The organism is Pseudomonas arsenicoxydans, from assembly GCF_900103875.1.
Taxonomy (GTDB): domain Bacteria; phylum Pseudomonadota; class Gammaproteobacteria; order Pseudomonadales; family Pseudomonadaceae; genus Aquipseudomonas; species Aquipseudomonas arsenicoxydans.
The window spans coordinates 4,900,727-5,355,777 of sequence record NZ_LT629705.1 but is presented as its reverse complement, the minus strand read 5'-3'; the positions used below and the strand labels follow the sequence as shown (position 1 = coordinate 5,355,777).

Below are 455,051 nucleotides of genomic sequence, written 5' to 3'. Positions count from 1 at the left end.
GCGGCATCCGCTTGCACTTTTCCATGGGGCCTGAGCTGTGAAGCGTGGTTTGAAAATAACGCTGCTGGCGATTCTGGCGCTGCTGATGCTGGTCGTCCTGGCCGTAACGACGGTGCTGGGCACGGCGACGGGCAGCCGTTGGGCGCTCGGTTTTGTGCCGGGTTTGACCGTCGAGGATTTCCAGGGCCGCTTAGGCGGGCAGTGGAGTGCTGATCATCTGTTGTGGCAGCAGGACACCAGCCGGGTTGAGCTCAGCAAGCCGATTTTCGCCTGGTCGCCGCTGTGCCTGATGCGCATGACGCTGTGCATCGAGCAATTGAAGGCCGATCAAGTCAGCCTGCAATTTCCGCCGGGCACCGAAGAAGCCAGCAGCGGACCGATCGCGCTGCCGGATCTGAAATTGCCACTGGCCATCGAACTGGGCGATGTCCAGGTCGGCAGCCTGCTGTTCAATGGCAGCGAAGAACTCAAAGGCTTGCAACTGGCCGCACACTGGACCGCGCAAGGGTTGCAGATCGATTCGGTGAAGTTGCAACGTGACACGCTCAGCCTGAATCTTTCTGGCCTGCTGCAGCCCACCGGCAATTGGCCGCTGAAGGCCGAAGGCACACTGACCCTGCCGGCCCCCCAGCCCTGGAGCCTGGCACTGAAGGTCGACGGTGATTTGCTGAAGACACTCAACCTGAAAGCCGACAGCAGCGGTTACCTCAACGGGCAACTGAGCGGCGAAGTACAACCGCTGGTAGAGAACCTGCCAGCCAAAGTGCGCATCACCGCCGACGGTTTCAAGCCCAGCGCCGAACTGCCGGACACCTTGCAACTCAATCAACTGGAACTTACCGGCGAAGGCGACCTGAAAAACGGTTACCAATTGCTCGGCAAAGCGACATTGCCCGCAGAAAAAGGCCCGGTCGCATTGATGCTGCAAGGCAAGGTCGACGCCCAGGGCGCGCAGATTGCCGCGCTCGACCTGACCGCCAACGACAAGCAAAGCCTCAAACTCACCGGTCAACTGGATTGGAGCAAAGGCCTGAGCGCCGACGCGAAAATCGACTGGCTCGACTTCCCGTGGCATCGCCTCTATCCGTTGATCGATGAGCCAGAAGTCGCGTTGCGCAGCTTCAACGGACAAGTCTCCTACACCGATGGCAAATACCTGGGCAGCTTCAAAGCGGCGCTGGATGGCCCGGCGGGTGCGTTCAGCCTGAACAGCCCGTTCAGCGGCGACCTGACGAAAATCTACTTGCAACAAATCCAGCTCGAAGCCGGACAGGGCAAGGCCGAAGGGCACCTGAACCTGCAATTTGCCGATGGCATCGCCTGGGACACCGCCCTGGATCTGTCGGCGATCAACCCGGCGTACTGGGTCGCGGAGCTGCCGGGCACACTGGCCGGACCGCTGCGCAGCAAGGGCGAGATGAAGAATGACAAGCTCAGCCTGAACGCCGACCTCGACCTCAAAGGCAAACTGCGCGGCCAGCCGGCGGTGATCCAGGCCAAGGCCGATGGCGGTGGCGAGCAATGGAACCTCAACGCGCTGCAAATCCGCCTCGGCGACAACAGCATCAACGGTAAGGGCAGCCTGCAACAGAAACTGGCCGGCCAGATCGACATCAAACTGCCGCGCCTGGCCCAACTCTGGCCACAACTGCGTGGCCAGCTCAATGGTCACCTCGATGTCGCCGGCACGCTCAAGGCTCCGCAAGGCAAGCTCGGGCTGCAAGGCACGCAACTGGCCTTCCAGGACAATCGCCTGCAAAGCCTGAACCTGGACGCGAACCTCGACAGCGCGCAACGGGCGAAAATCGACCTCAAGGGCAGCGGCATTCAGGCCGGCGACACCGCACTGGGAACGCTGACCGCCAGCGGCCAAGGCGATATCAAAAACCAGAAACTCACCCTCGATCTACAAGGTCCGAAGCTGAAACTGGCGCTCGGCCTCGACGGTGCGCTGGACAAGGGCAACTGGCGCGGTCGTCTGGCCAGTGGTGATATCCAGGCCGGAGGTCAGGACTGGAAGCTGCAAGGCCCGGCCAGGCTCGAACGATTGGCCGATGGCAAAATCAACTTCGGCGCCCATTGCTGGATGTCCGGCCCGGCCAGCCTGTGCGGTGAAGACCAGCGCCTGATGCCTGAACCAAAGCTGCGTTATCACCTCAAGCAATTCCCGATTGAAAGCCTCGCGCAGTGGTTGCCAAAGGATTTCGCCTGGAACGGCAAGCTCAACGCCGACCTGCAACTGGATTTGCCGGCCAGCGGCCCGAACGGCCAGATCAGCGTCGATGCCAGCGGCGGCACCTTGCGCATGAAGGAAAAGGATCAGTGGCTGGAGTTCCCGTACCAGACCCTGCTGCTGACCAGCAAACTCACGCCAAAACGTATCGACACCGACCTCAACTTCGTCGGCGGCAAGCTCGGCGAATTGCGCGTGCAAGCGCAGATCAATCCGTTGCCCGCTAACAAACCGCTGACCGGCTCATTCCGCCTCAGTGGCCTGGACCTGTCCGTGGCGCGGCCGTTTGTGCCGATGGTCGAGAAACTCACGGGGCGTCTCAATGGCAGTGGCACGCTCGGCGGTACGCTGCTGGCGCCTCTGGTCAATGGCAACCTGCTGCTCAGCGACGGTGAAGTATCGGGGCCTGAACTGCCGATGGAGTTGCAAGCCTTGCAACTGCAAGCGGTGATTGCCGGCGAAACCGTGCAACTGAACGGCGGCTGGAAAAGCGGCAAGACCGGGCAGGGCACTCTCAATGGCAATATCGCCTGGGGCCAGGCGCTGGTGGTGGACCTGGCCCTCAAAGGCACACAGTTGCCGGTCAGCGTCGAGCCATACGCCAAGCTCGAAGTGGCGCCGGACCTGAAAATCTCGATGAAGGGCGACGAACTGGCGATTGTCGGCAAAGTGCTGGTGCCAAGGGGCGATATCACCGTGCGCGAACTGCCTCCCTCGACGGTCAGGCTTTCAGGCGACACCGTGATCGTCGGCCAGCAGACCGAAGAGGGCAAACCGCCGCTGGCGATGAAAATGGACATCGACGTGGCGGTCGGTCAGGACAAACTCAGCTTTGCCGGGTTTGGCCTGACCGCCAACGTGCAAGGTCATGTGCACATTGGCGACAACATGGACACCCGCGGCGAGCTCTGGCTCAACGATGGCCGTTATCGCGCCTACGGCCAGCGACTGACGGTGCGCCGGGCACGTTTGCTGTTTGCCGGTCCCATCGATCAACCGTACCTGGACATCGAAGCGATTCGCCAGACCGACGACATCATCGCCGGCATTCGTCTCAGCGGCAGCGCCGAGCAGCCCACCACGCAGATTTTCTCCGAGCCGGCCATGAGCCAGGAGCAGGCCTTGTCCTATCTGGTACTGGGCCGTCCGCTGAGCAGCAACGGTGAAGACAACAACATGCTGGCCCAGGCGGCGCTTGGTTTGGGCCTGATGGGCAGTTCCGGTGTGACCAGCGGCATGGCCAAGAATCTGGGGATTCAGGACTTCCAGCTCGATACCGAGGGCAGCGGCAACACCACCAGCGTCGTGGCCAGCGGCAACCTCTCGGAAAAACTCAGCCTGCGTTATGGCGTCGGCGTGTTTGAACCGGCCAACACGATTGCCTTGCGCTACAAGTTGAGCAAGAAGGTCTACCTCGAAGCCGCCGGCGGCGTGGCCAGTTCGCTGGACATCTTCTACAAGCGAGATTTCTAACACCTCGATCCTTTCAGATAGACCGGGTCGCACCCATCGTAAGCAGGCCCGCCCCCACACGGTCCGGTGTGGTCCTTGTGGGAGTGGGGCGGCGACGCTCAGAGTTTGAACTGGGCGACCAAGGTGCTGAACGAACCGGCCAGGCGCGACAGCTCCTGGCTAGCGGCCGCCGTCTGATTGGCCCCCGCGGCGCTCTGGGTCGACAGGTCTTGGATGTTCGTCAGGTTACGGTCCACTTCCCGTGCGACCTGGGCCTGCTCTTCGGAGGCGGAGGCAATCACCAGATTGCGTTCGTTTATGATCGAAACGCCGTCCGTAATCTTCTGCAACGCCGAACCGGCGTCCTGCGCCAAATCCTGGGTTTGAGTGGCCAGTGCCAGGCTCTTGCCCATGGCGTTCACGGCCCCGTCGGCCCCGCGTTGCACGGTGCTGATCATGCCTTCGATTTCCACGGTGGAGGCCTGGGTGCGATGGGCCAAGGCACGAACTTCGTCGGCCACCACGGCAAAACCACGACCTTGCTCTCCCGCACGGGCCGCTTCGATAGCGGCATTCAAGGCCAGCAGGTTGGTCTGTTCGGCAACGCTGCGAATCACGTCCAGCACCTTGCTGATCTCCCGGACATTTCCGGCGAGTTCGGTCACTGCCTGGTTGGAACCGGTGATTTCGGCCACCATGTGGGTGATGCCTGCCACGGTCTGTTTGACTTGTGACTGACCGTTAATGGCGTCGCTACTGGCGCTGCTTGAGGCTTGTGAAGTGGTGACGGCGTTACGTGCTACTTCTTCAACCGCAGCGGTCATCTCGTTGACCGCCGTGGCAGCCTGCTGGATTTCATCATTCTGACGGGTTAACCCGCGTGTGCTTTCTTCGGTCACGGCTGACAGTTCTTCGGCGGCCGAAGCCAGTTGATCCGAAGCGTTGGCGATTTGTGTGAGGGTGCGCTTCAGGCCCCCTTGCATCGCAGAAATGGCATTGAGCAACTGGCCTGCTTCGTCGTGGCTGTTGCCGCTGATGGCTCGGGTGAGGTCGCCACCCGCAATCTCCTGGGCGTAAGACACGGCCAGCGCCAATGGACGTGTGATCATGCGGGTGATGAAGACGCCAAGGGCAATGGCCAGGACGAACGCAATGATGATCCCGGTCGTCAACGACAGTGTGGCGGTGCGGTGCAACGCTTCTGCCGCAGCAGCGCCTTCGCCTATCTGTCGATTGTTGGAATCAACCATCACCCGTATCAGGCTTCGCGCTTCACGGAACGCGATGTTGTTGGTGCCGTTGAGGATGGCGGCGGCCTCGTCCAGATTTTTGGCGTCTATCAGTTCGACAATCTTTTGTGATGTGCTGATGTACGTCGGCCAGATCAGGTCCAGTTTGTCACCCGCCGCGCGCTCATCGTCCTCCAGTGGCGTCGCACGGTAGCTGGCGTAGGCATTTTTTGCAGTGTTCAAATCAGTCACCAGCGCTTCGTGCAGACGGTGATTTTCGCTGTCCGGTAGCACGCCTCTGTGCCCATCAAGCAGACGATACAGCCCACGGTTGTGCGCGGTGAGGCTGCTCAGGGTTTCCCCGGTTTTGCCCACTGACACGAGGTTGTTAGAAAAGGTCTGCGCCAGCGCCGTGGACAACCGATTAATGCCCAAGATGCTACCGGCACCTACGAGTAGAGTAATCAAGGCGCAGAAAACAAACGCTGTCAGCAGTTTGGTCGAGAATTTAGAGCGGCTCAGGATGTTCATTCTGCGAACTCGGTTGAGGTTTGTATGGGTTTGATCAGCGGGGATTGATGGCCACCATAATGACATCACAGTAATTCACTAACTAGAACATTTACCGTTTTTTCGCTCGCAGCCCAAAGCAAGACATAACGGCCTCTGGACGCGCGGGGGAGAACACACAACCCAGTCTATTTCTGCCGGATCGCTGAAGGTCTGATAGGTGCGCCTGTGCTCAAATCCGTTGAGCAGGAGGGGCGTAATCGGATGCCGCGATTGCCATCAAAATGTCATCTTTTAATCGCATGAACGCCATGTTCGCTGAGTAATGTTCTCGCCAATGAGATCGATCTCAAGCGAGCGACAATGACTGATTTGAAAGAAGTTGCACGACTGGCAGGTGTGTCGCGGGCGACTGCCGCGCGGACCTTTGCCTCCCCCGAAGTGGTGCGTCCGGCGACCCGCGAGCAAGTGTTCGCCGCTGCCCGCGAATTGGGTTTTCGGCCCAATCGCCTCGGCCGCCAACTGCGTTTGCAAACCACCAACCTGATCGGGGTGGTGGTCCCCAATCTCCTCAATCCGGTGTTCGCCGAGCAATTCCAGGCAATGGAGCGGGCCGCGCGTTTGCGTGGCTACAATTTGTTGCTGGCGACCACCGATTACAACAGCGAGCGTGAAAGCGCGGTGGTCGAGGAGTTGTTGCGCCAGCGGGTTGACGGGCTGGTGCTGACCGTCACCGATGCCGAAAGCAACCGCGTGCTGCAAAGCCTCGCCAGCGAGGACACGCCGTTTGTGCTGGCTTATCACCAACCGAGCAATCCCGATTACAGCGCGGTGTCGGTCGACAACCGCGCCGGGATGGCGTTGGCCACGCGTTACTTGCTGGACGCGGGGCATCGGCGCATTGGCATGGTCGCCGGCCCGGCCTTGCAGTCTGACCGTGCCCGTCTGCGTTACGCCGGTTATGGCGACGCGATGCGTGAGCACGGCCTCGACAGCTTGCCGGTGATCGAAATGCCTGCCCATACCCAAGCCGATTTCGCCGCCCTTGAACCTTTTTTGTCCGGACCACAGGCGCCCAGCGCGTTGGTTTGTTCCAACGATTTGCTGGCGATCAGCCTGATCGCCGAACTGCGCCGACACGGCTGGAATGTGCCTCGGCAACTGTCAGTGATCGGTTTCGACGGTATCGCGCTGGGCACGCAAATGCACCCCACGCTGTGCAGCGTGGTGCAGCCAATTGCAACGCTGGCCAGCACGGTCATTGACCAGTTGCTGGCACAAATTGCTGGCGCCGCCCCGGTTTCCCATTGCCTGCCTTGCCATGTCCGGCCAGGCGAAAGTACTCAACCCTACGAGGAGAAACTCGATGATCCGCTTCACTAAAACCCTGGCGGCGTTATGGCTGTGCGGTGTGGCCAGCCTGGCCCAGGCCGCTGAAACGGCGATTTGCTACAACTGTCCGCCGGAATGGGCGGATTGGGGCACTCAACTCAAGGCCATTGCCGACACCACAGGTGTGCAGGTACCGCTGGACAATAAAAACTCTGGCCAGGCCCTGGCGCAGTTGGTTGCCGAGCGCGCCGCGCCGGTGGCGGACGTGGTGTATTACGGCGTGACATTCGGTTTACAGGCACAAAAAGCCGGAGTGGTCGGGACTTATAAACCCAAAGGCTGGGAGCAGATTCCGACGGGGTTGAAAGACCCGCAGGGGCACTGGTTTGCAATTCATTCCGGGACGTTGGGAATCATGGTTAACGTTGATGCGCTGGGTGGCTTGCCGGTTCCGCAGAGCTGGGCTGATCTGCTCAAGCCTGAGTACAAAGGCATGGTCGGCTACCTCGACCCATCCAGTGCATTCGTCGGTTACGTGTCCGCGGTCGCCATTAATCAGGCCATGGGCGGGACCCTGGATAACTTCGCGCCGGCCATTGATTACTTCCAGAAACTGGCGAAAAACGCGCCCATCGTGCCGAAACAAACCGCGTATGCGCGGGTGCTTTCCGGTGAGCTGCCGATTCTGGTCGACTACGACTTCAACGCTTACCGCGCGCGCTACAAAGACAAGGCCAACGTCGCTTTCGTGATCCCCAGGGAAGGCAGCATCAGCGTGCCTTATGTGATGAGCGTGGTCGACAACGCGCCGCATCGCGCCAACGCCGAAAAGGTCCTGGATTTTGTGCTGTCCGACCAGGGGCAGGCGTTGTGGGCCAAGGCATATCTGCGTCCGGTTCGTGAGATGAAGATGCCGGCCGACGTCGCCGCGCAGTTCCTTCCGGACAGTGACTATGCCCGCGCCGGCGTGGTCGATTACGAAAAAATGGCGGCGGTGCAGGAAGCCTTTGCTGCGCGCTATCTGAGTGAGGTCAAGTAAGTGACGACTGTGCCGCTCAACGTGCAGGACGTCTCGTCCCGCCACGATGTTTTGCAGCGCCTGCGACCAACTGTTGCCTGGGCGCTGGCCCCGGCGGCAGCGGTTCTGCTCGCGTTCTGGCTGTTGCCGCTGGCGCATTTGATTCTGCTGGGTGGGCAACGGCGCGACGGCAGCGACAGTGGCTATTGGCAAGTGCTCAGTAGTGCGCAATACCTTGGCAGCTTGGTGCAGACCTGCCTCCTGGCGGCGTTGGTGACACTGGCGGCGTTGTTGGTCGGTGGCATCAGCGGGGTGTTTCTCGCCCGCCAGCAGTTCTTCGGGCGCTCGGCGTTGGTTGCGCTGCTGACGTTTCCGCTGGCGTTTCCCGGGGTGGTGGTCGGCTTTCTGGTGATTCTGCTGGCCGGTCGACAAGGCTTGTTTGCATCGCTCGGTCTGGAGCTGGCGGGTGAGCGCTGGATTTTCGCTTACTCGCTGACGGGACTGTTCATCGGTTATCTGTACTTCTCGATTCCGCGGGTGATTCTCACGGTGATGGCCGCGTGTGAAAGCCTGGATCGCAGCCTGGAAGAAGCCGCGCACTCACTCGGTGCCGGGCATTGGCGGGTGGTGTGCGACGTGATCGTGCCGGGGCTGGCCCCCGCGCTGGTGTCCTGCGGCGCCATTTGTTTCGCGACGTCGATGGGCGCTTTCGGCACTGCGTTCACCTTGGGCACGCGGCTGAACGTGACCCCCGTGGCCATCTATAACGTGTTCACCAACTACGCCAATTTCACCGTGGCCGCTGCGCTGTCGGTCATCCTCGGAGCAGTCACCTGGGCGGTGCTGTTACTGGCACGGCGCGTGGCCAAACAGTCGGGGACGGTTTTGTGAAACGAACAACGCTGTTTATCGCACAGCTGGTTTTTACCCTGCTGGTCTGTGCCTTCATGTTGGTGCCCGTGCTGATGTCGTTGCTGGCGGGGCTGACGCGCAATTACTTCGTCGGGGTGTCCAGTGGCCTGACGTTCGACTGGTTGATTCAGGTCTGGCAAAGCTACTCGCCGACGGTCTGGTTATCGCTGCAATTGGCGGTTGCCTGTGCCGTGTGTGTTTGCGTGATCGGCGTGCCGGCGGCTTATGCCCTGGTGCGGATGAACAACCGCTTCAGCCGCGCATTCGAAGAGCTGATGGTGTTGCCGGTGGCCATGCCGGGCTTGGCCAGTGCCTTGGCGTTGCTGTTGACCTACGGGCAATTTGGCGAGTTTCGCAGCAGTTGGCTGTTTATCCTGGTGGGGCATGTGTTGTTTACCTTGCCATTTCTGGTGCGCCCAGTGATGGCCGTGATGCAGCGCCAGCAATTGCCGACGCTGGAAGAGGCGGCGGCGAGCCTCGGTGCCGGGCCGATCAAGCGTTTCTTCAGCGTGGTGGTGCCCAATTGTCGGGCCGGGATACTGGCCGGAGTGCTGATGGTCGTCACCCTGTCGCTGGGTGAGTTCAACCTGACCTGGATGCTCCACACACCGATGACCAAGACCTTGCCGGTGGGCCTGGCCGACAGCTATGCCTCGGCGCGGCTGGAAGTGGCCAGCGCCTACACCCTCATATTTCTGTTGATGATCGTGCCGCTGCTGATTGCGTTGCAGGCCATCAGCGCCCGTCTTTCTCGTGGAGAGCGTCGATGACTGGAACCACTATTCGCCTGCAGGGTTGCCGCAAGGCGTTCTCTGACGGCACCGTTGCTGTAGACGATTTGAACCTGACTATCGAGGCCGGGGAAACCTTGGCGATCCTTGGCCCGTCCGGTTGCGGTAAAACCACCACGTTGCGCATGATCGCCGGCCTTGAACGCCCGGATGTCGGGCAGATTTTCTTCGCCGACAGTGACGTCACACGCCTGCCCATCGAGCGCCGCGACGTGGGCATGGTGTTTCAGAATTACGCGTTGTTTCCGAACCTGGACGTGGCCGGCAATATTGTTTACGGCCTGAAGATAAGAGGCCTGTCGCCCGCTGAACGCAACAAGCGTTGCGCCGAGTTACTGGAACTGGTCGGCCTGCAGGATCACGGTAAACGCCGCATTCACGAGTTGTCCGGCGGCCAGCGTCAGCGGGTGGCACTCGCCCGTGCGTTAGCCCCCCGGCCTCGGGTGTTGCTGCTTGATGAGCCGTTGGCAGCGCTGGATGCGCAGTTGCGCGAACGGCTGCGTAGCGAGCTGGATCAACTGCTGCGCAGCTTGCGCATTACCTCGGTGTTTGTGACGCACGACCAGGGCGAGGCCATGGCGCTGGGGGACCGGATCCTGGTCATGGAGCGCGGACGAATCGCACAACTGGCCACGCCACGAGACATCTATCAGCAACCCGCCAACGCGTTTGTCGCCAGTTTCGTCGGCAACCTCAATGCGTTCCCGGTGATCGAACCGACCGCCCATGGCTTGAAGGTCAGCGGCGGCGAGTTGCCCTGGAAGGGCATCCCTGTGCCGACGACGGTGTACTGCCGTCCTGAGCATTTGCGGGTGATGGACGGTGCGGGGCATGTGCGCGGTCGTCTGGTCGGGCAGTTTTTCCAGGGGGCGCAAAGTCGCCTGTTGGTGGACGTTGGGACTGGGCAGCCATTGCTGGTCGACAGCGCTGACGGCGTCATTCATGCCACCGGCGCGCTGATTGCCCTGGCCATCGAGCCACACGTGTTGTTCACCCTGCATTCGTGATGTTTTTTGTTTAAGAGCACTTATTTTGAACAGTCCGTTTCTTATTGCGCAGATCAGCGATTTGCACCTTAAAGCCGATCAAAAGCTGACCTACGGCGTGGTCGATTGTCTGGGCGCGTTGCGGCGCGCGATCGATCATTTGAATGCCAGCCAACCGCGCCCTGACATCGTGGTCATCAGCGGCGACCTGGTGGATTTCGGCCGTGCCGATGAATACGCGGTGCTCAAGCGCGAACTGGCGCGATTGCACATGCCTGTCTATCTGGTACCCGGCAATCACGATGATCGCGAGCAGCTGCTGGCGGGATTTACCCATCACACTTATTTGCCGACTAACGCCAACGCGCCGCTCGATTGGGTGGTCGAGGAGCACCCGGTACGCCTGATCGGCCTGGACTCGACCCGACCGGGCGCCCATGGCGGTCAATTGCTGGACAGCCAGTTGCGCTGGCTCGATGAGCAATTGTCCCGTCGCCCCCATGTACCGACGCTGTTAATTCTCCATCATCCGCCTTTTATCACCGGCATCGGCCACATGGACCACGAGCCGTTTATCAATACCGCCGCGTTGGAAGCGCTCGTCGCTCGCCATCCGCAGGTAGAGCGCTTGCTTTGTGGGCATCTGCATCGGCCGATGCAGCGTCGCTTCGGCGGCTCGCTGAGTTGTGTGTGCCCCGGCACTTCCCACCAGATCGTGCTGGATCTGGAGGCATCCGCGCCCGCACATTTCAATCTTGAGCCGGCGGGGTACCTGGTGCATCGCTGGCATCCGCAACAAGGTCTGGTGACCCACAACGCCGTGTTCGGTGAATACGCCGGGCCTTATCCGTTTTATGACGTTCATGGATTGATCGACTGATAAGACCTGGACGATGACGATGCTGTCCTTATTTAGCTTGGGGAGGTTTTAACGACGGCCACTTAGTACGGTTACACGACGTTTATCTCAATGATGACTTAATGCTCGGGCTTATTCATTGGTGGGCCCGTTGCTTCCTGCTGTCTTTTTACTGAGCACAGAACATGGTTTCTGCGCTGGAGTTCGCCCTGATGAAAGCCTCGCTTCAAGTATTAAGTATTTTGACCGGCGGTTTGGGCATGGCCCTGAGTCCCTTGGCGTCTGCTGATTTCATTAATGACAGCAAAGCCAACTTGAACTTGCGTAACTTCTATTTCAATAACGATAACCGCGACGGTGCCGCCGCGCCGTCGAAAACCGAAGAATGGGGCCAAGGCTTCATGCTCAACTATCAGTCGGGGTTCACCGACGGTACGGTGGGTTTCGGTCTGGATGCGATCGGTTTGCTTGGGATCAAGCTCGATAGCGGTGAAGGACGGCATGTCGGCAGTTCAATGATTCCCAGTGATGGCGATAAGGCCGCGGATCAATGGGGTCGTGCCGGCGCGACGGCAAAGATGCGGTTCTCCAAGACCGAGTTGCGCTACGGCACCTTGCAGCCGAAGTTGCCGATTCTGGTGGCGAACGATGGCCGACTGCTGCCGCAAACCTTTGAAGGCGGTCAGGTCACCAGCAACGAACTGGATAATCTGACCTTTACCGCCGGCCAAATTGAGCATGCCACTGGCCGCGGTTCCAGCGACAGTGCCGGCCTGGCGGTAGCGGGTGCCACCCAGGAAAGCAACAAGTTCACCTTCGCTGGCGCTGATTACAAACTGACTAAAGACCTGACTGCCCAGTATTACTACGCCAACCTCGAAGATTATTACCAACAGCACTTCGTCGGTGTATTGCATGTACTGCCGTTGGGTGAGTACGGCTCGCTGAAAACCGACTTGCGGTATTTCAAGACCACTTCCGATGGCAAGAATAGCAACGCTGCCGGGCGTGCCAGTGGTTACAAGTTAGGTGGTTATACCAAAGGCGGGACGGGTGAAATCGACAACGATACCTGGAGTGCGGCATTTATTTACTCGTTAGGCGGCCATGCCATTACAGCGGGTTATCAAAGCGTTTCCGATGACAGCAACTTTGCTCAACTCAATCAAGGCGGGCTGGTTGACAAAGGCGAGGGCGGCGCCAGCCTTTATCTGTACACCGACCGCACCATTCAAACCTTCATCCAGGCCGGCGAACGGACCGCTTTCGCGCAATATGCCTACGACTTCGCCGCCGCGGGAGTTCCGGGTCTGAAGGCGTCGGTCATGTACCTCAAGGGCAACAACATCCAGACGACAAGCGGCCAGGACGCGAGCGAATGGGAGCGAGATATCTCCCTGGATTATGTGATTCAAAGTGGCGCGTTGAAGAACGTCGGTTTCGGCTGGCGCAACGCAATGTCACGCAGCGATATCGCCCGCAATCAGGATCAGAATCGCCTGATCGTGAGCTATTCCATTCCTCTGATGTAAGCCCGCCTTCAAGCCCATCGGCGAACAGGTTCACGATCATGTGCGTGAATCTGTTCCTGCCGACGATTGACCCCTCTATCCCCCCGCCGCCGATCAGCTAAATACAAAGCAACCTAACTATTACGTTGACATTCGCTGCCTAGGCAGTAACATCTCGTCATACATTCTCTGCCTAGGCAGCTAATTGGTGGTCAGATGAAACATTTCACGCCAGACGAATTCCAGAATTGCCATCTCGGCCTCCTGCTCGGGCGCGCTGCGCTGCTCAAGGACCGGATCATCGACACGCACATGGAGCCCCACGGCATCACCGCCGCGCAGTTCAAAGTGCTGATCATCATGGCCCAGTTCGGTGTCGATACGCCGGCCGAGCTGTGCCGGCACCTGTCGCTGGACAGCGGTTCGATGACCCGCATGCTCGATCGTCTGGAACAGAAAGGTTTCCTCGCCCGCCAGCGTTCCGAGGCGGATCGCCGTCAGGTGCAACTGGTGCTGACCGAAGAAGGCCAGAAGCTCGCCGACCGGCTGCCGCACATCGGCGCCGACGCCATGAATGAACTGGCTGGCGCGATCACACCGGATGAGCTGAAAACCCTGGAACAGATCCTCAAGAAAATATTGGTGGCGGCGGGTGACTCGATCACCTTGCTGCGGGTAGGTGACAAATGAGCAGTAAAACCCTGCGTGCCGGTTTGAGCCTGGTGCTGGTGGCCATGACCCTGGCCGGATGCGCCAGCTATAGCGGCCTGACCACCGAAGGCGTCAGCCTCGATGCGAAAAACCTCAAGGCCGGACAATCCCTCAGCGGCGTGACCCTGTCGCCGGCGGCCTGGCCGAAAAGCGACTGGTGGACCAGCCTGGGCGATCCGCAACTCGATGGTCTGATCCGCGAAGCCCTGCACGACAGCCCAGACATGCAAATCGCCGACGCCCGTGCGCATCAGGCCAGCGCCGCTGCCTATGCCGCCGACGCTGCGCGCATGCCGACCCTCGACGCCAGCGCCGGTGTCAGCCGTTCGCGTCTGTCCCGCGATCAAGACCCGAGCGGGCAGGGCGGCACTTACGCCACCGTGCGCAATATCGGCGCCAGCTTCAATTACAACTTCGACCTCTGGGGCGGTCAGCGTGACGCCTGGGAAGCGGCGCTGGGCCAGGCCCGTGCGGCCGAAGTCGACCAGCAGGCCGCTCAGCTGACCTTGTCTGCCGATGTCGCCCGCGCCTATAGCGATCTGGGCCAGGCTCACATCGTCTATGACCTGGCAAATGAAGACCTCAAGCGTACTCGGCAAATGCTCAACCTGAGCCAGCGTCGCTTGAGTTCGGGGATCGATAGCCAGTACCAGTTCCAGCAAACCGAAAGCCTGGAAGCCACCTCCGAAGCCAGCCTGATCGAAGCCGAAAAACGCCTGCAAAGCGCGAAAATCGCCTTGGCCGTGCTGCTGGGCAAAGGCCCGGACCGCGGTAACGAAATCGCCCGGCCGAAAGTCCTTCAGGCCAGCGCCGTTGCTTTGCCGTCGGTGTTGCCGGCCGAATTGCTTGGTCGTCGTCCTGACCTGGTGGCCGCGCGCTGGCGGGTCGAGGCCGCGAGCAAGAACATCGCCGCGGGCAAAACCCAGTTCTATCCCAACTTGAACTTGAGCGCGGCGGCGGGTGCCGAATCTTTACTGGGCGATGCGATGTTTGGTTCGGCGAGCCGTTTCTTCAACATCGCGCCGACCATTTCCGTGCCGATTTTCGATGGTGGCCGCCTGCGTGCCAACCTCGACTCGCGCGACGCCGATTACGACCTCGCCGTGGCGCAGTACAACAAAAGCCTGGTGAAAGCGCTGGGCGATGTCAGCGACACCATCAACCAGTTGCGCGATATCGGCCGGCAGATCGGGGCTCAGCAACACGCCACCGACATTGCCCAGGATTCTTACAACACCGTGGTCCAGCGGTACGGTTCCGGCATCGGCAACTACCTGGACGTGCTCAGCATCGAGCAGCAATTGCTCCAGGCCCAGCGTCAGCTGGCCAACCTGAATGCCGAGCAGATCGACTTGTCGATCCAACTGATGCAGGCGCTGGGCGGTGGCTTCCAAGGCGAAACCCTGACCGCAGCCAACGCAACCCCAGCCACACAGCACAACTAATTCAAGGTATTTGTCATGGCCACTGCCGATACATCTCAAGCCCCGGACAATGCTCAAGACACGAGCAATCCGCGCAAACGCAAAATCATGTTGGTGGTGCTCGCCATCGTGGTAATCCTCGCCGGCATCGGTGTCTGGGGTTATCACGAATTCTACGGGCGCTGGAATGAAAGCACTGACGACGCCTATGTGAACGGCAATGTGGTGGAAATCACCCCGCTGGTCACCGGCACCGTAGTCAGCATCGGTGCTGACGACGGCGACCTGGTCCACGAAGGCCAGGTGCTGATCAACTTTGACCCGAACGATGCCGAAGTCGGTCTGCAAAGTGCCCAGGCCAACCTGGCCCGCACCGTGCGTCAGGTTCGCGGCTTGTATAGCAACGTCGACGGCATGAAAGCCCAAGTCAACGCCCAGCAGGCAGAAGTGCAAAAGGCGCAAGACAACTTCAATCGGCGGAAAAACCTTGCCGCTGGCGGGGCGATTTCCCAGGAAGAACTGTCCCACGCTCGCGACGACCTGACCTCGGCACAAAACGCCCTGGCCAACGCCAAGCAACAACTGAAAACCACCAGCGCGTTGGTGGATGACACTGTGGTGTCGTCGCATCCAGACGTAATGGCGGCTGCCGCGCAGCTGCGTCAGGCCTACCTGAACAATTCGCGCAGCACCTTGATCGCGCCGGTCACCGGTTATGTGGCCAAGCGCTCCGTGCAACTGGGTCAACGGGTTCAGCCAGGCACTGCGCTGATGGCGGTGATTCCGCTGGATCAGCTGTGGATCGACGCCAACTTCAAGGAAACCCAACTGCGTGACATGCGCATCGGCCAGCCGGTGGACATCGAAGCCGACCTGTACGGCAGCGACGTTAAATTCAGCGGCACCATCGACAGCCTCGGCGCCGGGACCGGCAGCGCGTTCGCCTTGCTGCCAGCGCAGAACGCCACCGGCAACTGGATCAAGATCGTCCAGCGCGTACCGGTGCGGATTCACATCAACGCCGAAGAACTGGCCAAGCATCCGCTGCGGGTCGGCCTCTCGACTCAGGTCGATGTGAACCTGCATGACCAGAGTGGCCCGGTGCTGGCGCAACAGCCGCCACAAAAGGCTTCGTTCAGCACCAACGTGTATGACCGTCAGTTGGCCGAGGCCGACGCGATGATCACGCAGTTGATCCACGACAACAGCGCTGCGGTCAGCAAAACCGTTCAACGCTGATTCGCCAATCCCCACGCGGCGCCCGTTGAACGGCGCCGCGACAGCCCGGTTTCAAAGGATTCGCGATGAGCAATAACGCGTCTTTCACCCCGCCCAGCCTGCTGCTCAGCACCATCGGCCTGTCGCTGGCGACCTTCATGCAAGTGCTCGACACCACCATCGCCAACGTGGCGCTGCCGACCATTTCCGGCAACCTGGGCGTGAGCTCGGAGCAGGGCACGTGGGTGATCACTTCATTTGCCGTGAGCAACGCCATCGCCTTGCCGCTGACCGGTTGGCTGAGCCGGCGTTTCGGTGAGGTGAAGCTGTTTCTCTGGGCGACCATCCTGTTCGTACTGGCTTCGTTTCTGTGCGGTATCTCGACCTCGATGCCGGAACTGATCGGGTTTCGGGTGCTGCAAGGTCTGGTCGCGGGGCCGTTGTACCCGATGACGCAGACGTTGCTGATCGCGGTCTATCCGCCCGCCAGGCGCGGCATGGCCTTGGCGTTGCTGGCGATGGTCACGGTGGTGGCGCCGATTGCCGGGCCGATTCTTGGTGGCTGGATCACCGACAGTTACAGCTGGCCGTGGATTTTCTTTATCAACGTACCGATCGGGATCTTTGCGGCGATGGTAGTGCGCCAGCAACTGAAGACGCGCCCGGTGGAAACCAGTCGTCAGCCGATGGACTACGTCGGATTGATCACGCTGATCATTGGCGTCGGCGCGTTGCAGGTGATCCTCGACAAAGGCAACGACCTGGATTGGTTCGAGTCGAACTTCATCCTCATCGGCGCGGCAATTTCGGTGATCGCGCTGGCGGTGTTCGTGATCTGGGAAATGACCGACCAACACCCGGTGGTCAACCTGCGGCTGTTTGCCTATCGCAACTTCCGCATCGGCACGATAGTGCTGGTATTGGGCTACGCCGGCTTCTTCGGCATTAACCTGATTCTGCCGCAATGGTTGCAAACGCAGATGGGCTACACGGCGACATGGGCCGGTCTGGCGGTGGCGCCCATCGGGATTCTGCCGGTGCTGATGTCACCGTTTGTCGGCAAATATGCGCACAAATTCGACCTGCGGTTGCTGGCCGGGCTGGCCTTCCTGGCGATTGGCCTGAGCTGCTTCATGCGTGCCGGGTTCACCAACGAAGTGGACTTCCAGCACATCGCGCTAGTGCAGCTGTTCATGGGCATTGGCGTGGCGCTGTTCTTCATGCCGACCTTGAGCATCCTGATGTCGGACTTGCCACCGAGCCAGATCGCCGATGGCGCTGGCCTGGCGACGTTCCTGCGAACGTTGGGCGGCAGTTTCGCGGCGTCGTTGACGACGTGGATCTGGATTCGTCGGGCGGACCAGCATCATGCATATTTGAGTGAAAGCATTACAACGTACGAGCCGGCGACCCGTGAGGCGCTGAACAATCTGGGCGGCGCGGGCAATCCGGCGTATGCGCAGCTCGATCACGTGCTGACCAGTCAGGCCTACATGCTGTCCACCGTGGATTACTTCACATTGCTGGGGTGGGCGTTCATGGGGTTGATCGTGATTGTCTGGCTGGCAAAACCGCCGTTCGCTGCTAAAGCAGGCCCTGCGGCCGCCGGCCACTAAGCCACCACAATCCCTGTGGGAGCGGGCTTGCCCGCGATAGCGGAATCACATTCAACAACGTTGTTGAATGATCCATTGTCATCGCGGGCAAGCCCGCTCCCACAGGTTCTTGTGTTCGAGTCAGGGAGCGGGGGCTGCCAGTTGCGGCGGCGGGGCGAAGTCGAAAGGCGCCAGTGCAAACCCTTGCTCATCCACCTGCAACGCCCAGCCCTGGCGGTCCCAATCTCCCAGCACAATGCGCCTGGCCGCCTGTTCGCCAATCTGCAACTTGTGAATCGCCGGGCGATGGGTGTGCCCGTGGATCAAGGTCTTTACGCCATATTCCTGCATGATCCGCGGCACTTCCTGCGGTGTGACATCGACGATGTCATTGGCTTTCATCCGCGTTTGCGCACGGCTTTCGCTGCGCAGCTTGCGCGCCAGTTTGTGCCGGGTGCCCAAGGGCAGGTAGCGCAGGATGAACAGGGTGACGGGGTTGCGCAGGTAGCGACGCAGCTTCATATAGGCTTCGTCGCGGGTGCAGAGGCTGTCGCCGTGCATCAAGAGCACTGGCTCGCCGTAAAGCTCTACGATGCTCGGGTCTTTCAACAACGTGCAGCCGGCCTGTTTGCAAAAGGCCTGGCCGAGCAGGAAGTCGCGATTGCCGTGCATCAGAAAAATGGCCGTGCCGCTGTCGCTGAGATCGCGCAGGGCCTGGCAGATGGAACGCTGAAAGGGCGTCATGGCATCGTCGCCAATCCACGCCTCGAAAAAGTCGCCCAGGATGTACAACGCACTCGCCGAGCGGGCACGTCCGGCGAGCAAATCCAGAAACGCCCGGGTAATGTCCGGGCGCTCCTCTTCCAGATGCAAGTCTGAAATCAGCAGTATCACGCTTCGATGATCTCGGCTTTCTCGATGATCACGTCGTCTGCAGGTACGTCTTGGTGGCCAGCTTTGGAGGTGGTGGAAACGCCTTTGATCTTGTCGACAACGTCGGTGCCTTCAACGACTTTGGCGAACACGGCGTAGCCCCAGCCCTGAGTGGTCTTGGCGCTGTGGTTCAGGAAGCTGTTGTCAGCCACGTTGATGAAGAACTGGGCGGAAGCCGAATGCGGCTCCATGGTGCGAGCCATGGCAACGCTGTATTTCACGTTCGGCAGGCCGTTGTCGGCTTCGTTCTGGATGCTTGGGCGCTTGTCTTTCTTTTCTTTCATGCCTGGCTCAAAACCGCCGCCCTGGATCATGAAGTTACCGATGACGCGGTGGAAAACGGTGTTTTCGTAGTGACCGGCTTTGACGTACTCGATGAAGTTGGCAACGGTGAGCGGTGCCTTTTCAGCGTTCAGTTCCAGGACGATGTCGCCATGGTTGGTGGTCAGTTTGACTTGGGTCATGATCGGTACTCTATCAATGAATTCGTGGGTTTCGAGGCATTGAAGCCCTCAACCGGTCCGGCCAGATTCGGCCAAGGTGCGCAGTTTAGCGTGCCGGGCGCGAATTTCGAGGCTGTTTTTCATTTGCATCCGATTAAATGCAGCCGTTTTCGGGCCTGCTCTGTCAGCGACTTGACGGCATCGGCTATGATAAGCCCCTTTGATTTAACAGCCGCTTTGATTTGGCCAACTGGCCGCGCACTTGTACGTTCAAGGATCCTATGAGCAAGCCCACTGTCGACCCTACCTCGAATTCCAAGACCGGCCCTGCCGTGCCGGTCAATTTCCTGCGCCCGATCATCCAGGCGGACCTGGACTCGGGTAAGCACACGCAGATCGTCACTCGTTTCCCGCCTGAGCCCAACGGTTACCTGCACATCGGTCACGCCAAGTCGATTTGCGTGAACTTCGGTCTGGCCCAGGAATTTGGCGGCGTCACGCACCTGCGTTTCGACGACACCAACCCGGCCAAGGAAGACCAGGAATACATCGACGCGATCGAAAGCGACGTCAAATGGCTGGGCTTTGAATGGTCCGGCGAAGTGCGCTACGCCTCGCAGTATTTCGACCAGTTGCACGACTGGGCCGTCGAGCTGATCAAGGCCGGCAAGGCCTACGTCGACGACCTGAGCCCTGAACAGGCCAAGGAATACCGTGGCAGCCTGACCGAGCCGGGCAAGAACAGCCCGTTCCGTGACCGCTCCGTGGAAGAAAACCTCGACTGGTTCGCCCGCATGCGTGCCGGCGAATTCCCGGACGGTGCTCGTGTGCTGCGCGCCAAGATCGACATGGCCTCGCCGAACATGAACCTGCGCGATCCGATCATGTATCGCATCCGTCACGCGCATCACCACCAGACCGGCGACAAATGGTGCATCTACCCGAACTATGACTTCACCCATGGTCAGTCGGACGCCATCGAAGGCATCACCCACTCGATCTGCACCCTGGAGTTCGAAAGCCATCGTCCGCTGTACGAATGGTTCCTCGAAAACCTGCCTGTGCCGGCGCAACCGCGTCAGTACGAATTCAGCCGTCTGAACCTGAACTACACGATCACCAGCAAGCGCAAGCTCAAGCAACTGGTCGATGAAAAGCACGTGTTCGGCTGGGACGATCCGCGTATGTCCACGCTGTCGGGCTTCCGCCGCCGTGGCTACACGCCTGCGTCGATCCGCAATTTCTGCGACATGGTCGGCACCAACCGTTCTGACGGCGTCGTCGATTTCGGCATGCTCGAATTCAGCATCCGTCAGGATCTGGACCAGAACGCTCCGCGCGCCATGTGCGTGCTGCGTCCGTTGAAGGTGGTGATCACCAACTACCCGGAAGACCAGGTCGAGAACCTCGAACTGCCGCGTCATCCGCAGAAAGAAGAACTGGGTGTGCGCAAGCTGCCGTTCGCCCGTGAAATCTACATCGACCACGATGACTTCATGGAAGAGCCGCCAAAAGGCTACAAACGCCTGGAACCCAACGGCGAAGTGCGTCTGCGCGGCAGCTACGTGATCCGTGCCGACGAAGCGATCAAGGACGCCGATGGCAACGTCGTCGAACTGCGTTGCTCCTACGACCCGGAAACCCTCGGCAAGAACCCTGAAGGCCGCAAGGTCAAAGGCGTGGTGCACTGGGTGCCGGCGGCTGCAAGCGTCGAGTGCGAAGTGCGTCTGTACGATCGTCTGTTCCGCTCTGCGAACCCGGAGAAGGCCGAAGACAGCGCCAGTTTCCTGGACAACATCAACCCTGACTCACTGCAGGTCCTCACCGGTTGTCGTGCTGAACCCTCGTTGGGCAACGCACAGCCGGAAGACCGTTTCCAGTTCGAGCGCGAAGGCTACTTCGTCGCGGATATCAAGGACTCGAAACCGGGCGCACCGGTATTCAACCGTACCGTGACCCTGCGTGATTCGTGGGGCCAGTGATTCAAGGAACCTAAAGTGCTGACGATCTACAACACGCTCACCAAGAGCAAAGAAGTCTTCAAGCCGCTGGATGGCAACAAGGTGCGCATGTACGTCTGCGGGATGACCGTGTACGACTACTGCCACCTGGGCCACGGCCGCAGCATGGTCGCGTTCGACCTGGTGACCCGCTGGTTGCGGTTCAGCGGCTATGACCTGACTTATGTGCGCAACATCACCGACATTGACGACAAGATCATCAATCGGGCCAACGAGAACGGCGAGTCGTTCGAAGCCTTGACCGAGCGCATGATCGCGGCGATGCACGAAGACGAAGCGCGCCTGAACATCAAGAAGCCGGACATGGAACCGCGCGCCACCGGTCATATTCCCGGCATGCACGCGATGATCCAGACCCTGATCGACAAGGGTTACGCCTACGCACCGGGCAATGGCGACGTGTACTACCGCGTGGCCAAGTTCATGGGCTACGGCAAGCTGTCGCGCAAGAAAATCGAAGACCTGCGCATTGGCGCGCGGATCGAAGTCGACGAGTCCAAACAGGACCCGCTGGACTTCGTGTTGTGGAAAGGCGCCAAACCGGGTGAGCCGAGCTGGCCATCGCCGTGGGGCGACGGTCGTCCGGGCTGGCACATTGAATGCTCGGTGATGTCGACCTGCTGCCTGGGCGAGACCTTCGACATTCATGGCGGCGGCAGCGACCTGGAGTTTCCGCACCACGAAAACGAAATCGCCCAGAGCGAAGCGGCGACCGGTAAGACCTACGCCAACGCGTGGATGCATTGCGGCATGATTCGCATCAATGGCGAGAAGATGTCCAAGTCCTTGAACAACTTCTTCACCATTCGCGACGTGCTGGAAAAGTACCACCCGGAAGTCGTGCGTTACCTGCTGGTGTCGAGCCATTACCGCAGCGCGATCAACTATTCGGAAGACAACCTCAAGGACGCCAAAGGCGCACTCGAGCGTTTCTACCATGCGTTGAAAGGCCTGCCGAACGTGGCGCCTGCTGGCGGCGAAGCCTTTGTCGAGCGTTTCACCCAGGTGATGAACGACGACTTCGGCACACCGGAAGCCTGCGCGGTGCTGTTCGAGATGGTTCGCGAGATCAACCGTCTGCGCGAGAGCGATCTTGAGGCGGCGGCCGGTCTGGCGGCGCGCTTGAAAGAGCTGGCCAGCGTGCTGGGTGTGTTGCAGCTTGAGGCGGATGACTTCCTGCAGGCCGGCGCCGAAGGGCGGGTCGATGCGGCTGAAGTCGATGCGCTGATTCAGGCTCGCCTGAATGCGCGAGCCAACAAGGACTGGGCCGAATCCGACCGCATCCGCGACCAGCTCACCGCCATGGGCGTGGTGCTGGAAGACGGCAAGGGCGGCACGACCTGGCGTCTGGCTGACTGATTGTCCGATCCGTAAAAAACAAAACCCGCCTCGTGCGGGTTTTGTTTTTTCAGGCGGGTGTCAGCTCAGCAGACCGGTGCTGACCGCGACAATCAGGAAGATCCCGAGCACAGCGCGGTAGATGACAAACGGCCAGGTGGAGAACTTCTCCAGGAAACGCATCAGGCCCCAGATGGCGAAAAATGCCGAAATGCTGGCGATCACCAGGCCGAAAATCAGATGCGCCCAGGCTTGCGCGGGCAGGTCGGCATGGAACAACACCCACAGCTCCTTCAAACCGGCCAGGGCGATGGCGGGCAGCCCCAGCAAAAAGGAGAACCGTGCAGCCTCTTCACGTTTGAAGTTGAGGAACAGCGCTGCTGTGAGTGTAGAGCCCGAACGCGACACCCCTGGAATCAGCGCGCCGATCTGCGCAATGCCGACGATCAGCGCATCGCGCAGGCGCATTTCGCCCACGGTGCGGCGATGTCGGCAACTGAGTTCGGCGGCCGCCAACAACACCGCCATGACCACGCAGGAAATCCCGATCACCATCAGTCCGCGCAACGGCGAGTTGCACGCGTTGAGCGTCGAGGACAACGCAATGCCGGCAATACCGATAGGGATGGTCGCCAGTACGATGGCCACCGCGAGGACGAACCACTGGTTGCTGTAATCGCGTTGGCGTACGGCGCCGATACTGCCGCTGACGAGCTGTCTGACGTCACGCCAGAAATAACTGACCACCGCCGCCAGTGCGGCCAACTGCATGGCCGCGGAAAACGCCGAGCCGGGATCCGGCCAGCCGAGCAGGGCGGGCACGATGCGCATGTGCGCGGTGGAGGACACGGGCAACAACTCAGTGATGCCCTGAACGATACCCAGGAAGCCGATTTGCAGGTAATCCAGTGAGGCGAAGCCGATATCAAGGCCGGTAGAACAGATGTTGGTCAAAGCGCTTATCCTGTGAGGATCAGGAGGAGGGAAGTTCTGAATCAAAGACATGAGGTGAAAAGCTGAAACATTTCGTCACAGTTTGGTCTGTTCGGTCAATGGTTCAGTTGATGGTTTTGAAGGCCCTCCCAGCCAACCTGTCACTCAGCCTGACGCAATCGCTTGTAAAGGGTATTTCGGCTCACCCCCAACCGCCGCGCCAGATGCGAAATATTCCCCCCGGCCGCCTGCAACAACCGATTCAAATCCTCGGCATCATTCAAGTCAGCCGCCAGCGGCTCCGCCGTCTCAACCGGCTCCATCTCCAGATCCACAAAAAAATCATCCGGCAAATGCTCCGGCCGCACCGGCTGTTCCTCGGCCATGGCCAGCGCCACCTGCATCACGCTGCTGACCTGGCGTAAATTCCCCGGCCACGGATGACGACCGAACAATTCCATCACCTCGCGACTTAACCCGGCCCATTGCGAGGGCTCGCGGTGTTGCTCCCACAAGCGCTTGAACAGCGCCTGCTTGTCACTGCGTTCCCGTAGTGGCGGCAACTCCAGGGTCAGGCCGCCGATGCGGTAATACAGGTCTTCGCGAAAGCGCCCAAGTTGCACTTGCTCGCGCAACGAGCGGTTAGTCGCCGAGATGATCCGCAGGTCCACCGGGAACAAATCGCTGCTGCCCACCGGTTGCACGCAACGTTCCTGCAACACCCTCAACAGCCGCGCCTGGGTCGGCAGCGGCATGTCGCCGATTTCATCGAGAAAGAGGGTGCCTTTGTCGGCCTTGCGGATCAGACCGATGCTGCCTTTCTGGTTGGCGCCGGTGAACGCGCCTTTCTCGTAGCCAAACAGCTCGGACTCCACCAGTTCAGCGGGGATCGCTGCACAGTTGACGGCAATGAACGCCTGTTTGCTGCGCGAACTGGCCTGATGCAGCGCTTTGACGAACACTTCCTTGCCGACCCCGGTTTCACCGTGAATCAACAGCGGAATGTCCTTTTCCAGTAAACGCTCGGCCTGTCGTACGGCTTTTTCCACGCGGCTGTCGCCGAAGTGCAGGGTGTTGAGGCTGATCGCGGCAGGAGCGGTTTCGGCAGGTTCAGCGCGCTGGGCTTCAGCATTCTTCGGCTCAGTGCTCTTCATGTCAGCGAAAAGCCGCGCCTGAATCGGTGCCTGCTTCGGCCGTTTCAGCACGCACTGAAAGCGGTTGCGACCGGCGGCTTGCAGGGAAAAAGGCAGGCCTTCGGGCTGGTTCAGCAGTTCCAGCAGCGAGACTTTGAACAGACTTTCGATGCTGACCCGCGACAGGCTGATGCCCAGCAAATTATCCGCACGGCGGTTGGCCGACAGCACTTGACCGCTTTCATCGAAGATCAACAACCCGGCCCATTGGCTGTCGAGGTTGTTCAACCCGGTATTGAACGTCAATTGAAAGTGCTGGCCGTGGAACAGGTTGAGGATCAGCCGGTTCTCCACGGTCTGGCTCATCATCTTGACCATGCCAAGGGTGTGGGACGGCGGCAGGTAGCTGTCGCTGGACACGTCCAGCACGGCGATCACCTTGCGCTCGGCATCGAAGATGGGCGCGGCAGACCCGGTCATGAAACGGTTGGCCTTGAGGAAGTGCTCATCGTGCTCGATGTGCACGGCTTGCTCGCAGGCCAGCGCGGTGCCGATTGCATTGGTCCCGCTGCAGCGCTCCATCCAGCTGGCGCCAGCGTTGAAACCGCGGGTCAGGCTCGGCTCGATGAACCGCTGGGTGCCCCATGAGGTCAGTACCTGGCCCTGTTTGTTGGCGAGCATGATCAGGCAATTGGAGTTGCTCAGAATGTTTTCGTAATACGGCAGGACTTCCTGATGCGTGGTCTGCACCAGTGAATGCTGGCTCTCCAGCAAGTGCGCGATGTCTGCCGCCGGTAACTGATCGAACGCCGGGGCGCTCTGATGATTGAGGCCAAACGCACGGCAACGTGACCAGGAGTCCTGGATGATGGCGTCGTGGGATAAACCGGGGGCAGGTGCGGCCATGAAGGTCAGCCTCTGAATATCGTTTTTTATTGTTGTTATGGGTTTTGCACAGCGTCGAAAACAATACCTGTAGGAGATGTGTAGGAGCTGTCGAGTGAAACGAGGCTGCGATCTTTTGATCTTGTTTTTAAAAAATCAAAGTCAAAAGATCGCAGCCTCGTTTCACTCGACAGCTCCTACACAGCTCCTACAGAACGGTTGGTAGAGTGTTGTTCACTATTGTTCATTGTCAACGGTTCAATTGTTCAGTTGTTCAATCGTGATTGTTCATTTCTGTTCAGCAACGAAAGCAGGTTTGCCGCTGTTTCGAGGTTTTTCAAGGCGGATCAATAGTTTGCATTTTCTGGCATGAAACTCGCTCTGTGCCTGGGGTCGCTTGACTCCAAATAATAAAAAAGGCCGAGCCATGTCATTAACCCTGGAGCACGTCAGCCGTACCGTCGAGGGCCAGACCTGGATCGACGATGCGAACCTGAGTTTCGAACCCGGATCCTTCAACGTTTTGCTCGGGCGCACGCTGTCCGGCAAAACCAGTCTCATGCGCCTGATGGCCGGTCTGGACAAGCCCGACAGCGGCCGCATCCTGATGAATGGCGTCGACGTCACGCAGCGCCCGGTGCGTTTGCGCAACGTGTCGATGGTGTATCAGCAGTTCATCAATTACCCGACCATGACGGTGTTCGAGAACATCGCTTCGCCGTTGCGCCAGGGCGGCGTTTCCAACGAGCTGATCCAGAGCAAAGTGCTGGAAACCGCGAAGATGCTGCGCATCGAGAAGTTCCTCCAGCGCCATCCCCTCGAACTGTCTGGCGGCCAGCAACAGCGCACGGCAATGGCCCGGGCGCTGGTCAAGGATGCCGAGCTGATTCTGTTCGACGAACCGCTGGTGAACCTGGACTACAAACTGCGCGAGGAGCTGCGCCAGGAAATGCGCGAGCTGTTCAAGGCCCGCCACACCATCGCCATTTACGCCACCACCGAACCCAACGAAGCGCTGGCGCTGGGTGGCACCACGACCATTCTTCACGAAGGCCGGGTGATCCAGAGCGGCAAGTCTTCGCAGGTCTATCACCAGCCACAAACGGTGTTGGCCGCAGAGTTGTTCTCCGAGCCGCCGATTAACCTGATGCCGGGGCGTATCGCTGGCAACGAGGTCAGTTTCGCCAACTTCGTGCACTTTCCGTTGAACGTGGATTTGCGCCCGGTGGGCGAGGGCGAGTTCCGCTTCGGCGTGCGCCCCAGCCATATTTCGCTGGTGCCGAGCAACGACGATGACCTGGAACTGGCGGTAACTGTCGAGGTGGCCGAGATCAGCGGCTCCGAAACGTTCTTGCACGTACGCAACGAGCATTTCCTGTTGGTGCTGCACCTGCCCGGCGTGCACGAGTACGACGTCGATGCGCCGATCCGCATCTATATCCCGACCCATAAACTGTTTGTGTTCGATGCGCAGGGGCGGCTGGTCCAGGCGCCCGGTCGCCGCATCGCGAGGGTTGCCTGATGGCCGAAATACGATTGCAGAATCTCGCCCACAGCTACACCCGCACGCCGACCGGTCCCGAGGATTACGCCATTCGCGAGATGGACCACATCTGGGAGCAGGGTGGGGCCTACGCCTTGCTCGGTCCTTCGGGCTGCGGCAAATCGACGTTGCTCAATATCATTTCCGGGTTGCTCAGCCCGTCCCAAGGCCATGTCTTGTTCGACGGCAAAGCGGTCAATGATCTCACCCCGGAGAAGCGCAACATCGCCCAGGTTTTCCAGTTTCCGGTGGTCTACGACACCATGACGGTGTTCGACAACCTGGCCTTCCCGCTGCGTAACCAGGGCATGGCCGAGGCGAAAATTCACAGCAAGGTGCAGGAAATTGCCGAGGTCCTCGACCTCCAGGCGCTGCTGAGCAAGAAGGCGCGCAACCTCACCGCCGATGAAAAGCAGAAAGTCTCCATGGGCCGCGGGCTGGTGCGCGATGACGTCTCGGCGATCCTCTTCGATGAGCCGCTGACGGTGATCGACCCGCACCTGAAGTGGAAGCTGCGGCGCAAGCTCAAGCAGATCCACGAGCAGTTCAACATCACCATGGTCTACGTCACCCACGATCAACTGGAAGCGTCGACTTTCGCCGACAAGATTGCGGTGATGTACGGCGGGCAAATCGTGCAGTTCGGTACGCCGCGCGAATTGTTCGAGCGGCCCAGCCACACCTTTGTCGGCTACTTCATCGGCAGCCCCGGCATGAACCTGATTCAGGTGCAGCCACAACCGGGCGGTGTCGGTTTTGCTTCGACGCATCTGCCGTTGTCTGACGCGCAACAGAAACGCATCGCCGAATCGCAATGGAAAACCCTGAAGGTCGGCATCCGTCCCGAGTTCGTGCATGTGTGGGACGAACCGGTTGATGACGCGATGCAGGCACACGTCGTACACGTCGAAGACCTCGGCACCTACAAGATCATGACCCTGAACCTCGACGGCGCGCCGCTGAAAGTGCGCCTGGCCGAAGACAAGCCAGTGCCTGAAGGCACGGCTTACATCAGCTTTCCGGCGCAGTGGTTGATGGTCTATGCCGACGATTACTTGCTGGAGGCGCAGCCATGAACAAGGTGCAAAAAAACAAGGCCTGGTGGCTGGTCCTGCCGGTGTTCCTGCTGGTGGCGTTCAGTGCGGTGATCCCGATGATGACCGTGGTCAACTATTCGGTGCAGGACATCTTCGACCAGTCCAGCCGCTACTTCGTCGGTGCCGACTGGTACAAACAAGTGCTGCTGGACCCACGGCTGCACGAGTCGCTGCTGCGCCAATTCATCTATTCGGGCTGCGTGTTGCTGATCGAAATCCCGCTGGGTATCGCCATCGCCCTGACCATGCCGACCAAGGGTCGATGGTCTTCGCTGGTGCTGATTATCCTGGCGATTCCGCTGCTGATTCCATGGAACGTGGTCGGCACCATCTGGCAGATCTTCGGTCGCGCCGATATTGGTTTGCTGGGGTCGAGCCTCAACGCCATGGGCATCAGTTACAACTACGCGGCGAACACCATGGACGCCTGGGTCACGGTGCTGGTGATGGACGTCTGGCACTGGACCTCGCTGGTGGCGCTGTTGTGTTTCTCCGGGTTGCGGGCCATTCCTGACGTGTATTACCAGGCGGCGCGGATCGATCGGGCCTCGGCCTGGGCCGTGTTTCGCCACATCCAGTTGCCCAAGCTCAAGAGCGTGCTGTTGATCGCGGTGATGCTGCGGTTCATGGACAGTTTCATGATCTACACCGAACCGTTCGTGCTCACCGGCGGCGGCCCGGGCAATGCCACCACCTTCCTGAGTCAGACCCTGACCCAGATGGCTGTAGGGCAATTCGACCTGGGGCCGGCCGCCGCGTTCTCGCTGGTGTACTTCCTGATCATCCTGTTGGTGTCCTGGCTGTTCTACACCGCCATGACTCACTCTGACGCCAACCGCTGAGGTCTGCCATGAGCAAGAGAAAGCTGGTCCCACTGCTGATCTACATCCTGTTCCTGCTGGTGCCGATCTACTGGCTGCTGAACATGTCCTTCAAGAGCAACACCGAAATCCTCGGCGGTCTGACGCTGTTTCCGCAGGATTTCACCTTCGCCAACTACAAGGTGATCTTCACCGACCCGAGTTGGTACACCGGTTATCTCAACTCGCTGTACTACGTGAGCCTGAACACGGTGATCTCCCTGAGCGTGGCGCTGCCAGCGGCTTATGCGTTCTCGCGTTATCGCTTCCTGGGCGACAAGCACCTGTTCTTCTGGCTGCTGACCAATCGCATGGCACCGCCCGCGGTGTTTCTGCTGCCGTTCTTCCAGCTGTATTCCTCGATTGGCCTGTTTGACACGCACATCGCCGTGGCCTTGGCGCATTGCCTGTTCAACGTGCCGTTGGCGGTGTGGATCCTCGAGGGCTTCATGTCTGGCGTTCCGAAGGAGATCGACGAAACCGCCTACATCGATGGCTACAGTTTTCCCAAGTTCTTCCTGAAGATTTTCGTCCCGCTGATCGGCTCCGGGATCGGCGTCACGGCGTTCTTTTGCTTCATGTTCTCCTGGGTCGAACTGCTGCTGGCCCGGACGCTGACGTCGGTGAACGCCAAGCCAATTGCGGCGGTGATGACCCGAACCGTCTCGGCGTCCGGCATTGACTGGGGCGTACTGGCGGCGGCGGGGGTGTTGACCATCCTGCCGGGCATGCTGGTGATCTGGTTTGTTCGCAACCACGTGGCCAAGGGCTTTGCCCTGGGCCGGGTCTGAGGAACTGATGATGGAATGGATGAGTTGGACTGGCCCCACAGCGGCGTTCTTCGGCGTCATTGCCTTGATGCTGGTCGGCATGACGACCTGGGAATTACGCTCGCCGAGTGTTCCTCGGCGTGGCTTTTTGCCGATTGCCACGACCCGTGGCGACCGGCTGTTTATCGGTCTTCTCGGCAGCGCCTACCTGCATTTGCTGGTCATTGGCGCCACCGACTGGAGCATCTGGGTTGCGTTCGCGTTGTCCCTGGTGTGGCTGTTGGCTGTGATGCGGTGGGGCTAGTCGAATCGCTCGGCAATCGTGCTCCAAAACCTAAACAGGAGGTCTCTATGTTCGACAAAAACAATAAGCTGCGACATAGCATTTCATTGGCAGCCATGCTGGCACTCAGCGGTTTGAGCGCATCGGCCTGGGCCGATGCCTATGAAGACGCGGCGAAGAAATGGATTGGCAGCGAGTTCAAACCGTCCACGTTGACGGCGGATCAACAGCTTGAAGAACTGAAGTGGTTCATCAAGGCGGCAGAGCCGTTTCGCGGGATGGACATCAAGGTTGTTTCCGAAACCCTGACCACCCACGAGTATGAATCCAAGGTCTTGGCCAAGGCCTTTACCGAGATCACCGGGATCAAAGTCACCCACGACCTGCTGCAAGAAGGCGACGTCGTGGAGAAACTGCAGACCGTGATGCAGTCGGACAAGAGCATCTATGACGGCTGGGTCAACGACTCGGACCTGATCGGTACCCATTTCCGTTACGGCAAGGCCGAAGCCATCACCGACCTGATGGCCAATGAGGGAAAAAACTTCACCTCGCCGACCCTGGACCTCAAGGATTTCATCGGCACCTCCTTCACCACCGCGCCCGACGGCAAGCTCTATCAATTGCCCGATCAACAGTTCGCCAACCTCTACTGGTTCCGCGCCGACTGGTTCGAGCGCCCGGAGCTGAAAGCCAAGTTCAAGGAAAAATACGGCTACGAGTTGGGCGTGCCGGTGAACTGGTCGGCCTATGAAGACATCGCAAAATTCTTCAGCGAAGACGTCAAGGAAATCGACGGCAAGCGTATCTACGGGCACATGGACTACGGCAAGAAAGACCCGTCCCTGGGCTGGCGCTTTACCGATGCCTGGTTCTCCATGGCCGGCGGCGGTGACAAGGGCTTGCCCAACGGTTTGCCGGTGGATGAGTGGGGCATTCGTGTCGAAGACTGCCATCCGGTCGGCTCCAGCGTGACCCGTGGCGGTGATACCAACGGCCCGGCAGCGGTTTTTGCCACCACCAAATACGTCGACTGGATGAAGAAATACGCGCCACCGGAAGCGGCAGGCATGACCTTCTCCGAATCCGGCCCGGTGCCGTCCCAAGGCAACATCGCCCAGCAAATTTTCTGGTACACCGCGTTCACCGCAGACATGACCAAACCGGGCCTGCCGGTGGTGAATGCCGACGGCACGCCAAAATGGCGCATGGCGCCATCGCCACGCGGACCGTATTGGGAAGAGGGCATGAAGCTTGGGTATCAGGACGTGGGTTCGTGGACGTTCATGAAATCCACGCCTGAGAAACAGAAACTGGCGGCCTGGCTGTACGCGCAGTTCGTGACCTCGAAAACCGTATCGTTGAAGAAAACCATCGTCGGCCTGACGCCAATCCGCGAGTCGGACATCAACTCGCAGGCGATGACCGACCTGGCGCCAAAACTCGGTGGCCTGGTGGAGTTCTACCGCAGCCCGGCCCGCGTGCAATGGACCCCGACCGGGACCAACGTGCCGGACTATCCGCGTCTGGCACAACTGTGGTGGAGCCACATCGCCGAAGCTGCCAGCGGCGACAAAACTCCGCAACAGGCGCTGGATGGCCTGGCCAAGGATCAGGACGCAATCATGTCCCGTCTGGAACGCTCGAAAGCGCAAGCCGTGTGCGCACCGAAAATGAACCCCGAGCGTGATGCGCAGTACTGGTTCGATCAACCGGGTGCACCAAAGCCGAAACTGGCGAACGAGAAACCGAAAGGCGAAACCGTGAGCTACAACGAACTGCTGAAATCGTGGGCGGACGCGCGTAAATAAGCTTTTGTACTGAGAAAGAGGAACGGCACCGAAAGGTGCCGTTTTTTTTTGTGCTTGATAGTCCGCCATCGCGGGCAAGCCCGCTCCCACAGTATTGCGCAGTGCCGGCAAACGTTGTGTACACCGCTAAACCTGTGGGAGCGGGCTTGCCCGCGATAGCGGTGGGGACAGTCAATGAAGATGCTGGATGGGTCGGCTTTTTCGTGGGTAGGCCAGAACTGGCCTGATAATTTCGTGCACCACAGTTCGTATTTCAATGCTGGATGTTTAAGCGTTTAGGTGAAAGAGCAGAACCTTCCCACAATGTTTTCAGGTTGTCCGTCGGACGTCCGCTCTCTAGCCTGTGCACGTCGCTGCCAATTCAGCGATCGGGATTGGAACCCCGAGGGCAATACAGCGCCAAGGCGCCTTTCATAACGTATGCTTGCACACCTTCAATGTGTGCACTCCGTTTATGGCGGCTGTGCGCGGGAGACCTTCGGGTCTGCCGGGTTCTTTGCCCCCGGGTTCCAACCTGCGTACAGCTGCCACCCTTCGCGTGGAACCGAAAGGGGCAGCTACAACTTTCAGGCAAAGGAAATACCCTATGAAAAAACCAACCCCCAACCCTCCCGAAGCAGATACCGCTACGGACGCCGACCCAACATCCCCCTACGTCTGCGTGGACACCCGAAAACTCCACGAAGCCGCCGACCGCGCCCTCGACTATTACCTCAACCCCAGCGCCAAAATCATGGCCACGCCATATACCCCCAACGAAATGTTCTTCGTCAATCCCAAAGCCGACACCGAGTCCCTGTTGGCAAATGCCTGCGAATCCCTGGCCTCGGCCACGGTCATGCTCGGTGACTTTGCCGCGCTGCTGGAAGGCACGCACCGTCAGACGTTATTGGGGATTGCGCAGGTGGTGATGCTCGGCGAACTGGCAGTGAACAAGGCGTTGGATAACGTTGACCCTGCGGGCTGATCAACGGGACTGAGCAGACACAAAAAACGCGGCGCTAGAAGGGCCGCGTTTTTATTGAAAAGCTGACAATCGGTTTCCAGTTAGGGAGTAGGGTAAATCCGATTTGCCTGCGAGCCGAAGCCGAGGGCAAAAAATGGCGCCCTGAAGGACACCAAAAGATTCACCTTGTCAGCGCAGATATGCACGTTTCAACGACTGGCGCACGGTTTTCAGAATTGCCAGTTCGAAGGCGTTGTGCCCGGCGTTGAGTAGCCGGCATCGCAGCGGCTGGTGCTGCCGAAGCCAGCGAACGCTGGCCATGCCGAAGGTATCGCTGATGCCTTGGATCACTTCAGTATGGGCATCAAGCGAAGGCGCTTCGTCCGCGCGCGTGAAGAAGTACTGGTTTACGTGGTAATGCAATTCCAGGCGGATAGCGCGCACGGCTTCGTCGTCAACGAATTCTTCGAGTGCGCTCGGCTGCATCGATTGTCCGCTCAATTGCAAAGTCGCCCTTAACCAGTGGAGAGCCGCCTGGCGCTGCTGGATTGCGCAGCCATTGTTCAGGATCTGGTAGATCGCACCGGCACTGACGGCGCACTCCCCATGGTCAATGGCCGAGAGACCGCCATTCAAGGTTTGATCGTAGGCACTTACGTTGGCTGCAAACGGCACGAATACTGAGACCAGTGTGGTTTTCAGGACGGCCTCTGGATAGCGTTGCTGGTATTGAATGGCCAGCCAGCTGCCCCAGGAGACGCCGAGCATGCTGATCGTTTCGAACCCCAGGTGCTGCCGCAGGGCTTCGATGTCTTCGACGCATAGCCCGGTGTCGTTGTATTGGAGTTCGCCGTGGGGAACGGAGCGCCCGCAGCCACGCTGATCGAACAGGATAATGTCGAAACAGCGCTCATCGAAGAACTCCAGATGACGTCTGTCGCAGCACCCCCCCGGCCCGCCATGCAGGAAAAATATCGGTTCGCCCCCTGGTGTGCCGTGCCGTTCCCAATAGAGTTGGTGACCGTCGCCGGTCGAGAAGTAGCCACTGTTCACCATTAGGCGGTTTTCCTCAGCCTGTAGAATTGAAACAGTTCCGTGTGGCCGGGACGGGCCGCTACGCTGGATATCAGTTCAAGCTTCAGCACCTGAGCCATATAGGGCACGGCGATCAGCACCGGCGTATGGCCGAAAAGGAGAATCGTGCCTCCCGGTTTAACGCCGGCTGCCATATCGAGGAACGCTCGCTGCGCGTCCTTGCGCGACATCACTTCGGCATTGAGGAAGCGCAGGATCAGCACATCGCATTGAATACCTGTTGTCGCGATGTCGCGGGCATCGGCCAGGTAGAACCGGGCGGCTGAAGTGCCATGAAGCTTTTTGGCATATTCGATCATCGACGCTGAGCGATCAGACCCCAGGCATTGGCGATCCGGGAGTTCGCCAGCGAGGTGCGCGATGAACTCGCCCGTCGAACACGCGGGGTCATGGATCACCGCGCCGGGAGAAGACAGGGATCTGAGCAGGCTTGTGCAATGCTGGCGAAAATGCTGTTCATCAGCATCCAGCTGTGTGGCGAGCGACTCATTACATTGCCAGTACTCGGGCGGGCAGACGCACTCTCGGCCGTTGTCATCCATGGCAGGAAACGGAAAACGCACTTCGCTGGCCGACTGCGTCAATGCGTTGTGGAACGCGGTTTCTTTCTCCTGCGCAGATACCGCATGGAAATAGATCACGGCGCCTTGATTGCCCCAGTGCCACTCCGCCAGCGGTCCGAGCAGCATCCAGGGTTGGAGTACGCTGCTGATGTACCAGCCGACCGTCTCGCTGTGTTGCAGGACTTTGCGGCCGACCCATTCTTTGCCGCCGACACGCAAGACAAACAAATGATGCAGGCCCGAGCCGAAGGGTTCGATGAAGCGATCGAGCTCGCCCGGCGATGCCTTGCTCCGGGGGAATGATCGAGCGAGGCGGTGTTCTCGACGAAGGGCAGGGGTCATGCTGGCACTCCCTGATTCCTTTGCAGGCGCCGTCCTCGTGCCTTTGGTATCACCACATTGCCACTGGACACCACAAAAAACCGCTCCAGCCCCGGAATGACGACGTTGACCAGCGTGGTCCCCAGCGGCGTCTGATGTAGTTGGGTGACCCCCAGCACGCGCCCATGTTTTTGGAGATCTTCTGCCAGCAAGTTGATTTGCTCGGCCAACGGTCGCTCATTGGTCGTTTCGGGTAATTCGACGGTGAATTGCTCGCACAGGGTCAGCAGTGGATACAGATCGAATTGCAGGCAGCGGAGCAGGCGAGGAAATTTGCTCAGGTGCCGTTGCGCATTACTCAGGTAGTGTTGCAGTTCTGGTTCCGAGGCCCCGTGATGCAGTTGGACGAGTTCGGTCAGCGCCCGCCACGCGCCATGTCGGGCGCTGATCGAGCTACCGCTGCCGAACACGCGAGGATGGGGACCAGGTTCGGTTGAGAACGCCAGAAAGGTGCGTGGCAGGAATTCAGCGCTGATGTCGATCAGGATGATTTCCGCTCCGATCTCCGCTTCGGCGTCCGACCACAGTTGACCCAACTCTTCGTGATCTGCCACGCGAGCGACCCGGCGCAACGCAGGCCGGTTCTCGTAGTAAAAATGCTCCAGCAGAAACAGCGAGACCGCATCGCGCTCAATGCATTCATTTGCCGCATGCAAGACCGCTTCGTCGTAACTCGCGCCAATGGCCGTTCCACTGTTAGAGGCATATCGCTGTAATACGCCGTAGTTCGTAGTGTCTTGTTCCAGTGGCTGGCGTGAATAGTTGGGAGTGCATAACGCAACGGGGTAAGAGAATGAAGTTTTTTTGAAAATGTCCGTATAAGTTCTGCACGCTGTCAAGGCATCGAGTTGGTCGATAAGAGCAGAAAGAACAGTGTCATCGATAAATAGTGGCGAGTCGGAAAAGTAGTGCGGGGCGATGCAGTGAATATCGCAGGAGCTGAAGTGATCACTTAGATAATGTTCCAGTGTTTCGTAAAGTGCACCCACCTGGGCGTGATGGAGGTAACCTTTTCCCGCTCCCCTGGCGATGCTCTGTTGATTGCCAACACTCGCCGAGACATGCACCGCGACGATCTGTTGCCCGAGTATCCGGGGTTCCGGGCGAAGTCCCAGGTTTTTCAGTTCGGCATGAATCCTCTTTTCGGCCTGCGCGAGGGTAAGTTCTCGTTCTGCACGTGTAAAGTTATCCATTGTTCCCTCCCTTGAAAAACGGGGGGCATTTGCCCCCCGTTTTCTTAAACGGCTTCCAGTTCTGCCTGTTCATCCTCGGTCAGTTGCAGTTGTTCAATTTGTTCTGCTGTGGGGGTGTCCTGTTGTTTCAGGTCGATAACTTTGTTTGCGTTCCAGCTGACAAGGTAACCCATAGGTAGACTCTCTTTATTGTTGGTTGGTGAAGTGCTTAATCAAGCACGGAGCAACTGTATAAGTTGGAAGTGGGTCGGTCAAAAATGACGGGAAGTTACAGTGTCGTTATTTCTGGTGTCAGGAAACACATACACATTAATCCGCGATTGACGACTTTTATTCGTAAACAGGGGCGGACGCCGAGTAAACACCGCATTCGCTGCCGCGATGGGGGAAATGAGACGTGGGAAAATTCAGATAGTTGGGTAGCCAAATCGCAATGATGAGTCTGTTTTCGTTCCTTTACAGGTAGTACGCGGAGATTTTTCCTATCGCGTTTGAAGGATCTTCAGACGCAGCTCGGATTTACCCCTCGAATTCAACCGGCAGAAACCTTTCCTTTCTGCACAAATGCAAACGCCCCGAACAAATCGGGGCGTTTGCTTGAGACCACTTTCAGTGCCTTTTCACTCAGCCTTGAGAGGTGCCGTTTTTGTTTGTGCCAGTTCCAGCGCTTTAGCGAGCAAGTCCGTCACTGCGGGCGACGATCCAATGAAGGAGCAATTAAAAATGGTGCAGACAATTCAAGTCAGTGCCGCCAGTTGCGCTACTGTCTCCGGAAAACGCTCAACCAGGCGGATCAGTGTCGTGGCTTGGGCATTGGGAATTGCCCGTCCCTGCTCCCAATTCTCGAGGGTTCGGGTGTTGGTGCGCAGATACATGGCGAACACGGACCGGGAGAGGTTGAGCTGTTGGCGGATGGCTACCACTTCCTCGGCAGTGATGGGCACCAGTTTTGGCAACTGAACCTTGTGGGTTCGCAACGTGATTTTGCCTTGGCGCTCATCCGCCAGGGCTTCGAGGCCATCCATCAGTTCGGAAAAAATGTCACGTTCCATGGCGCAATCTCGTATTGGTTTATCTATTTGGTGCTTCTCGTATTTCAAAGCGCATGAGGGAAGTGGTGGCAGCGACCCTTCGAAGGCATCCAGTAGATCGTCTGACCCAGGGGCATCGAAGTCAGCGGGAAGCGCAAGTTTTCCCTTCATGGCTCCAATTCGTTTTTCGCTCGGATCTTCTCGTTTTATTGTTCGCCCACGCCTCGATTTTTCCATCCTGCGGATCATTCAAGATAAGCCCAATGGGCGAATTTTGACCGTAGGACGAAGCGGATAATCCGGCGAGAGCTTTCGTGGATTGCGGAAGGAGGGGAGGGCAACAGTAACAAATCCTACAAACGCAAAAACGGCACCCGAAGGTGCCGTTTGTGTTTTCTACCGAGTATCGACTAAACGATCAACCCGCCAGGCCTGCCTGCTGAACCAGCACCAGCAATGGCTGCGGATACAGACCCAGGAAGAACGCCAGTGCGGCGATGGCCAGCAGCATCACGCCGCCTGCACGTTGTTCCCAATGCAGTTGCGCATCGTGGCGACGCAGGTTTGGCTCGATCAGGTACAGGGTGACCATGACGCGCAGGTAGTAGAAGACGCCGATGGCGCTGCCCAGTACCAGAGAGCCGACCAGCCACCATTGATGCGATTCGACACCGGTGGCGATGATGTAGAACTTGCCGATGAAGCCCGCGGTCAGCGGGATACCGGCCAGGGACAGCATCATCACGGTCAGTACGGCGGTCAGGTACGGACGACGCCAGAACAGGCCGCGGTACTCGTACAGCGCATCGGCGTCACGGCCGTTGTACGGCGAGGACATCAGCGTGATCACGCCGAACGCGCCGAGGCTGGTGATGACGTAGGTGACGAGGTACACGCCGATGGCTTCAACGGCCAGACCTTTGCTCGCCACCAGGGCGATCAGCAGGTAACCGAAGTGGGCGATGGACGAGTAACCCAGCAGACGCTTGAGGTTGCTTTGGGTCAGTGCCAGCAGGTTACCGAACAGGATCGACGCGATGGCGATGATGGTCAGTACGTCGCTCAGTACACCGCTGCTCGCCGCCGGGGAGATCTGGAACAGACGCACCATCACCGCGAACACCGCGACTTTGGAGGCGGTGGCCAGGAACGCCGCCACCGGCGCCGGAGCCCCTTCGTAAACGTCCGGGGTCCAGAGGTGGAACGGCACCAGCGACAGCTTGAACGCCAGGCCGATCAGCATCATGCCCAGGCCCAGTTGCGCCAGCGAGCTTGGCAGGCCGGTGGCCGCGAGGGCCTGGCCGATGCCAACGAAGCTCAGGCTACCGGAGTCGGCATAAAGCAGCGCCATACCGAACAACAGGAACGCGGAACCTGCGGCCGACAGCACCATGTACTTGATACCGGCTTCCAGCGAACGCTTGTTGAAGAAGGCGTAAGCCACCAGACCGTAGACCGGTACCGAGAGCAGCTCCAGACCGACGAACAAACCGGCCAGGTGTTGCGCGCTGACCAGTACCAGGCCGCCAGCAGCGGACATGAGGATCAGCAGGTAAAGTTCTTCACGGTTGCCCGGGTAACCCGAACCGCCATCGCCGAGGTAGGCGTGAGCGAGGGTGACACAGGCGAGGGTGGCGACCAGGATCAGCGCCATGTACAGGCAGGCGAAGGTGTCGATCTGCAGCAAAGGAGTCACGGCCAGAGGCGCGACTTTCAAGGCTGGCAGGATCGACAGCAATGCCAGGTTCAGACCCGCCACGGAAATCAGGAAGGTCTGCGAGTGGTTGCGGCGCCAGGCGATTGCCAGCATCACCACGATGATCGTGGCGCTGGTGATCAACAACGGCGCTAGCGCGATAAAGTGTTGAGTCGTGAATTCCATAGCGCTCTTACCGGGCCGAAGCGAGTTGAGTGAAGGCGGAGCCAAGCCACTGCTGCACGCCATGCATCGTCGCGGCAGAAGTGTCGAGGAACGGCTGCGGGTACACGCCGATGTAAATCAGCAGCGCCGCCAGGCCGACCACCATGATCAGTTCGCGACCGTCCATGCCATGCAGCACCGCGTCCGATTTGGACGGGCCGAAGTAGGCACGGTGGATCATGATCAGCGAGTAGACCGAACCGAACACCAGGCCCGACGTCGCGATCGCGGTGATCCACGGTGCAGCGGCGAAGGTGCCGATCAGGATCAGGAACTCACCGACGAAGTTACCGGTACCCGGCAAGCCCAGGGACGCAGCCGCGAAGAACAGGCTGATGGCAGGCAGGTAAGCGATCTTCGACCACAGGCCACCCATTTCACGCATGTCGCGGGTGTGAGTGCGCTCGTACAGCTGACCACTGAGGATAAAGAGTGCCGCCGCCGACAGACCGTGAGCCAGCATCTGCATCACTGCGCCCTGCAGCGCCAGTTGGCTGCCGGAGTAGATGCCGATCAGCACGAAGCCCATGTGGGAAACCGAGGAGTAGGCGATCAGACGCTTGATGTCGGTTTGCGCGAAGGCCAGGAAAGCACCGTAGAAGATCCCGATCAGACCCAGGGTCATGGCGATCGGCGCGAACTCGGCCGAGGCATTCGGGAACAACGGCAGGGCGAAACGCAACAGACCGTAAGCCGCGGTCTTCAACAAGATACCCGCCAGGTCGACGGAACCCGCGGTTGGTGCCTGGGCGTGAGCGTCAGGCAGCCAGGAGTGGAACGGCACCACTGGCAGCTTCACCGCGAACGCGATGAAGAAGCCGAGCATCAGGATGTACTCGGTGGTGAGCGACATCTTGGTTTTCAACAGATCGGAGTAATTGAAGGTAATCACACCGGTAGCGTTGAAGTTGACCAGCACCAGGCCCAGGATCGCCACCAACATGATCAGGCCGGAAGCCTGGGTGAAGATGAAGAACTTGGTCGCCGCGTAGATCCGGGTTTTCTTGCCGTCCGAAGAACTGTGACCCCAGAGCGCGATGAGGAAGTACATCGGCACCAGCATCATTTCCCAGAAGAAGAAGAACATGAACAGGTCGAGGGCGAGGAACACGCCGACGACACCGCCCAGGATCCACATCAGGTTCAAGTGGAAGAAGCCAACGTGACGCTGGATTTCTTTCCACGAGCAGAGCACCGAGAGGATACCCAGCAGACCGGTCAGCAGGATCATCAGCAGCGACAGGCCGTCGAGGGCCAGGTGCACGCTGATGCCGAAGCGCTGGATCCAGATGTGCTTGAACTCAAGCGCCCAGACCGGATCGGCGCCAGGCGCCGGAGCAAATGAATAATTACCGTGGGCCCACAGCCAGAGGCCGAGCGCGAGTTCCAGGGTCATGGTCAACAGCGCAATCCAGCGGGGGAGGGTAGCGCCGAAGCGCTCACCCATCCAGCACAGCAGGCCGCCGATGAAGGGGATCAGGATTAGCCAAGGCAGAATCATGACGGGCTCAATTCCTTTCGCAAGTTCGCAAGGTTCATATTCAGACCGCTACCAGCACGATGGCGCCGATGACCAGCACGGAGCCGGCTGCCATCGATGCCGCGTACCAACGCAGTTGACCGGTTTCGGTACGGCTCAGGGCGGTGTGACCGCCTTTGGCCATACGCGGGATCAGACCGATGGTCTGGTCGAGCGGGTCTTTGCGCAGTGCGTGGCTGATCGCAAGGTATGGCTTGACGAACAGTTTGTCGTAGATCCAGTCGAAGCCCCAGGCAGCGAACCACCAGGCCGAAAGGAAGCGGCCGATGCCGCTGTTGGCGATTGCAGTGACGAAACGACGCTTGCCGAGGAACAGCAGCGCGGCCAGCAGGATACCGGACAGGGCGATGGCGCCCGAGGCGATTTCCAGACTGTGCTTGGCTTCGCCGCCGGCATGGCCAACGCTTTCCGGCAGCACGCCGTGCAGCGGTGGAACGATCATGGCGCCGACGAAGGTCGACAGCACGATCAGCACCGACAGTGGCAACCAGTGAGCGATGCCGTGACCGGCGTGCGCTTCGGTCTTCGCTTCACCGTGGAACGTGATGAAGATCAGGCGGAAGGTGTACAGCGAGGTCATGAATGCGCCGACCAGACCTGCATACAGCAGACCGTGGTTGCCGCTGGCGAACGCTTCCCAGAGGATTTCGTCCTTGGAGTAGAAGCCTGCGGTCACCAGAGGCAGGGCAGACAATGCCGCGCCGCCGACAATGAAGCTGGCGTAGGCCAGCGGCAGTTTCTTCCACAGGCCGCCCATCTTGAAGATGTTCTGCTCGTGGTGGCAGGCAACGATCACCGCACCGGAGGCAAGGAACAACAGTGCCTTGAAGAAGGCGTGGGTCATCAGGTGGAAAATCGCGCCATCCCATGCGCCAACGCCCAGGGCCAGGAACATGTAGCCGATCTGGCTCATGGTCGAATAGGCGAGGATACGTTTGATGTCGGTCTGCACCAGCGCGGCAAAACCGGCCAGCACCAGGGTCACGCCACCGACCACACCGACGAGGTGCAGGATGTCTGGCGCCAACGCAAACAGACCGTGGGTACGGGCGATCAGGTAGACACCGGCGGTCACCATGGTTGCAGCGTGGATCAGTGCCGAAACCGGGGTAGGACCGGCCATCGCATCCGCCAGCCAGGTTTGCAGTGGCAGTTGCGCGGATTTACCGACAGCGCCACCCAGCAGCATCAGGGTTGCCAGAACGATCCAGAAGTCACCGGACTGGAAGTGCTGAGGTGCCTTGACCAGCAGCTCCTGGATGTTCAGCGTGCCCAACTGTTGGAACAGAATGAACAGGCCGATGGCCATGAACACGTCGCCGATACGGGTGACGATAAAGGCTTTGAGTGCCGCGTTACCGTTGTTGCGGTTGCTGTAGTAGAAACCGATCAACAGGTACGAGCACAGGCCCACGCCTTCCCAGCCGAAGTACAGGAACAACAGGTTATCGCCCAGGACCAGGAACAGCATGCTGGCGATAAACAGGTTGGTGTAGGCGAAGAAGCGCGAGTAACCGGCTTCACCGCGCATGTACCAGGACGCGAACAGGTGGATCAGGAAGCCGACGCCGACAACCACACCGAGCATGGTCACGGACAGGCCGTCCAGATACAGCGCGAAGTTAGGCGTGAAGCCTTCCACCGCCATCCACTGCCACAACACCTGGGTGTAGTGGCCGCCTTCCGGCGGGGCGACGTTGAATTGCCAGATCACGTAGGCCGCGACGATGGCAGACAGGCCGATGGAACCGACGCCGATCAGCGCCGACAGGTTTTCCGAAAAGCGACCGCGTGAGAACGACAGCAGCAGAAAACCTATGAGAGGGAATACGAAAGTCAGATAGAGAAGATTCATCCGCGCATCTCGCTGGCAGCGTCGATATCGAGAGTGTGGAAGCGGCGATACAGCTGCAACAGAATCGCCAGGCCAATACTGGCCTCGGCGGCTGCCAGGCTGATCACCAGGATGAACATGATCTGTCCATCCGGCTGCGCCCAGCGGCTACCGGCAACGATGAACGCCAAAGCGGAGGCATTCATCATGACCTCCAGGCTCATCAGCACGAAAAGAATGTTGCGCCGGACCATCAGGCCGACCAGACCGAGGCAGAACAGGATGCCGGCGACCGCCAGACCATGCTCCATAGGGATAGCAGGCATCGTCATTGCTCCTTGGCTTCGTTGCGGCCCAAGTGGAACGCCGTGACGGCTGCCGCAAGCAGCAACATCGAGGCGAGTTCGACCACCAGCAGATAAGGACCGAACAGGCTGATGCCCACGGCCTTCGCGTCTACGGTGGTGTGGCCGATGGCCTGACCGGTCTGGTGGCTGAACAGCACGTACAGCAACTCGGCCAGCAGCAGGGCACCGAGAATTACCGGGCCGAGCCAGATGCCGGGCTTGAGCCAGACACGCTCTTGCTGAACCGAGGCGGGCCCCAGGTTCAGCATCATCACCACAAACACGAACAGCACCATGATGGCGCCAGCGTAGGCGATCACTTCCAGCACACCGGCAAACGGTGCGCCGAGGGCGAAGAACGTCATCGCCACGGCAATCAGCGAAATGATCAGGTAGAGCAGGGCGTGCACAGGGTTGGTATGGGTGACCACGCGAAGCGTGGAAACCACAGCGATACCCGATGCGAAATAGAAAGCGAATTCCATCTTTCTTCCTTAAGGCAGCAAGCTCTTCACGTTGATCGGTTCGGCTTCATTTTGCGCGGCGCCTTTCGGCTTACCGGCAATCGCCATACCTGCAACACGATAGAAGTTGTAATCAGGGTTTTTGCCGGGGCCGGAGATCAGCAGATCTTCTTTCTCGTAAACCAGGTCCTGACGTTTGAACTCGGCCATCTCGAAATCCGGTGTCAGCTGGATCGCGGTGGTCGGGCAGGCTTCCTCGCAGAGGCCGCAGAAAATGCAGCGCGAGAAGTTGATGCGGAAGAAGTCCGGGTACCAGCGACCGTCTTCGGTTTCGGCTTTCTGCAGCGAGATGCAACCGACCGGGCACGCCACGGCGCACAGGTTGCAGGCTACACAACGCTCTTCGCCATCAGGGTCGCGGGTCAGGACGATACGGCCACGGTAGCGCGGCGGCAGGTACACGGCTTCTTCCGGATACTGCAGCGTGTCGCGCTTGCGGAAGGCGTGGCTGAAAATCATCACCAGGCTGCGAAGCTGGGTGAAGAAGCCATGCACGATGTCAAATATGTACTTCATGATTCTCTATCCTCACTGAGCCGCGACGGCGGGCGTGTTGAGCAACACGACCGCAGCGGTCACCAGCATGTTGACGAGGGTCAGCGGCAGGCAGAACTTCCAGCTGAAATCCATCACTTGGTCATACCGTGGGCGCGGAATCGAGGCGCGCAGCAGGATGAAGATCATGATGAAGAACGCGGTCTTGAGCGCGAACCAGATGAAAGGAATCTGCGGCAGAATGTCGAACGGACCGTGCCAGCCACCGAAGAACAAGGTCACCAGCAGCGCCGAAATCAACACGATGCCGATGTACTCGCCGACGAAGAACATGCCCCATTTCATGCCGGCGTATTCAATGTGGTAACCATCGGCCAGTTCCTGTTCCGCTTCCGGCTGGTCGAACGGGTGACGGTGAGTCACGGCGACGCCAGCGATGAAGAAGGTCAGGAAACCGAAGATCTGCGGAATGATGAACCACAGGTGCTGCGCTTGATAATCAACGATGTCGCGCATGTTGAACGAGCCGACCTGGATCACGATGCCCATCAGCGACAGGCCCATGAACACTTCGTACGACACGGTCTGTGCCGAGGCCCGCAAGCTGCCCAGCAGGGCGAACTTGTTGTTACTCGACCAGCCGGCGAACAACACCGCGTAGACCGACAGACCGGCCATGGCGAAGAAGAACAGGATGCCGATGTTCAGGTCCGCCACGCCCCAGGTCGGGGTGATCGGGATGATCGCGAAGGCAATCAGCAGGGCGCTCATGGCCACGACCGGTGCCAGGGTGAAGATCATCTTGTCGGCGAACGGCGGCGTCCAGTCTTCCTTGAAGAACATCTTGATCATGTCGGCCGCGATCTGGAACGCGCCGAACGGACCGACGCGGTTCGGACCGTAACGGTCCTGCCAGAGGGCGAGCAGACGACGCTCGACCCAGCTCAGCAGCGCGCCGCAGACCACCACGGCGAGCAGAATCACGATGGCCTGGATGACCGAGATGATCACGGCGATCACTTCAGGAGTGAACCAAGTCATTGAGCTGCCTCCTGCAGACCGTCAACGGTTTTGCCAAAGATCGCGGGCGGAATGCCGGCGAAACCGGCCGGCAATGCCACCAGGCCAGCACCCAGCTCTTCGTTGATGCGCAGCGGCAGACGCAAGGTCTGGCCAGCGACGCTCAAGCTGAGCATGGCGCCGTCATTGACACCCAGGCGGTCGGCTTCGGACTTGGCCAGCGACACGTAAGCGGCCTCGATGCGCTCCTGAACCGGTGCGGCTTTGGAAGAGTTCTCTTCGCTGCCGAACAGGTGGAAGAACGGCACGACCTGCCAGGTGCCCGGTGCCGGATTGAACGCACGTGGAACAGCGGCGAACCAGTTCAGCGAATCACCGGTGCTTTCAATCAGGCGGGTGCCCGGGTCGCCAGCGCGGATGTGACCACCGACTTCGTCCTGGAACTTGTTCCAGGCTTGCGGCGAGTTCCAGCCCGGAGACCAGGCGAATGGCACTTGCTGACGCGGTTCGACCGAGCCCGAGTAGCCTTCCATCGAGAAGTTGAACGCGGTGTCGTTGTCTTGCGGGGTACGCGGTTCGTGCACGTTGATGTCAGCGCGCATGGCGGTACGGCCGGAGTAACGCAGCGGTTCGCGGGCCAGTTTCATGCCCTTGATGCGGAACGAGGCGGACGGTGCGGCATCGACGATACGCGCCAGTTGCGGCGTGCTCGAAGCGACGGCAGCGGTGACGTGGTCCAGTTGGGTCCAGTCGATCGGCTGGTTCAACAGGGTCGCGCGCAGGGCATGCAGCCAGCGCCAGCCTTCGTGAACCAGGATGCTCGCGTCCATGTACTTCGGATCGAAGACCTGGAAGAAGCGCTGGGCGCGACCTTCCTGGCTGACCAGCGTACCGTCGCCTTCAGCGAAGCTGGCGGCTGGCAGAACCAGGTGCGCGCGATCGCTGGTGGCAGTCTTCTGATGGTCCGCAACGATCACCACTTTCGCGGCGTTCAGGGCGGCATCAACCTTGGCTTTATCGGTGCGGGTGTACAGATCGTTTTCCAGCACGACGAGGGCGTCGGCACGGCCATCGATCACCGCTTGCAGGGCGTCGTCGACCGAGTCGCCACCGAGCATGGCCAAGCCGAGGCTGTTGGCCTCTGGCACGATCAGGCTGATGGAACCGTTCTTCTCACGCAGCTTCAAGGCTTTGGCGATGTTCGCGGCGGCTTCGATCAGCGCCTTGGAACCCAACGAGGTGCCGGCAATGATCAATGGACGCTTGGCAGCGAGCAGGGCGTCGGCGATGCGCTTGGCCAATTCAAGGGCTTCAGCATCCAGGCCTTCGACGGCCGGTGCGCTGGCGTCGAGGGCGTGAGCCACGGCGAAACCGATGCGGGCCAGGTCGTCCGGTGCTGCGTGAACGCATTCTTCGGCGACGTCGTCGAGCTTGGTTTCAGCCAGGCTGGCGATGAACAACGGGTTCAGCGCGTGCTGACCGATGTTCTTAACGGCGGCGTCGAGCCAAGGCTGAACGCGCATCGCGTCGGCCATGTCTTCGGCTTTGCCCTTGACCGATTGACGCAGGGACAGGGCCATGCGCGCAGCGGTCTGGGTCAGGTCTTCGCCGAGGACGAAAATCGCGTCGTGGTCTTCGATGTCGCGCATGTTCGGGATCGGCAGCGGGCTGTCTTTCAGAACTTGCATGACCAGACGAATGCGGTCCAGCTCTGCAGCTTCGATACCGGAGTAGAAGTGCTCGGCGCCGACCAGCTCGCGCAACGCGTGGTTGCTTTCGAGGCTGGCACGCGGCGAACCGATACCGACGATGTTGCGACCGCGCAGCAGGTCAGCGGCTTTATCCAGCGCTTCGTCCAGGGTCAGCTTGGCACCGTTGGCCAGCAATGGCTGACGCGGGCGATCCTCGCGGTTGACGTAGCCATAGCCGAAACGGCCACGGTCGCACAGGAAGTACTGGTTGACCGAACCGTTGAAGCGGTTTTCGATACGACGCAGTTCACCGTAGCGTTCGCCCGGGGAGATGTTGCAACCGCTGGAGCAGCCATGGCAGATGCTCGGCGAGAACTGCATGTCCCACTTGCGGTTGTAGCGCTCGGAGTGAGTCTTGTCGGTGAACACACCGGTCGGGCAGACCTCGGTGAGGTTGCCGGAGAACTCGCTTTCCAGGGTGCCGTCTTCAACGCGACCGAAGTACACGTTGTCGTGGGCGCCGAATACACCGAGGTCGGTGCCGCCGGCGTAGTCCTTATAGAAGCGCACGCAGCGGTAGCAAGCGATGCAGCGGTTCATTTCGTGGGAAATGAACGGGCCCAGTTGCTGGTTCTGGTGGGTGCGCTTGGTGAAGCGATAACGGCGCTCGTTGTGGCCGGTCATCACGGTCATGTCTTGCAGGTGGCAGTGACCGCCTTCTTCACAGACCGGGCAGTCGTGAGGGTGGTTGGTCATCAGCCATTCAACGACGCTGGCGCGAAACACTTTCGCTTCTTCGTCGTCGATGGAGATCCAGCTGCCGTCGGTGGCGGGGGTCATGCAGGACATGACGATCCGACCACGCTTGTCGTTCTCGTCGGTGTACTGCTTGACCGCGCACTGGCGGCAAGCGCCAACGCTGCCAAGGGCTGGGTGCCAGCAGAAATAAGGGATATCGAGGCCTAGCGACAGACATGCCTGTAACAGGTTGTCTGCCCCATCGACTTCGAGCTCTTTGCCGTCTACGTGGATAGTGGCCATGGTTCAAAGTTCTTCGTTGGCCCGGTGTCAGCGGGCGTGGCTAATGGAATCTTGTTGTTCGCGTGAGTCAAAACAGCCGCTTGCGGCGTCATCACACGACAAAGCGAAGGGCACGGACCCTTCGCTTTTTTAAGCGTTTACGCGCCGACTACGATCGGCCTTGCCAGAGGCGGGACGACGGCGCTGGTGGGCGCGATGCCGGCTTCGAACTCATGGCGGAAGTATTTGATTGCGCTGCCCAATGGCTCCACGGCGCCCGGTGCGTGAGCACAGAAGGTCTTGCCCGGGCCGAGGAAACCGACCAGACCCAGCAGGGTCTCGATGTCGCCGGCTTGCCCTTCACCGTTCTCGATTGCACGCAGTAGCTTGACGCTCCACGGCAGACCGTCACGGCACGGGGTGCAGAAGCCGCAGGATTCACGGGAGAAGAACTCTTCCATGTTGCGCAGCAGGGAAACCATGTTGACGCTGTCGTCCACCGCCATGGCCAGGCCAGTACCCATACGGGTGCCCACTTTGGCGATGCCGCCGGCGTACATTTGTGCGTCGAGGTGTTCCGGCAACAGGAAACCGGTACCGGCGCCGCCTGGCTGCCAGCACTTGAGCGTGTAACCATCGCGCATGCCGCCGGCGTAGTCTTCGAACAACTCGCGACCGGTGACGCCGAATGGCAATTCCCACAGGCCCGGGTTCTTGACCTTGCCGGAGAAGCCCATGAGCTTGGTGCCCATGTCTTCACTGCCCGGGCGCGCCAACGATTTGTACCAGTCCACGCCGTCGGCAATGATCGCCGGCACGTTGCACAGGGTTTCAACGTTGTTCACACACGTCGGCTTGCCCCACACGCCAACGGCGGCAGGGAAGGGCGGCTTGGAACGCGGATTGGCGCGGCGGCCTTCGAGGGAGTTGATCAGTGCGGTTTCTTCACCGCAGATGTAACGCCCGGCGCCGGTGTGGACGAACAGCTCGAAATCGAAGCCGCTGCCCAAAATGTTTTTACCCAACAGCCCTGCGGCCTTGGCTTCTTCCACGGCACGGTTCAAGTGCTTGGCGGCGGTGGTGTATTCGCCACGCAGGAAGATGTAGCCACGGTAGGTTTTCAGCGCGCGAGCACTGATCAGCATGCCTTCGATCAGCAGATGGGGCAGTTGCTCCATCAGCATGCGGTCTTTCCAGGTGTTCGGTTCCATCTCGTCCGCGTTGCACAGCAGGTAGCGGATGTTGATGGATTCGTCTTTGGGCATCAGGCCCCACTTAACGCCAGTGGGGAAGCCTGCGCCGCCGCGACCTTTAAGGCCCGAATCCTTAACGGTCTGGACGATGTCGTCCTGAGCCATGTCAGCGAAGGCTTTGCGCGCAGCGGCGTAGCCGTTCTTGGCCTGGTACTCGTCGAGCCAGACGGCTTCGCCGTCATCACGCAGACGCCAGGTGAGCGGGTGGGTCTCGGCCGAACGCTTGATGCGGTTAGCTGGACCGAAGGAAGTCAGGGTCATACGTAGCCCTCGAGCAATTTGGCAACGCCGGCAGGCTGCACATCACCGAAAGTGTCGTCGTCGATCATCAACGCCGGCGCCTTGTCACAGTTGCCGAGGCAGCAGACCGGCAGCAGGGTGAAACGACCGTCGGCAGTGGTCTGTCCCAGGCCGATGCCCAGATTGCTCTGGATTTCGCTGACAACCGACTCGTGGCCGCCGATGTAGCAGACCATGCTGTCGCAGACGCGAATGATGTGGCGACCGACTGGCTGACGGAAGATCTGGCTATAGAACGTCGCCACCCCTTCAACGTCGCTGGCCGGAATGCCGAGGATCTCGCCGATGGCGTAGAGCGCGCCGTCAGGCACCCAGCCACGTTCCTTCTGGACGATCTTCAGGGCTTCGATCGACGCCGCGCGCGGGTCTTCGTAGTGATGCAGCTCGTGCTCGATGGCCGAGCGCTCGGTTTCACTCAAGGTGAAACGGTCTGTCTGGATAAGCGTGCTATTCATGCTTAGCGGTCCACGTCGGCCATAACGAAATCGATACTACCCAGGTACGCAATCAAGTCCGCGACCATGCTGCCTTTGATCACCGAAGGGATCTGCTGCAGATGCGGGAAGCTTGGGGTGCGAATCCGGGTGCGGTAGCTCATGGTGCCGCCATCGCTCGTCAGGTAATAACTGTTGATGCCCTTGGTCGCTTCGATCATCTGGAAGGATTCGTTGGCCGGCATGACCGGGCCCCACGAAACTTGCAGGAAGTGCGTGATCAGGGTCTCGATGTGCTGCAGCGTGCGCTCTTTGGGCGGCGGCGTGGTCAGCGGGTGATCCGCCTTGTACGGGCCTTCCGGCATGTTGCGCATGCACTGCTCGATGATCTTGATGCTCTGGCGCATTTCTTCGACGCGCACGATGCAACGGTCGTAGGCATCGCCATTGGCGGCCAGCGGCACTTCGAATTCGAAATTCTCGTAACCGGAGTATGGGCGTGCTTTACGCAGGTCGAAGTCGCAACCGGTCGAACGCAGGCCGGCACCAGTGACGCCCCATTCGAAGGCTTCCTTGGTGTTGTAGGCGGCGACGCCGATGGTCCGGCCTTTGAGGATGCTGTTGTCCAGTGCGGCTTTCTGGTATTCGTCCAGACGCTTTGGCATCCACTCGACGAAGTCTTTCACCAGTTTTTCCCAGCCGCGCGGCAGGTCGTGGGCGACGCCACCGATGCGGTACCAGGCCGGGTGCAGACGGAAACCGGTAATGGCTTCGATCACCGTGTACGCCTTCTGGCGGTCGGTGAAGGTGAAGAACACCGGGGTCATGGCGCCAACGTCCTGGATGTACGTACCCAGGAACAGCAGGTGGCTGGTGATCCGGAAGAACTCGGCCATCATGATGCGGATGACGTCGACCTTTTCGGGCACCTTGATGCCGGCCAGCTTCTCGACCGAGAGCACGTACGGCAGGTTGTTCATCACGCCGCCGAGGTAGTCGATACGGTCGGTGTACGGAATGAAGCTGTGCCAGGACTGACGCTCGGCCATCTTCTCGGCACCACGGTGGTGGTAACCGACGTCAGGCACGCAGTCGACGATCTCTTCACCGTCCAGCTGCAGGATGATGCGGAACGCACCGTGCGCCGAAGGGTGGTTGGGGCCGAGGTTGAGGAACATGTAGTCCTCGTTCGCACCGGAACGCTTCATGCCCCAGTCTTCAGGCTTGAAGCGCGCGGCTTCTTCCTCAAGCTGTTGCTTGGCCAGGGTCAGGCTGAACGGATCGAACTCGGTGGCACGGGCCGGGAAGTCCTTGCGCAGCGGGTGACCTTCCCAGGTCGGCGGCATCATGATGCGGGTCAGGTGCGGGTGGCCGGCAAAGTTGATGCCGTACATGTCCCACACTTCACGCTCGTACCAGTTGGCGTTCGGCCAGATACCGGTCACGGTCGGCACGCTAAGGTCGCTCTCGGACAAGGCGACCTTGATCATTACGTCACTATTACGTTCGATCGACATCAAGTGATAGAACACAGTGAAGTCGGCGCCGCTTGGCAGCCCTTGACGCTTGGTGCGCAGACGCTCGTCCACGCCGTGCAGGTCATAGAGCATGACGTACGGCTTGGGCAGGTTGCGCAGGAAAGTCAGGACTTCAACGAGTTTGGCACGGGCAACCCAAAGCACCGGCATGCCGGTGCGGGTAGGCTGGGCGGTGAACGCCTCGGGGCCAAAACGGTTGTTCAGTTCGACGACCACATCCTGGTCGTCTGCCTTATAAGGCGGGATGTACAGAGCACTGCCTGTAGTCATGGTTATTTATCGCTTTCGGTCAACGTAAAGAATGAAGCCAGTGTCTTTTTCTATTAAAGAAGCAGATCTGGATCAGACTTCGTCGGGGCTGCGCAGGTTGGTGACTGCGATTCGCTGTTCGCGGCGCTTTTCCTTCTCGGAAGGCATCTCGGCGCGGTATACGCCTTGATCGCCGACGACCCAGGAAAGCGGACGACGCTCCTGTCCAATCGACTCTTGCAAGAGCATCAAGCCTTGCAGGAACGCTTCAGGACGGGGCGGGCAGCCAGGCACGTAGACGTCCACGGGCAGGAACTTGTCCACCCCTTGAACGACAGAGTAGATGTCGTACATGCCACCGGAGTTGGCGCACGAACCCATGGAAATAACCCATTTAGGTTCGAGCATTTGCTCGTAGAGACGCTGAATGATCGGCGCCATCTTGATGAAGCAGGTACCGGCGATAACCATGAAGTCCGCCTGACGCGGCGATGCCCGGATAACCTCGGCGCCAAAGCGCGCGATGTCGTGGGGCGCCGTGAAGGCGGTGGTCATTTCCACGTAGCAGCACGAAAGACCGAAGTTATACGGCCACAGGGAGTTCTTGCGCCCCCAGTTGATCGTGCCGTTAAGCACGTCTTCGAGCTTGCCCATGAAGATGTTTTTGTGGACTTGATCTTCTAACGGATCGGAAACGGTTTCCCGTTCGCCAATCGGATACTGCTCGTTAGGAGCATCGGGGTCGATCCTGGTGAGATTGTATTGCATTGCCAAAGCCTCATTGTTTCAGCTTCGCCTGCCGCTTGCGACGAGCTTCCGGAGCCCAGTCAAGGGCGCCCACTCGGAACAGGTAGACAAGACCTGCCAACAGAATTGCTATGAAAACGAGAGCTTCGACGAATCCGGTCCAGCCGCTTTCGCGGACGGACACAGACCAGGCAAAGAGAAAGAGGGCTTCGATATCGAAGATCACGAAGAGCATCGCGACCAGATAGAATTTGGCTGAGAGCCGCAAGCGGGCGCCACCTGTAGGTAGCATGCCGGACTCGAACGGTTCGTTTTTGCTGCGACCCCAGGCTTTTGACCCGAGAAGGCTGGAGACGCCGAGCATGAAGGCACAGAGGCCGACAACGCCCAGAAGGAAAATGGCAAAGCCCCAGTTGTGGGCCATGAGTCCTGTCGCTTCGGGCATGCTGGTAATCCTTAACAGAGAGCAAAGGTCTCTGAGCTTGATAAAGAAACAAAGCAGTGACGATATGTCGCAGCAATCAATCCCGCTGATTTTATGGCACAACACTCTGCAAGTAAAATTCCTATAGCGAAATTATTTATAGGAATAAGGACATAGCGCACCTCCGAAGGCCCGTAGCCCATGCGCTGCGGGCATTAGCCGGCATTTCATCAATATTGTTTTGTAAGAAATGTAACGAACATAGCTGTCGCTAAATGATAATCAATATTGTTTGAGTTGGTTTTTAAACTGCTTAACGGGATGACGACCGGGAAGTTGTCTTATATGCGCGTTACTGCAAGTAGCGGGCGGGGTCGTTTTACCCTGTTTTTCTGGTGGGGAAACTGCTCTGGATCAAGATTTTTCAGATGGTTTTGCGCCATGGCGCGTTCTCTGTGGGAGCGGGCTTGCCCGCGATGAGGGTGTGTCAGGTGCTGCAGAATTGACTGACAGACTGCCATCGCGGGCAAGCCCGCTCCCACAGGGAGTAGCAGTGTTTGCTAAATCGTGGGCAAAAAAACGCCCCGAACCAGTCGGGGCGTCAGATGTGCGGCGTTGCGGTTAGCTTTCTATTCGATCCGCAGCGGCCGTTTGCTCAGGCGAAGCAGATCAGTGGAACTGTTCTTCTTCGGTCGAACCGGTCAGTGCGGTTACCGAGGACGAGCCACCTTGGATCACAGTAGTCATGTCGTCGAAGTAGCCGGTGCCCACTTCCTGCTGGTGAGCCACGAAGGTGTAACCCTTGGCGGCGTCAGCGAACTCTTGCTCTTGCAGCTTCACGTAGGCAGTCATGTCGTTGCGGGCGTAGTCGTGCGCCAGGTTGAACATGCTGTGCCACATGTTGTGAATGCCGGCCAGGGTGATGAACTGGTGCTTGTAACCCATGGCGGACAGTTCGCGCTGGAACTTGGCGATGGTCGCGTCGTCCAGGTTTTTCTTCCAGTTGAAGGAAGGCGAGCAGTTGTACGACAGCAGTTGGTCCGGGTATTCCTTCTTGATCGCTTCAGCGAAGCGACGAGCCTCGTCCAGATCCGGCTTGGCGGTTTCGCACCAGATCAGGTCGGCGTACGGCGCGTAAGCCAGGCCGCGAGCGATCGCCTGGTCGAGACCGGCGCGCACTTTATAGAAGCCTTCCTGGGTGCGTTCGCCAGTCACGAATGGCTGGTCGTACGGGTCGCAGTCCGAAGTCAGCAGGTCAGCAGCGTTTGCGTCGGTACGGGCCAGGATGATGGTCGGCGTGCCGGCAACGTCAGCTGCCAAACGAGCAGCGGTCAGCTTCTGTACAGCTTCCTGGGTAGGAACCAGTACCTTGCCGCCCATGTGGCCGCATTTTTTCACGGAAGCCAGTTGGTCTTCGAAGTGAACGCCGGCGGCGCCTGCTTCGATCATGCTCTTCATCAGCTCGTAAGCGTTCAGAACGCCGCCGAAACCGGCTTCAGCGTCAGCTACGATCGGCGCGAAGTAGTCGATGTAACCTTCGTCGCCCGGGTTCTTGCCGGCTTTCCACTGGATCTGGTCGGCGCGACGGAACGAGTTGTTGATGCGCTTGACCACGGTAGGAACCGAATCCACCGGGTACAGCGACTGGTCCGGGTACATCGATTCTGCGGAGTTGTTGTCCGCAGCAACCTGCCAGCCCGACAGGTAGATCGCCTGGATACCGGCTTTAACTTGTTGTACAGCCTGGCCGCCGGTCAGGGCGCCCATGCAGTTGACGAAATCTTTCTCAGGACGGAAGGACGGCTTGGCGCCCTGGGTGACCAGGTTCCACAGCTTCTCGGCGCCCATTCTTGCAAGGGTGTGCTCAGGTTGAACCGAGCCACGCAGGCGGACGACGTCAGCAGCGGAGTAAGCGCGTGTCACGCCTTTCCAGCGTGGGTTTTCAGCCCAATCTTTTTCGAGGGCTGCAATTTGCTGTTCGCGTGTCAGTGCCATGGAGATAAACCTCGTCGCATAGGTCTGGGGTGGAAAATTCCTGCTCCTGCCTACTACGCAAATCAAACGTAAGAGGCTGCTCGCTGACCAGAAGCTTAGGTGGTCAAGTCGGATTCGGCGGGGATGGCGACGGGATGAACGATGGGCTCGAGGGGAAGTGAGCAGGTAAGGGCAAACTGGCGAGCGGATTCGGGCGTCGTGGGCCTTTATACGAACTTCAGTGTGTAGCCGGGTTACCTAATTACGCTTCCGTCCCTCGGGACAACTTCGTTCCAGTCGGCAACCTCGTCAAACACACCTTGTGGGCGGTACAGACACGAAGCGGCTCGCGGGGTAGTTGCGAGCGACGCTTCGAAGGCCCTTGCCAGGGCCCCTGATTAGCGGGAGCGAGGCCATCATGCCTTTGCTTTTTTCGATCGTCAAACGTTTTGTAGTGCTTTTTTTATGGCACTACATCTTTGGTCTAATACGACTAATCAGTCAGTTTTCGGTGGTTTAGTCCAAAGTATCGACTTTCACCCGCAGAGTCATGTCATCCCGGCCCTGAGTCGAGTAGCTGCGGGCCAGGCCCTGTTTGTCGGCTTGAGTCTCGCGGTTCACTCCGGCCAGGGTGATCCATTCGCCGAGGCGCCCCGTGACAGTTGTGTCGGTGCTTTGCACATTCACTACATCGGGACGTTCCTGGCTCATGCGGTCACGGTTGGTACTGATCGCCAGGTGAACGATGTCGCCGGTGACGCTGGCGGTGACATAGAACCCTTGGGTGACGTTTCGGTATTCAGTCTGGCTGCGCAGATCACCGTAGGAATCGGTCTGTGCGCTGGTCAGCGGTACACTTTGGCCGACCTGAATCAGCGCTGGAGCACCTTCACTGGCCTGGATTTGCTGGATGCCGCCATCACGGCTGTCGGTGCTGCGATTGATGATGCGCGTCTGGCTCGGTTTGGCACCGTTGACTGAATATCCCTGGTCGCCCTGGAAGTTGTTTTCGTTGGTATCGACGGTAATCAGCAAGCGCTTGGCTGCAACGTCGAGTTGCGAGATCAGTGCCTTAAGTTCGTCGATCTTGCGTTGATCGGCATTGACAATGAGCTGGTTGCCATAAGCGCTGACCTGGCCGTCCTTGCCGATGAAGTTCTGCGCCATCGGCAGCATATCGTCACTGGTGCGGTAGTTCAGGGGCACGATCTCGGTGGCTGCCATGGCCGAAAAACTGCAGCTCAGCAGCAACGTGGTGAGCAGGGTGCGTAGGGACATATCCGTTATCTCCGCCATCTTGAAGTGTTGATATTGCCAGTTTGTCGGCCCGGGGTGGGGCAAGTTGAATCGTAGACAGCAAAACGCCCCGGTATCCGAAGATGGCCGGGGCGTTTTGTGGTGTTCTTGCCGCCGCTATCGCGGCGTCAGACGGAGTGCCGCACCATGTCCACATGCGGAATTCCGGCTTCCAGGAATTCCTCACTGACCATGCTGAAGCCCAGGCGCTCATAGAACGCCGTGGCCTGCACTTGCGCGCTCAGCATCTGCTGCTTCAGCCCGCGTTTCTCGGCTTCACCGATTACCGCGTGCATCAGTGCATCGCCGACTTTCAAGCCGCGCCAGTCTTTGAGCACCGACACCCGGCCGACATGACCGTCGGGCAACAGGCGGGCGGTGCCAATCGGAAAGTCGCCCTCGTAGGCCAGGAAATGCACCGCCGTTGCGTCATCGGCATCCCATTCCAGTTCAGGCGGAACGGATTGCTCGGCGATGAACACCGTCTCACGAATGCGCCGGATCTCGGCGATATCCTTCTGCCAGTCTGCGACACGTACGTGAATTTTATTCATCGGCAAACCCCAGGCTGCCTTGTTTGACCAGTTCGCACAGCAAGCCGCGACCGTCTTCGTCGTTCAGCCAGTCACCGAGGTTGTCGGTGTGCAGGGCGTCGGCAGCGCAGATCAACTTCAGCAGTTCGCGCAGTTTGCCCGGCAGGTAGCGGCTCTGGCCGCTGGCGAACAACAGCAGATCGTCATCCACTTCCGACCATGCCAGGCGCGCACTCGGGTTGCGGATTAGCACGGCGCCTTGTTCCAGGCTCGCGAGAAAGTCTTCTTCTTCGACTTCTTCCGGGCCGACCACCAGTTCCGGATAACGCGGTTCGGTCATGTACTGGCCGAACCAGGTCAACAGCAGTCGCTCGTCGCTCATGTGCTCGGCGAGCAAGGCTTTCAGGCGATCAAGAGCGTCGTGCTGAATCTGGTGCGGATCGACCGCCGGCAGGGCGTCGGCATCGGTGTAGCGCTCTTCGTCGGTCAGGAATTGGCTGAGGAAGTCGGTGAAGTGAGTCAGCACTTCGGAGGCGCTCGGGGCGCGGAAGCCGACCGAGTAGGTCATGCAGTCATCAATCGCGACGCCGCAATGGGCCAGGCGTGGCGGCAGATAGAGCATGTCGCCCGGTTCCAGAACCCACTCATCGGTGGCTTCGAAGTCGGCGAGAATGCGCAGGTCCGCGTGTGGCAGCAGCTTGCTTTCGGAGTCGCACATTTGGCCGATTTTCCAATTGCGCTTGCCGTGACCTTGCAGCAGGAACACATCGTAGTTATCGAAGTGCGGGCCGACGCTGCCACCTGGGGCGGCGAAGCTGATCATCACGTCGTCGACGCGCCAGCTCGGCAGGAAGCGGAAGTTCTCCAGCAGTTCGCCGACTTCTGGCACGAACTGGTCAACCGCTTGAACCAGCAGGGTCCACTCGGTTTCCGGCAGTTTGCTGAATTCGTCTTCGGCGAACGGGCCGCGGCGCAATTCCCAAGGACGCTCGCCGTGCTCGATTACCAGACGCGATTCAACTTCTTCTTCAAGCGCGAGGCCGGCCAATTCGTCGGGATCGATCGGGCTTTCGAATTCAGGAATCGCCTGGCGGATCAGCAGAGGTTTTTTCTGCCAGTAGTCGCGCAGGAATTCGCGCGCCGTGATACCGCCCAGGAGTTGAAGAGGAATGTCAGGATTCATGTGTAACCTATTGAAAAAAAGCACTTTTCAGACGGGAATAAAAACGCCCGGCGCTGCCGGGCGTCTCAAACGGGTACAGCGGTCGATCAGATGCGTTTGGCTTGCTCTACAGCGTTGCCGATGTAGTTCGCCGGGGTGAGCAATTTCAGCTCGGCCTTGGCGGCGGCTGGCATGTCCAGGCCGTCGATGAAAGTTTGCAGCGCTTCAGGGCTGATGCCCTTGCCGCGGGTCAACTCTTTCAGCTTCTCGTACGGGTTTTCGATGTTGTAGCGGCGCATCACGGTCTGGATCGGCTCGGCCAACACTTCCCAGCATGCATCCAGGTCAGCAGCGATCTTCTGGGCGTTGAGCTCCAGTTTGCTGATGCCTTTGAGGCTGGCTTCGTACGCGATCACGCTGTGGGCGAAGCCGACACCGAGGTTACGCAGAACGGTGGAGTCGGTCAGGTCGCGCTGCCAGCGGGAGATTGGCAGTTTGCTCGCCAGGTGCTGGAACAGTGCGTTGGCGATGCCCAGGTTGCCTTCGGAGTTTTCGAAGTCGATCGGGTTGACCTTGTGCGGCATGGTCGAGGAACCGATTTCGCCAGCGATGGTGCGCTGTTTGAAATAGCCCAGGGAGATGTAGCCCCAGATGTCACGGTCGAAGTCGATCAGGATGGTGTTGAAGCGAGCGATCGCGTCGAACAGCTCGGCGATGTAGTCGTGCGGTTCGATCTGCGTGGTGTACGGGTTGAAACCCAGGCCCAGTTCGTCTTCGATGAAGGCGCGGGCGTTTTCTTCCCAGTCGATCTCAGGGTAGGCCGACAGGTGAGCGTTGTAGTTGCCGACAGCGCCGTTGATTTTGCCCAGCAGCGGAACGGCGGCGACCTGAGCGATTTGACGCTCCAGACGGTAAACCACGTTCGCCAGCTCTTTGCCCAGGGTGGTCGGCGATGCCGGTTGACCGTGGGTGCGCGACAGCATTGGTACGTCGGCGAAGCGGATGGCCAGTTCGCGGATGGCTTCAGCGGTCTGGCGCATCAGCGGCAGCATTACGTCATCACGGCCTTCGCGCAGCATCAGGGCGTGGGACAGGTTGTTGATGTCCTCGCTGGTGCAGGCAAAGTGGATGAATTCGCTGACCTTGGCCAGTTCCGGCAGCTTGGCCGCTTGCTCTTTGAGCAGGTACTCGATGGCTTTGACGTCGTGGTTGGTGGTGCGCTCGATCTCTTTGACACGCTCGGCGTGCTCCAGAGCGAAGTTGTCCGCCAGGGTGTTCAGCACAGCGTTGGCTTCGGCGGAGAACGCCGGCACTTCGCTGATGCCTGGGTGAGCGGCCAGGCGCTGGAGCCAGCGCACTTCAACCAGGACGCGAGCACGGATCAGGCCGTATTCGCTGAAAATTGGGCGCAGGGCCTGGGTTTTGCCGGCGTAGCGGCCGTCAACAGGGGAAACCGCAGTGAGCGAAGAAAGCTGCATGGGGTGTTCTCGGACAGTCGGGCAACGAAATGGGGCGCGTATCATACACGAAAAAATCCGCCGGTCCGTTGCCAACTGACCGGCGTATTACGCGTTACAGATCTAAAACAGTGTTGCGGGCGCGGTTCAGCTGCTGCGCATCAGCGGGTAAAGCTCTTTGAGCAACTTGCGACGGCTGATCACCAGCTGCCAGCGATGACCGCCCAACTGCCGCCACAGGCGCGCCGAACGAATACCGGCCAGCAACAGGGCGCGGATTTTCGAGGCGTTGCTCGGTTGCTGCAGGTTGCGCATGTCGCCGTGGACCTGAATCCGTTGGCGCAGGGTGCTCAGCGTGTCCTGGTACAGTGCGCCGCAGGCGGCGATCACGTTTTCGTGCGCCGGGCCGAAGTGTTCGACCTGGGATTGAATCTGCGGCAGGCGCTTGCCGATCGCGTCGAGCATGTCGCCGCGCTTGGCCAGTTGGCGCTCAAGGCCCAGCATGGCCAGGGCATAGCGCAGCGGCTCGCGCTGCAGGGTGCTCGGATCGCGTTCCAAGGCGCCGATCAAGGCGCGATAGCCTTCACGCAGGTTGAGATCGTCGCCGCCGTACACTTCTAGGGTGTCCTTGGGGTCACGAATCAGCAGGCTGCCGAGCATGCAGGTCAGACCGGCTTCGCTGGTCTGGCCGGTCTTGGCAATCTTGTCGACGAGGACGGCGGCGAGAAACACGCCGCCCAGCGCCGTCAGTTGCTCCTGAGTGGGGCTCATGCCTTGCTGCTCCAGGGTTCTGCGACTTCGATGACGCCACCGCCGAGGCAGATTTCACCGTCATAGAACACCACCGACTGGCCCGGGGTGACCGCGCGTTGCGGGTCATCGAAGGTTGCGCGGTAACCGGTGGCGGTCTTTTCCAGTGTGCAAGGTTGATCGCTCTGGCGATAACGGACCTTGGCGGTCAACTTGCGCGGCTCGCTCAGATCGATCGGGTTGACCCAATAGATATCCGAGGCGAGCAGGGCGCGGGAGAACAGGTAAGGGTGGTCATTGCCCTGGCCAACGATCAGCTCGTTGTGTTCCAGATCCTTGATCAACACGTACCACGGCTCGTCACCGGCGTCTTTCAAGCCGCCGATGCCCAGGCCCTGGCGCTGGCCGATGGTGTGATACATCAAGCCGTGGTGGCGGCCGATGACTTCACCTTCGGTGGTCTTGATCTCGCCTGGCTGGGCCGGCAGGTATTGCTTGAGGAAATCGCTGAAGCGGCGTTCGCCGATAAAGCAAATCCCTGTGGAGTCCTTTTTCTTCGCGGTTGCCAGCTCATGCTTCTCGGCAATCGCGCGCACTTCGGGCTTTTCCAGCTCGCCGACCGGGAACAGGGTCTTGGCGATCTGTTCACCGCCGACAGCGTGCAGGAAGTAGCTCTGGTCCTTGTTCGGGTCCAGGCCCTTGAGCAGTTCGGTGCGGCCATCGATGTCGCGGCGGCGCACGTAGTGGCCGGTGGCAATCAGGTCGGCGCCGAGCACCATGGCGTAGTCGAGGAACGCCTTGAACTTGATCTCGCGGTTGCACAGGATGTCCGGGTTTGGCGTGCGCCCGGCCTTGTATTCGGCCAGGAAGTGCTCGAACACGTTGTCCCAGTACTCGGCGGCGAAGTTGGCGGTGTGCAGCTTGATGCCAATCTTGTCGCACACGGCCTGGGCATCCGCCAGGTCATCCATGGCGGTGCAGTATTCCGTTCCATCGTCTTCTTCCCAGTTCTTCATGAACAGGCCTTCCACCTCATAACCCTGCTCGATCAGCAGGAGAGCGGAAACGGAAGAGTCCACGCCGCCGGACATGCCGACAATGACGCGCTTCTTTTGTGTGTCAGAAGGGGCTGGATCACGCATAGGGATTCAATGAGTGTCTTGAAAAAGGACGCGATTCTAGCAGGCCGAAGCCCGCAAGGCTAAAGAGAAGGGCGGATCAGTTCGAGACCGAAGTGTTTACCGTCCAGATAATCATCGATACAGCGGATGATCAGCTCACTGCGCCAGTTTGCGCGCTGTGCCAGCAGTTCGTCACGCGTCAGCCACTTTGCACCGACGATACCGTCGTCCAGTTGATAGTCCGGGTGGTGTTTGAGCGGTTTTGCGGTGAAGCAGACGCGCTGGTAGGTCACGCCGTTGCTCGGGGCGGTGTAGAGGTAAATGCCCACCACGCCGGTCGGTTCGACGTCCCAGCCGGTTTCTTCAAGGGTTTCACGCACGGCGGCTTCGATCAGGGTTTCGTCCGGGTCGAGGTGGCCGGCGGGTTGGTTGAGCACTGTTCGTCCGTGCTTGGTTTCTTCGACCATCAGGAAGCGGCCGTTGTCTTCGACGATGGTGGCGACGGTGATGTGGGGTAGCCAATCCATAGAGCTTCCTCGATTTCTAATGTTGGAACATAGATCAATGTGGGAGTGAGCCTGCTCGCGATAGTGGTAGGTCAGTCGACATCAATGTTGAATGATATATCGCTATCGCGAGCAGGCTCGCTCCCACATTTGCTTTGTGTGCGGCTCGGAAACAGAAACCCCGGCACTGGGCCGGGGCTTCTTTGCATCCTTACAACCTTAAACCAGCGCAGCGATCGCGGCGTTGAAAGTGTTGCTTGGGCGCATGGCCTTGCTGATCAGCTCGGCATTGGCGTGGTAGTAACCGCCGATGTCCACTGGCTTGCCCTGAACGGCGTTGAGCTCGGCGACGATGGTCGCTTCGTTCTCGGCCAGGGTCTTGGCCAGTTGGCCGAACTGGGCTTGCAATGCAGTGTCTTCGGTCTGGGCCGCCAGGGCTTGAGCCCAGTACAGCGCCAGGTAGAAGTGGCTGCCGCGGTTGTCGATGTTGCCGACTTTGCGCGATGGCGACTTGTTGTTGTCCAGGAACTGGCCAGTGGCCTGATCCAGGGTCTTGGCCAGCACCAGCGCTTTAGGGTTGTTGTAAGTAACACCCAGGTGCTCGAGGGAGGCGGCCAGGGCCAGGAACTCGCCCAGGGAATCCCAGCGCAGGAAGTTTTCTTCCAGCAGCTGCTGAACGTGCTTCGGTGCCGAACCGCCAGCGCCGGTTTCGAACAGGCCACCGCCATTCATCAGCGGCACGATAGACAGCATCTTGGCGCTGGTGCCCAGTTCCATGATCGGGAACAGGTCGGTCAGGTAGTCGCGCAGTACGTTGCCGGTCACCGAGATGGTGTCCTTGCCTTCGCGGGTGCGGCCCAAAGTGAAGGCCATCGCGTCGACTGGCGACATGATGCGGATGTCCAGGCCGGAGGTGTCGTGATCCTTCAGGTAAGCCTGAACTTTCTCGATCACTACGCCGTCGTGGGCGCGCATCGGGTCCAGCCAGAAAATGGCCGGGGTTGCGCTTGCGCGAGCACGGTTGACGGCCAGTTTGACCCAGTCCTGGATCGGCGCGTCTTTGGTCTGGCACATGCGGAAGATGTCGCCGGCTTCAACCGACTGTTCCAGCAGTGTGCGACCAGCGCTGTCGGAAACCCGAACCACGCCATTGCTCTTGATCTGGAAAGTCTTGTCGTGCGAGCCGTACTCTTCGGCTTTTTTCGCCATCAGGCCAACGTTTGGCACGCTGCCCATGGTGGTCGGATCGAAAGCGCCGTGCAGCTTGCAGTCTTCGATCACCGCCTGGTAGATGGTGGCGTAGCAGCGATCCGGGATCACGGCCTTGGTGTCGTGCAGTTGACCGTCAGTGCCCCACATCTTGCCGGAGTCACGGATCATCGCTGGCATCGAGGCGTCGACGATGACGTCGCTCGGCACGTGCAGGTTGGTGATGCCTTTGTCGGAGTTGACCATGGCCAACGACGGACGAGCGGCGTAGACCGCCTGGATGTCCGCTTCGATCTGCGCTTGTTGCTCGGCCGGCAAGGCCTTGATGCGAGCGTACAGGTCGCCGATGCCGTTGTTCAGGTTGAAGCCGATCTGTGCCAGCACGTCAGCGTGCTTGGCCAGTGCGTCTTTATAGAACTCGGCAACGATCTGGCCGAACATGATCGGGTCGGAGACCTTCATCATGGTGGCTTTCAAGTGAACCGACAGCAACACGCCTTTTTGCTTGGCGTCTTCGATCTCGGCGGCAATGAAGCTGCGCAGGGCGTTTTTGCTCATGACCGCGCAATCGAGGATCTCACCGGCTTGCACGGTGGTTTTTTCTTTCAGGACGGTGGTGGTGCCGTCTTGAGCGATCAGTTCGATTTTGACCGCGTCAGCGGCGTCGATCAGGGCGGCTTTTTCGCTGCCGTAGAAATCGCCGGTGCTCATATGCGCAACGTGGGACTTGGAGTCTTTGGCCCAGGCGCCCATTTTGTGCGGGTGCTTGCGTGCGTAGTTCTTGACCGACAGTGGCGCACGACGATCGGAGTTGCCTTCGCGCAGAACCGGGTTTACGGCGCTGCCCTTGATCTTGTCGTAACGGGATTTGGCGAGCTTGTCGGCGTCGCTGGTCACGGTTTCCGGGTAATCCGGCAGTGCGAAGCCCTGGGCTTGCAGCTCTTTGATCGCGGCTTGCAGCTGCGGAACCGAAGCGCTGATGTTCGGCAACTTGATGATGTTGGCTTCAGGCGTAACGGCCAGGTCGCCCAGTTCGGCGAGGTGGTCGGCTACGGCTTTGTCACCCAATTGCTCGGGGAAGCTGGCCAGGATGCGCCCTGCAAGAGAGATATCGCGGGTTTCAACGGCGATATCAGCCGAGGCGGTGAACGCCTCTACGATAGGCAACAGTGAATAGGTGGCGAGGGCGGGAGCTTCGTCGGTGAAGGTATAGATGATCTTCGAGCGGGTGGGCATATTCGGATTAACTCTCTCTTCTTTGCTAAAGCGTGCGCAGAAACTCGAGGGGCGCCGGGTAAAGCGCGTTCGTTCAAAGTCATCCATGAGCCGAATGTCGAGGTTTCTTTGCGGTGATGTTGGGTGCATCGGTCGAGCGTCAAGCGGGTGGGTTGCGGTAACAACCCTGCTTTTTCAGGCCCCAAGCCTCGGCTACTTGTTCAGTTGCAGGAGAGGTCGGCCGTCGTGACTCTGTGGTCAGCGGGCGGCATTATACATAGGTAGCTGGCAATCTGCCGATGGTTCATACGTAACGATGAACGTCCATTGGTCTAAAGGTCGCAGGGGCGAGTGGGGCGTAGAGTCTTGCACCGTGCTTGAGTTTGGCGCTTTTCCCTTTGCTTTCAGGCTTGTACGTCGCGAACTGCACAGCTTTGCGGCAGATGGTTGGAACATAGGGTTTGCGTGCTGATTTAACTGGGGTACGCTCGAACGAAGCCAGATGTTCAATCCAAACAATGGAGTTCAGCATGGGATACAAGAAGATTCAGGTTCCAGCAGTCGGCGACAAAATCACCGTCAACGCAGACCATTCTCTCAATGTTCCTAACAACCCGATCATCCCCTTCATCGAAGGCGATGGTATTGGCGTTGATATCAGCCCGGTCATGATCAAGGTTGTCGATGCTGCTGTTAAGAAGGCTTACGGCGGCGAGCGCAAAATTTCCTGGATGGAAGTCTATGCCGGGGAGAAAGCGACTCAGGTTTACGATCAGGACACCTGGCTACCTCAGGAAACCCTGGACGCAGTTAAAGATTACGTGGTTTCCATCAAGGGCCCTCTGACCACTCCGGTCGGTGGCGGCATCCGTTCGCTGAACGTGGCCCTGCGTCAGCAGCTCGACCTGTATGTCTGCCTGCGTCCGGTACGCTGGTTCGAAGGTGTGCCGAGCCCGGTCAAGAAGCCAGGCGATGTCGACATGACGATCTTCCGCGAGAACTCGGAAGACATCTACGCCGGTATCGAGTGGAAAGCCGGTTCGCCGGAAGCGACCAAGGTCATCAAGTTCCTGAAAGATGAAATGGGCGTCACCAAGATCCGTTTCGACGAAAATTGCGGCATCGGCATCAAGCCGGTTTCCCTGCAAGGCACCAAGCGTCTGGCGCGCAAGGCTCTGCAATATGTGGTCGACAACGACCGCGATTCGCTGACCATCGTGCACAAAGGCAACATCATGAAGTTCACCGAAGGTGCCTTCAAGGAATGGGCCTACGAAGTGGCGGCTGAAGAGTTCGGCGCGACCCTGCTCGACGGCGGTCCGTGGATGCAGTTCAAGAACCCGAAAACCGGTAAGAACGTTATCGTCAAAGACGCAATCGCCGACGCCATGCTCCAGCAGATCCTGCTGCGCCCGGCCGAGTACGATGTGATCGCGACCCTGAACCTGAACGGTGACTACCTCTCCGACGCCCTGGCGGCCGAAGTGGGCGGTATCGGTATCGCGCCGGGTGCCAACCTGTCCGACACCATTGCGATGTTCGAAGCGACCCACGGTACTGCGCCGAAATACGCCGGCAAGGACCAGGTCAACCCGGGCTCGCTGATCCTGTCCGCAGAGATGATGCTGCGTCACATGGGCTGGACCGAAGCGGCTGATCTGATCATCAAGGGCACCAACGGCGCGATTTCCGCCAAGACCGTGACCTATGACTTCCACCGTTTGATGGAAGGCGCGAAGCTGCTGTCTTCGTCCGCGTTCGGTGATGCGCTCATCTCGCATATGTAAGCGAATCGGCATAAAAAAAACCGCCTTCGGGCGGTTTTTTAATGACTGGATGATCTGTTGCGTCAGCTCGACACCGATTCCTGTTTGACGGAGGGTATCGCCTGTTCGGTGGCGGGGACGGCAGCCGTGATCTTCACGGCGTGCAAGCCTTTGGGCCCCTGGACGATATCGAAGTTCACGGCTTGTCCGGCCTTGAGGGTCTTGTAGCCGCCCATCTCAATGGCCGAGTAGTGGGCAAAGAAATCGATGTCCTTGCCGTCCTCGTCGCGTCCTTCTCTGGCGTCGGTGTTAATGAAACCGAATCCCTTGGCATTGTTGAACCACTTCACCTTACCGACTGGCATACCCATATCCCTCTGCAACAGACTCCATCACTGGAGTATCATCCAGTACATCCGCAGTCAGTCTCTATAATTAAGATTGACTCCGCGGACCTTTTTTACCCACTGTGGGCTCTATTGGTTGTAACACTGATTTCCCGATAGTCAAGGTGACCAGGCAGTCGGAGTTGAAATCGACGTTGGCCGCCCCCACCACTGTATTTGAACAACTGACGAACCTTTCTTTCCATGCATGCAATCAGCCAGATTCGACTAACATTCAATCAGGATCGCCCGGCTCTCCAAAAAGAACACCCGGGAGCTCAAGACGACGATTCCGCAGGCATTGCTGTTCAGGAGGCAAAGCCTGCACTACAGGCGCCGCCGATGTACAAGGTGGTTTTGTTCAATGATGACTACACACCGATGGATTTCGTCGTCGAAGTGCTCGAGGTGTTTTTTAACCTGAATCGGGAGCTGGCGACCAAGGTCATGCTGGCCGTCCACACAGAAGGACGGGCAGTATGTGGAGTGTTTACCCGCGACATCGCCGAGACTAAGGCCATGCAGGTCAACCAGTACGCCAGGGAAAGCCAGCATCCGCTACTCTGTGAAATCGAGAAGGACGGTTAATCGCCGACCACTTGGGTATGAGGTGAAGCTATGTTAAACCGCGAGCTCGAAGTCACCCTCAATTTAGCCTTCAAGGAGGCTCGATCGAAGCGTCATGAATTCATGACCGTCGAACACCTCCTGCTGGCCCTATTGGATAATGAGGCTGCCGCCACCGTTTTGCGTGCCTGCGGCGCAAACCTCGACAAACTCAAGCATGATCTGCAGGAGTTCATCGACTCCACCACGCCATTGATTCCTATCCATGACGAGGATCGCGAAACCCAGCCAACCCTGGGCTTCCAGCGTGTCCTGCAGCGTGCTGTTTTCCACGTACAGAGCTCGGGCAAACGCGAAGTGACTGGCGCCAACGTGCTGGTCGCAATCTTCAGTGAGCAAGAGAGTCAGGCAGTGTTCCTGCTGAAACAGCAGAGCGTTGCGCGCATTGATGTCGTCAACTACATCGCTCATGGCATTTCCAAAGTGCCTGGGCATGGCGATCACTCTGAAGGTGAGCAAGATATGCAGGACGACGAGGGCGGTGAGTCTTCTTCTTCAGGCAATCCTCTGGATGCTTATGCCAGCAACCTCAACGAACTCGCGCGCCAGGGTCGTATCGATCCATTGGTCGGCCGTGAGCTGGAAGTCGAGCGTGTCGCGCAGATCCTGGCGCGTCGTCGCAAAAACAATCCGCTGTTGGTTGGCGAGGCGGGCGTGGGTAAAACCGCGATTGCCGAAGGCCTGGCCAAGCGTATTGTCGACAACCAGGTGCCGGACCTGCTGGCCAACAGCGTGGTGTATTCCCTCGATCTGGGAGCCCTGCTGGCCGGGACCAAATACCGTGGTGATTTCGAGAAGCGCTTCAAGGCGTTGCTCAATGAGCTGAAAAAACGTCCGCAGGCGATCCTGTTCATCGACGAAATCCACACCATCATCGGTGCGGGTGCTGCGTCCGGTGGCGTCATGGATGCCTCGAACCTGCTCAAGCCACTGCTGTCGTCGGGCGATATCCGTTGCATCGGATCGACCACGTTCCAGGAATTCCGCGGGATCTTCGAGAAGGACCGTGCCTTGGCTCGGCGCTTCCAGAAGGTCGATGTGTCGGAGCCGTCGGTGGAAGACACCATCGGCATCCTGCGCGGCCTGAAAGGTCGTTTCGAAGCGCACCACAACATCGAATACAGTGATGAGGCGTTGCGTGCCGCTGCAGAACTGGCGTCGCGCTACATCAATGACCGGCACATGCCGGACAAAGCCATCGATGTCATCGACGAGGCGGGCGCCTATCAGCGTCTGCAGCCGATCGAGAAACGCGTGAAACGCATCGAAGTGCCTCAGGTCGAGGACATCGTTGCGAAAATCGCGCGGATTCCGCCAAAACACGTCACCAGCTCCGACAAAGAGCTGCTGCGTAACCTTGAGCGTGACCTGAAGCTGACCGTATTCGGCCAGGATGCCGCGATCGATTCGCTGTCGACTGCGATCAAACTGTCCCGTGCCGGTCTCAAGTCGCCTGACAAGCCTGTCGGTTCGTTCCTGTTTGCAGGGCCGACCGGTGTCGGTAAAACCGAAGCGGCGCGTCAGCTGGCCAAGGCCTTGGGGATCGAGCTGGTTCGTTTCGACATGTCCGAGTACATGGAGCGCCACACCGTATCGCGTCTGATCGGTGCACCTCCAGGCTATGTCGGGTTCGATCAGGGCGGTTTGCTGACCGAAGCCATCACCAAGCAGCCTCACTGCGTGCTGTTGCTCGATGAGATCGAGAAGGCGCATCCGGAAGTCTTCAACCTGCTGCTGCAGGTCATGGACCACGGTACGCTGACCGATAACAACGGGCGCAAGGCGGACTTCCGTAACGTGATCGTCATCATGACGACCAACGCCGGTGCCGAAACAGCGGCTCGCGCTTCGATCGGTTTCACCCATCAGGACCACTCGTCCGATGCGATGGAAGTGATCAAGAAGAGCTTCACGCCGGAGTTCCGCAACCGTCTGGACACCATTATCCAGTTTGGTCGCCTCAGTCACGAGGTCATCAAAAGTGTGGTGGACAAGTTCCTTACCGAGCTTCAGGCGCAGTTGGAAGACAAGCGCGTGCAGTTGGAAGTGACCGACGCTGCGCGTGGCTGGCTGGCGGCAAGTGGCTACGACACGGCGATGGGCGCTCGTCCAATGGCGCGTTTGATCCAGGACAAGATCAAGCGTCCGCTGGCGGAAGAGATTCTGTTTGGCGAACTGGCTGACCATGGTGGCGTGGTTCATATCGATTTGAAGGATGGCGAGCTGACCTTCGATTTCGAGACCACGGCTGAGATGGCCTGACGGTTGTTGATCTGTTGTAAAGCTAGAGGCGCCTTCGGGCGCCTTTTTGCTGTTTGGGGTTTGGGTGTATATCCGTTGCTGCGGTAACGGCTGCTTATGGTTTCGCCCTTACGGCGACTCACTTTTTTTACAAACGCCTAAAAAAAGTAAGCAAAAAAACGCTTGCTCCTACGTTCGGCCCGCTCGCTGAGGCTCGGGGTTCCTTCGCTCCGGGATCCATCCGGGGGGCATCGCCTCCGGTTTGCTTCGCTGCACCTCCTCTCGATGTGTTCGACTTCGTCGAACGCTCGCTGCGCTCCCACCCCGGATGAATCCCTCCTCTCAGCCTTCCGACGTCGCCCGTGGATCAAGATCAAGAGCTGCAGCCGAGCTAACGCTCATCCTGTTGAGTGGTGAGAAGCGGATGCACACCGATCCCCCTGTAGGAGCTGTCGAGTGAAACGAGGCTGCGATCTTTTGATCTTGCTGTGGCTGTGGCTGTGGCTTTAGATCTTGATCTTGATCTGCTTTTGATCTTTCGCCCCTTCGGCAGGCCGAGCGTAGGTGTTCATCAGGGGGTTAGGCGCGTAGCGCCGTGCGGCGAAGCCGCACACATCGAGAGGAGGTCGTCGCGAAGCAGACCGGAGGCGATGCCCCCTGATGGACACCGTAGCGAGGGAACGCGGAGCCTCAGCGAGGCGCCGTACGCCGGGGCGAAGCCTTTTGCTTACTTTTCGGCGTCTGGAAAAGTGAGTCGCTGTAAAAGCGAAACCGCCAGCAGCCGTTACCGCAGCAACGGATATACACCCAAAACCCAAGAACCCAAGAACCCAAAACCCAGGCCCCCACCAAATCGCAGACAAACAAAAACGCCCGGCATAAACCGGGCGTTTTGTATTGACTTGATTAGCGAGCGCGGTAAGTGATGCGCCCTTTGCTCAAGTCATAGGGCGTCAGCTCGACGCGCACTTTGTCACCGGTAAGAATACGAATGTAGTTCTTGCGCATCTTGCCGGAGATATGCGCGGTTACGACGTGCCCATTTTCCAACTCCACACGAAACATGGTGTTGGGCAGGGTGTCGACGACAGTGCCTTCCATTTCGAAGCTGTCTTCTTTCGACATGCAGTAAAGCCCTCGGTGTCCAATGAATGGCCCGGTGCAACTGCGCCAGGCAAAAGCGGCGTGCATTGTGCCCGAAAAATGGGGTTTAAGCCAAGGGGTTCTAGTTCAGGATGACCCAACGTTGATTAATCAGCAGTTCGATGGGGCGATATTGGGTCTTGTAGCTCATCTTTTTGCAGTTCTTGATCCAATAGCCGAGGTAGACGGCTTCCAGGCCGAGACGTTTGGCCTCGGCAATCTGCCAGAGGATCGCGTAGCGCCCCAGGCTGCGGCGTTCTTCTTCAGGTTCGTAGAAGGTGTAGACCGCCGACAAACCGTTTGGCAGTAGGTCAGTGACAGCTACCGCCACCAGCCGGCCTTCGAGGCGAAATTCGTAGAAGCGTGAAAACGGCAGGTCACGCACCAGGAAGGTCGAAAATTGGTCACGGCTCGGCGGGTACATGTCGCCGTCGGCGTGCCGCTGTTCGATGTAGCGCTGGTAGAGGTCGAAGTACTCTTCGCTGTATTGCGGTCTGGCAGGGCGCACTTGCAGGTCGGCGTTGCGTTTGAAAATGCGTTTCTGCTGACGGTTGGGCGTAAATTGCGCCACGGGGATGCGCGCCGGTACGCACGCATTGCAATTCTGGCAATGAGGCCGGTAAAGATGATCGCCGCTACGACGAAAACCCATTTCAGACAGATCTGCGTAGACATGCACATCCATGGGCTGACTAGGGTCGAGGAACAGCGTGGTGGCCTGCTCCTCGGGCAGATAACTGCAAGAGTGGGGCTGAGTGGCATAGAACTTCAAACGCGCCAACTCGGTCATGATCAACCCTCGGGATAAGCTTTTGCATTAAGTGTAAGCCACGCGCGCAAATGTCGCTCAGCAAACCCAGGTGGCACGGTTGGGTTGATCCAGATGCTGCGCAAGGTAGCCGGCAAACTCGCGGCGGGGAATGGCCCTGGCCCCCAGGCTGTGCAGGTGGTCAGTCGGCATCTGGCAATCGATCAGCACAAAACCTGAGTCTTTCAGATGTCGCACCAGTGTGGCAAAACCAAATTTCGAGGCATTGTCAGCGCGGCTGAACATGGATTCGCCGAAAAACAGCTGACCCATCGCCAGGCCATAGAGCCCGCCAACCAGCACACCATCGTCCCAGACCTCAACGGAATGCGCGTAGCCGCGTCTGTGCAGCTCCAGATACGCCGTCTGCATCGCGTCAGTGATCCAGGTGCCGTCGGCGTAATCGCGTGGTGCGGCGCAGGCCGCAATGACCGAGGCGAAATCCTGATCGAAGGTCACTTGATAGCGTTGCTGGCGCAATAATTTGTTCAGGCTGCGCGAGACATGCAGTTCGTCGGGAAACAGCACTGTGCGTGGATCCGGCGACCACCAGAGAATCGGCTGTCCTTCCGAGAACCACGGAAAGCAGCCGTGGCGATACGCCTGAATCAGACGATCGGCAGACAGGTCGCCGCCGGCGGCCAGCAGACCGTTGGGGTCGCGCATGGCTTTTTCCAGCGGCGGGAAGGTCAGGGTATTGCGTTGTAACCAAGTCAGCATGGCATCCGGGCTTGCAGAAGGGGAGGGCGGGGGCGGGCCGGTGGGCCCGCCGTCAAGTTTGCCGTCAAACGACGGGAATGTCGTCGAGGTATTTCTCGGCGTCCAGTGCGGCCATGCAGCCAGCCCCTGCGGAAGTCACTGCCTGGCGGTACACGTGATCGGCCACATCGCCTGCGGCAAAGACTCCTGGAATCTCGGTGGCGGTGGCATCGCCTTCGTTGCCGCCCTTGACCAGCAAATAGCCGTCGCGCATGGGCAGTTGGTCGATAAACAAGTCGGTATTGGGCTTGTGGCCGATGGCGATGAACACGCCGGCCACAGGCAACTCGCTGGTTTCGCCGGTGTGGCTGTCGCGCAGGCGGGCGCCGGTCACGCCGCTGGCATCGCCCAGAATTTCATCCAGATGCTGATTCCAGTGCAGGCGGATATTGCCGTTGGCGGCCTTTTCGAAAAGCTTGTCCTGAAGGATTTTCTCCGAGCGCAGCTTGTCGCGCCGGTGAATCAGATGGACTTCCTTGGCGATGTTCGACAGGTACAGGGCTTCTTCGACTGCGGTGTTGCCGCCGCCAACGACCGCGACCACTTGATTGCGATAGAAGAAACCGTCACACGTGGCACAAGCTGAAACGCCGCGGCCGGCAAAGGTCTCCTCCGATGCCAGTCCCAGGTATTGCGCTGAAGCGCCGGTGGCGATGATCAGGGCGTCGCACGTATAGGTGCCGCCATCGCCAATCAGCTCGAAAGGGCGCTGCTGCAACTTGGCGGTATGGATGTGGTCGTAAACGATCTGTGTGTCGAAGCGTTCGGCGTGTTTTTGCATGCGTTCCATCAGCACCGGGCCGGTAAGGCCTTCGACGTCGCCGGGCCAGTTATCGACTTCGACGGTGGTGGTCAGCTGGCCACCTGCCTGTATGCCGGTAATGACAACGGGTTTGAGGTTGGCACGAGCGGCATAAACGGCTGCGCTGTAACCGGCAGGGCCAGAACCCAGAATGATCAGGCGGGAATGCTTCGCTTCGCTCATAAAAACACCTCATAAGCCTTTGTCACAAAAGAGAATGCATGCTCAAATTGAATCGCGCGTAACCTGCCTTTGGCTATGCTACATCCAAGGGCTTGAAGCATGGCATCGGGCGAACAAACCCGTACAATGCCTGCCTGTAACTGTGTTTGTAACAAAATAAGCAATGCGTACCGTGTTTAAAAAAACCAGGGCGCAGTGTTAAAAGTAGTCTCAGTTGCGCCTGTTAACTTTTTTACCTGCCTGGATTGGGCAGTTTTTTATAGTCAATCAACAGATGGACGCGCCACGGGCGCAGGAAAAGAAGCGTTTTGAAGAAATCCACCGCAGCACCCAAGACAGTCGTTCCGCTCTGGCGCCAGCATTTGCACTACCGGCTCAAGGAAGGTGCATTGATCGCCATCGGCGGCCTGTGCCTGTTCCTGATGATGGCCTTGTTGACGTATGGCAAGGACGATCCGGGCTGGAGCCATAACAGCAAGATCGAGGACGTGCAGAACTTCGGCGGACCGGTCGGTTCCTACAGCGCCGATATCCTGTTCATGGTGCTGGGTTATTTCGCCTATATCTTCCCGCTGCTGCTGGCGATCAAGGCGTATCAGATCTTCCGTCAGCGCCACGAGGCGTGGGAGTGGAGCGGCTGGCTGTTCTCCTGGCGCCTGATCGGCCTGGTGTTTCTGGTGCTGTCTGGCGCGGCCCTGGCACATATCCATTTTCACGCGGCAACCGGTCTGCCGGCCGGCGCTGGCGGTGCGTTGGGCGAAAGCCTTGGCGATCTGGCCAGGAACGCCCTGAACATTCAGGGCAGCACGTTGTTGTTCATCGCGCTGTTCCTGTTCGGCCTGACCGTGTTCACCGACCTGTCATGGTTCAAGGTGATGGACGTCACCGGCAAGATTACCCTCGACCTGCTGGAACTGTTCCAGGGCGCGGCCAATCGCTGGTGGGCCGCCCGTGTCGAACGCAAGCAGCTGGTTGCGCAGTTGCGTGAAGTCGATGATCGCGTTCATGACGTGGTTGCGCCGACTGTCACCGACAAACGCGAGCAGGCCAAGGTCAAGGAGCGCTTGATCGAGCGCGAGCAAGCGTTGAGCAAACACATGTCGGACCGCGAGAAGCAGGTGCCGCCTGTGATCGCGCCCGCGCCGCCAAAACCGGCAGCGCCGAGCAAACGCGTGGAAAAAGAGAAGCAGGCCCCGCTGTTCGTCGACAGCGCCGTCGAAGGCACCTTGCCGCCGATCTCGATCCTCGACCCGGCAGAAAAGAAACAACTCAATTATTCCCCGGAATCCCTGGCGGCCGTCGGCCATTTGCTGGAAATCAAGCTCAAGGAATTCGGCGTCGAAGTCTCGGTGGATTCGATTCACCCGGGGCCGGTGATTACCCGTTACGAAATCCAGCCCGCTGCTGGCGTCAAAGTCAGCCGCATTTCCAACCTGGCAAAAGACTTGGCGCGTTCCCTGGCCGTGACCAGTGTGCGGGTGGTGGAAGTGATTCCCGGCAAGACCACCGTCGGTATCGAGATCCCGAACGAAGATCGTCAGATCGTGCGCTTCTCCGAAGTGCTGTCGACGCCCGAGTACGACAACTTCAAGTCGCCCGTCACCCTGGCCCTGGGCCACGACATCGGCGGCAAGCCGGTCATCACCGACTTGGCGAAAATGCCTCACTTGCTGGTGGCCGGTACGACCGGTTCCGGTAAGTCGGTGGGTGTGAACGCGATGATCCTGTCGATCCTGTTCAAGTCCGGCCCGGAAGACGCCAAGCTGATCATGATCGACCCGAAAATGCTTGAGCTGTCGATCTACGAAGGCATTCCGCACCTGCTGTGCCCGGTGGTTACCGACATGAAGGATGCCGCCAACGCCCTGCGCTGGAGCGTGGCGGAGATGGAACGTCGCTACAAACTGATGGCAAAGATGGGCGTACGAAACCTGTCGGGCTTCAACGCCAAGGTCAAGGAAGCCCAGGACGCCGGCACACCGTTGACCGATCCTTTGTACAAGCGCGAAAGCATTCACGACGAAGCACCGTTGCTGACCAAGCTGCCAACCATCGTCGTAGTGGTCGACGAATTCGCCGACATGATGATGATCGTCGGCAAGAAGGTTGAAGAACTGATCGCCCGTATCGCCCAGAAGGCCCGTGCGGCCGGTATCCACTTGATCCTCGCGACCCAGCGTCCGTCGGTTGACGTGATCACCGGTCTTATCAAGGCGAACATCCCGACGCGCATGGCGTTCCAGGTGTCGAGCAAGATCGATTCGCGGACCATCATCGACCAGGGCGGCGCCGAGCAATTGCTGGGCCACGGTGACATGCTCTACATGCCGCCGGGCACCAGCCTGCCGATTCGTGTTCACGGTGCGTTCGTATCCGATGACGAGGTTCACCGGGTGGTTGAAGCCTGGAAGCTGCGTGGAGCGCCGGAATACAACGACGAGATCCTGGCCGGTGTCGAAGAGGCCGGCAGTGGCTTTGAAAATGGCGGCAGTGGCGGTGACGACGATGCTGAAACCGATGCCTTGTACGACGAAGCCGTCCAGTTCGTTCTGGAAAGCCGCCGTGCCTCCATCTCTGCAGTTCAGCGCAAGCTGAAAATCGGCTACAACCGCGCCGCGCGCATGATCGAAGCCATGGAAATGGCCGGGGTCGTGACGTCCATGAATACCAACGGTTCGCGTGAAGTCCTGGCTCCAGGCCCGGTACGCGACTGATTTGAATTGAAAGGGCGTCGCGACATGCGATGCCCGTACTCCCACGAATGTTATGAGGACTCCCATGCGTCTTATCCGCATGCTGTTGCTGCCGGTACTGGCTTTGACCACGCTCTCGGCTCACGCCGATGACAAGGACGTGGCGCGTCTGACCCAATTGCTGGAAACATCCAAGACCCTGACTGCACGCTTTTCGCAACTGACCCTCGATGGCAGCGGCACCCAATTGCAGGAAACCGCCGGTGACATGTCGCTGCAGCGTCCAGGCCTGTTTTACTGGCACACCAATGCACCCGCTGAACAAACGATGGTTTCCGACGGCAAGAAGGTCACCCTGTGGGACCCGGATCTTGAACAGGTCACCATCAAGACCCTCGACCTGCGCTTGACCCAGACTCCAGCCCTGTTGTTGTCGGGTGACGTGTCCAAGATCAGCCAGAGCTTCGACATCAGCGCCAAGGAAGCCGGCGGCGTGATCGACTTCACCTTGAAGCCGAAAACCAAAGACACGCTGTTTGACAGCCTGCGCCTGTCGTTCCGTAACGGTCTGGTCAATGACATGCAACTGATCGACAGTGTCGGCCAGCGCACCAACATCCTGTTCACCGGCGTGAAGGCCAACGAGCCGATCCCTGCATCCAAGTTCAAGTTCGACATCCCCAAGGGTGCGGACGTGATCCAGGAATAAAACGCAGTCCCCAGTGAGGTTTCATAAGTAGTGATGGACCTGTTTCGCAGTGCCCCGATAGCTCAGCCCCTGGCCGCTCGCCTGCGTGCGGCCAATCTGGACGAGTACGTCGGTCAGGAACACCTGCTCGCTCGCGGCAAGCCTTTGCGCGAAGCCCTGGAGCAGGGTGCCCTGCACTCGATGATTTTCTGGGGACCGCCGGGGGTGGGCAAGACCACCCTGGCGCGGTTGCTGGCGGAAGTCTCGGATGCGCACTTCGAAACGGTCTCGGCGGTGCTGGCCGGCGTGAAGGAGATCCGTCAGGCGGTGGAAATCGCCAAGCAGCAGGCCGGGCAATACGGCAAGCGGACCATCCTGTTCGTCGATGAAGTGCATCGTTTCAACAAGTCGCAGCAGGATGCGTTTCTGCCCTACGTTGAAGACGGCACGCTGATTTTCATCGGCGCGACCACTGAAAACCCCTCGTTCGAACTCAACAACGCCTTGCTCTCGCGGGCGCGTGTCTACGTGCTCAAAAGCCTCGACGAAGCGGCCCTGCGCAAGTTGGTGCATCGCGCGCTGACCGAAGAGCGTGGCTTGGGCAAGCGGCAACTGACCCTCAGCGATGAAGGCTTCCAGATGCTGCTGTCTGCCGCCGATGGCGATGGCCGTCGTTTGCTCAACCTGTTGGAGAACGCCTCGGACCTGGCGGAAGACAACAGCGAGATCGGTATCGACCTGCTGCAAAGCCTGCTCGGCGATACGCGGCGGCGTTTCGACAAGGGCGGCGAGGCGTTCTACGACCAGATATCGGCGCTGCATAAATCGGTACGCGGCTCCAATCCAGATGGCGCGCTGTACTGGTTCGCGCGGATGATCGATGGCGGTTGCGACCCGTTGTACCTGGCCCGGCGCGTGGTGCGCATGGCCAGCGAAGACATCGGCAACGCTGACCCGCGTGCCCTGAGCCTGTGCCTGGCAGCGTGGGAAGTGCAGGAGCGCCTCGGCAGCCCTGAAGGCGAGTTGGCAGTGGCCCAGGCCATCACTTATCTGGCGTGCGCGCCGAAAAGCAACGCGGTGTACATGGGCTTCAAAGCCGCGATGCGCAGCGCCACCGAACACGGCTCGCTCGAAGTGCCGCTGCACCTGCGCAACGCGCCGACCAAGCTGATGAAGCAGCTGGGTTATGGCGATGAATACCGTTATGCCCACGATGAGCCAGACGCGTACGCCGCGGGCGAAGACTATTTCCCGGAAGAACTCGAGCCCCAACCGTTCTATCAACCGGTGCCACGCGGCCTGGAGTTGAAGATCGGCGAGAAGCTCAACCACCTTGCACAACTTGACCGTTTAAGCCCCCGGCAGCGGAGAAAATAGTGATTCCTTTGGTTATAGCGGTCTCCATCGGCGGTGTTGCCGGCACATTGTTGCGCTTTGCCACCGGCAATTGGGTCAACGCTAATTGGCCGCGACACTTCTATACCGCGACGCTCGCCGTTAATATCGTGGGCTGTCTGCTGATCGGCGTTCTATACGGTCTGTTTTTGATTCGTCCGGAGGTGCCTTTCGAGGTGCGTGCCGGGCTGATCGTCGGCTTCCTCGGGGGGCTGACGACTTTTTCATCCTTTTCACTGGATACGGTGCGCCTGCTTGAAAGCGGGCAGGTGCCGCTGGCCCTGGGCTATGCTGCGATCAGCGTATTCGGCGGTCTGCTCGCCACCTGGGCCGGCCTGTCCTTGACCAAACTTTGATAAACGAGAAACCGACATGCTCGATTCCAAACTGTTACGTAGCAACCTTCAGGACGTAGCGGACCGCCTGGCATCCCGTGGCTACAAGCTGGATGTGGCGCGCATCGAAGCGCTGGAAGAACAGCGCAAGACCGTCCAGACCCGTACCGAAGCACTGCAGGCTGAGCGTAATGCCCGTTCCAAATCCATCGGCCAGGCCAAGCAGCGCGGCGAAGACATCGCGCCCTTGATGGCAGCCGTTGAGCGCATGGCAAGCGAATTGAGCGATGGTAAAATCGAGCTGGACACGATCCAGACCGAGCTGGATTCGATCCTGCTGGGTATCCCGAACCTGCCACACGAATCCGTGCCGATTGGCGCCGATGAAGACGGCAACGTCGAAGTGCGCCGCTGGGGCACTCCGACCGCGTTCGATTTCCCGATTCAGGACCACGTGGCCCTGGGCGAGAAGTTCGGCTGGCTGGACTTCGAAACTGCCGCCAAGCTGTCCGGCGCGCGTTTCGCCCTGCTGCGCGGCCCGATCGCTCGCCTGCACCGCGCTCTGGCGCAGTTCATGATCAACCTGCACACCACCGAACACGGCTACGAAGAGGCGTACACGCCTTACCTGGTCCAGGCACCCGCATTGGTCGGTACCAGCCAGTTGCCGAAATTCGAAGAAGACCTGTTCAAGATCAGCCGCGAAGGCGAAGCCGATCTGTACCTGATCCCGACCGCGGAAGTGTCGCTGACTAACATCGTCGCCGGCGAGATCGTCGATTCGAAACTGCTGCCGATCAAGTTCGTGGCTCACACGCCGTGCTTCCGCAGTGAAGCCGGTGCGTCGGGTCGCGATACGCGCGGCATGATCCGCCAGCACCAGTTCGACAAGGTCGAGATGGTCCAGATCGTTGAGCCATCGACGTCGATGGACGCGCTGGAAGGCCTGACCGCCAACGCCGAGAAAGTCCTGCAACTGCTGCAACTGCCGTATCGCACGATTGCCCTGTGCACCGGCGACATGGGCTTCAGCGCGGTCAAGACTTACGACCTGGAAGTGTGGATCCCGAGCCAGGACAAGTACCGCGAAATTTCGTCGTGCTCCAACTGCGGTGACTTCCAGGCCCGTCGTATGCAAGCGCGTTTCCGCAACCCGGAAACCGGCAAGCCTGAGCTGGTTCACACCCTCAACGGTTCCGGCCTGGCGGTCGGTCGTACATTGGTGGCGGTGCTGGAAAACTATCAGCAGGCCGACGGTTCGATCCGTGTGCCGGACGTGCTGAAGCCTTACATGGGTGGCCTCGAGGTCATCGGCTAAATGGACTATCTGCCGCTGTTTCACAACCTTCGCGGCAGTCGTGTGTTGGTCGTCGGCGGGGGGGAAATTGCCTTGCGCAAATCCCGCCTGCTGGCCGAAGCCGGTGCGCTGCTGCGGGTAGTTGCACCTGAAATCGAACCGCAACTGCGCGAGCTGGTTGTCGGCAGCGGTGGCGAGTGCCTGGTACGGGGTTACGTCGAGTCGGACCTGGACAGTTGCGGGCTGATCATTGCCGCCACCGACGACGAACCGCTCAACGCGCAAGTCTCCGCCGATGCCCATCGGCGTTGCGTGCCGGTCAACGTGGTGGATGCGCCTGCCTTGTGCAGCGTGATCTTCCCGGCGATCGTCGACCGATCCCCATTGATCATTGCGGTGTCCAGCGGCGGCGACGCGCCGGTGCTGGCGCGGTTGATCCGCGCCAAGCTGGAAACCTGGATACCGTCCACCTACGGTCAACTGGCCGGCCTGGCGGCGCGTTTTCGCACTCAGGTCAAAGGCTTGTTCCCGGATGTGCAGCAGCGTCGGGCGTTCTGGGAAGATGTGTTCCAGGGCCCGATTGCCGACCGACAACTGGCCGGGCAGGGCGCCGAAGCCGAGCGCCTGATGCTGGCGAAAATCAACGGTGAAGCGCCGGTTGCTACCGGTGAAGTGTATTTGGTAGGCGCGGGGCCGGGAGATCCTGATCTGCTTACCTTCCGCGCCTTGCGCCTGATGCAGCAAGCCGATGTGGTGCTGTATGACCGTCTGGTTGCACCGGCCATCCTCGATTTGTGTCGTCGTGATGCCGAGCGGATTTACGTCGGCAAGCGCCGCGCCGATCACGCCGTGCCGCAGGATCAGATCAACCAGCAATTGGTCGATCTGGCCAAGCAAGGCAAGCGTGTGGTGCGACTGAAGGGCGGTGATCCGTTCATCTTCGGGCGCGGCGGTGAAGAGATCGAAGAACTGGCGGCCCACGGTATCCCGTTCCAGGTCGTACCGGGTATCACTGCGGCCAGTGGTTGCGCGGCGTATGCCGGGATTCCGCTGACGCACCGTGATTACGCACAGTCAGTGCGGTTTGTCACCGGGCACCTCAAGGATGGCTCTACCGATTTGCCTTGGGGCGACCTGGTCGCACCGGCACAAACCCTGGTGTTTTACATGGGGTTGGTGGGCTTGCCGATCATTTGCGAGCAGTTGATCAAGCATGGTCGCGCCGCCGATACCCCGGCGGCGTTGATCCAGCAGGGCACCACGGTCAACCAGCGAGTGTTTACCGGCACCCTGGCCGATCTTCCACGGCTGGTGGCGGAGCACGAAGTGCATGCGCCGACCTTGGTGATCGTTGGGGAAGTGGTGCAACTGCGCGAGAAACTGGCGTGGTTCGAAGGGGCTCAGGCGCAGGTCTGAAAACCGAGTCGCTCCCATCGCCAGCAGGCTAGCTCCCACAGTGGATTTGTGAACGACACAAATCCACTGTGGGAGCTAGTCTGCTGGCGATTGGGGTCCTCAAAAACGGCACAAACCTCAGGCTTTACGCCAAACCCCTTTCCCGCTCAACCGTTCCCGATCATGGGGTGCGGTGAAATCCTGCGCCGGTCCCTTGGGCACGACACCCGTCGGGTTAATGGTCTTGTGGCTGCCGTAGTAGTGATTTTTGATGTGCTGGAAATCCACTGTCTCGGCAATCCCCGGCCACTGATACATCTCCCGTAGCCAGTTCGACAGATTCGGATAATCAGCGATCCGCCGCAGGTTGCACTTGAAGTGCCCGTGGTACACCGCATCAAAACGAATCAGCGTGGTGAACAACCGGATATCGGCTTCCGTCAGGTATTCGCCGACCAGGTAACGGTTCTCGCTCAACAGCAGTTCGAGTCGATCCAGCTCGGCGAACACATCATCGAAGGCTTCTTCATAAGCGCCCTGAGAGGTGGCAAACCCGGCACGGTAGACACCGTTGTTCACAGCCGGGTAAATCCGCTCGTTCAGCGCATCGATTTCACCGCGCAGAGGCGCCGGATAGAAATCCAGGTCATTGCCGGTCAGTTCATCGAAGGCGCCATTGAACATGCGGATGATCTCCGCCGATTCATTGTTAACGATGCGGTTCTGCTGCTTGTCCCACAGCACCGGTACGGTGACACGGCCGGTGTAGTCGGCGGTATCGGCGGTGTAGCGCTGGTGCATGAATGTGAAGTGATCGAGTTTGTCGCCGGTCGAGCCGAGGTTCTGGTCGAACGTCCAGCCGTTTTCCAGCATCAGCCAACTGACCACCGACACGTCGATCAGGTTTTCAAGGCCTTTGAGTTTGCGCAGGATCAGCGTGCGATGCGCCCAGGGACAGGCGAGGGACACATAAAGGTGATAGCGCCCAGCCTCGGCGGCAAAGCCACCGACACCGGTCGGGCCCGGCTTGCCGTCGACGGTCAGCCAGTTGCGGCGTTGCGCCTGTTCACGCTGGAACGCGCCGTCCTTGCTGCTTTCGTACCACTGATCATGCCAGCGACCTTCAACTAACAAACCCATGTTCAAGACTCCTTAACCGATAAGCGTTGGAGAGGAGTCTATTCGGATAGGTTCGATAAAAAAGCGCAAAGGTTAACGGGTTATGATCGGTTAAATAGATCTATCCCGTGCGTCCCAATACTGTTGTGCGGTTTCGAAGGCTTGCTCGCGGGATTGACCGAGCCCGCGCAGCGCCAGGGCCATGGTCGAAATCAGGGCCATTTGCGGATAGCTGTCGACCACATCGCCGCGCCACACGGCTTTCAACTGTTCGGGATCGAGCGTGGCGGGTTTGACGTGGCGCTGGGTCGACATCTGCGGCCATTCCTCGTCCCAGCTTTCGCCGCCGGTAGTGCCGTACAAGTGACTGTCGGCGTCCGGGTTGATCTCGATTTCGCCGCCATCGCCCTTGACCACGATTGCGGTATCGCCGAGTAAACCGCTGGCGTCGCGATGCACGGCCTGATAGCCGGGGTGGAAAATGCTCTGCAGGCCACAGCGGGCGCCCAGCGGATTGAGGATCCGCGTCAGCGAATGAATCGGCGAACGCAGGCCCAAGGTGTTGCGCAGGTCGATCATGCGTTGCAGTTGCGGCGCCCAATCCACCAGCGGCATGAAGGCCAGACCGCCCTGATCCAGCGCCTCGCCGACCTGCTGCCAGTTTCGGCACAGCGGGATGTTTAACTCATCGAGCAATTGTTCGCTGTACAGCCGCCCGGCCGTGTGTGCGCCACCGCCATGCATGAAGATGCGCACGCCGTTCTGCGCCAGGCACTTGGCCGCCAGCAGATACCACGGCAGGTGGCGCTTCTTGCCCGCATACGTCGGCCAGTCCAGATCGACCGCCAGTGCCAGCGGGTTCAGCCGTTCACGCAAGGCTTCGGCGAAGCCGGCCATTTCCTCGGCGCTTTCTTCCTTGTGCCGCAGCAACATCAGAAACGCACCGAGCTGGGTGTCTTCGACCTTGTCGTCGAGCACCATGCCCATGGCTTCGCGCGCTTCGATCCGGGTCAGGTCACGAGCGCCACGCTTGCCTTTGCCGAGGATTCGCACGAACTGGGCGAAAGGGTGTTCGGCAGGCGTTTCGAGGGTCAGCGCTGGATAGTCGGTCATAAACAATTCGTCGGTTTGGGCAGGCCCGCCAGTTTTGCGGCGAGTTTGGCAGGGGTGCCTTTGAACAGTCGGTTCAGGTGCAGGCTGTTGCCTTTTTCCGGGCCGAGCTTCAATGCGGTGTACTTGATCAATGGACGGGTCGCAGGCGACAGCTGGAATTCGTCGTAGAAACCGCGCAGCACTTCGAGGACTTCCCAATGTTCCGGGCTCAACTCGATGTCTTCGGCGGCGGCGAGGGCGGCGGCAACCTCGTTGGACCAGTCGCTCAGGTGGACCAGGAAGCCGTCCTTGTCCAGCTCGATGGCGCGGGCGCCGACGGTCAGGGAATTCATAGCCAACTGTTGACCTTGTCGTAGTGAATCGACAGCTCGACGAAGGCCGGGTAATCGATTGCCTTGACCGCGTCAGGAATCTCCAGCGCACGAGCCTGGACGTCCTCGGCCAGTGCGAACAGTTTCAACTGGCGAGCACTCAGCGCGTTGAACGGCGCTGTGCCGGGCTGCAACGCATACACCGCGTCACCGGTCAGCAACAACGCATCGTTCGTGCCGATCACCCGCAGGCAACTGGTCAGGCGGTCGTCGCCGAATGGGGAATGAGACAACACATGCAAAGTCGACATCAGAGGGTGATCACCTGGTCGTAACGGTCAATAAGCGCAGTGATTTGCTCGGCAGCCAGCACCTGGGCTTCTTCGAGCGAGAAACGGCTCGGGTCCAGGCCGCGTTCTGCAGCGCTGTCGGCACAGACAAACAGCTCTTCAACACCGAACATCGGCAACGCTTGCAGGTTGGCGCTCAGGTCTTTTTGCTGCAGGGCCTTGGCGTTCTGTTTGGCGGCGAGCTGGAACACGCCGTCATCGAGAAACAACAAACCGATCGGCAGATCGAAAGCACCGCCGGCCAGCACGATGTCCAGCGCTTCGCGCGCATTCGGCCCGGACCACGGGGCCTGGCGGCTGATGATCAGCAAGGATCTTGGCATCTCACGCGCCTCCAAAACAGATCAGGCGGTCGGCGTCCTGCACGGCGTCATGCAACTGACCCAGACCGGACAATTCCCACGGTGCGTCGACCGATACGGCCTCGCGCTGATAGCGCCCGGCTTCTTCTGCGTCCAGCACACCACGACGCAGGGCGGCGGCGATGCAAACAACGCCGTCCAGTTGATGCTCAGTGACAAAGGCGCGCCATTGCTTGGGCAAGTCCAGTTCATCCTGGGGCGTGACCACGCTGCCGGAAGCGTTATAAACGCCGTCCTGATAAAAAAACAGCCGGACGATTTCATGCCCGCCCGCCAATGCAGCCTGGGCAAACATCAAGGCGCGGCGCGAGGAGGGCGCATGGGCGGCGGAAAACAGCGCGATGGCGAACTTCATGACGGACTCGATCAGCAAAACTGTGGCCATGATAAAGCTTTATCGGCGAGGCGGCTAAATCGATGTGGTTTGTTCAGGCCCTATCGCGGGCAAGCCCGCTCCCACAGGAGTTTTGTGGCGAATTTTGATTTCGTGTACGACACAAAGCCCTTGTGGGAGCGGGCTTGCCCGCGATAGGGCCCGAACAGTCAATACACGATTCAGCGCGGCATATAACCCAACTGCCAACGCCGCGGAATGCTTAACGACAGCACCCCTAGCGCCGCGGCCAGCAAGCCGCTGGCAAACAACGCCTTGAGCCCCAGTTGATGCTCCAGCACGGCGCCCAGCACGGCGCCGGCAAACATGCCCGTCCAGGGAATCAACTGAACCCGCCAGCCATTGCGCCGTTCGCCGAGCATCCAGCGCCCCAGGCCACGACCGAAGCGCGACAGGGCGCCGGTCACATAGGTCAGGCCGACGGGCAGACCGTTCACTTCTTCCACCGCCGCATTGAGCATGCCCATGGCGATGATGGCCGCGAGCAACGCCGGCAGCTGTTCGTCATAAGGCCAGGCAGCGGCGCCGCAAAGCAGCATGGCGATGCACAGCAACAACGGCAGTGCCCGTCGCCCGCCCAGGCGACTGATCACAATGCCCAAGGCGTTGCCGACGATAAAGGTGGCCACAAGGATCAACAGGCGCAAGGTCAGCCCGAGATCGCCGTCGCTGATGGCGACGGCAAGGCGGGTGGTGTTGCCGCTCATGAAGGAGACAAAGTCACCGCTGGCCATGAAGCCGATGGCATCGGTCATGCCGGCGAGGACCGAGAGTGCTGCAACCAGCGACATGCCGATGCGGCCACGCCATTTGCGGGCGTGCAGATGGCCCGGGCTGGCGCGGGTACTTGAAAGCGACGGTAGCATCGGTGGAGGCATCCTTGAGCGGCGGAGGTTACTTGCTCAACCCATATAACTCGCAATATTCCAGCCAGTCCAGACCCGCCATCTCAGCCACTTCCTTGTGCACTTCCATGCGCTGAGTCTCGTAGTCCTCAGGCGTGTCGACAGTCAGTTTCAGCGTCAGCTCCCAGGCGAACAAACCGAGGCGCTCGGCTTCGGCTTCGAACGCTTCATGCAAGCGCTCGTCACGGTATTGTGCTGCCGTCTCGCCTTTGGCCTGGGCCAACAGCGGATTGAGGTTGTCGAGTTCGTGGCGCAGCTCGGGGCGCTCGTCGAGAAATTTCTCCAGCGCCTGTTCGTGTTGCTGTTCGGTTGCCGCCATGGTCACTCCTTGAGGCTGCTCTTACGAAGATTGCTTCTTGCTGGCCTTGGCCGCAGCGGCCAGGCACTCAAGTGCAAACTGCTCGGGGTAAGTCATCTGGATCGGCGTGGTTTCGCCCTTGACGGTCCGTTCGCCGTCGAGGATGTAGCGAATCCGCTTGTCGGTGACGCCAATTCGCTTGGCGATCCAGGAAGGGGTCTGACCGATCTGGCTGATCAGCTTGTCAGCGTATTCAGCGGTCGGTTTGTAATACTCGGCGTTGGGTGTCATGGACGTTCCAGAAAAATGAGCCCGAAAAAACGGGCGATGCGACGGTAATGGCGCGACAGGGTGCGCGAATCGTCAGTCGATGTCGCGCTATAAATGAAGTAAAGCAGAACGATACGCCGTGCCACGGTGATACAGTCCGCTTTTTCTTGATGAGCGAACGCGATGCGAATTCTGATGGTGGCGCTGGCCGTAACGTTGCTGGCCGGATGCGCCGGTTCGGTGATGAACGATGCCCGCACCAAAGCCCCTTACAAAACCCTGAAATCGGACAAAGCGGAAAAAGTTGTCGCCCAGTGCGTGCAGTTTTCCTGGCAGGACGAGGCGGTGTTCGGTGTCGATGCCGCTGCTTACCTGCAATCGGGTGAGAAGGGTGGGACCACGGTCTACACGCGTTCGGCGGAATCGTTTGTCGACGTTACGACCGATGCTTCCGGAACCGTGCTGAGTTACTACGCGCAGCATGACGACTTTGTCGCCAAGCGCCGTCTGGCGGCGCTGGCAACCTGCCTGTGATCTGAAGGGCTGAAATAGTTTCCCTCGGGGAAGCTATTTCGTCACAGGCGCTTCTGGAAAAACAGGCGCTTGTGGCCTGGCGGATAGTCGACAATCTCGCCCAGCTCGCTGTAGCCCAGCTTCTGGTAGAACCCCGGCGCCTGAAAGTCGAACGTGTCGAGCCAGACCCCAACGCATTCCTTCTCCCGAGCCACGTCTTCGGCCATACGCATCAGCTTCGTGCCCAGGCCTTGTCCCCGGGCCTGTTCCGGCACCGACAACAATTCGATGAACATCCACTGGTAAAACACCCGAGCGTAAAGTCCGCCGAGGATCTCGCCGCTGTCGTCACGCACCAGCAGGGCAATGGGTTCCTGCCTCGAGACGCCAGCCTTCGAGGCGTTATAGGCGCGCAGCGGCAGCAGGATCGCCTGTTCCTCTTCATCCGTGGGGTTTTGCGAGCGTTCAATACGCAGGGTCATCAGCTACATCCTTATGGCAATTGGATAACAAGCCCAAGCCTATCGCGCCAGGCAGTCCTGTTTCCAGCCCTACGGGCGGAACCCCTTCTTGCCCGCGGATGTCTAGCCTAAACAGCGTCATTCCAGAACGCAGCCTATGAGGATCCTCCGTGAATATTTTTGAAGCCTTGCGTGAAAGCCATGACCGTCAACGCACGTATGCCGACGCGCTGATCAAGACCAGTGGCGACACCCCGGAGCGGGTCGAGGCTTACAAACAGCTCAAGTCCGAATTGCAGGCCCACGAAACGGCGGAAGAGCGGCATTTCTACATCCCGCTGATGGAGTTCGACAACGGCGTCGACCTGAGCCGTCATGCCATCTCCGAGCACCACGAGATGGACGAAATGATGGAAGAGTTGGATAAGACCGAGATGTCCAGCCCGGCCTGGCTGGCGACCGCCAAGAAGCTTTGCGAGAAGGTTCATCACCACCTGAAAGAGGAAGAGCAGAAGTTCTTCCAGATGGCCGGCAAGTTGCTCGATGACAAGCAGAAAGAGACGCTGGCTGGCCAGTATGTGAAGGAATACAACGCTCAGCTTTCCTGATCGCAGCAGTGCTCCAGGTTGGCACTTTGCGCTGTAGTCCTTTTGCCATGCTGCGAGTAAGCGTCAGCTCAAACAACTGGTTATCCATACAGTATTTGCTCAGTGTGGGTTTGAGAAGTCATGCAGCCACGGGTTTTGGTCCCATGGACAAAAAAAGTAGCTCCGTTAGTTTGAAGGCCTCTCCTCGGGAAGGAGAGTTCTCAAATCAACGGAGTGAAAAAATGAACCAACCACACGCTCAAACCCAACTGCGGCACGGCCGCGTTACTTCCCCTGCAAGCCGTGGCTCGGTCGCCGTGGAACTGGGGCTGCTGGGCAACTGGCAAGTCAACGAAATGGAAGGCGGCAAGAATTTCCCGGCATTGACGGCCGGGCCTTTCCCGGCGCCATACCACACAGACAGCGACAGCGTCGCTCCGCCCGGCGATGGTCATATCCTCAGCGGCGGCAAGGTCGATGCTCGTGACTGTCTGAATTTCACAAATGAGGAAATGAGCCTCAAGCTCAACCGTCCGTTCACCTGGCCGATGCTGAGCGTCAATCCGGGCCAGACCTTTGACGTCACCTGGGAATACACCGCGGCCCACGTTACCCGTGGCTACAGCTGGTTTATCACCCGGGACGGCTGGAACCCCAAACAGCGGATCAGCCGTGCGCAGCTGGAGCCGACGTCGTTCTTCGGCGACTTCTACACCCAGGTGCCGTATTACAGTCATTCCGCTGAGATGAAAGCCAAGGTCAATCACCATGTGACTTTGCCGGGTAACAAGAAGGGCCACCATGTCATCGTGCTGATGTGGATTGTGGCCAATACCGGGAATGCGTTCTATCAAGCGTTCGATGTGGACTTCCAGTAACGGGTCGGTAAAAAGGTCCGGTAGTTATGCCTGATGTTGTTCTCATTAAGAATGTTTTGGGGTTGGGGGCATATCCGTTTTTGGGGTAACGGCGGCTATTGGTTCCGCCCTGACGGCGGGTTACTTGGAAAAGCGCCAAGTAACCAAGCGCTTGCGCCCCTGACGTACGGTGCCTCGCCTAGGCTCGGCATTCCCTCACTCCGGTCCTGCTCCGTGGGCCCGCCACCATCGGCCATCCATGGCCGGGGGCGGCTAACCCGGCATCCATGCCGGGTTGCCCACTGCGCAGAACCTGCGTTCGGCCTTCCGATGGGGCAGATCAAGATCAAAAGCGGAAGGCGAGCTAACGCTCGACCTGATGAGTGGTGAGGAGCAAAAGCTGCGCGCCGGCCTGCTCTGCTTTATGTGGAAGTGAGCCTGCTCGCGATGCTGTTGAACTTGTCGTTGATCGTTCCCACGCTCCGCGTGGGAATGCCGCCGGGGACGCTCTGCGTCCCAACTATCGACACCAGACTTGAGTCTTGCGCAAGGGTGACGCGGAGAGTCACGGGATGCATTCCCACGCCGAGCATGGGAACGATCAGCACGCGCAAGCGTTGAGCAAACAGGCCGGCCGGTAGGCCGCCTCGCTTTGGCTTTGGCGGTGCACGCCCCCTCGTGAGGCCGAGTGGAGGTTCTGCGCAGTGGGCAACCCGGCATGGATGCCGGGTTAGCCGCCCCCGGCCATGGATGGCCGATGGCGGCGGGCCCACGGAGCAGGACCGGAACGAGGGCATGCCGAGCCTTAGCGAGGCACCGAACGTCAGGGGCAAGAGCGCTTGGTTACTTGGCGCTTCTCCAAGTGACCCGCCGTCAGGGCGGAACCCTAAGCCGCCGTTACCGCAGAAACGGATATGTACCCAACCCCAATCCAATCCAACCCTCAACCCCAAAACTTTCTTAAGTGAACAGCATCACAGCAGTCATGCCGAGCTTTTCAGTTTTCGCCTACCATGTGCCCCTCCCGACAAAATAAGGATGGATTGTGATGTCGAACACCGCCGAGCGAGTCAACATCATCGAATCTCAGGTGTTGTCCCACGACTGGTACCTGCTGAGGAAAATCAGCTTCGACTACCAGCGCAACAACGGTGAATGGCAACGCCAGACACGCGAGGTCTACGACCGTGGCAATGGCGCCGCCATTCTGCTGTTCAACCGCGAAAAGAGGACGGTCGTGCTGACCCGCCAGTTCCGGCTGCCGGTCTTCGTCAACGGCCACGATGGCTTGCTGATCGAGGTTGCAGCCGGATTGCTTGAAGGCGCCGATCCTGAAGAGCGCATCCGGTCCGAGGCCGAAGAAGAAACCGGCTATCGCGTTCACCATGTGCAAAAGATCTTCGAGTCCTACATGAGCCCCGGTTCGGTCACCGAAAAACTGCACTTCTTCATCGCCGAATACGACACCGCATCGAAAGTCAGTGAAGGCGGTGGGCTGGAAGAGGAGACCGAAGAACTGGAAGTGCTGGAGTGGGCTTTCGAGGAGGCGCTTGAGGCGTTTTATCGCGGGGAGATCTGCGATGCGAAGACCATCATGTTGCTGCAGTACGCGGCGATGAAGGATCTTTTTGGACCGTCAAAATAAATCATCCATCCTGCTGGCCCCTGACCATTCGCATCCTTCCAGCGTCAGCAACCGCTTTTTGGCCGTAAGCCCACCGGCAAACCCGGTGAGCTTCCCGGAGGCACCGATTACCCGATGGCACGGCGCAACAATCGAAATCGGATTCTTGCCATTCGCCGCGCCCACTGCGCGCACCGCGCTCGGATGGCCGATCTGCTCGGCAATCTGGCTGTAGCTGCGGGTCTGGCCAAACGGAATGGTCAGCAGCGCCTGCCAGACCTTCTTCTGAAAATCTGTGCCGGCGAAATCCAGTTCCAGCTCGAACCGGTTGCGCGTTCCCGCGAAGTATTCCTCTAGCTGCTGAGCAGCGCGCACGAGGATCGGGTTATCCGGCGCCTCGCGCATCGGCCCCAGCCTTACCCGATTCGGCTTGTCGTTTTCCCAGAGGATGGCTGCCAGTCTTGAATCTTTCGCGACCAGCTTCAGCTCGCCAACCGGGGAAGCCAGGGTGGTGAAGGTGTAAGGCATGCTGGCGGACTCCGCAACAGGGCTGAACAGGGGCTCAGCATACTGACTCGACGGGGAGGCGCAATACGCAATCCCAGCCATACTTGCCTCTGCTCTTGACGCGTTTTCTCAGATTTTTTACACAAACCATAAAAAGAAGAGACCGACTCATGAAGTTCGAACCTTTTGCCAAATCGCTGATTGCGACCTCGTTGGCGCTCAGCTGCCTCAGCACGTACGCGGCCTCGGTGGCCCCGGTCGCCGCCGAAAACGGCATGGTCGTGACGGCCCAGCATCTGGCGTCCCATGTGGGCGTCGATGTGCTCAAGAATGGTGGCAACGCCGTCGATGCCGCAGTCGCGGTGGGTTATGCGCTGGCGGTGGTCTATCCCGCAGCGGGTAACCTGGGCGGTGGCGGCTTCATGACCATTCAGCTGGCGGACGGGCGCAAAACCTTTCTCGATTTCCGCGAAAAAGCACCGCTGGCAGCCAAAGCCGACATGTACCTCGACAAAGAGGGCAATGTCGTCCCGGACCTCAGCACCCGGGGGCACTTGGCCGTTGGCGTGCCGGGCACCGTGTCCGGCATGGAACTGGCCCTTCAGAAGTACGGCACCAAACCGCGCAAGGACGTTATAGCGCCGGCGATCAAGCTCGCTGAAGACGGTTTCGTGCTGGAGCAGGGCGATGTCGATTTGCTGGACTATGCCACCGACGTGTTCAAGAAGGACATCAAGGATTCCGGCTCGATCTTCCTCAGCAATGGCGAGCCGATGCAGGTCGGGCAAAAACTGGTGCAGAAAGATCTGGCCAAGACCTTGCGGGAAATTTCCGAGAAGGGCGCCGACGGTTTCTATAAAGGCTGGGTGGCCGACGCTATCGTCACCTCCAGCCAGGCCAACAAAGGCATCATCACCCAGGCCGACCTCGACAAATACAAGACCCGTGAACTGGCGCCGATCGAGTGCGACTACCGGGGCTATCACGTGGTCTCGGCACCGCCGCCAAGCTCCGGCGGGGTAGTGATCTGCGAGATCATGAACATCCTCGAAGGCTACCCGATGAAAGACTTGGGCTACCACTCGGCCCAAGGCATGCACTACCAGATCGAAGCGATGCGCCACGCCTATGTGGACCGCAACAGCTATCTGGGCGACCCGGATTTCGTGAAAAATCCGATCGCGCACCTGCTCGATAAAAACTACGCGACCAAACTCCGCGAAGCGATCAATCCGCAGAAGGCCGGTGTGTCCCGCGACCTCAAACCCGGTGTAGCGCCGCATGAAGGCAACAACACCACGCATTACTCCATCGTCGACAAATGGGGCAACGCGGTATCGGTGACCTATACCCTCAACGACTGGTTCGGCGCCGGCGTCATGGCCAGCAAAACCGGGGTCATTCTTAACGACGAAATGGACGACTTCACCTCGAAAATCGGTGTGCCGAACATGTACGGCCTGGTCCAGGGCGAAGCCAATGCCATCGCTCCGGGCAAGGCGCCGCTGTCATCGATGAGCCCGACCATCGTCACCAAGGACGGCAAAGTCGTCATGGTCGTCGGCACCCCCGGCGGCAGTCGCATCATCACGGCGACCTTGTTGACCATGCTCAACGTCATCGATTACGGCATGAACATTCAGGAGGCGGTCGATGCGCCACGTTTCCACCAGCAGTGGATGCCGGAAGAGACCAACCTGGAAGCCTTCACCACGAGCCCGGACACAGTGAAAATGCTCGAAAGCTGGGGACATAAATTTGCCGGTCCACAGGACGCCAACCACTTGGCGGCGATTCTGGTAGGGGCGCCTTCGCTGGAAGGCAAACCGGTCGGCAAGAACCGCTTCTACGGCGCTAACGACCCACGTCGCAACACCGGGCTGTCGCTCGGTTATTGAGGATTGTTTTTCAAAGGGGACAGATCTATTTTCTGTCCCCAGATTTGCCGACACATCAAGGAAGGCACCATGACAACTGCACTGCTGATCATCGACGTCCAGCATGCCCTGTGCACTGGCGAGTACGAATGCTTCGAGATCAAACGCGTCATCGATAACATCAACGATCTGAGTGCCGCAGCCCGTGACGCCGGCGTTTCGGTCATCCTGATCCAGCACGAAGAAGAGGGCAGCCCCTTGGCGCATAACGCCCAAGGCTGGCAACTGGCTGAAGGACTGGAAACCTCACCCAAGGATCTGCGGGTGCGCAAAACCACGCCGGATTCGTTTTACCAGACCAACCTGCAAAAGCTGGTGCCGAGGGAGGACTTCGAACGGCTGATCATCTGCGGCCTGCAAACCGACTACTGCGTCAACGCAACTGTGCGCCAGGCGTTGAAGCTGGGTTACGACGTGGTACTCGCCGCCGACGCTCATTCCACCGTCGACAACGCGAGCATGACCGCTGAAGACATCATTGCCGAACACAACAAGGATCTGGCGCACCTGACGGGATCGGTGGCACGGATCGACGTCACCCGGACCCGCGACATACGCTTTTAAGCAGCAAAAATCTCGATCAACTCACTCAGGAACGCACTCACCAGATCCCGCTGCCGCGACGAATGCCGAACCGCCGCATGAAAGCCCACTTCATAGCGCAGCAGTTCAGGATTCAACGGATGCAGTTGCCCCAGCTGTTCATGCTTGGCCGCATAGTGTTGCGGCAAGAAGCCCAGATGCTGGCCCGACAGAATGAGCAGGGCGGCGCCGTCCATGCTGTCGGTGAGCACGGTCAAGCGTTCGATCGAAGTGGGCGCCGGCATTTCCGGCAACGGATGGCTGGGCCATACCCAGTCGTAGGCGCTGACGTCCTCCCGGGTCAGATCACCCGCTTGCCCGGACAACGGGTGAGCCGGGGCGCAATAGGCGATCTGGGTTTCCTGGAACAGGGGAAAGTAATCAATGCTGGGCAAGCGGTGCCAAAAATAACCAATCGCCAGATCGATATGGCCGTTGATGATTTTTTCTTCCAGCAGGGAGGACGACAGCTCCGTGAAGTGGAAATACAGTCCTTCATGACGAGACCGCAAACGCGCAATGGCCAGGGCGATTTTCTTGTTGGCACCGGGATCGATCTGACCGAGCAAGCCAATGTTGATGTTGCCCGACACTTTGCGATTGATGTGCTGCACCTCCACCCGGAAGCCTTCGGCCGCCGCCAGCAGTCGTCGGGCCGCCTCGACGAACTGACCGCCCTTGGGCGTCACCGAAAAACCGCCGCGCCCGCGCTCGCACAGACGAAACCCGACCCGCGCTTCCAGCGTGGCCAGTTGTGCGCTGATGGTCGGTTGCGTGGTGTTGAGCGCGGTTTGCGCGGCCGAAATACCGCCAGCCTCGACGACGGTCAGAAATACCCGGATCAAGCGAAGATCCAGCTCCGATACAGTTCCCAGCATGTGTGTCCCCCAAAGCTCAGTCACATAGATGCGGACCTATGTAAACAGTGTGCCTGCGATATTTAACCGCCCTGATCAAGGCCCTACATTGCAATGAAACCGGCGCTTTGCCCATAAAAACAACAATCACCAGCATAGGAACATTCGTATGTCAGGGTCCCCTCATTCTGTGCGCGCCGTCGAGGCGAGTAGCGGACTGGCCATCGAAGGCCATTCGATCGATTACATCCCACACAGTGAACGTCACGCCAAACTCAGCAGCCAAGGGCCTTTCTGGTTTTTGGGCAACTTCCACTTCTTTACCATTTCCATCGGTTTTGTCGGCCCGAGCCTCGGATTGTCGGCGCTGTGGACGATGCTGGCCGGTGCGCTGGGCATCATGTTCGGCACCATCTTCATGGCTTTCCACGGCTCGCAAGGTCCGGAGATGGGCCTGCCGCAAATGATCCAGTCCCGTGCCCAGTTCGGTTATCGCGGAGTGATCCTGGCCTTGATGGCGACGATGTTTGTGTTCGTCGGCTTCAACGTGGTCAACGTCTCGCTGATCATGAACGGCCTGGAACACGTGTTCGGTATCGACCCGACCATCGTGGCGGTGACTGTGGTGCTGATCGGTGCGCTGTTGTCGATTTACGGCCACGACCTGATGCACAAAGCTTTCAAATGGGCGCTGCTGGCAACCTTGCCGTTGTATGCGCTGGTCACCATCGCCTTGATGTTCGGTGCCGGCCAGGAGGGCGTCGCCCCCGCGACTGATCTGGGGTTCAGCTGGGTGGCGTTTGCCACGCTGTTTGCCATCGGCGCCAGCTACAACATTTCCTATGCACCGTATGTCTCCGACTATTCCCGCTACCTGCCGAAAAACACCAGCCGGCCAAAACTGATCGCGGCGATCTTCATCGGTGCCTCGTTGTCGGGGAGCTGGATGATCGGCCTCGGTGCCTGGCTCGCGCAGCAATTGAAAGCGACGGACGCGCTGGTCGCCCTTAACCAGGTCGGTTCATCGATGATTCCGGGCCTGGGCAATGTGTTGGTGATTGTCTCGGTGGCGGGCTTCCTGCCGATCATCGCCCTCAACACGTACAGCGCCATGCTCACCTTGCTGACGGGCGTCGACTCGATCAAGAAAATCACGCCAACGCCCCGCGCCCGAGTGATGTCAATCAGTGCAATCAGCCTCATCCTGCTGACCTGCGTGCTCTCGATCAAAGGCGATGGCATCGCCTTGTTGAACACCTTCCTCGTGCTGTTGCTGTACTTCCTCGTGCCTTGGACCGCGGTCAATCTGGTCGATTACTTTTTCGTGCGCAAAGGGCGCTACGCCATCCCGCATTTCTTCACACCGAAGGGCATTTACGGCGCTTGGCAGTTTCGCGGGATCGCCTCCTACCTGATCGGATTCGCCGCGATGGTGCCGTTTTTCTACATCTTCGATGCGGCGGCCGGTAAAGAAGTGTTCGTCGGTCCGCTGGCGCGCATGCTCGAAGGCGTGGACATTGCCTGGCTCGTAGGTCTGGTGGTGTCGGGCCTGACGTATTACCTGCTCAGCCGTTCAATCGACCTCAAGTACGAGCGCCGCATCATCGACGCGATCACCGAGCACGACATTGTCGCCTTGGCCCATCAACCGCTGGAGGAGGTGCGTTGAACAGCGTAAAAAACACCACGGTCGCCTGCTGCCAGGTGGCGCCAAAAATCGGCGACCTCGCTTACAACCGGACGCTGTCCGAGCGTGTGATTCGTTCGGCGGCGCTCCAGGGCGCACGCGTGGTGGTGCTGCCCGAACTGGTTCAGAGCGGTTACGTGTTTGCGGACCGCAACGAAGCGCTGTCGCTGTCCGAAACCGCAGATGGCCCGGCCCTGACGCTGTGGAAGGCACTGGCGAAGGAACTGGACATCATCGTGGTCGGCGGATTCTGCGAGCGACTGGACGACGATGAACTGGCCAACAGCGCCGCGATGATCGATGCCCAAGGCCTGCGCGCCGTGTATCGCAAGGCGCATCTCTGGGATGCCGAGAAAGACATCTTCAGCCCCGGCAACGACGCGCCACCGGTCATCGACACAGTCCATGGCCGGATCGGCATGCTGATTTGCTACGACCTGGAATTCCCCGAATGGGTCAGATTGCCGGCGCTGGCTGGTGCCGATTTGCTCTGCGCGCCAGTCAACTGGCCCGACGGACCGAGGCCACCGACCGAGCGTCCGGCTGAAGTCGTGCGCGTGCAAGCCAATGCCTCGATCAACCGGATGTTTATCGCCGCGTGTGATCGGCATGGCCACGAGCGCGGTGTTGGTTGGGTGCAGGGCTCGGTCATCGTCGATGCTGATGGTTATCCGTTGGCAGGGCCAGCGGAGCAGGGGGGGAACAGATTTTGTTGGCGACACTTAACCTCGCCGAGGCGCGGAACAAGCGCATCAGTGCACGCAATGATCTGCACCAGGATCGGCGGCAGGGGTTGTATTGATTGGGCACGGATGAAGCGGTAACCCCGCTTCTTTTTTGCTATTTATTCAGTTACCCCATTTAGCCCATGACTTAGGCTCGCCACGGTGGAAGAGCCCCTTCGAAAAGTGAAAAGGCTCGATGCAGGAAACTGTTGAAGCGAGCGGCATCACGCCGCAGCCCTACCTGTTGACCACCAATCAGGCACAGATGGGCCATCTGACCAATCACTTCTGCTTGGCCTGGCAGATGGACCAAGCGGCGGCACGTGCGTATCGCGAACTCCAGTCGTCTTGTGTCAACACGCTGCTGAAACTCGCCTACCAACGGATCGTGCAGCGACCAGGCTCGGATGGAAACTTCCCGACCAGGTTGTTTCTCAGCGGCAATACTCAAGTAGCGTTTCAAGGTTTCGCCCGCGCTACGACCCTGCGCCGCATAAGCGAGCATGCGCTCCGTATAGTCTTCTTCCCAAGCGGCCAGCAAGGTGCGGACAAAGTCTTCGCGATTGCGGAAATGGTGATAGAACGATCCGCGAGTCACATTCAATCGGCGCGATAGACTCTCGGCCGAAACGCCAACATGCCCTATTTGGTCGAGGGCCTCAAAACCTGCCGCGATCCAATGGTTACGAGTTAGTTTTCTCACCAGTTATTTCGCTCCCTATTTAGCGCCATACAGGCTGTGTATGGTGCGCAACCGATTGATACGCTGCGAACACCAACAAAGATGGCCGTTGCGTTTTGCACGCCAGCACCTTTCACGGAGCTCGCCTTGAAGAAAATCGCTCTGGTTGCTTTTGACCGATTTACCGATATCGACCTATTCCTGATGTGGGACATCTTAGGCCGCAACACTGAGGACTGGCACGTCCGAATATTGGGTTCTAGCTCTATCGTGCGCTCGGCGCACGGCCTGCCTGTTTCGGTGCACGGTCCGCTTTGCGAGGCCAATAGTGCCGACGCGGTATTGTTCGTCAGCGGCAAGGAAGGAATACCCGCTGCACTTGCCGCCCCAGATTTCCTGCCGTCGTTTGAACTTGACTCAAGACGCCAGCGAATCGGCTCCATATGCGCCGGAGCTTTCATTCTCGAACGGCTTGGGCTGCTCAGCGGCCAAGCAACTACACACCCGGATGCACGGTCGAGCTTGCAAGCTCTGGGACTTGTTCCCATGGACCAGCCTCTTGTATGCAAAGGGAACGTTGCAACCGCTGGCGGATGCCTTTCGGCGCTCTATCTGGTGGGATGGTTGGTTGAATCCTGGTTCGATATCGACAAGCGCCGTGCGACGTTGCTCCCTGTTCTGCCAGCTGGGCAGCAGGAGCTCTATGATGCCTTGATCGGGCTCAGTATCCGACAAGGAGAAGTTGGCGCGGTTGTCCCTGTCCGGCTTGAAAGTCGGTAACCGTCACTTCTAAGCTAGACAAGCACTACAGGGCGACAAGGAGCGTTATACGACAAACCATCGCAACAAGAAACGCGACATGGCGTGTCGTCTAATTAGTAGTTAGAACTCAGGAGAGATCCCCGATGCCCCGAGAATTTGAGCTTATTATGTCCGTGCCAGTCCCCTCGAGGTCCGGCATCACCCACCTTTACAAGTCGATAAACCTAGCGGACGCTTTTGCGATTAGGCTCCCTGCGGGCGCATCTACCAATCCAGATTTGCTAGCTCGATTCATCCTTTCCCACCAGCCATCCTGGATCGGATGGCTCATGAAAGTCCGAGACACTATCGTTGCCTGTTTTGGTCTCAAGACTGCCAAACATTTGGCATCACTTGCTAATCGGATTGGAGTCTTCAAGGTCTACAGCACGAACCAGACTGAAATCGTGATGGGAGAGGACGACAAGCACCTCGATTTCCGGATATCGATCCTATGTTCTGAAGAGGCAGAGCCAGAAGGCAGTCGCCAACTCGTTTTTTCAACCGTGGTCCATTGCCACAACCGTCTAGGCCGGGCCTACATCTTCGTTATTGCCCCATTTCACCGCTTGGTTGTTAAGGCCAGCCTTCTCCGTGCTGCGCGCGTCGGTTGGCCTCTGGCTACCTGCCTCTAAGGCTGAGAGCGGAAAAAAGAGGACGGATTTATTGTTAGGAACATAAATCCGTCCACTTTTTGGTAATAAAAAATAAGTTATTGTATTAACCGCTCATGCCGCTAGTTAGAGAAGCGGAATGCTATAGCTTACAATAACTCGATTCTGATCTACGTTACGAGCCGCTTCGCTGTTGGACTTGCCGTTACGCCAGCCGAACCCGACGCCTTTGAGCGCTCCGGACTGAAGGACGTAGTCCAGGCTAATGTCTCTTTCCCATTCCTTTTGGTTGTCGCCTGACGTAGTTTTAATATTATCGCCGGAGAGGTACATCACCGAGCCTTTCAGGCCGGGGACACCCAGAGCGGCGAAATCGTAAGCATACTGACCGAAAGCTGTGCGCTCGCCTGCGCGGGTGAAAGTTTGGATCAGGCGGTCTGTATACAGGTACAGGCTTGCTCCACCGGCGCCCTTGTCTACCAGGCTACCCTGACTGAGTTGAGTGAAGTTGCTGCCATCCGACACACTTTGGTACCCCGCGGTAATCGCGTGGCCACCCAGCGTGTAAATCAACGCGGCACTCCAGGTACGGTTGTCGATCTCTCCATCACCGTTTTTGGTGTAGCCACTCATTCTGTAGCCTGACGTACCGGAGCTATTTGCACCTGAAGAGTCAGTTTTGAAGTAGCGCAAGTCGGTTTTAAGGGACTGGTTGTCCGAGAGGGCAAGGGTGTGAATTAATCCAAAAAAATGCTGCGTATAGTAGTTATCGAGGTTGGCGTAGTAGTACTGAGCTGTCAGATCCTTGGTGACGTTCCAATCGCCCCCGGCGAAGTCAAACTGATTGCTTTCACGCGTACCACCCGCAACGGCCAACCCCGTCTGATCGCTCGAACCACGTCCTGTTGCATGTTCGATCCGACCTCCAGTCAAGGTCAGCCCCTTGAACTCGCTCGAGGTGATTTGACCGCCCTCGAAGGTTTGTGGAAGCACGCGCCCATCGTTGGCGACCAGAATGGGGAGTTTCGGAATCAAGGTGCCGTAGCGAAGTTCAGTTTTCGACATTTTGACTTTTCCGGTCAGCCCCAACCGGCTCCACTCGTCGACGGCACGGTTGTCACTGTCAGAAGGCATCATGGTGCTGCCGACATGCCGTCCTTTGCCGCTGTCCAAGGTAACCCCCAGCAGCCCCAGCCCATCGACACCAAAGCCAACCATGCCATCGGTATAGCCCGATTTGAAGTCCAGCATGAAACCCTGCGCCCATTCTTCGTTTTTGGAAGGGGCGGCAATGCCATCGCGGTTGTCGTTATTGAAGTAGAAGTTTCTCATTCCCAAGGTGGCTTTGCTGTCACTTAGGAAGTCAGCATGCGCCTGGGTACTCAGGGTGAAACAAAGAAACAGCGAACTTGCAGCGATTGTTTTTCTACTCACTTGTATAGCGCTCCATTTGTTGTTTTTAAGTAATAGAAGCAACGGAAAAACTTCCAGGTCAACGCAATGCGCGCGAAGGATCAGTATGTAGTTAATGTTAACTAGCCCGATAAATGGCGCGTGATTTTATTGTTCTGAATATCCTGCTGAAAGCGAAAGGTCGCCCCCTGTATTAATGTGGTGCCGTGTAATGCAAGCTCCAAAACCGCTCATCGCAACTATTGCGATGACAATCGAAATACCACTATTTAAAATTATTCCTGATGACGCTGAGTGGTGAATTAATTTATCTATTTTAAATAGATAAGGGCGCCGATATGGCCTGTTTGGTTTTCGATAGCAGATGGGAAACTAGTCATTTTTCGCGGCTCTTGTTGTTATGCAGCGCGATAGCGTTAGAGCCGAGTGTGTGAGAAAGGCGCAGGGAGCGCCTTGCCTGGGGAGATGGAGTTCTGCGTTGGGGTCTGAAAATTTATCTTATCGTCTGATTTTCAGGACTGTGCCCCGACACAATTGCCGGTTACGCCGCAATGATCGAGATCCGCTGCCGCTCAAAAGGTATGGCAAGAAATGCGGGTTTTTCGACCTATGCATTCAAATCCGCCGGACTAGCATGCATGGGCACCAACAACCCGAGTGGACGGTAGGTCAAGCCATCCCCCTTGCCACTGCAATCACCACCTCCCATTAGTCTGCGTGCGTCGTCACCCAACTAATCTCATCCAGACAGGAACGATCATGACTATTGAAACGCAGAACAAATCCATCGTGCTTGAAGCTTTTGATACGTTGTTCAATAAACGGGACTACGTTGCTGCCGAAGCGTATTGGTCTCCTGCCTACATTCAGCACAGTGCCCTTATTGCGCCTGGGCGTCAGGGGCTGTTTGACCTGATCAAAAGCCTGCCCGATACATTGACTTACGAACCTGGCGTCATCATGGCGGAAGGTGACAAGGTTATGGTGCACGGCCGTTTCTCTGGCAATGGTCAACCTGCCGCGCTCATTGCAGTCGATATCGTGCGTCTCGAAAATGGCATTCTGGTCGAGCACTGGGACGTTCTCCAGGACGAGGCAACCACCGGCAGTTCGGCAAGCGGCCTACCGATGTTCGGCGCACGTTTCCCGGATTCGGTTGAGTAAGAGCTGGTTCCGCGATGACCCAACAATGGCCCCTGAGATTAAATGGCGCATCGGGGCGAGTCTGTATCCGCCCCGGTTGCGCCAACGGAGTCTCATACTCGATTGTTCAATACCGAGAAGTTTCACAGGCATCAGTCGTTACGCGACCCAATTGAGGGGAGTTTGAGTCCCGCCCTTTGCCGCATCCAGCAGCTGATGCAGGCGCAATGCATCGTTGAACGTCGCCGCCGCTTGAGTGCCTTCGGCAACATCCTGCGCATACACGTGATAGAGCTCTGCCAGTTCAAGCACCGCTGACGGCAACGACGAGGCCGGCAGGCGCTGATAATTGTCAGGCAGCGGCAACACCTCCAGCGTCAGGTTATCGCCATGCGCGCCCTCGATGACATAGTCGTCGCCTACATCGCCAAACGCCGAACGGTTGCTGATTTTCAGGTCGCCCTGATCACCGGTGATGTCGATTTGCACGCCGGAGCCGTTTCGCTTGCCGCCTTCAATGTGGATGGAGATAACACCTCCATCCTCCAGCATGCCGCTGAGCACCAGTTGGTCAGGCGCGGTACTCGGCAGTACTTCGCCGGTTTCCTTGATGGTCACCTGCGGGAACTGGCTGACCATCAGGCCTGACACGCTGAGCGGCCAGCCAGTCGCCGTGAAAAGCATGTCCAGGAAATGGCCGGCATAGATTGCAATCACGCTGGAGAAGTTTTCTTCCGGTGCGGTCCAGCGCAGCGCATTGGGTCGCACGGCCTGGAAGTAATTCATGCTGACATGCATGCGCACTGAACGCACTTTGCCGACGTAACCTTGCTGCAGCAGATCTTGCAGGTAACGGTTGTGCGGTGCATGGCGGCGCTGCAGACCGACGATGTGACGCACGCCCGTCTTGTTGGCCAGTTGCAGCAGGTTCTGCGAGTCAGCGGTGGTCGTCGTCAATGGCCATTCGCAATAAACATCCTTGCCGGCAGCAATGGCGGCACGCACGGTTTTTTCGTGCTGGGGCGCGGTGTTGAGCACCACTACCAAATCAACTTCGGGGTTATTGACCAGTGCTTCTACCGAGTCGGCAACCTCGGAGATTGAATACTCGCCGGCCGCTGCTTCAGCACGTTCACGCCGTTCGCTGTAGACCACCTGTAAATGATACTGCGGCAAAAGGTTAAGCACGCGCAGGTGGCCATGGCGTGCCCAGTTGCCTACGCCAATAATGCCGACGCGAATCGGTGAGTGTTTGGATCTCATGGGAAAGTCCTCGCAAGGTAATGAATGATTGTCGAGGTGGAGTCTATGGAGTGAGCGCGTGGGAAAAAACCGGCCAGAGGGCAGAACACTTCGGACACGGATGGCGCTAATGAACGGTGTGAATCGTCTGATTGTGGAGTGATTGATCCGCAGTGATTGGAGTTGCGCCCTGTTTTTCGCCGGCTGCTCGATACCTAACATGGCGCCACTCATTTCTTGTGGAACTGTCCCATGAACGATTCACACGCAATACCTGCTGCTTCAGCGCAGCCTCAGGAGCAAGCGCCTTCCTCACGCGATTGGTTGTCGGTGTATTCCGTTGCCCTTGGCGCATTTGCCTTTGTTACTACTGAATATCTACCGGTAGGCGTCTTGCCGCAGATCGCCAACAGCCTCAACGTCACCGAGGGTGTTGCAGGGCTGATGGTCACCGTGCCGGGTGTGGTCGCCGCAGTGTCGGCGCCGGCGATCATGCTGGGAGCGGGCCGTATGAACCGGCGTCACTTATTGCTGCTGCTGACCCTGGTGTTGGTGGCTTCCAATGTGGTGTCGGCATTGGCTCCTTCACTGGCAGTCATGTTGCTGGGGCGCGGGCTTCTCGGTGTTGCGCTTGGGGGATTTTGGGCTGTGGCCATTGCGGCGGCGGGGCGGTTGGTCAGCCAGTCGAAGGCAGCCAAGGCCACTGCTTTGATCTTCGCGGGGATCACTCTGGCTACGGTATTCGGAGTGCCGTTCGGGACGTTTGTCAGCACGCTGTTTTCATGGCGCATGTCCTTTGCCGTGACAGCAGGGCTCGCGTTGCTGGCGCTGATTGCGCAAGCGTTGACCTTGCCGTCATTGCCTTCCAACGAAGGCTTGAAGTGGCGCGCGCTCGTGGCATTTCTGTCGCGCAGCAATGCCCGTCGCAGCATGTTGCTATTGGGCACTGTGGTGGCGGCACATTTTACGGCCTACACCTACATTGCTCCCTTCCTTGGCCATGACGCCGGCTTCTCACCAACGGCCATCACCGCGATTCTGTTGGGTTTCGGCCTGGTCGGCATGCTGGCGAATTTTGCGATGGCCGGGACCATCACCACCCATTTGCGCGCCTCATTGGGCGCCGTGGTATTGCTGATGGTGACAGCACAATTGGCCTTGCCTGCGTTGCAGGGGATGGCCGTGTCGCTGGCGGTATTGGTGTGGGGAATCGCTTACGGTGCGATCCCTCTGGGCGTGAGCAGCTGGATGCAACTGACATCACCCCAACTGCCAGAGGCGAGTTCGGCAATGCTGGTCACGACCTTTCAGATTGCCATTGCCTCAGGTTCATTATTGGGTGGTTTGATGGTCGATCATGCCGGTGTGCCGTCGGCTCTCTGGTTGGGCGCGGGCATCGGTTTGCTCGGGCTGGCGGTGATGCTCAGTTTCGGCATCCAAAAGACTCCGATCGCCCAGTCCCTGCAACGCTGATTTCAACCCTTCAGAATGTTGTCTTTGAAAAAGTCGATCAACACTCGCAGCCTCGGTGCTGTCTGCTTCGACGCAGGCCAGAGCATCCACAGGTTGCCGGTGTGGTCGGTGTAATCCTCCAGCACCACCTTCAGCCTGCCGTCCGCCAGCGGTTCACGGATTGAAAAGTCCGGCAGACAGGCAATCCCCACTCCATCGATTGCCAGGTACGTCAGCGGGTCCATCGTGGTGCAAGTCAAGGCACGCGTCAGGTTCGGCTCGATGTGCGTGTCGCCGACGCGCAGCGGCCAGCGCTCGATCATTCCGGTGGCCGGAAACTTGTGCAGCAGGCACACGTGGCGGATCAAATCGTCCGGGTGCGTCGGGTCGCCATGGCGTTCCAGATACGTCGGCGAGGCCACCAATTGCAATTGGTAGCCGCCCAACTTGCGCGCCATTAACCGCGAGTCCTGCGGTGCGCCTGTGCGGATCACCGCGTCGAAACCTTCCTCGATCACATCCACCATGCGGTCGGACATGTCCACGTCCAGTTCGATGTCCGGGTAGGCGCGCATGAATCCGGCCAGCACCGGCATGATCAACACATTCTGAATCGGAACGCTGATTCGAACCTTGCCGCGTGGCGTGGCGGACAGTTCCAGCAGCTCCATTTCTGCCGCTTCCACTTCGCTGAGGATGCGCTTGCAGCGGTCCAGGAACAGCTCGCCTTCGGTGGTCAGGGTGACGCTGCGGGTGCTGCGATGGAACAGCCGCACACCCAGGCGTTCTTCCATGCGCGCCACGCTCTTGCCCACTGCTGATGAGGAGATTTCCAACAGTCGACCGGCTTCGGTAAAGCTGCGGGTTTCGGCCACATGAATGAAGGCCGTAATGCCGCTGAGGCTGTCCATCATTTGAGGTGTGCTCGGTGCGCAGGGAAGGTCAATGCAGAGTAGAGGCGGGCGGGGGAATTGGGAAGGGACACCGGCTATTCATGGGGGCCGGTAACTTTCATGAACCTGAAGTGACGGCCCAGTCTGGCTGCACGCTCTGCATTTGAGTTTGCCAATCGTGCAGCCAGCGAATGGCCTGAAACGTCGGTATTTCGACCCATGTGCTTTTTTGTTCGCGCCTAGCATAGACCCTGAATTCACAGCACGGGCAACCCGCCCTTTTTCTCAATCATTCACGCTTTGCATTTGCGCAATCTCAGAGGACTTACCCATGAAACTTACTCAAAACACCATCTTCATCACCGGCGGCGGTTCTGGCATTGGCCGTGGGCTGGCCGAAGCACTGCACAAACTGGGAAACCAGGTGATTATCTCCGGTCGACGCAAGGGCCATCTGGAAGCCGTCGTTGCGGCCAACCCGGGCATGCACGCGGTCGAACTGGATATTACCGATCCCGCCAGTATTACCGCGGTCGCGAAACAGTTGATCAGCGAATTCCCGCAGCTCAACGTGCTGATCAATAACGCCGGGATCATGTTGCCGGACACTGCGGCCGGCCAAGTGGATGACGAATTGCTGGTGTCGACCGTTACCACCAATTTGATGGGCCCCATTCGCATGACATCGGCGCTGATCGAGCACCTGAAAAAGGCCGATGACGCCTATGTGGCGTACACCTCTTCGGTACTCGGTTTCGTGCCCATGGCGCTGACGGCGGTGTATAGCGCCACCAAGGCGGCGCTGCATTCTTATGCACTGTCACAGCGCTTCATGCTGCGCGATACCTCGGTCAAGGTGCTGGAAATCGCGCCGCCATGGGTACGTACCGAGTTGATGAACAGTTCCGAAGTCGAACTGGCGATGCCATTAGATGAGTTCATTGCCGAGACGATAGCGGTGCTGGGCACGGACGCGGTGGAAATCCTGGTCGAGCGGGCCAAGCCAATGCGCGCTAATGCCGGGGCGGATGAACACGCCTTTGTCACTGAGTTCAACACACAGGTATTGGAACTCTACGCCCAGTGAGCAACCTGCGGCGCTTGCATGAGTGCGGGCGCCGTTATCCGAACATCGACAGTTCGATCTCCATGATCACCGGCATTACAGCCAAAAAGTCCGAAGTGTTGGGAAACACGGCCCATTTATCCACTGCGGAAAATCACCTTTACTGATGCCAAGCGCCCCAACCCCGAAAGGCCACATGGCTATCGACCCGGGCAGATATCCAATCGCTCTACACATACACTTCAATCGAGGCAACCATGTCCAAACTTCATTCCCCAGTTAAAGTCGGGCGGTTCACCTTCGCCCATCGCATTGTATTGGCACCGCTGACCCGCATGCGTGCCGAAGAGGGCGCTCGTCCTGGCGCCCTGATGGCCGAGTACTACGCCCAGCGCACTTCCGAAGGCGGTTTGCTGATCGGTGAAGCCACCATCGCCGCGCCAAACGGCAACGGCTATCTCGGCGCACCGGGCCTGTTTGACGACAGCCAGATCGCGGGCTGGAAACACGTCACTGACGCCGTGCACGCTAAAGGCGGCAAGATCTTTCTGCAGCTTTATCATGCCGGTCGCCAATCCAATGTCGACGTGCAGCCTGCAGGCAGCATCCCCGTCGGCCCATCGGAAGTCCTGCACGGCGGCGTTGCTTACACCACCGAAGGTTGGGTACCCAATACCCCGAACCGCGCCCTGACCATCGAAGACATCGCAGGCCTGGTAGAAAACTTCCGCACTGCTGCCGAACGTGGCGTGAAAGCCGGTTTTGACGGCGTGGAACTGCATGGTGCCAACGGTTATTTGATCGACCAGTTCCTGCAGGACAACAGCAACAAGCGCACCGACATCTACGGCGGCTCGTTCGAAAACCGCGCACGCTTTCTGCTGGAAGTGACCAACGCGCTGATTTCGGTGTGGGGCAGTGATCGGGTGGCAGTACGTGTCGGCCCGAGCGGCACCTGGGGTGACATGGGCGACAGCGATCCAGAAGGCCTGTTCACCTACGTCGCGCAACAACTGGCGCCGCTGAACCTGGCTTACCTGCACCTGATCGAGCCGCGCATCCTGGGCAACATCGAGGATGAGAATGCCGACCCGGCGCCGGTCGCTGCCCAGCTGATGCGCAAACACTACAAAGGCGTGATCATTGCTGCCGGTGGCTTTGACGGCGAATCCGCCGAGGCCATCCTTCAGGCTGGCGACGCCGATCTGGTGGCTTTCGGTCGCCACTTCATCGCCAACCCGGACTTGCCGGAGCGCCTGCGCCACAACCTGCCGCTGAACGCGTATGACCGTCCGACCTTCTTTGGCGGTACCGAAGTGGGTTACACCGACTACGAGTTCTATAAAGAAGAAGCGACTGCGTAACGTCGTTCGCCGAGCGCGAACGGCTGTAGCGTAGAGACCAAACGAAGCCCCCTCATGGGGGCTTTTTGGTTGTACACGAGCTCTGATGAGCCCGTTTATCGTTTGCCTACCGGATGTAATTCAGCTGTCAGGGCCTTACCGTCTGAAGACGCGTCCCAGTGGCGTTAGTCTCCATCCCTTCCTACCCACTCGTTTCAGCGACACATGTGGTCACTGCGGCGCTTCGGCACGCGCCAAAAAAAACGCCTTTTTCGGTCAACACACAATGGCTTGAAATGTTGGTTTTTCGACCGATGTCCTCAACCTATACAGCCCAAGATACTTCCCATGAGCAGCGCAGAGCAGTTAAGGCTCCGCACTCCTCACGGTGAGCCTCGGCCAGAAGTTAGTACTTCTTTTCTGCGGATCTTCACCACCCATTTCAACTTCGCTATCCCGTAGGGGAGTTCAATATGACCGCTATCAAGAAAGCCATTTTTGTCCACGGCGCCTGGGCCGACAGTGACTGCTGGGACAAAGCCCGGGCGTTGATCGAAGCCGGTGGGGTCGCCACCAGCGTGGTGCATCTTCCCCTGACAAGGTTGAACGAAGATGTGGCTGCGGTCGCAGAGGCACTCGAAGCAGAAAGCGGCCCAGTGTTGCTGGTTGGTCACTCCTACGGTGGCGCGGTGATTACCCAGGCGGGTGTCCACAAGAACGTCGCGGGATTGGTCTACATCAATGCGTTCGTTCCTGATGTCGGCGAGTCGGCACTTGGCCTGACAGCCCTTGTCGCGCCATCACCAATGAGCGCGGAATTGCGTCCGGACGAAAAAGGTTTCCTCAGTTTGACCCACACGGGTGTCTTTGAAGGCTTTGCCCAGGACGTCTCTGAACAGGAGAAAGTTGCACTGTTCAAGAACCAGCGGCCAACCTCTGCCGAGGCTTTATCCACGCCCGTCACCGAGGCCGCCTGGCACAGCAAGCCAAGCTGGTATCTGCTCGCGACACAAGACAACGCCATCCCGCCTGAACTTCAATCAATGTTTGTGACCAAGATCGGAGCCGTGCAGGCCACGGTTGACGCTGGGCATTGCTCGATGATTTCCCAGCCTGGCGCAGTCGCTGAACTGGTGCTTCGCGCCGCACTCTGAGTCGCCGGTCCGGCGCGGTGAAATCCCTACCGAACCCTTGCGCATCGATATAAAACCTCTTTTTGGAGCACACCTGATGAATGATCTACTCGCTTTCGCCGTTGAGGCCCACGGTGGCCTGGATTGCTGGAATAGCTTCGCAAAACTGCGAGCCAACGTTTCGATCGACGGTGCTATCTGGCACCTCAAGCAGCAGCCGGGTCAGCTGTTCGATAAAGAACTGGATATCGAGACGCAGACCCAGCGCCTGAGCATCACCCCCTTCGCCGGACCGAACCAACGCAGCGTGTTCTTACCAGGTCAACTGACCTTGGAAACCCTCGATGGAACCATCGTCGAACAACGCGACCAACCCGCCGACTCCTTCGTTGGTCATACCTTGGAAAGCCCTTGGGACCTGCTGCATGTGGCCTATTTTGCCAGCGAAGCGTTGTGGACCTACCTGACTTCGCCTTTTCTCTACACCTACCCCGGCTTCGAATCCAGGGAGATCGAGCCATGGAAGGAAAACGGCGAAGTATGGCGGCGTCTGGAAGTCACCTTTCCTGATCATATCGAGAGCCATACCCGCAAGCAGATCACCCACTTCGGGCCGGATGGCCTGATGCGTCGCCATGATTACACCGTCGACATTCTTGGCGGAGCTACCGGCGCTAACTACGTCAGTGATTATTGCGAGGTACAGGGTCTGATGATGCCGACCAAACGCCGTATCTACGCCTACGACGAAGCGGGGCAAAAAATCCCCGAGCCTTTGCTTGTGTCGCTGGACTTCAGCAAGCTCATTTTCAGCTAATCGGCTCGTCCGCCACGCTGGGTGAAACCCAAGTCCTGCGTCTGCAATTCATTACCCCTTTTTGACTTCAGCTATTGCGGAGTACTTGCTCATGTCCATCGAAAATCTTTATGCCCCCCTGCGATTGGGTTCGCTGCAACTGCCTCATCGCATCGTCATGGCCCCCCTGACGCGCATGCGTTCAGCTGCCGGTGGCGTACCGACTGCCCTGAGCGCCGAGTATTACGCTCAACGTGCTTCAGCCGCGTTAATCATTACCGAAGCCACGGGCGTCAGTGTGCAGGGCATGGGTTATCCGAATATGCCGGGGCTGTACTCGGCCGAGCAAGTGGCCGGATGGTCCGCAGTGACCAAGGCAGTGCACGCTCAAGGCGGGCGCATCATTGCGCAAATCGTGCATAGCGGGCGGACCTCACATTCTTCCTATAGCCCCGAGGGCGCTTTGCCGGTGGCGCCATCTGCATTGGCTCCGGTCGACGGCCAGGCGTTCACACCCGAATTTTCGCTGGTGCCTTTCGAAACCCCGCGCGCTCTGGACATCGATGAACTGCCCGGCATCGTCAATGACTTTCGTCAGGCCGCTGAAAATGCGATGGCCGCAGGCTTTGATGGGGTCGAAATTCACAGTGCCAACGGTTACCTCCTCGACCAATTTCTTCAGGACAACAGCAACCTGCGTGAAGATGCCTACGGCGGTTCGATAGCAGGCCGCGCTCGCCTGCTTCTGAATGTGGTCGATGCGATCGCCCACACCATCGGCGCGGACAAAGTGGGGGTACGTCTGTCGCCGTCGGGCAATTTCAATGACATGAAGGAAAGCAACCCCACGGACCTGTTCAGCTATGTCATCCAGGCATTGAGCGAGCGTGGCGTCGCTTATCTGCATTTGATCGAGCCTCGCGCTTCGTCGGTAGGCCTGGGTGATGACCTGAGTTTGGATGTCGCCAACAACGCTCGATTATTCCGCCGTCTTTTTAAAGGACCGGTGATCTCGGCGGGAGGCTACACCGCGCAGAGTGGCAGCGAAGCGATTGCTGCCGGGGATGCCGATGCCATCGCTTACGGGCGCATGTTCATTGCCAACCCGGATCTGGCCGCTCGTTTCAAATCCGGTGCTGAATTGAACGCGTACGACCGCAACACTTTTTACGGCGGCGCCGAAGTGGGCTACACGGACTATCCGACGCTAGTTTCGGCTTGATTGAGACCCGGGTGGCTTAATTCACATTTCCACAGCTGGAATACCATGAACTCAACCCAATACATCAAAAGCAACCGGCCGCTGTATTGGCTGGCCTTAGGCACGTTTGCCGTCGGTACCGAAAGCTTCATGATCGCGGGCCTGCTTCCCGGCATGGCCAAGGATCTCGACGTCAGCGTTGCCACGGCGGGCCAGTTAGTCACTGTATTTGCCCTGGCCTATGCACTGAGTTCTCCAGTGCTGGCTGCGCTGACCGGGAACCTGAACCGGCGCAGGCTGCTGATTGGGGCCATGGCATTATTTGCGGTGGCCAATCTGCTGGCCTTCACGGCCAGTGGCTATTGGTCGTTGATGGCCGCGAGACTGGTGCTGGCGCTCGCGGCGGCAGTGTATGTGCCCGGTGCGAACGCACTGGCCAGCGTGGTCGTGCCGCCTGAACAGCGAGGCCGCGCCATCGCTATCGTCAACGGTGGACTGTCGCTCGCCATTGCCCTGGGTGTTCCGGCGGGCACCGTGCTGGGAGCGGCAATGGGTTGGCGCGCCACGTTCGGCAGCGTCGCGATCATTGCCGCGTTGGCCGTTGCCGGTTTGCTGATAGGCCTTCCACGTGAGATAGGAACCGGACTCGCTACTGCCAGCCTGCGCCAGCGCATTTCAACTGCGGCTCAGCCTGCGGTTTTGCATACGCTGCTGATCACTACGTTGTGGGCGATGGCGAGCTACACCACTTACACCTACCTCGCTCCGCTGTTGGAGGCCACCACCCTGATAAATGGCCCGGCGATAGGCTTCGTGCTATTTGGCTGGGGTGTTTCAGCCGCAATCGGCCTGGCCATCAGCGGCCGAACGGTAGACCGCAGCGGTCCGCGCGCAGTGATCCTGCCAGCGTTGGCGACATCCACTACCGCGTTCGTCGTCCTGTCGCTGGCGCCGCACTTTATCGACAAACAGTTTGTAATTGTGCCGGTTGTCCTCGCCATCGCTGCCTGGGGCGTGGCGCACTGGGCTTTTTATCCTGCCCAGCAAACGAGGCTGGTCGGCGTGGCTGGCGTTGCGAGCGCGCCGGTGGTGTTGTCGCTCAACGCCTCCTTCATGTACCTCGGTTTCTCACTGGGTGCGGGTCTTGGCTCCCTGACATTGCACTACAGCTCGTTGGCCAACCTTGGCTTTGTCAGCGCCCTCTGCACAGCAACGGCCTTGATCCTGGCCTACACATCCGGTCGTCGACCTGCACCGCAACTTCAGCCTTCAAATTAAATAATCTGCACGCTCAAAAAGTAGCGTTCCAAGAATGAATAACGGCGACCAATGGCCGCCGTTATTCTGCTGCGAAAAAATAGAAGCTTATACGTCGGCGTTAGAACCGAAGGTCCGGCGCAACGATTGCGGGGATTGGCCATATACGCGCAGGAAGGCCCGGCGCATACGTTCGCGGTCGCCAAAGCCGGTCTCCGAGGCCACCGCTTCGAGCGTTAGACGGCCCTGTTCGATCATCAATCGGGCGGCCTCCAGCCGCAGGTTTTCGATGGCCTTGGCGGGGGAGCTTCCGGTCTGCTCGCGAAAGCTTCGACTGAACTGCCGAGGGCTCAGGCACGCCGCATCCGCCAGGTCTTCTACGGAAAGGTCGCGACGCAGGTTTTTTCGAGCGAAGTCCAGTGACTGCTGAATGCGGTCGGAGCTCGGACTCAGCTCCAGCATCGCCGAATGCTGGGACTGCCCACCCGCACGGCGATGGTAAAGCACCAGCCGCTGCGAGACGGTCCGGGCCAGTGCGGCACCGTAATCCTTCTCGACCATACCGATGGTTAAATCGAGCGCAGCGGTCATGCCCGCCGAGGTCCAGATCTTGCCATCGATGATGAAGATGCGATCTTCTTCAACCTTGATTGCAGGGAATCTGTCGCGCATTTCCTTGGCGCGAGCCCAGTGCACTGTGGCTCGACGCCCATCGAGCAACCCGGACTCGGCAAGCGCAAAAGCGCCGACGCACAAAGCACCTACCCGCCGTGAATCGGCATTGGCTTCAACCAGAAAGGAGTGAATACCGTCCGACGCCGAACTGCGATCCATTGCACCGCTGATCAAGACGGTATCGAAATCAGTCTTGTTGAACTGCTGAGTATCAACCGAGGTGAACAGCGAGCTGGCGACCAGGCCACCATGCTCGGAGAGCACGCTGATGTCGTAGAGTTTTTCACCCGCAGCCAGGTTGGCAAACTCGAAAGCTGAAAGCGCAGCCAGGCTCATCAACTGAAAATCGGGCCGTACGATTAACGCCACACTTTGCATAAAGACTCCCGTTCGCCCAGTTGAACACTGGCTTGACGCATGGACCCTGGTGACATGCGAAACGTTAGCATGCGCGAAAATCGCGGGACTGCAAGCAGAACCGCGATTTCGCCAGGGGGTTAGCGTTTTGTGCCGGGTAAATCAGTAGGGCCGGCGCGCGCGAAGGCCGAAAACGATGGTTTTACGGCCTTTACCGACATTAAGGCGCTCTCTACTCTGATCGTATTTCATGCACCCGCCTTTGGAGCAAACCGCATGTCTCATAAAGGCACGGCCGTCATAACCGGCGCAGATACCGCAATAGGCACAGCTTTCGCCCATCGACTGGCACAGCGGGGTTACGACTTGATTTTGATTGCGGAAAATCGGCCGCGATTAATGACACTCGCTGCATCGCTCACCGACTCCAGCGGTCGTTCTGTTGAAGTGTTGAATGCCGATTTGGCAGTGTCCGCCGAAGTGCTCCGCATTGAGAGCGTACTAAGCCAGGACGCCAGTATCACGTTGCTGATCAACCATCACGACATCACGGAGGAGCATGAGATAGGGGCGACAATCGCCTTGGGCGTGACAGCTCCCGTATGCTTGTCTTATGCCTTGGCGAATGGTTTCGTAAAACGGGACACCGGAACAGTGATCAACCTGGTGCCCGTGTTCGAGGCGAGTTCCGGCGCTGCCATAGAGTCGGCGAGTAGCGCTTTTCTGCTCTCGCTATCCGACACGCTGCAACAGCGCTTCAATAACGTAGCCGTACGTGTTCAAGCCGTTTTGTATGCGGGGTTACAGCCGATCCAATTCCAGAGCGCAGTGGCCATCGTGGACGCAGCGCTAGAGGATTTTGATTGTGGAGAAGCCATCTCGCTACCCACGTTTGCCCATCGGGTGGCGTGGGATGCTTTCGTGGCCGCCCGGATGGAATTGTTCAGCGGGGTAGGGGGCGGGTCCATCATCGTGCCGCCTGCGCGTCTGCTCCATTGAAACGTGGGGATAGGGTATAGCTCAACCGGACATGTCTGTTATCGATCGTGGCAGTCGGGGCATACGCAGAGTGCCGCGAGCTCTCTAATTCAATGACCAACCCGATATACGCGACCGCTCTGCACGCCTTCCACGCTGCGTCGATAGGCCATTGCTACACGGATCGCCGGCACGCTTTCGTAGCCAGGAAAGTACGGACCAAACCGGTCCATCGATTCCGTCAGCACTGTCGGACTAACTGCGTTGATGCGGATGCCTCGTGAAAGATCGCACGCAGCAGCACGCACGAACCCTTCTATCCCAGCGTTCGACGCTGCGGCATTGGAGCCCTGCGCAATCGGATCATCGACAGCGATGCCAGAGGTCAGCGTGATCGACCCGCCGTCGTTCAGATAATGCTGACCAACCAGCGCGACGCGCACCTGACTTAGCAGCTTGTCCTGCAAGCCTTTGTTGAAGTCGGCCGCCGTCATTTTTTCGATTGGAGCGAGGATTACATTACCTGCGGTAGCAATGATGGCGTCGATTTTTCCGATCTTCTTGAACAACGCCCCCACGCTGTCATCACTGGCGATGTCAACCTGGTGGTCGCCTTGGGTGCGACCGACGCGAATGATTTCGTGTTTGCCGCCACGCCCAAGCTCATCCGCTACCGAACGACCTACATCACCACTGGCACCAATTATTACGATCTTCATAGAACACTCCTTTTCGAGTTCAGGTTGGAACGCCACTATTGTGTATCGAACCATCAAGGTGATAAATGTGCTCTAATTTCAGACTCTACTAACCTACAGTTAGCAATATGGACAAACTTCGTTCTATGGAAACCTTCGTTGCCGTCGTGGAGGGAGGCAACTTCACCGAGGCAGCGCGGCGGCTTGAAATATCGGCGGTAATGGTTGGAAAGTATGTGCGTGAACTAGAAGGGCGCCTCGGTGCGCGCTTGCTTGAGCGCACCACACGACGTCAGAGCCTGACTGATGCTGGTCGCGCTTTTTACGAAGACGCCAAGCGTGTGCTTGAACACGTACGTATCGCCGAAACCTCGATCGAACGGTTGCGCGCTTCGCCATCCGGCACGTTGCGCATTAGCGCTCCAATCACCTTTGGCTCGTGTGTCATCGCTCCTCTGGCTGCGACTTTCCAGCAGAAATATCCGCTCGTGCGCATTGAACTGGAATTGAGCAATCGCGTCGTTGACCTTATTGACGACGGTTTTGATCTGGCGATCCGCATTGGTGATCTGGGCGATGCCGACCTGATAGCAAGGCCGCTGACCATGTATCGAATGGTGATCTGTGCGTCGCCGGACTACCTCGCCCGACATGGCCGACCAGAGACACCACAGGACCTGAGCGCGCATCACTGCCTTTCTCACACAGTGTGGAACAGCCGCAACGGCTGGAAACTCAAAGGCTGGGATGGGGTGCAGTTGCCGATTGACCCAGTCTTCACATGCAATGATGGCAACGGACTGCGCATGGCAGCGATCGCCGGTGCGGGGTTGTTGCTGCAGCCCGAAGTTCTGGTGGCCCACGATCTTGCAAGCGGGACGTTGGTGCCGGTCCTGCAAGCCTACTTGCCCGAACCACACCCTATCCATATCGTGCATCGACACGATCGGCGACCGCTGCCAAAGCTCACCCATTTTATTGCGCATTTGCTCACGCATGTGGCGGAGCAGGAGTCGCCCTAGTGCTTTCCCCGGGTTCTGGCGCCCACGAAAGGTGTTGTTGCCGCTTCAGATGTGAGAGCCAGGGAACGCTTCCAACTGGCTAGGTGGCACATCGATCAGGAAACAGTCCTCGATTAGAGGCTCAGAAAACGGAAAATTAAGCACGTTAAGACAAATGCTGCGGCGGCCGCTGATGTCGTTGAAATACAAAACGCCCGATGCAATGCATCGGGCGTTGGGGTGAAACAGGTGTAAACCTATTCAGGACTAGACACTAGACAAAAGTAAACCCGTCCCTTTTTTCCAATTACCCCCGCAAACTTAACCAGTGGCGAGGGGGCTCACGCCTTGGCCACGGGGAAATCCGGCTATCACTCACGCGGGACGTTATGCCGTCGCGACTTCTTTTGGTGTAAATGTATCGCGCGCGACGTTACCGATGGTGTTGGTCGTGTAGGCATCGAAACTTCCACCAATCAAGCCACCCAGCAGGGGCACGGCTTTACCGAGATTGATCACGCCTTTTTCACCAAATTTGGTGAACAGCTTGAAGCCTACCTTTTTGTTTATCTCTATCAGCGTTTTACCGGAAATCGACTTCACGGCGTTCATCGCCAGCTTGTTGCCGACGGCAATGCCGATGTCTTTCAACACTTCCTTGGCGGAGTTGGCTGTGAGGCAGGCGAATACTAGGGTCTTTACCTTGTCATCCTTGACGTCGTAGCCGCCCAAGTGGGCGATGGCGGCGATCATGCGAATTTGTACGAAAAGCACACTCGTGATGTTGGCGGGCAACGCGACGGGCAGTGTGATCAATCCACCCAGGCCGGTAATGAAGCCTGAGGTGGCCGATTTGGTGTTCTGCCAGCGAATCAGAGAATTAGCTTGATCGTAGGTAGGGCCTTCATCCTTGGCATAGCTGGCTGCGAGCTCCTCGGCGGAATCAAGACCGGAGAATCCATTCACAGATCTCTCGTAGGCCCAGTCGAGGACTTGCATTATCTTTTCTTGACTTATCAGTTCCATCTTCAGTCTCAGCGTATGATTGATGGCCTTATGATGCCACACATGTTTCGTTATCCGCATTACCTTGCTTTGAACAATTTTCCTTCGCCACATCCATTAGGTGGGGAGGTCGGCCAGATGATTCTCAGATTTATTTTTAGGAAAATAGGTCCGTCCCGAATGGCACTTACTTAACATGTTTTGCGTGCCCATTTTTCCTGACATCTGCCCTTGCTGACCGACGTGGTTTGGTCAGCAAGGGGTAGGCTTGAGGTCTTCGTTTTATGGCTCGCGGCTCGATACGACCAGGCCGGTTTCCAACGCGCCTTTGAGCGATCAGCGTCAATAAATTTGAAAGGCCATTCTCTTCTTCAGGGCTGCCATATTGTCGCAGCGCCAGCCATAGCTGAAGGCTGTGTTTGAAGCTCAGTTCGCGAGGTAAACAGTCAGCTAACAGAGCCGATTGTGCCATCAGCATTCGGATCATATTGTGAGCTAACAGATAGACCCATAACTCCTTTACTGCCATGCCTGGGGTTTTGCAGCTCAACTTTCCAAGTCCCAGCGTAGCTTTGAGATTTCGCAAATCCAGCTCGACATGCCATCGCCCCTTGTACAAAGATTTGAGGGCTGTTTTGGGTGTCTGCCTCGGGCAATGCAACGTGGTCACCAATGTCTTTCCGCCAGCCTTCAGCTCCCGCACTGTCAGTCTTTCAGGCGCCTGTTCGTAATGCGCCTGACTCATCCAGGGTGGCCTTCTTTCGGGCTTTTTCAACTCGATCGGCCGTTTTCTGCCTATCGCGAAGGGCTGAAAACGGCAATCCATGGTGCAGTAAACACCGCTGATCAGATGACCGAAACGCCAGCATCGGTTGCAGCATTATTAAAAGATGGGCAATCGAGAACCCACACCATGACGTCAACTGTGCTGATCGTAGAAGATGACGAAATCCTGCGTAGCCTGACGGTTGACGCCATATCTTGATCTGGAGATGGTGGACTGTGCCTCGGCCGATGATGCTCTCTTTGTGCTGGAAGACCATCCTTCTATTGCACTGGTGATTACCGACATTTGCATGCCGGGCAGCATGGACGGACTGGAATTGGCGAAGGTCATCTGGACACGCTGGCCGCGCTTGCCCGTCATCCTGACATCGGGTGATAGAACGGTTCCCGTCGGATTGTTGCCTGCCCACGCTATGTTCATGCGAAAACCTTGGTCACTGGATGCATTACATCAAGCGGTCAGGGCGTACCTGCCGGTTTAGTCCCAGCACCACCATTGCAAAAGCTCAACGGTGCTAAGAGACGATTTACCTTGGCGCGAAACAGAACGAGCCGGGGAGAGTTAAAGGCGGCGTAGGAATGACCTGACAATTGATTTTGTTCAGTCCCGTTTCTTCCAGGAGTTCCCGAGCAGCAGCTCCAGCAGTGGATTCGCTACTTTCTACCCTGCCACCAGGAAGAGCCCATTTTGACTTGGGCTTGCGAACGAGCAAGATTTGCCCATCTCTCACGCATATGACCGTTGCTCTCACTTTCCTCTTCTGACCCGAAAAGCTCTACGAATCCAGGATTTAGAGCCTGCCAAATTCGAAAGGTGCCAGATCGCCTTCGGAATGAGTGATTTTGATGTGTTCCTGACTGACTGCTTCTGTCCGACTTCTGTCTGTCTCGAAGGGCTGAAACCGGCCGATTCTGTTGAAAAAGTAGCTCCCCTGGCTGGCCTCCGGCAAAATCTCCGCATTGGCCGGAGGGGGATCACACAGCATGATGGGACAGTTATCGAGTGGGCAGGAGCGACTGTTTTACTCGTTCAACCTTGAAGATCACATCCCAGCCAATCACCTTCTGCGCAGCATTGATCAGTGTCTTGATCTGAGCGACCTGCGCCATTACCTCGCCGATTTCTATAGCCCGATTGGGCGTCCGTCGATTGATCCCGAACTGATGATTCGCATGCTGATCGTCGGCTATTGCTACGGCATTCGCTCAGAGCGGCGGTTGTGCGAAGAGGCCCATTTGAACCTGGCGTATCGCTGGTTCTGCCGGTTGAGCCTTGAAGACGAAATCCCCAACCACTCGACCTTTTCCAAAAATCGACACGGCCGTTTTCGGGACAGTGATCTGTTTCGCTGGTTGTTCAATGAAGTCCTGCGTCGCTGCATGGACGCCGGTCTGGTCAAGGGCGAAGGCTTTGCCGTGGACGCCAGCATCATCAAAGCGGATGCGAGTCGGCAGCGCGGCGTACCGGGAGATGAACCGGTCAACTGGAGCGATCCATCCCTGAGCACCCGCGCCGTGCGTGAGTATCTTGAGGCACTCGATGAAGAGGCTCTGGCCGAAACGCTACCGAAGCGCCTGTCGCTGACGGATCCTCAGGCCCGCTGGACCGCTGCTTCAGGCGGCCCAGCTTTCTACGCTTACTCCACGAATTATCTGATCGATACCGAGCACGGCGTGATCATGGATGTGGAACCCACACCGGCTCATCGAACCGCAGAAGTCGAGAGCACCAAGACGATGATCGATCGGGTCGAAGCGCAGTTCGACATCAAGCCAGAGCGCCTCATCGGCGACACCGCTTACGGTACAGCTCCGATGCTGGCCTGGATGGTGGAGGAAAAAGACATCGAGCCGCATGTGCCGGTGTGGGACAAAACCGAGCGCAAGAACGACAGCTTTTCGAGTAACGATTTCCACTGGAATGAAGAGGCTGAGGAATACCGCTGCCCGGCCGGCAACCCATTGCGCAGCGAATGGCGAGCCTTCAAGAATGAGCGTTCACACGTCACCAAAGCCAACACCATCATCTTCCGATCCCGACAGGCCGACTGCGCTACGTGTCCGATGAAAGCCAAGTGCTGCCCGAACACTGCGTTCCGCAAGATCGCTCGCAGCGTCCATGAAGCCGCTCGCGATGTGGCTCGACGCATCGCGGCGACGCCGGAGTATGTGCGCTCTCGCCACGAACGTAAGAAGGTTGAAATGTTGTTTGCCCACCTCAAGCGCATCCTGAAACTGGATCGCTTGCGACTACGTGGCATGAGTGGCGCGTCCGATGAGTTCACGCTGGCGGCCGCGGTACAGAACCTGCGACGTCTGGCCAAACTTGCATCTCAAGGGCCACCTTCTACGGGATAGGTGCGCCTGCACGAAGCAAAAAACCTCAAATTAACCCAATAACAGAGCAGCAAAGGTCAACGAAGGGCCGAGAAACCACTGAATGTGGTGAGTAGGTTCTCCGGTGGTGGTCGTGCCTGAGTTCAGGCGAGCTGAAAATCCGACTTTTTCAACAGAATCGGTCGAAAACGGTCGCTCGTGAGCGGCCGGTTTTAGCGATTTTCTGCCTCTCGCGGCGCTCAGAAAAGGACCCACTGCGGCCCTTTGCTGCATATACGAAACCGCGGGCGATAAAAGTCGACGCCCCTACCTTACTCAGTAACCCGCTTTTGAAGCGGGACAAAACAAAACTGTTAGGGGAACGTTCCAGAAATGGGGTAAGCGGTATCTATTCGATAGCAGTAGGGTAAAGCTAGTGATAAGGCAGCAGGTGGCGCGCTGGGCCACGAAGCAAGATACGGCTTGGATGACTAGGAAAGCTGCCAGCATTGACGACGGTCAGAAGCGACGTATGTTCCCAATGCCTTGGGGACATACGCCTACAATTGGATACGCAGTGGTGTTGATTCGCGTACCGACCGACCCCGAGGTCGCTTTGCTCTGCTCGACTTCGCCCGGTTTGCTACCGTCATGATCGCTGTCGCTGTCTACCTGCACAACTGGGGGCTTTTGGGGTTTGATGGCTGCGGTTTGAGGCAGAGTAGTATGGGTCGAACCATTAATTGCCGATGTCATGTTGATCCCCTTAAGGAACAGTAGTTTGAGTTAATACTATCGGCGTCATATTTAAAATATTCAGATATTTAACGTGAGGTCTGCTCAATTAAAATAAGTGAGATCGGTTCCCAGTCACAAGTCCGGCTGTATATTTTAAAAAGTTGTTAGTTGTGAAAAAATTGTGAGGCCTCTGTGGAAATAGGCGGTTTGATTATGACGGATTTGATACAGTCTTGCGTAATAGCAATACCGTTCCGATTCAGATACGCGCTGCAAAAGATCGATGATCAATGATCAAGGTCTGGGCGTTGCCAAGGATCAAAATGTGTCATTAGATTTAAAACGCGGTGCCTCCGCATAACGTTCGTATGCGATCCATAAACCCCACCTACCGTATGGCCGTGGTATGAAGTCAGGTATCCGAGTCGGATCCATGCTCCACTTGAGTTCTTACCCCAAACAATCGGTCGGCTATCTGCCGACCGCGCTCCAGCCCTTCAGCCGTCAACCAAATCGATTTGTTCTTGTTCACCGGATTGCTGATGAAACCATGTTCATGCAATCGGCTCATGGTCTCGAAGTCGAACCCTTTCCAAGCATTGCCGTTATCAAAACTGAAGGTTACCAACAGGGCAAGCACGGCTTCTTCAATCAGTTTGTCGTCGTATTCCATGATCGTTGCTCCGCTCGTTCTTTAAACTCACCGTAAACCCTACCAGCCATCAAGATGGACAGCGCGTTTAACTATGCGATACCGGCGAGCAGTTCCAGGGCAGTAAAGCTTCGTAATCCTCAACCGAAGAAGCTGTCGGCAGGCGCTCAAGTGCGTGGCGCAGCCACGCATAGGGCTCTTGGCCGTTGGCTTTAGCCGTCTCGACCAGGCTGTAAAGTTGAGCGCTGGCCGTCGCGCCTTTGGGCGTGTCGCTGAACAGCCAATTCTTGCGCCCGATCACGAAGGGCCGGATCGCACGCTCGGCGGCGTTGTTGTCGATCGGCAAGTAACCGGCTTCGGTGTAGCGCACCAACTTGATCCAGTTGCTGGCCAGGTAGCTGATGGCTTTGCCCAATGCATTTTGCGCAGTCACTTGTGGCTGGGTTTTCTCCAGCCATGTGTGCAACTGGGCCAACACCGGCAGGCTGTTTTGCTGTCGGCTTTCATGGCGATGTTCATCGCCGACTTCTTTTAAATCTCGCTCGATACCGTACAGCTTGTTGATCAGATTCAGGGCGATATCCGCACGCCCGGTTTTGCCCTTAGGCTGCACCTTTTGCGCCTCGACAAACTTGCGTCGCGCATGTGCCCAACAGCCTAAACGTTCGACACCGGATTGCGCACCCAAGGCGTTATAACCGGCGTAATCGTCGGTCATCAGGTAACCGCGATAACCTTCGAGCAGGCGCGACGGAACCTCCTGCGCCCGACTGGTCGAGTAGTCAAAAAGGATCACCGGCTGATTCGGCGGCCCGCCGGTTTGCACCCACATCCAGGATTGGCTGGCGGGGTCTCGATCAGGCTCTTTCATCACTTGGATACGCGTTTCATCGCAGTGGATCACACGACTTTCCAGCAGCCGATCCCGCATCAAATTGATCAAGGGCTGCAGGTGTTCGCCGCACTGGATAACCCAGCGCGCCAAGGTCTGGCGTGGAATATCGACGCCGTGGCGACCGAGGACTTTTTCGAAGCGATGCAGCGGCAAACCGTCGACGTATTTGGTCGTCAGCAACATCGCCAACACACTGGGGCTGGCCATGCTCTTTTCGATCAGTTGCGCAGGCTTGTCTGCGGTAACCGGTGCGGTTTCGCAATCGCGGCAACCGTAGACCTTGCGCACATGTTTGATCACGCGGATTTGCATCGGCACGATCTCCAGCTGCTCGCTGATTTCCTCGCCAATGGCGTACTTGCGGCAACCGCAGGCGCAGGTCAGCTCGTGCTCGGGCAGTTCGTGAATGACTTCGATACGCGGAAGGTCGGCGCTACGACCTCTTCTTCAACCGCTTCGTCGACCAACTCGGCGACGCTTTCAGCTTCGTTGAACAAGGCCATTTGCGGGGTCGCAGGATCGGCAGTCTGCTCTGACTTGCGCCCGAAAAGACGCTGACGCAACAGCGCGTTTTCTTCTTCGAGATGAACGATCTTGCCCTTATCCGACTCGCGCTCACTCAGCATTTGCTCAAGCAGCTGCTTGAGCAAAACAGGGCCGTCAGGAAGGTCTTTGGGCATGGAAATCATGCCCTGGATTATACCGAATCAGGCGACAAATCGAGGCGTCAAAACTTGATGCGGACGGTTGCGCCACAAATCAAAACCGTCCAATAACCAGTTGAGTTCTTGAACCGTCAGCACGATGGCTTCATCCGAACAATCCGGCGATGTTTTGAAGCGCTCGGATTCCAGCCGCTTTAGCCAAAGGCAAAAGCCGTTGCGCTCCCAATACAAAATCTTCACTCGGTTGCGAGGCTTGTTGAGGAACACGAAAAGCACCGGGTCAAACACCGCGACCTTGATGTCCAGTTCGACCAGAGCGGCGAGGCCGTCAATGGATTTTCGGAAGTCGACAGGCTTGGGATAGAGATAGACTTTTTCGACTTTTGCGTCGGGACGCATCATGAGGTGCTGGCTCCGGAAAGGAATCGGGAGCACAGCATCGGGGATCAGGTGATGACTTTGAATGTGGGGTTTATGGAGCGCTTACTAACGTTCTTCCTTGCCGCGACGGCGATAGCAGGACCCAAAGCTGCAAAGGCAACCCCAATAGCGACTTACTCGCCCGGCAAGGATTAGCCCAGCCTACGAGCAACATAGGGCAGTTGGATTGGAAAATTGATCAATCCCCTTTTCCTTGCTCGCGGGCGCTCACCCCAAACTATGGCCTATTAATAAAGATTCCACGATATCTGAAATTTAGGAAAACATAACAGATCATGGTTGCTGTTAGGCCGACCAATATGTACTCGACGCGGGGCATGAATATAACCAACCCACCCAAAGACAACACGATCAAGGTGTTTTGTAGTATGTATTTTCTTATTTTAGGTACGGCTATGAAATAGCCATATTGCTTGCCTATGAAAAATAAGGCCATGCCGATGATTGACATAATCTGGAAATCGCGTATCGCAATGTCATTCAGGATCGCATGTCTGATCAAATTTGCAAGAAGTGCTAGCCCCATAAATAGAAAAAGGTGCGAGTAGATTAAGGCGTGCCCAGTCATATTGCTTTCATTATTGCTCAGCAGGTAAAAGCTTTCAAAATAGATCCACCAGATACTGCAAATCATGATAAATCCGGTGATTGCCGTCATCACATTATAACGATCCCATTGAATGTTAGATAACCCTGCAGAAAGGCTAATTACTGACTCGCCCAATAAGATGAGGGTGAGCAAGCCTAATCGTTCAACCAAGTGTTCTGTATGTGCTGGCAATGGCTTTAGTATACTCCCAACAAATACAGGCAAGAGAACGTCAAGAAAAATCCCAAAGTAAGCGACGAGGTAACGCATAGGTGGGTCAAAAAGAACGGATGAAATAGTAACAACTGCGCTAACTAACAGGGCAAAGCCAAGCCTGGAGGCGAATTCGCCACGGCCATCGAGTTTACTTCTGGACGAAATGTACATAATACTGATGATGACACGTATACCAAAATAACAGGCAATAACAAGTGGATAGTTTACTTCTGGTTTTTCCCCAATCAGTGCAGAAAGCACGATGAGCAGCAACATTATAAATAATGTTGCCAAACGGTGAGGGTTACTGTCTGTATCAAACCTGTTGGAGTAAATCGTGTGACTAGACCAGAGCCACCATAATGGAACAAAAAGCAGTAAAAACGTCCATAACTGTTCATGCTCAAAGTGGCCTTGATGAACATCTCCGAGAATATGCGTAACCTTGCCAATTGCAACAACAAAAATCAGGTCAAAAAACAACTCTAACCATGTGGCGTGTCGATTTTTTTCATAATATTTCAGAGACTTCATTCGCTGCTGGCTCCGTGTGCACCTCTTTAATGTAGAAGGAAACTAACGGATAAGCGAACGGGTGGCCGGGTATAGGCGTCAACCTTGGGCGCGGTCGCAAAAACTGAGTGCAGCACCTGACTTTTTCTGTACGGTGTTGCCCCTATGTCCTGTAACGAACTCGGCGTCGAAGGACGCGTCACCATCCCGCTCGGCCAAGCCCAAGGCTTTAGTCAGCGAAGGATCGCCCGCTTGATCAACCGAGCGCCCTCGACGGTAAGTCGGGAGTTGCGTCGCAACCGAGAGGCCTGTGGCATCAAATTTGAGCCCGCACCAGCTGTCGACCCACACAGGTCTGGCGCTAGGCTTTTCTACTTTGTGCAGGGCTCGGATGGAATGAGGAGGACCAGATCCGTATCACCTATGTCGACACCCGCTTGTGAAAGCAAGGTAGTCACTTGTCCACGGTGATGCGTCTGATGATTGAAGAAATGCATGACCAAACCATAAAAGCACCTGTCAGCGGGTATTCCATTCATGCTTGTGTAATTGAGGGTGTGATCTAGATCCGACTCTGCAATGGAGCAAGACCACTCGACAATTGTCTGATCGAGCCACTCTCGATGTGCCGAAAGTTCTCGGATATTCGAGAACAGCAACTGGTCGAGGCTTTTGAGCGTAGGAAGCTGCCGAATCGGTCCCAGAGCCAAGTAGTTCGCTGGGTGCTTGGCGAATCGCTTTAGCCAGACAGTATCGCCGGCCACCAGATGGTTCAACGTCCCGAGAATTGAACCAAAGAATGCTTTCCTATCCACTGAGAGTTCTGCATCTGGCAGGCTTCTGGCTGCCTCATAAATGTTTGCATTCATCCACTCGTTATAGGTCGCCATTAGGCGGATATGACTGGTTCGGCTCATCATGCTCATCCCTTCAATGAATACTTCATAAGCGATCCACGCTCATCTTGAAAGCCAGTCTAGTGTTGGGCAGCCGGGCGACCCTTTAAAGCGGCCGGTTGAGCACCAGCAAACGTGCCGCCAGAGCTGTCATCACCGCAGCGAAGCCATAAGCACCAAGGCGTTTGGATATCAAGCCGTTGCGCAGACGCCCATGCAGCTTTCCGGCGCAAAATCCGAGCAGGGAATGGAAGATCAATGCGATCAGCGCAAGCAACAAACCCAAGAACATCAATTGCGAGGTGACGCTGCTGGCACCTACGGTGACGAACTGCGGCAGGAATACCATGAAGAACAATAGCGCCTTGGGGTTTAACAGGCTGTTGAGCGTGGCTCGGGCCAAGATCTTGCGAAACAGAGCCTGTGTAGCTTGAGTATCAGTATCCGCAGGAGGAGTCTTCAATGCCTGCCAGGCCAGCCACATCAGATAACAAGCCCCGGCCCACCGTATTAAGTCAAACGCTGGCGCCCAACTCATCACCAGCGCACCGAGACCTGCGCTGACCATGACGGTCATCAGCACATCGGCCAGGGATATTCCCAGTGCTGCGGCGAGGCCGGCGCGCCAGCCGTGAGCAACTGCATGGCTGCTGACGAAAGCCATGTTAGGGCCAGGCACGATCAGCAACAGCAAGGCGGCAACAACGAATAGGTAGAGGTTGGTGGCGTCCGGCATAGAGCGATACCTCCTTGAGTGTGGGGTAATGCTAACCGGTAGTCGTCAGGCACAAGCAGATACAGTGGGGATGGATTTTGCCGCAACAGTGTGGTGTGAAGAGGCAAAATAATTCGTTCGACAGCATGGTAAAACACGTTCGAGCGGCTGCTATTGGCTGAACAATACGACTGGATTGCGAGATAAAGAAATTCCCAACTGGTCATTAGTCATGGACTATAGGGGCTTTTTTAGCTGCCTCTTTATGAGGCAAGCACTGGTAGCTTCGGGAGCCCGTGGATGAACATCAAGATTGAGGCGCTGATCGCTCGTAAGATCGGCTTCGCTTCCCACCAGAACGCCATTCCGCTTGTACGAGAATTGAGCATTTGGAACCAGGAAGAAACAAATCTTGAAAATCTGATACTGACTTTAAGCACCGACCCGGATTTCGTTGAAAGCCGGTCTTGGCATATTGACCGGATTCATGCGGGTGATCGCCTTAGCATTTCTGAGCGCGACATCAAGTTCAACGCTGGCTATCTGTCCGGGCTGAGTGAAAGCCTGAGTGCCGATGTGGTATTGCGCTTGTCCCAAGGCGAGAACCTACTCGTCGAGCAGCGCTTTCCCACTGAACTGCTTTCTCGCACTGAATGGGGTGGTTTGAGCGCCATGCCGGAGTTGCTGGCAGCTTTCTGCATGCCCAATGACCCTTCGGTAGACCGAGTGCTCAAAGCCGCTTCTCAAGTCTTGCGGCGAGCAGGAAAGAAAGACGGCATCGATGGCTATGAAAGCAAGTCACGCACCCGCACATGGGAGCTTGCCTCAGCCATTTGGTCTGGGGTGTGCAGCTTTCAGTTGAGCTATGCATTGCCTCCAGCCAGTTTTGAGCAACAGGGCCAGAAGATCAGGGCGCCAAGCGTCATTCTGGAAAACGGCGTGGCGACCTGTCTGGATATGGCATTGCTGTTCGCTGCGGCTTTGGAGCAGGCTGGATTGAATGCCCTGCTTATCATGACAAAGGGGCACGCGTTTGCAGGCGTTTGGTTGCAGCCTCAAGAGTTTTCCCAACTGTTGACTGACGAAGCTTCGGCAGTACGCAAGCGCTTGGATCTGAAGGAGATGGTGGTTTTCGAGACCACCTTGGCGACCCAATCGCCGGCACCGAATTTTAGCCAAGCGGTCGCAGCTGCGCAGCGGCAACTCGATGATGAGCAGTTCATCATGGCAATCGATTTGCACCGTGCTCGGATGCAGAAGATCCGCCCAATGGCGCTGGTGTCAGCAGTCAATGCATCCGATCTGACAGACGATGCTCCGCCAGCCGCTGAAAGCTTGGAAGAAGCCCCAGTACTGCCAGGGTTCGATGTCGAAATCAACGAGGGTAACGAAGGTCCTGCCGGTAAATTAACGCTCTGGCAACGCAAACTCCTCGATCTGACTACTCGCAACCGTCTACTGCATTTGCCAGACAGCGCTAAAGGCGTGCGTCTTCTCTGCCCGGATCCTGCAGCGCTTGAAGACCTTCTTTCGAGTGGCAAGCGCATTCGAGTGGTGCCGGTACCTGACCTGAATAGCGGCGGCCGTGATGTGGCCGTGTACGAGCAGCAGAACAATGAAAGTCTGGTAGACGAAGTCGCCCGTCAAGCGCTCGCGCGGGGTGAAGTGCTCGCCAGCCTGGAGAAGATCAAGCTTGAAGCAACCTTGATTGATCTATTCCGAAAGGCGCGCAGTGATCTGGAGGAGGGCGGGGCAAACACGCTGTTTTTGGCAATCGGCTTTCTTAAATGGAAGAAAAGCGCCGAAGACCCGAAAACCTACTCCGCACCACTGATTTTGCTGCCGGTGAAACTTGAGCGCAAAAGTGCCTTGTCTGGGGTGACGCTGACGTTGCTCGACGAGGAGCCGCGTTTCAACCTGACGCTACTTGAATTGCTGCGTCATGATTTTGAGTTGGTGATACCCGGGCTCGATGGCGAGCTACCAAGTGATGAAAGTGGCATCGATGTGATCGGCATCTGGAACATGGTGCGGCGAGCGGTACGCGATGTGCCCGGATTTGAGGTGAGTACCGAACTGGTTTTGGGCACTTTCTCATTTGCCAAATATTTGATGTGGAAGGACTTGAATGCCAACGGGGCACAGCTGCTGCAAAGCCCATTGGTCAAGCATTTGTTGGAGCCTAAGGAAGCAGGAGAAGGCTTCTCTGGCTCGGACGAGTTTCCCAGGCCTGAGCGCCTGGACTCATCAGTAACGCCTGCTCAGCTTTTCGCGCCATTGCCAGCGGACTCTTCGCAGTTAGCTGCCGTGGTGGCTTCGGCTGGCACTCATAGTTTCGTAATGGATGGACCTCCGGGAACCGGTAAGTCGCAGACCATTGCCAACATGATTGCTCATAACCTTGCTCTAGGCCGTCGCGTTTTGTTCGTGGCAGAGAAGCGTGCTGCCCTTGACGTGGTTTATCGTCGATTAGCGGAGAAGGGGTTAGGCGAGTTCTGCCTGGAGTTGCACTCAAACAAAGCGTCCAAAGTTGAAGTGCTCAAGCAGTTGGATCGCGCATGGGATGTGAGTGACGCGTTGAGCGCCGAAGATTGGGAGCGTGAAGCTGCTCGACTACAAACGCTGCGGTCGCGACTTAACCAGTTGGTCGAGGTCCTGCATCGACGCTGGAGCAACGGTCTTTCCCTGCATCAGGCGATTGGTCGCGTCGTTCGTGATCACGGTCCTCAGACGCCGAGACTGGCTTGGCCACCAGGCAAGGAACACGATGCTGCCGAATATGGCGAGTTGCTTGATCTCGCGCGTCGGCTTGGGCTTAACGGCGTTGCGGCGCGCGACTTTTCAGGCAAGTTTGGCGCTCTGGCACAGACCCAATGGTCGAACGCCTGGCAGGCACAAATTGCAAGCGCCTCGCGTGAGTTGCCACAGGCCCTTGACGCGCTAAATACTGCAAGTGAGAGGCTTCTTGGCCTGACGCACTTGGCGTTGCCTGTGGCTGAAGCCACACAGGTACAGCAGCTTCACGATTTGACGAGCCTGATCGTGGAATCCTGCGGGATGAACCTTTCATTCGCATTTGCTCCCGATGTTGTCACGCGTATCGAAGCAGCCCGGCGTGCTTGTCAGTTGCTAGAGAGCTATCGGGAGTTGGAAGAAAGCCTGTCACTGGATTATGCCGATGAAGCTTGCCGTCGCATCCCTCTTGAGGCAATGCAAAGCGAATGGCGAGAGGCCGAGGGCAAGTTCTGGTTCCTGGCTACTTTCGCCAAGAAAAAGGTTGCGAAAAAACTAGCCTCTTTAGGGGGCGCGGCGGGCCTTCCGGACACGCTGGGTGACCTCGCAATTTTCGAGCGCCTGCATTCGCAGTTAACGGAGTTGGACGCGTTGGCAAGTGACATGCAGTCGATCCCTGGCTGGCAAGGTCTGACCAGCGACACCGCCCGTACATTGCGAGCTATCACTCTGGCTGAAACCCTGCGCGGGCTCCTGAGTAGCTTGGCCGAATCACCCGACCACTTGGTTTCATTGCGCGGCGCAGTCGCGCGTCTAGTCATCGATGCGAATGAGATGTTGGCGCCAGGTGGGCAAATCAGCGCAGCGTTATCGGCATTGCAACAGGCGTTGTCTCGCTATAACGAAGCAGCTCGGCTATTCGCTGGATTGGCTGCAACGGACACAGACGCGAATCCGAGCGTTGCAGCCTTGCGGGCTACTTCACTTTCTATCCAGCAGCAGGAAGAACAACTCAAGGCCTGGTGCGACTGGTGTCGAGTACGCAAGCAGGCTGGTGAAGCCGGCTTGGCAAGCCTCGCCCAAGCGTTGGAAGCAGGAAGCCTGATTCCGTCTGCAAGCGAGCAAACTTTTGTCACGGCCTATGCCCATTGGTTTGCGACACAGGGCATCGACAGCGAGCCCCTTCTGAGGAATTTTGTCGCTGCCGAGCACATGAGTGACATTGGAGCTTTCGTTCGCCTGGACGACGAACTGGCGAAACTGACGGTGCGTTATATCCGGGCGAAACTATGTGGCCTGATCCCTTCCAAGAATGACATACCCAAGAGCAGCGGCTTCGCCATTCTCAAGCATGAATTGCAGAAGTCCCGTAGACACAAACCAGTCCGGCAGCTGGCGATTGAGATGGGGGATGCGCTGAATCGCCTCGCACCGTGCATGCTCATGAGCCCACTGTCGATTGCGCAGTTCTTGCCTGCCGATCAGCCCCCATTCGATCTGGTCATCTTCGACGAGGCTTCGCAGATTGCTCCATGGGATGCAATCGGTTCGATAGCTCGGGGCAAGCAAGTTGTTATCGCCGGTGACCCTCGCCAGATGCCGCCTACGAACTTCTTCAGCCGTGGCCCTAATGCTGGCGACGACGACACAGCAGAAGACATGGAGAGCATCCTGGACGAATGCTTGGGAGCAGGGGTGCCGAGCCACAGTTTGAGTTGGCACTACCGTAGTCGCCATGAAAGCCTGATCGCGTTCTCCAACCATCGTTACTACGATAGTAATTTGATTACCTTCCCGGCAGCCGAAACTCGCGCAAGTGCTGTTGAGTGGCGCAGGGTTGAGGGCGTGTATGCGAAAGGAAAAGGGCGTTACAACCAAGCTGAGGCTGAAGCCATCGTCAGTGAGACCGTCAAACGCCTTACTGATCCTGCGTTCGTCGCTGCGGGTCATTCGATCGGTATCATTACGCTCAACTCTGATCAGCAAAAGCTGATCAACGACTTGCTCGATACCGCCCGTAAGCAATACCCACAAATCGAGCCCTTCTTTCAGGACACCCAGACCGAGCCCGTGGTTGTCAAAAACCTGGAAACGGTCCAGGGCGATGAGCGAGACCTGATTATGCTCGGGATAGGGTATGGCCCAACCGAGCCGGGTGCGCAGGTTATGTCGATGAACTTCGGTCCTCTCAACAAGGACGGTGGATGGCGCAGGCTAAACGTCGCCATCACACGGTCACGTCGAGAGATGTTGGTATTCACATCGTTCGACCCGTCGATGATCGACCTTAACCGGACCAATGCTCGCGCGGTCCGGGATTTGAAGCACTTCATAGAGTTTGCTCAGCGTGGCCCTAAAGCTTTAGCAGAAGCGGTACATGGCTCGGTTGGTGGATATGACTCACCGTTCGAAGAAGCTGTTGCTCAAGGGCTACGGCGACTCGGCTGGCAGGTAGTCCCGCAGATCGGCGTGTCGCGTTTCCGTATCGATCTGGGGATTGTTCACCCTGATCGTCCGGGTGACTATTTGGCGGGTGTCGAGTGTGATGGCGCGACTTATCACAGTGCCGCCACTGCTCGTGATCGCGACAAAGTACGAGGCGCGATTCTCAGTGGCTTGGGATGGAACCTGGTGCGACTTTGGTCCACGGAATGGTGGGTCGACAAGGAAGGCGCCTTGCAGAAGCTGCACATAGCTCTGAACGACCTTCTAGCTCAATCCCGAGTAGAGGCAGTTGGTAGCCAAGTGACCGAGGAACCATCGGCCACTCCAATCGTTATCGATTTCTCAACCGACTCCGGCATTAGTGATGAGTTGCCAGAAGCGCCCATTAGCTCCGTGAGTGAATTGCCGTCGGAGATTGCGGACGTTCGTGTTGCTCGCGCTCACAGCGATCAACCTGTTTCTGTGGGGCAGAAGGGTGAATATCGCGTTGCCGATCTTTCTACGCTTGCGCACATGATCCAACCCGAGCAGTTTCACTTACCGCATTACAGTCCAGTGCTCCGTCAGATCATTGAAGCGGTGCTACGCCAGGAAGCGCCAATTCTCGACGCACTCTTGGTCCAGCGAATCGCTCGCGCACACGGCTTCCAACGATCAGGACGGCTTATTCGAGACAGAGTGCTGGAACTGGTCGAGCAGCACCATCACGTCCGACAAGAAGAGTTTGAGGAGGCATTCGTCTGGCACGCCGAGGGCGATGTGATGGAGTGGTCGACATACCGTGTTCCGGCATCGGTCAATGACGCGCGTTCAATCGAGGAGATCGCGGCGCAGGAGTTGCGTATCGCCGCGAGCATTATCGATTCTGGGGACCGGGCCCTTGAGGTTGCCAGGTTATTAGGCGTCAGGCGTCTCACAGGGGTGGCACGTGAACGCATCGAGCGAATACTGAACGTATAGGGTCTGATTGATTCGTCGTGGTGTGGATTCAACCGGTCGATGCAACAGTTTGGCTAAATCGTTCAGCAGGCGTTTCGTGGTTTAGCGTTTTCCGAGGGCGGCTATTTAGCCGCCTTGCCACTTCATTGAGCGTTGCGTGCGGAACTGGCCGAAACTCTTCGGGCTCAACGCCTATCTTCAACGTAGGGACCCAAGTCGAAACCTTGCGAATCCCAGTTGATTTGGTAGATCACTTCCTTCCTCGGCCTGATGTTGGCCGCGACAGTTTTGATGGCGGCACCCGCGCATAATCCAGACTCAGCGAGACCTGTACCGAGCTTCACTTCACCGGCAGGCAAAATGAAAGATGCCTTTTGACCGGGGCCTATCTTCGCGGCGCGCTGACCATCGATGTAGAACACCGCGTCACATCCCGCACCGACAAACCCGTCATCACGGAAAATGGTCAGGCGTCCCGAATCTTCCGCATCTTCGATTTTGATCGCGTACATATCGTTGGCCGGCACTGGCCGTGCTTCCGAAACCAGCATTGGTGATGTTTCGCACCCGCCCAAGGTGAGCAGGAGTGCCGCCGTTGCGATAATCCTTCGCATCATTTTCTCCTGAAAAAGTTGTCTTCACAGCCCAGTGAACAACCCCGCCGTTCACTCAAGCGCTTTACCCACCTTCATTCCCATCTCGAACGCACGCGTCTCAAACCCGAACTCTGTGTACATGCGAGCAGCACGTGTATTGAACGGCCAGACAGACAACCTCAAGTCCTGAGCGTCATGTTCGATGGCCCAGTTTTTAACGAGTTGAATGAGGTTTCGTCCAATACCCTTTCCCCAAAATTGCTCGGCAACACATACCGATCCGATGCGAACAACATTCAGCGGTTGCATCAGCGGACCGGAGCTTGCCGACAGGCTCGCAGTAATGAAGGCTGCGGCCTGATGACCGACATTCGCAATGAATACAACCTGGCCCGGCTTCTCGAAAAGACCCGACCAGTGAGGAAGGTCGCGAGAGAAGTCTTCGGTGGCTGCCGCGTAAATATCGGGGCGGGCGGCGTGGTGCACGGCGTTAAGCAATTGCCCCAGCTCGCACATGCTCAATGCGTCTTCTACCGTTGCGGTTCGGTAAGTAATGGCTTCGTCCATGAGGTGTAACTCTCCTTGAGTGTGTGGAGTTTTGCAGGGTTCCCGGCTTTTGTCTCATGGCTGGGAGAATATTCCAATGGCCGTTCTCTACCGATCACTTCGTCGACGTGAATTGGCGTATAGAATGCAATCGCCGCTCAGCACTAAAGGGATTTATGGTGGTCAATAACCCGCACGATCGTTAGCGGTCGTACTGTTTGGAGCCGACTGGTTCCGTCTGGGTATTTTGATCAAGGACAGTGAAAGCATGCTCACCGCAACATAATCTGCAGCCGTCTCCATCGGCATTCGCCCTACGTTTACTCCTCAATCCCATTCGAAGATCTAAAGCATGCACCTACGCAAAATTGCAGTTGGGCTTTCGGCCCTTGTTTTGCTCTCAACCGGCGTGGAAGCCCGCAGCCTGCTGGATTTCCTCAAGCCGCCCAGCCAGTCTCAGGAACATGCGTCCCGCTCGGGCTCGATCAGCCAGAACGTGGCGCTGGACCTCTATTCAAACAAACAGAAACAGGCGTCGTTCGAGGGCTGTGCAGATCTGTTTCCGGCAGCCAAGCCGATCAACATGGCTACCGTGCCTGCAACCATGAACCCTTTGGCTTTGTGTTCCGACAACTTCGCGGTGCTGTACTCGCAAACCAGCAAGACGCCGCTGGTGGTGGTCGAGCGTCTGACTGCCGCCCAGCTTCAGGATGCAAAAGGGGAGGAGCGCACTAACCAGTTCTATGCGGACCCACGCATTCCCAAGGGTGGGCGGGCAGAGTTGAGCGACTACCGTAGTCAGCATCCGGCCGTGGACCGTGGTCATCAATCTCCGGCAGCCGATGCACCAAGTCCTCATGCGATGGCGCAATCCTTTGCGCTGTCGAACATGGTGCCGCAAGACCCCACCAACAACCGGAAGATCTGGTACTTCACCCCAACTGAATACTCATAGCAGGCCGTATAAGCTCGCCATCTGCCTAAAAATTAGTAGTTTTCTATACGAAAAAGCCTGCATCTCTAGAGTTGTCTGAGCGTTCGTTTTTTTAAATTACCCCAGTAACTATATACTTCTAATGGTCGTTGTATGAAGAAAGTCCTTTTAGCCTTTTTATTGGTTGGTTTGGCAATTGCTCCTTCAGGTGCATATGCGGCATTTGACGCGTGCCGTGATTACTTCCCAGGAAAGGTTGTCCCTCAGGTTGTAAACAAGGCCAAGTTGCGTGACATCTGCTTTGAATCCTTTGCAGTGCTGCATTCAGGAGAGAGCAAGACCCCTGTCTATACGGTAGAGCGACTTAATCGCGCTCGGCTTGCCGATGCCAAGGACGAAGAACGCACAAACAAGTTCTATGAAGACGCACGACTGCCTTCAGCTGAGCGAGCCTCGCTGAACGACTACAAAGGCTCTGGTTATGATCGAGGGCACATGTCACCCGCAGCCGATATGCCCACATCTGGTTCGATGGCCCAAAGTTTTTCCCTGGCCAATATGGTGCCGCAAGCGCCTGAAAATAATAGGGGTGTTTGGGCACGTCGGGTTGAGGCGGCTACCCGCCATTACGTCATGCGTGCTCAAGGCGATGTTTATGTGTTCACTGGCCCGGCTTTTGAGGGACAGGTGACGACCATTGGTCGTGGGCATGTCTGGGTACCTACGCATCTCTTTAAGTTGGTTTATGATCCGAATGCGCAGCGAGCTTGGGCCTACTGGGTTGAAAACAAAGATGATGCCACCGTTACAAAGCCCATCTCCTATCGTGAACTGGTTAATCGCATCGGTATTGAACTCCTGCCAGGTGTTCAGTTGAAGGGATAGCCTCAACAAAATGCGTTCATTACATGGACATTCCCATCTCTGTCTCGTAGTCGCTGATTCAGAGCGGAATGGTAAACTCATCCATCTCATCGTGGCCGGCGGAACTCCCGTTTGGCCACTTTTTCATTATTTCCAGGCCAGAAACCTCGACTTCTCTACCGAGGCAACCTACGCCGAGGCTGCCGGTCTTTTCATAGACTTCCTGGCGGTGAAGGCCTGTGAGTTTGCTAAGGTAGGGGATCGCAGCCGGCTACTTAATTCGTTTGCTAATGCCCTCTTGTATGGAACCATTCAGGATGGCGATGACCCCACAGGTCTCTGGTGGCATTCCAGGACGCAGCAGCGAGTTAATCGATTGGTGGACCTGGTCTGCGAGATAAGTGACTGGCTCCACGAGCGCTACAAGACCACAGCCATTAATCCCTTTCGCCGGCCCGCTTCTGTAGCCGAGCAAATTGCCTTCTGGCGCCGTTGGAATACGTCAAAAGCTGCATCGCTGCTAAACCATACCAAAGGCCGGGAGGCCGCCACCGAAAGCGCTAAGGTGGTGCGGGCTGTTGCCTTGCCAGGGGACGTCCCAATAGTCGCTGATAGCGCGCCGGCATTTCCTGAAGAGTATATTGAGAGCTTGTTGTTTGATGGTTTTGTGCTCAGTGGCGGCCAAGCCAAAAATTCACCCTGGTTACGGTGGAACATCCGGGACATCCTCATAACGATTCTCCTCCATCATGGCGGGCTGCGCGTTAGTGAACCCATGCACCTCTGGGTGGATGATGTTTTTATCGACCCCTCCAATCCCCAAGCTGCTCGGGTTCTGGTCCATCATCCATCCGATGGCATCTATGAACACCCGGACCCTATATCCGGAAGGATCATTTCCAGCACAAGAGCGGACTACCTGCAGCTTAAGTACAACCGGCGACCGTTAACCGAGGCGACAGGGAAAAGACATGCCGGTTGGAAGAATTCCCTGCTGACCCACCGAGCACGCAATGCCTTTGAGGTGTTCTGGTTTCCTCAGTCAATCGGCGAGTTGTTCCTATCGTTGTATCGTATGTATCTTCAACAGGTGCGTCCTTTTTCGCTAAACCATCCTTACCTTTTTGTTACGCAGGACGGAGAGCCCGTTGGCGTGGGAAGCTTCAGTAAAAACCATTCGAGCGCCATTCGACGCATTGGGCTGGATCCGGTGAAAGATTTAGGGACATCCCCCCACGGCCATCGGCACGCCTATGGTCAGAGGCTAGAGAAAGGGGGACTTTCTACGAAGGAAATTCAGGTCGCCATGCACCATGTTTCACCTCTTTCTCAAAAAGTTTACACCCAGCCAAGCGCTGCCGACGTAAGGGAAGCCATCGAGGTCGCTACGCTAAAACTGGCTGCTGCAGGGTTGCCGTTCAATAGTCCAGAGCTACTCCTACCTCCACTTAAATGATGATGCCCAGTGACTCTATGTTCAGAACAGCGCAATCCTATTTGACGGGGCGTACCATCCACGTAAATACCTCTGCCGAATTCGCCGTTCCGCCGACGTTCTCTGTTAAGCAAATTCGCATTTGTGCAGAGTTCATTGAGCAATACATCCGGGACACGTCCAGTAAAATCCGTCACAAACCGGCACTTCAGGAAATTTTGGCAGGTCTATCTAATATTGAAACGCCGGCTCAACTCATTGCGCTTGTGCATAGGCTGCTTTTTTATGTGGGTCAAAAGCCTGATCCGCATGACGTTGTGCACGTCCGCGAAGTGCTTCGCAAACTATGGCACTTTGATTTGTTGGCATGGCCACTGCTGCCGAATGAACAGGCAAGAGCCTTTGTGCTTACAAAAAAGTGGAATTGGGAGCCTGAGCGGCGGGAATTGTTAGATAGCCTAGCTAGCCTAGAAAATCACGAAGACACCGGTAGTATGCGAATTCGTGGTGTGATGAATTTAGTGCTGGCATCGGCGGGTTCCCGCGATATTGGAGATTTCACGCCTGAAGTGGTCGGGGACTACTTTGAACTGGTGCTCGACGTAAGAATGCGATCACGTGTCGTGCTGGATGTCATCTCGCTTCAGTATCAGAAATACGGCTCGACGGTTCTCCATGTCCTGAAAGATTACGGATCATTTGGCCGTATGCCAGTCAGAGCCGATGATAAGTTTCAGTGGGCGCTGGAAAAAGACGTCACATTGGTTGAGTGGGTTTTGCTTGCATCCCAATTCATGGCAACCCTCTCATCGAACCTTACCAAATACCGGACGACGCTCAACTACTTCTTCGATTTTTTAGTGGGACACCCTGAAGTAACCCGTGTTCCAGAACAATATCTGCGCCGAGACTATGCACTAGCGACACCTTTTCAGGCTGCTACTGAAAGCCACGAATCAGTATTGCATGCATTCTTCGAGCATATATTGGAGACGCGTTGCGTCTCCGAAGACGACTACGGGTATAAAGTGCGCCTGCCTGGGTTTCATAACCCGATTGAGGTCAGATCGCGACCAAAACGGCCTGCCGAAACACATCGGGAAGCTATGCCTACTCGCTTTGTACGGATGCTTCACGATATTTTGGTCGCCGATGATTTCGCTTGGGCCCGAAAATTCGGTGAGGCGCGTTGGAACGGTCACGGCGGCGACACCTTTAAGTGGTTTAACCCCGATACCAGACTTTACGAAGATGTGTGGTCTCCGGTTCGCGCCATTGCGCTTTTGGTGAAGTTGCTGTTGCCTGCCCGCACATTTCAGGTTCGTATGCTCGATAGTGGAGAAGCGGATACGCACGAGTATGACCTAGCTTCCAACAGTTGGCTGAAGAATACGGGGCATCTGGCTCCCACCGGTAAAAAAACCGTAGCTAAGGGAGTATTTGCTCGACACCGGGATAACGATGGGCAGGAGTTTGTGTTCCTGCGATTCAACACCAATAAAACAGCAGACCAAAACAAAGATAGCTCTGATGCTGGCTACGTCATGCCCTGGCAGCATCTCGAAGTTATTCGGCTTCTGACAGCCCTGCGAGATTGGCAGAAGAAGTACAACCCTATCAATGTCCCGACGCGGTGGCAGGACATCAAGGATATCGGTATCTCTAAGCGATACTCGGCCGAAGCATTGGCAGCCAAAGGCAGCAATTGCTTCTTGTTCCGAGAGGCTTGTTTGCCACATCGAGACCAACCTGTGAGTGATGTTCGGCTGAATACCCTGTGGCGTAACTTAAATTTGGAGTTAGAGCGCAGATTGGCGGGCGCCGGTGAAACGATGCCGGATGGGTCACCGATTATCCTTGTCGAGAAGACTCAGGTGGGCCGTCCCGTTTATGACTTGCACTCTTTGCGGGTAACCTTGATTACGGCCTTGGCCGAATCTGGGGGCGTTCCTCCTGCGGTACTCATGAAAGTTGTGGGCCACGCAAGCGTAATAATGACTCTTTATTACATGAAGCTTTCGCCTAACCACATCTGTGAACAACTCAATGAGGCAGAACTTAAGCTGCATAACCGAGAACAAATGGACTGGCAGGCATGGTTGGCCAACCAGACGCGGGAAATTTTGGTTAGCGCAGTGGCACACACTTCATCGTCTGCCCTGGAGGTAATAGCGATCGGCTCTCCAACATCTTGGGTCGTCCGGGACCACGGTATTTGCCCCGTAGGGTGTTCTCGATGTCACGAAGGCGGCGAAGCTATTATCAATTCGAAGGCTTATCAGAAATGGGGCGCTGTACCGGGGGGGGCCACCAATTGTGTACGCTGCCGCTTCTTTATAACTGGTCCGGCATTCTTGCTTGGATTGCAGGCTTACTTTGACAACATTGGCTACAAGTTGAAAGAAGCAAGCGAGCGCTACCAGGCAGCTAAGTCCAAATTTGAGGCGCTGGAGGCAGCCAATGTGGCAAAACACGCCAGTGGGGTCGCTATTGCGAAACAAGAAGTTCATCAGCTCTCGGTTGCTGCCAGTCATTTGGACCAGCGAACCCATGAGGTCGATAATCTGGCTCATTCATGGCATGCAACTTATCGCCTGATTCAACAATGCCTGAACATTATTCGGGCGAGCAAGAAACAACCTACGCAAAGCAACCAACAATATGCGTTGGTCGCTGCCGGAGGGGTGTCCAACGTTGAGGCGGTTTTGGAGCAGACCTCGGAGTTCGAGCAGGTCGACCGTATTTGTCAATCCGCGGTTTTTTTTGAAGGAATCGACTCCACAACGCCCAATTTAAAGCGTATGCGGGCGTTCGATGCCATGCTCAAGCGCAATGGACTTAATCCTGTCTTTGTTGACTTGGATGAGCAGGTGGCGCTGGAGGCAGGCAACCAGATGGCAGCCTTCATGTATGCCAAGTTTGGTCGGGACTCCACTAATGCGCTTATGGCAGGAAAAGAGACATTACGGCGGCTTGGTGTCGAAGCGGAAATGACCCGGCAGCTGGAGAGCCTTGTTCCGTTAAGGCTAACCCCGGAGCCCGTTATTGTTGAAGGTGATGCTGAATGACCACGTTATCTAGTTTGCCTGAAGCTCAATTTGCAGATGCACGGGGTCTGGTCCAAACACTAAAGCATCAAGCTGTTCGTGAGAGCAAGCGCAAGAATTTGGAATTGCTGTGGCAGGTTCTGGAGGGAATGTGGCGGGAGGGTGCCCGAAATTATTTTGTGGCCGAAGTTGGACGTAACCTTGCCAAGGTTGGTGGCCTAAAAACACAGTCTTTACGAAATGAAGGCGGTCAAGACTTCCGACGGGTAATAGAAGCATTTGCAGCCTGCGCTGGGGCTATTGGACGCGCTCAACTGACTCGGGGCCGCTCACAGCTTGATGTTGCTGTGGAGTCCTTGTCTGACCCCGCGGCACGTGCCATGTTCCGTCAGGTTATTGCCGAAAACAAGTTGTATAAAACTCAAAACGACCAGCTCCGCTCTGCTTTTAAGGAGTTATCAATCCGTCCTCCGAATGACACTGTGCAATCTCACGTATCGACACCGATCATGCAGTCGCCCATGCAGCCGTTGACTCGCCGGGAAATTGAATTATTGAAAAGGAACCTGAGTCCAGAGCGATTTGAAGAGAATGGTTGGCAGATTGTGGAGGGGGGCGCGGTTGTCGACGACTCGGGCGTTGTTGTGCTGACGCCCGGGTTCATGGAAATTGTTGCGAAGCTATTTGCTTAGCTAGTCTTTCACTAAAAATGTGAGGCGGCGCAGGGCTTTGGTTAGTTTGCGTACAAAGATATTTGAGGCGTTGAGGGGGGGAATTACCAAGCCTAGATATTGCCAGTCAAGCTGGGTAGTAGAGAAGTTGGCTCGCATTCCAGTGTGCGTGCGATTCGGTACAGCTTCTCCACAGTGATGTTCACCTCTCCACGTTCAATGCGCCCCATATAGCTTCGATCAACCTTGCAACCTAGCGCCAAGGCATCTTGAGAAAGCCCCATGGCCTTCCTCCGAACTCGGATTTTTTCACCCAACGACTTCGCCAGCTGCTGCATAACCGCCTCGACCCACTCGAGACGGCACTATCCTGCGTTTGCGGATAGATCGGCCACGGATTATAATCCGTATTTTCTCTGTTCCGCGTATTCCCCCCTAGGTACCTGCATGAAACCCGATTCATTCACTTTCGACAGGCGGTTGTTTGACCTCCTTCAGCAGGAGGGATATGCGCAATTTACAACCCGTGAATTGCGCGATGCCTATGCCAAACACTTAGAGGGAACGAGCTTTCGTCTCAGCGACGTACGTAGGTATGTGTATGATCAGATCCGCCGAATGCTGCATGTAGGCTGGGTTGTTCAGGACGTCGAGCGCCGCAAGCGAGGGCAGGTTTACCACCTTCAGCCATTCCCTGAACGTCTAAAGTTGGAGTTTGTTGAGCATGGATTCGAAAACAATTTCAACTCTTCGAGTACACCCCGGGAGGAACAAATCAGACAGGCTCGGGACACCGTTCTCGTAAAAGTCGATCCTGATACAACTCAGCATTTGGAATCGCTGCTCAAAGAGACTCGGCTCGACTTTCTATCGGCGATGGGGGAAACGGAGCGCTACAAGCAGCTTCTTGATGAAATGCCGCAACTGAAGGACAGACTGGAGGGTGAGTACCTGGAAGCAAGGGATCGTAGTTCTCGTCTTTTGGGCCACCTCCGGGCCGTTGAGAAAGTACTCAAGACGTTCACCTCAAAGCTATGAGGGCGTCTTTGAGAAATTGGCAGATTCGTTGTCTTGAGATGGCGTTGAATCATTACAACACTACGCCGCATCTTTTTTGCCAAGCGACACCGGGAGCCGGAAAAACTAGGATGGCGGCGGAGTTAGCCCGATCTCTGCTGGAGCAAGACAAGATTGATCTGGTTCTTTGTTTTGCCCCGTCTTGTCAGGTGGTGGAGGGCTTTCAGGCTACCTTCTCTGAAGTGCTCGGCAGACGGTTGGATGGTTTGATGGGAGCTATCGGTGCTGCCTTAACTTATCAAGCATTGGAATATCGGGAAGAAGCGTTCTGGAATCTTTTTGATGACTATCGTGTGTTCGCGGTCTTCGACGAAATTCACCATTGCGCCGGACATGATCCACTACTGGGCAATGTCTGGGGGCAACAGATTCTCCAGAAGATGCAGGATCGTGCGACTTTTACACTGGCGCTGTCTGGTACGCCATGGCGTTCTGATAACAAGGCCATTGCCTTGGCACGTTACTCTTCCCCTGATGGCAGTCTGATCTGTGATTATCGCTATGGATTGAGAGAAGCAATTTCTGATGGCGTTTGTCGCTCACCCCGTATAGTTCTGTTGGATAACCAACAGGTGAAACTTACGGAGGAGCTCGAGCATGACAGTAAGGTCAGGCTGTTTCCAAGCATCGAAAAGCTTTTATGTGAATCTCCGGTCTCCTACGAAGACCTTCTTTACCATGATGACGTCGTTAGCCAGCTACTCAGTTTGGGGTGCGAGAAGCTCAATGAAGTCCGAAAAATCAAACCGGACGCAGCAGGGCTAGTCGTTGCCTCCAATATCCAACATGCCCACCAGGTGGCGTTGGCACTAGAGAACATGGGGGAGAGTTGCCACGTAGTGAACAATAGGACTCCGGATGCCCAGCAGGTGATCAACGAATTCAGAAGAAGTCACTGTCGTTGGATAGTGGCGGTAGGAATGATCAGCGAGGGGACAGATATTCCTCGTTTGCAGGTCTGTTGCCACCTAAGTCGTATTCGCACTGAGTTGCATTACAGGCAAGTATTAGGGCGAGTTCTTCGGCGCACGGGCGAAGTTGACGATCAAGCATGGCTTTTTGCGCCGGCTGAACCAGCGCTCAAACAGTTTTCACAACGTGTTGCTGATGATCTACCTGAGGACTTAGCAGTTTTTAGTCACATCCAAACACCTACGGTTGCTTTCGGTGGGGTGGATGGTTGGGATTTGACGGGCAGTTGTCCTATTGGCGATTTCGGTAGCAGAGCGTCAGGACAGCCCGTGAGTGGTGGTGCGGGAAGTGGTTTGTCGCTAGGAGGGTTTGTATCTGAATCTTCATACCAGGTTAGTTTTTCGCAACATTATCGTATGCAGTTGCTGACCATTTTTTAAACTTCAGCATTGGTGTATGAATCGCCCCCGCATTCGTAGACTCTTCGAATGACTGCTTTTGGCCGATTGTGTTGAAAAAGTCGGTTCTTCCAGACTGTCCGCATACTGACCACTGAAAACGTCTTTTTTGCGCGTAGCTACGCGAAATCTGAGCCCGGAATCCTCTGTTCAAGTAAAGATTTCAATCTCAAGCGTGTACTTTTCTACCGTGGAAACCATTGCCGACTTTTTCAACAGAATCGGCCGATTTCTGCCTGTCGCGACTGGCAGCTATGAGGCGGGAATCGCTCATCAAGGAAGAGCCACGGGGGGGGGTAGATGATGCCTATAACCTCCGTAGTCGCATGATGGCGTCTGTGATGCCTTGAGCGTTTGTGCCCAGCGTTTCCATTGCCGCAATTGCGTTAGCCGCGACACTCCCCAGTCCATTTTCAGAGAGCCACTTTGTCACCTCTTCAATGGCCGCGCTAATGGCGTGCTGGTTATGCAGGAGCAGTGTGAGAGCGTCCGCTGTGGCAACAAGATGAATGTCTGGCTCGGCCAGCGCTGTCTTGCACTCTGGAGCGAGCTGGTGCATCCGCAGTACAACAGGCTAGGCCTCTCACAACCGAGTCTGGTTGGCTGTGCAGGGGCACTTGACTCAAGCGCTAAGCCATTCTTCAACCTTTTCACGGCTCGGGATGCCCCCTGAGTGAACAACCTTTCCATCAATCACGACACTCGGGGTGGACATGACCCCGTAGCCGACGATCTGTTGCATGTCTTCGATTTTTTCCAGCTTAACGGGGACGCCTTTCGCACTCGCCACCTGTTCGATGATGGCTACTGTCGATTTACATTTTGCACAACCGGTGCCCAGCACCTTGATGTCTTTCATAAAAACCTCGGTAGGTGGATTACAACGCGAAGTTGAAGATGTAACCAACGATGAGAATGCCGACGGCGACGACCCCAGTGAAGGTGGCTATCAGGCGAACTTTCAGCACCTTGCGCAATATCACCATCTCCGGAAGCGATAGAGCGATGACACTCATCATAAAGGCCAGCACAGTGCCCAGCGCTGCGCCCTTTGCGAGCAGTGCCTGCACAATGGGGATGATGCCTGCCGCATTGGTATACATGGGGATGCCGATAAGAACCGCGAGTGGAACTGACCACCAGGCTTCCTTGCCCATGAAGCTGGCCATGAAATCCTCAGGTACATACCCGTGAATGCCTGCGCCAATGGCAATGCCAGCAAGGATGTAAGGCCATACTTTTCCGACGATTTCACGCACGCTGCTGAACCCGGCATTTATCCGCTCATAAAGCGGCATACTCGTGTCTGCAGCGGTTGCCTGGATCTTGGGCATATCGCGAACCCAGTCTTCCAGATAGGCTTCCATTTTCAGACGCCCAATGACCCAGCCAGCAACAATCGCAATAAACAACCCCAGGCTGAGGTACAGCAATGCAACTTTCCAGCCGAACAGGCCAAGCAGCAGTGTCAGCGCTACCTCATTCACCATGGGCGCAGAAATGAGGAAAGAGAACGTCACCCCCAGGGGCACTCCAGCTTGAACAAAACCTATAAACAGAGGAACGGCTGAGCACGAGCAAAATGGGGTAAACACACCGAGAGAGGCCGCCATGACATTGGCCGTGCCCTCGCTTCGACCCGCCAACATTGCACGGGTACGTTCAGGCGTGAAGTGGGAGTTGATCATGCCCATCAAGAACACGATGCCGGTCAACAGCATCAGCACTTTGGGCGTGTCGTAGAAAAAAAACTGTAAGGCGCCTCCCAGGTGGCTATTACGATCAACAGGAAGCGCTGCGACCAAAGCCTCTGAAACAGGTATCAGGGCCTCATACAATCCGAACCAGACAAGCGCTGCTACCGCTAAAAACATGCGGGGATTGCGTTCCGGCCAGCGCACGATCATTTCATTCATGTCCTCTACTCCTGGGGGGAGGCGCATTAGGTCGCGGACGGATCGCCAAGATAGGTCGCGATCTCATTGGCTGTGCTGCGTGCTGTGCGTGTTACACCGATCAGCGTGGCGGAAGCCGAACCTGTCCACTCGCCATAGCCCACCAGCCATAGTCTTGGCTCTTGGATCGAGTGAGTGCCTTCGACCTCAACACGACCTTCAGTGTCGATCACCCCCCAGCGTATCCAGATGCTGAAGTGCGGGCCTGAATCCGGTACACCAGATCACCACATCCACTACAGATTCAGATCCATCGGCCCACATCACACCATCGCGAGTGAAGCGTTCAAAGGGGCGCACAGATTTGAGGACGTCACGCTCACGGGCTTCCAGAACTGGCGGCACCATGACAATGTCTCCCAGCCCGCCGACTGGCTGGTCAACGACACGCCCCTCTTGCTGGGCTTTCAAGCGCTGAGTGGCGCGCTCGAACAGTACCCGTCCATCCACTTCGTCAGGCAGAAAGACCGGCTCAGTAGGGGTTACCCAAGTGGTCTCGGCGACCTTGGATACTTCTGCCAAAATCTGCGCTCCTGAATTGCCACCACCCACCACCAAAACCTTCTTGCCAACAAAGGCTTGTGCATCAACATAGTTCGCGGAGTGCAATTGCCGACCGGCGAATAACTCGGCATCAGGGTAATGAGGTATATACGGACTGCTCCAGGTGCCGGTGGCGCTGATGACAACCCTGGCATCCCAATACCTGTCGTCAGAACGTACTCGTAAGCCAATTTCAGTACGCTCCACAGCGGTGACCCGAACCGGACGCTCAACAGGAAACTGATAGCGCTCCTCATATTGGTTGAGGTAGTCGATTACATGATTTCGCGTTGGATACCCCTCCTGCGCAGGAGGCATCATCCAGCCAGGGATCGAACTCCAGGTGGACGGGGAGAATAAACGCAGCGAGTTCCAGCCACGCCGCCAGGCACCACCGGGCTCCTCCTCTGCGTCGAGGATAACGAACGAAAGTTGAGTTCGGCGCAGGAAATACGCTACCGCCAAGGCTGACTGACCCCCACCGATAATCACTACATCTCGTTGGTCGCTGGGCGAAGGAGTCATGGGGAAACCCTTGAGTCGATGTTGGGCGGTAGCCAGTATAGCGACCCAAGTTTGAATCCAACTGATCTAGCTCATATGTTGAGAATGCTGATCGACATTGACTGAATGCTTCAATTCAAGCTTGTTATGGCTTGAATCTCCGGCCGCCGCTGCTTTAGGATGAAAGCAGGAGATGGCATTCCTCCTTATAACCGCCTTTGTGCTGATGATGCCTACGTGAACCCTGGACAGGGTGCGTAGGTGCGTCTCCCTGTTCTCCAATTCAGGACAGGATCGTGACTCAAAATCTCATATCAGCTACCACTCGTAATTTGCGCTTATCAGCACCTCCTCGGTTCTATCAGTCCTGGGGAGACATGCGACCATGCTGAAGTCACTTCTCGTCATAGCTATCGGCGCATCCCTTGGTGCCTGGTTGCGCTGGCTCTTGGGCATGACACTGAACGGACTGTTCCCTACGATTCCGCCAGGCACTGTGGTCGCGAACTTGGTCGGAGGCTACATCATTGGGTTAGCTATCGCTTTCTTGGCCGCGTCCCCCACCTTAAGCCCTGAATGGCGCCTGCTGATCATCACGGGTTTCTGTGGGGGGCTCACCACCTTCTCCACGTTTTCAGCCGAAACAGTTGCCCTGATTCAGGAGGGTAGACTTCTGTGGGCGTTCGGCTCAATTTCATTGCACGTTGTAGGCTCGTTAGCGATGACCGCTGCCGGGCTTTTGTCCTATCAAATGATTGGCACGCGTTAAGGAGATGGTAATGAAAGGCTTTCTGGTGATTTTCTTTACTCAACAGAACCGTCGTTATCAGGGAAAGATGCTTGGCGAGTGGATCGTTGATTTGGCTAAAGAAATGGGGCTGCGCGGTGCGACCTTGTCTACGGCCATTGAGGGCTTTGGACACACAGGGCGGCTGCATTCCTCCCACTTTTTTGAGTTGGCAGATCAGCCTACAGAGATTCGTATGGCTATTACCGAGGATGAATCTGAAAGGTTGTTCAAGAGGTTGGAGGTTGAGGACATCTCTGTGTTTTATATAAAAGCTCCTATCGAGTTGGGCACTGTCGGCAAGAAGGCCAGTTAGCCTGAACCCTTCCTATAATCTGGGAGATGCGAATTTGAGCTATGTGGAATCTCGATTGGTAACTCGATCACCTATGAGTTTTTTACCGTTTTTGAAATCCCTCCAAGCCGTTCTCCAATCTAGTGCGAGGCGGTCAGGTGAGCAACCCGCTCAGGTTTGGAAAGACAATGCAGAGGGACGGGGCTGTGCAACACCGGATTCTGGTTTTGCTATGGAGCGTTTTAAGAAAATCTAAAAACCTTGGTAACGGGCGTATTTTGGGCGAATGTCGCAGACGAATGAGGCCTTACGATCCACCCACCAAAACCAGTGTGACTTGCGTAAACGATAGAGAAGGATATTCAGGATGAGCCCCCTCAAAAATGACTCCGACGCTCGGCCTCCTCCAGTAAACGCAACTGACATCGCCGCTGCAACGGTTCTTCAAACGCTTGCAGCGCTGCATGTTAACCCTGATGTAGGTCTCACGCATGCGCAGGTCGAAACGCAGCGCATGGAGCACGGCTACAACGAAGTAGCGGAGACGAAAGGGCATCCGGCTTTGAGATTCCTGCGAAAATTCTGGGGGATCTCGGCTTGGATGCTCGAACTGATCATGATTTTATCCGCTGTACTGGGAAACTATACTGATCTTGCAGTTGTGGGCTTATTACTGGTTGTCAACGCTGTACTGAGTTTCACTCAGGAACAGCGCGCCGCTGGCGTCGTCAAAGCTCTACAAAAACGCTTACAGGTTAATACCCGAGTGCTGCGCGACTCGAAGTGGCAGGTGATTACCGCCCGAGAACTGGTACCAGGTGACATTATCCGCGTACGCTCAGGTGACATCATTCCAGCAGATGTGAAACTCCTCACCGGCGCGATGAGCCTGGATCAATCGGCGCTAACGGGCGAGTCGAAAGAAACTGATAAAGCACCCGGCGAAGTCCTCTCCTCCGGGTCTATCGTCCGTCGTGGGGAAGGCAACGGCGTGGTGATCCTTACGGGGGCACAAACCTATTTCGGCCGAACCACAGAACTCGTGCAGCAGGCGCATCCGAAACTTCATATCGAAGCGGTCGTGACTAAGATCGTGCGCTGGCTGTTTGTCATTGTTGGTGTGCTACTTGGCGTGGTGCTCACGCTATCGCTGATTCGCGGCGTGCCGCTGCTCGAAATGATCCCTCTCCTGCTTGTCCTACTCATGAGCGCGGTACCTGTAGCTCTTCCCGTTATGTTCACCGTCAGCATGGCTTTCGGGTCGAAGGAACTGGCCCAGCGTGGGGTGCTTGTCACTCGGTTGAGTGCTGCGGAAGACGCCGCGACGATGGACGTCCTTTGCGTGGACAAGACAGGCACAATCACAATGAATCAATTGGCGGTCACGGGAGTGACCCCACTAAAACGCTCGACGGAAGCCGACGTTCTGATCGCGGGCGCGCTAGCGTCACAGGAATCCAACCAGGATCCTATAGATCTTGCCTTTCTCGCCGCAGCTAAAACACATCATGCCTTCGACGGCATTGCCGTTGGAACAACCGTATCCTTCGCTCCATTCGATGCGAAAACTCGGCGGACGGAAGCTGTTATTGAGCAGAATGGTCAGCGGGTGCGCGTAATGAAGGGCGCCGTGCGCACCATCGCCGAAGCTTGTGGACTCCTGCCTCTCGAAATCGAGACGTTGGATGCGCGCGTCAGCGAGTCAGCGGCAAAAGGCTTTCGCACGCTAGCGGTAGCTCGCGGCGCCGAGGATGGCGTCCCTGTACTGATTGGACTCGTGGAGTTGTACGATCCTCCGCGACCGGACGCCAGGCAACTTATCTCAACTCTTAATGAGTTGGGAGTCCAGGTCAAGATGCTGACAGGGGACGCGCTCCCGGTGGCACTCCAGATCGGCGAAGGCGTCGGACTCACCCAGATCCGGCGCGTCGCGGATTTAAAGGCCGCGAGCTCACAAACGGGTGCCGGAGACGACCTTTTCGGCGGTGCTGACGGATTTGCCGAAGTGTACCCGGAAGATAAATATATCGTGGTAAAGCATCTTCAAGCCGCAGGGCACGTAACCGGAATGACGGGCGACGGCGTCAACGACGCTCCAGCTCTCCGTCAAGCCGAAGTTGGAATAGCGGTCAGTACCGCTACCGATGTCGCCAAGAGCGCCGCGAGCGTTGTTTTGACCGAGGCGGGGCTGATCAACATCGTCACGTTGGTCGAGCAGGGACGGACGATTTATCAAAGAATCCTTACATGGATCATCAACAAGATCAGCCGTACGATCCTGAAAGCCGCGTTTGTGGCCATCGCGTTCGTTGTAACAGGTAAGTTCGTGGTCTCCGCCTTCGCGATGCTGCTGCTGGTGTTCTTAACGGACTTCGCGAAAGTTTCCCTCTCCACGGACAATGTTAAGCCATCGAAGAGCCCCGAGACCTGGAACATCGGCGGTTTCATCTGCGTGTCGGTGGTTCTTGGCATCGCGATGGTTGCCGAAACGCTTTTTCTATTGTGGGTCTGTTGGGCCCGATTTGATTTGGCAAGCAACAACGACACTCTCTACACGTTCAGCTTTCTCATGCTCCTCTACTTCGCCATTTTTTCAGTCGTGTCCGCACGAGAGCGCAGCTGGTTTTGGGCTAGCCTACCGAGTAAGACCTTCATGTCAGCTTTAATAGCGGACGCCATTGTGGGAACAGTCCTGACGTTCGTAGGAATTAAGGGGCTCGCTCCTTTGCCCGGATGGCAGATGCTCTCAATATTCGGTTATGCACTGTTCTCCTGTCTAATTCTGAACGACACTTTGAAGGTTGCGATGATCAGATGGCGAGTTCCCAATGCAGCTTCAAGGCAACCAGCAATCGTGCCGGCGGCACCAAAAGGCGGAATATGAAAATCAATTCGGAGGATTTTAAAGTTCGGGAAGGCGACGCGGTCAATCTCCGTAAGTGGCCGACTAAGGTGGAACCCTTCTACAAATCAAAACAGCAATATCGCAAGCTTTTGAGAGCGCATGTTGCGCAATTGAGCGCGCAGCAACAGCTTCTTTACGCGTCCAATCGTTATGCCGTTCTGCTAATTTTCCAGGCGATGGACGCGGCGGGAAAAGATGGTGCCATCAAGCATGTGATGTCGGGGGTTAATCCGCAAGGTTGCCAAGTATTCAGCTTCAAGCATCCCAGCGCGGCTGAATTGGAGCACGACTTTCTCTGGCGAACTACACGTAATTTACCGGAGCGCGGGCGCATTGGCATATTCAACCGATCGTATTATGAGGAGGTATTGATAGCCCGTGTCCATCCTGAGATTCTCCGAAGCGAGGGGCTCCCGGATGCTCTTGAAAACAAGAGTACAGTCTGGCGCGACCGATATCGTTCGATCTCCAATTTGGAGCGACACCTCTCAGGCAACGGAACCCGAGTTGTAAAATTCTTTCTTCATCTCTCGAAAGAAGAGCAACGAAAGCGCTTCCTTGATCGCATCGATAAGCCGGAAAAAAACTGGAAATTTAGTGCTGCCGACATCGAGGAGCGCATGTATTGGAAAGACTACATGCAGGCGTACGAAAAATGTCTTAGTGCAACAAGTACGACCGAGACGCCTTGGTATATTGTGCCTGCTGATGACAAGAAAAATGCCCGACTAATCGTCTCTCAGATTTTTTCAGATGTGCTGGATGGACTGAAAATGTCATATCCAAAGACCAGTGAGGAGCGCCATCGCGAACTGTTGAGTATCCGCAAGCAGCTCCTGAAATGTAAGCGTCCGGCGAACTCACCTAGCTAGCGTAGCAAACTTCCTGATTGGCTAAATCCTACGATTTACTGCTGCACTGGCATGGTGCCGCCTGTGTCGTAGCTGCCATGATTCAGGTCGTATTTGGATGCCCACCAATCTTACCGGTCAGTATATTCGGCTCCGTCCCTCTGCCGGAGTGCCTTAAATGGACAATACCCGTGAGCGCTTGATTGACTCAGCGCTGAAGCTGTTTCTGTCACAAGGTATAAACATTACTGGTGTGATGGCCATCGCCGCGATGGCGGGTGTTACCAAGATGACGCTCTACAGCCATTTCCCCTCCAAGGATGCGCTGATAGTGGCTTGCCTTGAGGAGCGTGACCGACGCTGGCGTGAAGAGGTAGCGCGCACCTTGGCTGTGCATCCTGACCCGGTCAGCGGCATGCTAGCGTTCTTTGATTTGTATCAACGCTTTCTTTTGAAAGATAGCGGACGCGGGTGCCTGTTCGTCAACAGTGCGGCTGAATTCCCCCAGTTTAGCCACCCTGTGCATTTGGCCGTGAGCAGGCATAAGCAAGGGATACGCGAAAATCTTACTGCATTGGCCATGCGCGCCGGTATAAGCGACCCGGACGTAGTTGCGGAGGGGCTGTTTATCTTGCTGGAGGGCAGTTTTGTCAGCGGCGCCATGGGCCAGGACGTACGGGTATTCGACACTGCCCGGCACGTAGCTCATTGCTGGATCCAGAAGCTGGGGCAGCAGGAGCAGAGCGCATGACCCTAGGCTTATTAGCGGCCATTGCCGCCACTTTTTCCTGGTCGCTGCTCTACATCTTTCCGGGTTTGGTCGGCGATTACAGCCTTTTTGATCTGGCTGTGGTGAGCTATGCCTTTGCCGGCTTAGGTAGCCTGCTCGTGCTGTTTGTTTACCGTAGCGAATTGCGGCAATTGCGACTGAGCGACTGGGCCTGCACCGCACTGCTGGGCTTCTTAGGATACATCGGTTACTTCTTCCTGATCACCACTGCGGTCTTGGCAGCTGGGCCGGTGATCCCTCCGGTGATGATGGGGTCAGTACCGATCGTGCTAGCGATTGCCGGCAACTTGCGAAGCTCCAGCGTGCCCTGGCGCGCTATTGCCGGGCCACTGTTGGTAGCGGCATTGGGCATAAGTTTGGTCAACCTGAGCGTGTTTGACTTTAGCAGCGCGACGGTGGTGCGCCCTACAACTTCAATACTATCTGGGCTGCTCGCAACGTTGTTGGCGATCGGATTTTGGACTGGTTTTGGCCTATTAAATGAAAGTGCTTTGGCTCAACGTCCAAGCATGTCCCCCATGCTTTGGTCGGCCATGCTGATCTTCATGTGTAGCGTCGAAATGCTGGCCTTCATCCCAGTTGGGCTGTACTTGAAACTGTCCCACTTCGCTAGCCATCCGAGCGGGTTAGCAGGTACTCAGGCGCTAATAGTCTGTGGGTTAATTCAGGGGCTAGGGGCCACGCTTGCAGGTGCCTGGGCATGGTCTATCGCAACTCGACGCCTACCTCTGGCTCTAAGCGGGCAATTGATCGCCAGCGAAACCCTTTACGCGACTGCGATGGGCCTGTTCATCAACCAACGCTGGCCCTCTTCCATGGAAGCGCTTGGGACAGGGTTTCTATTCATCGGGGTGGTGTGGGCTATTCACGCCTTTTATCGCAGGCAAACACGCCTCGAAACGCATGGTGGGATAACTGACCTTAGCCAAAACTAATGCGAATGTGCAGGTATGGGCATTACAGGTGTCCGCTTTGGATTGATTTGGCATCATTGCCCTAAGTGCTGTGGTCGGGTAGGTGTGTTGGGCGGACGGTTACCCTGAAATAATATCTAGCCCGCTCGAACTGGCTCTTCGCAGGAGTAAACAAGCGGATGCGATCATAAGTTTTATATCGTTGGCACGGCCACGTCGGCATGACCCGTATGCGTATCTAGCAGCGTTACACCTTGTCGAGCGGGCCTATGGCGCAAAGCGTCCAGCTTTGTGGGGCAGTACATTTGTATGAACACCATGCTCAGCCCTATAAGCGGATGGCCACTACTGTGCTAGCCGTATGCCATAGGTGAAAGGGCAAAGTTTAATAATGCGTCCCGAGTTAAACGGAGAGCGCACTACGCGATCAATACAGCTAACAAACTCTTACTTTCCGGGCTTGGCCGGTTGCTGCCCCTGCATATAGTTTTGGTGCCACATCATGTGATTCATCATCATCTGTTGCATACCCGTGTACCTGTCCATCATGTACTGGCGTTGACTCTTTTGCTCCGGGGGCAAGTTCGAGTAGTCCTGCCACCCCATCATGTGGCCACCACGCATCATGTGTCCATTCCCCATCATGCCTCCACCACCGCAGCACCCCATCATTCCCGGCCCCCACATACCGTTCATCATGCTCATTCCACTTTGCATCGTATTCCAATGCTCCTGGAGGAGTTTCTGCCGTTGTTGAGGATCTTGGGTTTGCTGAATTTTCTCCATTTGTGCCTGCATCTTCTGGAAGGTTTCTTGCGCCTGAGCCATCTGCTTATCGAACTCGGCAATATTCGGCGTTTGTTGCTGCGTCTGGGTCACTTGAGATTGCTCGGCTGCTAACGCCCAGGTGGGGGAAAGCGAAGCAGCGAGGATGAGCACCGCCAATTTTGAGTTTTTCATTTCGAGCTGCCTTTGTGGGGGGAGTGGCCAGCTGAATCCGCTAAGTCAACCGATTGCGGTGTTTGGGTTCAACCGCACTCGCCCAAAATTATAGACTCCAGAATGACGATCACCTGCTAGCACTCAGCGATTAGCAGATCTGCCCAAAACGACCTTGTCTTATGGCATTGCCAAGGTGCTCCTTCCAAGTCCTCTGTTGGCGCCGGACACTCTCTACTTTTCGAGGGCTGGTAATCATCGACGGCAGAAATTACATTGAGCGACAGAATTACAATTAAGCGAGAAAAACTCGCCAACGCTGACAGGGCTAGCACAATTGAACACATACCAGCGCCGCCGACGCATCCTATTCTGGTTGGGCTCATTCCCGGTGTTAGTAGGCTTTACCATTCTGGTTCTCGCCTTGATTCTGGCTGGCCGAGCATCCCCGATAAGCCCTCAAGAACTCGATGGTGCAAGCTTGAGTCAGCAAGCGAAGTACTCCCCCAAATTGACCCATCAGAAAGCCGCAACAATTCTGGCCGTGTCCCAATAGCGAGCGTCCCCGGTGCTCCAGATGGCGCCATTCAGTATGCCGCTCTCCTGAGAAACTCAATGCACAGGTGTTAATCCACTGAGCTTGATGGCTGTCCTGGCGACCTTTGAACTCAAGTATTTCAACAGCGCTGCGGCCTCCTCTTGCTGTACGCCACCAGTGGTGATGGCGGCTGAGTACATCGTCATTTTCTGCACCTGATCTGGAATAAGCCCTATCACATCGATGCCTTCCATGTGCATCAGTTCACTCAATTGTTGGAAGCCTATCTCCGCTTCGCCACGGGCGACTGATTCTCCGACAGGCTCGGCGGAAATCGTTCGGGTCTTGACCATCAACCGCTCAGAGATGTGCATTTGAGGGAAGAGAATACGTGACAGATATGTTCCACTGGGCGTATCCGATAGAGCCAGGGACTTTGCGTCGAGTAACGTCTTTTTGAAGCTCTTCATATTGCTTATATCGGGTTTTTTCGTGCCTTTGCGGACAGCCATGGCAATGAACGATTTGCCAAGATCGATTCGACTCGTTTTTTGCAGCTGACCCTGATCTATCAGCTTTCGAAGCTCCCAATCCTCCATGATTACGACGTCTGCATTTTCACCGCGCGCCAGCCGATTCGTGATTGCGATTGGGGTAGTGCCGGTAGGTGGGGACTCTTTGATGATTAGGCTGAATCCCGTCGCTTTTTCATAAACGGAGGCTAAGGATTGAATCGCCGCGATGAAGCCTCCAGACACAAATAGAGTAAGCGTCTTGGTGGGGGTGGCATCCTGTGCCTCAATGCCATCTGCCAAGAAAAACAAGCAGGCCAATGCGAGCCTCATTAAGGTCTTCGTCATGACGGGATATCCTGAATTCAGCGTAGAAATGAGGTTTAGCGGTGGAGGCGCGAAAAAATAGTTACATTTCAAGCAATGTCGAAATTAAGGCGGGTTAAGAAAAATTTAGTTTACCGTCGGATGCTCCCTGCCTAGGCTGCACCAATCTTGAATATTTACGGCGCTTGGAGCTTGCTTGAGTTTTAGGTTTGCAATCGTTGTGTGGAGTCAAAATGAATCGCGCGCTGGTCATAGAGGACGATGAGGTTACAGCCAAGGCTATTGTTAACGCGCTGACCTCCCATGGGTTTGGTGTTTTATGGGCGGCTAACGGTCGTGATGGATTATCAGCGGCCATTTCTGGCGGCCACGATGTGATAACGCTTGACCGGATGCTGCCTGATTTCGATGGTTTGACGATAATCAGTACGTTGCGAAGCCTCGGCATTCAGACGCCGGTCTTGATGATCAGCGCATTGTCCGATGTCGATGAGCGGGTGAAAGGGCTTCGTTCGGGTGGCGATGACTACCTGACCAAACCTTTCTCTACGGTCGAAATGATCGCCAGGGTGGAAGTTCTGCTAAGGCGTCCGACTGCAAGTGTAAGTGAGCGTCGATTAAGTTGCGGCAACCTCCATATTGATCTCATCGAACAATCACTCAGTCGATTGGACGTGCGGATTCCGCTTCTGCCAACTGAGTTCAAACTGCTCACTTATTTCATGCGCAACCCCGGTCAACTGGTCACTAGAACCATGCTTTTTCAGGCGGTTTGGGGATATCACTTCGATCCTGGTACGAACATTATTGATGTCCATATCGGTCGGCTGCGGAAAAAAATCGAGGGTGGAAACTCACCTGTCATTCAAACAATACGCGGTTCTGGTTATGTCTTTGCCCCCCAGGAATGAACGCTGGCGATCTTCGAATAGCCGTCTTATAGGGCTCTATGCCTTATTTTTTATCGCTTGGGGCGCCGTTTTTACAGGCGTGCTTTATTGGAAAATCTCTACCTATCTCGGGGCTGTTGCCGAGCGGACATTGATGCAGCGCGCCCATTATTACCAAAAGATTGATGATGCAAATCTGGAAGGCGAACTGGCTGCCAGTGAGGTGTATTCGACTTCAGGGATCGACGCATACGGCTTGTTCGAAGCCGACGGCACTCATATTGCCGGTGACCTGCTCCGTTTGCGAGCAAGTCTGCCAGATGACGGCCAGGTACATTATCTGGAGAGAGGCTTGAGCATCGCCTTACCAAGAGAGCAAACCCGAAGTAGCCATGCGTTGATGCAGCATCGCAACGATGGTCGAATCTTGATCCTGTCGCGTGATGGAGGGTCTATATCCGCAGTCGGCGGTATCATCGAGCAGGCATTATTTTGGGGGTTTTCTCTTACCCTTATCCCTGGGTTGATAGGTTGGCGGCTCTTGAGGCGAAGGCCCTTACGAAGAGTTCAGCGACTTCAAAGCTGCACTGAGAGTATTGTCTCGGGCAACCTCGGTGAACGCCTGCCGCTATCTTCACGCCTTGATGAACTCGACATGTTGGCCAATGCCGTCAATGTCATGCTTGAGCATATAGAACAGCTTATGCACGAGGTTAAGGGGGCGTGTGACGGTATCGCGCACGATCTGCGTACTCCCTTGACCCGTCTGCGTGCCCATCTTTACCAGCTACAGCAGTTGCCCCTTGATAGCTCTCATGCAGAGACCTTAGACATGGCGTTGGAAGAGAGTGAATCCATCATGTTGCGTTTCCAAGGGTTGCTGCGAATCTCTGAACTTGAAGATACAAGGAGGAGGTCAGGCTTCGAATCTTTCCAACCCGCATCGCTACTGACACAGGCGCATGAGTTTTTCGAGCCCTTGGCACAGGAGCAAGGGCTGACATTGCACCTTGATCTATCTGCAGATCTTCCGGCGTTATCTGGTGATGTTTCTCTCCTGTTTGAGGCACTGGTTAACCTTTTGGATAACGCCATTAAATTCACGCCCAGGGGCGGTATGATTCACATGAGCGGCTCCTTGACGCATAACTCGCTCAATATCGAGGTTTCGGACAATGGCCCTGGAATACCGGAGACAGAGCGTGAAAGCGTGATTCGCAGGCTTTATCGCGGCGACTCTACTCGTCAGCAACCTGGGCATGGATTGGGGCTTTCTCTGGTATCGGCAATCGTTCGGTTACATGGGTTCGTACTACGCATCCAGGAATCACCGCGTGGTGGTGGAGCCACAGTCTCGATTATCTGTCCATTGCCTGAGATGACCGTCGCCAACGTCTAATTAAAGATATTTTAATCTGGGTTAATTTGAGCCCTCTCAAGTCCTCATCTAGTTTGGCGCGTCTTTCTGCTAAACCGAGGCTGGCGCTTGTGAAACACCCTAAATTGCGGCTTACACTCATTCTTGCGTGCTCTTTTTTGACACCAGTTTGGGCGGCTCCAATACCCACCCCAAGTCCCGTTTCACCGACTGCCCGAGCGATGATCCCAGCTCCACCGCAATTGAGCGCGAAATCCTGGGTGCTTATGGATGCGGTGACAGGCACGATTATAGGTAGTCAAAACGCAGATATGCATTTGCCTCCGGCCAGCTTGACCAAGTTGATGACGGTATATGTCGCTACCAATGAAATTCAGGCTGGACGTCTTAAACTCGACGATACGGTCACTGTCAGTGAAAACGCATGGAAAACCGGTGGTTCTAGGATGTTTCTGGTTCCAGGCGCCATTGTTCCTGTGCATGATCTACTACGTGGTGTGGTGATTGACTCTGGCAATGACGCCAGTGTGGCGCTGTCTGAACATATAGCGGGTAGCGAAGATGCATTTGCCGGCTTGATGAATGCCACAGCGAATAAACTTGGATTGACTGACACTCACTTCATGAACCCTACAGGCTTGCCGGCACCTGGGCACTATTCCTCTGCTCGTGATATGGCCCGGCTTGCGCGGGCGATTATCAATGATGAATCAGCATACTATTCGTTGTACGCGCACAAATATTTTACTTGGAACAGCATTCGCCAACCCAACCGTAACCTTCTGCTTTGGCGAGACCCAAGTGTTGACGGGCTCAAAACTGGCCATACAGAGGAGGCCGGATATTGTATGGTGACCTCTGCTCTTCGTGATGGGCGACGTCTTATCAGTGCGGTATTTGGCTCGACCACGATGAGCAATCGTGCAGAAGATGCTCAAAAGATCCTGAACTACGGCTTCCGTTTTTTTGAGACGAAGACTTTTAAGCAAGGCGGGCAAGTATTAGCGACACCGCGACTGTGGAAAGGCGAGAAAAATGTAATTTCTGTTGGGTTACTCAATGATGTGACATTGACGTTACCCAAAAACAGTAATCGCAAGATAGAAACGCGCCTGCGCATTAATAATGCTCTAGAAGCTCCTATTGCTGTCGGCGACGTAGTCGGAAGTTTCGAGCTGTATGACGGTGAAAATAAACTTACGACCCAATCACTCATCGCACTAGAAGCGGGAGAAGCAGGTGGTTGGTGGACGCGTACCTGGGATGCATTCCATCTTTTTTTTGCAGGATTGTTTGATGTGAAGGACGACACGGGAGAGGTAAAGGCGTGAATCTAAACGGGGGGATCTTGAGCCCCAATGCACCTCGCTGACAACCTTTGCGGTATGAGGGGAACGAAGCATCGGCAAAATCAGCCCCATCCAAAATACAAAAAGCCCGACTTCGCGCCGGGCTTTTTGTTTTCTGTCGTTCTGCGCAAGAATTGAATCTGGGTTGAAATCACATAACCAAATATCAAACCAACCTATGGTCAGATCTTTTCTAGATGTCGTTTATCCACTGGAACGTAATCGCTCCCAACGCAGTCATCGCAAGCACGGCCATGACATGAAACGAGATAGCCCCAATTGCGGGAATGAACCTTACTTTTTGGCTCAACGAGGCAGATCCTGCCGAGGCTATTGAGAAGACAGCAAGCCCTATACAGAAGCTTGTGATGATCGCAAGGTGCCAGCGAGGGAAGAGAAGTGGCAAATCAGCCCAAAAGCCGATGGCCAGGCCAATGAAGAACCCTCCGGCCACATTCGCTACGAGCGTTCCTGCGGGCATACCTGGAAACAAAACCTTGAGCTTTGCCCCCAAAATGCTTCGTAACCACCCTCCAAGCGATGCGCTTATGGCGATGGCCACCAATGTTCTCACCAAGCGATCGAACTCCTTGCAGCTCCAGGGACTGAGCGCTTACGGATGTACTGAATGAAGAAGGGTGTGTTATCCAAAACGACCGGTAATGTAGTCTTCCGTCTGCTTCACTTTTGGCGTGGTGAAGATCTTATCGGTCACATCATGCTCAATCAATTCGCCCATGAACATAAAGGCAGTGTAGTCCGACACACGTGCGGCTTGCTGCATGTTGTGGGTCACGATGATAACGGTGTATTGCTCTTTCAACTCAGTGATCAACTGCTCGATACGACCGGTGGAGATCGGGTCAAGGGCAGAGGTCGGCTCATCCAGAAGTAATACTTGGGGTCGCAATGCGATGGTGCGCGCGATACACAGCCGCTGTTGCTGGCCCCCCGACAGACTCTGTGCGCTTTGTTTGAGCTTGTCCTTAACCTCGTCCCAAAGCGCTGCACCGTTGAGGGCTTGCTCTACGCGTGCATCCATTTCATGACGGGAGAGTTGTTCATGGTGACGCACGGCGTAGGCAACGTTGTCGTAAATGGACATCGGAAACGGTACCGGCTTCTGAAATACCATGCCGATATGGCTACGCAGCCGGTTCATCGAGTAACCAGGTGCGAGAATATTCTCACCGTTAAGCAGCACCTCGCCGCGCGCTTCCTGCTTCGGGTACATGGCGTAGATGCGATTGAATACCCGCAGTAACGTCGATTTCCCGCATCCTGAGGGGCCAATGATCGCAGTGATGCGCTTCTCTGGTATATCCATATCGATGGACTTCAGAGAGCGCTGGTTGTTGTAAAAAAATTCCAGGCCACGAACACGAATTTTAATTCTTTCGTTGGCAAGGTCACGGCTATTCATCAGGTCAACCTATTGCGTAAAAGGATCAAGCGGGACAGTAAGCTGAGTATCAGTACAAACAAGGTCAGCACCAATGCGCCAGCCCAGGCCAGAGAGTGCCAGTCATCGAATGGGCTCATCGCGTACTGGAAAATCACCACGGGCACGCTGGCTATCGGTTTGAGCAGATTGCTGCTCCAGAACTGGTTACCGAACGCTGTAAACAACAGCGGTGCTGTTTCACCGGTGATTCTGGCGAGTGCGAGAAGCACCCCGGTAACCACACCCGCTTTTGCCGCTCGCAATACGATTTGCAGAGTCAGTTTCCATTGCGGGACACCTAGCGCCAGTGCAGCTTCGCGCATGGTTGAGGGTTGCAACTGAAGCATCTCGTCAGTGGTTCTCACCACCACAGGAATCACCAAAAGCGCCAATGCCAGGGCACCGGCGATCGCAGAGAAACCGATCTGATGGTTCGTCAGCAGGTTCAATGGCAGGATCACGCCGGTGTAAATGAACAGGCCCAGCACAATGGACGGTGCCGACAGCAGAATGTCGTTAATAAAACGGACAGTGTTGCCCAGTCGCGAATGTCGGGCGAATTCCGCTAGCCAGATTCCTGCCATCAAACCAATAGGCGTCCCGATGAGCAGGGCGATAGCCGACATCAGGGCACTGCCATAGAAAGCATTTGCCAGCCCACCTTCCGTACCGGGCGGCGGCGTCATCTGTGTAAAGAGGCGAAGGTTGAGCGCCTGAAATCCGTTGATCACCGTGGTCAGCAGAATCCAGACCAACCAGATGAGGCCAAAAGCCGTGGCACCACAACTGAGCACCATTGCCAGTCGATTCTTGAAAGCCCGGATTTGGTAGAGACGTTCGTTGCCAGTCATAGACCCTCCTTGCGTGAAAGGCGCATAAGCAGGAGTCTCGCTAACGCCAGCACGATAAAGGTGACGATAAACAGCAGGAAGCCCAGCGCAATCAGCGCGGAACGATGCAGGTCGGTATAGGCTTCGCTGAACTCGTTGGCGATGACTGATGCAATGGAGCTGCTTGGCATCAGCAATGAGGCGGAGAATTGTTGAGCATTACCCAGCACGAAAGTCACCGCCATGGTCTCGCCCAAGGCGCGTCCGAGCCCCAGGAAAATTCCCCCGACGACCGCGGATCGCGTGTAAGGCAGAACGATGTCCCAAACCACTTCCCAGGTAGTGCTGCCTAGTGCGTACGCAGACTCCTTGAGGGTTGTGGGAACGGTACGAAACACTTCATTCATGACGGAGGTGATGAAGGGCATGATCATGATTGCCAACACTATGCCCGCTGTCAGCATGCCGATTCCTAATGGGGGGCCTTGAAACAGCGAACCCACCAAAGGAAGTTCACCCAGATAGTCGTTGATCCAGGGTGATAGATGTTCTGCCATGAACGGGCCAAAAACGAACAACCCCCACATGCCATAGATAATCGATGGAATCCCCGCGAGCAGTTCAACCGCCGAGGCGACAGGCATCCGCAGCCAGGGTGGTGCTACTTCAGTGAGAAAAATCGCGATGCCAAAGCTGACAGGAACCGCAATCAGCAGCGCCAGAAAGGACGTCACGAGGGTGCCGTAAATCGGCACCAGAGCACCGAAGTGGTTGTTGACAGCATCCCATTCAGTGCTTGTAAGAAACTCAAGACCGAAGGTCTTGAAGGCAAGACTACCGCCCCAAAGTGTCGAGGCGGCGATGCTCGCCAGTAGCAACAGCACCAGCATTGCAGCGCCCAGCATTGACCGCTTGAACCAGAGATCATGACGTTGATCGCGCATTGCACGCCTATCATTCGCAACGTCGCTCGTGTGAGTGGTCATGGCCAGAGGATGGACTGTGTCGTTCATAATTCGTCTGCTCACAAACAAACCCCTTCGCCAGGCAACATGTGCCTGAGGAAAGGGTGTTTTAAGTGTTGCCGGATCAACGGGCGAAGTCAGACTTCCAATAACCTTCGATCCGCTTCACCAGGGAGTCAGGCAAGGCGACATAGTCCAGTGCCGATGCCTGTTGCTGGCCATTCTCCAGCGACCATTTGAAGAAATTGAAGGCCGCTTGGCTTTGCTCGGCATTCTTGGGCTGTTTGTACATGATGATCCAAGTGGTCGCCGTGATCGGCCATGCGCCATCGCCAGGCGCGTTGGTCATGATCAGGTTGAAGTCCTTGGCGTTAGCCCAGTCGGCAGTATCGGCAGCCGCCTGGAACGCTTTGGAATTGGGCTGAATGAATTTCCCGGCGGCGTTCTTCAACTGTGCATGCGTCATCTTGTTTTGCAGGGCATAGGCGTACTCAACATAACCGATTGAGTTTTTGATCTGCTTCACGTAGGCGGAAACGCCTTCGTTGCCTTTGCCGCCCACGCCAACGGGCCAGGGCACAGTAGTGCCGAAACCGATTTTCGATTTCCAGCCATCGCTCACTTTGGAGAGGTAGTTGGTGAAGTTATATGAGGTGCCAGAACCGTCGGAACGGTGAACGACGGTGATTTTGCTGTCGGGCAGTTTCATGCCCGGATTCAGAGCGACGATAGCCGGGTCGTTCCAGACAGTAATCTCACCCAGGAAGATTTTCGCCAGGGTCTCACCGTCGAGCTTCAATTGGCCCGGCGCGACACCCTCAATATTCATCACCGGAACGATACCGCCAATGACACTGGGAAACTGGCCCAGACCGCCGGCCTTGAGGTCATCAGCGGACAACGGGGCGTCGGATGCGCCGAAATCTACTGTGGCAGCCTTGATCTGAGCGATACCGCCGCCCGATCCAATCGACTGGTAGTTGATACGGTTGCTGGAGCTTTTGCTGTAGTCCTGCGACCACTTGGACAGAACCGGGTAGACAAAACTGGAGCCTGCACCGTTGACATCGGTCGCATGAGCAAGGCCACTCATGCAGAGGGAAGCCAGCAAGACAGACAGGCTTTTTTTAGTCAGCAACATCACGACAACACCTCAATGAAAGGAGTTAAGTGGAGGTACCCACCTATCGGAGAAGTGACGATTTAATTCTTTAAATATTTCTGTCTAATGACAATTTCGGTGCCTTCAGCAATATTTTGAAATAAATGTGAGTCGATCCCATTCGCTCGCTTGCTCGTCGAAAACGCACGACTGCACCGACCTAGAGCCGATGGGACAGCTGTTAGGCCCTCATATGCACAAGCGTTGGTGGGAAGCCGAGTGAGGTCAGGCAGGACAGCCTTGCTCACATAATGGACAAATAGGCCATGAGTAAAACGCCCAGGATTGCCGTAGAGACGTTAATGCCGGGGCCAGCATTGACGCTGTAGCCAAGGGGGATCTCAACGGGCTTGAGGGTCTTGACTACCTTTTTGTATTGCCAGGATGACCAACAGGCAACCCATGAACCCAGCATCAGAAAAGCCAGTCCGATCCAGAACGAAAAATGTTTTCCAGGGGGGCCCAGAACGCCCGGCTTCAGCATCTGCAGCAGTAGTCCGGATCGTTCAATCACAAAGCCAAATGCCATCAGCGAAAGGCTGGTTCGATTCCATGCCAGCAACGTTCGCTCAGCGGCAAAGAACACGCGTGGATCGTTCAGGTCGGACATTAAAATCTCCTTGTTCAAACAAGTTTTGAAACTGCTCCGCTCAGAATAGTTTTAAACACTAGCAACTCACCACGGGCACCTTCAGGCACCCGCAAGTGTGCAACGGTGGTCGCTCAGCAACGGTTACAGGTTTTGATGCCTAGCAATGTATAGACAGGGCAGAAACGGAAAATGCCAGTGGCCAGCGGCACTAAACCTATCCAACCCCACACGCCGATCACACCGGACAGACTGAGGCCAATGAGAAGCAGACCGGCGATAATGCGCAGGCTACGGTCAATGGTTCCAATGTTCGCTTTCATGGCGATCTCCCGATCAATGACTGCGCCGGGTCTCCAGCGCAGTAAACAACAACATGCCGGCCAGCATGGCCAACATGAATACGATCACTTGCCAGTGTCCTGTCAGCAAAATTGCCACTGCGGGGCCCGGACAGATGCCGGCGATTCCCCATCCGATGCCGAACAACAGGCTCCCGCCAATCAAGCGCGGGTCCAACTCACGTTTGATCGGTAGCTGCATTGGCCTTCCCAGCAGAGAACTGGATTGTTGTCGCGCCCAGGTGAGCGGGCCAATGGCAACGCCAATTGCCCCGACCATGACCAACGCCAAGGAAGGGTCCCAAGCACCGGTTAGATCCAGGAAAGCGAGTACTTTGCCGGGGTTGGCCATGCCTGCCAGAAGCAGACCCAAGCCGAACAGCAGGCCAGCAATGAACGCAGTCAGTTTGGTCATGTTCAACCCCCCAGCAGATGACGCAAGACAAACACCGTGACGAAACCACTGAACATGAAACACACTGTGGCGACCATCGATCGCGGCGAAAGGCGCGATATACCGCAGACTCCATGACCACTGGTGCAACCTGATCCGTATCGTGTGCCGATGCCCACCAATACACCGGCGACGATCAGTCCGAACCAGCCACTTTTGAACTCAATCTGTGGCAGCGAGGCGAACAAACCCCACAGGAGCGGCGCGATAAGCAGGCCCAGGAGAAAAAGTGCTTTCTCACTCACCCCCTCGCTTCCACGCTGTAAAAGACTGCCGATCAGGCCACTGATGCCTGCGATACGCCCATTGGCGACTACGAACAGACTGGCCGCCAGGCCAATCAATGCGCCGCCGGCAAGGGATGACCAGGGAGTGAAGTTGAGCCAGTCGACATTCATGAAACTTCTCCGGAGCAAAAATGTTGATACAGGGTTTGGATTACTGCCAATGCTGCGGGACTGCTGATGCGATAGAACACCTGCTTACCGTCGCGGCGGGTCTCCACCAGTCCTTCACGACGAAGCACTGCCAGTTGTTGAGAAAGTGTCGGTTGCTGTATCTCCAGCAGTGACTCGAGATCGCTGACATTGCGTTCGCCTTGAGATAGCTGGCACAGGAGGATCAAGCGATCCGGATTGGCCAGGGCTTTAAGGAATTGGCTGGCAGCATCGGCATTCGCGTGTAGCTGCTGGAGATCTAATTCGGGCATAAAACTGATCACTAATTGGTCATTTTGCTAAATTATAATATATAAATAAATATAATGTTTGGCTACACTGATTTCAGCTCGTCACTGGCAGGACAGGTCGGGGCAAGTCACGGGCTATAGGCGAGGCTTGGGTAGTCCTTGAAGAGGATGGCTGATGAGCGGGACTAAATAGCTTTCACCAGCAAGGCCACCGCCACCACCATGGAAACCGCGGCGAAGCCTCTTTGTAAGTGTGGCCCCGCCAGCCGTGCCGCAATCAGACGCCCGCCGATCATTCCGACCAATGCGCCAGTGGAAAACGGAATGGCGACTGCCCATTGCAAGTGCCCGGCTGCGGAGCTTGCAGCAACACCGGAAATTGAAACCAGCGCAATAACGGCAAGAGACGTCGCAAGCACCGACTGCGCTGTCAAATTGGTGTATCGCTGGAGCGCCGGCACCATCACAAAGCCACCGCCCACGCCGAGCAAGCCGGAAAGCCCACCCGCGACAACACCAGAGACGGTGAGTGCCCACGCACACGGACCCGTCCAGTTAAGCTTTCCCCGGTTCACGTCCAATAGACAAGGTGGCGGTTTGGATGTGACGGGGGTCTTCGACTCCGTGGAGGGAGGGAGCGATCGTTGATATACCCGGAATGCAACGTACATCAGCACGAAGGCAAACAGGATCGTCAACGGACGGTTAGGCGTGCGCTGCGCCAGCCAAAGGCCAAGTGGAGAACACACGATCCCCGCTCCTGCAATCAGCAGCGCAGCTTTATAGCGGACGGTGCCATTTTTGAGTCCCATTACGGCACCCAGGGTCGCGGCCAGACCGACAGCCAGTAAACCAATTGGCCCTGCCTCGGCCATGCTCAACCCCACTCCAAACACCAGTAATGGAACAGCCAGTATTCCTCCTCCGGCGCCGGTCAGAGCCAGGATGACCCCGACAGTAAGCCCGAGCAGTAAGACGACGATCATCTCAGTCTCCTTGCTTTCAGGCCTGGTTTCATACGTCGGCCATCTCAGGTTTCGCCATCCACTCATGGCCCTTGAGCATTCCCTTCCAATACAGCGGTGGAAGAATCCGCTCTTTGAGCAGCCATGCCAGCCTTGATGGCCGGGTACCGTCGATTAGCCAGGATGGAAAGCTGGGGGCGACCTTGCCGCCATAGGTGAACTCAGCCAGTACGATCTTGCCGCGTTCAACCGTCAGCGGGCAGGAGCCGTAACCGTCGTAATGGGCGCTGCCTTTCGCTTTACCCATTGCAGCCAACACGTTATGGGCAACAACGGGCGCCTGCTTGCGTGCTGCTGCCGCGGTTTTGGCGTTGCTGGTATTGGTGGCGTCTCCCAGTGCGTGAATATTGACCCAGGTTTTATGGCGCAAAGTGGCGGGGTCGACATCGATCCAGCCAGCTGCGTCAGCGAGAGGGCTGACCCGAACGAAATCCGGCGCAATCTGCGGTGGCACCACATGGAGGAGATCAAAGTCGCGCGTAACAGGATGGGAGCTGCCATCCGGATTCACGCAGTTGAACGTTGCAGTCCGTGCGGGTCCATTCACGCTGATGAGTGTGTTGCCGAAATTCAGGTCGATACCATAGGCCGTGATGTATTCCATCAGTGCGGGCACATAGTCGGGAACTCCGAACAGTACCGCGCCGGCGCTGCAAAATTCGATCTCGACGTTTTCCAATACACCGGTACGTTTCCAATGATCGGCAGACAGGTACATTGCTTTTTGCGGCGCCCCGGCACATTTGATTGGCATGGGCGGTTGCGTGAATACCGCACGGCCACCACGCAGTTGCTGCACCAGTTCCCAAGTGTAGGGGGCAAGGTGATACAGGTAGTTTGAAGTCACGCCGTTGCGGCCCAGGGTGTCCGACAAACCCTCGATGGCATGCCAATTGAGTTTCAGGCCAGGGCACACGACCAGTTGCTCGTATTTGACGACTCTGCATCCATCAAGAATGACGGCATTTCTCTCGGGTTCGAAAGCGGCGACCGCCGACTTGATCCAGTGCACACCGTGGGGGATGGTCGTACCCATCGTGCGGGCGGTTTGGGGCGCATCGAAGACTCCACAGCCGACAAGTGTCCAGCCAGGCTGGTAGTAGTGCACATCGGCCGGGTCGATGATGGCAACGTCGAGCCCGGGATCTCGCGCCAGTAAACTGGATGCAGTCGCGATACCTGCCGCACCGCCGCCGATGATGACCACGGTATGCTGCGCCTCAGCCACTTCGACCGGCGTGCGGCCCTGATTGGCAATCCGGCGAATGACACCTTTCATATCGAACCCGGCTTTTTTGGCCGTCTCGACGATGTGTGGCAAGGATTGTTTACCCGCTTGTGAAAGTGCCCACATCGTTGTCGAGCGCATCCCGGAACGGCAATAGGCCAACACCGGTTTTGGAAGCGATTCAAGAAGCTTGCCGAAGGCAATACCTTGCTCATCAGTGACTTTGCCTGATTCCGCAGGAAGGTAGTGCGCTTCAATGCCGACTGCTTCGGCCGCTCGTTTGATTTCGGCAAACAAGGGCTGATCACTGCCTTCGCCATCGGGACGGTTACACACGACGGTGCGAAAGCCGGCCTCTTTCAGTTCGGCCAATTGGTTGGGAAAAATCTGTTCGGATACCGACAGTCCAGGCGCAAGGTGGCGAATGTCCATAAGTGTCTCCGTTATGGGTATTTTTTCTTATGCGTATTTTGGGAAAGCAACGTCAGGCGACGTTGAGCGGGATTTTCAGGTAGCGTGTCCCGTTCGCTTCAGGCTCAGGCAAGTGCCCGGCGCGCATGTTGACCTGAACCGAAGGCAGGATCAGTGTCGGCATTTCCAACGATGCATCACGTTTTGTGCGCATCGCCACAAACTCCTCCTCACTGATGCCGTTACGCACGTGAACGTTGTGGGCGCGCTGGTCGGCCACGGTACTGACGAATTGCACCTCGCGCCCACCCGGCTGATAGTCGTGGCACATGTAGAGCAACGTATTCGCCGGCAGGCTCAGCACCTTGTTGATTGACTGGAACAGCGTGCGGGCATTTCCACCGGGAAAGTCACAGCGTGCAGTACCGTAGTCAGGCATAAACAAGGTGTCGCCGACGAATGCAGCCGTTTCGGTGCCATCGCTGACCACATAAGTCATACAGGCTGGTGTATGGCCCGGTGTATGGAGTGCATGGCATTGCAGCGTGCCAATGGCAAACGGCTCGTCATTGACGAACAGGTGATCGAATTGACTCCCGTCGCGGGGCATATCGCCAGCCGTATTGAACAGCGTGCCAAACACTTCCTGCACCGTGGAAATCTGGCTGCCGATTCCTATTTTTCCACCGAGCTTTTCCTTCAGGTAGGGCGCTGCCGTGAGGTGATCCGCGTGGACGTGGGTCTCGAGAATCCATTCGACTCTCGCATTGAGTTCGTTCACCCTCGCAATCAACTTATCGGCAGACGTTGTGGCGGTGTGGCCGGACTTAGGGTCGTAATCAAGTACGCTGTCGATCAACGCGCAGTGGTGGGTGGCCTCATCCAGCACAAGATAGCTGACGGTATTGGTAGCAGAATCGAAGAATCCTTCGACGTGAAGTTTGACGCTCATGACCTGTCTCCTTAGGGGCTTTTACCAAGCCGCTCACACTAAGGACTGACATAGCAATAAGCCTGCCAGGCTAGAGCTGTACAGAGCTATGATCATATCTGTATGATTTTATTAGTTTTTTATTTTATAAATAGTTTGATTTTTTCTACATCATCCTTGATTTACTGCCATTGGCAGTCCGTATTGACAGAGGTGGCAGTGCCATTACAGGATGGACGGATTCTCAGGAGCCACGATGAAGACTATCCTGCCCACCCCAGCCCACTCGCTCCCGCACTCGGATCAAGTGCAATCACTTGTTTCGTTTCTTGAGCACGAACCCCAGCCGATGATCGTGCTCGATCCGGACTACAACATCCTGGCTGCCAACACTGCCTATCAACGGCAGTTTGGCAGCGCTGACAAACCCTTTATCGGCCATAAGTGTTATCAAATCTCACACCATTACGACGTGCCTTGTGATCAGGCGGGTGAGAACTGCCCGATGAAAAAAGCGCAGGAGATGCGCGGACCGGATCGTGTTTTGCACATTCACCACACGCCTCGCGGTCCTGAGCATGTCGACGTCGAATTGCGCCCGATTCTAGACGAGCACGGTGTTATTACTGCCTACGTGGAGCGTCTCACCTTGGTCCGCAGTGCATCAGCGCGACCCAGTAACGAAGGGTTGGTCGGCCATTCACCAGCCTTTAATCGTGCCCTGTCGGAACTGCAGCGGGTGGCACCATCCATGCTGCCGGTGCTGCTGCTAGGCGAGTCCGGTACGGGCAAAGAACTGTTCGCCCGTGCGGTACATGAAACCAGCGAGCGGGCCACTGGACCCTTTGTCGTCGTTGATTGCTCTGGATTGACCGAAACGTTATTTGAGAGCGAACTGTTCGGCCATGAAAAAGGAGCATTCACCGGAGCCACCACGCGTAAGCCTGGCTTGGTTGAAACGGCCCAGGGCGGCACCTTGTTTCTCGATGAAATTGGCGATGTTCCGTTGGCCATGCAGGTGAAACTGTTGCGCCTGATCGAATCGGGCACCTATCGCCGTGTAGGGAGTGTCGAGACCCTTCACGCTAACTTCAGGTTAATTGCTGCGACCCACAAACCATTGGAAAAAATGATGGAGAAAGGTGAGTTCAGGCAGGACCTGTACTACCGCATCAGCGCTTTTCCAATTCAGCTACCCCCCTTGCGCAACCGGGTTGAAGACATTGGGTTGCTTGTAAATTCATTTCTACAACGTGCCGGTTCAGGCAAGCGCCGGCTGACGATAGATGCGGATGCTCTGATGCAATTGCAGGGGCTTTCCTGGCCCGGCAATATCCGTGAATTACGCAACGTTCTGGAAAGAGCCAGTCTGTTTGCTGACGATGGTGTGATCCGCTCCATACATTTGCCACAGGCATCCGTGGTGGCGTCTGCTCAGGCCTCTACTTCAACTCCGTTCGACGGCAGCTCGCTGGTACAGGCACTGGCTACTTTCAAAGGTACCCGCAGTGAGCTGGCCAAGCACATGGGGATTAGTGAACGTACTTTGTACAGACGCCTGAAAGAGCAGGGGCTGGCCTAGTAGCCAGCGCTCACGCCGCAATACTGCCAATGACTGCCGGCACTGGCAGTCATTGGCAGCGCACTGATCTGCCAACCCATTCCGCGCACCGCTGGGTTGTTGTCTAAGTAACTGTTTTAAAACGATACAAACAGACTTCTTTCCCTTGGCATGCCGTGTGCTAACTGCATAGACATGACCATTTCCGACAAACGACTGCGACGCCATCTGTTCACGGCAGTAGTGATCAAGCTACTCGTGCTGACAGTGTTGTGGTGGGTGTTCATCCGGGATTCGCGCGTCAGCGTCGACTCGAACACCATCGGCGACAGGTTCGGCGTACCCACCTCGACTCAAGGGGCAAGCAAGTGATTTCAGAACACCTGGTGGATTTGTCTCGGCTGCAGTTTGCAGCCACTGCGCTTTACCACTTTCTTTTTGTACCTCTCACGGTTGGCATGGTTTGGCTGCTGGTCATTATGGAAAGTGTCTATGTGATGACAGGCAATGTTATCTGGAAAGACATGACGCGCTTCTGGGGCAAGTTGTTCGGCATCAACTTCGCCCTGGGGGTGACTACGGGCATCACCCTGGAATTTCAGTTCGGTACCAACTGGGCTTATTACTCGCACTACGTCGGCGATATCTTCGGAGCCCCGCTGGCAATCGAGGGCATGATGGCGTTCTTTCTTGAATCGACCATGATTGGCCTGTTCTTCTTTGGTTGGGATCGTCTGAAGAAAGAGCACCACTTGCTGGTCACGCTGCTGATGGCTGTTGGTACAAACCTTTCAGCGTTGTGGATTCTGATCGCCAATGGATGGATGCAGAACCCGGTGGGTTCAGAATTCAGTTACATCACCATGCGCATGGAGATGGTTGATTTTTGGGCGGTGGTTTTCAATCCAGTAGCACAAGCCAAGTTTGTGCATACCGTCTCAGCCGGTTACGTCACCGGCTCGATGTTTGTGCTGTCGATTTCCAGTTGGTATTTGCTCAAGAATCGTGATGTCGAGTTCGCCAAACGCAGCTTCCGGGTGGCGGCGGCCTTTGGTTTGGCATCAGTGCTGAGTGTGATCGTGTTGGGTGACGAGTCTGGTTACACGGTAGGTGAGGCACAACAAACCAAGATGGCAGCCATGGAAGCCATGTGGGAAACGAAGCCTGCGCCGGCGGGCCTGACATTGGTGGCCAGTATTAATGAAGCCGAGTCCAAAAATAACTGGGAAGTTGAAGTGCCATGGCTGATGGGCCTGATTGGCACACGATCAGTCAGCAAGCAAATTCCAGGCATTTATGAGATCAAAGAAAAGAACCGCGCTCGAATTCTCCGAGGCATTACCGCCGTAAATGCCCTTGAAGCCGTCAGAGCCAATCGCACCGATTCGGCAGCTCTCAAGAGATTCGAAGAATACAAAGCCGATCTGGGCTTTGGCCTACTGCTCAAGAAGTATGTCGAGGACGTCAACCAGGCCACGCCGGCCATTATCGAAAAAGCCGTAAACGATACCGTACCGCGCGTGACACCTATGTTCTGGGCGTTCCGGATTATGGTAGGCCTTGGTGTTGCCATGCTCATGCTCTTCGGACTTGCCTTCTGGAGCACCTTGAAGTCGACCTGCACACGACGCCGCTGGTTACTGCGCTGGGCGCTTTGCATGCTGCCTGCGCCATGGATTGCCTGCGAGCTGGGCTGGTTCGTCGCTGAATACGGCCGTCAGCCCTGGACCATTTACGGCGTGCTGCCGACCCACATGAGCGTATCTACGCTTAGCGTCAACAATCTCTATGGCTCGCTGGCGGGATTCATCGTTTTCTACACCGTGCTGCTGGTGGTTGAAATGTTCCTGATGGTCAAGTTTGCCCGTCAGGGTCCTGGCAGCCTCGGTACCGGCCGTTATGTTCACGATGCCCATTTGAAGGAACTCCAACATGCTTGATTACTTCACCCTGAAAATTATCTGGTGGGCACTGGTTGGTGTATTGCTGATCGGCTTCGCCATCATGGATGGCCACGATATGGGGGTCGGTACGCTGCTGCCCTTTGTTGGCCGCAATGACATGGAGCGTCGCGTCGTTATCAATACCGTCGGACCGCATTGGGATGGGAATCAGGTTTGGTTCATTACTGCGGGCGGCGCATTGTTCGCGGCGTGGCCAGTGGTGTATGCCACTGCATTCAGCGGGTTCTATTGGGCGATGATTCTGGTTCTCTGGGCGCTGTTCTTCCGCCCGGTGGGTTTTGACTATCGCAGCAAGATCCACAACTCCACCTGGCGCAGCACCTGGGATTGGGGACTCTTTGTGGGTGGGGCAGTGCCGCCCCTGGTGTTCGGGATTGCGTTTGGCAACCTGCTGCAAGGTGTACCTTTCCACTTCAACGATTTTCTGGTGTCGACATATACCGGCAGTTTCTGGCAACTGCTGAATCCCTTCGCGTTACTAATCGGCATTGTGAGCAGCGCAATGATCACCCTGCAAGGTGGTACTTATCTGGCACATCGCACTGAAGGTGTTATCCAGGCAAGGGCAATTAAAGGTGGGGTTGGTGCAGCGATCGTGCTGGTGTGTTCATTTATCGTTGCCGGCATCTGGCTGCAATGGATTGATGGCTATCGGATTACGTCGGTAGTTGATACAGCAGGACTGCCTGACATTCTCGGCAAATCCGTGGTGCGCGAAGCTGGAGCCTGGATGGCCAACTATGGCCATTACCCTTTGCTGTGGCTGCTGCCTGCATTGGGATTGATCGGCGCAGCAGGTGCGGCCCTGTTGTTGAAGGCGCGCCGCACACTTTCAGCGTTTATCGCGTCGTCGCTTTCGGTAATCGGTGTTATTTGCACGGCTGGCGTGTCGATGTTTCCATTCGTCATGCCGTCATCAACGATGCCTGGGGCAAGTCTTACCGTGTGGGACAGCGTCGCCAGTCACTTAAGCCTGGCCATCATGTTCTGGGCTACGTTGATCTTCATGCCACTGATTGTGCTTTATACCTCGTGGGCTTATCGCGTTATGCGGGGCAAGGTAACTATCGCGAAAATCAAAGCCAACGAACATTCCGCCTACTAGTGATGGCAAAGGAGTAATGAACATGTGGTATTTCGCCTGGATGCTTGGGGTCGGTTTTGCATTGCTACTGGCGATACTGAATGCGATGTGGGGCGAGAACGAAGCTGGCCGAGCCTTGAGCGACAATGACGAGACACTGTCATGATGCCGCGTGTCGCTAATCCTCAACCAACCTCACACATTCATTTTCTGAGTTTGGTTATCGCTTTAGCGATCATGCTCGCTTGTACGCTCTATCCCCCCATGATGGCTGCCTCTAATGGGAAGCCTGACCATGTTCTGGCTACGGCATTGTTCGCAGCCATGAGTGTGGCCTTTGTGAGAGGTGTGGGTTTTGTCCCGCGGATGCTCGTCTGGCGTTGGCTTTTCTCAGGCTGGACCTGTTTTTTGTCACTTGCAGTTGCTGGTTGGTTAAAGTTTCTACATTGAGGATTGACGGCTGGAGAAGAAGCAGCGCTACCAAGCTATGACTTGATGGCGCTCGCGCAGTCAGTGATAGCTTGGTTTCGTCTGAACTGGCTCATTCAGTACCTTGGCCGAGTATCACTCCGTTCACCTTTTGCCCGTAGAGATTGACCCCATCATTCTCATGAAATTTCAATCTGGTCTGCTCGACAGAGCCGGCAATCATCCTTGGGTCTTTTGGTCGTTCGTGGCTGTTCATATAGGCTGCAACGTGCCACGCCTCATCGGAGGAGAGTGTTCCACCCTTACCTAATGGCATATTCGATTTTATGAAGCCGGCAGCGGTATTGATTCGATGCATTCCCGCACCCCAGTTGAATGAATCTTTACCCCAAAGTGGTGGAAACACATAGTCGCTTCCTGCTCTCTGGCCTTCACCATCAGCTCCGTGGCATACAGAACACTGCTTGGCGTAGATAGCCTTTCCCTTGGCGAGATCGAAGCCTCCGGCTGGTTGAGGAATCTCGGGATAAGAACGTCCGGGCAGTTGTTGTCCTGTAGGGGCGCCCGTTGCGAGCCAGTATGAGTATGCGGTAAGAGCAGCGATGACTTGACTGTCCGCTGGAGGCGGTTTTCCGTTCATGCTGAACTGAAAACACCCTTGTAAGCGCTCAGCGTAGGTATTGACCTTGTCGTTCTTTTTTCGATAGGCCGGGTACATTGTGTAAGCCCCCCAAAGAGGCGCAGAGTCAGCTTTTCTTCCCTGTTCTAAATGGCAGTTGGTGCAATTTAATCCGTTTCCTACGAACTCGGATGCATTGGCTTTCGTATCTACAAAGATTGCGTGGCCTTGCTGGACTAATCGACCAAAAGCATTGTCAGGTAGCGTCTCCTCCGCGGGAGGGAGAAATGTGGGAACCTTATTCTGAGTTGGATTAGGGCTTTCGGGTGGCGCGGTTGGTTCTACAATTTCAGTAGCACAAGCCATTGATATGATGTTGAAAGTAATAAGTGCAGCGATGATGGATTTCATGGCCAGGCCTCTATTTACTGAGATCAGCAAAATATTGGGAAACAGCCTCGACCTCGGTATCGGTGAGTGAGCGCGCAATGTGGCCCATGAGATCGTCTTGATCATTTTTTCGAGTTTGCTGCCGCCAGGCATTCAGTTGTGATTTGAGGTACTGAGCCGACTGGCCGGAGAGCGGCGGAAAGTTGGCACCGACACCGATGCCACTTGGACCATGACAAGCTACGCACTCGGGAATATTTCGATCCCATGCGCCTCTCAAGGCCAGGATTTCTCCGGGGCCTTTTGCTGCGTGCGCGCGATTCACTGGTTTTACCGCTGGACTTGGCATCTTGGCGAGCATCACTGCGAGGGCTTTTGCCTCGTCTTCGCTCAATGCCTGAGCGATTGGCTGCATGATTGGATTGCCTCTAGTGCCTGAGCGGAAATCAGAGATTTGCTTCGTCAGGTAATCAGCAGGCAGGCCTGCAACCCTTGGAAAACCCGCCGAAGGCATGCCTAAACCGTCCGCACCATGACAGGTTGAGCAGGCTATGGCTCCTGGATTAGACCCTCCTTGGGAGAAGATTTTTTGAGCGTCCGCTGCAAAAGCGGGTGTCGTCAATGCACCGGATAAAATACAAACTAATGCCCATCGCGAGATTTCCATTGACTAGCCTCATTGTTATTTTTTTATAACAGGAGTTTTGAATAATTAGGTTAGCCGTAACGTAGGCGTATCTTCTGACTTCTTTTTTGCCGTGACGTGTTGACGCAAACGCCGAATTAATCACGTGCTGACACAAGACTGACCCACCTCCAAATCTACACAAATTCAGCAAAGGTAATGGTTCGCGAGGAACAGGCTAAATCAGAGACATCTCGGCAACCGGGTCAATTCTGCGTCGGCGTCAACAGGCATTTTTGGAGGTCCCGCTGGCAGCAAGTATTTCTAATAGGGAAGGCCTTCCTCAATGGGTAACGTCAAGTCTCGGGACCATTCGTTCCAGGACCCGAGGTAAAGGCGAACGTTCCTGATTCCGGCTTCTTCCAATGCCACAAAAGTATTGGAAGCACGTGCGCCTTTGAAGCAAAACACGACCACAGGTGTATCGGGGCCGATTCCGACCGTAGCGCACTCCGCGAGAATCTCGCTGGGTGACTTGAACATCGGTCCCTGAGAGGTCGGCTTCATCATCCGGTACCACTCCAGCCAGACGGAGCCAGGTATGCGGCCCTTGCGCGGGCAGAAATCTTTTCCATAGGGCGATGAGCTTTCGCCGATCCATTCATCAACGTCCCGTACGTCGAGTTTCACTATGTTGGGGGTGGCAACTATCCGCTTCATTTCGTCGAGGTTGACGAAGAGGCTGCGTTCTCCATTGGCAGAAGGAAAAGTGGCAGGGGCAGGCGTGGAAGCTTCACTGGTACTGGGAAGTCCTGCGTTGCGCCAGGCGCTGTAGCCGCCATGCAGAATCTTGATCTTGTCGCGAGGGTAGCCGAGATAGCGGAGTAGCACATAACCCCTGCAGGACTGCCCAAAGCCAGTGGTCATGGACTGCTCATATACGAGCGCCACCTCCCTGCCAGACAAGCCTGCCTTCGCGAACGCCTGGGCGAATACATTGTGCAATGCGGTCAGGCCCTCGGGCGTGGTGGTGGCCAAGTAGGTGAATATCTCATGGATATTTACCGCGCCCGGCAGGTGGGCCTCGGCGTAACTCGCCGCATCTCGGGTGTCGATGAGCACGACGGGCTCACGCTTGAACATTTCGTCCAGTTCGGAGGGCGAAACGAGAACTCTCTTGTGCATGAGGAGCCTCCCATTGCAGAGATAGGCGATCCCAGCCTTGAATGAAAAAGTTAATTAACCCCCCGTACGCGCTTTCTCTGGAAAGCACTACTTGAACATTTTCAATGTAATGAAGGCGGTAAAGTGCTCATTGATTTAAATCAACTCTTTGAGTGGAACCAGTGGCTTGGCCATTTTCAAACGTAGCGTTCTGTTGAGGTACCGTGGGGGACTCATGTTTACGGTGGCCGCGCGTCGCGCGATCTGTTCTGGATCTAAGAAACACTCTGCACTGACAAGAATCTGAAGAATTCTTATGAGTATACATATTAGTTGAGATACTCCTCTAAACTATTGAATATTAATACTTAGTATGTGTATCGGGGTAAAGTGGCCTGGAGCAAGGTCGAATCCGATGTCAGGAAGTTTGCCAAGCGCGCCGATGGCGATGTTTTTGTGTTTACCGGGCCGCTCTTTGACTCGGGTCACACCACCATTGGCGACAACAAGGTCTGGGTGCCGACCCGTCTGTTCAAGCTGGTTTACGACGTATCGTCCAAGCGCGCCTGGGCTTATGTATTACCCAACGCAGAAACTCGAATCGAGCGACCGATGGACTATGACGCTTTCGTAAAAAGTACGGGGCTCAAGTTGCTGGGTAATTTACCGGTCACAGGTTCCGTGGGTCGTAGTTGATGCCTTCCGCTTGAGGGCGGCATCCTGAAAGCATGAAAAAAAGGGGATGGATTTATAGTTTTCTTAAACTATATCCGTCCCTTTTTTCGTCTTGTCAGCCAGTCGTGCAACCCACGGATTGGCACTTAAACCATGCAGCAGCACGCTGAGTAAAACGGTACAGGCAGCGGTCGCAATCAGCGTACGACTGGCGTTCAGTGGGTAGTCCAGGATTATCACGGCGAAGACGATGCTGGCCAGTCCTCGCGGTCCGAACCAGCCGATGAACAGACGGGTTTCGCCGTCGAAGCGGGTTCCCGTCAGGCTGATTAATACAGGCAGGATGCGGATTGCGGTCAAGCTGAGCACCGCGTAAATCCACATGTTCAGGGTGATACTTTCCCAGGCCCAGGGGATCACCAGTGCGCCAAATACGATCCAGGTAATGACCGATAACAAGCTGGCGATTTCTTCGCCGGCCTCGAGCAGATGGTGCTTTTGCTCGGTAAACAAATAGCCCGCAAGCAACCCCCCGACGAAGGAAGCGATAAAGCCGCTGCCGCCCAGGGCTTGCGCTGTGGCGAAGCATAGAATCGCCAGCCCGGGCAGGGTCAATTGTGACCACAAGGGTGCTTGCCAGCGGTGTTTTGCGGAGTAACGCTGCAACAGCCAGGCGATGAGAGTCATGGTGATACCCACCAATGCGCCGATGCCCAGTTCTTCAATAAACAGCTCCGATGCCAGCGAGAGAGGAGACCGCGTTTGCTCTTCCACCAGCAGTGCCAGGAACATCAACAGTACCGGAACACAGATACCATCATTGAGCCCGCTCTCCACGTTCAAACCTTCACGCACCGGCGCTGGAACCTTGGGGTTGCTTACAACCGCATTGCCCAGCGCTGCGTCAGTGGGCGCCAGGAGGGTTGCCAGGATGGCCAGTTCCAATAAAGGAACTTGTGGAAACAACCAGATACCCGCCAGCCAACCACTCAGGATGGTCAGTGGAAGACCGATCAATAACAAACGCAGTGGCAATCCTTCGTGTGCCCGTAACACCTTGAGGTCGGCTTTAGCCGCATCGCTGAACAAAACAATCGCCAGGGTCAGTTCAGCCAGGATTTTCAGGCCTTCCTTGCCAATCCGAAGTTGCAGAACGCCCAGCACCGCCGGGCCCAGAATCAATCCCGCCAGCATGAACATCAGCGGACCATTAAGCAGGCGTGACTCGAATCTCCCGGCAAATATGCTGTAGGCCAGGAGGAAGGCGGCAAGCAAGGCTAAGTTCTGATACATGGACGACCTACCTTTTCAGGTCAGGGTAAGTTGCTCAGATACTTTGGTTTGAACGTGTTCCCAAGCTTCCTATCGCATAAGGGTAGCTGGCCTGGTTGAGGCCGCAGCGAGCAGTTGACGATTTTGTCAGCCAACTCGCCATGCTCGCATGGCCGAAGGAACAACTTGCCCGTCTTGTAGAACAACGAGACAAGAGCGTTGCTGCACCCTCTGTCAGAAAAAGTTGATCTCGTAGCCGAATCGTGAGGCTGCGTTGACGATATGTTCTCCCATGATCTGGCGTGCCGCCGCCGCATTGCGATCGATGAACGCTTGTACGAGCTGTTCATGTTCTCCGCGAGCCGCATGCGGAATGTTGCTGAACACCGGGCCTCGCCGCGCGAAGGTCATCGTGATCAGCGCGCGCATCGGTTCGAGCACCGTGCGAATCATCGTCTCCAGATAATCGTTGCCCGACGCGGCTGCCACGGCCCGGTGAAAATCGAGGTCGGCATTGACGGTTTCCAGGGTCGGCTCGCCTTCGTATTGCATGCGCAGGACCGCGGCTTGAATGATTTTCAGCTTGGCGGGGGTCATGTGCGAAGCGGTGAGGGCGGCGGCCTGGCTTTCCAGGACGGCCCGCACTTCAAACATGTTTCGGATGGTGTTGTCGCCGTCCAGCATCGGCGCACTCGCGCGCGGAGCCAAAGGCTCCGACGATTGCGGGGGTTCGGAGACGAAGACACCTACACCCTGGCGTGACTGAATCAGCCCCTGCGCCCGCAGCGTGGCGATGCCTTCACGCACCACGTTGCGGCTGACGCCGAAGTTCTGCGAGAGAAACTGTTCGGTGGGCAAGCGGTCACCCGGTCGCAGCCGTCCGGAAGCGATCTCGTCGCTCAGCGAGCGGGCGATGTGCTCGGCCAGATGAGGTCGTCGGGTTACGGGTTGCACATTCATTTCACTCATTCTTTTTCATCCCCTCACTTGTCTGCTTAATCTACATCAGAAGACTTGTTCCTGACAGTTAAAACTGAATTTCGTTAAGCGCATAAAATATAAAAACCAATAAAAACAATGACATGGTAGGAATTTAGATCGAGATCTATCGAAATCACTCAGTTGTTCAGTTGAAGGACAACAGAACGTCATGTACGTTGTCCTCAACCTGACACGGGCGAATTCCAAAAATCGCTGTGCCAGCTTCGCAACCCGCTTGAGGCGCAGTCTTATGAAAATTGCCAGCATTGAAACCATTCCGCTTCGTATTCCCTTCACCACCGGTGGCCGATCGGCCGGCGGGGTCTGGGGGCCGAAAGACCTGCAAATGGTCGATTCTCTCGTGGTCAAGATCACCACCGACGACGGTATCGTTGGCTGGGGCGAAACCTTCGGCTTCACTGCGATCCCGGCGGTCAAAGTGGTGATCGACACGATCCTTGCGCCTGAACTGATCGGCAGCGATGTCACCCGACGGGAAAAGTTACAGGGCGATCTGCAGAAGAAATTTCACGTTTTCGGTCGCAGCGGCGCGTTTATCTATGGTCTCTCGGCGATAGACATTGCGCTGTGGGATATCGCCGGCAAAGCCGCCGAAAAACCGATCTACCAGTTGCTGGGTGGCAGTGAGGCGACGTCTCTTGCGGCGTATGCAAGCCTGATCCGTTATGCCGACCCCGAACTCATCCGCGTCAATGTGCAGCGCGCGGTTAACAGCGGTTTCCGTCACCTCAAGCTGCACGAGGTGGACATCGACGTCATCCGCGCGGCGTGTGAGGCCGCCGGTCCTGGCGTGGAAATCACCCTCGACGTCAACGCTCCATGGACGGTGCGCGAAGCGCTGGACATGACCGAGAAACTTCGCCCGTTGAACCTGCGCTGGATCGAAGAACCGGTGTGGCCACCGGAAGACTATTCGGGGCTGGCAAGGGTGCGCGCGCACGGCGGAATTCCGGTGGCAGCTGGCGAGAATGCCTCGACGCTCATGGACTTCCAGCATCTGCTTGAGGCCGGCGCTGTGGATTTCGTCCAGCCGAGCCCCGCCAAAATGGGCGGCATCACCGAATTGCAAAAAGTCTATGCGCTGGCCAACGCCCATGGCGTCACCGTGATGGTCCACGCCTTTTATGACGGTCCCGGCCTGCTGGCGGCGGTGCATGGAAGTGCGGCCCTGGGCGGCGCCAAGTCACTGGTCGAATGGCGTTACTTCGATCTCGAAGCGCAACTCTATGGCGACGCCATCATTCCGCGTAACGGCCGCATCGACGTACCGCAAGGACCGGGGCTCGGCATCGAGCCGGACCCGGACGTGATTCGGGACTACCGCTTCAAACCTTGACCCCAAAAGCCGCTTGTTCATTGCAGTGTTGATCGAAGCCGAGGTGTCGGCCTCGATCAGTCATGACGACATTCTTGATAAAAACAAATACGAGGATTGATGACATGTTAGACAGGATCGTAGGACCGATTTTACCCGTCGCCTTTGTGATCGCGCTGGGCTACATCGCCGGCAAGCGTGGACGACTTACCCATTCGGACAGCCTGCTGATCAGTCGGCTGGTGCTTGGCTGGATATTCCCGGCGTTGCTATTCGTCGGGATGGCGAGCACGCCCCGTGAGCAGCTCTTCGACTTCAAGTTCATCGTGGCGACTTTCATCGGCATCATGGGCATGTACACGATGGCGCTGGCGATCGGCTGGTTCAGCTCCCGCAATCTCAAGGTGGCAACGCTCAAGGGTTTCGTGAACGGTTATCCAGACGCTGCCTTCATGGGCATCCCGATCCTGGGCGCAATGTTCGGCGCGGGCAGCATTTACTCGGTGCTGGTGCTGAACCTGGTCGCGAGCCTGGTAATGATTCCGCTGACGACCATGTTGCTCACCATCGCCGATGGAAAGGCCAGTGGCGGCCAGGCGTTCGTGTCCAGCCTTTCAGGGGCGGTACGCCGTCCGCTGATGTGGGCGCCGGCGTTGGGGATTCTGCTTTCCGTGCTGCAGGTCAAGTTGCCGCCGCTTGCTGCCGAGTCCCTCACTCTTCTCGGCAAGGCGACGCCTGGCGTATCCCTGCTGTGCCTGGGCCTGATTATGTCGTCGGAAAAACTGAAAATGTCCGGTGAGGTCTGGGGCAACCTTGGGCTCAAGCTGTTCATTCACCCTGTGCTGATGTTCGGCGCGACGGTCCTGCTGGGCACTCGTGGCCTGTACGCACAGCAGATGATCCTGCTTTGCGCACTTCCATCGGCGACGATCCCGGCGATGTTCGCGAACCAGACCGGCGCCTATCAAAGTGAAGCCGCGACCTCCATTCTGGTCAGCACTGTGCTGTCGATCGTGACGTTTTCTGTGGCGATCTATTTTATTGACGGAGGCCTTGCCGCCGCTTGATTGCGGGGTGCCGCAAAACGTAGGAATGGAGTGGCGTGGAATGAGGCACCTGTGCCGAAATACCACGCCGCGCTTTTCCCCTGAATCCATTGAGTTTCAACTGGCAGGTTCACTCAACAGGTCAAATCATTCGCCAGTCGGGCCGACGTTATATTCCTCGTCAGTGACTTTTTCCATCCAGACGACACTCACACCGTCCAGCGCTTCCTGGACCCCAATATGGGTCATGGCGGTGGTGGCGCTCGCGCCGTGCCAGTGTTTGTGACCCGGTGGGCACCAGATGACATCGCCGGCACGAATTTCTACGATTGGTTCGCCTTCACACTGCGTCCAACCGCAGCCTGCGGTGACAATCAGCGTCTGACCCAGCGGATGAGTGTGCCAGGCGCTACGAGCACCGGGTTCAAAGGTGACGCTGACGATGGACGCTCGGGCCGGTTCAGGAGGGGTGTTGATTGGGTCCATGCGGACGGTGCCGGTGAAGTACGCTTCAGGGGCTTTTATCGATGGCTGCGAGCCTGCGCGCTTGAGGATCATGGTCCAGTCCTGTTGATGAATGAAAAGGAAACGCAGGGGGCTTTATGCTCCGCATACACTCTCTGAATGTTCTGGAGTAAAGCTACCCATGGAAGCCAACCGATTTGGTGACATCGCCGCATTTGTCTGTGCCGTGAAGGCTGGAAGCTTCACCGCTGCGGCGGCCTCGCTCGGCCTGACCCGATCGGCAGTGGGGAAAAGTATAGTTCGCCTGGAAAGCCGGATGGGCGCACGACTGCTCAATCGCACGACGCGCAAACTGAGTCTGACTGACGAGGGGCAGGTGGCCTATGAGCGCTGGCGGCAGATTCTCGAAGATCTGGATGAAGTGGAAGCGACCATGGCCTTGCGCCGTGGAAGACCAACCGGGACCTTTAAACTCACTGCGCCCTTGTCCTTTGGTCAGCGCCACATTCTGCCGATTCTGGGCGCTTATCTGAAACAGTGGCCTGAACTGCGGGCGGATGTCTGGTTTACCGATCGCTTTGTTGATCTGATCGAAGAGGGCATCGACATCGCCGTTCGAATCGGTACGCCCAACGATGACTCACAATTATTCACCCGTACCGTGGCTTGGCAGCAGTTTGCGACGTGTGCCTCGCCTGCCTATCTGGCCCAGCGCGGAGTGCCGCAAACGCCCGCTGATCTTGCCGGGCATGACACCATCGCTCTATTCAATGGCGAGCAGCCGACCGTCTGGCGTTACCAGACACCTGCCGGCCTTCATCTATACGAACAGCCAGGGCGACTGAACATCGACAGTTCCGAAGCCACGCGAGAAGCAGCGCTGACAGGCATCGGCCTGATTCACCTGCCGACCTACATTACCGGCAACGACCTGCGCGACGGCACGTTGGTGGAAGTGCTGAAACCCTATCGCGCACCTCCCGACCCCATCCGAATCGTCTACACCAGCAAGCGTCACCTGTCCCCCCGCGTTCGCCAGTTCATTGATCTGTTGATTGAGCGTTGGGAGGCGGGAGTGCCTTGGGAAAGGTAACGCTATTGGGGAATCAGCGGACCGTGTCAGGGTCGTGAACTGCTGTTTATCCAGCCTGAGGATTCAATAAATATGTCAGTCATCGTCACTCACGGGACTGCCATCATGACTACCGCCACACACTTCTCGTCACCCGCTCAACCAGCCACTTTGCCGACCGCCCATCCTTCGCTTGAGCGTCATCCCGGGTTTCAACGCTTGTTTAAACCGGAGGCGCTGACGATTGGCCTGATTTTGCCCCTCGAAACCCACCCGGGCCGACCGGCTCCGACCATGCGTGATCACGTAGAGATGGCGCAACGCGCCGAAGCGCTTGGCGTTGGTGCGTTATGGATGCGCGACATACCTTTCTACGACCCGGAGTATGGCGATGTGGCGCAGATCTTTGAGCCACTGGTCTACATCGGCTACCTGGCCGCCGCCACTCGCAGCATCGTCCTGGGCACCACGGGTATTGTGCTGCCGACCCGTGATCCGATGTACCTGGCCAAGCAAGCGACGTCCCTCGATCAACTCAGTGAAGGTCGCCTGGTGTTGGGCCTTTCCTCGGGCGATCGATACAGCGATTACCCGATGCTGGGCATCGATTATGAATCCCGTGGCGATCGCTACCGTGATGCTTTTTCGGTGTTTCGAACCCTGATCGAGCAGAGTTTTCCCCGTTTCCGTTCCGAGCGATTCGGTGGCTCGCCGGGCAACCTCGATCTGGTGCCGAAAGCGCCGTATGGCCGCGTTCCCTCAATTGCTGTCGGCCAGGCGCAACAGAGCATTGAATGGTTGGCTCAGCACCTCGATGGCTATCTTGCCGGCGTCCAAAGCCCAGAGCGGTTGGCATCGTTGGGCGAGAGTTGGCACGCCACCGTGCAGGAGGCAGAGAACCGCAACGCCTTCAAACCGTTGGGCCTGGGTGGTTATCTGGACCTCAGCACCAACCCGGATCAGCCGTTCCAACGCATCCAGGGCGGCTTCCGGGCGGGGCGCAACGGCCTGCGCAATTACCTGGAGCAAGCGCAATCTGCCGGCGTCTCGCATATCGCGCTCAACCCCAAGGTCAGCCGTCAACCCTATGGCGAAATCCTCGATGAACTTGGCGAGTACGTGCTGCCGTACTTCCCGTCACATTCCTGAGATCACGCGGAGGAATCACTCATGTCATCACTTTTCGAATCCTATGACCTCGCGGGTCAGCCGCTGCCGAATCGCATCGTTATGGCGCCGATGACCCGCGCTCGCGTCGAGGGCACCGTGCCGTCTGAAGACATGGCTACCTACTACGCCCAGCGCGCCGGAGCTGGCTTGATCATCAGTGAAAGCGCTCAGGTTTCTCCACAGGGACGTGGCTACCTGTACACCCCGGGCATCCACAGCGCAGCGCAAATTCAAGGCTGGAAGCGCGTGACTGATGCAGTTCATCAAGCGGGAGGACGCATGTTCCTTCAGCTCTGGCATGTGGGCCGCGTCTCGCATTCTTCCGTGTTGGAGGGACGCTCACCTGTCGCGCCGGTGGCCATGCCCGCCGCTCAAACGTTGGTGCACGCCTACGACAGCGACGGCAAGCCTGCCCAAGTGCCAGTGAGTGCGCCCGTTGCCCTGGATGCCGAGGGTATTCGGCAGGTCATTGCAGACTTTCGCCTTGCCTCGGCCAATGCCATGTTGGCAGGTTTTGATGGCGTTGAAATTCATGCTGGCAACGGCTATCTGTTTGAACAATTCATCAACGGCGGCTTCAACACCCGTGAAGACCGTTACGGTGGTGCACCGATTGCGAATCGCCTGCGATTGCTGCTGGAGACGGTCGATGCGGTGAGTGCGCAGATCGGCAGTTCGAAGGTGGGGGTGCGCGTGTCGCCTTTTGCCCACCTGGCGGATCTGCATCCGTTTGATGGCGAAGAAGCCACTTGGCTCGCCCTGGCCGGCGCACTGTCGCAACGCCAGATTGCCTACCTGCACGCCAGCCATTTAGGCACGCCGGACTTTCAAAAAGATTTCCGTGCAGCGTACGACGGCACCTTGATGGTGTCGGGCGGATTCACCCGTGAAACAGCACAGCAGGCCATCGAAGAAGGATTAAGCGACCTGGTGGTTTTTGGCCGGCCGTTTATAGCCAATCCCGACCTGGTTAATCGCTTGCGCCATGGCTGGCCACTGGCCGAAGCGGGAAGGGAGGCTTACTACGGCGGGGGAGCGCACGGCTACATCGACTATCCCGCGTACTCGTCGCCAGTCGCAGAGTGCGCATAGCGGACTTCGCCGTGCAGGTTCTTCATTTTGACGAATTACGAGGGTCGTCATGACTATCAATATACTCAAGCCCCAAAGGGCCTGTTCCATACACCTGAGAGATGTACTCCCCCGACTTGGCCCAATGAAAATGCGGCGTATTGGCCGGGAGCACTACAACACTGCCAGGGCCGTAAGCAATCAACTTGTCCGGATCAAAGACAGACCCGAAACCAATATAAAACACACCCGACATTACGGTGTAGATACGGTCTTCAGGATGGGTATGGGGCATTAATTTAATGCCGTCAGGCACTTTGACCCGCACAACGTACGGGCCTGGCTTACTAGGGTCGCCGACCACCACCGCCAGCTTCACTTCTTTCGGGAACGCTGGAAAGCTACGCCACTCCACGTCTTCATTATGCAAAGCCCCGGGTTTGCCGAGCGGCAAGGGTTGCGCTTGAACGAACGGCATTGCTGCGCACGCGACAAGAAGGGTGGTCAGGCAAGCGGTTTTCATAATGCTCTGAATCATGAGAGACACCTTGGCTACGTCATCTGTAAATCGGCATCGACACCGGGTTCTCTATAAACACGTGAGGCGAGTCGCCGCTGAAGAGACAAAAATCCTGCCCAATTTATCGGTAGGGCATTGCTGTGATAACGCCGCGGATGCGCATTTCAGTTGATACGTAATGTAATCAATGGCTGATGTCCTGCCCCTCATTGAAACACCACCGTCATTCAGCGTTCGACCGGCTGCCTCGAACAAGACAGATGGACCCTTGATCTATCGGTTGACGGTGAGGTGACCTCCCAATAACTGTAGCAAGCGAACTGGAAAAGAATAAACCAACCCTCTAATTCCTATCGCCTAAACTTTGTCTCACGAATGATTCATCTTCGATGGTTTTGCGCTATTAACTTTATCGTGAATAAATATATTTGCAGGTTGTTGAGTGGCTACCATAAAAGCATTGGATCCGTAGACCAAGGTGAAGGTTATGAATAAGGTAATTATTTATTCACTAGTCGTGCTGTTCATGACGGGCTGCTCTTCTTCTGGTCATCAAACTGCGGCTGATGCTCACGCCGCTGCGCCGGCAAACGCGAAACAACTAAGTGGGAGCGAGATTAACTCGACGGTGATAGGTCGCAAACATTCCAGTGTGACGTCTACCGGCTATCCCTTTACTGAAACGTTGAACCCTGACGGGACTGCAGTAATTCAGATTTCCAGCGACCCTGAGCAGGCCGGTCATTGGGTGATTATGGAGGATGTTATCTGTGTGACCTATCAGAAATATGGCAAGGAGTGCAATAAAGTACTCACTGATGGGGTTGCAATCTGGTTTGTCGATAGCGTGAATAACAAAACCAATAACAAGTTTAAAGTCAAATAAAGGCTGTGACTGTTGTCTTTTGATTGATAAGTTTTATCGGGGTTTGCGGACAGTGGAGGTGCGGTATGAATATTGAACGTTGGAGTTGCCTGTTCCTGGTACTTGCCTTATCCGGGTGTGCTACGTCTGGTGGAAATACAGTGAAGCCGGTTTCTCCTTCAGCGGTGGCGCTTGATGATGAGCAAGTCCGCAGCACCTTGGTTGGGAACAAACTCAATAATATCGGCCCTTCAGGCCTACCCTATACGTTAAGTTTTAATGCCGATGGGACAGAAATATTCACACTGTCAGGCAAACCACCCGAGACGGAATACTGGACCGTCAAGGATGGGGTAATTTGTTTCACCTCGCCCAAAATCCCCAAAGAATGTTATCGACTAAAAAAAGACAAGGATGATTACTGGCTGGTACATCCACAGACAGGAGCAGTCCACTACCACTACACACTGACTCCACAGTGATCGTGGCTTGCTCGCGAAAGCATCGTGGCGGTGGTTCGTCCGCAGTCACATACCTTCATCCCGTTTTTTAGCTGTCTCTGTGTGCGCCATTCACCGGCAGTCGACTGCCCAGGCGATAGCGTGAGGAGGGATGAATCAGGCGCACATAGGTGACAATTTTGCTCTGGCTCCAGGTCCGGCGCATGAGGACCAGGCAAGGTTCATTGGCGTCGATTTGCATGTGTTTGCTTTCATCGCTGCTGGGGTGGCTGGCTTCGACGATATGTTCCATTTCATCGGGCCTGATGACCTGCAGCAGGTATCTGGCCGGTTGCAGGTGCTCGCCAAAGTCTTGCTGCAAAAAATCCGGCACCAGCTCGGGATTGACGTAACGATCCTCGAGTTGCACCGGTACGCCTTCTTCGCAATGCACGCAGACCAGATGAAAAACCGACGAGCCGGTGGTCAGCGCCAGGGCGGCGGCCACCGGCATTGAGGCCGCTTCGCGTCCCAGGTGCAGGACTTTGCACGTGTAGCTGTGACCTCGGGCGAGGATTTCGTCAGCGATGTTGGTGATTCTCAGCAGGTTCGATTGCGGTTTGCTTTCAGCGACGAAGGTGCCTACACCTGAAATCCGCACCAAATGTCCTTCTTCGGTCAGCTCGCGCAATGCCCGGTTGACGGTCATGCGCGACATGCCCAGTTCTTGCACCAAACGGTTCTCTGACGGGATCAGGTCGCCCGGTTTCCAAACGCCCGCGCGAAGCTGGCCTTGCACAAAATCCTTCGCGCGCTGATAGAGCGCTTGCGGTGCATTTTTAATCATTAGTCGGTCCGTGTTTCTTGTGCGGCAAGGACTGTTGCCAGTGCTTGGAGGAAAAGGTCGTTATCCTCACAGCTTCCGATGGATACCCGCAAGTGCTGAGCATATCCAGCTTCGCGCCAAGGCTTGATGATGACCCCCTCGCGCAGCAGTGCCTGGTTGATGACTTCGGCAGGGTAGGGCGTGTGGAAGTACAGAAAGTTTGCCATGGATGGAGCTGTCGCGACGCCTTGTTCGTGCAATGCGGCCGCCACCCTGCGGCGTTCGCTGGCGACATGGGAAAGACAGCTGTGCAGGTATTCATCGTCGGCCAGCGCAGCAACCGCCGCAGCTTGGGCCACGCGGTTAACATTGAAGGGCGTGCGCAGACGGTTGATCAGATCGGCGAGTAGCGGATCGCTGACGATTCCGTAGCCGACTCGCAAGCCCGCCAGGGAATAGGCCTTGGAGAAAGTCCGCAGCAGTATGAACGGTTTGCCACTGGCCTGAATCATGCCCAGGCAATCTGGATAGTCGGCCTCCCATTGGGCGTATTCGTAATAGGCCTCATCGAACACCAACAAACACTGTGCGGGCAATGCGTCGAGCAACTGCTGCAACTCATCGGCGCTCAGGGTGCAGCCCACCGGATTGGACGGGCAGGAAAACATCAGCAACCGCGTGCGGGGCGTGAGCGCGGCGACCATGCCCGCCACGTCGAAAGTGCCTTCGTCGGTCATCGGCACGCCCACTACCCGGGCACCGGCGGCCATTGGGTAGATAAAATGCAGCCCAAAGGACGGCACCACGGTGACGACTTCATCGTCATGGTCCAGGAACACGCGACTGATGACGCTCAGCAAATCTTCCGAGCCATTGCCGAATACCAATTGATCTTCCGGCACATCGAGTTTTTTCGAGAGTGCGGCGCGTAATGCCTGGCAACCGGCGTCGGGATACAGCGCAATCTCGCTGCAGGCCTGGGCCATCGCGGGGGTGACCGCGCGTGCCGGTCCCATCGGGTTTTCATTGCTGCCCAGTTTGGCTACACGGGTCAGGCCAAAGCGCTTGCGCACCGCATCCGAGCCGAGGCCGGCGTTGTAGCTGGCCAGGTCGCGCACTTCGGCGCGGGCCAGCAGATTCAGGTCGTTGGAGTTCATACCGGGCTAACCTCTTTGGTGTCCTGCCAGAAAGCGTTGCGATCCAGGTAGTTCTGTAGGAATTGCTGCAGACGTGGCTGTTCGGCGTTGTGAAATATTTCGTGAGGGGTGCCCTGAGCGACCACTTGGCCCTGATCGAGAAACACCACCGAGTCGGCGACCTGAGCGGCGAACCCCATCTCATGCGTGACCACCACCATGGTCATGCCCTCCTTGGCGAGGGTTTTCATGACCTGCAGCACTTCGCCAACCAGTTCCGGGTCGAGGGCCGAGGTGGGTTCATCAAACAGCATGATGTGCGGCTCCATGGCCAATGCCCGGGCAATCGCCACGCGCTGTTGCTGACCACCGGACAACTGCGCCGGATAAGCCGCGGCCTTATGGGCCAAGCCGACTTTATCCAGCATTGCCATGGCGCGTTGCCGGGCGTCATCGGCGGATAACTTGCGCACACGCAGCAAGGCTTCACTGACATTGCCAAGGGCGGTCATGTGCGGCCACAGGTTGAATTGCTGGAAGACCATGCCAACGTTGCGCCGCACCAGATTGATTTGCGACTGGGCCGCGCGCTTGCGGCCCTTGCCGTTCTCCGGCACCCAGCCAAGCAGCTGGCCTTCGATGTAAATTTCGCCCTCGTCGTACTCCTCAAGAAACGCCATGCTGCGCAGCAGGGTACTTTTGCCTGAGCCGGAAGGACCGATCAGGCACACCACTTCAGAGTGCCGGACCTGCAAATCGATACCCTTGAGTACCCGCAGGTTGCCGAAGCTCTTGCCGACGTTGTGCAGTTTCAGCATCGGCGCGCTGTTGTCGGAGAGTGTCTTGGAAGTCTTCATCGCTTCACCTGATTCGTTCAATACGGATGAGTGTGGCGCAGCTGTCGGCGTCGAATGGAAGTTGCTCATCGCGGCTGCTTCTGCATGAATCGCCCGACGCGCACTTCCAGCAGCATGCCCAGCCGTGAGCAGGCTTCCACCAGGAGCAGGTAGCCGATGCACAGCACCAGCAGGGTCTCGACAAAGGCGAAGGTTTCCGAGCCGATGCCGGTGAGGACCATGGTCAATTCGGGGATGGTGATGATCGACAACACCGCCGTTTCCTTGCACAGGATGGTGATCAGATTGACCAGTGCCGGGAGGATGATCACCAGCATTTGTGGAATCTGGATGCGCGTAATGCATTGCAGGCGGGTGATGCCCAGGCAGTCGGCCGCTTCCAGTTGCCCGCGGGCAACGGATTGAAAGCCGGAGCGGAAAATTTCAGCGAAATAGACGCTGCCATAAATGCCCAGGCCAAGAATGCCGGCCGGAATGGGGTCCAGGTTCAAACCGAAAGACGGGCCGCCGTAATACACCAGGAACAGCTGGACCAGAAACGGTGTACTTCGAATCATCTCGATGAACGCCCGCAACGGCGCGCGCACCAGGCTGTTGCCGAACAGTTGGGCAACCGCGATCAACATGCCCAGTATCAGGCCCAGCGCGACACCGGCAGACCAGGTGCCGAGGGTGATCATGAAGCCTTGTCCGATTTCGCCGAGATGGTCGGTGATGATCGTGGGGTCAAAGATCATGCGTAGCGCTCCTTCAGATGACGCTCCAGCAGGCCGCCGAAGAACGCCAGCGGAATGTTGATCAGGCAATAGAAGCCGGCCAGCATCAGGTAGTCCTGAACGAACATGTAGTCACTGGCAGCAATGTTCTGGGCGGTGCGCGTCAGGTCGGCCAAACCCACCACCGACACCAGTGACGAAGCCTTGATCAACAGGATCATTTCGTTGACCAGTGCCGGCAAGGTCAGGCGCACGGCTTGAGGGACGCGAATGCGCACCAGCATTTGCCCTGAGCTCAGGCCCAGCAGGCCGGCGGCTTCCAGCTGACCGCCAGGGATGGCGAGAAAACCACCGCGCATGATTTCAGCGATATACGCACCCGCCGCCAGAGACAGCCCGATCACCGCTGCCACCATGGGCGAAACGTTGGGCAGGCCGATACGCGGCAGGAAGTAATAAATGAACAGCAGTTGCACCAGCAGCGGAATGCCACGGAACACGAATATATAAGCGCCGCCCAAACGCCGGAGCAGCGGCAGGGGTGAAAGACGCAGACTGCCCACGATCACGCCGATGACAAAGCCGATGGCCAGTGCGGCGACGGAAATTTCGAGGGTCACCAGCAGACTGTCCAGCAGAAGGGGCAGGTTTTGCAGCAGTAAAGGCCAATCGAACATCGTCGTGCCTCCAGCATGGATAAATCACCGGCTCGGCTGAGCCGGCGATCCGTTCATAAACCCCGTGGTCCTTCTTTACCAGGTCGGCTCGAAGTCGGCTTTCGGCACGTCCATTTCGGTGCCCAGCCATTTCTTTTGCAGGGCGGCAAGGCGACCGTCTTCATGCATTTTCAGCATGGCGCTATCGAGGGCGGCGATCAGGCTGTTGGCGTCGTCATCCTTGCGTCCCAGGTAGGCGAAGTAGGATTTCTTGCCAAATGGAGGCATCACTACTTTGTACTTGTCTGGGTGCTGGGCCGCGACATAGGAGATGTTCGGCAGCGAGTTGGCGACGGCAACGATGCGCTTGGTCCCCAGCTCTGCGTAGGCCTGGTTGTTGTCGATGTATTCACGGACATCGACTTTTTTCGGCAGGGTGGCGGCGAAGGTTTTCAGCTCTTCGAGTTGCGCCGAGCCTTTACCTGCGCCCACAGCCTTGCCGGCAATGTCTTCAGGTTTGCTGATGGGGCTGTCCTTGGCGCTGACCATCAACGCTACGGTTGCCTCGGCTATCGGCATGACGAAGTGGTAACGCTCCTTGCGTGCCTTGGTAACGATGATAGGCCCTGCGACGACGTCGAATTTCTTCGCTTCCAACCCCGGCAACACACTTGGCCATGGCAGGTCCATGAATCTGACCTTGACGCCCAACTCTTTGCCCAACTGCTCGAACAGCTCGGCGTTCATGCCTTTCTGTTTGCCGTTCTCGGTGAAGTCGAAAGGCGCAAATTGCAGTTCGGTGCCCACCACCAGTTCTCCGGCCTTTTTGACATCGGCGAGCTGATCGGCCTGGGCTGCCATACAGGCGCCAGCCAGGGTCAAGGCGATGAACAGACCGTTGAATTTTTTACTGAACAGAGAATCGAGTTGCATGGTGTAACTCCTTCATCAGGTGCAGCGAGGCTTATGGTGTGTGTTGGTTCTGGTTATGCGTTGCGTATGAATCATTAGGGCTACAGCAGTTAACGTGCCATGGCGGTATATACAGCTTGAATCAGCACTCAATCGAGGATTTTTCCCGGGTTGAGAATGCCCTTGGGATCGAAGCAATCCTTGAGTTGCTGCATCGCCTGGCGAGCCTCGAGGCTGACCGAGTGATGGAGAAAGTCGCGCTTGAGCAAGCCGATGCCATGTTCGGCTGAGACCGAGCCGCCCAGTTCGCCGACAGCGCTGTAGACCAGCTCCTCGACCTCAAGGATGGGGGCGGGCTCGGGCAAGGAAGCGCAGTCCACAGTCAGGTGCAGATTGCTGTCACCGATATGGCCGAAATACACACTGTGGTTGCCCGGCCAGCGCTGCTCCAGACGCTGGCGACAGCGCTCGGCAAAGTCGCCGATCTGGCCGATGGGCAGGCTGATGTCGAAATTCAAAGGTTTCATGCGCAGGGGAAATTCGCCCGTCGCTTCACGGATCTTCCAGAGCGCCCGAGCCTGGGTCTGGGAGCTGGCCAAAACCGCATCGACCACTTCACCGGCGGCAAAGGCATCTTCCAGTGTCTGCTCAAGCAACTCCCGAGGGCTGGCGCATTCGAGCAGCACATACAACGGATGGTCGAGCGACAACGGCGCGGTCGGGTTTTCCAGCCAGGAAACCCCCAGGCGGAAAAAGTCCTGCCACATCAGCTCATACGCTTGCGGCGTACCGACGCTGCGCTGTACCCGGCGCAGCAGGCTGACCGCACTGGCGTAATCGGGCAGGGCGCAGAGCAGGGTGGTGGTTTCGCCAGGTTGAGGTGCCAGCTTCAATACCGCACGGGTAATCACCCCAAGAGTGCCTTCGCTGCCGATGAAGCACTGTTTCAGGTCATAACCGCAGTTATTCTTGATCATCTTGTTGAGCAGATTCAGCACCCGGCCATCGGCCAGGACCACCTCCAGGCCGAGCACCAGATCTCGGGTCATGCCGTAGCGGATTACGGCGTTGCCGCCGGCATTGGTGGCGATGTTGCCACCGATCTGGCACGAACCACGGGCGCCGAGATCCAGGGGGAAGATGAATCCGGCATCGAGCGCTGCTTGCTGAATCTCTTGCAACGTAGTGCCGGCCCAGACGCTGATGGTCGCCGCCGCAGGATCGATTTCTTCGATGCCGCGCAGGCGTTCCAGGGACAGGGCAATGTCCGTTTCACGAGGCACTGCGCCACCGGCCAGCCCGGTCATTCCGCCTTGTGGGACCACCGGTTGTTGCGCGTTATTGCAGATGCGCAAAGCGCTCGCGACCTGCTCGGTGGTGCGTGGCAGCAACAGTGCGGCAGGGCAGGCCGGTGCATGGCCCGTCCAGTCGCTGTAGTGTCGTTGACTGATATCGGCGCCCGTCACTACCGCGCCATCACCCAGCGCCAGGCGCAATTGTTCGAGGGTCTGTTGCAAATCGTTCATCGGTTCAACTCACGGTGAAGGATGTGGAGGGCGTCGCGCACAGCTGGCGACGGTGGAGCTGGTTCAGGTCTGGTGTTCCGAGCAGCGACAGGGCCAGACGCAATTCTTGTGCGAGCAGGTCGAGCGCATGCCCGGCACCCGCCTGCCCGCCGACTGCCACTCCATACAAGGTAGCGCGCCCGAGCAAAACCGCATCGGCACCGAGGGCGCAGGCTTTGAGAATGTCGGTGCCACGGCGGATGCCGCTGTCGAGCAGCAGCGTGAGCTTGCCTTTGGCGACGGCGGCGATCGCCGGGAGGCAATCGATGCTCGCCGGGACGCCGTCCAGTTGTCGGCCGCCGTGGTTGCTGACCACCACGCCATCAAGACCCAGCGCGATGGCTTTCTCGGCATCCATCGGGTGCAGCACCCCTTTGAGCAACAACCGTTGTGGCCAGCGGTCGCGCAAGCGGGCGAGGGCATCCCAATCCAGGCCGGTGTCCATTTGCGAACCTATGAAATGGGCGGCACCTTCGATAGTGCGTTGCGCGGAGGGTAGATAGCGTTCGATGTTGCCCAGGTTTGGCAGGCCATGAGGCCACAGTGTCTGGGCCATCCACCGTGGATGATTGAGCACGTCGATCTTGTTGCGCAGGCTCAGTTGCCGAGGCCGGACAAAGTTGCGTTTGTCCCACTCCCGGTTACCCAGCAGCACCGCGTCGCTGGTCAGTAACAAGGTCTTGCAGCCCACGGAGGCTGCGCGCAGGAGCAAGTCTTCCTGGACCTTTGGGTCACGCAGGCAGTAGAGCTGAAACCAGAGATTCACCTCTGGCACCGCCGCGACCACTTGCTCCAGAGAACTGGTGGAAACGGTACTCAGGGTAAAGGGCAGGCCGCGCTCGGTTGCAGCGCGGGCCAAGTGAATATCGGCATCGCGATAAAGCATGGCGTTATAGCCGGTGGGGCCGATCGCCATGGGCAGCGGCAGCTCTCGACCGAACAGCGAACGCTGGGATTGCGTTACGGAGCAGGGCACCAGGGTCTGCGGCAGTAGGGCAATATCCGCGAAGCCTTGACGGTTGCGGCGCAAGGTCAATTCTTCTTCGGCACCACCCTCCAGGTATTCCCAAGCGAAATGCGGCAAGCGTCGGCGGGCCATCACTGCCAATTCGGCAATGCTGTGTGCTCGACGATAGTCCGGACCTGAATAATAGCGGCGCATGGCATATACCATCGGCTACGCAAGAGTAGGTGTTCGCCGCAGTAGGGCGGCGAACGGGTTCGGCTCAGGTGTACAAATCAGGCATACAGGCGTTCCGCTGGCAACCAGCGAGTGAACGCCGCGTTCTCGACCCAGGCTCGCGCAGCGGCGATATCCGGGGCGAAATATCGATCTTCATCGTAGTGAGCCACTTCACGGCGAATCATCGTCAGCACTTCGCTGAGCTTTTGCGACGTCTGCAGTGGGGCATGCAAGTCCACGCCTTGAGCTGCGCCCAGCAATTCGATGGCAACCACCGCACTGCTGTTGCCGGCCATGTCCAGCAAACGACGTGCCGCAAAGGTCGCCATCGACACATGGTCTTCCTGGTTGGCTGAGGTCGGCAGGCTATCGACTGATGCCGGATGCGCCAGGGTCTTGTTCTCCGAAGCGAGGGCGGCAGCGGTGACCTGAGCGATCATGAAACCAGAGTTCAGGCCGCCTTCGCGCACCAGAAAAGCCGGTAGGCCCGACAATGCCGGATCAACCAGTTGTGCGATGCGCCGCTCGGAAAGGGCGCCAATCTCGGAGATGGCCAAGGCCAGAACATCGGCGGCCATGGCGACCGGTTCGGCGTGGAAGTTTCCTCCCGAGAGCACGTCGCCGTCGGCGCAGAACACCAGCGGGTTATCCGAGACGGCATTGGCCTCACGCAGAAAGACTCCGGCGGCAAAGCGCATGTGGTCCAGGCACGCGCCCATGACCTGAGGCTGGCAACGCAGTGAGTAAGGGTCCTGCACTCGGTCGCAGTTGCGATGGGATTCGCGAATTTCACTGGTAGCCAGCAATTCGCGGTAGAGCTGCGCCACGTCGATCTGCCCCGGTTGTCCGCGAACGGCCTGGATGCGTGGGTCAAACGGCACGTCCGAGCCTTTCAAGGCTTCAACGCTCAGGCTACCGGCGACGACCGCAGCGCTGAACAGCTTTTCGCAGGCGAACAGGCCACGCAAGGCCAGCGCCGTAGAGACCTGTGTGCCATTGATCAACGCCAGGCCTTCCTTCGGGCCCAACACCATCGGCTCGAGACCTGCAATCGCCAGACCCTCGACAGCCTCCATTTCACGGCCCTCATGACGTACCCGGCCAACGCCGATCAACACCGCGGACATATGCGCCAACGGTGCCAGGTCGCCCGAAGCGCCGACGGACCCTTGTGACGGTATGCACGGGTAAACCCTGGCCGCATAGAGCTTGCTCAGGGCCTGAATCACCTCCCAACGAATCCCGGAAAAACCACGGGCGAGGGAACCCACCTTGAGCGCCATGATGAGAGCGACACTGGCGTCATCCAGCAGCGGGCCGGTGCCGGTGCAATGTGAAAGCAGTAGGTTGCGCTGCAGTTTGGCCAGCGACTCGGTAGGGATTGAGGTCCGTGCCAGCAGGCCGAACCCGGTATTTATGCCGTACACCGTCCGCTCGTTGGCGATGATTTCGTCTACTGTACGAGTACTTGCATCGACGACGTCGCGTGCAGCCGGGTCCAGTTCGAAAGGACTTTGCAACTGGTAGATGGCGCGCAATTGATCGAGGGTGAGATGACCGGGTTTGAGCTGCAACGGTGCGTACATTGAGAGTGTCCTGATGGCAGGTGATGGGGAATAGAGACAGCTACATGTTCCTGTATATACAGGTAAGGCAAAATGCAGGCCAGCTTTCCGTATCGGCTCGCCAACGAGCATTCCAGACCCGCTCGTTCAGACGAAAAGAGAAATTTATCAGGACGGTTTTTCTAAAGGATGTAACCGAAGGTTGCACCAGTTGTGGGCGCTCTGCCCACTGCTGGGGCGAAGGGAAACGGGCTAGTAACAGGTTTGATCGGGCTCTTGCGTCGCAATATTCGCATTAGCTCGAGGCTTGCAGATAGGTAACTGGTGAGGCGGCACAGTAAATGCTATGTCCTGTATATACCGGCTTGTCATTCGCTGGCAAAGCCGTCACCTCGCCACCGCTGTATTTACTTTTGCAGGAGTGAACATGACCTCTATCACCAATCTGCCTCTGATCGATATGACCGGAGTTCGTGAGGGTAATCAGGCAAGCATTCGCAGGGCCGGTGATGCCATTCGAAAAGCCTGCAGCGAAATCGGTTTTTTCTACATTATCAATCACGGCGTACCGCAGCCGGTGATCGACAGAGCGATGGCGGCAGCTGCACAGTTCTTTGCCTATCCGACTGAGATCAAGCGCCAGGTGGCGGTGAACAAGCGGCATCGAGGCTGGCATGCGCTGGGTGGGGCGACCATGTATGAAGCCACCAAACCTGATCACAAGGAGTTCTTCAGTATCGGTCTGGAGCTGGCGGAGGATGATCCATGCGTTGTTGCTGGTGAGGCTTTGCGCGGGCCGAATCAGTGGCCGGAGTTCATGCCGGAGTTGCAAGACGCGCTGTCTGAATACTATTCAGAAATCGGTAAGGCCGGGGCGGATTTACTGAGGGCAGTAGCGGTAGGGTTGGGTATTGAAGAGGATTTCTTCACAGACAAATACACCAAGCCCCTGCAGCGTACGCAGATGGTCTATTACCCACCACAGCCTGCACAGGCTGAGGCTGACCAATTCGGCGTGGCGCCGCACACGGATTACGGTTGTATTACCTTGCTCTATCAAGATAACAGCGGCGGCCTACAGGTACGCGAGCTTGGCTCCAACCGGTGGATCGAAGCGACCCCTATTCCTGGCAGTCTGGTCGTTAACGTTGGAGACCTTTTGGCTCATTGGTCCAATGATCGCTTTCGTTCGACCCTGCACCGGGTGATTAACACTTCGGGTCACGAGCGCTATTCCATTGCCACGTTCTACGATCCAACTTATAGCGCTGTTGTTGATCCCTGCGATCTGGGAATCGATCCGGCGCTGAGTCTGTATCCTCCGGTAGCGGCGGGCGACTACATTCTCAAACGTATCGACGACTCAATGGCGTATCGCAAAAAGGGCTAACGTCAAATCGGCTATCTATCTTTCGAAGATTCAGCGATGGGCGCGGTGGCTAACCGTCGTCACAGAGGGGAAGTTTTGGGGGGTAAATTCAGCACGGATCTGCCACCGGCGCCGTGGTGCCGGCGCGGCTCCAGAATGCAACGGCAACCGCCGCCAGCAAAAGCGCGGCTGAGATTAGCAATGCGCTGCGCACGCCGCCCATGACGGCCGCGTCGGTATCGCCGGCTACGATGGCGCCGAAGATGGCGACTCCGGTCGCACCGCCCACCTGGCGCGCCGTGTTCAGTACGGCCGACGCCGTCCCCGCCTGGTGCCGTTCGACGCTGGACAAGATCGACGTTGTCATGGCCGGCACCGCGAAGCCCATGCCGATTGGGATCAGCGCCAGGCCCGGGAGCATGTCGAGGAAGGTGGCATGCTCCGAGATACCAAAGGTGCCGAGCAGTGCGTAGCCGGAGCAACCGATCAGGCCGCCACCCACCATGAGCGCACGCAGTCCGGTGCGCGCCGACAGGCGGCCGACGGCGATGTTGGAAAAGAAGGCTGTCCCGGTCAGCGGCAGGAAGGTCAGCCCGGTTTCCATCACCGTATAGCCGCGCACTTTTTGCAGGTAGAAGCTAAGCACGAAAATCAAGCCGTAATAGGTGAAATTGGCTAGCACACCAAACAGCACTGCACCGGAAAAACGCATGCTGTGGAACAGTGTCAGCGGCAGCATCGGCGCCCGCACGAGGCTTTCGACCACCAGGAAGGCGCTGCCGGCGACGATGGCCAACGCAAAGCCGCCTTGCACCACCAGACTGGAAAAGCCCAGTGAGTGCACCTCGATCACCGCGCCAATAAAGCCGATCAGCGCGAGCACCGACAGCAGCTGGCCCGGCAGGTCGAAGTGGCGTGACGGTGCCTTGCTTACCATGCGCGGCACGACGTAATACGTCAGCGCGAAGCCGATCACGCAGATCGGCACATTGACCCAGAAAATGCTGCGCCATCCCGCTGTCGACAGCAGCAGGCCGCCGATCACGGGGCCGGCTGCGATCGACACGCCGCCGGCTGCCGTCCACCAGCCGATCGCCTTGGCCAGCCTATTTTTATCGTGGGCATAGGTAGCATTGAGGATGGCCAGCGAACTGGGTACGAGCAGCGCCGCGCCGACCCCTTGCGCGGCCCGCGCCACGTTAAGCGCCATCGCCGAGGGCGCCAGCGCGCAGGCGATGGAGGCCAGCGTAAACAGGGCGAAGCCCTTCAGGAACACCTGCTTGGAACCGAACTTATCGCCCATCACCCCGGCCGATAGCAGAAAGGTGGCGAAGCCCAGGGTGTAGGCATCGATCACCCACTGCAGCGTACTGACCTCGGCGCCCAGCTCCACGCCTATCCTGGGCAGTGCGACATTGACGATCGTGACGTCCAGTTGGACGATGATAAAGGCGAAGCTGCTGGCGAGCAGCACCGCCAGTGACCTCTGCTGTGCCGCCGGGTTTGAGGTTGTATGCATCTTGTTTCCTATAGACACGCTGAAAAATGCTGGCCTGATTCCCCAAAACGTCATCCTGCTATCGAAATGGAACGACCTGGTCGGACATAGGCATCGGTGGCGATGCACTTTGCGGCGATCCAGGAAAGGGAGGCGGTAGCGGTGATTTGACGTTGAATAAAATCCGTGCGGTGGCTGGAAAAATCAGCGAGATGACAGCGCGGTCTTTACTTTCGGAAGTGAGTCTTTGCTACTCGCGAATTGGGCGCGGGGTATTCCAGTTCGTCCTTGCACCAGGGGTCATGTGGAGTCCCTTGCGATAGCCGCAAAGGGCTCCGTTGGCGTCCTTTACCGACCGGCGCTCTGGCCACCGTCGACGTGCAGGATTTCTCCCGTGATGAACTCTGCTGAATCCAGGAAGACGACGGCGTTGGCTACTTCGCTCGCTTCGCCCATGCGGCCCAGCGGATGGAAGCTGCCCAGCATTTCGTGGTATTCCACAGGATGCATAGGCGTCTTGGTGACACCCGGCGCGACAGCGTTCACGCGGATCCCCTGCTGGGCGTATTCAATCGCCAGCGCTCTGGTGACGGCGTTCAAACCACCCTTGGTCATCGCTGCCAGTGCCATGTGCGCGCCGCTGATGCCGTTTTCGATGCTGGCGGTGACAGTCACCACGTGGCCGCTCGCATGCTTTTCCATTTCGGCGATGGCCAGTTTGGTGATGTGATAGAAGCCAGCCATATTCACGTTCATGACGGCGTTGTAGTCTTCGATGGTGTACTCGGTGAAAGGCTTACCGATGTAGATACCGGCGTTGTTCACTAGTGTGTCGATCCGGCCAAATCGCGCGACACCTTCGCAAATGACACGCTGGGCAGTCGCCGGATCACCAATATCACCAGCTACCGCCAGTATGTTCGGGTCGTCCGACGGCTTGATCGTACGAGAGGTCGCAACCACGCGGTAGTCGAGCTTTCGAAACGCCTTCACGATTTCATCGCCTATGCCTTGCGACGCTCCGGTAACGACAACAACCCTTTGCGATGCACTCATGCTTTACTCCGAAAATTAGATATTTGGGTTCAAGGGCATTGCGCCGACGGCTTTTATGCCGGCACCTGTACCCCCCAGGACCAGTAATCTTTCTAACTACCGATGAGTAAATTTTATGAGTTATGGGTTTTCACTGAAGCGATGGCTGTGATGATTTTGGGCCAACCCCTGCGCGTTTTTGGCCACCCTCGCTAAATGTCCAGAATCTTGTGTATTTGAAATGTCGGACGGTTGCCGCGCAGATACGTAATGTAATCAATGGGGTGATTTTCGAAGCCGGCACCGGACATACCCATTGCCACCCCCAGACTTCGAACTCGCCACATCTCCCTGTGGGAGCGGGCTTGCCCGCGATGGCGTCAGATCCAACACCATCAATTTTTGCCAAGTCATATTCGCCCAACGTTTGATGCCTTAAACAGGTTTCAAGGCGCACGTTTAAAGACACTCGGTGTTACGTCCGAACGGCTACGGCTACAACGCCTTGCGTCGTTGCCTACGCGTACGCCAGAATCCGCCGGCTTGTGCGTCTAGGGCCCCGTCGGTAACTTCATTCCAGTCACTGCTCATCAGTGATCGGGTCTGCAAGCCCGCCGGAATACCAGTCGCATAGCCCTGCCACAGGACGCTCGTTCGGGTCCGTTAAATGGCGGCTTTGTGCGGGAGACCTCACAGTCTGCCGGGTTCCTGGTTTCCCGGTCTTGCAGACCCGCGCATAGCTGCCACCCATCATCTGCAAGTGATGTTGGTAGCTCCTAGTGAACAATCAGGAGTTTCACCATGATCAAACCCACACCCAACCCACCCGATACCGATCCGGCATCCCCCTACGAATCCGTCGACTCGAAAAAATTCCACGACGCCGCCGAGCGTGCCCTCGACCATTACCTCAACCCAGGCGCCCACATCATGGCTGCGGCCAACGAACCTGAGCGCATGTTCCTCGTCAATCCCAAGTACGACACCGAATCCCTGCTGGCCAACGCGAGCGAATCTTTAGGCTCGGCCACCACCATGCTCAACAATTTCGCGGCGTTACTGGACAACTCACACCGCAAGACTTTGTTGGGAATTACGCAGGTCGTGATGCTGGGGGAATTGGCGGTGAATCAGGCGCTGGATCAGGTTGAGGTGAAGGAGTAAGAGCAAGCCCTGTGTGGCGGTGGTTAGTCCGTCGTCACAGAGGGGAGGGGCAGTCGGCAACCGCATCCATGAAGTCTCAGCTTTCAGGTGAAGAGTCGGATCGGTACCGGGTTTCGTTCGACCCATGGCTGCCTTTCGCGAAAGGCAGTTAACGGCCGATTCTGTTGAAAAAGTAGCTCCCCTGGCTGGCCTCCGGCAAAATCTCCGCATTGGCCGGAGGGGGATCACACAGCATGATGGGACAGTTATCGAGTGGGCAGGAGCGACTGTTTTACTCGTTCAACCTTGAAGATCACATCCCAGCCAATCACCTTCTGCGCAGCATTGATCAGTGTCTTGATCTGAGCGACCTGCGCCATTACCTCGCCGATTTCTATAGCCCGATTGGGCGTCCGTCGATTGATCCCGAACTGATGATTCGCATGCTGATCGTCGGCTATTGCTACGGCATTCGCTCAGAGCGGCGGTTGTGCGAAGAGGCCCATTTGAACCTGGCGTATCGCTGGTTCTGCCGGTTGAGCCTTGAAGACGAAATCCCCAACCACTCGACCTTTTCCAAAAATCGACACGGCCGTTTTCGGGACAGTGATCTGTTTCGCTGGTTGTTCAATGAAGTCCTGCGTCGCTGCATGGACGCCGGTCTGGTCAAGGGCGAAGGCTTTGCCGTGGACGCCAGCATCATCAAAGCGGATGCGAGTCGGCAGCGCGGCGTACCGGGAGATGAACCGGTCAACTGGAGCGATCCATCCCTGAGCACCCGCGCCGTGCGTGAGTATCTTGAGGCACTCGATGAAGAGGCTCTGGCCGAAACGCTACCGAAGCGCCTGTCGCTGACGGATCCTCAGGCCCGCTGGACCGCTGCTTCAGGCGGCCCAGCTTTCTACGCTTACTCCACGAATTATCTGATCGATACCGAGCACGGCGTGATCATGGATGTGGAACCCACACCGGCTCATCGAACCGCAGAAGTCGAGAGCACCAAGACGATGATCGATCGGGTCGAAGCGCAGTTCGACATCAAGCCAGAGCGCCTCATCGGCGACACCGCTTACGGTACAGCTCCGATGCTGGCCTGGATGGTGGAGGAAAAAGACATCGAGCCGCATGTGCCGGTGTGGGACAAAACCGAGCGCAAGAACGACAGCTTTTCGAGTAACGATTTCCACTGGAATGAAGAGGCTGAGGAATACCGCTGCCCGGCCGGCAACCCATTGCGCAGCGAATGGCGAGCCTTCAAGAATGAGCGTTCACACGTCACCAAAGCCAACACCATCATCTTCCGATCCCGACAGGCCGACTGCGCTACGTGTCCGATGAAAGCCAAGTGCTGCCCGAACACTGCGTTCCGCAAGATCGCTCGCAGCGTCCATGAAGCCGCTCGCGATGTGGCTCGACGCATCGCGGCGACGCCGGAGTATGTGCGCTCTCGCCACGAACGTAAGAAGGTTGAAATGTTGTTTGCCCACCTCAAGCGCATCCTGAAACTGGATCGCTTGCGACTACGTGGCATGAGTGGCGCGTCCGATGAGTTCACGCTGGCGGCCGCGGTACAGAACCTGCGACGTCTGGCCAAACTTGCATCTCAAGGGCCACCTTCTACGGGATAGGTGCGCCTGCACGAAGCAAAAAACCTCAAATTAACCCAATAACAGAGCAGCAAAGGTCAACGAAGGGCCGAGAAACCACTGAATGTGGTGAGTAGGTTCTCCGGTGGTGGTCGTGCCTGAGTTCAGGCGAGCTGAAAATCCGACTTTTTCAACAGAATCGGCCAATAGCTGACTGTTGTAACCGACTGAAATCGACCCGCTATGGCGGCGTTTCATGCGCTAGCCCCCGCCAGCCTAACTACCTGTGAGCTTTTAGCTTGCTTGTATAGTTCGCGGGTCAGGAATAGATTCGATCCTTCAAGGATCCTATCAAGCTACAAGTCAAAGGGAAATTGCCGTGATTTACTCAAAATCGCTCAGTAACAACCTCACCCTTTGATCTCAACGACGTCTATTTTTTGCAGGTGGCCGATAATCCTGGTCCCTAAGACGTTGAGAAGTTGCGTGTCAAACCAGTGAGGATACCGAATGCGAGTGATGATTCTGGATGATGACCCCTGGATATCCGATCTTTTAAAACAGCTTGTGTTGAGCATCCGTCCGGTTGCTCAGGTCGATTGCTTTATCGATGTCGCTAGTGCTTTAGACGCTTGGCAGCCAAGCACCTATCAGTTGGTGATGGCCGACTGGAATCTACCGGATGCCCCCGGCGTCAACCTGTTGCAGAAAATTCGCGAAAAAGATCAAGACACGCCGCTGATCATGATCACCGGGCGCGCTGATCGAGACAGTGTGCTGGCGGTAAAATCGCTGAGGATCAGCGCTTTTTTCACCAAGCCATTCCAGGTTTCGCGCGTCGTACAATGCCTGGATACGCTCCTTCCGCTTGATGAGCCCCCCCGGACGACCACTGTCAACAATGAAGACCTGATTAGCTATCTCAGTGGTTTGTCTGCGGCAGAGTTGGACTTGCCTTTACTGGCTTCGGTAAAAGACAAGCTTCAGCTCGGCTATGGCGGGGCGGTGATGGATTTGCGGGAACTCGCTAATGATTGGCAGTATGACCCGGCGCTATGTGCGCACTTGATCGCCGCCGCCAACGGTGCCGCGTATCTCGGGCTCGGGCAGCCATGCACGAATTTGAACGGTGCCCTGGCGCGGCTGGGAGGGCTTACCAGCGTGAATCTGGCGATAAGCCAGGCCCTGCGACAGACCAATACTCAACCTGACGGCATGCTGATGACTTTCATTCAGGCTCATCTGGATGATGCCGAGCGTTTAGCTGAAAGGGTTGTGCTCCTAGGTCAACAATGCGGAGTGGACCCCGCTCCGCTGCAAAGCGCCGCGCTGTTGCACCGCATGGGCGAACTCTGTGTGCTGTACCAAACTCAGAAATGGGAGAACCTGGGTAATAGCGTGACCGAAGAAACGCTCACCCACGCTGTCCGTGATTTTTCAGCGCCTTTTGCCATTCGCTTGAAAGCGCGCTGGGGGCTGCCTATGGTTCTGCGCGAGTTGATAGGCGCAATTTATGCGTTGCCCCGCATGCAAGTTCGCCGCGAACAAGTGGTGATGCGCCTTGCTGCCGCCATGAACAACGGCGAACCCGAAGCGGACATAGACAGACTTCAACGATTAGCGGGCCTGACCTGAGCGTATTCGTGACTTACAGGTTGGACATCTTGCGGCCCCCAATAGGGTATGAACGTTAATCTTGAAGGCTGAAGGCCTTCTGCGATGGGACAATGCGGGTGAGAAAGCATAAGTTTTTTGCATGGAACTGGGGAGTAGCTATCACTCTGGCCGTGGGGTTAGGGGCAAGTATTCTGGGTGGCTGGATCCTTGAACGCATCAACGAACAGCAGGCTCAAGAAGCGATTACAGCGGCGACAGAAGACGCCGCAGAGTTGGTTTTAACTCGCCTTAATCTTTACCAATACGGTTTGCGAGGCGCTCGTGGAGCGGTGCTGACAGCAGGCGAATATGACATCAGCCGTGAAGTGTTTCGCCAATATCACAGAACCCGTGACCTCGCTTTCGAGTTCCCCGGCGCCAGTGCCTTTGGTTTTATCAGGCGTGTGCCAGAACGTGATGAAAACGAGTTTCTCAAGCACGTTCAAGCTGACGGCGCGGCGGATTTCTCCATTCATCAATTCTCAGCGCATTCAGGCGAGCGCTACGTTATTCAGTATGTCGAACCGGCTGAAGGTAACCAGGCTGCCATTGGCTTGGACATAGCGTCAGAGACAGCGCGGCGAGAGGCGGCACAATCCTCAATACAAAGCGGTGCGGCACGGATCACTGGGCCCATCACGCTAATACAGTCCATAGGAAAACCGCAGCAGTCTTTCCTGGTGTTGATGCCCATCTTTCGCGGCGGAGTGACTCCGGCGACCGCTGCTGAACGAGAGACCGCAGCTTTTGGCTGGAGCTATGCTGTGTTGCAGACCGAGGAGGTACTCAAAGGCCTGCGCATAGAAAATGAGACGGTGCATCTGCGATTGAGGGATATCACTGTCCCAGGGCAAGAGAAACTGTTTTATGAAAGCACCGACGACTCGGCTCGCCGTGAAACGCTGATGACCCATCAGCTGGAGCGCGAGGTATACGGGAGGCGGTGGCAAATCGAACTCGACGCAAATTCGCTGTTCATCCAGCACCTACATCAGGTCTCGCCAAAAGTTGTGCTGTTTTTCGGTGGTTTTCTCACGCTTCTTCTGGCGACCTTGGCGAGTGTCGTGAGTGTCAGCCGTCAACGTCGGCGGCAGATATTTACCGAGCAGGCAAGATTGGCCGCCATCGTCGAAAGCTCGGGCGATGGCATTATTGGAAAAACCCTCGATGGCGTCGTCACCAACTGGAACAAAGGGGCGGAGCACCTTTTTGGTTACACCACCGAGGAGGCCGTGGGCCAGGCACTGGCCAATTTGATTGTGCCGCTGGCGCTTGTCACAGAGGAAGCTCATATCCTTGCGCGCATCAGGGCGGGTGAGCGTATCGGCAGCTTTGATACGCAACGCCATCACAAAGACAGGCGACTGATCGATGTCTCCGTCAGCATCTCACCCATTTATGACGAGGGTGGTCGCGTCATCGGGGCGTCCAAGACGTTGAGGGATATCTCGGCGAAAAAAGTGGCAGAGGCCCGAATTCTTGAACTCAACTCCAACCTCGAAGAGCAGGTTGCGCAACGAACATCCGAGTTGCGGCATCTCAATCTGTTGTTGGACACGGTGCTACGCTCGGCTACTGAAGTTTCGATCATTGCGACGGATCTCGATGGCGTTATCCGCGTGTTCAACAAAGGCGCCGAGCATTTGTTGGGTTATGACGCCGATGAGTTAGTAGGCAAAGACACCCCGGCGCTCTTCCATGTCCCAGAGGAAGTCGCTTCACGTGGCGTTGAGCTGAGCGAGGAGTACGCTCAGACTATCGACGGTTTCCGTGTGCTTACCCATAAACCTGAGCTTGAAGGCGCAGAAACCCGAGAGTGGACTTACACACGCAAAGATGGCTCGCGGTTTCCTGTCACGTTAGTGGTCACCTCCATGCGCGATGCCGATGGGGTATTGAGCGGTTACCTGGGTATTGCGGTAGACATCACCGAACGTAAAGCAGCTGAAAAGGAACTGGCTGCGAGCCTGAAGACGACACTGGAACAACGTAGCGAACTGATGGCGGTGCACGATCAACTGCTGATGGCTGCTGAAGTGGCCGAATTGGGCGTCTGGTCTTGGACGTTGGCGGACAATAACTTGCAGTGGAATGACCGCATGTTCGAGTTTTACGGGCAGCCACTGTCGTTGCGCGATACCGGTCTGAGCTATTTGCACTGGTACTCACGTGTTCACCCTGAGGATGTCGTGGCAGCGGCTGCAAAGCTGAATGCTGCCGTCGAGGGGACTGATGTGTATGACACAATTTTTCGTGTGATTCGCCCGGACGGCCAGATCCGCTTCATACAGGCCGGCGCACAGATAGAACGCAGTCCAGACGGTACAGCTTTGCGCGTGACCGGTATCAATCGGGACATCACTGTTCAACGCGAGCTAGAGTCACATCTGCTTTACGCCAAGGAACAGGCCGATGCGGGGAGTGCGGCCAAGTCTGCCTTCCTGGCCAATATGAGTCATGAAATACGCACACCGATGAACGCCGTGTTGGGTATGTTGCAGTTGGTGCAGAACACTGACCTGAATGGTCGCCAACTCGATTATGTGACCAAAGCGCAGACCGCTGCGAAATCACTGCTGAGTTTGCTCAATGACATTCTCGATTACTCCAAGATTGAGGCTGGCAAGCTGCAACTCGATGTGCACCCGTTCGAGCTTGAACCGCTCATGCGTGACCTCGCCGTTGTGCTGACAGGTAACCAAGGCGAGAAGGAGGTTGAGGTCATGTTCGACCTGGACTCCAATTTACCCAACGACCTGATCGGCGATAGCCTGCGACTGCAACAGGTACTGATCAACCTGGCGGGTAATGCCCTCAAGTTCACCCTGGAAGGCCAGGTCGTGGTCAGCGTTGAACAACTGAAGCGCACGGAAAATGTTGTGAGCTTGCGCATCGCCGTTGCTGATACCGGCATCGGTATTAGCCCGGAACAACTTCAACGCATTTTTGAAGGCTTCACTCAGGCCGAGGCTTCAACTTCCCGGCGCTTTGGTGGCACAGGTCTGGGCCTGGTGATCTGCAAGCGGTTGGTCACCTTGATGGGTGGTGAACTTCAAGTGGAGAGCCAGCAAGGTGTCGGGAGTCGTTTCTGGTTCGATATAACTCTGGATGTAGCGCCGACGTCACTGCTGAAATCCGCATGTACTGGAGTCGATGTGTCCTTACGGATTCTGGTCGTTGACGACAACGCCACGGCGGGTGAATTGCTGTTACGAACCGTTCATGCATTGGGATGGAAGGCTGACCGCGTGAGTGGTGGTACGCAAGCGGTGGAATGGGTAAAGAAAGCCCAAGCGCTAGATGAGGCCTACGACGTGGTGCTGATGGACTGGCGGATGTCCGATATTGATGGGCTGAGCGCTGCGCAATTGATTCATCAGCAGGGTAACGGTGTGCCACCTCCGATGGTCATTATGATCACTGCTCACGGCCGCGAGGTATTGGCCGACGTCCACCAGGCGGGAGACGCTCCCTTCGTGGGGTTCCTCACCAAACCTGTCACTCCCAAGCAGCTAGCCGACGCTGTTCAGCAAGCGTTCAATGGCAAAGGCCTTCTGCATTCCCCCATTCCCCGCTCAACGGGTGAGAGACCACCGCGTCTGGCCGGGCTACGGCTATTGGTGGTGGAAGACAACATGCTCAATCGACAGGTTGCCGATGAGTTACTGACAAGGGAAGGCGCGCAGGTGACGCTGGCTGAAGGCGGGCTGGAAGGTGTCAGCAAGGTGATGAATGAGCGTGTGTCCTTCGACGTCGTATTAATGGATATCCAGATGCCAGATATTGATGGCTTGGAGGCGACTCGTCGCATTAGATCGAACCCACGCTTCGCAACACTGCCGATTGTGGCAATGACCGCAAATGCTTCCAGTACCGACCGTGAAGCCTGTCTTGCTGCGGGGATGAATGATCATGTCGGCAAACCTATAGACCTGGAACAACTCGTCGTAACGCTGCTCTTTCAATCAGGCCGTGATGATAGCCAGGCATCTTTAACCTTGGGGCAAGTCAATACGGGAGAAGGCGTTATAGAGTCTCGTGCATCAACTATTGACCGCTTTGGTGGTGACCTCGATTTGATCCGCAAGGTGCTACGTACCTTTGGTCCAGAGATGGAAAAACAGCTTGTCCAGTTGCGCGATCAGATCCAGCGGCAAGATGCATCGGGGGCCGCTTTTGTGCTCCATACCATTAAAGGTAGCAGCGGCACCATGGGGGCCAAGGAGGTGTCGCTGCTGGCCGGCAACCTGGAGCACACACTAATACACGGAGATGCAGAGTCTGTAGCGAGCATCTTTGTAGACCCAACATGGTTTGACGAATTGAGCAGGTTACTGCAACAAAGCCTTGAGCAAATGAATGTCGATTTTGGTCAGAGCCCGCGTGCAAAAAGCAGTGCTGACGAAGATTCCATGGCGCCGGCGCAATGGAGAGAGTCTCTAGAGGAGATTTTGCTATTGCTGGAAACGGGTAACCTTCAAGCCATAGAACTGGCAGACGCACTGGCGTCAAAAACGCCGCCATCCCTGCGCCCACAGTTCGACGAACTTGTTGTCAGGGTGCAGTCGCTAGACTTTTCCGCTGCGATGCCGATTGGTCGTGACCTGTTGAGATCTGCCTGATGGAACAATCGATGGAAACCTGGCTGCCGCATTCCTTTAACCGTCCCAAACTCCTTATAGTCGACGACCAGCCGACTAACATCCGGGTACTTCATGAGCTATTTCGTCAGGACTGCGATGTGTTCATGGCCACCAGCGGTGAACAGGCAATCAGCGTTTGCCAGACACAACTACCCGATTTGATTTTGCTGGACGTGGTCATGGAAGGCACGGATGGGCATGAAGTATGCCGTCGACTCAAGGCTGACCCTGCAACCCAGGGCATCCCCATCATCTTCATTACCGCACAGCAGCAGGAGTCAGATGAGGTGCTAGGTCTGGAGCTTGGCGCGGTGGACTTCATCAGCAAACCCATCAATACCACCATTGTCAGAGCACGTGTGCGAACACATCTAACCCTGAAACTACAGAGCGATCTGCTGCGTTCCATGGCGTTGATAGATGGTCTTACCGGGGTGGCCAATCATCGCAAATTTAATGAGGACATATTGGCGGATTGGCGTCAGTGCTTTCGAGAGCAAAAGCCGCTATCGCTCATTTTGGTGGATGTCGACTATTTCAAACGCTACAACGACCGTTACGGACACCAGGCTGGAGATGACTGCTTGAAATCCGTTGCCCAAACGTTATCTGAAACGGTTAGGCGGCCCTATGACCTGGTCGCTCGGTATGGTGGCGAAGAGTTCGCCTGCGTTCTGCCCAATACAGTTCTTTCTGGTGCGGTCGAGATTGCAGAAAGAATGCAAGAAAGTGTTCGGACATTGGGCATCGAACATTCTGCTTCTGATGTCGATCGTGTGCTGACAATCTCTCTAGGTGTCGCAACATTGACACCCACTGGCGAACTAGGATTCGAGGCTTTGATAGAAGCTGCGGACAAGCAACTCTACGAAGCGAAGAACGCGGGCCGGGCGCGGGTATGTTCATCTGCAATATCGTCCAGTTAAGAGTTTCTCCCGTTGCTGACGGCATGTTTGGTTGGGGTTTACTTCCGGCAGCAAGATGGTAAAGGGAGCGCCTAATTAACGCGAAAATCAAAGGATAATCTCCATTACCTTGCTTTACGTAAGCTGGCGATCAGGGCAAATGCATCTGCCCGGTTTGCTGCTTGGCTTTGGGCCGCGTTGGGTCGGCCCTTCGCGACAGGCAACAATCGCCCAGAAGCAGCCCTTCAAGCCATCTCAAAAACAGACGACTTGATGTATTTACTGATTCACCATGGGGTGACAGGAATGGGATACCTTGTTGACCCAGTTACTCGCTCAGGGAGAGCGCCATGTCTGTAGAAATCCAGCTTTCGGAAAATGCGACTGAAGCAGAACGACTAGGAATTTTGACCCCGTTGCTGGCCCATAACCTGGCCAACGGTGGAGACGACGCCCATGAAACATTTGCTCTGTTGCTACGAGACCCTGACAGTAACGAAGTCATTGGCGGACTGTACGGCAAGGTCTCTTATCGATGGCTGCTCATCGATCTTGTCAGCGTTCCCGAGTCGATGCGTGGTCAGGGTATCGGTGAACGGCTAATGCGCATGGCCGAAGAAGTCGCGCAGAAAAAGCACTGCACCGGTATCTGGCTGGAGACCTTCAGCTTTCAGGCGCCCGGGTTCTATCAAAAACTTGGCTACTCCGAATTCGGACGCCTGGCAGATTATCCACCGGGACATACCCGGCTCTATTACCAGAAATCGTTGCGCTGATCGCCACAAAAAGGCACAAAAAGGGGACAGATTTATTATCTTAAAAATAAATCTGTCCCCTTTCTATTTTCTACACTATGGTCGAGGTCGGCAATCGGCTGATCGGTCATTAAGAGTATTTACAAAACGTGGTGCGATTCAGTTCATGGCGTTTGCCAGCTCAAGTTCGGACAGCAACGACTCGGGCAAAGCTTGCAATGCTTGCAATGGCTGCGAATGCAACTGCCCCCCATAACGCAAACGTTGCTCCATGCTCGCTCGATAACATGAAGCAATAAGCAACCAGCGCTGCACCAATTGCCTGTCCAACTAACCTTGACGTAGCAACCATGCCGCTTGCACTGCCGGCACGTGTCGATGGCACGCTACCCATAAAACCTTTGAGGTTAGGTGCTTGGAAAAAACCAAACCCAATTCCTGACATAGCCGTGCGCCAGCTAATATTCAAAGTCGAGGGGGCATCAGGCATGAGTACTAGAGCTATCAACCCAACCGCCAGTATCGAAAGACCGATTCCTCCTAATGCGCCGGGAGAATAATGATCACTTAAGCGGCCGGCAACTGGGGCCATTATCGCTACCATGACAGCCCATGGCGTCATTAGAAAACCAGCCTCTACTGGGGATTTCCCAAGCGTCGTATAGAAATAAAACGGCAGGGCTACGAACGCCAGTCCTTGTGCTGCGAAGGTGCAAACGGACGTCACGACAGAAAGCGCAAACATGGGCCGACGCAGCAGATCAATCGGCAGCATCGGCGCCTTATGGTCTGCCTGCCGATTCAAGAGCAGTGCGAAGAACAAAGCAGTTGCGGCCAATTCCAATGCCAGGGTAGTGAATTTCTCTTGGTGGGCAGCATCCCCGAATAACAAAATCAAAAAGCTGAACGCGACTATGTTGTAGAGGGCAGTCAGACCATCAAACTTGTGGGTCGCCCGGCGGGTTTCAGGCAATACTTTGCGTCCCAGGAAAAGTGCGACCAAGCCGAGTGGAACGTTGATTGCGAATAACCACGACCAACTCGCGACTGACAAAATAAGGGATGACATGGTCGGCCCGATTGCAAAAGCGACTGCAACCACCAAGGCGTTGGTCCCATAACCACGTCCTAGCATGCGCGTCGGGTAGATGGCTTTAAGCATGGCTGTATTCACACCCATAACGGCGCTAGCCCCAATTCCTTGCAACAGCCGAGCTATGACCAGTGAAGGCAACGACCACGCCAGAGCACAGGCAAGTGATGCCAATGTGAATAATAACAATCCGAAAAGTAGAACCCGCCGGTAAGAGATGATTTCACCCAATGCAGCGAACGGGAGGAGCGTTGCGACCATGGCTAACTGATAGACGTTGATGATCCAAACCGATGATGCGGGTGTTGTCTGCAATTGAGCAGCTATTGCAGGTAAAGCGACATTGGCTATTGCGGTGTCGAGTGATGCCATGGCGACACCGATCGCCAACGAAAATATCGCGAGGCGGCGGGCGTTTTCAGGCAACCCATCTGGCTGAGAAGTGACGGTCTCTGCATCCATTGTTGTTTGTCTGGACATGCTGGCTCCAAGATGTAGAGGAAGTGGTTTCTTCTATCAAGTTTGCTTCGTTGGTATTGCTCATTGGGTGGTGCTTAGGTGAGAAGCAATCTTCTGTCGCTTGCTTGATAGCGTCCAAGACCGATATACAATCCTTTATATAGGCCCAGCCTATAGTTAAAAATGTCGTGTGTTCTAGTTCGCAGCGAGACATCCATTGACCAATCGCCGCCTTACGCGAAAGTCAGCTTTGTGGAGGTTTCTGCCTGTCGTGACCGGCAGAAAACGGCCGATTCTGTTGAAAAAGTCGGATTTTCAGCTCGCCTGAACTCAGGCACGACCACCACCGGAGAACCTACTCACCACATTCAGTGGTTTCTCGGCCCTTCGTTGACCTTTGCTGCTCTGTTATTGGGTTAATTTGAGGTTTTTTGCTTCGTGCAGGCGCACCTATCCCGTAGAAGGTGGCCCTTGAGATGCAAGTTTGGCCAGACGTCGCAGGTTCTGTACCGCGGCCGCCAGCGTGAACTCATCGGACGCGCCACTCATGCCACGTAGTCGCAAGCGATCCAGTTTCAGGATGCGCTTGAGGTGGGCAAACAACATTTCAACCTTCTTACGTTCGTGGCGAGAGCGCACATACTCCGGCGTCGCCGCGATGCGTCGAGCCACATCGCGAGCGGCTTCATGGACGCTGCGAGCGATCTTGCGGAACGCAGTGTTCGGGCAGCACTTGGCTTTCATCGGACACGTAGCGCAGTCGGCCTGTCGGGATCGGAAGATGATGGTGTTGGCTTTGGTGACGTGTGAACGCTCATTCTTGAAGGCTCGCCATTCGCTGCGCAATGGGTTGCCGGCCGGGCAGCGGTATTCCTCAGCCTCTTCATTCCAGTGGAAATCGTTACTCGAAAAGCTGTCGTTCTTGCGCTCGGTTTTGTCCCACACCGGCACATGCGGCTCGATGTCTTTTTCCTCCACCATCCAGGCCAGCATCGGAGCTGTACCGTAAGCGGTGTCGCCGATGAGGCGCTCTGGCTTGATGTCGAACTGCGCTTCGACCCGATCGATCATCGTCTTGGTGCTCTCGACTTCTGCGGTTCGATGAGCCGGTGTGGGTTCCACATCCATGATCACGCCGTGCTCGGTATCGATCAGATAATTCGTGGAGTAAGCGTAGAAAGCTGGGCCGCCTGAAGCAGCGGTCCAGCGGGCCTGAGGATCCGTCAGCGACAGGCGCTTCGGTAGCGTTTCGGCCAGAGCCTCTTCATCGAGTGCCTCAAGATACTCACGCACGGCGCGGGTGCTCAGGGATGGATCGCTCCAGTTGACCGGTTCATCTCCCGGTACGCCGCGCTGCCGACTCGCATCCGCTTTGATGATGCTGGCGTCCACGGCAAAGCCTTCGCCCTTGACCAGACCGGCGTCCATGCAGCGACGCAGGACTTCATTGAACAACCAGCGAAACAGATCACTGTCCCGAAAACGGCCGTGTCGATTTTTGGAAAAGGTCGAGTGGTTGGGGATTTCGTCTTCAAGGCTCAACCGGCAGAACCAGCGATACGCCAGGTTCAAATGGGCCTCTTCGCACAACCGCCGCTCTGAGCGAATGCCGTAGCAATAGCCGACGATCAGCATGCGAATCATCAGTTCGGGATCAATCGACGGACGCCCAATCGGGCTATAGAAATCGGCGAGGTAATGGCGCAGGTCGCTCAGATCAAGACACTGATCAATGCTGCGCAGAAGGTGATTGGCTGGGATGTGATCTTCAAGGTTGAACGAGTAAAACAGTCGCTCCTGCCCACTCGATAACTGTCCCATCATGCTGTGTGATCCCCCTCCGGCCAATGCGGAGATTTTGCCGGAGGCCAGCCAGGGGAGCTACTTTTTCAACAGAATCGGCCAAGAACAGTCATTCAACTTCTACGAAACCAGGGAGCGACACAAAGCGACTGTCCGCTTACAGCTGTGTCAGATACACAGATAGCCTGATCGAAAGCTACGCTAAAGCCTGGTGATGCCCGGCCCATCCAAATCAGCAGTGGCGCACGAAAATGGTTTTCTCTTTACTGATGGCGTTGGTATTAGCGTTCCTGATTGGCTGGGTTTCGCAGCGCATGGGTATGTGCCTTGTCAAAGCGAGCGAACAATTGCTGGCGGGGCGCCCGACGTTATTTGTGGCACTGACATCGTGTGGATTGTTCGGGTTGATGCTGGCCCCGTTCTATCGTTACTCCGAAGTCAGCCTGCCGCTGTACTCGCCTGGAATTTCCTATCCTTTACTGGTTTCGGGAGGCTTGTTGTTCGGGGTGGCATCGGTGCTGAACAACGGTTGCAGCGTCGGCACGCTAACCAGGTTTGCCTGTGGCAATTTCAATAAACTGTTCACAATGATCGGCTGGATCCTGGGGATGGTGCTCTGGTATTACATGCGCATGATGCCCGAACAGAAGACCGTTCTAATGCCGGAAATTTCCAGCCGTCATTACTGGCTGTTGATCGGTGTAGTGGCGTTGGTGCTGATTTTTTTGGTCGGCATACATGGTAATAAACACCTGGTTTTCTCCAGTATGCTGCTGGGTGCGTTGACGAGCGCGCTCTATACGTTCGAGCCGTTATGGACACCTAGTGTGTTCTTTTACAATGTTTCGCAGATGTTCTGGCAAGCCGATATGGCAATCAGCGTCCGGCGTATTGCGGTGTTTGTCATGTTGCTGGCAGGCATGCTGAGTTTTACCCTGTACAGGAAACAGTTCCGTTTCGAGGCCTTTACCCCATCAAAAGCTGGCGTTCATTTGTTGGCGGGTATTTTGATGGGGATTGGGGCTTCGATGATGCTTGGCGGTAACGACTCGCAAATACTGTTGGTGTTTCCAACACTGGGCGTTGCTTCGAGCATTCCGCTGATGTCGATCGCCACAGGCATGCTGGTGTCACTGTGGTGCAAAAAACGCGCTACGAGTTGAGCGCCCTAAAGAGGGTTCCAGAGGTGTGCCGTATTTTTGTAAAAAGCCAATCCAACTGAAGTGATTCTCGCGCAGACGGAACAAGGGCTAGCGATCCTGGGCGTAGTGGATGGCGACGGTGTGCTACAAGTTATGCAAGGATTTCGAATGAGGTGCTGGCGAGGCGTTCGCCGTTCACCATGATGTGCACAGCGTGTTTGCCCACATAATGCTTGCGAGTGGTGAGCTCCTTGATCTGCTGACCGCGGCTCACCCGTTCAGTCGCCTTGCCAGGTAACGTCAACGCCTTAAGCTTGAACACCTTCGCCGAAGTCCCGCCATTGGCCTTCACATAATCAATCGCATAATCAATCACCAACCGCTGACTCTCCGCCACCGTGGATTTCACGCCGAACGACAACGTAATTTTCTCCCCCAGCCGAATCACCGCCGGCTCGACCTTCACCCCCACAATTTCTACCTCAGCTTTACCGCTGGCCCCAATAATCGCCAACGCCCGCTGGTTTCCCTGTTTGATCAAACTGCGCAGCGCATGCTTGGCAATCCACGCCGTGTGCTTGTTCTCCAGCGACCAACCCTCGATCAAGTCCAGCACCCAATCGGGATGATCCTTGGTGATGTCATTGAGGTGGTTGGCCACGGACTTGCGCACGTAGAGGCTTTCATCGGCCTTGAGGTTGTCGAGAATCGCCGCGGCCAATGTCGGGTCGCTCTGAATCTGTTCCAGGCGAAACGACCACGGCAAACGCGGTCGACTGCCTTCGCTGGCCAGGCGTCGGACGTGTTCGTTTTCATCCAGAGACCATTGCTGCATCAACGCCAATGACCGTTGCAAATCGCTGCGCAGAAAATAGCGGATCGCGAATTCCGCGGTGCCAAACGCGGTGAAGTATTTGAGTGCGTCCATCGACTGTTCGAAATCATGCGCGCAGTACATCGCCACGTAATGCGGCAAAGAGATGCTGACAAAGCCGCTGTTGAGGCGGGGGGCGAGGGCGCGCAGGACTTCAAGGGATTGGTCATAACCCAGCGGCAGCACGGCATGCAGGCATTCGCTGACCCGGGCCATGCGTTGCATGATCGACAGGTCAGCGAGGCCGTCGTTGGCCATTTTCAGGAAGGCTTTGGCGTTGAACGCCGGGTAGACCGCGGTCATTTCGGTCGCGATGTGCTGGAGGCGCGCGGCGTTGAAGATTTCCTTCAGCGCCGGGGCAGGTTGTTCAGCGGCGGTCATGGTCGGGTCCGAGGGATTGGGCCGTTCAGGTTATCGGGGTACTGATGAACGCCTCAAGCTTTTCTGCCTGCGCGGTGAATTCAGCGATTCGCGGAAACTGCTCGGCATCGACTTGATCCGGCACCACGAGGTTGGTGAAGCTCCAGGCGACCGCGAGGGTGATGCCGTCCTGCCCGATCAAGGCGCCGTTCGCCAGGGGCTGCTTTTCCAGTTCGCGCTCAAGCGACGAGTACGCCGTCGCCAGTTGACCTTCAACCCGTTCGACCCAGGGTTGGTATTGAATGTCGGCCGGGCGCAGGTTGCGTTCGTAGTAAAGCTGCACCGACTTTTCGCACGCCGCCAGCCCCAGGCCTATCAGGCGCAAGGCGCGCAACCGCTGTTTGAGATCGCCGGGCATCAGGCTTTTGCCGGAACCGGCCAGGGCTTCCAGGTAGTCGATGATCAGTGTCGAGTCCATCAACACCTCGCCGTCGTCCAGCACCAGGGTTGGCGCCTTGACCACCGGGTTGATCTGCTGGAAGTGCTCGAAGTGGCGGAACACCGAGACCGATTCGTGTTCCAGGTCGATGCCCAGGTATCGGGCAGAAATGGCCACGCGCCGCACGTAGGGCGAATCCAGCATGCCGATCAATTTCATAGCGCCGTTCCTTCAGGTGTCCATGTCGGGATGGACTAACTTAGCTGAGCTTCCATGACCTGCAAGTGGCGCGTGGTTAATCTTCGAAGCCGACCTGTTCGTGAATCTCGTCGACCTTCAACTCCAGTCGATAGGCCACGGCGATAAACAGCGCCTGGCACAGGCACAACGTCGCACTCAGAGAGCGAAACGCAAACGAACTGCCTTCGTTGACCAGCAACACGGCGTTGGCGCGCTTGGCCAGCGGCGACAGGTTGCTGTCGGTGATGATCAGGGTTTTCGCCTGATTGTGCTGGGCGATGCGCAGGCAGTGCTGGGTTTCCTTGCCGTAGGGCGTGAAGCTGATCGCGATCACCAGGTCATTGGCGCGCACGCTGCGCATCTGCTCGCGATAACTGCCGCCCAGGCCCGAAACCAGATGGATGCGCTTGTTGGTGTGTTGCAGGTTGTAGACCAGGTAATCGGCCACGGCGAACGAGCGGCGCACGCCGACCACGTAGATGTTGTCGGCGTTTACGACCAGGTCCACGGCCTTGTCGAAGGCTTCGTCATCGAGTTCCTGTCCCAGTCGTTCGATGCCGGAAAGGGTCGCGTCGATGCATTCGCGGGCGAGGTCGCCGCCGCTGGCCTTCTGCGATTTGTTGGCGATCATGCTGCGAATGCGCTGCTGGTAGTTCTGCACCGGCGTGGTCTTGTGCGTGTACGCCTCGCGGAACAACGCCTGCATCTCGCTGAAACCACTGAAACCGAAGCGCTGGGAAAACCGCACGATGGCCGACGGGTGCACTTCGCACTCGCGGGCAATGTCGCTGATGCGGTCGACCATGATCCGGTCGCTTTGCTGGCTCATGTAGCTGGCGATGCGTTTGAGCTGGCGCGGCAGGCTTTCGTATTCGTTGGTGATCAACTGCAGCAGACGCTCGGCATTGATCGGGGGGCTGACGAGATCGCTGTCGGGCGTGCTCTCGGACGTAGCCGGCTGATCGGTGCGGGACATAAGGAATCCTTCTGGCTTGTGCTTATAGGGACGACAGATCGCGTCATCCCCTGACAATAGGTTGGCTGTGCGCAGTCTACAGGGTAGGCCCGAATAAAATCTTGAGCTTGCGGCGTGTGCGGGGTTGCTGAAACGATGCACTGCGCCTGGAGCGCTTGTGCAAGAGTTTATTAGAAAAAATATTCTACGTAAAAAATAATTGGAATATTTATTGATTGTTCGGTCTTGCTCGTTTTAGTCTGCATCCACCAAGAGCGTTCGGCGCCTCCAGTGCCCGAACGCAGGCTGATAAAAATAACAGGAGCCAGCATGGGCCAGACTCGTTTTGCCAGTGGGCGTCAATTGGATTTGATTTGCCTGGGGCGCCTTGGCGTCGATCTCTATGCGCAGCAAGTCGGGGCGCGGCTTGAGGATGTGAGCAGCTTCGCCAAATACCTCGGCGGATCGTCTGCCAACATCGCCTTCGGCACCGCCCGGCTGGGTCTCAAATCGGCGATGTTGAGCCGGGTAGGGGACGACCACATGGGCCGGTTCCTCCTCGAATCCCTGGCGCGTGAAGGCTGCGACGTCAGCGGCATCAAGGTCGACCCGGAACGCCTCACCGCGATGGTGTTGCTGGGCCTCAAGGACCGCGAAACCTTTCCTTTGGTCTTCTACCGCGAAAACTGCGCCGACATGGCGCTGCGGGCCGAAGACATCAGCGAAGCCTTTATCGCCTCCAGCAAAGCCCTGTTGATCACCGGCACCCATTTCTCCACCGACGGCGTGTACAAGGCGAGCATCCAGGCGCTGGACTACGCCGAAAAACACAACGTCAAACGCGTGCTGGACATCGACTACCGCCCGGTGCTCTGGGGCCTGGCCGGCAAGGCCGACGGCGAAACCCGCTTTGTCGCCGATCAGAACGTCAGCCAGCACGTGCAGAAAATCCTCCCGCGTTTCGACCTGATCGTCGGCACTGAAGAAGAGTTTTTGATTGCCGGTGGCACCGAGGATTTGCTCAGCGCGCTACTCAATGTCCGGCGTCTCAGTGACGCAACCTTGGTGGTCAAGCTCGGCCCGCAAGGTTGCACAGTGATTCACGGGGCCATTGCGGCGCGCCTTGAAGACGGCGCGATTTACCCCGGCGTTCGGGTGGAAGTGCTTAACGTGTTGGGCGCTGGCGATGCCTTTATGTCGGGCTTCCTCAGCGGTTGGCTGGAGGACGCCAGCGACGAGCGCTGCTGCCAGTTGGCCAATGCCTGCGGCGGTCTGGTGGTGTCGCGCCATGCGTGCGCCCCGGCCATGCCGACCCGCGCCGAACTCGATTACCTGTTCAACAGTCCGGTGCCGATCACTCGGCCGGATCAGGACGCGGTGCTGCAGCGTTTGCATCAGGTCAGCGTGCCGCGCAAGCAGTGGAAACAGCTGTTCATCTTTGCGTTCGATCATCGTGGGCAACTGGTGGAACTGGCGCACAAGGGCGGTCGCGACCTCAACGCTATCTGCGAACTCAAGCAGCTCTTTATCAAGGCTGTGGAACGGGTCGAAGCCGATTTGCGCGAGCAGGGCATCGAGGCCGATGTCGGGTTGCTGGCCGATCAGCGCTTCGGCCAGGACTCGCTGAACGCCGCCACCGGCCGTGGCTGGTGGGTGGCGCGGCCGGTGGAAGTGCAGGGCTCGCGGCCATTGGCGTTCGAACATGGGCGCTCGATTGGCAGCAACCTGATCGCCTGGCCGCAAGAGCAGATCATCAAGTGCCTGGTGCAATTCCACCCGGACGACGAGCCATTGCTGCGCCTGGAACAGGAAGCGCAGATCAAGGGCTTGTATCAGGCCTCGCAAGTCAGCGGTCATGAGCTGCTGCTGGAAATCATCCCGCCTAAAGACCACCCGTCAACCCACCCGGACGTGCTGTATCGCGCGCTGAAACGCCTCTACAACCTCGGCATCTATCCGGCGTGGTGGAAGATCGAAGCGCAAAGCGCCGAGGAATGGAAACAGCTCGATGAGTTGATTCAGGAACGTGATCCGTACTGCCGGGGTGTGGTGCTGTTGGGCCTGAATGCCCCGGCGGCGGCCTTGGCCGAAGGCTTTGTGCAAGCGAGCCAGAGCCAGACCTGTCGCGGGTTCGCCGTGGGCCGCACGATTTTCCAGGAGCCGAGCCGCGCGTGGATGGCCGGTGAAATCGATGATGAAGCGCTGATCTGCCAGGTGCAGGGCACGTTTGTCGAGTTGATCGATGCCTGGCGCACAGCCCGCGCCTGACATTGATTGGTAGTTGCAATGAAATCAAGTGTGGGAGCTGGCTTGCCTGCGATGCAGGCGCCTCGGTCTTTCAGTGAGTCCGCGGTGATGCCATCGCAGGCAAGCCAGCTCCCACAGGGAACAGTGTTCTAACTGATTTGTGTAAAACAATAATAGGTGCAGCCATGCCCGCTATCCGAATTGGCATTAACCCGATCTCATGGAGCAACGACGACCTGCCGTCCCTCGGCGGCGAGACGCCGCTGAGCACCGCATTGAGCGAAGGCAAGGAAATCGGCTACGAAGGTTTTGAACTCAACGGCAAATTCCCCAAGGATGCCAAAGGCGTCGGCGACGTGCTGCGGCCTTATGACCTGGCGCTGGTCTCCGGCTGGTATTCCAGTCGCCTGGCACAGCGTTCGGTGGCGCAAGAAATCGACGCCATCGGCAGCCATGTCGAGCTGCTGGCGAAGAACGGCGCCAACGTGCTGGTCTATGGCGAAGTCGCTGATTCCATCCAGGGCCAGCGCATTCCATTGGTCGAACGCCCACGCTTCCACACCGAGCAGGCGTGGCAGGAATACGCCGACAAACTCACTGAACTGGCGCGTTTCACCCTGTCCCAAGGCGTGCGCCTGGCGTATCACCACCACATGGGCGCCTACGTCGAATCCCCGGCGGACATCGATAAGCTGATGGCACTGACCGGCAGCGAAGTCGGTCTGCTGTTCGATTCGGGTCATTGCTACATGGGCGGTGGCGAACCGTTGCAAGTGCTGCGCAAGCATATCGAGCGCATCTGCCACGTGCACTTCAAGGACGTGCGCAAACCGGTGGTGCAACTGGCGCGCAACAACCTGTGGAGTTTCCCGGACTGCATCATCAACGGCACCTTCACGGTGCCCGGCGATGGCGACATCGACTTCGCCGCGCTGCTCGATGTGTTGCTGGCCAACGACTACCACGGTTGGCTGGTGGTCGAGGCCGAACAGGACCCTGCGGTGGCGCCGAGCTACGTCTATGCGAAAAAAGGCTTCGACACCTTGCGTGCGTTGCTCGACGAGAGGATTGCGCGATGAGCCTGCTGGTCAAAAGCAACGCCCGTGGCCGGACCCTGGTCGAGTTGGGCCAGGGTGAATTGGAATACGTCGGTTTCGCCGCTTACCGTTTGAGCCTGGGCGAAACCTTGCCGGTGGCGGCAGGCGACAAGGAACTGTGCCTGGTGCTGCTCAGCGGTCGCGTCAGCATCAAGGGCGAAGCGCCGGGGCAGGGCGCGTTCGACTGGGAAAACCTCGGCGATCGCCAGTCGGTGTTCGAGGACAGATCCCCGTTTGCCGCGTATTTGCCACCGGGCAGCCAGGCGCAAGTGGTTGCGCTCAGCGATGTGCAAATCGCCGTCTGCGCCGCGCCGGGTCTGGCCAGCAATGGCCTCGGCCCACGGCTGATCAAACCCGAGTCCATGAAGCGCAGCGTGCGCGGCAAGGGCGCCAATACCCGTTACGTCTGCGACATCCTGCCGGACACCGAGCCTGCGCATTCGCTGCTGGTGGTGGAAGTGCGCACGCCGTCGGGGCACTCGTCGAGCTACCCGCCGCACAAGCACGACACCGACGACTTACCGCACCAGAGCTTTCTCGAAGAAACCTATTACCACCAGATTAATCCGCCCCAGGGCTTTGTGTTCCAGCGGGTCTACACCGACGACCGCAGCATCGATCAAGCCATGGCCGTGGAAAACAACGACCTGGTGGTCGTGCCCAAGGGCTATCACCCGGTCAGCGTGCCTTACGGCTATGAGTCGTATTACCTGAACGTGATGGCCGGCCCGAAACGCGTCTGGCAGTTCCATAACGATCCGCAGCACAGCTGGCTGCTGGATCTGTGAACTGAACAACCTGAATTCCACCTTCTGCACGGAGAACAAGAACAATGAGTGACGTCCCGGTCATCGGCCATTACATCGACGGTCAGGTGCAAGACAGCGTCAGCGAGCGGTTCAGCAACGTTTTCAACCCGGCCACCGGCATGGTGCAAGCGCGCGTCGGGCTGGCCAGCGAGAAGACCGTGGACCAGGCCGTCGCCTCGGCCCTGAAAGCCTTTCCCGCGTGGTCCGAACAATCGTCCCTGCGCCGTTCGCGGGTGATGTTCAAGTTCAAGGAATTGCTCGACCGTCATCACGATGAGCTGGCCGAAATCATCAGCCGCGAACACGGCAAGGTGTTCTCCGACGCCAAGGGCGAAGTCACCCGTGGCATCGAGATCGTCGAATACGCCTGCGGCGCGCCGAACCTGCTGAAGACCGAATTCAGCGACAACATCGGCGGCGGCATCGACAACTGGAACCTGCGTCAGCCACTGGGCGTGTGTGCCGGCGTCACACCGTTCAATTTCCCTGTGATGGTGCCGCTGTGGATGATCCCGCTGGCATTGGTCACCGGTAACTGCTTCATCCTCAAACCGTCCGAACGTGATCCTTCGGCCAGTCTGCTGATGGCCCGCCTGCTGACCGAAGCCGGTTTGCCGGACGGCGTGTTCAACGTCGTCCAGGGCGACAAGACGGCGGTCGACGCGCTGCTGCAACACCCGGACATCGAGGCGATTTCCTTTGTCGGCTCGACGCCGATTGCCGAGTACATCCACCAGCAAGCCACCTCACGCGGCAAGCGCGTTCAGGCACTGGGCGGGGCGAAGAATCACATGATCGTCATGCCCGACGCGGACCTGGACCAAGCCGCAGACGCCTTGATCGGCGCGGCCTATGGCTCGGCGGGCGAGCGCTGCATGGCGATCTCGATTGCGGTTGCGGTGGGCGATGTCGGTGATCAGCTGATTGCCAAACTGCTGCCGCGCATCGATCAGCTCAAAGTCGGTAACGGCATGCAGGGTGACAGTGACATGGGGCCGTTGGTGACGGCCGAACACAAGGCCAAGGTCGAAGGTTTTATCGATCAAGGCGTGGCCCAAGGCGCACAACTGATCGTCGATGGTCGAGGGTTCAACGTGCCGGGCGCGGAGAACGGTTTCTTCGTTGGCGCCACGCTGTTCGATAACGTCACGACCGAGATGAGCATTTATCAGCAGGAAATCTTCGGCCCGGTGTTGGGCATCGTTCGGGTGCCGGATTTCGCCAGCGCAGTGGCGTTGATCAACGCCCACGAGTTCGGCAACGGCGTGTCGTGTTTCACCAGCGACGGCGGCATTGCCCGTGCCTTTGCCCGCACCATCAAGGTCGGCATGGTCGGCATCAACGTGCCGATTCCGGTGCCGATGGCCTGGCACTCGTTCGGTGGCTGGAAGCGCTCGCTGTTCGGCGACCACCACGCCTACGGCGAAGAAGGCATTCGCTTCTACAGTCGCTACAAAAGCGTGATGCAGCGCTGGCCCGACAGCATCGCCAAGGGCCCTGAATTCAGCATGCCAACCGCCAAATAACTCGTTCTTGCGGAGAACAACAATAATGAGCCAGCCCCTGCGTTTCGCCCTGAACCGTATGGTCGCCCCCCGTTTGTCCCTGCCGGCATTCATCGAGTTGGCGGTGGCCCTCAAGGCTGACGCCATCGAGATTCGCAACGACCTCGAAGGCGTCGAGATCAAAGACGGCACCACCCCGCAACAGGTGCGCGAACTGTGCGCCGCCAATGGCATCACCGTGCTGTCGATCAACGCGTTGTACCCGTTCGATGTGTGGAACGCGGAGCGCCGCGAGCAAGCGTTGAAGCTGGCCGCGTATGCGCAAAAGTGCGGCGCACAGGGCTTGGTCATGTGCCCGTTGAATGATCGCGCCGATCCGCGCAACGAAGCCGAACGCGCCACGTGGTTGCGCGCCGCGTTGACCGAACTGGCACCGATTCTGCGCGATCACGGCATTCTCGGTTTCATTGAGCCCTTGGGTTTTGAAGAATGCTCGCTGCGGCGCAAACGCACGGCGGTGGACGCGATCAAGGCCGTCGGCGGGCTGGATGTGTTCCGCCTGGTCCATGACACCTTTCACCATCACCTGGCGGGCGAGTCCGAGTTTTTCCCCGAGCTGACCGGGCTGGTGCACATCTCTGGCGTCGAAGATGCCGAGGCGCCGCTGGCGACCATTCGCGACGGTCATCGGGTGCTGGTGGGCGAGGGCGACATTCTGGGCAATGCGCTGCAGATCGAGACGCTGCTCAGCAGCGGCTACAACGGCTACCTGTCGTTCGAGCCGTTTGCCGAGAGCGTGCATGGCCTGACTGACATTGAGCAGGCCATCGGCGCGAGCATGGATCACCTGAGAAGTCTTTAACCTGACCCACCTCCCGTAGGAGCTGTCGAGTGAAACGAGGCTGCGATCTTTTGATCCTGCTTTTAAGGATCGCAGCCTCGTTTCACTCGACAGCTCCTACAGGGATGGGGGGTGTATTTGAAAGGATCGGTTATGACCACAACACGACTGACCATGGCCCAGGCCCTGGTGAAATTCCTCGATAACCAGTACATCGAGGTCGATGGCGTCCAGAGCAAATTCGTCGCCGGGGTCTTTACCATTTTCGGCCACGGCAACGTGCTGGGCCTGGGCCAGGCCCTGGAGCAGGACAGCGGCGACCTCGTCGTCCATCAGGGCCGCAACGAACAAGGCATGGCCCACGCCGCCATCGGTTTTGCCAAGCAGCACCTGCGCCGCAAGATCTACGCTTGTTCCTCATCGGTCGGCCCTGGTGCGGCGAACATGTTGACCGCCGCCGCGACGGCCACCGCCAACCGCATCCCCTTGCTGCTGTTGCCCGGCGATGTCTACGCCTGTCGCCAGCCGGACCCGGTGCTGCAACAGATCGAGCAGTTTCACGACCTGAGCATCAGCACCAACGATGCTTTCAAAGCCGTGAGCAAATACTGGGACCGTATCAACCGTCCCGAACAACTGATGACCGCAGCAATCCATGCCATGCGCGTGCTCACCGATCCCGCCGAAACCGGCGCCGTGACCCTGGCCTTGCCGCAGGATGTGCAAGCCGAGGCCTACGACTACCCCGATTATTTCCTGCAAAAACGCGTGCACCGCATCGAGCGGCGCCCGGCCACTGAAGCGATGCTCGGTGACGCGTTGGCGCTGTTCAAGGGCAAGCGCAAACCGCTGATCATTTGTGGCGGTGGGGTGCGTTATTCCGGGGCCAACGCTGAGTTGCAGGCGTTCGCCGAGCGCTTCGACATTCCCTTCGCTGAAACCCAGGCCGGCAAGAGCGCGGTGGTGTCCAGCCATCCGTTGAACGTCGGCGGCATCGGCGAAACCGGGTGCCTGGCGGCGAATCTTTTGGCTCGGGACGCGGACCTGATCATCGGCGTCGGCACCCGTTACAGCGATTTCACCACCGCGTCGAAGTCCTTGTTCCAGCATCCTGAGGTGCAATTTCTCAACCTCAATATCAGTCCGTGCGACGCGCTGAAGCTCGATGGCGTGCAACTGCTGGCGGACGCAAGAGCCGGTTTGCAGGCGCTGGCTGAAGCCTTGGGCGATTACCGCTCCAGCTGGGGCGATCTGACTCGGCAAGCCAAGGTGCAACTGGACGAAGAAGTCGATCGTCTTTATCAGATCGAGTACCAGACCCAAGACTTCTCCCCGGAAATAAACGACCACATGGACCCAGCCGTCCTGCGCGAATTCATCGAACTGACCGGATCCTGCCTGACCCAGAGCCGCGTACTCGGCGTGCTCAATGAAACCCTCACCGATGACGCCATCATCGTCGCTGCTGCCGGCAGTCTGCCCGGCGACTTGCAGCGCAGCTGGCGCAGCAAGGGCGTGAACACCTATCACGTCGAGTACGGCTATTCGTGCATGGGCTACGAGGTCAACGCCGCGCTGGGGGTGAAACTCGCCGAGCCGCAGCGCGAGGTCTACGCCTTGGTCGGTGATGGCTCCTACATGATGCTGCACTCGGAGCTGGCGACCTCGATCCAGGAGCGGCGCAAGATCAACGTGGTGCTGCTGGACAACATGACCTTCGGTTGTATCAACAACCTGCAAATGGGCAATGGCATGGACAGCTTCGGCACCGAGTTCCGCTTCCGTAATCCGGACACCGGCAAGCTCGATGGCGACTTCGTGCCGGTGGATTTCGCCATGAGTGCGGCGGCTTATGGCTGCAAGACCTACAAGGTCAACACCGTTGACGAGTTGCGGGCAGCACTGGCGGATGCACGCTTGCAGACAGTGTCGACGCTGATCGATATCAAGGTCCTGCCCAAAACAATGATTCACGGCTACCTGTCGTGGTGGAGGGTCGGCGTGGCGCAAGTCTCCACCAGCGCCCGCACCGACGCGGTGGCCAAGACCCTGAATGAACGACTGGCCAAGGCCCGTCAGTACTGATTGCTCTACAAAAATTCCAACAGGAGAACAGACATGTCGTTGAAGCTAGGCGTTATCGGCACCGGGGCCATCGGCCAGGATCACATCCGTCGTTGCAGCCAGACCTTGCTCAATAGCCAGGTGGTTGCGGTGACCGACATCAATTTGCAGCAAGCGGCGAAAGTGGTGTCCGACCTCAAGCTCACCGCCGAGGTCTACCCTGACGGCCACGCACTGATCAAGGCGCCGGAAGTCGAGGCGATCCTCGTCACTTCCTGGGGCCCGAGCCACGAAGAGTTTGTACTGGCGGCAATTGCCGCGGGTAAGCCGGTATTTTGCGAGAAGCCGCTGGCGGTCACCGCTGAAGGCTGCCGCAAGATCGTCGAAGCCGAAGTGGCCCACGGCAAGCGCCTGGTGCAAGTCGGCTTCATGCGTCCCTATGATGAAGGTTATCGCGCCCTCAAAGCAGTCATCGACAGCGGCCAGATCGGCGAACCGTTGATGCTGCACTGCGCGCATCGCAACCCGACCGTGGGTGAGAACTACAAGACCGACATGGCGATCACCGACACGCTGATCCATGAGCTGGACGTGCTGCGTTGGTTGCTCGACGACGATTACGTGTCGGTGCAGGTCGTATTCCCGCGCAAGAGCAGCAAGGCGCTCGCGCACCTGAAAGACCCGCAGATCGTCCTGCTGGAAACCGCCAAGGGCACGCGCATCGACGTGGAAGTTTTCGTCAACTGCCAGTACGGCTACGACATCCAGTGCGAAGTGGTGGGGGAGACCGGCATCGCCAAACTGCCGGAGCCATCGCAGGTTCAATTGCGCAGCGGCGCGAAGCTGTCCAACGCAATTCTGATGGACTGGAAGGATCGGTTTATCGCGGCCTATGACGTGGAGTTGCAGGCGTTCATCGACGGCGTACGCGCCGGGCAAGTCGGCGGCCCGTCGGCATGGGACGGCTTCGCCGCCGCCGTTGCAGCAGATGCGTGCATCGAAGCCCAGAACAACGGCCAGATCGTCAAAGTCGCTCTCCCGGACCGTCCCCACTTCTACGGCTAACCCCAATCCCCCGTAGGAGCTGTCGAGTGAAACGAGGCTGCGATCTTTCAAGATCAAAAGATCGCAGCCTCGTTTCACTCGACAGCTCCTACAGGGGTAGGGTGATAACAATAATAAGGAGTTGAATCATGCGTATCGGACTTGTCGGTTACGGCCATGGCGGCCGGTTTTTCCATGCTCCGCTGATCAGCAGCCTGCCGAACGCCAAGTTCGTGGGCGTGGTCACCCGTTCGCCGGAACGCCGACAGCTGCTGGCCGCCGAATACCCCGGCGTACCAGCGTTCGACAGCATTGGCCAACTGGTGGAGGCCGGGGTCGATGTTCTGGTGATTTCCACACCGCTCAAAGGCCGTCCGGCGCTGGTGCTCGACGGCATCGAACATGGCGTGGCGGTGGTCAGCGACAAACCCTTCGCTGCCGATGCGCAACAGGCACAGACCCTGATCACCATGGCCGAGCGCCAGGGTGTGCGGCTCAGCGTCTACCAGAACCGGCGTTGGGATTCGGACTTCCTCACCGTGCGCAAACTCATCGAGTCCGGTGCGTTGGGGCAGGTCACCCGTTTCGAATCGCGAATCGAGCGTTACGCCCCGCAAGCCGTGAACAACGGCAGTGGCGGCGGCTTTCTTCGTGATTTGGGTAGCCATCTGGTGGACCAGGCGCTGCAACTGTTCGGCCCGGTCAATCGGGTATACGCCGAACTGGACTACCTGGAAAAAGACCAGGTCTTCGATAACGGCTTCTTTATGTCATTGACCCATGCCAGCGGCGTCACCTCGCACCTGAGCGGTAGTTGCCTGCAAAACACCCCGGGGCCGCGTTTCCGCGTCACCGGCACCCAGGGTTGCTACAGCGTCGACGGGCTGGACGGGCAGGAGGCCTCTGCGCTGGCCGGGCTCTCGCCAAAATCCGAAGGCGAACGCTGGGGCGTCGAAGAGCATCGGCGCTGGGGCTGGTTTGAACAGGGCGAAGTGCGCGAGCGGGTGCCCTCCGAACGCGGCTGCTGGCAGCAGTTCTATTTACAGCTACAAACCGCGTTACAGAGCGGTGGCCCACTGCCGGTCGAGGCCCGTGATGCACTGGCGACCACCCGTGTTCTAGACGCGGCGCGCGTGAGTGCAGAGCGCCAGCAAGTGGTGGTTTTGGGGCAGTTCGATCACCGTGGAATAAAATCAGAATAAAATTCTAAAATGAGTTGATATAGAAATAATATTCCAATAAAGTCGTTTCCAGCGACCTGCCTCTCGCTCGTTTTCATCGCTTGCCCGCTTACTGAAAAATCGTTCCGCCTTATCCATAAAACCAACAAGAATGTGGAGAAAGACTTTTCATGAAGACCCAGATCCGTTTCGCCTCGCTTGCCTTGTCCCTGATGTTCGCCAGCGGTGCCGCACTCGCTGACATGAAGATCGGCGTCAGCATGTCCCAGTTCGATGACACTTGGCTGACCTACCTGCGCGAATCCATGGACAAGAAAGCCAAGGCCTATCCCGAGGGTGTAAAGCTGCAATTCGAAGACGCACGCAGCGACGTGGTCAAGCAACTGAGCCAGGTCGAAAGCTTCATCAGCCAGAAGGTCGATGCCATCGTGGTTAACCCGGTGGATACCGCCGCCACCAAAAAAATCACCGAAGCGGCGGTCAAGGCCGGCATCCCGCTGGTCTACGTCAACCGCCGTCCGGATGACCTGAAACTGCCCAAGGGAGTGGTCACGGTGGCCTCCAACGACCTGGAGGCCGGTGAAATGCAGATGCAGTACCTGGCCGACAAAATGGGCGGCAAGGGTGACATCGTGATTCTGCTGGGCGACCTGGCGAACAACTCCACCACCAACCGCACCAAAGGCGTCAAAGAGGTGCTGGCCAAGTACCCCAACATCAAGATCGAGCAAGAGCAGACCGGGACCTGGCTGCGCGACAAAGGTATGACCCTGGTCAACGATTGGCTGACCCAGGGCCGCAAGTTCGATGCGGTCGTGGCCAACAACGATGAAATGGCCATCGGTGCCGCCATGGCCCTGCAACAGGCCGGCGTCGACAAGGGCAGTGTGCTGATCGCCGGTGTCGACGGTACGCCGGATGGCTTGAACGCCATCAAGAAAGGCAGCATGGCGGTGTCGGTGTTCCAGGACGCCAAAGGTCAGGCAGACGGGTCCATCGATACCGCGGTGAGGATGGCCAAGAACGAGCCGGTTGAGCAGGCCGTCTGGGTGCCGTATCGCTTGATCACCCCGCAAAACGTCGACACGTTCAAATAGTCCGTCCGTTCAATAACAACAATAAGCACGCAAGGTTGCCACGGCGACCTTGCTGATGGAGTACCTGATCATGTTCGCTTCAGCGACTGCTTCGAGCACCCCGTGGTGGGTATCCAGCCAACCGCAACACCTGTCGATGAGCCGTACCTGCTGGAGATCCTCAACGTCAGCAAGGGGTTTCCCGGTGTGGTGGCCTTGTCCGACGTGCAGCTTCGGGTGCGCCCCGGTTCCGTGCTGGCCCTGATGGGTGAGAACGGCGCGGGCAAATCGACGCTGATGAAAATCATCGCCGGCATCTACCAGCCGGACGCCGGTGAAATTCGCCTGCGGGGCAAACCGGTGGTCTTCGAAACGCCACTGGCGGCGCTGCAAGCCGGGATTGCGATGATCCATCAGGAACTCAACCTGATGCCGCACATGAGCATCGCCGAAAACATCTGGATCGGTCGCGAGCAGCTCAACGGCCTGCACATGATCGACCACCGCAAAATGCACCGCTGCACCGCCCAGTTGCTGGAGCGTCTGCGGATCAATCTTGACCCCGAAGAGCTGGTCGGCAACCTGAGCATCGCCGAGCGGCAGATGGTCGAGATTGCGAAGGCGGTGTCCTACGACTCCGACATCCTGATCATGGACGAACCGACCTCAGCGATCACCGACAAGGAAGTCGCCCACCTGTTCTCGATCATTGCCGACCTCAAGAGCCAGGGCAAAGGCATCATCTACATCACCCACAAAATGAATGAAGTGTTCAGCATCGCCGATGAAGTGGCGGTGTTTCGTGACGGCGCCTACATCGGCCTGCAACGAGCCGACAGCATGGACGGCGACAGCCTGATTTCAATGATGGTCGGTCGCGAACTGAGCCAGTTGTTCCCGGTGCGCGAGAAGCCGATCGGCGATCTGCTGCTGTCAGTGCGCGACCTCAAGCTGGACGGCATTTTCAAAGGCGTCTCCTTCGACCTGCATGCGGGCGAGATTCTCGGGATCGCCGGGTTGATGGGCTCGGGGCGCACCAATGTCGCCGAAGCGATTTTCGGCATTACCCCAAGCGATGGCGGCGAGATTCGCCTTGATGGCGAAGTGGTGCGCATCAGCGATCCGCACCTGGCGATCGAGAAGGGCTTCGCCTTGCTCACTGAGGATCGCAAGCTCAGCGGTCTGTTTCCGTGCCTGTCGGTCCTGGAAAACATGGAGATGGCCGTGCTGCCGCATTACGCCGGTCATGGCTTTATCCAACAGAAAGCCCTGCGTGCGCTGTGCGAAGACATGTGCAAGAAGCTGCGGGTCAAAACCCCTTCGCTGGAACAGTGCATCGACACCTTGTCCGGCGGCAATCAGCAGAAAGCCTTGCTGGCGCGCTGGCTGATGACCAACCCGCGAATCCTGATTCTCGACGAGCCGACTCGCGGCATCGATGTCGGGGCCAAGGCCGAGATCTATCGGCTGATTTCCTGCCTCGCCAGCGAAGGCATGGCGGTGATCATGATTTCCTCGGAGCTGCCGGAAGTGCTGGGCATGAGCGACCGGGTGATGGTCATGCACGAGGGCGACCTGATGGGCACCCTCGACCGCAGCGAAGCGACCCAGGAGCGGGTCATGCAACTGGCCTCGGGCCTGTCCGTGGTTCACTAATTGATGCCGGTGGTGGCCATGGTCACGGCTGGCGACGCAAGGGAAGGGTGAGTGTTTATGAACGCGATACTGGAAAACAAGCCAGCAACGGCACCGATCAAAAGTCGCCGGCGCTTTCCGACCGAGCTGAGCATTTTCCTGGTGCTGATCGGTATCGGCCTGGTCTTTGAACTGTTCGGCTGGATCGTGCGCGACCAAAGCTTCCTGATGAACTCCCAGCGTCTGGTGCTGATGATCCTGCAAGTGTCGATCATCGGTCTGCTGGCCATCGGCGTGACGCAGGTGATCATTACCACCGGGATCGACCTGTCTTCCGGCTCGGTGCTGGCGTTGTCGGCGATGATCGCGGCCAGCCTGGCACAGACTTCGGACTTTGCCCGGGCGGTGTTTCCGTCGCTGACGGACTTGCCGGTCTGGATTCCAGTCATCGCCGGGCTTGGGGTGGGGCTGTTGGCGGGGGCAATCAACGGCAGCATCATTGCCATCACCGGCATTCCACCGTTCATTGCCACCCTCGGCATGATGGTGTCGGCGCGGGGCCTGGCGCGGTTCTACACCGAGGGCCAGCCGGTGAGCATGCTGTCGGATTCCTACACGGCGATCGGGCACGGTGCGATGCCGGTGATCATTTTCCTGGTCGTGGCGGTGATCTTTCACATCGCCCTGCGTTACACCAAGTACGGCAAGTACACCTACGCCATCGGCGGCAACATGCAGGCGGCGCGTACCTCGGGGATCAACGTCAAGCGGCATTTGGTCATCGTCTACAGCATCGCCGGCTTACTGGCAGGTCTTGCAGGTGTGGTGGCTTCAGCGCGCGCCGCGACCGGGCAGGCCGGGATGGGCATGTCCTATGAACTGGATGCGATTGCCGCTGCGGTCATCGGCGGCACCAGCCTGGCCGGTGGCGTCGGGCGCATCACCGGCACGGTGATTGGTGCGCTGATTCTCGGGGTGATGGCCAGCGGGTTTACCTTTGTCGGGGTTGATGCGTATATTCAGGACATCATCAAGGGATTGATTATTGTGGTGGCGGTGGTCATCGACCAGTACCGCAACAAGCGTAAACTCAAGCGCTGAAGCCGGACGAAACAGCGACATGCGCCACGCCTGACCCGCGTGGCGCAGCCGTTTGTCTTCTATATACAGCCGCTTGATTGAATTTCTTGCTATAAACGCACTCCGATAACCACCGCAAAGGCTGCCATAAAGCACTTTCGGGGCTTTGTCGGACGAATTCGCTGTCTTTTCAGTTGCTGAGGCCTCAAGTCGGCCTTAGACTGCCGCCCCTCGTAAATTGAGTGCCGGGTGGCGCTTGGAATAAATGGCGCCTTTCCGATGGCCAGACCTGGTCAGCCGGAACGCTCCCTAATTCGCCTTAATGCACGTTTTTTTATAGAGATATCAATGACAAAGGACAAGTTGCTGGCCATGCCGGCGGATGACTACATGAATGCCGAGCAACATGCTTTTTTCTCCGAGCTGTTGCAGAACATGAAAGTCGAAACCCATGAGCGCATCGAACAGAACCGCATCGCCATCGAGAGCCTGGACACTCCAGCCGATCCGGCCGACGCTGCTTCTGTCGAAGAAGAGCGCACCTGGCTGGTGAACGCGATCGATCGCGACCAGCGCATGCTGCCTCAGTTGGAACAGGCTCTGGAACGCATCAAAGAAGACAGCTTCGGCTGGTGCGATGACAGCGGCGAGGCCATTGGCCTCAAGCGCTTGCTGATCAGCCCGACCACCAAGTACTGCATCGAAGCTCAAGAGCGTCACGAACAGATCGACAAGCACCAGCGTCAGGCCTGATTTCGTAACGCCCCGCATCGCGGGCAAGCCTTGTTCCTGAAGGAACGACGCTTGCCCGCGATGCTTTTTTTCGTCTGCGAAAAACTCACGTCCTTCTATTGATCTGCTGCAAGGCCCACTACTAATGGACCATAGATAATGGCCCTCTAGTGGCGTTTAATACAGTCACAACAATTAGAAGCTCCACGGGGTGACGAAGATGACGAGAGACGGATCTCTGGTTGGGCATGTGCCTGCACCAGTGCTTGTGCCAAAAAACCTTTGGCTGACGCCCACTTTGCAAAGCATCGCCCTGGTGCTGTTGCTCTGTGGCATGACCTTGGGCGGCGCTTCGCTTTACATCGGTCTGCCGGTGGCAGTGCTGATCGTCTGGCTGCCACGCTTGCGTACGCGCGCCGTCGCCGATTCACCCCCAGCCGACAGCTCAAGTGCCATTGCCGAGCTGACCCGCGACCTTTCCTACACCACCAGTCACAACGCATTGTCCGCCGCTGGCGTGGCGTTTTCGGTCAAGCAGCTGGCCGAGAGGGTCCAGTCGCAGCTCGATGCGGCCAAGCGGATCGTCAGCAACGCCGAAGTGATGATTTCCACCGAGCAAGCCACGTCGACACTCAGTCGAGAAGCCTTGAACGCTGCCAGCGAGGCCCATCAGAGCAGCGCGGCGGGGCGTACGGAATTGATCGAATCGATCTCCCGCATGCATCAGCTCAGCCAGCGCGCCAGCAACAGCCGTGAGCTGATCGAAGCCTTGAGCCTGCGCAGCGATGACATTCAACGGGTCACTCTGGTGATTCAATCCATCGCCAGCCAGACCAACCTGCTGGCCTTGAACGCCGCCATTGAAGCGGCCCGGGCCGGCGAACACGGACGCGGGTTCGCGGTGGTGGCCGATGAAGTGCGTGGCCTGGCAGCGCGCACGGCGACCGCGACCGGCGAAGTCGGAGAGATGGTTGCCGATATCCAGCAGCGCACGGCGCAAGTGGTGGAGCAGATCCGGCAACTGTCCAGCGACCTCGACACCGGCGTCCAGCAGGTCGAGCACACCGGTCAGCATCTGGAGAACATCGCGCGCCTGGCCGCTGGCGTCGAGCACCAGGTCGCAGAAATCGCTCGGGGCACGGACACCAACCGCGAACAGCTCGACAGCCTGTTTCACGCCATCGAACAGATGCGCAGCGACCTGACGGTCAGCGACCAACAGACCCAGCGTCTGGCTCAGGCCGCGGTGCAAATGGAAGGGCAAGCCGAAACCATCAGCGAGCGCCTCGCCGAAGTCGGGCTGGACGACTATCACCAAAGGATTTATGACCTGGCTCGCGAAGGCGCAAGCCAGATCACTGCACGTTTTGAAGCGGATATCGATGAGGGCCGGATCAGTCTGGAAGACTTGTTTGACCGCAACTACCAGGCGATCCCCAACACCAGCCCGGCCAAGTTTCAGACGCGCTTCGACCGCTACACCGATCAGGTGTTGCCGGCCATTCAGGAACCGTTGTTGCCACGCCATGACGGGCTGGTGTTTGCCATCGCCTGCACTCAGCAAGGTTATGTACCGACCCATAACAAAGCCTTCAGCCTGCCGCTGACCGGCGATGTACAGGTCGATACCTTGCAGAACCGCACCAAACGCAAGTTCGCCGACCGCACCGGCATTCGCTGCGGTAGCCATCAACAGCCTGTGTTGTTGCAAACCTATACCCGAGACACGGGCGAGCTGATGCACGACCTCTCGGTGCCGATCATGCTCAAGGGCCGGCATTGGGGTGGATTGCGCTTGGGCTACAAGCCGCAGAGTGCTCGCTGAGCGGCTGACCATTGTTACGGGATTGGCAATGAAGCTGTGCAGGCTCGTTGCTGTTTCCTCGCGAATGAACTCATTAACATGCCTACATAGTTAGGTTGCTAATGAAATTCGAGAGGTCAACATGCGCAGTAAAGTCGATGTCGCGGTCATGATTGGCAGCGGTGTACCCGCCTATTTGCGTGCGATGGGGCAGAGCGTTTGTTGGGTGGTGCTGCTCAATGGCGAGCGCCGGGGAACGGTGTATTGCAGTCGCGATGAAGCCGAGGAGTGCAAGGCTGCCTGGCTGGCGCAATTGAACGCCGAAGCACCCGGCAGCCTGCATTGACTGTGCGGGTTAGTGAACCTGGTGCATGCGCAGGTTCAGGTCGTCGACCACCCGCGCCCAATCCGCGTCTTCTCGCAATTGCTCCTTCAGGAAGCCTGCTTGTTGCGGGGTCCAGAACTCGGCGTCGATGAGTTTCTTGTCATCAGCCAATGGTGAATGGCTGGCGATGAAGTCATCGATGGCTTTCTCGCTGGAATCCAGGCCGAGTTGGTCGAACAAGCCTTTCAAGTCGTGTGTAGGTGAATCCATTGTCATCTCCTTGCGTGTCGCGTCGAATGCGATATCTGAGTGCGGCTTCATTGCATCTGAGGGGGCCGCGCGTCAGGAGTTCGAAAGCGATGGTGGAAAGCAGGAGAGAGCATAGACTGCAAATCTGAGGATCAGGCGTTCAATGCACCTTCATCGACGGCAGTTTTCAGGGCCTGGGCGGCTTCCTTAGCGGCGGTGTCAGCGACATCCGAGGTTTTGAACCAGCGATCCTTCTCGACCTGGTGATAGGTCACCGCAGTCAACGGTGGTTTGGCACGCATGACAATGACAGCCTGGAATTCGCCGTCGACCTCTCTGGCTTCGCCCCGGATAAAAAATTCACCGATATCAAATTCCGTCACGTAGCTGCCTTCCCTTGGAAATATTCTGTTGTGTTGAACGCCGTCCGTCCTGGGGACGGATTTCATTGGTCGGGCAGTATGGCAGTTGTTGCCTGTCGACGGCTGAGTTAAGTCATCGGCGTGACGAAACGTCTATGGCAATGAAGCCCTGGAATTCGTCAACCGCGTGACTCAAGCAAGCGGGCAAGGGCGCAGGCTTCGTTATGGCTGGCGCGGAAACCTCTGACGCGGCCGGTGGCAGTTTCCTTGATATGAAAGAAGGCGCTGCCCGCCAATACGACCTGAAATTGCGGCATTCGGAGGCTTTCAGGCGCATACGCATGGGGCTGAAAAGCCAGCGCAAGCATGGAGAGCGCGCTATCGTTGTGTCGAGCCGTGGAGATGACGAAGTGAGTCATGGTGCACATAAGAAGTCCTTTTCCTTGTTTTTGCCGACGTGCGTACGTCGTTATGGGTAGTCTCGGTGAGCATGGCTGCTCTAGAATCGCCATCACTGTTCGGCGAATGGTGTTCATCTAAAGCAATTTTTTGCTGGCGATATGTCGGAAAAGTGCTTTTTTTAAAGAGTTTTTTCCTTAAAGTTGGTAATCCGGTTTCCTCTGGCGGCAAGAAGGGCTTTTTCCTTCAACTTCTGACGACGTTCACAGAGGACGGCGCGAGTGATATTCCAGTAGTCTCACTACCTCGCGACGCCTGAGCGCTACGCTCAGCTCAGGATTTCAACCCGGGCCTCATGGCAACACTTTCGGCATGGCCGCTTTTTTCTGCTGTGCGCTTTTTCTGCGTGCGGCATCATTTTCAGATGTGGGGATGTTTCCTTGGCAGTAAGTAATCTCGATATGCATGCTTTGTTCGTGCTGGGTGATTTGCGCGCAAAGCTGGTTAAACAGTTCCAGTCACGTTTCGTTTACATCACCGAACAAAACGCTGAAGGCATTTACATTGCCGAACTCGACACCGAAGAAGCGCTGGTGGTCGATGACAAACCAGGGCTCAAGCTCAAGGTTGGCGATCATTTCAGTGCCTCTGTGCTGCCCAGTCGTGAAGGCGGCAAGCTCGACATCAAGTTCCGCGAAATCAAATTGACGGTTTATGGCCTGGGTGATTACGCCTTTGTCACCACCGCCGATGGTCATGGGATCGTGTTCAAGGAAGGTCATAGCGTGGTGATGGTCTTCGCTGCCCACCAGCAGCTGCAGGAAGGCCTGACCAAGACCCTGAAGGCCGTGACCGCCAAAGCCGCCAAGTGGCGCAAGGGCGAACTGGTGACGTTCAAGGCCAGCGAGTAATGACCCAGACCCGCGCCGATTTCCACCAACAGAACCAGGCCAGTGCGCACGTCGAAGCCCGGCGGCTGTTCGAGCACAAAGCGGTTCTGCAGGGAGCCTGGCTGAATTGGGTGGCTTCACAGATTTACGCGCTGCGTCCGGCGGCCTACGCCAGCATGGTAAGAAGGGAGCTGGCGCGGTTGCAGGAAACTTCCGAAAATTAATTCGTGCCCCTCGAAAGCAGGAACCTCTACTACAGTCAGATGACTGAGTATTCAGAGGCTTGCGGTCTTCTGTCAGGCCATCCTGCTAATGCTGTGACAGCACGAGGTGCAAAGGCATGAAAGGATTTCGACGGTTGTTGGTCGCTACACTGGCCACGTTTGTAGTGTTGAGTTCACCCGCTCCGGTCTCCGCCGCTGCGCAGGCGCCGATTCATTTCGCCGACCTGAACTGGGAAAGTGGCAGTCTGATCACCGATATCCTGCGGATCATCGTCGAGAAAGGCTACGGCTTGCCGACCGATACGTTGCCCGGGACCACCATCACCCTGGAAACCGCACTGGCCAACAATGACATTCAGGTCATTGGCGAAGAATGGGCCGGACGCAGCCCGGTCTGGGTCAAGGCCGAGGCTGAAGGCAAGGTTGCGAGCCTGGGTGACACGGTCAAAGGTGCCACCGAGGGCTGGTGGGTGCCCGAGTATGTGATCAAGGGCGACCCGGCCAAGGGCATCAAGCCGCTGGCGCCAGGCTTGCGCAGTGTCAGTGACCTGCCCAAGTACAAGGACGTGTTCAGTGATCCGGAAAGCCCGGGCAAGGGTCGCTTCCTCAACAGCCCGATTGGCTGGACGTCGGAAGTCGTCAACAAGCAGAAGCTCACGGCGTATGGCCTGAACGACAGCTATGTGAATTTCCGCAGCGGTTCGGGGGCGGCGCTGGATGCCGAGATCAGTTCATCGATCCGTCGCGGCAAGCCGGTGCTGTTTTACTATTGGTCACCGACGCCATTGCTCGGCCGCTACAAGCTGATTCAGCTGGAGGAGCCGCCCTTTGATGCCGAAGCGTGGAAAACCCTGACCGACGCAGACAACCCTAATCCCAAACCGACTCGCTCGCTGCCCTCGAAGCTGTCGATTGGCGTGTCCGCGCCTTTTCAGAAACAGTATCCGCAGATCGCCGAATTCTTCAGCAAAGTCGATTTGCCGATTGATCCGTTGAACAAGGCGTTGGCGCAGATGAGTGAAAAACACACCCCGCCACGTCAGGCGGCGGAGGCGTTCATGAAGGCGCACCCCGACGTGTGGCAAGCCTGGGTGCCCAAGGATGTGGCGGATAAAGTCGCTGCCGGGATGAAGTGATGTAGACGTCCGGCAAACACCTCATTGGTCGGGTCACGTACCCGACCAATGACGAATGTCCTTACAAAAACGTTCAAGGAGGTCCATCCTCCTGCGACATTTAACGTTGGATGTCTGAATATGAGCCTGATGATCGCGCAATGGATCGCTGCCATCTTCCTGTTGATCAGCTTGATCCACCTGTATTGGGCAGCGGGTGGCACGTTGGGTAGCGAGGCGGCGGTGCCGCGTGTACCCGGGGAGGGCGGGGGGGAATCAAGGCCTGCCTTCAAACCTTCTGGATTTACCACGCTACTGGTGGCGGTCGGGTTGCTGCTGATCGCGATGCTGGTGTGCCTGCGGGTCGGCCTGTATCTGCCCACGGTGCAGCACTGGTCGCTGCAATGGGTGATCAGCGCGATTGCGATGCTGATGTTCGCCCGGGCAATCGGCGATTCGAATCTGATGGGGTTCTTCAAGCAGGTCAAGGGCTCGAAGTTTGCCCGCCTCGACACCTGGGCTTATTCGCCGTTGTGTGTGGTGCTGGGAGCCGGGTTGTTGGCCGTTGCCTGGATCTGATATGAGGTAATGCAAGATCAAAAGATCGCAGCCTCGTTGCACTCGACAGCTCCTACATGGGCTTGCGTTCCCACTGTAGGAGCTGTCGAGTGCAACGAGGCTGCGATCTTTTAACGTCTAGCTCCCGCTTTCGGTCCGTCGGCTACTCACCTCGGCCGGCACATCGTCCCCTGCCATGCGCTTGCGAAACAGCGCCGCCCGCGCCAGCAGCAACGTGGTCACCGGCACCGTGATTGACAACAGAATCGGAATAAGCCAGGCGTGCAGCACAGGCGCGGACTTGAGCGCCGAAAAGTAAACGATCGAGGCCAGGGCCACGCACCACGCGCCCAGCGTCGAGGCCAGTGCCGGCGGGTGCATGCGCTGAAAGTAATCCTTCATCCGCACCAGGCCAATCGCCCCGATCAGCGCGAACAGGCTGCTAAGCACCAACAGGATCGCCACCGGGATTTCCACCCATAGGGACAGTTGCGTAGTCATTCGATCACCTCGCCACGCAGCAGGAATTTGGCCAGCGCAAACGAGCCGACGAAGCCGAACAGGGCGATCAGCAGCGCCGCCTCGAAATACGTGTCACTGGCATAACGAATGCCCAGTGTCAGCATCATCAGCATGGCGATGATGTACAGGTAATCCAGCGCCAGAACCCGGTCTTGAGCCGAAGGACCTTTGAACAGCCGCATCAAGGTCAGGATCATCGCCAGGGAAAAGATAAACAGGCTCAGCAGGATCGCGTTCGACAGTAATTCGCTCATTCGAAGATCTCCATCAAGGGGCGCTCATAGGTCGCCTTGAAGTGCTCGATAAACAGCGCTTCATCCTCCAGATCAAATACGTGCAGCAACAGGATGCTGCGGTCCAGCGCCAGTTCCGACCAGACCGTGCCGGGAACCACCGTGCAGATCATCGACAACGCGGCCAGGCCATTGGCGTCGCGCAACGCCAGCGGCACCTTGACGAACTGCGAGCGGGGTGCACGCTGTCCCGCATTGAGCACGCCCCAGGCCACGGCGAGGTTGGACACCACCACATCACGGCCCACCAGCAGAAACAAACGCACGATCACACCGGGCCGGCGAATGCGGATCGGCAATGGCCGCAGCTTGCGCATCATCAGCGGCGCACAGAACCCGAGCATGGCGCCCAACAACAGATTGCCCGGGCTCAGCGACAGGTTTAGCAGCAGCCATAACAGCAACAACGCCAGCGACAACCATGGAGCAGGCAACAGACGCTTCATGGCTGCACCTCCAGCATCGCCGCCCGGGATTCGGGGCTCGGCACCACGCGGGTGCCCAATACTGCCATGACGTATTGCTGCGGGTTGTTCAAGGCATCGGCGGCAGCCTGGGTGTAGCGCAGCAGCGGTTCGGCCTTGAACGTCAGGGCAACGCTGAGCCCCAACAGCACGATGATCGGCACGCATTCGAAGCGGCGCAGCAAGGGCGATGGCCGTTCCTGAGGCGTCCAGAAGCGCTGGATGCCCACGCGTGCGAAGGCGATCAGCGACGCCAGCCCGGACAGGATCAACAGCGCCAGCAACCCCCACGCCGCGTTCGACACCGGTTCGTCAGCGCCATTGCCCAGGCCCGACGGATTGAGCAGGGCGCTGAGCAGGCCAAGCTTGCCGATGAAGCCCGAGAGCGGCGGCATGCCAATGATCAGCAACGCACAGGCGATAAAACTCAAGCCGAGGAACGCCATCGTCCAGGGAATCACCTGGCCCACCACGGCTTTCTGTTCGTCGTCGAGGTTGATGCCTTTGGGCGGTTGCAGGGATTCCATGGGGCGAGGCAGCAGATCAGCGTCGTCGAACAGCGGCATTTCATTGGCAGAACGTGAGCGCTCGATCAACTCGGACAACAGGAACAGCGCACTCAGCGCCAAGGTCGAGCTGACCAGATAGAACAGCGCCGCGCCAATCAGGTTCGGCTGGGCGAAACCGATGGCCGACAGCAGAATCCCCGCCGACACCAGAATGCTCAGGCTCGCCATGCGTTCCAGCCGCTGAGCCGCGAGGATCGCGATGCCCGCGCAGACGATGGTCGCCATGCCGCCGTAGATCAGCCAGTCGCCGCCAAAATACGCCGAGGCGCCGGCCTGACCCGAGAACAGCAGTGTCCACAGGCGCAGCAAGGTGTAGACGCCGACCTTGGTCATGATCGCGAACATCGCCGCCACCGGCGCGCTGGCCGCCGAATAGGCCGGCACCAGCCAAAAGTTCAGCGGCCACATCCCGGCCTTGGCCAGGAACGCCACCGCGAGAATCCCCGCGCCGGCATGCAACAGCCCGCGATCGGCTTGCGGGACCAGCGGGATTTTCAGCGCCAGGTCGGCCATGTTCAAGGTGCCGGTGACGCCATAGATCAGCGCCGCGCCGATCAGGAACAGCGACGAAGCCAGCAGATTGATCGAGATGTAATGCAGCCCCGACGACACTCGCGCCCGGCCCGAACCGTGGAGCATCAGGCCGTAGGACGCCGCCAGCAGCACTTCGAAAAACACGAACAGGTTGAACAGATCCGCCGTCAGGAACGCGCCATAAAGGCCCATCATCTGAATCTGGAACAGCGCGTGGAAACTCGAACCGGCGCCGTCCCAGCGAGCCATGGCGAACAGCAGGGCGCTGACGCCGATGATCCCGGTCAGCACCAGCATCAATGCCGACAGGCGATCGACCACCAGCACCAGGCCGAACGGCACCTGCCAGTTACCCGGCAGGTAAACACCGATGGAGCCGGGGACACCGGTGGACTGTGTCCATTGCAGCAGCGCCACGGAAATCCCCAGGCCCAGCAGGCTGGAGAACAGATTGATCTTGGCCTTCAGCGGGCGATGTTTTTCGCCCAGCATCAGCATGATGGCGGCGGTCAGCAGCGGCAGCAGAATCGGTGCGGCGATCAGGTGCGTCATCGCATTCATTCTTTAGGCTCCCGGCCATCGACATGGTCGGTCCCGGTCAAGCCGCGAGAGGCCAGCAGCACCACCAGAAACAACGCGGTCATGGCGAAGCTGATCACGATGGCGGTCAGCACCAGCGCTTGCGGCAGAGGGTCGGTGTAATGCAGCAAGTCCTGCGGCACGCCGTCCTTGATGATCGGCTCCTTGCCGATGAACAGGCTGCCCATGCTGAAGATGAACAGGTTGACGCCGTAGGACAGCAGGCACAGGCCCATCACCACCTGGAATGTCCGTGGCCGCAGGATCAGCCAGACGCCGGACGCGGCCAACACGCCGATCGCGATTGCGATGACTTCTTCCATCAGACGGCTCCTTTGCTGGCGACGGACTTGGGCAGGGCTGCAGTTTTGTGGCCCCGTACCGATTGGTGAGCGATGGCGGTGAGGATCAACAGCGTCGAACCGACCACCACGGCGTACACGCCGATGTCGAAGAACAACGCACTGGCGATATGAATGTCACCCAGCACCGGCAGGTCGACATGCCAGGTGTGGGTGGTCAGGAACGGATGCCCGACCGCCATCGCCCCAAGCCCGGTGGCTGTGGCGAACAGCAGGCCGGTGCCCATCCAGCGCAACGGTCGCAGGCTCATTTGCGCCTCGACCCACTGGGTGCCGGCGACCATGTATTGCAGGATGAACGCCACCGACATCACCAGCCCGGCGACAAAACCGCCGCCCGGTTGATTGTGCCCGCGCATGAACAGGTAGACCGACACCACCAGCGCAATCGGCAACAGCAAGCGCACCAGCACCGCCGGCACCATCATGAAACCGAGGGCGGTGTCGCTGGCGTGACGCGGGTTGACCAGATCGGTGACGACATCGGGTGCCAGCAAGCGCTGTTGGGCCGGCAGTTGCAGGCTTTCCTTGGGCGGGCGGAAGCGTCGCAGCAGCGCGAACACGGTCAGGGCCACGGCCACCAGCACGGTGATTTCACCGAGGGTGTCGAAGCCGCGGAAGTCCACCAACATCACATTGACCACGTTGCTGCCACCGCCTTCGGGCAGGGCGCGGCTGAGGTAGAACGAGGAGATGTCGTTGGGGGTCTGGCGCGTCAACATCGCGTAGGCCAGCAACGCCATGCCGCCGCCGACCACGCTCGACAGCAGCAAGTCGCGGATCCGCCGGATGCGCGCCCTGCGCAGGCTGCCCGGCAGCGGCGAGACCTCTTCAATCCGTCGCGGCAGCCAGCGCAGGCCCAACAGGATCAGCACGGTGGTCACCACCTCGACCACCAGTTGCGTCAAGGCCAGGTCCGGCGCCGAGAACCAGACGAACGTGATGCAGGTCATCAGGCCGCAGACGCTGACCATGGTCAGGGCCGCGAGCCGGTGATACTTGGCCTGCCATGCTGCGCCGAGCGCACAGGCAATCGCCAGCAGCCAGAGGATCACAAACACGATCGAGCCCGGAATCTTCGGCCGCTCGCCCCAGCTCAGACTGCTGTGGAGCATCGGGATCAACCCGGCCAACACAGCGACGAGCACCATCAGGAACAATTGGGCTTGCAGGCGGCGCGTGCTGATCCGCCGTTCCAGGCGACGGGCCAGGCGCATCATGATCACCAGGCCGCGCTCGAACAGGCGCTTGCCGTTCAAGCCGCCAATGAACGGCGGGTATTTGAACCGTCCGCGCTTGAGCTGATTGCGCAACAGCAGGTACAGCACGATGCCGCCGGACATGGCGATCAGGCTCATGATCATCGGCGCGTTCCAGCCGTGCCAGATCGCCAGGCTGTATTCCGGCAATGTGCCGCCCACCACGGGCAGCGCTGCGGCGGCCAGCAATGAGCCGACCACTTGCGCGGGGAAAATCCCGACGATCAGGCAGGTGAACACCAGCAACTCCACGGGCGCACGCATCCAGCGCGGCGGCTCGTGCGGGGTGTGTGGCAGATTGGTGGCGGTCGGGCCGAAGAACACGTCGACCGTGAAGCGCAGGGAGTAGGCGACGCTGAACGTACCGGCGATGGTCGCGACAATCGGCAAGGTCATCTCGACCCAGGCGGTGGCGTTGATGAACACGGTTTCGGCGAAGAACATCTCTTTTGAGAGGAAGCCGTTGAGCAACGGCACGCCGGCCATCGAGGCGCTGGCGACCATGGCCAGGGTCGCGGTAAACGGAATCAGCTTGATCAGGCCGCTGAGCTTGCGAATGTCGCGGGTGCCGCTTTCGTGGTCGATGATCCCGGCGGCCATGAACAACGAGGCCTTGAAGGTGGCGTGGTTGAGGATGTGGAACACCGCGGCCACGGCGGCCAACGGACTGTTCAGGCCCAGCAGCAGCGTGATCAGGCCGAGGTGGCTGATGGTCGAGTAGGCCAGCAACCCCTTGAGGTCGTTCTGGAACATCGCGCAATACGCGCCGAGCAACAGCGTGCACGCGCCGGCGCCGCTGACGATGTAGAACCACTCTTCACTGCCGGACAGCGACGGCCATAGCCGTGCGAGCAGGAACACCCCGGCCTTGACCATGGTCGCCGAGTGGAGATAGGCCGAGACAGGTGTCGGCGCCGCCATCGCGTGGGGTAGCCAGAAGTGGAAGGGGAATTGCGCGCTTTTGCTCAGGGCGCCAATCAAAATCAGCGGCAGCAGGATAGGGTAGAGGGGATGCGCGCGAATCAGATCGCCAGCGGCCAGGACCTTGTCCAGGTCATAGCTGCCGACCACATGGCCGAGCAGCATGACCCCCGCCAGCAAGCACAAACCACCTGCGCCGGTGACCATCAACGCCATGTAGGCGCCGCGTCGCGCATCGGCGCGGTGATGCCAATAGCCGATCAACAGGAACGAGAAGAGACTGGTCAGCTCCCAGAAAAATACGATCTGAATCAAGTTGCCGGAGATCACCAGCCCGAGCATCGCGCCCATGAACGCCAGGAAAAACGCGAAGAACCGCGGCACCGGATCGTCCGGCGACATGTAATAGCGGGCGTATAAAGAAACCAGCGTGCCGATGCCCAGCACCAGCAACGAGAACAGCCAGGCGAAACCGTCCATGCGCAGGACGAAGTTCAGGCCGAGACTGGGTAACCAGAAAAATTCTTCACGAATCACGCCGCCATCGGCGATCTGCGGGTACAGGAGGGCAACCTGGAGGGTGCCAATCAAGGCAACCAGACCCGCCAGCAAGGATTCAGTGTTACGCGCGTTGTGTGGCAGCAAAGCCGCCAGACAGCTGCCGATAAAAGGCAGAAGCAGTAGAACTATCAGGGACATAGGCTTCTAATCTGCGGAAGTTTGTGAAGCATCATACGTGCCAGCTCCCCGATCACCAAACGCCAAGCTGTCGCAGAATCCTACAAGGTAGACGGAAAAACCCTGATTCACATTGTTTCGGAGGCGTGTTTTCAGCAGGTCCGGCCCCTTCGCGAGCAAGCCCGCTTCCACATGGATCTGTGCTGTGTTGAGGTTATGTGTACACAGCAGATCCCTTGTGGGAGCGAGCCTGCTCGCGATGAGGCCCTGACAGTCAACATCAATCCGGGCGATCAAACGACGACCGTTAGAGCTGCGCCCTAATCTGCCGCCCCAGTACATCCATCACATCACACCCATCCCGCAGCAACATTGCCGCCGCATGCGCGAGTTGCTGCACATCGGCCCCCTTGGCTTGAGTGATATCAAGACTGGCCAGGCTTTCCATCATCTGCGTTACGGCCAGAAACCGTGTGGCCGCGTTGCTGTGCAACACGTCCAGCGGTGCTTGAGTGGCGACCAGTAACACCGGTATGTCGCAGTCATTGTTGGTCATCGGCATGTGAGGGTTCATGCGTCACCTCCAGCTTGGGTCGCGTGCATCCCGTCGATGGATGCTTGAACCAACGAGCGCGCAGTACCGAGCATTTGCTGGCTGGCCCAGCGTAATGAAGCTTTATGTTCCGGGCGGGTGGCGGAGGGGGCTTGATGGGCAAGGGCTTCGGCGCAGCTGAGGTAGACCGCGGCGTGTTCGAGGGCGTCGATTAACGGGATGTCAGGTTGTACGGCGAAGAGGTGGTGGTCGACGTGGTCGCAGCGGGCGAAGGGGGTGGATTTTGTGGTTGCTTTGGTCATGGGTGTAGCTCCGTGAGATTCAAAGGAGCTGCCACAAAAATCGCCGTCAAACGAAATAGGGTGGCAACTGTGCGCAGGTTGACGGACCGGTCTCACGTACCCGGCGCACCCGAAGATGCCCCACGCACAGTCGCCATATGCAATGACCGGGCACGGAAGTGCTCGAGCAGAGAGAGGCTATGCGCGTTGTGAGAAAAAGCCGAGCCGTCAAACCCGATCACGAATGAGTCGTGACAGGCGGGAGAATAGGGAGTGAGGGCTGGGCAGTCAACCGGTGAAAAGCCCGAAATAGCTGTGTTGCTTGTAGGTTTGTTCCGAGACTGTCAACCACCCGAAATCCCTTGTGAGGAGCCGACTGACATTGATTCCAGTCAGTTAAATCTGCCACGGGTTATCCTTCGCTCAAGGAAATAATCGAGGAGTCATGGGAAAAAGGATGTTTACCAATAAAAGGTTGTTTTGCTGGCTGGGCGTTTTGATACTGGTTAATGCGGCTGCACTGGCGGTTATTGCATCAAATGTGTCGAAGGCCCACGACACGAAAATGATTAAGACTAAAGAGCCGATGCTTATTGAGGGACCGAATGGCGATGAAAACTACTATGTGCTTCCCCTCGGTACCACGCTATATCATGACAAGAGCTTTCCTGAAGGGCATGACCGCTATGTCGTTTACTTGAATCATAAAGGTGCAATTGCACACGAAGAAGTGCCGATGAAGCCGGAATACGGAGGCTCGTTTATCGATCCGCTTTGGATGTCAAATATTGATGCCGATACGCTCAAGGAAATCTTCAAGCGCTTCCCGCTTTCCAAGGACGATGTGGCTGCGGCCATAAAATCTAACGGTTTCACCAGAGATGATCTCGCTGACATCATCCGGTCATTGCCAGAGTAAACACGGGATTAGATTGATCTTGAAAAGATGGAAGCTTGAACGTCGGTGTGAGCCTACAAGGTAGACGGAATATTCCTGATTCACATTGTTTCAGAGGTGTGTTTTCAGCAGGTCCGGCCCCTTCGCGGGCAAGCCCGCTCCCACAGGATTAGTGCAATCCCTGTGGGAGCGGGCTTGCCCGCGAAAGCGATCTTTCAAACACCGTGGATTCCGCTGCTCAACCCTGAGTTTCCCGCTCCAGTTCATCGACAGGTGCCGCAGCCTTACCCTTGGTCTTCAACTCACTGACAATCACCGCCGCCACGATCAACCCCGCACCCACCAGCGCAATCGCCGGCAGCCGCTCCCCGGCGATCCGCCCGACAATCCCGGCCCACACTGGCTCTCCTGCATAAATTAGTGTCGCCCGGGTCGGCGAGACACTTTTTTGTGCCCAGTTCATCGCCACCTGAATCGCCGCGCTCGCCGCACCCAGGCCCAATGCGCTGCACAACAGCAACCAGGAAAAGTCGGGAATCACTTCCTGGGTTGGCACCACCATCAGGAACGACAGCACCGACGTGGTCGCCAATTGCACCACCGTCACCCGGCGCACATCGACTTGGCCGGCATAGGTGCTGATCAAGATGATCTCTGCGGCAATCGCCACGGCGCTGATCAACGTAGCGATCTCACCTGGACTGAAATTGAAAGAAGCACCGGCAGGCCCCGACAGCAACATCAACCCGGTAAACGCCAGCATGATGCCGATGCTCGGCATCAACCCCGGGCGCCGCCCGAGCACCAGCCATTGCAGCAACGGCACGAAGGGCACGTACAACGCGGTGATAAACGCCGATTGACTGCTGGGAATGCTCTGCAAGCCCACGGTCTGCAAGCCATAGCCGAGCATGATCGCCACACCGATAAACGCGCCGGCCTTGAGCTCGAACAGGGTCAGTTGCCGCAGGTGTCGCCAAGAGAACAGTGCGACGATGGCCGCTGCAGCGGCAAAGCGCAGGCCGACAAAAAACATCGGTCCGCTGACCGTCATGGCGTGCTGCACCAGAAGGAATGTCCCGCCCCAGACCATGGTGATCAGCACCAGCACGCACTCGGCATTGCTGAACCGCGAGAAACGGGGAGAAGTGTGAGGGGAGTTCACCGACGTCATGACCTTGCGCACTACCTGAGGGGGACGCACAATGCGCCGAATGTTGCGCAGTATACTGCCCAACCCCACCAAGTGAGCAATATAGTGCACAAAGATTCTACCCCCCGGGCTTCGGTCCTCCAGCACGTCAGCCAGAACGTCCGACGCCTGCGCCATGCCGCCGACATGAGCCAGACCGCGTTGGCTGAAAAGTCCGGTGTTAGCCGGCGCATGCTGGTGGCCATCGAGGCCGGCGAGAAGAATGTCAGCCTGACCACCCTCGACCGCGTGGCCGAAGCGCTGGACGTGGCGTTCAGCGACCTGATCCAGGCCCCGGATGCCCGCGATCCGAGCCGTATCAACGAGGTGGCCTGGGCCGGAAAAATTCCCGGCAGCAAAGCCGTTCTATTGTCCAAAGCCACCGCCACCCGCGAGGTGGAGCAGTGGGAGTGGTGCCTGCAACCGGGGGAAATCTATCCCTCGCAACCGGACGCCGAAGGCTGGAGCGAGCAGATCTTTGTCTTCGAAGGCTGCCTGACATTGATGCTGGGCGACACGCCGCATGAGATAGCTGCCGGCGAGTTCTACATGTTCGCCAGCGACCAGCCCCACACCTATCGTAATGATGGGTTGGTGGCGGCGCGGTTTGTGAGGAATGTGGTGATCTAACTGTTTGCAGATCAACACTTGATAGACAATTTGCTGTTTTATAGCTGCAAGGATTTCTCGAAAAATTCTTCAAGCTGTTGAAATTAAACGATATTAACTTCAGGCACGACTCCTGCAAAAGCTCTGATGCATTCATCAGAATCCCGGAGTCGCCCATGACAGCCTCTGCCCAACCCCGCACCGCCCACGTGATCCGTTCGGACGCCGAAGCCATCGCCGTCGCTCACAAGCTAGCTGCGCGCTTCGCCATCGAGGCCAGCGTCCGCGACCGCGAGCGACGCTTGCCAATTGATGAACTGGACGAGTTCTCCGCCAGTGGCCTCTGGGGCATCACCGTTCCCAAGGCCTACGGCGGCGCAGGTGTCTCCTACGTGACCGTCGCGGAAGTGATCAAGATCATTTCCGCCGCCGACTCGTCCCTCGGCCAGATCCCGCAAAACCACCTCGGCGTGCTCGACATCCTGTTGCAAACCGCCACCGAAGAGCAGAAGCGCTACTACTTTGGCAAAGTCCTGCAGGGTTATCGCTTCGGCAACGCCTTTTCCGAATCCAAGAGCAAAAATGCCGGCGCGTTCGAAACCCGTATCCGGTTTGATCAAGACACCGCGCAAATCGATGGCGAGAAGTTCTACTGCACCGGCGCCTTGTTTGCGCACATCGTGCCGGCGGTGGCGGTCAACGAACAGAACCAGGCGTTCATCGCTTTCATCGAGCGCGACACACCCGGCCTGACGGTCATCGACAGCTGGGACGGTTTCGGCCAGCGCACCACGGCCAGCGGCGGCGTCACCTTGAATGCGGTCAAGGTCCCGCTCAGTGCGGTGATCCCGGCCCACAAGGCGTTCGACGAACCCACCGCCGATGGCCCGATCTCGCAAATCATCCAGGCGGCCGTGGATACCGGCATCGCGGTCGGCGCCCTGGAAGAAACCAAGCGCTACGCCCGTGAAGCCCGGCCATGGATCGACAGCGGCCAGGATCACGGCTGGCAGGACCCGTTCAGCATCGCCGCGATTGGCGACCTCGAATGGCGCGTCCACGGCACCGAAGCGATCCTGAAAAAAGCCGGCCACGCCATCGACGCGGCGTTGCTCAACCCCAATGAAGACACGGTGGCCCACGCCTCGGTGGTGGTCGCCCAAGCCAAAGTGCTGTCCGCCGAAATCGCCTTACTTGCCAGCAGCAAGCTCTTCGAACTGGCGGGCACCCGCTCGGTGCTCGGCAAATACAACCTCGACCGGCATTGGCGCAACGCTCGCACCCACACCCTGCACGACCCGGCACGCTGGAAATACCACCTGATCGGCAACTACCTGCTCAACGGCGTGAAGCCTGCGCGCCACGCCTGGAACTGAGGAGCCCACCATGAATGCCCTAACTCAACCGATTGTTGCCGACCAGCCGCTGGCCAAGAGTCAGCATGACCTGCACAACGCCCGCAGCCTGCTGGATGCGACGCTGCGGATTGTCCGTCAGCAAGAAACCACGAATGACCCTTACGTCATCAGCCGTTTCGGCGATTTGCACATTCGCATCGAAGTCGCCGCCGCGCTGCTCGAACGCGCCGAAGATTTCTTCAACAGTCATCAGGACGACACGGAAATCAGCGTCGCCATTGCCGAGTCGCACCTGGCCAGCGCCGATGCGCTCAACGCCGTCAGCAACGCCGAATTCGAACTCACCGGCCAACGCACCGTATTGCATGGATCACTGCACGATCCGCTGCGCTGGAAACTCCACCTCATAGGCAACTTTCGCCTCAACGGCATCCATCCCCCAAGCGTTCGGAGTGTTGTTTGATGGCCCGTGAAATCCGCCTCAACGCTTTTGACATGAACTGCGTCGGCCACCAGTCGCCGGGGTTGTGGGCGCATCCGCGTGATCGCTCATGGCAATACAAAGACCTCGAATACTGGACTGATCTGGCGAAAATTCTCGAGCGTGGCAAGTTCGACGGTTTGTTCATCGCCGATGTGCTGGGTATCTACGACGTCTACAACGGCAATGGGGATGCCGCGATTCGTCAGGCGGCGCAGGTGCCGGTCAACGATCCGCTGCAACTGATCCCGCCGATGGCGCTGGTCACCGAGCACCTGGGCTTTGGTCTTACCGCTTCGTTGTCGTTCGAGCATCCGTATCCGTTCGCCCGGCGCCTGTCGACCCTCGACCACCTGACCAAGGGCCGCGCCGGCTGGAACATCGTCACCTCGTATCTGGAAAGCGGTGCGAAGAACCTCGGCCAGAAAGCCCAGACCGAACACGACGCGCGTTACGACTTCGCCGAGGAATACCTGGAGGTTTGCTACAAGCTCTGGGAAGGCAGTTGGGAAGAGGGCGCCATTGTGCGTGATCGCGAACGGCGGATTTTCAGCGACCCGAGCAAAATCCACGAGATCCGCCATGTCGGCAAACACTTCCAGGTGCCGGGCATTCACCTTTGCGAACCCTCTCCGCAACGTACGCCGGTGCTCTATCAGGCCGGTGCATCGAGTCGCGGCAAGCAGTTCGCCGCCGAGCATGCCGAGTGTGTGTTCGTCGCCGCGCCATCGAAGGTGCTGCTGAAGAAAACCGTGGCCGACATTCGTCGTCGTGCCGCCGAGGCCGGTCGCGATCCGTCGAAGATTCTGATCTTCAACCTGCAAACGGTGATCCTCGGCGAGACCGACGCCAAGGCCAAGGCCAAGTTCGAGGAATACAAAACCTGGGTCAGCTACGAGGGCGCGATGGCGTTGATTTCGGGCTGGACCGGGATCGATTTCAGCCAGTTCAAACCCGATGAACCCCTCAAGCATGTGCACACCAACGCCATTCAATCGGCGGTGGAGGCGTTCTCCACGGCAGACCCGAACAAGGTCTGGACGCCTAACGAATTGGCCGATTGGGTTGGCATCGGCGGGTTTGGTCCGTTGTTTGTGGGCAGCCCCGAGACTGTGGCTGATCTGTTGCAGGAGTGGGTTGAAGAGACCGATGTGGACGGTTTCAACCTGGCTTATGCGCTGACTCACGAGACCTTTGTCGACGCCGTGGAATTGTTGGTGCCTGAGCTGCAAAAGCGCGGCGTGTATAAGACCGACTACGCGCCAGGGACCTTGCGCGAGAAGTTGTTCGGGGAAGGGCCGCGATTGCCGGAGATTCATCCGGGGGCGGGGTATCGGGACCTCGGAGTGTTGCGGCAGCAGGAAAAGAAAGTGGTGTCGGCGTAGACGCCTTCGCGAGCAAGCCCGCTCCCACAAGATAATCGGGTCCTACACAAATGATCGTTCCCACGCTCCGCGTGGGAATGCATCTCGGGACGCTCCGCGTTCCCTGCTCCAAAAGCGGACGCAGAGCGTCCATGGCGGCATTCCCACGCGGAGCGTGGGAACGATCATTGCGTCAATCCTTCAGCTCAGCGGACCACCGCACGCTTTTGCCCATGAACAGGAGGTCACCCATGAGCGTGCACGAACTCAAACGTCCGGCAGTTGCGGATACCGCCCAGTGGCGGGTCGATCTGCCCCAGGCGCTGGAGCAACTGCGCCATTGGGCGCAGGTCAGTCCGTTGCAATCGGCGTTGCGCCACAAGCGCCACGGTCAGTGGTTTGTCTGGCGCTGGATCGACGCCTTGCGTGATGTCGAGCGCCTCGCCGACGGTTTGCGCCAGCAAGGCTTCACCGAGGATTCACGCCTGGCCCTGAGCGGTGCTTTCGAACCGAATCTGTTGTTGCTGGCCCTCGCCGCGCAGCATCTGGGCGGGCAATCGCTGACGCTGCCGGACAACCTCGATCCACCAACCCTGCGCAAGATTCTGGGGCGCAGTCGTCCCACTCACGCTTTCGTTCAGGATCGGCAGACGCAACAACGGTGGCGCGAGCAGGGCCAGACGCTGCTGGATTTCAACCAGTTGCTCGGCCCGGTGGACACCCCGCAACACCTCAAACGTTGGAGCCAGGGCACGCAACTGTGGGGCGAAGAGGGCACGCAATGGCAGACCGGCCTGACGGTGTTGCTTGAACAATGGCTGAGCAGCGGTCACTCCCTGGCGTTCCCGGAAAGCCTGGGCAGCGCCAGCCGGGATCGTCGCGAAGTCGCGCCCTCCGGGCTGGTGCTGTCCGCCGGACGCTTGCAACGGTTGGCCGATGAAATCGACAGTCGTCTCGCCCCGCACGGCACTTGGCGCCGCCGCCTGTGCGACTGGGCCATTGCCCACCCGGAAAAAGGTCTGCAACGCCTGATCAAAAATCGCGTTCGCCGACTGCTCGGTTTCCACAACCTGCGTTTCATCTGGCAAGCCACCCGCGCCGCACACGCTCAACCGACGCCGACCTGGCTCACCGAATTCAAACGGGACATCGCATGAGCTCGACCGATTCCATCCTGCAAGTCAGCGGCATTTCCCTGTCGTTCAAAGGCGTGAAGGCGATCAATGAATTGTCGTTCGAGGTGCGAATAGGCGAGATCTGCGCGCTGATCGGCCCCAACGGCGCGGGCAAGAGTTCGTTGCTGAACGTACTGAACGGTGTCTACCGGTTTGACGCGGGGTCGATTGCCTTTGAACAGCAGCCGTTCACCCACATCGATCCCTTGACCGCTGCACGGCGGGGCATCGGCCGCACATTCCAGAACAACGCGCTGTTCAAGAAGATGAGCGTGATCGACAACATCCTCACCGGGCTCTCGCGGCACTTGCGTAGCAGCTTCATCGAGCAGGCGTTGAACCTGCCGCGAGCCCGGCGTGAAGCCGAAAACTTCCGCCAACAAGCCCAGGCCATTCTCGAATTCCTCGAACTGCAAGCGCACCGCGATGTGCCGGTGGGCAACCTCTCCTATGGCCTACAAAAACGCGTGGAGCTGGGCCGCGCCTTGATCGCCGGGCCGCGCCTGTTGCTGCTCGACGAGCCGATGGCCGGGATGAACGCCGAAGAAAAACAAGAGATGGCCCGTTTCATCGCCGACATCAACCGCGACCTCGGCACCACGGTGGTGTTGATCGAGCACGACATGAGCGTGGTCATGGGCTTGTCCGACCACGTCGTGGTGCTCGATTACGGACGCAAGGTCGGCGACGGCACACCTGCCGAAGTGCAGGCCGACCCCGAAGTGATTGCGGCCTATCTGGGAGTGGTGCACTGATGACGTTTTTCTTTGAAACCCTGCTCGGTGGCCTGCTCGCCGGGACCATGTACTCGCTGGTCGCCATCGGCTTCGTGCTGATCTACAAGGCCAGCGGTGTGTTCAATTTCGCCCAGGGCGCGATGCTGCTGTTTGCTGCGCTGACCTTCGTCAGCCTGCACGATCAAGGCGTGCCGTTTGCCCTGGCGTTGTTGCTGACCGTGGTGGTGATGGTCATCGGTGCGCTGCTGATCGAACGGCTGGTGTTGCGGCCCTTGGTCAATCGCTCGCAGATCACCTTGTTCATGGCCACGCTTGGACTGTCGTTCATCATCGAAGGCCTGGCGCAGGGCTTGATGGGCTCGCAGGTGCGGGCGCTGGACCTGGGCATCGATGATGTGCCGCTGTTTATCGGCGGCCTGATGGTCAGCCAGTTCGACCTGATCGCGGCGGCGGCCGCCATCGTGTTGGTGACGGTGCTGGCGCTGCTGTTCAACAAGACCCGCATCGGCGTGTCGTTGCGCGCGGTGGCCGATGACACCACCGCCGCGTTATCGATCGGCATCAACCTGAACCGCATCTGGCAGATCGTCTGGGCGGTGGCGGGCATTGTCGGGCTGGTCGCCGGATTGCTCTGGGGCGCACGCCAAGGGGTGCAGTTTTCCCTGTCGCTGGTGGTGCTCAAAGCCTTGCCGGTGCTGATCATCGGCGGTTTTACCTCGATTGGCGGGGCGATTGTTGGCGGGCTGATTGTCGGCGCTGCGGAAAACCTCGCCGAAGTCTACGTCGGCCCGTTGATCGGCGGCGGCATTACGCCGTGGTTCGCATACGTCCTGGCCCTGGCCTTCCTCTACATCCGTCCCGCCGGCCTGTTCGGCGAGCGCGCCATCGAGCGAGTCTGAACCCATGTCGATTTCCCTTACCCGTGAAACCGCACCGTCGGTGTTGATCGAACGTCGTGTGCCGATTGGCCTGGGCGCTTTGTTGTTGATCGCCTTCGTCGTCGTGCCACTGGCCGGCAATGACTATTGGCTAAACGCCATTCTGATCCCGTTCCTGGTGCTGTCCCTGGCCGGGCTCGGCTTGAACCTGCTCACCGGCTACACCGGCCAGACGTCGGTCGGTGCTGCCGGGTTCATGGCGGTCGGGGCGTTTGCCACTTATGGCTTCCTGCTGCGTTTGCCCGAACTCGGCCTGCCGGTGGCGCTGCTCGGCGGCGGGCTGATCAGCGCCGTGGTCGGTTTCGTTTTCGGTTTGCCGAGCTCACGGATCAAGGGTTTTTACCTGATGGTCACGACCCTGGCTGCACAGTTCTTTCTGGAGTGGCTGTTCGTCAAATTTCCCTGGTTCTACAACTACGGATCCTCCGGGACCATTTCTGCGCCAAAACTGACGTTGTTCGGCCATGACCTGAACACACCGCTGGGCCGTTACCTGCTGACCTTGACCACGGTGCTGGTGCTGACCTGGGTTGCGGTGAACCTGGTGAAAAGCCAGATCGGTCGCAACTGGATGGCGATCCGCGACATGGACACCGCCGCTGCGGTGATCGGCATTCCCGTGGTGCGCTACAAACACCTGGCGTTCGCCGTCAGCTCCTTCTACCTGGGCATCGCCGGGGCGCTGTGGGCCTTCGCTTATCTGGGCACCGCCAGCGCCAGCAGCTTCGATATCAATCGCTCATTCCAGATCCTGTTCATCATCATTATCGGCGGCATGGGCAGCATCGCCGGCAACTTCGTCGGCGCGGCATTCATCAGCCTGCTGCCGATCCTGCTCAGCCACGCCGGGCAGGCATTGTTCGGCGGTTCGGTGGACGCCGGCCAGTTGCAGAACCTGCAAAAAATCATCTTCGGCGTGCTGATCATCGTGTTCCTGATCAAGGAACCGGAAGGGCTGATCCGCCTGCTGAGCAACCTTCGTGAACGGCTGAGCCACTGGCCGCTGCGCTTCTGAATTCCTCAACGATTAGAGAGACAACATGCGTGCATCCTTGAAACGTTCGTTGGTTGGCGCCGCTCTGGCGCTGGCGGTTTATGGCGCTACGGTGCCGATGGTCCAGGCATCGCCGGACCAGCAATTCTTCCCGTTAGCCACCTATCGCGTTGGCGCGTATGCCTCCAGCGGCGTGCAGGTCTGGGCCGGCATGCTCGATTACCTGAACTACATCAACGACGTGGAGGGCGGGATCAACGGCGTCAAACTGGTCTGGCAGGAATGCGAAACCGAGTGGACGGCGGAGAAGGGCATCGAGTGCTACGAGCGCTTCAAGAAGGGCCTGGATGGCGCGCCAGTGGCGATCTATTCACCCAACGGCGCCCCGGCCGCCTATGCGCTGAGCGAACGGGCAGAGGTCGACAAGATCCCGTTGATCACCCTCGGTTACGGCCGCACTGAGGCCACCGACGGCACGGTGTTCCCCTACAACTTCCCGGTGATGCTGACGTTCTACAGCGAGGCGTCGAGCCTGATCAACTACATCGCCCAACGCGAAGGCGGCTTCGACAAACTCAAGGGCAAGAAGATCGCCACGGTCTACCACGACTCGGCGTACGGCCGGGAAACCCTGGGGCCGCTGAAACTGCTGGCCGAGAAGTACGGCTTCGAAAACATCCAGATTCCGGTGGCCGATCCGGGTAACGAACAATCGTCGCAGTGGCGGCAGATTCGTCAGCTCAACCCGGACTGGGTTTTCCTGCGCACGTGGGGCGTGTCGACGCCGGTGGCGGTCAAGACGGCGGCACGCTTCGGCTTCCCGGTGGACCACATCGTCGGCGATATCTGGGCCAGTTCCAGCGAAGATGTATTGCCTGCAGGCGCTGCCGCCAAGGGCTATCTGGCGCTGACGCCATACCCGGCCGGCACCGATTTCGAGATCCACAAGCGCCTCAAGCAATACATCCTCGACAAGGGCAAAAGCGATCTCAAGGACCTGAAGAATTTCGGCAGCGTCTATTACAACTCCGGGCTGGTGAACGCAGCCGTAATGGTGGAAGCGATCCGCACCGCCCAAGGCAAATTCGGCAAGCGTCCGCTCAACGGCGAGGAAGGACGCTGGGGCCTGGAACACTTGAACATCGACGACGCGCGGCTCAAGGACATGGGCTATCTGGGCCTGATGCAGAACCTCAAGCTGTCCTGCAAGGATCATGAGGGCGGTGGTTCGGCTCGGGTGCAGCAGTGGGATGGCGCCAACTGGACGCTGATCAGCGACTGGATCGTCGCCGACCGTGCCCTGTTGCGGCCGTTGATCGACGAAAAATCGGCGGCATTCGCCAAGGAAAAAGGCCTGACACCGCGCACCTGCACCGGAGATGAATAAGCCATGAGCCAAGCCGCCAGCGACATTGCTGCCCCTGACCTGTTGCACGTCAAAGACATCGAAGTCATTTACGACGGCGCGATCCTGGCCGTGGCCGGGGTGTCGCTGACGGTGCCCAAGGGGGGCATCGTCGCGTTACTCGGTGCCAACGGCGCGGGCAAAAGCACCACGCTCAAGGCGATTTCCGGGCTGGTGCGGGCCGAGCGCGCGGAGGTCAGTCGCGGGGTCATCGAGTTTCTCGGACGTGATACCGCAGGCGTCGATCCCAGCCTGCGCGTGCGCCAAGGCATGGTCCATGTGCTCGAAGGCCGGCACGTGTTCGCGCAGCTGACGGTCGAGGACAACCTGCGCAGCGGCGGGTTTGTCCGGCGTTTGAGTCGTCAGGACATGGCCCATGATCTGGAGCGGATCTACACCTGGTTTCCGCGCCTGAAAACCAAGCGCAAGACCCAGGCCGGATTGACGTCTGGCGGCGAACAGCAAATGGTCGCCATCGGCCGGGCGTTGATGACGCGTCCTACTTTGGTACTGCTTGACGAACCTTCCATGGGTTTGGCGCCTATTATCGTCCAGGAGATTTTCGAGATCGTTGCCCAACTCAATCGTGACGAGCAGGTGAGCTTCCTGATTGCCGAGCAAAATATTAACGTGGCACTCAAGTACGCATCGACGGCCTACGTCCTCGATACCGGCCGTGTGGTGCTGTCCGGCAGCAGCGAGTCATTGCTGGCGCGGGGCGATCTGCACGATTTCTATCTAGGAAAACATTGACCAGTGAGAACGCCATGACTCAAACCCACAGCGGACAGGCGACTGACGCCATCCGCCACGCGGATATCCTGATCGTCGGCGGCGGCCTCAGCGGCGCGATGCTGGCGGCGCAGTTGCTGCGCTTGCCTGGGCGACGTTCGGTGCTGGTGATCGAGCCACGCGCCGAACTCGGCCGGGGCGAGGCGTACAGTGCGGTCGAACTGGGCCATACGCTCAACGGCAACGCCGCGCGCATGAGTGTCGATCCGGACAATGCCGATGACCTGACCCGGTGGCTGACCGATTACATTGCGGCCGGTGGCTGGCCTGAGTCGGATGAACAGCATGTGCCGATCAGTGAATTGTTCCCGCCCCGCGGACTGTTCGGTGTGTACGTGCAGCAGCGTCTGGCCGAGGCGCAAGCGGTAGGGGCGTTGAACGGTTCAACGGTCGAGCATGTGCGGGCCGAAGTCGTCGACCTGCAAACCGGGGATGATTCGGTGCTGCTGAACTTGAGTGACGGGCAACGTCTGCAAGGGGCTTATGCGGTGTTGGCCACGGGAATGTTTCCGGCTGCGCGCACGCCGCAGACCGAGTCCAGCGGCTTGAACGCGGCGGCGCTCGATCCGTGGGACGTGGCGGCCATGCGCCGGCTCAACCCGCAATCGACGGTACTGATCATCGGCTCGGGCCTGACCATGGTCGATGCCGTGGTGTCGCTGGAACAGGCCGGGCATCGCGGGCCGATCGAAGTGTTTTCCCGGCATGGCTTGCTCCCGCACGTGCGCCGGCAACCGCCGGCCTGGGCGGATTTTCTTGCTGAAGACCCCAGCATTCGCACCCCCCGGCAGCTGGTGCGAGAACTGCGTCGGCATTGCCGGGACGCCATCGCCCAAGGCATCGATTGGCAGGCGCCGCTCGATACGGTGCGGGCGCATATCGGCCGGTTGTGGAATCAGGCGACGGATGTGCAGCGTCGGCAGTTTGTGCGGCACGTGCGGCCATGGTGGGAAAGTCATCACCACCGCTCGCCACCGTTGAGTGCAGAACTCGTGGCACGGCTGCACAAGGAAGGGCGATTGCGGATTCAGGCCGCCTCGTTCAAGGGGCTGGAGCCGACAGTCGAAGGGCAGGTGAGCATTCGCATCCGCCGCCGTGGTGAAGCTGAAACCGCTGTCGTCAGTGGTGCGGCGTTGATCAATTCCAGCGGCATCGAATACGACTGGCGCCGTGTCGCCCGGCCGCTGCCACAGCAACTGTTGGCGCGCGGTTTGATTCGACCCGGGCCGTTGGCGTTGGGTATTGCGGCCGCAGTGGATGGCGCGGTGCTGGACGCCGAAGGGCATATTTCCAGCCGGCTGTTCGCCATGGGCCCACCGCTGCGCGGCATGTGGTGGGAAAGCACGGCAGTCACCGACGTGGCAAGCCAGGCCAAAAATCTCGCCGCCCGCCTGACTAAAAAATAATCCCTGTAGGAGCTGTGGTGACGGAACTCCAGATTGTTTCAACCGGCGAAACCAAGACTGATGATGCTTTCATTCCATCATCAGCGGGGCGTGTGTTCGCTTAGCCAACGCTGTTTGAGTTGTTCGAGGCGGCCATCGCGGCTCATCTCATCAAGCGCCTGTTGCCAGCGGATGACCTGACGAGCATCGGTCTGTGGGGAAAAAGCGATGTAGGTGCCTTGTTTCATCAGCGGCATCTGGTAGTGCAACTGGGTGGGTGGCAACCCTTCTTCACGGGCCATCGTCGCCACGGAAAGGGTATCGGCCACGACAAAGTCGGTGCGACCGAGGCGCGCCAGACGCATCATTTGCTCGGGCGTTTCCACGCCATACAGGTTGGCCAGGCCTTGCTTTTGCAAGTAGCTGTAAGCCAGCCATTTACGCGGGATGGCGATACGGCTCAGGTTGTTGACGTCTTGCAGACTGCGCACCGGTTGTTGGATGTCGCGTGCGGCATAGAGGGCGATTTCCACGTCCATCAGAGGGCCGACCCATTGGTACTGTCCTTCGCGTTCGGCGCTGCGTAGCACGGTAAACACGCCGGTGGCAGGCTCGGTGGCGGCAACGCGTAAGGCGCGCAGTAAAGGCATTTGTTGCAGATGCACCTGATCGCCGGTGCTTTCGGCCAGTGCCTGCACCACCTCCACGCAAAACCCCACCAGTTTGCCGTCTTGTTGGAAATGCAGGGGCGGGTGGTTGTCGGTGAGCAGGTTCAGGTCGGCTGCGAGGGCGGTAAAGGTCAGGAAAAATAACAGACAACCGGCAATGCGCTTCATGAATCGTCCTTGATTGAATGAGGTGTAAATCTTAGTACGCGCTTGACGCGACTGTCCTGACGAATTGTCGGACTATTGCGTCAGATTTGAGGATTTATAGACTGGGGGGGAGGGGCTTTACAGCTGATCATTTTGTTTGTAGGTGTACATATCCGTTGCTGCGGTAACGGCGGCTGGCGGTTTCGCCCTTACGGCGACTCACTTTTTTTTTAAACGCCAAAAAAAAGTAAGCAAAAAAAGGCTCGCCCCGAGCGTCCGGCCCCTCGCTTAGGCATTCATCTGGGGGCATCGCCTCCGGTCGGCTTCGCTTCGACCTCCTCTCGATGTGTTCGACTTCGTCGAACGGCGCTGCGCGCCTGCCCCCCAGATGAATGCCTCCACTCAGCCTTCCGAAGGGGCGGGTGGATCAAAAGCCAGCTCAAGAGCTGCAGGCGAGCTACCGCTCGGCCTGTTGAGTGGTGAGGAGCGAAGCGGGTACGCCGATCTATTGTGGCGATGGCGCGGGTAGATCAAAGGCACGATCTGCATCTCTGCCGAAACCAGGTCGATCGGCAGGCCGCCTCGTTTGGTTTTTGCAGTACAGGGGACTTCGAGAGGGTGAGCTTCAGGAGCCAAATCCATAAAAGCGTTCAGGCGTCATGAAGCGATCTCAAGACCACCAGCCGCATGTCCACTACCGAATGAAGTGAATCTTGCCGGTGTCATCGTTGCCGATGTAGATGCCGTAGACGCCGGCCTGGCGTTCTTCGATGTAGCGTTCGAGGATTTGCCGGATCGCCGGGTAATAGATGCTGTCCCAAGGAATGTCCTCGGGTGCGAAGAATTTGTAGTCGAGGGTTTCCGGGCCGTACTGGCCGGTAATTTCCAGCGCGATGGCGCGGAAGATGATGTAGACCTCGCTGATCTTCGGCACGCTGAAGATCGAGTAAGGCGAGAGAATTTCTGCGCGTACGCCGCTTTCTTCCCAGACTTCACGCAATGCGGCTTGTTCGGTGGTCTCGCCACCTTCCATGAAGCCTGCGGGCAGGGTCCAGGTGCCAGGGCGCGGCGGAATCGCGCGCTGGCACAGCAGGTACTTGCCATCCTGCTCGATGATGCAGCCGGCGATGATTTTCGGATTGACGTAATGGATGTAGCCGCAGCCGCGGCACATCAGGCGCTCGTGCGTATCGCCCGGCGGCAGCTGCGACTTCAAGTCGTTGCCGCCGCACTTTGGACAAAAGCTCGGGCTGAACATGTTCAGCGGCCTATGCGTGGTTCTTTAAGCGCGATGGGCAGGGTGATCTCGGGGATTGCCCCGGTTTCTTCCTGCTTGCGCTTCAGGTAATCCAGCGCCACGGCGGCGGCGGCGCGAACGTGGTCGACGCACGCCTGGTGAGCGGCCAGCGGATCGCCGCTCTTGATCGCTTCGACCATGCGCTCCATCTCCTGATTGCTCGAGCCACGACGGTTTTCCTGGGACACCGAGGTCGCACGCAAGTAGCTGATGCGCGCCTGCAACTGGCGCAGTTGAGTGGCCGCGACATGGTTGCCGGAGCCTTCGAGCAGCACGTCGTAGAAACCCTGGACCGAATCGATGACCTGTTGCAGTTCGCCATCCTTGAGGGCCTTGCGGTTTTCCTCGAGGGCTTTCTCCAGGGCCTTGATGTTCTTGGCCTTGGCGCGAAGGGTGAACAGCTGCACGATCAACCCTTCAAGCACGCAGCGCAGCTCATAGATATCGACGGCATCGGCGAGGGTGATGATGGCGACCCGTGGGCCTTTGGCATCGGCGAACTCCACCAGACCTTCGGATTCCAGGTGACGCAAGGCTTCACGCACGGAGGTGCGGCTGACCCCGAGGCGATCGCACAGGTCGCGCTCGACCAGACGGTCTCCCGGCAGTAGCTGGAAGTTCATGATGGCGCTTCGCAGTTTATCCAGCACGATTTCGCGCAGGGTAACGGGGTTGCGATTGACCTTGAAGCTGTCGTCGAGTGGCAGGCGTTTCATGGGGTCCGCTCTGAATGTGGCTGTCCATGCAAAAAGAGCACTACGATCCAGGATCATCATGCTCAGGTCATCACAACAGCCAAGGGTTAACTGGAGGCCTCGGCATCGGCTTCGGCGAACGCTTCGCGGGCGAGCCGGAAACTGTCTACGGCAGCGGGGACACCGCAATAAATACCGACCTGAAGCAGAATTTCGCGTATTTGTTCACGACTCAGCCCGTTACGCAAGGCGCCGCGTACATGCAGCTTGAGTTCGTGAGGCCGATTGAGGGCCGAAATCATGGCCAAGTTTATCATGCTGCGTTCTTTAAGCGACAAACCCTCACGGCCCCAGACGTGGCCCCAGCAGTACTCGGTGACCATTTCCTGCAGTGGCCGGGTGAAGTCGTCGGCGTTCTCGATGGAACGGTTCACATAGGCTTCGCCCAGCACCTGAGTGCGGATTTTCAGGCCTTTTTCATACTTCTCGTTGCTCATCTTCATCATCCTTTCGCCGCAAATCCCCTGTGGGAGCAGGTTCGTTCCCGCAGGGGTTTGAGTATGCCGTTCAGGCCAGCGCGGGCAGCGGGCCCAGCTTGCCTTTGTGGTAAATCATCGGCGTGACGGGTTGCTCGGGCAGAATCAGATTCTTCACCGCGCCGACGATGATCGCGTGATCTCCGCCATCGTATTCGCGCCACAGTTCGCACTCGATGATCGCCGTGGCCTTGCCCAGCAGCGGATTACCCAGTTCGCTCAAGTGCCATTCGATGTGTTTGGCCTTGTCCTTGCCTTTGCTGGCGAACGCATAGGCTTCGGCGGTCTGGTCGGCGGACAGCAAGTGAATCGCGAACTGCTTGCTGTCGCGCAGGATCGGGTACGTGTCCGAGGCATAGTTGGGGCAGAACAGCACCAGTGCCGGGTCAATCGACAGCGCACTGAAAGCGCTGGCGGTGATGCCGACGATGCCGCCGTCCGGGTCCAGGGTGGTGACCACCGTGACCCCGGAAGGGAACGAGCTCATGACGTCTTTGTAGATGCCGGGTTCGATCATTTCGTAAATCTCCTAGCGCATCACAAATGGATCAGGCATTGGCGCCTGGGACAGGTTGATCCACACCGTCTTGAGCTCGGTGTAGGCCAGCACCGAATCGATGCCGCTTTCGCGTCCATAGCCGCTGTTCTTGAAGCCACCGATCGGCGCCATCGCCGATACGGCGCGGTAGGTGTTGACCCAGATGATCCCGGAACGCACGTCTCGGGCCAGGCGATGGGCACGGCCCAGATCGCGTGTCCAGATACCGGCAGCCAGACCAAACTGGGAGTCGTTGGCAATCGCCAGCGCCTCGGCTTCGTCCTTGAAACGAATCACCGACGCCACAGGGCCGAAGACTTCTTCCTGCATGATCTTCATCGAGTTGTGGTCGCATTCGAACAAGGTCGGCTCATAGAACCAGCCTTCGCCCAGATTCTGCGGACGCTTGCCACCCATGCGCAGACGGGCACCTTCGGCGATGGCATCGGCGACTAGCCCTTCGACCACGGCCAGTTGCTGCGCGGTGGCCATCGGCCCCATTTCGCTGCTGTCTTCCTGCGGGTTGCCAATGCGGATGCGTTTGGCACGCTCCACCAGACGCTCGACGAACTCGTCGTAGATTTCATCCTGAACCAACAGGCGCGAGCCAGAGACGCAGCTTTGACCGGACGCGGCGTAGATCCCGGCAATGGCGCCGTTGATTGCGCTGTCGAGGTCGGCGTCGGCGAAGATGATGTTCGGCGACTTGCCGCCCAGTTCCAGCGACAGCTTGGCGAAGTTCTCGGCGCTGCTACGCACCACATGCCGCGCCGTGGCCGCTCCGCCGGTGAAGGCAATCTTGCGCACCAGCGGATGGCGGGTGAGGGCGGCGCCAGTGCTCGGGCCGTAACCGGTGACGACGTTGACCACGCCCGGTGGAATGCCGGCTTCCAGCGCCAGACGGGCCAGTTCGAGAATGGTTGCCGAGGCGTGCTCGGACGGCTTGATCACGATGGTATTACCGGCGGCCAGGGCGGGCGCCAGTTTGATCGCGGTCAGGTACAGCGGGCTGTTCCAGGGAATGATCGCGGCGACCACGCCCATGGCTTCGTGCACGGTGTAGGCAAACAGGTCCGGCTTGTCCAGCGGCAGGGTGCCGCCCTCAAGCTTGTCTGCCAGGCCTGCGGTGTAGTGGAAAAACTCCGGCAGGTAACTGACCTGACCACGGGTTTCGCGAATCAGCTTGCCGTTGTCGCGGCTTTCCAGCTGCGCCAGGTGTTCCTTGTTTTCGGCAATCAGATCGCCGAGGCGGCGCAGCAATTTTCCCCGCGCCGTGGCGGTCAGACCGCGCCATGCCGGGCTGTCGAAAGCAGTCTGTGCCGCCTGTACGGCGCGCTCGACGTCGGCTTCGTCGGCGTCGGGCAGTTCGGCCCAAGGCTCGGCCAGCGCCGGGTTCAGGCTTTCGAAGGTCTTGCCGGAGAGGGCATCGACCCATTCACCGCCGATGCACATCTGGAAGCGTGCGAGTGTCATGCAACGATCCCCTTGATCTGGTTTTGTCGGGAGTGCGCGTTGTCGAGAAACTCCAGCAATAGCTGGTTGACCAGGCGCGGCGATTCTACGGGCATCATATGCCGCTGCTCGGCGAGCACGGCAACGGTTGCACCCGGAATGTGTGCGGCCAGTTGCTCGGCCATTTGTGGCGTCGAGCCCGGATCCAGTTCGCCGGTGGCGACCAGCGTCGGCACCTGGATGCTGCCCAGATCCTCCGCGCGGTACATGTCCTGGGTGGCGAACAGTTCGTAAGTCGTCAGGTAACCCTGGGGGTCATTACCGGCCAGTGTCTGACGCAGGGCTGCGATCTGTGCCGGGTTGGCCGCCTGGTATTCACGGCTGAACCAGCGTGACAGCGCGGCCTCGGCGTTGGCATCCGGCCCGTGTTCTGCCGCCTGTGCGGTGCGGGCAATGACGCCGGCACGTTGTTCGGCACTGCGATTGAACACGCTGTTGAGCACGACCAAGCCTTGCAGGCGCTGCGGGTAATGCAAGGCAAACGCCCGCGCGACCAACCCGCCCATGGAAAAGCCGATCACCGTCACCTTGGGCAGTTGCAGGTGGTCGAGCAACTCCAGCAACTGATCGGCATAGCCGAGCAGCGGCGTGCCGCTTTCCGGGCGCGGGCTGGCGCCGTGGCCGAGCATGTCGTAGGCAATCACGCGGTATTTCGTGGCCAGGCCAACGACCTGGCCGCCCCACATTTCTTTGTTCAGGCCCACGCCGTGGATCAATACCACGGGCTGGCCTTGGCCGGTCGCCAGGTAACTGGTGCCAGCCGGGGTGCGTTCAGCGGTGAGCCGAATCATGGAGCGCTCCTGCATGCCTTTTTGTTGTTGTGACCGACCGTGATTACTGAGCTTTCTCGGCAGCCAGTTCTTCCAGATCGATGTAACGGTTGCCGATACGCGGGTGCAGGCGGCCGCCATCGGCGCAACCCAGGACCACCACGATTTCATCGGCACGCGGCGCATCTTCGATCTGCATTTCCAGGGTGATGTAGTGCGAACGCAGGCCTTCGTCGTCCTTGTGCATCATCGGGATCTGGATCGAGGTGCCCGGGCCGCCGCGCTTGTTGGTGAAGCTGAGGTAGCTTTTGGCCTTGACCGCTTCACGGTAATGGTTGCCGAAGCGCAGGGTATGGATGACCGCCGAGGCGTGTTCGATCTCGCCATCGGCGCCGACCACGGCCGCCTTGCCGTAGGCCTCGATTTTTTCGGCACCACCGATGATGCCGACCAGACGCTCAACCATCAGTGCACCGAGGTCAGAGCAGTTGGCGCGGATTTCCGGTTTCAGGTCTTCGACGAAGCCGCGACCCAGCCATGGGTTTTTCATGACAACGGCCAGGCCGACCATGGTGACGGGCTTGTCGGTGGCCTTGCCGCCTTCGATGAAGGTCTCTTCGACATAGCTGACGATCTTGCGAATTTCGAAACTCATGAGCTGCTCCGTATGAGGTTTTGGGGTGTCTGTGCGTATGATGGTATACCATAATATAGGTTGTGCAAGCGCCAGATTGAATTTGCATCAGGAAGGCGACAAAACGCAGGAGAGGGGGACAGTAAGCAGGAAAGGGCCGGGTCGGTGCCCTTGAGGTAAAGCGCTCTCCGACCGTTCATCTCGCCAACGCCATCGGATCAGCGCTGCGCGGACATTTGTGGCTTAATGCCACCACTGGTCGGCTAAAACGTCATCCGTTTGAACGGTCTCGATTGGCAGGTATCCATTTGCCTGAGACGAATACAGGGGGGGGCGATGAGAGAAGCACAGAGAAGGTTGGCCATGGCCGCCTGGAGCAAGCTGTTTGCACTGCCTGCACACTTCATCAGTGCAGAGGAAAGGTACTTCAGGTTACTTAGGGCCGCGGACGACATGGAGCGCGCCGATCTCATTACGGGCGAGGAGTGGCGCAAACTCGTCCAGCAGGCAGGCATGGCGCTTGCCAGCACGGCGGAGTGCATGGGCGGCACGGGGCATTAAGCTTGCGCAAATAGCAGGAAGGTGTCGCCGATTTTGGTCTTGCCGTTTAAAGGAATGAGGCCACCGCGATCCGTGTCACCGGGTCGCGATGGCCCATTCAAGGCCTCACAAGTTCAGGATTGCCTCACTTCACGTCGAAGCGATCCAGGTTCATCACCTTGGTCCACGCCGCCACGAAGTCTTTGACGAATTTCTCCTGCGCGTCACTGGTCGCATAGACCTCAGCCAATGCCCGCAACTGCGAGTTCGAGCCAAAGACCAGGTCAACACGCGTCCCGGTCCATTTCACTTCCCCGGTTTTGCGGTCACGACCTTCGAACTCTTCGTTGTCCTGCGACACGGGTTTCCATTCCACGCTCATGTCCAACAGGTTTTTGAAGAAGTCGTTGGTCAACGCCTCTGGCCGTTGTGTGAACACACCGTGTCGGGTTTGTCCGACGTTGGTGTTCAGTACACGCAGGCCGCCGATTAGCGCGGTCATTTGCGGTGCGGTCAGGGTTAGCTGTTGCGCCTTGTCGATCAATAGCTGCTCGGTCGGTACGCGGTAGCGGGTTTTGAGGAAGTTGCGGAAGCCATCGGCGACCGGTTCCAGGAAGCTGAACGACTCGACATCTGTCTGCTCTTGCGAGGCGTCCATCCGTCCCGGGGTAAACGGCACCGTCACACTGTGGCCGGCATTTTTCGCTGCTTGTTCGATGCCAGCATTACCGGCCAGCACGATCAGATCCGCGAGCGAGACTTTCTTGCCGCTGTTGTTGAATTCGCTCTGAATGCCCTCGAGTTTGGCCAGCACATTGGCCAGTTGCTCAGGCTGGTTGGCTTGCCAGAATTTCTGTGGCGCCAGACGCAGGCGACCACCGTTGGCGCCCCCGCGTTTGTCGGAGCCACGGAAGGTAGAAGCCGCCGCCCAGGCCGTTGACACCAGCTGCGAAACGCTCAAGCCCGAGGCCAGGATTTTGCTCTTGAGTGCGGCAGCATCACTGTCGTTGATCAAGGCGTGATCGACCGCTGGAATCGGATCTTGCCAGAGTAGCTCTTCGTTCGGCATTTCCGGTCCGAGGTAGCGTGAGAGGGGGCCCATGTCGCGGTGGATCAGTTTGAACCAGGCGCGGGCGAAGGCATCGGTCAGTTGATCCGGATTGGCCAGGAAGCGCCGTGAAATCGGCTCGTAGATCGGGTCGAATCGCAGCGCCAGGTCGGTGGTCAGCATGGTCGGATTACGGCGTTTGGACGGGTCATGAGCATCCGGAATGATGCCGGCACCGGCGCCGTTTTTTGCCACCCACTGGTTCGCCCCCGCCGGGCTTTTGCTCAGCTCCCACTCGAAGCCGAACAGGTTTTCCAGGAAGTTGTTGCTCCATTTCGTGGGCGTGGTGGTCCAGGTCACTTCCAGGCCACTGGTGATGGTGTCCGGGCCTTTACCGGTGCCGAAGCTGTTTTTCCAGCCAAAGCCTTGTTGTTCAAGGCCAGCGGCTTCGGGCTCGGCGCCGACGTTGTCGGCAGGTCCTGCGCCGTGGGTTTTGCCGAAGGCGTGGCCGCCCGCGATCAGCGCCACGGTTTCTTCGTCGTTCATTGCCATGCGCGCAAAGGTTTCGCGGATGTCTTTGCCGGCAGCGACCGGATCGGGGTTGCCTTCCGGGCCTTCCGGGTTGACGTAGATCAGGCCCATTTGCACGGCCGCGAGCGGGGTTTCCAGGTTGCGTCCCTGGTCAGTGCGGCTCTCCTCATTTTCCCCCGGCTCAGCAACCAGTGGGCCTTCGCCGGGCTCTTGCATGGGTTCCTTGTGTTTGCCGTAGCGCACGTCGCCCCCCAGCCATTTGTTTTCCGAGCCCCAATAAACGTCTTCATCCGGTTCCCAGACGTCGGGACGGCCACCGGAAAAACCGAAAGTCTTGAAGCCCATGGACTCCAGCGCGACGTTACCGGTGAGGACGATCAGGTCAGCCCAGGAAATTTTCCGGCCGTACTTTTGCTTGATTGGCCAGAGCAGGCGGCGGGCCTTGTCGAGGCTGACGTTATCCGGCCAGCTGTTGAGCGGCGCAAAGCGCTGCTGGCCAGAGCCGGCGCCGCCTCGACCGTCACCGGTGCGGTAGGTGCCTGCGGCGTGCCAGGCCATGCGAATGAACAGCGGTCCATAGTGGCCGAAGTCGGCGGGCCACCAGTCCTGGGAATCGGTCATCAGCGCAGTCAGGTCTCTTTTGACCGCCGCAAAATCCAGGGTTTTGAACTCTTGTGCATAGTCGAAGCCTTCGTCCATGGGGTCAGACAGGGACGAGTGCTGGTGCAGGATCTTCAGATTCAGTTGGTTCGGCCACCAATCGCGGTTCGTCGTACCACCGCCAGCGGCGTGATTGAACGGGCATTTCGATTCATTTGCCATGTGCGAGCTACCTTTGGTCGTGTTCATCCGGCTATCCGGCCCGGGATGGGCGTCAGATAGCGACGAGCGAAATCCATGACATAGGCTGCAGGGCCAGCCGTTGGATCAACTGATTGTCTTGACCACACGAGGATGCTGAACAGCGGCAATCGAGTTGCCTGTGCGGTGGTGGCCCACGGATGGCCTAGTCAAGCTTCGGGCTCATTCCTGTCTCCATATCAGCACTAAACCGGCCAGCGTGTTCTGCCAGCGCTGGATACAGGTTAGACCCCACTCGGGAAGTCAGCTAATAGGTGGAGTATTGGGGCGCGATAGGCAGAGTCTTTTACCTGCGACGCGGCGAGGACCTGCTTTTATCTGGATTATAGGTGCGGGTTGAAGGGGGTGAGAGATCCGGCCAGAACTCGGTGTGTGCCTGCCTTTGGTCGGTGTACCTGAACCGGATTCATGGAGGATTGATCCACTTTGAAAGAACTCTCGGGGCGCTGCCATGCACTCATTTACCCATCAGCTGACAGCCGCTCAAGAGCAAAAACTTCGTGCGCTGAACGCCTGGCATCTCGCGCTTGAGGACATAAGGCTGCGCATGGAATGCCCCGATGCCTACCACGAGCAACTGATTCGTCAGTCTGACGAAATGGACCGTTTGGGAATCGTCAGCTGGCAAGAATGGCGCGACCTCAGGATTGAGGCCGATCAGGCGTATCTGCGTGCGATAGCGGGGGAGGACTATCACCGAACGCTGAAAAACGGCAGCGGCTGATGAACTTGACCTCGGCAACGGCCGACGCCCGAGAGTGCTATTTCGATAATCCTGTTTGAGTGAGCCGGTGTTAACCGCATGAACAAAACAATCAGCGCCAGCGATCTGGGCATCGATTTGAAGAAAGAAGACGAAGGCGCCTTGTTCAAGTGGTTCATCGCCAGCTTTCTGATGGGCAAGCGTATCCAGGCTGAAATTGCCGCGCAGGCCTATCGGGTGATCGTCGAGAAGCACGCCCGGGATACCGCGCTCAAGCTTGGGCACTGTACGCATCGGCAACTGGTGGGCATGTTGAGCGAAGCTCACTACGTGCGGTATGACGAAACCACTGCCGAGCGATTGCTGAAGCTGAGTGCCAAACTCAACGATGAATACGCCGGGAAGATCGGCAACATCCAGCGCGCCAGTGAAAACCGCACAATGTTCGAAAAACGCTTGGCGGAGTTCGAAGGCGTCGGGCCCAAGACCATCGAAATTTTCATGCGTGATGCGGCGGCTGTACTGTATTGAGGGCGCATTAATAGTTAGAACACGTGCATGATTGCGTCCGGTCCACATTGTCGAAGGTCACAAGGATTCCCCATGGCTTCAAGCAAACGCGAACAGGCACACATCGAACGACTTCTGGTTGCCACCCTGACCGAGGCCTGTGAAACAGCCAAGGCTGAAGTCGTCGGCTTTGAGTGGTTGACTCACGAAGTCGATTACAGCGATTTTCCCTCAAGCCTGAGAGTGATTTGGGTGTTCGATACGCAAGCCAATAAGCAACAGGCATTGGTTAACGGGCAGGGCGAACGCATGGTCGAGCTGACGGCGATAGCGTTAAAGGACGCCGATGTTCTTGTCAGCCCGGTTTCTGCCCACGTGCATTTTGATTCGGAAGAACAATGCCAGCGCGCCAATGGCGGCAACTGGCAGCAGCGCCTGGCGCGCCATCGACGCTAAGTGCGGATGCGCTGGCACGCAGGCGGCTGTTTCTCGTTGGTTGCGTTGATCGGCCATCCATCACTCTGGTTTCACGGCGCCCCAAACAGCATCGTCCAATAAACCCCTTCATCGCTGCGTGCATCCGCCGCATACGCAGCGCCCACCTGAGTAAACATCGGATTCATCAAGTTGGCGCAATGCCCAGGGCTGGCCAGCCAGCCTGCCATGGCCTTGCCCGGAGAGCTCTGCCCGGCGGCGATGTTTTCGCCGATTTGCCGGCCACGGTAGCCGGCCGCTCTTGCTCGATCAGCCGGCATGTCACCGTCGGGATCGCGGTGCGCAAAATAATTGCCGTAAGCCATCGCCTTGCTGTGCCCCTGCGCTGCGGCACCGAGTGCGGGGTTCCAGCTCAGCGGTCGGGCGGCGGCAAAGCGCTGGCCACCGCACATCCGTGGCTTGGCTCGCGCGGCATTGACCTCGGCCAACAGGGCCTTGCTCGCCGCGCGCGTATCACCCACGCGGTTATCGAGAACCGGTTGCGCCAGCACGATCTGCCACTCGTTTCGGGCGCGGCTGACGCCAATGTCGGCGTACTGGTTATCGAGCAAGGCCCCGCAATTTTCGTCCTCAAACAGATCGAAGGCCTCATCGGCATCCTGCGCGCCGACCACCCGCAGGGTGCGCACCGTCACCGCCGCATAGCCGGAAGCCTTCAACCGATCCCGCAAACCGCCGCCATAACCAATCGGCAACGCCAGGTTCTGTCTCAGTGACAGTGGCGACAAGCGTTGTGCCGGACGTCTGTCGCAGCGTTGCGGGTGGGCGCGGTAGTCGTTGATGGCTTCCACCAGTTGTCGTTCCCCGCTGGCATGGGCGGGACTGGCAAACAGGGGAATCAAAGGCATGAAGCAGAGCGAAATGAAGCGCAAGGCGAGGGCAGTTGGGCGCATGAGGCGGACAGCTCTGGTCAGATGACAAGGGTAATGGGAATTCAGGGCTCGCCTATGACTGGCGTTTAAGCACTAGGTTCACGAGGCACAAGGGCAAATTTGCGTTGCAAATGGGCCTGTACCTACCGCATGTCGCAAAACACTGAAAGTCCGGTTCAAGGCTTAAAAAAGCGGCTGGCGCTGCCGATAGCGTATTCATAAAAGCGACGTGCCAAGAGGACTACATCGTGTCGATAAAATTACGCTTGCTGTTGTTGATTGGTACGAGCTTGCTGACGGCGTTGATCGTGAGCCTGGTCAGCTACGTGGGAAACACCCGGATGGCTGAAGCGGTGAAGGACAACGAGGTCAGCATGACCGCGCTGCGCAATCACCTTGAAGCCGACATGATGCACGACGCGCTGCGCGCCGATGTGTTGTCGGCGATGCTGGTCGGGCTGGGAAAAAGCACCAGCACCAAGGCTGAGGTGCACAGTTCCATCGAGGAACATGCGGCGCATTTCCGTGAGGTGCTGGGTGAAAACCTCAAGTTGCCGGTCAACGATACCATCATGGCGGGCCTGAACAAGGTCAAACCGAGCCTCGACACCTACATCAGTGCCGCCGAGCGTATCGTCGGGCTGGCGCTGGACAATCCGGATTCGGCGCAAAAGGAACTCGGCAGCTTCAATGCCGCGTTCAGCCAGCTTGAAGACCAGATGGCCGCCCTCAGCGGCCTGATCGAAACCAATACCCGACAAACCAGCCAAGGCACTGAACACGCTATCAACAGTGCCAATTTCACCTTGGGGATCGTGCTGATTGCGAGTCTGTTGTTGCTGCTGATCCAGGGACGCTGGGTGATTTCAAGCATCATGGCGCCGTTGCAGACCGCCAGCCGGATCGCCGAAAGCATCGCCCATGGCAACCTGAGCGAGCCGATTGTCGAGCCCACCCACAAGGACGAAGCCAGTGCACTGATACGCAGCCTGGCGACCATGCAGCGCGACTTGCGCGGCATGATCGAGGTGGTTCGCAGCAACGCGCACGGCGTGAGTGGCATGAGCGTGCAACTGAGCAGCGGCTGCCACCAGGTGGCGGACAGCAGCCAGCAGCAAAGCGTCGCGGCCAGCACCATGGCCGCGGCCGCCAGTGAAATGACCGCAAGCATCGAGGAAATCACCCGGCATGCCGAGCGGGCGCTGAACATGGCCAACCAGGCCGAAGCGCTGGCCAAGGATGGCGGTAAGGTGATTCATCAGGTGGTCAAGGACATGGACGGCATTGCACGATCGGCGCAGCAGTCGGCCCTGGTGATTCGCACGCTGGACAAGGAGTCCGAGGGCATCTTCAGCATCATTCAGGTGATCAAGGGCATCGCCGATCAAACCAACCTGCTGGCGCTGAACGCCGCCATCGAGGCCGCCCGTGCCGGTGAGCAGGGCCGTGGTTTTGCCGTGGTGGCTGACGAAGTGCGCAGTCTCGCAGGACGCACCAGCGCCTCCACCCAGGAAATTGCCAGCATGGTCTCGCGCATCCAGCAGAGTACGCGCGAGGCAGTGAACAGCATGGAGGCCGGTGTGGCACAGGTCGACAAAGGCATGGCCGTGACCGCCGACGTCGAACGCGCCATCCGCGAAATCCTCGAGGCCACGCTCAACACCACTCAGCTGGTCAACGACATCACCCGCACGATTGGCGAGCAGAGCCTGGCCAGCAACGAAATCGCCCATCAGGTGGACATGATTGCCGGCATGTCCGAAGGCAACAGCAAGGTCATCGGCAAGACGGCTTCGACTACCGATGAACTGTCGACGCTGGCGGGCAAGCTGTCGCAGTCGGTGGATCGGTTTCGACTGTAGGTGCCTTTAAAAGATCGCAGCCTCGTTTCTCTCGACAGCTCCTACCGGGGAACGCAAAAACCCTGTAGGAGCTGTCGAGTGAAACGAGGCTGCGATCTCTTGACCCTAAAGGTACTTGTCCGTCACCGCGCCTTCCGAGGCGCTGGACACGGTTTTCGCATATTTGGCCAACACCCCGCGTTTGTATTTGGATTCCGGGCGCACCCAACGGGTCTTGCGCTCGGCCAGCACGGCATCGGAGACATCCACCGTGATTTGCCGGGTTTCGGCGTCGATGGTGATCGTGTCGCCGTCTTCAATCAACGCGATCGGCCCGCCATCAAAGGCTTCCGGGGTGATGTGTCCCACTACGAAACCGTGGGAACCACCGGAAAAACGGCCATCGGTGATCAGCGCAACGTCCTTGCCCAAGCCTTTGCCCATGACCGCCGAGGTCGGTGAAAGCATTTCGCGCATGCCCGGCCCACCCTTGGGGCCTTCATAGCGAATCACGATCACATCGCCAGCCTTGACCTCGCCATTGAGAATCCCGGCCAGTGCGCCTTCCTCACCGTGATACACGCGCGCCGAGCCTTGAAAGCGCAGACCTTCCTTGCCGGTGATCTTGGCCACGGCGCCGGTGGGCGAGAGGTTGCCGCGCAGTACGACTAGGTGCGAGTCCTTTTTGACCGGCTGATCGAACGGCAGGATCACATCCTGACCGTCGGGATAATCGGGCACGTTCTCCAGGTTTTCCGCCAGGGTCTTGCCGGTCACCGTCAGCACATCGCCATGCAGCATGCCGGCGGCAAGCATGCGTTTCATCAGCGGCTGGATGCCGCCGATGGCGACCAGCTCGCTCATCATGTATTTGCCGCTGGGGCGCAGGTCGGCGACCACCGGGGAAATCTTGCCCAGCTCGACGAAATCATCCAGCGTCAGCTCGACATCCACCGCATGGGCCATCGCCAGCAAGTGCAGCACGGCATTGGTCGAGCCGGCGAGGGCGATGACCACGCGAATGGCGTTCTCGAAGGCTTTGCGGGTCATGATGTCGCGCGGCTTGAGGTCCAGCTTGAGCAGCTCCATGACCTGCTGACCGGCGCGAAAGCTGTCTGAGGCTTTGTCGCTGCCGACCGCGTCCTGAGAGCTGGACCCCGGCAGGCTCATGCCCAATGCCTCGATAGCCGAGGCCATGGTGTTGGCCGTGTACATGCCGCCGCAGGAGCCGGGGCCGGGAATCGCCACTTCCTCGATCTGCTTGACCTGGATCTCGTTGATATCGCCGCGTGCATTCTGGCCGACGGCTTCGAACACGGAAATGATGTCGGTGTGCCCGGCGCCCGGGCGGATGGTGCCGCCATAGACGAAGATCGATGGGCGATTCAGGCGCGCCATCCCGATCAGGCAGCCCGGCATGTTCTTGTCACAACCGCCCACGGTCACCAGGCCGTCAAAGCCTTCGCAACCGGCCACCACCTCGATGGAATCGGCGATGACCTCGCGCGACACCAAGGAATACTTCATGCCTTCGGTGCCATTGGCGATGCCGTCGGAAATGGTGATGGTGTTGAAAATCACGCCCTTGGCACCGGCGGCATTCGCGCCTTTTTCGGCTTCGATGGCCAGCTTGTCGATGTGCATGTTGCACGGGGTGACCATCGCCCAGGTGGAGGCGATGCCGATCTGCGGCTTCTTGAAATCCTCGTCGGTGAAACCCACCGCGCGCAGCATGGAACGGCCGGGGGCGCGCTCTACGCCGTCGACCACTTGAGAGGAGTATTTACGTAGCGTGTCTTTGTCGCTCATGACATTCCCTCATATCCAGATCGCTAGCCTGACCGGTGTGGTCCGAAGCAACCGATTGAGTCTAGTCCTGCAGGCCACAAAAATCAGTTCAGGGTGCCTGGAATCCTGCGCACAGCTCACGAATGCAGCCGCGCAACCATTGATGCGCGGCATCGGCGTCCATTCGCGGGTGCCAGAGCATGGAAACCGTGATCATCGGCGTCGCCACCGGCAGAGGGAAACAGTGCAGGCCGGCGCGCAGATTCTGTGTGTGGCGTTCCGGCACTGTCGCGATCAGGTCCGAGGCCCGGGCCAGCGCCAGTGCCGCAGAAAAGCCGCCGACAATCGTGACGATCTCCCGCACCAGGCCAAGGGGTTTCAAGGCGTCATCCATCGGCCCTTGGTCTCGTCCGCGTCGCGACACCAGAATGTGCTTGCCAGACGCGTAACGGGCGGGCGTGATCTTGCCCTTGCTCAGTGCATGCCCCATGCGCACGACACCGATGAATCGGTCCTGGTACAAGGCGCGGGTACGCACCTCCGGGCTGGTGGTGTCGCCGACCACGCCGGTTTCCAGATCGACCGTTCCGTCACGCAGCAACGTGCTGTCCTGGTTGAGCTTCTGCAAGAAGTGCAGGCGCACGCCGGGCGCTTCATCGCCGAGGCGAGCAATCAATGCCGGGCCGAAATTCTCGACGAAACCGTCACTGGTGCGCAGCGTGAAGGTGCGCTCCAGTTGTTTGAGGTCGAGCTGCTCGGCAGGGCGCAAGACCGCTTCGGCGTCCTGCACCAATTGGCTGACTTGTTCACGCAATTGCAGCGCCCGGGGCGTCGGCACCAGGCCGCGCCCGGCCCGGACCAGCAGCGGGTCGCCGGTGGTTGCACGCAACCGCGCCAGCGCCCGGCTCATCGCCGATGGGCTCAATCGCAAGCGCTGGGCGGCGCGCGCCACACTGCCTTCGGTGAGCAGCGCATCCAGGGTAATCAGCAGGTTCAGGTCGGGAGTCGTCATGGGGCAACGTTAGCACGGTTGACGCTGACATGGCGTCGTGTGCAGGTATTCAGTGCAAGGCGTGCGTCTTCCGCCCTGTCATGCGCGGGAATACGCTGAAGGTCAACTTTTCATCAGTGGCCAAAAACCATGAAACTCATGACGCAAACCGGTTCGGTGCGCTGGGCGCTCGCCAGCCTTTCCCTGTCGATGTTGATGCCGTCGCTCGACACCAGCATCGCCAATGCCGGCTTGCCGACGTTGGCCCAGGCGCTCGAGGCTTCTTTCCAGCAAGTGCAGTGGATCGTCCTGGCTTACCTGCTCGCGATCACCACGTTGATCGTTAGCGTCGGACGCCTCGGTGATCTCATCGGTCGGCGACGCTTGATGTTGTCGGGCATCGCTATTTTCACATTGGCGTCACTGGCGTGTGGTCTGGCGCCGACGCTGTGGTGGCTGGTCGCTGCCCGGGCGGTACAGGGCCTGGGGGCAGCGATCATGTTGGCGCTCACCGTGGCATTCGTCGGCGAGACCGTGCCCAAAGCACAAACCGGCAGCGCCATGGGCTTGCTCGGCACCATGTCGGCAATCGGCACCACGCTGGGCCCCTCGCTCGGTGGCCTGCTGATCTCGGGCTTCGGCTGGCAAGCGATTTTTCTGGTCAACCTGCCATTGGGCCTCTTGAACTGGGCCCTCGCGTTTCGCTACTTGCCCGCCGATCGCCCTGTGCCGAAGGCGCAGCGTGCCAGGTTCGACATTACCGGGACGCTGGTCCTTGCGCTGACACTCGGCGCCTACGCCTTGTCGATGACCTGGGGCGGTGGCGACTGGGGGGCGCTCAACCTTGTGTTGCTGCTGATGGCAGTGGTCGGCAGCGGGATTTTCCTGTTCGTCGAGGCGAAGGTGGCATCGCCACTGATAAAGCTCGCACTGTTCCAGGACCGGAGTTTGCGCGCGAGCCTGGCCATGAGCCTGCTGGTCTCGACCGTGATGATGGCGACACTGGTGGTCGGGCCGTTCTACCTCTCGGCGACGCTAGGGCTAAAGGCCGCACTGGTCGGACTCGCCTTATCAGTCGGCCCGCTGGTCGCCGCACTGGCTGGCGTCCCCGCCGGGCGCCTGGTCGACCGATTCGGCGCGCAACGCATGACCGTCGCCGGACTGGCCTGCATGGTGCTAGGGGCGTGCGTATTAGCGACAATGCCGACACGTTTCGGCGTCTTGGGCTACCTCGCGCCCATCGCAGTCATCACCGCCAGCTACGCACTTTTCCAAGCGGCCAACAACACACTGATCATGACCGGCATCAGCCCCGACCAACGAGGCCTTATTGCCGGCCTGCTCAGCCTGTCGCGCAACCTGGGACTCATCACCGGAGCCTCGGTCATGGGCGCAATCTTCGCGCTCGCCACATCCGCCCCCGACATCACGCGAGCAGCGCCAGCGGCCGTCGCCAACGGCATGACAATCACCTTCGCGGTAGCAGCAGCGCTTTTAATACTGGCACTCGCCATCGCATTACCAGCCTTAAAAAGTGAACCCATACCCACCTAAACCCGAATGCAACAGCAAGATCAACAACATCGCGAGCAGGCTCACTCTTACAAAAAGCAGATCGACGCAACGCTCTTGCTCCTCACCACTCAACAAGCCGAGCGGTAGCTCGCTTGCAGCTCTTGATCTTGATGCACACGCCGCCTCGAGAGGCCGAGTGGAGGTTCTGCGCAGTGGGCAACCCGGCATGGATGCCGGGTTAGCCGCCCCCGGCCATGGATGGCCGATGGCGGCGGGCCCACGGAGCAGGACCGGAGCGAGGGCATGCCGAGCCTAGGCGAGGCACCGAACGTCAGGGGCAAAAGCGCTTGGTTACTTGGCGCTTCTCCAAGTGACCCGCTGTAAAAGCGGAACCAATAGCCGCCGTTACCCCAACAACGGATATACACCCAACCCAATCAACCCTAAATGCAACGAATACAAACCCAGGCCCTCATATAAGGAGGAAGTGGCCACCGACGCCAACAAGCGAACGCTGCCCCAACAGATATTTACCCAAACAACAGGTAATCGTTTCTATGACCGCGGCTGACAAAAACCACGTGACCTGGTTGGTTGAACAATCGATGCTTCACGCCGCCAGACAGCGCGCCAAACTCTACTCAGGGCAAGGCCGGATGTGGCAACAGCCCTACGCCCATACCCGGCCTAGGGATGCCTCCGCCCTCGCGTCCGTATGGTTCACCGCCTACCCGGCATCCATCGTCACCCGCGAAAATGGCACCGTGCTCGAAGCCCTGGGCGACGAAACCCTGTGGCATGCCCTGTCAAGAATCGGCATCCAGGGCATACACAACGGCCCGCTGAAAATGTCCGGCGGCCTGACCGGCACCCGACGCACACCGACCATTGACGGCAACTTCGACCGCATCAGCTTCGAAATCGACCCGCAACTGGGCACCGAAGCGCAGCTTCAAGCGCTGGTGCGCATGGCCGCCGCGCACAACGCCGTGATCATCGATGACGTTATTCCTTCGCATACCGGCAAAGGCGCGGACTTCCGCCTGGCCGAGATGGCCTACGAAGACTATCCCGGCCTCTACCACATGGTCGAAATCCGCGAAGAGGATTGGCCTCTGCTGCCGGACATTGCCGACGGTCGTGATTCACAAAACCTCAGCCCGTTGCAGGTCGACGTGCTGCGGGACAAGCACTACATCGTCGGCCAGTTGCAGCGAGTGATCTTCTTCGAACCGGGGGTCAAGGAAACCGACTGGAGCGCGACACCGATCGTCATCGGTGTCGATGGCAAGCCGCGACGCTGGGTCTATCTGCATTACTTCAAGGAAGGGCAGCCGTCACTGAACTGGCTGGACCCGACCTTCGCCGCGCAGCAGATGATCATCGGCGATGCCTTGCACGCCATTGACGTCATGGGCGCGAAGATTCTGCGCCTGGACGCCAATGGATTTCTCGGCGTGGAGCGCAAACTCGACGGCACGGCCTGGTCTGAAAGCCACCCGCTATCGATCACCGGTAACCAGCTCCTGGCCGGCGCGATCCGCAAGGCTGGCGGTTTCAGTTTTCAAGAGCTCAACCTGACCGTCGACGACATCGCCAGCATGTCCCACGGTGGCGCCGATCTGTCCTACGACTTCATCACTCGCCCGGCCTACCAACACGCGTTGCTGATGGGCGATACCGAATTCCTGCGCTTGATGCTGCGCCAGATGCACACCCTCGGCATCGATCCGGGTTCGCTGATCCATGCTCTGCAGAACCACGACGAGTTGACTCTGGAACTGGTGCATTTCTGGACGCTGCACGCCCACGATACTTACCTTTTTCAGGGCCAGACCTTCCCCGGCAATATCTTGCGCGAACACATCCGCGAGCAGATGTACGAGCGTCTGGCCGGCGAGCACGCACCCTACAACCTGAAGTTCGTCACCAACGGCGTGTCCTGCACCACCGTCAGCATCATCACTGCGGCGCTGGGAATTCGTGATCTGGACGCGATTTCGGCGGCGGATATCCAACAGATTCGCCAGGTCCATTTGCTCTTGGTGATGTACAACGCCATGCAACCGGGCGTGTTCGCACTCTCAGGCTGGGACCTGGTCGGCGCGTTGCCCTTGCCGGCCGAAGAGGTTGCACATTTGATGGGTGACGGTGACACGCGCTGGATTCACCGGGGCGCCTACGATCTGGTCGACCTCAATCCAGAGGCGCCACTGTCCGCCGGCCAGATGCCACGTCCGAAGACGTTGTATGGCAGCCTGCCCAGCCAACTGAAAGACTCGGATTCGTTCGTCTCGCAACTGCGCAGAATCCTGGCAGCACGGCGCTCATACGACATCGCCGCAAGTCGGCAGATCCTGATCCCGGATGTGCAGCACCCGGGGCTGCTGATCATGGTTCACGAATTGCCCGCTGGCAAAGGCACGCAAATCACTGCGCTGAACTTCGGCTCGACGCCGATCACCGAAACCTTGCACCTGCCCAATATTGCACCGGGGCCGGTGGTCGACATCATCAACGAGCGAGTTGAGGGTGATCTCACGCCTGAGGGTGAGTTCACCATCACGCTGGATGCCTACGAAGGGCTGGCCCTGCGCGTGGTGAGTGCTTCACCGATGATCTGAGGGGAGGCGTCAGTGGGTATTCAGGCCGGTCTTCGCCCCTATCATCTGTTGATCGGCATGGTAGGAGGAGCGCACCAGCGGGCCGGAGGCGACGTTCTTGAAGCCCATTTGGGTGCCTTCTTCGGCGAACCAGGCGAAGGTGTCCGGGTGCACGAAACGCTGCACCGGCAAGTGACTGCGCGACGGTTGCAGGTACTGGCCGAGGGTGAGCATGTCGACATCGTGCTCACGCAGTCGCTGCATGACTTCGATGACTTCTTCGTCGGTCTCGCCGAGGCCGAGCATCAGGCCGGATTTGGTCGGGATGTGCGGGACCCACAGTTTGAATTTCTGCAGCAAATCCAGTGACCACTCGAAATCCGAGCCCGGCCGCGCAGCTTTGTACAGGCGCGGTACGGTCTCCAGATTATGGTTGAACACATCGGGCGGTTCGGTGGCGGTGATTGCCAGGGCCACGTCCATGCGACCGCGGTAATCCGGCACCAGGGTTTCCAGTTGCACGCCCGGCGACAGCTTGCGGATCTCACGCAGGCAATCGACGAAATGTCGGGCGCCGCCGTCGCGCAGGTCGTCGCGGTCCACCGAGGTGATCACCACGTACTTCAGGCGCAGGTCGGCGATGGCAACCGCCAGGTTCATCGGTTCATCGGCGTCCAACGGTTTGGGTCTGCCGTGGCCGACGTCGCAGAACGGACAGCGGCGGGTGCAGATGTCGCCCATGATCATGAAGGTCGCCGTGCCACCGGAAAAACACTCGCCAAGGTTCGGGCAAGAGGCTTCTTCACACACGCTATGCAGCTTGTGTTTACGCAGCAATTGCTTGATGCGATCCACCTCGGGGGAGATCGGCATGCGCACCCGAATCCAGTCGGGTTTACGCGGGAACTCATCGGTCGGGATGATCTTGACCGGTATCCGCGCGACCTTTTCTGCGCCGCGCAGTTTGACGCCGACTTCCATCTTGGCCGGGCTTTGGCCAGTCGATTCCACAAGTACGCTCATGTGTAGTGGTCTTCTGTTCGAGTGGGAAAAGAGAGACTGTATCGGAACCTGTAGGAGCGAGCAGGCTCGCCCCCACACAGTCAGTGCTGCGGATCAGTCGCGGTATACCGGGAAATCGCTGCACATTGCAGCGGCTAGCCGGGCGACTTGAGCCTCGACATCGGCATCGCCGAGGTGATCGAGGATGTCGCAGATCCAGCCGGCCAGCTCCATGCTCTGGGCCTCCTTGAAACCTCGACTGGTGATGGCCGGCGTGCCGATGCGCAGGCCTGAAGTCACGAACGGCGATTGCGGGTCGTTCGGCACGGCGTTTTTGTTCACCGTGATACCGGCGCGGCCGAGGGCAGCGTCAGCGTCTTTGCCGGTCAGACCCTGACGGATCAGGCTCACCAGGAACAAGTGATTGTCGGTGCCACCGGACACCACGTCGTAGCCACGGTCGATAAAGACCTTGGCCATCGCCTGGGCGTTGCGGATCACTTGCGCCTGATAGGTTTTGAAGGCAGGCTCCAGCGCTTCTTTAAAGCACACGGCTTTGGCGGCGATGACATGCATCAGCGGGCCGCCCTGGCCACCGGGGAACACCGCCGCGTTGAGTTTTTTCTCCAGTTCCGGATTGGCCTTGGCCAGGATCAAGCCGCCACGCGGGCCGCGCAGGGTCTTGTGTGTGGTCGTGGTGACAACATCGGCAAAGGGAATCGGGTTCGGGTACAGACCGGTCGCCACCAGCCCCGCAACGTGGGCCATGTCCACAAACAGATAAGCGCCAACCTTGTCGGCAATCTCACGGAAGCGCGGGAAGTCCAGCGTCTTCGAGTAGGCGGAAAAACCGGCGATGATCATCTTCGGTTGGTGCTCGACCGCCAGCCGTTCGACTTCGTCGTAATCGATCAGCCCCGTCACGGTGTCGATGCCGTACTGAACGGCGTTGTACAGCTTGCCGGAAAAACTCACTTTGGCGCCGTGGGTCAGGTGGCCGCCGTGGGCCAGGCTCATGCCCAACACGGTGTCGCCGGCTTGCAGCAGCGCCAGATAAACCGCAGCGTTGGCCTGGCTGCCGGAGTGAGGCTGGACGTTGGCGTAATCGGCGCCGAACAGCTGTTTGGCGCGATCAATCGCCAGTTGCTCAACCACGTCGACGTGTTCGCAACCGCCGTAATAGCGTTTGCCCGGATAGCCTTCGGCGTACTTGTTGGTCAGGCCGCTGCCTTGCGCTTCCATCACCCGTTGGCTGGTGTAGTTTTCCGAGGCGATCAACTCGATGTGATGCTCTTGCCGAGCATCCTCGGCGTTGATCGCCGCCAGCAGTTCGTCGTCGTAGCCTTTGATCTGATCGTGCTTGCTGAACATGGTGAAGTCCTCTGACGTTCAATGAATAAAGTGACCTGTAGGAGCTGTCGAGTGAAACGAGGCTGCGATCTTTTGATCTTGTTTTTAAACGGCAACGTCAAAAGATCGCAGCCTCGTTTCACTCGACAGCTCCTACAGGGGGATGCGTTCGTTATTAGGCGTCTTGGTAGTCGGCGATGGATGGGCAGGCGCAGATCAGGTTGCGATCGCCGAAGACATTGTCGACGCGGCCGACCGGCGGCCAGTATTTGGCGTCGATCAAGGTTTCGAGTGGATACACCGCTTGCTCACGGCTGTACGGGTGCGTCCACTCGCCGACGATTTCCGCGGCGGTGTGCGGAGCGTTTTTCAGCGGGTTGTCTTCCTTGTCCAGGGTGCCGTTTTCCACGGCGCGGATTTCTTCGCGGATGCGGATCATGGCGTCGCAGAAGCGGTCCAGTTCTTCCTTGGATTCGCTCTCGGTCGGCTCGATCATCAGCGTGCCGGCGACCGGGAACGACATGGTCGGGGCGTGGAAGCCGAAGTCGATCAGGCGCTTGGCGACGTCATCGACGCTGATACCGCTGCTGTCTTTCAGCGGACGCAGGTCGAGGATGCATTCGTGCGCTACCAGGCCGTTGCTGCCGGTGTACAGCACTGGGTAGTGCTCTTCGAGGCGGCGGGAAATGTAGTTGGCGTTGAGAATCGCCAGTTGCGAAGCACGCTTGAGACCCGCGCCACCCATCATCCGAATGTACATCCAGGTGATCGGCAGAATGCTCGCGCTGCCGAACGGTGCTGCGCAGACTGCGCCTTCCTTGCGTTCCATGGTGCCGTGACCCGGCAGGAACGGCGTCAGGTGCGATTTCACACCAATCGGGCCAACGCCCGGGCCGCCACCGCCGTGCGGAATGCAGAAGGTCTTGTGCAGGTTCAGGTGCGACACGTCGCCGCCGAACTTGCCTGGCGCACAGAGGCCGACCATCGCGTTCATGTTGGCGCCGTCGATGTACACCTGGCCGCCGTGGTCATGGATGATGCCGCAGATTTCGCGGATGCCTTCTTCGAACACGCCGTGGGTCGACGGGTAAGTGCTCATCAGCGCGGCGAGGTGTTCGCGGTGCTCGATGGCCTTGGCGCGCAGGTCTTCGATGTCGACGTTGCCGCGGGCATCGCACGCGGTGACGACTACGCGCATACCGGCCATGTTGGCGGTCGCCGGGTTGGTGCCGTGGGCCGAGGACGGGATCAGGCAGATGTCGCGACGGTCTTCGCCACGGCTCTGGTGATAGGCACGAATCGCCAGCAGGCCGGCGTATTCACCTTGGGAGCCGGCGTTCGGTTGCAGCGAGATCGCGTCGTAACCGGTGGCGGCGCAGAGCATCGCTTCCAGTTCGTCGGTCAACTGCTGGTAACCGGCGCTTTGCTCGGCCGGAGCGAACGGGTGCAGGGCACCGAATTCAGCCCAGGTCACCGGGATCATTTCACTGGCGGCGTTGAGTTTCATGGTGCACGAACCCAGCGGGATCATGGTGCGATCCAGCGCCAGGTCCTTATCGGCGAGCTTGCGCAGGTAGCGCATCAGCTCGGTTTCCGAGTGATAACGGTTGAACACCGGGTGGCTGAGGATCGGCGATTGGCGGACCAGTGCGGCCGGGAAGGTGCTGACCACGGACGCGGCGAGGGCGGCGAAGTCCGGCAGCGCTTTGCCGTCGGCGAACAGGGCCCACAGGGTTTCCACATCGGCTTGCGAGGTGGTCTCGTCGAGGGACAGGCCCAGACGTTCAGCATCGACCACGCGCAGGTTGATCTGCTGGGCGCGCGCCTTGTCGTGCAATGCGGCGGTGTTGGCGCCAGTCTTGATCGTCAGGGTGTCGAAGAAGGTTTCTTGTTCGACGTGCAGGCCGATGGTGCTCAAGCCTTTGGCCAGAATCGCGGTCAGGTGATGCACGCGGTTGGCGATCTGCGTCAGGCCTTTCGGACCGTGATACACGGCGTACATGCTGGCGATGTTGGCCAGCAGCACTTGTGCGGTGCAGATGTTCGACGTGGCTTTCTCGCGGCGGATATGTTGCTCGCGGGTTTGCATCGCCAGGCGCAGGGCCGGCTTGCCGAAGCGGTCCACGGAGACACCGACCAGACGGCCCGGCATGTCGCGCTTGAACGCATCTTTGGTCGAGAAGTAAGCGGCGTGCGGGCCACCGAAGCCCAGCGGCACGCCGAAGCGTTGCGCGCTGCCGATGGCCACGTCGGCGCCGAATTCGCCCGGCGGCGTGAGCACGGTCAGGGCCAGCAGGTCAGCCGCGACGGCGACCAGCGCGTTGGCAGCGTGGAAGCGTTCGGTCAGTTCGCGGTAGTCGAAGACATCACCGTTGCTCGCCGGGTATTGCAGCAGCGCGCCGAAGAATGGCGTCACGTCGCTCAGTTCACGCTCGTCGCCGACCACCACGTCGATGCCCAATGGCTCGGCACGGGTGCGCAGTACGTCGAGGGTTTGCGGGTGGCAATGCACGGACGCGAAGAACGCGTGGCTGCCCTTGTTCTTGCTCAGGCGTTTGCAGAAGGTCATCGCTTCAGCGGCGGCGGTGGCTTCGTCGAGCAGCGAGGCGTTAGCGATCGGCAGCCCGGTGAGGTCGCTGATCAGGGTCTGGAAGTTCAGCAACGCTTCGAGACGGTCCTGGGAAATTTCTGGCTGGTACGGGGTGTAGGCGGTGTACCAGGCCGGGTTTTCCAACAGGTTGCGCAGGATCGGCGACGGCGTGTGCGTGCCGTAGTAGCCCTGGCCGATAAAGGTTTTGAACAGCTGGTTTTTGCCGGCGATGGATTTGATCAACGCCAGGGCATCGGCTTCGCTCAGACCGTCTTCGAGGCCGAGGACGCTGGTGCCTTTGATGCTGTCGGGAATGACGCTGGCGCTCAGGGCTTCCAGGGAGTCGAAACCGAGGCTGTTGAGCATGGCTTGTTCGTCGCCGGCACGCGGGCCGATGTGGCGAGCGATGAATTCGTTACGGGTGTCGAGGAGGGTGGTCATACAGAAGTCCTCAAGCGTCTTCGCGGGTCAGGTGCTCGTAAGCGGCCTGGTCGAGCAGGGTGTCCATGGCGCTGGCGTCGCTGGGGCGCATACGGAAGAACCAGCCTTCACCCAACGCGTCTGCGTTGATCAATTCGGGGGAGTTTTCCAGCGTCGAATTGACCTCGACCACTTCGCCGTCCAGCGGCATGTACACGCTGCTCGCCGCTTTCACCGATTCCAGCACCGCCACTTCATCGCCGGCACCGAAGGCGCGCAATTCAGGCACCTGAACGAAAACCACATCCCCCAGGGCCTGCTGGGCAAAAGCGGTGATACCCACGGTAATCAGGCCATCGCTTTCAAGACGCAGCCATTCGTGATCGACGGTAAAACGCAATTCGCTCATATCAACTCCTCATTGTTCAGACTCATCCGCTACTGGTGGCGGATGGCGATGGACAGGCTCGTGCCGGGGCAGCGAGCGTGGCTTGAGGGTTGATAGCAAGTGTGGTGCCAATCTTGTTTTATCTATTTGAATCAATAGCTTGATGTGAACTTGGGTGTTTCGAGCCAACGAGTTCGTATTGAAATCAATACAGGCAGCCGGGGAGGAGGGTGTGAACCCCGCTCCAGACAGGTCGAAAGGGTTTTGTCTTGAATTCGATACGCTGTATCGATTTATAGACATGCAGTCCCTGTGGGGGTAAGTGGCAGTCCAGGGATTGTGTGGTGGCTGAGAGATCAGGGTTTGTTGGGAATGCCGTACTTGCGCAGTCGAATGGCAATCGCGCTGTGCGAAGTTTGCAGTCGGGCAGCCAGCAAACGGCTGGAGGGATAACTTTGGTAAAGCTGCCCCAGCAGGTTCTTTTCAAACCCTTCGATGGCCTGCTCAAGACTACCGACCTCTCCATCGTTCTGGCGCTCCACGGCGGTTCTGGCGATGTCCAGGTCGTCGATGTCCACCAGCGGATTTTCGCAAATCGCGGCAGCACGAAAGATCACGTTCTGTAGCTGCCGCACATTGCCCGGCCAGCGGTTGCCCAGCAGCGCCGCAAAGGCCCCGGGGGCCAGTCGACAGACCGGGCGCTGGATCTGCGCGCAGGCCTGCTGCATGAAGTGATTGGCCATCAACAGGATGTCGTGGCCGCGCTCGCGCAGCGGTGGAACCTGCAGGTTCAGTACGTTGAGGCGGTAGAACAGGTCCTCGCGAAAGCTGCCTTCGCTGACCATTTTTTCCAGGTCACGGTGGGTCGCGCTGAGCACCCGCACATTCACCCGAACCTCACGATCACCACCGACTCGCCGGAAGCAGCCATCACTGAGGAAGCGCAGCAACTTGGCTTGCAAGTAGGGCGACATCTCGCCGACCTCATCGAGGAACACCGTGCCCTGGTCAGCCAGTTCCAGCAGGCCGAGTTTGCCGCCCCGTTGCGCGCCGGTGAAAGCGCCGGCGGCATAGCCGAACAGCTCGCTTTCGGCGAGGCTTTCCGGCAGTGCCGCGCAGTTCAGCGCCAGAAAGGGGGCGTCACGCCGCGTGCTGATGGCGTGGCAGGCGCGGGCCACCAGCTCTTTGCCGGTGCCGGTTTCGCCCTGAATCAACAGCGGCGCATCAAGCGTTGCCACGCGTTGGGCACGGGCCTTGAGGGTGCGGATCGCCGGCGACTCACCGAGCAGTGCATCAAAGCCTTCGGCATGGTCGTGGTGCAGTGCCGAAAGGCGTTCACCGATGCGGTTCGGTTGATACAAGGTCAGCAGGGCGCCCGCGTCGGTAATCGGCATGGCGTCCAACAGCAACGTTCGGCCACCCAGGCTGACCTCATGCATGGGCAGACGGAAACCGTGCTCGATCAGCGTGCTTTGCAAGGCAGGATCATCGAACAGCGCCGTCAGCGGTTCACCGGCCGGTTCCCGACCACACAGTGCAATCAGCGCCGGATTGGCCAGCAGCACATGGCCCCGGGTATCCACGGCCAGCACAGGATCGACGCTGGCCGCGAGCAAGGCATCCAGTTGCAGGCGTCGGCGTTGCCCCGGAAGGATGTCGACCATCGTCACCGCTTGCACGCCCTTCACATCGAGCAACGCGCCGCGCAATTCTTCCAGGACATCGGCACCGAGGGTCGGGGCGTCGATGTAGACGTTCGGCGGCACCATTTCGACGGCGTCCAGATTGAAACTGCGCCCACCGAGCAGGGCCAGCACTTCCTGGGTGATGCCGACGCGGTCGATGAACGTGACGTGGATGCGCATGGGTAACCTGCAAGGTGGCGAATGGAAATGAGTATGACCGGCCTGTGCCGCGTCTGTCAGGTCTTGCCGGCGCTGCGCGAACACGCGGCCAGATCCTCAAGAAACGCCTGGAGGATCGGCGGCGGCGCAGTGCCTCGGCGAGTGATCACGTCGAACGGTGACATCAGTTGCAGGCTGGCGGGGGCCAGTTGGTGCATCTCGCCGGTCTTGATCCACTGGGCAGCGAAGTGCATCGGCAGGAAACCCAGATAGGCGCCGGAAATCAACAAAATCGCCAACGCTTCGATGTTGTCCACGGTGGCCGCGGCCTTGCTCACGCCCAGGTGCTCCAGGTCGTATTGCTGCATGTAGCCCCGGACGACAATCCGGCTCGCGGCGATTTCTTCGAGCAGTTCATCACCCTCGGCCTTGCTGCCATACAGGGGGTGGCGTCGCCCGCAATACAACCCCAGGGCTTCTTGATACAGCGGCGAGTGCAACAGGCCCGGCACGTAGATCGGGAAGTGCCCGATGGCCAGGTGCAGTCGGCCGTCGAGCACGCGTTCTTCCAGTTCCGCCGGGGTGCCGACGTACACGTTCAGGTGCACGTCATGCCCCCTCGACACAAAGCGCTGGGTGGTACGCGGCAGCGGTGAATCGGGGTCGGTGATGGTGGTGTCGATGATCCCCAGATTCAATTTGCCGCTGATGTGCTGCTTGAGCACGTCGGCATCCATGCAGAAGTTTTCTACCGCCGACAGCAGGCGTTGGGTCGCCTCATGAATCGCCACGCCTTGCTCGGTCAGGCGAAAGCCGCTGCGCCCGCGTTGGCAGAGTTTGACCCCGAGCCGTGTTTCCAGATGGGTCATCTGTTCGCTGATGGTCGACTGGCCGGCATTCAACGCCGCCTGGGCTGCGGAAAACCCTCCGCACCTGACAATCGTGGCAAACACCCTGAGCAGTTTCAGATCGACATCGTGGAGCTGGATCACCTTGAACCTCCCGCGTGTGGATGCATCGGTAATGCCGATATGAGTATCTGATGTTTAGCATTTTTTCCACGAAAACCTGCGCCCATAGTCATTCCAACAGCGGTCGCTTTCCACGACCGCTCGCTGATAACAAGAATTGGAGATGCCTGAAATGTCGAAGAACGGTTATGAATCCGGTCGCCTGAACCTGCCTTTCGTGGGCCATTGCACCTTTGCCAAATCGCCGGTGTGCACCGACTGGGATGCGCTCGATGCCGACGTCGCCATCCTCGGCGCACCCAATGACATGGGCACCCAATGGCGCTCCGGCGCACGCTTTGGACCACGGGGCATTCGCGAGGCATCGACCCTGTTTTCCTTCGGCCATGCCGGCGCCTATGACCACGAAGACGACGTCATGTACCTGACCGCTTCGGATGTACGCATGGTCGATGTCGGTGATGCCGACATCGTGCACACCGATATGGTCACCAGTAACGAGAACACCGAGTATGCCGTGCGCAAGATTCTCGATGCCGGTGTCATGCCCGTGGTGCTCGGTGGCGATCACTCGATCCACGCTCCGGTGATCAAGGCCTTCGAGGGCCGCGGCCCGATTCACATCATCCACTTCGATGCGCACCTGGATTTCGTCGACGAGCGCCACGGCGTTCGCTATGGCCATGGCAACCCGCTGCGCCGCGCCTCCGAAATGAATCACATCGTCGGCATGACCCAGATGGGCATCCGCAACGTGTCTTCGTCCAATCGCGATGACTACGAAGCAGCTCACGCGGCCGGCTCGAAAATTCTCTCGGTCCGCGATGTGCGCCGTCTTGGCGTCGACGGTGTACTGGCGTTGATCCCGCAGAACATCAACTACTACATCACCATCGACATCGACGGTTTCGACCCCTCCATCGCCCCCGGCACGGGCACGCCCAGCCACGGTGGCTTCCTCTACTACGAAGTGCTGGAAATCATCCAGGCCCTGGCCAAACGCAGCCAAGGCAACATCGTCGGGATGGATCTGGTGGAAGTCGCCCCCGTCTATGACCCGACTGGCATGACCTCGATCCTGGCGGCGCAACTGCTGCTCAACAGCATTGGTTTCATCTTCCACGAACGGGCTCAGGCGCGACAAACCACGAACGAAACCACCACGGTCACGGCGTGATCCGACCGCCGCACAGAGGGTATGAAAATGGACACGATCGTTAAGCAGTACCTGCAAAAATTCGGTGTATCGGAAGCCACCCAGAGCTTCCTCAGCAAGGTGCAGAAGATGTTCATCGGTGGCGCCTTTGTCGAGGCCAGCGACGGGCAGACGTCTGACGTCATCGAGCCGTCGACCGAGGGGCTGATCACCAGGATTCCGATGGGCACGACAGCGGATCTGGACCGCGCCGTGCAGGCCGCCCGCGCCCAGTTTGATGGCGGCGCCTGGCGTCAGGCAAAACCGGCGGAACGCGAGCGGATGATGCAGCGCCTGGCTGACCTGATTGAACAAAATGCCGCTGAACTGGCGGAAATCGAATCGATCGACATGGGCAAGTCCGCGGCTTTCGCCAGGGATGTCGATATCCAGGGCACCGTCGACACCCTGCGCTATTTCGCCGGCTGGGCGACCAAGCTTCACGGGCGTACCGTCGAGCCCTCGCTGCCGGGTAATTACCTCGCCTATACACGCAAGGAAGCAGTGGGTGTGGTCGGTGCCATCGTGCCATGGAACTTCCCGCTGCAGACCATGGCCTGGAAGCTTGGCGCCGCCCTGGCCACCGGTTGCACCGTGGTGGTCAAACCCGCCGAACTGACCTCGCTGTCAGCCTTGCGCTTCGCCGAACTGGTGCAGGAAGCGGGCATCCCTGACGGGGTGATTAACATCGTCACCGGGCGCGGTAGCGTGGTCGGTGCTGCGATGGCCACGCATCCGGGCATCGACAAATTGACCTTCACCGGCTCGACACCGGTCGGTCGTACCGTCGGGCGCGCTGCGCTGGACGAAATGAAGCGACTAACCCTGGAACTCGGAGGAAAATCACCGGTAATCGTATTGGCCGATGCCAACCTGAAAGCCGCCGCCCAAGCCATCGCCAACGGGGTGTTTTTCAATTCTGGCCAAGTGTGCGATGCCGGTACACGCGCCTATATTCATCGCAGTGTCTACGACGAATTCCTGCGCGAGCTGATCGCCTACACACGGACGTTGAAGATCGCACCGGGTCTGGACCCGGACTGCTTTATCAGCCCGTTGGTCTCGGCGTTGCAAAAAGCGCGAGTGACCGAGTACATAGAAACCGGCAAGCAAGAGGGTGCCCAGCTTGTCTATGGCGGCCAGCCTGTCGAGGGGCCCGGCTTCTTCGTCGAGCCGACGATTTTTGCCCACTGCCGCAACGACATGCGCATCGTCCAGGAAGAGATCTTCGGCCCGGTGCTGGTGACCGCAGCGTTCGACGATGAAGAAGAGGCGCTGGCCCTGGCCAATGATTCGCCCTACGGCCTGGCGGCCGCGCTGTATTCCAACGACCTTGGAAAGGTGCACAGCCTGATCCCGCGGCTGAAAGCGGGTTCGGTCTACGTGAATGCCCACGGCACCCTCGACCCGTCGATGCCGTTCGGTGGCTACAAGCAGTCCGGGTTCGGCAAGGACCTCGGCGCGGAGCAGCTCGATTACCTGCTCGAAACCAAGGCGGTCTGGATCACGCTCCCCTGAGTCATGGCTGACTCAACCCCTGTGGGAACTTGCTCCCACAGGTGCGTCGTTTACTCAAAAGAACGCAGTTATCTCGTCATGATCTTCCAAAAATAAGAGTACATCATGAACATTGACGCCAAAGCCGCCCCAAGCGTGTCGCTCCTCGACGACAAACCCATGGTCGAAGGGCATTCGATCGACTTCATCCCCGAGCACGAGCGCACCGACAAACTGTCGAGCCAGGGCCCGTTCTGGTTCCTCGGCAATTTCACGTTCTTCACCATGACCATCGGCTTCGTGGGTCCAAGTGTCGGCCTGACCGCGCTTTGGACTACGCTCGCCGGCACGCTGGGCATCATGTTCGGCACTTTGTTCATGGCCTTTCATGGGTCGCAAGGCCCGCACCTTGGCCTGCCTCAGATGATCCAGTCCCGTGCGCAGTTCGGTTATCGCGGTGTGATTCTGGTGCTGCTGGCGACGCTGTTTGTGTTTGCCGGTTTCAACATCGTCAACCTGGTGTTGATGATGCAGGGCTTGCACACGATCTTCGGCTTCAACCCCGCCGTGATTGCCGTGGCCGTGACAATACCGGCGGCGATTTTGGCGATCCTCGGCCATGACTGGATGCACCGCAGTTTCAAATGGGCCTTGTACCTGTCGCTGCCGCTGTACGGTCTGGTGACGCTGGCGGTGTTGATGGGCTGGGTTCCCGATGCGGCAATGCCGGTGCTCGCGGCCGGTGAAGTGGCCCCGGCGCCGTTGGGATTCAACTGGACCGGTTTCATCGCCCAGTTCGCGGCGGCGGCGAGTTACAACATCGCTTATGCCCCGTACGTGTCCGATTATTCACGTTACCTGCCGAAGAACACCTCCAGCGGCAAACTGATTGCGGTGGTGTTTCTGGGGGCGTCGCTGTCCGGTGCATGGATGATTTCCGTGGGTGGCTGGCTAGCCGATCACCTGCATTCCACTGATGTGCTGGTAGCTCTGGGCCAAGTCGGCAACACCGTGTCGCCGCTGATCGGCACGGCGGTGGTGGTCATCACGATCCTGGCGTTCTTGCCGGTGATCGCCATGAACATCTACAGCGCCAAGCTGACCACGCTGACTTGCGTCGACTCGATCAAGCACATCGAACCCACCCGCAAGGCACGTATCCTGGCCATCGGTTTCGTGATCCTGCTGCAACTGGGTGTGGCCCTGAGCATCCAGAGTTCGGGCAAAGGCCTGTCGGTGCTGGGTATCTACCTGGTGGTGATGTTGTACTTCCTGGTGCCATGGACTTCCGTCAACCTGACCGACTACTTTTTCGTCCGCAAGGGCCGCTACGCCATCCCGCACTTCTTCATGCCGCACAACAACATCTATGGCAGCTGGGGCCTGCGCGGCATTGCGGCATACGCCATCGGTTTCATTTCGATGATCCCGTTCTTCTACATCTACGACGGCGTCGAGCAGCGTGAGGTCTATGTCGGTCCGCTCGCCAAGGCGCTCGGCAGCATCGACATCGCCTGGCTCGTCGGGCTGATCGTGTCGGGGCTGGTGTACTACTGGTTCAGCCGCTCAATCGACCTCAAGCGCGAAGAAGCGGTCATCCAGCACATCGAAAAAACATCCCCTCATTACACCACCGGCGACAAGCTGACCTTGCACCCGTTGCCCGTTTTCGACGAATCGACGGTCGGGAGATAACCATGGCTACGCAAAAATACGACTACATCATCATCGGCGCAGGCTCGGCAGGTTGCGTGTTGGCCAACCGCCTGAGCGAAGACCCGGCTACCTCGGTTCTGGTCCTGGAATTCGGTGGCAGCGATCGCAGTGTGGTGATCCAGATGCCAAGTGCATTCTCGATCCCGATGAATACCAAGAAATATAACTGGCGCTACGAAACCGAGCCTGAACCGTACCTCAACGGCCGGCGCATCCATTGCCCGCGGGGCAAGGTGCTGGGTGGCTCGTCGTCGATCAATGGCCTGGTCTATATCCGTGGACACGCCTATGACTTTGACGAATGGGAGTCCCTCGGCGCACAGGGTTGGGGCTACCGCAATTGCCTGCCTTACTTCAAACGCGCCGAGCATTACGAGGAGGGCGGTGACGGCTATCGCGGCGGCACCGGCCCGCTGCACACAACCAACGGTAATCACATGAAAAACCCGCTGTACGGCGCCTGGGTCGAAGCCGGCGCGCAAGCGGGTTATATCAAGACTGACGACTGCAACGGCTTCATGCAGGAAGGTTTTGGCGCCATGCACATGACGGTGAAAAACGGCGTGCGCTGCTCCACCGCCAACGCTTACCTGCGTCCGGCCATGGACCGCCCGAACCTGACCGTGGTCACCCACGCGATGACGCGCCAGATCATCCTTGAAGGCAAGCGTGCGGTGGGCATCAGTTATGACCACAATGGCCAGACCCACCAGGTCTACTGCAATCGGGAAGTGCTGATATCGTCCGGCCCCATCGGTTCGCCGCACTTGCTGCAACGCTCCGGTATCGGCCCGGCGGACGTCTTGCGAAAAGCCGGGATCGAGGTGCGCCATGACCTGCCGGGCGTCGGCGAAAACTTGCAGGATCACGCCGAGGTGTACATCCAGTTTGGCTGCAAGGAACCGGTGACGCTCAACAGCAAGATGGACCCCTTGAGCAAGCTGATGATTGGTTTGCGCTGGCTGTTGTTCAAGGACGGACTCGGCGCGACCAACCATTTCGAGGCGGGTGGTTTCATCCGCTCGGACAAAGGCTTGCGCTGGCCGGACATTCAGTTCCACTTCTTGCCGGCAGCCATGCGCTACGACGGCAACAAGCCAATCAAGGGCCATGGCTTCATGGTGCTGACCGGGCCGAACAAACCGAAGAGTCGCGGTTACGTTCGGGTGCGCTCCGCCGACCCTTACGAGCATCCGCAGATTCAATTCAACTACCTGCAGCGTGAAGAGGACCGCGAAGGCTTCCGCCGGTGCATCCGCCTGACCCGGGAAATCATCGGCCAACCGGCGATGGACCGCTTCCGCGATGGCGAGATCGCCCCCGGTGCTTTGGTGAACACCAATGAAGAAATCGACGCGTTCGTTCGTGAAAACCTCGAAAGCACGTATCACCCTTGCGGTTCGTGCCGTATGGGTGAGGACGACATGGCGGTGGTGGATTCCGAGCTGCGTGTGCACGGCATCGCAGGATTGCGCGTGATCGACTCGTCGGTGTTCCCGACCGAGCCGAACGGCAACCTCAACGCACCGACCATCATGCTCGCCGAGCGGGCATCCGATCTGGTTCGCGGGCGCAAAATGCTGCCAGCCTCAGATGCACCGGTCGGTCTTGTCCAGGACTGGGAAACCAGCCAGCGGTCATCGCTGCCCGGACGTAATGTCAGGGTCTGATTCAACCGGGTGTTCGCCCTCAGGTCGATCCGCGTCAGCCTGGGGGCGAAGTTTGAAACGGCAAACGTTGCCGCCCCTGACCATGCATTCGGTGTGGTCGACATCAGCGCCACCCAACGCCCCGATCAAGGCCAGGTCCAGTTCGCAGACCACCGGATGCGCCGCGGCCAGACGGTGGAACACGCAGTTGTGGGCGACGATTTCCGGGGTGTCCGAGGCGCGAAAGAACACCTCGGCTTCGTATCCCGCCTGGTTCATGTGCTGCACGATCCGGGCTTCATCGACGACTTGATGCTCGCGGTCCAGCGCCAGTTTGCGGCCCATGCTGCGCATCAGCGTCTTCAGGGCATCGGGGCCGATGATGTCGGCCACTTCGTCGATCAGCACACTGGCGAGCATCTGGTATTGGCGCGGGAACTGCTCCTTCCCATGCTCGGTGAGCCGATACAACTGCTCGGGACGCCGACCCGTCGGCCTGGTTTCGCCACGCAGCACCAGGCCGTCACGCTCCAGCGCCGCCAGATGCTGGCGAATCGCAGTGCGTGTGACCGCCAGTTGGTCAGCCAGCTCATCAATGCTCATGCCGCCGGCATGATGCAGCAACGCATTGAGCAAGTCCTGCTGTGTTCGGCCCAATCCTTCAAGCATGGTGTGCCCTCGCGCGGGATCAGAACTTGTCCGGGAACTGCTTGACCACGGCGGCCGTCAGCGCGTCCGCCAGTGCCAGCACAGGGGGCGACAATGTCAAAATGAGCATGAAAATATGTTTTTATTGGACGTACTGAAAACACGCAGATATGCGGTGCTGCCGTTTATCGACTGCGTTGCCAGACCTTGACGTAATCGACGCTGAACGTTGAGGGCAGGTCGGCATCGTCAACCACGCCGAACCAATCCCACACAGCCTCACTGTCAAAGACAATCTGCATCGGGAAGAAGAAGTGGGTGTTCGTCGACTCCCGCACCAGCACGCCATCGACGTACCAGCGCAAGGTGTCGGGCTGCCAGTCGAAGCCGTAGACATGAAAGGCGTTCGCCAGACGCCAGGGCGCGACCCAGGTGCTGCCGTTGGCGATATGTTCGGTGCTTTGCGGCGTAGCCCACAGGTGGGCGTTCATGTTGTACAGACGGTCGAAGGCGGCGTTTTTGGTTTTGCCGCCGATTTCGAAGATGTCGATTTCGGTGGCGTTGTCGGTCATGCCCGTCCACGCCAGCCAGAAGGCGCTGGAGCCTGCCGAGTTCATAGGTTTGGCGCGGGCTTCGTAGTAGCCATAGAAACCGCGCTCATTCGTGCGCACCATTGCCGAACTGTAATCCTTGAAACCCAGCTGGACGTACTTCTGCGGCAAGGTTTCCTTGCGAAAGACGATGTTCAGGTGGCCGTTTTCGACGCTGGCATTGTCCGGTTTGAACAGCGCCGGTTTGCGTCCCAGCGACTCGTTGCCGATGGCATTGTTGACGTGCCAGCGCGTGGGGTCGAGGGTTTTGCCGTTGAAGTCGTCGGACAGCTGGGTGTCGAGCGTCCACTGGCCGGTATTGGCTTGATCGGACAGCGGCAGGTTGGCGTGGGTCTGGCTTGGCAATGGGCCCAGCGGCCCGACCCGGGTCCAGGTGTCGGCTTGTTGCGGGACGGCAACGGACCACTTGTGTGCCAGGTACTGAAAGGCTTGCTGGCGCTGCGCAAGAGAGGCAAACGGCCGGTCGTAGACGAGTACTTCGGCGATGTCGCCGCGAAAGTTGTCGGCGGTGCCGATGGCGTTGCGCCCGACGGCATAGGGGCCAATCGGCACATCGTAAAGCTCCAGAACAGAAATGGTCGGCGCATACGCGGTGTCCTGTTCCAGGCTGATGGCGAAATTCGGCAACACGTTATCGTTGCTGGCGGTGTGTGGCCGAGAGCTGAACAGCCGTTGCCAGGGACCGACGTTGGTCTGTTCGGGCGGCCGAAGCGACACGATCAATACCGTCACCGGCCCTTTTTCACTGCGGATGGTTTTGCCAAGAAACGCCGAAGTGCCACTGAACTGCACTATCGAATGGCCGTTCAGGGCGTTTGCCACCCGCTGCGGCCCCTTGGCGGAATCGTCTGCCGTGGCGTCATTGACCTGGCCGGACTTGTCGCGCCAGTGCTGCACACGGTTCTGCCCGTCGACTGTCATGCTCGATGCGTCGTCCGCGTCGAGCCACAGCACCAGCCCGGTCGCCGGTGGACGGGAGGGTACCTGCGCGGCAGAGCAGGCCAGCGCACACCACAATAGCCCCAGCAGCAGACCGGCCCTGACCCTCAGCATTATTTCACCGTCATCAAGAACGGTATGACACAGGGCGACCGATACCCCTGCGGATTGCGCGACTGCCATCGCCAGGTATCGACAATCATCTGTTCCAGGTCGCGTTGTGCAGTCCAGCCCAGCTCGCGTCCTGCCTTGCGAGGATCGGCCCAGCATTTGGCGATATCGCCGACGCGGCGCGGGGCGAAACGGTAGGGGATGCTGATGCCGGTAATGTCTTCGAAACTCTGGATGATCTGCAACACGCTATAGCCAACGCCGGTGCCGAGGTTCCAGGCGTTGATGCCGCCTTTTTCATGCAACACCTCGAGCGCCTTGAGGTGGCCGTGGGCAAGGTCGACCACATGAATGTAATCGCGCACACAGGTCCCATCCACCGTTGGATAGTCGCAGCCGTACACCGTGAGCTCGGGAATCCGTCCAATCGCCACCTGCGTCAGGCACGGCAACAGGTTGTTCGGGCGGCCGCTGGGGTCTTCGCCGATCATCCCGCTTTCATGTGCACCAATCGGATTGAAGTAACGCAGCAGCCCAATGCTCCAGCGCGGATCGGCGTAGCAAACGTCGGTGAGCAACTCCTCGATCATGAGCTTGGTGCGGCCATAGGGATTGACCGGTTTTCCGGTACCGATGTCTTCCGGGATCGGGGTTTTCACGGGGTCGCCATACACCGTCGCCGAGGAGCTGAACACCAGGTTGAACACCTCATGCCTGGCCATCGCCCGGCAGAGGTTCAACGTGCCGGAGACATTGTTGGCGTAGTAGTCCAGCGGTTTGCGAATGCTTTCTTCCACGGATTTGAGGCTCGCAAAATGCACCACCGCATCAATGTCGTAGCGGCTGAAAATCTTGTCGAGCAAGATCGAGTCGCCAATATCGCCATTGATGAAATCGACTCGGGTATGGGTCAGCAATTCAAGGCGAGCGATGCATTCTCGACAGCTGTTGCACAGGTTGTCGAGCACCAGCACGCTATGCCCGGCGTTGATGAGTGCCACGGCCGTATGGGAGCCGATGTAGCCGGCCCCGCCAGTGATCAGCGTAGTTTTGCGCATGGTGAGATGTTCCTGTCTCGGGACTGAATTCAGTGTGCGGTGAAGACCGTTTTGAATTCTTGCGGCCAGCGCGGGTGCAACACGCTATAGGCCACGGCATAGGTCAGAGCGCCGATGCCGATGTTGCAGATCAGGTGCAGATAGCCTTGGAAACTCCATTGCCTCGATACCCAGGCCACCGTCGCGGCCATGACCAGCGAGGCGATCACGCTGCGGTAGTTGGAGTCGAAGAAGCGCCGCCAGCCGTAACCGATGGCCGTGTTCAACCCGCGAATTTGCAGCGGTGTGATGAGCAGCATTCGCGCCAGCAGTGCCAGCGCGGCGGCCATGCCGCCATAGGCGCTGCCGAAGCTGTAGACCAGCGCCAGCGCCAGAACCGTGGTGGCGACTTCGGCCTTGATCGTGAGGTGGCTGCGATTGACCGCCACCAGCGCAGTGGTGGCGAACATCGCCGTATTGCCGATGGCCGCGGTACAGGCCAGCACTTGCAGCATTGGAATGGCCTCGGCCCACTTGGCGCCGAAGATCAACAGGATGAGGTCGCTTGCCGTGAGCGCGATACCGATGAACAGAGGGGTCAACAGAAAGCCACTGACCGCCGTCGAGTCGCCGATGATCCCCAGCAGTCGCGACGGCTCGTTGCTGCGCCGGGCGAACACCGGCAGCGCATAGCTCATCAAGCCGTTATAGATCGCGCTACGCGGAAGATCGATGATCCGCATCGCCATGTTGAACATGCCCACGGCATGGGTGCCGGCGGTCATGCCAAGCACCACATTGACCCCGCGCTGCAACGCTTGCGAACTCAGCGCGTTGATCGCCACCGGGAAACCGGATTTGAGCAGGTCGCGCAGCACCGCGCCGTCAATATGAAAAGCGATACGGCGCCGGTCGCCGAGCATCAACACGATGATGGAAACCAGTTCCATGAGCAGTGCCTGGGCAATCACCGCCCACGCCCCCAGGCCCCAGAGCGCCACCGCAATGCCGCCGGCACCGCCCAACACCTTGCCCAGTAATGTGCGCGACGCCAGCATCCTGAAGTTGCTGCTACGGCGCATCTGCGCCACGTAGACCCTCGCCATCATGGTGAACAGAATCTTCACCGAGGCCACCGCCACCATCCAGCGCAGTACCGGGGAGGGTGAATACACGATCACCGCGAGCGAGATCACGACAATCGACACCAGGCTCGCCAGCACCGCCGCCCAAAATGCCGTGGAGATGTGTTTGTCTTCCAGGCGCTCAAGCCGTACCAGCGGGTCTTCCAGCACCGAGGAGTAGATCATGCCGATCAACTCGACACTCGCGATGATCACGGTGCCCACCCCCAGTTCTTCCGGTGACAGTAGCCGGGCGTAGACAACGAACGTGATCATGGACAGGACAATCAGGCCGAGTTTCTCGGTGAAGATCCAGATCAATGTCACCAGACGATGATTGGCCATGGTTGAACCGCGAAAGATAGAGGGATGCCGACTCAGGACGTCCTGCCAAACGTTTTTGCCAAGGCGTAGAGGTAACGCAGGGTCGGTTTGCCGTTGAAGAAAAACATCGCCTTCCAGGAATGCTCGAGCATCCGCTGGAACACCTGGATGACCTGTACGTGTTCACCGCGTCGGGAGAATGCGTTGAGGAAATCGGCATGATTGGCCAGCACGAAATGGATGCGTTGTTGCTCGCTCAGCCGGGCGCCGTAACGGTCAAGGTACAGCTCGATGAATTTGACTTTGTGCGGATAGTACTTTTGAGGTTGTGCAGTAATGTTGCCGCTGTTGACGCCACGCCGATGCAGGATCTGCGGCACTGTGTGGATCTCCCAGTGTTCGGCGATCCGGGTCCACAGCAAGCGATCTTCGGCATAGCGCAGGGACTGGTCGAAGCCGCCGAGAGCCGTCACCACCTCGCGTACCACTAGCACGCCGGAGGTACCGTTGATCACGTTTTCGTGGATGAAATCGGCAAAATGATGACCTGCTTTGCAGCGGTCCTCCAACTGGCGCGTGCCGTCACTGAATTCGCTCATCTGGTAGCAATCGATGAGCCCGACCTTGTGCCCGTCGCGCGTCAGCTGTGCATAAAGCGCCAGTTGCTTTTCCAGTTTTTGTGGATGCCATTGGTCATCGGCATCGAGAAAGGCAATAAACGTTTCCCGGGCGCTGAACACGCCTTTATTGCGGGCACTGGCCGGACCTTCGTTGGCCTGGCGCAGCAGGGTCAAGGGAAAGGGCGCGACGTAGTGCTCGACAATCTGCGGCCCTTCATCACTGGAGCCATCGTCGATGACGATGACATGATCGGGCATGCGTGTTTGTTCTTTCAGCGAGTCGAGCGTCTTTCGGATGCTACCGGCAGCGTTGTACATCGGAATGACTACGCACACCGAGCCGGGGGCGCCGGCGGCTTCATTCAGCATGGGTGTTTCTCCTTGCGAAAGCTCTGGGCTACTGCGTCGGGAGACACGCTTTCAGCGCGAGGGGCGGACGTTACCGCCGCAAAAGGGCGCTGCACGGAGTGACGTTTGAAGGACAGTGCCAGCGTGCAAAACACCAGAAACTCGGCTGAGCGATAGTTGGGAATGACGTAGGCCACGTAATTGGTGACGACGAACAAGCCGATGATCACCAGCGCGCTGGCGCGAAATCGAGCGGACTGGTTGCCTATCACGGCCCGGTACTGCTTGAACAGCGCCTCTGCCAGCAACAGTGTCAACGCTGTCAGTTGAATGATGCCGCCATTGAGCAGGGTTTCTACATAACCGCTGTGAGCGTTGCCGATGTAGCCCCAGCGGGTGATGAATTCGTCGGCATCGAGGCTGGACCAGAACGCGCCAAAGCCGTAGCCCTTGAGGAAATGATTGTCGACAAAGGGGCCGAGCAGTTCCCAGATCATGGTGCGATCGGTGAGTGACGGGTCGCGTCCGGCCAGTTCCAGCAACACCGCGGAGTAGTCGTAGAGAAGCAAACACACCAACAGGTAGAGCAGGGTGCAACCGAGGAACGCCAGCCTGGAGCGATGGATGCGCAAACGGATCAACGTCAGGAAGTAGCTATAGCTGACCGTCCCGGCAATGATCAGCACCACCCCCGTGGCCGATTGGGCGAGCAAAATGGCGATAAAGGAAAAGAACGCGCAGAACAGCGCCCAGCGATTGCGCTGTCGAATCATCGGCAGCAACAGCAGGATGGCGATCGCGTTGAGTCGCGCGCCGGCGTTTTTTTCCGTGAATATCCCCTTGAATGCGCCGTCGCGGATGCCTCCGGAAATAAACGCGGCACTGGGCATGACCAACGCCAGTATCAAACCGATCAAGGCCGCCACGCCGATGGCACAGCCGAGCATGAAGGTAATTTTTTCTAGGCTGTAGTTGTAGGCGATGAACCCGGCAAAAAACACCACGCTGAGCATCGCGATAAATCGCTTGAGACTCAGCATCGGGTCCTGGGACCAGCCGATCGATGCGATGACGCAGAGCAAGAACACCAGCAGAAAGAAGTTGCTGCGGTAGAAGGTCTTGCTGAGGAACACCTTGTTGCGGATGAAAAAGAACAACGGCACCAATAGCGTGATGAGGCCACACACTTGGTTGACAACGTTGCCTTCGAGGTCTTTATCGAAGTCGTCGAGGCTGGAGCCGCTGCCCAGCCCGAGAACAAACGTGATCATCTGGATGTAGAACAGCACGCCGAACAAGGTGAAGGCGTCGCGCAACGTGGAATATCTGATCTGCAGTGTGTTCATGGCGATGGCCTGGGCAGCAACGCGGCGAGGTAAGTTTCTACCGCGCTGGCATTCATGAAGCGCGCAGCGGCATCGATGCGCGATTGACGTTGCAGATCCCGTGGTATCGACAGTTGCAGGTCAATGGCCCGCGCGAGCGCGATCGGGTCGTCGACGGCCACGAGCGGTGCGACCAGGCCTCCAATGAGAATGTCTTGCGGGCCATGGGGGCAGCGGGTCGACACCACCGGCGTGCCGGTGGACAACGCCTCGACCAGCACGTTGGGACTGCCCTCGAAACGCGACGACAGCACAAAGCAACTGGCCGCGGCCACTTCCGCCATGGGATCAGGGGTATAGCCCGGCAGGTCGACGCGATCATCCACGTCCAGCCTGCGTGCCTGCTCAAGCAACCTGTCCCTGAGGGCGCCTTCGCCAAAAATGATCAGGCGCACGTTGGGATCCGCCAGTGCCGCCAAGGCAGCGATCAAGGTATCGAAACCTTTTTGTGGAGCCAGTCGCCCGACGGCGACCAGCACCGGGCTGGATTTTTCCAGGAGCCAGGGGTGACTCGGCGGCCCCGGCAGCTTGTCGCGAAAGTTATCGTCCAGGACCGGGTTGTCGGCAATGGTCACGTCCTGGCGTCGCGCGATGGTGGTGTTGACCAGATCCTGGGCGACGCCTCGCGAGACGCAGATCACCGGGTTTGGAATCAGCCGGTAGAGCAGCGGCGCCACCCGGTACGCCAGTCGCACCATGAGGTCGGGGTTGACGTGCTTGTCATGGGAAAACGCGTTGCGCTCGCTGACGTGCAGCCGTGCCAGCGTCCCGGACAACCAGGCCGCGACGATGGCCACCACGTTGACGTGGGTGAGGGCCGCCAGTTGCGCGTCGAAGCGATTGGCGCGCAAAAATCGTGTGAGTGCCGGTACCGCACGCGCGGTGCGTGGGCTGCGCAATTCGACTTTTTTTACCCGTGGATCAAGGTTCTTCGCATGCAGGCCTCCCCCGGTGAGCATCACCAATGTCACGTCATTGCCTGCGTCCACCAGGGCACTGGCGAGGCGCGCCATCATTTTTTCAGCCCCGCCTGCACTCAAGTCATGCAGGATAATCAGCAACTTTTTCATTGGTTCCATACCTGGTAATAAGCCTGCGCGGCGTGCCGGCTGGTGTAAGGATGGAGGGCGTCATCGAGCATCTTTGCGCTTGGCACAACGCAACCCCGTGACGTCAGGCTTTGCAGCATTCCATTGGCCAGCGCCGGTACGTCGTTGACGCTGACCAGTTGCCCGAGTCGGCCGTTGTCCAGCAGCTCTCGGGGGCCGGTCTCGCAGTCGCACGCCAGTACGGGCGTGCCCAGTGCCAGGGCCTCGATCAGTGCGGTTGGCATGCCTTCCTGCACGGAGCTGAGGATGAACAATCGCGCATGCCGCAGCAGCGGATAGGGGTTTGCCAGGAAACCGGTGAAATGCACCCGATGGGCTATCCCCAGTTGGTGGGCCTGGGTGGTCAGCGCGTCGAGCAACGGACCGTCGCCGGCAATCACCAGATCCGGCAGTGCGTCGCTGCGCAACGCCAGGGCATAGGCATCGAGCAACAGGTGGAAACCTTTGGGTTCCACCAGACGGCCCAGGCTCAACCAGTAATCGTTGGGCAGGCCGGCAAGCGGCGGCGCATGAGAGGCCTGGAGCAGTTGATCGGTGACCACGGCATTGGGGCAATAACGGATTCGCTGCTGGCCCCAGGGGAGCAAATCGACCATCGACTGGCGCAGAGCACTGGAGACCGTTACCACCTTGCCACCGCCGCACAGGTACAACGCATAGAGCAGGCGCAGGCTTGAGGGACCGGTTTTCTGTTCAGTGCAATCCAGTGCGGCGTGGCGGCTATAGATAACTTTGCAGGGACTGCCCAAGGTGGCGAACCAGGTGCAGAGGTTCGCTTGCTCCTTGGCGGAAATCACATGCGTGACCCCCGCACGACGAATCAGCCGGCGCACCCGCAGGATCGACCTGAGCAGACCGCCGCCGCCACTGTTGTGACGTTGAACCCCCTCGGTGTCTGGCGTGTCACCGTTCATGACGAAAAAACTCACGCGCTGGCCGTCCTTGAGAAACTGCTCTGACAATCGCTGCTGAACGCGCTCGACGCCGCCACCTGCCTTGAAATCCTTGAGAATGAACAGGATGTGCATGGTCATTCCCCAACGCTGATTGCGACTTTGCGCTGAACGATCATCGCCAGCAGCTGCAGAAAATTGCCGGGATAGTCGATGAGGTAGCGTTTGATCGTATGAGGCTCGCGATACATGCGATAAAACGCGCGCAGGTGCAGGCGATTGATCACGGCCGGGTAATAGTTGCGCGTAGTCATCGCTTCCTGGCGGATGAAGCCGCCGCAGGTAAAGGCGACCCCCCTGAAACCGGCGCGCAACGTTTCCTGCTCGAACTGCTCTTGCAACCCGGCCCCCAGGCCTACGATCAGGATGTTCGCCTGGCTGCGGCAGATGTCGGCCCGGATGCCTTCGGCCTGGTCTGCGTTGAAGTAGCCATGGTGATAACCGGCGATGGCCAGTCCTGGGTAGAGCGTCTTGATCTTGTCGATGAACAGGTCCAGTTCAGCTTGCCGGGCGCCGACGAAATACACGCGCTTGCCCTGTTGCTCGGCGCTGCCCAGGACATGATCGGCAATCGAGGTGAAGTCAAAGCTGACCCGTCCGACCGTCGTGCCCGTTACGCTGGAAATGAATGTCGACATCAGCATGCCGTCGCAAAAAAAAGCGACGGTGCTGGGAGGCTGTTCGAAAAAACTGCCGATGGAGGCAAAGTTAATGAAGGAATAGGCCTGGTTGGCGTCCAGTAACTTCGGTGAGTAATGCCTGACTATTTGCAGCCTGATCATGGAGCGACTCCATTCAGATCAACGGGGAGGTGATGCGGATTTACGATTGGGCGGGGCGTCAGTAGATGTTTTTGGAGAACAACGTGAAGGGGGTCTTGATGAGGATCTTGATGTCCAGCCACAGCGACCATTGGTTGATGTAGTTGAGGTCCTGGGCGACGCGCAGCTGCATCTTTTCCACCGTCTCGGTTTCGCCTCGATGCCCGGTGATCTGGGCCAGCCCGGTAATCCCCGGTTTGAGGCGATGACGGGCCATGTAGGCGCGCACTTTGCCGGTGTAGTAAATGTTGTGGGTGACGGCATGCGGGCGGGGGCCGACCAGGGCCATCTGGCCGAACAGCACATTGAACAGCTGCGGCAGTTCGTCGATGGAACTGCGGCGCAGAAAGCGCCCTAGCGGGGTAACGCGATCATCGTCACGAGTGGCCTGGCGCACCTCGCTATCATCGTGCTGGCGCATCGAACGAAACTTCCAGACCTTGATCACTTCACCGTTGCAGCCGTGGCGACTCTGCTTGAACAGCACGGGGCCCGGGGAGGTCAGCTTGACGGCAATCGCCACCGCCAACAGCAATGGACTGAGCACAATAAGGGCCGTGGCGGCCAGGCTGCGCTCGAACAGGTCCTTGCAAAACAGGCTGGCGGGATGCGAGCTGATCAGACTCTCGTTGAGGTAAATGGCCGGCATCCGCTCGATTTCCGAGATCGAATGATTGAGCAGCACCATGCTGCTGAAATCCGGGATCCACACCACATCGACGTTCATGTCCAGCAGGTCGATGTAGAGCGCTTCGATGGTGGCGGCATGCGCCATATTGAGCACGATGTAGACGCGGCGCACGTTCAGGCGCGTGATGATCTCGCGAATCGCGTCGACGCGCCCCAGCAGCGGCAGAATGCTGGGTGCCGGGCCGCTGTCATCGGCGGCGGCGATGAATCCCAGCACCAGCGCGCGGTTCGGCCTGTTGAGTTTTTTCGCCAGCTCATGGGCGGTCGGGCAGGTGCCGATGATCACTGAGCGACGCTCGTTGCACATCATCCGTGAATGCAATCGGGCGAGGCAGTGCAGGGGCAGAAAACTCGCGGCCTGCACCACAAAGCCCAGCACCATCCAGACGATGATGACCTGGCGCGAGAAAATCGCGCTGGTCTGGGTAATGAACGCAATGGCCGCCAGAATCGCCAGCAGGATCAACCAGGCAGCCAGTAATCGGCCAAGCCCGACCAGCAGGCCATGACGCTTGTGGTAAACCTGCATCATGCTGTAGACCGGCACTGAACCGAGCACGGTCATGATCATCAGAATGCGGTAGTCGCTGGTCAGGGCGCCTACGCGCCAATACACGAGCAGCGTCAGCAGCGAGATGGTCAACGTCATCGCACTCAACCATTGCAGCCAGAACGTCAGGCCTCGGCGGTGTGCGATGTGATGGGTGTATTGCGGTGTCATTTGCTTGACCTCGAGACAGGATGTTCCATAGGCACTGATCGGGAGACACGGCGTGGCTCCCGCCGGGTAGTCCTAAGCTCGGCGGAGGTGATGCAAGTGATGTTGAGGGTGCAAGGAGGTGCAGCAGCCAGCGTGGTCTCGGGCTACCTGGGCACGAGGTCGTAGTTGTAGAACGTGCGGGAATGGTTGTAACCGTACTTGCGAGCCTTGCGCAGATCGACCTGATTGAGCACGGCTCCGAATACCGGAACGTGGCTTTGCTGCAGCATCGCAATGCTTCTCTGCACCTGATTGATCGGCGTGCTGTCGGCCTTGACCACATAGATCACGGCATCTGAATGCCTGGCCAGTAACAACGCATCGCTGATCATTTCTGCTGGCGGTGAATCAATAATGATGTGCCGGTAACGCGACTTGAGCACCTCAAGCATGCGCGCCATCCGCGGTGAGCTGAGCAGGTCCTGCGGCGGCGGCTGGTGTGTCGAATCGTTTGAGTCCGCAGGGGAAGGCAGGCGTGGCGCGCCGAACAGATCCAGAGCGGGAGGCACCATGCTTCCGGCCGGCAACATGTCCAGATTGCCCACCGAGACGATGCAGTCTTCAAGGCGGGCAGTGCCAGCAATCACATTCGCCAGCCCCGGACTATCAGGTGGGAAATCGAAATTCAGCGAGAGCGTCGGCTGGCGCATGTCTGCATCAATCAGCAGCACCCGCTCCAGCGGAGTGAGCGAGCTGGCCAGGTTGTTGGCGATGGTGCTTTTGCCTTCGCCGGCAACGGTCGAGGTGACCAGCACCACTTGCGACGGCATATCACTGCTTTGCAACATCAGCCAGGTGCGCAGGTTGCGAATGGTCTCGGAGAAACGCGGGTTGTCATTGTCTTCGAACAACCGCGCCAGTTGCCGGCGACTTTTCTTCATGACCAAAGGCACCACGCTGAGCAGCGGAATGTTAAGCGTGCTTTCCATCGACTCATCGGTCTTGAAGGTATTGCTAAGTTTGTCCTGGAGTAACGCCAGCGCGACACCGATCATCGCCGCGAGCAAGCCGACGATCCCGACAATCAGGGTTTTGCGTGGTTTGCTCGCTTCCAAAGGCACAATAGCCGGGTCGACGATGCGCACTTTGGTGGAGTCCATGTCGGCGGTGGCGGCGGTTTCCTTCAAGCGAGTGACGAAGGTTTCATACAGCGCTCGGGTGCTGTCGACTTCGCGCTGGAACTCGCGCAACTGGAATTCCTTGCGGGCAATGTCCTGGATCTGCGATTTGTTACTGTTGAAGGATTGGCGTAGCGAGGCCTCACTGGCCGTGGCGAGCTGGTATTGCCGCTCGATCCCGGCAACCACCTGTTGCACCTGCAATTGCAGGCTGGTGGTGGCGGCGCGTAAATCGGACTGCGCGGCAATCAGGCTCGGGTGTTTTGGACCGTAACGTGCGGACAGCTCATCGACCTTGGCTTGCGCCTTGGCTCGATCCGCCTGGAATTGCTGGACCAACGGGTTACTCAAGACCGCCGGCACACTGGACAGTCGGCTCAGGTCGCCATTGCTCAGGGCCTTCGCCTGGCGGTATTCGCTCTCTGCTTCAGCACGGTTGCGACGGGCGTCGACCATGCGATTACCGGTCATTTCCAGTTCGTTGGCGCTGATGGTGGCGACACCGCCAACGTCGACCAGACCTTGCTCTTCCCGGTAGCCCTGAAGCTTTTTCTCAGCCGCACGCAAGTTGTCGCGCAGGTTGATCAGTCGTGTGTTCATCCAGGCCGTGAGGGTCTGCGATGACTTCTCGCTGGTGTCGAGCTGGCTGTCGGTAAAGCTCTGGGCTAGCGAGTTGGCGACAGCCGCCGCGAGATCCGGGTCTGGCAGCTCGACGTCGATTTGCAGCAACTGGCTTTTGCCGACAAATTTGATGTTGGTATGGAGCATGAGGTTCTGCGTGACCTCGTTGAAAATGTCCTCCTCGGTGGGCGGGTTTTTCACCGGTATCAACTTGCTCAACCCTGGCAGCCATTGGTCAAGGTCGAGGTCCGCCAGCCATTGGCGTGGCATGAACCAGGACTTCGGCTGCTGGCGCGGGTCTGTGATCGGGTTGGTCGTCAGGTTGAGTTTTCTCACCGCGCGTTCGGCAAGGTCCCGCGATTGCAGGAGCGCCTGTTGGGTCTGCAAGTATTCGGTGGCGGTGCTGCCTGAATCCTTGACCTGCTGGAAGGACACCGCCGGCGGCGTTTTATCGTTGAACAGCAAGGTGGTGCTGCCGATGTACTGCGGCGTCATAAGGGTGGTGACCACAGCCACCGCCAGCGCACAGCACAGCAGGACCAGCCAGCCGATGCTCCATTTGGCGCGCCAGATCACTCGCCAGACGTTAAGCAGATCAATGGTGTCCTGGTCTTCGCTGTTCTGCTGATGCAGATGCGTTTGAAGAGGACGTTCGACGTAAGTGCTGGGGCTATTGTCCATGATCAGAAGAACCCTTGAGCAATGGAAATGGTGTCGCCGGGGGCAATCGTGGTGCTGCGCGTAACTTCGTCGGTGAGCGTGGTGCCGCCATCACCGCGCACGATGGTCACGCGTTTGATCGAGGCTCGCTCCGTCAAGCCACCGCCCAGGGCGATGGCTTTCTCCAGTGTCAGGCCGGGGACGAATGGGTAACTGCCAGGTTTCTGTACTTCGCCATTGATGTAGAACGAACGGTATTCGATCTGGCTCAAGCTGACTTTCGGGTCGATCAGATAACCTTGTTTAAGTCCGTCGACGATGATCTTTTCAACCTGACCGGGTGTCAGGCCCTTCGCGGATATCTCACCCAGGAACGGGTAGGAAAACGTGCCTGCGTCGCTGAGGCGGATTCTTTTCAGGCTCAATTCCGGTTCGCCAAACACGGTGATGCGCAAGACATCGCCAGCAGCCAGTTTGTATTGGGTCCCGGGGTCTGCTGCATACGTATTGGGTAGAACCGCCAGCGCGAATAACAAACCAAGCGTCTGTGAGTTCATGTCTAAACCCTCTTAGAGGCTTACGTTGAAGCTGATGTGCACCACATTGCGGGTGTAACTTTGATCTTCGGCATCGGAGCTGTTATCGCGGTATCGATAACCGAGTTCGATATCCAGCCAGCGGCGCATCGCGTACATCACGGCCAGGTTGTAGTCCTGAAGGTTGTCCGTGCGACTTTGGCCTTCGTAGACATATCGACCGATCCCTGCTTCGGCCACCGTGGTGATCCGCTCGGTCCAGCCGTGGCGCCAACCGACCTGGGTGAAGGTGGACTTGACGGCCTCGGCGCCATCATCGCCCTCGGCGAGGGCCTGGCGTGCAACGAAGGTGAATGTGGAATAAGTGCGTGGCTTCCATTGCAGGTCTATTTGCCAGGTGGGGTTGTTGAGGTCGTTGGATTGGCTGCTATCGAAGTTCTTTTTCTCATAACCAATGCGGACTTTACCGGTGGTGCGAGCGGTAATGTCCCAAACGGCGCCGGCGAGAACGGCATCGGAATTGCTGCTGCGCGGACTGTTGGATTGCAGGTAATCAAAACGGGTGTGATCGTATTCCAGCAGGCTGCGGGTGTTGCTGCCGAGGCGGTGATACCAGGTGGTGGTCAGGCCGGTGGTGTTGCGCTCTTTGTCGTTGTTGACGCCGTCGGCATTGTCGTAGCGAAGTTCATCGTAATTGGCGCCGAAATCCATCTGATTGTCAGCGCTCCTGGCGCCATAGGTGTAGAGGCCGCCCACGAGTTTGTTGTTGATCTTGTCATTGACGCCTTCGACTGCCGTTGATTCCGTGCTCTGGTATTTATGGTACTCGGCTTCAAGTTTCAGTCGGTGCCTGTCAGTGAACTCCATAATGCTTTGCGCCCCCACCCGTTGAGCCGTGTACGAAGCATCCGGTTCGTCGTGGTAAATATGCTGGGAGGGTTGCCAGATTAATCGCGTGGCGCTGTTGCGATCTTCGGCCTTGAGCTCGAAGGAGGGCAGCAACTGGGTGATCATGGAAGACTGCTTGTTGGTCTCCAGCTCCCGGAAATTATCGTCATAACTTTCTGAAAGCTTGAAGGTCGGTGTGAAGTCCAACCCGTATAAATCGATCGGCGCCGGGCGAATGCTCCAGGCCATTGAGGGGTACAGCGAGGCCATGATCAGTGCAGTAAGGCAACGTGATTTCAAGGCCATGTGATGGCTCCTCGAATAATCAATCAGTCAAATATTGAGCTGCGACGAGGTGTGCTGGCGTTCGAGGTCACTTAACGGCACACAGATAGGCTGCTCGCGATTGAGAAACTGTAGCAGGATCATCACTCGCTCAGCCCCATGCGCAGCGATGAAAACCCCCTCAAGTGTCGACAGCGGTCCGCGGACTATTTGCAGGTGGTCGCCGGGCGTCAGGGGAGGGGCATCATCGGGAATCGAAGATTCGAAACAGCGCGCACGCAGATGCTCGATGACGTTCTCGGACACCGTTGCGGGACCATGATTGAATTCGACGATACGACTGACGCCGCGAGTAGAGCGTATGGGCGCCCAGTTGTCGTTGCCGCCAAGATGGATGAACAGATAGCCGGGGAAAAGTGATTCACGAACCCGCTGCGGTTTGCCGCGAATGACACGATCACTTATCAGCTGAGGGTGGAACACGACATAGTTCTGTTGAATCAGATTGATGTGGGCACGTTCATCCTGGTGAGGTTTGCATTGCAACAGGTACCAGGTGGAACGTTCGCAACTGATTGCAGACATGCTGGTAAACTCCGTACTAATCGAAAGTTTAGGCAGGCAGTGGCTCTATTGGCGTCCCGGAAAGTGTTAAGTCGGACAGTATTATTGTTTTTATGTGGATTACTTGAGCGTGTATCAATAGTGAATCAATCGCTGTTGCGTCCATGCAACAACGAGTTCAATAATTGGGTGTATCTGAGATGGCGTATCGGCTATATGAAGGTGGCGTTTTGCCGTAGGCAAAGCTACCGCACGGTCCATACAAGGGCCTGAAGACAAGAGGTTTTTAAGTTGTCCGGTGAACAGCGAGAGGCGAGTAATAAGCGCTCGCGCCCTGTTCTAATAGACCGTTGTAGTTATCGACCAGTCTTGTCGCCCTGTCAAACGTTCCTCGCCAAAAAACATACCTTTTATCCAATAGTGAATTCGACAGCATTTAACTTATTGTTTTTTGGAAGAATTTTTATTTCGTCGGACGTTTTAAACTTTTGAAGCTATTAATAGTCGGGTGCGAGTGAAGGGAGTGGTGTAATTCCCCAACAGTGGGGGCTTGGAATAAAGTTCAAGCTGCTAGTGCACGCTATAACCAATGAGAGACATTTAATAAGCAATAGCTCTATGAACGTTACTGTAATTGAGAATCACACTTACCGAAGTACACTGTGTGGCGTGGTGTCTGTACTGGCATCAGGTGTTATCACCCCAACACAAAATCCACCGGCTTGAGCACGGGAGGCAGTGGGGTTTCTCCCAGTGCCGCAAGAACCTCCCGCTCGATAGTGCGCACAATGGCATCGATTGGCAGGTCGTTTTCGTCGCGCCCGAACGGGTCCTCCAGCTCATCGCCAATCGCATCCAGGCCGAAAAAGGTGTAGCTGACAATCGCCGTGAAAATCGGCGTCAACCAGCCCAGGGGCTCGGCCATCGCGAAGGGCAGCAAGAAGCAGAACAGGTAGCTGGTTCGATGCAGTAACAAGGTATAGGCGAACGGCAACGGCGTGTGTTTGATGCGTTCGCAGGTCGCCTGCGCCTGGGTCAGGCGAGTCAGATGATTGCTCATGATCGTGTAGCGCCATTCGTTGATCACCCCTGACTCGCTGAGTGTCGAACATTGCTGCCCGACCTGCTGCAATAGGTGTCCGCTGAAGTCTGGGGTGTTGTCTTCCGGCACGACGTCGAGCCAGCGGCCACTGGCCGCGAGTTCATTTTCCAGACGCAGTTTCGCGTTGAGCGCGTGGGCGAACCCGCACAGGTGACGAAGGAGTGTGCGACGTTCGTTTGCGTCCTGGATGATCCGGGTTTCGCGGATCATCGAGCGGATGGCGACCATCACGTCGCCCCAGGCTTTTCGGCCTTCGTACCAGCGGTCATAACAGGCGTTGTTGCGAAAACTCATGAAGATCGAGAGCGACAGACCCAGCAACGTGAACGGTGTCGCGCTGACCTTGGAGAAGTAGCTGGGGTGCAAGGTCTCGACCAGCACGATCACTGACGCGAGCAGCGTCACCATCAGGCAACGCAGGGCAATCCGTTTGGCGATCGAGCCCTTGATCGCACTCATGATGTTGAGGAAGTTCGGTTTGGGTCTGACGATCATGGTGTCCTGCCTACGGGAAATACGTGTGATCCAGATAGTTGATAGCCGGTCGCGCGCAGGCTAAGAGCAAGGGGACCGGCCGTCCAATCACTGTTTATGACCGAATGATCGATGGGCTCTATCACCGCGTCGATTGCCATCACAGCCCTGTGCCCAGCAACGGCAGGTATTGGGGACTCTCGGAGATTGAGTTGTGGCCTACGCCATCGATGACCTGCAGCGTGGCCACGCCTTTGGCGAAGTGGGCGTAGAGCTGCTCGGTACTGGCGCGCGGTATGACTTCGTCGTGTTCGGCCACGATCAACAGCGTTGGTATCGTGATGTGCGCCGCATACTTCCATGATTCAAACCGTTCCTGTAGCAGCCACCTCACCGGAACCCACGGGAACTGGCGCACGGCGAGGTCTTCCAGGCTGTTGTAGGGCGTAATCAGAATCAGGCTTGAAGCCGGGCGTTGACTGGCGAGGCGCACGGCGACGCCTGAACCGAGGCTGCGACCCACCACGGCGATTTGCGGATGGCTGGCGTAGACCTTGTCAAACAGGGTCATGGCATCACGCTGAATCGCCTCCTCGGACGGCGAGCCGGAGCTTGCGCCGAAACCTCGATAGTGCAGCAAGTAAATTGCGTGGTCAGGAAACGCCTGCGCAAATTCGGACAGGTTACGCGAAACATCCTCGGCATTGCCGCCGAAATAGATCAACGCCTTGGGACCGTTGTGCGGCCTGACGGACACCTGCACTTGGGCATCGTCGACCGTCAGCATCAGCACCGATTCCGGCGTCTGGATGGCGCTGGGTCGCGGGTAGTAGATCAGCGCGCGCTGAAACAGGAACAGCGCCGCACACAGCGTCAGGTACAACGCTGCCAGGATGACGACGATGAGCATCAGGATTCGTGGCATTCGGCTAACTTTAGTGGGCGACATTGACGGCTCTGGGCTCAGGGATGCAATCCATTGGATCGGAGCCAGAGTCTAGTTCATCGGTAGAGCGCCATTCCATGAGCCACACTGATGGGTACACGCGTCGACAACTGCTCACGCTGCTTGCCGGTGCTTCGGCGGTTTTCACCTTCGACCCGGCCTTTGCAGTCTCTGCGCCGTCGACGGAAACAGGAGGCAAGAACATGCTGACCCGGTCCATACCTTCCAGCAACGAGCCATTGCCCATCGTCGGGTTGGGGACGTATCGCGGGTTCGATGTCGAGCCTTCCAGTGCGGCCTACAAACAACTGCCCGCCGTGCTGCGCGCGTTGTTCGAGAAGGGCGGGACGGTCATCGACAGCTCGCCCATGTACGGTCGCGCCGAACAGACCACCGGTGAATTGTTGTCGATCCATGAGCCGCGATCGCCGGCCTTTCTGGCCACCAAGGTCTGGACCCGTGGCCGCGAAGAAGGCATCGCGCAGATGGAGCAGTCCTTCAAGCTGCTGCAAACCGACCGCATCGATCTGATGCAGATCCACAATCTTCTGGACTGGCAAACCCACCTGCCGACCTTGCGTGAATGGAAGCAAGAAGGGCGCATCCGCTACATCGGCATCACCCATTACACCGCGTCGGCGTATGACGAGGTGGAAGCGGTGCTCAAGGCCGAACCGCTGGATTTTTTACAGATCAACTATGCCCTGGATGATCGCGGCGTCGAAAAACGCATCCTGCCCCTGTGTCGCGAACGTGGCGTGGCGGTGATCTGTAATCGGCCGTTCGGCGGTGGTGGTTTGCTCGCCCGCTTGAAGGACAAACCGTTACCCCGTTGGGCGGCGGATGTCAGGGTCAACAGTTGGCCGCAAATGGCGCTGAAGTTTCTCCTGGCTCACTCGGCGGTGACTTGCGTGATTCCCGGCACCGGCAATCCGCGCTACATGGCAGACAATGCCGGTGCCGGTTTCGGGCCGATGCTGACCGGCGCGCAGCGCGAGCAGTTGATCGATATCGTCAAATGAGTGCGCTAGCGAAACCGCTCCGGGATGGCCTCGGCGAACGGAAACATCGAGAAGTAGGGCTTGGCTTCGTCAAGGACTCGCCGCACTGACGGCCGTGCCATCAACCGCTCGAAATAAGCCTGCAAGTGATGGTGATCGTCGTGGAACGGCTGGAGTGTGCTGGCATAGAACAAGGCCGGGGCCGCCGCGCAATCGGCCAGGCTGAAATCCGCGCTGGCCGCCCATATTCGGGAGGCCATCTGGCGTTCGAGCATGCTGTACGCCGTGTCCAGCGCCGCGCGTTCCCTGGTCAGATCGCCGTGGGCCGAGCGCAGGCGATCAAGGACAATCTGATGCATCGGCCCCTGAACATGGTTGTCGAAAAGCCGGTCCCAGAGCCGAACCTCCAATGCGCTGTCCCAATCGCCGGAAATCAGCGGGTTGGCGCCTGGGAAAAACCGGTCCAGGTACTCAATGATGATGGTCGATTCCGCCACCGTTCGCTGGCGAGCGGCGTCATGGATGACCGGGAACTTGCCGAGTGGCCACAGTGCTTGAAGCTCTGCTCGCTGCGCTACGTCCCCCAGATCGATGATTCGCCTGTCGAAGTCGGTAGCGTTTTCATACAGCGCGATCAGCACCTTGTGGCAGTACGACGACAACGGATGGTAGTAAAGCGTCAACGACATCTTCAAATCCTCCCGCAGAGTTTGCCTTCAACAGCATAGTCGCTACGCGGGGCGGTTCGAATGCCGTTGCCTGGGTGTTAAATGACACCCAGGCAACCGGGGGCGATCAGCGGCGATCCAGCCACACCGTCTGCGCGTTGCAGAACTCGCGTACGCCGAAGTGCGACAACTCACGACCAAAACCGCTTTTCTTCACGCCGCCGAAGGTCACGCGTGGATCGCTGGCGCAGTAGCCATTGATGAATACACCACCCGTTTCCAGTTCGCTGGTCAATTGCTCGGCCAGTTCGACATTGCGCGTATAGATCGTTGCGGCGAGGCCGAACTCACTGTCGTTCGCCAATTCCAGCGCATGGGCTGCATCGCGAGCGGTGATGATCGAGGCCACCGGGCCAAACAGTTCCTGTTTGAACGAGGTCATCTGGTCGGTGACGTTTGCGAAGACCGTCGGCTCGTAGAAGTTGCCCGGGCCTTCGGCCTTCTTGCCGCCCATCAACAACGTCGCCCCTTCCTCCAGGGTGTCGCGTACCTGTTGATCCAGTTCATCACGCAGATCAAAGCGTGCCATCGGACCGATGTAAGTCTCGCTCGCCAGTGGATCACCGACCACCAGTTTGCCGGTCGCTTCGACGAACTTGCGCGTGAATTCCTCGACGATGCCTTGCTCGACAATCAGGCGCTTGGCTGCCGCGCAGACTTGCCCGGTGTTTTGATAGCGACCAATCACGGCGGCTTTGACCGCTTCGTCGAGGTCGGCATCGTTGAGCACGATGAACGGGTCGGAACCGCCCAGCTCCAGGACACATTTTTTCAATGCAGCACCGGCCTGCGCGCCGATGGCCATGCCGGCGCGCACGCTGCCGGTGAGGGTGACCGCAGCGATGCGCGAGTCTTTGATCGCCGTGGAAACGCCTTCTGGTGTGACGTTGATGACTTCAAACACACCTTCAGGGAAGTCGGCTTGCTTGAAGGCTTCAAGCAGCAAATACGCGCTGCCCATCACGTTCGGTGCATGCTTGAGCACGTAGGTGTTGCCCGCAATCAACGCTGGAACGGCGCCGCGCAGGACCTGCCAGATCGGGAAGTTCCACGGCATCACCGCGAGAATCGGGCCGAGCGGGCGGTATTCAATGCGCGCTTTGCCACCTTCAACCAGCGTCGGTTCGGCGTTGAGCATGGCCGGGCCGTGTTCGGCATACCACTCGCACAGTTGCGCGCATTTTTCGATTTCGCCACGGGCCTGGGTGATCGGCTTGCCCATTTCCAGGGTGATCATGTTGGCCATGGCTGCCGAGTTGTCGCGCAAGGCCTTGGCCAGAACGATCAACAGCTGCGCGCGTTGCGCCACCGGCTTGCTGCGCCAGGCACGGAACCCGGTCGCGGCTCGCGCCAGTGCGGCTTGCAGCGTCGAATCGGATTCAAACGCGTAGTGACCAATCTGTTCGCCATTGGCGGGGTTGATCGAAATGGCATGGGTAAGGCTGGAAACGTTGGTCATGGCACCGTCCTGCGAGGTGGGGATGTGCTCAGATTACGGCGGTGTTAATTTTCTGGAAACTGAATAATACTGAGCATATCGTTCACGTTTGGAGAATGACTTGGATCTGGTTCAGCTCGAGATATTCAAAGCTGTCGCCGAGCACGGCAGCATCAGCGTGGCCGCCCAGCATATCCATCGGGTGCCATCGAACCTGACGACGCGCATTAAACAGCTTGAGCTGGATTTGGGCGTGGACCTGTTTATTCGCGAGAAAAGCCGCCTGCGCCTGTCACCGGCCGGTTGGAGCTTTCTCGACTATGCCCGGCGCATTCTTGACCTGGTCCAGGAAGCCCGGGCGACGGTCGCCGGTGAAGAACCGCAAGGATCGTTTCCGCTGGGGTCGCTCGAAAGCACGGCGGCGGTGCGTATTCCCGAACTGCTGGCCGCCTATAACCAGAAACACGCCAAGGTCGAACTGGACCTGTCCACCGGACCTTCCGGGACCATGATCGATGGCGTGTTGTCGGGGCGATTGGCTGCTGCGTTTGTCGACGGCCCGGTATTGCACCCGGCGCTGGAGGGCGTGCCGGCCTTCGAGGAAGAGATGGTGCTGATCGCACCGCTCCACCATTCGCCCATCCAGCGTGCGCAGGATGTGAACGGCGAAAACATCTACGCCTTCCGTTCCAATTGCTCCTACCGCCACCACTTCGAAAGCTGGTTCGCCAACGACGCGGCGGTGCCCGGCAAGATTTTCGAGATGGAGTCCTATCACGGCATGTTGGCCTGCGTCAGTGCCGGTGCCGGCCTCGCGCTGATGCCGCGTAGCATGCTCGAAAGCATGCCGGGCTGCAGCACCGTGAGCATCTGGCCGTTGTCGCAATCGTTCCGTTATTTGTGCACCTGGCTGGTGTGGCGCAGGGGCACGGTGTCGCAGAGCCTGACGATGTTTGTGCGTTTGCTGGAAGAGCGCGGTGTGGTTCAGCACGCAACCTGATACCGCATTTGCATAATCCCCGAGGGCCAGTGCCGGCTCCCGGGGATTTTTGCATCAAGCGCGTTTCGGCAGTTTCCAGTTTGGCCGAATGAAATGGCAGGTGTAGCCGCTGGGCAATCTTTCCAGGTAGTCCTGATGCTCCGGCTCTGCTTCCCAGAACGGACCGGCAGGCACGATTTCAGTCACGACCCTGCCCGGCCACAGACCGGAGGCATCGACATCGGCCGCCGTGTCTTCGGCTATCGCTCGTTGGTCTTCATTCAAATAGAAAATCGCTGAGCGGTAGCTGAGGCCGATGTCGTTACCCTGACGATTGGCGGTCGACGGATCATGAATCTGGAAGAAGAACTCGAGGATCTGCCGATAGCTGGTGACGCTCGGGTCGAACACAATCTCGATCGCTTCGGCGTGAGTGCCATGGTTGCGGTAAGTGGCGTTGGGCACATCGCCGCCGGAGTAACCGACTCGCGTCGACACCACGCCGGGTTGTTTCCTCAGCAAATCCTGCATGCCCCAGAAGCAGCCACCGGCCAGAAGTGCAGTTTCAGTGTGCGTGGTCATTGCTTACTCCTCAGTGTTCATTGATTTGATCAAGTTATTACGCAGCTTCACGATCGACTTCTGCAATTGCGTGAACTCCTCTTGCGTCAGGCCCGTCGCGCCGGACAGCCCGGTTTCCGGCTGATCTTCGCGCAACGCCTTGCCTTGTTTCGTCAGGTTGATTCGCACCTGACGCTCGTCTTCAGGATCGCGCTGGCGTTGCAGGAAACCCATTGCTTCGAGCTTTTTCAGGATCGGCGTGAGCGTGTTCGATTCCAGAAACAGCTTTTCGCCGAGACTGCCGACGGTCTGATTGTCCTGCTCCCACAATGCCACGATGGTGATGTATTGCGTGTAAGTCAGGCCCAGCCGTTCGAGGATCGGCTTGTATGCCTTGCCGAACGCGAGGTTGGTTGAATAGACCGCAAAACACAGAAAGTCGGAAAGTTTCAGGTCGGCGGGTACGGCGTCTTGGGTGGATTTCATGGAAGCCTCATTCGTCGAAGACTGCTGTCGCGCAATCCTGAAATATACCTCGTGTGCGATGGTATCGTAAGTGCTCTATGTTTGTGTGTGATCAACGGCAGGTGACGGGTTCGACACAGGATGCCGAACCCGTCGTGCGCTGCATCACGCCGTGAGGACCTTCAAGTCCACGTCGATGTTGCCACGAGTTGCCTTCGAGTACGGGCAGATCTGGTCGGCGGTGTGCGCCAGCGTCTTTGCGATGTTGTCCGACAGGCCGGGTACGCGCAGGGTCAAACGAGCTTGAAGGAAGTAGTCCTGACCGGTCTGGCCTACGTCGACTTCGATGTCGACGGACATATCGGACGGCAGCACCACATTCAGATCATTGGCCACCAGCCCGACGGCGGCGGTGTAGCAGGCCGACCAGGCGCCAGCGAACAGTTGCTCGGCAGCCGGGTGAGGCTGGGTGGCGGCGAAAACGTGCGCAGGCTGTGTGTTGCCGGGCGACGAGAGCGCGATGTCGAGGCTGCCATTGTGGCCGCGCGAGGTGTTGCCGGTGCTGCTGGCGGTGGTGTGGGTTTTGCCGGTGGCCAGTACTTTTTCGATCTTGCTCATGGGTGATTACCTGAATGCTTTAATTGAATTTGTGTTTCACGTGCGATTATATCGCATACGATATATCTGATGTTTCTAGAAGCCCAAAAGGTGTTAAACCTTCACGGTATTTCAGTCCGTGAGAACGTTCAGCGCCACCTCGATGTTTCCGCGGGTCGCCTTGGAGTACGGGCAGATCTGGTCGGCAGCGTGGGCGATTTCTGTTGCTACTGCGTGATCCAAACCCGGAGCGCGCAGTGTCAGGCGTGCTTGCAGGAAGTAAGCGTCGCCGGTCTGGCCCAGGTCGACTTCGATGTCGACGGACAGGTCCGCAGGAAGCTCGACGTTTCTCTGACTGGCGGCGAGGCCGACGGCGGCGATGTAGCAGGCCGACCATGCGCCAGCAAACAGTTGCTCGGCTTTCGGGTGCGGTTGGGTGCCTTTGAATTCATGGACTGGCTTGTCGCTGCCCGGCGACGACAGCACGATGTCGAGGGCGCCGTTATGGCCGCGCGAGGTGACGCCGGCGCTGCTCAGGGTGGTGTGGGTTTTGCCGGAGGCCAGTACTTTCTCGATCTTGCTCATGGGGTGAATCCTCAACGTTAGGTTCGATAAGATTTGTTGGTCGTATGCGTTTAGATCGCATCCGATGGAAATAATATTCGCGCAGGCGCCAAGTGAAGTCAACGGGCATGGGCGGTCTTGTCGATGAATGGTCGAAAGACTGGGAGGGTGATCGGACATCGCAAAACGAAAAAGCCCGCACAAGGCGGGCTTTGGAATCGAGTAGGTGGCCAGCGCTGGTCTCTGGCTTACGAGATTTATCAGGCTTCTGACAGAACAGTCTTGTGCTGTCTTGCTTCACACGGCATAAGGGCTGGATCTCACCTCGGAGATCTTTCTAACCGTGTACCCTTAGGAGCGCGCCCCACGCTTCCTCGCTATCCTCTTGCGCATCAGTCTGCGTCTTCACCTACAAAATTCAGATTAGCAAAGCTTGCGAAACGCGCCTCTGGATTTTTAGACCGATTTCATCCTTGAGGTACGCCCACAGGATGGAAAAATGCTATCGATTACAACGCGGTGCAGCCTGCGAGCTACACAGGCTGCACGCGACGTCCTCACCTTTTCGTTATGCCTGCCAGTTTTTCCGGTGAGCAGGTGCGCCCATGGGTGAACTGGTTGCAGCGCCATCGACGACGATCTCTGCGCCGACCACGTTTGAAGAATCGCTGGAGGCGAGGAACAGCGCGACCGAGGCGACTTCTTCGGCTTCACCGATGCGACCCAGCGGAATGGTGGTGATCAGTTTTTCCTCCAGCGCATCCATGCCGACCTTGACCGCGTGTGGGTTCCATACCGGTGTTCGCGCCGCGCCAGGGGTAATCTGATTGACGCGAATACCCCGTGGCGCAAATTCGGCGGCCATCACGCGTGTCATGGCACGAACCGCGGCTTTACTGGCCGCGTAGGCGCTGTAGCCCGGCCATCCCATGATGGCGTGCACCGAACCGTTCAAGATGATCGAGGCACCCGGATTGAGGTGCGGCTCGGTCGCTTGCACGGTGAAAAACGTGCCGGTGAGGTTGGTTTGGATAATGTTCTGGAAGGTCTCCAATGAGGTTCCGCCGACCGGGGTTTGCCCGGCAATGCCGGCATTGGCGAACACAATATCCAGCTTGCCGAAGGCGGCGACGGCCTCGGTGACGGCGCGCTCGATCTCACTCACATCCGTCAGGTCGGCCTTGATTGCCAACAGGTTTGGTCCGAGTGCTTCCCTGGCTTCATCCAGGGTTTTTTGACTGCGACCGGTGATCGCCACTTTTGCGCCTTCGGCGATGAACAGTTTGGCGGTGGCCAGGCCCAGGCCGCTGTTGCCGCCGGTGATGAATGCAGTTTTTCCAGCCAGTTTCATGAGGACTCTCCTGCGGTTTTATTATGCAACCATTGATGACGAAGTGACTGTGCGTCTGGCACAGCCATGAGCTACCTGAGATCAGGTTCATGGTTTCATGATGAAACCAAGTGGTGTTATTTCTACCAGCGCCGGTTGTATTATGCAACCACCTACCGGACTAACGGATGTGCGCCAGTACCGGTGGCCTTTTCTGCTGGAGGTTTATAGACGTGAAACGCAAAAGTTTGCAGGGCAGTCCCTGTCCCGTCGCTCGATCCCTGGATCTCATTGGCGATTGGTGGTCGTTGCTGATCATCCGTGATGCGCTTTCAGGCACGAAACGCTTCAGTGATTTTCAGAAAAATCTGGATGTCGCGAAAAACATTTTGAGCACCCGCCTCAAAAGCCTGGTGGCAGAGGGCGTGATGCGCATGGAACCGGCGGCTGACGGGAGTATTTACAAGGAGTACGTGCTGACCGAAAAGGGCAGGGCGTTGCAGACCGTGCTGATTGCGCTGTCGCAATGGGGCAACGAGTTTTTGTACGAGCCCGGCGAACCGGGATCGGTCATGGTCGATGCAAAAGACCGCAAGCCACTGCAGAAACTGCAATTGGTTTCGACGGACGGGCGTCAGCTCAAGCCAGAAGATATCGTGACCAAATTGGGCGTACCGCACTGACAGCTGCACCCAGGTTTGTATCTGAACGTATCCCCGGTGCTGGCAGCCAACCTGGCATACAAATTCATGCTTGGTTGACACTTGCGCGATACACAGCGACCTCGTAATGCAGCTCTCGCCGGCCTTGCCGTGCATCCATCGGAGAGTCGAGATGTCCCGTATCAATTCCAGTAACATCGCCAGCAAACTCGGCATCGCCCTGGCTGTCGTCGTATCGCTCAGCGCATTCGCGAGTTTCTCTCACGCCGAAGACGCGAAGGCTCCCGCGCAAGCCGCGCCGACAAAAAGCTGGCAGGCAGGGCTGCATCGCACGGATCTGTTGCGCCAGGACCTCGACGTCTCCGGGCGCGAAGTGATCCAGGTGCTGGTGGATTTCGATGCAGGCGTGGCATCCCCCAAACACTCTCATCCAGGGGTTGAAGTGGCCCACGTCATCTCGGGTACGTTCGAGTATCAGCTTGAAGGGCGGGCCCCGGTCACGCTCAAGGCGGGCGATTCCTTGTACATCCCCGCCGGCACCGCACACGTTGCCAAGAACGTCGGTAACGGCAAAGCCTCGGAACTGGCGACTTACATCGTGACGAAAGACGTGCCGCTGGTGGTGCTGGAGCAGTAAGCGATGGACGCCCGATGCGCGTTGTACCGGGCGTCATACTTAAACCGCGCGTTTAGAGACTGGCTGTCGTATCTCCGGGCCACCCAGCCTGACGCAGGGCCTTGAGCAGTGTTTTCTCATCCAGACCCGGTACGGCGTGACCGTTGCCTTCCGTCGTTTCAGCGGCCAGCAGGGCGTTGATGATGGCTTCTTCGACCGCTTCGGTTGCGGCCAGGAACAACTCGCTGATGTGGTCATTGTTGACCATGCGCAAGTTGTCGCAGGTTGGCGCGCCTTTGCCTTCATAGGCCGCTGGCGGCACGTGCTGATTACCGGTGGCGAAGGCGATGAAAATGTCGCCGCTGTGGTCTTCGTTGCCGCCGCCGGTGCGGGCAAGGCCCAGGCTGGCGCGTTGTGCCAGGCGCGTGCATTGATGTGGCAGCAACGGCGCATCGGTGGCCAGGCAAACGACGATTGAACCCATCCCCGGATGAGGCAGCGATGCCCTGAGAAACGGCGAGTCGGCCTTTTCGATGTACCGCCCGACCGGGTAACCGTCGACGCGCAATTCGTTGCGAATACCATGGTTGGCCTGGACGATAGCGCCGACGGTCCAGCCGCCCTGTGCCTTGCTCAACTGCCGCGAGGATGTGCCGATGCCGCCCTTGAATTCGTGGCAGATCATCCCGCTGCCGCCGCCCACGGCACCTTCCGTAACAGCGCCGCCCACTGCGTTGCGTTGCGCTTGGGCCACGTGTTCGGGCTTCACATGAAAACCGTTGATGTCGCTGAGCAGGCCGTCGTAGGTCTCCAGCACCACAGGCATGTTCCAGTAAAGTCGGCCGTCATCAGGTTGGGTTTCGCGATCCAGCGCAATCAGCGCATCACGCACCACGCCCAGGCTGTGAGTGTTGGTGAAGGCAATCGGGCTGGTCAGTAGCCCGGCTTCGCGAATCCACTCAAGACCGGTGGCGTCGCCATTGCCGTTGAGCACATGGACGCCGGCAAAACACGGTTGCTGATTGGTCGACCCGGCACGCGGTTCGATCAGGGTGACACCGGTGAAGATGTCACGGCCGCTGGCGGTGCGTCCGCGCACATCGCTGTGGCCGACGCGCACGCCTGGCACATCGGTGATGGCATTGAGGGGGCCGGGTTGCAGTTGGCCGAACTGGATGTTCAAGTCGCGGGCACGTGGTTTCATCGTTTCTCTCATGTTCATCGAATAGTTAATTCACAAGGGACAAGGTCGGTTGCGGTTTACTGGCCGTTCTTCACTTTGCTCCAGACCCGCGTGCGCACCCGTTCGGTGGCTGGCGGCAGGGGCTGGAGGGTGAACAAGGTGGCCAGGGCTTCGGCGGACGGGTAGACGGCCGGGTTGTTGCGAGTCGCTTCGGCCACCAGCGGCGTCGCGCTGCGGTTACCGTTGGGGTAGGACAGGTGATCGCTGACCGGGGCGATGACTTCGGGGCGCATCAGGTAGTCGATGAAAGCCAGGCCTTGTTCCGGATGCGGTGCGTCCTTGAGCAACACCAGCGTATCGAACCAGACCGGCGCACCTTCCTTAGGCAGGCTGTAGGCGATTTTCACGCCGTTGTTGGCCTGCTCGGCGGTTTTCTTGGCTTCCAACATTGCGCCCGACCAACCCACCGCCACGCAAATATTGCCGTTGGCCAAATCGCTGATGAACTTGGACGAATTGAAGTAGGCGATGTGCGGACGCAGCTTGAGCAGCAGCGCTTCGGCTTTCTTGTAGTCTTCGGGGTTGGTGCTGTTGGGCGGCAAGCCCAGGTAGTGCAGGGCGACCGGCAGCATCTCGGAGGGCGAATCGAGCATCGCTACGCCGCACTGGCCGAGCTTGGCCAGGTTCTCTTCCTTGAACACCAGGTCCCAGGAGTCCACCGGGGCCTTGTCGCCCAGTGCGGCGCGGACCTTGTCGATGTTGTAGCCGATGCCGTTGGTGCCCCACAGGTACGGCACGGCGTACTGGTTACCCGGATCGTTATTGGCCAGTTTCGCCAACAAGTCCGTGTCCATGCTCTTGAAATCCGGCATCTGCGCGCGGGGCAGTGGTGCCAGGGCCCCGGCCTTGATCAGGGTCGGCAGGCTGAAGTTGCTCGCCACCACCACGTCGTATCCGCTACGGCTGGTCAGCAGTTTGCCTTCCAGCACTTCGGCGCTGTCGAAGGTGTCGTAAACCGGCTCGATACCGGTGTCGCGCTTGAAGTCGTGCAGGGTATTTGGGCCGATGTAGTCATACCAGTTGTAGACATGAACGGTCGGGCCGTCCACGGCAAAGGCCGACAGCGAAACGCACAAAAGGGCGCTCAGTCCGAGATTGATCTGTTGACGGGGACGACTCATGATGCGGCACTCCTGGCCTGCTGCAGGCCGGTAATGATCAGGTGCTTGCAGCGTATCGGCAGGCGCAATACACACCCATTCCCATCATGGGTTACTCGAAAGGGGTAGTGCGTGGACGCGTTGTTGAAAGAGTTGCCGGTGCATCAGGGCCTGGCGCGGGTGTTTGGTGCGTTGGGGCAGGACGGTTTCTGGCGTGCGCTGGTCGACACGCTGCGGCTGTTGGTGCCGATGGACAACGCTCTGGTGGCGCTGATGCACTCGGGGCGAGTGCCTCGGTTGTTGATCGACTTCGACTCAAAAGGCAGCGCCACCGAGCAGGAAGAGCTGGCGGACTACAGCGCCGGCATGTACCTGCTCGATCCTTTTTACCAAGCGGTGTGTGCCGGAATTGTCGATGGTTTGCACAGTCTGGATTCGGTGGCCGCCGACCAGTTCCTGCAGAGCGAGTACTACTTGAGCTATTTCCGCTCGGTGGTGGGCAGTGACGAATTGCAATTCATGGTCAACGTCGACGGCGCCGTGCTTGGTCTGTCGATGGGCCGTTCAGCGCGATTCACTCTCCAGGAGCAGGGCCGTTTGCTGTGCGTGCGTGACTGGGTGCTGGCGGCGATGCGCCGTCATCTGCAATTGATGCCACCGCAAGGCGCGGCCGCTGAGCCTGTGGCCGGGGACTTGGCCGCGTTGCTCGATCGCTTCGATGCGCGCTTGTCGGTACGGGAAATCGAAACGGCGAGGCTGATTCTTCAGGGCTTTTCCAGCAAAGCCATCGCCCAGCAAATGGGCATTTCCCCGGAGACGGTGAAAGTGCACCGGCGCAATCTCTATCACAAGCTCAATGTGAATGGTCACGGCGAGTTGTTTGCGCTGGTGCTTCAGCCGCGCTGATCACCTGATTTTTTGTGGGAGCACTCAGGCTCCCAACTTGAACACCAACGCCTTCAACCCGCATTCAATATCAGCGTCCGGAAACTCCGGCGGATTCTCCAGCCGTTGCACGAAACGCAGGCTCGGCGCTTCTCGCTCGACACCCTCGATCAAGAAGTCGGCACCGAACGCCGGGTCATTCATGCATGCCAGCACGGTGCCTTCGGGGCTGAGCAATTCCGGCAGTCGGCGCAGCACACGCTGGTAATCCTTGGTCAGCAGAAAACTGCCTTTCTGGAAGGACGGCGGGTCGATGATCACCAGATCGTAAGGGCCTTTGCCAATCACCTTGCCCCAGGACTTGAACAGGTCGTGGCCGAGAAAAGTCACCTTGCTCATGTCGTGGCCGTTGAGCCGATGATTGTCGCGGCCACGGTTCAGGGCCGGGCTGGACATGTCCAGATTGACCACGTGTTCGGCGCCACCCTCGATGGCCGCCACCGAAAAACCGCACGTGTAGGCAAACAGATTCAACACCCGTTTGCCCTCGGCATTGGCCCGCACCCAATCACGGCCATAGCGCATGTCGAGGAACAGCCCGGTGTTCTGCTTGCGGCCCAGGTCGACGCGATAGCGCAGGCCACCTTCGGTGATGGTCATTTCCTCGATCGCGTCCCCCAGCAACCATTCGGTGGTGCTTTGCAGCAGGTAACGGTGTTGCAGCAGCAGGGTTTGCGCGCCGGATTGTTTCCATTCCGGCGACTGGGTGATGTCCATCAGCACGCGTTTCAAGGCTTCCAGCTGCGTTGCCTCAGGTTCCTTGAACAGCGACACCAGCACCACGCCCTGCAGCCAGTCGACCGTCAATTGCTCCAGCCCCGGCCAGCATCGGCCACGGCCGTGAAACAGCCGGCGGGTTTCCGCGGGAGCCGCTGCCAGCGCTGTCAGCAAATGGTTGTGCAAGGTGGAGAGGGCATCTGAGTTCATCGGGCAGCGTCGGCAATTTTAGGGGGCGGCATTTTAACCACAATTGCGGCGCGAGCACCGCAGTCGGGCATCGAGAGTTATCACGTTTAATTTAACTTTGCGTGAGGATTTGGCGAACAGTCGGCTCGCATAATCGGCTCCAACCAATAACAACAGCCACCGGGAGCCCGACATGTCGAAGTTAACTGCTTCACCCACAGTCAGCACGCATCCTCGCTGGCTGCGACTGACCCATTGGCTGAACGCCCTGGCAGTGCTGGTCATGGTCACCAGCGGATGGCGCATCTACAACGCTTCCCCGCTTTACGATTTCAGTTTTCCCAAGGCCATCACGCTGGGCGGCTGGCTGGGGGGCGCCTTGCAATGGCATTTTGCAGCCATGTGGTTGTTGGCCATCAACGGCCTTGTCTATCTGATCATCAATATCACCAGTGGACGTCTGTCACGGCGCTTTTTTCCGGTGTCACCCAAAGGAATCCTGCATGACCTGTGGGCAGCCTTGCGCGGTCGGTTGGGTCATGCCGATCTGAGTCATTACAACCAGGTGCAACGTGTGGCGTACCTGTTCGTGATGGTCGACATCACGCTGCTGGTGCTGTCCGGGCTGGTGCTGTGGAAGTCCGTCCAGTTCCCGCTGTTGCGTGAACTGCTGGGCGGGTACGACACGGCGCGGCATGTGCATTTCATCGCGATGTCGCTGCTGGTGGCTTTCGTCGCGGTTCATCTGGTGATGGTCGCGGTGGTTCCTAAAACGTTGTGGGCCATGATCGCCGGTCATAAGGAGCCTGTATGAAAAAGCGCATCGAAGGCTCAGGACTGGACGAGTCCTCCATTCTGTCCGAGGCCCGTAAAATCATTGCCCCGCAGATCGAAGACCGTTCACGTCGCTCGTTCCTGCTACGCGGCCTGACCCTTGGTGGCGTGGCCCTGTTGTCCGGCTGTGACATCACCGACAACGAAAGCGTCGAGACCGCGCTGTCATACATGTCCCGTATCAATGATCGGGTGCAGGGCTGGTTGTTCAACCCCAATGCGCTGGCGCCGACCTACCCCGAGTCGATGATCACCCGGCCGTTTCCCTTCAATGCCTTTTACAGTGTCGAAGAGGCGCCGACCGTGGAGGAGGAGAGTTATCGACTGGAAGTCACCGGCCTGGTCGCGGACAAACGTAGCTGGCGCCTCGAAGAACTGCGGGCCATGCCCCAGACCGACCAGATCACCCGGCACATCTGCGTCGAAGGCTGGAGCGCGATTGGGCGCTGGGGTGGCGTGCGTTTCAGCGACTTCCTGAAGCGGGTCGGTGCCGACACGGACGCCAGATATGTCGGCTTCAAGTGCGCTGACGATTACTACACCAGCATCGACATGGCCACCGCGTTGCATTCGCAAACCTTGCTGACGCTGACCTATGACGGCGCCGTCCTGCCGCGCCAGTACGGCTTCCCGATGAAGCTGCGCATGCCCACCAAGCTGGGCTACAAAAATCCCAAACACATTCAGGCCATTTTCGTCACCAACACCTATCCGGGTGGCTACTGGGAAGACCAGGGCTACAACTGGTTTGGCGGTAGCTGACGGCCCTGGTCATTTCATCGCGCAGCTTGTGCTGCGCTCAATCGCAACCTGTGCTTCTGGAGCCTCATCATGAAAAAGCTAACCACCGTTGTACTTTCCATGTGCCTCGCCGTGGGTGCCGCCAGTGTTTTCGCCGCCGATGCGACGACTAATAACAGCATGAGCAACGACAGCATGAGCAACGACAGCATGAGCAAAGACGCAATGTCCAAGGATGCCATGCAGAAAAACACGATGAAAAAGGACGCCATGTCCAAGGACACAATGAAGAAAGACACCATGTCCAAGGACGCCATGAGCAAAGACACGATGAAAAAGGATGCGATGTCCAAGGACACCATGAAAAAAGAAACCCCCTCGTACTGACCCGAAAACCGTCCCTGCGGGCCTAAACAGGGAATTAAGGCGCCGAAGCAGACTGCAAGGCGCCTCATTTTGTCGCAGTCCTGTATCAAAAGTGAATTTCCGTCGAGTCCGCTGCTCATACCTGTAGGTAGCGGATTTGAGTCCGCGAAATCATTTGTGCAATCAGGGAGTGACGAAGTCATGTGTCCAGTATCGAAGGCGGGCGAGCACCTTCCAGAAAGGTTGATTCTGGTGGTCGAGGATGACCCGTTGATCCTGGAGTTTCTCTGCGAAATTCTTCAGGAGGAGGGTTTCAAGGTTGAACCGCAAACCAGCGCAGACGCTGCGTCCCTGTATCTGGAGGAGCATGCCGACGGCGTCTCACTGCTACTGACCGACATCACCATGCCAGGGAAAATCAACGGTGCGGCACTGGCCAATCTGTGCGGGGATCGCTGGCCGCAGACGCCGATCATGATCATGTCCGGTTTCGAAACCCCCGAAACATCCGGGGTGAAGCATCCGGTCACATTCATCAAGAAACCCTGGGCGATCGGGCAATTGCTGGATTGCGTAGACGTGGCCTTGAAGTCCAAAACGGTCGGCTGATACGTCGCTGTCTCTTTGCAAGTGCTACATTGCTCGGCGAACCCGTCCTGGCTCCTGCGAGAGGAAGCGCCTCCTTGTCTGCTCACGATTGCATTTTGAATACGCCGTATCGTGCTTTTCTATTTGATATGGATGGCACCGTCCTCAACTCCATCGCCGCCGCCGAGCGGATCTGGACAACCTGGGCCTTGCGCCACGGGGTGGACGTCGAATCTTTCCTGCCGACCATTCACGGCGCCCGCGCCATCGACACCATCAATCGTCTGGCCTTGCCGGCAGTGGATGCCGAGGCCGAAGCCAACTGGATAACCGAAGCGGAAATCGATGACGTCGAGGGGATTGTCGAGGTGTCCGGCGCGGCGAACTTCCTGAGCGGCTTGCCAGCGAATCAATGGGCGATTGTCACGTCGGCACCGAGAGCGCTGGCCTTGCGCCGAATGGCCGCCGCGGGGATTCCCGAGCCTGACGTGATGGTCACCGCCGAAGACGTCAGCGCCGGTAAACCGGATCCTTCGGGCTATCGATTGGCCGCTGGACGGCTAGGTTTTCAGGTCAACGATTGTCTGATCTTCGAAGACGCCGCCGTGGGCATTCTGGCGGCGGAAGCTGCCGGGGCAGACCTTGTAATTATCACCGCGACACATGAGCATCCGATCCAGACGCGACATGCCACGTTAGCCGGTTATGACCGGGTGACCGCGCAAGTAGAACCCGACGGGAAAATCTGCCTGACGCAACTCTAAATGTGGGGTCGGGATTTTCAATAAATTCCGGGAATCAACCGCCAGCTTCGCGCGCAATAAGCCTCGTATTCACTGCCGAATTGCGCCCTTAGCAGCGCCTCTTCCGAGTGAATGCGGGCAATCAGTGGAATCACCGTCAGCGCCGCCAGCAGCAGTCCGACGGTCGAGCGAAATCCCAGGGCCCAGCCCACGGCGATCACCAGCATTCCCAAGTAACTGGGGTTGCGCAAACGCCGGTAGATGCCGTCGGTGACCAGACGGTGCCCCGGTTGAATCGCCACCAGCCCGCTAAAACGCCTGCCCAGCACAAACACCGGCCATATTCGCAGCGCGCCGCCAACGATAAACAGCAATGCCCCCAGCCAGCGCACGCCCTCGCCACCGAAGGTCCAGAAGTCGATCCGGTCGGTATAGGCCGGCAGGTAACCACTCAACAACCCGATCACCCCGAACGCCGGCAGCACCCAACGATTGCCCCGGTCCTCGCGTTCGCCGGAACTCAGATTGACCTCGGTGAACAGCGAGGCAATGGCCATCGCCAAGGTGGCGAGGACAATGACCACCAGCGGCGTGTGCGCGAAAAACGCCGCAAATCCGCCCAGCCCCCAGATCGCGAGACCCAGGTAGGCGAGGGTGGAGACGATGGCGAAAAACGCCAGTTTGGGCGAGATTTTCATGGGCATCCTTCCGGGTTGCACCGACTCCTTGAGTGTAGATGGTCAGGCTGATTCGTCGGCGCAGCCTGCTCACCTGGAATCACGCCGTCATCCGCGACCTGGCGTTGCGCCGAATCACCTGCGGCGGCTGACCAAACGCGCGCAGGAAGGCTTCGCGCATGCGACGACGGTCAGTGAACCCGGACTCGGTGGCGATTTGATCGAGGGTCAGGCGCCCGTGTTCGAGCAGTTGTCGCGCCGATTCCAGGCGCAGATTTTCGATGGCCTTGGCCGGGGACTGGCCGGTCTCGGCGCGAAAGGTCCGGCTGAATTGCCGAGGACTCAGTCGCGCGACTTCCGCCAGTTGCTCCACCGATAACGGTGACGCCAAGTGTTCCCGGGCGTAGCCGAGGACGGTCTGGATACGGTCGGATTTTGGCGCCAGTTCCAGCAGCGCCGAATGCTGTGACTGGCCACCGCCACGGCGCTGGTACATCACCAGTTTTTGCGCGACGGCGCGGGCCAGTTCGGCACCGTGGTCCTTTTCGACCATCGCCAGCGCTAGGTCGATGCCGGCGGTCATGCCTGCCGAGGTCCAGAGGGCACCGTCGACCACGTAAATGCGGTCCTCTTCGACCTTGATCGAGGGAAACCGCGCTTGCAGTTCCCGCGCGTAAGCCCAATGCGTGGTGGCGCGTCGTCCATCGAGCAGCCCGGCCTGGGCCAGCACGAATGCCCCCGAACAAATCGAGGCGGTACGCCGTGCGGTTTTCACGCTGGCGCGCAAGTAGGCCAGCACGCCTTCGGGTGCCTGTTCGAGGATGCTGTCACCACCGACCACGATTACCGTGTCGAACACCCGCTCATCGAACGCCTGGGTCCCGACGCTCAAACCGCCGGACGCGCGCAACGTGCGGCCGTCCTCAGAAATCACGCTCACGTCATACAGCGCTTCGCCGGCGCTGAAGTTGGCGTACTCGAACACGGGCATGGCGGCCAGCGCCATGGACTGAAAACCCTCGAAAACCACGAACGCCACGGATGTCATCGATGATGCCCTCAAACGGTCATGTCCGAAAAACGTACTTTAAACGTCATTTGAGACGCGCGTAAGTCAATTTATAACAGTTCACACCCGGCGACCTTATCGCCTCACTGTGAAGGAAATTGAACATGGCCCTCTCATCCAAAGGCACTGCATTGATTACTGGCGCTTCTTCGGGCATCGGCGCGGTCTATGCCGACCGGCTCGCCCGCCAGGGTTACGACCTGATTCTGGTAGCCCGCAGCCAGGCAAAGCTCAACGCGCTGGCCAACCACCTGAGCAACGAAACCGGCCGCGCCATCGAAGTGGTCACCGCCGACCTTAAGCAAAAGGCTGACCTGATTAAGGTCGAAAGCATTCTGCGCAATGACGCGAGCATCACATTGCTGGTCAACAATGCCGGCGTTGGCGGCGTCATGCCGTTGCTCGGCAGTCCGGTGGATGACATGGAGGACATGGTCACGCTCAATGTCACCGCGCTCATGCGTTTATCTTATGCCGTGGCCCCTGGATTTGTGGCGCGCGGCACCGGCACCGTGATCAACATCGCCTCGATCGTCGCGATCGCCCCGGAAATCCTCAACGGCGTCTACGGTGGGACCAAGGCCTTTGTCTTGGGATTGAGCCAGTCAATGCACCACGAACTGGCCGACAAGGGCGTTCATGTTCAGGCCGTGCTGCCCGGCGCTACCGCCACCAACTTCTGGAGCGAAGCCGGCAACCCGGTGGAAAACCTGCCGCAAGAGATCGTCATGTCCGCCGAAGATATGGTCGACGCCGCGTTGTTGGGGCTGGCGAGAGGGGAAGTGGTGACGATCCCGAGTTTGCACGAGGGCGACAAGTGGGATACCTACGAAAGCCAGCGCCAAGTGCTGTCCGGGTCGTTTGGCCACTCGTCGGTGGCGCCGCGCTATCGGTAGACGGTAACCTTGGGGACAAGGTGAACTAAGCTTGAATAAGGACCATTCACACCGACGTGTCGAAAATTCCGACAGGTCGGTGTTGCCCTAGGGAGCGCAAAATGCTGCACATCAGAACGCCGTTGATTCTGCACCCGGGCTTGTCGACGCCGGCCCGACGTATCTGGCTCAAACTGGAAAACCTGCAACCCAGTGGCTCATTCAAATTGCGCGGCATGGGCCTGTTGTGCAGTCAGGCCAAGGCGCAGGGGAAACGCAAAGTCGTTTGTCCTTCCGGTGGCAACGCTGGTTTTGCCACCGCCATGGCGGCCGCTGCCCTCGGGTTGCAAGCCTGCATCGTAGTGCCGCACACCACGCCTGAAACCACCCGCGCACGGATCAGCAAAACCGGTGCCGAGGTGATCGTCCATGGCAAGGTCTGGGACGAGGCCAATCAACGGGCGAAAGAACTCTCCCAAGATTCGGATACTCAATACGTGCCGGCGTTTGACCATCCCGTGTTGTGGGAAGGGCACAGCACGCTGATCGACGAAGTCCTGGAGGACTGTCCTCAAGTCGATGCGATCGTGACGTCGGTGGGCGGCGGCGGTTTGCTGTCGGGCATCCTGACCGGATTGATGCGGCACAACCGCAGGGATTGCCGGATCGTCGCCTGCGAAACCCTGGGGGCGGCGTCCTTTGCGGCTGCCATGAAGGCTGGCCATCCGGTCAGATTGCCGCGAATCGACACAGTGGCCACTTCGCTTGGCGCTGCACAAGTGGCTGCCTGGCCTGTGCAGCACATTCGCGAGTTTCCCTACGAATGCGTGGTGCTCGGCGATGATGAGGCGATCATGGGCGTGGTGCGTTATGCCAGCGACCTGCGACAACTGGTCGAGCCGGCATGCGGTGTTTCATTGGCCGTCGCGTATCTGGACCATCCGGCGATTGCTCAGGCTCATGACGTGGTGATTGTGGTGTGTGGCGGGGTCAGCATCAGCGCACAGCTGGTCGCTGGCTGGGCGCGTTCATTGCCGCGGTGAAACCGGGCAGGGCTGCAAACTATCCAGGTGTCGCAAGCCCCACCGTTACATTTTTCAATCCTTACTGACCAGCAGTGCTTTCCTGAATGAGGATGGCTCTGGCCAACTCTTCGTCGCTGGCTTTGAGGCCGGGATTGTCCTGGCGGATCTGATTCAACACCGATTCCAGGTACACCCCACGAATCGTACCGCCACTGGCCACGAAGCTGGAGGCATCATCACGGGCGGGAATCGCCAGTTTGTGATCCTTGAACGTCGAGTACAGCGACGCAGAAACCCCGGCTGAGGTGGCGACATCGCCAGCATCCACTTTGGCGAAGGCCGAACCGAAGGGTAAGCACAATATGAATGATGAAACGATGATCAGACGGCGCATGGCAAAGTCCTCTGAAGCGTGAAGCAAAAAAGAAGTACCTCATAATTTAGGATGCATGGGGGCTGTCAGGAGTTCCCTGATGATGCGTTATACGTTCAAAAGCGTCTGCTGGAAAACTCAGCCTTTCGCCGCGCAAACGATGATTTCCACCAATAACCGTGGGTCCGCCAGTTTCGCCTCACCACAGGCGCGAGCCGGCGCGTGCCCCGTTGGGACCCAGGCATCCCACACGGCTTTCATCGCTTCGAAATCTGCCATGTCAGCCAGCCAGATAGTAGTCTGCAGCATCTGCTTTCTGGACGAACCGGCTTCTTCGAGCAAGACATCGATGCGCGCAAGCGCATCACGCGTCTATGCCTCGACAGCGGCGGTGCCGGAGTTGACGTTCAAGGCGAGGATGCTGGTCAGTGAAACCTACCAGACCAACCTGATTTATTTTTTTTTATCCTGATTTATCAATCGCCCATACTCGCTCTATGCGAAGTAGAAACGGGTTCAGCTGATTGACAGTTTATTGCCAGAGAACGAATCTCCAAAGCCACCTATAACCCTGTAGGAGCTGTCGAGAGAAACGAGGCTGCGATCTTTTGATCTTGATCTTTAAAAGCAAGATCAAAAGATCGCAGCCTCGTTTCACTCGACAGCTCCTACACAGCTCCTACACAGTTCGTGGATGGTTAAAGCAAGGGAATGCTGTAGCTCACGATCAAGCGATTCTGATCCTGGTCACGCGTCGCTTCGCTGTTGGACTTGCCGTTGCGCCATCCAAAACCGACTCCTTTAAGCGAACCGGACTGAATCACATAGTCCAGGGCAATGTCGCGCTCCCATTCCTTCTGGGAGTCACCCGAGGTCGTCTTGATATCGTCCCCACTCAGGTAGATGACGGAAGCTTTCAGTCCGGGTACACCCATGGCCGCGAAGTCGTAGGCGTATTGACCGAAGGCGGTGCGCTCGCCCGCGCGGGTGAAGGTTTGAATCAGACGGTCGGTGTACAGGTAAAGACTGCTGCCGCCAGCTCCTTTATCGGCCAGGTTGCCCTGATTGAGCTGCGTGAAGTTGCTGCCACTGGAAACGCTTTGATAGCCGGCGGTGATGCCGTGGCCACCCACGGTGTAAATCAGCGCGGCGCTCCAGGTTTTATTGTCGATCTCGCCATCATTGCCTTTGGTAAAGCCGCTGATCCTGTAGCCCGAGGTGCCCGAACTGTTTTTGCCGGAGGAATCGGTCTTGAAGTAGCGCAAGTCGGTTTTCAGCGACTGTCCTTCCGAGATCGTCAGTGTGTGGATCAAGCCGAAAAACTGTTGGGTGTAGTAGTCGTCCAGGTTGGCGTAGTAATACTGCGCGGTCAGGTCCTTGGTGATTTTCCAGTCGCCGCCGGCGAAGTCGAACGCATTGCTTTCACGGGTGCCGCCGGTGGCGGCCAAACCCGTCTGGTCGGTTGAACCGCGACCGGTGGCGTGTTCGATTCGCCCGGCGGTGAAGGTCAAATCCTTGAACTCGCCCGAGGTGACCTGGCCACCTTCAAAGGTTTGCGGCAGCAGGCGCCCGTCGTTGGCTACCAGGATCGGTAACTTCGGCATCAGCGTGCCCAGGCGCAATTCGGTTTTCGAGACCTTGACCTTGCCGGTCAACCCCAGCCGGCTCCACTCGTCGACGGCGCGGTTGTCGCTGTCCGAAGGGATCATCGAACTGCCGACATGCCGTCCTTTGCCACTGTCCAGCGTGATCCCCATCAAGCCCAATGCATCAACGCCAAAACCGACCGTGCCATCGGTATAGCCCGACTTGTAATCGAGCATGAAGCCCTGCGCCCATTCCTCGGTTTTCGAAGGCGCGGCCGTGCCGTCGCGGTTGTCGTTGTTGAAATAGAAGTTCCTCAATCCCAAGGTGGCTTTGCTGTCACTCAGGAAGTCGGCGTGCGCCTGGGTGCTCAATGCAATGGCGCCCAGTGCAACTGTTATCGCCGTGGTTTTATTGCTCATCGAAACCGCCCTTTTTTTGTAGTTTGAATAGGGGAGAGTGGCTCCCGCCGCAGCGAATGCCGGCAAGGAAAACGGCATGCGGGAGCGTGCAGCTTGAGTTAGATACCCAGCACGTTGGCGCCGATGCACGGGTCAATGCCGCGTTCCAGACGAAGCTGATGGACGATCACGGTGATTTCCATCGAGCCGGTGGTGACCTCGAAGTCAAGGATGTGGCCGCCGTATGCCTGGAACGTGGCGTCACCGGCGACGCCGTGCATATGGATCGAAGGCTGATCGTTCTTCCATGCCACGGAGCCGGTGATGCTCGCCATCTCGACGCTGTTCAAGATCTTGGCGTCGAAGTCTTTCTTGTCCTTGTTCCAGAAACCGAACTTCACATTGCCGAAGCCGATGCCGGTGATGGAGGCGCTGGGGATTTTTTCGGCGATGGCCAGTTTGGTCAGTTCCTTGAAGGCGTTATCGCCCATGCGCAGGACCATGAGGTAGCCGGTGGGGGTCTTGGTGTAACGCGGTGTGGCTTCAGTGGCACATTGCATGGGGGCTGTCGTCGCGGCGGGAGTGGTTTCAGCGGCGGCCAGTTGCATGCCTGTGGTGTTGATCATCACGGCGGCGGCCACGGCCAGCATCAATTTGCAAACGCGGTGTTTCGGGTGAAGTTGAACGTGCATGAGACTTCCTCTGTTTTTGTTGTTGTGGGGGTGAAGCGGTTTTCAGGACGAGCGAATCCGGCGCCTGTTGTTCACAGGCGCGGGAGTTGTTGTTAACCGTCGGTGTTAGTTGAAGCCGGGTTGCCGCGATTTACAGCGCATCGCGACAACTGACGCCGTCAACCAGTCGGGCAATGCTCAACGGGTTGGCATTCTTCAGGGCGTCCGGCAACAAGCTGTCGGGGCAGTTCTGGTAACACACGGGGCGCAGGAAGCGGTCGATTGCCAACGTCCCGACCGAGGTGCCGCGCGAATCCGATGTCGCCGGGTAAGGACCGCCGTGGACCACGGCATCGCAGACTTCCACGCCAGTCGGATAGCCGTTGAACAGCACACGTCCGACTTTCTGTTCCAGCAGCGGCAGAATGTCGCCCAGGGTCGCGACGTCCGAATCTTCGACCATCAGCGTCGCGGTCAATTGGCCGCGCAAACCGTGCAGGGCCTGGAGCAGTTCGGCGTGATCGGCGACTTCGACGATCAGGGTGGTCGGGCCGAAGACTTCTTCCTGAAGCAACTCGTCACCGTTGATCAACAGGCTGACGTTGGCCTTGAACACTTGCGGCTGCGCCTGATTGCCCTGTTGCGCAGCGCCGGCCAGGTGCGTGATGCCGGGGTGAGTGTGCAGGTTGTCGAGGCCATGGCAATAGCTTTTCAAGGCGCCGCTGTTGAGCATGGTTTGCGCCGGTTGTGCGCTCATCAAAGCGCTGAAGCGTTCGAGGAAAGCGCTGAATTCGGGCGAACGAATGCCCAGCACCAGACCGGGATTGGTGCAGAACTGACCTGCACCCAGCACCACGGAAGCGCTCAGGTCGGCCGCAATCTTGTCACCGCGAACCTTGAGTGCGTCGGGCATCAGCACGACAGGGTTGATGCTGCTCATTTCGGCGAACACCGGGATCGGTTGAGGGCGTGCTGCCGCCATGTCACACAAGGTCCGACCACCGCGCAACGAACCGGTGAAACCGACTGCCTGGATCGCCGGATGCTTGACCAGTGCCTCGCCGACGCTGCCGTAAAGCAGGCTGAAAATGCCTTCGGGCATGCCGGTCTTGCGCGCGGCACGGGTGATTGCATCGGTGACGTAATCGGCGGTGGCCATGTGGCCGCTGTGGGCCTTGAACACCACCGGGCAGCCCGCAGCCAGCGCCGAGGCGGTGTCGCCGCCGGCAGTCGAGAAGGCCAGCGGGAAGTTGCTGGCACCGAACACCGCGACCGGGCCGAGTCCGGTGCGGTATTGGCGCAGGTCGGGACGCGGCAACGGTTGGCGGTCCGGCAATGCACGGTCGATGCGCGCACCATAGAAGTCGCCGCGACGCAGCATTGTGGCGAACAGGCGCATCTGGCCGCTGGTGCGGGCGCGCTCCCCCTGAATGCGGCCGGCGGGCAGGGCGGTTTCCTGGCACACCAGGGCAATGAACGTGTCGTCCAGCGCATCAAGCTCGGTGGCAATGGCGTCCAGAAACTGCGCGCGGCGTGCAGCTGAAAGCTGCCGGAAGATTGGGTAAGCCGTGGCCGCTGCTTCTGCGGCCGCGTTCACTTCATCCACGGTCGCCTGGTGGAAGTGATACGGCAGTGCTTCGCCGGTGCGCGCGTCGTGACTTTGCAAGGTGGTCGAACCTTGTGCGGAACGCGCGCCGGCGATGTAGTTGTGGCCTGAAACTTCAAACATGGGAACTCCTGAAGGGCTGTTCAATGAGGGTCAAGCAAGCCGGTAAATGCGCCGGGCGTTGTCATGAAACAGGGCGAGCCGATCGGTTGGGGAGCGGTCGCGGGTGATCGTTTTGAAGCCATCGAAGATCTCGCTCATGCCGTTGACGACGCCGTCCACCGGGTAATTGCTGGCAAATGCGCAGCGGCTGACGTCGACAATCGAAATCGCATCGTTGACCACGACCCGGTTCGCCTCCACGGGCCACGCCTTGCCCGGTATGCAGATGCCGGAAATCTTCAGCGCGACATTCGGCTCCCGTGCCAGCAAGGCGAGGTTTTTCCGCCAGCCAGCCAAGCCTTCTTCCGAACGATCCGCCGGCAGCGCCGTGTGATTGACCACGAGGGTCACGTCCGGGAAGTCCCTGGCCAACTCGGCGGCTTCCGCCAGATGCCACCAGGGCGCCTGCAACTCGAAGTGCAGGCCATTTGCAGCGAGTTGGGCGTAACCCTCGCGCCAGCGCGGATCGCGCATCGAACCTGGCGCGACGAAATCTTCGCGCCAGGCTTCAAGGCTGGTCACCGCCGGTTTGTGGCGTACGCCGCGTACCAGCGGATGGTCGCCGTATTGGCGCAAGAGCTGCGAGGCGTCTTCACGATCGAGCCAGGCCTGCGCGACCATTGCCGCCAGGGTGGGTTCGTCGTGTGCCAGCGACTCGACGAACCTCACTTCATCGGTGGGCGTCGCGGGGTCCCATTCACCTTCGATGACGACCGTCTGCACGATGCGATGGTGGCCTGTCAGCCGGCGATAGTCCTGGGGCAGAAAATTGCGGCAGATCGCCGAATAATCGCCGTAGCGAAAAGGCCGCAACGGCCGGTCGTTCAGCCACGGGTAGTAATGCTGTTCGATATCGAAGTAATGCTGGTGAGCGTCGACGATGGGCAAGTCCGCATCCTCGCCACTGGCCAGAAAGCGTGCACGGTCATCCATGCTGTTCCTCCAGACGATAAAAACGTCGTGCATTGCCGGCGAATACGGCTTCTTGTACAGCCCGGCCCAGAGGCGCGAGCATCGCGGCCATGCCGTCGGCAATCGTGTCGTAGGACGCGCGCAATCCGGCGACCGGGAAGTTGCTGGCGAACATGCAGCGCTCGGGGCCGAAGATCTCCAGCGCGGTCAGCACCACGATCCGGTTGTCGTCGTAGTGCCAGGGCGAGTCTTTCAACCCGAACTCCGACAGTTTGATGTGCACGTTGGGTTGCAGGGCCAGGGCTTCCAGACCTTTGCGCCACCGGGCCATGCCTTGCGGACTGCGATCCCAGGCAAAACCGGTGTGATTGAGCGCGATGCGGATCTGCGGAAACATCGCCGCTACTTCAGCGGCCTCGACCAAATGCCACGGTGGCACGCGCAAGTCCCACGACAGGTCGTGATCGGCCAGGCGCGCAAAACCTTCCAGCCATTTCGGGTCCTGCATGGTGCCCTTGGCGCCCGCAATCGACACTTCGGGCGATGGCGACGTGACGGGTTTGGAGCGAATGCCTTTGACCAGCGGCCTGGCGGCCTGGGCCGCAAGAATCTGCGCGCTGTCCTCACGGTCGAACCAGGCATGGGCAACGATGGCATTCGGGAAGCCGTAACGCGCATTCACCTGTTCCAGCCAGCGTGTCTCGGCCACCTGCTCATCGCGGGCCCGTTCCGCCTCGACATGCACCGTGCCGACCAACCGTTGTTTTTCGGTCAGGGCGAGAAAGTCTTCCGGCAAGAAATCACGGCAAAGGCTGCGATAGTCGCCGAGGAAAAAATCTTCGTGATACTCATCCTGCAGCCACGGATAACGCCCGTTGCCCAAGTCCCACAAGTGGTGGTGAGCATCGACAATCGGCAGCGCATCCTCGGCCGCAAGGTTGGGCAGGCCATTGCGTTCGTGCAGCGTGATCATGACGTGGGCCCTTGTTCAGCGCGAGGCGGCGAATTGTGAAGGGCTGAGCACGCCGTCTTCGACTTCTCCGGCGGCGGCCGCATCAGCCTTGGCCTGCACGCGGCTGCGCAGTTTGGCGACGTTCACCACCACCCGGGTATGGGCTGCTGTCGCGACCAGTTCGACGTCATCGCGTACCTCGACGTTGAACGTGACGCTGCGCCCCTCGATGCGGGTGATTGTGGCGACGATGCTGACTGACATGCCCAGCAGCGTGGCGCCGACGTGGCGGATATCGACCGCGGCCCCGACGGTGTTTTCGCCCTCATCGAGGAAGGTCAGCAGGTAGTCCAGGCACGTCAGTTCGATGTCGTCCACCAGGCGAGGCGTGGCGTAGATGCGCAAGTCTTCGCCCAGAAACGAGATGGTGCGTTCCTTGTCGACGACCAGTTTGCGTTCGGTGGCGGTGCCTGCTTCGAGCGTGGAGAAATTCATGAGAAACCTCGTATTTGAGTGCTGACAGTCAAAGAGTGATTCAGGTGGTGGGCAGGAAACCGATGGAGATCCATGGCACGGCGATCAGCACCCCGAGGGCGACAACGAGCGCGCCCAGATACGGCCAGACCCGGCGCATGGCGCCGCTGGGGTCGACCTTGGCGATGGCGCACGCGGCATAGAAACCCACGCCAAACGGTGGGGCGAACAAGCCCAGGCCCATGGCGAAGATCGCGACCATCGCGTAATGCACGTCGTTGATGCCCATGGTCTTGGCAATCGGAAACAGCAGTGGCCCGAACAGCACGATGGCCGGGATGCCTTCCAGGAAACTGCCCAGGAGGATGAACGCCACGGCGGAGATGATCAGGAACCCCAGCGCGCCACCGGGCACGGTCGACATCACTTGCGCCAATTGGTGGGAGAAGCCCGACTGGGTCAACGCCCAGGCCATGGCGGTCGCACTACCGATGATGATCAGGATCGCGCCGGACAGCGACGCGGTGCTGACCAGGATCGGGTACAGCCGACGCCAGTCAAAGCAGCGGTAGCACAGCAACCCGACGATGAAGGTGTAGGCCACGCCGATGGCGGCGACTTCGGTGGCGGTGGCCACCCCTTCGACCACGGCGGTGCGGATCACGAAGGGCAGGGCCAGGGCCGGTAACGCCACCAGCAGCGCATGCCCGATTTCCTTGGCCGAGGCGCGTTTGCCGGTGGTGACCACGCCTTTGCGGTTTTTCCACCAGATCACCGCCGCCATCGCGATGGCGCCCACCACTGCCGGCATGAAACCGCCGGTGAACAGGGCCGAAATCGACACCCCGGTCACCGAACCGATGGTGATCAGTACCAGGCTCGGCGGAATGGTTTCCGACATCGCACCGGAGGCATTGAGCATCGCCACCAGTTCGTTTTCATCCTCGCCGCGTTTCTTCATTTCCGGAAACAGCGCCGGGGCGATGGCCGCCATGTCAGCAGCCTTGGAACCGGAAATGCCGGAGATCAGGTAGATCGCGCCGATCAGCACATAAGACAGGCCGCCACGGACATGGCCGATCAGCGAGCAGAGGAAGTGGATCATTGCGCGGGCCATGCCCATCGCTTCAATCAACGCACCGAGGAACACGAACAGCGGAATGGCCAGCAGAATCAGGCTCGCCATGCCCTCGTCCATCCGCCCGACCACCAGGGTCAGCGGCGTGCTGGTCATGGTCGACAGGTACGCCACGGTCGCCAGGCCGAACGCGACCATGATCGGCACGCCGATGACGATCATGGCCATTACGCCGATCATGAAGAAGACCACCAGGTTCCAGTTGCCCATCAGCAGCAGAGAACCTTCAGCCACCCACAACAACCCGGCCAGGGAGGCCAGCATCGCCACCGACACCGAGAAATCGATCAGCCGGGCGCTGGTCAGCAGCCGCGCGACACAGGTCATCAGCATCAGGCTCAGACCGACCGCGATAGCCGACACGCGAAAAGCGTTGGGGATTTCCAGGGCCGCCGTGGTGATGATCCACTCGTCACTGACGTATTCCCAGGCCGGCGTGAACAGCAACCCGATGAACGTGATGACGATCACCGCGCCCAAGGTGTCGACAAAGGCGCGCTTCTCAAGCGGCAAGCGCCCGATAAACGAGGTCAGGCGCATGTGCTCGCCGCGACGCATCGCCACTACCGAACCGAGCATCGCCAGCCACAGAAACAGCAGCGAGGCCAGTTCATCTCCCCAGACGATGGGTTGATTGAGCACGTAGCGAGAGAACACATTGCAAAACAGCAGCGTGACTTCGATAACCACCAGCAACGCCGCGCTGCCTTCAGTCAGCCAGCGCAACCCGGTGTCGAGTGCGCGGCCCAGACGAAATGTGGCCTGGTGTGGGCTGAGTCCTTCAGCGGGAGAAACATCCGTCATGGGTAGTTGGTTTTTCATGACCTTGTCTCCGGCTTAGGACAGTTGACCCGCGTACTGCTCGAGCAAGCTCCAGGCTTCGGGGCCGTACTTTTCCTTCCATTGGGTGTAGAAACCTTTGGATTGCAGGTCAGCCCGGAACAACGAACGGTCGACTTTGTTGAAGGTGATGCCGTGGGCGGTCAGGGACGGTTCCAGGCTGGCGTTGAGGTCGATGACCTGTTGACGCTGCACCAGCGCGGCGGCGTTGATTTGGCGGGAGACGATTTCCTGTACGTCGGCGGGCAGTTTCGGGAAGGTCTTGCCCGAGGCGACGATCCAGAAGCCACCCCAGATATGGTCGGTCAAGGAGCAATATTTCTGCACTTCATAGAAGCGCGCGGACTCGACCACCACCAACGGGTTTTCCTGGCCGTCGACGACTTTGGTCTGCAACGCCGAGTAGGTCTCGTTGATGCTGATGCCGGTCGGGGAGGCGCCAAGGGCGCTGAACATTGAGGTCCACAGCGGGCTGACCAACACTCGCAGTTTGAAACCGGCGAGGTCTTGCGGGGTGTTGATCGGTCGCGTCGAACTGGTGATCTGGCGGAAGCCGTTGTTCCAGACTTTCTCCATCGGGATCAGGCCGACTTTCTCGGTCTTGGCCCGGACGTGCTCGCCCAGCTTGCCGTCCAGCGCGGCCCAGACACTGTCGTAGTCCTTGAAAGCGAACGGCATGCTTTCAATCGACATGGCCGGCACCAGCGTGGAGAGAATCGCGCCAGGCAGCGGAATGAAATCGATGGCGCCAGCACGCACCTGGGACAACATGTCGGTGTCGCCGCCCATGGCGCCGTTGGCGTACACCTGCAGGTCCACGGCGCCGTTGGTTTCGGCCTTGATGGCTTCGGACGCGGCCTTCATCTGTTTATTCAACGGATGGGTGTCGGGCAGGCTGCTGGTGTAGCGCAACACAATCGGTTTGGTCGCGGCGAAGACGCTGGAAGGCAGCAGGTTGGCGGCGAATGCACCGCCCACGGTGACGCCGGCAGACACTAGAAATGATCGGCGGCTGACGGCCTCGGTCAAGATACGGCTCATGATGTTCACCTTGTTGTTTTTGTTTTAATAATGGATTCAGGCTTGGGTAACGGGTCAGGACGCCAGTGCTACCACCGCCCGGGATCGAATCAACTCGTCGATTTCGGTTTCCGAAAAGCCACTTTCCTTCAGCACTTCACGGGTGTGCTCGCCCAGCAGTGGAGCAGGGCGACTGGTCGGTGGCGCGGCGTTGTCCATGTCGGAGAAGTGGATCGGCAGGCCCATGCCGCGCACCCGGCCTTCGGTGGGGTGTTCGGTTTCCACGACCATGCCGCGGGCCTTGGTTTGCGGATGTGCCAGCGCTGCGGCGATATCGAGCACAGGCCCGGCAGGCAGGCCGAGGCTGTCGAACAGCACCATCCATTCATCCGTGGTGCGCGCGACCAGCACTTCGTTGAGGATTTCCACCAGAGCCAGGCGATGTTCCATGCGCAACGCGTTGCTGGCGAAGCGCGGGTCGGCCTTGAGTTGCGGCACGGCGAGCGCTTCGACCAGTCGTTCGTAGTTGGCCTGGTTGGCGGCGCCAATGTTGATCCAGCCGTCTGCGGTGCGGAACACCTGATATGGCGCGCTGGTGGAGTTGGCCGAACCCATCTTCGGCAGAATGGTGCCATCGGCGAAATACGCGGCCGCCGGCCAGTACATCTGTTGCAGACCGGCTTCGAACAGCGAGGTGTCGACCATCTGCCCAAGACCGGTTTTCTGTTTGGCCGCGTAGGCTGCGCAGATGCCGAGGGCGGCGAGGATGCCGGAGTTGATGTCGGCCACCGGCGAACCGGCCTTGACCGGCTCACGCCCGGCTTCACCGGTCATGCTCATCATGCCGCTCATGCCTTGGGCGATCAGGTCGAAACCGCCTTTTTCGCCGAACGGCCCGCTGCGGCCGTAACCGGAAATCGCGCAGTAGATCAGCCCCGGGTTGAGGGTTTTCAAGGTCTCGTAACCGAGGCCAAATTTCTCCATGGTGCCGGCGCGATAGTTTTCCGTGACCACATCGGCGTCCATCAACAGGCGACGCAACACGTCGCGCCCGCCCTCGGTTTTCAGGTTCAGGCCAATGCCGCGCTTGTTGCGGTTGACCACCATGAACGAAGCGGATTCACCGCTGGCCATGATCGGCGAGAAGCGGCGCGAGTCGTCACCGTCCGGGACTTTCTCGACCTTCACCACGTCGGCGCCCATGTCGGCCAGCATCATGCCGCACACCGGGCCGGACATGATGTGAGCCAGTTCTACCACGCGCATTCCTGTCAGCGGTCCCATGTTATTTCCCCTTGAATTGTGGTTTGGCTTTCGCGATGAAAGCGTTCAGGCCGATCTGAAAATCGTCGGTGTCGTAGCAGCTGTAACTGCTGTCGACCTGCTCGGCGGTGGGCGCGACGCCGGCCTCAAGCTGGCGTGCAGCCTGGCGATGCCAGCGGGCGACGAGGGGGGCGCCATTGGCGATGCGCCTGGCGGTGGCGAGGGTTTCGGATTCGACCTCGCTATCAGCGACGACGCGGGTCACGAGGTGTTTCACGTAGGCGTCGTTGGCGTCGAGAATCCGCCCTTCGAGAAGGATTTCCAGGGTGGTCGAACGTCCGGCCAATGCCACCAGACCGGCCATTTCGTCATAGGACATGACCAGCCCCAGCTTGCCGACCGGCGCGCCGAAGCGGCTGGAGGTGCCGCAGATGCGCAGATCGCACAGTGCGGCGATTTCCAGGCCGCCGCCGACGCACACGCCGTGGATCATTGCGATCACCGGGTGAGGGCAGTCGGCAACCGCGCGCATGGCCCTGGAAGTGACGTCGGCATAGACCCGGGCTTGCGCCTGATTGGCGCGCACAGCGGGAAACTCACCGACATCGGCGCCGGCGGCAAACGCTTGCTCGCCAGCGCCGCGCAACACCACGCAGCGAACGCTGGTATCGGCGGCCAGTTCGGTCATGACGTCACCCAGGTCCTGCCACATGGACAAGGTCAGGGCGTTCATTTTTCCCGGATGACTGAGGGTGACAATGGCAAGGTTGTCTTGCCGGTCGATAAGGACGGTGGGCTTCATGATTGTTCCGCTGGCGTCGAATCGCGTTCGACGCTGCGGTTGCCTCCTGATTTATTGTTGTTGGATAGCGGCTGCTTACAGCGATTGTTCGAGCATCGACAGGTAATCCGCGGGCGATGCTTCGCGGGGATTGGTCTTGTGGCTGTGATCGTGCAGGGCGCCTTCGACAATGCCGGCGAACAGGCTTGGGTCGACGCCGATCTCGCTCAGGCGCGTTGGCAGGCCCAGGCGTCGGGTCATGTCTTCGATGGCTTCACCGATATTGGCGCCGGCCGCAAGGCCCATGGCATGGCGCAGGCGTTCGAGCTTGCGTTCGTCGCGAACGGTGGGCGCGTTGGCGTTGAAGTCGACGACGGCGGGCAGGAAAATCGCGTTCAACGTGCCGTGGTGCAGTTTCGGATTGATGCCGCCCAGGGCGTGGGACAAGCTGTGCACACAGCCCAGTCCTTTCTGGAAGGCCAGCGCGCCTTGCATCGACGCACTCATCATGTTCATCCGGGCTTCGCGATCACCGGGCTCGGTGGTGGCGCGCTCGATGTGTTCCCACGCGCGCCACAGGCCATCGAGGGCAATGCCGTCGGCGGCAGGATTGAAGGCCGGCGCCATGAACGTCTCGATGCAATGGGCGATCGCGTCCATGCCGGTGGCGGCGGTCAGCATCGCTGGCAAACCCAGGGTCAGTTCCGGGTCGCAGATGGCCACGCGAGGCACGACATATGGCGAAATCACGCCCACCTTGCGGCCATCATCGAGGATCAGAATGGCGCCCCGGCCGACTTCGCTTCCGGTGCCTGCGGTGGTCGGAATGGCAATCAGCGGCGCGGTGGCCGAGGTAATGCGATCCAGTCCGCCTTCGATCACCGCAAAGCTTTGCAGAGGGCCGTCGTGAGTGGCGCAAACCGCGACGCCTTTGGCCAGATCAATCGAAGAACCGCCACCCACCGCGATGATGCCGTTGCACTCACCCAGGTGGTATTGCTCGACGGCTTCACGCACCGCGTGTTCGTTGGGATTGGACGGAGTGGCGTCGAAAATCGTCGGTGTACGCTCAGCGCCGAGGGCTGCGATGACCTTGTCGACGATGCCGGCACGGCGCACGCCGACGTCAGTGACGATCAACGGACGGGTAATCCCGGCGCGCTCGGCTTCGGCGGCCAGATGCTGCAGGCTGTCGTAGCCGAACTGGATTTTGGTGACGTAATTGATGAGGGACATGATTCACCACAAGTTATACAGGATTGTTATTGTTGCAATCGGTCAGGGGCAGGAGAGCTTTCGATCTCGGGTCAAACCCATTGCATTGCCTGGTTGTGGGGTGGACTATAGGGCCGTCGTGGCGAGCCTCGATACTGACAACTTTCGATACCTCTATAACTTTTAGTTAACCCTGATGACGCCCTCACTCAATTCGATCATGTCCCGCCTGCACATCAAGCAGCTACGTTTGCTGATAGCCCTGGATGAGCACGGCTCCTTGCTGGGCGCGGCCAAGCAGGTCGCGCTGACTCAGCCCGGCGCCAGCAAAGCCCTGCAGGAAATTGAAACCACCTTTGGCACTTCACTGTTCACCCGCACTAACCGCGGGCTTGAACCGAACGATGCCGGACGCTCGGTGATCCGCTACGCCCGACTGATCCAGACCGACCTCGCGCACCTGCGCGAAGAGATCATCGGCATCATGAGCGGCGAGGGCGGCCGGGTGTCGGTTGGAACCATCATGGGCGCCGTGCCGCTTCTGACCACCGCGATCAGCCGAGTCATTGCCGACAACCCGAAACTGTCGATCGAGATCGTCGAGGACACCAGCGCCGCGCTGCTCAGCCAGCTCGACGCCGGGCGCCTGGACCTTGCGATCTGCCGTACCACCATCAGCACCACGCCCTACTTGTATGAGAGCTCGACATTCGTCGAAGAAACCCTGGCGGTGATCGCCAGCACCCAACATCCGTTCGCCTACGCTCGGCAGTTGTCCCTCAAGGATCTGGTGGATTACCGCTGGGTCGTCTATCGCGCCAATATGCCGATGCGGTTGTTGCTGGAGCGCGAATTTCACGAGGCCGACCTGCGATTCCCGGTGCACTTGCTGGAAACCACCTCGGCGTTTGCCACCCTGTCGCTGCTCCAGGAAAACCCGACGCTCGTCGCGCTGGTGTCGACCGATGTGGCGAAGTTCTGCTCCGGCTACGGCTTCACCACCACGCTGCCGCTGCCCATCACCTCACGCAGCGAACCCTATGAATTAGTGTCGCGCAAAGGCGTACCGGACTCGCCGGCGGCGCGCTTGTTGCGAGAGGCTTTGTTGAACCCCGTTTCAAGCCAGGGCCGATAAAAAAAGGGCTGTCGTGATAATGCCTGCGTCTGCCAGTGAGCATTCGTGCGATTCAGGCAAATATGATTTGCCGTGGATGCGGTGTTTGAGAGGGGGCTGCGCCGCAATACTTCAAGGGATTTTGCCTGCCCAATAATTGGCCCACGGATGGCCACTGCGAGGTTCCAACATGAATGTGCCCAACCGGCTCGCGCTCTTGATGACCACTGCTGCGCTACTCACTGCCTGTGGTGAGTCTTCCAAACTGCCGCCGCAGGCCAGCGTCGGCCCGGCTCCGCAGCTGCCCGAGCCCGTCACTTCGCTGATCCCCACCTTGAAAGTTTCAAAAGCGGTGGGCTGGTCGGGCCATGACCACCCCACGGCGCCCGCCGGTTTTACCGTGACCGCCCTGGCAGAAAACCTCGACCACCCACGCTGGATCTATGTCTTGCCCAATGGCGATGTGCTGGTCGCCGAAAGTAACCACCCGCCGATGCCGGAAGGTGCCACCGACGGCGGCACCGGACCGATCGCCTGGGCGCGCCGCACGGCGATGGGTTTCGTAATGGGCCGTGTGGGGGCCGATGCCCCGAGCGCCAATCGAATCACCTTGTTGCGCGATGTCGACGGCGACGGTCACGCCGAGGTGCGAACCGAGTTCATGACCGGCCTGACCTCGCCGTTCGGCATGGCGCTGGTGGGCAATGAGTTGTTCATCGCCAACGCCGACGCTTTGGTCAAGGTGCCTTACAGCGAGGGCCAGACCGAGATAAAGGCAGTGCCGGTGAAAGTCACCGACTTGCCTGCAGGCATCAATCACCACTGGACCAAGAACGTACTGGCCAACCCTGAGGGGACCCGGCTGTACGTCACCGTAGGCTCCAACAGCAATGTCGGCGAGAACGGTCTCGACGCGGAAGAAGGTCGCGCCGCAATTTGGGAGGTCGACGTCAAGAATGGCAGCAAGCGCCTGTTTGCCAGCGGTCTGCGCAACCCCAACGGGCTGGCCTGGAAACCGGGCACGACGCAGCTGTGGACCGTGGTCAATGAGCGTGACGAAATCGGCAGCGACCTGGTGCCCGATTACCTGACGTCAGTGAAGGACGGCGCATTCTACGGCTGGCCGTGGAGCTACTACGGCGCCCACGTCGACAGCCGCGTCGAGCCACCGCGTCCGGACAAAGTGGCCCAGGCCATTGCCCCGGATTACGCGCTGGGTACTCACGTCGCGCCGCTGGGCCTGGCATTCTCCGACTCGCGGGCCATGCCGGCGAACTTCGCCCAGGGCGTTTTCGTCGGCGAGCATGGCTCATGGAACCGCAACCCGCAGGCGGGCTACAAAGTCGTGTTCATCCCGTTCAGTGATGGCAAGCCCGCCGGAATGCCGGTTGATTTCCTGACCGGGTTTCTCAACGCCGACGGCGAAGCGCGGGGGCGTCCGGTTGGTGTCACGCTGGACCAGCGCGGCGCGTTGCTGGTCGCCGATGATGTCGGGAACAAGATCTGGCGTATCTCCGCCGTGAAACCCTAGTCAACATCACAATTGTCAGGAGCACGATTATGGATTTGGGTATTTCAGGACGCTGGGCGATCGTCTGCGCCGCCAGCAAAGGCTTGGGCCTGGCTTGTGCGCGAGCCTTGGCGAAGGAGGGCGTCAATCTGGTGATCAACGCACGCGGCGATGAAACCTTGCAGGCCGCCGCTGCACAATTACGCAGCCTGGCGCCGGGAATTGAAGTGCGTACGGTGGCCGGGGACATCAGCACCCCTGAGGTGCGCGAGCAGGTGCTGGCGGCGTGTCCGCAGGTCGATATCCTGATCAATAACGCTGGCGGACCGCCGCCGGGCGACTTCCGCGATTGGCAGCGTGAAGACTGGTTGAAGGCGCTGGACGCCAACATGCTCACGCCCATCGAGCTGATCAAAGCCTGCGTCGATGGCATGGCCGAGCGCGGTTTCGGGCGCGTCGTCAACATCACGTCGGGCGCGGTAAAAGCCCCCATCGATGTGCTCGGCCTGTCCAATGGCGCGCGCAGTGGCTTGACCGGTTTTATCGCCGGGCTGGCTCGCCAGTCGCGGCTGGCCGGGCATAACGTGACGATCAACAATCTGCTGCCGGGCCCGTTCGAGACCGAGCGTTTGCACAAAACCCTGAGCGCCGCCGCCCAGGCAAACAGCACCAGCGTCGAAAGCATCAGCGAACAGCGGCGCAAACATGTGCCGGCCCAGCGCTTCGGCCAGCCCGATGAATTCGGCGCCTATTGCGCGTTCATTTGCAGCGCCCACAGCGGTTTCCTCACCGGACAAAATCTGTTGTTGGATGGCGGCAGTTATCCGGGTACGTTTTGATGGATCGTCAGGCGTGAAAGGAGCACAAGGCAGGTGAGCGTCGATATTCAATGCGTGGTGGTCGGGGCCGGGGTGGTCGGCCTGGCGGTGGCCAGGGCGCTGGCACGTAGCGGGCGGGAAGTGATCCTGATCGAGGCCGGCGACGGCATTGGCGCGGGCATCAGTTCGCGTAATTCGGAAGTGATCCATGCCGGAATCTATTACCCGAGCGCCAGCCTGAAAGCTCAGTTGTGCGTGGAGGGCAAGCAACGTCTTTATGCCTTTTGCGACGAGCGCGGCGTCGATTACCAACGCCTGGGCAAGCTGATCGTGGCCACCGACGAGCGTCAGTGCGTGGCCTTGCAGACGTTGTTGGAACAGGGCCAACGCAATGGCGTCGATGACTTGCAATGGCTGGACGCAGGACAGGCACGAGCGCTTGAACCGGCGCTGTCCTGCGTCGCGGCGCTCTGGTCGCCTTCCACCGGTATCGTCGATTCCCATGCCTTGATGCTGGCGCTTCAGGCAGACGCCGAAGCGCACGGCACGTCGATTGCCTTTCACACGCCGCTGGCGTCTGCCCGCTGCACCGAGCAAGGTTTTGAGCTGCACATAGGCGGCGCACAACCGATGACGTTGAGTTGCCGCGAGTTGATCAATTGCGCCGGGTTGTCCGCGTCGGACGTGGCGAGCCGGATTGAAGGTTTGCCATCGCCGCACGTTCCAACGGCGCAACTGTGCAAGGGCAGCTATTTCAGTTTCAGCGGTCGGGCACCGTTTCGGCATCTGGTGTATCCGGCGCCCGAAAGTGCCGGGCTCGGCGTGCACATGACCCTCGATCTGGGTGGTCAGGCGCGGTTTGGACCGGATGTCGAATGGGTCGATCATGTGGATTACCGCGTGGACCCACATCGGGCCGACGGCTTCTATGAAGCAATCCGGCGTTACTGGCCCGGTTTGCCCGATAACAGCCTGCAGCCAGCCTACAGCGGCATCCGCCCGAAAATCACCGGCCCGAACGAGCCGGCCGCTGACTTCATCATCAGCGGTCCGGCCGAGCATGGCGTACCGGGGCTGGTGAACCTGTTCGGCATCGAATCCCCAGGCCTGACCAGCTGCCTGGCGCTGGCCGAGCGGGTAGTGCAGCGTCTGGCGCCGTAGGCCTTGTAGCCGTTGGCAAAGTTGCCGGTTATCAGTGTTTACGCTGGTGTGCGACGAGAGGGCTATGCTTGGCAGAGTGCCCATTGTCATGGGAGAGCTGTGATGATCAACGTACGCACTGCCCGCATGCTTGCCGAATACAAGCAATGGGCCGACAAGCGCCTGTTTGACAGCCTGGCCGAACTGCCGCCGGGAGAGGTCGACAAAGAGCGGGTGTCGGTGTTCAAGAACATGATCGGCACCCTGAACCACATCTATGTGGTGGACTGCATCTGGAAGGCTCACCTCGAAGGCCGAGGGCACGGCTTCAAAACCTCGCACGATCTGCTGCACCCAGATCTGGCTGACTTGCGCATGGCGCAAAAGGACATTGATCACTGGTACTGCGACTGGAGCGCCCGCCAGACCGAGGCCTCGCTGGACAAACCCGTCGAGTTCACCTTTGTCTCTGGCGAGAGCGGCACCATGAGCGCCGGTGCGATGTTGCTGCATGTAGTCAATCACGCCAGCTATCACCGAGGCTGGGTGATCCAGATGTATTTCGATATTCCCGCCATGCCGCCGATGACCGATATGCCGATCTTCCTGCGCGAGACCGATCCTGCGTCTTTCCGATCGATCAATGCCCCAGCGGCAGCGGCGCCGACATGTGTTGGACGATTCTCGAGCGCAACCAACGTTCTGCCGGATCGTTATCGTTGACGCCGTTCCACACCATCGACAGTTCGGACAGCACGATATCGAAGGGCGGGTCATCGGCGCGCAACTGACTGCTGCCTTCGATCAGCGCAAACGCGGCGTAATCCGGCACCGTGGCGAGCATGTCGGTGCCGGCCAGCAACGCGCGTAGCCCGGAGAACTGCGGCACCGCCAGCACAACACGCCGTGAGCGACCAATGCGCGCCAGATCGCTGTCGATAGCCCCGGTCAAATCCCCGGAAAACGACACCAGCGCATGCGGGCGTTCGCAGTACTCATCCAGGGTCAGGGGGCCGGGACGGTTATCGCCACGCAAAATCTTCACACTCAGGTCGCGCAGCTTCTTGCGCTTGGCATTGGCCGGCAGTTCCGTGGTGTAGCTGATTCCGACGGAAATCTCCCCGGAGGCGAGCATTGGCGACATCAGCAGGTAATTCACTCGCCGCACAACCACCACGACGTTTTGCGCCTCTTCGCGTATCTGCTTGAGCAGTGGCGGGAACAGGCCGAACTCTGCGTCGTCGGACAAGCCGATGCGGAATACATCGCGGCTGGTCGAAGGGTCGAAATCCTTGGCCCGGCTGACCGCACCGGAAATGGTGTCCATCGCCGGCTGCAGCTCCTTGAGAATCGCCAGTGCGCGGGGTGTGGGCTCCAGCGTTCGACCGTTACGCACCAGCAACGGGTCGTCGAACAGATCACGCAACTTGGCCAGCGAGGCGCTGACGGCGGGCTGGCCGAGGAACAACTTCTCCCCGGCTCGGGTCAGGTTCTTTTCGAACATCAGGGTTTCGAAAATCACCAGCAGGTTCATGTCCACGCGGCGCAGGTCGTTGCGGTTCATGTGGGGAGACTCGTACGGGGTTTGGGGGTCTTTTCAGTAAAGCACCAAACACTTTGGCGAGGGAGCTTGCTCCCGCTCGACTGCGCGACAGTCGTAAATCCCGTGCACGTTGATCGTTCCCACGCTCAGCGTGGTAATGCCTCTAGGGACGCTCCGCGTTCCAGCTTTCGAAGGGGACGCGGAGCGTCCCGGGCTGCATTCCCACGCAGAGCGTGGGAACGATCTCAATCACTGCTCAGGGTCGGATGTTCAATTTGATTACGCTCAAATCCAGTGATTTCAAACTCCCCGTTAACAGTTGTGTCAGCTATTTCGGATGTAAAACTAAATCGACCTTTAACATATTGATCCTTGGAATTGAACGCTTCAATTTCAAGTGTGCCATTGTTATCAAAATAGGATGGTTCGCCATAGCCATAGATAGCAGTAACATCTGATTTTTCGGCTATTTGGTATTTGCCAATATTAATTTCACTGCGCTGTATCACAAGAATTACACCGTGGGCGCCACCGCCATAAGGGGTATTACCAATAATTCTTAGTTCTGAGTGTGGTGGTGGATAGGATGGATGACGTACAACTATTGTAGTTGCCGTAAATTTTCCGAATTTTGAGGATTCGCCGTTTAGATACCTGATTGGGTCAATACGAGTCGAATTCATGGGTGGTGCCTCATTTCCGTTAGAGGATGTGCCCTGAATGCTTACCTATTATTTAGCGTTTATCTACTGTCATATCTGACAGGTTTGCATGATCGTTCACACGTCGAACCGTCCGCGTGGTAATGCCTCTAGGAACGCTCTGCGTTCCAGGTCCGGAAGGGGACGCGGAGTGTCCCGGGTTGCATTCCCACTTGAGCGCAGGAAAAGGCGCAGGAAAAGGGGACGCATTTATTTTTCAGTCCTGTCCCGTCCTGAATAAGGTTTACACCTTCTGATCTGTTTTTCAGGAGGACGTAATGGAATCCGCAAAAAGGCGTAGTCAGCGAGACTACACGCTGACCTTTAAATTGTCGGTCGTCGACCAGGTCGAAAAAGGCGAGCTGAGTTATAAAGAGGCTCAGGAGCGCTACGGGATTCAAGGCAAAACGACCGTTCTGACATGGTTACGCAAGCACGGTCGTCAAGATTGGAGCCCCGGCACCTACATTGGCTCGCCGAGGATGGGGTCTATGCCCGACAAAAACCGACCATTAACGCCAGAGCAGCGCATCAAAGAGCTTGAAGAGCAGTTGGCGCTGTCCAATCAGAAAGCGCAGTTTTTCGAGGCCGTCGTGGACGTCTTGAAAAATGACTACGGTCTCTCTGTCGTAAAAAAGCGTCCCGGCAAGTCCTCGCGCAAAAACGAATCCAAAACCTGAGCATCAGCAGGGCTTGCCAGTTCATGGGGATAAGCCGACAGGCTTACTACAAACGCAATCGCGCCGATGCTGCTCGTCTGATTCTGGATCAGAAAGTTGCCGATTTCGTTCAGCAAAAGCGCCTGCGGCAGCCGCGGTTGGGCACTAGAAAGCTGCATTACCTGCTGCAATGTCAGCCGCTGCTTGAGCTGCAAGTAGGGCGAGATCGCCTGTTTTCGATTCTGCGCGAACGGCGTTTATTGGTAGCGCGAAAGCGGGCGTATCACAAGACAACCGACAGTCATCATCGCTTTCGACGCCATCCGAACCTGCTCAAACCGGGGCCTGAACAGGTTGTTCCCAGCGGCCCGGAACAGGTTTGGGTGGCTGACATCACCTATCTGCCCACTCAGGAAGGCGTGGCCTATCTGAGCCTTGTGACGGATGCTTTTTCGCGAAAGATCGTGGGCTATCACGTCCATGAAAGCCTGCACACCGAGTCGGTCGCGCAAGCGCTGCGCCGGGCGGTGAAGCACCGTCGAACGGAGCAGCCACTGGTTCATCACTCGGACAGAGGCAGCCAGTATTGCTCGGGAATGTACCAGGAACTGCACGCGAAACACGGCATCAGGTGTTCGATGACGGACGGCTATGACTGCTACCAAAATGCCTTGGCAGAGCGGGTCAACGGGATATTGAAGACGGAGCTTTTGCTCCAGCGACCACAGGATTTAACGCAGGCGAAGAAGATGGTGAGCGAGTCGGTATCGATCTACAACCGCGAGCGTCCGCACCTGTCGTTGAAATACAAAACGCCCGAGGCGATGCATCGGGCGTTAGGGTGAAACAGGTGTAAACCTATTTCAGGACTAGACATCCGGTCGTTGCTGTATGGGCGCGGGGGAGTTTTAAACGTCGATGTTTAATCGACATCTCCAGACACTCTCTCAGGCTACACATTCTTGCGTCGTTGCCTACGTCTGCGCCAGAATCCGCCGGCTTGTGCGCCTTGGGTCTGGACTCTATCGTTTCCGGGTCGCTGCCAATTCAGCGTCCGGACTTGACCGTCCGAATCGATCAAGGCGTACCAGTGGCCAAGAAAAGCTCCAGGCTTTTTGCGGTGGCTGTGCGAGGGACACTTTCGAGTGTGCCGGATTCCTTGATTTCCGGTCGGTCAACCCGCGCACAGCTGCCACCTTTCGTTTGACCGCGTTAGGTCGCAGCTCCACCAATCAAGGAGCTTCACTGTGTTCAAAGCCACCCCCAATCCTCCTGAAACGAACGACATTTCTCCGTACGAATCCGCCGATTCCAAAAAATTCAACGAAGCCGCCGACCGCGCCCTCGACTATTACCTCAACCCCGCCAAGGCACCCCCAAGAAAACCCAGCACGATGTTTCTCATCGCGCCCGATATCGATTCGGAAAGCCTGCTGGCTCACGCCTGCGAGTCCATGGCCTCGGCGAGTGTGATGGCGAGTGATTTTGCCGGGGAGCTGCAAGGGCCGCAGCGCCACAAGATGCTGGCGTTGCAGCAGATCATCATGCTGGGCGAACTGGCGGTGAACCGAGCGCTGGATAACGTCGATCCGCAGAACGCTTGACTCGACGTGGGAGCGATCGTTGCGAGCCCGATTCAGTCAGCACGTTCCTTAACGTCAACCAGCGGCCGCAGGAGGGGCGGATGATCCGCCCCTTTTTTATGCGCGCTGGATGTTTTCAGCGCGTCTGGAATAGAAGATCGAGATCAGCCCTAGCAACGCAAACAACGCACCGACGGCTGCCAATCCGCGCCAGCCGTAATACCCGGCGGCGCTGGAGCCCAGGGCCGAGCCCAAGGCGCCGCCGGTGAAGTAGGTGACCATGAACACCGTGTTCAACCGACTGACCGCCTCCGGTGCCAGGGCCAGAATGCGTGCCTGATTGGCCAATTGGTTGGCCCGGTTGCCGATGTCCAGCGCGGTCGCACAGGCCAGGATCAGCCACCAGAAACCGGCTGCACCGCCCAGATACAAGGCAATGAAGGCCAACAGCACCGCGCCGGTTCCCAGGTAGCTGAGTTTGATGCCGTAGTGGTGCGTGAGTCGGCCAAGCCAGGAGGCGGCGACAATCCCAACGATGGCTGAAAGCCCGAACAACCCGGCTTGCCCACTGGAGTAGTGATAAGGCTCAAGCGCCAGCAGCGATGCCATCGAACCCCAGAACACGTTTAATGCTCCGAAAATCAGGCCGCCACTCACGGACGAACGACGCAGGGTCGGGTGATCGCGTACCAGTGCCCACATCGATTTCATCAGGTCCCGGTAGGGCAGAGCGCTGGACGGCGCGGTCACTGGCATGCGTATCAGGATCGCTATGAACAGCAGCACGTTCATGGCCGCGGCGGCGAAGAACATCCCGCGCCAGCCGATCCAGGTGCTGACGGCTCCGCTCAGGGCCCGCGCCAACAGGCCGCCGGCCGACAAGCCGCTGACCATCATGCCCAACACACTCCCGCGTTGCTCCAGGGGTGCGAGAGCGGTCGCGGCGGGAATGATGATCTGCGCGCTGACCGCCGACAGCCCGAGCACGACGCTGGCCAGAAGCAGAATCGAGTAGGTCGGGGCGACGGCGGAGGCGATCAGGCTGAGGAAGTTCAGGCTCAGCATGCCGAGGATCAGCGAACGCCGGGTCATTCGATCGCCCAGCGGTACAAACAACAACAGGCCGAGGGCGTAACCGAGTTGGGTGAGCATGGCGATCTGGCCGACATGTGCACCCGATATGCCGAACGTCGCGCCAATTAACGGCAGCATGGTCTGGTTGTAGTAGATGGTCGCAACCGAAAAGCCGCAACACAACGCCAGAGTGATCGCCAGGCTGGTGGGCAGTGCGGGTCTGCTTTCAGGCATTTGATGTTCCCCAGTGAATGACAAACGAGTCGCTGTGGTAGTCGGCAGAAGGGAAACGGGTTAAAGCACCAAACCGCAGGCCCGCCTGAGCATATCCGATGTGTTGGCTGATCGTTCCCACGCTCTGCGTGGTAATGCCTCTAGGGACGCTCCGCGTTCCAGCTCTCGAAAGGGACGCGGAGCGTCCCGGGCTGCATTCCCACGTAGTGCGTGGGAACGATCATTGCGAACCCGGCTCGGTCAGCACTTTTCTGAATGTCTCCACCAACGGCCGCAAATTGATCCGGTGCCACGCCGCCCACAAGGGCGTGGTAAACGAAATCCACGGCACTTCCCGCAGCACCACGCCCGGCGGTGCATTGCGGCTCAAGCCTTTTTGAATCATCGCAATCCCCAGTCCTGACGCCACCAGCCCCAACGCGGTGAAAGGCTCGGTGGCTTCCATGCGGATGTCCGGGGTGAAACCGGCGCGGATACAGGCGCTGATGAAGTCGTCGCGGCTGGCTCCGTTCTGGCGGTGTCGCACACCGATCCATTCCTGATCGGCCAGGTCTGCCGGGGTCAGCGTCGCTTGATGGGCGAGGGCATGGTGCTCGGGCAAGGCCAGCAGCATCGGGTCGTCCAGCACCTGGAAACCCAGCAGGTCTGGGTCATCGGCAACGGGCGGTTCGCCAACCAGGGCGATGTCCAGACTACGCTGACGCAGGCCTTCGAGTTGTTCGGCAGAGCTCAGGTTGTACAGCGCGACGTGCACGTTCGGTCGGTCACCGCGCAGTACGCGCAGTGCGTTGGGCAGCACGCCGGCGTGCATGGCGTTTTCGATGTAGCCGATGCACAAGCCGCCTTCTTCGCCGCGACCGAGGCGCTTGCCCAACGATTCGAGACGGTTGGCGTGGGTCAGCAGGGCGCGGGTTTCGGCGAGGAAAGTCTGGCCGTCGCGGGTCAGGCGGATGCGCTGCTGGCTGCGCTCGAACAGGGTCAGGCCCAGGCGTTCTTCGAGCTGGGCGATTTGCCGGCTCAGGGGCGACTGGGAAATGTGCAAACGTTCGGCGGCGCGACCGACGTGTTCTTCTTCGGCGACGGCGACGAAGTAGCGCAATTGGCGGATGTCGATCATGTCAGACCTATCGGGACTTAAGTGCTGCGCATTATGTCTTGGACGGTCCGATCATCGCAATCTAGGATCTGCTCATCGGTCACCTGCACTACTTGATGAAGGGCGACCTCTGAAACTGATGAGGATTGAACCATGAGCTTGAAAGACAAACTGCCCGGCGCGCTGGGTTTCGGTACGGCGCCATTGGGCAACATGTTCCGTGCGATTCCTGAAGAAGAGGCGCTGGCCACCGTGCACGCCGCGTGGGATGCCGGCGTGCGCTACTTCGATCCGCGCCGTTTTACGGTTCGGGTCTGTCGGAGATCCGCCTGGGTGCTGCGCTGGCCGAATACAACCGCGATGATTACGTGCTGAGCAGCAAGGTCGGCCGGGTCATCCTTGATGAAATCGAAGACGCCTCGGCCCGCGACCTCGGCGAGAAGAGCGGGGTGTTCGAGCACGGTCGCCCGAACAAGATCGTCAACGACTACAGCGCCGATGCGACCCTGCGCTCCATCGAAGACAGCCTCAAGCGTCTGCAGACCGACCGACTGGACATCGTCTGGGTGCATGACATTGCCCAGGATTTCTACGGCGATCAGTGGCTGGAATACTTCAACCAGGCCCGCACTGGTGCGTTCAAAGTGCTGACGCGTTTGCGCGAAGAAGGCGTGATCAAGGGTTGGGGCCTGGGTGTGAACAAGGTTGAACCTTGCGAGCTGACCCTTGATCTGACTGAAGCGCAGCCGGACGGCTTTCTGCTGGCGGGTCGCTACACTCTTCTCGACCATGATCGTGCCTTGCAGCGTCTGATGGACGCCGCCCTGGCGCAGAACGTCGAGATCGTGGTTGGCGGTCCTTACAGTTCGGGCATTTTGGCCGGTGGTACGCACTTCGAATACCAGAAAGCCAGCCCGGCGATCATTAACAAAGTCGAGCAGATCAAGCACATCGCGGCTGCCCACGGTGTCGACATCAAAGCCGCTGCTTTGCAGTTCTCGTTGGCGAACCCGGCAGTGGCCGCGGTGATTCCAGGCTCCAGCCGTCCGGACCGGATTGCTGAAGACGTGGCCGCGCTGTCGGCGGTGATTCCCGCCGCATTCTGGCAAGCGATGCGCGAGGCGAAACTGGTTTCTGACCGTGCGCCATTGCCGATCACAGGAGCATGAGCATGAAAATCGATTTAACTGGAAAACTCGCCATTGTCAGTGGCAGCACCGCCGGCATTGGCTTGGGCATTAGCAAGGCGCTGGCCGAATCCGGTGCCACGGTGGTGGTGATCGGCCGCGAGACGGCCAAGGTCGAGCACGCGCTGGCAAGCATCCGCCAGAGTGTGCCGGACGCGCAACTGCGTGGTCTGACCGCCGACCTCGGCACGGCTGAAGGCGCTGAAAAGCTGTTCGCTGCCGAACCCCGCGCTGACATCCTGGTGAACAACCTCGGGATCTTCAATGACGTGGATTTTTTCGACACGCCGGACAGCGAGTGGACGCGCTTTTACGAGGTCAATGTGATCTCCGGCGTACGCCTGTCACGGCATTACGTGCCGGACATGGTCAAGCAGGGCTGGGGCCGGGTGATCTTCCTGTCCTCGGAATCCGGCATCGCAATCCCGGCCGACATGCTCAACTATGGCGTGACCAAGAGCGCCAACCTGGCGGTGTCCCACGGCCTGGCCAAACGATTGGCTGGCACTGGCGTGACGGTCAATGCAATCCTGCCCGGGCCGACACTGACCGATGGCCTGGAGCAGATGCTCAAGGACGCCACTGACGCGTCGGGGCGTAGTATTCGCGAAGAAGCCGATGCGTTCGTGCGCAAGGCCCGGCCGACATCGATCATCCAGCGCGTGGCGAATGTCGAGGAAGTCGCCAACCTGGTGGCCTACATCGCTTCGCCGCTGTCCTCGGCCACCACGGGCGCGGCGCTGCGGGTCGACGGTGGTGTCGTCGACAGCATGGCGATTTGAACCTTTTTAACTAAGAGAGCGGACTACATGGCAACTGCATCAGCATCTATTGATATCCCGGCATCGGCCGATCAGGTGTGGCAATTGATTGGCGGCTTCGACACGCTGCCGGACTGGCTGCCGTTTATCCCGAAAAGTGAACTGAGCGAAGGCGGGCGGGTGCGCAGCCTGCAAACGGCGGACGGCGCGGTGGTGGTTGAGCGCCTGGAGACGTTTGATAACGCCGGGAAGACTTACAGCTATTCGATTGTGCAGGCGCCATTTCCAGCGACTGAATACCTGGCGACTATCAAGGTAGAAGCACAGGGCGATGGCACCCGGGTGACGTGGTCGGGCCGGTTTACGCCGGTCGGGGTGAGCGAGGCAGAGGTCGAGGCCTTGTTTGCCGGGATTTATCAGGGTGGGCTCGAAGCGCTTCGAGGCAACTATCCGGCCTGATTCATAGTCACTGCAATTCCCCTGTGGGAGCGGGCTTGCCCGCGATAACGGAGTGTCAGACGACATCAGTTTGTCTGGCATGACGCCATCGCGGGCAAGCCCGCTCCCACAGGTTTTGTGTCAACTCAGGTGATTCGGGTCAGGTCTGGTGCATCAGGCTTTGCTGGCAATCGAGGGTCAATCGCGCGCCGCCGAGTTCGCTGGTGCCCACTTCAAGCGCAAAGCCATGCAGACTGGCGATCGCCGCAACGATCGAGAGGCCCAGGCCGAAGCCGTTTTTCTGATTGCCGCCGTCTGCCCGATAAAAGCGCTGGAACACCGCTTTGCGTTCGCTTTCCGGAATGCCGGGGCCTGAATCGAGCACTTCGATTCGCGTGTGCCCAGCCACATTGATCCCACGCAAAATCACTTCGCCGTCCGGCGGGGTAAATTTGATCGAGTTGCTCAACAAGTTCGCAACAGCCTCAAACAACAGCGCGCGATCGCCAATCAACGGGGGCAGCGATGCCGGCAATTGCAGCGTGAACACCAACTCGCCTTCCTCTGCCAGCGGCAGGTAAAAGTCGTGCAATTCCTGCAGCAGCGGCACCGGGTCCAGTTGCACAAAACCGGAGCGACGCTGCCGGTCCTCCAATTCGGAAATCCGCAACAAGCCACGAAACCGCGCCATCAAGGTGTCGGCTTCAGCGAGCACTGAATCCAGCTGCACGGCCAGCGTCGAGCCCTCATCCGCCTGTTGTTGAATCCGGTACAGCTGCGCGCGCAGGCGGGTCAGCGGGGTGCGCAGGTCATGGGCGATGTTGTCGCACACACCCTTGACCTCGTTCATCAAGCGTTCGATGCGTTCAAGCATGGCGTTGACGATGGCGGCGAGCATGTCCAGCTCATCGCGGCGGTTGGACAGGGGCAGGCGCCGGGTCAGGTCGCCGGCGACGATGGCTTCGGCGCTCGCTTGAATCGCACGAATGCGTCGCAACGGGCGCCGCCGCAGCAGGTGCCAGCCGACGATGCCGGGCAGAATGGTCAGCGTCACACCCCAGAACAACGCATGCAGAATGATGCGGGTCACGGCAAACAATGAACCGTTGTCGCGCACCAGCACCAGCCAGCGACCGTCCCGGGTCTGGGTCGCTACAGCGTCACAACTGTCGGCGGGCAGGCTGGGGTCGTCGGATTCGGCGCAGTCGCTAAGGATGTGGATCTTGCCGTCCAGCGGCAAACCTTCAGGGATGCTTTGCATCGCCCCGCTGAGGTAGCGGTGCTGGGCATCGAACAGACCATAGGCGTCAATGCCGCGAATGTCGAAGGTCATGCTGACGGCGAGGGCGTCCAGCAGTTGCTCGCCCTGAAAGTGCGAAAACAGATGCTGGCGTTGCATCAGCGAGTGCTTGGCCAAATTGTCCAGGTAGGCCGAAACCTCGAAATACATGACCCCCATGAGGATCCCGCTCCAGAGCACGAACAGCGAACTGTACAGCGCGAGCAGACGGCTGCTGGACGAACGCCAGCCTTTAGAGGGGTTCAGCAATGACATATCCCGAGCCTCGCACGGTGCGGATCAACGGGACTTTACCAGGTGGGTCGATCTTCTTGCGCAGACGGCCGATGTGCACATCGATGAGGTTGGTGCCGGGGTCGAAGTGATAGCCCCAGACTTCTTCGAAAATCATCATCCGCGACAGAATCTGCCCGGTGTTGCGCATCAGGAATTCCAGCAGCTTGTACTCGGTGGGCAACAGCGTCAGCAGTTGATCGTCGCGGCTGGCTTCGTGGCTGATCAGGTTCAGCTCAAGGTCGGCGACGCGCAATGTGGTCGCCTTTGCGGTCACGGTGTTCTGGCGGCGCAACAGTACTTCAACGCGCGCGGCCATTTCATCGGTGGCGAACGGCTTGGTCAGGTAGTCGTCACCGCCAGCGCGCAAACCGCGCACTCGCTCGTCGACGTCGGACAGGGCGCTGATCATCAGAATCGGCGTGGCCACGCCCATGGTGCGCAACGTGGTGACAATCGCCAGGCCGTCGAGCTCGGGCAGCATGCGGTCGAGAGTGATCAGGTCGTAATTGCCGCTGACCGCACGCTCAAGTCCTTCACGGCCATTGTTGACCCAATCGACGTCGAGGCCGTGGCTGCTCAGTTCGGCGACGATTTCCCGGGCGGTCACGGCGTCGTCTTCGATGGTCAAGATGCGGGTCATAAGGCGTGCCTGATAGTCAGTTCATGGCGGAGTGTGGGGGCATTTTGCCAATAAATGCATGAGGTCTTTCTAAATAAAACTTCACCTGGAGAAAAGATCAATGGATCGCAGCCTCGTTTCACTCGACAGCTCCTACATGGAATGCGTGTCCCCAGTAGGAGCTGTCGAGTGAAACGAGGCTGCGATCTGTCGATGTTCAATGCATAAAACCCGCTGCTAACGCCCCCACCTTGCAAATTGCAATAAAACTGGAAGTTCAAACTTTATAACTCATTGAAATAAAACAATTTATTAAAATATTGCGACTGGCACGGTGACTGCAATTCTTCCTCTGAAGAGTTGTAACACCATCTTTCTGCCTGGAGCGAAAACAATGAATAGATCCTCTGATGGTTTCTATCCCGATATAGAAGAATCAAGCACGCTGTCGGGGGTGTCCTGGGGCGCGATCTTCGCCGGGGCTGCTGCCGCGGCGGCGTTGTCGCTGATCCTGGTACTGCTCGGTTTCGGCCTTGGGTTTTCCGCGGTTTCACCTTGGGCCCATGAAGGCGTGAGCGCCAAAGGCCTGGGGATTTCCACAATCGTCTGGCTGGCCGCGACGCAAATCGTGGCTTCCGGGCTCGGCGGTTATATCGCCGGTCGCTTGCGGGTGAAGTGGGCCAACATGCACGGCGATGAAGTTTATTTCCGTGACACTGCCCACGGCTTCCTGGCCTGGTGCGTAGCCACGCTGGTGACTGCGACGCTGGTCGTCGGTTCGGTTAGCAGCATCGTCAGCGGTGGCGTACAAGCCGGCGCAAGTGTTGTCGGTGGTGCCGCCAGTGTCGCGACTCAAGCCGCTGGCACCGCTGCGGCTAACACCAACAGTGACCAATATGGCTACTTCGTCGACACGCTGTTCCGAGATGATCGTCCTGCCGCTGTCAGCGATGACGCTGCCCGCAGCACCGTGACCCGGATCTTCGTGCGCTCCCTGAGCGATGGTCAACTGGCCCCAGCAGACCGGACTTACCTGGCGCAATTGGTCGCCCAGCGCACCAACCTGACCCAGGCCGATGCCGAACGCCGTGTCGATGAAGTCTATGCCCGCACTCAAAAAGCTGTTGCCGACGCCAAACTGGCTGCCCAACAAGCTGCTGACACCGCCGCCAAAGTCGCTGCCTGGACGTCGCTGTGGATGTTCGTTGCCTTGCTGATCGGTGCGTTTTTCGCCAGCTTCGCCGCTACCTTCGGCGGTCGTCGTCGGGATGCCGTGGTGTATCTGGAATCCGACACTTACGTCACCACCACTACTGTGCCAGTTCGCTAACCCAGGAGAATTCTCATGCGCTCATTACTGTTGTTCTTTCTTGGCGTGCCAATCCCGATCATCATCCTGATCGCCCTGTTCATGCATTGATACTCTGAGGCTTATGCCTCTGCCGCTTCCGCCTCTGGTGGAAGCGGCGTTTTGCTTTCTGGGGCCCAATAAAGCGACACTGATCTGTGGCAGCAGGCTTGCCGCACATTTTCGATTTGGGTTGCCCGGGAGAAGTATGTTGGACAAAAAGGAAATCAAACGGCAACTGGTGGAAATGCTGGAGGCCGGACGTTCAAAAACCGAGACGTTCAAGGCGTTTTCAGGTGGGGCGGTAAAGGATCGGGTATTGGCTTACTGGATTGGCGCCAGGCCGGATCCGGCGTTGCGCGAAAGGCATTCAGGCAAGGTCAATATTCTGATTGCATTGACCTGTGTCCAGGCATTGCTGGGCGCGGTCACCGGTTTTTTCATGGGTTTGATGATCGGGCCCGGTGCCGTGGTGTTCTTCACGCTCTTTGCGGCGTTGGTGCCATTGGCATTTGCGTGGGGTTTTTACAAGAGCTCGGCCCAGGCCTATACCCTCTACGTGATTCTGACCGTCAGCCAAATCTCGCGGATGTTCAAAGGATATGAAGAAGACCCGGTGATGACCGTGGTCGGCGTTGCTATCACTCTGGGCATGGTGTTCTTCGCCGCGTGGATCAAAAACCTGCTGTTCCCGGACCTGGGCTTTGTGGGTTCGAAAAAGGTCAAGGGACAGTACGTGTTCTCCAGCTGATCGACGGGTAAGGGCCAGCTCGCTCCCACAGGGTTCTTGTGATCGACACAAATCCCTGTGGGAGCGAGCTTGCCCGCGATGGCGGCAGACCTGCCGCCACAGTACTCAAACCTTGCTCGCCTCCTGCTCCTCCATCTGATCCGCCTCAAACAACCTGGCCAGTTCAGCCCGCGCTTCCTGTGCTGTCTGCAAGACCTTCACCGCATCGTCATATACCGCGTGCTGGGCTTCCAGCACTTGTTCATCGTGATGCTTGAAGCGCTTGATCCGCGCATCGGCCTGCGCTTGGGTCAATCCCAGGCCGACCAGGGTGCGCCGGCTCATTTCCAGGCTCGAATAATAGGTTTCCCGAATCGCCTCGGCGCCAAGGTCCACCAGCCGGTGCACATGCTGACGGTTACGGGCCCGGGCGATGATCTTGATGTGCGGATACAGCTTGTGTACCACCTCGGCAGTCTTGATGTTGGTGTCCGGATCATCGGTGGCGATGACAAAGTATTCCGCTTGCTCGACCTTGGCCGCACTGAGGATTTCCGGGCGCATCGGGTCGCCGTAGAACACCGGCACGCCGCCGAAACTGCGTGACAGTTCGATGGTTTCCACCGAGGTGTCCAGCGCCACGAACTTGATGTTCTGCGCCCGCAGAATCCGCGCCACGATCTGCCCCATCCGGCCCATGCCGGCAATCACCACACGCGGCGCGTCGGTGTCGATGTCGCGAAATTTCTCCGGCACCACGACGGGCTGCACCTTGGGCGTGTACAGCCGCGCGCACAGCAGCAGCAACAGCGGCGTCACCGCCATGGACAGGGTGATGGTCAGCACCAGCAAGTCGTAAAGGCGCGGCTCGAACAGCCCCTGGTCGCGCCCGATCTTGAACACCACAAACGCAAATTCGCCTCCGGCCGCCAGCACGATGCCCAGGCGAATGGCACTGACTTTGCCCAAGCCACCGGCCAGTCGACCGACCAAAAACAGCAGCGGCAATTTGAGTGCGATCAGCAGCAGGGTCAGCCCCAACACCGTGATCGGCGCGCTGAGCAGCAGACTCAAGTTGGCGCCCATGCCGACGCTGATGAAAAACAACCCCAGCAACAGGCCCTTGAAAGGTTCGATCTGCGCTTCCAGTTCATGGCGGTATTCAGAGTCCGCCAGCAGCAATCCGGCGAGGAACGCGCCAAGGGCCATGGACACTCCGACCTGGTCCATCAGCCACGCCGTGCCAATCACCACCAGCAACGCGGTCGCCGTCGAGACCTCGGGCAAACCGGTCTTGGCTACCACGCGAAACACCGGCCGCAGCAGATACCGTCCGCCGACCACCACCACCGCAATGCTGCCCAGTACCCGCAAACCGTGGTTCAAGTCTTCGGCGGCGGTAGAGGTGTGATCGCCACCGGCCAATAACGGCACCATGGCGATCAATGGGATTGCGGCGATGTCCTGGAACAGCAGGATCGCAAACGCCAAGCGTCCGTGAGGACTGGTCAGCTCTTTGCGCTCGGCCAGGCTTTGCAGGCCAAACGCGGTGGAAGACAACGCCAGGCCAAGGCCGAGCACAATGGAGCTGTTCAACGGTTGGCCGAAGACAAACAGCGCCAGCACGCCGATCACCGAGCCCGTCAACAGTACCTGCGCCAGTCCCACGCCAAACACGGATTTACGCATCACCCACAAGCGGCGTGGTGACAGTTCCAGGCCGATAATGAACAGCAGCAACACCACGCCCAGCTCAGAGATATGGCTGACGCGCTGCGGATTACCGATCAACCCCAGCACCGACGGCCCGATGATCACCCCGGCAAACAGATAACCCAGTACGGCCCCCAGTTGCAGGCGTTTGGCCAAGGGCACGGTGAGCACGGCCGCGAACAGAAAAACGACGGCGGCTTGTAAAAGGTTGCCTTCGTGGGGCATGACGAACTCCAGACTCTCGATACGGCGGGGGAGATAAGGATAAAGGCTGAGGCGTCAGGCGTCAGCCGGAACATGAAGCGTTTCAGCATGCATTGAAGTCAGGCAAATCTGGTTACGTTTAGCATCAATTAGTTACATTCATAGGATAAGCTAATCAATCTGCCTGTTCCCCGAGTACGCAATATGGCCATCAACTTCGACCTCAACGATCTGCAAGCCTTTCGCGCCGTGGTCGAGCAGGGCAGTTTTCGCAAGGCCGCCGACACCGTGCGCATCTCCCAGCCGGCACTGAGCCGGCGTATCGAAAAACTTGAGGACGCCCTTGGCGTGCGCTTGTTCGAGCGCACCACGCGCAAGGTCAGTCTGACCCAGGCCGGGCGCGGTTTCATGCCGAGTGTCGAGCGCCTGCTCGATGATCTCGACATCGCGCTGCTGGGTATCAGTGAAGTCGCTTCGACCCGACTCGGCCATGTCACGGTCGCGTGTGTGCCGTCGGCGGCGTACTACTTTATGCCGCGAGTGATCGCCCGTTACCACCAGCAATTTCCCCGGATCAAAGTCAAAGTGCTGGATTCCAGCGCTCACGACGTGCTCGGCGCAGTGGTCAATGGCGAGGCGGATTTCGGCCTGAGTTTCATGGGTACGCTGGAGGCCGAAGTCGAATTCGAACCCCTGGTGCAGGAAGAGTATGTGGTGGCCTGTCGGCGCGATCACCCATTGGCGGGGCGCAGCAGCGTGACCTGGGATGAGTTTTATCAGCAGGATTACATTTCGTTGGACAAGACGTCCGGCAATCGCTTTTTGCTGGATCAGGCGCTGAGCGGAATTGTTCCGCAGCGGCCGAGTATCTGCCAAACCCGCCATGTGACGACGATGATCGGTCTGGTGGAGGCGGGGTTGGGCGTGGCGGCGGTGCCGTTGATGGCGATGCCAGCGGCCGATCACCCGATTCTGACGCGGGTGCCGCTGACCCATCCGCAGGTGATGCGCAGTGTCGGCTTGATCAAGCGCCGGGGTCGAACCCTGACCCCGGCGGCGTTGGAACTGGAGCGGTTGGTGGTGGAAATGAAAGTCCAGCCGTCTGCGGTCAGCGGCTGACCGAATCCAGTCCGGTGGCCTTCACGTCCGATTGAGCGGCCGAGGAGGCCAGGTATTCAAGCAGCGCCTTGGCTTGCTCCTTGTGCTGCGCGCCTACCGGAATGCCAGCCGCAAAACGCGTCACTGACTGCACCGACTCCGGGATTTTCGCCACAAAACTCACTCCCGGCACGGGCAGTAGTTCGCTGACTTGCTGGAAGCCCAGTTGGTAATCGCCCGTGGCAACCACCGAACCGACCGGGATTTTTGCAATCATCTTCGACTTGGGCTTGAGTTGATCCTCGATGCCCAAGCGCTTGAATAGTTGGTCCTCGATGTACACGCCGCTAGCGCTGTCGGAATAGGCCACGGACTTCGCGTCGAGCAAAGTCTTTTTCAGTCCGTCGACAGAACTGATGTCCGGCTTCGGCGCACCTTCGCGCACCACCAGGCCGATTCGTGAATCCGCCAGTTCAACCCGAGACGCCGGATCGACTTTGCCCTGCTTGATCAAGTCGTCCAGGGCATAGCCAACCATGATCACCACATCGGCCTGCTCACCACGTGCAAGCCGATTGGGGATCGCTTCCGGCGCCTTGCCCATCGACGGGCCCATCGCGGTGTCGAGGGTGTTGCCGGTGGACGCAGCGAATTTCGGCCCGAGGATTTTGTAGGCCGCTGTGAAGCCGCCGGAGGTCATTACGCGAATTTCTTCAGCCTGGGCGATGGTGCTCAGACCGAGACTGGCCAGCAAAGTCAGGGCAGCAAAATTGAATAGTTTCTTCATGGTCATGTGCTCTCAAAGGGTTCAGGACATCGCCGGTTGCAGGCGACCGGTCGAGCGGCGATAGAGGTACAGCGTCGCGCACAACGCACAGAGCGCGGCGAAACTCATCCAGTAACCGGGCGCGGCCTTGTCGCCGGTGTACTGAATCAGGAAGGTCGACATCGCCGGGGTGAAACCACCGAACACCGCGGTGGCCAGGCTGTACGCCAGGGAGAAACCGGCAACTCTGACCTCGACCGGCATGATTTCCGTGAGCGCCGCAATCATCGCGCCGTTGTACAAGCCGTAAATGAACGACAGCCACAGCAATACCAGCAGCATGTGCATGAAGCTCGGCGCATTGACCAGGAAGGTCAGCGCCGGGTAAGCGGTGGCGAGGGTCAACAGCGCCATGGCGATCAGCACCGGACGACGACCGATCCGGTCGGACAATGCACCGCCAATCGGCAACCAGAAGAAGTTCGAAACACCCACCAGCAAGGTCACCAGCAAAGCATCGGACGTGCTCAGGTGCAGCACGGTTTTGCCAAATGTCGGTGCGTACACGGTAATCAGGTAGAAGGCGGTGGTGGTCAGCGCGACCATCATCATGCCGGCGAAGACGATCACCCAGTTTTGCGCCAGTGTGCGGAACACATCGCCCATGCTCGGACGGTGTTTACGCGCGGTGAACTCTTCGGTTTCTTCCAGGTTACGGCGCAGGAAGAAAATGAAAGGCACGATCATGCAACCCACGAAAAACGGAATTCGCCAGCCCCAATCGGCAATCATCGCCGGCGCCATCCATTGGTTCAGTCCATACCCCAGCGCGGCAGCGACAATGATTGCCACTTGCTGGCTGGCCGATTGCCAACTGGTGAAGAAACCCTTGCGGCCGGGCGTGGCGATCTCTGAGAGGTACACCGAGACACCGCCCAATTCCGCTCCGGCGGAGAAGCCTTGCAGCAGTCGGCCGATCAGCACGATGGCAGGAGCGAACAGTCCGATGGTTTCGTAGCCGGGTACCAGCACAATCAGTATCGTGCCGCTGGCCATGATCGACAGCGTGACAATCAAACCTTTGCGCCGGCCCACATCATCAATGTAAGCACCCAGCACCACGGCACCCAACGGACGCATCAGGAAGCCTGCGCCAAACACTGCAAAGGTCATCATCAGCGAGGCGAATTCGCTGCTGGCCGGGAAGAACACGGCGGCAATCTGCGTGGCGTAAAAACCGAAAAGGAAGAAATCGAATTGTTCGAGAAAGTTGCCCGAGGTGACCCGGAAAATCGCACTGGCGCGGGAGCGCCCGGAAGGGATTGATGTTGTCATTGATCTGTACTCCACCGCTTTTATGACGTGCATGGCCTGGACGCAATGCACGGTTCTTATTGGGGCGAATGGTGGATCAGGGACATCGATATGATAAGTGCATTGTTGACATGCATTAATGCGTGAAACGGATCAATGCTGAGCGCACATAGGTGAGTCGCGGCTGCCGAGCCTGCGTTTGATTTCGAAGTGGCTAATATTTTTTCGAATGATCGAGCGCATCGGCGGTCCCACATCAGCTACCACGAATTTACTGGAGGTTCACCAATGAACAACAAGACCCTTATCGCCAGCCTCGCCCTTGTTGCAGGCCTGGTCGGTATCGCCCCGATCGTTCAAGCGGATGACCCACCACAAAAAACCGTCCAACCCGGCGTCAACAATACCCGCGCGCTGGTGGTCGGCGACCGCGCCCCGGACGTCTATCAACGCACCGAAAAAGCCCTTGGCAACTGGAAACAGAAGGGCCTCAAAGCCCCGAAAGACCAGGCGCAATGGGTGCAGATCAATGACAAGTACATGATGGTGATGATCACCAACGGGATGATTGTCGATATCACGCCTGTGGAGCGTTAGGCCGAAGAGGCTATTCGCTGTGAGCACGCATCAGGCTTTCCGTGCCCAACCGATACTGATTATTCCCACTGCGTTTAGCCTCATACATCGCCAGGTCGGCGATGTGAATCAGCCGGTCCATGCTCGGCGCATGGTCCGGGAACACTGCGACCCCAAGGCTGGTGCCGATGTGGCGTTGGTCGTTACCGATGGTGATGGGCGGTGACAGTTCGACGAAGATTTTCTGGCAGATGCTGCGTGCCTCATCTTGCAGGCTGATGCCCTGGGGCAGGCCTTGCAGGATCACCACGAACTCGTCGCCACCGATCCGCGCGACGGTGTCGGTCGAGCGCAGGATTTTCTTCAGGCGTGTGGCGGTCGTGATCAACACCCGGTCACCCGCGGCATGGCCGTAGTGATCGTTGATGGCCTTGAAACCATTGAGGTCGACAAACACCAATGCCACCCGAGTGCCGCTGATGCGCGCCTGTTCCAGCGCCTCGGACAAGCGTTCTTCGAGCACCAGGCGGTTGGGCAGGCCGGTCAGCGGGTCGTAATGGGCCAGGTGTTGCAGGTAGCTGGCCGAGGCTTTTTCCTCGGTGATGTCGCGCACCACCCCCATCATCTTGACGGTGGCGTCATGGTCGTTCTTGACCACGTTGCCGGTCTCGCGCAACCAACGAATGGTGCCGTCGGGCCAAACCACGCGGTATTCCTCGTCATGGTTCTCACCGGTTTGCAGGCAGCGCAGTTCTCCGGCCCGGACCTTAGCCCGGTCATCGGGGTGTACGCAGGCGCAAAAAAGCGCGTAGGAGGGTGTGACCTCGCCGATCTTGAAGCCGAACATGCCGTAGATGGCGTCCGACCAGTAGAGCTTGTCGGTGTCGACATCCCAGTCCCAGGTGCCGATGCGGGCGAAATACTGGCTGCGCTTGAAGCGTTCGGCGTCGCCGTCCTGGCGCAGGGTCTGGCGTTCGGACAGGCTGGCGATCACTGCGCGTTGCTCGGCCAGCTGCTTTTGCAGCGAGCGCTCGCGGCAGATCAGCACGACGATCAGGGCAAACATCACCGAGCCGATGGCTACGCTGGTCCAGACGAAACTCATTCAGGCGTTGCCATCGTTGTGTATTAACCGTTGGGAAGATGGGGATATGTTAGTTCACACGAGCGCTGAGCAGCAGTCGCTTTCTCTTCAACGGGCGCTAGACTTGACGCTATCAGCATCGTGATCGTCCGTCCGGCAGGGAATCATCGCCATGACTCAGGTCAATGCATCTGCCGCTGTGCCTCCGCCTACGCCGGAGAGTTCGCAACTGTCGACCCACTTTGGCGGTCCGACGTTGCTGTTCGGCGCTTATCTGTTTTTTTATTCGTGGCTGCACCTGTTTTATTACTTCAAGACGTTCGGCATACCGTTGGTATCGCTCGATATCTCGCTGTACTTCTATCTCGCGTTTGCCTGGACGGTCGCGAAACAGTTTGGTGTCTGGTTCCTGATCGCTGGCGCCCTCGTTTATGTCTTGCTGAACAGCGGCTGGTCTTCGGATGAGAGGCCCATTCCCTACTTCCTGCACAAAGTGTTGTTTACGGTATTTCTGATTGGCGGCCTGTGGGGCACATCGGTACTGGCCGAGCACTTCGGCACTCTCCAGGCTCAACAAGTACGCGACGGCGGGGTATTGCGCCCGATTCGCCTGCATTTCGACGAAAAGTACGCAAAGTTTTATCCGCCTGAGCTGATGATGGCCACGGCCAGCAAGGACGGCGGGATAAAAGAGGCGGTGCTGCTGATTGAAACGGCTGCGACTTATTACGTGCTGGTGCAAAAGGTACTGGTGAAAACCGATAAGCAGCCACAACGTTACGATTCATTCGGCACGGTGTATCAAGTGCCGAAAAAGCAGGTGACCTACATTGAAATCGACGTTCCCAACATGCCACGCGTAACCCGAACGTTGTTTTCTGACAAGTTCCTGTAATGACTCACTCTGGACTTATGGCAGGTGCGCTATGACCAGACGAATGATGGTGCTGTCGCTGGTTTTTTTAGCCAGCGCGGCAAAGGGCGAGGAAATATTGTTGATGCCCAGTGGCGAGCAATATCTGGGCAACCAGACGGTGGACCATTCGGGCATCTTCGTCGATTGCGACAAGCGGCACCACAGTTCGGCGGAGGGCAAGATCCAGCCGACCAGTCAACGGTGTACGACCAGCCAAGAGATTTTTGTGGCGACGCCGCCGCTGATTACCCGTTCCCCGCTGGAGGTGGTGAGCGTCAACCCGAAAGACAAGAAAATCGAAGTCATGGAAGGGAACATCCTCAAGACCCTCGACCTGAAAGGTTTTACAGACTTTCATTGGATTGATTTCAACAAAGGCGACCAGATCGGCATTGTCACCGACCAGAAAAGCAGCCTGGGCAAGTGGATCTTTCCAGAAGCCATATTCGGCAAGGACTTCGCTGTCGATGCCAAAGCCAAGGAAGAAAAAAAGGTCGAGGCGCAGGTGCCAAATCCTGACACGGGTGCTTGAAACTCAAAAGATCGCAGCCTCGTTTCACTCGACAGCTCCTACAACGGATACCCGGTCCCTTGTAGGAGCTGTCGAGTGAAACGAGGCTGCGATCTGTTATTTCTTCCGGCGCAAAACCAAATACTTTCCATCCCCACCGATTGCCATTCAAAGCAGATTCTGCGAAAACCTCCGTCCGCGCCCTCAAGTCCCGGGCGACAGTGAACGAGTACGACGCATGAACGACGAATTGCAAATCATCGACCTTCAACCAGGTGACGGCAAAGCCGCCGTCAAAGGCGCGCTGATCACCACCCAATACCGCGGCTGGCTGGAAGACGGCACTGAATTCGACTCCTCTTACAGCCGGGGCAAGCCGTTCCAGTGTGTGATTGGCACCGGAAGGGTCATCAAGGGGTGGGATCAAGGGATTATTGGGATGCAAGTCGGTGGCAAGCGCAAGCTGCTGGTGCCGGCGCATCTGGCCTACGGCGAGAGAACGATGGGCGCAATTGCGCCGAATTCGAATCTGATTTTCGAGATTGAATTGCTGGAAGTGCTGACGCGCGATGATTGAGCGTGTGGTTTTCGTGACGGGGCGTGCCGCATCGCCCCGTAATGCGGGTGGCGACGTCTAACCTGACAGCGAGTTTGATTTAAGCAAAATCGAATCGCGCACCCCGATGAACAGTTCCAATTCTGTCGGTAGGGGTTGATTGAGAACAGCCGCGATTTTTTGTGCTTGCTCGCTAGTCAGATGCCATTCGTCGTCCGCTGCCTCATCAAGACTTTTCCAGCCGAACACATCCAATATTGCGCTTTCACACTCAGGTCGAACGGTGTGTTCGAATTTCAGGAAGTCACCCGCATCGTCGCCTTTTAAAAAACCGCTTATCCATAGAAACATAAAGATCCCTCAATTGATTTCAAAGCGATGCGGACGCTATATCAATAGGGATTGGATAGATGTAGGACGGGTCTGAAACGCGGGCCGTTTTTTCCAATTAGCCCCCTAACCAACGCGTGCTTGCGCGGGGCTGCAGGACCGGGGAACCAAGGAACCCGGCAGGCCCGAAGGCCTCCCGCGCAAAGCTGCCGTCAAAGCGGACACAATAAAGCGTCCGTTCTGTGTTGTTCACCGTCAGGCCTGAAAAGTTTCCCGATACGCATACAAACCCGGTGTTCCCCCGGTCATGACAAACAACACATTGTCCCCGGAACGAAAGTGCCCTTGCCTGAGATCGGCCAACAGCCCGGCGAAGGCTTTTCCGGAATACACCGGGTCAATCAACAACCCTTCGGCGCGAGCCATCAGGCGTACGGCTTCTTGCATGGCTGGTGTCGGCAAACCGTATCCGTCGCCCAGCTGACTGCCGTCAATGTTGATCGCTTCAGCCGCCACATTGGCGTCGCTGCCCAGCAATGTCAGGGCGTCCCCGGTCAATTTCAGGGTCCTGGCCGCTGACGTGTCGTGATCGGACAGCACCGAGTACGACTTGACGATTGAAGTGCCGCGATCCAGCAATTCGAAGCCTGCCGCCAACCCGGCGTGGGTGCCGGCGCTGCCGTTGGGCACCACGATCTGGTTGAACGTCAGGCCGAGTTCTGTTTCCTGCTGCGCGATTTCCGCCGCGCAGCGTGCATAACCGAGACTGCCCAGGGGCGTCGAACCGCCCGTGGGTATCACCAGCACTTTGTGCCCCGAGTCGCGAAGTTGTGCGGCGCGAATGTCGGCTTGGGCGAGCGAATCGCTGCCCGCGGCTAGCACCTGGATGTCTGCGCCGAACAACTGATCGAGCAGGACGTTGCCGTTCAGTTCGTAGTCCACTTCGTCTTTGGGCACCGCGCGGGTCAGGATCAGTTCGCAGGCAAGGCCCAGGCGGGCGCACGCCGCAGCGGTCAGGCGCGCGTGATTGGACTGCAGGCCGCCAACGGTAATGACCGTGTCGACGCCGGCCTCAAGCGCGGCGCCAATGTGAAATTCAAGTTTGCGCAGCTTGTTGCCGCCACCGCCGATCAGCATATGATCGTCACGCTTGAGATACAGGCCGATGCCCCGCGACTTCAAATCCAGCCATTGCTCCAGGCGTTCAGCCCTCTGAATCGGCGTAGGACCTTGCAACAGGTCGACCCGCGCAAAAGAACTCAGTGACTTGTCCAGTAGGGTTTGCATCAATGACGCCTCGTTGTTCACTTTATTAAAGTGACTCTAGGGAGAAAGCCTCGGGTGATAAACGCATCGCCGGTTATTACTCCTTTAACCTGATGTATTTAATGCAAGGCAGGGACATGAGCAAACTCAGGCAAATGGAAGTCTTCGTCGCCGTGGTCGAGGCCGGCAGTTTTGCCGATGCCGCCGGCGAGGTGGGCATGTCCGCCGTCATGGTCGGACGGCACATCCAGAGTCTGGAGAAAACCCTCAATACCAAGCTGATCCAGCGCACTACCCGGCGCCAGTCCATTACCGGGGAAGGCCGATTGTTCTATGAAGAAGCCAAGCTCGCGCTGGAACAGGTGAAATACGCATTCAGTCGGGTCGAAGCCTCAAGCCCCGAGCCCAGCGGCCTGTTGCGAATCACCGCCCCCATGGCTCTCGGCGTGTCTCTGGTCGGCCCGCTGGTGGCCGAGTTCATGCAGCGTTATCCGCAGATTCAGGTGGAACTGATCCTGAGCAACGAAGTGGTGGACCTGTACGAGACGTCGTTCGACCTGGCCTTCAGAATCTCCGAACTGATCGGCATCAATCTGCTGGCCAAGCCCTTGCCGCCGTATCGAATGGTGATCTGCGCATCGCCCCGGTATCTGCAGAAATGGCAGGAGCCGCAGACGCCCGAAGACCTGCACCGACACAGAATTCTCACGCACACTTCCTGGAACAACCGCTTCGCCTGGCCGCTGAGAAACGGTGCCAGCGAAGTGCCGTGGCCGGAAGGGGCGGTGCTTAAAAGCAATGACGGTCAGGTGTTGTTGCAAGCGGCGGTGGCCGGAGAGGGGATTTTGATGCAGCCCGATTTTCTGGTGTCGGCGGCCTTGGCCACTGGCGAGCTCGTGCGGATCATGGAGGACTATGTTCCGCCGCCCAAACCGGTGCAGATGGTGTACCCACGCTCAAGGAAATCACTGCCCAAGTTGAAGGCGTTTGTCGATTTCGTTGCGGATCGACTGGCGTAAAGAGCACGCCACTTTTGGATTGTTGACTTGCCAGTTCGCTCAGGATCAGTGACTATGCGCGCCAGATAGGGGTAGGGGGTATAGGTATGTCACACATTCACGAACACAAAGATGATTTGCTCAACCGGGTGCGGCGCATCTCAGGCCAGGTCCAGGCGGTGGAAAAGGCGCTTGAGTCCGACGCTGATTGCGCCAAGACCCTGCACCTGGTCGCCGCCATTCGTGGTGCGGTCAACGGTTTGATGGATCAGTTCATCGATGCCCACGCCCGTGAACACGTGGCCCGTCCAGGCCTGAGCGACGAAGAGCGCGCCGAAGGCCTGGAAGAGTTACTGCAAGCCATCCGTCGTTACTCGAAATAAGGCCTGAAAAAATGACACCGTTACCGCAGGCTTCGAATTTTGCCCACGACCACATGTTCCTGGGTGCTTCCCATGATGAAAACGCCCGCCGCACCTGGTGGGTGGTGGCGCTGACCTTCGTCATGATGATCGGCGAGATTGCCGCCGGTTACATCACAGGTTCCATGGCGCTCCTGGCCGATGGTTTCCACATGGCGACCCATGTCGCGGCCTTGGGCATCGCGGCGGCGGCCTATGGTTTCGCCCGACGGCATGCCAGCAACGCCCGCTACAGTTTTGGCACCGGCAAGGTCGGTGATCTGGCCGGTTTTGCCTCGGCCATGGTGCTCGGGCTGGTGTCGCTTGGCATTGCCGTGGAGTCCGTCCTGCGGCTGTTCCAGCCGACCACCGTAGCCTTTACAGAGGCGACGGTGATTGCCGTGATCGGGCTGGCGGTGAACATTGCCAGTGCCTTTCTGTTGATGGGGAATCATGGGCATCACGGCCATGATCATGGTCATAGCCACGACCATGACCACGGCCATCATCACGACAACAACCTGCGCTCGGCCTACGTCCACGTGCTGGCCGATGCCTTGACCTCGGTGCTTGCGATCGCGGCCTTGCTGGCCGGTCGTTACCTGGGCTGGGTCTGGCTGGACCCGGCGATGGGCATCGTCGGTGCCATTGTCATTGCCAAATGGGCCTATGGCCTGATGCGCGACAGTGCGGCGGTGTTGCTCGACACCACCGATGAGCCAGTGGCTGCTGAAATTCGTGAGTTACTGGCGACCGATGACGTGCGCATCAGTGACCTCCACGTCTGGCAGGTCGGGCCTGGTGCGCGGGCGGCGATTGTCAGTGTCGTGGCCAGCGCTTCAGTCAGTGCCGACACCATTCGTGAACGCCTGGCGCCGGTTCATGAGCTGTCTCACCTGACGGTGGAGTTTCGCACCGCTTGACGCCGCGTGCGGGTCCATCGTTGAAATGCGGCAGGCGGCCGTTGAGGGAAGGGCGGTAGTGCCAGCTCAGGCAATCCCAATCGGGCCGATGGGTCAGGATCTCCTTCAGCGTCGCCCTGGCGATCTCCAGCGCCAACATCTGCCCCGGACATTGATGACGCCCCGCGCCAAAGGTAAAACTGCGGCGTTGTGGGCGATCCAGCATAAACGCGTCGGGACGCTCATTGAGCTGCGGATCGCGATTGGCCGACGCCAGCAGCACCAGAATCACATCGCCTGAATCGAGGTGAACACCGTCAATCTCACACGGGGCAACGACGAACCGCCGGGTATTCTGCACCGACGGATCAAAGCGCTGAACTTCTGCAATCAAGTGGTCAACGCGCGTCGATTCGCTGCGCAACGACGGGTTTCGAATCAACGCCAACAGCGCGTTGCCGATCAGCCCGGCGGTGGCCTCATACGTCTGGGAAAACAGCCCGATCAGGTTGGCAATCAGCTTTTCATGGTCGGCGGCGAAACGTTGGCGAATCCCGGCGAGCAGTGCGCTTTTGTTGTCCGGATCCTCCAGCAGCTCAACGAAATACTCCCTCAATTGCTCCGCCGCTCCCTGCGCCGCCTGGAGTTGCGCCAGATCACTGAGCGGCGACAGGCACGCGACGAAATCCGCCGTCAGCTCGCTGATAGCCCGACCCTGGGCCGGTGAGAACCCCAGCAACGCCGCCACCACACAAACCGGCCCGCGGAACATGGCGTTGTACAACCCCGCGGCGTCCGGCGTGATCAGCCGCGCGCTCACCAGCGCCTCGACTTCGCTCACATCAATCAGCGCCAGCCCCGGCTCAATCGCCGACCTCGGACAGCGGTGGCGTTCGCCCTCGTTCATGCGCATCAATTGTGCAAACACCTGGCCGGCCATGCCGCCCACTATCGCCTTGGGCACCGGCTCGTGGGACGGCCGCACATGGCAATCGGGATGCGCCAGCACGGCAGCGACAGCGCGGGCGCTGCTCGCCACCCACAGTTTCAGCCCTTGATGAAAAACCATTCCGCCCTCGGCGCGCAGTTGGGCGTAATAAGGATAAGGATCGGCATGAGTTGCAGCGATGATCGGGTCCATGGGTCGCAGCCTTGTTCGTGGTGGAGAAAGTGTTGCTACTATCTCCAGTTCGCAAAGGCCTTGATTCGTTCGGGAACGAAATATGAACGTTGAACAACACGACATCGGCGTCTCTCAGGTGGCAGCGGCCATTGCAGAGCCTGCCCGGACGAAAATCCTCTGCTCGCTGATGGACGGCCACGCCCGCACCAGCACCGAACTCGCAGCCGTTGCCGAAGTCAGTGCGTCCACGGCCAGCGCGCATTTGGCCAAGCTCAAGGAACTGGCGCTGGTGCGGTTGCACGTGCAGGGCCGCCATCGTTATTACAGCCTCGCCGACAAGCGCGTCGCCCAGGCGCTGGAAGCGCTGATGGTGATCGGCCAGAACAACGCGCCGGCCTTCAGCTCACGGACGCCGGATCGGCTGCAGTTCGCCCGCACCTGTTACGACCACATGGCCGGCACTCTCGCGGTGCTGCTGCATGACCGGATGATCGACGCCGGATGGTTGCTGGAAACCGACGAGCAGGTTTATCAGCTCAGCACCAGTGGCGAGGCTCTGTTCGCCGGGTTGGGCATCGAGGTCAAGGACCTGAATACGCTGCGCCGCCGCTTCGCCTGCCCGTGCCTGGACTGGAGCATGCGCCGCCCGCACCTGGGCGGCTCATTGGGCGCGGCGTTGCTGCAAACCGCCATCAAGCGCAAATGGCTGACCCAGGACCTGGACAGTCGGGCGCTGGCGTTGACGGCGGTCGGGCGCAAGGAAATCGGCAGCCGCTTCGCCGTTGAGTTGCCGGCTCAAGTCGCAACCGCTCGACCCACACCTGCCGAGTCTCGCCGTCGTGCGAGCGCCAGCCCGACGACTTAGCGACTGGCCGAGGCCATGAGCACACCAAAACCGGCAAAGGTCACCCCTGACACTTTCGCGGCCAGCCAGGCACCTTTTGGGCTCGACAACCAGCCTTTGGCGGCATTGGCGAGCAGCGCATAACTGCCATGCACCAGGATCACCAGCACCGCGTAAGAGGCGACCAGTTTGAAAAACTGGCTGGTGAAGTGCGCAGAGGTGTCGATGAATTGCGGGAACACCGCCAGGAAGAAAAACACCGCCTTGGGGTTCAGGAACTGGATCGATGCCGCTTCAAGAAAGCGATAGCCCGGGCTTGAGGGCCGGGTTTGCAGCAGCGATCTGGAACGGTCCGAGCGCCAGCTCTTGAACCCCAGGTACAACAAATACGCGGCCCCTGCGTATTTCAATACGGTAAAGGCATGGGCCGAAGTGCTGAGGATCAGGCCCACACTGGTGGCGCTGATGGCAGCGACGATGAACGCCCCCGAGGCGATGCCGAAAATCCCCGGCAACGCCCCCGTCCAGCCGTGTCTGGCCGCATTGGACAGGGTCAGCAGTACGCCGGGCCCGGGGCTCAGAATGGTCAGCGTGGCGAAAAGCAAAAACAGTCCGTAGTTGTTCATGGCGTGCTCCGTCAGGTGGCGCTGGCTGCGTGCGGGCAGATTGGCGTGACGCAATGCGCGTGACAAACGCTTTAATTACAGCGCATAGGTGACTAAATTAGACGCATGAATAATCAACTACCCCCGCTCAACGCTGTTCGCGCCTTTGCTGTCGCTGCTCGTCATCAGAGCTTCGCCCTGGCGGCCGAAGAACTGCATGTCAGCCACAGTGCGGTCAGCCGACACATCAAATTGCTTGAAGAACATCTGGGCGTGTTGTTGTTTGAGCGACGCATCCGGCAGTCTCTGCTGACGCCGGCCGGCCAGCGATTTTATGGGCAGGTGAGTGCCGGATTGGCGCAGATCGCCAACGCCGCCGCCGAACTCAAGCGGCATGCCGCGCTACCGGTGGTGAAGATCAATGTCCGCCCGTCCTTTGCCCAACTGTGGCTGGAACCCAGGCTCGCGGATTTCATGGCGCAATACCCGGGCATCACCCCGCAGGTGATAACCCAGACCCAGGCCCCCGATCATCCCCGCGACGGGTTTGACGTCGTCATTCGCCGTGGCCGCGACGACTGGGCGCCGGCGATTGAAGCGCGCCCCCTGTTTGAAGACGAACTGCTGCTGGTCGCGGCGCCCTCGCTGATCGAACAGCAGCCACTGGCAGACCTCGCTGGACTGGAGCTGCACACGTTGCTGACCGCCAAGGCGCGCCGCGAAGACTGGCATAACTGGGCCATGCACTTCGGCCAACGCCAGTCAGCCGCTCAGGCCACCCGTCAATTCGATCACATGCACCTTGTGCTTCAGGCTGCCGTCGAAGGGCAGGGCATCGCCTTGTGCCCGACCTCGTTACTCGGCACGCACCTGTGCAGTGGACGCCTGATCTGCCCGTTACCCGAATTGCGCATGCCGCTGCCGCGCTATTACTACGGCGTGGCGCCGGATGTGACGGCGTCTGCGCGAGTATTTGTGGAGTGGTTGTTTGCCCGGATTGCTCAGGATGAGCATCAGGCGACCAAGGGTGCGTTCGCGACTTGAACCACGGGCATCGACGCGATACTGTGTATCCATCCAGTATAAGGCGTGCCCCATGGAACTCATCGACAAGCTCAGCATTCTCGCCGACGCCGCCAAGTACGACGCGTCGTGCGCCAGCAGCGGTGCACCCAAGCGCAGTTCCGAGGGCAAGAGCGGGCTGGGTTCGACCAACGGCATGGGCATTTGCCATAGCTATACGCCGGATGGGCGCTGCGTTTCGCTGCTGAAGATTCTGCTGACCAACTTCTGTCTGTACGACTGCCAGTATTGCGTCAATCGTCGCTCCAGTGATGTGCCACGCGCACGCTTCACGCCCGAAGAAGTGGTGACGCTGACCCTGGATTTCTACCGACGCAACTGCGTCAGTGGACTGTTTCTCAGCTCCGGGATCATACGTTCGGCGGACTACACCATGGAGCAACTGATTCGCGTGGCCAAGCTGCTGCGCGAAGAGCATGAGTTCCGCGGTTACATCCACCTCAAGACCATTCCCGAAGCCGACCCCGCGCTGATCGAGGAGGCGGGGCGCTACGCCGATCGCTTGAGCGTGAACATCGAGTTGCCCACTGATGCCAGCCTGCAAACCCTGGCCCCCGAGAAGCAGCTGGGATCGATCAAGCAAGCGATGCAGACCATCTACACCGGCGTACAAACCGTGCTCAACGAGCCGCGCGCACCGAAATTTGCTCCGGCCGGGCAGAGCACGCAGATGATCGTCGGCGCCGATGACACCGACGACAGCACCATCCTTCACAGTGCCCAGGCGCTGTATGGCAACTTCCGTTTGCGGCGGGTCTATTACTCGGCGTTCAGTCCGATCCCCAACAGCCCGAAAAGCGTGCCGTTGGCCGCGCCGCCGTTGATGCGTGAGCATCGCTTGTATCAAGCGGATTTCCTCTTGCGCAGCTACGGCTTCACCGCTGGTGAGCTGTTCAAGGGCCCCGGGCACCTGGCGCTCGACATAGACCCGAAACTGGCGTGGGCGCTGGAGAATCGCGAGGTCTTCCCGCTGGACCTCAATCACGCCGAGGCATCGTTGATCGCGCGCATCCCCGGCATTGGCTTGCGCACCACCGAGCGTTTGGTGGAACTGCGTCGTCAGCGCCGCATCCGCTATGAGGATCTGACCCGAATGCGCTGCGTCCTGGCCAAGGCCAAGCCGTTCTTTATCACCAGCGATTACCACCCGCAGCAGGCGGAGGTCACCAGTCATCTGCTGTATCAGCAATTGCGCGACCGACCAGCCCCACAACAGATGGGGTTGTGGGGGTGATCCATCTCGATTGCGACGACCTGTTCGACACCTGGCGCCAACAGGCACGCTGGCTGCTCAGTCATGAGGTGGACCCCAGCCTGGTGAGTTGGGCCAGTGAAGGTGTGGCCGACCTGTTCGCCAGTGACGATGCGCCGCCCGAAACCCTGGGGCCGTTTCAGGCCCGGATCCCGCGAACGCTATTGGACACCCTGGAACGCGCTGCCCGTTATCGCGGTGATCAGCGGTGGAGCTTGTTGTACGAAGTGTTGTGGCGGGTCAGCCATGGTGACCGCACAGCGGTGTTGGCGGGTGACAAATTAGGCAGTGAATTACAGAGAAGAATCAAGCAGATACAGCGTGAAGCTCATCATCTACATGCATTTGTGCGTTTCGTCGCGATGCCTGAAGGCGAGGGCCCGCACTATGTCGCCTGGCACGAACCGGCCCATGACATCCTGCACAGCGCCAGCGAACATTTCATCGGTCGCATGGGCCGCCATCGCTGGTTGATTGCGACACCTCGGGACGGTGTTTACTACGATGGCGAGCAGTTGATCCACCAACGACGCTGTCCGATTGAATGGCAGCAACTGGCACAAAACGCCGACGATCCGCACAGCGACATGTGGTTGACCTACTACAGCCATATCTTCAATCCGGCGCGATTGAACCCGACGGTGATGCAAGGGCACTTGCCGATGCGGTTCTGGAAGAACCTGCCGGAAGGCGCGCTGATTCCGGGGTTGATCATTCAGGCTCGCACAGGCAAGCAGCAGGACGGTCAGGCCAGCGGGATCAAGGGCAGGGGTGGTAAGCGCATTACGTTGGCAGACGCCGAGCGTCTTCAGAATCCATAAAAAACCCGCTGGACGCACAGGCGCCCAGCGGGTTTTTGTTGTGGCGGATGTCAGGTCAAACCTTAACGATCCAGCCCGTAGGTGCTTCGACGTCGCCAGTCTGCACACCGGTCAGCTCTTTGTAGAGCTTCTGGGTGACGGGACCGACTTCGGTCTCGCTGTGGAACACGTGCAGGTGGTCGTTGTAGCTGATGCCGCCGATCGGAGTGATCACGGCAGCGGTACCGCAAGCGCCGGCTTCCTTGAAGTCGGAGAGCTTGTCGATGAACACGTCGCCTTCAACCACTTCCAGGCCGAGACGCGATTTGGCCAGTTCGATCAACGACAGGCGGGTGATGCCTGGCAGGACCGACGGCGAGTTCGGCGTGACGAACTTGTTGTCGTGGGTGATCCCGAAGAAGTTGGCCGAGCCGACTTCTTCGATTTTGGTGTGGGTCATCGGGTCCAGGTAGATGGCGTCAGCGAAGTGCGCCTTCTTGGCCTGGGAACCTGGCATCAGGCTGGCGGCGTAGTTGCCACCGACCTTGGCCGCGCCGGTGCCTTGTGGGGCCGCACGGTCGTAGCTGGAGATCAGGAAGTTGTGCGGAGTCAGGCCACCCTTGAAGTAGGCGCCAACCGGGATGCAGAAAATCGAGAAGATGAATTCCGGTGCGGTACGCACGCCGATGTTGTCACCCACGCCGATCACGAACGGACGCAGGTACAGCGCGCCGCCAGTGCCGTAAGGCGGAATGAAACGCTCGTTTGCACGGACCACTTCCTTGCACGCTTCGATGAACTGCTCGGTGGACACCTGTGGCATCAGCAGGCGACCGCAGCTGCGTTGCATGCGTGCGGCGTTCTGATCCGGGCGGAACAGATTGATCGAGCCGTCCTTGCAACGATAGGCCTTCAGGCCTTCGAAGCATTGCTGGCCATAGTGAAGGGCAGTGGAGCCTTCGCTGATGTGCAGCACATTGTCTTCGGTCAGGGTGCCTTTGTCCCACTCGCCATTACGCCAGTGCGACAGATAGCGCTTGTCTGTCTTGATGTAGTCAAAACCCAACTTGTCCCAATTGATGCTTTCGTTACCCATGACACCCTCTATCACTTAACAACCGCCGAAACGGTTCAAGGCTTCTGACGTTTTTTGGATGGGGACAACAATACTTCATTCCGGGCCCGTTTCGCAGCCCGGAATGCGATCTCTCTCGCACTGATCGTTCCCACGCTCTGCGTGGGAATGCCTCAATGGACGCTCTGCGTCCGCTTCTAGGACGCGGAACGTCCCGGGCTGCATTCCCAAGCAGAGCGTGGGAACGATCAGTTAAAGATGCAGCGCGTGGCCCAATGCCCGCAGCGCAGCTTCCTGTACCGCTTCGCCCAGTGTCGGGTGTGCGTGGATGGTGCCGGCGATGTCTTCCAGTCGCGCGCCCATTTCCAGGCTCTGGCCGAAGGCGGTCGACAACTCTGAAACACCGACCCCGACAGCCTGCCAACCGACGATCACATGATTGTCGCGGCGCGCCACGACGCGCACGAAGCCGCTTTTGGATTCCAGCGTCATCGCCCGGCCATTGGCCGCGAACGGGAAGCTCGACACGATGCAGTCCAGCCCCGCAGCCTTGGCTTCGTCCGGGGTTTTACCGACCACCACCAGTTCCGGGTCGGTAAAGCATACGGCGGCGATGGCGGTCGGGTTGAACTCGCGGTGTAGACCGCTGATCAGTTCTGCGACCATTTCGCCCTGGGCCATCGCCCGGTGCGCGAGCATCGGTTCGCCGCTCAGGTCGCCGATGGCATACACGTTACGCATGCTGGTCTGGCAACGGTTGTCGATCTTGATCGACGAACCGTTCATGTCCAGGTTCAGCGCTTCGAGGTTCCAGCCCTGGGTGTTGGGTTTGCGACCGACGGCCACCAGCACCTGATCCGTTTCCAGGTTCAGCGTCTCGCCGCCCGGCTCCAGAACTTGCAGAGTATTGCTAGCAGAATCAAAGCCTTGGACGCTGTGCTTCAAGTAAAGCTTCACGCCGAGTTTTTTCAGTTCGTCGTGCACCGGTTGGGTCAATTCAGCATCGTAGGCCGGCAGGATGCGATCCTGAGCCTCGACCACACTGACCTCGGCGCCGAGCTTGCGATAGGCAATCCCCAGCTCCAGACCGATGTAGCCGCCACCCACTACCACCAACCGTTTCGGCACAGACGTCGGCGCCAGGGCCTCAGTGGAGGAGATGATCGGACCGCCAATCGGCAGCATCGGCAGGTTCACGCTTTTCGAACCCGTGGCCAGCACCAGGTGCTCGCACAGAATCCGCGTGTCGCCGACATCAACGGTTTTGCCGTCGACCACGGTGGCCCAGCCTTGAATGACCTGGACTTTGTTCTTTTTCAGCAGGGCCGCCACGCCCGTGGTCAGGCGATCAACGATGCCGTCCTTCCACTCGACGCTCTTGCTGATGTCGAGGGTGGGTGCCGAAACGCTGATGCCCAGCGCCGAATGCTGGCTGTGATGCTGCGTCTGGTGGAACTGTTCGGCCACGTGAATCAGCGCCTTGGACGGAATGCAGCCGATGTTCAGGCAGGTGCCGCCCAGGGATTGGCCTTCCACCAGGATGGTCGGGATGCCCAGCTGGCCGGCACGGATCGCCGTCACATAACCGCCGGGGCCACCACCGATGATCAGCAGCGTGGTATTCAAAGTCTGTTGCATGACCTACTCCACAAACAGCGTAGCGGGTTGTTCGAGCAGGCCACGAATGGCCTGGATGAATTGCGCCGCGTCCATGCCATCGACCACGCGGTGATCGAACGAGCTGGAGAGGTTCATCATCTTGCGAATCACGATCTGGCCTTTGACCACCATCGGGCGTTCGACGATTTTGTTCACGCCGACGATCGCCACTTCCGGCAGGTTCAGCACGGGCGTGCTGACGATGCCGCCCAACGCGCCGAGGCTGGTCAGGGTGATGGTCGAGCCAGAGAGCTCGTCGCGGGCAGCCTTGCCATTGCGTGCGGCGCTGGCCAGACGGGAGATTTCAGCGGCGTTGTCCCAGAGGCTGCGGGCTTCGGCGTGACGCACCACCGGTACCATCAAACCGATGTCGGCCTGGGTGGCGATGCCCACGTGCACGGCACCGAGGCGGGTGATGACCTGGGCTTCGTCGTCGTAACGGGCGTTGATCTGCGGGAAGTCACGCAGGGCGACGACCAGGGCACGGACCAGAAACGGCAGCAGGGTCAGCTTGCCACGTGTTGCGCCGTGTTTTTCGTTCAGGTGCGCGCGCAGTTCTTCCACGGCCGTGACGTCAATTTCTTCGACATAGCTGAAGTGCGCGGCGCGCTGGGTGGCGTCCTGCATGCGCTGGGCGATCTTGCGGCGCATGCCGATCACCGGAATCTGCTCTTCGTCATTACGCTGGGCGTAAGCGGCGGCAGCAGTCGATTGCGGCTGCTGACCTTGCGCCAGATAGGCGTCGAGGTCTTCGTGCAGCACGCGACCGGCAGGACCGGTGCCACGCACCAGGCGCAACTGAATGCCCAGGTCCAGCGCATGTTTGCGCACGGCCGGGGAGGCCAGTGGGCGCTCATCGGCTTCGCGAGCAACCAGCGGGCCTTGGCACACGGCGGCTGGACGCGGGGCTGCAACCGGTTTGCTGGCCGCCGCAGCTTCAACTTTCGGCGCCGCGACCGGCGTTTCTTTCGCGACAGCGGCCGCAACAGCATGCTGGGCCGACTCTTTAACGTTGCCCGCGCCTTCGACTTCAATACTGATCAGGATGCTGCCGACCGCCATGACTTCGCCCGGCTGTCCACCCAGCGCAATCACTTTGCCGTGGACCGGCGAGGGGATGTCGACCATCGCCTTGTCGGTCATGACATCGGCCAATACCTGGTCTTCGACAACCATGTCGCCGACCTTGACGTGCCACACCGACAATTCAACTTCTGCAATGCCTTCGCCAATGTCCGGCATTTTAATAACGTGCGTGCCCATTCAGACCTCCATAACCCGTTTCAATGCCGCGCCCACACGGGACGGACCAGGGAAATACGCCCACTCTTGCGCGTGCGGGTAGGGGGTGTCCCAACCGGTGACGCGTTCGATCGGCGCTTCCAGGTAGTGGAAGCAATGCTCTTGCACCAGCGCGACCAGTTCGGCGCCGAAGCCGCAGGTGCGGGTCGCTTCGTGAACGATCACGCAGCGGCCGGTTTTCTTCACTGAGTTGACGATGGTTTCAAGGTCCAGCGGCCACAGGCTGCGCAGGTCGATGACTTCGGCATCGATGCCGGTTTCTTCCGCGGCCACTTGCGACACATAAACCGTGGTGCCGTAGGTCAGGATGGTCACGGCCTTGCCCGGACGGGTGATGGCGGCGACGTCCAGGGGCACGGTGTAATAGCCATCCGGCACTTGCGCGGCCGGGTGTTTCGACCACGGCGTTACCGGACGGTCGTGGTGGCCGTCGAACGGGCCGTTGTACAGGCGTTTTGGCTCGAGGAAGATCACCGGGTCATCGTTTTCGATGGAAGCGATCAGCAAGCCCTTGGCGTCGTACGGGTTGGATGGCATGACGGTACGCAGGCCGCAAACCTGGGTGAACATCGCTTCGATGCTCTGGCTGTGGGTCTGGCCGCCGTAGATGCCGCCGCCGCAAGGCATGCGCAGGGTCATCGGGGCGGTGAACTCGCCGGCCGAGCGATAGCGCAAGCGCGCGGCTTCGGAAATGATCTGGTCCGATGCCGGGTACACGTAGTCGGCGAACTGAATCTCGGCCACCGGGCGCAAACCATAGGCACCCATGCCCACGGCGACGCCGACGATGCCGCTTTCGGAAATCGGTGCGTCGAACACTCGGGAAGTGCCGTACTTGGTCTGCAGGCCTTCGGTGCAACGGAATACGCCGCCAAAGTAGCCCACGTCCTGACCGAACACCACGACGTTGTCGTCACGCTCAAGCATCACATCCATGGCCGAGCGCAGGGCCTGGATCATGGTCATGGTGGTCGTGGTCATGGCGGTTTCCAGCTGGATATTGTTGTTGTGGTCGTTCATGTCAGATCCCCAACTCTTGACGCTGGCGCTTCAAGTGCTCCGGCATCTCTTTGTAGACGTCTTCGAACATGGTCGCGGCGCTTGGAATCTGGCCGCCGGCGAGGGTGCCGTACTGTTCGGCTTCTTTCTGCGCGGCAATGACCTGGGCTTCGAGTTCGGCGCTGACGGCGACGTGTTCCTCTTCGGACCACTGACCGATCTTGATCAGGTGCTGCTTGAGGCGGGCAATCGGGTCGCCCAGCGGGAAGTAGCTCCAGTCGTCGGCGGGACGGTATTTGGACGGATCATCGGAGGTGGAGTGAGGGCCGGCGCGGTAGGTGACCCATTCGATCATGGTCGGGCCGAGGTTACGGCGAGCGCGTTCAGCGGCCCAGGCAGAGGCGGCGTAGACCGCGACAAAATCGTTGCCATCAACCCGCAGGGAGGCAATGCCGCATCCGACGCCACGGCCGGCAAACGTAGTGGCTTCACCACCGGCAATCGCCTGGAACGTCGAGATCGCCCACTGGTTGTTGACCACGTTGAGGATCACCGGCGCACGGTAAACGTGGGCGAAGGTGAGGGCGGTGTGGAAGTCGGATTCAGCGGTGGCACCGTCGCCGATCCAGGCCGAGGCGATTTTGGTGTCGCCCTTGATCGCCGAAGCCATGCCCCAGCCCACGCCCTGCACGAACTGGGTGGCGAGGTTGCCGGAAATGGTGAAGAAACCGAAGTCTTTGACCGAATACATGATCGGCAGCTGACGGCCCTTGAGCGGATCGCGCTCGTTGGACAGCAGTTGGCAGATCAGGTCCACCAGCGGCACGTCTCGCGCCATCAGGATGCTTTGCTGGCGGTACGTCGGGAAGCACATGTCATCGACGTTCAACGCCAGGGCCTGGCCGCTGCCGATGGCTTCTTCGCCGAGGCTCTGCATGTAGAACGACATTTTCTTCTGGCGCTGGGCGACCACCATGCGGTTGTCATAGATCCGCGTCTTGAGCATGGCGCGCATGCCTTTTCGCAAGATCTCGACCGGCACGCCTTCAGCCCATGGACCGAGGGCATTGCCCTGGTCGTCGAGCACGCGAATCAGGCCCTTGGCCAGATCAGCGGTATCGGCAGGCTCAACGTCAATTGGGGGTTTGCGCACCGTGCCGGCGTCGGTCAGACGCAGGTAGGAGAAGTCGGTTTTGCAACCAGGACGGCCCGAGGGTTCGGGAACGTGCAGGTGCAGCGGTTCGTACGCTTGGTTCATGGCTTCTACGCTCGATCTTGTGAATTTCTTGTAGTGAGCTGACCGTCTTTCTTCTGTGGAAGAAATCTTGTCCTACAACAATCATAGGCCCGGCGAAGAAGAATATTTATCTCTGTTTCGTTGCGCTGGAGATCATTTGAGGATAAAAAATCTGCATAAACATAAAAAACAGGTGGTTTTGTCTCATGCGCAAACTGGACCGTACCGATATCGGCATTTTGAACAGCCTTCAGGAGAACGCCCGCATCACCAACGCCGACCTTGCACGCTCGGTCAACCTGTCGCCGACGCCGTGCTTCAATCGGGTCAAGGCGATGGAAGAACTGGGGCTGATTCGTGAGCAAGTGACGCTGCTGGATGCCGACTTGCTGGGGCTGCATGTGAATGTGTTCATTCATGTGAGCCTGGAGAAACAGGTGGAGGAGGCGTTGCAGCATTTCGAGGAAGCGATCTCGGATCGCCCGGAAGTGATGGAGTGCTATCTGATGGCCGGTGATCCGGATTACCTGATTCGCGTGCTGGTGCCGACCATTCAGTCGCTGGAGCGCTTCATGATGGACTTTCTGACCAAGGTCCCGGGCGTTGCCAACATTCGCTCAAGCTTTGCGCTCAAGCAGGTGCGCTACAAAACCGCGCTGCCGTTGCCGGCGAATGGGTTGACGCTGGCCTAAGGGCAGGATCAAAAGATCGCAGCCTCGTTTTACTCGACAGCTCCTACATTGATCGCGCTTTGTAGGAGCTGTCGAGTAAAACGAGGCTGCGATCTTTGAACTCATAGCCGGTTGATCGGAATTTTCAGGTACGTCACGCCGTTGTCCTCGGCCGGCGGAAAATTCCCCGCGCGCACATTGACCTGGATCGCCGGCAGCAACAGCGTCGGCATGCCCAGCCCCGCATCACGATGGGTGCGCATGGCGACAAATGCCGCTTCGTCGACGCCGTCATGCATATGGATATTGCTTTTACGCTGCTCGCCGACCGTGCTCATGCACCGGGATTCGCGGCCCTCGGGCGGGTAATCGTGGCAGACATACAGGCGCACGCTGGCGGGGAAGGCCAGCAGTTTGCGGATCGAGGCGAACATCTGGTTGGCGTTGCCACCGGGAAAGTCGCAGCGCGCGGTGCCGACGTCGGGCATGAACAGCGTATCGCCCGCCAGAATCACATCCCCGTCGATCAAATAGGCCATGTCGGCCGGCGTGTGGCCAGGCACATGCAGGGCCGTGGCCTTGAGGTTGCCGATCATGAACGATTCGTCCGGCTCGAACAGATGGTCGAACTGCGAACCGTCACTGCGAAACGCCGGCTCAAGGTTGAACAGGCTCTTGAACACCCCCTGAACCTTGCTGATCGACTGACCGATTGCAATCTTGCCGCCCAGCTCGCGACGCAGATACGGTGCCGCCGATAGGTGATCGGCATGGGCGTGGGTTTCCAGCAACCATTGCACTTGCAGCTGATGTTCACGCACGAAGGCAATGATTTTATCCGCCTGGGTGGTGGCGGTGCGTCCAGCGGCGGGGTCGTAGTCGAGCACCGGATCGACGATTGCGCACTGGCCGCCATCGTCTTCGAAGATCACGTAACTGTAGGTCGACGAGGCGGGGTCGAGGAAGGCTTCAATCAAGGCAGGCATGGTGGCAGATTCTATTGGGACGAGCTTTGAGGGTAGTGTCATTTTCCCTGTGCTGACCAGTCCCGCGTGAATTGATGAAGGAAATTTTCCCCGCGGGCTCTATCCTGTCAGTCATCGATACCGGGCGTTCCCGGCTTTTTTCTCGGACTACGAGCGTTTTATGTTGTTGGCAAGTTTCTTTGGCGTGGTGATGGGCCTGGTGCTCGGATTGACCGGTGCCGGTGGCGGTATTCTTGCGGTGCCAGCGCTGGTGCTGGGGTTGGGATTGACCATGACGCAGGCCGCACCGGTGGCGTTGTTTGCGGTAGGCAGCGCGGCGGCGGTCGGCGCGATTGACGGTTTGCGTCATGGGTTGGTGCGCTATCGCGCTGCATTGTTGATTGCGTTGCTGGGGGCGATTTTTTCGCCCGTGGGCATCTACTTCGCCCATCAACTGCCGGAAAAAATCCTGATGATTCTGTTCAGCCTGCTGATGGTCCTGGTGGCCTGGCGCATGCTGCGCCGTGAGCGTCAGGACGAAGGGCCGAGCGACCATGGCCATGCCAACTGGGGCCAGAAGAACTGCATGCTCGATCAGCAGACCGGGCGTTTCTCCTGGACCGCCAAGTGCACCGCAACTCTGGCGGCGCTGGGGGCGGTCACCGGCGTGGTATCAGGATTACTCGGCGTGGGCGGCGGCTTTCTGATTGTGCCGGCGTTCAAGCAACTGACCGATGTACAAATGCGCGGCATCGTCGCCACGTCCTTGATGGTCATCAGCCTGATTTCCGCCATCGGGGTGATCGGCGCGTTCCATGCGGGCGTGCGGATCGACTCGTTGGGCGTAGCGTTCATTGTCGCCAGCATCGTCGGCATGATCATTGGCCGTAAGCTGTGCGCACGCGTGCCGGCCCGGGCCTTGCAGGTCGGCTTCGCCAGTGTCTGCGTCGTGGTCGCCGTTTACATGCTGTTCAGAGCGAGCATCTAACGCCCAACCCGCCGACTCTCATCCCATCGAAGCGCCTACCCGCTACCCAAGTAGCATACGTCGCAGCGCGCAGGCTTCGTACACTCGTGCCTCATACAGGCGCACCTGCGGGGAGGCGACGATGCAGCAGGTCCAGAGTGAAGGCGTGGTCAGTGCAATGTCCCAGGCCACCGATGCCCAGCAGGTTGCTCAGGAGCTGGCGCGGCAATTGTTGCATCCGCATCTGGGGTTCGTGTTGTTCTTTTGTTCCGCCGAGTACGACTTGCAGGCGCTGGGCCAGGCCTTGCAACAGAGCTTCGGCGGGATTCGCCTGGTGGGGTGCACCAGCGCCGGGGAAATCACTCCGTTGGGCTACGGTCGCAACTGCGTGACGGCGGTGGGGTTCGACCATCGGCATTTTTCTATCGACGCCGAACTGATCTGCGAGATGGAGCGCTTCAGCCTGATCGATGCCCAGCAAATGGTCGAGCGGCTGGTCAGCGGTTGTCGCAGCAACACCCTGGCGCCGATCAAGGGCAACAGCTTCGCCCTGACCCTGCTCGACGGGCTGTCCAGTCGTGAAGAAATGGTCCTCGCCGCCTTGAGTGCTGCGTTGGGCGATATCCCGCATTTCGGCGGCTCGGCGGGAGACGACAATTACCTGACCCACACCCACGTCTATTTTGGCGGCGAATTCCACAGCGGCGCGGCCGTGGTAGTGCTGGTCAACACCTGGCTCGACTTCGAGGTGTTCACCACCCACCACATCCTGCCCCGGGCGGAGAAACTGGTGGTCACCGGGGCTGACAGCACCTCGCGCCGAGTCTTCGAACTGAATGCCGAGCCCGCCGCCGAGGAATACGCCCGGCACATCGGCGTGCCGGTGGCCGAACTCGATCACCGGATTTTCGCAGCGCACCCGTTGGCGGTGCGCTTCAACGACCAGTATTACGTGCGCGCCATCCAGCAGGTGCATCCCGACCTGAGCCTGAGTTTCTATTGCGCGGTGGAGAACGGCATCGTCCTCACCGTCATGACGCCCGGGCCGATGCTGCCGAACCTGCAAAGCCTGTTCGAAGGTTTGCAGGAACGCCTCGGCGACCTGTTGCTGACCATCGGCTGCGATTGTTTTCTCAGGCGGCTGGAGCTGGAAGGCAACGGCAATCTGGAACAGATCGGTACGTTTTTGCGTGACCAGCGGGTGATGGGTTTCAACACCTACGGAGAGCAGTTCAATGGCATGCACATCAACCAGACCTTCACCGGGGTTGCCATTGCCCGAGGCCGGTCCCCTGGACACCGCTGAGCTTCTGGCGCAAATCGCCAGCCTGCAGCACGACAATCACAAGTTGCAGCGGATCAATGGCGCGCTGATCGAGCGGATCGAGTCCGGCATCACCCGTGGCAATGACCCGTACGCGGCGTTTCAGCACTCGGTGGTGCTGGCCGAGCAGGTGCGTGAGCGCACTGACGCCTTGAACCAGGCCATGGCTGAACTCAAGTCGGGCAATCACTTGCTCAGCGAAGCACGCCTGCGTGCGGAAACCGCGCACCAACATTTGATCGACGCCATCGAAAGTATTTCCGACGCTTTTGTGCTGTTCGATGCCGACCAGCGAATCGTCTTGTTCAACAGCCGGTTCAAGGCCTTCTGGAGCAACAGCCGGGTGCGGATCAACGCCGGCATGCGTCTGGCCGAGGTCAAACGCCTGATGAGTGTCACCGGTTTGTTCACGGAAGAGCCGCGTGGGCAGGCCGATGAGAACCTGCTGTATCGCCTGCAGAACGGTCGTTGGCTGCAAGTCAGCGAACGGCCCACCCAGGAAGGTGGGCGGGTGATCCTGTTTACCGACATTACCGACGTCAAACTCAGTGAAACCATGCGCCGCGAACAAGCGGTGGCGCAGAAATCGCATTTGCTGCAACGGGCGGTCGACAACCTGTCCCAAGGCGTGGCCATGGTCAATGCCGAGGGCGTGCTGGAATTGTGGAACCGGCGCTTTCTGGAGCTCAGCGGCTTGGCGCCGGTGGCGGCGCATCGGCCGTTTGCCGAAGTGATCGCCGACAGCGAGTTGAACCTGCTGACCCCGGCCAGTCGCGACGCGAACGGGCGCCATGTGCAGGAACTGGAACAGCGCCTCTACGATGGCCGGGTGTTGGAAATCCGCACCCATCCGTTGCCCACCGGCGGCTTCGTCAACACCTTCACCGACATCACCGAACGCTATCAGCACGCCGAAGCGTTGAGCGAAAGCGAACGCTGGATTCGCCTGATCACCGACCATGTTCCGGCGCTGATCGCCTACCTCAACGCCGATCTGGTCTACGAATTCACCAACAAAGTGTACGAAGAATGGTACTGCTGGCCGCGCGGCGTGATGCTCGGACAGAGCCTGCGCGAAGTTCACAGCGAACAGCATTACCAGCGCCTGGAATCCTACGTGGCTCGGGCTCTGGCCGGGGAGAGCGTGACCTTCGAGTTCGCCGAAACCAACATCAACAATCAGGAGCGCTACATGCTGCGCTCCTACGTGCCCAATCGCCTGGCTACCGGGGAAGTGGTGGGGATTTTCGTGCTGATCCGCGACATCACCGAACGTCGGCGCACGGCCGAAGCGTTGCATCAGGCCTACCAGAATCTCGAGTTACGGGTGCGTGAACGCACGACGGAACTGACTACCCTCAATGACCAGTTATTGCGGGAGATCGACGAACGTCGGCGCGTCGAGTCGCGCTTGCGCGAGGCCAAGCTTGAGGCCGAGCAGGCCAATCTGTCGAAAACCAAGTTTCTGGCTGCCGTGAGTCACGACTTGCTGCAACCGCTCAACGCCGCTCGACTGTTCACCAGCGCCTTACTGGAACGCCGCGAGCCGGTAGCCAATGCGATTCTGGTGCGCAATGTCAGCAATTCCCTGGAGGACGTGGAAAATTTGCTGGGCACGCTGGTGGACATTTCCAAACTCGATGCCGGGGTGATCAAGGCCGACATTGCGCCGTTCGCCCTGAGCGAATTGCTGGAAAACCTCGCCGCCGAGTACACCCAGGTCGCGCGCAGCGAAGGGCTTGAGCTGCATTTCATCCCGTGTTCGGCGTTGGTGCGCAGCGACATTCAGCTGCTGGCGCGGATCCTGCGCAATCTGCTGAGCAACGCCATCCGCTACACCTACAGCGGTCGTGTGGTGCTGGGTTGCAGGCGCCATCATCAGCGCTTGACGATTGAAGTCTGGGACAGCGGCATGGGCATTGCCGAAGATCGACTGGAAGAGATTTTCCAGGAGTTCAAGCGTGGCGATGTACAGCGACCGGATCAGGATCGCGGCTTGGGCCTGGGACTGGCCATTGTCGAGAAAATTGCCGGAATCCTCGGCCACCGCATTCATGTGCGTTCGTGGCCGGGCAGGGGTTCGATGTTTTCCGTCGAGGTGCCTTTGAGCGCCACGGCCCCCAAGGCTCAGCCGACGTTGCTGATGAGTGAACCGATGCTGGAACGTCTGCGCGGTGCGCGGGTGTGGGTGCTGGATAACGACGCGGCGATTTGCGCCGGCATGCGCACGTTGCTTGAAGGTTGGGGGTGTCTGGTGGTCACGGCGCTGTCGGAGGATGACCTGGCGCGCCAGGTGGACAACTACCATGAAGAAGCGGATTTGCTGATTGCCGACTATCACCTGGATAACGATCAGAACGGGGTCGATGCCGTGGCCCGGATTAACGCCCGTCGTGGTTCAGCGATACCGGCGATGATGATTACCGCCAATTACAGCAACGAGCTCAAGCAGCAAATCCGCGAACTGGGCCACACCCTGATGCATAAACCGGTGCGGCCGATGAAGCTGAAGACGGCGATGAGTCACTTGCTCGGCAGACCTTGATTTTTCTGGTGTATTCACTGGCGTCATCGCGGGCAAGCCCGCTCCCACCGGGATATCCACACTCCTGTGGGAGCGGGCTTGCCCGCGATGGCGGCGACTCGGTCTACCAGAGTCAGCGCCGCAAGTAAGACCCGAAATCTATATCCCCAGCACTCAAAATCGCCTGCACCCGGTTGTGCACGTTGAGTTTGCGCAGGATAGCCGAGACGTGCGCCTTGACCGTGGTTTCGGCGATTTCCAGGGTGTAGGCGATCTGTTTGTTCGATTCGCCCTTGGTCATGCGCTCCAGCACCAGCAACTGCTTGCGGGTCAGGGCCTGGAGCAGCTCCGGCGGAAAGCTCGGGTTGTCGTTCATCCGGCGCTGGGTGCCGGATTTCTGCGTGCGGATGATGTCCGGCGGCAAGTAGACGTTGCCATTGAGAATTTGCTGGATCGCTTCGGTCATCTGCACCCGGGGCGAGGACTTGGTGATGAAACCGACCGCGCCGTAGGTGATGGCTTGCAGCACGATCTGTTTGTCCTGTTCGGCCGAGACGATCACCACCGGAATGGTCGGCGCCTCGTTGCGCAGGTTGATCAGGCCGTTGAGGCCGTGCATGCCGGGCATGTTCAGGTCGAGCAGGATCAAGTCCAGGTCGTCATGTTCCTGGGTCAGCAGTAGCGCGCTGTCGAGGTCGGCGGTTTCCATCACTTCGCTGCCCGGAAAACCGTCGCTGATAACGTTATGGATGGCTTCGCGAAACAGCGGGTGATCGTCGGCAATCAGAATTTTGTACATGGCCTTTCACCTCATTATTTTGATTATGGTGTGGCAACAACACGCACGCGTAAAGGTCAGGGGAAGGGTTCGGGCCGGGCGGGCGCAACGGGCAGGTTCGCGGCTTGCCAGGCGTCCAGGCCATCGCGATACCAATACAGTGTTTTATAGCCCATGGCGGCGGCGCGTTTCACTGCATTCCAGCTCAGCCAGCAGTCGGATCGGCAGTAGAAGACCAGCGGTTGGGCCAGGTCGCCGGCGGTCAACCGTTTCAGGTTACGCGCAAAATAGTCCTGCCAGTCAGGCGTCAGGTCGCCGTCGCCGGTATTGGCCAGCCAATGGCTGCCGGGCAGGTTCTCGTGGGGCTGGTCTTCGATGAAACGTCCTTGCAGCCATTGGCGGCGATAGACGTCGATCAGCACCGGGCGCGGTGTCTGGGTGAGCAGGGTTTGCAGGGCGGCGGTGTCGATGATGGCTGCGCCTTGCAGCTGATTCGGGGTCGGGCTGCGGTAGAGGCCGATGCGATAACCCTCGGCGGAGAACAGCGGTGTTTCGGCCTGCGCGACACCCAGCAACAGGCTCAGCGATAGCGCGGCAAGGGCAGGGCGCAGCAGACGACGTCGGGCACGCGGCATGGGGTCGATCCTTATAGTTATGACCCCATTACATGCCAGTCCCGGCGCATTGGGAATGCGACGATAGACAGGTAAACCAGTACTAAAGTAGTAATTTTGCCCTTTTCAACGAAGATCAACTGTGGGAGCGGGCTTGCCCGCGATGGCGGTGTGTCGGCCGATATCAATGTTGGATGTACCGGCCTCATCGCGGGCAAGCCCGCTCCCACAGGGGGGATGTGCTGTCAGGTGGCTTTGCGCAGGGCTGCGTGTTGCGGGTTGAAGGTGAATACCGCGAGCAGGGTGAATATCAGTGTCAGCGCAATGCACACCGACAGAGCCAACGGATTGAAGCGTTCGTACAAGGCAAACCGCACCAGCTCCACCGCATGGGTGAACGGGTTTAGCGCGCACAACCAATACAGCCACTCGCTGGACTCGCGCATCTTCCATAGCGGATACAGCGCCGACGACAGGAAAAATAGCGGGAAGATCACGAAATTCATCACCCCGGCAAAGTTCTCCAGCTGGCGGATCGCGTTGGACAACAACAACCCCAATGCGCTGAGCATCAACGCCACCAGCAACAGCGCCGGCAAGGCGATCAAAAGGCCCATGGCCGGCGGTTGCACGCCATACAACCAGGCAATGGCGAGGAAGGCATACACCTGCAACAGCGAAATCAGTGACGTAGCCAATAGCTTGCTGCACAGCAGGAAGGTCCGGGGCAGGGGACTGGTCAGCAGCACGCGCATGCTGCCCATCTCGCGGTCGTACACCATCGACAGCGAACCTTGCATGCCGTTGAACAACAGGATCATGCAAGCCAGGCCCGGGATGATGTAGACCTCGTACGGAATGTAGGTGTCATACGGCTCGATGATCGCGATCCCGAGCGCCGCGCGAAAACCGGCAGCGAACACCAGCAGCCACAGCAGCGGTCGCACCAGCGCGCTGAGAAACCGCGTGCGTTGCAGCACAAAGCGCAGCCATTCGCGCAGCACGATGCCGCTGAAACATTGCCAATAAGCGTTCATCGGGCAGCTCCTGATGTAGTCAGGCGAGTAAAGGCCGAACCGAGGTCGCCGCCATGTTCCAGGCTCAGCGCATCCGCCTGCCCGCTGGCCACCAGCCGGCCTTGATGGAGAATCAGCAAGTCGTCGCTGGGTTGCACTTCGTCCAGCAAATGGGTGGTCCACAGCACGCTGATGCCGTGCTCGCGACACAGACTGCGGATGTGTTGATTGAGCGCCAGGCGGCTGGCCGGGTCGAGGCCGACGCTGGCCTCGTCGAGCAGCAACAACCGTGGCTGATGCAGCAAGGCGCGGGCGATTTCCACCCGGCGACGGTGGCCGCCGTTGAGTTCACGCACCCGCTCTCGACGCCGTTCGGTCAGCGCCTGACGCGCCAGCTCGGCCTCGACCCGCAGGCCGGTCTCGCGCCGGGACAGGCCGTGCAGTGCGGCGTGATAGCGCAGGTTTTGCTCGACGCTGAGGTCCAGGTCCAGGGTGCTTTGCTGAAACACCACGCCCAATTGCTTGAGCGCCGCACGCGGCGTCTTGCGCAAGGAGCAGCCGCCGACCTGGATCTCGCCGCGTTGCAGATCATAAAGCCGGGTGAGCAAGGCAATCAGCGTCGATTTGCCTGCGCCATTGGGTCCCAGCAATGCCGCAAACCGCCCTGGCACCAGGCTGAAACTCACTTGGCGCAAGGCCTCGCGCGCACCGTAGGCAAAACTCAGCTCGCTGACATCGAGTGCGTTCATGGCGTCACCACCACGCCCCACGGATAGCGCCCGACCTTCACCGATTTGATGACTTTGAGGCTGTCGACATCAATCACCGAGACATCGCCGCTGACACCGTTGGTGGCCAGCAACTGCTTTTGATCCGGGGTGAATGACATCTGCCACACGCGCCGGCCCACCAGCAGGTAATCGAGGATTTCGAAGGTCTTGGCATCAACCACCGCGACATGGTTGGCCGGGCCGAGGGCGACGAAACCGTACTTGCCGTCGGCGCTGAGTTTGATGCCCACCGGTTGCACCTTGTCCGGGTGAACGCCCTTGATCTGGAAGGTCAACGTCTTGAGGACCTTGCGCGTCGCCACGTCGAGAATCGTCACCGTGCCGCCGATCTCGGCCGAGGCCCAGAGCTTGGAACCGTCAGGGGCAAACTCGACGAACCGCGGCCGCTGATCGACCAGGGTGCTGTCGGCCAGGGTCTGGGTGCTGGTGTCGATCCAGTGCAGCATGTTGGTGGTTTCGCTGGTGTTGACCGCCCACTTGCCATCGGGGCTGACGGCCATGCCTTCGGGCTCGACACCGACATTGATCTGGCTCAGCACCTTGGAGGTTTCAGTGTCGATCACCGTCACCAGCGCATCGTCTTCGTTGGAAACGTACAACCAGCGATTATTCGGGTGCAGGGCGAATTGCTCAGGGTCTTTGCCCGACGGCAGCTCCTTGATGATCTTGCGCGTGGCCACGTCCATCACCTGAACCCGGTCCGAATCGCTGGCGCAGATGTACAGCAGCTTGTTGTCGTGGGACAGCAGCAATCCGCGTGGGCGCTGGCCGACGGGCAGGGTGTCGGTGACTTGCAGGGTCTGCATGTCGATCAGGCTCAGATTGTTGTCCTTTTCGTTGGAGACCCAGGCGGTGCTGGCCACGGCGTGCCCGGCGGCAAGCAGCAAGGCGCAAGAGAGCAGGGTGCGGCGCATGGCGGATTCCTTTTTGTTGTCGTTGTTGTGAAGTGCCACATCAGGGAAAGCGGCAAGTGACCTCGGGCTTGTCGTAGCCCAGGCTGTCCATTTCGTTGAAAGGGTGGAGGAAACCGTCCTGGGGCGAGGTGCTGACCAGCGCCCGGGGTTGCACGATAGGGATCGGTTGGCGCAACTGGCCGTTCCACGGGCGATAGCTGAGCTTGCGACCCTTGAAACCGTCGAGGGGCAATTGATCGCTGATTTCCAGGGCGCGGATTGCCATCGGATCGACCTGACGCAACTTGCTCACCGCGCTGGCGATGCTGCGCACGGCCATCCAGGCGGCGAAATCGCGGTCATTCATCCAGCGCCCGGTCAAGGCCTCGAAGCGTTTTTGCAGTTGGGCGGCGCCATAGGTTTCGACGGTTTTGTGCCAACCCACCGGGGTCAGGCCCTGAGTGCCGGCGACCGGCCGTGGATACCAGGTCTGATAGGGCACGTATTCACCGAAATCGCCGCGCTCATCCGCCACCAGCACCACGTCGTACTCGGCGGTCTGGGTGAACAGCGGCATGTCGGCCTGGGCGCTGCGGCGTTGGTCGTTGTCGAAACTCCAGGCTTTTTCCGCGACCAGTTTCAGGCCGAAACGTTTGGCGGCGCGGCGCAGGGCGGCGGCGTAGGCCTGATCGTCCGGGGTCGGGCCGACGATCAACAGCGCCCGTTGCCATTTGCGCACCACCAGAAATTGCGCCAGCGCATCGGCCAGCATCGCCCGGCTTGGCAGGCTGTGCAGCACGTTCGGCAGGCAGTCGGTGGTGCGCAGGCTGTCGTCGGGGCTGCCGGCGTTGAACAGCAAGCTGTCGGGCAGCACGGCGCTGAGTCGGCGCAGGGTTTCCACCGGAGCATTCACGACAAACAAGCGAAGGCCCTGTTCGTGTTGGGCCTTGGCCGCTTCAACCAACGCATCTGGACTGTCGGCATTCGCGCTGACCAGGCTGTAGCTGTGGTTGAGAAAACGCCCGGTGCTGTTGCTGTCAGTGATCGCCAGTTCTGCGCCACGAAGTCCGGCATCGGCCGGTTCGGGAATGACGTTCGACAGCAGCGGGCCAGTGTCGGGGCGATAGCCCAGGTAGCCGATCTGCACCTGTAGCGGCGTGTCGGCGGCCTGGCTCTGGGTCGCCAGCCCGGCGGCGCAGGCGATGGCCAGCAGGTAGATCAGGGCGTAAGGGGCAAGCTGGCGCATAAGGCACTCCATTACAGGTAGCGCCAGCATAGGAAGCCTGCGAGGCAGAATGAAATATGCAGAAAGTACCAGTGAGCCAGTACCAAGGTAGTAGCTCGCCCGGCAGAGGGCGGTTTCAGCCAGAGGCGACGGTATTCAGGTGTGCGCCACAAAGCCTACTACCAAGGGACTAGAAGGCGGCCACCAAAGCAGCATGGGGATTGCGCGGGACGGTTCCTAAGATGGGTGCCATAGCCTCTTCCAAGAGGTTTTGCGTGCAATCCTGAGGGCATAACAATGACAACAAAACGCAGCGCCTTACTCGTTGCCGGACTGCTGGCCGGCTTTATCAGTGCAGGTTCGGTCTGGGCCCACGGCAACGTGGTGCCTCAGGCGGTCGCCACCCCGGGCCTGACCCCGATCAAGGATGCCGGCGTACCGGTCGATGCCGATGGCTGGGCCTCGGTGAACCCTTACCGCACATCTCCGGAACACGACAAGGCCGTGGAAATCGGCTCCTCGGCGTACAACCAGAACTGCGCCGCGTGTCATGGCCTGGAAGCCAAATCCGGCGGCATCGCCCCCGATCTGCGCTTGCTCGATGTCGGCGACGCCGGTGATGAATGGTTCGTCGAGCGCGTGCGCCATGGCGCCGTGCGTGACGGTCGGGTGTACATGCCGAAGATGGCTGACTACCTGAGTCAGGAAGCCTTGTGGGCGGTGCGCTCCTACCTGGACAGCGTGCACGTCGAGGAGTAAGCCATGCGCCTGCTCACTGTGTTGATCAGCGTCGTGTTGCTGTGTTGCCAGGCCGCGCAGGCGCAAGTGCGTACCTTTGACGAGATGATCGCCGCCGGGGAGCTGAAAGTCGCGGTCTACAAGGACTTCGCGCCTTACAGTTTTGAGCAGGCCGGAAAGCCTCGCGGGGTGGATGTGGAACTCGCGGAGGCGCTGGCCAAATTCCTGGGCGTACGTCTGACGTTGATCTGGGCGCCTGCCGGCGAGAAGCTCGATGACGACCTGCGCGATTACATCTGGCGCGCCAGTCAGCTGCACGATCTGCAACTGGCCGACCTGATGATGCGGGTGCCGTACGACCGCGACTACGCGCAAAAACGCAATGAAATCGGTGAGCTGGAAAACGGCCATGTGGTGATGTTCGGGCCGTACCAGAACGAACAATGGCAAGTCGCTTATGACCGTCGCCGACTGGACAAGGTCGCCAGCGTCGCAGTGTTCGAGCAGCACCCGATCGGCGTCGAAGTCGACAGCGTGCCGTCGTTTTACCTGACCTCTGTGTTCAACGGCATGCTCGCCGCCAAGACCCATCACTATCCGGATGTGCCCCAGGCGTTCGCGGCCATGAAGGCCGGCGAAGTCGACGCGGTGATGGCCATGCGCGGCGAGATCGACTGGCAAGTGCATGAAGCGGCCGACCCGCAAGTGGCCCTGGCGGAGAACGCCTACCCGAACATGGGCAAGCAGCTCTGGGAAATCGGCATGGCGGTGCATGAAAGCAACCACCAACTGGCCTATGCCGTGGAAGAGGCGCTGGAAACCCTGATTCGTGAAGGCTCGGTCAAGACCATTTACGAGCATTACGGCCTGCGTTATGACGTGCCCGAGATGTATCAATAGTGAACTGGCGAGCGAGTTGCCTGTTGGCCTGCTGGTTACCGCTGGCGGCATACGCGACCGACATTGTTCCGGGCAAAGACCCGGTGCCGTCGGTGATGTGGGACTTCTACCACAAGCAAATGCTCGGTGATGCGCCGTTCGTGTTCGACGAGCGGGTCAAGCTACTGGCGCCGCCATTCGCCGAAGACGCCCGGCAAGTGCCGCTGGAAATCGATGCCAGGGCGTTCAAGGGCGAAGTGGTGAAAATCCTCGCCTGGGCCGAGCTCAACCCGCTGCCGAAAATCGTCGATTTTCAACCGCTGGACCGCGTATTGCCGTGGCTGTCGATCCGCATCCGCATCGAGCAGGCCACGCCGTTGCGCGCGGCGGTGCTGACCCGCGATGGGCTGTGGCATGTCGGTTCGACGTTGATAGACGCCGCTGGCGGTGGCTGCACCGCGCCCAGTGTCGTGCGTACCCAGGCCGGGTGGGAAGAACACATCGGCGAGGTGGTGGGCGGTCGATATCCGCGCGACGCCTTCAGCCGTGTGCGCTTGCAGATAGCGCACCCGATGGACAACGGCATGGTCAGCGGCATTCCGGAATTTTTCATCAACCATGCCGAGCTGCGGGATCAGAACGATCAGCTGTTGGCCCGTCTCGAACTGTTCCCGGCGGTCAGCGAAAACCCGAACCTGGCCTTCGATATCGAGGGGGCAGGGCAGACGCGCTTGTTACTGCGCGACAACAGCGGCAATCAATTCGATGCGGCCATACCCTGAGCCAAAGGAGCGTCTCATGCGCTGGATGCTGCTGTTGTTGATGGGCTTGGGTCTGCCGGCCCTGGCGGACCTCGACTACGTACTCAAGCCTCGGCAGATCGCCCAGGACACCTGGCTGCTGGAAGGCAGCACCGACAATTTCGCCCAGGCCAACGGCGGCAATATCGTCAACACCGGGTTCATCGTTACCGAGCGCGGTGTGGTGGTGATCGACACCGGGCCGTCGAAACGCTACGGCGAGGCGATGCGCAAGGCGATTGCCGCGACCACCGATAAACCGGTGATCCAGGTGCTGTTGACCCACCATCATCCGGACCACGTACTGGGCAATCAGGCTTTCAGTGACGTGCCGATCGGCGCGCTGGCCGGCACCACCGAGCTACTGCGTCAGCAGGGCAATGCGATGGCCGAGAACATGTATCGGTTGGTGGGGGACTGGATGCGCGGCACCGAAGTGGTGTTGCCGACCCAGGTGCTGACACCCGGCGTGCACAGTTTTGGGAATCACGATCTGCGCCTGCTGAGCCTGGGTGGGCACACCGGCGCGGATCTGGCTATTCTCGACCAGACCACCGGCGTGCTGTTTGCCGGGGACCTGGTGTTTTACCAACGGGCGTTGACCACGCCCAACAGTCCGGGGCTGTCGGTGTGGCTGGCGGACGTCGCCACCCTTCAAGGCCTGCCGTGGACGTTGATCGTGCCGGGCCACGGCCCGGTGTCCATCGACCCGCAACCGTTCGAACAAATGCGCGACTACCTCACCTGGCTCGACCAGCTCATGCGTGACGGCGCGGCCAATGGCAGCGCCATGACCGAGATGATCCGCAGCCCCATCCCCGAGCGCTTTGCCGGGATCAATCTGAGCCGCTATGAGCTGATTCGCAGTGTCAGTCACCTGTACCCGCGCTATGAGCGCGCGCAGATGACCCGAGTCGATTCCGCCACGCTCAAATGACCAACACAAATCTCAGTGGGAGCGGGCTTGCCCGCGATGACGGCGTCACATTCAACACATTCGTTGACTGACATTGCGCTATCGCGGGCAAGCCCGCTCCCACAGGGACCGGTGTCGACCACAGGATTGGATACTCATCTCCTCCGACCCTGTACTAAGGAACTAGCAATCTCAGCACTGCGGGCAATTGTTGCAAGGGCGGCGGCGGCCAAGAATCTGCACCAGACCGGAAAAATTTCCCGGGTATAACAAAAACCGCAGAGGTAGCCGTCATGACCCAACCCGCACGTCGCCAACCCTTCGTCTTGAGTGTGCTGCTCAGTGCCATGCTGCTGTCCGGCACCGCGCTGGCCGGTGTCACCGACCAGGACATTCTCCAGGACCCCAAGAACCCGGAGCAGATCGTCACCAACGGTCTGGGCGTCCAGGGTCAGCGCTACAGCCCGCTGGACACGCTAAACGTCGACAACGTCAAGGATTTGCGTCCGGTTTGGGCGTTCTCCTTCGGCGGTGAGAAGCAGCGCGGTCAGCAAGCGCAGCCGATGATCAAGGACGGCGTGATGTACATGACCGGTTCCTACTCGCGGGTGTTTGCGGTGGATGCACGCACCGGCAAAAAACTCTGGCAATACGATGCGCGCCTGCCCGATGACATCCGTCCGTGCTGCGACGTGATCAACCGTGGCGTGGCGCTGTATGGCGACCTGGTGTTCTTCGGCACCCTCGACGCCAAGCTGGTGGCATTGAACAAAGACACCGGCAAAGTGGTGTGGAGCAAGCAGGTGGCCGACCACAAGGAAGGCTATTCCATCAGTGCCGCACCCTTGGTGGTCAACGGCAAACTGATTACCGGCGTGGCCGGTGGCGAGTTCGGGGTGGTCGGCAAGATCTCCGCCTACGACCCGAAAAACGGTGAGCTGCTGTGGACCCGGCCGACCGTTGAAGGCCACATGGGTTACACCTACAAGGATGGCAAAGCGATAGAAAACGGCATCTCCGGCGGCGAAGCCGGCAAGACCTGGCCGGGCGATCTGTGGAAAACCGGCGGCGCGGCCCCTTGGCTGGGCGGCTACTATGACCCGGAAACCAATCTGCTGCTGTTCGGCACCGGCAACCCGGCGCCATGGAACTCGCACCTGCGCCCTGGCGACAACCTCTACTCCTCGTCGCGCCTGGCGCTCAACCCGGACGACGGCACGATCAAATGGCACTTCCAGAGCACGCCTCACGACGGCTGGGACTATGACGGCGTGAACGAGCTGGTCTCGTTCAACTACACCGAAGGCGGCAAGGAAATCAAAGCGGCGGCCACCGCTGACCGTAACGGGTTCTTTTACGTGCTGGACCGCACCAACGGCAAATTCATCCGTGGTTTCCCGTTCGTGGACAAGATCACCTGGGCCACCGGCCTGGATAAGGACGGCCGGCCGATCTACAACGAAGCCAGCCGTCCCGGTGCTCCCGGCTCTGAAGCCAAGGGCAGTTCTGTGTTCGTAGCCCCGGCATTCCTCGGCGCGAAAAACTGGATGCCGATGGCCTACAACAAGGACACCAAGCTGTTCTACGTGCCGTCCAACGAGTGGGGCATGGACATCTGGAACGAAGGCATCGCCTACAAGAAAGGCGCAGCTTTCCTCGGTGCCGGGTTCACCATCAAACCGTTGAACGAAGACTACATCGGCGTGTTGCGCGCCATCGATCCGGTCACCGGCAAAGAAGTCTGGCGCCACAAGAACTACGCGCCGCTGTGGGGCGGGGTGCTGACCACCAAGGGCAACCTGGTGTTCACCGGTACGCCGGAAGGTTTCCTCCAGGCGTTCAATGCCAAGACCGGTGAGAAAGTCTGGGAATTCCAGACCGGCTCCGGCGTACTTGGCTCGCCGATCACCTGGGAAATGGACGGCGAACAGTACGTCTCCGTTCTTTCCGGTTGGGGTGGCGCGGTCCCGCTGTGGGGCGGCGAAGTGGCCAAGCGCATCAAGGACTTCAACCAGGGCGGGATGCTCTGGACGTTCAAGCTGCCTAAAGACCTTGTAGTAGCCAAGCACTGACCCTGCACTGATCGTTCCCACGTCGAGGCGTCGAACCGTCCGCGTGGGAATGCCTCAACGGACGCTCCGCGTCCGCTCTGGGACGCAGAGCGTCCCTGGCTGCATTCCCACGCAGAGCGTGGGAACGATCAAAGTGGGAATGATCATCTACTACCAAATAACGAGAGTCCCCCTGCCAACGGCGCATTCGTCTGGGGCGCGGGGCTCTCTACTATCGGTTCATCGCCTGTTTGCCGACAGGCATCGACCCAGACAGAGGCCCACCATGATCTACGCACAACCTGGAACACCTGGCGCCGTCGTGACCTTCAAGCCGCGCTACGGCAATTTCATCGGCGGCGAGTTTGTTGCCCCGGTCAATGGCGAGTATTTCACCAATACCTCGCCGGTCACCGGTGAAGTGATCGCCGAATTCCCGCGCTCCAGCGCCGCCGACATCGACAAAGCCCTCGACGCTGCGCACGCTGCCGCAGATGCCTGGGGCAAGACCTCGGCGCAGGACCGCTCGCTGGTGCTGCTGAAAATCGCCGACCGCATCGAGCAAAACCTGAAAATCCTCGCCGTCACCGAAACCTGGGACAACGGCAAGGCCGTGCGCGAAACCCTTAACGCCGACGTGCCGCTGGCAGCCGACCATTTCCGTTACTTCGCCGGTTGCATCCGCGCCCAGGAAGGCGGCGCCGCCGAGATCAACGAACTGACCACGGCCTATCACTTCCACGAGCCATTGGGCGTGGTCGGGCAAATCATTCCATGGAACTTCCCGCTGCTGATGGCTGCGTGGAAACTCGCCCCGGCCCTGGCCGCCGGCAACTGTGTGGTGCTCAAGCCTGCCGAGCAGACGCCGCTGTCGATCATGGTCTTCGCCGAACTGATCGCCGACTTGCTGCCCGCTGGCGTGCTGAACATCGTCCAGGGCTTCGGTCGTGAAGCCGGTGAAGCCCTTGCCACCAGCAAACGCATCGCCAAGATTGCGTTCACCGGTTCCACCCCGGTCGGTGCGCACATCATGCATTGCGCCGCCGAGAACATCATTCCAAGCACCGTTGAGCTGGGCGGCAAATCGCCGAACATCTTCTTCGAAGACATCATGAACGCCGAGCCGCAGTTCATCGAGAAAGCCGCTGAAGGCCTGGTGCTGGCGTTCTTCAACCAGGGCGAAGTCTGCACCTGTCCGTCCCGGGCGCTGGTGCAGGAGTCGATCTACGAACCGTTCATGGCCGAAGTCATGAAGAAGATCGTCAAGATCAAGCGCGGCAACCCGCTGGACACCGAAACCATGGTCGGCGCCCAGGCGTCCGAGCAGCAATACGACAAAATCCTCTCGTACCTCAAAATTGCCCAGGAAGAGGGCGCCGAGCTGCTCACCGGCGGCGCGGCCGAGCGTCTTGAAGGCGACTTGTCCAGCGGCTATTACATCCAGCCGACGCTGCTCAAGGGTCACAACAAAATGCGCGTGTTCCAGGAAGAAATCTTCGGCCCGGTGGTGGGTGTCACCACCTTCAAGGACGAAGCCGAAGCCCTGGCGATTGCCAACGACAGCGAGTTCGGCCTCGGCGCCGGCCTGTGGACCCGCGACATCAACCGCGCCTACCGCATGGGCCGGGCGATCAAGGCCGGACGCGTCTGGACCAACTGCTACCACCTGTACCCGGCCCACGCCGCGTTCGGTGGCTACAAAAAGTCCGGTGTCGGCCGTGAAAACCACAAGATGATGCTCGACCACTACCAACAGACCAAGAACCTGCTGGTGAGCTACGACATCAATCCGCTGGGGTTCTTCTAACCCTCGCAAAAACACCACCGAAACCTGTGGGAGCGGGCTTGCCCGCGATAGCGGTCTGACAGTCGACATCAATGTTGAATGTTCTGGCCTCATCGCGGGCAAGCCCGCTCCCACATTGGTTTTGTGTGTTTCTAAAGGCCGCCGTATACCCCCTACCAACGCACGCCGCCGCCTCGTTCCAAAGTAGCATTCGGTCACCTGGCGCCCCGTGCATTAATGGCTTTACCGGAATTGCCCGGCACAAGAAGAGGATTGACCCATGTGGCATAAACCCGCGTTTACCGATCTGCGCATTGGCTTCGAAGTGACGATGTATTTCGCCAACCGTTGATTGATCACCCGGCCAGCTAATGGGTTGGCCGGGCCTGCTTTCTGGAGCCTGCCATGCACATCCGCGTTCTCGGTTCTGCCGCCGGTGGCGGTTTTCCGCAATGGAACTGCAACTGTCGTCAGTGCGCCGGTGTGCGCAATGGCAGCCTGCGGGCGCAACGGCGCACGCAGTCCTCGATTGCCCTGAGCGACAACGGTGTGGAGTGGGTGCTGTGCAACGCTTCACCGGACATTCGCGCGCAGCTAGAGAGTTTCGCGCCCCTGCAACCGGCCCGCCGCTTGCGCGATACGGCCATTGCCGGGGTGGTGCTGATCGACAGCCAGATTGACCATTGCACCGGCCTGTTGAGCCTGCGCGAAGGTTGCCCGCATGACGTGTGGTGCACCGAGCGTGTGCATCAAGACCTGAGCAGCGGCTTTCCCTTGTTCCCCATGCTCAAGCACTGGAACGGTGGTTTGCAGTGGCAACCGATCGGGCTGGACCGCGAACCGTTCGCCATCGCGGCCTGTGCACACCTGCAATTTCGCGCGATTCCCCTGGTCAGCAACGCACCGCCGTACTCGCCCAATCGCGGCAATCCGCAGCCGGGCGACACCATCGGTTTGTTTATCGAAGACCAGCGCAATGGCGCCAGCGTGTTCTATGCCCCGGGCCTTGGGCAGATCGACGACGAAGTGCTGAGCTGGATGCAACGCGCCGATTGCCTGTTGCTGGACGGCACGTTGTGGCGCGACGACGAGATGCGCGTGTGCGAAGTCGGCCAGAGTCTGGGCAGTGAAATGGGTCATCTGCCGCAAAGCGGTCCTGGCGGGATGCTGGAATTGTTCGAGCAGTTCCCACGCCAGCGCAAGGTGCTGATCCACATCAACAACACCAATCCGATCCTCGATGAAGACTCGGCCGAGCGCGCGTTGCTGGAGCGGCGGGGGATTGAAGTGGCTTATGACGGCATGAGTATTGAGCTGTAGCGGCCGGCCTCATCGCGGGCAGGCTCACTCCCACAATGGACCTGCTTAGCACAGAAAATCGGGTACGACCCGGACTCCTGTGGGAGCGAGCCTGCTCGCGATTAGGCCAGACCAGACACCACAGAATCCAACGGTTGTTCCCCGGAGAACCGCAATGACCAACACCCCCATGACCCCCGCCGAGTTCGAACAGGCCCTGCGCGCCAAAGGCGCCTACTACCACATCCATCACCCTTTCCACCAAGCCATGTACGCTGGTCGCGCCACCCGTGCGCAGATTCAGGGCTGGGTCGCCAATCGCTTCTATTACCAGGTGAACATCCCGCTCAAGGATGCCGCGATCCTCGCCAATTGCCCTGACCGCGACGTGCGCCGTGAATGGCTGCAACGCATCCTCGACCATGACGGCGCGCCCGGCAGTGAAGGCGGGATCGAAGCCTGGCTGCGTTTGGGGGAAGCGGTGGGGTTGCACCGCGAGCAAATCCTCTCTCAGGAATTGGTGTTGCCTGGCGTGCGGTTCGCCGTGGACGCCTACGTCAATTTCGCCCGTCGCGCCTGTTGGCAGGAAGCCGCGAGCAGTTCACTCACTGAACTGTTCGCACCGCAGATCCACCAGTCCCGCCTTGACGCCTGGCCCACGCACTACCCGTGGATCGACCCGGCCGGCTATGACTATTTCCGCACACGCCTGAGTCAGGCGCGGCGCGATGTCGAGCATGGCTTGCGCATTACCCTCGCGCATTACGTTACGGTCGAAGGCCAGCAGCGCATGCTGGAGATTTTGCAGTTCAAGCTCGATGTGCTGTGGAGCATGCTCGACGCGATGAGCATGGCCTATGAACTGGAACGCCCGCCGTATCACACCGTCACCACCAAGAACGTCTGGCACCGGGGGATCGCGCTGTGAACTCAATCGTGACGCCACCCGGGCCGCCGCTCTGGCTGTTGGCGGAGCTGACTTATCGCTGCCCGCTACAATGCCCGTATTGCTCCAACCCGCTGGACTTCGCCCAGCAGGGAGAAGAATTGAGCACCGAAGAATGGATTCGGGTATTTCGCGAAGCCCGGGAGATGGGCGCCGCGCAGCTGGGGTTTTCCGGCGGCGAGCCGCTGGTGCGCCAGGACCTGGCCGAGCTGATCAAGGCCGCGCGGGACATGGGCTACTACACCAACCTCATCACCTCGGGCATCGGCCTGACGGAACAGAAGGTCCGTGATTTCAAGGTCGCCGGGCTGGACCACATCCAGATCAGCTTTCAGGCCGCCGACGAGCAGGTCAACAACATGTTGGCCGGCTCGCGCAAAGCCTTCGCGCAGAAACTGGCCATGGCCCGGGCGGTGAAAGCCCAGGGCTATCCGATGGTGCTGAACTTCGTCACCCACCGGCACAACATCGACCAGATCGCGCAGATCATCGACCTGTGCCTGGAACTGGAGGCGGACTTTGTCGAATTGGCCACGTGCCAGTTCTACGGCTGGGCCGAGCTCAACCGTGTTGGCCTGCTGCCGACCCGCGAACAATTGCAGCGTGCCGAGCGCATCACCAATGAGTACCGCGAGCGGCTTGAGGCCCAGGGGCATCCCTGCAAACTGATCTTCGTGACACCCGATTACTACGAAGAGCGCCCCAAGACCTGCATGAATGGCTGGGCCAACCTGTTTCTCGACATCACCCCGGACGGCACGGCGTTGCCGTGCCACAGTGCGCGGCAGTTGCCGGTAGAGTTTCCCAACGTGCGCGAGCACAGTATTTCGCACATCTGGACCGAGTCGTTCGGCTTCAACCGCTTTCGTGGCGATGACTGGATGAAGGAGCCGTGCCGCTCCTGCGATGAAAAACACAAGGACCTGGGCGGCTGCCGTTGTCAGGCGTTCATGCTGACTGGCGATGCCGAAAATGCCGACCCGGTGTGCAGCAAGTCGGCGCACCACGGGGTAATTCTCAAGGCTCGCGATGAAGCCGACGCGCCGGGGCAGGGCATGGAACACCTGACGTTGCGTAACGAGAAGGCTTCGCGATTGATCTATCGCGGCTGAACTTAGAGTCGACACAAAACCCTGTGGGAGCGGGCTTGCCCGCGATAGCGGCATCCCCGTCGACAGCAATGTTGAATGTTCTGCCCTCATCGCGGGCAAGCCCGCTCCCACAGGGATCTTCAGTGATAGAAAATGCGGGTTCATCCACCAAGCTCTACCCATTGGTCTGATTGCATTCGCAGCCGGATGCGTTAGTGTGGCTTTACCTTCCAAAACAATAAAAACAGGCTTTCAAATGAGCCAGAGTCTCAGCCAGCTGCGTAAATTCGTTTCGCCTGAAATCATCTTTGGTGCCGGCTGCCGGCACAACGTCGGCAACTGCGCCAAGACCTTTGGTGCGCGCAAGGTGCTGGTGGTCAGCGATCCCGGTGTGATTGCCGCCGGTTGGGTCGCCGATGTCGAAGCCAGCCTGCAAGCCCAGGGCATCGATTATTTTGTGTATAGCGACGTGTCGCCCAACCCGCGGGTTGAGGAAGTCATGCTCGGCGCCGAGTTGTACAAGGAAAACCACTGCGATGTGATCGTCGCCGTCGGTGGCGGCAGTCCGATGGATTGCGGAAAAGGCATCGGCATCGTCGTCGCCCACGGGCGCAACATCCTTGAGTTCGAAGGCGTCGATACCATCCGCGTGCCCAGCCCGCCGCTGATCCTGATCCCGACCACCGCCGGCACCTCGGCGGATGTCTCGCAATTCGTGATCATTTCCAACCAGCAAGAGCGCATGAAATTCTCGATCGTCAGCAAGGCCGTGGTGCCGGACGTGTCGCTGATCGACCCGGAAACCACCCTGAGCATGGACCCGTTCCTGTCGGCCTGTACCGGCATCGATGCGCTGGTGCATGCCATCGAAGCCTTCGTTTCCACCGGTCACGGGCCGCTGACCGACCCCCATGCACTGGAAGCGATGCGCCTGATCAACGGCAACCTGGTGCAGATGATCGCCAACCCGGCGGACATCGCCCTGCGCGAGAAAATCATGCTCGGCAGCATGCAGGCCGGGCTGGCGTTCTCCAACGCGATCCTCGGTGCGGTGCACGCCATGTCCCACAGCCTGGGCGGGTTCCTAGATTTGCCGCATGGCTTGTGCAACGCGGTGCTGGTCGAACACGTGGTGGCGTTCAATTACAACTCGGCACCGGATCGCTTCAAAGTGATCGCCGAGACGTTTGGCATCGATTGCCGTGGCCTCAATCACCGGCAGATTTGCGGACGTCTGGTCGAACACCTGATCGCGCTCAAGCACGCCATCGGTTTTCATGAAACCCTGGGCTTGCACGGGGTCAGCACCGCCGACATCCCGTTCCTTTCGCAACACGCCATGGACGACCCCTGCATCCTCACCAACCCGCGTCAATCCAGTCAGCGTGATGTCGAGGTCGTCTATGGCGAAGCCCTCTGACGAGCAACAACGGGCGCTCGCCGGGTTATTGGGATTAGGCAGCCACTCGGCGCGCAAGAGCCATTACCCGGAACTCGCCGCGCGGCTGGACGAGCTGGAAGCGGAGCGCAATCGCTACAAGTGGCTGTTCGAAAACGCCGTGCACGGCATCTTTCAGGCGAGCCTGCTGCAAGGCATGCGCGCCGCCAACCCGGCGCTGGCGCGCATGCTCGGTTATCAGGACCCGCAAGAGGTGCTGTTTTCCCTTGCGGACCTGGCGAGCAACCTGTTTGTCGGCGGCGCCACGGAGCTCGCAAACATCGGCGAAATCCTTCGCCACCAGGGCAGCCTGCACGGTTATGAAACCCAATTGCGCCGCAAAGACGGCAGCAGCCTCGACGTACTGATGAACCTGCTGCTCAAACCCGATCAGGAAGGGCTGGTGGAAGGTTTTGTCGCCGACATCACTGAACGCAAACTCGCCCAGCAACGCCTGCAGCAACTCAATGACGAACTGGAGCAGCGCGTCACCGCGCGCACCGACGAATTGCTGGAAGCCAACCGCAACCTGCAACAACAGATCACCCAGCGTAAACAGATCGCAGAAGCCTTGCGCGATGCCCGGGACGCTGCCGAGGCCGCCAATCGCAGCAAAGACAAATATCTGGCCGCCGCCAGTCATGACCTGTTGCAACCGCTCAACGCTGCGCGCTTGCTGATCTCGACGTTGCGCGAGCGCAAGTTGCCGGATGTCGAGCAGGTGTTGGTGGAGCGAACGCACCAGGCCCTGGAAGGGGCCGAGGATTTGCTCACCGATTTGCTGGACATTTCCCGGCTCGACCAGGCCGCCGTCAAACCGGATGTCGCGTTGTACCGCCTCGATGAATTACTCGCGCCGCTGGTTTCGGAGTTTCAGTCAGTGGCCGAAGCCGCCGGATTGAATCTGCGGGTGCACATGGGCGATTACGCCATTCATACCGACTTGCGCCTGATGACGCGCATCCTGCGCAACTTCCTCAGCAATGCCTGCCGTTATACCGATGAGGGCAGCATTCTGCTGGGTGCCAGACGGCGCGGGGACATGCTGCGCCTGGAAGTCTGGGACACCGGGCGCGGGATCGCGGCGGACCGGCTCGATTCAATCTTCCTGGAATTCAATCAACTCGATGTCGGCCGCGCCGCCGACCGCAAAGGCGTGGGTCTGGGGCTGGCCATTGTCGAACGGATCGCCAAGATTCTCGGTTATAAAATCGGCGTTCATTCGCGGCCGGGGCGCGGTTCGATGTTCAGCATCGACGTGCCGATTTCCCATGAGATTCCGTTGCCGATCAGTCTGGCGGCTCCGCAGCCGGGCGCGGGTAATCCGTTGCCGGGCCGGCGCCTGCTGGTGCTGGACAACGAAGTGAGCATCCTTGAAAGCATGAGCGCGTTGCTCGGGCAGTGGGGCTGCGAGGTGGTCACGGCCACGGATGAATCCTCGGCGCTGGCAGCCTTGAAGGGGCGGGCGCCGGAGTTGATTCTGGCGGATTACCACCTCGATCACGGGGTGGTCGGCTCTGACGTGGTGCGGCATTTGCGTGAGCATTACCGTCAGTCGATTCCGGCGGTGATCATCACGGCCGACCGCACCGACCAGTGCCGGCGCGCGCTGCAACGACTCGATGCGCCGCTGCTGAACAAACCGGTGAAACCCGGCAAGTTGCGCGCGGTGCTGAGTCAGATGCTCGGGTAGCCGAGCGGACGATAGTGCAGGCTGAAGCCGAGTTCGCTGGATTGGCCTTTTTCCAGCAGACGCAAGCCTGGCCGTCCGGGCAGGTGGTGCGCGTTGACCGGGTGGCTCACCGGTTCGATGCAGAAAAACCCCAGGCCCGGCGGGCAGTAGAGCAGGTAGGTGTCGCTGCCGGTGGCTTGGCAATCGAGTTCGTAACCCAAGTCGGGTTGCTGGATCAGGCAGTGGCCGTCCCACGCGCAGAAACCGTTGTCGACCAATGTGTCCGGCAGCGCATTGAGTTGATCGAAGTCCCACTCGGCGGGCCGTTCGACCCGCGCTGTCGGCAGTCTCGAACCATCGCATAACCAGACCTGTTCAGCCTTGGCCTGTAGCCGGGTGTTTGCGGTGCGCGGAAAGTAGGGATGCAGCCCGAGCCCGTGCCACGCAGCGTTTTCAGCCAGATGAGTGACCTGCAGATCGATGCTCAATCGCCCCTCGCTCAAGTGGAACCGCTGCCGGGCGCGATAAGCGAACGGCGTTGAGCTGTCGAGTTGCAGCACCACTTCATTCTGCGTCTGCGATACCACCTGCCACGGTTGTTGCCAGGCGCTGCCGTGGATCGGCAGTGGATCGGTGAGACTGTTGGGTGCCAGGGCGAGCCAGCCATCGGGGCAGTCGAAACCCCCTTGGGCGATGCGGTTCGACCACGGCACCAAAGGGTAGCAACCGAGTTTCCCCGGCAGGCCGGTGTTCAGCGCCTGGTCGTCGTTGTGCCGTAACAACGGCTGTCCGGTGCTGCGAATCGTCCAGTTGACGAGGCTGCCACCGAGTTCAGGGGCGAGGGTAAGGCGGGTGAATTGATCTTCGAGTTCGAGAAGGTCTGGCGTCATATCGGTTGAGCTCTGATGGAAGGACGCGGAGGTTACAGGCCGGTGTGTGCCCCTCGTTTTACCGAGGGGCACCTTTATCACAACACCAAATGCGGCAACCACAGCGACAGTGCAGGAATGTAGGTCACGGCCAGAAGCACCAGGAACAGCACGCCGTAGAACGGCAGCAGCGCTTTCACGGTTTTTTCGATACTGACTTTGCCCACCGCTGACCCCACGAACAGCACCGCGCCCACCGGCGGTGTAATCAAACCAATTCCCAGGTTCACCAGCATGATCATGCCGAACTGCACCGGGTCCACGCCAATGCCGAGAATCACCGGCATCAGGATCGGCGTCAGGATCAGGATCAGCGGCGCCATGTCCATCACGGTGCCGAGCAACAGCAGCATGACGTTGATGCACATCAGGATCACGTAACGGTTGTCCGACAGGGTCAGGAACATCGTGGTGATTTTCGATGGGATCTGCATCAGGGTCATGATGTAGCCGAAGCTCGCCGCGAAGCCGATCAGGATCATCACGATCGAGATGGTTCGCACGGTGCGGTGCATCAGTTTCGGCAGCTCGCTCCACTTGTAGTCGCGGTAGATGAACATGGTCACGAAGAACGACCACAGCACCGCGATTGCCGCCGATTCAGTGGCGGTGAAGATCCCCGACAAAATGCCACCGAGGATGATAACCATCGCCATCAGGCCCCACATCGCTTCGCCGCAGATCTTCAGGGCTTCGCGCAGGGGAATGACTTCGCCCTTGGGGTAGTTGCGCTTTTTCGCGAAGATCAGGCACAGCACCATCAGGCACGCGCTCATCAACAGGCCTGGGACCACGCCAGCCATGAACAGCGAGGCGATCGACACCGTGCCGCCGGCGGCCAGTGAGTAGAGCACCGAGTTGTGGCTCGGCGGGGTCAGCAGGGCTTGTACCGAACCACTGACGGTCACGGCGGTGGCGAATTCCCTTGGATAGCCCCGACGTTCCATTTCCGGAATTAGCACTGAACCGACCGACGCGGTGTCCGCCACCGAGGAGCCGGAGATCGCGCCGAAAAAGGTCGAGGCCATGATGTTGACCAGCGACAAGCCGCCACGGACAAACCCGACCAGCACCCCGGCAAACGCCACCAGCCGACGGGACATGCCGCCCTCGGCCATGATCGCGCCCGCCAGGACGAAGAACGGAATCGCCAACAGCGAGAACTTGTTCACGCCGCCGGCAACCTGAATCATCAGCGCCTGGAACGGGATGTCGATCCACCAGGCACCGATCAGGGCGGAAAGCCCCAGTGCATAGGCGACCGGCATGCCGATCAGGATCAACGCAATAAAACTGCCCAACAGAATCAACGCGTCCATTCAGGCAGCCCCTTCGCTTTCTTCAACCAGGTCGAAGCGCACGACCCGACGATTGCTCTGGTCACCGAGCAAGAGTTTTTCCAGCACAAACACCAGCGTCAGCACGCCGCCAATCGGGATCGGCATATACGTGATGCCGACGCGCAACGTCGGCAGGGCGCTCATGAACTGGTTCCAAGTGGACAGGCACAGCTTGGTGCCCCAGATCGCCATGAACAGGCAAATGGTCGCCATCAACAGTTGGGAAAAAACGCTGAGCGCCTTGCGCATTGGCGGGGCCATGCGGTCGGTGAGCATTGCCACCGCCATGTGTGCCCCGGCGCGGTAACTGGCGGCGGCACCGATGAAGGTGAACAGCATCATCAGCAAAATCGCGGTGGGCTCCGGCCAGCTGGAGCCGGTGCCGAGTACGTAACGGGCGAAAACGCCCCAGGGGATGATTAACGCAATGGCCAGGACGGAGAGCCCGGCGACCCAGATACAGGTCATGTAGAGCGTGTCATTGATGCGCAGCAGCAGATTCTTCATCGGGTTCCACCGTAACCGGGCGCACGCTGATGTACACCAACGTCAGCGGCGCCGGGCCTTTCATGAGGGCAAGGAGGGTTACTGAACGGCTTCGATGCGCTTGATCAAGTCAGCGTAAGGCGCGCCGTACTTCTCGCGGATCGAGGCGGTGGCCTCATAGAAAGGTTTCTTGTCGACGGTGATGAATTCGACACCGGCCGCCTTGAGTTTTTCCTCACTGCTGGCCGATTTGGCATCCCACAAAGTGCGTTCTTGCGCCTGTGCGGCTTTGGCGGTTTTCTTCACCAGCACCTGCTGCTCGGGGGTGAGTTTGTCCCAGGTGATTTTGGACATCACGATCGGCTCAGGCAGGATCAAATGCCCGGTCAGGCTGTAGAACTTGGCGTTCTGGTAGTGGTTGTGTTCGAGCAGCGTCGGCGGGTTGTTTTCCGCGCCATCGATCACCCCGGTCTGCAAGGCGCTGAAGATTTCGCCGGTGTCCATCGCAATCCCGTTGCCGCCCATGGCGTTGATGGTCTCGATGAACATCGGATTGCCTTGCACGCGGATTTTCATGCCCTTGAGGTCTTCGAGTTTGCGCACCGGTTTCTTGGTGTAGATGTTGCGCGTGCCGCCGTCCATCCAGGCCAGGGCGACCAGGTTGAATTCGGAGTTGGTGATCTTGTCGAGGATCTCGTCGCCCACCTCGCCGTCGATGACTTTGCGCATGTGCGCCTGATCGCGAAACACGAACGGCATGTTGAACACGTTCACGTCCGGCACCACCGGTCCGACGATGCCGAGGCTGACCCGGGCCATTTGAATGGCGCCGACTTGCGCCTGTTCAATCACCTCCTTTTCCGAGCCGAGCACACCGCCGGCGAACATCTTGAAGGTCAGCTTGCCGTCGCTGTCGGCGACCAGGGTTTTGCCCAGTTGCTCTTCGGCCACGACGGTCGGGTAACCGGCGGGGTGGATATCGGCGAATTTGATTTCCAGTGCCTGGACGGCACTGCTGAGGGAGAAGGCCAGGGGGAGTGCAGCGGCGAGCAAGGTGCGTTTGAAGTCCATGGGGGGGTGTCTCCAGTGTTGTTATTTTTTTTGTATTCAAGGCGCAGCGGTGCAGCACAAGCGGTCAAGGTAAAGCGTTGAAAAGCGGTTCCGGTAAACCGTTGACGCCGGGATTGAGGGCGAACACCCCACCGGCCAGTGAGTGTTGATCATGGTCGTCGCCAGGGCGGATCGAGGTCACGAACAGCGTGTCCAGTCGACTGCCACCGAAGGCGCACATGGTGGGTTTTTTTATGGGGACGGCGAGGGAACGGTCCAGTCGGCCATCCGGGGTGAAACGGTGAATCAGTCCAGCATCGTTGGCGCAAATCCAATAGCAGCCTTCGGCATCCACTGCGGCGCCGTCGGGGCGTCCTGGGAACTGATTCATGTCGACGAACAGCCGGCGGTTTGACGGTGTGCCGTTGTCGATGTCGTAATCAAAGGCCCAGATCTGCTGGACCAAGGGATGGGAATCGGACAGGTACATCGTGCGGCCGTCCGGGCTGAAACCCAGGCCGTTGGGCACGATGAAACCAGAGAGCTGAGGCGCGAGCGGGCCGCGCTGGCCATTGCTGTAGCGGTACAGCGTGCCCTCAGCGGCATTGGCGCCCATGTTCAGCACCATGCTGCCGGCCCAGAATCGGCCCTGACGATCACAGCGTCCGTCGTTCAGGCGCATGTCCGTGCGAGGGTGGTCGACGTGCGCCAGCAGTTCACTGTCGAGGCTGCCATCGTTGTGCGGGTGCAAATGAAAGAAGCCGCTTTCCATGCCAGCCACCCAGCCGCCGTCGCTGTGACGGGTGATACAGGCGAGCATTTCCGGCGCGGTCCAGGCATGTACATGGCCGCTGTCGGCACTCCAGCGCTGCAGCCCGCCGGCAGGAATATCAACCCAGTACAGGGCGTTTTCCTCGGGGACCCAGACCGGGCTTTCACCGACGGCGTTACGGGCATCGACAATCAATTCGGCTTGCATGGCAACTCATTCCCTTGGGTTTTTGTTATAGGGGGCGATGACTCAGTCGCCGAACGGGCCTGACGCCACAAACGCGCCACCCTGGTAAACCCTGGCCGGGTCATCGGCAGCCGGCATCGGCTGGGCCTCGACTTTTTCGCGGAACACTTCGGAGCTGTCCTGAGGCTTGTAACCCAGGCCGGCGGCGTAACGGTTGTCCCACCAGACGTCGTTGTTGTCGGACGCGCCATAGACCACGGTGTGGCCGACGTTCGGTGCGTACAGCGCGCATTCGAGCAAGTGGGTCAGGTCGCCGAAGCTCAGCCAGGTGCTCAGCATCCGGCGGTTTTGCGGTTCCGGGAACGAAGAGCCGATGCGGATGCTGACGGTCTCGATGCCGTAGCGATCGAAGTAGAAACTGGCCATGTCTTCGCCGTAGGACTTGGACAAGCCGTAGTAACTGTCGGGGCGGCGAGGGGAGTGGGCGTCGATGATTTCGCCCTGCTTGTAGAAGCCGATCACGTGGTTGGAGCTGGCGAAAATCACCCGCTTCACGCCGTGGCGACGTGCGGCTTCATAGATGTGGAACACGCCGCAAATGTTGGCGCCGAGGATCTCTTCGAACGAGCGCTCCGTCGATACGCCACCAAAGTGCAGGATCGCGTCTACGCCTTCGACCAGTTGATGCACGGCTTGCTTGTCCGAGAGGTCGCAGATGACGACTTCTTCACGGTCATCGAGGGCCGGTGCCATGTCGACGATGTCCGACAGGCGAATGACGTTGGCACAGGGGCGCATCGTTTCGCGCAAGACTTTACCGAGGCCACCGGCGGCGCCGGTCAGCAGCAGGCGATTGAAAGGGGGAGTAGGCGTGGCGGTCATGGAAATCCCTGCGCGCAGTTATTGTTGTAGGTTGTCGTATGACTTTGCCAAAGTATCGTTAGGCTTTCCAAGTCTTGTCAACGCGACTTTGGTTGAAAATGACGGAGGGTCATTTGCGAAGTCGAGCTTGCGCGCGACGAGGGCGTACCAGTCGACAGACAGTCTGTCTGGTACAGCGCTTCCGCGAGCAGGCTCGCGCCCGAATTGATTGGGTAAACCGTTACAACAACGAAATCGGATAGCTGATGAAGACGCGGTTTTCGTCGAACTCGTTGGTGCTGAAGTTTTTGCGGATGGTTGCATTGCGCCATTTGACGTTGAGGTTTTTCAGCGCGCCGCTTTGCACGGTGTAGGCCAGTTCCGTTTCGCGGCCCCATTCCTTGCCATCGGTGATGGCCCCGGTGTGCACGTTATCGCCGCTGATGTAGCGGTTCATCAAGGTCAGGCCCGGAACGCCGAGTGCCACGAAGTTGTAGTCATGCCGCACCTGCCAGGATTTTTCCCGGGCGTTGTCATAGCTGGAGTTGTAGCTGTCGTTGGCCAGCGTGCCGCCACTGGTGCCGTTGACGCGCATCCAGACCGAGTCGCCCGTCAGCTTTTGCAGGCCGACATAGAAGGTGTTGCCGCCGTATTTGGCCGAGAGCAGGGCGAAGGCGGTTTTGTTGTCGAGGTCGCCGGCCAGGGCGCTGCCATCTTCCTTGCCGATGAAGTAGCCGAGGTTGGCGCCCAGGGTCCAGTCGCCCATTGGTTGACTGTGGCTCAGGTTGAAATACTGCTGCTGATAAATGTCGCTGAGCTCTGCGTACCAGACGCCGACCTGGGTGTGCTTGTCGTTGAATGCGTATTCACCGCCGCCGAAGTTGAAGCGGTCCGAGTTGATGGCCGCCGATTTGCCGTTCATGAACATGTTTTCCATGCTCGCATCGTTGCGTGGGCTGTTCTGGCGGAACTGGCCGCCGTAGAGCGTCAGGCCACTGATTTCGGTAGACGTCACCTGGCCGCCACGGAAGGTCTGTGGCAGCGAACGACCGTCGTCGGAGCGCAGGATCGGCAACACCGGCATCCATTCGCCGACCTTCAATTCGGTTTTCGAGATTTTGCTTTTCAGCGCCACGCCCAGACGGCCGAAGTTGTCGGCAGGGCGCCCGTCGCTACCGATCGGCAGCAGCTGGGTACCACCGGTGCCTTTACCGCCGTCGAGTTTTTGCGAGTACAGGCCCAGCACGTCCATGCCGAAACCTACAGTGCCCTGGGTGTACCCGGACCTGGCGTCGAGGATGAAGTTTTGCGTCCACTCTTCAGCCTTGCCCTGCGGATAGGCCGGGTTGGTGTAGTTGCGATTGAAGTAGGCGTTTCGCAGATTGAGCGTGGCCTTGGCGTCATCGGCAAAACCTTCTGCGTGGCTGGTCATGGGCAGCGCGAGGGCGGCCAGGCTGCTGCAACCGATCAGGCTCAGCGTATGACGGCGGATGAAGGTGAGGCGCGGGGTGCAGACGGAGGAATTGCGGACGAGCTTGCTCACTGTGACGCTCCCTTGTTTCTTGTTGTTTTTATTGTTTGTCATACGTCGTCGTACAACATTAGGGCGATTATTTGCGAGGGATTCAGGGATTGTCAATCAGAAGTTATACGATGACTTGCGCGGAGTTAGCCAAAATCCTGTGGGAGTGAGTTTGTGTTCAGCTTGCAATCATCGGGGGCATGGTGCCCAGCAGGGATACGGCGGCCACTGCGCCAATGCCCAGCAACCATTCGATGATCACGCTCAATCTCAGCGTTGCCAGGCGCTGTTCGCAATCCTTGACCTGCAGTCGATTGAACAACGCCAGCCCCAGCATGATGGCCACCAGCAGCACCTTGATCAGCAGGATGAGCGCGAACCCCGCCAGCAAGGGTGTCGGCCAAAACTGCCCGGTAAGGACCCGCACATTGATCAGCCCGGTGATCAGCAATCCCGCCACCAACCCGTAACCGACACCGCTGAAGCGGCGCAATATCGGATTGATCGCAAGGCCCGTCGGTTGCCGCAGGATCATCACCAACAGCATCAACCCGCCGAGCCAGATGCCGACACAGGTCAAGTGAACGAGTTGGTTGAGGATCAGCAACTGACCCTGGAGGCCATCGAGCATGGCGCCATGGCCGACCGGGGCCAAGGTGGCCAACAGCAGACTTGCAAGGCCCAGACGCAGCGGCGCGCAAGAGCGCCAGGGCGTCAGTAGCAGCGCCACCAGCAAGGCATTGAGCAGCAGATGCCAGCGCCACACCTGGCCGAAAAACGTGCTGCCCAGTACCAGCCGCAGGGTCGACGGATCGAATGCCGCGTCCCACGCTCCAGCCATGCTGGCGGTGATCAGCAGCAGCCAGCCGACGCCACTGAGCAAAGCCACTGTCGCGAGCAGGCGGGTCACTCGCAACAGTGGCTGATCGAATGCGTTGCCAGGCCCTAAAAGCAGCGGTTTGAACACCCCGGCCCCGAACAGCATCAGCACCACGGTGAAATGCAAAAAGCGGCACAGCACCATCGCGCTCGTCATGAATTACTGGCCGACCTTGAAGCTGTAGGCGCCTTCGCTTTTGTGGGTGTCGACCGATACCGCGTGCCATTCGACTTTGTAGGCGCCTGGCGCCAGAGGGGCCGCTGGGGTGACGATCAGGGTTTTCTTGTCACTGCCTTCGGTGGCCAGGCTTTTGACCGGCACATCGGCACCGTCCTTGCTGATCGTGACCTTGGTGAACGTCGCTTCGACTCCTTCGGAAAACACCAGTCGCAGCTCCGATGGCGCGCTCACGGTGCTGTTCGCCGCCGGGGTCTGGTCTTTCAGATGGGCATGGGCCCATACCGACGAAGCGGCCAGCAGCGAGCCGAGCAGGGCGGTGGTGGCCAGGGCTTTCTTGAACAGCATCGTGAATACCTCTGAGGCAGGGTCGAAGAGGCGGCCAGTTTACCCGCGAGTTGCCATGTATACGAAGTTTCGTTTTCGCTTGTCGCCGCAGGGTAGAGCGGATGCTAGTCTTGGACAACGCTGTTGTCAGGGAGCCCTCATGGGCAATCACAAGATCGAAATTCGTCGCAGTAATGTCGAGAAAATTCTGTTGGGAGCCGAAAAGGTTTTCGCCGAAAAAGGCTTCGGTGGCACCGCCATGGCCGATATTGCCGCCGAAGTGCAACTGCCTCGTTCCAACCTGCATTACTACTTCAGCACCAAGAGTGAGTTGTACAGCGCCGTGTTGCTGGGCTTGCTGGAAGTGTGGAAGCAGGACGCACTGTGCTTCGAGATGTTCGACGACCCGCGCGTGGTGCTCAGCAGCTACATCCGCGCCAAGATGAATCACTCCCGCAGCCGGCCTTATGGCTCCAAAGTCTGGGCCAACGAAATCATCCATGGCGCGCCGACCCTGGGCGAGAAGCTGGACGTGAGCCTGTATGACTGGGCCAAGATGAAGGAAGCGAAGATCCGCCAGTGGGTCGAAGACAAACGCATCCTGGCGGTGGAACCTTCAAGCCTGCTGTACATGATCTGGGCCTCGACCCAGCATTACGCCGACTTTGATCATCAGGTGAATATTCTCAATGATCATCAGCCGCTGTCGGACATGCAGTTCGAACGGGCGGTGCAGACGGTGACGAGTGTGATATTGCGCGGGATCGGGTTGGAGCCTTGAAGCACAAGATCGCAGCCAGCTCCTACAGGGAATTGCATAACCCTGTAAGAGCTGTCGAGTGAAACGAGGCTGCGATCTCTTGATCCTAAAAATCAAACGGCAACGTGGTAGGGATTCCTCGGATCATGATTCCAGTCCAGGAACGGCTTGCCATTCTCGATAGGCACCATCTCGATGCAATCCTCCACCGGGCAGGTGATCTGGCACAGGTTGCAGCCCACGCACTCGTCATCGATCACTTCGTACTTATGCGTACCGTCCGCCTGTTTCAGGCTGGCAATCGCCTGGTGTGAGGTGTCTTCACAAGCAATGTGGCAGCGACCACAACCAATGCATGCCTGCTGATCAATCTTGGCGATCACCTGATAGTTGATGTCCAGGTACTTCCAGTCCGTGGTGTTGCCCACCGCCCGCCCGGAAAAATCCGCGATGCTGGCGTAGCCCTGACTGTCCATCCAGCGTGACAAACCGTCCTTCATCTCTTCGACAATGCGAAAACCATGGAGCATCGCCGCGGTGCACACTTGCACCGAGCCACTGCCCAGAGCGATGAACTCCGCCGCATCACGCCAGCTGCCAATCCCGCCAATGCCGGAGATTGGCAGGCCTTGGGTCTGTGGGTCGCGGGCTATTTCGGCGACCATGTTCAACGCAATCGGCTTCACCGCCGAGCCGCAATAACCGCCGTGGGTGCTTTGGCTGCCCACGGTTGGATTGGCGACCATGCGCTCCAGATTGACGCTGGTGATCGAGTTGATGGTGTTGATCAACGACACCGCATCGGCACCGCCTCGATGGGCTGCTCTGGCCGCAACGCGGATGTCGGTGATGTTCGGCGTGAGCTTGACGATCACCGGCAGCGAGCAATAGGTCTTGCACCAGCGGGTGACCTGCTCGACGTATTCGGGCACCTGACCGACCGCCGCCCCCATGCCGCGTTCCGGCATGCCGTGCGGGCAACCGAAGTTCAGCTCGATGCCGTCGGCGCCAGTGGCTTCCACCAGCGGCAGGATGAATTTCCACGACTCTTCGACGCAGGGCACCATCAGCGAAACGATCAGCGCGCGGTCCGGCCAGTCCTTTTTTACCTGGGTGATTTCCCGCAGGTTGATTTCCAGCGAACGGTCGGTGATCAGCTCGATGTTGTTGAAGCCCACCACTTCACGGTTGGCGCCGAAGTGCGCTGAGTAGCGTGACGATACGTTGACCGCCGCCGGGTCTTCACCCAGGGTTTTCCAGACCACGCCGCCCCAGCCCGCCTCGAAAGCGCGAACCACGTTATAGGCCTTGTCGGTCGGCGGCGCGGAGGCCAGCCAGAATGGGTTAGGGGCTTTGATGCCGGCGAAGACAATCGAGAGATCGGCCATTTACGCAGCCTCCACGTTGAGCATCAGTTGAGCGTTGATGGCCTCGGCGGCCCGTTTGCCGTGCTGCACTGCTTGCACGGTGAGGTCTTGATCGAGGCTGGTGCAGTCACCACCGGCATACACGCCGGGAATGCTGGTGCGAAGGTTTTCATCCACCTGAATCCGCTCACCCTGACGTTTGAGTTCGCGGGCCAGCGGGTCGACGAGGGCGCTGGCGTCGAAGGCCTGGCCGATGGCTTTGAAGATCGCGTCAGCGGCCAGTTCGAAGGTTTCGCCGGTGGTTTGTAGGCGGCCTTCGATGGAATGCGTACGGGCGAAGCGCATGCCGCGCACGTTGCCTTGGGCATCGAGCAGCACTTCTTCAGGCTGGGCCCAGGTCAGCAAACGCACCTGATTGGCCTTGGCGATGTCCTGTTCGTGGCCGGTGGCGCCCATCTCTTCAACGCCACGGCGGTACACCAGATTGACGTCACGCGCGCCGAGGCGAGCCATTTGCACGGCCATGTCGACGGCGGTGTTGCCCGCACCGAGCACGATGCAGCGATCGGCCAACGGCAGTTGCGTCAGGTCATCGGACTGGCGCAGTTCGCGGATGTAATCGGTGGCGGCGAGCAGCCCGGGTGCATCCTCGTGGGGCATGCCCAATTGTTTGCTGGCGGCCAGACCGAGGCCAAGGAACACGGCGTCGTATTGCTGATGCAGCTCGCTCAAGGTCAGGTTCTCGCCGAGTTTTTGGCCGTGACGGATTTCGATCCCGCCAATCTGCATCAGGAACTCAAGCTCCTTCTGTGCGTAATCGTCCACCAGCTTGTATTTGGCGATCCCGTACTCGTTGAGCCCGCCAGCCTTTTCCCGTGCTTCGAAAATCACCACGTCATGGCCGTGCATTGCACTGCGATGGGCGCAGGACAAACCCGCCGGGCCCGCGCCGACCACTGCGATGCGTTTGCCGGTCGCGGCGGCGCGCTGGAACGGGTGTTCGGTGAAGTGTGCATTATCCACGGCGTACCGCTGCAACAGGCCGATTAACACCGGAGCGCATTCTTGCTCGTTGTTACGCACGCAGGCTTGCTGGCAAAGAATTTCAGTCGGGCACACCCGGGCGCAACTGCCGCCGAGGATGTTCGCCGAGAGGATTTTGTGCGCGGCACCTTGAACGTTTTCCTGATGAATGTTGCGAATGAACGACGGAATATCGATCTCGCTCGGGCAGGCGTTCACGCACGGCGCGTCGTAGCAATACAGGCAGCGCGAGGCTTCGAGGTGTGCCTGGCGAGCGTTCAAGGGTGGCGCCAGATCGGTGAAGTGGCCGGCGAGAGCGGCCGCATCCTCATGGGGATGCGGGAGGTGATTCAGGGTCTTGATCACGGTGTTGGCCTCACGGTTATTGAGGTACTGCCTCTGATGGGCATTGGTTTTTGTGTCGTCCGGGCCGGCCCTATCGCGGGCAAGCCCGCTCCCACAGGGGAATGCATTTCAAATGTGGGAGTGAGCCTGCTCGCGATGGTCGAAGGCCTCGATTTCAGCGTTTCACAGCCGTCGGCTTATTCAACTCAGCCCGCTTACTCAGCAAGTCAAACACCGCCGGATACGCCGGCCGTTCGACATACCGCCCGGCCCCGCGCTCGGCGCGCAGATCACCGTCGGCCCACACCACTCGGCCCTGGCTCACGGTATGGCTCGGCACGCCGCGCACGGTCTTGCCTTCAAAGATGTTGAAGTCGACCTGTTGGTGGTGCGTCTTGGCCGAGATGGTTCGCGTACCCTCCGGGTCCCACAGCACCAGATCCGCATCGGCGCCGACGCGAATCGCGCCTTTGCGCGGGTAGAGGTTGAAGATCTTCGCGGTGTTGGTGGAAGTCAGCGCAACGAAATGTTGCATCGACAAGCGTCCGGTGTTCACCCCTTCATCCCACAGCACGGCCATGCGGTCTTCGATACCGGCGGTGCCATTGGGGATTTTGCTGAAGTCATCACGACCGGCGGCTTTTTGCTCGGCGCAGAAACAGCAATGGTCGGTGGCGGTGGTGTGCAGGTTGCCTGATTGCAACCCATGCCAAAGCGCTTCCTGGTGGCCGCGAGGACGGAAGGGCGGGCTCATTACGTAACCGGCGGCGGTCTGCCAGTCCGGGTGTTGATAGACGCTGTCGTCCAGCAGCAGATGCCCGGCCAGGACTTCTCCATAGACTTGTTGGCCCTTGCTGCGGGCGTAGGTGATTTCGTCGAGGGCTTCCTTGGTCGAGACATGCACCAGGTACAACGGCGTGCCCAAGGTTTCGGCGATGCGGATAGCCCGGCTCGCGGCTTCGCCTTCCACCTGCGACGGTCGCGACAGTGGATGCGCTTCAGGCCCGGTGATGCCTTGGGCCATCAACTTGCGTTGCAGGTGATACACCAGCTCGCCGTTTTCCGCATGCACGGTGGGTACGGCGCCCAGTTCCAGGCAGCGCTCGAAGCTCGCCACCAGGGTGTCATCGGCCGCCATGATCGCGTTCTTGTAGGCCATGAAATGCTTGAAGCTGTTGACGCCGTGCTGGCTGACCAGCTCGGCCATTTCCTCGCGGACCTGTTCGCTCCACCAGGTGATCGCGACGTGGAAACCATAATCCGACGCCGACTTCTCGGCCCAGCCGCGCCACTGGTGGAAGGCTTCCATCAAGGATTGCTGCGGGTTGGGAATCACGAAGTCGATGATTGAGGTGGTACCGCCGGCCAGTCCCGCCGCCGTGCCGCTGAAGAAGTCTTCGCTGGCCACCGTGCCCATGAAGGGCAATTGCATGTGCGTGTGCGGATCGATGCCGCCGGGCATCAGGTATTGGCCGCTGCCGTCGAGCACTTCGGCACCCGCCGGAACATCAAGATTCTCGCCGATGGCTTTGATCACGCCGTCAGCGCAATAGACGTCGGCGCGATAACTTTCATCATGGGTAATAACGGTGGCGCCACGGATCAACAGAGACATTCCGAGTTCCTCGCAGGCAATGACCGACTGATGCCGGTTCTAAATGTTTTATATGAAGCCAACGCAAACAGGTGTATTCCTGTCAGCACTGTCAGGAATAGAAGCTAGTCTGAGTTTGTGGAATCAGCAAGAATATTTTTTATAAGCTTATATCTGTTTTAAGTTGATGATAAATAACGATAAAAAATACAAATCACCAAAATGGTGAGGTGGCTCACCATTTTGACGCACTTGACAGGTTCCAAAAATAGACGAGATTTCTTATGTGAAATCAGCCGCTTGAGTATGGTCTATGGTTGATGCGCAACAATTGAAAAAAAGTAAGACGCACCACTTTGAGTCCTGACTGTTCGGACAACTTGCGTGTCATTCGGCCTGAGTGAACACGCCAGCCACCGAGGACTCACTGGGTATATAAATAAAACTGATCAACATCAGTTAGTTGCAAAGTTTTTATGGAACTGCCCGATGCGCAAAAGGGGTGCCCGGCACGCTTATTGATGCCCACAGCCCCCGATGAGCAAAAAATAATTCAAAGAACAGTGGAGCGGCCATGCAACAGATCAGATCGCAAGTGACCGAGCGCGACGGCTTGTTCGAGCTCGAAGCCGGCAGCGATGTCCTCGACAGTCCCCGTTACAACCACGACATGGCACCGACCAAGGTGCGCGAACGAACCTGGAACAAATGGCACATCACCGCGCTGTGGGTCGGCATGGCGATCTGCGTGCCGACTTACACCCTCGGTGGCGTGCTCACCGCGTATTTCGGCCTGAGCGTCGGCGAAGCCGTGGTGGCGATTCTGTTTGCCAACATCATCGTGTTGATTCCCCTGACCTTGAACGCCTTTCCCGGCACCAAGTACGGCATCCCGTTTCCGGTGTTGCTGCGTTCGTCTTTCGGCATTCTGGGGTCCAACATTCCGTGCCTGATCCGCGCGCTGGTGGCGTGTGGCTGGTTCGGCATCCAGACGATGTTCGGCGGCCTGGCGATCCACCTGTTCCTCGGCTCGGTGTTCGAGGGCTGGAAATCCCTGGGCGGCACCGGTGAAGTCATCGGCTTCATGATCTTCTGGGCGCTGAACCTTTGGGTGGTGATTCGTGGCGCCGAGTCGATCAAGTGGCTTGAAACCCTGTCGGCCCCCTTATTGGTGCTGGTCGGTGTGGGGCTGCTGGTCTGGGCCATGCCAAACGTGTCGATGACCGAATTGCTGGCCATCCCGCCTAAACGTCCGGAAGGCGCCAGCGTGGTCAGCTACTTCGCCGCCGGGCTGACTGCGATGGTTGGATTCTGGGCCACCTTGTCCCTGAACATTCCGGACTTCAGCCGTTACGCGAAAAGCCAGAAGGACCAGATTGTCGGCCAGATCATCGGTCTGCCGCTGACCATGTTCCTGTTCGCCTCGCTGGGCGTGGTGATGACCGCCGCCTCGGTGAAACTGGTGGGCGTGACCGTTTCCGACCCGGTGACGCTGATCGGCCATATCCAGAGCCCGGTCTGGGTCGCGCTGGCCATGGCATTGATCATCATCGCCACGCTGTCGACCAACACCGCCGCCAATATCGTGTCTCCGACCAACGACTTCCAGAACATCGCGCCCAAGGTGATCAACCGCACAAAAGCGGTATTGCTGACAGGCTTGGTGGGGCTGTTGCTGATGGCCCATGAGCTGCTGAAAAAGCTTGGGTTGATCGTTTCTGACCTGAGCCTGGAAACGGTGTATTCGAACTGGCTGCTGGGATATTCAAGCCTGCTGGGGCCCATTGCCGGGATCATGGTGGTGGACTATTTCCTGATCAAGAAACAGCAACTGGACCTGGCCGGGTTGTATCGCGATGACGTGTACCCGGCCTGGAACTGGTTCGGGTTTGCCGCGTTTGGTGTGCCGGTGGCGTTGACGCTGCTGTCGCTGGGCAGCGATGCATTCAGCTGGTTTTACAGCTACGGCTGGTTCACCGGTTCGGCGCTGGGCGGGCTGATTTATTACGGCCTGTGCTCGATGCGCCCCAGCCCATCTGTAGCGAAATCTGCGGTGTAGCGGATGGCCTCTTCGCGGGCTTGCCCGCGAAGACGGCCTCGAATTCACCGATGAAATACCTGAACAAATCCATAAGAACTGCCTGAGGAGATCACCATGAACGCAGCGGTAGACGTTCTGCAATCCACCCATCAGCACATCAATCGCGACCGCTTATGGCAGTCGCTCATGGAACTCGCCAAGCTCGGCGCGACGGTCAAGGGCGGCGTCTGTCGCCTGGCCCTGACCGACCTCGACCGCCAGGCCCGGGATATCTTCGTGCGCTGGTGCGAGGAGGCGGGCTGCACCGTCAGCATCGACGCCGTCGGCAACATCTTCGCCCGCCGCCCGGGCCGTAATCCGAACCTGCCACCGGTGATGACCGGCAGCCACATCGACACTCAGCCCACCGGCGGCAAGTTCGACGGCTGTTTCGGCGTCCTGGCCGGCGTCGAAGTGCTGCGCACCCTCAACGACCTCGGCGTGGAAACCGAAGCGCCGCTGGAAGTGGTGGTCTGGACCAACGAAGAAGGCTCGCGTTTCGCTCCATGCATGATGGGCTCCGGCGTGTTCGCCGAAAAATTCACCCTGGAAGAAACCCTGGCCAAGGTCGATGCCGATGGCGTCACCGTTGGCGAAGCCTTGAACGCCATCGGCTACGCCGGCCCACGCCAGGTCAGCGGCCATGCGGTCGGCGCCTATTTCGAAGCCCACATCGAACAGGGGCCGATCCTTGAAGACGAACGCAAGACCATCGGCGTGGTGATGGGAGCACTGGGCCAGAAATGGTTCGACCTGAAACTGCGCGGCGTCGAAGCGCATGCCGGCCCGACCCCGATGCACCTGCGCAAAGACGCTCTGGTCGGCGCCTCGGTCATCGTCGGCGCAGTCAACCGTGCCGCCCTCAGCCATCAACCTCACGCCTGCGGCACCGTCGGTTGCCTGCAAGCCTATCCGGGCTCACGCAACGTCATTCCCGGCGAAGTGCGCATGACTCTCGATTTCCGTCATCTGGAACCGGCACGCCTGGACTCGATGATTGCCGAAGTCCGCGAAGTCATCGAAACCACCTGCGAAGAACATGGCCTGACCTACGAACTGACCCCGACCGCCGATTTTCCGCCGCTGTACTTCGACAAGGGCTGCGTGGAAGCCGTACGCAATGCGGCGCAAGGCTTGGGGTTGTCGAACATGGACATTGTCAGCGGAGCAGGGCACGACGCGATTTTCCTCGCCGAGCTCGGCCCGGCCGGGATGATCTTCGTACCGTGCGAAGGTGGCATCAGCCACAACGAAATCGAAAACGCCGCGCCGGATGATCTGGCGGCGGGGTGTGCGGTGTTGTTGCGGGCGATGCTGGCAGCGTCGGCGGCGATTGCCAGCGGACAAATGGCGGCCTGAGCGCCGAAACGATCGTAGCTTTCGCCCAGGCCTGCGCCGCGAAAGCTACGGTGTCTCCAGGGTTGAGCTTGCTGTGACTTAACGGCGCGCCTGCAATGCCTTGAAGATCAACATACCCGCCAGCATGGCGATCACGAACACCCATGCCTGCCAGTGCCCGGTCGGCAACAACACCAGCGCAGGCCCGGGGCAGATGCCGGCAATGCCCCAACCAACCCCGAACAACACACTGCCTCCGATCAACCGTCGATCCAGTTCACGACTGACCGGCAATTGCATCGGCGCCCCCAGCAACGACGTGGGGTGTTTCATCGCCCAATGAAACGGTGCCCAGGCCACTGCAATGGCCGCGACCATGACCAGCGCCAGGGACGGATCCCACACCCCGGCGATATCGAGAAACCCCAGGACCTTGGCCGGGTTGGCCATGCCTGCCAGCAACAGGCCGATGCCGAACAACAGCCCAGCGACAAAAGCCGTCAGTTTTTTCATGCTCAAAACCCCAACAAATGACGCAGCACAAACACCGTCACAAACCCTGCGAACATGAAACACAACGTCGCGACGATAGACCGCGGTGACAGCCGCGAAAGACCACACACGCCATGGCCGCTGGTGCATCCCGAGCCATAGCGGGTGCCGATCCCGACGCACAATCCAGCGACGACCAGCCCCACGGCACCGGTCTTGAACTCGATGGCCGGCCATGCCTGAAACAACGCCCACACCAATGGCGCGGCCAGCAGCCCGAGGATGAACAAGGCTTTTTCACCACGACCCGAATCGGTCGGCGACAGCAGGCTGCCCAGCAAACCGCTGATCCCGGCCACCCGTCCATTGGCCACCACCAGCAGGCTGGCCGCCAAACCGATCAGCGCGCCGCCAGCCAACGCGGACCACGGGGTGAAGTGAATCGTATCCAGCATCACGGCAACGCTCCTTACAGGTCATAAACAGCATTAGAACAGTTTGTTGTTTGAGCTTAGGGCCGCATCTGTGGATGTGTCACGCACCATGACGGCGGGCAGGACATGTTCGCTGCACTATCCCACCCCCCTGCGGTCGTAATCTTCACAGATTGGCGCTAATGCGCCGCCGCAAAACGCGTGGAGATCCAATGAGCCAGGACGTCCTGACCACCGAAACCAATCGCCGTCAGTTGCAGCAAATCATCGCCGGGTTGTCCGACGGGGTGATTCTGCTGGAGCTCGACCAGACCATCCTTTGGGCCAATGACGCCGCGCTCGCCATGCACGGCGTCAGTCGGATCAGCGATTTGGGGGAGAATGCCAAGGCGTATGCCAAGCGTTTCGCCTTGCGTTATCGCAACAATCACCCGGTGCCGCCGGAAAACTACCCGATCAGCCGCGTCGCCAAGGGCGAGACCTTCAGTGATGTACTGGTAGAAGTGACGCCGGTCGACGACGAAGAGCGCACCTGGGTGCACAACGTGCGCAGCATGGTGTTGGCCGATAGCGCCGGGGAACCGGAGTCGCTGGTGCTGATCATGGATGACGTCACCGAGTGGGCCAGCGCCGAGCAGCGGTTCGAAAAGACCTTCAACGCCAACCCCGCGCCGGCGGTGATCTGTCGTCTCAGTGACTTGCGTTACATCAAGGTCAATTCAGGCTTTTTGGAAATGACCGGCTATACCCGTGATCAGGTGATCGGCGTATCGACGTATGAACTGGACATCCTGGACGGTGCCGAAAAGAAAGACCTGGCAATTCAACGGCTGCGCGAGCACGCCACGATTCCTCAGATGCAAGCCGAACTGAAACTCGCGCAGGGTGGTAGCAAACAGGTGATCGTCGCCGGGCAACCGCTGGAGCTGCACGAAGAAGACTGCATGTTGTTTTCCTTCGTCGACATGGACCCACGGCACAAGGCCGAAATTGCTTTGCGCCAGAGCGAGGAGCGTTTTGCCAAAGCGTTTCGCTTGATGCCGGTTCCGACCCTGGTCTGCAACGCAGAGGACCAGGTGGTGATCGATGTCAACGAAGCCTTCCTGGATACCCTCGCGTATAGCAGCGACGACGTCCTCGGTAAAACCGTCGCGGAGATCGATTTCATCGATGACAAGGTCGCCCGCGCCCGGCTGTTTGCAGTGCTGGAGAAGACCGGAAGCCTGGACCGGGTCGATGTCAGGATCCGCAAGAAAAACACGCAATTGATCGACTGCGCGGTGTCGGCCGACACGGTGAATATTCAGGATAACTCCTGCTACCTGTTGGTTTTGATGGACATCACCGAACGTAAACGCACTGAACTTGAGTTGGTGGCGGCGATTGAAGAGGTGATGAAAGACGCGTCCTGGTTCAGCCGGACACTCATCGAAAAACTGGCCAATGTGAAGAGCGTCAACTCGCCGCAGTTGCCCAGCGTGTCCTTCACTGACCTGACCGCCCGGGAGCGCGATGTACTCGAGCTGATCTGCGAAGGCCTGGCCGACAAGGAAATCGCCGCGCGCCTGAAGCTGGCGCCCAACACCGTGCGTAATCATGTGTCGACGGTGTATTCCAAGCTCGACGTGCACAGTCGCAGCGAGGCGATTGTGTGGGCGCGGGAACGGGGGTTGTTCGCCAGCGATTGGCGGTCCAAGCCATCTCGATAAGGTGCAAATGCACTAGGTCTGCCGGTGCAAATGAATGTTTTTGCGAGTGACGAGTGTTTTTAATCTGTGAGGGTGCGACACAGGTTTTTTTTGACCGGTGCCGCATCCTCTATGAGATAGATTAAGGAACAGTCGCATGCTTCCCCATTTCCCCCCCATTGCAGTCGACGGGATAGCCAGCCAATCCAAGGGTGAGTCGTGATGATTCATATAGCGCAATTGCGCGCGCAACTGGAGCAGCAGTTTTCTCCCCGGGCCTGTGAGTGCAGTGTTTCGGGCGATAACTCGGTGACGGTCAAGCTTTATCATCCCGTTTCGGGGCAGGTTGACCTCGTGGTCAGCGGACTGAAGGTCACGAATCTCGGAACACCCCAGGCGATTCAGGCGTTGGTTGAAGAATTACGCTATGAACTTGAAAGTAACAGCTTGCATCGCTCGGAAAAGGGCTAGTGGAGGCTGTCGTTTTTCCGCGTTGAATAGGGCTAAAGTGGCTTATTTGCTGGCATTGACGGGTGACTGGGCTATAAGAAATGCGAGGGTATAATTTTCTGTGACCAGTCCGCGTAGTCGCGGTGTTGTCGTCGGGTCGCGGAAAGTGTCGATTACTGACCGCGAGTCCATCTATGAACAATCTTGGGAAACGTGTTTTTTCGCCTCTGTCGCTCGCCTTCTGCGTGGCGATTCTTGGCGGTTGCGCCAGTCCACCACCGCCACCGCCAGCTGCTCCGCCGCCGATTCCACAACGCACCTGCGAAACCACGGATAAAACCGATGTACAAGGCGATGCACGGGTTGATGCGCAAGTCACCCGCACCACCACGCTGACCCGTTGCGTCACCCAGTAAGACCCGGCGAAAGCCTCTTCAAGCCATGGGCGACGGATCGCCCGTGGCGTGCCTCGCGGGCGGTAAATCGCTTACGCGTCTCAGACTTCTTCTATACCGACCCACCGTGACTCGTTCGCGGCCAAGCGAATCGCTGTCGCCAGGCGTTCGACTTCCCAGGCTTGCTCAAAGTCAGTGCCTCCTTGGGAAAGGCCGGCGAGGGCCAACACCAGGTCATGCACTTCCAGGGTCTTCAATTCGTTGTAACCCAATTGGTGACCCGCCGCCGGGCTGAATGCCGCATAACCTGGCAGATCCGGTCCCGCAAGCAAACGCTGGAAACCGTCCTGGCCGGTGCGATACAGGCGCAATTCGTTCAAGCGCTCCTGATCGAACGCCAGCGTGCCTTCGGTACCGCTGATCTCGAAACTCAGGTGATTCTTGTAACCTTGCTTGAGCCAACTGCTGCTGAACGTCCCTTGGGCGCCATTGGCGAATCGCAGCAGCGCATGGACGTGATCGTCGACCGCAATGGGCCGTTGTTCCTGACTGCCGGCCGTAGCAGGACGCTGGCGGTGCACGGTTTGAGTGCTCGCACAAACCGCCTCGACGTCACCCATCAGATACCGCGCCATCGCCAGCAAATGACTGCCCAGGTCCGCCAGTGCGCCGCCTGCATGACCGGCATCGCATCGCCACGACCAGGGTGAAGCTGGATCAGCCATGAAATCCTCGCTGAACTCCCCCTCAAAACTGATGATCTGCCCAAGCTTGCCGCTGTCGATCAACGACCGGGCCAGCGTGATCATCGGGTTGTGCTGATAGTTGTAACCGACCCGCGTCACCACACCTACCGCTTTGGCCGCCTGGCGCATGGCGGCGGCTTGCTCCAGGTTCACCGCCAAAGGCTTTTCGCAATACACCGGCTTGCCGGCGGCGAGGGCGGCCATGGCCATGGGGTAGTGCAGATGATTGGGCGTGGTGATAGCGACGAGATTGACCTTCGGGTCATCGATCAACTGTTGCCAGTCGGAGTGCGCCGTTTCAAAGCCCCAGGCTTGCGCACAGTTCCGGGCGCGCTGCGGATCGGCATCGGCGAGGGCGGCAAGCTTGAGCTTCAGGGGAAGTTCGAAGACGGCGCTGACGTTACGAAACGCCAAGGCGTGGGCACGGCCCATGAAGCCTGTGCCGATGAGTCCGATACCGAGTTCGCGCATAGCTGGGGCCTTCTGGATTCTTATTTTCGAGAAGGCTATTTATGGAATATAAATTCTCTAAATGCAAATAATAGAACAAACATTCTTTTGTCATTCCGCCTTGTAGGAGCTGTCGAGTGAAACGAGGCTGCGATCTTTTGATCTTGATCTTCTGGCGGCTTGAGACCGCTGAAGATTAGAAGATCGCAGCCTCGTTTTACTCGACAGCTCCTACAGGGCGTGCTGTGCGTCCGCGGGAATGAGAAAAGGCAGCCTAGGCTGCCTTTTGTTCATCCGGGGAAATGGATCAGGACAAGAACCCGCCATCCACATTCAACGAAACCCCGGTGGTGTAGCTGGACGCATCGCTCGCCAGGTACAACACGGCGCCGGCCATCTCGCTCGGATCCGCCACGCGCTTGAGCGGGATCTGCTGCAGCGCGGTGTTCAAAATGGCCTCGTTCTTCACCAGCGCCGACGCAAACTTGGTGTCAGTCAGGCCTGGCAGCAGGGCGTTGCAGCGAATGCCGAATTGCGCGCATTCCTTGGCGAACACTTTGGTCATGTTGATCACTGCCGCTTTGGTCACCGAGTAGATGCCCTGGAAGATGCCCGGCGAGATGCCGTTGATCGACGCGACGTTGATGATGCTGCCGCCGCCATGTTCGCGCATCAGTTTGCCGGCTTCGACCGACATGAAGAAGTAACCGCGAATGTTCACGTCGACGGTTTTCTGGAAGGCGCTGAGGTCGGTGTCCAGTACGTTGCAGAACTGTGGGTTGGTTGCCGCGTTGTTGACGAGGATGTCCAGGCGCCCGAACTGTTCGCGGATGCCGGCAAAGACCTGGCTGATCTGCTCCATTTCACCAATGTGGCAAGCCACGGCGGTGGCTTTGCCGCCGGCGGCGATGATGGCGTCGGCCACGTGCTGGCAACCGTCGAGTTTGCGGCTCGAGACGATGACGTGGGCGCCTTGCTGGGCCAGGAGCTTGGCGATGGCTTCACCGATGCCACGGCTGGCGCCGGAGACGAAAGCGATCTTGCCGTCGAGGTCGAACAACTGAGTCTTGGACATGGGATTCTCTTATGAAAAGTCTTGTTATTGGGCCAGGCGCGTAATCAAAGGCTGGATTTCTGGATGACTTGCAGGCTCATTTGCTCCAGCAGTTTGTTCATGTGAATGAACTGCGCGAAGCGTTTGTCCTGGGTCTGACCATGGAAGAAGCGGTAGTAGATCTGTTGCACGATGCCGGCGAGGCGGAACAGGCCATAGGTGTAGTAGAAGTCGAAGTTGTCAATCTGGATGCCTGAGCGCTCGGCGTAGTAATCGACAAACTCGCGTCGGGTCAGCATGCCCGGGGCATGGCTGGGCTGGCGTCGCATCAGTTGCACCGGCGCCGGGTCGGCGGCTTCGATCCAGTAGGCGAGTGTGTTGCCCAGGTCCATCAGTGGGTCGCCAAGGGTGGTTAGTTCCCAATCGAGCACGCCGATGATCTGCATCGGGTTGTTCGGATCGAGGATCACGTTGTCGAAGCGATAGTCGTTGTGGACGATGCTGGAGGTCGGGTGATCGGCCGGCATTTTGTCGTTCAGCCACGCCTTGACCGCTTCCCATTTTGGCGCGTCCGGGGTCAGGGCCTTTTCGTAGCGATCACTCCAGCCCTTGATTTGCCGCGCCACGTAGCCTTCAGGCTTGCCGAGGTCGCCCAGGCCATAGGCGTTGTAATCGACGCGGTGCAGTTCAACGAACTTGTCGATGAAGCTCTTGCACAAGGCTTCGGTTTTCGCCGAGTCCAGGCCCAGTTCCGGGGGCAGTTCGGAGCGCAGGATGATCCCCTTGACCCGCTCCATCACATAGAATTCGGCGCCGATCACCGATTCGTCGGTGCAATGCACATAGGCTTTCGGGCAATACGGAAAACCATCGCGCAGCTGATTGAGGATGCGGAATTCGCGGCCCATGTCATGGGCGGATTTGGCTTTGTGGCCAAACGGTGGGCGGCGCAGGACGAACTCCTGTTCCGGGTATTCCAGCAAGTAGGTCAGGTTCGACGCGCCGCCGGGAAACTGGCTGATCCGGGGTAAACCGCTCAGGCCCGGAATGTGGGCCTTGAGGTACGGATCGATCAGGCTGGCATCGAGTTCTTCGCCGGAGCGGATACGGGTGGACTGGTCAGTAAGCGCCATGCTTATCCCTTCTGCTTATTCTGGAGGCCTGCGATTATTGGCTAATCTAATGCGCGCACCCGGCCCCCACAACCATCATCGGGCCTTATAGGTGAGCGTGTTGCCGGGCAATCATTGTATTTGATACACCTGTTTGAATGGCTTCAAGGCGCCACACTGCTCAATGCCGACGGCAAGGTAATGGGCGTCAGCACCGGATGACCGGAGAAGAACGCCACCAGGTTTTTTCCCACCAGTTCAACAGTCCCTTGAGTCGCCTCCGGGGACAATCCCGCGACGTGGGGCGTCAGGATCACATTAGCCAGTGTTTTCAATGCATCGGGCACTTGTGGCTCGGCATCGAACACATCCAGTGCGGCACCGGCAATGCGTCGTTGTTCCAGTGCGCTGATCAGGTCGGCGGTGGCGATCACAGAGGCCCGGGCAATGTTCACGACAAAGCCTTTCGGGCCCAAGGCATCGAGTACTTGCTTGTTGATCAGGTGTTTGGTGCCCAGCCCGCCGGGTGTGGCGACGATCAGAAAGTCCGAGGCGCGCGCCAGTTCGGTTGGCGTCGAGCAGAAGGCATAGGGAACGTCACTGCGATGCTGGCGATTGTGGTAACTGACGGTCATGTCGAAGCCGGCGCTGGCACGCTTGGCGATGGCCATGCCGACGGCGCCCAGGCCGAGAATCCCCAAGCGCTTGCCGGCCAGGGACGGGCGCATGATCTTCGGCCACTCGCCGCGGCGCACGGCGGCGTCGCAACGGGGAATGTCGCGCACCAGCGAGAGCAACATCGCCATGGCATGGTCGGCGACCGAGGAGGCATTGACGCCGGCGCCATTGGTCACGGTGATGTCCCGGTCGGCTGCGGCTTGCAGGTCGACGTGTTCATAACCGGCGCCGATCACGCAGATGATCTTGAGGTTGGGCAGCGCGGCGATTTCATCGGCATACAAGCCCAAGGGCCCACGGGTCAGCACGGCATCGATCTGACCGCCATGCCGGGTGATAGCTTCTGCGCGTTCGGCAGGCGTCGGCGCCAGGATCAGGTGAAAACCCTGATGTTCGAGAATCGGCAAATAATCGTTGATGGTTTCAACCAGTACCAGAACGGTTGCAGGCATGCTGGGCTCCTGTAGGCATCGGAATGTCGGTTCTAGAATGTTGCTTCAGATTGCTGATTCCAGAGGAGTTTAGCAACGGCCGAGGATTGCACACGCGATTGATGGCACCGTTGATCCATGTGATGTCAGAAACGTCCGGGCGGCGTCGAAAATTTCATCGGACAACGCCTCTGCGCGGGCCAGGATCAGCGCGCCGACCATCGACGAATAGTCTGCTTCGCCGCAACAGTCGGGGCCGCGATTGGTTTTTTCGCGCTTGATTGCAGGACGTAAACGCCACCCAGGATCAGCAGCATTGCCAGCACGTCGAGGAGTTTGAGCGGTTCGCCGACCAGCAACGTGCCGATCAGCAAGGCAACCACCGGCGGAATGTACGTGACACCCGAAGCGGCGAGGGCGCCCAACCGTTGCACGATGTAGTAATAAAGGATGTAGGCCACGCCGGTTCCTGCCAGTCCAAGGCCCAGGATTACCCCTGCCAGTGCCACGGGATCAAGTGAAATATGCGCGATGCCGTGCATGTCGGTGACGAGCGTGATGAGCACCAGGGCGAAACCGATCTGATAGGTCGACAGCGCCAGCGGTGACAGCCCCAGTGGTGTGATGAATCGTCGGGCGTAGACGAACGAGCAGCCTACGCTCAGCGAGCCGGCGATCATATACAGCACGCCGCTGGCATCGACGCCGGCCGCCAGGCTGTTCCAGGGGCGTGCGATCAGTATTACGCCGATTAAGCCAAGGAAAATGCCGAACGCCGTGCGGGCGTTAAGGGGTTCGGCACGCAGGAAAAGCCACGCCGTGATGAACGAAAACAACGGGATCGCGCCGCTGAGCATCCCGGCCACGCTGGACAACAATAACGAGGTGCCTTTGGCAAAGGCGTAGTAGTAAATAGATGTCGCCAGCAAACTCATCACCAGGAAGTGATGGCTATAGCGCAGGTGCGACCAGCTCAAACTACGACGTGCGAGGGCAAATGCCAGAATTGGCAAGAACCCGAACAGCACCCGCAGGAACACGATTTGCGTGGGCGTAATCCATTCGGCTGCCCACTTCATGAAAATGAAGTTGGTGCCCCAGATCAGGCCGAGCAGAGCGAATGCGAAATGCGCGGCCTGTTTCATGGAAGTGCTCCCTGGGTCGGTAAAGGTCAAACATTCGACCGCTCAAATCGCGTATTGAGCGATTCCATTGCCAAACGACCAGTTTTCTTTCTTGACCTCCACCAGATTGATGAAGACATCTTCAAGGCGTATCGCCAGTTCCGTATTAAGGCTTTCGGCGATGGTTTTGTAGAGCAGTTTTTTCTGTTCGACGGTGCGGCCTTCGCTCAGGGTGATCTGAATCACCACCAGAGCATCGGTGCGCTTGATGCCTAAATAGCCGGGATCGAAGATGAAATGCTGTTCGTCGTGCTCGGCAAGAATCTGGAAATTATCGTTTTCCGGCACACCAATGGCGCTGTGCATGGCGGCGTAGATCAACTGCCCGACACGCTTGGCGAAAGTGGGGTCCTGATGTTGTTTGATATCGACGCGAACGAGTGGCATGGGGGCGCTCCGTGATGTGCGGCTGCCGGCTGGCAGTCAGGCTTGAAAGTACATGAGGCCGATCTTTTGTTGGATAGATTTTTTAAACATCTATTCAATGGCGTGCTTCACGAATCTGATCCGTACAACCACTCCTCAGCTAAGTCTTTGCTTCTGTTCATTAATCCCGGACAATCGCGCCCCTGTTTCGGCCAGGGCGCTGCCCGTCGGTTTTTTCCGACTCGTCCTGACCGGGTAGCAAATGACCGGAATGCGGAGATCCCACCGGATGAATGATCAGGCCAATAGCGTCGACGAACGCTATGTAGCGGCGACACCAGCGACCCTTACAAGCTGGAATCGCCATGACACCACCTGGATGCTGGGCCTGTTTGGCACGGCCATCGGCGCGGGCACCCTGTTTTTGCCGATCAACGCAGGTCTGGGCGGCTTCTGGCCGCTGCTGATTCTGGCGGTGTTGGCGTTTCCCATGACCTTTTACGCACACCGTGGCCTGACACGCTTCGTGTTGTCCGGCCGTGAAGGCGCCGACATCACCGAGGTGGTGGAAGAACACTTCGGTATCAAGGCTGGCGCGCTGATCACCTTGCTGTACTTCTTTGCGATCTTCCCGATCCTGCTGATTTACAGCGTGGCCCTGACCAATACCGTCGGCAGTTTCCTCGAGCATCAACTGCACATCATGCCGCCGCCACGCGCCGTGCTGTCGCTGGTGTTGATCCTCGGTCTGCTGGCAGTGGTGCGGTGTGGCGAGCAGGCGATCGTCAAGGCCATGAGCTTGATGGTGTACCCGTTCATCGTGGCGTTGCTGTTCCTGGCGGTGTTCCTGATTCCTCACTGGAACGGTGGCATCCTGGCCACCGCGTCGACCCTGCCCGAGCCGTCCGCGCTGCTGCACACATTGTGGCTGGCGATTCCGGTGATGGTGTTCTCGTTCAACCACTCGCCGATCATCTCGGCGTTCGCGGTGGACCAGAAGCGTCGCTACGGTGAGCACGCCGAGGAGCGCAGCTCGCAGATCCTGTCTCGCGCCCACGCCTTGATGGTGGTGATGGTGCTGTTTTTCGTCTTCAGTTGCGTACTGACCCTGTCCCCGGCGCAACTGGCCGAAGCCAAGGCACAGAACCTGTCGATCCTGTCTTACCTGGCCAACCACTTCAGCAACCCGACCATTGCTTTCGCGGCGCCGTTGATTGCGTTCGTGGCCATCTCCAAGTCATTCCTGGGTCACTACATCGGTGCCAGCGAAGGTCTTAAAGGCCTGATCGTGAAAAGCGGCAAGCGTCCGGCGCCGAAGACGCTCGACCGTCTGACCGCCGCCTTCATGCTGGTGGTGTGCTGGGTGGTGGCCACGCTGAACCCGAGCATCCTGGGCATGATCGAAACCCTCGGCGGCCCGGTCATCGCGGCGATTCTGTTCCTGATGCCGATGTACGCAATCCGCAAGGTGCCGGCGATGGCGCGTTATCGCGGCCAGGCGTCCAACGTCTTCGTGACAGCGGTTGGTCTGGTGGCGATTTCGGCGTTGATCTATTCGTTGAGCGCCTGACGCATGATCGTTCCCGCTTGAGCGTGGGAACTATCAACGCGAAAAAAACGCGGCTCCTTGCAAAAGGGGCCGCGTTTTTTATGGCCTATGCCATGACCCAAAGCACACGCCCAACCGGATTAACGGTTAACCTAAGAGCCATCATTGACGCGTCGTAGACGGCTTGTTGATCTTTCTCTGGAGACGCTCCATGGCTCGTGCTCAAGGCGTATCGGTGCAACCCCTTGCCGATTCCCCCAACCGTTGGCGAGACCTGTTGGCCGGGCTGTCGATTGCCGGTTTGCTGTTGCCGGAGGCGGTGGCCTATTCCAGCATCGCCGCGGTTCCGCCCCAGGCCGGGGTCATTGCGTTGTTCGCCGGTTTGCTGTGTTACGCGTTGTTGGGCACTAGCCGCTTTGCAATTGTTTCGGCGACCTCGTCTTCGGCGGCGGTTCTGGCTGCTGCTACCGCCACATTGGCAAATGGCGATTCAGGTCTGCGCATGACGCTGGCGATCGGTCTTGTATTGGTCACCGGCGGATTCTTTGTGCTGGCCGGGTTGTTCAAACTCGGCAGCGTTACCTCTTTTATCGCCAAACCGGTACTGCGCGGCTTTGCCTTGGGGCTGGCGCTGACCATCATCCTCAAACAGTTCGCGAGCATCGTCGACGTGCACCTGAGCAACGGCAACCTGATTCGTTATGTCCCGCAACTGCTGGAGCAGTGGTCGCAATGGAATCGCGTTGGTTTGCTGGTTGCAGCTGTCGCGCTGCTGGTGTTGTGGCTGTGCGCGCGGTTGCGGCATGTACCAGGCGGTTTACTGGTGGTGGCGCTCGGCATCGCCGCTGGCCAGTGGCTGAACTTACCGGCTTATGGGGTGGATCTGATCGGGGTGATAGACCTGAGCCTTGAAGTGCCAAAGCTGCCAGTGTTGCCCTTTGCCGACTGGTTGCGCCTGGGGGAGTTGGCGTTTGCCATGGTGATGATCCTGTATGCCGAATCCTACGGATCGATTACCTCTTTTGCGCTCAAGCATAACGACCGGGTTTCGTCGAACCGCGACCTGCTGGCCCTGGGTGCGGCGAATCTGTTGTCTGGCTTGTTCCATGGCATGCCGGCGGGTGCCGGTTATTCCGCGACGTCGGCGAATGAGGCGGCGGGTGCCGGTTCACGGCTGTCCGGTGTGGTCGCGGCGGTGGTGGTGTTGCTGATTGTCCTCACGGTATTGCCCTACATTGCCTTGACGCCTGAGCCGGTACTGGCCGCCATCGTTATTTATGCCTTGGCGCGGGGGTTGAGCCTTCAGCCATTGGGCCGCTATTTCATCTGGCGTCGTGACCGTCTGCTGGTGATTTGTGCGGTGGCGGCGGTGCTGGTGTTGGGCGTGCTGGATGGTTTGCTCGTGGCGGTGGCGATCAGTGTGGTGCTGATGCTAAAGCAGATGTCGTCGGCGGATATTCAGGTGCTGGGGCAGATGGGCAGCAGTCATGATTATGTTGATGTGCAGCGTCATCCGGATGCCCATAAAATCCCTGGGGTGTTGATTGTGCGGCCCAGCGAGGCGCTGTTTTTCGCTAACGTGGAGCGTATTTTGGGTGGTGCGTTGCGTCTGGCGCGGCATGCGGAGCCGCCGGTGCATACGATTATTCTCAGTCTGGAGGAGTCGCCTGATCTGGATGGCACCAGTATCGAGGCGCTGGAGGTGTTCTTTTTGCAGGTGCGGGCGTTGGATATGTTGTTGATTCTGGCGCGGCTTAAGCATGAGGCGAAGGCGGTGCTGGCGATGTTGCCGACGCAGGAGCTGGAGCAGGTGTTTCTTAGTGGGTTGAGTGTTGATGATGCTGTGCAGCAGGCTCTCAAGCCGTCTAGCTGAGTTTGTCTGTGCGGGCGAGTCCATCCAGTTACGGCGAGCCCCTTCGGCAAATGCCGGAGTGCCGGCCCAGCCCAAAGGAAGCAAAGGTCTTTGCCCCGGCGTCCGGCCCCTCGCTCCGGCATTCATCTGGGGGCATCGCCTCCGGTCGGCTGCGTGCCTGCCCCCCAGATGAACGCCTCCACTCAGCCGTTCGAAGGGGCCATTAGCCTTAATACAACTTATGGCTCCAGTTATTATCAAGCATCGACACTTTATCTGTCGGGCTGGTCAGTAAATTATTGAGCGACTGGTCAAACTTTTGCAGTGCGCGAACTTGTACATTCTGTTGTTCGTTAATGTCCGCGACTATCTCTTCGCTGCGTTTGTAGTCCGCCCATACAGGGCTCAGTTCTTTGGCGTCATGCCCCTGTGCAGTGCCGATGTAATTAAAGTGGGCATCATAAAAATCGGCGCTGACATCAGCCTGTATGTCGGAACTGCGCGAGGTGATCAATTGACTGCGGCTGTCGATAATCGCCATCACGTCGGGTTTCGCCGCTTTGAGACTTTGCAGGTCCGGGTACACCGTGACTGAACCGAACTGACGCTGCAGGGACGCCTTGACCCAGTCCACGGCGAGATCGGGCTTGGAGGTTGCAACATAGGCATCGTGAATCGACTGCACCAGCAGGCTTTGACCGAAACCGGTGCCGGCATTGGCCTGGTAGTCCTGAAGGTAGGCCCGGTTGACCTGGGTATTTCGGCTGTAGATGACGCCCAGCGAAACATGGCTGCCGTTGGCAATGCGCGTGGCATTGCTGCGACCGACCGGTTGCATCAAGAGGCCGTCCAGCGAAGACACTGCCGTGGGTGCGGTGGGAATCGAGCAGCCGGTTAATACAACAGTCATTGTTAAGGTACTGGCAAGCGCAAGTTTCATGGTGTTTCTCCAGTGAAACAACTTGGGTTTAAGCATCTTAGTTACCGGAGATAATCTCGGTGACTCCAGACTAAACCTGTCGCGATTGATTGAAATAGCCAGCGCTCAACTTGTCGGTTGATCCCTAGTTTTATTTGGTTTAACAGTTTTCAGTTAATGCCGCGTGGAAATAAAGAGGCCCAAACATCAAGTTCGGGCCTGTTTATTTATGGTTGCACGTTCAGCCATCAGTTTTCCAAGGGGATCAACACTTTTTCGTCCGGGGACAGCACCATGAACACCAGCAACTTCGCAGGTTTGGTCTTGCTGGCATTTTTCGAGACCAGATGCTCCGAGCCTGCGGGTTCGTACCAGAACTCACCAGCCTTATAGGTAATTGCCTTTTCACCCTTCACTTGCGAGGTAATCGATCCCGAAAGCACGTAGGCCATGGCGGTACCTTCATGCTTGTGGGCGATAGAGGATTGTCCCGGTTTGTAGTCGACTTCGATCATCAATGCCTTTTTCCCCGGCACGTTCTGCAGCATTTGGTCCTGCAGGATCGTGACCTTTTCCGAAGGGTCATGGGCAAATGCCGAGGCGGATACGGTCAGGGCGAGGGCGGCGAGGGGGGCAGCCAGGAAACGCAAAGCTTTCATGGTTCTTTACCTGCGGTGGTTATCGTCAGGACCCACGATAGTCCCCGGGCCTGGGCAATCAAACAGCCAATATTCGGGAAGGTGAGGGGACCAATTCAGCCACTGGAAAGCAAAAGATCGCAGCCTCGTTTCACTCGACAGCTCCTACAGGAAGTCGCGCACTTCGTAGGGGCTGTCGAGTGAAGCGAGGCTGCGATCTTTTGATCTTGTTCTAGCGAATCGGAAAGCTGTTGAAGTCGACGGAGTTGGCCAGTTGGCTGTCGATCAGGCCAATGAAGCCTTGTACTTCAGGGCAGTTGAAATGCATCTGCATGGCCGCTTCCGATTGCCAGCGGGCGCTGACGTTCCAGCGGTTGCTGTCCTCGGGGCAGCGGTCGACCATATAGGATTCACAGCCCGGTTGCTGACGCAGGGTTTCGACAATCTTTTGCAGTTGCTTACCCAGTTCTTCCGAGCGGCCAGCGGCGGCCTTCACCCTTACGGTATTGATCACTTCGTTGGACATTGCTCACACTCCTGAATCAGGCCGGACGAATCCTGCTCATTGAGGGATAACGCCTATGCAGGATAGGCCTGCACCTGTGGACCGCCAAGAGCCAATCGCCGGATAAAGCCGCAGACCAATCGGTCAGGCAACCTGCTGCAAAATGTCGCGCAAACGGTCCAGGGCAGTGTCGATGTCCAGGGTCTCGATGGCGCCAAACCCGAGGAAAAATCCGGCTTCTGGCGCTTGCTGGTAGTAAAAGTTGTCGATCGCATAGAGCCCGACTTCGACCTTCTTGGCCAGCTCGATGACCAATGGAATATCGATAGGCACCTTGCACATCACCACCATGTGAAACCCGGCAGTGGTGGGCACCGGTGCAAGCCACGGTGAAAGATCACCGGCCATGCGCGTCAGGATCCGCTCGCGGCGCCCGGCATAGATCGTATGGCAGCGGCGGATGTGCTTGAGCAGGCAGCCTTCGGCGATGAATTTGGCCAGCGCCCATTGCGGCAGGGTCGAGGTGTGCAGGTCGGTGAGCTGCTTGGCGCGGATCACGGCGTCGAGAATCGCCGGTGGCAAAATCGCATAACCGAGTCGCAGTTCCGGCAGCATGGTTTTCGAAAACGTTCCGACGTAGGCGACGATGCCGCGCTCGTCCATGCTTTGCAGCGAATCGGTGGGCCGGCCTTCGTAGCGGAATTCGCTGTCGTAATCGTCCTCGATGACGATCGCGCCCAACTCGTACGCGCGCTCCAGCAGCGCTACCCGGCGCGCCTGACTCATGGGCATGCCCAACGGGAACTGGTGGGAGGGCGTGACGTAAATCAGCCGGGTACCCAGGGGAATCTTGTCGACTTGAATGCCTTCGGCATCCACCGGCACGCCGATCACCGTGGCGCCATGGGTGCCGAACAACAAGCGCGCCGGCGGATAACCGGGGTCTTCCATCGCGACGATGCTGCCTGGCCGGTTCAGTACCCGGGAAATCAGGTCCAGCGCCTGTTGCGCGCCGTTGCAGACCACCACGTCTTCGTCCTGGCAATTGACCCCGCGAGAAAACGCGATATGCCGGGCGATGGCGTTACGCAGCGCCGGCAGGCCTTCGGGCAGGCTGTAGAAACCCTTGGACGCCGTGATCTGGCGCAATGCATGGGAGGTGCAGCGGCGCCAATCGTCTTGGGGGAACTGCCCTTTGCTGGTGGCGCCGCCGATGAAGTCGTAGCGCAGCGAGCCTTCCAGGGTCGGATGCCGCAGAAACACCGGCAGGTTGCGCCAGGACTCGATCACTTCAAAACTTGCCAGCGCCGAATGGCTTTGCTTGGGCACAGGTTTCGCCGCCCGGGCGTTGACGTAGGTGCCTTTGCCAATCACGCCGGTCAGGAAGTTTTCATACGTCAGCTGCGCATAGGTGTCGGAAATGGTCTTGCGCGAAATGCCCAGTTGCTCGGCCAGCAAGCGACTGGGCGGCAATTGCGTGCCGGCTGCCAGGCGGCCCGATTCAATGGCGCTGCGCAGTTGGTTGTACAACTGGCCTGCCAGGTCCTTGCGGCCGTTGATGACAACATGAAGTTCCATACCGGCGAGGCTCCTGGGCGATTGAGGCGCGTGTGCGTCGCGCCAGATTACCCGCAAGGGTAGTCGCGCAGAAGTTGCGTGGGCGAAAAAGCGGCAATTGGTCTGCTGCCGGGCGGTCCACTGCTTTTTCGCGCAATTGGATCTGTAACGACCCGACGTCAGCGCCTACCGTGGAGGCAACCCTTCAATCCGAGAGGCTGCCCCATGAGTTCCCGCCTGGATTACTACAGCGCCTCGCCCAAGGCGATGAAAGCGATGATCGCCATGGAAGCCTTGACCAGCAACCTCAGCATCGAGCCGGCGCTGTTGCACCTGATCAAGATCCGCGCCTCGCAAATCAACGGCTGCGCCTTCTGCACCGACATGCACTCGGTGGATGCGCGGCGTCTGGGCGAGACCGACCGGCGCTTGTATTCGATCGTTGTGTGGCGCGACAGCGGCTTCTTCAACCCACGTGAACGGGCGGCGCTGGCCTGGACCGAAGCGGTGACGTTGCTGTCTGAAAGCCATGTGCCGGATGACGTGTATGCATTGGCCCGAGAGCAGTTCAGTGAACCCGAAATGGTCGACTTGACCATCGCCGTCACCACCATCAACAGCTGGAATCGCCTGGCGGTGAGCTTTCGGCAAACCCCCAGCGGCTGAATCGATTTTCCAGCGCGCTGTCACGTCAGGTTCATAAACGCTGCGCAGGATGAGGTTTTCAAGGACAGAAAGACAGGGAGTCATTGATGGTATTCATGCAATCCACCCACGCCGCCGGTATCGATCCGGTGCTTGCGCAATCCTTCCGGGTGAGCGCCCGTTGCGGTTGCTTCATGCAAGCGGCCCGCAGCCTCAATATCAAATCAACCCAGTTGCGCAAACACTTGGCGCAGCTTGAAGCGCAATTGCAGTGTTCGCTGTTCAATCATCAGGACGCTGGTTTGGCGTTGAGCCGTGAAGGGTTGCAGCTTCAGGCGCAATTGATCGCCCTGGCCCATGAGCACGACGTGCCGGTGATCGAACAACCGCTGACAAGACTGGCCGTGGCCGAATCGATCCTGCATGACATCCTTGGACGTGATCTGGTGGCGCTGTTGCGCCGCAACGCCAGCGTACGGCTGGACATCATTACCCTGGACAGTGAACTGGCGCTGCAAGCGATCAGTGCCGATGTGGTGTTGTGGCTGGCCGGCACTGATTCACCGCTGCCAGGCCCGAGTTTTGCCATCAGCGAACCCCAGCCACTGGCGTGCCTGGAGTATCTGCCGCACATCGCCAAACGCTATTCGCGGGTCGCCGCACGGCCGGACAGCCTCGATGACCTCGCCGATTTCATGTTGGTGCAATGGCAGCATGATCGGCAGGTCGAGAGTTTCCGTCCATGGAACAGCGTGGTGGATCAGCGCCTGGCCGGCGTGGTGCAGTTGCATTCTTATGAGCTGATGCTGGAGATGATCCGTTGCAGCGCTTGCATCGGCTTGTTGCCCCAGTACATGAGCCAGTTTGATCGTGGCTTGATCGCCTTGCCCGGGTTGTTCGAGCAGCCGATGCAGCGCCAGGTGTGGATGGCGGTCAATGCCGAATCCCGGCAGCGGGCTGACGTGCAGGTGATCGTGGAACTGATCCAAAACACCTTTAATGAGCGCCGGGAGTGGTTCCAAAGCTGACCGTGGTCAACTGTAGGAGTGAGCCTGCTCGCGATGGCGGTGTATCAGTCGGCATCTATTTTGAGTGTTAGTCCGCTATCGCGAGCAGGCTCACTCCTACAGGCTTAATGCTGTCCGCTTTTGGGATTGGGTACATATCCGTTTTTGGGGTAACGGCGGCTATTGGTTCCGCCCTGACGGCGGGTTACTTGGAGAAGCGCCAAGTAACCAAGCGCTAGCGCCCCTGACGTACGGTGCCTCGCCTAGGCTCGGCATGCCCTCACTCCGGTCCTGCTCCGTGGGCCCGCCGCCATCGGCCATCCATGGCCGGGGGCGGCTAACCCGGCATCCATGCCGGGTTGCCCACTGCGCAGAACCTGCGTTCGGCCTTCCGATGGGGCAGATCAAGATCAAGATCAAGATCAAAATCAAAAGCGGAAGGCGAGCTAACGCTCGACCTGATGAGTGGTGAGAAGCAACAGCGGTGCGCCGATCTGCTTTATTTGATCGTTCCCACGCTCCGCGTGGGAATGCATCCCGTGACGCTCCGCGTCACCCTTGCGCAAGACTCAAGCCTGGTGTCGACAGCGGAACGCAGAGCGTCCCCGGCGGCATTCCCACGCGGAGCATGGGAACGATCACGACGCGCAAGCGTTGAGCAAACAGGCCGGCCGGTAGGCCGCCTCGTTTTGCTTTGGCGGTACACGCCCCCTCGTGAGGCCGAGTGGAGGTTCTGCGCAGTGGGCAACCCGGCATGGATGCCGGGTTAGCCGCCCCCGGCCATGGATGGCCGATGGCGGCGGGCCCACGGAGCAGGACCGGAGCGAGGGCATGCCGAGCCTAGGCGAGGCACCGAACGTCAGGGGCAAAAGCGCTTTGGTTACTTTCGCGCTTTTCGAAAGTGACCCGCCGTCAGGGCGGAACCATAAGCCGCCGTAACCGCAGAAACGGATATGTACCCAACCCCAACCCCAACCCCAAAACCATCTTAAGTGAACAGCATTGCACTCCTACAGGGGGGGATGTCGCCATACCGAGAGATAGCGTTGTAGAGTGATCAGCCATGTCTGCATCAAGGATGAGTCACCCATGCCCGCCACCGATCCGGTCATCACCCTCGAACGCTTCAACGAATCCCACATCGACGGCGTCACCGCGCTCTACAACGACCCGGCCATCACCCGCCAGGTGTTGCAAATGCCGTTTCAATCCACCGAGGTCTGGCGCAAACGCCTTGCACCGGATAACGAACGCGTGGTGCAACTGGTGGCGCTGCATCAAGGCACGGTCATCGGCAACATTGGCCTTGAGCAGTTCTCGCGGATCCGACGCAGCCATGCCGGCAACCTCGGCATGGGCGTCGCGGTGGCATGGCAGGGCAAAGGCGTGGGCTCGAAACTGCTGGCGGCTGTGCTGGACATCGCCGACAACTGGATGAATCTTCGACGGGTCGAACTGTCCGTGTATGCCGACAACGAAGCGGCCATCGGGCTCTACCGCAAGTTCGGTTTCGAGACCGAAGGCCTGTTCCGTGACTACGCCGTGCGCGATGGCCGACTGGTCGACACCTTGAGCATGGCTCGCCTGCGTCGCACACCGGCCGATTAAGTCAGTCGCCCAACGCAAACGCCACCGCCGCCTGCGCATGCAGTTCGGTGGTGTCGAGCAGGGGCAGGGCGCTGTGCTCGGGTTTGATCAGCAGGCCGATTTCGGTGCAGCCGAGGATGATCGCCTGGGCGCCGCGTCCGGTCAGTGACTCGATGACCTCTTGATACACCTTGCGTGACGCCTCGCTGATCACGCCGACGCACAACTCCTCATAAATGATCCGATGCACGGCTTGGCGCTCTTCGGCTTCCGGCACCAGCACCGTCAGGCCTTTTGCGTTCAGCCGATCCTTGAGAAAGTCCTGTTCCATGGTAAACGCCGTGCCCAGCAACCCAACCGTCAGCGCCCCGGCATCGACCGCTGCCTGGCCGGCCGGATCGGCAATGTGCAAGAACGGAATGCTGATCGCGGCCTGAATCTGCCCGGCCACTTTGTGCATGGTGTTGGTACACAGCACCACGCACTCCGCGCCGCCAGCCTCCAAGCGCTGCGCCGCGTCGACCAGAATCGCTGCGGCATCGTCCCAGCGCCCGGCATGCTGAGCCTGTTCGACAGGCCCGAAGTCGACGCTGTACATTAGCAATCTCGCCGAACGCAACGGTCCGAGCCGGTCGCGTACCTGTTGATTGATCAGACGGTAATACTCGGCGCTGGACTCCCAGCTCATGCCGCCGATAAGGCCGATGGTGCGCATGGCGTGCTCCTGTTGATGGCTACCCTTTGCGAGAGAGTGTCCAGTGGATCCCGGTTTTGATCTATCAGGAAATTTCACATGCCTGACGTCATGAGCCAGCGATTGTTCGGTGGCAGTGTTTGCCTGCAACTCTTGCCCCGTGCCGCCTACATCGCGCGTGATGCGGCACAGTCACAAACCCTCGGGGTGACGCTGGAGCGTCAGCAAGGCGTGCACGCGATCGATTCCGACCGCCGGGTGGATTTTGATACCTGGCCGGGCGTCCTGGCCTATACACCAATCGGTGTCGAGGTGTTCTCAGAGTCCGCCAGCGGCGGTGAATACCTGCTGATGCGCCTCGACGAACCGTTTGCCAGTGAACATTTACCCGCCGTCACCCATCGCGTGCAGTCTTCAGGCAATCGCCGCGCGCTGACCCTCGCACGCGAAATGCGGCGGCTGTTGCTGGCAGCGCAACCTGACCATCTGGCGCTTGAGCAATGCGCCCTGGGTTTTATTGGCCTGACCCAGCCGACAATCGAAGCGCCAGACAAGGTTGCACCAGCATCCTTCGGCCGGGTCCTGGATCAGATCGCCGAGCAGTTTCACCAACCCCTGACGCTGGAACAACTGGCCGACACTTACGGACACAATGTGCTGCGTTTTCTGCGCGATTTCACCCAGACCATTGGCCTGACACCCCACGCCTACCTGGTTGAAGTGCGGCTTCAGGCGGCTCGCCGGATGATTGAGCATACCGACCTGAACTTGGCCAGCATCGCCCTGGATGCGGGGTTCGCCCATCAGTCCCACATGGGCAGCGCCTTTCGCAAATACCTGGCCATGACCCCCTGCCAATACCGTTCGCGCTTTTAGTCGTACGCCGCCAGCGCGCATCTGCCATGCTCAATGTCCGCAGCACTGCTTCAACCAAAGGAACACCGCGATGGACGACGTACAGCAACTGGGCGAGATGCTTCGCCACTACGCAGAAAGCGAAGCGCACAAGAAGCAACTGTTTGAGTCGCAATCGGCCGTGTGGGCGACGCGCATTGGTGAACTGTTCGATCAGATCCAGCTGTGGCTGGAACCGGTCCAGGCACCGAATCTGCTGGAAGTGAACCGCGAGGCGTATGTCGCGTCAGGGCCGAGCGTTCCGGTCGAGACGTCCACGTTCAAGACTGAAAAGCTGAGTATCGTGATTGCCGGCAAACCGGTGGAGTTCGTGCCGGACGTGATGGGCGTTGGTGGTCAGATTTCATTGGCGGTGATGGGCTTGACGGCGGCGCGCTATGGCAGCATTTCGCTGGTGTGCCTGCCACCATCGGCCAGTTGGCAGTGGCGCAAAACCAACGGCCTGAAAGACCCGGATACCTTTGCCTTCGATGCGAATTTCCTGGCGCAGCAACTGCAGAGCCTGATTCCCCGCGAACGCGGCTGAATCCTCTAGCCTGACCCTGTGGGAGAGAGCCTCCCACAGTGGATTTGTGGTGTCTCAGATTTCCAGATTTCCCCAGCCTGGTTTCAGCACTTCGGGCGCCACCGCTTTCACCGTTTTCCCCGTCGCCAACTCCACTCGCCGCGCCACCTCCGGATCATCGGCAAACGGCAGTAGGCTGGCATCCTCCAGGCTCTCGCTCGTCTGGTGCTTCAAGCAATACTCGATCGCCAGCCAAAACCCCACGACTCCCAACAGATTCAGCACCATCTCGGTCATCTCACACCTCACGCGATCTGCGCGTCACGTTCCGCCAAGGCCACGTCCGACACCCGCACGGTGCGCCACACGTTGTAAGCCATCAGCAACATCCCGCTGAGGAAGAACAGCCCACCGACAAAGCGCACCACGTACCCCGGATGGCTGGCCTGCAACGCTTCGACGAACGAATAAGTCAGCGTGCCGTCGTCGTTGATTGCCCGCCACATCAAGCCTTGGGTGATGCCGTTGACCCACATCGAGGCGATGTACAGCACGGTGCCGATGGTCGCCAGCCAGAAGTGCGCGTTGATCAGCGGCGTGCTGAACATCTGCGCTCGTCCGAAGACTTTCGGCACCATGTGGTAAATGGCGCCGAAGGTGATCATCGCCACCCAGCCGAGGGCGCCTGCGTGGACGTGGCCGATGGTCCAGTCGGTGTAGTGGGAGAGGGCGTTGACCGTCTTGATCGCCATCATCGGTCCTTCGAAGGTCGACATCCCATAGAACGCCAGGGACAACACCAGAAAGCGCAGGATCGGGTCGGTGCGCAACTTATGCCAGGCACCCGACAGGGTCATCATGCCGTTGATCATTCCGCCCCAGCTGGGTGCCAGCAGAATCAGCGACATCGCCATGCCCAACGATTGCGCCCAGTCCGGCAGCGCGGTGTAGTGCAAGTGGTGCGGACCGGCCCAGATGTACAGGGTAATCAGCGCCCAGAAATGCACGATCGACAACCGATAGGAATACACCGGCCGCCCGACCTGTTTGGGCACGAAGTAATACATCATCCCCAGGAACCCGGTGGTCAGGAAAAAGCCCACGGCGTTGTGCCCGTACCACCACTGCACCATGGCGTCAGTGGCCCCGGAATACACCGGGTAGGACTTGAACCAGTCCACCGGAATCGACAGGTGATTAACCACATGCAGCATGGCGATCACCACGATGAACGCGCCGAAGAACCAGTTGCCGACGTAAATGTGTTTGGTCTTGCGTTGCACCACGGAGGTGAAGAAGACGATGGCGTACGCGACCCAGACCACGGTCATCCACACCGCGCCGGAGAACTCGATCTCGGCGTATTCCTTGGTGGTGGTGTAGCCCAGCGGCAGGGTGATCAGCATTACCACAATCACCGATTGCCAGCCCCAAAACGTGAACGCGGCGAGTGCGTCGCTGTACAGCCGCACCTGACAGGTGCGCTGCACCGCGTAGTAGCTGGCGGCGAATTGCGCGCTGCCGGCAAAGCCGAAAATCACCAGG

At 58.7% G+C, this 455,051-nt stretch carries 421 protein-coding genes, 17 pseudogenes and 1 riboswitch (2 of these 439 running past the window's edge); of the genes and pseudogenes, 202 read left to right on the top strand and 236 right to left on the bottom strand.

What is annotated here, in order from left to right; all coding sequences use genetic code 11:
- Both BLQ41_RS24950 and BLQ41_RS24945 read left to right on the top strand, forming a co-directional pair.
- Nucleotides 1–41 carry the 3' end of an autotransporter assembly complex protein TamA gene (locus BLQ41_RS24950; protein WP_090185756.1) on the top strand. Its footprint begins 1,687 nt before the window's first position, so only the last 41 of its 1,728 coding nucleotides appear in the window; its start codon lies beyond the left edge, outside the window; it ends in the stop codon at nucleotides 39–41.
- Nucleotides 38–3,706, top strand: a complete 3,669-nt coding sequence (locus BLQ41_RS24945) for a translocation/assembly module TamB domain-containing protein (RefSeq protein ID WP_090185754.1) — start codon at nucleotides 38–40, stop codon at nucleotides 3,704–3,706. The genes BLQ41_RS24950 and BLQ41_RS24945 overlap by 4 nt, the downstream gene beginning before the upstream one ends.
- A 98-nt stretch (nucleotides 3,707–3,804) precedes the next feature.
- Here BLQ41_RS24945 and BLQ41_RS31455 read toward each other — a convergent pair.
- Together BLQ41_RS31455 and BLQ41_RS31450 are read right to left on the bottom strand one after the other, a co-directional pair.
- Nucleotides 3,805–4,401, bottom strand: a pseudogene (locus BLQ41_RS31455) (methyl-accepting chemotaxis protein); the annotation flags it as partial.
- A 261-nt stretch (nucleotides 4,402–4,662) separates the two neighbouring features.
- A pseudogene (locus tag BLQ41_RS31450) lies at nucleotides 4,663–5,445 on the bottom strand (MCP four helix bundle domain-containing protein); the annotation flags it as partial.
- A 342-nt stretch (nucleotides 5,446–5,787) separates the two neighbouring features.
- Between BLQ41_RS31450 and BLQ41_RS24935 the strand changes: the two are divergent.
- The 11 genes from BLQ41_RS24935 (at nucleotide 5,788) to BLQ41_RS24885 (ending at nucleotide 17,802) form a co-directional block, all read left to right on the top strand.
- Complete coding sequence (locus BLQ41_RS24935; protein WP_090185748.1) at nucleotides 5,788–6,807, top strand: LacI family DNA-binding transcriptional regulator; 1,020 nt, start codon at nucleotides 5,788–5,790, stop codon at nucleotides 6,805–6,807.
- Entirely contained in the window at nucleotides 6,791–7,795 is a 1,005-nt protein-coding gene (locus tag BLQ41_RS24930; protein ID WP_090185744.1) for an ABC transporter substrate-binding protein, read from the top strand. Before BLQ41_RS24935 ends, BLQ41_RS24930 begins: the two co-directional genes overlap by 17 nt.
- 21 nt (nucleotides 7,796–7,816) lie before the next feature.
- Nucleotides 7,817–8,665 carry an ABC transporter permease gene (locus BLQ41_RS24925; protein WP_090188818.1) on the top strand — a complete coding sequence of 283 codons (849 nt, stop codon included), beginning with the start codon at nucleotides 7,817–7,819 and terminating at the stop codon, nucleotides 8,663–8,665.
- Entirely contained in the window at nucleotides 8,662–9,456 is a 795-nt protein-coding gene (locus tag BLQ41_RS24920; protein ID WP_090185742.1) for an ABC transporter permease, read from the top strand. The genes BLQ41_RS24925 and BLQ41_RS24920 overlap by 4 nt, the downstream gene beginning before the upstream one ends.
- Nucleotides 9,453–10,484 (top strand): ABC transporter ATP-binding protein, encoded by a 1,032-nt coding sequence (locus BLQ41_RS24915; protein WP_090185739.1) that lies wholly within the window; start codon nucleotides 9,453–9,455, stop codon nucleotides 10,482–10,484. The genes BLQ41_RS24920 and BLQ41_RS24915 overlap by 4 nt, the downstream gene beginning before the upstream one ends.
- 25 nt (nucleotides 10,485–10,509) lie before the next feature.
- The gene (locus tag BLQ41_RS24910) at nucleotides 10,510–11,343 is read left to right on the top strand and encodes a phosphodiesterase (protein ID WP_090185736.1); all 834 of its coding nucleotides are present in this window, start codon (nucleotides 10,510–10,512) and stop codon (nucleotides 11,341–11,343) included.
- A 191-nt stretch (nucleotides 11,344–11,534) separates the two neighbouring features.
- Nucleotides 11,535–12,854, top strand: coding sequence for an OprD family porin (locus BLQ41_RS24905; RefSeq protein ID WP_090188816.1), 1,320 nt, complete (start codon nucleotides 11,535–11,537; stop codon nucleotides 12,852–12,854).
- 195 nt (nucleotides 12,855–13,049) lie between these two features.
- Nucleotides 13,050–13,523: a MarR family winged helix-turn-helix transcriptional regulator gene (locus tag BLQ41_RS24900; RefSeq protein WP_090185733.1), complete on the top strand. Its 474-nt coding sequence runs from the start codon at nucleotides 13,050–13,052 to the stop codon at nucleotides 13,521–13,523.
- Nucleotides 13,520–14,989 (top strand): efflux transporter outer membrane subunit, encoded by a 1,470-nt coding sequence (locus tag BLQ41_RS24895; protein ID WP_090185731.1) that lies wholly within the window; start codon nucleotides 13,520–13,522, stop codon nucleotides 14,987–14,989. The genes BLQ41_RS24900 and BLQ41_RS24895 overlap by 4 nt, the downstream gene beginning before the upstream one ends.
- A gap of 15 nt (nucleotides 14,990–15,004) precedes the next feature.
- Nucleotides 15,005–16,207, top strand: a complete 1,203-nt coding sequence (locus tag BLQ41_RS24890; RefSeq protein ID WP_090185727.1) for an HlyD family secretion protein — start codon at nucleotides 15,005–15,007, stop codon at nucleotides 16,205–16,207.
- A gap of 65 nt (nucleotides 16,208–16,272) precedes the next feature.
- Nucleotides 16,273–17,802 carry a DHA2 family efflux MFS transporter permease subunit gene (locus BLQ41_RS24885; protein ID WP_090185724.1) on the top strand — a complete coding sequence of 510 codons (1,530 nt, stop codon included), beginning with the start codon at nucleotides 16,273–16,275 and terminating at the stop codon, nucleotides 17,800–17,802.
- 120 nt (nucleotides 17,803–17,922) lie between these two features.
- On the opposite strand, the gene lpxH is transcribed toward BLQ41_RS24885, so the two are convergent.
- Together lpxH and BLQ41_RS24875 are read right to left on the bottom strand one after the other, a co-directional pair.
- Nucleotides 17,923–18,675: a UDP-2,3-diacylglucosamine diphosphatase gene (gene lpxH, locus BLQ41_RS24880; protein WP_090185720.1), complete on the bottom strand. Its 753-nt coding sequence runs from the start codon at nucleotides 18,673–18,675 to the stop codon at nucleotides 17,923–17,925.
- On the bottom strand, nucleotides 18,672–19,178 hold the full coding sequence (locus BLQ41_RS24875; RefSeq protein ID WP_090185718.1) for a peptidylprolyl isomerase: 507 nt from the start codon (nucleotides 19,176–19,178) through the stop codon (nucleotides 18,672–18,674). Before BLQ41_RS24875 ends, lpxH begins: the two co-directional genes overlap by 4 nt.
- 260 nt (nucleotides 19,179–19,438) lie before the next feature.
- Here BLQ41_RS24875 and BLQ41_RS24870 point away from each other — a divergent pair, with 260 nt between their 5' ends.
- Nucleotides 19,439–21,139 carry a glutamine--tRNA ligase/YqeY domain fusion protein gene (locus BLQ41_RS24870; protein ID WP_090185716.1) on the top strand — a complete coding sequence of 567 codons (1,701 nt, stop codon included), beginning with the start codon at nucleotides 19,439–19,441 and terminating at the stop codon, nucleotides 21,137–21,139.
- Nucleotides 21,140–21,154: 15 nt separating this feature from the next.
- Nucleotides 21,155–22,537: a cysteine--tRNA ligase gene (gene cysS, locus BLQ41_RS24865; RefSeq protein WP_090185713.1), complete on the top strand. Its 1,383-nt coding sequence runs from the start codon at nucleotides 21,155–21,157 to the stop codon at nucleotides 22,535–22,537.
- 60 nt (nucleotides 22,538–22,597) lie between these two features.
- Here the strand turns inward: cysS and uppP are convergent, their stop codons facing one another.
- Nucleotides 22,598–23,470, bottom strand: a complete 873-nt coding sequence (uppP, locus tag BLQ41_RS24860) for an undecaprenyl-diphosphatase UppP (RefSeq protein WP_090185710.1) — start codon at nucleotides 23,468–23,470, stop codon at nucleotides 22,598–22,600.
- 140 nt (nucleotides 23,471–23,610) lie between these two features.
- Nucleotides 23,611–25,488: a sigma-54-dependent Fis family transcriptional regulator gene (locus BLQ41_RS24855; protein ID WP_090185707.1), complete on the bottom strand. Its 1,878-nt coding sequence runs from the start codon at nucleotides 25,486–25,488 to the stop codon at nucleotides 23,611–23,613.
- A 406-nt stretch (nucleotides 25,489–25,894) separates the two neighbouring features.
- On the opposite strand from BLQ41_RS24855, the gene BLQ41_RS24850 reads away from it, so the two are divergent.
- From BLQ41_RS24850 to BLQ41_RS24820, 7 genes are all read left to right on the top strand, one after another.
- A complete protein-coding gene (locus tag BLQ41_RS24850) occupies nucleotides 25,895–26,989 on the top strand; it encodes an ABC transporter ATP-binding protein (protein WP_090185704.1) in 1,095 nt (364 codons plus the stop codon).
- Nucleotides 26,989–28,086: an ABC transporter ATP-binding protein gene (locus BLQ41_RS24845; RefSeq protein ID WP_090185701.1), complete on the top strand. Its 1,098-nt coding sequence runs from the start codon at nucleotides 26,989–26,991 to the stop codon at nucleotides 28,084–28,086. The genes BLQ41_RS24850 and BLQ41_RS24845 overlap by 1 nt, the downstream gene beginning before the upstream one ends.
- The gene (locus BLQ41_RS24840) at nucleotides 28,083–28,949 is read left to right on the top strand and encodes a carbohydrate ABC transporter permease (protein WP_090185698.1); all 867 of its coding nucleotides are present in this window, start codon (nucleotides 28,083–28,085) and stop codon (nucleotides 28,947–28,949) included. The genes BLQ41_RS24845 and BLQ41_RS24840 overlap by 4 nt, the downstream gene beginning before the upstream one ends.
- A gap of 8 nt (nucleotides 28,950–28,957) precedes the next feature.
- Nucleotides 28,958–29,758 carry a carbohydrate ABC transporter permease gene (locus BLQ41_RS24835; RefSeq protein WP_090185696.1) on the top strand — a complete coding sequence of 267 codons (801 nt, stop codon included), beginning with the start codon at nucleotides 28,958–28,960 and terminating at the stop codon, nucleotides 29,756–29,758.
- A gap of 10 nt (nucleotides 29,759–29,768) precedes the next feature.
- Nucleotides 29,769–30,041 (top strand): DUF2160 domain-containing protein, encoded by a 273-nt coding sequence (locus tag BLQ41_RS24830; RefSeq protein WP_090185693.1) that lies wholly within the window; start codon nucleotides 29,769–29,771, stop codon nucleotides 30,039–30,041.
- 47 nt (nucleotides 30,042–30,088) lie between these two features.
- The gene (locus BLQ41_RS24825; protein WP_090185690.1) at nucleotides 30,089–31,831 is read left to right on the top strand and encodes an ABC transporter substrate-binding protein; all 1,743 of its coding nucleotides are present in this window, start codon (nucleotides 30,089–30,091) and stop codon (nucleotides 31,829–31,831) included.
- A 586-nt stretch (nucleotides 31,832–32,417) separates the two neighbouring features.
- A complete protein-coding gene (locus tag BLQ41_RS24820; RefSeq protein ID WP_090185688.1) occupies nucleotides 32,418–32,798 on the top strand; it encodes a DUF6124 family protein in 381 nt (126 codons plus the stop codon).
- 168 nt (nucleotides 32,799–32,966) lie between these two features.
- On the opposite strand, the gene BLQ41_RS24815 is transcribed toward BLQ41_RS24820, so the two are convergent.
- The 28 genes and pseudogenes from BLQ41_RS24815 to BLQ41_RS24690 form a co-directional block, all read right to left on the bottom strand.
- A complete protein-coding gene (locus tag BLQ41_RS24815; protein ID WP_090185685.1) occupies nucleotides 32,967–33,833 on the bottom strand; it encodes an alpha/beta fold hydrolase in 867 nt (288 codons plus the stop codon).
- Complete coding sequence (locus tag BLQ41_RS24810; RefSeq protein WP_090185682.1) at nucleotides 33,833–34,777, bottom strand: class I SAM-dependent methyltransferase; 945 nt, start codon at nucleotides 34,775–34,777, stop codon at nucleotides 33,833–33,835. Before BLQ41_RS24810 ends, BLQ41_RS24815 begins: the two co-directional genes overlap by 1 nt.
- Nucleotides 34,774–36,009 (bottom strand): YcaO-like family protein, encoded by a 1,236-nt coding sequence (locus tag BLQ41_RS24805; protein ID WP_090185679.1) that lies wholly within the window; start codon nucleotides 36,007–36,009, stop codon nucleotides 34,774–34,776. Before BLQ41_RS24805 ends, BLQ41_RS24810 begins: the two co-directional genes overlap by 4 nt.
- Before the next feature lie 44 nt (nucleotides 36,010–36,053).
- Entirely contained in the window at nucleotides 36,054–36,182 is a 129-nt protein-coding gene (locus tag BLQ41_RS31175) for a hypothetical protein (protein WP_269458062.1), read from the bottom strand.
- 564 nt (nucleotides 36,183–36,746) lie between these two features.
- Nucleotides 36,747–37,061, bottom strand: coding sequence for a helix-turn-helix domain-containing protein (locus BLQ41_RS24800; RefSeq protein WP_090185676.1), 315 nt, complete (start codon nucleotides 37,059–37,061; stop codon nucleotides 36,747–36,749).
- Nucleotides 37,062–37,133: 72 nt separating this feature from the next.
- Nucleotides 37,134–37,235 (bottom strand): annotated as a pseudogene (locus BLQ41_RS31070) (type II toxin-antitoxin system prevent-host-death family antitoxin); the annotation flags it as partial.
- A 223-nt stretch (nucleotides 37,236–37,458) separates the two neighbouring features.
- The gene (gene nuoN / locus BLQ41_RS24795; RefSeq protein ID WP_090185674.1) at nucleotides 37,459–38,922 is read right to left on the bottom strand and encodes an NADH-quinone oxidoreductase subunit NuoN; all 1,464 of its coding nucleotides are present in this window, start codon (nucleotides 38,920–38,922) and stop codon (nucleotides 37,459–37,461) included.
- Nucleotides 38,923–38,929: 7 nt separating this feature from the next.
- A complete protein-coding gene (nuoM, locus tag BLQ41_RS24790; protein WP_090185672.1) occupies nucleotides 38,930–40,462 on the bottom strand; it encodes an NADH-quinone oxidoreductase subunit M in 1,533 nt (510 codons plus the stop codon).
- A gap of 40 nt (nucleotides 40,463–40,502) precedes the next feature.
- Nucleotides 40,503–42,356 carry an NADH-quinone oxidoreductase subunit L gene (nuoL, locus tag BLQ41_RS24785; protein ID WP_090185670.1) on the bottom strand — a complete coding sequence of 618 codons (1,854 nt, stop codon included), beginning with the start codon at nucleotides 42,354–42,356 and terminating at the stop codon, nucleotides 40,503–40,505.
- Nucleotides 42,353–42,661, bottom strand: a complete 309-nt coding sequence (nuoK, locus tag BLQ41_RS24780) for an NADH-quinone oxidoreductase subunit NuoK (protein WP_007946416.1) — start codon at nucleotides 42,659–42,661, stop codon at nucleotides 42,353–42,355. The genes nuoL and nuoK overlap by 4 nt, the downstream gene beginning before the upstream one ends.
- A gap of 2 nt (nucleotides 42,662–42,663) precedes the next feature.
- Nucleotides 42,664–43,167: an NADH-quinone oxidoreductase subunit J gene (gene nuoJ, locus BLQ41_RS24775; RefSeq protein WP_090185667.1), complete on the bottom strand. Its 504-nt coding sequence runs from the start codon at nucleotides 43,165–43,167 to the stop codon at nucleotides 42,664–42,666.
- Nucleotides 43,168–43,176: 9 nt separating this feature from the next.
- Entirely contained in the window at nucleotides 43,177–43,722 is a 546-nt protein-coding gene (nuoI, locus tag BLQ41_RS24770; RefSeq protein ID WP_197678900.1) for an NADH-quinone oxidoreductase subunit NuoI, read from the bottom strand.
- Nucleotides 43,723–43,734: 12 nt separating this feature from the next.
- Nucleotides 43,735–44,742, bottom strand: coding sequence for an NADH-quinone oxidoreductase subunit NuoH (gene nuoH, locus BLQ41_RS24765; protein WP_090185662.1), 1,008 nt, complete (start codon nucleotides 44,740–44,742; stop codon nucleotides 43,735–43,737).
- Nucleotides 44,739–47,453, bottom strand: coding sequence for an NADH-quinone oxidoreductase subunit NuoG (gene nuoG / locus BLQ41_RS24760; RefSeq protein ID WP_090185659.1), 2,715 nt, complete (start codon nucleotides 47,451–47,453; stop codon nucleotides 44,739–44,741). Before nuoG ends, nuoH begins: the two co-directional genes overlap by 4 nt.
- 137 nt (nucleotides 47,454–47,590) lie before the next feature.
- The gene (nuoF, locus tag BLQ41_RS24755; RefSeq protein WP_090185654.1) at nucleotides 47,591–48,946 is read right to left on the bottom strand and encodes an NADH-quinone oxidoreductase subunit NuoF; all 1,356 of its coding nucleotides are present in this window, start codon (nucleotides 48,944–48,946) and stop codon (nucleotides 47,591–47,593) included.
- Nucleotides 48,943–49,440 (bottom strand): NADH-quinone oxidoreductase subunit NuoE, encoded by a 498-nt coding sequence (nuoE, locus tag BLQ41_RS24750; protein ID WP_007946422.1) that lies wholly within the window; start codon nucleotides 49,438–49,440, stop codon nucleotides 48,943–48,945. Before nuoE ends, nuoF begins: the two co-directional genes overlap by 4 nt.
- Nucleotides 49,441–49,442: 2 nt before the next feature.
- Entirely contained in the window at nucleotides 49,443–51,227 is a 1,785-nt protein-coding gene (nuoC, locus tag BLQ41_RS24745) for an NADH-quinone oxidoreductase subunit C/D (RefSeq protein WP_090185651.1), read from the bottom strand.
- Nucleotides 51,228–51,299: 72 nt separating this feature from the next.
- Nucleotides 51,300–51,974, bottom strand: a complete 675-nt coding sequence (locus BLQ41_RS24740; protein WP_007946424.1) for a NuoB/complex I 20 kDa subunit family protein — start codon at nucleotides 51,972–51,974, stop codon at nucleotides 51,300–51,302.
- 10 nt (nucleotides 51,975–51,984) lie between these two features.
- Nucleotides 51,985–52,398, bottom strand: coding sequence for an NADH-quinone oxidoreductase subunit A (locus tag BLQ41_RS24735; protein WP_003223812.1), 414 nt, complete (start codon nucleotides 52,396–52,398; stop codon nucleotides 51,985–51,987).
- 648 nt (nucleotides 52,399–53,046) lie between these two features.
- Nucleotides 53,047–54,372, bottom strand: a complete 1,326-nt coding sequence (aceA, locus tag BLQ41_RS24730) for an isocitrate lyase (protein ID WP_090185648.1) — start codon at nucleotides 54,370–54,372, stop codon at nucleotides 53,047–53,049.
- A gap of 495 nt (nucleotides 54,373–54,867) precedes the next feature.
- On the bottom strand, nucleotides 54,868–55,629 hold the full coding sequence (locus BLQ41_RS24725) for a secretin N-terminal domain-containing protein (protein WP_090185645.1): 762 nt from the start codon (nucleotides 55,627–55,629) through the stop codon (nucleotides 54,868–54,870).
- Between the two features lie 146 nt (nucleotides 55,630–55,775).
- Complete coding sequence (locus tag BLQ41_RS24720) at nucleotides 55,776–56,201, bottom strand: GNAT family N-acetyltransferase (RefSeq protein ID WP_090185643.1); 426 nt, start codon at nucleotides 56,199–56,201, stop codon at nucleotides 55,776–55,778.
- The gene (locus BLQ41_RS24715) at nucleotides 56,194–57,363 is read right to left on the bottom strand and encodes a ribosomal protein uL16 3-hydroxylase (protein WP_090185640.1); all 1,170 of its coding nucleotides are present in this window, start codon (nucleotides 57,361–57,363) and stop codon (nucleotides 56,194–56,196) included. The genes BLQ41_RS24720 and BLQ41_RS24715 overlap by 8 nt, the downstream gene beginning before the upstream one ends.
- 86 nt (nucleotides 57,364–57,449) lie before the next feature.
- Nucleotides 57,450–58,820, bottom strand: coding sequence for an adenylosuccinate lyase (gene purB / locus BLQ41_RS24710; protein ID WP_090185637.1), 1,371 nt, complete (start codon nucleotides 58,818–58,820; stop codon nucleotides 57,450–57,452).
- Nucleotides 58,821–58,946: 126 nt separating this feature from the next.
- The gene (hflD, locus tag BLQ41_RS24705) at nucleotides 58,947–59,570 is read right to left on the bottom strand and encodes a high frequency lysogenization protein HflD (protein ID WP_090185634.1); all 624 of its coding nucleotides are present in this window, start codon (nucleotides 59,568–59,570) and stop codon (nucleotides 58,947–58,949) included.
- Nucleotides 59,567–60,691, bottom strand: a complete 1,125-nt coding sequence (gene mnmA, locus BLQ41_RS24700) for a tRNA 2-thiouridine(34) synthase MnmA (RefSeq protein WP_090185631.1) — start codon at nucleotides 60,689–60,691, stop codon at nucleotides 59,567–59,569. Before mnmA ends, hflD begins: the two co-directional genes overlap by 4 nt.
- Nucleotides 60,692–60,750: 59 nt before the next feature.
- On the bottom strand, nucleotides 60,751–61,197 hold the full coding sequence (locus BLQ41_RS24695; RefSeq protein ID WP_090185629.1) for an NUDIX hydrolase: 447 nt from the start codon (nucleotides 61,195–61,197) through the stop codon (nucleotides 60,751–60,753).
- Between the two features lie 198 nt (nucleotides 61,198–61,395).
- Nucleotides 61,396–63,621: an NADP-dependent isocitrate dehydrogenase gene (locus BLQ41_RS24690; RefSeq protein WP_090185624.1), complete on the bottom strand. Its 2,226-nt coding sequence runs from the start codon at nucleotides 63,619–63,621 to the stop codon at nucleotides 61,396–61,398.
- Nucleotides 63,622–64,130: 509 nt separating this feature from the next.
- Between BLQ41_RS24690 and icd the strand changes: the two genes are divergently transcribed.
- Nucleotides 64,131–65,387: an NADP-dependent isocitrate dehydrogenase gene (icd, locus tag BLQ41_RS24680; RefSeq protein ID WP_010458895.1), complete on the top strand. Its 1,257-nt coding sequence runs from the start codon at nucleotides 64,131–64,133 to the stop codon at nucleotides 65,385–65,387.
- Between the two features lie 62 nt (nucleotides 65,388–65,449).
- Here the strand turns inward: icd and BLQ41_RS24675 are convergent, their stop codons facing one another.
- Nucleotides 65,450–65,731, bottom strand: a complete 282-nt coding sequence (locus BLQ41_RS24675; RefSeq protein ID WP_090188813.1) for a cold shock domain-containing protein — start codon at nucleotides 65,729–65,731, stop codon at nucleotides 65,450–65,452.
- A 225-nt stretch (nucleotides 65,732–65,956) separates the two neighbouring features.
- Between BLQ41_RS24675 and clpS the strand changes: the two genes are divergently transcribed.
- Both clpS and clpA read left to right on the top strand, forming a co-directional pair.
- The gene (gene clpS / locus BLQ41_RS24670; protein ID WP_090185621.1) at nucleotides 65,957–66,340 is read left to right on the top strand and encodes an ATP-dependent Clp protease adapter ClpS; all 384 of its coding nucleotides are present in this window, start codon (nucleotides 65,957–65,959) and stop codon (nucleotides 66,338–66,340) included.
- Between the two features lie 30 nt (nucleotides 66,341–66,370).
- Nucleotides 66,371–68,641 (top strand): ATP-dependent Clp protease ATP-binding subunit ClpA, encoded by a 2,271-nt coding sequence (gene clpA, locus BLQ41_RS24665; RefSeq protein WP_090185618.1) that lies wholly within the window; start codon nucleotides 66,371–66,373, stop codon nucleotides 68,639–68,641.
- A gap of 885 nt (nucleotides 68,642–69,526) precedes the next feature.
- Here clpA and infA read toward each other — a convergent pair.
- The 4 genes from infA to trxB all read right to left on the bottom strand — a co-directional run bounded on the left by infA (nucleotide 69,527) and on the right by trxB (nucleotide 72,315).
- Nucleotides 69,527–69,745: a translation initiation factor IF-1 gene (gene infA / locus BLQ41_RS24660; RefSeq protein ID WP_002553999.1), complete on the bottom strand. Its 219-nt coding sequence runs from the start codon at nucleotides 69,743–69,745 to the stop codon at nucleotides 69,527–69,529.
- Between the two features lie 100 nt (nucleotides 69,746–69,845).
- On the bottom strand, nucleotides 69,846–70,553 hold the full coding sequence (locus BLQ41_RS24655) for an arginyltransferase (protein WP_090185614.1): 708 nt from the start codon (nucleotides 70,551–70,553) through the stop codon (nucleotides 69,846–69,848).
- Between the two features lie 57 nt (nucleotides 70,554–70,610).
- Nucleotides 70,611–71,291 (bottom strand): leucyl/phenylalanyl-tRNA--protein transferase, encoded by a 681-nt coding sequence (gene aat / locus BLQ41_RS24650; protein WP_090185611.1) that lies wholly within the window; start codon nucleotides 71,289–71,291, stop codon nucleotides 70,611–70,613.
- 64 nt (nucleotides 71,292–71,355) lie between these two features.
- Nucleotides 71,356–72,315, bottom strand: coding sequence for a thioredoxin-disulfide reductase (gene trxB / locus BLQ41_RS24645; RefSeq protein WP_090185607.1), 960 nt, complete (start codon nucleotides 72,313–72,315; stop codon nucleotides 71,356–71,358).
- Between the two features lie 308 nt (nucleotides 72,316–72,623).
- Here trxB and BLQ41_RS24640 point away from each other — a divergent pair, with 308 nt between their 5' ends.
- The 6 genes from BLQ41_RS24640 to cysG all read left to right on the top strand — a co-directional run bounded on the left by BLQ41_RS24640 (nucleotide 72,624) and on the right by cysG (nucleotide 80,139).
- Complete coding sequence (locus BLQ41_RS24640; RefSeq protein ID WP_090185604.1) at nucleotides 72,624–75,029, top strand: DNA translocase FtsK; 2,406 nt, start codon at nucleotides 72,624–72,626, stop codon at nucleotides 75,027–75,029.
- 64 nt (nucleotides 75,030–75,093) lie between these two features.
- Nucleotides 75,094–75,717, top strand: coding sequence for an outer membrane lipoprotein chaperone LolA (lolA, locus tag BLQ41_RS24635; protein WP_054053642.1), 624 nt, complete (start codon nucleotides 75,094–75,096; stop codon nucleotides 75,715–75,717).
- 33 nt (nucleotides 75,718–75,750) lie between these two features.
- A complete protein-coding gene (locus BLQ41_RS24630; RefSeq protein WP_010458909.1) occupies nucleotides 75,751–77,073 on the top strand; it encodes a replication-associated recombination protein A in 1,323 nt (440 codons plus the stop codon).
- The gene (crcB, locus tag BLQ41_RS24625) at nucleotides 77,073–77,447 is read left to right on the top strand and encodes a fluoride efflux transporter CrcB (protein WP_090185602.1); all 375 of its coding nucleotides are present in this window, start codon (nucleotides 77,073–77,075) and stop codon (nucleotides 77,445–77,447) included. The genes BLQ41_RS24630 and crcB (BLQ41_RS24625) overlap by 1 nt, the downstream gene beginning before the upstream one ends.
- Nucleotides 77,448–77,463: 16 nt before the next feature.
- Nucleotides 77,464–78,744, top strand: a complete 1,281-nt coding sequence (gene serS, locus BLQ41_RS24620; protein WP_090185598.1) for a serine--tRNA ligase — start codon at nucleotides 77,464–77,466, stop codon at nucleotides 78,742–78,744.
- On the top strand, nucleotides 78,745–80,139 hold the full coding sequence (cysG, locus tag BLQ41_RS24615) for a siroheme synthase CysG (protein WP_090185596.1): 1,395 nt from the start codon (nucleotides 78,745–78,747) through the stop codon (nucleotides 80,137–80,139).
- 117 nt (nucleotides 80,140–80,256) lie between these two features.
- On the opposite strand, the gene BLQ41_RS24610 is transcribed toward cysG, so the two are convergent.
- The 9 genes from BLQ41_RS24610 to BLQ41_RS24570 all read right to left on the bottom strand — a co-directional run bounded on the left by BLQ41_RS24610 (nucleotide 80,257) and on the right by BLQ41_RS24570 (nucleotide 85,261).
- The gene (locus BLQ41_RS24610; protein ID WP_090185593.1) at nucleotides 80,257–81,258 is read right to left on the bottom strand and encodes a glutathione S-transferase family protein; all 1,002 of its coding nucleotides are present in this window, start codon (nucleotides 81,256–81,258) and stop codon (nucleotides 80,257–80,259) included.
- Between the two features lie 90 nt (nucleotides 81,259–81,348).
- The gene (locus tag BLQ41_RS24605) at nucleotides 81,349–82,350 is read right to left on the bottom strand and encodes a glycosyl transferase family protein (RefSeq protein ID WP_090185591.1); all 1,002 of its coding nucleotides are present in this window, start codon (nucleotides 82,348–82,350) and stop codon (nucleotides 81,349–81,351) included.
- Nucleotides 82,347–82,682: a TusE/DsrC/DsvC family sulfur relay protein gene (locus BLQ41_RS24600; protein ID WP_090185589.1), complete on the bottom strand. Its 336-nt coding sequence runs from the start codon at nucleotides 82,680–82,682 to the stop codon at nucleotides 82,347–82,349. The genes BLQ41_RS24605 and BLQ41_RS24600 overlap by 4 nt, the downstream gene beginning before the upstream one ends.
- Nucleotides 82,679–82,972 (bottom strand): sulfurtransferase complex subunit TusB, encoded by a 294-nt coding sequence (gene tusB / locus BLQ41_RS24595; protein ID WP_090185585.1) that lies wholly within the window; start codon nucleotides 82,970–82,972, stop codon nucleotides 82,679–82,681. The genes BLQ41_RS24600 and tusB overlap by 4 nt, the downstream gene beginning before the upstream one ends.
- Nucleotides 82,972–83,334, bottom strand: coding sequence for a sulfurtransferase complex subunit TusC (gene tusC, locus BLQ41_RS24590; protein ID WP_090185583.1), 363 nt, complete (start codon nucleotides 83,332–83,334; stop codon nucleotides 82,972–82,974). The genes tusB and tusC overlap by 1 nt, the downstream gene beginning before the upstream one ends.
- 1 nt (nucleotide 83,335) lies before the next feature.
- The gene (gene tusD, locus BLQ41_RS24585; protein WP_090188811.1) at nucleotides 83,336–83,728 is read right to left on the bottom strand and encodes a sulfurtransferase complex subunit TusD; all 393 of its coding nucleotides are present in this window, start codon (nucleotides 83,726–83,728) and stop codon (nucleotides 83,336–83,338) included.
- 200 nt (nucleotides 83,729–83,928) lie between these two features.
- Nucleotides 83,929–84,633: a YoaK family protein gene (locus tag BLQ41_RS24580; protein ID WP_090185582.1), complete on the bottom strand. Its 705-nt coding sequence runs from the start codon at nucleotides 84,631–84,633 to the stop codon at nucleotides 83,929–83,931.
- Nucleotides 84,634–84,661: 28 nt separating this feature from the next.
- Nucleotides 84,662–84,991: a DUF6388 family protein gene (locus BLQ41_RS24575; RefSeq protein WP_090185580.1), complete on the bottom strand. Its 330-nt coding sequence runs from the start codon at nucleotides 84,989–84,991 to the stop codon at nucleotides 84,662–84,664.
- 21 nt (nucleotides 84,992–85,012) lie between these two features.
- Nucleotides 85,013–85,261 (bottom strand): hypothetical protein, encoded by a 249-nt coding sequence (locus BLQ41_RS24570; RefSeq protein WP_008154823.1) that lies wholly within the window; start codon nucleotides 85,259–85,261, stop codon nucleotides 85,013–85,015.
- 162 nt (nucleotides 85,262–85,423) lie between these two features.
- Here BLQ41_RS24570 and BLQ41_RS24560 point away from each other — a divergent pair, with 162 nt between their 5' ends.
- Entirely contained in the window at nucleotides 85,424–85,774 is a 351-nt protein-coding gene (locus BLQ41_RS24560; RefSeq protein ID WP_090185579.1) for a hypothetical protein, read from the top strand.
- A gap of 41 nt (nucleotides 85,775–85,815) precedes the next feature.
- Here the strand turns inward: BLQ41_RS24560 and BLQ41_RS24555 are convergent, their stop codons facing one another.
- Complete coding sequence (locus BLQ41_RS24555) at nucleotides 85,816–86,235, bottom strand: GNAT family N-acetyltransferase (RefSeq protein WP_090185577.1); 420 nt, start codon at nucleotides 86,233–86,235, stop codon at nucleotides 85,816–85,818.
- Between the two features lie 149 nt (nucleotides 86,236–86,384).
- On the opposite strand from BLQ41_RS24555, the gene BLQ41_RS24550 reads away from it, so the two are divergent.
- The 3 genes from BLQ41_RS24550 (at nucleotide 86,385) to BLQ41_RS24535 (ending at nucleotide 89,303) form a co-directional block, all read left to right on the top strand.
- On the top strand, nucleotides 86,385–86,822 hold the full coding sequence (locus BLQ41_RS24550; protein ID WP_090185575.1) for a hemerythrin domain-containing protein: 438 nt from the start codon (nucleotides 86,385–86,387) through the stop codon (nucleotides 86,820–86,822).
- A 221-nt stretch (nucleotides 86,823–87,043) separates the two neighbouring features.
- A complete protein-coding gene (locus BLQ41_RS24545; protein WP_090185573.1) occupies nucleotides 87,044–87,679 on the top strand; it encodes a lytic polysaccharide monooxygenase auxiliary activity family 9 protein in 636 nt (211 codons plus the stop codon).
- A 1,027-nt stretch (nucleotides 87,680–88,706) separates the two neighbouring features.
- Entirely contained in the window at nucleotides 88,707–89,303 is a 597-nt protein-coding gene (locus BLQ41_RS24535) for an NUDIX domain-containing protein (RefSeq protein WP_090185570.1), read from the top strand.
- Here BLQ41_RS24535 and BLQ41_RS24530 read toward each other — a convergent pair.
- Entirely contained in the window at nucleotides 89,295–89,810 is a 516-nt protein-coding gene (locus BLQ41_RS24530) for a methylated-DNA--[protein]-cysteine S-methyltransferase (RefSeq protein ID WP_090185568.1), read from the bottom strand. The two genes, BLQ41_RS24535 and BLQ41_RS24530, sit on opposite strands and share 9 nt — an antisense overlap.
- 149 nt (nucleotides 89,811–89,959) lie before the next feature.
- On the opposite strand from BLQ41_RS24530, the gene ggt reads away from it, so the two are divergent.
- Both ggt and BLQ41_RS24520 read left to right on the top strand, forming a co-directional pair.
- Nucleotides 89,960–91,687 (top strand): gamma-glutamyltransferase, encoded by a 1,728-nt coding sequence (gene ggt, locus BLQ41_RS24525; protein WP_090185566.1) that lies wholly within the window; start codon nucleotides 89,960–89,962, stop codon nucleotides 91,685–91,687.
- A 69-nt stretch (nucleotides 91,688–91,756) separates the two neighbouring features.
- Nucleotides 91,757–92,290: a cysteine hydrolase family protein gene (locus tag BLQ41_RS24520; RefSeq protein ID WP_090185564.1), complete on the top strand. Its 534-nt coding sequence runs from the start codon at nucleotides 91,757–91,759 to the stop codon at nucleotides 92,288–92,290.
- Here BLQ41_RS24520 and BLQ41_RS24515 read toward each other — a convergent pair.
- Entirely contained in the window at nucleotides 92,287–93,186 is a 900-nt protein-coding gene (locus tag BLQ41_RS24515; RefSeq protein ID WP_090185562.1) for a LysR family transcriptional regulator, read from the bottom strand. The genes BLQ41_RS24520 and BLQ41_RS24515 overlap by 4 nt on opposite strands.
- A gap of 148 nt (nucleotides 93,187–93,334) precedes the next feature.
- On the opposite strand from BLQ41_RS24515, the gene BLQ41_RS24510 reads away from it, so the two are divergent.
- Complete coding sequence (locus BLQ41_RS24510) at nucleotides 93,335–94,834, top strand: purine-cytosine permease family protein (RefSeq protein ID WP_090185559.1); 1,500 nt, start codon at nucleotides 93,335–93,337, stop codon at nucleotides 94,832–94,834.
- Nucleotides 94,831–95,654 (top strand): annotated as a pseudogene (locus BLQ41_RS24505) (nitrilase family protein). Before BLQ41_RS24510 ends, BLQ41_RS24505 begins: the two are co-directional and overlap by 4 nt.
- Before the next feature lie 71 nt (nucleotides 95,655–95,725).
- Here BLQ41_RS24505 and BLQ41_RS24500 read toward each other — a convergent pair.
- Entirely contained in the window at nucleotides 95,726–96,280 is a 555-nt protein-coding gene (locus tag BLQ41_RS24500) for a TetR/AcrR family transcriptional regulator (RefSeq protein WP_090185557.1), read from the bottom strand.
- A gap of 126 nt (nucleotides 96,281–96,406) precedes the next feature.
- Here BLQ41_RS24500 and BLQ41_RS24495 point away from each other — a divergent pair, with 126 nt between their 5' ends.
- Both BLQ41_RS24495 and BLQ41_RS24490 read left to right on the top strand, forming a co-directional pair.
- Entirely contained in the window at nucleotides 96,407–97,039 is a 633-nt protein-coding gene (locus tag BLQ41_RS24495; RefSeq protein ID WP_090188805.1) for a DJ-1/PfpI family protein, read from the top strand.
- A gap of 125 nt (nucleotides 97,040–97,164) precedes the next feature.
- Nucleotides 97,165–97,695 carry a DUF2867 domain-containing protein gene (locus BLQ41_RS24490; RefSeq protein WP_090185555.1) on the top strand — a complete coding sequence of 177 codons (531 nt, stop codon included), beginning with the start codon at nucleotides 97,165–97,167 and terminating at the stop codon, nucleotides 97,693–97,695.
- Nucleotides 97,696–97,800: 105 nt separating this feature from the next.
- On the opposite strand, the gene BLQ41_RS24485 is transcribed toward BLQ41_RS24490, so the two are convergent.
- The gene (locus BLQ41_RS24485) at nucleotides 97,801–99,108 is read right to left on the bottom strand and encodes an OprD family porin (protein ID WP_090185553.1); all 1,308 of its coding nucleotides are present in this window, start codon (nucleotides 99,106–99,108) and stop codon (nucleotides 97,801–97,803) included.
- Nucleotides 99,109–99,846: 738 nt separating this feature from the next.
- Here BLQ41_RS24485 and BLQ41_RS24480 point away from each other — a divergent pair.
- Complete coding sequence (locus BLQ41_RS24480) at nucleotides 99,847–100,251, top strand: nuclear transport factor 2 family protein (RefSeq protein WP_090185552.1); 405 nt, start codon at nucleotides 99,847–99,849, stop codon at nucleotides 100,249–100,251.
- Nucleotides 100,252–100,389: 138 nt separating this feature from the next.
- Here the strand turns inward: BLQ41_RS24480 and BLQ41_RS24475 are convergent, their stop codons facing one another.
- Entirely contained in the window at nucleotides 100,390–101,493 is a 1,104-nt protein-coding gene (locus BLQ41_RS24475) for a Gfo/Idh/MocA family protein (protein ID WP_090185550.1), read from the bottom strand.
- Between the two features lie 231 nt (nucleotides 101,494–101,724).
- Between BLQ41_RS24475 and BLQ41_RS24470 the strand changes: the two genes are divergently transcribed.
- Nucleotides 101,725–102,945 carry an MFS transporter gene (locus tag BLQ41_RS24470; RefSeq protein ID WP_090185549.1) on the top strand — a complete coding sequence of 407 codons (1,221 nt, stop codon included), beginning with the start codon at nucleotides 101,725–101,727 and terminating at the stop codon, nucleotides 102,943–102,945.
- Nucleotides 102,946–102,947: 2 nt separating this feature from the next.
- Here the strand turns inward: BLQ41_RS24470 and BLQ41_RS24465 are convergent, their stop codons facing one another.
- On the bottom strand, nucleotides 102,948–103,835 hold the full coding sequence (locus BLQ41_RS24465; protein WP_090188802.1) for a LysR family transcriptional regulator: 888 nt from the start codon (nucleotides 103,833–103,835) through the stop codon (nucleotides 102,948–102,950).
- 313 nt (nucleotides 103,836–104,148) lie between these two features.
- On the opposite strand from BLQ41_RS24465, the gene BLQ41_RS24460 reads away from it, so the two are divergent.
- From BLQ41_RS24460 to BLQ41_RS24435, 6 genes are all read left to right on the top strand, one after another.
- Nucleotides 104,149–104,904, top strand: coding sequence for an SDR family oxidoreductase (locus tag BLQ41_RS24460; protein WP_090185546.1), 756 nt, complete (start codon nucleotides 104,149–104,151; stop codon nucleotides 104,902–104,904).
- Between the two features lie 236 nt (nucleotides 104,905–105,140).
- Nucleotides 105,141–106,247 (top strand): alkene reductase, encoded by a 1,107-nt coding sequence (locus BLQ41_RS24455; protein ID WP_090185542.1) that lies wholly within the window; start codon nucleotides 105,141–105,143, stop codon nucleotides 106,245–106,247.
- Nucleotides 106,248–106,699: 452 nt separating this feature from the next.
- The gene (locus BLQ41_RS24450; RefSeq protein ID WP_090185540.1) at nucleotides 106,700–107,380 is read left to right on the top strand and encodes an alpha/beta hydrolase; all 681 of its coding nucleotides are present in this window, start codon (nucleotides 106,700–106,702) and stop codon (nucleotides 107,378–107,380) included.
- Nucleotides 107,381–107,456: 76 nt separating this feature from the next.
- Nucleotides 107,457–108,176 (top strand): hypothetical protein, encoded by a 720-nt coding sequence (locus BLQ41_RS24445; RefSeq protein ID WP_090185537.1) that lies wholly within the window; start codon nucleotides 107,457–107,459, stop codon nucleotides 108,174–108,176.
- A 91-nt stretch (nucleotides 108,177–108,267) separates the two neighbouring features.
- The gene (locus BLQ41_RS24440) at nucleotides 108,268–109,377 is read left to right on the top strand and encodes an alkene reductase (protein WP_157695045.1); all 1,110 of its coding nucleotides are present in this window, start codon (nucleotides 108,268–108,270) and stop codon (nucleotides 109,375–109,377) included.
- A 45-nt stretch (nucleotides 109,378–109,422) separates the two neighbouring features.
- The gene (locus BLQ41_RS24435; RefSeq protein ID WP_090185530.1) at nucleotides 109,423–110,634 is read left to right on the top strand and encodes an MFS transporter; all 1,212 of its coding nucleotides are present in this window, start codon (nucleotides 109,423–109,425) and stop codon (nucleotides 110,632–110,634) included.
- 87 nt (nucleotides 110,635–110,721) lie between these two features.
- Here the strand turns inward: BLQ41_RS24435 and BLQ41_RS24430 are convergent, their stop codons facing one another.
- On the bottom strand, nucleotides 110,722–111,666 hold the full coding sequence (locus BLQ41_RS24430) for a GlxA family transcriptional regulator (RefSeq protein ID WP_090185527.1): 945 nt from the start codon (nucleotides 111,664–111,666) through the stop codon (nucleotides 110,722–110,724).
- Nucleotides 111,667–111,795: 129 nt separating this feature from the next.
- Between BLQ41_RS24430 and BLQ41_RS24425 the strand changes: the two genes are divergently transcribed.
- Nucleotides 111,796–112,644 carry an SDR family NAD(P)-dependent oxidoreductase gene (locus BLQ41_RS24425; RefSeq protein ID WP_157695044.1) on the top strand — a complete coding sequence of 283 codons (849 nt, stop codon included), beginning with the start codon at nucleotides 111,796–111,798 and terminating at the stop codon, nucleotides 112,642–112,644.
- 89 nt (nucleotides 112,645–112,733) lie between these two features.
- On the opposite strand, the gene BLQ41_RS24420 is transcribed toward BLQ41_RS24425, so the two are convergent.
- Nucleotides 112,734–113,342, bottom strand: a complete 609-nt coding sequence (locus tag BLQ41_RS24420; RefSeq protein WP_090185521.1) for a short chain dehydrogenase — start codon at nucleotides 113,340–113,342, stop codon at nucleotides 112,734–112,736.
- A 125-nt stretch (nucleotides 113,343–113,467) separates the two neighbouring features.
- Between BLQ41_RS24420 and BLQ41_RS24415 the strand changes: the two genes are divergently transcribed.
- Nucleotides 113,468–114,343 carry a LysR family transcriptional regulator gene (locus BLQ41_RS24415; protein WP_269458061.1) on the top strand — a complete coding sequence of 292 codons (876 nt, stop codon included), beginning with the start codon at nucleotides 113,468–113,470 and terminating at the stop codon, nucleotides 114,341–114,343.
- Between the two features lie 366 nt (nucleotides 114,344–114,709).
- Here the strand turns inward: BLQ41_RS24415 and BLQ41_RS24410 are convergent, their stop codons facing one another.
- Nucleotides 114,710–115,321 carry an EcsC family protein gene (locus BLQ41_RS24410; RefSeq protein WP_231997067.1) on the bottom strand — a complete coding sequence of 204 codons (612 nt, stop codon included), beginning with the start codon at nucleotides 115,319–115,321 and terminating at the stop codon, nucleotides 114,710–114,712.
- Nucleotides 115,322–115,514: 193 nt separating this feature from the next.
- Nucleotides 115,515–116,144: pseudogene (locus BLQ41_RS24405) on the bottom strand (transposase); the annotation flags it as partial.
- On the opposite strand from BLQ41_RS24405, the gene BLQ41_RS31065 reads away from it, so the two are divergent.
- Together BLQ41_RS31065 and BLQ41_RS24400 are read left to right on the top strand one after the other, a co-directional pair.
- Entirely contained in the window at nucleotides 116,058–116,312 is a 255-nt protein-coding gene (locus BLQ41_RS31065) for a hypothetical protein (RefSeq protein ID WP_231997136.1), read from the top strand. The pseudogene BLQ41_RS24405 and the gene BLQ41_RS31065 sit on opposite strands and share 87 nt — an antisense overlap.
- The gene (locus tag BLQ41_RS24400; protein ID WP_231997066.1) at nucleotides 116,296–116,595 is read left to right on the top strand and encodes a response regulator; all 300 of its coding nucleotides are present in this window, start codon (nucleotides 116,296–116,298) and stop codon (nucleotides 116,593–116,595) included. The genes BLQ41_RS31065 and BLQ41_RS24400 overlap by 17 nt, the downstream gene beginning before the upstream one ends.
- Before the next feature lie 108 nt (nucleotides 116,596–116,703).
- On the opposite strand, the pseudogene BLQ41_RS24395 reads toward BLQ41_RS24400, so the two are convergent.
- Nucleotides 116,704–116,865: pseudogene (locus tag BLQ41_RS24395) on the bottom strand (NUDIX domain-containing protein); the annotation flags it as partial.
- Nucleotides 116,866–117,097: 232 nt separating this feature from the next.
- Between BLQ41_RS24395 and BLQ41_RS24385 the strand changes: the two are divergent.
- Entirely contained in the window at nucleotides 117,098–118,471 is a 1,374-nt protein-coding gene (locus BLQ41_RS24385) for a transposase (protein ID WP_090180061.1), read from the top strand.
- A gap of 1,108 nt (nucleotides 118,472–119,579) precedes the next feature.
- Here BLQ41_RS24385 and BLQ41_RS24380 read toward each other — a convergent pair.
- From BLQ41_RS24380 to BLQ41_RS24365, 4 genes and pseudogenes are all read right to left on the bottom strand, one after another.
- Nucleotides 119,580–119,840 carry a DUF6429 family protein gene (locus tag BLQ41_RS24380; RefSeq protein WP_090185507.1) on the bottom strand — a complete coding sequence of 87 codons (261 nt, stop codon included), beginning with the start codon at nucleotides 119,838–119,840 and terminating at the stop codon, nucleotides 119,580–119,582.
- Between the two features lie 67 nt (nucleotides 119,841–119,907).
- Nucleotides 119,908–121,403: pseudogene (gene tnpC, locus BLQ41_RS24375) on the bottom strand (IS66 family transposase).
- Between the two features lie 18 nt (nucleotides 121,404–121,421).
- Entirely contained in the window at nucleotides 121,422–121,781 is a 360-nt protein-coding gene (gene tnpB / locus BLQ41_RS24370; protein ID WP_019412232.1) for an IS66 family insertion sequence element accessory protein TnpB, read from the bottom strand.
- Nucleotides 121,782–122,037: 256 nt separating this feature from the next.
- On the bottom strand, nucleotides 122,038–123,159 hold the full coding sequence (locus BLQ41_RS24365) for a low temperature requirement protein A (protein ID WP_090185502.1): 1,122 nt from the start codon (nucleotides 123,157–123,159) through the stop codon (nucleotides 122,038–122,040).
- 144 nt (nucleotides 123,160–123,303) lie between these two features.
- Between BLQ41_RS24365 and BLQ41_RS24360 the strand changes: the two are divergent.
- A pseudogene (locus BLQ41_RS24360) lies at nucleotides 123,304–123,453 on the top strand (helix-turn-helix domain-containing protein); the annotation flags it as partial.
- Between the two features lie 56 nt (nucleotides 123,454–123,509).
- On the opposite strand, the gene BLQ41_RS24355 reads toward BLQ41_RS24360, so the two are convergent.
- Nucleotides 123,510–124,055 carry a DinB family protein gene (locus BLQ41_RS24355; RefSeq protein WP_090188799.1) on the bottom strand — a complete coding sequence of 182 codons (546 nt, stop codon included), beginning with the start codon at nucleotides 124,053–124,055 and terminating at the stop codon, nucleotides 123,510–123,512.
- A gap of 85 nt (nucleotides 124,056–124,140) precedes the next feature.
- Nucleotides 124,141–124,770: a LysE family translocator gene (locus BLQ41_RS24350; protein ID WP_090185500.1), complete on the bottom strand. Its 630-nt coding sequence runs from the start codon at nucleotides 124,768–124,770 to the stop codon at nucleotides 124,141–124,143.
- A 279-nt stretch (nucleotides 124,771–125,049) separates the two neighbouring features.
- On the opposite strand from BLQ41_RS24350, the gene BLQ41_RS24345 reads away from it, so the two are divergent.
- Nucleotides 125,050–130,887 carry a DUF3320 domain-containing protein gene (locus tag BLQ41_RS24345; protein WP_090185497.1) on the top strand — a complete coding sequence of 1,946 codons (5,838 nt, stop codon included), beginning with the start codon at nucleotides 125,050–125,052 and terminating at the stop codon, nucleotides 130,885–130,887.
- Between the two features lie 164 nt (nucleotides 130,888–131,051).
- On the opposite strand, the gene BLQ41_RS24340 is transcribed toward BLQ41_RS24345, so the two are convergent.
- On the bottom strand, nucleotides 131,052–131,480 hold the full coding sequence (locus BLQ41_RS24340) for a hypothetical protein (RefSeq protein ID WP_090185495.1): 429 nt from the start codon (nucleotides 131,478–131,480) through the stop codon (nucleotides 131,052–131,054).
- 51 nt (nucleotides 131,481–131,531) lie between these two features.
- Nucleotides 131,532–132,029: a GNAT family N-acetyltransferase gene (locus BLQ41_RS24335; protein ID WP_090185491.1), complete on the bottom strand. Its 498-nt coding sequence runs from the start codon at nucleotides 132,027–132,029 to the stop codon at nucleotides 131,532–131,534.
- Between the two features lie 331 nt (nucleotides 132,030–132,360).
- Between BLQ41_RS24335 and BLQ41_RS24330 the strand changes: the two are divergent.
- From BLQ41_RS24330 to gmtX, 5 genes and pseudogenes are all read left to right on the top strand, one after another.
- A pseudogene (locus tag BLQ41_RS24330) lies at nucleotides 132,361–132,936 on the top strand (DNA/RNA non-specific endonuclease); the annotation flags it as partial.
- Between the two features lie 159 nt (nucleotides 132,937–133,095).
- A complete protein-coding gene (locus BLQ41_RS24325; RefSeq protein WP_090185488.1) occupies nucleotides 133,096–133,827 on the top strand; it encodes a DNA/RNA non-specific endonuclease in 732 nt (243 codons plus the stop codon).
- 10 nt (nucleotides 133,828–133,837) lie between these two features.
- Nucleotides 133,838–135,262, top strand: a complete 1,425-nt coding sequence (gmtY, locus tag BLQ41_RS24320) for a gamma-mobile-trio recombinase GmtY (RefSeq protein ID WP_090185486.1) — start codon at nucleotides 133,838–133,840, stop codon at nucleotides 135,260–135,262.
- Between the two features lie 17 nt (nucleotides 135,263–135,279).
- Nucleotides 135,280–138,309 carry a gamma-mobile-trio integrase GmtZ gene (gmtZ, locus tag BLQ41_RS24315; protein ID WP_167360504.1) on the top strand — a complete coding sequence of 1,010 codons (3,030 nt, stop codon included), beginning with the start codon at nucleotides 135,280–135,282 and terminating at the stop codon, nucleotides 138,307–138,309.
- Nucleotides 138,306–138,980 (top strand): gamma-mobile-trio protein GmtX, encoded by a 675-nt coding sequence (gene gmtX, locus BLQ41_RS24310; protein WP_090185481.1) that lies wholly within the window; start codon nucleotides 138,306–138,308, stop codon nucleotides 138,978–138,980. Before gmtZ ends, gmtX begins: the two co-directional genes overlap by 4 nt.
- A 92-nt stretch (nucleotides 138,981–139,072) precedes the next feature.
- Here gmtX and BLQ41_RS24305 read toward each other — a convergent pair whose 3' ends face one another.
- Complete coding sequence (locus BLQ41_RS24305; protein WP_090185479.1) at nucleotides 139,073–139,297, bottom strand: helix-turn-helix domain-containing protein; 225 nt, start codon at nucleotides 139,295–139,297, stop codon at nucleotides 139,073–139,075.
- Between the two features lie 109 nt (nucleotides 139,298–139,406).
- On the opposite strand from BLQ41_RS24305, the gene BLQ41_RS24300 reads away from it, so the two are divergent.
- Nucleotides 139,407–139,997, top strand: a complete 591-nt coding sequence (locus tag BLQ41_RS24300) for a hypothetical protein (protein ID WP_090185476.1) — start codon at nucleotides 139,407–139,409, stop codon at nucleotides 139,995–139,997.
- A complete protein-coding gene (locus BLQ41_RS24295) occupies nucleotides 139,994–141,388 on the top strand; it encodes a DEAD/DEAH box helicase (protein ID WP_090185474.1) in 1,395 nt (464 codons plus the stop codon). The genes BLQ41_RS24300 and BLQ41_RS24295 overlap by 4 nt, the downstream gene beginning before the upstream one ends.
- A gap of 325 nt (nucleotides 141,389–141,713) precedes the next feature.
- Here BLQ41_RS24295 and BLQ41_RS31060 read toward each other — a convergent pair whose 3' ends face one another.
- The 4 genes and pseudogenes from BLQ41_RS31060 to BLQ41_RS24270 form a co-directional block, all read right to left on the bottom strand.
- The gene (locus tag BLQ41_RS31060) at nucleotides 141,714–141,965 is read right to left on the bottom strand and encodes a hypothetical protein (RefSeq protein ID WP_090185472.1); all 252 of its coding nucleotides are present in this window, start codon (nucleotides 141,963–141,965) and stop codon (nucleotides 141,714–141,716) included.
- A gap of 63 nt (nucleotides 141,966–142,028) precedes the next feature.
- A complete protein-coding gene (locus BLQ41_RS24280; protein WP_017337836.1) occupies nucleotides 142,029–142,265 on the bottom strand; it encodes a thioredoxin family protein in 237 nt (78 codons plus the stop codon).
- 19 nt (nucleotides 142,266–142,284) lie between these two features.
- Entirely contained in the window at nucleotides 142,285–143,322 is a 1,038-nt protein-coding gene (locus BLQ41_RS24275) for a permease (RefSeq protein WP_090185469.1), read from the bottom strand.
- 26 nt (nucleotides 143,323–143,348) lie between these two features.
- Nucleotides 143,349–144,429, bottom strand: a pseudogene (locus BLQ41_RS24270) (ArsO family NAD(P)H-dependent flavin-containing monooxygenase).
- Between the two features lie 159 nt (nucleotides 144,430–144,588).
- A riboswitch (Fluoride riboswitch) is annotated at nucleotides 144,589–144,651 on the top strand.
- A gap of 142 nt (nucleotides 144,652–144,793) precedes the next feature.
- Between BLQ41_RS24270 and crcB (BLQ41_RS24265) the strand changes: the two are divergent.
- From crcB (BLQ41_RS24265) to BLQ41_RS24240, 6 genes are all read left to right on the top strand, one after another.
- A complete protein-coding gene (crcB, locus tag BLQ41_RS24265; protein ID WP_090185466.1) occupies nucleotides 144,794–145,177 on the top strand; it encodes a fluoride efflux transporter CrcB in 384 nt (127 codons plus the stop codon).
- 10 nt (nucleotides 145,178–145,187) lie between these two features.
- The gene (locus BLQ41_RS24260) at nucleotides 145,188–145,511 is read left to right on the top strand and encodes a DUF190 domain-containing protein (RefSeq protein ID WP_090185463.1); all 324 of its coding nucleotides are present in this window, start codon (nucleotides 145,188–145,190) and stop codon (nucleotides 145,509–145,511) included.
- Nucleotides 145,512–145,857: 346 nt separating this feature from the next.
- Complete coding sequence (locus BLQ41_RS24255; RefSeq protein ID WP_090185461.1) at nucleotides 145,858–148,374, top strand: plasma-membrane proton-efflux P-type ATPase; 2,517 nt, start codon at nucleotides 145,858–145,860, stop codon at nucleotides 148,372–148,374.
- A complete protein-coding gene (locus tag BLQ41_RS24250) occupies nucleotides 148,371–149,267 on the top strand; it encodes an ADP-polyphosphate phosphotransferase (RefSeq protein WP_090185458.1) in 897 nt (298 codons plus the stop codon). The genes BLQ41_RS24255 and BLQ41_RS24250 overlap by 4 nt, the downstream gene beginning before the upstream one ends.
- Before the next feature lie 157 nt (nucleotides 149,268–149,424).
- Complete coding sequence (locus tag BLQ41_RS24245) at nucleotides 149,425–149,997, top strand: TetR/AcrR family transcriptional regulator (RefSeq protein ID WP_090185456.1); 573 nt, start codon at nucleotides 149,425–149,427, stop codon at nucleotides 149,995–149,997.
- A complete protein-coding gene (locus BLQ41_RS24240) occupies nucleotides 149,994–150,971 on the top strand; it encodes a DMT family transporter (protein ID WP_090185453.1) in 978 nt (325 codons plus the stop codon). The genes BLQ41_RS24245 and BLQ41_RS24240 overlap by 4 nt, the downstream gene beginning before the upstream one ends.
- A gap of 426 nt (nucleotides 150,972–151,397) precedes the next feature.
- Here BLQ41_RS24240 and BLQ41_RS24235 read toward each other — a convergent pair whose 3' ends face one another.
- The gene (locus BLQ41_RS24235; protein WP_090185449.1) at nucleotides 151,398–151,910 is read right to left on the bottom strand and encodes a hypothetical protein; all 513 of its coding nucleotides are present in this window, start codon (nucleotides 151,908–151,910) and stop codon (nucleotides 151,398–151,400) included.
- Between the two features lie 591 nt (nucleotides 151,911–152,501).
- Nucleotides 152,502–153,287, bottom strand: a complete 786-nt coding sequence (locus BLQ41_RS24230; RefSeq protein ID WP_231997065.1) for a substrate-binding domain-containing protein — start codon at nucleotides 153,285–153,287, stop codon at nucleotides 152,502–152,504.
- Nucleotides 153,288–153,499: 212 nt separating this feature from the next.
- On the opposite strand from BLQ41_RS24230, the gene BLQ41_RS24225 reads away from it, so the two are divergent.
- The 3 genes from BLQ41_RS24225 (at nucleotide 153,500) to BLQ41_RS24215 (ending at nucleotide 156,865) form a co-directional block, all read left to right on the top strand.
- Nucleotides 153,500–154,177 (top strand): response regulator transcription factor, encoded by a 678-nt coding sequence (locus tag BLQ41_RS24225; protein WP_090185447.1) that lies wholly within the window; start codon nucleotides 153,500–153,502, stop codon nucleotides 154,175–154,177.
- On the top strand, nucleotides 154,155–155,555 hold the full coding sequence (locus BLQ41_RS24220) for a sensor histidine kinase (RefSeq protein ID WP_090185442.1): 1,401 nt from the start codon (nucleotides 154,155–154,157) through the stop codon (nucleotides 155,553–155,555). The genes BLQ41_RS24225 and BLQ41_RS24220 overlap by 23 nt, the downstream gene beginning before the upstream one ends.
- A gap of 200 nt (nucleotides 155,556–155,755) precedes the next feature.
- Nucleotides 155,756–156,865, top strand: coding sequence for a D-alanyl-D-alanine carboxypeptidase family protein (locus BLQ41_RS24215; protein ID WP_090185440.1), 1,110 nt, complete (start codon nucleotides 155,756–155,758; stop codon nucleotides 156,863–156,865).
- A gap of 211 nt (nucleotides 156,866–157,076) precedes the next feature.
- Here the strand turns inward: BLQ41_RS24215 and BLQ41_RS24210 are convergent, their stop codons facing one another.
- The 13 genes from BLQ41_RS24210 to BLQ41_RS24150 form a co-directional block, all read right to left on the bottom strand.
- Complete coding sequence (locus BLQ41_RS24210; RefSeq protein ID WP_331715168.1) at nucleotides 157,077–157,445, bottom strand: CrcB family protein; 369 nt, start codon at nucleotides 157,443–157,445, stop codon at nucleotides 157,077–157,079.
- 81 nt (nucleotides 157,446–157,526) lie between these two features.
- A complete protein-coding gene (gene pstB, locus BLQ41_RS24205) occupies nucleotides 157,527–158,306 on the bottom strand; it encodes a phosphate ABC transporter ATP-binding protein PstB (protein ID WP_090185434.1) in 780 nt (259 codons plus the stop codon).
- Nucleotides 158,306–159,178, bottom strand: coding sequence for a phosphate ABC transporter permease PstA (gene pstA, locus BLQ41_RS24200; protein ID WP_090185433.1), 873 nt, complete (start codon nucleotides 159,176–159,178; stop codon nucleotides 158,306–158,308). Before pstA ends, pstB begins: the two co-directional genes overlap by 1 nt.
- Nucleotides 159,175–160,143, bottom strand: coding sequence for a phosphate ABC transporter permease subunit PstC (pstC, locus tag BLQ41_RS24195; protein WP_408003520.1), 969 nt, complete (start codon nucleotides 160,141–160,143; stop codon nucleotides 159,175–159,177). The genes pstA and pstC overlap by 4 nt, the downstream gene beginning before the upstream one ends.
- A 103-nt stretch (nucleotides 160,144–160,246) precedes the next feature.
- A complete protein-coding gene (gene pstS, locus BLQ41_RS24190) occupies nucleotides 160,247–161,263 on the bottom strand; it encodes a phosphate ABC transporter substrate-binding protein PstS (RefSeq protein WP_167360503.1) in 1,017 nt (338 codons plus the stop codon).
- A 265-nt stretch (nucleotides 161,264–161,528) separates the two neighbouring features.
- A complete protein-coding gene (locus BLQ41_RS24185; protein WP_090185424.1) occupies nucleotides 161,529–161,894 on the bottom strand; it encodes a YidH family protein in 366 nt (121 codons plus the stop codon).
- Between the two features lie 113 nt (nucleotides 161,895–162,007).
- Complete coding sequence (locus BLQ41_RS24180; RefSeq protein ID WP_027923706.1) at nucleotides 162,008–162,196, bottom strand: YgaP family membrane protein; 189 nt, start codon at nucleotides 162,194–162,196, stop codon at nucleotides 162,008–162,010.
- A 13-nt stretch (nucleotides 162,197–162,209) separates the two neighbouring features.
- On the bottom strand, nucleotides 162,210–162,629 hold the full coding sequence (locus BLQ41_RS24175; protein ID WP_090185422.1) for a DUF6691 family protein: 420 nt from the start codon (nucleotides 162,627–162,629) through the stop codon (nucleotides 162,210–162,212).
- 2 nt (nucleotides 162,630–162,631) lie between these two features.
- Nucleotides 162,632–163,066 (bottom strand): YeeE/YedE family protein, encoded by a 435-nt coding sequence (locus BLQ41_RS24170; RefSeq protein WP_090185419.1) that lies wholly within the window; start codon nucleotides 163,064–163,066, stop codon nucleotides 162,632–162,634.
- Nucleotides 163,063–163,377: an ArsR/SmtB family transcription factor gene (locus BLQ41_RS24165; RefSeq protein WP_090185417.1), complete on the bottom strand. Its 315-nt coding sequence runs from the start codon at nucleotides 163,375–163,377 to the stop codon at nucleotides 163,063–163,065. The genes BLQ41_RS24170 and BLQ41_RS24165 overlap by 4 nt, the downstream gene beginning before the upstream one ends.
- Before the next feature lie 164 nt (nucleotides 163,378–163,541).
- A complete protein-coding gene (locus BLQ41_RS24160) occupies nucleotides 163,542–164,342 on the bottom strand; it encodes a sulfite exporter TauE/SafE family protein (RefSeq protein WP_090185413.1) in 801 nt (266 codons plus the stop codon).
- A 28-nt stretch (nucleotides 164,343–164,370) separates the two neighbouring features.
- Entirely contained in the window at nucleotides 164,371–166,041 is a 1,671-nt protein-coding gene (locus BLQ41_RS24155) for a bifunctional protein tyrosine phosphatase family protein/NAD(P)/FAD-dependent oxidoreductase (protein ID WP_090185411.1), read from the bottom strand.
- Between the two features lie 52 nt (nucleotides 166,042–166,093).
- Entirely contained in the window at nucleotides 166,094–166,972 is an 879-nt protein-coding gene (locus BLQ41_RS24150) for an MBL fold metallo-hydrolase (protein WP_090185409.1), read from the bottom strand.
- A gap of 235 nt (nucleotides 166,973–167,207) precedes the next feature.
- Between BLQ41_RS24150 and BLQ41_RS24145 the strand changes: the two genes are divergently transcribed.
- The 6 genes from BLQ41_RS24145 to BLQ41_RS31170 all read left to right on the top strand — a co-directional run bounded on the left by BLQ41_RS24145 (nucleotide 167,208) and on the right by BLQ41_RS31170 (nucleotide 172,010).
- On the top strand, nucleotides 167,208–168,533 hold the full coding sequence (locus tag BLQ41_RS24145; RefSeq protein ID WP_090185406.1) for a sigma-54 interaction domain-containing protein: 1,326 nt from the start codon (nucleotides 167,208–167,210) through the stop codon (nucleotides 168,531–168,533).
- Between the two features lie 174 nt (nucleotides 168,534–168,707).
- Nucleotides 168,708–168,884 (top strand): cytochrome oxidase putative small subunit CydP, encoded by a 177-nt coding sequence (cydP, locus tag BLQ41_RS30740; protein ID WP_167360502.1) that lies wholly within the window; start codon nucleotides 168,708–168,710, stop codon nucleotides 168,882–168,884.
- The gene (locus tag BLQ41_RS24140; protein ID WP_090185403.1) at nucleotides 168,881–170,452 is read left to right on the top strand and encodes a cytochrome ubiquinol oxidase subunit I; all 1,572 of its coding nucleotides are present in this window, start codon (nucleotides 168,881–168,883) and stop codon (nucleotides 170,450–170,452) included. Before cydP ends, BLQ41_RS24140 begins: the two co-directional genes overlap by 4 nt.
- Complete coding sequence (gene cydB / locus BLQ41_RS24135; protein WP_090185400.1) at nucleotides 170,445–171,581, top strand: cytochrome d ubiquinol oxidase subunit II; 1,137 nt, start codon at nucleotides 170,445–170,447, stop codon at nucleotides 171,579–171,581. The genes BLQ41_RS24140 and cydB overlap by 8 nt, the downstream gene beginning before the upstream one ends.
- A 22-nt stretch (nucleotides 171,582–171,603) precedes the next feature.
- Nucleotides 171,604–171,726, top strand: coding sequence for a cytochrome bd-I oxidase subunit CydX (cydX, locus tag BLQ41_RS24130; protein WP_090185398.1), 123 nt, complete (start codon nucleotides 171,604–171,606; stop codon nucleotides 171,724–171,726).
- Nucleotides 171,723–172,010 carry a cyd operon YbgE family protein gene (locus BLQ41_RS31170; RefSeq protein WP_090185395.1) on the top strand — a complete coding sequence of 96 codons (288 nt, stop codon included), beginning with the start codon at nucleotides 171,723–171,725 and terminating at the stop codon, nucleotides 172,008–172,010. The genes cydX and BLQ41_RS31170 overlap by 4 nt, the downstream gene beginning before the upstream one ends.
- 91 nt (nucleotides 172,011–172,101) lie before the next feature.
- On the opposite strand, the gene BLQ41_RS24120 is transcribed toward BLQ41_RS31170, so the two are convergent.
- From BLQ41_RS24120 to BLQ41_RS24110, 3 genes are all read right to left on the bottom strand, one after another.
- Nucleotides 172,102–173,019, bottom strand: a complete 918-nt coding sequence (locus tag BLQ41_RS24120; RefSeq protein ID WP_090185391.1) for a c-type cytochrome — start codon at nucleotides 173,017–173,019, stop codon at nucleotides 172,102–172,104.
- A gap of 10 nt (nucleotides 173,020–173,029) precedes the next feature.
- On the bottom strand, nucleotides 173,030–173,665 hold the full coding sequence (locus tag BLQ41_RS24115; RefSeq protein WP_090185388.1) for a c-type cytochrome: 636 nt from the start codon (nucleotides 173,663–173,665) through the stop codon (nucleotides 173,030–173,032).
- Nucleotides 173,666–173,947: 282 nt separating this feature from the next.
- A complete protein-coding gene (locus BLQ41_RS24110; RefSeq protein WP_090185384.1) occupies nucleotides 173,948–174,808 on the bottom strand; it encodes a sulfurtransferase in 861 nt (286 codons plus the stop codon).
- A 375-nt stretch (nucleotides 174,809–175,183) separates the two neighbouring features.
- Here BLQ41_RS24110 and BLQ41_RS24105 point away from each other — a divergent pair.
- Nucleotides 175,184–175,483 (top strand): annotated as a pseudogene (locus tag BLQ41_RS24105) (DNA/RNA non-specific endonuclease); the annotation flags it as partial.
- 63 nt (nucleotides 175,484–175,546) lie between these two features.
- Here the strand turns inward: BLQ41_RS24105 and BLQ41_RS24100 are convergent.
- Both BLQ41_RS24100 and BLQ41_RS24095 read right to left on the bottom strand, forming a co-directional pair.
- Nucleotides 175,547–176,755 carry a cation:proton antiporter gene (locus BLQ41_RS24100; protein ID WP_090185382.1) on the bottom strand — a complete coding sequence of 403 codons (1,209 nt, stop codon included), beginning with the start codon at nucleotides 176,753–176,755 and terminating at the stop codon, nucleotides 175,547–175,549.
- A 213-nt stretch (nucleotides 176,756–176,968) separates the two neighbouring features.
- A complete protein-coding gene (locus tag BLQ41_RS24095; RefSeq protein ID WP_090185380.1) occupies nucleotides 176,969–177,703 on the bottom strand; it encodes a FadR/GntR family transcriptional regulator in 735 nt (244 codons plus the stop codon).
- Between the two features lie 262 nt (nucleotides 177,704–177,965).
- Here BLQ41_RS24095 and BLQ41_RS24090 point away from each other — a divergent pair, with 262 nt between their 5' ends.
- Nucleotides 177,966–179,072, top strand: coding sequence for a mandelate racemase/muconate lactonizing enzyme family protein (locus tag BLQ41_RS24090; protein WP_090185378.1), 1,107 nt, complete (start codon nucleotides 177,966–177,968; stop codon nucleotides 179,070–179,072).
- A 62-nt stretch (nucleotides 179,073–179,134) separates the two neighbouring features.
- Entirely contained in the window at nucleotides 179,135–180,118 is a 984-nt protein-coding gene (locus tag BLQ41_RS24085; protein WP_231997064.1) for an AEC family transporter, read from the top strand.
- A gap of 126 nt (nucleotides 180,119–180,244) precedes the next feature.
- Here the strand turns inward: BLQ41_RS24085 and BLQ41_RS24080 are convergent, their stop codons facing one another.
- Nucleotides 180,245–180,655 (bottom strand): (R)-mandelonitrile lyase, encoded by a 411-nt coding sequence (locus BLQ41_RS24080; RefSeq protein ID WP_090185372.1) that lies wholly within the window; start codon nucleotides 180,653–180,655, stop codon nucleotides 180,245–180,247.
- An 88-nt stretch (nucleotides 180,656–180,743) separates the two neighbouring features.
- Here BLQ41_RS24080 and BLQ41_RS24075 point away from each other — a divergent pair, with 88 nt between their 5' ends.
- The 3 genes from BLQ41_RS24075 to BLQ41_RS24065 all read left to right on the top strand — a co-directional run bounded on the left by BLQ41_RS24075 (nucleotide 180,744) and on the right by BLQ41_RS24065 (nucleotide 183,896).
- A complete protein-coding gene (locus BLQ41_RS24075; protein WP_090185369.1) occupies nucleotides 180,744–181,655 on the top strand; it encodes a LysR family transcriptional regulator in 912 nt (303 codons plus the stop codon).
- A gap of 105 nt (nucleotides 181,656–181,760) precedes the next feature.
- On the top strand, nucleotides 181,761–182,783 hold the full coding sequence (locus tag BLQ41_RS24070) for an LLM class oxidoreductase (RefSeq protein WP_231997063.1): 1,023 nt from the start codon (nucleotides 181,761–181,763) through the stop codon (nucleotides 182,781–182,783).
- A gap of 21 nt (nucleotides 182,784–182,804) precedes the next feature.
- Complete coding sequence (locus tag BLQ41_RS24065; RefSeq protein WP_090185363.1) at nucleotides 182,805–183,896, top strand: alkene reductase; 1,092 nt, start codon at nucleotides 182,805–182,807, stop codon at nucleotides 183,894–183,896.
- Between the two features lie 22 nt (nucleotides 183,897–183,918).
- Here BLQ41_RS24065 and BLQ41_RS24060 read toward each other — a convergent pair whose 3' ends face one another.
- The gene (locus BLQ41_RS24060; protein WP_090185359.1) at nucleotides 183,919–184,413 is read right to left on the bottom strand and encodes a cupin domain-containing protein; all 495 of its coding nucleotides are present in this window, start codon (nucleotides 184,411–184,413) and stop codon (nucleotides 183,919–183,921) included.
- Nucleotides 184,414–184,882: 469 nt separating this feature from the next.
- Between BLQ41_RS24060 and BLQ41_RS24055 the strand changes: the two genes are divergently transcribed.
- Together BLQ41_RS24055 and BLQ41_RS30580 are read left to right on the top strand one after the other, a co-directional pair.
- Nucleotides 184,883–185,281, top strand: coding sequence for a hypothetical protein (locus BLQ41_RS24055; protein WP_090185356.1), 399 nt, complete (start codon nucleotides 184,883–184,885; stop codon nucleotides 185,279–185,281).
- A 65-nt stretch (nucleotides 185,282–185,346) separates the two neighbouring features.
- The gene (locus BLQ41_RS30580; protein ID WP_157695042.1) at nucleotides 185,347–185,742 is read left to right on the top strand and encodes a hypothetical protein; all 396 of its coding nucleotides are present in this window, start codon (nucleotides 185,347–185,349) and stop codon (nucleotides 185,740–185,742) included.
- A gap of 67 nt (nucleotides 185,743–185,809) precedes the next feature.
- Here the strand turns inward: BLQ41_RS30580 and hutC are convergent, their stop codons facing one another.
- From hutC to hutH, 9 genes are all read right to left on the bottom strand, one after another.
- Nucleotides 185,810–186,547 (bottom strand): histidine utilization repressor, encoded by a 738-nt coding sequence (gene hutC, locus BLQ41_RS24050; RefSeq protein ID WP_090185353.1) that lies wholly within the window; start codon nucleotides 186,545–186,547, stop codon nucleotides 185,810–185,812.
- Entirely contained in the window at nucleotides 186,547–187,683 is a 1,137-nt protein-coding gene (gene hisC, locus BLQ41_RS24045) for a histidinol-phosphate transaminase (RefSeq protein WP_090185351.1), read from the bottom strand. The genes hutC and hisC overlap by 1 nt, the downstream gene beginning before the upstream one ends.
- On the bottom strand, nucleotides 187,680–188,480 hold the full coding sequence (locus BLQ41_RS24040) for an amino acid ABC transporter ATP-binding protein (RefSeq protein ID WP_167360547.1): 801 nt from the start codon (nucleotides 188,478–188,480) through the stop codon (nucleotides 187,680–187,682). The genes hisC and BLQ41_RS24040 overlap by 4 nt, the downstream gene beginning before the upstream one ends.
- 104 nt (nucleotides 188,481–188,584) lie before the next feature.
- On the bottom strand, nucleotides 188,585–189,256 hold the full coding sequence (locus BLQ41_RS24035; RefSeq protein WP_090185346.1) for an amino acid ABC transporter permease: 672 nt from the start codon (nucleotides 189,254–189,256) through the stop codon (nucleotides 188,585–188,587).
- Nucleotides 189,253–189,912 (bottom strand): amino acid ABC transporter permease, encoded by a 660-nt coding sequence (locus BLQ41_RS24030; RefSeq protein WP_090185343.1) that lies wholly within the window; start codon nucleotides 189,910–189,912, stop codon nucleotides 189,253–189,255. The genes BLQ41_RS24035 and BLQ41_RS24030 overlap by 4 nt, the downstream gene beginning before the upstream one ends.
- Before the next feature lie 75 nt (nucleotides 189,913–189,987).
- Nucleotides 189,988–190,824: a transporter substrate-binding domain-containing protein gene (locus BLQ41_RS24025; protein ID WP_090185339.1), complete on the bottom strand. Its 837-nt coding sequence runs from the start codon at nucleotides 190,822–190,824 to the stop codon at nucleotides 189,988–189,990.
- Nucleotides 190,825–190,952: 128 nt separating this feature from the next.
- Nucleotides 190,953–192,329, bottom strand: a complete 1,377-nt coding sequence (locus tag BLQ41_RS24020; protein ID WP_090185335.1) for an FAD-binding oxidoreductase — start codon at nucleotides 192,327–192,329, stop codon at nucleotides 190,953–190,955.
- 4 nt (nucleotides 192,330–192,333) lie between these two features.
- Nucleotides 192,334–193,530 (bottom strand): alpha-hydroxy acid oxidase, encoded by a 1,197-nt coding sequence (locus BLQ41_RS24015; protein WP_090185333.1) that lies wholly within the window; start codon nucleotides 193,528–193,530, stop codon nucleotides 192,334–192,336.
- A gap of 77 nt (nucleotides 193,531–193,607) precedes the next feature.
- Nucleotides 193,608–195,137 (bottom strand): histidine ammonia-lyase, encoded by a 1,530-nt coding sequence (gene hutH / locus BLQ41_RS24010; protein ID WP_090185330.1) that lies wholly within the window; start codon nucleotides 195,135–195,137, stop codon nucleotides 193,608–193,610.
- Between the two features lie 406 nt (nucleotides 195,138–195,543).
- On the opposite strand from hutH, the gene BLQ41_RS24005 reads away from it, so the two are divergent.
- Nucleotides 195,544–196,506 (top strand): isopenicillin N synthase family dioxygenase, encoded by a 963-nt coding sequence (locus BLQ41_RS24005; RefSeq protein WP_090185326.1) that lies wholly within the window; start codon nucleotides 195,544–195,546, stop codon nucleotides 196,504–196,506.
- 88 nt (nucleotides 196,507–196,594) lie between these two features.
- On the opposite strand, the gene BLQ41_RS24000 is transcribed toward BLQ41_RS24005, so the two are convergent.
- Together BLQ41_RS24000 and BLQ41_RS23995 are read right to left on the bottom strand one after the other, a co-directional pair.
- The gene (locus BLQ41_RS24000) at nucleotides 196,595–198,004 is read right to left on the bottom strand and encodes an MFS transporter (protein WP_090185324.1); all 1,410 of its coding nucleotides are present in this window, start codon (nucleotides 198,002–198,004) and stop codon (nucleotides 196,595–196,597) included.
- Between the two features lie 327 nt (nucleotides 198,005–198,331).
- Nucleotides 198,332–199,039 (bottom strand): SDR family NAD(P)-dependent oxidoreductase, encoded by a 708-nt coding sequence (locus BLQ41_RS23995; protein ID WP_090185321.1) that lies wholly within the window; start codon nucleotides 199,037–199,039, stop codon nucleotides 198,332–198,334.
- Between the two features lie 780 nt (nucleotides 199,040–199,819).
- On the opposite strand from BLQ41_RS23995, the gene BLQ41_RS23990 reads away from it, so the two are divergent.
- Both BLQ41_RS23990 and BLQ41_RS23985 read left to right on the top strand, forming a co-directional pair.
- Complete coding sequence (locus BLQ41_RS23990; RefSeq protein ID WP_090185319.1) at nucleotides 199,820–200,182, top strand: DUF6124 family protein; 363 nt, start codon at nucleotides 199,820–199,822, stop codon at nucleotides 200,180–200,182.
- 233 nt (nucleotides 200,183–200,415) lie between these two features.
- Nucleotides 200,416–201,789 (top strand): transposase, encoded by a 1,374-nt coding sequence (locus BLQ41_RS23985; RefSeq protein WP_090180061.1) that lies wholly within the window; start codon nucleotides 200,416–200,418, stop codon nucleotides 201,787–201,789.
- 30 nt (nucleotides 201,790–201,819) lie between these two features.
- Here BLQ41_RS23985 and BLQ41_RS30575 read toward each other — a convergent pair whose 3' ends face one another.
- A complete protein-coding gene (locus BLQ41_RS30575; RefSeq protein WP_157695041.1) occupies nucleotides 201,820–202,005 on the bottom strand; it encodes a hypothetical protein in 186 nt (61 codons plus the stop codon).
- Nucleotides 202,006–202,257: 252 nt separating this feature from the next.
- Between BLQ41_RS30575 and BLQ41_RS23980 the strand changes: the two genes are divergently transcribed.
- The 4 genes from BLQ41_RS23980 (at nucleotide 202,258) to BLQ41_RS23965 (ending at nucleotide 209,727) form a co-directional block, all read left to right on the top strand.
- Nucleotides 202,258–203,382 carry a response regulator gene (locus tag BLQ41_RS23980; protein ID WP_090185316.1) on the top strand — a complete coding sequence of 375 codons (1,125 nt, stop codon included), beginning with the start codon at nucleotides 202,258–202,260 and terminating at the stop codon, nucleotides 203,380–203,382.
- Nucleotides 203,383–203,474: 92 nt separating this feature from the next.
- Nucleotides 203,475–208,025: a PAS domain-containing hybrid sensor histidine kinase/response regulator gene (locus BLQ41_RS23975; RefSeq protein WP_090185313.1), complete on the top strand. Its 4,551-nt coding sequence runs from the start codon at nucleotides 203,475–203,477 to the stop codon at nucleotides 208,023–208,025.
- Nucleotides 208,026–208,036: 11 nt separating this feature from the next.
- Nucleotides 208,037–208,972, top strand: coding sequence for a diguanylate cyclase (locus tag BLQ41_RS23970; protein ID WP_231997062.1), 936 nt, complete (start codon nucleotides 208,037–208,039; stop codon nucleotides 208,970–208,972).
- A gap of 329 nt (nucleotides 208,973–209,301) precedes the next feature.
- A complete protein-coding gene (locus BLQ41_RS23965; RefSeq protein ID WP_090185309.1) occupies nucleotides 209,302–209,727 on the top strand; it encodes a GNAT family N-acetyltransferase in 426 nt (141 codons plus the stop codon).
- Between the two features lie 160 nt (nucleotides 209,728–209,887).
- Here BLQ41_RS23965 and BLQ41_RS23960 read toward each other — a convergent pair whose 3' ends face one another.
- Entirely contained in the window at nucleotides 209,888–211,279 is a 1,392-nt protein-coding gene (locus BLQ41_RS23960) for an MFS transporter (protein ID WP_231997061.1), read from the bottom strand.
- A 429-nt stretch (nucleotides 211,280–211,708) separates the two neighbouring features.
- Nucleotides 211,709–213,082, bottom strand: coding sequence for a transposase (locus tag BLQ41_RS23955; RefSeq protein ID WP_090180061.1), 1,374 nt, complete (start codon nucleotides 213,080–213,082; stop codon nucleotides 211,709–211,711).
- Between the two features lie 230 nt (nucleotides 213,083–213,312).
- Here BLQ41_RS23955 and BLQ41_RS23950 point away from each other — a divergent pair, with 230 nt between their 5' ends.
- Both BLQ41_RS23950 and BLQ41_RS31235 read left to right on the top strand, forming a co-directional pair.
- The gene (locus tag BLQ41_RS23950) at nucleotides 213,313–214,224 is read left to right on the top strand and encodes a YeeE/YedE thiosulfate transporter family protein (protein ID WP_090185306.1); all 912 of its coding nucleotides are present in this window, start codon (nucleotides 213,313–213,315) and stop codon (nucleotides 214,222–214,224) included.
- Nucleotides 214,221–214,338, top strand: a pseudogene (locus BLQ41_RS31235) (adenosine-specific kinase); the annotation flags it as partial. The gene BLQ41_RS23950 and the pseudogene BLQ41_RS31235, both read left to right, overlap by 4 nt.
- 16 nt (nucleotides 214,339–214,354) lie before the next feature.
- On the opposite strand, the gene BLQ41_RS23940 reads toward BLQ41_RS31235, so the two are convergent.
- The 3 genes from BLQ41_RS23940 to BLQ41_RS23930 form a co-directional block, all read right to left on the bottom strand.
- Nucleotides 214,355–215,458 carry a DNA alkylation repair protein gene (locus BLQ41_RS23940; RefSeq protein ID WP_090185303.1) on the bottom strand — a complete coding sequence of 368 codons (1,104 nt, stop codon included), beginning with the start codon at nucleotides 215,456–215,458 and terminating at the stop codon, nucleotides 214,355–214,357.
- 25 nt (nucleotides 215,459–215,483) lie between these two features.
- Nucleotides 215,484–216,095, bottom strand: coding sequence for a glutathione S-transferase (locus BLQ41_RS23935; RefSeq protein WP_090185300.1), 612 nt, complete (start codon nucleotides 216,093–216,095; stop codon nucleotides 215,484–215,486).
- Between the two features lie 76 nt (nucleotides 216,096–216,171).
- Nucleotides 216,172–217,092, bottom strand: coding sequence for a MurR/RpiR family transcriptional regulator (locus BLQ41_RS23930; RefSeq protein WP_090185298.1), 921 nt, complete (start codon nucleotides 217,090–217,092; stop codon nucleotides 216,172–216,174).
- A gap of 309 nt (nucleotides 217,093–217,401) precedes the next feature.
- Here BLQ41_RS23930 and BLQ41_RS23925 point away from each other — a divergent pair, with 309 nt between their 5' ends.
- The 14 genes and pseudogenes from BLQ41_RS23925 to BLQ41_RS23860 all read left to right on the top strand — a co-directional run bounded on the left by BLQ41_RS23925 (nucleotide 217,402) and on the right by BLQ41_RS23860 (nucleotide 234,532).
- Complete coding sequence (locus BLQ41_RS23925; RefSeq protein ID WP_090185295.1) at nucleotides 217,402–219,339, top strand: bifunctional 5-dehydro-2-deoxygluconokinase/5-dehydro-2-deoxyphosphogluconate aldolase; 1,938 nt, start codon at nucleotides 217,402–217,404, stop codon at nucleotides 219,337–219,339.
- 164 nt (nucleotides 219,340–219,503) lie between these two features.
- A complete protein-coding gene (iolE, locus tag BLQ41_RS23920) occupies nucleotides 219,504–220,397 on the top strand; it encodes a myo-inosose-2 dehydratase (RefSeq protein WP_090185291.1) in 894 nt (297 codons plus the stop codon).
- A complete protein-coding gene (iolB, locus tag BLQ41_RS23915; RefSeq protein ID WP_090185289.1) occupies nucleotides 220,394–221,203 on the top strand; it encodes a 5-deoxy-glucuronate isomerase in 810 nt (269 codons plus the stop codon). The genes iolE and iolB overlap by 4 nt, the downstream gene beginning before the upstream one ends.
- 44 nt (nucleotides 221,204–221,247) lie before the next feature.
- Nucleotides 221,248–222,750 carry a CoA-acylating methylmalonate-semialdehyde dehydrogenase gene (locus BLQ41_RS23910; protein ID WP_090185286.1) on the top strand — a complete coding sequence of 501 codons (1,503 nt, stop codon included), beginning with the start codon at nucleotides 221,248–221,250 and terminating at the stop codon, nucleotides 222,748–222,750.
- A gap of 25 nt (nucleotides 222,751–222,775) precedes the next feature.
- Nucleotides 222,776–223,591, top strand: a complete 816-nt coding sequence (locus BLQ41_RS23905) for a TIM barrel protein (protein WP_090185283.1) — start codon at nucleotides 222,776–222,778, stop codon at nucleotides 223,589–223,591.
- 132 nt (nucleotides 223,592–223,723) lie between these two features.
- The gene (gene iolD, locus BLQ41_RS23900) at nucleotides 223,724–225,655 is read left to right on the top strand and encodes a 3D-(3,5/4)-trihydroxycyclohexane-1,2-dione acylhydrolase (decyclizing) (protein ID WP_090185281.1); all 1,932 of its coding nucleotides are present in this window, start codon (nucleotides 223,724–223,726) and stop codon (nucleotides 225,653–225,655) included.
- Between the two features lie 33 nt (nucleotides 225,656–225,688).
- Entirely contained in the window at nucleotides 225,689–226,699 is a 1,011-nt protein-coding gene (locus BLQ41_RS23895; protein WP_090185278.1) for a Gfo/Idh/MocA family protein, read from the top strand.
- Between the two features lie 128 nt (nucleotides 226,700–226,827).
- Nucleotides 226,828–227,880 (top strand): Gfo/Idh/MocA family protein, encoded by a 1,053-nt coding sequence (locus BLQ41_RS23890; protein WP_090185276.1) that lies wholly within the window; start codon nucleotides 226,828–226,830, stop codon nucleotides 227,878–227,880.
- Nucleotides 227,881–228,029: 149 nt separating this feature from the next.
- Nucleotides 228,030–228,956 carry a sugar ABC transporter substrate-binding protein gene (locus BLQ41_RS23885; protein ID WP_090185273.1) on the top strand — a complete coding sequence of 309 codons (927 nt, stop codon included), beginning with the start codon at nucleotides 228,030–228,032 and terminating at the stop codon, nucleotides 228,954–228,956.
- A gap of 70 nt (nucleotides 228,957–229,026) precedes the next feature.
- Nucleotides 229,027–230,591: pseudogene (locus BLQ41_RS23880) on the top strand (sugar ABC transporter ATP-binding protein).
- A 57-nt stretch (nucleotides 230,592–230,648) separates the two neighbouring features.
- Nucleotides 230,649–231,671 (top strand): ABC transporter permease, encoded by a 1,023-nt coding sequence (locus BLQ41_RS23875; protein WP_090185271.1) that lies wholly within the window; start codon nucleotides 230,649–230,651, stop codon nucleotides 231,669–231,671.
- A 327-nt stretch (nucleotides 231,672–231,998) separates the two neighbouring features.
- Nucleotides 231,999–232,403, top strand: a complete 405-nt coding sequence (locus BLQ41_RS23870; RefSeq protein ID WP_007907888.1) for a TraR/DksA family transcriptional regulator — start codon at nucleotides 231,999–232,001, stop codon at nucleotides 232,401–232,403.
- A 199-nt stretch (nucleotides 232,404–232,602) separates the two neighbouring features.
- Nucleotides 232,603–234,207, top strand: a complete 1,605-nt coding sequence (locus tag BLQ41_RS23865) for a methyl-accepting chemotaxis protein (RefSeq protein WP_090185268.1) — start codon at nucleotides 232,603–232,605, stop codon at nucleotides 234,205–234,207.
- A gap of 121 nt (nucleotides 234,208–234,328) precedes the next feature.
- The gene (locus BLQ41_RS23860; protein WP_090185265.1) at nucleotides 234,329–234,532 is read left to right on the top strand and encodes a hypothetical protein; all 204 of its coding nucleotides are present in this window, start codon (nucleotides 234,329–234,331) and stop codon (nucleotides 234,530–234,532) included.
- Between the two features lie 9 nt (nucleotides 234,533–234,541).
- Here the strand turns inward: BLQ41_RS23860 and BLQ41_RS23855 are convergent, their stop codons facing one another.
- The 3 genes from BLQ41_RS23855 to BLQ41_RS23845 form a co-directional block, all read right to left on the bottom strand.
- Nucleotides 234,542–234,781 carry a DUF2789 domain-containing protein gene (locus BLQ41_RS23855; protein ID WP_084323168.1) on the bottom strand — a complete coding sequence of 80 codons (240 nt, stop codon included), beginning with the start codon at nucleotides 234,779–234,781 and terminating at the stop codon, nucleotides 234,542–234,544.
- A gap of 131 nt (nucleotides 234,782–234,912) precedes the next feature.
- Nucleotides 234,913–235,143 (bottom strand): hypothetical protein, encoded by a 231-nt coding sequence (locus BLQ41_RS23850; protein WP_090185263.1) that lies wholly within the window; start codon nucleotides 235,141–235,143, stop codon nucleotides 234,913–234,915.
- Nucleotides 235,144–235,301: 158 nt separating this feature from the next.
- Complete coding sequence (locus BLQ41_RS23845; RefSeq protein WP_408003519.1) at nucleotides 235,302–235,490, bottom strand: hypothetical protein; 189 nt, start codon at nucleotides 235,488–235,490, stop codon at nucleotides 235,302–235,304.
- 471 nt (nucleotides 235,491–235,961) lie between these two features.
- Between BLQ41_RS23845 and BLQ41_RS23840 the strand changes: the two genes are divergently transcribed.
- From BLQ41_RS23840 to BLQ41_RS23825, 4 genes are all read left to right on the top strand, one after another.
- Nucleotides 235,962–236,432 (top strand): hypothetical protein, encoded by a 471-nt coding sequence (locus BLQ41_RS23840; RefSeq protein WP_090185257.1) that lies wholly within the window; start codon nucleotides 235,962–235,964, stop codon nucleotides 236,430–236,432.
- Complete coding sequence (locus BLQ41_RS23835; RefSeq protein WP_090185255.1) at nucleotides 236,432–236,635, top strand: hypothetical protein; 204 nt, start codon at nucleotides 236,432–236,434, stop codon at nucleotides 236,633–236,635. The genes BLQ41_RS23840 and BLQ41_RS23835 overlap by 1 nt, the downstream gene beginning before the upstream one ends.
- 116 nt (nucleotides 236,636–236,751) lie before the next feature.
- Complete coding sequence (locus BLQ41_RS23830) at nucleotides 236,752–237,771, top strand: ABC transporter substrate-binding protein (protein WP_090185251.1); 1,020 nt, start codon at nucleotides 236,752–236,754, stop codon at nucleotides 237,769–237,771.
- Between the two features lie 120 nt (nucleotides 237,772–237,891).
- The gene (locus BLQ41_RS23825) at nucleotides 237,892–238,329 is read left to right on the top strand and encodes a DUF3995 domain-containing protein (RefSeq protein WP_090185249.1); all 438 of its coding nucleotides are present in this window, start codon (nucleotides 237,892–237,894) and stop codon (nucleotides 238,327–238,329) included.
- Nucleotides 238,330–238,446: 117 nt separating this feature from the next.
- Here BLQ41_RS23825 and BLQ41_RS23820 read toward each other — a convergent pair whose 3' ends face one another.
- The 8 genes from BLQ41_RS23820 to BLQ41_RS23785 form a co-directional block, all read right to left on the bottom strand.
- Entirely contained in the window at nucleotides 238,447–238,809 is a 363-nt protein-coding gene (locus tag BLQ41_RS23820; RefSeq protein ID WP_090185245.1) for a Na+/H+ antiporter subunit G, read from the bottom strand.
- Nucleotides 238,806–239,084 carry a K+/H+ antiporter subunit F gene (locus tag BLQ41_RS23815; protein WP_090185242.1) on the bottom strand — a complete coding sequence of 93 codons (279 nt, stop codon included), beginning with the start codon at nucleotides 239,082–239,084 and terminating at the stop codon, nucleotides 238,806–238,808. The genes BLQ41_RS23820 and BLQ41_RS23815 overlap by 4 nt, the downstream gene beginning before the upstream one ends.
- The gene (locus tag BLQ41_RS23810) at nucleotides 239,081–239,569 is read right to left on the bottom strand and encodes a Na+/H+ antiporter subunit E (RefSeq protein WP_090185237.1); all 489 of its coding nucleotides are present in this window, start codon (nucleotides 239,567–239,569) and stop codon (nucleotides 239,081–239,083) included. Before BLQ41_RS23810 ends, BLQ41_RS23815 begins: the two co-directional genes overlap by 4 nt.
- On the bottom strand, nucleotides 239,566–241,251 hold the full coding sequence (locus BLQ41_RS23805; RefSeq protein WP_090185234.1) for a monovalent cation/H+ antiporter subunit D: 1,686 nt from the start codon (nucleotides 241,249–241,251) through the stop codon (nucleotides 239,566–239,568). Before BLQ41_RS23805 ends, BLQ41_RS23810 begins: the two co-directional genes overlap by 4 nt.
- On the bottom strand, nucleotides 241,248–241,592 hold the full coding sequence (locus tag BLQ41_RS23800) for a Na+/H+ antiporter subunit C (RefSeq protein WP_007986256.1): 345 nt from the start codon (nucleotides 241,590–241,592) through the stop codon (nucleotides 241,248–241,250). Before BLQ41_RS23800 ends, BLQ41_RS23805 begins: the two co-directional genes overlap by 4 nt.
- Entirely contained in the window at nucleotides 241,592–244,510 is a 2,919-nt protein-coding gene (locus BLQ41_RS23795) for a monovalent cation/H+ antiporter subunit A (RefSeq protein WP_090185233.1), read from the bottom strand. The genes BLQ41_RS23800 and BLQ41_RS23795 overlap by 1 nt, the downstream gene beginning before the upstream one ends.
- Before the next feature lie 286 nt (nucleotides 244,511–244,796).
- The gene (locus tag BLQ41_RS23790) at nucleotides 244,797–245,063 is read right to left on the bottom strand and encodes a short-chain dehydrogenase (RefSeq protein WP_090185231.1); all 267 of its coding nucleotides are present in this window, start codon (nucleotides 245,061–245,063) and stop codon (nucleotides 244,797–244,799) included.
- Nucleotides 245,060–245,344, bottom strand: coding sequence for a DUF3077 domain-containing protein (locus BLQ41_RS23785; protein WP_090185230.1), 285 nt, complete (start codon nucleotides 245,342–245,344; stop codon nucleotides 245,060–245,062). Before BLQ41_RS23785 ends, BLQ41_RS23790 begins: the two co-directional genes overlap by 4 nt.
- A 436-nt stretch (nucleotides 245,345–245,780) precedes the next feature.
- Between BLQ41_RS23785 and BLQ41_RS23780 the strand changes: the two genes are divergently transcribed.
- Nucleotides 245,781–246,242, top strand: a complete 462-nt coding sequence (locus BLQ41_RS23780; RefSeq protein WP_231997060.1) for a hypothetical protein — start codon at nucleotides 245,781–245,783, stop codon at nucleotides 246,240–246,242.
- 217 nt (nucleotides 246,243–246,459) lie between these two features.
- Here the strand turns inward: BLQ41_RS23780 and BLQ41_RS23775 are convergent, their stop codons facing one another.
- Nucleotides 246,460–247,485, bottom strand: a complete 1,026-nt coding sequence (locus BLQ41_RS23775; RefSeq protein ID WP_090185225.1) for a DMT family transporter — start codon at nucleotides 247,483–247,485, stop codon at nucleotides 246,460–246,462.
- Here BLQ41_RS23775 and BLQ41_RS23770 point away from each other — a divergent pair.
- From BLQ41_RS23770 to BLQ41_RS23720, 11 genes are all read left to right on the top strand, one after another.
- Nucleotides 247,480–248,043: a helix-turn-helix domain-containing protein gene (locus tag BLQ41_RS23770; protein WP_090185222.1), complete on the top strand. Its 564-nt coding sequence runs from the start codon at nucleotides 247,480–247,482 to the stop codon at nucleotides 248,041–248,043. The genes BLQ41_RS23775 and BLQ41_RS23770 overlap by 6 nt on opposite strands.
- Nucleotides 248,044–248,198: 155 nt before the next feature.
- Nucleotides 248,199–249,398, top strand: coding sequence for an SfnB family sulfur acquisition oxidoreductase (locus BLQ41_RS23765; protein ID WP_090185219.1), 1,200 nt, complete (start codon nucleotides 248,199–248,201; stop codon nucleotides 249,396–249,398).
- Nucleotides 249,399–249,408: 10 nt separating this feature from the next.
- Nucleotides 249,409–249,843, top strand: coding sequence for an acyl-CoA dehydrogenase (locus BLQ41_RS23760; protein ID WP_090185216.1), 435 nt, complete (start codon nucleotides 249,409–249,411; stop codon nucleotides 249,841–249,843).
- Nucleotides 249,843–251,246, top strand: coding sequence for an LLM class flavin-dependent oxidoreductase (locus BLQ41_RS23755; RefSeq protein WP_090185212.1), 1,404 nt, complete (start codon nucleotides 249,843–249,845; stop codon nucleotides 251,244–251,246). The genes BLQ41_RS23760 and BLQ41_RS23755 overlap by 1 nt, the downstream gene beginning before the upstream one ends.
- A 230-nt stretch (nucleotides 251,247–251,476) precedes the next feature.
- The gene (locus BLQ41_RS23750) at nucleotides 251,477–252,382 is read left to right on the top strand and encodes an AMP-binding protein (protein ID WP_090185211.1); all 906 of its coding nucleotides are present in this window, start codon (nucleotides 251,477–251,479) and stop codon (nucleotides 252,380–252,382) included.
- On the top strand, nucleotides 252,379–253,155 hold the full coding sequence (locus tag BLQ41_RS23745; protein WP_090185210.1) for an ABC transporter ATP-binding protein: 777 nt from the start codon (nucleotides 252,379–252,381) through the stop codon (nucleotides 253,153–253,155). Before BLQ41_RS23750 ends, BLQ41_RS23745 begins: the two co-directional genes overlap by 4 nt.
- Nucleotides 253,155–254,036, top strand: a complete 882-nt coding sequence (locus BLQ41_RS23740; RefSeq protein WP_090185208.1) for a branched-chain amino acid ABC transporter permease — start codon at nucleotides 253,155–253,157, stop codon at nucleotides 254,034–254,036. The genes BLQ41_RS23745 and BLQ41_RS23740 overlap by 1 nt, the downstream gene beginning before the upstream one ends.
- 4 nt (nucleotides 254,037–254,040) lie before the next feature.
- Complete coding sequence (locus tag BLQ41_RS23735; RefSeq protein ID WP_090185205.1) at nucleotides 254,041–255,090, top strand: branched-chain amino acid ABC transporter permease; 1,050 nt, start codon at nucleotides 254,041–254,043, stop codon at nucleotides 255,088–255,090.
- A gap of 25 nt (nucleotides 255,091–255,115) precedes the next feature.
- Entirely contained in the window at nucleotides 255,116–256,456 is a 1,341-nt protein-coding gene (locus tag BLQ41_RS23730; protein WP_090185203.1) for an ABC transporter substrate-binding protein, read from the top strand.
- 3 nt (nucleotides 256,457–256,459) lie between these two features.
- Entirely contained in the window at nucleotides 256,460–257,227 is a 768-nt protein-coding gene (locus tag BLQ41_RS23725; RefSeq protein ID WP_090185200.1) for an ABC transporter ATP-binding protein, read from the top strand.
- A 14-nt stretch (nucleotides 257,228–257,241) separates the two neighbouring features.
- On the top strand, nucleotides 257,242–258,672 hold the full coding sequence (locus tag BLQ41_RS23720; RefSeq protein ID WP_090185198.1) for an FAD/NAD(P)-binding protein: 1,431 nt from the start codon (nucleotides 257,242–257,244) through the stop codon (nucleotides 258,670–258,672).
- Nucleotides 258,673–258,752: 80 nt separating this feature from the next.
- Here BLQ41_RS23720 and BLQ41_RS23715 read toward each other — a convergent pair whose 3' ends face one another.
- The 8 genes from BLQ41_RS23715 to BLQ41_RS23680 form a co-directional block, all read right to left on the bottom strand.
- Nucleotides 258,753–259,487: a substrate-binding periplasmic protein gene (locus BLQ41_RS23715; RefSeq protein WP_090185195.1), complete on the bottom strand. Its 735-nt coding sequence runs from the start codon at nucleotides 259,485–259,487 to the stop codon at nucleotides 258,753–258,755.
- Nucleotides 259,488–260,160: 673 nt separating this feature from the next.
- Nucleotides 260,161–260,724, bottom strand: a complete 564-nt coding sequence (locus tag BLQ41_RS23710; RefSeq protein ID WP_090185190.1) for an NUDIX hydrolase — start codon at nucleotides 260,722–260,724, stop codon at nucleotides 260,161–260,163.
- A 2-nt stretch (nucleotides 260,725–260,726) separates the two neighbouring features.
- Nucleotides 260,727–261,479 carry a GntR family transcriptional regulator gene (locus tag BLQ41_RS23705; RefSeq protein WP_090185187.1) on the bottom strand — a complete coding sequence of 251 codons (753 nt, stop codon included), beginning with the start codon at nucleotides 261,477–261,479 and terminating at the stop codon, nucleotides 260,727–260,729.
- An 86-nt stretch (nucleotides 261,480–261,565) separates the two neighbouring features.
- Nucleotides 261,566–261,955, bottom strand: a complete 390-nt coding sequence (locus tag BLQ41_RS23700) for a carboxymuconolactone decarboxylase family protein (RefSeq protein ID WP_008059553.1) — start codon at nucleotides 261,953–261,955, stop codon at nucleotides 261,566–261,568.
- 70 nt (nucleotides 261,956–262,025) lie between these two features.
- Complete coding sequence (locus BLQ41_RS23695; protein ID WP_090185184.1) at nucleotides 262,026–262,511, bottom strand: flavin reductase family protein; 486 nt, start codon at nucleotides 262,509–262,511, stop codon at nucleotides 262,026–262,028.
- 12 nt (nucleotides 262,512–262,523) lie between these two features.
- Nucleotides 262,524–264,005 (bottom strand): aldehyde dehydrogenase, encoded by a 1,482-nt coding sequence (locus BLQ41_RS23690; RefSeq protein ID WP_090185181.1) that lies wholly within the window; start codon nucleotides 264,003–264,005, stop codon nucleotides 262,524–262,526.
- Nucleotides 264,002–264,835 carry an alpha/beta fold hydrolase gene (locus BLQ41_RS23685; protein ID WP_090185179.1) on the bottom strand — a complete coding sequence of 278 codons (834 nt, stop codon included), beginning with the start codon at nucleotides 264,833–264,835 and terminating at the stop codon, nucleotides 264,002–264,004. Before BLQ41_RS23685 ends, BLQ41_RS23690 begins: the two co-directional genes overlap by 4 nt.
- 43 nt (nucleotides 264,836–264,878) lie before the next feature.
- On the bottom strand, nucleotides 264,879–265,469 hold the full coding sequence (locus BLQ41_RS23680; protein WP_047226613.1) for an amino acid synthesis family protein: 591 nt from the start codon (nucleotides 265,467–265,469) through the stop codon (nucleotides 264,879–264,881).
- 342 nt (nucleotides 265,470–265,811) lie between these two features.
- On the opposite strand from BLQ41_RS23680, the gene BLQ41_RS23675 reads away from it, so the two are divergent.
- Nucleotides 265,812–266,009: a hypothetical protein gene (locus tag BLQ41_RS23675; RefSeq protein WP_231997059.1), complete on the top strand. Its 198-nt coding sequence runs from the start codon at nucleotides 265,812–265,814 to the stop codon at nucleotides 266,007–266,009.
- A gap of 124 nt (nucleotides 266,010–266,133) precedes the next feature.
- Here the strand turns inward: BLQ41_RS23675 and katG are convergent, their stop codons facing one another.
- The gene (katG, locus tag BLQ41_RS23670; protein ID WP_090188791.1) at nucleotides 266,134–268,389 is read right to left on the bottom strand and encodes a catalase/peroxidase HPI; all 2,256 of its coding nucleotides are present in this window, start codon (nucleotides 268,387–268,389) and stop codon (nucleotides 266,134–266,136) included.
- Nucleotides 268,390–268,879: 490 nt separating this feature from the next.
- Between katG and BLQ41_RS23665 the strand changes: the two genes are divergently transcribed.
- The 3 genes from BLQ41_RS23665 to BLQ41_RS23655 all read left to right on the top strand — a co-directional run bounded on the left by BLQ41_RS23665 (nucleotide 268,880) and on the right by BLQ41_RS23655 (nucleotide 270,097).
- The gene (locus tag BLQ41_RS23665; protein WP_090185173.1) at nucleotides 268,880–269,152 is read left to right on the top strand and encodes a hypothetical protein; all 273 of its coding nucleotides are present in this window, start codon (nucleotides 268,880–268,882) and stop codon (nucleotides 269,150–269,152) included.
- Between the two features lie 78 nt (nucleotides 269,153–269,230).
- On the top strand, nucleotides 269,231–269,662 hold the full coding sequence (locus BLQ41_RS23660; protein ID WP_090185170.1) for a DNA methylase: 432 nt from the start codon (nucleotides 269,231–269,233) through the stop codon (nucleotides 269,660–269,662).
- Nucleotides 269,663–269,734: 72 nt separating this feature from the next.
- A complete protein-coding gene (locus BLQ41_RS23655; RefSeq protein ID WP_090185167.1) occupies nucleotides 269,735–270,097 on the top strand; it encodes a hypothetical protein in 363 nt (120 codons plus the stop codon).
- A 71-nt stretch (nucleotides 270,098–270,168) separates the two neighbouring features.
- Here BLQ41_RS23655 and BLQ41_RS23650 read toward each other — a convergent pair whose 3' ends face one another.
- On the bottom strand, nucleotides 270,169–271,029 hold the full coding sequence (locus tag BLQ41_RS23650; protein ID WP_090185164.1) for a CAP domain-containing protein: 861 nt from the start codon (nucleotides 271,027–271,029) through the stop codon (nucleotides 270,169–270,171).
- 227 nt (nucleotides 271,030–271,256) lie between these two features.
- On the opposite strand from BLQ41_RS23650, the pseudogene BLQ41_RS31445 reads away from it, so the two are divergent.
- Both BLQ41_RS31445 and BLQ41_RS31440 read left to right on the top strand, forming a co-directional pair.
- Nucleotides 271,257–272,012: pseudogene (locus BLQ41_RS31445) on the top strand (HAMP domain-containing protein); the annotation flags it as partial.
- On the top strand, nucleotides 272,007–272,870 hold the full coding sequence (locus BLQ41_RS31440) for a methyl-accepting chemotaxis protein (RefSeq protein WP_408003518.1): 864 nt from the start codon (nucleotides 272,007–272,009) through the stop codon (nucleotides 272,868–272,870). The pseudogene BLQ41_RS31445 and the gene BLQ41_RS31440, both read left to right, overlap by 6 nt.
- Nucleotides 272,871–272,975: 105 nt before the next feature.
- Here BLQ41_RS31440 and ilvD read toward each other — a convergent pair whose 3' ends face one another.
- Nucleotides 272,976–274,658, bottom strand: a complete 1,683-nt coding sequence (ilvD, locus tag BLQ41_RS23640) for a dihydroxy-acid dehydratase (protein ID WP_090185158.1) — start codon at nucleotides 274,656–274,658, stop codon at nucleotides 272,976–272,978.
- A gap of 88 nt (nucleotides 274,659–274,746) precedes the next feature.
- Nucleotides 274,747–275,649, bottom strand: a complete 903-nt coding sequence (locus tag BLQ41_RS23635; protein WP_090185155.1) for a LysR family transcriptional regulator — start codon at nucleotides 275,647–275,649, stop codon at nucleotides 274,747–274,749.
- A gap of 129 nt (nucleotides 275,650–275,778) precedes the next feature.
- Here BLQ41_RS23635 and BLQ41_RS23630 point away from each other — a divergent pair, with 129 nt between their 5' ends.
- Nucleotides 275,779–277,182: an MFS transporter gene (locus tag BLQ41_RS23630; RefSeq protein WP_090185152.1), complete on the top strand. Its 1,404-nt coding sequence runs from the start codon at nucleotides 275,779–275,781 to the stop codon at nucleotides 277,180–277,182.
- Between the two features lie 518 nt (nucleotides 277,183–277,700).
- Nucleotides 277,701–279,767: a maltose alpha-D-glucosyltransferase gene (gene treS, locus BLQ41_RS23625; protein WP_090185149.1), complete on the top strand. Its 2,067-nt coding sequence runs from the start codon at nucleotides 277,701–277,703 to the stop codon at nucleotides 279,765–279,767.
- A gap of 9 nt (nucleotides 279,768–279,776) precedes the next feature.
- On the opposite strand, the gene lipA is transcribed toward treS, so the two are convergent.
- From lipA to BLQ41_RS23595, 6 genes are all read right to left on the bottom strand, one after another.
- Complete coding sequence (lipA, locus tag BLQ41_RS23620) at nucleotides 279,777–280,769, bottom strand: lipoyl synthase (RefSeq protein WP_090185146.1); 993 nt, start codon at nucleotides 280,767–280,769, stop codon at nucleotides 279,777–279,779.
- Between the two features lie 93 nt (nucleotides 280,770–280,862).
- Complete coding sequence (glyA, locus tag BLQ41_RS23615) at nucleotides 280,863–282,119, bottom strand: serine hydroxymethyltransferase (RefSeq protein ID WP_090185143.1); 1,257 nt, start codon at nucleotides 282,117–282,119, stop codon at nucleotides 280,863–280,865.
- A 154-nt stretch (nucleotides 282,120–282,273) separates the two neighbouring features.
- Complete coding sequence (gcvP, locus tag BLQ41_RS23610; RefSeq protein ID WP_090185140.1) at nucleotides 282,274–285,129, bottom strand: aminomethyl-transferring glycine dehydrogenase; 2,856 nt, start codon at nucleotides 285,127–285,129, stop codon at nucleotides 282,274–282,276.
- 10 nt (nucleotides 285,130–285,139) lie between these two features.
- Nucleotides 285,140–285,517 carry a glycine cleavage system protein GcvH gene (gcvH, locus tag BLQ41_RS23605; RefSeq protein WP_090185137.1) on the bottom strand — a complete coding sequence of 126 codons (378 nt, stop codon included), beginning with the start codon at nucleotides 285,515–285,517 and terminating at the stop codon, nucleotides 285,140–285,142.
- Between the two features lie 335 nt (nucleotides 285,518–285,852).
- The gene (locus BLQ41_RS23600) at nucleotides 285,853–287,361 is read right to left on the bottom strand and encodes a sigma-54-dependent transcriptional regulator (protein ID WP_090185133.1); all 1,509 of its coding nucleotides are present in this window, start codon (nucleotides 287,359–287,361) and stop codon (nucleotides 285,853–285,855) included.
- 56 nt (nucleotides 287,362–287,417) lie between these two features.
- Nucleotides 287,418–288,332, bottom strand: a complete 915-nt coding sequence (locus BLQ41_RS23595) for a LysR family transcriptional regulator (RefSeq protein ID WP_090185130.1) — start codon at nucleotides 288,330–288,332, stop codon at nucleotides 287,418–287,420.
- 151 nt (nucleotides 288,333–288,483) lie between these two features.
- Between BLQ41_RS23595 and speB the strand changes: the two genes are divergently transcribed.
- The 4 genes from speB to betA all read left to right on the top strand — a co-directional run bounded on the left by speB (nucleotide 288,484) and on the right by betA (nucleotide 294,389).
- The gene (gene speB / locus BLQ41_RS23590) at nucleotides 288,484–289,488 is read left to right on the top strand and encodes an agmatinase (RefSeq protein WP_090188788.1); all 1,005 of its coding nucleotides are present in this window, start codon (nucleotides 288,484–288,486) and stop codon (nucleotides 289,486–289,488) included.
- A 27-nt stretch (nucleotides 289,489–289,515) separates the two neighbouring features.
- Nucleotides 289,516–291,024: an aldehyde dehydrogenase family protein gene (locus tag BLQ41_RS23585; RefSeq protein WP_090185128.1), complete on the top strand. Its 1,509-nt coding sequence runs from the start codon at nucleotides 289,516–289,518 to the stop codon at nucleotides 291,022–291,024.
- Nucleotides 291,025–291,129: 105 nt separating this feature from the next.
- A complete protein-coding gene (locus tag BLQ41_RS23580) occupies nucleotides 291,130–292,698 on the top strand; it encodes a purine-cytosine permease family protein (protein WP_090185125.1) in 1,569 nt (522 codons plus the stop codon).
- Between the two features lie 2 nt (nucleotides 292,699–292,700).
- Nucleotides 292,701–294,389, top strand: coding sequence for a choline dehydrogenase (gene betA, locus BLQ41_RS23575; RefSeq protein ID WP_090185122.1), 1,689 nt, complete (start codon nucleotides 292,701–292,703; stop codon nucleotides 294,387–294,389).
- Here the strand turns inward: betA and BLQ41_RS23570 are convergent.
- The 16 genes from BLQ41_RS23570 to BLQ41_RS23495 all read right to left on the bottom strand — a co-directional run bounded on the left by BLQ41_RS23570 (nucleotide 294,357) and on the right by BLQ41_RS23495 (nucleotide 313,045).
- Nucleotides 294,357–295,037: a helix-turn-helix transcriptional regulator gene (locus BLQ41_RS23570; RefSeq protein WP_090185120.1), complete on the bottom strand. Its 681-nt coding sequence runs from the start codon at nucleotides 295,035–295,037 to the stop codon at nucleotides 294,357–294,359. The genes betA and BLQ41_RS23570 overlap by 33 nt on opposite strands.
- Before the next feature lie 164 nt (nucleotides 295,038–295,201).
- On the bottom strand, nucleotides 295,202–296,680 hold the full coding sequence (locus tag BLQ41_RS23565; protein ID WP_090185117.1) for a family 16 glycosylhydrolase: 1,479 nt from the start codon (nucleotides 296,678–296,680) through the stop codon (nucleotides 295,202–295,204).
- On the bottom strand, nucleotides 296,680–297,735 hold the full coding sequence (gene galE, locus BLQ41_RS23560) for a UDP-glucose 4-epimerase GalE (RefSeq protein WP_090185112.1): 1,056 nt from the start codon (nucleotides 297,733–297,735) through the stop codon (nucleotides 296,680–296,682). The genes BLQ41_RS23565 and galE overlap by 1 nt, the downstream gene beginning before the upstream one ends.
- A gap of 29 nt (nucleotides 297,736–297,764) precedes the next feature.
- A complete protein-coding gene (locus tag BLQ41_RS23555; RefSeq protein ID WP_090185109.1) occupies nucleotides 297,765–299,183 on the bottom strand; it encodes an oligosaccharide flippase family protein in 1,419 nt (472 codons plus the stop codon).
- A gap of 32 nt (nucleotides 299,184–299,215) precedes the next feature.
- A complete protein-coding gene (locus tag BLQ41_RS23550) occupies nucleotides 299,216–300,151 on the bottom strand; it encodes a glycosyltransferase family 2 protein (protein WP_090185106.1) in 936 nt (311 codons plus the stop codon).
- Complete coding sequence (locus BLQ41_RS23545; protein ID WP_090185102.1) at nucleotides 300,145–301,476, bottom strand: O-antigen ligase family protein; 1,332 nt, start codon at nucleotides 301,474–301,476, stop codon at nucleotides 300,145–300,147. The genes BLQ41_RS23550 and BLQ41_RS23545 overlap by 7 nt, the downstream gene beginning before the upstream one ends.
- Nucleotides 301,473–302,585 (bottom strand): glycosyltransferase, encoded by a 1,113-nt coding sequence (locus tag BLQ41_RS23540; RefSeq protein ID WP_090185099.1) that lies wholly within the window; start codon nucleotides 302,583–302,585, stop codon nucleotides 301,473–301,475. The genes BLQ41_RS23545 and BLQ41_RS23540 overlap by 4 nt, the downstream gene beginning before the upstream one ends.
- Nucleotides 302,582–303,652: a glycosyltransferase gene (locus BLQ41_RS23535; RefSeq protein ID WP_090185096.1), complete on the bottom strand. Its 1,071-nt coding sequence runs from the start codon at nucleotides 303,650–303,652 to the stop codon at nucleotides 302,582–302,584. The genes BLQ41_RS23540 and BLQ41_RS23535 overlap by 4 nt, the downstream gene beginning before the upstream one ends.
- Before the next feature lie 2 nt (nucleotides 303,653–303,654).
- Nucleotides 303,655–304,359 (bottom strand): WecB/TagA/CpsF family glycosyltransferase, encoded by a 705-nt coding sequence (locus BLQ41_RS23530; protein WP_090185094.1) that lies wholly within the window; start codon nucleotides 304,357–304,359, stop codon nucleotides 303,655–303,657.
- A gap of 58 nt (nucleotides 304,360–304,417) precedes the next feature.
- The gene (locus tag BLQ41_RS23525) at nucleotides 304,418–305,809 is read right to left on the bottom strand and encodes an undecaprenyl-phosphate glucose phosphotransferase (RefSeq protein WP_090185091.1); all 1,392 of its coding nucleotides are present in this window, start codon (nucleotides 305,807–305,809) and stop codon (nucleotides 304,418–304,420) included.
- A gap of 143 nt (nucleotides 305,810–305,952) precedes the next feature.
- On the bottom strand, nucleotides 305,953–308,268 hold the full coding sequence (locus BLQ41_RS23520; RefSeq protein ID WP_090185089.1) for a GumC family protein: 2,316 nt from the start codon (nucleotides 308,266–308,268) through the stop codon (nucleotides 305,953–305,955).
- 2 nt (nucleotides 308,269–308,270) lie between these two features.
- Nucleotides 308,271–308,804: a polysaccharide biosynthesis/export family protein gene (locus BLQ41_RS23515; RefSeq protein ID WP_090185086.1), complete on the bottom strand. Its 534-nt coding sequence runs from the start codon at nucleotides 308,802–308,804 to the stop codon at nucleotides 308,271–308,273.
- 12 nt (nucleotides 308,805–308,816) lie between these two features.
- Complete coding sequence (locus BLQ41_RS23510) at nucleotides 308,817–309,977, bottom strand: outer membrane beta-barrel protein (protein WP_090185084.1); 1,161 nt, start codon at nucleotides 309,975–309,977, stop codon at nucleotides 308,817–308,819.
- 27 nt (nucleotides 309,978–310,004) lie between these two features.
- Entirely contained in the window at nucleotides 310,005–310,541 is a 537-nt protein-coding gene (gene rfaH / locus BLQ41_RS23505) for a transcription/translation regulatory transformer protein RfaH (RefSeq protein ID WP_090185081.1), read from the bottom strand.
- A 676-nt stretch (nucleotides 310,542–311,217) separates the two neighbouring features.
- Entirely contained in the window at nucleotides 311,218–312,117 is a 900-nt protein-coding gene (locus BLQ41_RS23500; protein ID WP_090185079.1) for a bestrophin family protein, read from the bottom strand.
- A 139-nt stretch (nucleotides 312,118–312,256) separates the two neighbouring features.
- On the bottom strand, nucleotides 312,257–313,045 hold the full coding sequence (locus BLQ41_RS23495; protein WP_090185076.1) for an alpha/beta hydrolase: 789 nt from the start codon (nucleotides 313,043–313,045) through the stop codon (nucleotides 312,257–312,259).
- A gap of 74 nt (nucleotides 313,046–313,119) precedes the next feature.
- Between BLQ41_RS23495 and BLQ41_RS23490 the strand changes: the two genes are divergently transcribed.
- The gene (locus BLQ41_RS23490) at nucleotides 313,120–314,064 is read left to right on the top strand and encodes an aldo/keto reductase (protein WP_090185073.1); all 945 of its coding nucleotides are present in this window, start codon (nucleotides 313,120–313,122) and stop codon (nucleotides 314,062–314,064) included.
- Nucleotides 314,065–314,069: 5 nt separating this feature from the next.
- Here the strand turns inward: BLQ41_RS23490 and BLQ41_RS23485 are convergent, their stop codons facing one another.
- Together BLQ41_RS23485 and BLQ41_RS23480 are read right to left on the bottom strand one after the other, a co-directional pair.
- Nucleotides 314,070–314,732: a glutathione S-transferase family protein gene (locus tag BLQ41_RS23485; protein WP_090185070.1), complete on the bottom strand. Its 663-nt coding sequence runs from the start codon at nucleotides 314,730–314,732 to the stop codon at nucleotides 314,070–314,072.
- Nucleotides 314,733–314,838: 106 nt separating this feature from the next.
- Entirely contained in the window at nucleotides 314,839–316,230 is a 1,392-nt protein-coding gene (locus BLQ41_RS23480) for an aldehyde dehydrogenase family protein (RefSeq protein WP_090185067.1), read from the bottom strand.
- A 100-nt stretch (nucleotides 316,231–316,330) separates the two neighbouring features.
- Here BLQ41_RS23480 and ptrR point away from each other — a divergent pair, with 100 nt between their 5' ends.
- Nucleotides 316,331–317,209, top strand: coding sequence for a putrescine utilization regulator PtrR (gene ptrR / locus BLQ41_RS23475; RefSeq protein ID WP_090185064.1), 879 nt, complete (start codon nucleotides 316,331–316,333; stop codon nucleotides 317,207–317,209).
- A gap of 54 nt (nucleotides 317,210–317,263) precedes the next feature.
- On the opposite strand, the gene msrA is transcribed toward ptrR, so the two are convergent.
- From msrA to BLQ41_RS23450, 5 genes are all read right to left on the bottom strand, one after another.
- The gene (msrA, locus tag BLQ41_RS23470; RefSeq protein WP_090185062.1) at nucleotides 317,264–317,770 is read right to left on the bottom strand and encodes a peptide-methionine (S)-S-oxide reductase MsrA; all 507 of its coding nucleotides are present in this window, start codon (nucleotides 317,768–317,770) and stop codon (nucleotides 317,264–317,266) included.
- Between the two features lie 3 nt (nucleotides 317,771–317,773).
- Complete coding sequence (locus BLQ41_RS23465; RefSeq protein WP_090185058.1) at nucleotides 317,774–318,235, bottom strand: MarR family winged helix-turn-helix transcriptional regulator; 462 nt, start codon at nucleotides 318,233–318,235, stop codon at nucleotides 317,774–317,776.
- Nucleotides 318,236–318,379: 144 nt separating this feature from the next.
- On the bottom strand, nucleotides 318,380–318,832 hold the full coding sequence (locus BLQ41_RS23460; RefSeq protein ID WP_090185055.1) for an Ohr family peroxiredoxin: 453 nt from the start codon (nucleotides 318,830–318,832) through the stop codon (nucleotides 318,380–318,382).
- A 111-nt stretch (nucleotides 318,833–318,943) separates the two neighbouring features.
- A complete protein-coding gene (locus BLQ41_RS23455) occupies nucleotides 318,944–319,396 on the bottom strand; it encodes an Ohr family peroxiredoxin (protein ID WP_090185051.1) in 453 nt (150 codons plus the stop codon).
- A 547-nt stretch (nucleotides 319,397–319,943) separates the two neighbouring features.
- Nucleotides 319,944–320,726, bottom strand: coding sequence for an SDR family NAD(P)-dependent oxidoreductase (locus BLQ41_RS23450; protein ID WP_090185048.1), 783 nt, complete (start codon nucleotides 320,724–320,726; stop codon nucleotides 319,944–319,946).
- Nucleotides 320,727–320,938: 212 nt separating this feature from the next.
- Here BLQ41_RS23450 and BLQ41_RS23445 point away from each other — a divergent pair, with 212 nt between their 5' ends.
- Together BLQ41_RS23445 and BLQ41_RS23440 are read left to right on the top strand one after the other, a co-directional pair.
- Nucleotides 320,939–321,388: a winged helix-turn-helix transcriptional regulator gene (locus tag BLQ41_RS23445; protein ID WP_090185044.1), complete on the top strand. Its 450-nt coding sequence runs from the start codon at nucleotides 320,939–320,941 to the stop codon at nucleotides 321,386–321,388.
- 151 nt (nucleotides 321,389–321,539) lie between these two features.
- Nucleotides 321,540–322,004, top strand: coding sequence for a cupin domain-containing protein (locus BLQ41_RS23440; RefSeq protein ID WP_090185041.1), 465 nt, complete (start codon nucleotides 321,540–321,542; stop codon nucleotides 322,002–322,004).
- A gap of 52 nt (nucleotides 322,005–322,056) precedes the next feature.
- On the opposite strand, the gene BLQ41_RS23435 is transcribed toward BLQ41_RS23440, so the two are convergent.
- Together BLQ41_RS23435 and BLQ41_RS23430 are read right to left on the bottom strand one after the other, a co-directional pair.
- The gene (locus BLQ41_RS23435) at nucleotides 322,057–323,187 is read right to left on the bottom strand and encodes a DmpA family aminopeptidase (RefSeq protein WP_090185038.1); all 1,131 of its coding nucleotides are present in this window, start codon (nucleotides 323,185–323,187) and stop codon (nucleotides 322,057–322,059) included.
- 56 nt (nucleotides 323,188–323,243) lie between these two features.
- A complete protein-coding gene (locus tag BLQ41_RS23430) occupies nucleotides 323,244–324,347 on the bottom strand; it encodes an extracellular solute-binding protein (RefSeq protein WP_090185035.1) in 1,104 nt (367 codons plus the stop codon).
- A gap of 111 nt (nucleotides 324,348–324,458) precedes the next feature.
- On the opposite strand from BLQ41_RS23430, the gene BLQ41_RS23425 reads away from it, so the two are divergent.
- Nucleotides 324,459–325,232, top strand: coding sequence for a helix-turn-helix transcriptional regulator (locus BLQ41_RS23425; RefSeq protein WP_090185032.1), 774 nt, complete (start codon nucleotides 324,459–324,461; stop codon nucleotides 325,230–325,232).
- Nucleotides 325,233–325,256: 24 nt separating this feature from the next.
- On the opposite strand, the gene BLQ41_RS23420 is transcribed toward BLQ41_RS23425, so the two are convergent.
- On the bottom strand, nucleotides 325,257–326,198 hold the full coding sequence (locus BLQ41_RS23420) for a class I SAM-dependent methyltransferase (RefSeq protein WP_090185029.1): 942 nt from the start codon (nucleotides 326,196–326,198) through the stop codon (nucleotides 325,257–325,259).
- A 172-nt stretch (nucleotides 326,199–326,370) separates the two neighbouring features.
- Between BLQ41_RS23420 and BLQ41_RS23415 the strand changes: the two genes are divergently transcribed.
- From BLQ41_RS23415 to BLQ41_RS23395, 5 genes are all read left to right on the top strand, one after another.
- The gene (locus BLQ41_RS23415) at nucleotides 326,371–326,991 is read left to right on the top strand and encodes a cytochrome b/b6 domain-containing protein (RefSeq protein WP_090185027.1); all 621 of its coding nucleotides are present in this window, start codon (nucleotides 326,371–326,373) and stop codon (nucleotides 326,989–326,991) included.
- On the top strand, nucleotides 326,988–327,773 hold the full coding sequence (locus BLQ41_RS23410; RefSeq protein WP_090185024.1) for a molybdopterin-dependent oxidoreductase: 786 nt from the start codon (nucleotides 326,988–326,990) through the stop codon (nucleotides 327,771–327,773). Before BLQ41_RS23415 ends, BLQ41_RS23410 begins: the two co-directional genes overlap by 4 nt.
- 69 nt (nucleotides 327,774–327,842) lie before the next feature.
- Entirely contained in the window at nucleotides 327,843–328,139 is a 297-nt protein-coding gene (locus BLQ41_RS23405) for a pentapeptide MXKDX repeat protein (protein WP_090185021.1), read from the top strand.
- 180 nt (nucleotides 328,140–328,319) lie between these two features.
- Complete coding sequence (locus tag BLQ41_RS23400) at nucleotides 328,320–328,727, top strand: response regulator (protein ID WP_090185018.1); 408 nt, start codon at nucleotides 328,320–328,322, stop codon at nucleotides 328,725–328,727.
- A gap of 74 nt (nucleotides 328,728–328,801) precedes the next feature.
- Complete coding sequence (locus tag BLQ41_RS23395; RefSeq protein ID WP_090185015.1) at nucleotides 328,802–329,470, top strand: HAD-IA family hydrolase; 669 nt, start codon at nucleotides 328,802–328,804, stop codon at nucleotides 329,468–329,470.
- Nucleotides 329,471–329,487: 17 nt separating this feature from the next.
- Here BLQ41_RS23395 and BLQ41_RS23390 read toward each other — a convergent pair whose 3' ends face one another.
- Both BLQ41_RS23390 and BLQ41_RS23385 read right to left on the bottom strand, forming a co-directional pair.
- Complete coding sequence (locus BLQ41_RS23390; protein ID WP_090185012.1) at nucleotides 329,488–330,147, bottom strand: methyltransferase family protein; 660 nt, start codon at nucleotides 330,145–330,147, stop codon at nucleotides 329,488–329,490.
- A gap of 79 nt (nucleotides 330,148–330,226) precedes the next feature.
- Entirely contained in the window at nucleotides 330,227–331,174 is a 948-nt protein-coding gene (locus BLQ41_RS23385) for a GlxA family transcriptional regulator (protein ID WP_090185009.1), read from the bottom strand.
- 125 nt (nucleotides 331,175–331,299) lie between these two features.
- Here BLQ41_RS23385 and BLQ41_RS23380 point away from each other — a divergent pair, with 125 nt between their 5' ends.
- Both BLQ41_RS23380 and BLQ41_RS23375 read left to right on the top strand, forming a co-directional pair.
- On the top strand, nucleotides 331,300–332,091 hold the full coding sequence (locus BLQ41_RS23380; protein ID WP_090185006.1) for an SDR family NAD(P)-dependent oxidoreductase: 792 nt from the start codon (nucleotides 331,300–331,302) through the stop codon (nucleotides 332,089–332,091).
- 101 nt (nucleotides 332,092–332,192) lie between these two features.
- Entirely contained in the window at nucleotides 332,193–333,113 is a 921-nt protein-coding gene (locus tag BLQ41_RS23375) for a pyridoxal-phosphate dependent enzyme (protein ID WP_090185003.1), read from the top strand.
- Between the two features lie 61 nt (nucleotides 333,114–333,174).
- Here the strand turns inward: BLQ41_RS23375 and BLQ41_RS23370 are convergent, their stop codons facing one another.
- From BLQ41_RS23370 to BLQ41_RS23310, 13 genes and pseudogenes are all read right to left on the bottom strand, one after another.
- Complete coding sequence (locus tag BLQ41_RS23370) at nucleotides 333,175–333,489, bottom strand: DUF2388 domain-containing protein (RefSeq protein WP_090185000.1); 315 nt, start codon at nucleotides 333,487–333,489, stop codon at nucleotides 333,175–333,177.
- 117 nt (nucleotides 333,490–333,606) lie between these two features.
- Nucleotides 333,607–333,840, bottom strand: a pseudogene (locus tag BLQ41_RS23365) (RidA family protein); the annotation flags it as partial.
- 326 nt (nucleotides 333,841–334,166) lie between these two features.
- Complete coding sequence (locus BLQ41_RS23360) at nucleotides 334,167–335,474, bottom strand: OprD family porin (protein ID WP_090184995.1); 1,308 nt, start codon at nucleotides 335,472–335,474, stop codon at nucleotides 334,167–334,169.
- A gap of 98 nt (nucleotides 335,475–335,572) precedes the next feature.
- Nucleotides 335,573–336,145, bottom strand: a complete 573-nt coding sequence (locus BLQ41_RS23355; RefSeq protein WP_090184992.1) for a PPC domain-containing DNA-binding protein — start codon at nucleotides 336,143–336,145, stop codon at nucleotides 335,573–335,575.
- A 130-nt stretch (nucleotides 336,146–336,275) separates the two neighbouring features.
- A complete protein-coding gene (locus tag BLQ41_RS23350; RefSeq protein ID WP_090184988.1) occupies nucleotides 336,276–337,853 on the bottom strand; it encodes an aldehyde dehydrogenase (NADP(+)) in 1,578 nt (525 codons plus the stop codon).
- Between the two features lie 30 nt (nucleotides 337,854–337,883).
- Nucleotides 337,884–338,825 (bottom strand): amidohydrolase family protein, encoded by a 942-nt coding sequence (locus BLQ41_RS23345; protein ID WP_231997058.1) that lies wholly within the window; start codon nucleotides 338,823–338,825, stop codon nucleotides 337,884–337,886.
- Complete coding sequence (locus BLQ41_RS23340; protein WP_090184984.1) at nucleotides 338,818–339,777, bottom strand: amidohydrolase family protein; 960 nt, start codon at nucleotides 339,775–339,777, stop codon at nucleotides 338,818–338,820. The genes BLQ41_RS23345 and BLQ41_RS23340 overlap by 8 nt, the downstream gene beginning before the upstream one ends.
- Nucleotides 339,778–339,792: 15 nt before the next feature.
- Nucleotides 339,793–340,251, bottom strand: a complete 459-nt coding sequence (locus BLQ41_RS23335) for a thioesterase family protein (protein ID WP_090184981.1) — start codon at nucleotides 340,249–340,251, stop codon at nucleotides 339,793–339,795.
- Between the two features lie 40 nt (nucleotides 340,252–340,291).
- The gene (locus BLQ41_RS23330; protein ID WP_090184977.1) at nucleotides 340,292–342,190 is read right to left on the bottom strand and encodes a TRAP transporter large permease; all 1,899 of its coding nucleotides are present in this window, start codon (nucleotides 342,188–342,190) and stop codon (nucleotides 340,292–340,294) included.
- Between the two features lie 15 nt (nucleotides 342,191–342,205).
- The gene (locus BLQ41_RS23325; RefSeq protein WP_090184975.1) at nucleotides 342,206–343,249 is read right to left on the bottom strand and encodes a TRAP transporter substrate-binding protein; all 1,044 of its coding nucleotides are present in this window, start codon (nucleotides 343,247–343,249) and stop codon (nucleotides 342,206–342,208) included.
- A gap of 54 nt (nucleotides 343,250–343,303) precedes the next feature.
- Entirely contained in the window at nucleotides 343,304–344,512 is a 1,209-nt protein-coding gene (locus tag BLQ41_RS23320) for a CaiB/BaiF CoA transferase family protein (RefSeq protein WP_090184972.1), read from the bottom strand.
- A 1-nt stretch (nucleotide 344,513) separates the two neighbouring features.
- Entirely contained in the window at nucleotides 344,514–345,293 is a 780-nt protein-coding gene (locus BLQ41_RS23315; RefSeq protein ID WP_090184970.1) for an enoyl-CoA hydratase-related protein, read from the bottom strand.
- A gap of 75 nt (nucleotides 345,294–345,368) precedes the next feature.
- The gene (locus BLQ41_RS23310; protein WP_090184967.1) at nucleotides 345,369–346,508 is read right to left on the bottom strand and encodes an iron-containing alcohol dehydrogenase; all 1,140 of its coding nucleotides are present in this window, start codon (nucleotides 346,506–346,508) and stop codon (nucleotides 345,369–345,371) included.
- A gap of 175 nt (nucleotides 346,509–346,683) precedes the next feature.
- On the opposite strand from BLQ41_RS23310, the gene BLQ41_RS23305 reads away from it, so the two are divergent.
- The 5 genes from BLQ41_RS23305 to BLQ41_RS23285 all read left to right on the top strand — a co-directional run bounded on the left by BLQ41_RS23305 (nucleotide 346,684) and on the right by BLQ41_RS23285 (nucleotide 351,792).
- Nucleotides 346,684–347,622: a LysR family transcriptional regulator gene (locus BLQ41_RS23305; RefSeq protein ID WP_090184964.1), complete on the top strand. Its 939-nt coding sequence runs from the start codon at nucleotides 346,684–346,686 to the stop codon at nucleotides 347,620–347,622.
- A 169-nt stretch (nucleotides 347,623–347,791) separates the two neighbouring features.
- On the top strand, nucleotides 347,792–349,132 hold the full coding sequence (locus BLQ41_RS23300) for a PQQ-dependent sugar dehydrogenase (protein ID WP_090184961.1): 1,341 nt from the start codon (nucleotides 347,792–347,794) through the stop codon (nucleotides 349,130–349,132).
- Between the two features lie 29 nt (nucleotides 349,133–349,161).
- The gene (locus tag BLQ41_RS23295; RefSeq protein ID WP_090184958.1) at nucleotides 349,162–349,950 is read left to right on the top strand and encodes an SDR family oxidoreductase; all 789 of its coding nucleotides are present in this window, start codon (nucleotides 349,162–349,164) and stop codon (nucleotides 349,948–349,950) included.
- A gap of 33 nt (nucleotides 349,951–349,983) precedes the next feature.
- Nucleotides 349,984–351,090 carry an NAD(P)/FAD-dependent oxidoreductase gene (locus BLQ41_RS23290; protein WP_090184956.1) on the top strand — a complete coding sequence of 369 codons (1,107 nt, stop codon included), beginning with the start codon at nucleotides 349,984–349,986 and terminating at the stop codon, nucleotides 351,088–351,090.
- 102 nt (nucleotides 351,091–351,192) lie between these two features.
- Complete coding sequence (locus tag BLQ41_RS23285) at nucleotides 351,193–351,792, top strand: DinB family protein (RefSeq protein WP_090184953.1); 600 nt, start codon at nucleotides 351,193–351,195, stop codon at nucleotides 351,790–351,792.
- Here the strand turns inward: BLQ41_RS23285 and BLQ41_RS23280 are convergent.
- Together BLQ41_RS23280 and BLQ41_RS30565 are read right to left on the bottom strand one after the other, a co-directional pair.
- Nucleotides 351,710–352,633, bottom strand: a complete 924-nt coding sequence (locus BLQ41_RS23280) for a LysR substrate-binding domain-containing protein (RefSeq protein ID WP_090184949.1) — start codon at nucleotides 352,631–352,633, stop codon at nucleotides 351,710–351,712. The two genes, BLQ41_RS23285 and BLQ41_RS23280, sit on opposite strands and share 83 nt — an antisense overlap.
- Before the next feature lie 224 nt (nucleotides 352,634–352,857).
- Nucleotides 352,858–353,295 carry a hypothetical protein gene (locus BLQ41_RS30565; RefSeq protein ID WP_157695040.1) on the bottom strand — a complete coding sequence of 146 codons (438 nt, stop codon included), beginning with the start codon at nucleotides 353,293–353,295 and terminating at the stop codon, nucleotides 352,858–352,860.
- A gap of 296 nt (nucleotides 353,296–353,591) precedes the next feature.
- Between BLQ41_RS30565 and BLQ41_RS23270 the strand changes: the two are divergent.
- Nucleotides 353,592–354,845: pseudogene (locus BLQ41_RS23270) on the top strand (IS3 family transposase).
- A 374-nt stretch (nucleotides 354,846–355,219) separates the two neighbouring features.
- Nucleotides 355,220–355,576, top strand: a complete 357-nt coding sequence (locus BLQ41_RS23265; RefSeq protein ID WP_090184943.1) for a DUF6124 family protein — start codon at nucleotides 355,220–355,222, stop codon at nucleotides 355,574–355,576.
- Between the two features lie 96 nt (nucleotides 355,577–355,672).
- Here BLQ41_RS23265 and BLQ41_RS23260 read toward each other — a convergent pair whose 3' ends face one another.
- Nucleotides 355,673–356,863, bottom strand: coding sequence for an MFS transporter (locus BLQ41_RS23260; protein WP_090184940.1), 1,191 nt, complete (start codon nucleotides 356,861–356,863; stop codon nucleotides 355,673–355,675).
- Between the two features lie 220 nt (nucleotides 356,864–357,083).
- Nucleotides 357,084–357,980 (bottom strand): LysR substrate-binding domain-containing protein, encoded by an 897-nt coding sequence (locus BLQ41_RS23255; protein WP_090184937.1) that lies wholly within the window; start codon nucleotides 357,978–357,980, stop codon nucleotides 357,084–357,086.
- Between the two features lie 132 nt (nucleotides 357,981–358,112).
- On the opposite strand from BLQ41_RS23255, the pseudogene BLQ41_RS23250 reads away from it, so the two are divergent.
- The 3 genes and pseudogenes from BLQ41_RS23250 (at nucleotide 358,113) to BLQ41_RS23240 (ending at nucleotide 360,366) form a co-directional block, all read left to right on the top strand.
- Nucleotides 358,113–359,128, top strand: a pseudogene (locus BLQ41_RS23250) (aldo/keto reductase).
- A gap of 2 nt (nucleotides 359,129–359,130) precedes the next feature.
- Nucleotides 359,131–359,928 (top strand): SDR family NAD(P)-dependent oxidoreductase, encoded by a 798-nt coding sequence (locus BLQ41_RS23245; RefSeq protein WP_090184933.1) that lies wholly within the window; start codon nucleotides 359,131–359,133, stop codon nucleotides 359,926–359,928.
- 27 nt (nucleotides 359,929–359,955) lie between these two features.
- On the top strand, nucleotides 359,956–360,366 hold the full coding sequence (locus BLQ41_RS23240; RefSeq protein ID WP_090184931.1) for an SRPBCC family protein: 411 nt from the start codon (nucleotides 359,956–359,958) through the stop codon (nucleotides 360,364–360,366).
- Between the two features lie 139 nt (nucleotides 360,367–360,505).
- On the opposite strand, the gene BLQ41_RS23235 is transcribed toward BLQ41_RS23240, so the two are convergent.
- Together BLQ41_RS23235 and BLQ41_RS23230 are read right to left on the bottom strand one after the other, a co-directional pair.
- Nucleotides 360,506–361,900 carry a sensor histidine kinase gene (locus BLQ41_RS23235; protein ID WP_090184928.1) on the bottom strand — a complete coding sequence of 465 codons (1,395 nt, stop codon included), beginning with the start codon at nucleotides 361,898–361,900 and terminating at the stop codon, nucleotides 360,506–360,508.
- Entirely contained in the window at nucleotides 361,878–362,561 is a 684-nt protein-coding gene (locus tag BLQ41_RS23230) for a response regulator transcription factor (protein WP_090184925.1), read from the bottom strand. The genes BLQ41_RS23235 and BLQ41_RS23230 overlap by 23 nt, the downstream gene beginning before the upstream one ends.
- Before the next feature lie 373 nt (nucleotides 362,562–362,934).
- Here BLQ41_RS23230 and BLQ41_RS23225 point away from each other — a divergent pair, with 373 nt between their 5' ends.
- Together BLQ41_RS23225 and BLQ41_RS23220 are read left to right on the top strand one after the other, a co-directional pair.
- On the top strand, nucleotides 362,935–363,870 hold the full coding sequence (locus tag BLQ41_RS23225) for a hypothetical protein (protein ID WP_090184920.1): 936 nt from the start codon (nucleotides 362,935–362,937) through the stop codon (nucleotides 363,868–363,870).
- A gap of 229 nt (nucleotides 363,871–364,099) precedes the next feature.
- On the top strand, nucleotides 364,100–364,639 hold the full coding sequence (locus BLQ41_RS23220) for a hypothetical protein (RefSeq protein ID WP_090188782.1): 540 nt from the start codon (nucleotides 364,100–364,102) through the stop codon (nucleotides 364,637–364,639).
- A gap of 105 nt (nucleotides 364,640–364,744) precedes the next feature.
- Here the strand turns inward: BLQ41_RS23220 and BLQ41_RS23215 are convergent, their stop codons facing one another.
- On the bottom strand, nucleotides 364,745–366,556 hold the full coding sequence (locus tag BLQ41_RS23215) for a monovalent cation:proton antiporter-2 (CPA2) family protein (protein WP_090184917.1): 1,812 nt from the start codon (nucleotides 366,554–366,556) through the stop codon (nucleotides 364,745–364,747).
- 183 nt (nucleotides 366,557–366,739) lie between these two features.
- On the opposite strand from BLQ41_RS23215, the gene BLQ41_RS23210 reads away from it, so the two are divergent.
- Nucleotides 366,740–367,654: a LysR family transcriptional regulator gene (locus BLQ41_RS23210; protein ID WP_090184913.1), complete on the top strand. Its 915-nt coding sequence runs from the start codon at nucleotides 366,740–366,742 to the stop codon at nucleotides 367,652–367,654.
- On the opposite strand, the gene BLQ41_RS23205 is transcribed toward BLQ41_RS23210, so the two are convergent.
- Nucleotides 367,644–368,420 carry a substrate-binding domain-containing protein gene (locus tag BLQ41_RS23205; protein WP_090188779.1) on the bottom strand — a complete coding sequence of 259 codons (777 nt, stop codon included), beginning with the start codon at nucleotides 368,418–368,420 and terminating at the stop codon, nucleotides 367,644–367,646. The two genes, BLQ41_RS23210 and BLQ41_RS23205, sit on opposite strands and share 11 nt — an antisense overlap.
- 21 nt (nucleotides 368,421–368,441) lie before the next feature.
- A complete protein-coding gene (gene tcuC / locus BLQ41_RS23200; RefSeq protein WP_090184910.1) occupies nucleotides 368,442–369,734 on the bottom strand; it encodes an MFS transporter in 1,293 nt (430 codons plus the stop codon).
- A gap of 267 nt (nucleotides 369,735–370,001) precedes the next feature.
- Between tcuC and BLQ41_RS23195 the strand changes: the two genes are divergently transcribed.
- Entirely contained in the window at nucleotides 370,002–370,310 is a 309-nt protein-coding gene (locus BLQ41_RS23195) for an RcnB family protein (RefSeq protein ID WP_090184907.1), read from the top strand.
- A 10-nt stretch (nucleotides 370,311–370,320) separates the two neighbouring features.
- Here BLQ41_RS23195 and BLQ41_RS23190 read toward each other — a convergent pair whose 3' ends face one another.
- Entirely contained in the window at nucleotides 370,321–371,394 is a 1,074-nt protein-coding gene (locus BLQ41_RS23190) for a sensor domain-containing diguanylate cyclase (protein ID WP_090184904.1), read from the bottom strand.
- 151 nt (nucleotides 371,395–371,545) lie between these two features.
- Here BLQ41_RS23190 and BLQ41_RS23185 point away from each other — a divergent pair, with 151 nt between their 5' ends.
- The 3 genes from BLQ41_RS23185 to BLQ41_RS23175 all read left to right on the top strand — a co-directional run bounded on the left by BLQ41_RS23185 (nucleotide 371,546) and on the right by BLQ41_RS23175 (nucleotide 373,377).
- Nucleotides 371,546–372,268, top strand: coding sequence for a hypothetical protein (locus tag BLQ41_RS23185; protein ID WP_090184901.1), 723 nt, complete (start codon nucleotides 371,546–371,548; stop codon nucleotides 372,266–372,268).
- A gap of 31 nt (nucleotides 372,269–372,299) precedes the next feature.
- Nucleotides 372,300–372,821, top strand: a complete 522-nt coding sequence (locus BLQ41_RS23180; protein ID WP_157695039.1) for a hypothetical protein — start codon at nucleotides 372,300–372,302, stop codon at nucleotides 372,819–372,821.
- Nucleotides 372,822–373,038: 217 nt separating this feature from the next.
- On the top strand, nucleotides 373,039–373,377 hold the full coding sequence (locus tag BLQ41_RS23175; RefSeq protein WP_090184895.1) for an FKBP-type peptidyl-prolyl cis-trans isomerase: 339 nt from the start codon (nucleotides 373,039–373,041) through the stop codon (nucleotides 373,375–373,377).
- A gap of 57 nt (nucleotides 373,378–373,434) precedes the next feature.
- Here BLQ41_RS23175 and BLQ41_RS23170 read toward each other — a convergent pair whose 3' ends face one another.
- Together BLQ41_RS23170 and BLQ41_RS23165 are read right to left on the bottom strand one after the other, a co-directional pair.
- The gene (locus tag BLQ41_RS23170) at nucleotides 373,435–373,707 is read right to left on the bottom strand and encodes a pyocin S6 family toxin immunity protein (protein ID WP_090184893.1); all 273 of its coding nucleotides are present in this window, start codon (nucleotides 373,705–373,707) and stop codon (nucleotides 373,435–373,437) included.
- A 234-nt stretch (nucleotides 373,708–373,941) separates the two neighbouring features.
- Entirely contained in the window at nucleotides 373,942–374,973 is a 1,032-nt protein-coding gene (locus BLQ41_RS23165; protein ID WP_090184890.1) for a D-cysteine desulfhydrase family protein, read from the bottom strand.
- 116 nt (nucleotides 374,974–375,089) lie between these two features.
- Here BLQ41_RS23165 and BLQ41_RS23160 point away from each other — a divergent pair, with 116 nt between their 5' ends.
- The 3 genes from BLQ41_RS23160 to dmeF all read left to right on the top strand — a co-directional run bounded on the left by BLQ41_RS23160 (nucleotide 375,090) and on the right by dmeF (nucleotide 377,274).
- Nucleotides 375,090–375,971, top strand: a complete 882-nt coding sequence (locus BLQ41_RS23160) for a LysR family transcriptional regulator (protein WP_090184887.1) — start codon at nucleotides 375,090–375,092, stop codon at nucleotides 375,969–375,971.
- An 86-nt stretch (nucleotides 375,972–376,057) separates the two neighbouring features.
- Nucleotides 376,058–376,333 carry a metal/formaldehyde-sensitive transcriptional repressor gene (locus tag BLQ41_RS23155; RefSeq protein WP_090184884.1) on the top strand — a complete coding sequence of 92 codons (276 nt, stop codon included), beginning with the start codon at nucleotides 376,058–376,060 and terminating at the stop codon, nucleotides 376,331–376,333.
- An 11-nt stretch (nucleotides 376,334–376,344) separates the two neighbouring features.
- Entirely contained in the window at nucleotides 376,345–377,274 is a 930-nt protein-coding gene (gene dmeF / locus BLQ41_RS23150) for a CDF family Co(II)/Ni(II) efflux transporter DmeF (protein ID WP_090184881.1), read from the top strand.
- On the opposite strand, the gene BLQ41_RS23145 is transcribed toward dmeF, so the two are convergent.
- Nucleotides 377,195–378,394: a cytochrome P450 gene (locus BLQ41_RS23145; RefSeq protein WP_090184879.1), complete on the bottom strand. Its 1,200-nt coding sequence runs from the start codon at nucleotides 378,392–378,394 to the stop codon at nucleotides 377,195–377,197. The genes dmeF and BLQ41_RS23145 overlap by 80 nt on opposite strands.
- A gap of 82 nt (nucleotides 378,395–378,476) precedes the next feature.
- On the opposite strand from BLQ41_RS23145, the gene BLQ41_RS23140 reads away from it, so the two are divergent.
- The gene (locus BLQ41_RS23140; protein ID WP_090184877.1) at nucleotides 378,477–379,241 is read left to right on the top strand and encodes an ArsR/SmtB family transcription factor; all 765 of its coding nucleotides are present in this window, start codon (nucleotides 378,477–378,479) and stop codon (nucleotides 379,239–379,241) included.
- Here BLQ41_RS23140 and BLQ41_RS23135 read toward each other — a convergent pair.
- The gene (locus BLQ41_RS23135; RefSeq protein WP_090184875.1) at nucleotides 379,238–379,846 is read right to left on the bottom strand and encodes a LysE family translocator; all 609 of its coding nucleotides are present in this window, start codon (nucleotides 379,844–379,846) and stop codon (nucleotides 379,238–379,240) included. The genes BLQ41_RS23140 and BLQ41_RS23135 overlap by 4 nt on opposite strands.
- 105 nt (nucleotides 379,847–379,951) lie before the next feature.
- Here BLQ41_RS23135 and BLQ41_RS23130 point away from each other — a divergent pair, with 105 nt between their 5' ends.
- The 3 genes from BLQ41_RS23130 to BLQ41_RS23120 are packed head-to-tail and all read left to right on the top strand — an operon-like array spanning nucleotide 379,952 to nucleotide 382,981.
- Nucleotides 379,952–380,869, top strand: a complete 918-nt coding sequence (locus BLQ41_RS23130) for a LysR substrate-binding domain-containing protein (protein WP_090184872.1) — start codon at nucleotides 379,952–379,954, stop codon at nucleotides 380,867–380,869.
- Nucleotides 380,870–380,921: 52 nt separating this feature from the next.
- Complete coding sequence (locus tag BLQ41_RS23125) at nucleotides 380,922–382,142, top strand: putative DNA modification/repair radical SAM protein (protein WP_090184870.1); 1,221 nt, start codon at nucleotides 380,922–380,924, stop codon at nucleotides 382,140–382,142.
- Nucleotides 382,139–382,981 (top strand): TIGR03915 family putative DNA repair protein, encoded by an 843-nt coding sequence (locus BLQ41_RS23120; protein ID WP_090188777.1) that lies wholly within the window; start codon nucleotides 382,139–382,141, stop codon nucleotides 382,979–382,981. Before BLQ41_RS23125 ends, BLQ41_RS23120 begins: the two co-directional genes overlap by 4 nt.
- 55 nt (nucleotides 382,982–383,036) lie before the next feature.
- Here BLQ41_RS23120 and BLQ41_RS23115 read toward each other — a convergent pair whose 3' ends face one another.
- The 5 genes from BLQ41_RS23115 to BLQ41_RS23095 all read right to left on the bottom strand — a co-directional run bounded on the left by BLQ41_RS23115 (nucleotide 383,037) and on the right by BLQ41_RS23095 (nucleotide 389,253).
- Complete coding sequence (locus BLQ41_RS23115; RefSeq protein ID WP_090184867.1) at nucleotides 383,037–384,056, bottom strand: branched-chain amino acid aminotransferase; 1,020 nt, start codon at nucleotides 384,054–384,056, stop codon at nucleotides 383,037–383,039.
- Nucleotides 384,057–384,287: 231 nt separating this feature from the next.
- Nucleotides 384,288–385,673: a dihydrolipoyl dehydrogenase gene (lpdA, locus tag BLQ41_RS23110; RefSeq protein ID WP_090184864.1), complete on the bottom strand. Its 1,386-nt coding sequence runs from the start codon at nucleotides 385,671–385,673 to the stop codon at nucleotides 384,288–384,290.
- Between the two features lie 3 nt (nucleotides 385,674–385,676).
- Nucleotides 385,677–386,957, bottom strand: coding sequence for a dihydrolipoamide acetyltransferase family protein (locus BLQ41_RS23105; RefSeq protein WP_090184861.1), 1,281 nt, complete (start codon nucleotides 386,955–386,957; stop codon nucleotides 385,677–385,679).
- Nucleotides 386,958–388,016: an alpha-ketoacid dehydrogenase subunit beta gene (locus BLQ41_RS23100; protein ID WP_090184858.1), complete on the bottom strand. Its 1,059-nt coding sequence runs from the start codon at nucleotides 388,014–388,016 to the stop codon at nucleotides 386,958–386,960. It abuts the gene before it with no gap.
- A gap of 1 nt (nucleotide 388,017) precedes the next feature.
- Complete coding sequence (locus BLQ41_RS23095; protein WP_090184855.1) at nucleotides 388,018–389,253, bottom strand: 3-methyl-2-oxobutanoate dehydrogenase (2-methylpropanoyl-transferring) subunit alpha; 1,236 nt, start codon at nucleotides 389,251–389,253, stop codon at nucleotides 388,018–388,020.
- 185 nt (nucleotides 389,254–389,438) lie between these two features.
- On the opposite strand from BLQ41_RS23095, the gene bkdR reads away from it, so the two are divergent.
- Nucleotides 389,439–389,924 (top strand): Bkd operon transcriptional regulator BkdR, encoded by a 486-nt coding sequence (bkdR, locus tag BLQ41_RS23090; protein ID WP_008149727.1) that lies wholly within the window; start codon nucleotides 389,439–389,441, stop codon nucleotides 389,922–389,924.
- Between the two features lie 101 nt (nucleotides 389,925–390,025).
- Here bkdR and BLQ41_RS23085 read toward each other — a convergent pair whose 3' ends face one another.
- Complete coding sequence (locus BLQ41_RS23085; RefSeq protein WP_090184852.1) at nucleotides 390,026–390,889, bottom strand: MBL fold metallo-hydrolase; 864 nt, start codon at nucleotides 390,887–390,889, stop codon at nucleotides 390,026–390,028.
- 160 nt (nucleotides 390,890–391,049) lie between these two features.
- Between BLQ41_RS23085 and BLQ41_RS23080 the strand changes: the two genes are divergently transcribed.
- The 3 genes from BLQ41_RS23080 to nahK all read left to right on the top strand — a co-directional run bounded on the left by BLQ41_RS23080 (nucleotide 391,050) and on the right by nahK (nucleotide 395,704).
- Nucleotides 391,050–391,856: a sulfite exporter TauE/SafE family protein gene (locus tag BLQ41_RS23080; protein WP_090184848.1), complete on the top strand. Its 807-nt coding sequence runs from the start codon at nucleotides 391,050–391,052 to the stop codon at nucleotides 391,854–391,856.
- Nucleotides 391,857–391,977: 121 nt separating this feature from the next.
- Nucleotides 391,978–393,141, top strand: a complete 1,164-nt coding sequence (nosP, locus tag BLQ41_RS23075; RefSeq protein WP_090184844.1) for a nitric oxide-sensing protein NosP — start codon at nucleotides 391,978–391,980, stop codon at nucleotides 393,139–393,141.
- A complete protein-coding gene (gene nahK / locus BLQ41_RS23070) occupies nucleotides 393,110–395,704 on the top strand; it encodes a hybrid sensor histidine kinase/response regulator NahK/ErcS' (protein ID WP_090184841.1) in 2,595 nt (864 codons plus the stop codon). Before nosP ends, nahK begins: the two co-directional genes overlap by 32 nt.
- A gap of 112 nt (nucleotides 395,705–395,816) precedes the next feature.
- On the opposite strand, the gene BLQ41_RS23065 is transcribed toward nahK, so the two are convergent.
- The 6 genes from BLQ41_RS23065 to BLQ41_RS23035 all read right to left on the bottom strand — a co-directional run bounded on the left by BLQ41_RS23065 (nucleotide 395,817) and on the right by BLQ41_RS23035 (nucleotide 401,021).
- Nucleotides 395,817–396,482 (bottom strand): response regulator transcription factor, encoded by a 666-nt coding sequence (locus BLQ41_RS23065; RefSeq protein ID WP_090184839.1) that lies wholly within the window; start codon nucleotides 396,480–396,482, stop codon nucleotides 395,817–395,819.
- Nucleotides 396,483–396,538: 56 nt separating this feature from the next.
- A complete protein-coding gene (locus tag BLQ41_RS23060; protein ID WP_090184836.1) occupies nucleotides 396,539–397,096 on the bottom strand; it encodes a PQQ-dependent catabolism-associated CXXCW motif protein in 558 nt (185 codons plus the stop codon).
- 224 nt (nucleotides 397,097–397,320) lie between these two features.
- Nucleotides 397,321–398,112, bottom strand: a complete 792-nt coding sequence (locus BLQ41_RS23050) for an ABC transporter permease (protein ID WP_090184831.1) — start codon at nucleotides 398,110–398,112, stop codon at nucleotides 397,321–397,323.
- On the bottom strand, nucleotides 398,109–398,840 hold the full coding sequence (locus BLQ41_RS23045; protein WP_090184827.1) for an ABC transporter ATP-binding protein: 732 nt from the start codon (nucleotides 398,838–398,840) through the stop codon (nucleotides 398,109–398,111). The genes BLQ41_RS23050 and BLQ41_RS23045 overlap by 4 nt, the downstream gene beginning before the upstream one ends.
- Nucleotides 398,837–399,796, bottom strand: a complete 960-nt coding sequence (locus BLQ41_RS23040; protein ID WP_090184825.1) for a YVTN family beta-propeller repeat protein — start codon at nucleotides 399,794–399,796, stop codon at nucleotides 398,837–398,839. The genes BLQ41_RS23045 and BLQ41_RS23040 overlap by 4 nt, the downstream gene beginning before the upstream one ends.
- 40 nt (nucleotides 399,797–399,836) lie before the next feature.
- Nucleotides 399,837–401,021 (bottom strand): ABC transporter substrate-binding protein, encoded by a 1,185-nt coding sequence (locus BLQ41_RS23035; RefSeq protein ID WP_090184822.1) that lies wholly within the window; start codon nucleotides 401,019–401,021, stop codon nucleotides 399,837–399,839.
- Between the two features lie 276 nt (nucleotides 401,022–401,297).
- On the opposite strand from BLQ41_RS23035, the gene pedF reads away from it, so the two are divergent.
- The 12 genes from pedF to BLQ41_RS22975 all read left to right on the top strand — a co-directional run bounded on the left by pedF (nucleotide 401,298) and on the right by BLQ41_RS22975 (nucleotide 414,637).
- Entirely contained in the window at nucleotides 401,298–401,759 is a 462-nt protein-coding gene (gene pedF, locus BLQ41_RS23030) for a cytochrome c-550 PedF (protein WP_090184819.1), read from the top strand.
- A gap of 3 nt (nucleotides 401,760–401,762) precedes the next feature.
- Nucleotides 401,763–402,638 carry a substrate-binding periplasmic protein gene (locus BLQ41_RS23025; RefSeq protein ID WP_090184816.1) on the top strand — a complete coding sequence of 292 codons (876 nt, stop codon included), beginning with the start codon at nucleotides 401,763–401,765 and terminating at the stop codon, nucleotides 402,636–402,638.
- A complete protein-coding gene (locus tag BLQ41_RS23020) occupies nucleotides 402,638–403,399 on the top strand; it encodes a quinoprotein dehydrogenase-associated SoxYZ-like carrier (protein ID WP_090184812.1) in 762 nt (253 codons plus the stop codon). The genes BLQ41_RS23025 and BLQ41_RS23020 overlap by 1 nt, the downstream gene beginning before the upstream one ends.
- Nucleotides 403,400–403,415: 16 nt before the next feature.
- On the top strand, nucleotides 403,416–404,354 hold the full coding sequence (locus tag BLQ41_RS23015) for a quinoprotein relay system zinc metallohydrolase 1 (protein ID WP_090184810.1): 939 nt from the start codon (nucleotides 403,416–403,418) through the stop codon (nucleotides 404,352–404,354).
- 272 nt (nucleotides 404,355–404,626) lie between these two features.
- The gene (locus tag BLQ41_RS23010; protein WP_090184807.1) at nucleotides 404,627–406,405 is read left to right on the top strand and encodes a PQQ-dependent methanol/ethanol family dehydrogenase; all 1,779 of its coding nucleotides are present in this window, start codon (nucleotides 404,627–404,629) and stop codon (nucleotides 406,403–406,405) included.
- Between the two features lie 265 nt (nucleotides 406,406–406,670).
- Nucleotides 406,671–408,191, top strand: a complete 1,521-nt coding sequence (exaC, locus tag BLQ41_RS23005; RefSeq protein WP_090184804.1) for an acetaldehyde dehydrogenase ExaC — start codon at nucleotides 406,671–406,673, stop codon at nucleotides 408,189–408,191.
- A 259-nt stretch (nucleotides 408,192–408,450) separates the two neighbouring features.
- Nucleotides 408,451–408,522 carry a pyrroloquinoline quinone precursor peptide PqqA gene (gene pqqA / locus BLQ41_RS23000; RefSeq protein ID WP_081499480.1) on the top strand — a complete coding sequence of 24 codons (72 nt, stop codon included), beginning with the start codon at nucleotides 408,451–408,453 and terminating at the stop codon, nucleotides 408,520–408,522.
- Nucleotides 408,523–408,575: 53 nt separating this feature from the next.
- Nucleotides 408,576–409,490 carry a pyrroloquinoline quinone biosynthesis protein PqqB gene (gene pqqB / locus BLQ41_RS22995; RefSeq protein ID WP_090184801.1) on the top strand — a complete coding sequence of 305 codons (915 nt, stop codon included), beginning with the start codon at nucleotides 408,576–408,578 and terminating at the stop codon, nucleotides 409,488–409,490.
- 154 nt (nucleotides 409,491–409,644) lie between these two features.
- Complete coding sequence (pqqC, locus tag BLQ41_RS22990) at nucleotides 409,645–410,397, top strand: pyrroloquinoline-quinone synthase PqqC (RefSeq protein ID WP_090184798.1); 753 nt, start codon at nucleotides 409,645–409,647, stop codon at nucleotides 410,395–410,397.
- Nucleotides 410,394–411,527, top strand: a complete 1,134-nt coding sequence (pqqE, locus tag BLQ41_RS22985) for a pyrroloquinoline quinone biosynthesis protein PqqE (RefSeq protein WP_090184796.1) — start codon at nucleotides 410,394–410,396, stop codon at nucleotides 411,525–411,527. The genes pqqC and pqqE overlap by 4 nt, the downstream gene beginning before the upstream one ends.
- 235 nt (nucleotides 411,528–411,762) lie before the next feature.
- Entirely contained in the window at nucleotides 411,763–412,926 is a 1,164-nt protein-coding gene (ercA, locus tag BLQ41_RS22980) for an alcohol dehydrogenase-like regulatory protein ErcA (RefSeq protein ID WP_090184792.1), read from the top strand.
- Nucleotides 412,910–414,637: a PAS domain-containing hybrid sensor histidine kinase/response regulator gene (locus tag BLQ41_RS22975; RefSeq protein WP_090184789.1), complete on the top strand. Its 1,728-nt coding sequence runs from the start codon at nucleotides 412,910–412,912 to the stop codon at nucleotides 414,635–414,637. Before ercA ends, BLQ41_RS22975 begins: the two co-directional genes overlap by 17 nt.
- On the opposite strand, the gene BLQ41_RS22970 is transcribed toward BLQ41_RS22975, so the two are convergent.
- From BLQ41_RS22970 to copC, 9 genes are all read right to left on the bottom strand, one after another.
- Nucleotides 414,622–415,506: an aldose 1-epimerase gene (locus tag BLQ41_RS22970; protein WP_090184786.1), complete on the bottom strand. Its 885-nt coding sequence runs from the start codon at nucleotides 415,504–415,506 to the stop codon at nucleotides 414,622–414,624. The two genes, BLQ41_RS22975 and BLQ41_RS22970, sit on opposite strands and share 16 nt — an antisense overlap.
- Before the next feature lie 77 nt (nucleotides 415,507–415,583).
- Entirely contained in the window at nucleotides 415,584–416,864 is a 1,281-nt protein-coding gene (locus BLQ41_RS22965) for a TRAP transporter large permease (protein ID WP_090184782.1), read from the bottom strand.
- Nucleotides 416,865–417,392: a TRAP transporter small permease gene (locus BLQ41_RS22960; protein WP_090184778.1), complete on the bottom strand. Its 528-nt coding sequence runs from the start codon at nucleotides 417,390–417,392 to the stop codon at nucleotides 416,865–416,867. It lies immediately after the preceding gene.
- 78 nt (nucleotides 417,393–417,470) lie between these two features.
- Nucleotides 417,471–418,442 (bottom strand): TRAP transporter substrate-binding protein, encoded by a 972-nt coding sequence (locus tag BLQ41_RS22955; protein WP_090184775.1) that lies wholly within the window; start codon nucleotides 418,440–418,442, stop codon nucleotides 417,471–417,473.
- Nucleotides 418,443–418,506: 64 nt separating this feature from the next.
- Nucleotides 418,507–419,400 carry an SMP-30/gluconolactonase/LRE family protein gene (locus BLQ41_RS22950; RefSeq protein WP_090184771.1) on the bottom strand — a complete coding sequence of 298 codons (894 nt, stop codon included), beginning with the start codon at nucleotides 419,398–419,400 and terminating at the stop codon, nucleotides 418,507–418,509.
- A 42-nt stretch (nucleotides 419,401–419,442) separates the two neighbouring features.
- Nucleotides 419,443–420,261 carry an NAD-dependent epimerase/dehydratase family protein gene (locus BLQ41_RS22945; RefSeq protein ID WP_090184768.1) on the bottom strand — a complete coding sequence of 273 codons (819 nt, stop codon included), beginning with the start codon at nucleotides 420,259–420,261 and terminating at the stop codon, nucleotides 419,443–419,445.
- Between the two features lie 220 nt (nucleotides 420,262–420,481).
- The gene (locus tag BLQ41_RS22940; protein WP_090184765.1) at nucleotides 420,482–421,783 is read right to left on the bottom strand and encodes an OprD family porin; all 1,302 of its coding nucleotides are present in this window, start codon (nucleotides 421,781–421,783) and stop codon (nucleotides 420,482–420,484) included.
- A gap of 157 nt (nucleotides 421,784–421,940) precedes the next feature.
- On the bottom strand, nucleotides 421,941–422,798 hold the full coding sequence (gene copD, locus BLQ41_RS22935) for a copper homeostasis membrane protein CopD (protein WP_090184762.1): 858 nt from the start codon (nucleotides 422,796–422,798) through the stop codon (nucleotides 421,941–421,943).
- A gap of 3 nt (nucleotides 422,799–422,801) precedes the next feature.
- Entirely contained in the window at nucleotides 422,802–423,167 is a 366-nt protein-coding gene (gene copC, locus BLQ41_RS22930; RefSeq protein ID WP_090184759.1) for a copper homeostasis periplasmic binding protein CopC, read from the bottom strand.
- A 139-nt stretch (nucleotides 423,168–423,306) separates the two neighbouring features.
- Between copC and BLQ41_RS22925 the strand changes: the two genes are divergently transcribed.
- On the top strand, nucleotides 423,307–423,927 hold the full coding sequence (locus BLQ41_RS22925; RefSeq protein ID WP_090184756.1) for a TetR/AcrR family transcriptional regulator: 621 nt from the start codon (nucleotides 423,307–423,309) through the stop codon (nucleotides 423,925–423,927).
- Nucleotides 423,928–424,019: 92 nt separating this feature from the next.
- On the opposite strand, the gene preA is transcribed toward BLQ41_RS22925, so the two are convergent.
- The 3 genes from preA to hydA all read right to left on the bottom strand — a co-directional run bounded on the left by preA (nucleotide 424,020) and on the right by hydA (nucleotide 428,256).
- Nucleotides 424,020–425,294, bottom strand: coding sequence for an NAD-dependent dihydropyrimidine dehydrogenase subunit PreA (gene preA, locus BLQ41_RS22920; protein ID WP_090184752.1), 1,275 nt, complete (start codon nucleotides 425,292–425,294; stop codon nucleotides 424,020–424,022).
- Nucleotides 425,295–426,662 carry an NAD(P)-dependent oxidoreductase gene (locus tag BLQ41_RS22915; protein ID WP_090184749.1) on the bottom strand — a complete coding sequence of 456 codons (1,368 nt, stop codon included), beginning with the start codon at nucleotides 426,660–426,662 and terminating at the stop codon, nucleotides 425,295–425,297.
- Between the two features lie 154 nt (nucleotides 426,663–426,816).
- A complete protein-coding gene (gene hydA / locus BLQ41_RS22910) occupies nucleotides 426,817–428,256 on the bottom strand; it encodes a dihydropyrimidinase (protein ID WP_090184746.1) in 1,440 nt (479 codons plus the stop codon).
- Nucleotides 428,257–428,809: 553 nt separating this feature from the next.
- Between hydA and BLQ41_RS22905 the strand changes: the two genes are divergently transcribed.
- Nucleotides 428,810–430,294, top strand: coding sequence for an NCS1 family nucleobase:cation symporter-1 (locus BLQ41_RS22905; protein WP_090184743.1), 1,485 nt, complete (start codon nucleotides 428,810–428,812; stop codon nucleotides 430,292–430,294).
- A 96-nt stretch (nucleotides 430,295–430,390) separates the two neighbouring features.
- On the top strand, nucleotides 430,391–431,674 hold the full coding sequence (locus BLQ41_RS22900) for a Zn-dependent hydrolase (protein WP_090184740.1): 1,284 nt from the start codon (nucleotides 430,391–430,393) through the stop codon (nucleotides 431,672–431,674).
- A gap of 78 nt (nucleotides 431,675–431,752) precedes the next feature.
- On the opposite strand, the gene BLQ41_RS22895 is transcribed toward BLQ41_RS22900, so the two are convergent.
- Both BLQ41_RS22895 and BLQ41_RS22890 read right to left on the bottom strand, forming a co-directional pair.
- Nucleotides 431,753–432,166, bottom strand: coding sequence for a DUF6691 family protein (locus tag BLQ41_RS22895; RefSeq protein WP_090184738.1), 414 nt, complete (start codon nucleotides 432,164–432,166; stop codon nucleotides 431,753–431,755).
- A gap of 2 nt (nucleotides 432,167–432,168) precedes the next feature.
- Nucleotides 432,169–432,600 carry a YeeE/YedE family protein gene (locus tag BLQ41_RS22890; protein ID WP_408003471.1) on the bottom strand — a complete coding sequence of 144 codons (432 nt, stop codon included), beginning with the start codon at nucleotides 432,598–432,600 and terminating at the stop codon, nucleotides 432,169–432,171.
- 191 nt (nucleotides 432,601–432,791) lie between these two features.
- Here BLQ41_RS22890 and BLQ41_RS22885 point away from each other — a divergent pair, with 191 nt between their 5' ends.
- From BLQ41_RS22885 to BLQ41_RS22875, 3 genes are all read left to right on the top strand, one after another.
- Complete coding sequence (locus tag BLQ41_RS22885) at nucleotides 432,792–434,288, top strand: helix-turn-helix transcriptional regulator (protein WP_090184732.1); 1,497 nt, start codon at nucleotides 432,792–432,794, stop codon at nucleotides 434,286–434,288.
- Nucleotides 434,289–434,489: 201 nt separating this feature from the next.
- Nucleotides 434,490–434,738 carry a DUF1652 domain-containing protein gene (locus BLQ41_RS22880; RefSeq protein WP_090184730.1) on the top strand — a complete coding sequence of 83 codons (249 nt, stop codon included), beginning with the start codon at nucleotides 434,490–434,492 and terminating at the stop codon, nucleotides 434,736–434,738.
- A gap of 173 nt (nucleotides 434,739–434,911) precedes the next feature.
- A complete protein-coding gene (locus BLQ41_RS22875) occupies nucleotides 434,912–435,133 on the top strand; it encodes a hypothetical protein (RefSeq protein ID WP_090184728.1) in 222 nt (73 codons plus the stop codon).
- An 80-nt stretch (nucleotides 435,134–435,213) separates the two neighbouring features.
- Here BLQ41_RS22875 and BLQ41_RS22870 read toward each other — a convergent pair whose 3' ends face one another.
- The 6 genes from BLQ41_RS22870 to BLQ41_RS22845 all read right to left on the bottom strand — a co-directional run bounded on the left by BLQ41_RS22870 (nucleotide 435,214) and on the right by BLQ41_RS22845 (nucleotide 441,154).
- Nucleotides 435,214–436,329: a Gfo/Idh/MocA family protein gene (locus BLQ41_RS22870; protein WP_090184724.1), complete on the bottom strand. Its 1,116-nt coding sequence runs from the start codon at nucleotides 436,327–436,329 to the stop codon at nucleotides 435,214–435,216.
- Nucleotides 436,330–436,615: 286 nt separating this feature from the next.
- Nucleotides 436,616–437,383 carry an SDR family oxidoreductase gene (locus BLQ41_RS22865; protein WP_090184721.1) on the bottom strand — a complete coding sequence of 256 codons (768 nt, stop codon included), beginning with the start codon at nucleotides 437,381–437,383 and terminating at the stop codon, nucleotides 436,616–436,618.
- Nucleotides 437,384–437,427: 44 nt separating this feature from the next.
- A complete protein-coding gene (locus tag BLQ41_RS22860; RefSeq protein WP_090184718.1) occupies nucleotides 437,428–438,495 on the bottom strand; it encodes a phosphotransferase family protein in 1,068 nt (355 codons plus the stop codon).
- A 143-nt stretch (nucleotides 438,496–438,638) separates the two neighbouring features.
- Complete coding sequence (locus BLQ41_RS22855) at nucleotides 438,639–439,604, bottom strand: 2-hydroxyacid dehydrogenase (RefSeq protein WP_090184715.1); 966 nt, start codon at nucleotides 439,602–439,604, stop codon at nucleotides 438,639–438,641.
- Nucleotides 439,605–439,789: 185 nt separating this feature from the next.
- Nucleotides 439,790–440,728 carry a DMT family transporter gene (locus BLQ41_RS22850; protein WP_090184712.1) on the bottom strand — a complete coding sequence of 313 codons (939 nt, stop codon included), beginning with the start codon at nucleotides 440,726–440,728 and terminating at the stop codon, nucleotides 439,790–439,792.
- 42 nt (nucleotides 440,729–440,770) lie between these two features.
- The gene (locus BLQ41_RS22845) at nucleotides 440,771–441,154 is read right to left on the bottom strand and encodes a tautomerase family protein (protein WP_090184707.1); all 384 of its coding nucleotides are present in this window, start codon (nucleotides 441,152–441,154) and stop codon (nucleotides 440,771–440,773) included.
- A gap of 268 nt (nucleotides 441,155–441,422) precedes the next feature.
- Here BLQ41_RS22845 and BLQ41_RS22840 point away from each other — a divergent pair, with 268 nt between their 5' ends.
- Together BLQ41_RS22840 and BLQ41_RS22835 are read left to right on the top strand one after the other, a co-directional pair.
- On the top strand, nucleotides 441,423–442,703 hold the full coding sequence (locus BLQ41_RS22840) for a serine/threonine transporter (protein ID WP_090184705.1): 1,281 nt from the start codon (nucleotides 441,423–441,425) through the stop codon (nucleotides 442,701–442,703).
- 190 nt (nucleotides 442,704–442,893) lie between these two features.
- Nucleotides 442,894–444,555 carry a SulP family inorganic anion transporter gene (locus tag BLQ41_RS22835; protein ID WP_090184701.1) on the top strand — a complete coding sequence of 554 codons (1,662 nt, stop codon included), beginning with the start codon at nucleotides 442,894–442,896 and terminating at the stop codon, nucleotides 444,553–444,555.
- Between the two features lie 208 nt (nucleotides 444,556–444,763).
- Here the strand turns inward: BLQ41_RS22835 and BLQ41_RS22830 are convergent, their stop codons facing one another.
- The 4 genes from BLQ41_RS22830 to pdxR form a co-directional block, all read right to left on the bottom strand.
- Nucleotides 444,764–445,474, bottom strand: coding sequence for an ATPase (locus tag BLQ41_RS22830; RefSeq protein ID WP_090184698.1), 711 nt, complete (start codon nucleotides 445,472–445,474; stop codon nucleotides 444,764–444,766).
- Nucleotides 445,475–445,701: 227 nt separating this feature from the next.
- Nucleotides 445,702–446,112 carry a cupin domain-containing protein gene (locus tag BLQ41_RS22825; RefSeq protein WP_090184695.1) on the bottom strand — a complete coding sequence of 137 codons (411 nt, stop codon included), beginning with the start codon at nucleotides 446,110–446,112 and terminating at the stop codon, nucleotides 445,702–445,704.
- 211 nt (nucleotides 446,113–446,323) lie between these two features.
- Nucleotides 446,324–446,617 carry a putative quinol monooxygenase gene (locus BLQ41_RS22820; RefSeq protein ID WP_090184692.1) on the bottom strand — a complete coding sequence of 98 codons (294 nt, stop codon included), beginning with the start codon at nucleotides 446,615–446,617 and terminating at the stop codon, nucleotides 446,324–446,326.
- A gap of 123 nt (nucleotides 446,618–446,740) precedes the next feature.
- Entirely contained in the window at nucleotides 446,741–448,174 is a 1,434-nt protein-coding gene (gene pdxR, locus BLQ41_RS22815) for a MocR-like pyridoxine biosynthesis transcription factor PdxR (protein ID WP_090184690.1), read from the bottom strand.
- A 204-nt stretch (nucleotides 448,175–448,378) separates the two neighbouring features.
- Between pdxR and BLQ41_RS22810 the strand changes: the two genes are divergently transcribed.
- The 3 genes from BLQ41_RS22810 to BLQ41_RS22800 all read left to right on the top strand — a co-directional run bounded on the left by BLQ41_RS22810 (nucleotide 448,379) and on the right by BLQ41_RS22800 (nucleotide 451,413).
- A complete protein-coding gene (locus tag BLQ41_RS22810) occupies nucleotides 448,379–448,819 on the top strand; it encodes a carboxymuconolactone decarboxylase family protein (protein WP_090184687.1) in 441 nt (146 codons plus the stop codon).
- 86 nt (nucleotides 448,820–448,905) lie between these two features.
- Nucleotides 448,906–449,826 carry a LysR family transcriptional regulator gene (locus BLQ41_RS22805; RefSeq protein ID WP_090184685.1) on the top strand — a complete coding sequence of 307 codons (921 nt, stop codon included), beginning with the start codon at nucleotides 448,906–448,908 and terminating at the stop codon, nucleotides 449,824–449,826.
- Between the two features lie 1,068 nt (nucleotides 449,827–450,894).
- Nucleotides 450,895–451,413 (top strand): GNAT family N-acetyltransferase, encoded by a 519-nt coding sequence (locus tag BLQ41_RS22800; protein ID WP_090184682.1) that lies wholly within the window; start codon nucleotides 450,895–450,897, stop codon nucleotides 451,411–451,413.
- Nucleotide 451,414: 1 nt separating this feature from the next.
- Here the strand turns inward: BLQ41_RS22800 and BLQ41_RS22795 are convergent, their stop codons facing one another.
- Nucleotides 451,415–452,107 carry an aspartate/glutamate racemase family protein gene (locus tag BLQ41_RS22795; RefSeq protein WP_090184679.1) on the bottom strand — a complete coding sequence of 231 codons (693 nt, stop codon included), beginning with the start codon at nucleotides 452,105–452,107 and terminating at the stop codon, nucleotides 451,415–451,417.
- Nucleotides 452,108–452,185: 78 nt separating this feature from the next.
- Here BLQ41_RS22795 and BLQ41_RS22790 point away from each other — a divergent pair, with 78 nt between their 5' ends.
- On the top strand, nucleotides 452,186–452,962 hold the full coding sequence (locus tag BLQ41_RS22790; protein ID WP_090184676.1) for a helix-turn-helix domain-containing protein: 777 nt from the start codon (nucleotides 452,186–452,188) through the stop codon (nucleotides 452,960–452,962).
- A gap of 70 nt (nucleotides 452,963–453,032) precedes the next feature.
- The gene (locus tag BLQ41_RS22785; protein WP_090184673.1) at nucleotides 453,033–453,527 is read left to right on the top strand and encodes a hypothetical protein; all 495 of its coding nucleotides are present in this window, start codon (nucleotides 453,033–453,035) and stop codon (nucleotides 453,525–453,527) included.
- 54 nt (nucleotides 453,528–453,581) lie between these two features.
- On the opposite strand, the gene BLQ41_RS22780 is transcribed toward BLQ41_RS22785, so the two are convergent.
- Together BLQ41_RS22780 and ccoN are read right to left on the bottom strand one after the other, a co-directional pair.
- Entirely contained in the window at nucleotides 453,582–453,803 is a 222-nt protein-coding gene (locus BLQ41_RS22780; RefSeq protein WP_090184671.1) for a CcoQ/FixQ family Cbb3-type cytochrome c oxidase assembly chaperone, read from the bottom strand.
- Between the two features lie 8 nt (nucleotides 453,804–453,811).
- Nucleotides 453,812–455,051, bottom strand: the 3' portion of a protein-coding gene (ccoN, locus tag BLQ41_RS22775; protein ID WP_090184668.1) for a cytochrome-c oxidase, cbb3-type subunit I. 188 nt of this gene lie beyond the right edge of the window; only the last 1,240 of its 1,428 coding nucleotides appear in the window; its start codon lies off the right edge, out of view — the gene reads right to left on this strand; it ends in the stop codon at nucleotides 453,812–453,814.

Coding starts and splice junctions, on each gene's coding strand:
- BLQ41_RS24935 (WP_090185748.1), top strand. CDS start 5,788: ATGACTGATTTGAAAGAAGTTGCACGACTGGCAGGTGTGTCGCGGGCG.
- BLQ41_RS24930 (WP_090185744.1), top strand. CDS start 6,791: ATGATCCGCTTCACTAAAACCCTGGCGGCGTTATGGCTGTGCGGTGTG.
- BLQ41_RS24915 (WP_090185739.1), top strand. CDS start 9,453: ATGACTGGAACCACTATTCGCCTGCAGGGTTGCCGCAAGGCGTTCTCT.
- BLQ41_RS24905 (WP_090188816.1), top strand. CDS start 11,535: ATGAAAGCCTCGCTTCAAGTATTAAGTATTTTGACCGGCGGTTTGGGC.
- BLQ41_RS24900 (WP_090185733.1), top strand. CDS start 13,050: ATGAAACATTTCACGCCAGACGAATTCCAGAATTGCCATCTCGGCCTC.
- BLQ41_RS24895 (WP_090185731.1), top strand. CDS start 13,520: ATGAGCAGTAAAACCCTGCGTGCCGGTTTGAGCCTGGTGCTGGTGGCC.
- BLQ41_RS24890 (WP_090185727.1), top strand. CDS start 15,005: ATGGCCACTGCCGATACATCTCAAGCCCCGGACAATGCTCAAGACACG.
- BLQ41_RS24885 (WP_090185724.1), top strand. CDS start 16,273: ATGAGCAATAACGCGTCTTTCACCCCGCCCAGCCTGCTGCTCAGCACC.
- BLQ41_RS24875 (WP_090185718.1), bottom strand. CDS start 19,178: ATGACCCAAGTCAAACTGACCACCAACCATGGCGACATCGTCCTGGAA.
- BLQ41_RS24870 (WP_090185716.1), top strand. CDS start 19,439: ATGAGCAAGCCCACTGTCGACCCTACCTCGAATTCCAAGACCGGCCCT.
- BLQ41_RS24855 (WP_090185707.1), bottom strand. CDS start 25,488: ATGGCCGCACCTGCCCCCGGTTTATCCCACGACGCCATCATCCAGGAC.
- BLQ41_RS24850 (WP_090185704.1), top strand. CDS start 25,895: ATGTCATTAACCCTGGAGCACGTCAGCCGTACCGTCGAGGGCCAGACC.
- BLQ41_RS24845 (WP_090185701.1), top strand. CDS start 26,989: ATGGCCGAAATACGATTGCAGAATCTCGCCCACAGCTACACCCGCACG.
- BLQ41_RS24840 (WP_090185698.1), top strand. CDS start 28,083: ATGAACAAGGTGCAAAAAAACAAGGCCTGGTGGCTGGTCCTGCCGGTG.
- BLQ41_RS24835 (WP_090185696.1), top strand. CDS start 28,958: ATGAGCAAGAGAAAGCTGGTCCCACTGCTGATCTACATCCTGTTCCTG.
- BLQ41_RS24830 (WP_090185693.1), top strand. CDS start 29,769: ATGGAATGGATGAGTTGGACTGGCCCCACAGCGGCGTTCTTCGGCGTC.
- BLQ41_RS24825 (WP_090185690.1), top strand. CDS start 30,089: ATGTTCGACAAAAACAATAAGCTGCGACATAGCATTTCATTGGCAGCC.
- BLQ41_RS24820 (WP_090185688.1), top strand. CDS start 32,418: ATGAAAAAACCAACCCCCAACCCTCCCGAAGCAGATACCGCTACGGAC.
- BLQ41_RS24815 (WP_090185685.1), bottom strand. CDS start 33,833: ATGGTGAACAGTGGCTACTTCTCGACCGGCGACGGTCACCAACTCTAT.
- BLQ41_RS24810 (WP_090185682.1), bottom strand. CDS start 34,777: ATGACCCCTGCCCTTCGTCGAGAACACCGCCTCGCTCGATCATTCCCC.
- BLQ41_RS24805 (WP_090185679.1), bottom strand. CDS start 36,009: ATGGATAACTTTACACGTGCAGAACGAGAACTTACCCTCGCGCAGGCC.
- BLQ41_RS31175 (WP_269458062.1), bottom strand. CDS start 36,182: ATGGGTTACCTTGTCAGCTGGAACGCAAACAAAGTTATCGACCTGAAA.
- BLQ41_RS24800 (WP_090185676.1), bottom strand. CDS start 37,061: ATGGAACGTGACATTTTTTCCGAACTGATGGATGGCCTCGAAGCCCTG.
- nuoN (WP_090185674.1), bottom strand. CDS start 38,922: ATGGAATTCACGACTCAACACTTTATCGCGCTAGCGCCGTTGTTGATC.
- nuoM (WP_090185672.1), bottom strand. CDS start 40,462: ATGATTCTGCCTTGGCTAATCCTGATCCCCTTCATCGGCGGCCTGCTG.
- nuoL (WP_090185670.1), bottom strand. CDS start 42,356: ATGAATCTTCTCTATCTGACTTTCGTATTCCCTCTCATAGGTTTTCTG.
- nuoK (WP_007946416.1), bottom strand. CDS start 42,661: ATGCCTGCTATCCCTATGGAGCATGGTCTGGCGGTCGCCGGCATCCTG.
- nuoJ (WP_090185667.1), bottom strand. CDS start 43,167: ATGGAATTCGCTTTCTATTTCGCATCGGGTATCGCTGTGGTTTCCACG.
- nuoI (WP_197678900.1), bottom strand. CDS start 43,722: ATGAAGTACATATTTGACATCGTGCATGGCTTCTTCACCCAGCTTCGC.
- nuoH (WP_090185662.1), bottom strand. CDS start 44,742: ATGACTTGGTTCACTCCTGAAGTGATCGCCGTGATCATCTCGGTCATC.
- nuoG (WP_090185659.1), bottom strand. CDS start 47,453: ATGGCCACTATCCACGTAGACGGCAAAGAGCTCGAAGTCGATGGGGCA.
- nuoF (WP_090185654.1), bottom strand. CDS start 48,946: ATGACCCTGACTTCCTTCGGTCCAGCTAACCGCATCAAGCGTTCGGCC.
- nuoE (WP_007946422.1), bottom strand. CDS start 49,440: ATGAATAGCACGCTTATCCAGACAGACCGTTTCACCTTGAGTGAAACC.
- nuoC (WP_090185651.1), bottom strand. CDS start 51,227: ATGACTACAGGCAGTGCTCTGTACATCCCGCCTTATAAGGCAGACGAC.
- BLQ41_RS24740 (WP_007946424.1), bottom strand. CDS start 51,974: ATGCAATACAATCTCACCAGGATCGACCCCGATGCTCCTAACGAGCAG.
- BLQ41_RS24735 (WP_003223812.1), bottom strand. CDS start 52,398: ATGCCCGAAGCGACAGGACTCATGGCCCACAACTGGGGCTTTGCCATT.
- aceA (WP_090185648.1), bottom strand. CDS start 54,372: ATGGCACTGACACGCGAACAGCAAATTGCAGCCCTCGAAAAAGATTGG.
- BLQ41_RS24725 (WP_090185645.1), bottom strand. CDS start 55,629: ATGTCCCTACGCACCCTGCTCACCACGTTGCTGCTGAGCTGCAGTTTT.
- BLQ41_RS24720 (WP_090185643.1), bottom strand. CDS start 56,201: ATGAATAAAATTCACGTACGTGTCGCAGACTGGCAGAAGGATATCGCC.
- BLQ41_RS24715 (WP_090185640.1), bottom strand. CDS start 57,363: ATGAATCCTGACATTCCTCTTCAACTCCTGGGCGGTATCACGGCGCGC.
- purB (WP_090185637.1), bottom strand. CDS start 58,820: ATGCAGCTTTCTTCGCTCACTGCGGTTTCCCCTGTTGACGGCCGCTAC.
- hflD (WP_090185634.1), bottom strand. CDS start 59,570: ATGAGCCCCACTCAGGAGCAACTGACGGCGCTGGGCGGCGTGTTTCTC.
- mnmA (WP_090185631.1), bottom strand. CDS start 60,691: ATGCGTGATCCAGCCCCTTCTGACACACAAAAGAAGCGCGTCATTGTC.
- BLQ41_RS24695 (WP_090185629.1), bottom strand. CDS start 61,197: ATGGATTGGCTACCCCACATCACCGTCGCCACCATCGTCGAAGACAAC.
- BLQ41_RS24690 (WP_090185624.1), bottom strand. CDS start 63,621: ATGCCCACCCGCTCGAAGATCATCTATACCTTCACCGACGAAGCTCCC.
- icd (WP_010458895.1), top strand. CDS start 64,131: ATGGGATACAAGAAGATTCAGGTTCCAGCAGTCGGCGACAAAATCACC.
- BLQ41_RS24675 (WP_090188813.1), bottom strand. CDS start 65,731: ATGCCAGTCGGTAAGGTGAAGTGGTTCAACAATGCCAAGGGATTCGGT.
- clpS (WP_090185621.1), top strand. CDS start 65,957: ATGCATGCAATCAGCCAGATTCGACTAACATTCAATCAGGATCGCCCG.
- clpA (WP_090185618.1), top strand. CDS start 66,371: ATGTTAAACCGCGAGCTCGAAGTCACCCTCAATTTAGCCTTCAAGGAG.
- infA (WP_002553999.1), bottom strand. CDS start 69,745: ATGTCGAAAGAAGACAGCTTCGAAATGGAAGGCACTGTCGTCGACACC.
- BLQ41_RS24655 (WP_090185614.1), bottom strand. CDS start 70,553: ATGACCGAGTTGGCGCGTTTGAAGTTCTATGCCACTCAGCCCCACTCT.
- aat (WP_090185611.1), bottom strand. CDS start 71,291: ATGCTGACTTGGTTACAACGCAATACCCTGACCTTCCCGCCGCTGGAA.
- trxB (WP_090185607.1), bottom strand. CDS start 72,315: ATGAGCGAAGCGAAGCATTCCCGCCTGATCATTCTGGGTTCTGGCCCT.
- lolA (WP_054053642.1), top strand. CDS start 75,094: ATGCGTCTTATCCGCATGCTGTTGCTGCCGGTACTGGCTTTGACCACG.
- BLQ41_RS24630 (WP_010458909.1), top strand. CDS start 75,751: ATGGACCTGTTTCGCAGTGCCCCGATAGCTCAGCCCCTGGCCGCTCGC.
- serS (WP_090185598.1), top strand. CDS start 77,464: ATGCTCGATTCCAAACTGTTACGTAGCAACCTTCAGGACGTAGCGGAC.
- cysG (WP_090185596.1), top strand. CDS start 78,745: ATGGACTATCTGCCGCTGTTTCACAACCTTCGCGGCAGTCGTGTGTTG.
- BLQ41_RS24610 (WP_090185593.1), bottom strand. CDS start 81,258: ATGGGTTTGTTAGTTGAAGGTCGCTGGCATGATCAGTGGTACGAAAGC.
- BLQ41_RS24605 (WP_090185591.1), bottom strand. CDS start 82,350: ATGACCGACTATCCAGCGCTGACCCTCGAAACGCCTGCCGAACACCCT.
- BLQ41_RS24600 (WP_090185589.1), bottom strand. CDS start 82,682: ATGAATTCCCTGACCGTCGGCGCCCGCGCCATCGAGCTGGACAAGGAC.
- tusB (WP_090185585.1), bottom strand. CDS start 82,972: ATGTCGACTTTGCATGTGTTGTCTCATTCCCCATTCGGCGACGACCGC.
- tusC (WP_090185583.1), bottom strand. CDS start 83,334: ATGCCAAGATCCTTGCTGATCATCAGCCGCCAGGCCCCGTGGTCCGGG.
- tusD (WP_090188811.1), bottom strand. CDS start 83,728: ATGAAGTTCGCCATCGCGCTGTTTTCCGCCGCCCATGCGCCCTCCTCG.
- BLQ41_RS24580 (WP_090185582.1), bottom strand. CDS start 84,633: ATGCTACCGTCGCTTTCAAGTACCCGCGCCAGCCCGGGCCATCTGCAC.
- BLQ41_RS24575 (WP_090185580.1), bottom strand. CDS start 84,991: ATGGCGGCAACCGAACAGCAACACGAACAGGCGCTGGAGAAATTTCTC.
- BLQ41_RS24570 (WP_008154823.1), bottom strand. CDS start 85,261: ATGACACCCAACGCCGAGTATTACAAACCGACCGCTGAATACGCTGAC.
- BLQ41_RS24560 (WP_090185579.1), top strand. CDS start 85,424: ATGCGAATTCTGATGGTGGCGCTGGCCGTAACGTTGCTGGCCGGATGC.
- BLQ41_RS24555 (WP_090185577.1), bottom strand. CDS start 86,235: ATGACCCTGCGTATTGAACGCTCGCAAAACCCCACGGATGAAGAGGAA.
- BLQ41_RS24545 (WP_090185573.1), top strand. CDS start 87,044: ATGAACCAACCACACGCTCAAACCCAACTGCGGCACGGCCGCGTTACT.
- BLQ41_RS24535 (WP_090185570.1), top strand. CDS start 88,707: ATGTCGAACACCGCCGAGCGAGTCAACATCATCGAATCTCAGGTGTTG.
- BLQ41_RS24530 (WP_090185568.1), bottom strand. CDS start 89,810: ATGCCTTACACCTTCACCACCCTGGCTTCCCCGGTTGGCGAGCTGAAG.
- ggt (WP_090185566.1), top strand. CDS start 89,960: ATGAAGTTCGAACCTTTTGCCAAATCGCTGATTGCGACCTCGTTGGCG.
- BLQ41_RS24520 (WP_090185564.1), top strand. CDS start 91,757: ATGACAACTGCACTGCTGATCATCGACGTCCAGCATGCCCTGTGCACT.
- BLQ41_RS24515 (WP_090185562.1), bottom strand. CDS start 93,186: ATGCTGGGAACTGTATCGGAGCTGGATCTTCGCTTGATCCGGGTATTT.
- BLQ41_RS24510 (WP_090185559.1), top strand. CDS start 93,335: ATGTCAGGGTCCCCTCATTCTGTGCGCGCCGTCGAGGCGAGTAGCGGA.
- BLQ41_RS24490 (WP_090185555.1), top strand. CDS start 97,165: ATGCCCCGAGAATTTGAGCTTATTATGTCCGTGCCAGTCCCCTCGAGG.
- BLQ41_RS24480 (WP_090185552.1), top strand. CDS start 99,847: ATGACTATTGAAACGCAGAACAAATCCATCGTGCTTGAAGCTTTTGAT.
- BLQ41_RS24475 (WP_090185550.1), bottom strand. CDS start 101,493: ATGAGATCCAAACACTCACCGATTCGCGTCGGCATTATTGGCGTAGGC.
- BLQ41_RS24470 (WP_090185549.1), top strand. CDS start 101,725: ATGAACGATTCACACGCAATACCTGCTGCTTCAGCGCAGCCTCAGGAG.
- BLQ41_RS24465 (WP_090188802.1), bottom strand. CDS start 103,835: ATGGACAGCCTCAGCGGCATTACGGCCTTCATTCATGTGGCCGAAACC.
- BLQ41_RS24460 (WP_090185546.1), top strand. CDS start 104,149: ATGAAACTTACTCAAAACACCATCTTCATCACCGGCGGCGGTTCTGGC.
- BLQ41_RS24455 (WP_090185542.1), top strand. CDS start 105,141: ATGTCCAAACTTCATTCCCCAGTTAAAGTCGGGCGGTTCACCTTCGCC.
- BLQ41_RS24450 (WP_090185540.1), top strand. CDS start 106,700: ATGACCGCTATCAAGAAAGCCATTTTTGTCCACGGCGCCTGGGCCGAC.
- BLQ41_RS24445 (WP_090185537.1), top strand. CDS start 107,457: ATGAATGATCTACTCGCTTTCGCCGTTGAGGCCCACGGTGGCCTGGAT.
- BLQ41_RS24440 (WP_157695045.1), top strand. CDS start 108,268: ATGTCCATCGAAAATCTTTATGCCCCCCTGCGATTGGGTTCGCTGCAA.
- BLQ41_RS24435 (WP_090185530.1), top strand. CDS start 109,423: ATGAACTCAACCCAATACATCAAAAGCAACCGGCCGCTGTATTGGCTG.
- BLQ41_RS24430 (WP_090185527.1), bottom strand. CDS start 111,666: ATGCAAAGTGTGGCGTTAATCGTACGGCCCGATTTTCAGTTGATGAGC.
- BLQ41_RS24420 (WP_090185521.1), bottom strand. CDS start 113,342: ATGAAGATCGTAATAATTGGTGCCAGTGGTGATGTAGGTCGTTCGGTA.
- BLQ41_RS24415 (WP_269458061.1), top strand. CDS start 113,468: ATGGAAACCTTCGTTGCCGTCGTGGAGGGAGGCAACTTCACCGAGGCA.
- BLQ41_RS24410 (WP_231997067.1), bottom strand. CDS start 115,321: ATGCAAGTCCTCGACTGGGCCTACGAGAGATCTGTGAATGGATTCTCC.
- BLQ41_RS31065 (WP_231997136.1), top strand. CDS start 116,058: ATGCGCCTGACTCATCCAGGGTGGCCTTCTTTCGGGCTTTTTCAACTC.
- BLQ41_RS24385 (WP_090180061.1), top strand. CDS start 117,098: ATGATGGGACAGTTATCGAGTGGGCAGGAGCGACTGTTTTACTCGTTC.
- BLQ41_RS24380 (WP_090185507.1), bottom strand. CDS start 119,840: ATGGAATACGACGACAAACTGATTGAAGAAGCCGTGCTTGCCCTGTTG.
- tnpB (WP_019412232.1), bottom strand. CDS start 121,781: ATGATGCGTCCCGACGCAAAAGTCGAAAAAGTCTATCTCTATCCCAAG.
- BLQ41_RS24365 (WP_090185502.1), bottom strand. CDS start 123,159: ATGAAGTCTCTGAAATATTATGAAAAAAATCGACACGCCACATGGTTA.
- BLQ41_RS24355 (WP_090188799.1), bottom strand. CDS start 124,055: ATGAGCCGAACCAGTCATATCCGCCTAATGGCGACCTATAACGAGTGG.
- BLQ41_RS24350 (WP_090185500.1), bottom strand. CDS start 124,770: ATGCCGGACGCCACCAACCTCTACCTATTCGTTGTTGCCGCCTTGCTG.
- BLQ41_RS24345 (WP_090185497.1), top strand. CDS start 125,050: ATGAACATCAAGATTGAGGCGCTGATCGCTCGTAAGATCGGCTTCGCT.
- BLQ41_RS24340 (WP_090185495.1), bottom strand. CDS start 131,480: ATGCGAAGGATTATCGCAACGGCGGCACTCCTGCTCACCTTGGGCGGG.
- BLQ41_RS24335 (WP_090185491.1), bottom strand. CDS start 132,029: ATGGACGAAGCCATTACTTACCGAACCGCAACGGTAGAAGACGCATTG.
- BLQ41_RS24325 (WP_090185488.1), top strand. CDS start 133,096: ATGAAGAAAGTCCTTTTAGCCTTTTTATTGGTTGGTTTGGCAATTGCT.
- gmtY (WP_090185486.1), top strand. CDS start 133,838: ATGCGTTCATTACATGGACATTCCCATCTCTGTCTCGTAGTCGCTGAT.
- gmtZ (WP_167360504.1), top strand. CDS start 135,280: ATGTTCAGAACAGCGCAATCCTATTTGACGGGGCGTACCATCCACGTA.
- gmtX (WP_090185481.1), top strand. CDS start 138,306: ATGACCACGTTATCTAGTTTGCCTGAAGCTCAATTTGCAGATGCACGG.
- BLQ41_RS24305 (WP_090185479.1), bottom strand. CDS start 139,297: ATGCAGCAGCTGGCGAAGTCGTTGGGTGAAAAAATCCGAGTTCGGAGG.
- BLQ41_RS24300 (WP_090185476.1), top strand. CDS start 139,407: ATGAAACCCGATTCATTCACTTTCGACAGGCGGTTGTTTGACCTCCTT.
- BLQ41_RS24295 (WP_090185474.1), top strand. CDS start 139,994: ATGAGGGCGTCTTTGAGAAATTGGCAGATTCGTTGTCTTGAGATGGCG.
- BLQ41_RS31060 (WP_090185472.1), bottom strand. CDS start 141,965: ATGCACCAGCTCGCTCCAGAGTGCAAGACAGCGCTGGCCGAGCCAGAC.
- BLQ41_RS24280 (WP_017337836.1), bottom strand. CDS start 142,265: ATGAAAGACATCAAGGTGCTGGGCACCGGTTGTGCAAAATGTAAATCG.
- BLQ41_RS24275 (WP_090185469.1), bottom strand. CDS start 143,322: ATGAATGAAATGATCGTGCGCTGGCCGGAACGCAATCCCCGCATGTTT.
- crcB (WP_090185466.1), top strand. CDS start 144,794: ATGCTGAAGTCACTTCTCGTCATAGCTATCGGCGCATCCCTTGGTGCC.
- BLQ41_RS24260 (WP_090185463.1), top strand. CDS start 145,188: ATGAAAGGCTTTCTGGTGATTTTCTTTACTCAACAGAACCGTCGTTAT.
- BLQ41_RS24255 (WP_090185461.1), top strand. CDS start 145,858: ATGAGCCCCCTCAAAAATGACTCCGACGCTCGGCCTCCTCCAGTAAAC.
- BLQ41_RS24250 (WP_090185458.1), top strand. CDS start 148,371: ATGAAAATCAATTCGGAGGATTTTAAAGTTCGGGAAGGCGACGCGGTC.
- BLQ41_RS24245 (WP_090185456.1), top strand. CDS start 149,425: ATGGACAATACCCGTGAGCGCTTGATTGACTCAGCGCTGAAGCTGTTT.
- BLQ41_RS24240 (WP_090185453.1), top strand. CDS start 149,994: ATGACCCTAGGCTTATTAGCGGCCATTGCCGCCACTTTTTCCTGGTCG.
- BLQ41_RS24235 (WP_090185449.1), bottom strand. CDS start 151,910: ATGAAAAACTCAAAATTGGCGGTGCTCATCCTCGCTGCTTCGCTTTCC.
- BLQ41_RS24230 (WP_231997065.1), bottom strand. CDS start 153,287: ATGACGAAGACCTTAATGAGGCTCGCATTGGCCTGCTTGTTTTTCTTG.
- BLQ41_RS24225 (WP_090185447.1), top strand. CDS start 153,500: ATGAATCGCGCGCTGGTCATAGAGGACGATGAGGTTACAGCCAAGGCT.
- BLQ41_RS24220 (WP_090185442.1), top strand. CDS start 154,155: ATGTCTTTGCCCCCCAGGAATGAACGCTGGCGATCTTCGAATAGCCGT.
- BLQ41_RS24215 (WP_090185440.1), top strand. CDS start 155,756: ATGATCCCAGCTCCACCGCAATTGAGCGCGAAATCCTGGGTGCTTATG.
- pstB (WP_090185434.1), bottom strand. CDS start 158,306: ATGAATAGCCGTGACCTTGCCAACGAAAGAATTAAAATTCGTGTTCGT.
- pstA (WP_090185433.1), bottom strand. CDS start 159,178: ATGACTGGCAACGAACGTCTCTACCAAATCCGGGCTTTCAAGAATCGA.
- pstC (WP_408003520.1), bottom strand. CDS start 160,143: ATGACCACTCACACGAGCGACGTTGCGAATGATAGGCGTGCAATGCGC.
- pstS (WP_167360503.1), bottom strand. CDS start 161,263: ATGTTGCTGACTAAAAAAAGCCTGTCTGTCTTGCTGGCTTCCCTCTGC.
- BLQ41_RS24185 (WP_090185424.1), bottom strand. CDS start 161,894: ATGTCCGACCTGAACGATCCACGCGTGTTCTTTGCCGCTGAGCGAACG.
- BLQ41_RS24180 (WP_027923706.1), bottom strand. CDS start 162,196: ATGAAAGCGAACATTGGAACCATTGACCGTAGCCTGCGCATTATCGCC.
- BLQ41_RS24175 (WP_090185422.1), bottom strand. CDS start 162,629: ATGACCAAACTGACTGCGTTCATTGCTGGCCTGCTGTTCGGCTTGGGT.
- BLQ41_RS24170 (WP_090185419.1), bottom strand. CDS start 163,066: ATGAATGTCGACTGGCTCAACTTCACTCCCTGGTCATCCCTTGCCGGC.
- BLQ41_RS24165 (WP_090185417.1), bottom strand. CDS start 163,377: ATGCCCGAATTAGATCTCCAGCAGCTACACGCGAATGCCGATGCTGCC.
- BLQ41_RS24160 (WP_090185413.1), bottom strand. CDS start 164,342: ATGATCGTCGTCTTACTGCTCGGGCTTACTGTCGGGGTCATCCTGGCT.
- BLQ41_RS24155 (WP_090185411.1), bottom strand. CDS start 166,041: ATGGACATTCGCCACCTTGCGCCTGGACTGTCGGTATCCGAACAGATT.
- BLQ41_RS24150 (WP_090185409.1), bottom strand. CDS start 166,972: ATGAGCGTCAAACTTCACGTCGAAGGATTCTTCGATTCTGCTACCAAT.
- BLQ41_RS24145 (WP_090185406.1), top strand. CDS start 167,208: ATGAAGACTATCCTGCCCACCCCAGCCCACTCGCTCCCGCACTCGGAT.
- cydP (WP_167360502.1), top strand. CDS start 168,708: ATGACCATTTCCGACAAACGACTGCGACGCCATCTGTTCACGGCAGTA.
- cydB (WP_090185400.1), top strand. CDS start 170,445: ATGCTTGATTACTTCACCCTGAAAATTATCTGGTGGGCACTGGTTGGT.
- cydX (WP_090185398.1), top strand. CDS start 171,604: ATGTGGTATTTCGCCTGGATGCTTGGGGTCGGTTTTGCATTGCTACTG.
- BLQ41_RS31170 (WP_090185395.1), top strand. CDS start 171,723: ATGATGCCGCGTGTCGCTAATCCTCAACCAACCTCACACATTCATTTT.
- BLQ41_RS24120 (WP_090185391.1), bottom strand. CDS start 173,019: ATGAAATCCATCATCGCTGCACTTATTACTTTCAACATCATATCAATG.
- BLQ41_RS24115 (WP_090185388.1), bottom strand. CDS start 173,665: ATGGAAATCTCGCGATGGGCATTAGTTTGTATTTTATCCGGTGCATTG.
- BLQ41_RS24110 (WP_090185384.1), bottom strand. CDS start 174,808: ATGCACAAGAGAGTTCTCGTTTCGCCCTCCGAACTGGACGAAATGTTC.
- BLQ41_RS24100 (WP_090185382.1), bottom strand. CDS start 176,755: ATGTATCAGAACTTAGCCTTGCTTGCCGCCTTCCTCCTGGCCTACAGC.
- BLQ41_RS24095 (WP_090185380.1), bottom strand. CDS start 177,703: ATGAGTGAAATGAATGTGCAACCCGTAACCCGACGACCTCATCTGGCC.
- BLQ41_RS24090 (WP_090185378.1), top strand. CDS start 177,966: ATGAAAATTGCCAGCATTGAAACCATTCCGCTTCGTATTCCCTTCACC.
- BLQ41_RS24085 (WP_231997064.1), top strand. CDS start 179,135: ATGACGACATTCTTGATAAAAACAAATACGAGGATTGATGACATGTTA.
- BLQ41_RS24080 (WP_090185372.1), bottom strand. CDS start 180,655: ATGATCCTCAAGCGCGCAGGCTCGCAGCCATCGATAAAAGCCCCTGAA.
- BLQ41_RS24075 (WP_090185369.1), top strand. CDS start 180,744: ATGGAAGCCAACCGATTTGGTGACATCGCCGCATTTGTCTGTGCCGTG.
- BLQ41_RS24070 (WP_231997063.1), top strand. CDS start 181,761: ATGACTACCGCCACACACTTCTCGTCACCCGCTCAACCAGCCACTTTG.
- BLQ41_RS24065 (WP_090185363.1), top strand. CDS start 182,805: ATGTCATCACTTTTCGAATCCTATGACCTCGCGGGTCAGCCGCTGCCG.
- BLQ41_RS24060 (WP_090185359.1), bottom strand. CDS start 184,413: ATGATTCAGAGCATTATGAAAACCGCTTGCCTGACCACCCTTCTTGTC.
- BLQ41_RS24055 (WP_090185356.1), top strand. CDS start 184,883: ATGAATAAGGTAATTATTTATTCACTAGTCGTGCTGTTCATGACGGGC.
- BLQ41_RS30580 (WP_157695042.1), top strand. CDS start 185,347: ATGAATATTGAACGTTGGAGTTGCCTGTTCCTGGTACTTGCCTTATCC.
- hutC (WP_090185353.1), bottom strand. CDS start 186,547: ATGATTAAAAATGCACCGCAAGCGCTCTATCAGCGCGCGAAGGATTTT.
- hisC (WP_090185351.1), bottom strand. CDS start 187,683: ATGAACTCCAACGACCTGAATCTGCTGGCCCGCGCCGAAGTGCGCGAC.
- BLQ41_RS24040 (WP_167360547.1), bottom strand. CDS start 188,480: ATGCTGAAACTGCACAACGTCGGCAAGAGCTTCGGCAACCTGCGGGTA.
- BLQ41_RS24035 (WP_090185346.1), bottom strand. CDS start 189,256: ATGATCTTTGACCCCACGATCATCACCGACCATCTCGGCGAAATCGGA.
- BLQ41_RS24030 (WP_090185343.1), bottom strand. CDS start 189,912: ATGTTCGATTGGCCTTTACTGCTGCAAAACCTGCCCCTTCTGCTGGAC.
- BLQ41_RS24025 (WP_090185339.1), bottom strand. CDS start 190,824: ATGCAACTCGATTCTCTGTTCAGTAAAAAATTCAACGGTCTGTTCATC.
- BLQ41_RS24020 (WP_090185335.1), bottom strand. CDS start 192,329: ATGAACGATTTGCAACAGACCCTCGAACAATTGCGCCTGGCGCTGGGT.
- BLQ41_RS24015 (WP_090185333.1), bottom strand. CDS start 193,530: ATGCGCCGCTATTATTCAGGTCCGGACTATCGTCGAGCACACAGCATT.
- hutH (WP_090185330.1), bottom strand. CDS start 195,137: ATGTACGCACCGTTGCAGCTCAAACCCGGTCATCTCACCCTCGATCAA.
- BLQ41_RS24005 (WP_090185326.1), top strand. CDS start 195,544: ATGACCTCTATCACCAATCTGCCTCTGATCGATATGACCGGAGTTCGT.
- BLQ41_RS24000 (WP_090185324.1), bottom strand. CDS start 198,004: ATGCATACAACCTCAAACCCGGCGGCACAGCAGAGGTCACTGGCGGTG.
- BLQ41_RS23995 (WP_090185321.1), bottom strand. CDS start 199,039: ATGAGTGCATCGCAAAGGGTTGTTGTCGTTACCGGAGCGTCGCAAGGC.
- BLQ41_RS23990 (WP_090185319.1), top strand. CDS start 199,820: ATGATCAAACCCACACCCAACCCACCCGATACCGATCCGGCATCCCCC.
- BLQ41_RS23985 (WP_090180061.1), top strand. CDS start 200,416: ATGATGGGACAGTTATCGAGTGGGCAGGAGCGACTGTTTTACTCGTTC.
- BLQ41_RS30575 (WP_157695041.1), bottom strand. CDS start 202,005: ATGAAACGCCGCCATAGCGGGTCGATTTCAGTCGGTTACAACAGTCAG.
- BLQ41_RS23980 (WP_090185316.1), top strand. CDS start 202,258: ATGCGAGTGATGATTCTGGATGATGACCCCTGGATATCCGATCTTTTA.
- BLQ41_RS23975 (WP_090185313.1), top strand. CDS start 203,475: ATGCGGGTGAGAAAGCATAAGTTTTTTGCATGGAACTGGGGAGTAGCT.
- BLQ41_RS23970 (WP_231997062.1), top strand. CDS start 208,037: ATGGAAACCTGGCTGCCGCATTCCTTTAACCGTCCCAAACTCCTTATA.
- BLQ41_RS23965 (WP_090185309.1), top strand. CDS start 209,302: ATGTCTGTAGAAATCCAGCTTTCGGAAAATGCGACTGAAGCAGAACGA.
- BLQ41_RS23960 (WP_231997061.1), bottom strand. CDS start 211,279: ATGTCCAGACAAACAACAATGGATGCAGAGACCGTCACTTCTCAGCCA.
- BLQ41_RS23955 (WP_090180061.1), bottom strand. CDS start 213,082: ATGATGGGACAGTTATCGAGTGGGCAGGAGCGACTGTTTTACTCGTTC.
- BLQ41_RS23950 (WP_090185306.1), top strand. CDS start 213,313: ATGGTTTTCTCTTTACTGATGGCGTTGGTATTAGCGTTCCTGATTGGC.
- BLQ41_RS23940 (WP_090185303.1), bottom strand. CDS start 215,458: ATGACCGCCGCTGAACAACCTGCCCCGGCGCTGAAGGAAATCTTCAAC.
- BLQ41_RS23935 (WP_090185300.1), bottom strand. CDS start 216,095: ATGAAATTGATCGGCATGCTGGATTCGCCCTACGTGCGGCGCGTGGCC.
- BLQ41_RS23930 (WP_090185298.1), bottom strand. CDS start 217,092: ATGTCCCGCACCGATCAGCCGGCTACGTCCGAGAGCACGCCCGACAGC.
- BLQ41_RS23925 (WP_090185295.1), top strand. CDS start 217,402: ATGGGCCAGACTCGTTTTGCCAGTGGGCGTCAATTGGATTTGATTTGC.
- iolE (WP_090185291.1), top strand. CDS start 219,504: ATGCCCGCTATCCGAATTGGCATTAACCCGATCTCATGGAGCAACGAC.
- iolB (WP_090185289.1), top strand. CDS start 220,394: ATGAGCCTGCTGGTCAAAAGCAACGCCCGTGGCCGGACCCTGGTCGAG.
- BLQ41_RS23910 (WP_090185286.1), top strand. CDS start 221,248: ATGAGTGACGTCCCGGTCATCGGCCATTACATCGACGGTCAGGTGCAA.
- BLQ41_RS23905 (WP_090185283.1), top strand. CDS start 222,776: ATGAGCCAGCCCCTGCGTTTCGCCCTGAACCGTATGGTCGCCCCCCGT.
- iolD (WP_090185281.1), top strand. CDS start 223,724: ATGACCACAACACGACTGACCATGGCCCAGGCCCTGGTGAAATTCCTC.
- BLQ41_RS23895 (WP_090185278.1), top strand. CDS start 225,689: ATGTCGTTGAAGCTAGGCGTTATCGGCACCGGGGCCATCGGCCAGGAT.
- BLQ41_RS23890 (WP_090185276.1), top strand. CDS start 226,828: ATGCGTATCGGACTTGTCGGTTACGGCCATGGCGGCCGGTTTTTCCAT.
- BLQ41_RS23885 (WP_090185273.1), top strand. CDS start 228,030: ATGAAGACCCAGATCCGTTTCGCCTCGCTTGCCTTGTCCCTGATGTTC.
- BLQ41_RS23875 (WP_090185271.1), top strand. CDS start 230,649: ATGAACGCGATACTGGAAAACAAGCCAGCAACGGCACCGATCAAAAGT.
- BLQ41_RS23870 (WP_007907888.1), top strand. CDS start 231,999: ATGACAAAGGACAAGTTGCTGGCCATGCCGGCGGATGACTACATGAAT.
- BLQ41_RS23865 (WP_090185268.1), top strand. CDS start 232,603: ATGACGAGAGACGGATCTCTGGTTGGGCATGTGCCTGCACCAGTGCTT.
- BLQ41_RS23860 (WP_090185265.1), top strand. CDS start 234,329: ATGCGCAGTAAAGTCGATGTCGCGGTCATGATTGGCAGCGGTGTACCC.
- BLQ41_RS23855 (WP_084323168.1), bottom strand. CDS start 234,781: ATGGATTCACCTACACACGACTTGAAAGGCTTGTTCGACCAACTCGGC.
- BLQ41_RS23845 (WP_408003519.1), bottom strand. CDS start 235,490: ATGCTTGCGCTGGCTTTTCAGCCCCATGCGTATGCGCCTGAAAGCCTC.
- BLQ41_RS23835 (WP_090185255.1), top strand. CDS start 236,432: ATGACCCAGACCCGCGCCGATTTCCACCAACAGAACCAGGCCAGTGCG.
- BLQ41_RS23830 (WP_090185251.1), top strand. CDS start 236,752: ATGAAAGGATTTCGACGGTTGTTGGTCGCTACACTGGCCACGTTTGTA.
- BLQ41_RS23825 (WP_090185249.1), top strand. CDS start 237,892: ATGAGCCTGATGATCGCGCAATGGATCGCTGCCATCTTCCTGTTGATC.
- BLQ41_RS23820 (WP_090185245.1), bottom strand. CDS start 238,809: ATGACTACGCAACTGTCCCTATGGGTGGAAATCCCGGTGGCGATCCTG.
- BLQ41_RS23815 (WP_090185242.1), bottom strand. CDS start 239,084: ATGAGCGAATTACTGTCGAACGCGATCCTGCTGAGCCTGTTTATCTTT.
- BLQ41_RS23810 (WP_090185237.1), bottom strand. CDS start 239,569: ATGAAGCGTCTGTTGCCTGCTCCATGGTTGTCGCTGGCGTTGTTGCTG.
- BLQ41_RS23805 (WP_090185234.1), bottom strand. CDS start 241,251: ATGAATGCGATGACGCACCTGATCGCCGCACCGATTCTGCTGCCGCTG.
- BLQ41_RS23800 (WP_007986256.1), bottom strand. CDS start 241,592: ATGGAAGAAGTCATCGCAATCGCGATCGGCGTGTTGGCCGCGTCCGGC.
- BLQ41_RS23795 (WP_090185233.1), bottom strand. CDS start 244,510: ATGTCCCTGATAGTTCTACTGCTTCTGCCTTTTATCGGCAGCTGTCTG.
- BLQ41_RS23790 (WP_090185231.1), bottom strand. CDS start 245,063: ATGAACCCTCACATGCCGATGACCAACAATGACTGCGACATACCGGTG.
- BLQ41_RS23785 (WP_090185230.1), bottom strand. CDS start 245,344: ATGACCAAAGCAACCACAAAATCCACCCCCTTCGCCCGCTGCGACCAC.
- BLQ41_RS23780 (WP_231997060.1), top strand. CDS start 245,781: ATGTTTACCAATAAAAGGTTGTTTTGCTGGCTGGGCGTTTTGATACTG.
- BLQ41_RS23765 (WP_090185219.1), top strand. CDS start 248,199: ATGACAGCCTCTGCCCAACCCCGCACCGCCCACGTGATCCGTTCGGAC.
- BLQ41_RS23760 (WP_090185216.1), top strand. CDS start 249,409: ATGAATGCCCTAACTCAACCGATTGTTGCCGACCAGCCGCTGGCCAAG.
- BLQ41_RS23755 (WP_090185212.1), top strand. CDS start 249,843: ATGGCCCGTGAAATCCGCCTCAACGCTTTTGACATGAACTGCGTCGGC.
- BLQ41_RS23750 (WP_090185211.1), top strand. CDS start 251,477: ATGAGCGTGCACGAACTCAAACGTCCGGCAGTTGCGGATACCGCCCAG.
- BLQ41_RS23745 (WP_090185210.1), top strand. CDS start 252,379: ATGAGCTCGACCGATTCCATCCTGCAAGTCAGCGGCATTTCCCTGTCG.
- BLQ41_RS23740 (WP_090185208.1), top strand. CDS start 253,155: ATGACGTTTTTCTTTGAAACCCTGCTCGGTGGCCTGCTCGCCGGGACC.
- BLQ41_RS23735 (WP_090185205.1), top strand. CDS start 254,041: ATGTCGATTTCCCTTACCCGTGAAACCGCACCGTCGGTGTTGATCGAA.
- BLQ41_RS23730 (WP_090185203.1), top strand. CDS start 255,116: ATGCGTGCATCCTTGAAACGTTCGTTGGTTGGCGCCGCTCTGGCGCTG.
- BLQ41_RS23725 (WP_090185200.1), top strand. CDS start 256,460: ATGAGCCAAGCCGCCAGCGACATTGCTGCCCCTGACCTGTTGCACGTC.
- BLQ41_RS23720 (WP_090185198.1), top strand. CDS start 257,242: ATGACTCAAACCCACAGCGGACAGGCGACTGACGCCATCCGCCACGCG.
- BLQ41_RS23715 (WP_090185195.1), bottom strand. CDS start 259,487: ATGAAGCGCATTGCCGGTTGTCTGTTATTTTTCCTGACCTTTACCGCC.
- BLQ41_RS23710 (WP_090185190.1), bottom strand. CDS start 260,724: ATGTTCAGCCCGAGCTTTTGTCCAAAGTGCGGCGGCAACGACTTGAAG.
- BLQ41_RS23705 (WP_090185187.1), bottom strand. CDS start 261,479: ATGAAACGCCTGCCACTCGACGACAGCTTCAAGGTCAATCGCAACCCC.
- BLQ41_RS23700 (WP_008059553.1), bottom strand. CDS start 261,955: ATGAGCAACGAGAAGTATGAAAAAGGCCTGAAAATCCGCACTCAGGTG.
- BLQ41_RS23695 (WP_090185184.1), bottom strand. CDS start 262,511: ATGATCGAACCCGGCATCTACAAAGACGTCATGAGCTCGTTCCCTTCC.
- BLQ41_RS23690 (WP_090185181.1), bottom strand. CDS start 264,005: ATGACACTCGCACGCTTCCAGATGTGCATCGGCGGTGAATGGGTCGAT.
- BLQ41_RS23685 (WP_090185179.1), bottom strand. CDS start 264,835: ATGATTCGGCTCACCGCTGAACGCACCCCGGCTGGCACCAGTTACCTG.
- BLQ41_RS23680 (WP_047226613.1), bottom strand. CDS start 265,469: ATGAGTTTCGAAATTCGCAAGATCGTCAGCTATGTCGAAGAGACCTTC.
- BLQ41_RS23675 (WP_231997059.1), top strand. CDS start 265,812: ATGGCCGCCTGGAGCAAGCTGTTTGCACTGCCTGCACACTTCATCAGT.
- katG (WP_090188791.1), bottom strand. CDS start 268,389: ATGGCAAATGAATCGAAATGCCCGTTCAATCACGCCGCTGGCGGTGGT.
- BLQ41_RS23665 (WP_090185173.1), top strand. CDS start 268,880: ATGCACTCATTTACCCATCAGCTGACAGCCGCTCAAGAGCAAAAACTT.
- BLQ41_RS23660 (WP_090185170.1), top strand. CDS start 269,231: ATGAACAAAACAATCAGCGCCAGCGATCTGGGCATCGATTTGAAGAAA.
- BLQ41_RS23655 (WP_090185167.1), top strand. CDS start 269,735: ATGGCTTCAAGCAAACGCGAACAGGCACACATCGAACGACTTCTGGTT.
- BLQ41_RS23650 (WP_090185164.1), bottom strand. CDS start 271,029: ATGCGCCCAACTGCCCTCGCCTTGCGCTTCATTTCGCTCTGCTTCATG.
- BLQ41_RS31440 (WP_408003518.1), top strand. CDS start 272,007: ATGCAGCGCGACTTGCGCGGCATGATCGAGGTGGTTCGCAGCAACGCG.
- ilvD (WP_090185158.1), bottom strand. CDS start 274,658: ATGAGCGACAAAGACACGCTACGTAAATACTCCTCTCAAGTGGTCGAC.
- BLQ41_RS23635 (WP_090185155.1), bottom strand. CDS start 275,649: ATGACGACTCCCGACCTGAACCTGCTGATTACCCTGGATGCGCTGCTC.
- BLQ41_RS23630 (WP_090185152.1), top strand. CDS start 275,779: ATGAAACTCATGACGCAAACCGGTTCGGTGCGCTGGGCGCTCGCCAGC.
- treS (WP_090185149.1), top strand. CDS start 277,701: ATGACCGCGGCTGACAAAAACCACGTGACCTGGTTGGTTGAACAATCG.
- lipA (WP_090185146.1), bottom strand. CDS start 280,769: ATGAGCGTACTTGTGGAATCGACTGGCCAAAGCCCGGCCAAGATGGAA.
- glyA (WP_090185143.1), bottom strand. CDS start 282,119: ATGTTCAGCAAGCACGATCAGATCAAAGGCTACGACGACGAACTGCTG.
- gcvP (WP_090185140.1), bottom strand. CDS start 285,129: ATGACCACCCTCCTCGACACCCGTAACGAATTCATCGCTCGCCACATC.
- gcvH (WP_090185137.1), bottom strand. CDS start 285,517: ATGAGCGAATTGCGTTTTACCGTCGATCACGAATGGCTGCGTCTTGAA.
- BLQ41_RS23600 (WP_090185133.1), bottom strand. CDS start 287,361: ATGCGCATCCACGTCACGTTCATCGACCGCGTCGGCATCACCCAGGAA.
- speB (WP_090188788.1), top strand. CDS start 288,484: ATGTCGAAGAACGGTTATGAATCCGGTCGCCTGAACCTGCCTTTCGTG.
- BLQ41_RS23585 (WP_090185128.1), top strand. CDS start 289,516: ATGGACACGATCGTTAAGCAGTACCTGCAAAAATTCGGTGTATCGGAA.
- BLQ41_RS23580 (WP_090185125.1), top strand. CDS start 291,130: ATGAACATTGACGCCAAAGCCGCCCCAAGCGTGTCGCTCCTCGACGAC.
- betA (WP_090185122.1), top strand. CDS start 292,701: ATGGCTACGCAAAAATACGACTACATCATCATCGGCGCAGGCTCGGCA.
- BLQ41_RS23570 (WP_090185120.1), bottom strand. CDS start 295,037: ATGCTTGAAGGATTGGGCCGAACACAGCAGGACTTGCTCAATGCGTTG.
- BLQ41_RS23565 (WP_090185117.1), bottom strand. CDS start 296,680: ATGCTGAGGGTCAGGGCCGGTCTGCTGCTGGGGCTATTGTGGTGTGCG.
- galE (WP_090185112.1), bottom strand. CDS start 297,735: ATGCGCAAAACTACGCTGATCACTGGCGGGGCCGGCTACATCGGCTCC.
- BLQ41_RS23555 (WP_090185109.1), bottom strand. CDS start 299,183: ATGGCCAATCATCGTCTGGTGACATTGATCTGGATCTTCACCGAGAAA.
- BLQ41_RS23550 (WP_090185106.1), bottom strand. CDS start 300,151: ATGCTGAATGAAGCCGCCGGCGCCCCCGGCTCGGTGTGCGTAGTCATT.
- BLQ41_RS23545 (WP_090185102.1), bottom strand. CDS start 301,476: ATGAACACACTGCAGATCAGATATTCCACGTTGCGCGACGCCTTCACC.
- BLQ41_RS23540 (WP_090185099.1), bottom strand. CDS start 302,585: ATGAAAAAGTTGCTGATTATCCTGCATGACTTGAGTGCAGGCGGGGCT.
- BLQ41_RS23535 (WP_090185096.1), bottom strand. CDS start 303,652: ATGCACATCCTGTTCATTCTCAAGGATTTCAAGGCAGGTGGCGGCGTC.
- BLQ41_RS23530 (WP_090185094.1), bottom strand. CDS start 304,359: ATGATCAGGCTGCAAATAGTCAGGCATTACTCACCGAAGTTACTGGAC.
- BLQ41_RS23525 (WP_090185091.1), bottom strand. CDS start 305,809: ATGACACCGCAATACACCCATCACATCGCACACCGCCGAGGCCTGACG.
- BLQ41_RS23520 (WP_090185089.1), bottom strand. CDS start 308,268: ATGGACAATAGCCCCAGCACTTACGTCGAACGTCCTCTTCAAACGCAT.
- BLQ41_RS23515 (WP_090185086.1), bottom strand. CDS start 308,804: ATGAACTCACAGACGCTTGGTTTGTTATTCGCGCTGGCGGTTCTACCC.
- BLQ41_RS23510 (WP_090185084.1), bottom strand. CDS start 309,977: ATGGCCTTGAAATCACGTTGCCTTACTGCACTGATCATGGCCTCGCTG.
- rfaH (WP_090185081.1), bottom strand. CDS start 310,541: ATGTCTGCAATCAGTTGCGAACGTTCCACCTGGTACCTGTTGCAATGC.
- BLQ41_RS23500 (WP_090185079.1), bottom strand. CDS start 312,117: ATGATCGTCAGACCCAAACCGAACTTCCTCAACATCATGAGTGCGATC.
- BLQ41_RS23495 (WP_090185076.1), bottom strand. CDS start 313,045: ATGTCGCCCACTAAAGTTAGCCGAATGCCACGAATCCTGATGCTCATC.
- BLQ41_RS23490 (WP_090185073.1), top strand. CDS start 313,120: ATGAGCCACACTGATGGGTACACGCGTCGACAACTGCTCACGCTGCTT.
- BLQ41_RS23485 (WP_090185070.1), bottom strand. CDS start 314,732: ATGTCGTTGACGCTTTACTACCATCCGTTGTCGTCGTACTGCCACAAG.
- BLQ41_RS23480 (WP_090185067.1), bottom strand. CDS start 316,230: ATGACCAACGTTTCCAGCCTTACCCATGCCATTTCGATCAACCCCGCC.
- msrA (WP_090185062.1), bottom strand. CDS start 317,770: ATGACCACGCACACTGAAACTGCACTTCTGGCCGGTGGCTGCTTCTGG.
- BLQ41_RS23465 (WP_090185058.1), bottom strand. CDS start 318,235: ATGAAATCCACCCAAGACGCCGTACCCGCCGACCTGAAACTTTCCGAC.
- BLQ41_RS23460 (WP_090185055.1), bottom strand. CDS start 318,832: ATGAGCAAGATCGAAAAAGTACTGGCCACCGGCAAAACCCACACCACC.
- BLQ41_RS23455 (WP_090185051.1), bottom strand. CDS start 319,396: ATGAGCAAGATCGAGAAAGTACTGGCCTCCGGCAAAACCCACACCACC.
- BLQ41_RS23450 (WP_090185048.1), bottom strand. CDS start 320,726: ATGAAACTGGCTGGAAAAACTGCATTCATCACCGGCGGCAACAGCGGC.
- BLQ41_RS23440 (WP_090185041.1), top strand. CDS start 321,540: ATGTCCCGTATCAATTCCAGTAACATCGCCAGCAAACTCGGCATCGCC.
- BLQ41_RS23435 (WP_090185038.1), bottom strand. CDS start 323,187: ATGAAACCACGTGCCCGCGACTTGAACATCCAGTTCGGCCAACTGCAA.
- BLQ41_RS23430 (WP_090185035.1), bottom strand. CDS start 324,347: ATGAGTCGTCCCCGTCAACAGATCAATCTCGGACTGAGCGCCCTTTTG.
- BLQ41_RS23420 (WP_090185029.1), bottom strand. CDS start 326,198: ATGAACTCAGATGCCCTCTCCACCTTGCACAACCATTTGCTGACAGCG.
- BLQ41_RS23415 (WP_090185027.1), top strand. CDS start 326,371: ATGTCGAAGTTAACTGCTTCACCCACAGTCAGCACGCATCCTCGCTGG.
- BLQ41_RS23410 (WP_090185024.1), top strand. CDS start 326,988: ATGAAAAAGCGCATCGAAGGCTCAGGACTGGACGAGTCCTCCATTCTG.
- BLQ41_RS23405 (WP_090185021.1), top strand. CDS start 327,843: ATGAAAAAGCTAACCACCGTTGTACTTTCCATGTGCCTCGCCGTGGGT.
- BLQ41_RS23400 (WP_090185018.1), top strand. CDS start 328,320: ATGTGTCCAGTATCGAAGGCGGGCGAGCACCTTCCAGAAAGGTTGATT.
- BLQ41_RS23390 (WP_090185012.1), bottom strand. CDS start 330,147: ATGAAAATCTCGCCCAAACTGGCGTTTTTCGCCATCGTCTCCACCCTC.
- BLQ41_RS23385 (WP_090185009.1), bottom strand. CDS start 331,174: ATGACATCCGTGGCGTTCGTGGTTTTCGAGGGTTTTCAGTCCATGGCG.
- BLQ41_RS23380 (WP_090185006.1), top strand. CDS start 331,300: ATGGCCCTCTCATCCAAAGGCACTGCATTGATTACTGGCGCTTCTTCG.
- BLQ41_RS23375 (WP_090185003.1), top strand. CDS start 332,193: ATGCTGCACATCAGAACGCCGTTGATTCTGCACCCGGGCTTGTCGACG.
- BLQ41_RS23370 (WP_090185000.1), bottom strand. CDS start 333,489: ATGCGCCGTCTGATCATCGTTTCATCATTCATATTGTGCTTACCCTTC.
- BLQ41_RS23360 (WP_090184995.1), bottom strand. CDS start 335,474: ATGAGCAATAAAACCACGGCGATAACAGTTGCACTGGGCGCCATTGCA.
- BLQ41_RS23355 (WP_090184992.1), bottom strand. CDS start 336,145: ATGCACGTTCAACTTCACCCGAAACACCGCGTTTGCAAATTGATGCTG.
- BLQ41_RS23350 (WP_090184988.1), bottom strand. CDS start 337,853: ATGTTTGAAGTTTCAGGCCACAACTACATCGCCGGCGCGCGTTCCGCA.
- BLQ41_RS23345 (WP_231997058.1), bottom strand. CDS start 338,825: ATGGATGACCGTGCACGCTTTCTGGCCAGTGGCGAGGATGCGGACTTG.
- BLQ41_RS23340 (WP_090184984.1), bottom strand. CDS start 339,777: ATGATCACGCTGCACGAACGCAATGGCCTGCCCAACCTTGCGGCCGAG.
- BLQ41_RS23335 (WP_090184981.1), bottom strand. CDS start 340,251: ATGAATTTCTCCACGCTCGAAGCAGGCACCGCCACCGAACGCAAACTG.
- BLQ41_RS23330 (WP_090184977.1), bottom strand. CDS start 342,190: ATGAAAAACCAACTACCCATGACGGATGTTTCTCCCGCTGAAGGACTC.
- BLQ41_RS23325 (WP_090184975.1), bottom strand. CDS start 343,249: ATGAGCCGTATCTTGACCGAGGCCGTCAGCCGCCGATCATTTCTAGTG.
- BLQ41_RS23320 (WP_090184972.1), bottom strand. CDS start 344,512: ATGGGACCGCTGACAGGAATGCGCGTGGTAGAACTGGCTCACATCATG.
- BLQ41_RS23315 (WP_090184970.1), bottom strand. CDS start 345,293: ATGAAGCCCACCGTCCTTATCGACCGGCAAGACAACCTTGCCATTGTC.
- BLQ41_RS23310 (WP_090184967.1), bottom strand. CDS start 346,508: ATGTCCCTCATCAATTACGTCACCAAAATCCAGTTCGGCTACGACAGC.
- BLQ41_RS23305 (WP_090184964.1), top strand. CDS start 346,684: ATGACGCCCTCACTCAATTCGATCATGTCCCGCCTGCACATCAAGCAG.
- BLQ41_RS23300 (WP_090184961.1), top strand. CDS start 347,792: ATGAATGTGCCCAACCGGCTCGCGCTCTTGATGACCACTGCTGCGCTA.
- BLQ41_RS23295 (WP_090184958.1), top strand. CDS start 349,162: ATGGATTTGGGTATTTCAGGACGCTGGGCGATCGTCTGCGCCGCCAGC.
- BLQ41_RS23285 (WP_090184953.1), top strand. CDS start 351,193: ATGATCAACGTACGCACTGCCCGCATGCTTGCCGAATACAAGCAATGG.
- BLQ41_RS23280 (WP_090184949.1), bottom strand. CDS start 352,633: ATGAACCGCAACGACCTGCGCCGCGTGGACATGAACCTGCTGGTGATT.
- BLQ41_RS30565 (WP_157695040.1), bottom strand. CDS start 353,295: ATGAATTCGACTCGTATTGACCCAATCAGGTATCTAAACGGCGAATCC.
- BLQ41_RS23260 (WP_090184940.1), bottom strand. CDS start 356,863: ATGCCTGAAAGCAGACCCGCACTGCCCACCAGCCTGGCGATCACTCTG.
- BLQ41_RS23255 (WP_090184937.1), bottom strand. CDS start 357,980: ATGATCGACATCCGCCAATTGCGCTACTTCGTCGCCGTCGCCGAAGAA.
- BLQ41_RS23245 (WP_090184933.1), top strand. CDS start 359,131: ATGAAAATCGATTTAACTGGAAAACTCGCCATTGTCAGTGGCAGCACC.
- BLQ41_RS23240 (WP_090184931.1), top strand. CDS start 359,956: ATGGCAACTGCATCAGCATCTATTGATATCCCGGCATCGGCCGATCAG.
- BLQ41_RS23235 (WP_090184928.1), bottom strand. CDS start 361,900: ATGTCATTGCTGAACCCCTCTAAAGGCTGGCGTTCGTCCAGCAGCCGT.
- BLQ41_RS23230 (WP_090184925.1), bottom strand. CDS start 362,561: ATGACCCGCATCTTGACCATCGAAGACGACGCCGTGACCGCCCGGGAA.
- BLQ41_RS23225 (WP_090184920.1), top strand. CDS start 362,935: ATGAATAGATCCTCTGATGGTTTCTATCCCGATATAGAAGAATCAAGC.
- BLQ41_RS23215 (WP_090184917.1), bottom strand. CDS start 366,556: ATGCCCCACGAAGGCAACCTTTTACAAGCCGCCGTCGTTTTTCTGTTC.
- BLQ41_RS23210 (WP_090184913.1), top strand. CDS start 366,740: ATGGCCATCAACTTCGACCTCAACGATCTGCAAGCCTTTCGCGCCGTG.
- BLQ41_RS23205 (WP_090188779.1), bottom strand. CDS start 368,420: ATGAAGAAACTATTCAATTTTGCTGCCCTGACTTTGCTGGCCAGTCTC.
- tcuC (WP_090184910.1), bottom strand. CDS start 369,734: ATGACAACATCAATCCCTTCCGGGCGCTCCCGCGCCAGTGCGATTTTC.
- BLQ41_RS23195 (WP_090184907.1), top strand. CDS start 370,002: ATGAACAACAAGACCCTTATCGCCAGCCTCGCCCTTGTTGCAGGCCTG.
- BLQ41_RS23190 (WP_090184904.1), bottom strand. CDS start 371,394: ATGAGTTTCGTCTGGACCAGCGTAGCCATCGGCTCGGTGATGTTTGCC.
- BLQ41_RS23185 (WP_090184901.1), top strand. CDS start 371,546: ATGACTCAGGTCAATGCATCTGCCGCTGTGCCTCCGCCTACGCCGGAG.
- BLQ41_RS23180 (WP_157695039.1), top strand. CDS start 372,300: ATGACCAGACGAATGATGGTGCTGTCGCTGGTTTTTTTAGCCAGCGCG.
- BLQ41_RS23175 (WP_090184895.1), top strand. CDS start 373,039: ATGAACGACGAATTGCAAATCATCGACCTTCAACCAGGTGACGGCAAA.
- BLQ41_RS23170 (WP_090184893.1), bottom strand. CDS start 373,707: ATGTTTCTATGGATAAGCGGTTTTTTAAAAGGCGACGATGCGGGTGAC.
- BLQ41_RS23165 (WP_090184890.1), bottom strand. CDS start 374,973: ATGCAAACCCTACTGGACAAGTCACTGAGTTCTTTTGCGCGGGTCGAC.
- BLQ41_RS23160 (WP_090184887.1), top strand. CDS start 375,090: ATGAGCAAACTCAGGCAAATGGAAGTCTTCGTCGCCGTGGTCGAGGCC.
- BLQ41_RS23155 (WP_090184884.1), top strand. CDS start 376,058: ATGTCACACATTCACGAACACAAAGATGATTTGCTCAACCGGGTGCGG.
- dmeF (WP_090184881.1), top strand. CDS start 376,345: ATGACACCGTTACCGCAGGCTTCGAATTTTGCCCACGACCACATGTTC.
- BLQ41_RS23145 (WP_090184879.1), bottom strand. CDS start 378,394: ATGGACCCGATCATCGCTGCAACTCATGCCGATCCTTATCCTTATTAC.
- BLQ41_RS23140 (WP_090184877.1), top strand. CDS start 378,477: ATGAACGTTGAACAACACGACATCGGCGTCTCTCAGGTGGCAGCGGCC.
- BLQ41_RS23135 (WP_090184875.1), bottom strand. CDS start 379,846: ATGAACAACTACGGACTGTTTTTGCTTTTCGCCACGCTGACCATTCTG.
- BLQ41_RS23130 (WP_090184872.1), top strand. CDS start 379,952: ATGAATAATCAACTACCCCCGCTCAACGCTGTTCGCGCCTTTGCTGTC.
- BLQ41_RS23125 (WP_090184870.1), top strand. CDS start 380,922: ATGGAACTCATCGACAAGCTCAGCATTCTCGCCGACGCCGCCAAGTAC.
- BLQ41_RS23115 (WP_090184867.1), bottom strand. CDS start 384,056: ATGGGTAACGAAAGCATCAATTGGGACAAGTTGGGTTTTGACTACATC.
- lpdA (WP_090184864.1), bottom strand. CDS start 385,673: ATGCAACAGACTTTGAATACCACGCTGCTGATCATCGGTGGTGGCCCC.
- BLQ41_RS23105 (WP_090184861.1), bottom strand. CDS start 386,957: ATGGGCACGCACGTTATTAAAATGCCGGACATTGGCGAAGGCATTGCA.
- BLQ41_RS23100 (WP_090184858.1), bottom strand. CDS start 388,016: ATGAACGACCACAACAACAATATCCAGCTGGAAACCGCCATGACCACG.
- BLQ41_RS23095 (WP_090184855.1), bottom strand. CDS start 389,253: ATGAACCAAGCGTACGAACCGCTGCACCTGCACGTTCCCGAACCCTCG.
- bkdR (WP_008149727.1), top strand. CDS start 389,439: ATGCGCAAACTGGACCGTACCGATATCGGCATTTTGAACAGCCTTCAG.
- BLQ41_RS23085 (WP_090184852.1), bottom strand. CDS start 390,889: ATGCCTGCCTTGATTGAAGCCTTCCTCGACCCCGCCTCGTCGACCTAC.
- BLQ41_RS23080 (WP_090184848.1), top strand. CDS start 391,050: ATGTTGTTGGCAAGTTTCTTTGGCGTGGTGATGGGCCTGGTGCTCGGA.
- nosP (WP_090184844.1), top strand. CDS start 391,978: ATGCAGCAGGTCCAGAGTGAAGGCGTGGTCAGTGCAATGTCCCAGGCC.
- BLQ41_RS23065 (WP_090184839.1), bottom strand. CDS start 396,482: ATGTACAAAATTCTGATTGCCGACGATCACCCGCTGTTTCGCGAAGCC.
- BLQ41_RS23060 (WP_090184836.1), bottom strand. CDS start 397,096: ATGCCGCGTGCCCGACGTCGTCTGCTGCGCCCTGCCCTTGCCGCGCTA.
- BLQ41_RS23050 (WP_090184831.1), bottom strand. CDS start 398,112: ATGAACGCTTATTGGCAATGTTTCAGCGGCATCGTGCTGCGCGAATGG.
- BLQ41_RS23045 (WP_090184827.1), bottom strand. CDS start 398,840: ATGAACGCACTCGATGTCAGCGAGCTGAGTTTTGCCTACGGTGCGCGC.
- BLQ41_RS23040 (WP_090184825.1), bottom strand. CDS start 399,796: ATGCGCCGCACCCTGCTCTCTTGCGCCTTGCTGCTTGCCGCCGGGCAC.
- BLQ41_RS23035 (WP_090184822.1), bottom strand. CDS start 401,021: ATGCGCCAGCTTGCCCCTTACGCCCTGATCTACCTGCTGGCCATCGCC.
- pedF (WP_090184819.1), top strand. CDS start 401,298: ATGACAACAAAACGCAGCGCCTTACTCGTTGCCGGACTGCTGGCCGGC.
- BLQ41_RS23025 (WP_090184816.1), top strand. CDS start 401,763: ATGCGCCTGCTCACTGTGTTGATCAGCGTCGTGTTGCTGTGTTGCCAG.
- BLQ41_RS23015 (WP_090184810.1), top strand. CDS start 403,416: ATGCGCTGGATGCTGCTGTTGTTGATGGGCTTGGGTCTGCCGGCCCTG.
- BLQ41_RS23010 (WP_090184807.1), top strand. CDS start 404,627: ATGACCCAACCCGCACGTCGCCAACCCTTCGTCTTGAGTGTGCTGCTC.
- exaC (WP_090184804.1), top strand. CDS start 406,671: ATGATCTACGCACAACCTGGAACACCTGGCGCCGTCGTGACCTTCAAG.
- pqqB (WP_090184801.1), top strand. CDS start 408,576: ATGCACATCCGCGTTCTCGGTTCTGCCGCCGGTGGCGGTTTTCCGCAA.
- pqqC (WP_090184798.1), top strand. CDS start 409,645: ATGACCAACACCCCCATGACCCCCGCCGAGTTCGAACAGGCCCTGCGC.
- ercA (WP_090184792.1), top strand. CDS start 411,763: ATGAGCCAGAGTCTCAGCCAGCTGCGTAAATTCGTTTCGCCTGAAATC.
- BLQ41_RS22975 (WP_090184789.1), top strand. CDS start 412,910: ATGGCGAAGCCCTCTGACGAGCAACAACGGGCGCTCGCCGGGTTATTG.
- BLQ41_RS22970 (WP_090184786.1), bottom strand. CDS start 415,506: ATGACGCCAGACCTTCTCGAACTCGAAGATCAATTCACCCGCCTTACC.
- BLQ41_RS22965 (WP_090184782.1), bottom strand. CDS start 416,864: ATGGACGCGTTGATTCTGTTGGGCAGTTTTATTGCGTTGATCCTGATC.
- BLQ41_RS22960 (WP_090184778.1), bottom strand. CDS start 417,392: ATGAAGAATCTGCTGCTGCGCATCAATGACACGCTCTACATGACCTGT.
- BLQ41_RS22955 (WP_090184775.1), bottom strand. CDS start 418,442: ATGGACTTCAAACGCACCTTGCTCGCCGCTGCACTCCCCCTGGCCTTC.
- BLQ41_RS22950 (WP_090184771.1), bottom strand. CDS start 419,400: ATGCAAGCCGAATTGATTGTCGATGCCCGTAACGCCGTCGGTGAAAGC.
- BLQ41_RS22945 (WP_090184768.1), bottom strand. CDS start 420,261: ATGACCGCCACGCCTACTCCCCCTTTCAATCGCCTGCTGCTGACCGGC.
- copD (WP_090184762.1), bottom strand. CDS start 422,798: ATGACGAGCGCGATGGTGCTGTGCCGCTTTTTGCATTTCACCGTGGTG.
- copC (WP_090184759.1), bottom strand. CDS start 423,167: ATGCTGTTCAAGAAAGCCCTGGCCACCACCGCCCTGCTCGGCTCGCTG.
- BLQ41_RS22925 (WP_090184756.1), top strand. CDS start 423,307: ATGGGCAATCACAAGATCGAAATTCGTCGCAGTAATGTCGAGAAAATT.
- preA (WP_090184752.1), bottom strand. CDS start 425,294: ATGGCCGATCTCTCGATTGTCTTCGCCGGCATCAAAGCCCCTAACCCA.
- hydA (WP_090184746.1), bottom strand. CDS start 428,256: ATGTCTCTGTTGATCCGTGGCGCCACCGTTATTACCCATGATGAAAGT.
- BLQ41_RS22905 (WP_090184743.1), top strand. CDS start 428,810: ATGCAACAGATCAGATCGCAAGTGACCGAGCGCGACGGCTTGTTCGAG.
- BLQ41_RS22900 (WP_090184740.1), top strand. CDS start 430,391: ATGAACGCAGCGGTAGACGTTCTGCAATCCACCCATCAGCACATCAAT.
- BLQ41_RS22895 (WP_090184738.1), bottom strand. CDS start 432,166: ATGAAAAAACTGACGGCTTTTGTCGCTGGGCTGTTGTTCGGCATCGGC.
- BLQ41_RS22890 (WP_408003471.1), bottom strand. CDS start 432,600: ATGCTGGATACGATTCACTTCACCCCGTGGTCCGCGTTGGCTGGCGGC.
- BLQ41_RS22885 (WP_090184732.1), top strand. CDS start 432,792: ATGAGCCAGGACGTCCTGACCACCGAAACCAATCGCCGTCAGTTGCAG.
- BLQ41_RS22880 (WP_090184730.1), top strand. CDS start 434,490: ATGATTCATATAGCGCAATTGCGCGCGCAACTGGAGCAGCAGTTTTCT.
- BLQ41_RS22875 (WP_090184728.1), top strand. CDS start 434,912: ATGAACAATCTTGGGAAACGTGTTTTTTCGCCTCTGTCGCTCGCCTTC.
- BLQ41_RS22870 (WP_090184724.1), bottom strand. CDS start 436,329: ATGCGCGAACTCGGTATCGGACTCATCGGCACAGGCTTCATGGGCCGT.
- BLQ41_RS22865 (WP_090184721.1), bottom strand. CDS start 437,383: ATGTCCAAGACTCAGTTGTTCGACCTCGACGGCAAGATCGCTTTCGTC.
- BLQ41_RS22860 (WP_090184718.1), bottom strand. CDS start 438,495: ATGGCGCTTACTGACCAGTCCACCCGTATCCGCTCCGGCGAAGAACTC.
- BLQ41_RS22855 (WP_090184715.1), bottom strand. CDS start 439,604: ATGCCTGCAACCGTTCTGGTACTGGTTGAAACCATCAACGATTATTTG.
- BLQ41_RS22850 (WP_090184712.1), bottom strand. CDS start 440,728: ATGAAACAGGCCGCGCATTTCGCATTCGCTCTGCTCGGCCTGATCTGG.
- BLQ41_RS22845 (WP_090184707.1), bottom strand. CDS start 441,154: ATGCCACTCGTTCGCGTCGATATCAAACAACATCAGGACCCCACTTTC.
- BLQ41_RS22840 (WP_090184705.1), top strand. CDS start 441,423: ATGAATGATCAGGCCAATAGCGTCGACGAACGCTATGTAGCGGCGACA.
- BLQ41_RS22835 (WP_090184701.1), top strand. CDS start 442,894: ATGGCTCGTGCTCAAGGCGTATCGGTGCAACCCCTTGCCGATTCCCCC.
- BLQ41_RS22830 (WP_090184698.1), bottom strand. CDS start 445,474: ATGAAACTTGCGCTTGCCAGTACCTTAACAATGACTGTTGTATTAACC.
- BLQ41_RS22825 (WP_090184695.1), bottom strand. CDS start 446,112: ATGAAAGCTTTGCGTTTCCTGGCTGCCCCCCTCGCCGCCCTCGCCCTG.
- BLQ41_RS22820 (WP_090184692.1), bottom strand. CDS start 446,617: ATGTCCAACGAAGTGATCAATACCGTAAGGGTGAAGGCCGCCGCTGGC.
- pdxR (WP_090184690.1), bottom strand. CDS start 448,174: ATGGAACTTCATGTTGTCATCAACGGCCGCAAGGACCTGGCAGGCCAG.
- BLQ41_RS22810 (WP_090184687.1), top strand. CDS start 448,379: ATGAGTTCCCGCCTGGATTACTACAGCGCCTCGCCCAAGGCGATGAAA.
- BLQ41_RS22805 (WP_090184685.1), top strand. CDS start 448,906: ATGGTATTCATGCAATCCACCCACGCCGCCGGTATCGATCCGGTGCTT.
- BLQ41_RS22800 (WP_090184682.1), top strand. CDS start 450,895: ATGCCCGCCACCGATCCGGTCATCACCCTCGAACGCTTCAACGAATCC.
- BLQ41_RS22795 (WP_090184679.1), bottom strand. CDS start 452,107: ATGCGCACCATCGGCCTTATCGGCGGCATGAGCTGGGAGTCCAGCGCC.
- BLQ41_RS22790 (WP_090184676.1), top strand. CDS start 452,186: ATGCCTGACGTCATGAGCCAGCGATTGTTCGGTGGCAGTGTTTGCCTG.
- BLQ41_RS22785 (WP_090184673.1), top strand. CDS start 453,033: ATGGACGACGTACAGCAACTGGGCGAGATGCTTCGCCACTACGCAGAA.
- BLQ41_RS22780 (WP_090184671.1), bottom strand. CDS start 453,803: ATGACCGAGATGGTGCTGAATCTGTTGGGAGTCGTGGGGTTTTGGCTG.